Source organism: Lysinibacillus sp. COL-1, from assembly GCF_059814265.1.
Genome location: NZ_JCAWSJ010000004.1, coordinates 2,936,116 through 3,397,488 on the forward strand (window position 1 = coordinate 2,936,116; position 461,373 = coordinate 3,397,488).

417 protein-coding genes, 1 tRNA gene, 1 other RNA gene, 9 pseudogenes, 3 riboswitches and 8 other annotated features (2 of these 439 cut by a window edge) are annotated in these 461,373 nt (G+C 37.8%); of the genes and pseudogenes, 94 read left to right on the top strand and 334 right to left on the bottom strand.

Features of this window, described 5'->3' with window-relative positions:
- The 16 genes from AC6BKE_RS22770 to AC6BKE_RS22845 form a co-directional block, all read right to left on the bottom strand.
- Positions 1 to 785, bottom strand: partial view of an NfeD family protein gene (locus AC6BKE_RS22770; RefSeq protein ID WP_036121667.1) — the 5' portion only. The gene continues 544 nt to the left of window position 1, outside the view; the window shows 785 of its 1,329 coding nt (coding positions 1-785); it begins with the start codon at positions 783 to 785; its stop codon lies off the left edge, out of view.
- 313 nt (positions 786 to 1,098) lie between these two features.
- Positions 1,099 to 1,272, bottom strand: coding sequence for a 30S ribosomal protein S21 (rpsU, locus tag AC6BKE_RS22775; protein ID WP_004227078.1), 174 nt, complete (start codon positions 1,270 to 1,272; stop codon positions 1,099 to 1,101).
- Between the two features lie 271 nt (positions 1,273 to 1,543).
- Positions 1,544 to 2,113, bottom strand: a complete 570-nt coding sequence (locus AC6BKE_RS22780) for a manganese catalase family protein (protein WP_036121670.1) — start codon at positions 2,111 to 2,113, stop codon at positions 1,544 to 1,546.
- Positions 2,114 to 2,138: 25 nt separating this feature from the next.
- On the bottom strand, positions 2,139 to 2,402 hold the full coding sequence (locus AC6BKE_RS22785) for a spore coat protein CotJB (protein ID WP_058844755.1): 264 nt from the start codon (positions 2,400 to 2,402) through the stop codon (positions 2,139 to 2,141).
- On the bottom strand, positions 2,399 to 2,623 hold the full coding sequence (locus AC6BKE_RS22790) for a spore coat associated protein CotJA (RefSeq protein ID WP_101966494.1): 225 nt from the start codon (positions 2,621 to 2,623) through the stop codon (positions 2,399 to 2,401). The genes AC6BKE_RS22785 and AC6BKE_RS22790 overlap by 4 nt, the downstream gene beginning before the upstream one ends.
- A 125-nt stretch (positions 2,624 to 2,748) precedes the next feature.
- Positions 2,749 to 3,420 (bottom strand): deoxyribose-phosphate aldolase, encoded by a 672-nt coding sequence (gene deoC, locus AC6BKE_RS22795; RefSeq protein ID WP_499858128.1) that lies wholly within the window; start codon positions 3,418 to 3,420, stop codon positions 2,749 to 2,751.
- 311 nt (positions 3,421 to 3,731) lie between these two features.
- Positions 3,732 to 5,066 (bottom strand): tRNA (N(6)-L-threonylcarbamoyladenosine(37)-C(2))-methylthiotransferase MtaB, encoded by a 1,335-nt coding sequence (gene mtaB / locus AC6BKE_RS22800; protein ID WP_036121680.1) that lies wholly within the window; start codon positions 5,064 to 5,066, stop codon positions 3,732 to 3,734.
- A gap of 15 nt (positions 5,067 to 5,081) precedes the next feature.
- Positions 5,082 to 5,819, bottom strand: a complete 738-nt coding sequence (locus tag AC6BKE_RS22805; protein WP_036121683.1) for a 16S rRNA (uracil(1498)-N(3))-methyltransferase — start codon at positions 5,817 to 5,819, stop codon at positions 5,082 to 5,084.
- An 81-nt stretch (positions 5,820 to 5,900) separates the two neighbouring features.
- Positions 5,901 to 6,842, bottom strand: coding sequence for a 50S ribosomal protein L11 methyltransferase (prmA, locus tag AC6BKE_RS22810; protein ID WP_036121686.1), 942 nt, complete (start codon positions 6,840 to 6,842; stop codon positions 5,901 to 5,903).
- 22 nt (positions 6,843 to 6,864) lie between these two features.
- Positions 6,865 to 7,983 (bottom strand): molecular chaperone DnaJ, encoded by a 1,119-nt coding sequence (gene dnaJ / locus AC6BKE_RS22815; protein WP_036121690.1) that lies wholly within the window; start codon positions 7,981 to 7,983, stop codon positions 6,865 to 6,867.
- 227 nt (positions 7,984 to 8,210) lie between these two features.
- Positions 8,211 to 10,052, bottom strand: coding sequence for a molecular chaperone DnaK (dnaK, locus tag AC6BKE_RS22820; protein WP_036121693.1), 1,842 nt, complete (start codon positions 10,050 to 10,052; stop codon positions 8,211 to 8,213).
- A 75-nt stretch (positions 10,053 to 10,127) separates the two neighbouring features.
- Positions 10,128 to 10,700: a nucleotide exchange factor GrpE gene (gene grpE, locus AC6BKE_RS22825; RefSeq protein ID WP_342503591.1), complete on the bottom strand. Its 573-nt coding sequence runs from the start codon at positions 10,698 to 10,700 to the stop codon at positions 10,128 to 10,130.
- Positions 10,701 to 10,717: 17 nt separating this feature from the next.
- Entirely contained in the window at positions 10,718 to 11,746 is a 1,029-nt protein-coding gene (gene hrcA / locus AC6BKE_RS22830; RefSeq protein WP_058844752.1) for a heat-inducible transcriptional repressor HrcA, read from the bottom strand.
- Positions 11,747 to 11,835: 89 nt separating this feature from the next.
- The gene (gene hemW, locus AC6BKE_RS22835) at positions 11,836 to 12,981 is read right to left on the bottom strand and encodes a radical SAM family heme chaperone HemW (protein ID WP_499858129.1); all 1,146 of its coding nucleotides are present in this window, start codon (positions 12,979 to 12,981) and stop codon (positions 11,836 to 11,838) included.
- Positions 12,982 to 13,194: 213 nt separating this feature from the next.
- Positions 13,195 to 14,043 (bottom strand): DUF4179 domain-containing protein, encoded by an 849-nt coding sequence (locus AC6BKE_RS22840; RefSeq protein ID WP_036121710.1) that lies wholly within the window; start codon positions 14,041 to 14,043, stop codon positions 13,195 to 13,197.
- 115 nt (positions 14,044 to 14,158) lie between these two features.
- Positions 14,159 to 15,358 carry a DHH family phosphoesterase gene (locus tag AC6BKE_RS22845; RefSeq protein WP_036121714.1) on the bottom strand — a complete coding sequence of 400 codons (1,200 nt, stop codon included), beginning with the start codon at positions 15,356 to 15,358 and terminating at the stop codon, positions 14,159 to 14,161.
- Between the two features lie 156 nt (positions 15,359 to 15,514).
- On the opposite strand from AC6BKE_RS22845, the gene AC6BKE_RS22850 reads away from it, so the two are divergent.
- The 3 genes from AC6BKE_RS22850 to AC6BKE_RS22860 all read left to right on the top strand — a co-directional run bounded on the left by AC6BKE_RS22850 (position 15,515) and on the right by AC6BKE_RS22860 (position 19,900).
- Positions 15,515 to 16,219 (top strand): polysaccharide deacetylase family protein, encoded by a 705-nt coding sequence (locus tag AC6BKE_RS22850; RefSeq protein WP_036121717.1) that lies wholly within the window; start codon positions 15,515 to 15,517, stop codon positions 16,217 to 16,219.
- A 356-nt stretch (positions 16,220 to 16,575) separates the two neighbouring features.
- Positions 16,576 to 18,219 (top strand): pyridoxal phosphate-dependent decarboxylase family protein, encoded by a 1,644-nt coding sequence (locus AC6BKE_RS22855; RefSeq protein ID WP_499858130.1) that lies wholly within the window; start codon positions 16,576 to 16,578, stop codon positions 18,217 to 18,219.
- Positions 18,203 to 19,900, top strand: a complete 1,698-nt coding sequence (locus AC6BKE_RS22860; RefSeq protein WP_036121723.1) for a methyl-accepting chemotaxis protein — start codon at positions 18,203 to 18,205, stop codon at positions 19,898 to 19,900. The genes AC6BKE_RS22855 and AC6BKE_RS22860 overlap by 17 nt, the downstream gene beginning before the upstream one ends.
- An 80-nt stretch (positions 19,901 to 19,980) precedes the next feature.
- Here the strand turns inward: AC6BKE_RS22860 and AC6BKE_RS22865 are convergent, their stop codons facing one another.
- The 5 genes from AC6BKE_RS22865 to AC6BKE_RS22885 all read right to left on the bottom strand — a co-directional run bounded on the left by AC6BKE_RS22865 (position 19,981) and on the right by AC6BKE_RS22885 (position 24,487).
- Positions 19,981 to 20,409: a GatB/YqeY domain-containing protein gene (locus AC6BKE_RS22865; RefSeq protein ID WP_058844226.1), complete on the bottom strand. Its 429-nt coding sequence runs from the start codon at positions 20,407 to 20,409 to the stop codon at positions 19,981 to 19,983.
- Positions 20,410 to 20,485: 76 nt separating this feature from the next.
- Entirely contained in the window at positions 20,486 to 21,499 is a 1,014-nt protein-coding gene (locus AC6BKE_RS22870) for a DUF1835 domain-containing protein (protein ID WP_036121731.1), read from the bottom strand.
- A 344-nt stretch (positions 21,500 to 21,843) separates the two neighbouring features.
- Positions 21,844 to 22,833 carry a zinc-dependent alcohol dehydrogenase family protein gene (locus AC6BKE_RS22875; protein ID WP_330493138.1) on the bottom strand — a complete coding sequence of 330 codons (990 nt, stop codon included), beginning with the start codon at positions 22,831 to 22,833 and terminating at the stop codon, positions 21,844 to 21,846.
- A 78-nt stretch (positions 22,834 to 22,911) separates the two neighbouring features.
- Positions 22,912 to 23,598, bottom strand: a complete 687-nt coding sequence (locus AC6BKE_RS22880; protein WP_499858131.1) for a toxoflavin lyase-like VOC family protein — start codon at positions 23,596 to 23,598, stop codon at positions 22,912 to 22,914.
- A 136-nt stretch (positions 23,599 to 23,734) separates the two neighbouring features.
- Positions 23,735 to 24,487, bottom strand: coding sequence for an SMI1/KNR4 family protein (locus tag AC6BKE_RS22885; protein ID WP_499858132.1), 753 nt, complete (start codon positions 24,485 to 24,487; stop codon positions 23,735 to 23,737).
- Between the two features lie 425 nt (positions 24,488 to 24,912).
- Between AC6BKE_RS22885 and AC6BKE_RS22890 the strand changes: the two genes are divergently transcribed.
- From AC6BKE_RS22890 to AC6BKE_RS22920, 7 genes and pseudogenes are all read left to right on the top strand, one after another.
- The gene (locus AC6BKE_RS22890; protein ID WP_342534978.1) at positions 24,913 to 25,464 is read left to right on the top strand and encodes a GNAT family N-acetyltransferase; all 552 of its coding nucleotides are present in this window, start codon (positions 24,913 to 24,915) and stop codon (positions 25,462 to 25,464) included.
- 3 nt (positions 25,465 to 25,467) lie between these two features.
- A pseudogene (locus AC6BKE_RS22895) lies at positions 25,468 to 25,902 on the top strand (GNAT family N-acetyltransferase).
- Positions 25,903 to 26,220: 318 nt separating this feature from the next.
- Positions 26,221 to 26,355, top strand: coding sequence for a hypothetical protein (locus tag AC6BKE_RS22900; protein ID WP_004226973.1), 135 nt, complete (start codon positions 26,221 to 26,223; stop codon positions 26,353 to 26,355).
- 711 nt (positions 26,356 to 27,066) lie between these two features.
- A complete protein-coding gene (locus AC6BKE_RS22905; protein WP_499858133.1) occupies positions 27,067 to 27,255 on the top strand; it encodes a hypothetical protein in 189 nt (62 codons plus the stop codon).
- 676 nt (positions 27,256 to 27,931) lie between these two features.
- The gene (locus AC6BKE_RS22910; protein WP_499858134.1) at positions 27,932 to 28,402 is read left to right on the top strand and encodes a hypothetical protein; all 471 of its coding nucleotides are present in this window, start codon (positions 27,932 to 27,934) and stop codon (positions 28,400 to 28,402) included.
- Between the two features lie 108 nt (positions 28,403 to 28,510).
- Positions 28,511 to 29,077: a DUF5067 domain-containing protein gene (locus AC6BKE_RS22915; protein ID WP_499858135.1), complete on the top strand. Its 567-nt coding sequence runs from the start codon at positions 28,511 to 28,513 to the stop codon at positions 29,075 to 29,077.
- A gap of 208 nt (positions 29,078 to 29,285) precedes the next feature.
- Positions 29,286 to 29,441 carry a YegP family protein gene (locus AC6BKE_RS22920; RefSeq protein WP_499858136.1) on the top strand — a complete coding sequence of 52 codons (156 nt, stop codon included), beginning with the start codon at positions 29,286 to 29,288 and terminating at the stop codon, positions 29,439 to 29,441.
- A gap of 66 nt (positions 29,442 to 29,507) precedes the next feature.
- Here the strand turns inward: AC6BKE_RS22920 and AC6BKE_RS22925 are convergent, their stop codons facing one another.
- The 7 genes from AC6BKE_RS22925 to gpr form a co-directional block, all read right to left on the bottom strand.
- On the bottom strand, positions 29,508 to 30,176 hold the full coding sequence (locus tag AC6BKE_RS22925; protein WP_499858137.1) for a M15 family metallopeptidase: 669 nt from the start codon (positions 30,174 to 30,176) through the stop codon (positions 29,508 to 29,510).
- A 35-nt stretch (positions 30,177 to 30,211) separates the two neighbouring features.
- A complete protein-coding gene (locus AC6BKE_RS22930) occupies positions 30,212 to 30,394 on the bottom strand; it encodes a phage holin (protein WP_334312333.1) in 183 nt (60 codons plus the stop codon).
- A 27-nt stretch (positions 30,395 to 30,421) separates the two neighbouring features.
- Entirely contained in the window at positions 30,422 to 30,712 is a 291-nt protein-coding gene (locus AC6BKE_RS22935) for a hypothetical protein (RefSeq protein WP_271910469.1), read from the bottom strand.
- A 924-nt stretch (positions 30,713 to 31,636) separates the two neighbouring features.
- Positions 31,637 to 33,463 carry a translation elongation factor 4 gene (gene lepA, locus AC6BKE_RS22940; RefSeq protein ID WP_058844222.1) on the bottom strand — a complete coding sequence of 609 codons (1,827 nt, stop codon included), beginning with the start codon at positions 33,461 to 33,463 and terminating at the stop codon, positions 31,637 to 31,639.
- A 247-nt stretch (positions 33,464 to 33,710) separates the two neighbouring features.
- Positions 33,711 to 35,606 (bottom strand): acyltransferase family protein, encoded by a 1,896-nt coding sequence (locus AC6BKE_RS22945; RefSeq protein ID WP_499858138.1) that lies wholly within the window; start codon positions 35,604 to 35,606, stop codon positions 33,711 to 33,713.
- A gap of 465 nt (positions 35,607 to 36,071) precedes the next feature.
- The gene (gene spoIIP / locus AC6BKE_RS22950) at positions 36,072 to 36,926 is read right to left on the bottom strand and encodes a stage II sporulation protein P (protein ID WP_249646113.1); all 855 of its coding nucleotides are present in this window, start codon (positions 36,924 to 36,926) and stop codon (positions 36,072 to 36,074) included.
- 119 nt (positions 36,927 to 37,045) lie between these two features.
- Entirely contained in the window at positions 37,046 to 38,062 is a 1,017-nt protein-coding gene (gene gpr / locus AC6BKE_RS22955) for a GPR endopeptidase (RefSeq protein ID WP_036121869.1), read from the bottom strand.
- 163 nt (positions 38,063 to 38,225) lie between these two features.
- On the opposite strand from gpr, the gene rpsT reads away from it, so the two are divergent.
- Positions 38,226 to 38,474, top strand: a complete 249-nt coding sequence (gene rpsT / locus AC6BKE_RS22960; RefSeq protein WP_036121871.1) for a 30S ribosomal protein S20 — start codon at positions 38,226 to 38,228, stop codon at positions 38,472 to 38,474.
- Between the two features lie 95 nt (positions 38,475 to 38,569).
- Here the strand turns inward: rpsT and holA are convergent, their stop codons facing one another.
- The gene (holA, locus tag AC6BKE_RS22965) at positions 38,570 to 39,580 is read right to left on the bottom strand and encodes a DNA polymerase III subunit delta (RefSeq protein ID WP_499858139.1); all 1,011 of its coding nucleotides are present in this window, start codon (positions 39,578 to 39,580) and stop codon (positions 38,570 to 38,572) included.
- A 165-nt stretch (positions 39,581 to 39,745) separates the two neighbouring features.
- Here holA and AC6BKE_RS22970 point away from each other — a divergent pair, with 165 nt between their 5' ends.
- Complete coding sequence (locus AC6BKE_RS22970; protein ID WP_036121877.1) at positions 39,746 to 39,883, top strand: YqzM family protein; 138 nt, start codon at positions 39,746 to 39,748, stop codon at positions 39,881 to 39,883.
- Positions 39,884 to 39,911: 28 nt separating this feature from the next.
- Here AC6BKE_RS22970 and AC6BKE_RS22975 read toward each other — a convergent pair whose 3' ends face one another.
- The 12 genes from AC6BKE_RS22975 to AC6BKE_RS23030 all read right to left on the bottom strand — a co-directional run bounded on the left by AC6BKE_RS22975 (position 39,912) and on the right by AC6BKE_RS23030 (position 49,627).
- A complete protein-coding gene (locus AC6BKE_RS22975; RefSeq protein ID WP_499858140.1) occupies positions 39,912 to 42,071 on the bottom strand; it encodes a DNA internalization-related competence protein ComEC/Rec2 in 2,160 nt (719 codons plus the stop codon).
- Between the two features lie 131 nt (positions 42,072 to 42,202).
- A complete protein-coding gene (locus AC6BKE_RS22980) occupies positions 42,203 to 42,772 on the bottom strand; it encodes a ComE operon protein 2 (protein WP_036121883.1) in 570 nt (189 codons plus the stop codon).
- Between the two features lie 105 nt (positions 42,773 to 42,877).
- Entirely contained in the window at positions 42,878 to 43,507 is a 630-nt protein-coding gene (locus AC6BKE_RS22985) for a helix-hairpin-helix domain-containing protein (protein WP_058844218.1), read from the bottom strand.
- Positions 43,508 to 43,786: 279 nt separating this feature from the next.
- Complete coding sequence (locus tag AC6BKE_RS22990) at positions 43,787 to 44,527, bottom strand: class I SAM-dependent DNA methyltransferase (RefSeq protein ID WP_036121889.1); 741 nt, start codon at positions 44,525 to 44,527, stop codon at positions 43,787 to 43,789.
- Between the two features lie 5 nt (positions 44,528 to 44,532).
- On the bottom strand, positions 44,533 to 44,877 hold the full coding sequence (gene rsfS / locus AC6BKE_RS22995; RefSeq protein WP_036121893.1) for a ribosome silencing factor: 345 nt from the start codon (positions 44,875 to 44,877) through the stop codon (positions 44,533 to 44,535).
- Entirely contained in the window at positions 44,874 to 45,446 is a 573-nt protein-coding gene (gene yqeK / locus AC6BKE_RS23000) for a bis(5'-nucleosyl)-tetraphosphatase (symmetrical) YqeK (RefSeq protein ID WP_499858141.1), read from the bottom strand. The genes rsfS and yqeK overlap by 4 nt, the downstream gene beginning before the upstream one ends.
- The gene (locus AC6BKE_RS23005) at positions 45,415 to 46,005 is read right to left on the bottom strand and encodes a nicotinate-nucleotide adenylyltransferase (RefSeq protein WP_141905133.1); all 591 of its coding nucleotides are present in this window, start codon (positions 46,003 to 46,005) and stop codon (positions 45,415 to 45,417) included. Before AC6BKE_RS23005 ends, yqeK begins: the two co-directional genes overlap by 32 nt.
- Positions 46,006 to 46,014: 9 nt before the next feature.
- Entirely contained in the window at positions 46,015 to 46,317 is a 303-nt protein-coding gene (yhbY, locus tag AC6BKE_RS23010) for a ribosome assembly RNA-binding protein YhbY (RefSeq protein ID WP_036121900.1), read from the bottom strand.
- Positions 46,318 to 46,322: 5 nt separating this feature from the next.
- Positions 46,323 to 47,153, bottom strand: a complete 831-nt coding sequence (gene aroE / locus AC6BKE_RS23015) for a shikimate dehydrogenase (protein ID WP_036121902.1) — start codon at positions 47,151 to 47,153, stop codon at positions 46,323 to 46,325.
- 33 nt (positions 47,154 to 47,186) lie between these two features.
- Entirely contained in the window at positions 47,187 to 48,290 is a 1,104-nt protein-coding gene (gene yqeH / locus AC6BKE_RS23020) for a ribosome biogenesis GTPase YqeH (protein ID WP_036121905.1), read from the bottom strand.
- Complete coding sequence (locus AC6BKE_RS23025) at positions 48,287 to 48,808, bottom strand: YqeG family HAD IIIA-type phosphatase (protein ID WP_249646111.1); 522 nt, start codon at positions 48,806 to 48,808, stop codon at positions 48,287 to 48,289. Before AC6BKE_RS23025 ends, yqeH begins: the two co-directional genes overlap by 4 nt.
- Positions 48,809 to 48,844: 36 nt before the next feature.
- Positions 48,845 to 49,627, bottom strand: coding sequence for a phosphatidylserine decarboxylase (locus AC6BKE_RS23030; RefSeq protein ID WP_249646110.1), 783 nt, complete (start codon positions 49,625 to 49,627; stop codon positions 48,845 to 48,847).
- 136 nt (positions 49,628 to 49,763) lie between these two features.
- Here AC6BKE_RS23030 and pssA point away from each other — a divergent pair, with 136 nt between their 5' ends.
- Both pssA and sigK read left to right on the top strand, forming a co-directional pair.
- Positions 49,764 to 50,264 (top strand): CDP-diacylglycerol--serine O-phosphatidyltransferase, encoded by a 501-nt coding sequence (pssA, locus tag AC6BKE_RS23035; RefSeq protein ID WP_051891644.1) that lies wholly within the window; start codon positions 49,764 to 49,766, stop codon positions 50,262 to 50,264.
- An 86-nt stretch (positions 50,265 to 50,350) separates the two neighbouring features.
- Positions 50,351 to 51,058 carry an RNA polymerase sporulation sigma factor SigK gene (gene sigK / locus AC6BKE_RS23040; RefSeq protein WP_036121917.1) on the top strand — a complete coding sequence of 236 codons (708 nt, stop codon included), beginning with the start codon at positions 50,351 to 50,353 and terminating at the stop codon, positions 51,056 to 51,058.
- Between the two features lie 329 nt (positions 51,059 to 51,387).
- Here the strand turns inward: sigK and mtnN are convergent, their stop codons facing one another.
- From mtnN to recD2, 22 genes are all read right to left on the bottom strand, one after another.
- The gene (gene mtnN / locus AC6BKE_RS23045) at positions 51,388 to 52,080 is read right to left on the bottom strand and encodes a 5'-methylthioadenosine/S-adenosylhomocysteine nucleosidase (protein WP_036121923.1); all 693 of its coding nucleotides are present in this window, start codon (positions 52,078 to 52,080) and stop codon (positions 51,388 to 51,390) included.
- A 59-nt stretch (positions 52,081 to 52,139) separates the two neighbouring features.
- Positions 52,140 to 52,799: a YrrS family protein gene (locus AC6BKE_RS23050; protein WP_036121926.1), complete on the bottom strand. Its 660-nt coding sequence runs from the start codon at positions 52,797 to 52,799 to the stop codon at positions 52,140 to 52,142.
- Positions 52,800 to 52,930: 131 nt separating this feature from the next.
- Entirely contained in the window at positions 52,931 to 53,419 is a 489-nt protein-coding gene (gene greA, locus AC6BKE_RS23055; RefSeq protein WP_036121930.1) for a transcription elongation factor GreA, read from the bottom strand.
- A 175-nt stretch (positions 53,420 to 53,594) separates the two neighbouring features.
- On the bottom strand, positions 53,595 to 54,233 hold the full coding sequence (gene udk, locus AC6BKE_RS23060; protein ID WP_036121933.1) for a uridine kinase: 639 nt from the start codon (positions 54,231 to 54,233) through the stop codon (positions 53,595 to 53,597).
- Positions 54,233 to 55,513 (bottom strand): peptidase U32 family protein, encoded by a 1,281-nt coding sequence (locus AC6BKE_RS23065; RefSeq protein ID WP_058844213.1) that lies wholly within the window; start codon positions 55,511 to 55,513, stop codon positions 54,233 to 54,235. Before AC6BKE_RS23065 ends, udk begins: the two co-directional genes overlap by 1 nt.
- A gap of 13 nt (positions 55,514 to 55,526) precedes the next feature.
- The gene (locus AC6BKE_RS23070) at positions 55,527 to 56,459 is read right to left on the bottom strand and encodes a peptidase U32 family protein (protein WP_089933462.1); all 933 of its coding nucleotides are present in this window, start codon (positions 56,457 to 56,459) and stop codon (positions 55,527 to 55,529) included.
- Between the two features lie 5 nt (positions 56,460 to 56,464).
- The gene (locus tag AC6BKE_RS23075; protein WP_089933455.1) at positions 56,465 to 57,097 is read right to left on the bottom strand and encodes an O-methyltransferase; all 633 of its coding nucleotides are present in this window, start codon (positions 57,095 to 57,097) and stop codon (positions 56,465 to 56,467) included.
- Positions 57,098 to 57,381: 284 nt separating this feature from the next.
- Positions 57,382 to 58,509 (bottom strand): endolytic transglycosylase MltG, encoded by a 1,128-nt coding sequence (mltG, locus tag AC6BKE_RS23080; protein WP_036121947.1) that lies wholly within the window; start codon positions 58,507 to 58,509, stop codon positions 57,382 to 57,384.
- Positions 58,510 to 58,680: 171 nt separating this feature from the next.
- Positions 58,681 to 59,868 carry an acyl-CoA dehydrogenase family protein gene (locus AC6BKE_RS23085; RefSeq protein WP_036121950.1) on the bottom strand — a complete coding sequence of 396 codons (1,188 nt, stop codon included), beginning with the start codon at positions 59,866 to 59,868 and terminating at the stop codon, positions 58,681 to 58,683.
- Positions 59,865 to 61,211 (bottom strand): LLM class flavin-dependent oxidoreductase, encoded by a 1,347-nt coding sequence (locus tag AC6BKE_RS23090; protein ID WP_249646107.1) that lies wholly within the window; start codon positions 61,209 to 61,211, stop codon positions 59,865 to 59,867. The genes AC6BKE_RS23085 and AC6BKE_RS23090 overlap by 4 nt, the downstream gene beginning before the upstream one ends.
- Before the next feature lie 14 nt (positions 61,212 to 61,225).
- On the bottom strand, positions 61,226 to 62,062 hold the full coding sequence (locus tag AC6BKE_RS23095) for a MetQ/NlpA family ABC transporter substrate-binding protein (RefSeq protein WP_499858144.1): 837 nt from the start codon (positions 62,060 to 62,062) through the stop codon (positions 61,226 to 61,228).
- Positions 62,063 to 62,075: 13 nt separating this feature from the next.
- Complete coding sequence (locus AC6BKE_RS23100; RefSeq protein WP_230593802.1) at positions 62,076 to 62,678, bottom strand: methionine ABC transporter permease; 603 nt, start codon at positions 62,676 to 62,678, stop codon at positions 62,076 to 62,078.
- Positions 62,671 to 63,750 carry a methionine ABC transporter ATP-binding protein gene (locus tag AC6BKE_RS23105; protein ID WP_101966497.1) on the bottom strand — a complete coding sequence of 360 codons (1,080 nt, stop codon included), beginning with the start codon at positions 63,748 to 63,750 and terminating at the stop codon, positions 62,671 to 62,673. Before AC6BKE_RS23105 ends, AC6BKE_RS23100 begins: the two co-directional genes overlap by 8 nt.
- A 39-nt stretch (positions 63,751 to 63,789) precedes the next feature.
- Positions 63,790 to 64,599 carry a MetQ/NlpA family ABC transporter substrate-binding protein gene (locus tag AC6BKE_RS23110; RefSeq protein WP_036121966.1) on the bottom strand — a complete coding sequence of 270 codons (810 nt, stop codon included), beginning with the start codon at positions 64,597 to 64,599 and terminating at the stop codon, positions 63,790 to 63,792.
- Between the two features lie 835 nt (positions 64,600 to 65,434).
- Positions 65,435 to 65,962 (bottom strand): DUF1292 domain-containing protein, encoded by a 528-nt coding sequence (locus AC6BKE_RS23115; protein ID WP_036124330.1) that lies wholly within the window; start codon positions 65,960 to 65,962, stop codon positions 65,435 to 65,437.
- 286 nt (positions 65,963 to 66,248) lie between these two features.
- Positions 66,249 to 66,557: a DUF1292 domain-containing protein gene (locus AC6BKE_RS23120; RefSeq protein WP_036124332.1), complete on the bottom strand. Its 309-nt coding sequence runs from the start codon at positions 66,555 to 66,557 to the stop codon at positions 66,249 to 66,251.
- A gap of 19 nt (positions 66,558 to 66,576) precedes the next feature.
- Positions 66,577 to 66,993: a Holliday junction resolvase RuvX gene (ruvX, locus tag AC6BKE_RS23125; protein ID WP_036124334.1), complete on the bottom strand. Its 417-nt coding sequence runs from the start codon at positions 66,991 to 66,993 to the stop codon at positions 66,577 to 66,579.
- A gap of 2 nt (positions 66,994 to 66,995) precedes the next feature.
- Entirely contained in the window at positions 66,996 to 67,262 is a 267-nt protein-coding gene (locus AC6BKE_RS23130; RefSeq protein WP_004226839.1) for an IreB family regulatory phosphoprotein, read from the bottom strand.
- Positions 67,263 to 67,418: 156 nt separating this feature from the next.
- On the bottom strand, positions 67,419 to 70,079 hold the full coding sequence (alaS, locus tag AC6BKE_RS23135; protein ID WP_089933437.1) for an alanine--tRNA ligase: 2,661 nt from the start codon (positions 70,077 to 70,079) through the stop codon (positions 67,419 to 67,421).
- A gap of 114 nt (positions 70,080 to 70,193) precedes the next feature.
- Positions 70,194 to 70,411, bottom strand: a binding site (T-box leader).
- Between the two features lie 67 nt (positions 70,412 to 70,478).
- Positions 70,479 to 71,444: a magnesium transporter CorA family protein gene (locus AC6BKE_RS23140; protein WP_036124338.1), complete on the bottom strand. Its 966-nt coding sequence runs from the start codon at positions 71,442 to 71,444 to the stop codon at positions 70,479 to 70,481.
- Positions 71,445 to 71,691: 247 nt separating this feature from the next.
- A riboswitch (M-box (ykoK) riboswitch) is annotated at positions 71,692 to 71,857 on the bottom strand.
- 56 nt (positions 71,858 to 71,913) lie between these two features.
- Positions 71,914 to 73,347 carry a 4-hydroxyphenylacetate 3-monooxygenase, oxygenase component gene (gene hpaB, locus AC6BKE_RS23145; protein ID WP_036124339.1) on the bottom strand — a complete coding sequence of 478 codons (1,434 nt, stop codon included), beginning with the start codon at positions 73,345 to 73,347 and terminating at the stop codon, positions 71,914 to 71,916.
- A gap of 137 nt (positions 73,348 to 73,484) precedes the next feature.
- Positions 73,485 to 75,917: an SF1B family DNA helicase RecD2 gene (gene recD2 / locus AC6BKE_RS23150; RefSeq protein ID WP_499858145.1), complete on the bottom strand. Its 2,433-nt coding sequence runs from the start codon at positions 75,915 to 75,917 to the stop codon at positions 73,485 to 73,487.
- A gap of 188 nt (positions 75,918 to 76,105) precedes the next feature.
- Between recD2 and hisA the strand changes: the two genes are divergently transcribed.
- The 4 genes from hisA (at position 76,106) to AC6BKE_RS23170 (ending at position 78,878) form a co-directional block, all read left to right on the top strand.
- Positions 76,106 to 76,873, top strand: coding sequence for a phosphoribosylformimino-5-aminoimidazole carboxamide ribotide isomerase (gene hisA, locus AC6BKE_RS23155; protein WP_036124343.1), 768 nt, complete (start codon positions 76,106 to 76,108; stop codon positions 76,871 to 76,873).
- Complete coding sequence (locus AC6BKE_RS23160; protein ID WP_036124345.1) at positions 76,870 to 77,157, top strand: hypothetical protein; 288 nt, start codon at positions 76,870 to 76,872, stop codon at positions 77,155 to 77,157. Before hisA ends, AC6BKE_RS23160 begins: the two co-directional genes overlap by 4 nt.
- A gap of 130 nt (positions 77,158 to 77,287) precedes the next feature.
- Positions 77,288 to 78,139 carry a hypothetical protein gene (locus AC6BKE_RS23165; RefSeq protein ID WP_499858146.1) on the top strand — a complete coding sequence of 284 codons (852 nt, stop codon included), beginning with the start codon at positions 77,288 to 77,290 and terminating at the stop codon, positions 78,137 to 78,139.
- A gap of 16 nt (positions 78,140 to 78,155) precedes the next feature.
- The gene (locus AC6BKE_RS23170) at positions 78,156 to 78,878 is read left to right on the top strand and encodes a GTP pyrophosphokinase (RefSeq protein WP_036124348.1); all 723 of its coding nucleotides are present in this window, start codon (positions 78,156 to 78,158) and stop codon (positions 78,876 to 78,878) included.
- Positions 78,879 to 79,021: 143 nt separating this feature from the next.
- On the opposite strand, the gene AC6BKE_RS23175 is transcribed toward AC6BKE_RS23170, so the two are convergent.
- The 5 genes from AC6BKE_RS23175 to cymR all read right to left on the bottom strand — a co-directional run bounded on the left by AC6BKE_RS23175 (position 79,022) and on the right by cymR (position 84,541).
- Positions 79,022 to 80,464 carry an MDR family MFS transporter gene (locus AC6BKE_RS23175; protein WP_101966500.1) on the bottom strand — a complete coding sequence of 481 codons (1,443 nt, stop codon included), beginning with the start codon at positions 80,462 to 80,464 and terminating at the stop codon, positions 79,022 to 79,024.
- A gap of 171 nt (positions 80,465 to 80,635) precedes the next feature.
- Positions 80,636 to 81,295: a tetratricopeptide repeat protein gene (locus AC6BKE_RS23180; RefSeq protein WP_499858147.1), complete on the bottom strand. Its 660-nt coding sequence runs from the start codon at positions 81,293 to 81,295 to the stop codon at positions 80,636 to 80,638.
- 74 nt (positions 81,296 to 81,369) lie between these two features.
- Positions 81,370 to 82,494: a tRNA 2-thiouridine(34) synthase MnmA gene (gene mnmA, locus AC6BKE_RS23185; protein WP_058844058.1), complete on the bottom strand. Its 1,125-nt coding sequence runs from the start codon at positions 82,492 to 82,494 to the stop codon at positions 81,370 to 81,372.
- 76 nt (positions 82,495 to 82,570) lie between these two features.
- Complete coding sequence (locus tag AC6BKE_RS23190) at positions 82,571 to 83,719, bottom strand: cysteine desulfurase family protein (protein ID WP_036124356.1); 1,149 nt, start codon at positions 83,717 to 83,719, stop codon at positions 82,571 to 82,573.
- Positions 83,720 to 84,121: 402 nt separating this feature from the next.
- The gene (gene cymR / locus AC6BKE_RS23195; protein WP_008181126.1) at positions 84,122 to 84,541 is read right to left on the bottom strand and encodes a cysteine metabolism transcriptional regulator CymR; all 420 of its coding nucleotides are present in this window, start codon (positions 84,539 to 84,541) and stop codon (positions 84,122 to 84,124) included.
- A 204-nt stretch (positions 84,542 to 84,745) separates the two neighbouring features.
- Between cymR and AC6BKE_RS23200 the strand changes: the two genes are divergently transcribed.
- Entirely contained in the window at positions 84,746 to 86,026 is a 1,281-nt protein-coding gene (locus tag AC6BKE_RS23200; RefSeq protein WP_036124360.1) for a replication-associated recombination protein A, read from the top strand.
- An 83-nt stretch (positions 86,027 to 86,109) separates the two neighbouring features.
- Here the strand turns inward: AC6BKE_RS23200 and AC6BKE_RS23205 are convergent, their stop codons facing one another.
- From AC6BKE_RS23205 to AC6BKE_RS23220, 4 genes are all read right to left on the bottom strand, one after another.
- Positions 86,110 to 86,826, bottom strand: a complete 717-nt coding sequence (locus AC6BKE_RS23205) for a hypothetical protein (RefSeq protein ID WP_058844056.1) — start codon at positions 86,824 to 86,826, stop codon at positions 86,110 to 86,112.
- A gap of 271 nt (positions 86,827 to 87,097) precedes the next feature.
- A complete protein-coding gene (locus tag AC6BKE_RS23210; RefSeq protein ID WP_036124364.1) occupies positions 87,098 to 87,616 on the bottom strand; it encodes a hypothetical protein in 519 nt (172 codons plus the stop codon).
- Positions 87,617 to 87,826: 210 nt separating this feature from the next.
- Positions 87,827 to 88,213 carry a hypothetical protein gene (locus tag AC6BKE_RS23215; RefSeq protein ID WP_036124366.1) on the bottom strand — a complete coding sequence of 129 codons (387 nt, stop codon included), beginning with the start codon at positions 88,211 to 88,213 and terminating at the stop codon, positions 87,827 to 87,829.
- A 129-nt stretch (positions 88,214 to 88,342) separates the two neighbouring features.
- Positions 88,343 to 89,104, bottom strand: a complete 762-nt coding sequence (locus tag AC6BKE_RS23220; RefSeq protein ID WP_036124368.1) for a tRNA threonylcarbamoyladenosine dehydratase — start codon at positions 89,102 to 89,104, stop codon at positions 88,343 to 88,345.
- A gap of 369 nt (positions 89,105 to 89,473) precedes the next feature.
- Between AC6BKE_RS23220 and AC6BKE_RS23225 the strand changes: the two are divergent.
- Positions 89,474 to 89,629 (top strand): annotated as a pseudogene (locus tag AC6BKE_RS23225) (IS5/IS1182 family transposase); the annotation flags it as partial.
- Positions 89,630 to 89,742: 113 nt separating this feature from the next.
- On the opposite strand, the gene AC6BKE_RS23230 reads toward AC6BKE_RS23225, so the two are convergent.
- From AC6BKE_RS23230 to hisS, 12 genes are all read right to left on the bottom strand, one after another.
- Positions 89,743 to 90,825, bottom strand: a complete 1,083-nt coding sequence (locus AC6BKE_RS23230; protein ID WP_036124370.1) for a DUF871 domain-containing protein — start codon at positions 90,823 to 90,825, stop codon at positions 89,743 to 89,745.
- A gap of 24 nt (positions 90,826 to 90,849) precedes the next feature.
- Positions 90,850 to 92,175 (bottom strand): PTS sugar transporter subunit IIC, encoded by a 1,326-nt coding sequence (locus AC6BKE_RS23235; RefSeq protein ID WP_036124372.1) that lies wholly within the window; start codon positions 92,173 to 92,175, stop codon positions 90,850 to 90,852.
- Between the two features lie 46 nt (positions 92,176 to 92,221).
- Complete coding sequence (locus tag AC6BKE_RS23240) at positions 92,222 to 92,542, bottom strand: PTS lactose/cellobiose transporter subunit IIA (RefSeq protein WP_036124376.1); 321 nt, start codon at positions 92,540 to 92,542, stop codon at positions 92,222 to 92,224.
- 17 nt (positions 92,543 to 92,559) lie between these two features.
- Complete coding sequence (locus AC6BKE_RS23245) at positions 92,560 to 92,871, bottom strand: PTS sugar transporter subunit IIB (protein ID WP_036124378.1); 312 nt, start codon at positions 92,869 to 92,871, stop codon at positions 92,560 to 92,562.
- A gap of 228 nt (positions 92,872 to 93,099) precedes the next feature.
- On the bottom strand, positions 93,100 to 94,275 hold the full coding sequence (locus tag AC6BKE_RS23250) for a GNAT family N-acetyltransferase (protein WP_499858148.1): 1,176 nt from the start codon (positions 94,273 to 94,275) through the stop codon (positions 93,100 to 93,102).
- Positions 94,276 to 94,371: 96 nt separating this feature from the next.
- Positions 94,372 to 94,641 (bottom strand): HPr family phosphocarrier protein, encoded by a 270-nt coding sequence (locus AC6BKE_RS23255; RefSeq protein ID WP_036124382.1) that lies wholly within the window; start codon positions 94,639 to 94,641, stop codon positions 94,372 to 94,374.
- Between the two features lie 19 nt (positions 94,642 to 94,660).
- Complete coding sequence (locus AC6BKE_RS23260; protein WP_499858149.1) at positions 94,661 to 95,380, bottom strand: sugar isomerase domain-containing protein; 720 nt, start codon at positions 95,378 to 95,380, stop codon at positions 94,661 to 94,663.
- Positions 95,381 to 95,384: 4 nt separating this feature from the next.
- Positions 95,385 to 96,107: a GntR family transcriptional regulator gene (locus AC6BKE_RS23265; protein ID WP_058844065.1), complete on the bottom strand. Its 723-nt coding sequence runs from the start codon at positions 96,105 to 96,107 to the stop codon at positions 95,385 to 95,387.
- A gap of 26 nt (positions 96,108 to 96,133) precedes the next feature.
- Complete coding sequence (gene nagA, locus AC6BKE_RS23270) at positions 96,134 to 97,303, bottom strand: N-acetylglucosamine-6-phosphate deacetylase (protein ID WP_499858150.1); 1,170 nt, start codon at positions 97,301 to 97,303, stop codon at positions 96,134 to 96,136.
- Between the two features lie 181 nt (positions 97,304 to 97,484).
- Positions 97,485 to 97,684: non-coding RNA, 6S RNA (gene ssrS, locus AC6BKE_RS23275), on the bottom strand.
- 140 nt (positions 97,685 to 97,824) lie between these two features.
- Positions 97,825 to 99,594: an aspartate--tRNA ligase gene (gene aspS, locus AC6BKE_RS23280; RefSeq protein ID WP_101966510.1), complete on the bottom strand. Its 1,770-nt coding sequence runs from the start codon at positions 99,592 to 99,594 to the stop codon at positions 97,825 to 97,827.
- 64 nt (positions 99,595 to 99,658) lie between these two features.
- Positions 99,659 to 100,927 carry a histidine--tRNA ligase gene (gene hisS, locus AC6BKE_RS23285; RefSeq protein WP_058844051.1) on the bottom strand — a complete coding sequence of 423 codons (1,269 nt, stop codon included), beginning with the start codon at positions 100,925 to 100,927 and terminating at the stop codon, positions 99,659 to 99,661.
- A gap of 254 nt (positions 100,928 to 101,181) precedes the next feature.
- Positions 101,182 to 101,424, bottom strand: a binding site (T-box leader).
- Between the two features lie 164 nt (positions 101,425 to 101,588).
- Here hisS and AC6BKE_RS23290 point away from each other — a divergent pair.
- Positions 101,589 to 103,172, top strand: coding sequence for an N-acetylmuramoyl-L-alanine amidase family protein (locus AC6BKE_RS23290; protein ID WP_101966511.1), 1,584 nt, complete (start codon positions 101,589 to 101,591; stop codon positions 103,170 to 103,172).
- A gap of 491 nt (positions 103,173 to 103,663) precedes the next feature.
- On the opposite strand, the gene AC6BKE_RS23295 is transcribed toward AC6BKE_RS23290, so the two are convergent.
- Together AC6BKE_RS23295 and AC6BKE_RS23300 are read right to left on the bottom strand one after the other, a co-directional pair.
- On the bottom strand, positions 103,664 to 105,070 hold the full coding sequence (locus tag AC6BKE_RS23295) for a YfcC family protein (protein ID WP_058845150.1): 1,407 nt from the start codon (positions 105,068 to 105,070) through the stop codon (positions 103,664 to 103,666).
- Positions 105,071 to 105,198: 128 nt separating this feature from the next.
- Complete coding sequence (locus AC6BKE_RS23300; RefSeq protein WP_157492983.1) at positions 105,199 to 105,342, bottom strand: hypothetical protein; 144 nt, start codon at positions 105,340 to 105,342, stop codon at positions 105,199 to 105,201.
- Positions 105,343 to 105,632: 290 nt separating this feature from the next.
- Between AC6BKE_RS23300 and AC6BKE_RS23305 the strand changes: the two genes are divergently transcribed.
- Positions 105,633 to 106,988: a lytic polysaccharide monooxygenase gene (locus AC6BKE_RS23305; protein WP_499858151.1), complete on the top strand. Its 1,356-nt coding sequence runs from the start codon at positions 105,633 to 105,635 to the stop codon at positions 106,986 to 106,988.
- A gap of 336 nt (positions 106,989 to 107,324) precedes the next feature.
- Here the strand turns inward: AC6BKE_RS23305 and AC6BKE_RS23310 are convergent, their stop codons facing one another.
- The 7 genes from AC6BKE_RS23310 to AC6BKE_RS23340 form a co-directional block, all read right to left on the bottom strand.
- A complete protein-coding gene (locus tag AC6BKE_RS23310) occupies positions 107,325 to 108,425 on the bottom strand; it encodes an alpha/beta hydrolase (RefSeq protein WP_499858152.1) in 1,101 nt (366 codons plus the stop codon).
- Between the two features lie 272 nt (positions 108,426 to 108,697).
- Positions 108,698 to 108,913, bottom strand: a complete 216-nt coding sequence (locus tag AC6BKE_RS23315) for a DUF2642 domain-containing protein (protein WP_036124402.1) — start codon at positions 108,911 to 108,913, stop codon at positions 108,698 to 108,700.
- 71 nt (positions 108,914 to 108,984) lie between these two features.
- Entirely contained in the window at positions 108,985 to 109,425 is a 441-nt protein-coding gene (gene dtd / locus AC6BKE_RS23320; RefSeq protein WP_342503570.1) for a D-aminoacyl-tRNA deacylase, read from the bottom strand.
- Positions 109,426 to 109,460: 35 nt separating this feature from the next.
- Positions 109,461 to 111,656 carry a RelA/SpoT family protein gene (locus AC6BKE_RS23325; protein WP_036124404.1) on the bottom strand — a complete coding sequence of 732 codons (2,196 nt, stop codon included), beginning with the start codon at positions 111,654 to 111,656 and terminating at the stop codon, positions 109,461 to 109,463.
- Between the two features lie 204 nt (positions 111,657 to 111,860).
- Positions 111,861 to 112,775, bottom strand: coding sequence for a pseudouridine-5'-phosphate glycosidase (locus AC6BKE_RS23330; protein WP_058845311.1), 915 nt, complete (start codon positions 112,773 to 112,775; stop codon positions 111,861 to 111,863).
- Positions 112,776 to 112,779: 4 nt separating this feature from the next.
- The gene (locus AC6BKE_RS23335) at positions 112,780 to 113,880 is read right to left on the bottom strand and encodes a carbohydrate kinase (protein ID WP_499858153.1); all 1,101 of its coding nucleotides are present in this window, start codon (positions 113,878 to 113,880) and stop codon (positions 112,780 to 112,782) included.
- Positions 113,881 to 114,000: 120 nt separating this feature from the next.
- Entirely contained in the window at positions 114,001 to 115,251 is a 1,251-nt protein-coding gene (locus AC6BKE_RS23340; protein WP_271910509.1) for an MFS transporter, read from the bottom strand.
- Positions 115,252 to 115,440: 189 nt separating this feature from the next.
- Here AC6BKE_RS23340 and AC6BKE_RS23345 point away from each other — a divergent pair, with 189 nt between their 5' ends.
- Entirely contained in the window at positions 115,441 to 115,899 is a 459-nt protein-coding gene (locus tag AC6BKE_RS23345; RefSeq protein ID WP_499858154.1) for a MarR family winged helix-turn-helix transcriptional regulator, read from the top strand.
- 451 nt (positions 115,900 to 116,350) lie between these two features.
- Here AC6BKE_RS23345 and AC6BKE_RS23350 read toward each other — a convergent pair whose 3' ends face one another.
- The 8 genes from AC6BKE_RS23350 to AC6BKE_RS23385 form a co-directional block, all read right to left on the bottom strand.
- Complete coding sequence (locus AC6BKE_RS23350) at positions 116,351 to 116,863, bottom strand: adenine phosphoribosyltransferase (protein WP_036124410.1); 513 nt, start codon at positions 116,861 to 116,863, stop codon at positions 116,351 to 116,353.
- 35 nt (positions 116,864 to 116,898) lie between these two features.
- Positions 116,899 to 119,217 carry a single-stranded-DNA-specific exonuclease RecJ gene (gene recJ, locus AC6BKE_RS23355; protein WP_101966517.1) on the bottom strand — a complete coding sequence of 773 codons (2,319 nt, stop codon included), beginning with the start codon at positions 119,215 to 119,217 and terminating at the stop codon, positions 116,899 to 116,901.
- 164 nt (positions 119,218 to 119,381) lie between these two features.
- A complete protein-coding gene (trpA, locus tag AC6BKE_RS23360) occupies positions 119,382 to 120,173 on the bottom strand; it encodes a tryptophan synthase subunit alpha (protein ID WP_499858155.1) in 792 nt (263 codons plus the stop codon).
- The gene (trpB, locus tag AC6BKE_RS23365) at positions 120,170 to 121,381 is read right to left on the bottom strand and encodes a tryptophan synthase subunit beta (protein ID WP_271910518.1); all 1,212 of its coding nucleotides are present in this window, start codon (positions 121,379 to 121,381) and stop codon (positions 120,170 to 120,172) included. The genes trpA and trpB overlap by 4 nt, the downstream gene beginning before the upstream one ends.
- The gene (locus AC6BKE_RS23370; protein ID WP_089934888.1) at positions 121,381 to 121,995 is read right to left on the bottom strand and encodes a phosphoribosylanthranilate isomerase; all 615 of its coding nucleotides are present in this window, start codon (positions 121,993 to 121,995) and stop codon (positions 121,381 to 121,383) included. Before AC6BKE_RS23370 ends, trpB begins: the two co-directional genes overlap by 1 nt.
- Positions 121,992 to 122,783, bottom strand: coding sequence for an indole-3-glycerol phosphate synthase TrpC (gene trpC / locus AC6BKE_RS23375; RefSeq protein WP_340809269.1), 792 nt, complete (start codon positions 122,781 to 122,783; stop codon positions 121,992 to 121,994). Before trpC ends, AC6BKE_RS23370 begins: the two co-directional genes overlap by 4 nt.
- Entirely contained in the window at positions 122,780 to 123,811 is a 1,032-nt protein-coding gene (trpD, locus tag AC6BKE_RS23380) for an anthranilate phosphoribosyltransferase (protein WP_499858156.1), read from the bottom strand. The genes trpC and trpD overlap by 4 nt, the downstream gene beginning before the upstream one ends.
- The gene (locus AC6BKE_RS23385) at positions 123,811 to 125,178 is read right to left on the bottom strand and encodes a chorismate-binding protein (protein WP_340809270.1); all 1,368 of its coding nucleotides are present in this window, start codon (positions 125,176 to 125,178) and stop codon (positions 123,811 to 123,813) included. Before AC6BKE_RS23385 ends, trpD begins: the two co-directional genes overlap by 1 nt.
- A 99-nt stretch (positions 125,179 to 125,277) precedes the next feature.
- Positions 125,278 to 125,522: a binding site (T-box leader), on the bottom strand.
- Between the two features lie 322 nt (positions 125,523 to 125,844).
- On the opposite strand from AC6BKE_RS23385, the gene AC6BKE_RS23390 reads away from it, so the two are divergent.
- Complete coding sequence (locus AC6BKE_RS23390) at positions 125,845 to 127,533, top strand: methyl-accepting chemotaxis protein (protein WP_271910524.1); 1,689 nt, start codon at positions 125,845 to 125,847, stop codon at positions 127,531 to 127,533.
- 74 nt (positions 127,534 to 127,607) lie between these two features.
- Here the strand turns inward: AC6BKE_RS23390 and secDF are convergent, their stop codons facing one another.
- On the bottom strand, positions 127,608 to 129,875 hold the full coding sequence (gene secDF / locus AC6BKE_RS23395; RefSeq protein WP_101966519.1) for a protein translocase subunit SecDF: 2,268 nt from the start codon (positions 129,873 to 129,875) through the stop codon (positions 127,608 to 127,610).
- Positions 129,876 to 130,222: 347 nt separating this feature from the next.
- Positions 130,223 to 130,531, bottom strand: coding sequence for a post-transcriptional regulator (locus AC6BKE_RS23400; protein WP_036124425.1), 309 nt, complete (start codon positions 130,529 to 130,531; stop codon positions 130,223 to 130,225).
- A 93-nt stretch (positions 130,532 to 130,624) separates the two neighbouring features.
- On the opposite strand from AC6BKE_RS23400, the gene AC6BKE_RS23405 reads away from it, so the two are divergent.
- Complete coding sequence (locus tag AC6BKE_RS23405) at positions 130,625 to 132,142, top strand: putative polysaccharide biosynthesis protein (RefSeq protein ID WP_036124428.1); 1,518 nt, start codon at positions 130,625 to 130,627, stop codon at positions 132,140 to 132,142.
- Here AC6BKE_RS23405 and AC6BKE_RS23410 read toward each other — a convergent pair.
- On the bottom strand, positions 132,139 to 132,774 hold the full coding sequence (locus AC6BKE_RS23410; protein WP_036124431.1) for a DUF421 domain-containing protein: 636 nt from the start codon (positions 132,772 to 132,774) through the stop codon (positions 132,139 to 132,141). The two genes, AC6BKE_RS23405 and AC6BKE_RS23410, sit on opposite strands and share 4 nt — an antisense overlap.
- 136 nt (positions 132,775 to 132,910) lie before the next feature.
- Between AC6BKE_RS23410 and AC6BKE_RS23415 the strand changes: the two genes are divergently transcribed.
- Positions 132,911 to 133,753, top strand: coding sequence for a polysaccharide deacetylase family protein (locus AC6BKE_RS23415; protein WP_101966520.1), 843 nt, complete (start codon positions 132,911 to 132,913; stop codon positions 133,751 to 133,753).
- Positions 133,754 to 133,827: 74 nt separating this feature from the next.
- Here the strand turns inward: AC6BKE_RS23415 and yajC are convergent, their stop codons facing one another.
- Positions 133,828 to 134,094 (bottom strand): preprotein translocase subunit YajC, encoded by a 267-nt coding sequence (gene yajC / locus AC6BKE_RS23420; RefSeq protein ID WP_499858157.1) that lies wholly within the window; start codon positions 134,092 to 134,094, stop codon positions 133,828 to 133,830.
- 598 nt (positions 134,095 to 134,692) lie between these two features.
- Between yajC and AC6BKE_RS23425 the strand changes: the two genes are divergently transcribed.
- Positions 134,693 to 134,815 (top strand): hypothetical protein, encoded by a 123-nt coding sequence (locus AC6BKE_RS23425; protein ID WP_330493108.1) that lies wholly within the window; start codon positions 134,693 to 134,695, stop codon positions 134,813 to 134,815.
- Positions 134,816 to 134,838: 23 nt separating this feature from the next.
- On the opposite strand, the gene tgt is transcribed toward AC6BKE_RS23425, so the two are convergent.
- The 6 genes from tgt to AC6BKE_RS23455 form a co-directional block, all read right to left on the bottom strand.
- Positions 134,839 to 135,984, bottom strand: a complete 1,146-nt coding sequence (gene tgt, locus AC6BKE_RS23430) for a tRNA guanosine(34) transglycosylase Tgt (protein WP_036124159.1) — start codon at positions 135,982 to 135,984, stop codon at positions 134,839 to 134,841.
- 56 nt (positions 135,985 to 136,040) lie between these two features.
- Positions 136,041 to 137,081 carry a tRNA preQ1(34) S-adenosylmethionine ribosyltransferase-isomerase QueA gene (queA, locus tag AC6BKE_RS23435; RefSeq protein WP_036124157.1) on the bottom strand — a complete coding sequence of 347 codons (1,041 nt, stop codon included), beginning with the start codon at positions 137,079 to 137,081 and terminating at the stop codon, positions 136,041 to 136,043.
- A gap of 16 nt (positions 137,082 to 137,097) precedes the next feature.
- Positions 137,098 to 138,102: a Holliday junction branch migration DNA helicase RuvB gene (ruvB, locus tag AC6BKE_RS23440; RefSeq protein WP_036124152.1), complete on the bottom strand. Its 1,005-nt coding sequence runs from the start codon at positions 138,100 to 138,102 to the stop codon at positions 137,098 to 137,100.
- Positions 138,103 to 138,120: 18 nt separating this feature from the next.
- Complete coding sequence (gene ruvA / locus AC6BKE_RS23445; RefSeq protein WP_036124149.1) at positions 138,121 to 138,741, bottom strand: Holliday junction branch migration protein RuvA; 621 nt, start codon at positions 138,739 to 138,741, stop codon at positions 138,121 to 138,123.
- A 112-nt stretch (positions 138,742 to 138,853) separates the two neighbouring features.
- Positions 138,854 to 139,732 (bottom strand): phosphotransferase, encoded by an 879-nt coding sequence (locus AC6BKE_RS23450; RefSeq protein WP_308221982.1) that lies wholly within the window; start codon positions 139,730 to 139,732, stop codon positions 138,854 to 138,856.
- Positions 139,722 to 140,759: a LysM peptidoglycan-binding domain-containing protein gene (locus AC6BKE_RS23455; protein WP_499858158.1), complete on the bottom strand. Its 1,038-nt coding sequence runs from the start codon at positions 140,757 to 140,759 to the stop codon at positions 139,722 to 139,724. Before AC6BKE_RS23455 ends, AC6BKE_RS23450 begins: the two co-directional genes overlap by 11 nt.
- 141 nt (positions 140,760 to 140,900) lie before the next feature.
- On the opposite strand from AC6BKE_RS23455, the gene AC6BKE_RS23460 reads away from it, so the two are divergent.
- A complete protein-coding gene (locus AC6BKE_RS23460) occupies positions 140,901 to 141,434 on the top strand; it encodes a transcription repressor NadR (protein ID WP_036124139.1) in 534 nt (177 codons plus the stop codon).
- Positions 141,435 to 141,609: 175 nt separating this feature from the next.
- Here the strand turns inward: AC6BKE_RS23460 and AC6BKE_RS23465 are convergent, their stop codons facing one another.
- From AC6BKE_RS23465 to AC6BKE_RS23580, 24 genes and pseudogenes are all read right to left on the bottom strand, one after another.
- Entirely contained in the window at positions 141,610 to 142,002 is a 393-nt protein-coding gene (locus AC6BKE_RS23465) for a thiol-disulfide oxidoreductase DCC family protein (protein ID WP_036124137.1), read from the bottom strand.
- A gap of 18 nt (positions 142,003 to 142,020) precedes the next feature.
- Positions 142,021 to 142,902, bottom strand: a complete 882-nt coding sequence (gene pheA, locus AC6BKE_RS23470) for a prephenate dehydratase (protein ID WP_036124134.1) — start codon at positions 142,900 to 142,902, stop codon at positions 142,021 to 142,023.
- 164 nt (positions 142,903 to 143,066) lie between these two features.
- Positions 143,067 to 143,522: a transcriptional regulator ThrR gene (gene thrR, locus AC6BKE_RS23475; RefSeq protein ID WP_004226679.1), complete on the bottom strand. Its 456-nt coding sequence runs from the start codon at positions 143,520 to 143,522 to the stop codon at positions 143,067 to 143,069.
- Positions 143,523 to 143,546: 24 nt separating this feature from the next.
- Positions 143,547 to 144,836 carry a GTPase ObgE gene (gene obgE, locus AC6BKE_RS23480; protein WP_036124130.1) on the bottom strand — a complete coding sequence of 430 codons (1,290 nt, stop codon included), beginning with the start codon at positions 144,834 to 144,836 and terminating at the stop codon, positions 143,547 to 143,549.
- A gap of 5 nt (positions 144,837 to 144,841) precedes the next feature.
- Entirely contained in the window at positions 144,842 to 145,369 is a 528-nt protein-coding gene (locus tag AC6BKE_RS23485) for a Spo0B domain-containing protein (protein WP_036124127.1), read from the bottom strand.
- Positions 145,370 to 145,548: 179 nt separating this feature from the next.
- Positions 145,549 to 145,848: a 50S ribosomal protein L27 gene (gene rpmA / locus AC6BKE_RS23490; RefSeq protein WP_016991892.1), complete on the bottom strand. Its 300-nt coding sequence runs from the start codon at positions 145,846 to 145,848 to the stop codon at positions 145,549 to 145,551.
- The gene (locus tag AC6BKE_RS23495; RefSeq protein WP_036124121.1) at positions 145,845 to 146,201 is read right to left on the bottom strand and encodes a ribosomal-processing cysteine protease Prp; all 357 of its coding nucleotides are present in this window, start codon (positions 146,199 to 146,201) and stop codon (positions 145,845 to 145,847) included. The genes rpmA and AC6BKE_RS23495 overlap by 4 nt, the downstream gene beginning before the upstream one ends.
- A gap of 16 nt (positions 146,202 to 146,217) precedes the next feature.
- Entirely contained in the window at positions 146,218 to 146,526 is a 309-nt protein-coding gene (gene rplU / locus AC6BKE_RS23500) for a 50S ribosomal protein L21 (protein WP_036124117.1), read from the bottom strand.
- A gap of 14 nt (positions 146,527 to 146,540) precedes the next feature.
- Positions 146,541 to 146,618 (bottom strand) — a sequence feature (ribosomal protein L21 leader region).
- Between the two features lie 45 nt (positions 146,619 to 146,663).
- Entirely contained in the window at positions 146,664 to 147,275 is a 612-nt protein-coding gene (locus tag AC6BKE_RS23505; RefSeq protein WP_036124114.1) for a zinc metalloprotease, read from the bottom strand.
- Positions 147,265 to 147,819, bottom strand: a complete 555-nt coding sequence (locus tag AC6BKE_RS23510; RefSeq protein ID WP_036124111.1) for a peptidoglycan DD-metalloendopeptidase family protein — start codon at positions 147,817 to 147,819, stop codon at positions 147,265 to 147,267. Before AC6BKE_RS23510 ends, AC6BKE_RS23505 begins: the two co-directional genes overlap by 11 nt.
- A gap of 93 nt (positions 147,820 to 147,912) precedes the next feature.
- Positions 147,913 to 148,710 (bottom strand): septum site-determining protein MinD, encoded by a 798-nt coding sequence (gene minD / locus AC6BKE_RS23515; protein WP_036124107.1) that lies wholly within the window; start codon positions 148,708 to 148,710, stop codon positions 147,913 to 147,915.
- 1 nt (position 148,711) lies between these two features.
- Positions 148,712 to 149,380, bottom strand: coding sequence for a septum site-determining protein MinC (gene minC, locus AC6BKE_RS23520; RefSeq protein ID WP_058843996.1), 669 nt, complete (start codon positions 149,378 to 149,380; stop codon positions 148,712 to 148,714).
- Between the two features lie 27 nt (positions 149,381 to 149,407).
- The gene (mreD, locus tag AC6BKE_RS23525; protein WP_080717089.1) at positions 149,408 to 149,932 is read right to left on the bottom strand and encodes a rod shape-determining protein MreD; all 525 of its coding nucleotides are present in this window, start codon (positions 149,930 to 149,932) and stop codon (positions 149,408 to 149,410) included.
- Positions 149,932 to 150,846 carry a rod shape-determining protein MreC gene (gene mreC, locus AC6BKE_RS23530; RefSeq protein WP_036124096.1) on the bottom strand — a complete coding sequence of 305 codons (915 nt, stop codon included), beginning with the start codon at positions 150,844 to 150,846 and terminating at the stop codon, positions 149,932 to 149,934. Before mreC ends, mreD begins: the two co-directional genes overlap by 1 nt.
- Positions 150,847 to 150,859: 13 nt before the next feature.
- On the bottom strand, positions 150,860 to 151,879 hold the full coding sequence (locus tag AC6BKE_RS23535; RefSeq protein ID WP_036124163.1) for a rod shape-determining protein: 1,020 nt from the start codon (positions 151,877 to 151,879) through the stop codon (positions 150,860 to 150,862).
- A gap of 572 nt (positions 151,880 to 152,451) precedes the next feature.
- A pseudogene (locus AC6BKE_RS23540) lies at positions 152,452 to 152,655 on the bottom strand (JAB domain-containing protein); the annotation flags it as partial.
- Between the two features lie 110 nt (positions 152,656 to 152,765).
- Positions 152,766 to 154,577: pseudogene (locus AC6BKE_RS23545) on the bottom strand (reverse transcriptase/maturase family protein).
- Positions 154,578 to 155,133: 556 nt separating this feature from the next.
- Positions 155,134 to 155,607, bottom strand: a pseudogene (radC, locus tag AC6BKE_RS23550) (RadC family protein); the annotation flags it as partial.
- 33 nt (positions 155,608 to 155,640) lie between these two features.
- Complete coding sequence (locus AC6BKE_RS23555; RefSeq protein ID WP_499858159.1) at positions 155,641 to 156,234, bottom strand: Maf family protein; 594 nt, start codon at positions 156,232 to 156,234, stop codon at positions 155,641 to 155,643.
- Positions 156,235 to 156,332: 98 nt separating this feature from the next.
- Complete coding sequence (locus AC6BKE_RS23560; RefSeq protein WP_058844888.1) at positions 156,333 to 156,977, bottom strand: hypothetical protein; 645 nt, start codon at positions 156,975 to 156,977, stop codon at positions 156,333 to 156,335.
- Between the two features lie 199 nt (positions 156,978 to 157,176).
- Positions 157,177 to 158,427, bottom strand: a complete 1,251-nt coding sequence (locus AC6BKE_RS23565) for a bifunctional folylpolyglutamate synthase/dihydrofolate synthase (protein ID WP_089934699.1) — start codon at positions 158,425 to 158,427, stop codon at positions 157,177 to 157,179.
- A complete protein-coding gene (locus AC6BKE_RS23570; protein WP_170829908.1) occupies positions 158,424 to 159,704 on the bottom strand; it encodes a bifunctional folylpolyglutamate synthase/dihydrofolate synthase in 1,281 nt (426 codons plus the stop codon). Before AC6BKE_RS23570 ends, AC6BKE_RS23565 begins: the two co-directional genes overlap by 4 nt.
- 328 nt (positions 159,705 to 160,032) lie before the next feature.
- Positions 160,033 to 160,191, bottom strand: a complete 159-nt coding sequence (locus AC6BKE_RS23575; protein WP_244504887.1) for a hypothetical protein — start codon at positions 160,189 to 160,191, stop codon at positions 160,033 to 160,035.
- Positions 160,192 to 160,416: 225 nt separating this feature from the next.
- The gene (locus tag AC6BKE_RS23580; protein WP_499858160.1) at positions 160,417 to 163,062 is read right to left on the bottom strand and encodes a valine--tRNA ligase; all 2,646 of its coding nucleotides are present in this window, start codon (positions 163,060 to 163,062) and stop codon (positions 160,417 to 160,419) included.
- 80 nt (positions 163,063 to 163,142) lie between these two features.
- Positions 163,143 to 163,401 (bottom strand) — a binding site (T-box leader).
- 101 nt (positions 163,402 to 163,502) lie between these two features.
- Here AC6BKE_RS23580 and AC6BKE_RS23585 point away from each other — a divergent pair.
- Positions 163,503 to 163,697 (top strand): YszA family small membrane protein, encoded by a 195-nt coding sequence (locus tag AC6BKE_RS23585; RefSeq protein ID WP_036124009.1) that lies wholly within the window; start codon positions 163,503 to 163,505, stop codon positions 163,695 to 163,697.
- On the opposite strand, the gene AC6BKE_RS23590 is transcribed toward AC6BKE_RS23585, so the two are convergent.
- The 17 genes from AC6BKE_RS23590 to AC6BKE_RS23670 form a co-directional block, all read right to left on the bottom strand.
- A complete protein-coding gene (locus AC6BKE_RS23590; RefSeq protein WP_058844885.1) occupies positions 163,674 to 164,438 on the bottom strand; it encodes a hypothetical protein in 765 nt (254 codons plus the stop codon). The genes AC6BKE_RS23585 and AC6BKE_RS23590 overlap by 24 nt on opposite strands.
- An 81-nt stretch (positions 164,439 to 164,519) precedes the next feature.
- Entirely contained in the window at positions 164,520 to 164,966 is a 447-nt protein-coding gene (locus AC6BKE_RS23595; RefSeq protein WP_499858161.1) for an SRPBCC family protein, read from the bottom strand.
- 307 nt (positions 164,967 to 165,273) lie between these two features.
- Positions 165,274 to 166,566, bottom strand: coding sequence for a glutamate-1-semialdehyde 2,1-aminomutase (hemL, locus tag AC6BKE_RS23600; RefSeq protein WP_089934695.1), 1,293 nt, complete (start codon positions 166,564 to 166,566; stop codon positions 165,274 to 165,276).
- Positions 166,567 to 167,547, bottom strand: coding sequence for a porphobilinogen synthase (gene hemB, locus AC6BKE_RS23605; protein WP_036123992.1), 981 nt, complete (start codon positions 167,545 to 167,547; stop codon positions 166,567 to 166,569). It lies immediately after the preceding gene.
- Positions 167,544 to 168,305: a uroporphyrinogen-III synthase gene (locus AC6BKE_RS23610; RefSeq protein ID WP_342544108.1), complete on the bottom strand. Its 762-nt coding sequence runs from the start codon at positions 168,303 to 168,305 to the stop codon at positions 167,544 to 167,546. Before AC6BKE_RS23610 ends, hemB begins: the two co-directional genes overlap by 4 nt.
- Positions 168,295 to 169,227, bottom strand: a complete 933-nt coding sequence (gene hemC / locus AC6BKE_RS23615; protein ID WP_342544109.1) for a hydroxymethylbilane synthase — start codon at positions 169,225 to 169,227, stop codon at positions 168,295 to 168,297. Before hemC ends, AC6BKE_RS23610 begins: the two co-directional genes overlap by 11 nt.
- An 18-nt stretch (positions 169,228 to 169,245) precedes the next feature.
- Positions 169,246 to 170,073 (bottom strand): cytochrome C assembly family protein, encoded by an 828-nt coding sequence (locus AC6BKE_RS23620; protein ID WP_036123979.1) that lies wholly within the window; start codon positions 170,071 to 170,073, stop codon positions 169,246 to 169,248.
- 182 nt (positions 170,074 to 170,255) lie between these two features.
- Entirely contained in the window at positions 170,256 to 171,620 is a 1,365-nt protein-coding gene (hemA, locus tag AC6BKE_RS23625) for a glutamyl-tRNA reductase (protein ID WP_036123975.1), read from the bottom strand.
- A 198-nt stretch (positions 171,621 to 171,818) separates the two neighbouring features.
- Entirely contained in the window at positions 171,819 to 174,740 is a 2,922-nt protein-coding gene (locus AC6BKE_RS23630) for a VWA domain-containing protein (protein WP_340811802.1), read from the bottom strand.
- An 18-nt stretch (positions 174,741 to 174,758) separates the two neighbouring features.
- Positions 174,759 to 176,207: an S-layer homology domain-containing protein gene (locus AC6BKE_RS23635; RefSeq protein ID WP_036123969.1), complete on the bottom strand. Its 1,449-nt coding sequence runs from the start codon at positions 176,205 to 176,207 to the stop codon at positions 174,759 to 174,761.
- Between the two features lie 193 nt (positions 176,208 to 176,400).
- On the bottom strand, positions 176,401 to 178,059 hold the full coding sequence (locus AC6BKE_RS23640) for a hypothetical protein (RefSeq protein ID WP_036123966.1): 1,659 nt from the start codon (positions 178,057 to 178,059) through the stop codon (positions 176,401 to 176,403).
- 140 nt (positions 178,060 to 178,199) lie between these two features.
- A complete protein-coding gene (locus AC6BKE_RS23645; RefSeq protein WP_082673761.1) occupies positions 178,200 to 178,373 on the bottom strand; it encodes a YjfB family protein in 174 nt (57 codons plus the stop codon).
- 138 nt (positions 178,374 to 178,511) lie between these two features.
- Positions 178,512 to 179,093 carry a ribosome biogenesis GTP-binding protein YihA/YsxC gene (gene yihA, locus AC6BKE_RS23650; protein WP_036123963.1) on the bottom strand — a complete coding sequence of 194 codons (582 nt, stop codon included), beginning with the start codon at positions 179,091 to 179,093 and terminating at the stop codon, positions 178,512 to 178,514.
- Positions 179,094 to 179,097: 4 nt separating this feature from the next.
- Positions 179,098 to 181,422 (bottom strand): endopeptidase La, encoded by a 2,325-nt coding sequence (gene lon, locus AC6BKE_RS23655; RefSeq protein WP_036123961.1) that lies wholly within the window; start codon positions 181,420 to 181,422, stop codon positions 179,098 to 179,100.
- 230 nt (positions 181,423 to 181,652) lie between these two features.
- Positions 181,653 to 182,924, bottom strand: coding sequence for an ATP-dependent protease ATP-binding subunit ClpX (clpX, locus tag AC6BKE_RS23660; RefSeq protein WP_036123956.1), 1,272 nt, complete (start codon positions 182,922 to 182,924; stop codon positions 181,653 to 181,655).
- Positions 182,925 to 183,605: 681 nt separating this feature from the next.
- Positions 183,606 to 184,895 carry a trigger factor gene (gene tig / locus AC6BKE_RS23665; protein ID WP_036123952.1) on the bottom strand — a complete coding sequence of 430 codons (1,290 nt, stop codon included), beginning with the start codon at positions 184,893 to 184,895 and terminating at the stop codon, positions 183,606 to 183,608.
- Between the two features lie 118 nt (positions 184,896 to 185,013).
- The gene (locus AC6BKE_RS23670) at positions 185,014 to 185,997 is read right to left on the bottom strand and encodes a DUF3196 family protein (protein ID WP_499858162.1); all 984 of its coding nucleotides are present in this window, start codon (positions 185,995 to 185,997) and stop codon (positions 185,014 to 185,016) included.
- A gap of 215 nt (positions 185,998 to 186,212) precedes the next feature.
- On the opposite strand from AC6BKE_RS23670, the gene AC6BKE_RS23675 reads away from it, so the two are divergent.
- From AC6BKE_RS23675 to AC6BKE_RS23705, 7 genes and pseudogenes are all read left to right on the top strand, one after another.
- A complete protein-coding gene (locus tag AC6BKE_RS23675) occupies positions 186,213 to 186,677 on the top strand; it encodes a hypothetical protein (RefSeq protein ID WP_036123947.1) in 465 nt (154 codons plus the stop codon).
- A gap of 242 nt (positions 186,678 to 186,919) precedes the next feature.
- Positions 186,920 to 187,762, top strand: a complete 843-nt coding sequence (locus AC6BKE_RS23680; RefSeq protein ID WP_036123944.1) for a DUF2785 domain-containing protein — start codon at positions 186,920 to 186,922, stop codon at positions 187,760 to 187,762.
- 829 nt (positions 187,763 to 188,591) lie between these two features.
- Entirely contained in the window at positions 188,592 to 189,485 is an 894-nt protein-coding gene (gene qoxA, locus AC6BKE_RS23685) for a cytochrome aa3 quinol oxidase subunit II (protein WP_036123941.1), read from the top strand.
- Between the two features lie 56 nt (positions 189,486 to 189,541).
- A pseudogene (gene qoxB / locus AC6BKE_RS23690) lies at positions 189,542 to 191,486 on the top strand (cytochrome aa3 quinol oxidase subunit I).
- A 1-nt stretch (position 191,487) separates the two neighbouring features.
- A complete protein-coding gene (gene qoxC / locus AC6BKE_RS23695) occupies positions 191,488 to 192,087 on the top strand; it encodes a cytochrome aa3 quinol oxidase subunit III (RefSeq protein WP_004226587.1) in 600 nt (199 codons plus the stop codon).
- Entirely contained in the window at positions 192,087 to 192,371 is a 285-nt protein-coding gene (gene qoxD / locus AC6BKE_RS23700; RefSeq protein WP_004226585.1) for a cytochrome aa3 quinol oxidase subunit IV, read from the top strand. The genes qoxC and qoxD overlap by 1 nt, the downstream gene beginning before the upstream one ends.
- A 299-nt stretch (positions 192,372 to 192,670) precedes the next feature.
- Complete coding sequence (locus AC6BKE_RS23705; RefSeq protein ID WP_058844877.1) at positions 192,671 to 193,528, top strand: DUF6612 family protein; 858 nt, start codon at positions 192,671 to 192,673, stop codon at positions 193,526 to 193,528.
- A gap of 55 nt (positions 193,529 to 193,583) precedes the next feature.
- Here AC6BKE_RS23705 and AC6BKE_RS23710 read toward each other — a convergent pair whose 3' ends face one another.
- The 7 genes from AC6BKE_RS23710 to AC6BKE_RS23740 form a co-directional block, all read right to left on the bottom strand.
- On the bottom strand, positions 193,584 to 194,003 hold the full coding sequence (locus AC6BKE_RS23710) for a universal stress protein (protein WP_036123932.1): 420 nt from the start codon (positions 194,001 to 194,003) through the stop codon (positions 193,584 to 193,586).
- A gap of 51 nt (positions 194,004 to 194,054) precedes the next feature.
- Positions 194,055 to 195,134, bottom strand: coding sequence for a PQQ-dependent sugar dehydrogenase (locus AC6BKE_RS23715; RefSeq protein WP_330493103.1), 1,080 nt, complete (start codon positions 195,132 to 195,134; stop codon positions 194,055 to 194,057).
- Positions 195,135 to 195,767: 633 nt separating this feature from the next.
- Positions 195,768 to 195,932: a hypothetical protein gene (locus tag AC6BKE_RS23720; RefSeq protein ID WP_186436205.1), complete on the bottom strand. Its 165-nt coding sequence runs from the start codon at positions 195,930 to 195,932 to the stop codon at positions 195,768 to 195,770.
- Positions 195,933 to 196,084: 152 nt separating this feature from the next.
- Positions 196,085 to 196,501, bottom strand: a complete 417-nt coding sequence (locus tag AC6BKE_RS23725) for a YugN family protein (RefSeq protein WP_036128457.1) — start codon at positions 196,499 to 196,501, stop codon at positions 196,085 to 196,087.
- Positions 196,502 to 196,637: 136 nt separating this feature from the next.
- Entirely contained in the window at positions 196,638 to 197,591 is a 954-nt protein-coding gene (locus tag AC6BKE_RS23730) for an alpha/beta hydrolase (RefSeq protein ID WP_058844355.1), read from the bottom strand.
- 32 nt (positions 197,592 to 197,623) lie between these two features.
- Positions 197,624 to 198,349, bottom strand: coding sequence for an SDR family NAD(P)-dependent oxidoreductase (locus AC6BKE_RS23735; protein WP_196243750.1), 726 nt, complete (start codon positions 198,347 to 198,349; stop codon positions 197,624 to 197,626).
- 26 nt (positions 198,350 to 198,375) lie between these two features.
- The gene (locus tag AC6BKE_RS23740; protein WP_499858163.1) at positions 198,376 to 200,001 is read right to left on the bottom strand and encodes a flavin-containing monooxygenase; all 1,626 of its coding nucleotides are present in this window, start codon (positions 199,999 to 200,001) and stop codon (positions 198,376 to 198,378) included.
- A 144-nt stretch (positions 200,002 to 200,145) separates the two neighbouring features.
- Here AC6BKE_RS23740 and AC6BKE_RS23745 point away from each other — a divergent pair, with 144 nt between their 5' ends.
- Positions 200,146 to 200,841 carry a response regulator transcription factor gene (locus AC6BKE_RS23745; RefSeq protein WP_058844352.1) on the top strand — a complete coding sequence of 232 codons (696 nt, stop codon included), beginning with the start codon at positions 200,146 to 200,148 and terminating at the stop codon, positions 200,839 to 200,841.
- Between the two features lie 112 nt (positions 200,842 to 200,953).
- Here AC6BKE_RS23745 and AC6BKE_RS23750 read toward each other — a convergent pair whose 3' ends face one another.
- From AC6BKE_RS23750 to AC6BKE_RS23765, 4 genes are all read right to left on the bottom strand, one after another.
- Positions 200,954 to 201,415 (bottom strand): SAM-dependent methyltransferase, encoded by a 462-nt coding sequence (locus tag AC6BKE_RS23750; protein WP_036124271.1) that lies wholly within the window; start codon positions 201,413 to 201,415, stop codon positions 200,954 to 200,956.
- Positions 201,416 to 201,506: 91 nt separating this feature from the next.
- The gene (locus AC6BKE_RS23755; protein ID WP_036124261.1) at positions 201,507 to 202,697 is read right to left on the bottom strand and encodes a Ger(x)C family spore germination protein; all 1,191 of its coding nucleotides are present in this window, start codon (positions 202,695 to 202,697) and stop codon (positions 201,507 to 201,509) included.
- Entirely contained in the window at positions 202,694 to 203,791 is a 1,098-nt protein-coding gene (locus AC6BKE_RS23760) for a spore germination protein (RefSeq protein WP_036124259.1), read from the bottom strand. The genes AC6BKE_RS23755 and AC6BKE_RS23760 overlap by 4 nt, the downstream gene beginning before the upstream one ends.
- A gap of 21 nt (positions 203,792 to 203,812) precedes the next feature.
- Positions 203,813 to 205,480, bottom strand: coding sequence for a spore germination protein (locus AC6BKE_RS23765; protein ID WP_036124257.1), 1,668 nt, complete (start codon positions 205,478 to 205,480; stop codon positions 203,813 to 203,815).
- Positions 205,481 to 205,885: 405 nt separating this feature from the next.
- On the opposite strand from AC6BKE_RS23765, the gene AC6BKE_RS23770 reads away from it, so the two are divergent.
- Positions 205,886 to 206,890: a nucleoid-associated protein gene (locus AC6BKE_RS23770; RefSeq protein WP_340811815.1), complete on the top strand. Its 1,005-nt coding sequence runs from the start codon at positions 205,886 to 205,888 to the stop codon at positions 206,888 to 206,890.
- Between the two features lie 144 nt (positions 206,891 to 207,034).
- Here the strand turns inward: AC6BKE_RS23770 and AC6BKE_RS23775 are convergent, their stop codons facing one another.
- Together AC6BKE_RS23775 and AC6BKE_RS23780 are read right to left on the bottom strand one after the other, a co-directional pair.
- The gene (locus AC6BKE_RS23775; RefSeq protein WP_499858336.1) at positions 207,035 to 207,889 is read right to left on the bottom strand and encodes an IS3 family transposase; all 855 of its coding nucleotides are present in this window, start codon (positions 207,887 to 207,889) and stop codon (positions 207,035 to 207,037) included.
- Positions 207,874 to 208,380: a helix-turn-helix domain-containing protein gene (locus AC6BKE_RS23780; RefSeq protein ID WP_180957783.1), complete on the bottom strand. Its 507-nt coding sequence runs from the start codon at positions 208,378 to 208,380 to the stop codon at positions 207,874 to 207,876. Before AC6BKE_RS23780 ends, AC6BKE_RS23775 begins: the two co-directional genes overlap by 16 nt.
- 580 nt (positions 208,381 to 208,960) lie before the next feature.
- Between AC6BKE_RS23780 and AC6BKE_RS23785 the strand changes: the two genes are divergently transcribed.
- From AC6BKE_RS23785 to AC6BKE_RS23805, 5 genes are all read left to right on the top strand, one after another.
- Positions 208,961 to 210,088 carry a hypothetical protein gene (locus tag AC6BKE_RS23785; RefSeq protein ID WP_089934654.1) on the top strand — a complete coding sequence of 376 codons (1,128 nt, stop codon included), beginning with the start codon at positions 208,961 to 208,963 and terminating at the stop codon, positions 210,086 to 210,088.
- Positions 210,089 to 210,262: 174 nt separating this feature from the next.
- The gene (locus AC6BKE_RS23790; protein ID WP_499858164.1) at positions 210,263 to 211,753 is read left to right on the top strand and encodes a serine hydrolase domain-containing protein; all 1,491 of its coding nucleotides are present in this window, start codon (positions 210,263 to 210,265) and stop codon (positions 211,751 to 211,753) included.
- Between the two features lie 484 nt (positions 211,754 to 212,237).
- Positions 212,238 to 212,429: a YjcZ family sporulation protein gene (locus AC6BKE_RS23795; RefSeq protein ID WP_036124248.1), complete on the top strand. Its 192-nt coding sequence runs from the start codon at positions 212,238 to 212,240 to the stop codon at positions 212,427 to 212,429.
- A 504-nt stretch (positions 212,430 to 212,933) separates the two neighbouring features.
- On the top strand, positions 212,934 to 213,320 hold the full coding sequence (locus tag AC6BKE_RS23800; protein ID WP_499858165.1) for a hypothetical protein: 387 nt from the start codon (positions 212,934 to 212,936) through the stop codon (positions 213,318 to 213,320).
- A 17-nt stretch (positions 213,321 to 213,337) separates the two neighbouring features.
- On the top strand, positions 213,338 to 213,802 hold the full coding sequence (locus tag AC6BKE_RS23805) for a hypothetical protein (protein WP_036124246.1): 465 nt from the start codon (positions 213,338 to 213,340) through the stop codon (positions 213,800 to 213,802).
- 455 nt (positions 213,803 to 214,257) lie between these two features.
- Here AC6BKE_RS23805 and AC6BKE_RS23810 read toward each other — a convergent pair whose 3' ends face one another.
- The 4 genes from AC6BKE_RS23810 to AC6BKE_RS23825 all read right to left on the bottom strand — a co-directional run bounded on the left by AC6BKE_RS23810 (position 214,258) and on the right by AC6BKE_RS23825 (position 217,492).
- Entirely contained in the window at positions 214,258 to 214,839 is a 582-nt protein-coding gene (locus AC6BKE_RS23810) for a hypothetical protein (RefSeq protein ID WP_499858166.1), read from the bottom strand.
- A gap of 639 nt (positions 214,840 to 215,478) precedes the next feature.
- Positions 215,479 to 216,090, bottom strand: a complete 612-nt coding sequence (locus AC6BKE_RS23815) for a hypothetical protein (protein WP_036124242.1) — start codon at positions 216,088 to 216,090, stop codon at positions 215,479 to 215,481.
- A 34-nt stretch (positions 216,091 to 216,124) separates the two neighbouring features.
- Positions 216,125 to 216,739 carry a hypothetical protein gene (locus AC6BKE_RS23820; RefSeq protein WP_338651670.1) on the bottom strand — a complete coding sequence of 205 codons (615 nt, stop codon included), beginning with the start codon at positions 216,737 to 216,739 and terminating at the stop codon, positions 216,125 to 216,127.
- Positions 216,740 to 217,006: 267 nt separating this feature from the next.
- A complete protein-coding gene (locus AC6BKE_RS23825; RefSeq protein ID WP_058844345.1) occupies positions 217,007 to 217,492 on the bottom strand; it encodes a DinB family protein in 486 nt (161 codons plus the stop codon).
- A 338-nt stretch (positions 217,493 to 217,830) separates the two neighbouring features.
- Here AC6BKE_RS23825 and AC6BKE_RS23830 point away from each other — a divergent pair.
- Positions 217,831 to 218,122, top strand: a pseudogene (locus AC6BKE_RS23830) (transposase); the annotation flags it as partial.
- Between the two features lie 63 nt (positions 218,123 to 218,185).
- Here the strand turns inward: AC6BKE_RS23830 and AC6BKE_RS23835 are convergent.
- The 5 genes and pseudogenes from AC6BKE_RS23835 to AC6BKE_RS23855 all read right to left on the bottom strand — a co-directional run.
- The gene (locus AC6BKE_RS23835; RefSeq protein WP_036125924.1) at positions 218,186 to 218,413 is read right to left on the bottom strand and encodes a hypothetical protein; all 228 of its coding nucleotides are present in this window, start codon (positions 218,411 to 218,413) and stop codon (positions 218,186 to 218,188) included.
- 185 nt (positions 218,414 to 218,598) lie between these two features.
- Complete coding sequence (locus tag AC6BKE_RS23840) at positions 218,599 to 219,141, bottom strand: hypothetical protein (RefSeq protein ID WP_342544118.1); 543 nt, start codon at positions 219,139 to 219,141, stop codon at positions 218,599 to 218,601.
- Between the two features lie 51 nt (positions 219,142 to 219,192).
- Entirely contained in the window at positions 219,193 to 219,825 is a 633-nt protein-coding gene (locus AC6BKE_RS23845; RefSeq protein ID WP_036125919.1) for a hypothetical protein, read from the bottom strand.
- 378 nt (positions 219,826 to 220,203) lie between these two features.
- Positions 220,204 to 220,917 (bottom strand): DUF4145 domain-containing protein, encoded by a 714-nt coding sequence (locus tag AC6BKE_RS23850; RefSeq protein WP_036125917.1) that lies wholly within the window; start codon positions 220,915 to 220,917, stop codon positions 220,204 to 220,206.
- Between the two features lie 199 nt (positions 220,918 to 221,116).
- Positions 221,117 to 221,396, bottom strand: a pseudogene (locus AC6BKE_RS23855) (tyrosine-type recombinase/integrase); the annotation flags it as partial.
- A gap of 305 nt (positions 221,397 to 221,701) precedes the next feature.
- Between AC6BKE_RS23855 and AC6BKE_RS23860 the strand changes: the two are divergent.
- Positions 221,702 to 222,094, top strand: coding sequence for a DUF3238 domain-containing protein (locus AC6BKE_RS23860; protein WP_499858338.1), 393 nt, complete (start codon positions 221,702 to 221,704; stop codon positions 222,092 to 222,094).
- Positions 222,095 to 222,334: 240 nt separating this feature from the next.
- Here AC6BKE_RS23860 and AC6BKE_RS23865 read toward each other — a convergent pair whose 3' ends face one another.
- The 5 genes from AC6BKE_RS23865 to AC6BKE_RS23885 form a co-directional block, all read right to left on the bottom strand.
- Positions 222,335 to 222,706 carry a hypothetical protein gene (locus AC6BKE_RS23865; RefSeq protein WP_089934302.1) on the bottom strand — a complete coding sequence of 124 codons (372 nt, stop codon included), beginning with the start codon at positions 222,704 to 222,706 and terminating at the stop codon, positions 222,335 to 222,337.
- A 417-nt stretch (positions 222,707 to 223,123) separates the two neighbouring features.
- Positions 223,124 to 223,810, bottom strand: coding sequence for a DUF421 domain-containing protein (locus tag AC6BKE_RS23870; protein WP_499858167.1), 687 nt, complete (start codon positions 223,808 to 223,810; stop codon positions 223,124 to 223,126).
- A gap of 147 nt (positions 223,811 to 223,957) precedes the next feature.
- Positions 223,958 to 224,086 carry a hypothetical protein gene (locus AC6BKE_RS23875; RefSeq protein ID WP_256375553.1) on the bottom strand — a complete coding sequence of 43 codons (129 nt, stop codon included), beginning with the start codon at positions 224,084 to 224,086 and terminating at the stop codon, positions 223,958 to 223,960.
- A gap of 249 nt (positions 224,087 to 224,335) precedes the next feature.
- Positions 224,336 to 224,974 (bottom strand): CatB-related O-acetyltransferase, encoded by a 639-nt coding sequence (locus AC6BKE_RS23880; protein ID WP_089934304.1) that lies wholly within the window; start codon positions 224,972 to 224,974, stop codon positions 224,336 to 224,338.
- A gap of 242 nt (positions 224,975 to 225,216) precedes the next feature.
- Positions 225,217 to 225,414, bottom strand: coding sequence for a Gp37-like protein (locus tag AC6BKE_RS23885; protein ID WP_036128195.1), 198 nt, complete (start codon positions 225,412 to 225,414; stop codon positions 225,217 to 225,219).
- Positions 225,415 to 225,676: 262 nt separating this feature from the next.
- Between AC6BKE_RS23885 and AC6BKE_RS23890 the strand changes: the two genes are divergently transcribed.
- Entirely contained in the window at positions 225,677 to 226,006 is a 330-nt protein-coding gene (locus AC6BKE_RS23890; RefSeq protein WP_340809298.1) for a hypothetical protein, read from the top strand.
- A complete protein-coding gene (locus AC6BKE_RS23895) occupies positions 225,987 to 226,847 on the top strand; it encodes a tyrosine-type recombinase/integrase (protein ID WP_499858339.1) in 861 nt (286 codons plus the stop codon). The genes AC6BKE_RS23890 and AC6BKE_RS23895 overlap by 20 nt, the downstream gene beginning before the upstream one ends.
- 94 nt (positions 226,848 to 226,941) lie before the next feature.
- On the opposite strand, the gene AC6BKE_RS23900 is transcribed toward AC6BKE_RS23895, so the two are convergent.
- Positions 226,942 to 227,015: transfer RNA gene (locus AC6BKE_RS23900), tRNA-Arg, on the bottom strand.
- A gap of 220 nt (positions 227,016 to 227,235) precedes the next feature.
- On the opposite strand from AC6BKE_RS23900, the gene AC6BKE_RS23905 reads away from it, so the two are divergent.
- Entirely contained in the window at positions 227,236 to 227,982 is a 747-nt protein-coding gene (locus AC6BKE_RS23905; RefSeq protein WP_499858168.1) for an SDR family NAD(P)-dependent oxidoreductase, read from the top strand.
- A gap of 128 nt (positions 227,983 to 228,110) precedes the next feature.
- Entirely contained in the window at positions 228,111 to 228,725 is a 615-nt protein-coding gene (locus tag AC6BKE_RS23910) for a hypothetical protein (RefSeq protein ID WP_058844357.1), read from the top strand.
- Positions 228,726 to 228,739: 14 nt separating this feature from the next.
- On the opposite strand, the gene AC6BKE_RS23915 is transcribed toward AC6BKE_RS23910, so the two are convergent.
- The 13 genes from AC6BKE_RS23915 to AC6BKE_RS23975 form a co-directional block, all read right to left on the bottom strand.
- Positions 228,740 to 229,408: a YqjF family protein gene (locus tag AC6BKE_RS23915; protein WP_499858169.1), complete on the bottom strand. Its 669-nt coding sequence runs from the start codon at positions 229,406 to 229,408 to the stop codon at positions 228,740 to 228,742.
- Between the two features lie 59 nt (positions 229,409 to 229,467).
- Complete coding sequence (locus AC6BKE_RS23920; protein WP_499858170.1) at positions 229,468 to 229,638, bottom strand: DUF2639 domain-containing protein; 171 nt, start codon at positions 229,636 to 229,638, stop codon at positions 229,468 to 229,470.
- Positions 229,639 to 229,736: 98 nt separating this feature from the next.
- A complete protein-coding gene (locus AC6BKE_RS23925; RefSeq protein ID WP_271910636.1) occupies positions 229,737 to 231,197 on the bottom strand; it encodes a protein adenylyltransferase SelO in 1,461 nt (486 codons plus the stop codon).
- Positions 231,198 to 231,327: 130 nt separating this feature from the next.
- On the bottom strand, positions 231,328 to 231,831 hold the full coding sequence (locus tag AC6BKE_RS23930; protein WP_036128211.1) for a metallophosphoesterase: 504 nt from the start codon (positions 231,829 to 231,831) through the stop codon (positions 231,328 to 231,330).
- Between the two features lie 12 nt (positions 231,832 to 231,843).
- The gene (locus tag AC6BKE_RS23935; protein WP_036128214.1) at positions 231,844 to 232,437 is read right to left on the bottom strand and encodes an XTP/dITP diphosphatase; all 594 of its coding nucleotides are present in this window, start codon (positions 232,435 to 232,437) and stop codon (positions 231,844 to 231,846) included.
- A 2-nt stretch (positions 232,438 to 232,439) separates the two neighbouring features.
- Positions 232,440 to 233,189 carry a ribonuclease PH gene (gene rph, locus AC6BKE_RS23940; RefSeq protein ID WP_141904741.1) on the bottom strand — a complete coding sequence of 250 codons (750 nt, stop codon included), beginning with the start codon at positions 233,187 to 233,189 and terminating at the stop codon, positions 232,440 to 232,442.
- Positions 233,190 to 233,323: 134 nt separating this feature from the next.
- Positions 233,324 to 234,121, bottom strand: coding sequence for a glutamate racemase (gene racE / locus AC6BKE_RS23945; protein WP_036128218.1), 798 nt, complete (start codon positions 234,119 to 234,121; stop codon positions 233,324 to 233,326).
- 10 nt (positions 234,122 to 234,131) lie between these two features.
- The gene (locus tag AC6BKE_RS23950; protein WP_016991542.1) at positions 234,132 to 234,584 is read right to left on the bottom strand and encodes a MarR family winged helix-turn-helix transcriptional regulator; all 453 of its coding nucleotides are present in this window, start codon (positions 234,582 to 234,584) and stop codon (positions 234,132 to 234,134) included.
- A 74-nt stretch (positions 234,585 to 234,658) separates the two neighbouring features.
- Positions 234,659 to 234,880, bottom strand: a complete 222-nt coding sequence (locus AC6BKE_RS23955; RefSeq protein ID WP_004226437.1) for a helix-turn-helix domain-containing protein — start codon at positions 234,878 to 234,880, stop codon at positions 234,659 to 234,661.
- Between the two features lie 187 nt (positions 234,881 to 235,067).
- Positions 235,068 to 235,532, bottom strand: a complete 465-nt coding sequence (locus AC6BKE_RS23960; protein WP_036128221.1) for an acyl-CoA thioesterase — start codon at positions 235,530 to 235,532, stop codon at positions 235,068 to 235,070.
- Between the two features lie 225 nt (positions 235,533 to 235,757).
- A complete protein-coding gene (sdhB, locus tag AC6BKE_RS23965) occupies positions 235,758 to 236,537 on the bottom strand; it encodes a succinate dehydrogenase iron-sulfur subunit (protein ID WP_058844339.1) in 780 nt (259 codons plus the stop codon).
- 5 nt (positions 236,538 to 236,542) lie between these two features.
- Positions 236,543 to 238,297, bottom strand: coding sequence for a succinate dehydrogenase flavoprotein subunit (gene sdhA, locus AC6BKE_RS23970; RefSeq protein ID WP_036128225.1), 1,755 nt, complete (start codon positions 238,295 to 238,297; stop codon positions 236,543 to 236,545).
- 66 nt (positions 238,298 to 238,363) lie between these two features.
- Positions 238,364 to 238,972 carry a succinate dehydrogenase cytochrome b558 subunit gene (locus AC6BKE_RS23975; RefSeq protein WP_036128227.1) on the bottom strand — a complete coding sequence of 203 codons (609 nt, stop codon included), beginning with the start codon at positions 238,970 to 238,972 and terminating at the stop codon, positions 238,364 to 238,366.
- 272 nt (positions 238,973 to 239,244) lie between these two features.
- Here AC6BKE_RS23975 and AC6BKE_RS23980 point away from each other — a divergent pair, with 272 nt between their 5' ends.
- Positions 239,245 to 239,679 (top strand): YslB family protein, encoded by a 435-nt coding sequence (locus AC6BKE_RS23980; RefSeq protein WP_036128229.1) that lies wholly within the window; start codon positions 239,245 to 239,247, stop codon positions 239,677 to 239,679.
- Positions 239,680 to 239,774: 95 nt separating this feature from the next.
- Here AC6BKE_RS23980 and AC6BKE_RS23985 read toward each other — a convergent pair whose 3' ends face one another.
- The 14 genes from AC6BKE_RS23985 to zapA all read right to left on the bottom strand — a co-directional run bounded on the left by AC6BKE_RS23985 (position 239,775) and on the right by zapA (position 256,467).
- A complete protein-coding gene (locus tag AC6BKE_RS23985; protein WP_058844338.1) occupies positions 239,775 to 241,001 on the bottom strand; it encodes an aspartate kinase in 1,227 nt (408 codons plus the stop codon).
- 113 nt (positions 241,002 to 241,114) lie between these two features.
- Positions 241,115 to 241,293: riboswitch (Lysine riboswitch) on the bottom strand.
- Positions 241,294 to 241,402: 109 nt separating this feature from the next.
- Entirely contained in the window at positions 241,403 to 243,193 is a 1,791-nt protein-coding gene (gene uvrC / locus AC6BKE_RS23990; protein ID WP_499858171.1) for an excinuclease ABC subunit UvrC, read from the bottom strand.
- A gap of 123 nt (positions 243,194 to 243,316) precedes the next feature.
- Positions 243,317 to 243,628: a thioredoxin gene (trxA, locus tag AC6BKE_RS23995; protein ID WP_004226420.1), complete on the bottom strand. Its 312-nt coding sequence runs from the start codon at positions 243,626 to 243,628 to the stop codon at positions 243,317 to 243,319.
- Positions 243,629 to 243,749: 121 nt separating this feature from the next.
- Positions 243,750 to 245,066 (bottom strand): amino acid permease, encoded by a 1,317-nt coding sequence (locus tag AC6BKE_RS24000; RefSeq protein ID WP_445668850.1) that lies wholly within the window; start codon positions 245,064 to 245,066, stop codon positions 243,750 to 243,752.
- A gap of 91 nt (positions 245,067 to 245,157) precedes the next feature.
- Positions 245,158 to 245,390 (bottom strand) — a binding site (T-box leader).
- A gap of 129 nt (positions 245,391 to 245,519) precedes the next feature.
- The gene (locus AC6BKE_RS24005; RefSeq protein WP_058844336.1) at positions 245,520 to 246,497 is read right to left on the bottom strand and encodes an electron transfer flavoprotein subunit alpha/FixB family protein; all 978 of its coding nucleotides are present in this window, start codon (positions 246,495 to 246,497) and stop codon (positions 245,520 to 245,522) included.
- A 47-nt stretch (positions 246,498 to 246,544) separates the two neighbouring features.
- The gene (locus AC6BKE_RS24010; protein WP_036128240.1) at positions 246,545 to 247,318 is read right to left on the bottom strand and encodes an electron transfer flavoprotein subunit beta/FixA family protein; all 774 of its coding nucleotides are present in this window, start codon (positions 247,316 to 247,318) and stop codon (positions 246,545 to 246,547) included.
- A gap of 113 nt (positions 247,319 to 247,431) precedes the next feature.
- Entirely contained in the window at positions 247,432 to 248,205 is a 774-nt protein-coding gene (locus tag AC6BKE_RS24015) for an enoyl-CoA hydratase (protein WP_340811834.1), read from the bottom strand.
- Between the two features lie 14 nt (positions 248,206 to 248,219).
- Positions 248,220 to 248,801, bottom strand: a complete 582-nt coding sequence (gene fadR, locus AC6BKE_RS24020; RefSeq protein ID WP_036128243.1) for a fatty acid metabolism transcriptional regulator FadR — start codon at positions 248,799 to 248,801, stop codon at positions 248,220 to 248,222.
- Between the two features lie 147 nt (positions 248,802 to 248,948).
- Positions 248,949 to 250,643 carry an AMP-binding protein gene (locus tag AC6BKE_RS24025; RefSeq protein ID WP_036128244.1) on the bottom strand — a complete coding sequence of 565 codons (1,695 nt, stop codon included), beginning with the start codon at positions 250,641 to 250,643 and terminating at the stop codon, positions 248,949 to 248,951.
- Between the two features lie 428 nt (positions 250,644 to 251,071).
- Entirely contained in the window at positions 251,072 to 251,485 is a 414-nt protein-coding gene (locus AC6BKE_RS24030) for a DUF350 domain-containing protein (protein ID WP_036128246.1), read from the bottom strand.
- Between the two features lie 22 nt (positions 251,486 to 251,507).
- A complete protein-coding gene (locus AC6BKE_RS24035) occupies positions 251,508 to 253,874 on the bottom strand; it encodes an endonuclease MutS2 (protein WP_058844335.1) in 2,367 nt (788 codons plus the stop codon).
- A gap of 18 nt (positions 253,875 to 253,892) precedes the next feature.
- Complete coding sequence (gene polX, locus AC6BKE_RS24040; RefSeq protein WP_058844334.1) at positions 253,893 to 255,602, bottom strand: DNA polymerase/3'-5' exonuclease PolX; 1,710 nt, start codon at positions 255,600 to 255,602, stop codon at positions 253,893 to 253,895.
- Positions 255,603 to 255,661: 59 nt separating this feature from the next.
- Positions 255,662 to 256,201, bottom strand: coding sequence for a CvpA family protein (locus tag AC6BKE_RS24045; protein WP_036128251.1), 540 nt, complete (start codon positions 256,199 to 256,201; stop codon positions 255,662 to 255,664).
- Positions 256,202 to 256,206: 5 nt separating this feature from the next.
- Entirely contained in the window at positions 256,207 to 256,467 is a 261-nt protein-coding gene (gene zapA, locus AC6BKE_RS24050; RefSeq protein ID WP_036128254.1) for a cell division protein ZapA, read from the bottom strand.
- 135 nt (positions 256,468 to 256,602) lie between these two features.
- On the opposite strand from zapA, the gene rnhC reads away from it, so the two are divergent.
- Complete coding sequence (gene rnhC, locus AC6BKE_RS24055) at positions 256,603 to 257,529, top strand: ribonuclease HIII (RefSeq protein WP_036128256.1); 927 nt, start codon at positions 256,603 to 256,605, stop codon at positions 257,527 to 257,529.
- A 279-nt stretch (positions 257,530 to 257,808) separates the two neighbouring features.
- Here rnhC and pheT read toward each other — a convergent pair whose 3' ends face one another.
- From pheT to AC6BKE_RS24075, 4 genes are all read right to left on the bottom strand, one after another.
- The gene (gene pheT / locus AC6BKE_RS24060) at positions 257,809 to 260,226 is read right to left on the bottom strand and encodes a phenylalanine--tRNA ligase subunit beta (protein WP_036128257.1); all 2,418 of its coding nucleotides are present in this window, start codon (positions 260,224 to 260,226) and stop codon (positions 257,809 to 257,811) included.
- A gap of 12 nt (positions 260,227 to 260,238) precedes the next feature.
- On the bottom strand, positions 260,239 to 261,276 hold the full coding sequence (gene pheS / locus AC6BKE_RS24065) for a phenylalanine--tRNA ligase subunit alpha (RefSeq protein ID WP_036128260.1): 1,038 nt from the start codon (positions 261,274 to 261,276) through the stop codon (positions 260,239 to 260,241).
- 392 nt (positions 261,277 to 261,668) lie between these two features.
- Positions 261,669 to 262,433: a TrmH family RNA methyltransferase gene (locus tag AC6BKE_RS24070; RefSeq protein WP_058844332.1), complete on the bottom strand. Its 765-nt coding sequence runs from the start codon at positions 262,431 to 262,433 to the stop codon at positions 261,669 to 261,671.
- Positions 262,434 to 262,637: 204 nt separating this feature from the next.
- Complete coding sequence (locus AC6BKE_RS24075) at positions 262,638 to 263,987, bottom strand: FAD-binding oxidoreductase (RefSeq protein WP_499858172.1); 1,350 nt, start codon at positions 263,985 to 263,987, stop codon at positions 262,638 to 262,640.
- A gap of 152 nt (positions 263,988 to 264,139) precedes the next feature.
- Here AC6BKE_RS24075 and AC6BKE_RS24080 point away from each other — a divergent pair, with 152 nt between their 5' ends.
- The 3 genes from AC6BKE_RS24080 to AC6BKE_RS24090 all read left to right on the top strand — a co-directional run bounded on the left by AC6BKE_RS24080 (position 264,140) and on the right by AC6BKE_RS24090 (position 266,058).
- Positions 264,140 to 265,549, top strand: coding sequence for a glycoside hydrolase family 18 protein (locus AC6BKE_RS24080; protein WP_036128266.1), 1,410 nt, complete (start codon positions 264,140 to 264,142; stop codon positions 265,547 to 265,549).
- 140 nt (positions 265,550 to 265,689) lie between these two features.
- Entirely contained in the window at positions 265,690 to 265,854 is a 165-nt protein-coding gene (locus tag AC6BKE_RS24085; protein WP_139149533.1) for a YfhD family protein, read from the top strand.
- A 12-nt stretch (positions 265,855 to 265,866) separates the two neighbouring features.
- Positions 265,867 to 266,058, top strand: coding sequence for an H-type small acid-soluble spore protein (locus tag AC6BKE_RS24090; protein WP_036128267.1), 192 nt, complete (start codon positions 265,867 to 265,869; stop codon positions 266,056 to 266,058).
- 51 nt (positions 266,059 to 266,109) lie between these two features.
- Here the strand turns inward: AC6BKE_RS24090 and AC6BKE_RS24095 are convergent, their stop codons facing one another.
- Positions 266,110 to 268,254 carry a bifunctional diguanylate cyclase/phosphodiesterase gene (locus AC6BKE_RS24095; RefSeq protein ID WP_244504879.1) on the bottom strand — a complete coding sequence of 715 codons (2,145 nt, stop codon included), beginning with the start codon at positions 268,252 to 268,254 and terminating at the stop codon, positions 266,110 to 266,112.
- Between the two features lie 197 nt (positions 268,255 to 268,451).
- Positions 268,452 to 268,979 carry an RNA polymerase sigma factor gene (locus AC6BKE_RS24100; RefSeq protein ID WP_036128268.1) on the bottom strand — a complete coding sequence of 176 codons (528 nt, stop codon included), beginning with the start codon at positions 268,977 to 268,979 and terminating at the stop codon, positions 268,452 to 268,454.
- 238 nt (positions 268,980 to 269,217) lie between these two features.
- Between AC6BKE_RS24100 and sspI the strand changes: the two genes are divergently transcribed.
- Positions 269,218 to 269,427, top strand: coding sequence for a small acid-soluble spore protein SspI (gene sspI, locus AC6BKE_RS24105; protein WP_036128269.1), 210 nt, complete (start codon positions 269,218 to 269,220; stop codon positions 269,425 to 269,427).
- Positions 269,428 to 269,505: 78 nt separating this feature from the next.
- Positions 269,506 to 270,885 carry an FAD-binding oxidoreductase gene (locus AC6BKE_RS24110; RefSeq protein WP_036128270.1) on the top strand — a complete coding sequence of 460 codons (1,380 nt, stop codon included), beginning with the start codon at positions 269,506 to 269,508 and terminating at the stop codon, positions 270,883 to 270,885.
- Between the two features lie 46 nt (positions 270,886 to 270,931).
- Here AC6BKE_RS24110 and AC6BKE_RS24115 read toward each other — a convergent pair whose 3' ends face one another.
- From AC6BKE_RS24115 to AC6BKE_RS24150, 8 genes are all read right to left on the bottom strand, one after another.
- Positions 270,932 to 271,444, bottom strand: coding sequence for a GNAT family N-acetyltransferase (locus tag AC6BKE_RS24115; RefSeq protein ID WP_036128271.1), 513 nt, complete (start codon positions 271,442 to 271,444; stop codon positions 270,932 to 270,934).
- A 15-nt stretch (positions 271,445 to 271,459) separates the two neighbouring features.
- Positions 271,460 to 272,173: an amino acid ABC transporter permease gene (locus AC6BKE_RS24120; protein WP_036128272.1), complete on the bottom strand. Its 714-nt coding sequence runs from the start codon at positions 272,171 to 272,173 to the stop codon at positions 271,460 to 271,462.
- A gap of 12 nt (positions 272,174 to 272,185) precedes the next feature.
- The gene (locus AC6BKE_RS24125) at positions 272,186 to 272,890 is read right to left on the bottom strand and encodes an amino acid ABC transporter permease (protein ID WP_036128280.1); all 705 of its coding nucleotides are present in this window, start codon (positions 272,888 to 272,890) and stop codon (positions 272,186 to 272,188) included.
- Positions 272,891 to 272,913: 23 nt separating this feature from the next.
- Positions 272,914 to 273,738 carry a transporter substrate-binding domain-containing protein gene (locus AC6BKE_RS24130; protein WP_342535019.1) on the bottom strand — a complete coding sequence of 275 codons (825 nt, stop codon included), beginning with the start codon at positions 273,736 to 273,738 and terminating at the stop codon, positions 272,914 to 272,916.
- A 20-nt stretch (positions 273,739 to 273,758) separates the two neighbouring features.
- Positions 273,759 to 274,037, bottom strand: a complete 279-nt coding sequence (locus AC6BKE_RS24135) for a glutaredoxin family protein (protein WP_340809307.1) — start codon at positions 274,035 to 274,037, stop codon at positions 273,759 to 273,761.
- Between the two features lie 13 nt (positions 274,038 to 274,050).
- Positions 274,051 to 275,064: an LLM class flavin-dependent oxidoreductase gene (locus AC6BKE_RS24140; protein ID WP_271910660.1), complete on the bottom strand. Its 1,014-nt coding sequence runs from the start codon at positions 275,062 to 275,064 to the stop codon at positions 274,051 to 274,053.
- Positions 275,065 to 275,109: 45 nt separating this feature from the next.
- Positions 275,110 to 276,438 (bottom strand): LLM class flavin-dependent oxidoreductase, encoded by a 1,329-nt coding sequence (locus tag AC6BKE_RS24145; protein WP_036128276.1) that lies wholly within the window; start codon positions 276,436 to 276,438, stop codon positions 275,110 to 275,112.
- Positions 276,439 to 276,622: 184 nt separating this feature from the next.
- Positions 276,623 to 277,519, bottom strand: coding sequence for a LysR family transcriptional regulator (locus AC6BKE_RS24150; RefSeq protein WP_036128277.1), 897 nt, complete (start codon positions 277,517 to 277,519; stop codon positions 276,623 to 276,625).
- 320 nt (positions 277,520 to 277,839) lie between these two features.
- Between AC6BKE_RS24150 and AC6BKE_RS24155 the strand changes: the two genes are divergently transcribed.
- Both AC6BKE_RS24155 and AC6BKE_RS24160 read left to right on the top strand, forming a co-directional pair.
- Complete coding sequence (locus AC6BKE_RS24155) at positions 277,840 to 278,346, top strand: helix-turn-helix domain-containing protein (protein ID WP_180957841.1); 507 nt, start codon at positions 277,840 to 277,842, stop codon at positions 278,344 to 278,346.
- A complete protein-coding gene (locus tag AC6BKE_RS24160; protein WP_145991340.1) occupies positions 278,331 to 279,185 on the top strand; it encodes an IS3 family transposase in 855 nt (284 codons plus the stop codon). The genes AC6BKE_RS24155 and AC6BKE_RS24160 overlap by 16 nt, the downstream gene beginning before the upstream one ends.
- 369 nt (positions 279,186 to 279,554) lie before the next feature.
- Here the strand turns inward: AC6BKE_RS24160 and argF are convergent, their stop codons facing one another.
- The 16 genes from argF to AC6BKE_RS24240 form a co-directional block, all read right to left on the bottom strand.
- Positions 279,555 to 280,520, bottom strand: a complete 966-nt coding sequence (argF, locus tag AC6BKE_RS24165; protein WP_342544130.1) for an ornithine carbamoyltransferase — start codon at positions 280,518 to 280,520, stop codon at positions 279,555 to 279,557.
- A gap of 229 nt (positions 280,521 to 280,749) precedes the next feature.
- The gene (locus tag AC6BKE_RS24170) at positions 280,750 to 281,520 is read right to left on the bottom strand and encodes a thioesterase II family protein (RefSeq protein ID WP_051891633.1); all 771 of its coding nucleotides are present in this window, start codon (positions 281,518 to 281,520) and stop codon (positions 280,750 to 280,752) included.
- The gene (locus AC6BKE_RS24175; RefSeq protein WP_499858173.1) at positions 281,511 to 282,593 is read right to left on the bottom strand and encodes a Gfo/Idh/MocA family oxidoreductase; all 1,083 of its coding nucleotides are present in this window, start codon (positions 282,591 to 282,593) and stop codon (positions 281,511 to 281,513) included. The genes AC6BKE_RS24170 and AC6BKE_RS24175 overlap by 10 nt, the downstream gene beginning before the upstream one ends.
- Positions 282,590 to 283,714: a saccharopine dehydrogenase NADP-binding domain-containing protein gene (locus AC6BKE_RS24180; RefSeq protein ID WP_036121580.1), complete on the bottom strand. Its 1,125-nt coding sequence runs from the start codon at positions 283,712 to 283,714 to the stop codon at positions 282,590 to 282,592. The genes AC6BKE_RS24175 and AC6BKE_RS24180 overlap by 4 nt, the downstream gene beginning before the upstream one ends.
- Entirely contained in the window at positions 283,698 to 289,214 is a 5,517-nt protein-coding gene (locus AC6BKE_RS24185) for an amino acid adenylation domain-containing protein (protein ID WP_499858174.1), read from the bottom strand. Before AC6BKE_RS24185 ends, AC6BKE_RS24180 begins: the two co-directional genes overlap by 17 nt.
- Before the next feature lies 1 nt (position 289,215).
- Positions 289,216 to 290,253 carry a methyltransferase gene (locus AC6BKE_RS24190; protein WP_499858175.1) on the bottom strand — a complete coding sequence of 346 codons (1,038 nt, stop codon included), beginning with the start codon at positions 290,251 to 290,253 and terminating at the stop codon, positions 289,216 to 289,218.
- An 11-nt stretch (positions 290,254 to 290,264) separates the two neighbouring features.
- Positions 290,265 to 291,029: an ABC transporter permease gene (locus AC6BKE_RS24195; RefSeq protein WP_330493083.1), complete on the bottom strand. Its 765-nt coding sequence runs from the start codon at positions 291,027 to 291,029 to the stop codon at positions 290,265 to 290,267.
- Entirely contained in the window at positions 291,013 to 291,771 is a 759-nt protein-coding gene (locus AC6BKE_RS24200) for an ABC transporter ATP-binding protein (RefSeq protein ID WP_499858176.1), read from the bottom strand. Before AC6BKE_RS24200 ends, AC6BKE_RS24195 begins: the two co-directional genes overlap by 17 nt.
- A 14-nt stretch (positions 291,772 to 291,785) precedes the next feature.
- Positions 291,786 to 292,754 carry an ABC transporter substrate-binding protein gene (locus AC6BKE_RS24205; RefSeq protein WP_342535024.1) on the bottom strand — a complete coding sequence of 323 codons (969 nt, stop codon included), beginning with the start codon at positions 292,752 to 292,754 and terminating at the stop codon, positions 291,786 to 291,788.
- A complete protein-coding gene (locus AC6BKE_RS24210) occupies positions 292,751 to 300,553 on the bottom strand; it encodes an amino acid adenylation domain-containing protein (protein WP_499858177.1) in 7,803 nt (2,600 codons plus the stop codon). Before AC6BKE_RS24210 ends, AC6BKE_RS24205 begins: the two co-directional genes overlap by 4 nt.
- Positions 300,550 to 302,193, bottom strand: coding sequence for a (2,3-dihydroxybenzoyl)adenylate synthase (locus tag AC6BKE_RS24215; RefSeq protein ID WP_058843374.1), 1,644 nt, complete (start codon positions 302,191 to 302,193; stop codon positions 300,550 to 300,552). Before AC6BKE_RS24215 ends, AC6BKE_RS24210 begins: the two co-directional genes overlap by 4 nt.
- A 37-nt stretch (positions 302,194 to 302,230) precedes the next feature.
- Complete coding sequence (locus tag AC6BKE_RS24220) at positions 302,231 to 303,943, bottom strand: ABC transporter ATP-binding protein (protein ID WP_499858178.1); 1,713 nt, start codon at positions 303,941 to 303,943, stop codon at positions 302,231 to 302,233.
- A 108-nt stretch (positions 303,944 to 304,051) separates the two neighbouring features.
- Positions 304,052 to 305,800 (bottom strand): ABC transporter ATP-binding protein, encoded by a 1,749-nt coding sequence (locus tag AC6BKE_RS24225; protein WP_330493079.1) that lies wholly within the window; start codon positions 305,798 to 305,800, stop codon positions 304,052 to 304,054.
- Positions 305,801 to 305,865: 65 nt separating this feature from the next.
- Complete coding sequence (locus AC6BKE_RS24230; RefSeq protein WP_499858179.1) at positions 305,866 to 307,335, bottom strand: ABC transporter ATP-binding protein; 1,470 nt, start codon at positions 307,333 to 307,335, stop codon at positions 305,866 to 305,868.
- Complete coding sequence (locus AC6BKE_RS24235) at positions 307,329 to 308,051, bottom strand: energy-coupling factor transporter transmembrane component T (RefSeq protein WP_051891635.1); 723 nt, start codon at positions 308,049 to 308,051, stop codon at positions 307,329 to 307,331. Before AC6BKE_RS24235 ends, AC6BKE_RS24230 begins: the two co-directional genes overlap by 7 nt.
- 40 nt (positions 308,052 to 308,091) lie before the next feature.
- Positions 308,092 to 308,814, bottom strand: a complete 723-nt coding sequence (locus AC6BKE_RS24240) for an MptD family putative ECF transporter S component (RefSeq protein WP_244504859.1) — start codon at positions 308,812 to 308,814, stop codon at positions 308,092 to 308,094.
- A 56-nt stretch (positions 308,815 to 308,870) separates the two neighbouring features.
- Between AC6BKE_RS24240 and AC6BKE_RS24245 the strand changes: the two genes are divergently transcribed.
- Together AC6BKE_RS24245 and AC6BKE_RS24250 are read left to right on the top strand one after the other, a co-directional pair.
- Positions 308,871 to 309,830 (top strand): helix-turn-helix transcriptional regulator, encoded by a 960-nt coding sequence (locus AC6BKE_RS24245; protein WP_499858180.1) that lies wholly within the window; start codon positions 308,871 to 308,873, stop codon positions 309,828 to 309,830.
- Between the two features lie 65 nt (positions 309,831 to 309,895).
- On the top strand, positions 309,896 to 310,555 hold the full coding sequence (locus AC6BKE_RS24250) for a 4'-phosphopantetheinyl transferase family protein (RefSeq protein ID WP_499858181.1): 660 nt from the start codon (positions 309,896 to 309,898) through the stop codon (positions 310,553 to 310,555).
- Positions 310,556 to 310,724: 169 nt separating this feature from the next.
- Here AC6BKE_RS24250 and AC6BKE_RS24255 read toward each other — a convergent pair whose 3' ends face one another.
- The 3 genes from AC6BKE_RS24255 to AC6BKE_RS24265 form a co-directional block, all read right to left on the bottom strand.
- On the bottom strand, positions 310,725 to 312,245 hold the full coding sequence (locus tag AC6BKE_RS24255) for a thiol-activated cytolysin family protein (RefSeq protein WP_445238353.1): 1,521 nt from the start codon (positions 312,243 to 312,245) through the stop codon (positions 310,725 to 310,727).
- A 241-nt stretch (positions 312,246 to 312,486) separates the two neighbouring features.
- A complete protein-coding gene (locus AC6BKE_RS24260) occupies positions 312,487 to 313,575 on the bottom strand; it encodes a M42 family metallopeptidase (protein ID WP_036121625.1) in 1,089 nt (362 codons plus the stop codon).
- Between the two features lie 94 nt (positions 313,576 to 313,669).
- Entirely contained in the window at positions 313,670 to 314,155 is a 486-nt protein-coding gene (locus tag AC6BKE_RS24265; protein ID WP_036121628.1) for a dUTP diphosphatase, read from the bottom strand.
- Positions 314,156 to 314,262: 107 nt separating this feature from the next.
- On the opposite strand from AC6BKE_RS24265, the gene AC6BKE_RS24270 reads away from it, so the two are divergent.
- Entirely contained in the window at positions 314,263 to 314,658 is a 396-nt protein-coding gene (locus tag AC6BKE_RS24270; RefSeq protein ID WP_036121631.1) for a hypothetical protein, read from the top strand.
- 24 nt (positions 314,659 to 314,682) lie between these two features.
- Here the strand turns inward: AC6BKE_RS24270 and AC6BKE_RS24275 are convergent, their stop codons facing one another.
- The 24 genes from AC6BKE_RS24275 to citZ all read right to left on the bottom strand — a co-directional run bounded on the left by AC6BKE_RS24275 (position 314,683) and on the right by citZ (position 338,433).
- Positions 314,683 to 314,946, bottom strand: a complete 264-nt coding sequence (locus AC6BKE_RS24275; protein ID WP_058843380.1) for a DUF1294 domain-containing protein — start codon at positions 314,944 to 314,946, stop codon at positions 314,683 to 314,685.
- Between the two features lie 135 nt (positions 314,947 to 315,081).
- Positions 315,082 to 315,441 (bottom strand): 50S ribosomal protein L20, encoded by a 360-nt coding sequence (gene rplT / locus AC6BKE_RS24280; RefSeq protein WP_004226314.1) that lies wholly within the window; start codon positions 315,439 to 315,441, stop codon positions 315,082 to 315,084.
- A 55-nt stretch (positions 315,442 to 315,496) separates the two neighbouring features.
- Complete coding sequence (gene rpmI, locus AC6BKE_RS24285) at positions 315,497 to 315,697, bottom strand: 50S ribosomal protein L35 (protein WP_004226312.1); 201 nt, start codon at positions 315,695 to 315,697, stop codon at positions 315,497 to 315,499.
- Positions 315,698 to 315,728: 31 nt separating this feature from the next.
- The gene (gene infC, locus AC6BKE_RS24290; protein ID WP_025114499.1) at positions 315,729 to 316,232 is read right to left on the bottom strand and encodes a translation initiation factor IF-3; all 504 of its coding nucleotides are present in this window, start codon (positions 316,230 to 316,232) and stop codon (positions 315,729 to 315,731) included.
- A gap of 414 nt (positions 316,233 to 316,646) precedes the next feature.
- A complete protein-coding gene (gene thrS, locus AC6BKE_RS24295) occupies positions 316,647 to 318,578 on the bottom strand; it encodes a threonine--tRNA ligase (protein WP_036118963.1) in 1,932 nt (643 codons plus the stop codon).
- Between the two features lie 502 nt (positions 318,579 to 319,080).
- A complete protein-coding gene (dnaI, locus tag AC6BKE_RS24300) occupies positions 319,081 to 320,010 on the bottom strand; it encodes a primosomal protein DnaI (protein ID WP_255358782.1) in 930 nt (309 codons plus the stop codon).
- A gap of 27 nt (positions 320,011 to 320,037) precedes the next feature.
- Positions 320,038 to 321,402, bottom strand: a complete 1,365-nt coding sequence (locus AC6BKE_RS24305; RefSeq protein WP_036118960.1) for a replication initiation and membrane attachment family protein — start codon at positions 321,400 to 321,402, stop codon at positions 320,038 to 320,040.
- 16 nt (positions 321,403 to 321,418) lie between these two features.
- The gene (nrdR, locus tag AC6BKE_RS24310; protein WP_036118958.1) at positions 321,419 to 321,889 is read right to left on the bottom strand and encodes a transcriptional regulator NrdR; all 471 of its coding nucleotides are present in this window, start codon (positions 321,887 to 321,889) and stop codon (positions 321,419 to 321,421) included.
- Positions 321,890 to 322,077: 188 nt separating this feature from the next.
- The gene (locus tag AC6BKE_RS24315; protein WP_036118955.1) at positions 322,078 to 323,100 is read right to left on the bottom strand and encodes a glyceraldehyde-3-phosphate dehydrogenase; all 1,023 of its coding nucleotides are present in this window, start codon (positions 323,098 to 323,100) and stop codon (positions 322,078 to 322,080) included.
- A gap of 204 nt (positions 323,101 to 323,304) precedes the next feature.
- A complete protein-coding gene (gene coaE / locus AC6BKE_RS24320) occupies positions 323,305 to 323,898 on the bottom strand; it encodes a dephospho-CoA kinase (protein WP_141904696.1) in 594 nt (197 codons plus the stop codon).
- Positions 323,899 to 323,911: 13 nt separating this feature from the next.
- On the bottom strand, positions 323,912 to 324,784 hold the full coding sequence (gene mutM / locus AC6BKE_RS24325; protein WP_058843381.1) for a bifunctional DNA-formamidopyrimidine glycosylase/DNA-(apurinic or apyrimidinic site) lyase: 873 nt from the start codon (positions 324,782 to 324,784) through the stop codon (positions 323,912 to 323,914).
- A gap of 12 nt (positions 324,785 to 324,796) precedes the next feature.
- On the bottom strand, positions 324,797 to 327,424 hold the full coding sequence (gene polA / locus AC6BKE_RS24330) for a DNA polymerase I (protein ID WP_499858182.1): 2,628 nt from the start codon (positions 327,422 to 327,424) through the stop codon (positions 324,797 to 324,799).
- Positions 327,421 to 327,690 carry a hypothetical protein gene (locus AC6BKE_RS24335; protein WP_499858183.1) on the bottom strand — a complete coding sequence of 90 codons (270 nt, stop codon included), beginning with the start codon at positions 327,688 to 327,690 and terminating at the stop codon, positions 327,421 to 327,423. The genes polA and AC6BKE_RS24335 overlap by 4 nt, the downstream gene beginning before the upstream one ends.
- A gap of 83 nt (positions 327,691 to 327,773) precedes the next feature.
- On the bottom strand, positions 327,774 to 328,190 hold the full coding sequence (locus AC6BKE_RS24340) for a hypothetical protein (RefSeq protein WP_036118946.1): 417 nt from the start codon (positions 328,188 to 328,190) through the stop codon (positions 327,774 to 327,776).
- Between the two features lie 183 nt (positions 328,191 to 328,373).
- Positions 328,374 to 329,384 (bottom strand): protease modulator HflC, encoded by a 1,011-nt coding sequence (gene hflC, locus AC6BKE_RS24345; RefSeq protein ID WP_036118944.1) that lies wholly within the window; start codon positions 329,382 to 329,384, stop codon positions 328,374 to 328,376.
- Complete coding sequence (gene hflK / locus AC6BKE_RS24350) at positions 329,384 to 330,346, bottom strand: FtsH protease activity modulator HflK (RefSeq protein ID WP_036118942.1); 963 nt, start codon at positions 330,344 to 330,346, stop codon at positions 329,384 to 329,386. The genes hflC and hflK overlap by 1 nt, the downstream gene beginning before the upstream one ends.
- A gap of 139 nt (positions 330,347 to 330,485) precedes the next feature.
- Positions 330,486 to 331,199, bottom strand: a complete 714-nt coding sequence (locus AC6BKE_RS24355; RefSeq protein WP_058843383.1) for an LrgB family protein — start codon at positions 331,197 to 331,199, stop codon at positions 330,486 to 330,488.
- Positions 331,196 to 331,564, bottom strand: coding sequence for a CidA/LrgA family holin-like protein (locus AC6BKE_RS24360; RefSeq protein ID WP_036118937.1), 369 nt, complete (start codon positions 331,562 to 331,564; stop codon positions 331,196 to 331,198). Before AC6BKE_RS24360 ends, AC6BKE_RS24355 begins: the two co-directional genes overlap by 4 nt.
- Positions 331,565 to 331,930: 366 nt before the next feature.
- A complete protein-coding gene (gene pnpS, locus AC6BKE_RS24365) occupies positions 331,931 to 333,466 on the bottom strand; it encodes a two-component system histidine kinase PnpS (protein ID WP_036118935.1) in 1,536 nt (511 codons plus the stop codon).
- On the bottom strand, positions 333,463 to 334,179 hold the full coding sequence (locus AC6BKE_RS24370) for a response regulator transcription factor (RefSeq protein ID WP_036118933.1): 717 nt from the start codon (positions 334,177 to 334,179) through the stop codon (positions 333,463 to 333,465). Before AC6BKE_RS24370 ends, pnpS begins: the two co-directional genes overlap by 4 nt.
- Positions 334,180 to 334,231: 52 nt before the next feature.
- Positions 334,232 to 334,672: a MaoC/PaaZ C-terminal domain-containing protein gene (locus AC6BKE_RS24375; RefSeq protein ID WP_036118931.1), complete on the bottom strand. Its 441-nt coding sequence runs from the start codon at positions 334,670 to 334,672 to the stop codon at positions 334,232 to 334,234.
- A gap of 186 nt (positions 334,673 to 334,858) precedes the next feature.
- Entirely contained in the window at positions 334,859 to 335,797 is a 939-nt protein-coding gene (gene mdh, locus AC6BKE_RS24380; RefSeq protein WP_036118928.1) for a malate dehydrogenase, read from the bottom strand.
- 178 nt (positions 335,798 to 335,975) lie between these two features.
- On the bottom strand, positions 335,976 to 337,238 hold the full coding sequence (icd, locus tag AC6BKE_RS24385) for an NADP-dependent isocitrate dehydrogenase (protein ID WP_499858184.1): 1,263 nt from the start codon (positions 337,236 to 337,238) through the stop codon (positions 335,976 to 335,978).
- 79 nt (positions 337,239 to 337,317) lie between these two features.
- Positions 337,318 to 338,433, bottom strand: coding sequence for a citrate synthase (gene citZ / locus AC6BKE_RS24390; RefSeq protein ID WP_036118926.1), 1,116 nt, complete (start codon positions 338,431 to 338,433; stop codon positions 337,318 to 337,320).
- Between the two features lie 250 nt (positions 338,434 to 338,683).
- Here citZ and AC6BKE_RS24395 point away from each other — a divergent pair, with 250 nt between their 5' ends.
- Positions 338,684 to 339,649 (top strand): AI-2E family transporter, encoded by a 966-nt coding sequence (locus tag AC6BKE_RS24395; protein WP_082673687.1) that lies wholly within the window; start codon positions 338,684 to 338,686, stop codon positions 339,647 to 339,649.
- On the opposite strand, the gene AC6BKE_RS24400 is transcribed toward AC6BKE_RS24395, so the two are convergent.
- The 8 genes from AC6BKE_RS24400 to AC6BKE_RS24435 all read right to left on the bottom strand — a co-directional run bounded on the left by AC6BKE_RS24400 (position 339,633) and on the right by AC6BKE_RS24435 (position 349,948).
- Positions 339,633 to 340,022: an FxsA family protein gene (locus tag AC6BKE_RS24400; protein ID WP_051891590.1), complete on the bottom strand. Its 390-nt coding sequence runs from the start codon at positions 340,020 to 340,022 to the stop codon at positions 339,633 to 339,635. The two genes, AC6BKE_RS24395 and AC6BKE_RS24400, sit on opposite strands and share 17 nt — an antisense overlap.
- A gap of 201 nt (positions 340,023 to 340,223) precedes the next feature.
- Complete coding sequence (gene pyk / locus AC6BKE_RS24405; protein ID WP_499858185.1) at positions 340,224 to 341,984, bottom strand: pyruvate kinase; 1,761 nt, start codon at positions 341,982 to 341,984, stop codon at positions 340,224 to 340,226.
- 26 nt (positions 341,985 to 342,010) lie between these two features.
- On the bottom strand, positions 342,011 to 342,970 hold the full coding sequence (pfkA, locus tag AC6BKE_RS24410) for a 6-phosphofructokinase (RefSeq protein ID WP_036118919.1): 960 nt from the start codon (positions 342,968 to 342,970) through the stop codon (positions 342,011 to 342,013).
- A gap of 323 nt (positions 342,971 to 343,293) precedes the next feature.
- Positions 343,294 to 344,250: an acetyl-CoA carboxylase carboxyltransferase subunit alpha gene (locus AC6BKE_RS24415; RefSeq protein WP_036118918.1), complete on the bottom strand. Its 957-nt coding sequence runs from the start codon at positions 344,248 to 344,250 to the stop codon at positions 343,294 to 343,296.
- Positions 344,243 to 345,100 carry an acetyl-CoA carboxylase, carboxyltransferase subunit beta gene (gene accD / locus AC6BKE_RS24420; RefSeq protein ID WP_036118916.1) on the bottom strand — a complete coding sequence of 286 codons (858 nt, stop codon included), beginning with the start codon at positions 345,098 to 345,100 and terminating at the stop codon, positions 344,243 to 344,245. The genes AC6BKE_RS24415 and accD overlap by 8 nt, the downstream gene beginning before the upstream one ends.
- 24 nt (positions 345,101 to 345,124) lie before the next feature.
- Positions 345,125 to 345,766, bottom strand: coding sequence for a FadR/GntR family transcriptional regulator (locus AC6BKE_RS24425; RefSeq protein ID WP_036118914.1), 642 nt, complete (start codon positions 345,764 to 345,766; stop codon positions 345,125 to 345,127).
- A 131-nt stretch (positions 345,767 to 345,897) separates the two neighbouring features.
- Positions 345,898 to 348,981, bottom strand: coding sequence for a DNA polymerase III subunit alpha (gene dnaE / locus AC6BKE_RS24430; RefSeq protein WP_036118912.1), 3,084 nt, complete (start codon positions 348,979 to 348,981; stop codon positions 345,898 to 345,900).
- Between the two features lie 22 nt (positions 348,982 to 349,003).
- Complete coding sequence (locus AC6BKE_RS24435; RefSeq protein WP_036118911.1) at positions 349,004 to 349,948, bottom strand: DHH family phosphoesterase; 945 nt, start codon at positions 349,946 to 349,948, stop codon at positions 349,004 to 349,006.
- A gap of 90 nt (positions 349,949 to 350,038) precedes the next feature.
- Between AC6BKE_RS24435 and AC6BKE_RS24440 the strand changes: the two genes are divergently transcribed.
- On the top strand, positions 350,039 to 350,344 hold the full coding sequence (locus AC6BKE_RS24440; RefSeq protein WP_036118909.1) for a YtpI family protein: 306 nt from the start codon (positions 350,039 to 350,041) through the stop codon (positions 350,342 to 350,344).
- Positions 350,345 to 350,400: 56 nt separating this feature from the next.
- On the opposite strand, the gene AC6BKE_RS24445 is transcribed toward AC6BKE_RS24440, so the two are convergent.
- On the bottom strand, positions 350,401 to 351,708 hold the full coding sequence (locus AC6BKE_RS24445) for a DRTGG domain-containing protein (protein ID WP_036118907.1): 1,308 nt from the start codon (positions 351,706 to 351,708) through the stop codon (positions 350,401 to 350,403).
- A 152-nt stretch (positions 351,709 to 351,860) separates the two neighbouring features.
- Entirely contained in the window at positions 351,861 to 352,544 is a 684-nt protein-coding gene (locus AC6BKE_RS24450) for a metal-dependent hydrolase (protein ID WP_089934174.1), read from the bottom strand.
- A 233-nt stretch (positions 352,545 to 352,777) separates the two neighbouring features.
- Here AC6BKE_RS24450 and AC6BKE_RS24455 point away from each other — a divergent pair, with 233 nt between their 5' ends.
- Complete coding sequence (locus AC6BKE_RS24455; protein WP_271910706.1) at positions 352,778 to 353,866, top strand: M24 family metallopeptidase; 1,089 nt, start codon at positions 352,778 to 352,780, stop codon at positions 353,864 to 353,866.
- A 48-nt stretch (positions 353,867 to 353,914) separates the two neighbouring features.
- On the opposite strand, the gene ald is transcribed toward AC6BKE_RS24455, so the two are convergent.
- Complete coding sequence (gene ald / locus AC6BKE_RS24460) at positions 353,915 to 355,030, bottom strand: alanine dehydrogenase (protein WP_036118902.1); 1,116 nt, start codon at positions 355,028 to 355,030, stop codon at positions 353,915 to 353,917.
- A 425-nt stretch (positions 355,031 to 355,455) separates the two neighbouring features.
- Between ald and AC6BKE_RS24465 the strand changes: the two genes are divergently transcribed.
- Entirely contained in the window at positions 355,456 to 355,905 is a 450-nt protein-coding gene (locus tag AC6BKE_RS24465) for a universal stress protein (protein WP_036118901.1), read from the top strand.
- A 209-nt stretch (positions 355,906 to 356,114) separates the two neighbouring features.
- On the opposite strand, the gene AC6BKE_RS24470 is transcribed toward AC6BKE_RS24465, so the two are convergent.
- From AC6BKE_RS24470 to mbcS, 5 genes are all read right to left on the bottom strand, one after another.
- The gene (locus AC6BKE_RS24470) at positions 356,115 to 357,044 is read right to left on the bottom strand and encodes a class I SAM-dependent methyltransferase (protein WP_271910709.1); all 930 of its coding nucleotides are present in this window, start codon (positions 357,042 to 357,044) and stop codon (positions 356,115 to 356,117) included.
- A 90-nt stretch (positions 357,045 to 357,134) separates the two neighbouring features.
- Complete coding sequence (gene tpx, locus AC6BKE_RS24475) at positions 357,135 to 357,638, bottom strand: thiol peroxidase (protein ID WP_004226187.1); 504 nt, start codon at positions 357,636 to 357,638, stop codon at positions 357,135 to 357,137.
- Positions 357,639 to 357,772: 134 nt separating this feature from the next.
- A complete protein-coding gene (locus AC6BKE_RS24480; RefSeq protein WP_036118898.1) occupies positions 357,773 to 358,399 on the bottom strand; it encodes an RDD family protein in 627 nt (208 codons plus the stop codon).
- 12 nt (positions 358,400 to 358,411) lie between these two features.
- Positions 358,412 to 359,425, bottom strand: coding sequence for a signal peptide peptidase SppA (gene sppA / locus AC6BKE_RS24485; RefSeq protein ID WP_036118896.1), 1,014 nt, complete (start codon positions 359,423 to 359,425; stop codon positions 358,412 to 358,414).
- Between the two features lie 166 nt (positions 359,426 to 359,591).
- Complete coding sequence (gene mbcS / locus AC6BKE_RS24490; protein ID WP_499858186.1) at positions 359,592 to 361,193, bottom strand: acyl-CoA synthetase MbcS; 1,602 nt, start codon at positions 361,191 to 361,193, stop codon at positions 359,592 to 359,594.
- A gap of 190 nt (positions 361,194 to 361,383) precedes the next feature.
- Positions 361,384 to 361,481: riboswitch (TPP riboswitch) on the top strand.
- Positions 361,482 to 361,573: 92 nt separating this feature from the next.
- Between mbcS and thiM the strand changes: the two genes are divergently transcribed.
- The 3 genes from thiM to thiE are packed head-to-tail and all read left to right on the top strand — an operon-like array spanning position 361,574 to position 363,784.
- Positions 361,574 to 362,341: a hydroxyethylthiazole kinase gene (gene thiM, locus AC6BKE_RS24495; protein WP_036118892.1), complete on the top strand. Its 768-nt coding sequence runs from the start codon at positions 361,574 to 361,576 to the stop codon at positions 362,339 to 362,341.
- Complete coding sequence (gene thiD, locus AC6BKE_RS24500) at positions 362,329 to 363,153, top strand: bifunctional hydroxymethylpyrimidine kinase/phosphomethylpyrimidine kinase (RefSeq protein WP_036118890.1); 825 nt, start codon at positions 362,329 to 362,331, stop codon at positions 363,151 to 363,153. The genes thiM and thiD overlap by 13 nt, the downstream gene beginning before the upstream one ends.
- On the top strand, positions 363,143 to 363,784 hold the full coding sequence (thiE, locus tag AC6BKE_RS24505; RefSeq protein ID WP_499858187.1) for a thiamine phosphate synthase: 642 nt from the start codon (positions 363,143 to 363,145) through the stop codon (positions 363,782 to 363,784). Before thiD ends, thiE begins: the two co-directional genes overlap by 11 nt.
- A gap of 70 nt (positions 363,785 to 363,854) precedes the next feature.
- Here the strand turns inward: thiE and AC6BKE_RS24510 are convergent, their stop codons facing one another.
- From AC6BKE_RS24510 to ezrA, 5 genes are all read right to left on the bottom strand, one after another.
- Positions 363,855 to 364,070: an alpha/beta-type small acid-soluble spore protein gene (locus AC6BKE_RS24510; protein WP_036118875.1), complete on the bottom strand. Its 216-nt coding sequence runs from the start codon at positions 364,068 to 364,070 to the stop codon at positions 363,855 to 363,857.
- Positions 364,071 to 364,214: 144 nt separating this feature from the next.
- Positions 364,215 to 365,426: a tRNA uracil 4-sulfurtransferase ThiI gene (thiI, locus tag AC6BKE_RS24515; protein ID WP_036118873.1), complete on the bottom strand. Its 1,212-nt coding sequence runs from the start codon at positions 365,424 to 365,426 to the stop codon at positions 364,215 to 364,217.
- A complete protein-coding gene (locus tag AC6BKE_RS24520) occupies positions 365,426 to 366,580 on the bottom strand; it encodes a cysteine desulfurase family protein (RefSeq protein ID WP_036118871.1) in 1,155 nt (384 codons plus the stop codon). Before AC6BKE_RS24520 ends, thiI begins: the two co-directional genes overlap by 1 nt.
- Before the next feature lie 106 nt (positions 366,581 to 366,686).
- Positions 366,687 to 367,154, bottom strand: coding sequence for a GNAT family N-acetyltransferase (locus AC6BKE_RS24525; RefSeq protein WP_089934181.1), 468 nt, complete (start codon positions 367,152 to 367,154; stop codon positions 366,687 to 366,689).
- An 86-nt stretch (positions 367,155 to 367,240) separates the two neighbouring features.
- Positions 367,241 to 368,941, bottom strand: coding sequence for a septation ring formation regulator EzrA (ezrA, locus tag AC6BKE_RS24530; protein WP_036118869.1), 1,701 nt, complete (start codon positions 368,939 to 368,941; stop codon positions 367,241 to 367,243).
- Between the two features lie 163 nt (positions 368,942 to 369,104).
- Between ezrA and hisJ the strand changes: the two genes are divergently transcribed.
- The gene (hisJ, locus tag AC6BKE_RS24535) at positions 369,105 to 369,899 is read left to right on the top strand and encodes a histidinol-phosphatase HisJ (RefSeq protein WP_499858188.1); all 795 of its coding nucleotides are present in this window, start codon (positions 369,105 to 369,107) and stop codon (positions 369,897 to 369,899) included.
- A gap of 24 nt (positions 369,900 to 369,923) precedes the next feature.
- The gene (locus AC6BKE_RS24540) at positions 369,924 to 370,403 is read left to right on the top strand and encodes a free L-methionine (R)-S-oxide reductase MsrC (protein WP_036118867.1); all 480 of its coding nucleotides are present in this window, start codon (positions 369,924 to 369,926) and stop codon (positions 370,401 to 370,403) included.
- A gap of 86 nt (positions 370,404 to 370,489) precedes the next feature.
- Here AC6BKE_RS24540 and AC6BKE_RS24545 read toward each other — a convergent pair whose 3' ends face one another.
- Positions 370,490 to 372,373, bottom strand: a complete 1,884-nt coding sequence (locus AC6BKE_RS24545; protein WP_036118866.1) for a sensor domain-containing diguanylate cyclase — start codon at positions 372,371 to 372,373, stop codon at positions 370,490 to 370,492.
- Positions 372,374 to 372,846: 473 nt separating this feature from the next.
- Here AC6BKE_RS24545 and rpsD point away from each other — a divergent pair, with 473 nt between their 5' ends.
- A complete protein-coding gene (gene rpsD / locus AC6BKE_RS24550) occupies positions 372,847 to 373,449 on the top strand; it encodes a 30S ribosomal protein S4 (protein WP_036118865.1) in 603 nt (200 codons plus the stop codon).
- Between the two features lie 578 nt (positions 373,450 to 374,027).
- On the opposite strand, the gene tnpA is transcribed toward rpsD, so the two are convergent.
- The 6 genes from tnpA to AC6BKE_RS24580 all read right to left on the bottom strand — a co-directional run bounded on the left by tnpA (position 374,028) and on the right by AC6BKE_RS24580 (position 380,391).
- On the bottom strand, positions 374,028 to 374,501 hold the full coding sequence (gene tnpA, locus AC6BKE_RS24555) for an IS200/IS605 family transposase (protein ID WP_499858189.1): 474 nt from the start codon (positions 374,499 to 374,501) through the stop codon (positions 374,028 to 374,030).
- Between the two features lie 195 nt (positions 374,502 to 374,696).
- On the bottom strand, positions 374,697 to 375,134 hold the full coding sequence (locus tag AC6BKE_RS24560; protein WP_499858190.1) for a hypothetical protein: 438 nt from the start codon (positions 375,132 to 375,134) through the stop codon (positions 374,697 to 374,699).
- Positions 375,135 to 375,137: 3 nt separating this feature from the next.
- Entirely contained in the window at positions 375,138 to 377,729 is a 2,592-nt protein-coding gene (locus AC6BKE_RS24565) for a hypothetical protein (RefSeq protein ID WP_499858191.1), read from the bottom strand.
- A gap of 452 nt (positions 377,730 to 378,181) precedes the next feature.
- Entirely contained in the window at positions 378,182 to 379,195 is a 1,014-nt protein-coding gene (locus tag AC6BKE_RS24570) for a nuclease-related domain-containing protein (protein WP_499858192.1), read from the bottom strand.
- 356 nt (positions 379,196 to 379,551) lie between these two features.
- Entirely contained in the window at positions 379,552 to 379,923 is a 372-nt protein-coding gene (locus tag AC6BKE_RS24575; RefSeq protein WP_499858193.1) for a hypothetical protein, read from the bottom strand.
- Between the two features lie 213 nt (positions 379,924 to 380,136).
- Positions 380,137 to 380,391 (bottom strand): hypothetical protein, encoded by a 255-nt coding sequence (locus AC6BKE_RS24580; RefSeq protein WP_499858194.1) that lies wholly within the window; start codon positions 380,389 to 380,391, stop codon positions 380,137 to 380,139.
- A 16-nt stretch (positions 380,392 to 380,407) separates the two neighbouring features.
- Here AC6BKE_RS24580 and AC6BKE_RS24585 point away from each other — a divergent pair.
- A pseudogene (locus AC6BKE_RS24585) lies at positions 380,408 to 381,196 on the top strand (IS3 family transposase); the annotation flags it as partial.
- 125 nt (positions 381,197 to 381,321) lie between these two features.
- Here AC6BKE_RS24585 and AC6BKE_RS24590 read toward each other — a convergent pair.
- The gene (locus AC6BKE_RS24590; protein WP_499858195.1) at positions 381,322 to 382,518 is read right to left on the bottom strand and encodes an MFS transporter; all 1,197 of its coding nucleotides are present in this window, start codon (positions 382,516 to 382,518) and stop codon (positions 381,322 to 381,324) included.
- A 90-nt stretch (positions 382,519 to 382,608) separates the two neighbouring features.
- Entirely contained in the window at positions 382,609 to 383,157 is a 549-nt protein-coding gene (locus tag AC6BKE_RS24595; protein ID WP_058843400.1) for a MarR family winged helix-turn-helix transcriptional regulator, read from the bottom strand.
- Positions 383,158 to 383,697: 540 nt separating this feature from the next.
- On the opposite strand from AC6BKE_RS24595, the gene AC6BKE_RS24600 reads away from it, so the two are divergent.
- Together AC6BKE_RS24600 and AC6BKE_RS24605 are read left to right on the top strand one after the other, a co-directional pair.
- Positions 383,698 to 384,903, top strand: coding sequence for an iron-containing alcohol dehydrogenase (locus tag AC6BKE_RS24600; protein ID WP_036118859.1), 1,206 nt, complete (start codon positions 383,698 to 383,700; stop codon positions 384,901 to 384,903).
- A gap of 144 nt (positions 384,904 to 385,047) precedes the next feature.
- On the top strand, positions 385,048 to 385,851 hold the full coding sequence (locus AC6BKE_RS24605; protein ID WP_499858196.1) for a cobalamin-binding protein: 804 nt from the start codon (positions 385,048 to 385,050) through the stop codon (positions 385,849 to 385,851).
- Positions 385,852 to 385,908: 57 nt separating this feature from the next.
- Here the strand turns inward: AC6BKE_RS24605 and tyrS are convergent, their stop codons facing one another.
- Entirely contained in the window at positions 385,909 to 387,177 is a 1,269-nt protein-coding gene (gene tyrS, locus AC6BKE_RS24610; RefSeq protein WP_036118855.1) for a tyrosine--tRNA ligase, read from the bottom strand.
- Between the two features lie 84 nt (positions 387,178 to 387,261).
- Positions 387,262 to 387,470, bottom strand: a binding site (T-box leader).
- A 102-nt stretch (positions 387,471 to 387,572) separates the two neighbouring features.
- Between tyrS and AC6BKE_RS24615 the strand changes: the two genes are divergently transcribed.
- Together AC6BKE_RS24615 and AC6BKE_RS24620 are read left to right on the top strand one after the other, a co-directional pair.
- Positions 387,573 to 390,581 carry a transglycosylase domain-containing protein gene (locus AC6BKE_RS24615; RefSeq protein ID WP_089934189.1) on the top strand — a complete coding sequence of 1,003 codons (3,009 nt, stop codon included), beginning with the start codon at positions 387,573 to 387,575 and terminating at the stop codon, positions 390,579 to 390,581.
- A 137-nt stretch (positions 390,582 to 390,718) separates the two neighbouring features.
- Complete coding sequence (locus AC6BKE_RS24620; protein WP_036118853.1) at positions 390,719 to 391,600, top strand: NAD-dependent epimerase/dehydratase family protein; 882 nt, start codon at positions 390,719 to 390,721, stop codon at positions 391,598 to 391,600.
- A 182-nt stretch (positions 391,601 to 391,782) separates the two neighbouring features.
- Here AC6BKE_RS24620 and argD read toward each other — a convergent pair whose 3' ends face one another.
- The 5 genes from argD to acsA all read right to left on the bottom strand — a co-directional run bounded on the left by argD (position 391,783) and on the right by acsA (position 398,022).
- The gene (argD, locus tag AC6BKE_RS24625) at positions 391,783 to 392,913 is read right to left on the bottom strand and encodes an acetylornithine transaminase (RefSeq protein ID WP_036118851.1); all 1,131 of its coding nucleotides are present in this window, start codon (positions 392,911 to 392,913) and stop codon (positions 391,783 to 391,785) included.
- Between the two features lie 73 nt (positions 392,914 to 392,986).
- Positions 392,987 to 393,772 (bottom strand): acetylglutamate kinase, encoded by a 786-nt coding sequence (argB, locus tag AC6BKE_RS24630; RefSeq protein WP_249645898.1) that lies wholly within the window; start codon positions 393,770 to 393,772, stop codon positions 392,987 to 392,989.
- Positions 393,735 to 394,967, bottom strand: coding sequence for a bifunctional glutamate N-acetyltransferase/amino-acid acetyltransferase ArgJ (gene argJ, locus AC6BKE_RS24635; RefSeq protein ID WP_342535036.1), 1,233 nt, complete (start codon positions 394,965 to 394,967; stop codon positions 393,735 to 393,737). The genes argB and argJ overlap by 38 nt, the downstream gene beginning before the upstream one ends.
- A gap of 57 nt (positions 394,968 to 395,024) precedes the next feature.
- Positions 395,025 to 396,059 (bottom strand): N-acetyl-gamma-glutamyl-phosphate reductase, encoded by a 1,035-nt coding sequence (gene argC, locus AC6BKE_RS24640; RefSeq protein WP_342535037.1) that lies wholly within the window; start codon positions 396,057 to 396,059, stop codon positions 395,025 to 395,027.
- A 235-nt stretch (positions 396,060 to 396,294) separates the two neighbouring features.
- Positions 396,295 to 398,022 (bottom strand): acetate--CoA ligase, encoded by a 1,728-nt coding sequence (acsA, locus tag AC6BKE_RS24645; RefSeq protein WP_446721620.1) that lies wholly within the window; start codon positions 398,020 to 398,022, stop codon positions 396,295 to 396,297.
- Between the two features lie 321 nt (positions 398,023 to 398,343).
- Here acsA and AC6BKE_RS24650 point away from each other — a divergent pair, with 321 nt between their 5' ends.
- Genes AC6BKE_RS24650 through AC6BKE_RS24660 form a run of 3 tightly spaced genes read left to right on the top strand, consistent with a single transcriptional unit; the run spans position 398,344 to position 400,808 of the window.
- On the top strand, positions 398,344 to 398,976 hold the full coding sequence (locus AC6BKE_RS24650; protein ID WP_036118837.1) for a GNAT family N-acetyltransferase: 633 nt from the start codon (positions 398,344 to 398,346) through the stop codon (positions 398,974 to 398,976).
- A gap of 24 nt (positions 398,977 to 399,000) precedes the next feature.
- Entirely contained in the window at positions 399,001 to 399,648 is a 648-nt protein-coding gene (locus tag AC6BKE_RS24655) for an acetoin utilization AcuB family protein (protein ID WP_058843409.1), read from the top strand.
- A complete protein-coding gene (locus AC6BKE_RS24660; protein WP_036118833.1) occupies positions 399,648 to 400,808 on the top strand; it encodes an acetoin utilization protein AcuC in 1,161 nt (386 codons plus the stop codon). The genes AC6BKE_RS24655 and AC6BKE_RS24660 overlap by 1 nt, the downstream gene beginning before the upstream one ends.
- 244 nt (positions 400,809 to 401,052) lie before the next feature.
- Here the strand turns inward: AC6BKE_RS24660 and ccpA are convergent, their stop codons facing one another.
- Positions 401,053 to 402,057 carry a catabolite control protein A gene (gene ccpA / locus AC6BKE_RS24665; protein ID WP_036118832.1) on the bottom strand — a complete coding sequence of 335 codons (1,005 nt, stop codon included), beginning with the start codon at positions 402,055 to 402,057 and terminating at the stop codon, positions 401,053 to 401,055.
- A gap of 174 nt (positions 402,058 to 402,231) precedes the next feature.
- The gene (locus tag AC6BKE_RS24670; RefSeq protein ID WP_036118830.1) at positions 402,232 to 403,317 is read right to left on the bottom strand and encodes a bifunctional 3-deoxy-7-phosphoheptulonate synthase/chorismate mutase; all 1,086 of its coding nucleotides are present in this window, start codon (positions 403,315 to 403,317) and stop codon (positions 402,232 to 402,234) included.
- A gap of 174 nt (positions 403,318 to 403,491) precedes the next feature.
- On the opposite strand from AC6BKE_RS24670, the gene pilM reads away from it, so the two are divergent.
- A complete protein-coding gene (gene pilM / locus AC6BKE_RS24675; protein ID WP_036118828.1) occupies positions 403,492 to 405,645 on the top strand; it encodes a pilus assembly protein PilM in 2,154 nt (717 codons plus the stop codon).
- A gap of 52 nt (positions 405,646 to 405,697) precedes the next feature.
- On the opposite strand, the gene AC6BKE_RS24680 is transcribed toward pilM, so the two are convergent.
- The 9 genes from AC6BKE_RS24680 to AC6BKE_RS24720 all read right to left on the bottom strand — a co-directional run bounded on the left by AC6BKE_RS24680 (position 405,698) and on the right by AC6BKE_RS24720 (position 415,717).
- Positions 405,698 to 406,189, bottom strand: coding sequence for a YtxH domain-containing protein (locus tag AC6BKE_RS24680; protein ID WP_036118827.1), 492 nt, complete (start codon positions 406,187 to 406,189; stop codon positions 405,698 to 405,700).
- Between the two features lie 133 nt (positions 406,190 to 406,322).
- Positions 406,323 to 406,826 (bottom strand): DUF948 domain-containing protein, encoded by a 504-nt coding sequence (locus AC6BKE_RS24685; RefSeq protein ID WP_036118825.1) that lies wholly within the window; start codon positions 406,824 to 406,826, stop codon positions 406,323 to 406,325.
- Between the two features lie 109 nt (positions 406,827 to 406,935).
- Complete coding sequence (gene murC, locus AC6BKE_RS24690) at positions 406,936 to 408,249, bottom strand: UDP-N-acetylmuramate--L-alanine ligase (RefSeq protein ID WP_036118824.1); 1,314 nt, start codon at positions 408,247 to 408,249, stop codon at positions 406,936 to 406,938.
- Between the two features lie 229 nt (positions 408,250 to 408,478).
- Positions 408,479 to 411,679, bottom strand: a complete 3,201-nt coding sequence (locus AC6BKE_RS24695) for a DNA translocase FtsK (RefSeq protein ID WP_499858197.1) — start codon at positions 411,677 to 411,679, stop codon at positions 408,479 to 408,481.
- Between the two features lie 261 nt (positions 411,680 to 411,940).
- Positions 411,941 to 412,555 carry a YtpR family tRNA-binding protein gene (gene ytpR / locus AC6BKE_RS24700; RefSeq protein WP_330492991.1) on the bottom strand — a complete coding sequence of 205 codons (615 nt, stop codon included), beginning with the start codon at positions 412,553 to 412,555 and terminating at the stop codon, positions 411,941 to 411,943.
- Positions 412,552 to 413,376, bottom strand: a complete 825-nt coding sequence (locus AC6BKE_RS24705) for a DUF1444 domain-containing protein (protein ID WP_036118818.1) — start codon at positions 413,374 to 413,376, stop codon at positions 412,552 to 412,554. Before AC6BKE_RS24705 ends, ytpR begins: the two co-directional genes overlap by 4 nt.
- Before the next feature lie 70 nt (positions 413,377 to 413,446).
- Complete coding sequence (locus tag AC6BKE_RS24710) at positions 413,447 to 413,965, bottom strand: hypothetical protein (RefSeq protein WP_036118816.1); 519 nt, start codon at positions 413,963 to 413,965, stop codon at positions 413,447 to 413,449.
- Between the two features lie 94 nt (positions 413,966 to 414,059).
- Positions 414,060 to 414,581 (bottom strand): DUF84 family protein, encoded by a 522-nt coding sequence (locus AC6BKE_RS24715; RefSeq protein ID WP_036118814.1) that lies wholly within the window; start codon positions 414,579 to 414,581, stop codon positions 414,060 to 414,062.
- A gap of 59 nt (positions 414,582 to 414,640) precedes the next feature.
- A complete protein-coding gene (locus AC6BKE_RS24720; protein WP_036118812.1) occupies positions 414,641 to 415,717 on the bottom strand; it encodes a M42 family metallopeptidase in 1,077 nt (358 codons plus the stop codon).
- Between the two features lie 165 nt (positions 415,718 to 415,882).
- Between AC6BKE_RS24720 and AC6BKE_RS24725 the strand changes: the two genes are divergently transcribed.
- The gene (locus AC6BKE_RS24725) at positions 415,883 to 416,197 is read left to right on the top strand and encodes a peptidase M4 (protein WP_036118810.1); all 315 of its coding nucleotides are present in this window, start codon (positions 415,883 to 415,885) and stop codon (positions 416,195 to 416,197) included.
- Positions 416,198 to 416,250: 53 nt separating this feature from the next.
- Here AC6BKE_RS24725 and AC6BKE_RS24730 read toward each other — a convergent pair whose 3' ends face one another.
- The 7 genes from AC6BKE_RS24730 to pepV all read right to left on the bottom strand — a co-directional run bounded on the left by AC6BKE_RS24730 (position 416,251) and on the right by pepV (position 423,943).
- Positions 416,251 to 417,477, bottom strand: a complete 1,227-nt coding sequence (locus AC6BKE_RS24730) for a carboxylate--amine ligase (protein WP_036118808.1) — start codon at positions 417,475 to 417,477, stop codon at positions 416,251 to 416,253.
- Positions 417,478 to 417,606: 129 nt separating this feature from the next.
- Positions 417,607 to 418,470, bottom strand: coding sequence for a YtnP family quorum-quenching lactonase (locus AC6BKE_RS24735; protein WP_036118806.1), 864 nt, complete (start codon positions 418,468 to 418,470; stop codon positions 417,607 to 417,609).
- Positions 418,471 to 418,481: 11 nt separating this feature from the next.
- Positions 418,482 to 419,132 carry a tRNA (guanosine(46)-N7)-methyltransferase TrmB gene (gene trmB / locus AC6BKE_RS24740; RefSeq protein ID WP_036118804.1) on the bottom strand — a complete coding sequence of 217 codons (651 nt, stop codon included), beginning with the start codon at positions 419,130 to 419,132 and terminating at the stop codon, positions 418,482 to 418,484.
- A gap of 95 nt (positions 419,133 to 419,227) precedes the next feature.
- Positions 419,228 to 420,166 carry a diacylglycerol/lipid kinase family protein gene (locus tag AC6BKE_RS24745; protein WP_499858198.1) on the bottom strand — a complete coding sequence of 313 codons (939 nt, stop codon included), beginning with the start codon at positions 420,164 to 420,166 and terminating at the stop codon, positions 419,228 to 419,230.
- Between the two features lie 3 nt (positions 420,167 to 420,169).
- Entirely contained in the window at positions 420,170 to 421,174 is a 1,005-nt protein-coding gene (locus AC6BKE_RS24750) for a nuclease-related domain-containing protein (protein ID WP_058845060.1), read from the bottom strand.
- Between the two features lie 480 nt (positions 421,175 to 421,654).
- Positions 421,655 to 422,509 (bottom strand): D-amino-acid transaminase, encoded by an 855-nt coding sequence (dat, locus tag AC6BKE_RS24755; protein WP_340811902.1) that lies wholly within the window; start codon positions 422,507 to 422,509, stop codon positions 421,655 to 421,657.
- A 27-nt stretch (positions 422,510 to 422,536) separates the two neighbouring features.
- Complete coding sequence (gene pepV / locus AC6BKE_RS24760) at positions 422,537 to 423,943, bottom strand: dipeptidase PepV (protein WP_499858199.1); 1,407 nt, start codon at positions 423,941 to 423,943, stop codon at positions 422,537 to 422,539.
- Between the two features lie 357 nt (positions 423,944 to 424,300).
- On the opposite strand from pepV, the gene AC6BKE_RS24765 reads away from it, so the two are divergent.
- Both AC6BKE_RS24765 and AC6BKE_RS24770 read left to right on the top strand, forming a co-directional pair.
- Positions 424,301 to 424,522, top strand: coding sequence for a DeoR family transcriptional regulator (locus AC6BKE_RS24765; protein WP_036118795.1), 222 nt, complete (start codon positions 424,301 to 424,303; stop codon positions 424,520 to 424,522).
- Between the two features lie 272 nt (positions 424,523 to 424,794).
- On the top strand, positions 424,795 to 425,964 hold the full coding sequence (locus AC6BKE_RS24770) for an MDR family MFS transporter (RefSeq protein WP_080717032.1): 1,170 nt from the start codon (positions 424,795 to 424,797) through the stop codon (positions 425,962 to 425,964).
- Positions 425,965 to 426,012: 48 nt separating this feature from the next.
- Here the strand turns inward: AC6BKE_RS24770 and AC6BKE_RS24775 are convergent, their stop codons facing one another.
- The 4 genes from AC6BKE_RS24775 to asnB all read right to left on the bottom strand — a co-directional run bounded on the left by AC6BKE_RS24775 (position 426,013) and on the right by asnB (position 432,148).
- Complete coding sequence (locus AC6BKE_RS24775; RefSeq protein WP_499858200.1) at positions 426,013 to 427,530, bottom strand: GGDEF domain-containing protein; 1,518 nt, start codon at positions 427,528 to 427,530, stop codon at positions 426,013 to 426,015.
- Positions 427,531 to 427,688: 158 nt separating this feature from the next.
- Positions 427,689 to 428,402 carry a pseudouridine synthase gene (locus AC6BKE_RS24780; RefSeq protein WP_036118789.1) on the bottom strand — a complete coding sequence of 238 codons (714 nt, stop codon included), beginning with the start codon at positions 428,400 to 428,402 and terminating at the stop codon, positions 427,689 to 427,691.
- Positions 428,403 to 428,412: 10 nt separating this feature from the next.
- The gene (locus tag AC6BKE_RS24785) at positions 428,413 to 430,026 is read right to left on the bottom strand and encodes a putative polysaccharide biosynthesis protein (protein ID WP_342545298.1); all 1,614 of its coding nucleotides are present in this window, start codon (positions 430,024 to 430,026) and stop codon (positions 428,413 to 428,415) included.
- Positions 430,027 to 430,297: 271 nt separating this feature from the next.
- Positions 430,298 to 432,148, bottom strand: coding sequence for an asparagine synthase (glutamine-hydrolyzing) (gene asnB / locus AC6BKE_RS24790; protein WP_271910733.1), 1,851 nt, complete (start codon positions 432,146 to 432,148; stop codon positions 430,298 to 430,300).
- A gap of 287 nt (positions 432,149 to 432,435) precedes the next feature.
- On the opposite strand from asnB, the gene AC6BKE_RS24795 reads away from it, so the two are divergent.
- Positions 432,436 to 433,686, top strand: coding sequence for a BaiN/RdsA family NAD(P)/FAD-dependent oxidoreductase (locus tag AC6BKE_RS24795; protein WP_036118785.1), 1,251 nt, complete (start codon positions 432,436 to 432,438; stop codon positions 433,684 to 433,686).
- Positions 433,687 to 434,155: 469 nt separating this feature from the next.
- On the opposite strand, the gene AC6BKE_RS24800 is transcribed toward AC6BKE_RS24795, so the two are convergent.
- From AC6BKE_RS24800 to AC6BKE_RS24825, 6 genes are all read right to left on the bottom strand, one after another.
- The gene (locus AC6BKE_RS24800) at positions 434,156 to 434,848 is read right to left on the bottom strand and encodes an AIM24 family protein (RefSeq protein ID WP_036118779.1); all 693 of its coding nucleotides are present in this window, start codon (positions 434,846 to 434,848) and stop codon (positions 434,156 to 434,158) included.
- Between the two features lie 276 nt (positions 434,849 to 435,124).
- Entirely contained in the window at positions 435,125 to 436,393 is a 1,269-nt protein-coding gene (locus AC6BKE_RS24805; RefSeq protein WP_036118777.1) for an L-lactate MFS transporter, read from the bottom strand.
- Positions 436,394 to 437,158: 765 nt separating this feature from the next.
- Entirely contained in the window at positions 437,159 to 438,064 is a 906-nt protein-coding gene (locus tag AC6BKE_RS24810) for a DMT family transporter (RefSeq protein WP_499858201.1), read from the bottom strand.
- A gap of 167 nt (positions 438,065 to 438,231) precedes the next feature.
- Complete coding sequence (locus tag AC6BKE_RS24815; protein WP_342535040.1) at positions 438,232 to 439,443, bottom strand: amidohydrolase; 1,212 nt, start codon at positions 439,441 to 439,443, stop codon at positions 438,232 to 438,234.
- Complete coding sequence (locus AC6BKE_RS24820; RefSeq protein WP_499858202.1) at positions 439,440 to 440,690, bottom strand: amidohydrolase family protein; 1,251 nt, start codon at positions 440,688 to 440,690, stop codon at positions 439,440 to 439,442. Before AC6BKE_RS24820 ends, AC6BKE_RS24815 begins: the two co-directional genes overlap by 4 nt.
- A 43-nt stretch (positions 440,691 to 440,733) precedes the next feature.
- Positions 440,734 to 442,293, bottom strand: coding sequence for a glutathione ABC transporter substrate-binding protein (locus tag AC6BKE_RS24825; protein ID WP_036118773.1), 1,560 nt, complete (start codon positions 442,291 to 442,293; stop codon positions 440,734 to 440,736).
- Positions 442,294 to 442,474: 181 nt separating this feature from the next.
- Between AC6BKE_RS24825 and AC6BKE_RS24830 the strand changes: the two genes are divergently transcribed.
- The 8 genes from AC6BKE_RS24830 to AC6BKE_RS24865 all read left to right on the top strand — a co-directional run bounded on the left by AC6BKE_RS24830 (position 442,475) and on the right by AC6BKE_RS24865 (position 450,771).
- A complete protein-coding gene (locus tag AC6BKE_RS24830) occupies positions 442,475 to 443,377 on the top strand; it encodes an ABC transporter permease (RefSeq protein ID WP_058845055.1) in 903 nt (300 codons plus the stop codon).
- Between the two features lie 14 nt (positions 443,378 to 443,391).
- The gene (gene nikB, locus AC6BKE_RS24835; RefSeq protein ID WP_036118771.1) at positions 443,392 to 444,312 is read left to right on the top strand and encodes a nickel ABC transporter permease; all 921 of its coding nucleotides are present in this window, start codon (positions 443,392 to 443,394) and stop codon (positions 444,310 to 444,312) included.
- A 14-nt stretch (positions 444,313 to 444,326) separates the two neighbouring features.
- On the top strand, positions 444,327 to 445,340 hold the full coding sequence (locus AC6BKE_RS24840) for an ABC transporter ATP-binding protein (protein ID WP_058845054.1): 1,014 nt from the start codon (positions 444,327 to 444,329) through the stop codon (positions 445,338 to 445,340).
- Positions 445,337 to 446,329 (top strand): ABC transporter ATP-binding protein, encoded by a 993-nt coding sequence (locus AC6BKE_RS24845; protein WP_499858203.1) that lies wholly within the window; start codon positions 445,337 to 445,339, stop codon positions 446,327 to 446,329. Before AC6BKE_RS24840 ends, AC6BKE_RS24845 begins: the two co-directional genes overlap by 4 nt.
- Before the next feature lie 37 nt (positions 446,330 to 446,366).
- Entirely contained in the window at positions 446,367 to 447,119 is a 753-nt protein-coding gene (locus AC6BKE_RS24850) for a sensor histidine kinase (RefSeq protein ID WP_198695852.1), read from the top strand.
- A gap of 38 nt (positions 447,120 to 447,157) precedes the next feature.
- Positions 447,158 to 447,856, top strand: coding sequence for a response regulator transcription factor (locus tag AC6BKE_RS24855; protein WP_499858204.1), 699 nt, complete (start codon positions 447,158 to 447,160; stop codon positions 447,854 to 447,856).
- A gap of 4 nt (positions 447,857 to 447,860) precedes the next feature.
- Complete coding sequence (locus AC6BKE_RS24860) at positions 447,861 to 449,123, top strand: permease (RefSeq protein WP_340811912.1); 1,263 nt, start codon at positions 447,861 to 447,863, stop codon at positions 449,121 to 449,123.
- Between the two features lie 466 nt (positions 449,124 to 449,589).
- Positions 449,590 to 450,771, top strand: coding sequence for a NupC/NupG family nucleoside CNT transporter (locus tag AC6BKE_RS24865; RefSeq protein WP_499858205.1), 1,182 nt, complete (start codon positions 449,590 to 449,592; stop codon positions 450,769 to 450,771).
- Positions 450,772 to 450,908: 137 nt separating this feature from the next.
- Here the strand turns inward: AC6BKE_RS24865 and leuS are convergent, their stop codons facing one another.
- The 4 genes from leuS to AC6BKE_RS24885 all read right to left on the bottom strand — a co-directional run bounded on the left by leuS (position 450,909) and on the right by AC6BKE_RS24885 (position 457,162).
- Entirely contained in the window at positions 450,909 to 453,326 is a 2,418-nt protein-coding gene (gene leuS, locus AC6BKE_RS24870) for a leucine--tRNA ligase (protein WP_141905339.1), read from the bottom strand.
- 87 nt (positions 453,327 to 453,413) lie between these two features.
- Positions 453,414 to 453,624, bottom strand: a binding site (T-box leader).
- 66 nt (positions 453,625 to 453,690) lie between these two features.
- Entirely contained in the window at positions 453,691 to 455,433 is a 1,743-nt protein-coding gene (locus tag AC6BKE_RS24875) for a SulP family inorganic anion transporter (protein ID WP_499858206.1), read from the bottom strand.
- Positions 455,434 to 455,489: 56 nt separating this feature from the next.
- Positions 455,490 to 455,837 (bottom strand): ArsR/SmtB family transcription factor, encoded by a 348-nt coding sequence (locus AC6BKE_RS24880; RefSeq protein WP_036118762.1) that lies wholly within the window; start codon positions 455,835 to 455,837, stop codon positions 455,490 to 455,492.
- Positions 455,838 to 455,983: 146 nt separating this feature from the next.
- Complete coding sequence (locus AC6BKE_RS24885) at positions 455,984 to 457,162, bottom strand: MDR family MFS transporter (protein WP_036118761.1); 1,179 nt, start codon at positions 457,160 to 457,162, stop codon at positions 455,984 to 455,986.
- A gap of 236 nt (positions 457,163 to 457,398) precedes the next feature.
- On the opposite strand from AC6BKE_RS24885, the gene mnmL reads away from it, so the two are divergent.
- Entirely contained in the window at positions 457,399 to 458,355 is a 957-nt protein-coding gene (gene mnmL / locus AC6BKE_RS24890) for a tRNA modification radical SAM protein MnmL/YtqA (RefSeq protein ID WP_036118760.1), read from the top strand.
- Entirely contained in the window at positions 458,352 to 458,927 is a 576-nt protein-coding gene (mnmM, locus tag AC6BKE_RS24895) for a tRNA 5-(aminomethyl)-2-thiouridylate-methyltransferase MnmM (protein ID WP_499858207.1), read from the top strand. The genes mnmL and mnmM overlap by 4 nt, the downstream gene beginning before the upstream one ends.
- Before the next feature lie 59 nt (positions 458,928 to 458,986).
- Here the strand turns inward: mnmM and AC6BKE_RS24900 are convergent, their stop codons facing one another.
- Positions 458,987 to 460,495 (bottom strand): alanine/glycine:cation symporter family protein, encoded by a 1,509-nt coding sequence (locus AC6BKE_RS24900; RefSeq protein WP_499858208.1) that lies wholly within the window; start codon positions 460,493 to 460,495, stop codon positions 458,987 to 458,989.
- A gap of 127 nt (positions 460,496 to 460,622) precedes the next feature.
- A protein-coding gene (locus tag AC6BKE_RS24905; RefSeq protein WP_036118754.1) for an alpha/beta hydrolase crosses the window boundary here: on the bottom strand, positions 460,623 to 461,373 show its 3' portion. 56 nt of this gene lie beyond the right edge of the window; 751 of the gene's 807 nt are visible here — the last part of the coding sequence; its start codon lies beyond the right edge, outside the window; it ends in the stop codon at positions 460,623 to 460,625.

Sequence of the window (461,373 nt, forward strand, 5' to 3'; positions counted from 1 at the left end):
ATACCTGGAACGCCAAATCCTGGCGAATATAGCTCCATCACCAGCCCTAAACTTGCGATAGACAATAAAATGGGTACAATGATTGGATTTGTAATAAAACGAGCCAATTTTTCAGAAAATGTTGGTTCGATGGGAACAATATCACTACTCTTTAGATTTGTTTTCGCTAAAAGCTCCTGAAAATTTTTAACCGTTCCTTCAGAATAGCGAACCTCCAATGCCTCTGAAGCAGATAAGGTTAACAAATTCTTTCCGCCAGCACGGTATTCTGGTAGTTCATAGTTGGTATCTGCCATTGCTAATGCATACTTAGGATCGCGACCTGACGTTTCTGCCGCTGCCTGCATTTGAGCAAGCCAAGCACTATTAGCTTTTAAATCTGCTGCATTACCTGCTGAATCAATGACCGCTGCTGCACCGATTGTTCCATTCGGCACCATGTAAATCTCATCCGCATGTAAGGCTAAAAAAGCACCAGCTGAATGCGCATCCTTATTAATATAAGCAATTGTACGTATCTCCGTTGCATCCATAAGCATGGCGATATCACTTGCAGCATTCACAAATCCGCCAGGCGTATGTATATCTAAGATAATCGCCTCTGCATAGTTTTCTTCAGCCTCTTTAAAAGCTCGTTCTAAAAATGCATGAAGCCCTCGCTCTACTTCATTATGAATTGGAACATGGTAGACCTTACTACTTGCAAAAGCTGACGTTAATGGAAACGCTAACAAAAAAGTCATCCATATTACTAGTAAATAGCTGAGGATTCTCCGTCTTCGCATCTTTTTCCCTCCCTTCTAACATGCTTCTCCCTTGTATATACGGTCAATCATGCGAAAAGTTTCACAAATCTTAAAATTTTTTAAGTTTATTTAAGATTCATTTCCTTTGAATGATTGACACTTAGTATGCTACAAAAAAAGCCGAATGAATCAATAAGATATCATTCGGCTTTTTCATATGTACGTAAGCGTGAGCAATGTAAAATACCTGAAATCAATCCTCCATGTGATTAATTTCAGGTATAATTTTGTCTGCTCAGTGAATCATACAATTGCGTGTTATGAACGTAGGGATTTTTAATGGGAAATTAAATTACCACTTACGTTTACGTGCAGCTTCTGATTTCTTTTTACGTTTTACGCTAGGTTTTTCGTAGAACTCGCGCTTTCTAACTTCTTGAATTGTACCACTTTTTGATACAGTACGTTTGAAGCGGCGAAGAGCATCTTCAAGCGATTCGTTTTTGCGAACGACAGTTTTTGACATCTCTCTTTCCCTCCCTCCGAACACACGTCAATACACAATTAGGCAAATTACCTTCTGTTGTGTACTAAAAAATTATATCGTATTGTCTAATAATGGTCAATAGAAAGTGTGCGAAATTATCAAGTGAATTTTTGGTTTTATTTTTGTTAACTTATTCAAATTGTATTTAGCTAGCAATAGATCCAATATTTATTCTTCCTTCTAGTAAAACATGATTTATTGACAAACAAAAAGGCTGTTTCAAGTCCCCCTTGATCCAGCCAGCCACTTTTTAGAAAACTTTCTTCTGATCTCTATCATCTTTTAAAATTTCAACAGCCTCTCTAAAACGCTGGGAATGGACAATTTCCCGTTCACGTAAAAACTTTAAGCTATCATTTAAATCCGTGTCATCTGATAAATCAATAATCCATTGATAGGTGGCACGCGCCTTTTCCTCAGCAGCTATATCCTCATACAAATCTGCAATAGGATCACCCTTAGCCTGAATATAGGATGCTGTAAATGGTACCCCTGAAGCATTCTGATAAAATAAAGCACGATCATGATTTACATAATGGTCGCCTAGACCAGCCTCCTTGAGCATTTCAGGTGTCGCATCTTTTGTTAGCTTATAGATCATCGTGGCAATCATTTCTAAATGTGAAAATTCCTCCGTTGCTATATCAGTTAAGAGCCCTACCACTTTGTCTGGTATGGTATAGCGCTGATTCATATAGCGAAGGGCTGCTGCCAGTTCCCCATCTGCTCCTCCATATTGCTCAATTAAAAACTTAGCAAGCATTGGATTGCATGTACTAACTTTTACCGGATACTGGAGCTTTTTTTCGTAATACCACAAAAATTATTCCTCCTAGTTCTTTTGATTAGACCTGCCATGGCCACGGCGTATCAATCCAATTAAACGGATAATTCGAATAGCTTCTTCCAAAATTCATGAGCGGTCCATATTTCTGTTCGAAATCAACTTTAAGCTTCATGCTTTTCTCTGTATTTTCATTAAATTGCTGGATGGCATCATAATCGTGTGGATGGGTGTCTAAATAGAGGTTTAATTCCACAATGACGAAATCAATTGCCTGTATTTCTTCTAATTGCTTATAAAATTCAGGCGGCATCTTTTTAGTCATGCTTCACCCCTCCTTTTTAGGGGAAATGGATACGGGCTAAATAACTGTGGCCAAAGTGTTCCTGCCATTAGAGCTTCTCGTGGGGTTGGGAATTGTGGTAGTCCAGGTGGTTGAAAACCCATATATAATTGTGGTGGTGTAGCAAAGTATTTTACTTCGATAGGCTTACAAGGATCAAAAGGGCTAATATACGGTCTCCAAGCCTTATACTGTGTAAACATGGCATCCTCCTTTCTGTCTTCACATTCATCAGTGGAGTATATGTGCGGAAAAAAATATTATGTTTATTCGACACAAAGAAGCCATAAGCTCATGCAAATCTGTGCAAGAGCTTATGGCGTTAAAATTAGTAATTGGAATCAGCAATTAAGCCATTCATAATGGCAACACCAGAGCTTGCTCCAATACGTGTAGCACCAGCTTCTACCATTTTTTTCATATCCTCTAGGCTACGAACGCCACCTGAAGCTTTTACGCCCAATTCAGGACCTACTGTTTTTCGCATAAGAGCAATATCTTCTGCTGTTGCACCACCAGTTGAAAAACCTGTTGATGTTTTCACATAGTCAGCACCTGCTGCCACAGCTAGCTCACATGCCTTCACTTTCTCTTCATCTGTTAATAAACATGCTTCAATAATCACTTTCACAAGTGCTCTGCCTTTAGCCGCTTCTACAACTGCTGCAATATCAGCTTGTACATGCTCATAGTTTTTATCTTTTAACGCACCGATATTAATGACCATATCTACTTCTTTTGCACCGTTAGCAATCGCATCTTTTGCTTCAAATGCTTTCACTGCTGGTGTGTTGGCACCGAGTGGGAAGCCAATAACCGTACAAACTAAAACATCAGACCCTTGCAATAATTCGCTACTACGTTTCACCCATGTTGGATTGACACATACTGAAGCAAAGTTAAATTGCTTCGCTTCTGCACATAATTTTTCAATTTGTTCCTTTGTTGCCTCAGCCTTTAATAATGTATGATCAATCATACGCGCAAAATTTTGTTCCATTGTTAAACGCTCCTTCATTAAGCAAGATGTACGTACCTCTTCGAATCATACCATTTTTTCTCGTTGCCGTCTAATTTCTTTCTTAGCCAATTATTCATTAAATGCTATGTCATTGTTTTTTGAAACTCTACTAAATGAAAATCCGCAGTGAATGGCTTTTCTGACCCTTCCTTATGCCAGTCGTGATAAACGCTCAGTAAGCTTATAAATGACTGATATATTCTCTTCTATTTCTTCTCATTGTAACAAGAAAAGTGGGATATTCATCCAATAAAAAAGGATTGCCTCAAAAGCAGGCAACCCTTTGCATATTAATTAACTGTTTCTAAAACACGTACAAATTGTCCTTGTGAGTGTGGATAGCCTGCTTGTGTAATTTTTACTTTTACAAGCTGTCCAATCAGACTTTCTGGACCTTCAAATACGATTTTCAAGTAATTATCAGTATAACCTGTTAGAAGACCTTGCTCTTCACTGCCATCATGCACAAATTCTTCAGGAATCACTTCTAATACTTGATCTTCAAAACGAGATGCATATTCTTTTGCCAGTTGGTCATTTAAAGAAATCAGACGGTGTACACGTTCATTTTTAATGTCTTCATCAATTTGATCCTCCATGCGGGCAGCTGGTGTACCTGTACGTGGAGAGAATGGGAAGACGTGTAGTTCAGAGAATTTATGATCACGAATAAAGTTGAACGTTTCCATAAACTCTTCCTCTGTCTCACCTGGGAAACCAACAATAACATCAGATGTTACAGCTAAATCTGGTAAAGCTTCATGTAATTTCGTTAAACGTTCCCCGAAAAATTCCATTGTATATTTACGACGCATACGTTTTAACACTGTATCAGAACCCGATTGGATTGGAATGTGTAAATGATTAACGACAATCTTCGACTCACGAAGGACTTCGATGACTTCATCCGTCAATTGACTAGCTTCAATGGACGAAATACGAAGACGTTTTAAGCCTTTTACATTAGCCTCTAAATCACGTAGTAACTGAGCAAGATTATAATCTTTTAAGTCTTGTCCATAGCCACCCGTATGAATACCCGTTAAAACAATTTCAAGATAGCCAGCCTCAACTAATTGCTGGGCTTGATGTAATACTTCTTGGGGATCACGAGAACGCATTAAGCCACGTGCCCATGGGATAATACAAAATGTACAGAAGTTGTTACAGCCTTCTTGTATTTTTAAGGAAGCACGTGTACGGTCTGTAAATGCTGGTACATCTAATTCCTCATAAACGCGATTTTTCATAATATTACGTACGGCATTAATCGGTTGTCGTTCTGAACGATATTGATCGATATAGCCTAATAATTTCGTACGATCCTGTGTTCCTACAACAATATCTACGCCAGGAATCGCCATAATTTCAGCTGGGGATGTCTGTGCATAGCATCCCGTTACACAAATAACAGCATCAGGATTTTGTCGAACTGCGCGACGAATCACCTGACGAGATTTCTTATCTCCAGTATTGGTAACTGTACATGTATTAATGACATAAACGTCTGCTTGATGATCAAACTCTGTACGATCATAGCCATCTTCTTTGAACAGTTGCCAGATTGCTTCTGTTTCGTAATGATTTACTTTACAGCCAAGTGTGTGAAAAGCCACTTTTGACAAGGCTGAACACCTCTTTCATTCAAATTCATAGGATATGGCAGACAGTGCATATAATGGCGCTGTTTCTGCTCGTAAAATTCTTGGTCCTAATGACATAGTTTGAGCGCCTGCATGTAACAGCGCTTCTGACTCTTGACGAGAAATGCCCCCCTCTGGACCAAAGATTATAAGCATTGATTTCGACTTCTTATCATACACGTTTTTTAGCTTCTCCGCAAACCTTGTGCGCTTTTCAGCCTTTGCATCCTCTTCATCTGCAATAAAAACGGCATCGAATTGATCTATTTGTTGTAGGAGCTGTTTAAAGGTAATTGGTTCAAAAACCTCTGGGATATGTGTGCGATGGGCTTGTTCTGCGGCCTCTTTAGCAATTTTTTGTAATCTTTCTTGCTTTTTTGCCCCTTTTTTCTTGTCCCATTTCACAATGGAACGTTCAGCTTCAAATGGCTGTAATGCAAACATCCCAAGCTCCGTCGCTTTTTGTGTAATTAGCTCTAGCTTATCGCCCTTTGGCAAGCCACAAGCTACTGTTACATAAATAGGTAGCTCCGGTGAAGGTATTGTTTGATCAGTCGCTTCAATCACGACCTCATCCCCTTCAAACCCTGCGATTGTACATATATGAGCGGTGTTTTGTGCAACAACAACGATTTTGTCGCCCTGCTTCATCCGCATTACTCGCTCAATATGGCGTGCATCTTCTCCGCTAATACGTGCATTTTCTATGGCTGTTTCAATAAAATAACGTTGCATGCTACACAGTCCTTTCTAGCAAGACAGGAAAACGCCAAATCACAAGCACACGGCTTACGATTTGGCGCTTCTTCAGTCAGGTTATAGCGGTCGACGAGCAATAATAGCTACCCAATCTTCCATTAATAATACTTCTTCAATCACAAAGCCTGAAGCTTCTAGTGCTGCTTTGACATCATCACGTTTTGCCCCGATAATGCCTGAAGTGACATATAATCCACCTGGTTTCACAATTGTAAATGCGTCGTCAGTGAAAGACATAATGATTTCGGCCAAAATATTAGCCACCACCACGTCTGCTGGTTCTTTGACAGTATCTAATAAGTTACCATGGAATACCTCTACCTTATCTTCTACTTTATTCAACGCCACATTTTCTTGTGCCGAACGTACAGCTACCTCGTCTAAATCGAGAGCATGCACACTTTTAGCACCAAGTAATGCTGCACCAATAGATAATACACCGGATCCTGTACCGATATCGACAACTGTATCCTCTTCTTTAATGACCTTTTCAAGTCCTTGTAAACACATCACCGTCGTTGGATGTGTACCTGTACCAAAAGCCATACCAGGATCTAATTCAATAATCAGTTCATCTGTTGAAACAGGTGTATAATCCTCCCATGTTGGTACGATTGTAAAGCGTTCAGAAATTTTGACAGGATGGTAGTATTGCTTCCAGGCAGTTGCCCAATCTTCCTCATTGACTTCAACAATGGAGACAACATTTTCACCGATATCAATGTTAAAGTTCGTCAAGTTTGTGATGGCTGCTTTAATTTCTTCGACCGTTTCATTTAAAAAACTAGACTCTGATAAATAAGCTTTGACAATGACGCCATCTTTCGGAAAATCATCTTCATTTAGCGCATAAATTTCACCATATTGATCTTCACGTGGCTTCGCAAATTCTGCAGAATCTTCGATGACAACACCACTTGCACCTGCTTCATGCAAAATATTCGAAATTGCTTCTACCGCTTCATTTTTTGTATGAATGGATAATTCAGACCACTTCACGTAGCTCTTCAGCTCCCTCTAATTATTCACCTTGGAATTTTTTCTTAATTTTATCGAATAGTGAACTACCTTGTTCTTCAGGGATATCGCCACTAATTTCAGCAAATTCTCGTAGTAATTGCTTTTGCTTTTCTGTTAATTTCTCAGGTGTCATGACTTTGACCGTTACATACTGATTCCCCATACCATAGCCATGAACATTTTTAACGCCTTTATCTTTAAGACGGAATTGGGCGCCTGACTGTGTGCCAGCTGGGATACGTAATTTGACTTTACCATGCACTGTAGGCACTTCAATTTCATCTCCAAGTGCGGCTTGAGGGAATGTCAACTTCAACTCGAAGTAAATATCGTCCCCATCACGTTCAAATTCTTTATGCCCTTGAACACGGAACATAATATATAAATCCCCTGCAGGACCACCGTTAATACCTGGTTCACCTTGACCCGATACACGAATTTGTTGTCCATCATCCACACCTGCTGGAATCGTCACTTTAATTTTCTTGCGTTTTTGAACTTTTCCTTCTCCACGACAAGTTGAACATTTTTCTTTAATGATTTTACCTGTACCATGGCAAGTCGTACATGCACGACGGTTCATCATGCGACCAAACGGTGTATCCACTGCTTGGTTGATTTGTCCAGCCCCATTACATGTCGAACATGTTTCTGGCTGTGTGCCTGGCTTCGCTCCTGAGCCATGACATGTTTCACACGTTTCATCTTTCGGAATTTCTATTTCTGTTTCTTTCCCAAAAATAGCTTCCTCAAATTTAATATTCATGCGATATTGTAGATCATCGCCTTTACGTGGCGCATTTGGGTCTTGACGGCGACCACTACCACCGAAGAAAGAGCTGAAAATATCCTCGAAGCCGCCAAAGCCGCCGCCTCCAAAGCCACCACCAAAGCCCGCATTCGGGTCTTCATGACCAAATTGGTCGTAGCGTGCTTTTTTCTGGTCGTCGCTTAATACTTCATATGCTTCAGCGATTTCTTTGAATTTTTCATCTGCACCCGGCTCTTTATTAAGATCAGGGTGATATTGTTTTGATAATTTACGGTATGCTTTTTTAATTTCATCTTTAGAAGCTGATTTTGTTAAACCAAGCACCTCGTAATAATCGCGTTTCTCCATGATTCACACTCCGCTCTGTTTGCATAAAATCTATTGTAACATGCAGTTGTTAAAACTGCCTTATTTTTTCGATTAATCATCCCATAAAATTGAGGTTTTCACTTCCTAGCAGCTAACGTATGCAACTATTCCATAAATGGTGTCATTTACGTGAAGCGATCACAACATCATGACAAAAGCCAAAGCCGCAAGCGGTCTTTGGCTTTTTCACTTAACTGTGTTACTTCCTATTTATCATCTTTTACTTCTTCGAAATCAGCGTCTACAACACCGTCATCTTTTTTACCAGCGCCAGTGTCTGCACCTGCGTCGCCACCTTGAGCCGCTTGAGCTGCCGCTGCCGCTTGCTCATAAACTTTCATCACTAGTGGCTGTAATACGCCTTCTAATTTTTCTTTTGCTGCTTTAATGCCTTCTAATTCACCAGCTTCAAGCGCTTTTTTCAATTCATCACGAGCGTCTTCAACAGATTTTTTCTCATCTTCTGTAATTTGCTCGCCTAAGTCAGCAATTGTTTTATCCACTTGGAATACTAATTGGTCTGCTTCGTTGCGAAGATCTGCTTCTTCTTTACGTTTAGCATCCGCTTCAGCATTAGACTCTGCGTCTTTTACCATGCGTTCAATTTCTTCCTCTGATAAACCAGAATCAGATTGAATCACAATTGTTTGCTCTTTGTTTGTACCAAGGTCTTTCGCTTTGACAGATACGATACCGTTTTTATCAATATCGAATGTTACTTCGATTTGAGGTACACCACGTGGTGCTGGTGGAATATCTGCTAATTGGAAGCGACCTAATGTTTTATTGTCAGCTGCCATTGAACGCTCACCTTGTAGAACATGAATATCTACTGCTGGTTGGTTATCAGCTGCTGTAGAGAATACTTGTGATTTAGAAGTAGGAATTGTTGTGTTACGGTCGATTAATTTTGTGAACACGCCACCCATTGTTTCAATACCAAGTGAAAGTGGTGTTACGTCAAGTAATACTACGTCTTTTACATCACCTGTTAATACGCCACCTTGTACAGCAGCACCCATAGCTACTACTTCGTCAGGGTTTACACCACGGTGAGGCTCTTTACCAGTTTCTTTACGTACCGCTTCTTGTACTGCTGGAATACGCGTAGAACCACCAACTAAAATAACTTGGTCGATTTCAGAAGTTGAAAGACCTGCATCAGATAATGCTTGACGTACTGGTCCAACTGTACGATTTACTAATGGTAATGTAATTTCGTCAAATTTTGCACGAGTTAAAGAAATTTCTAAGTGTAAAGGACCTGCTTCACCAGCTGTAATGAATGGTAAAGAGATTTGTGTTGATGTTACACCAGATAAATCTTTTTTCGCTTTTTCAGCGGCATCTTTTAAACGTTGCATCGCCATTTTATCTTTTGATAAATCAATACCGTTTTCTTTTTTGAATTCAGCTACTAGATATTCAATAACCGCGTCATCGAAATCATCCCCACCTAGTTTGTTATCACCAGCTGTAGCTAATACTTCAAAGACACCGTCACCTAACTCAAGGATAGATACATCAAACGTACCGCCACCAAGGTCAAATACTAATACTTTTTGGTCTTGGTCTTGTTTGTCTAAACCATAAGCAAGTGCAGCGGCAGTTGGTTCGTTGATGATACGCTCTACTTCTAGACCTGCGATTTTACCAGCATCTTTTGTAGCTTGGCGTTGTGCATCATTAAAGTAAGCAGGAACTGTAATAACTGCTTTTGTTACTTTTTCCCCTAAGTAATCTTCTGCATAACCTTTTAAGTATTGAAGAATCATAGCCGATACTTCTTGTGGTGTGTAATCTTTATCTTCTACTGTTACTTTATCAGCTGTACCCATTTTTGATTTAATAGACATAATTGTATTAGGGTTTGTTACAGATTGACGTTTCGCTACTTCACCAACTTGACGTTCACCATTTTTAAATGCAACAACAGATGGTGTCGTACGGTTACCTTCTGGATTTGGAATTACTTTTGGTTCTCCACCTTCAAGTACAGAAACGCAAGAGTTTGTTGTTCCTAAGTCAATACCAATAATTTTGCTCATTAAAATTTCCTCCTATTATGTCAACGCAAGGGATGCGTTTTCTAACTAATTTTAATTGACTAAATAGTACAAGGACTATTCGTTCACAGATACCATTGTTGGGCGTAAAACACGATCCTTTAAGATATACCCTTTTTGGAGCTCGCGTAAGACAACACCCGTCTCTTTTTCACTATCTTGTTCTTGCATAACAGCTTGGTGAATAGTTGGATCAAATTGCTCACCTTCAGCTTTAATGACTTGTAGACCTTCTTTTTCTGTCGCTTCAATTAAAGAGCGGTACACCATTTCAATCCCTTTAATGATGGATGCAGTTTCTTCAGAAGTTGTCTCTACTTGTAGAGCACGCTCAAAATTATCAAGAACTGGCAATAAGTCAGATAGTAGGTTTTGCGCACGGTACTTCTCAGCAGCCTCACTGTCTAACTGATGACGACGACGCATATTATCGAAGTCAGCACGTAGACGTAGGTGACGATTTTCCTCGTCATCTAGCTTTGCTTGTAGCTCAGCCAGCTTCGCCTCATACTGTTCTTCAATAGATAATTCTACTGCTTCTTGAACTTCTGATTGTGTTACTTCCTCTGCTGTCGTTTCAGCTTGTACATTTTCTTGTACTAAATCTTTGTTTTCCGTTGTTTCCGTCACTTGAATCCTCCTCATTATCATTCACTACGATTTTTCATAAAGGCTTGTGTTAAATCCAAGCGCATTATGTCTAATAAAGCCACGACACGCTTATAATCCATACGTGTTGGGCCAATGATAGCAATGGCTCCTTGTTGGTCATCACCAATGGAATAGGTAGTGGTAATGACACTGCAATTTTCCATTTCTAATTGTTTATTTTCTGAGCCTATCCGAATATGAATACCTGATTCGTTCGGATGGAAAAGGGACTGCACTTGGCTAGTCGTCTCCATCAAGTCCAAAATCATGCGAACCTTATTTAAATCATGGAATTCTGGTTGGTTGAACATATTCGTTTTCCCACCATAGAAAATTTTACTTTCTGAATTATGCATTGTTGCTGTTACGAGCGCGCGAATAAAATCATCCGCTGATCTAATATGTTGCTGTAACACGGCTAGCACTTCAGCTTCAAGGCTTTTATGGAGATCTTCTAAGGATACACCAATCAGGCGATCATTTAAGATATTGACCATTTTCTCTAAATCAGAAGCGGTAAAATCTGGCGGTAAGTTGAACATGCGATTTTCAACATGCCCATTATTCGTTACGATAATTGCTACTGCTGTATCGCTAGAAAGAGGGACAATTGAAAATCGTTTGACACGATGCCTTTGAACATCAGGTCCTAAAAGTATGGAAGTATACGATGTCAGCTCCGATAGAATGTTGGCTGACTTTCGGATAATATGCTCTACTTCTACTAGTCGATCATTAAAAATTGATTGGATTTGTTGAATGTCCTTCGAATTAATGCCTTGAGGACTCAACAAATGATCTACATAAAATCTGTAACCCTTTTCTGAAGGCACTCGACCAGAGGAAGTATGTGTTTTCTCTAAAAAGCCTAATTCCTCTAAATCCGCCATTTCATTTCGAATAGTGGCTGGACTAAATGTAATCCCTTGTTTTTTGGAGATTTGGCGAGAACCTACCGGCTGTGCAGACACAATAAAGTCGTCTACAATGACTTGCAATATCTGTAACTGCCGATTTGTTAGCATGATTATCACCTCTGTTAGCACTCGACTAAGAGGAGTGCTAATACTATTATTAAGTTATCAAATCCCACATTTTATGTCAACGATATCGCTCAATCTTCTAGCAAAAATTGTTGAAAAACTTCATTGCCCACAAAACGTCCTTTTCTAGTTAGACGAACACCCACCTTATCTTGTTCTAAAAGATCTTTTGAAACTAAATCTTTTATAACAGTCTCATAATGAGCAGCCATTGGTGTTTTAAATTTTTCTTCATATATAGTGTGCATAACCCCCGCTGTTTTTCGCAGCCCTAAAAACATTTGTTCTTCTCTTTTTTCCGCTGGAGATACTTCATGTTCATGAACAATAGGTAGCTCATTTACAAAAACAGCATCCATATATTTTCTTAATGGACCATGATTGGAGTAACGTATGCCCTTTAAATAACCATGGGCACCAGCCCCAAACCCCGCATATTCATCATTATCCCAATAAATCTTATTATGCTCTGAATGGAAGCCTGGTTTTGCAAAATTACTAATTTCGTATTGTTGAAGTCCATGTAAAGCCATTTGCTGCATCAACACATCATACATATCTGCTTCGAGATCTTCCGTTGGTAAATACAACTTGCCTTTTGTGTATTGATTATAAAAAATCGTTTTTGGCTCTACAATAAGAGAGTAGGCAGAGAAATGGGGCAAATCAAGGGCAAAAGCTTTGTCTAATGAGTCCTTCCATTGAGCCATCGTTTGCCCAGGTAAACCATACATTAAATCAATGCTAATGTTTTGAAAGCCAATTTTTCTAGCCAAAGCGATTGTTTCATAAACATGGTCATTACTATGAGTGCGTCCAATCTTCTGTAACAGCCCTTGGTCAAAAGATTGCACACCCATGCTTAGACGATTGACACAACCATCAAACAACACTCGCAATTTTGCCGCAGACAATTCATCCGGATTAGCCTCTGATGTAAATTCTGTCACACTCTCCATCGGAATATACGTATGAATATACGTTAGTAGTTTGTCCAATTGCTCCGGTGATAAAGCAGTTGGTGTCCCACCTCCAAGAAAAATCGTTTCGATATTACGAAAATTGTCCGGATTTTTTTGTGTGGCAAGAGCCATCTCTTTACCAAGTGCTTCTATATATTCATCCACTGGTTGGTTTTTAAAGTAAAATTTATTGAAATCACAATAATTACAAATTTGATGACAGAAAGGAATATGAATGTAAACACCTCGTGCCATAGCAATCCCTTCTTTCTCGTTAAGTCTTTTCCATTTCTACATTATAACGAATCAATAGAAGGAACGCTATGAAACCATCTAGCGAGTTTTCCATACATATCTGCAAGGGTAGCTTCTTTTTCATTTAGTTCTAGAAAAAACTGCACTCCGATTGTTAGCACGTTTCTAACAAATCGGAGTGCAGTTTTTCATATATAACAAATGACTACAACTTTATTCTTTTTTTATTTTGATGCTGTCAGCAACTTTACTGCCATCCTTCTTGACAGGAATTAATGTATAATTTTTTTCTGTTAAATAAAGTGCATCTACGCGACTTCCCCACTTTGTCCCCTCTTTATTTAATGGATAGGGTGTAGCAAAGTTCCATGATTGTCCTGCCTTTGATTGGATTTTAAAGTAAACTGCATCATTGACAATGCTTTGATCGGCATGAAAATAAATCGTTGTTGAGATGGGTGTGGAGACAACTTTATCAATCGTTATTTCCTGTTGATCGACATGATTGACTTTTTTATTAATCACAAAGATTTTTCGATCTTCTTGTAATTGTTCCTGAGAAGCCTCTACCTGAAATTCCCAAGGTTTATCAATCGGTGTTTCTACATTCCAATCTTTATAACGAATAGCTAATGCTAAATCTTCGTCTGACGGAAAATCATCCATTTTGATACTATTGTATATGGTATATACATTTTTAGACTGGACAATGGATTGACCTCCATTACGAACCATATAATCTTTCCCATTGACGAGTATTTGAGGGAAGAAAAATATTTGGTGTTTTGGTGTAAATGCTTTCACAGGCTCAAAGGTAGCATTCAGTAAAATTTGATTGTCATCAATAATCACTTCATTTAACGTTAAACGCCCTAAGCTATTGCTTGCTGTCTTCCCTACCTCTGTTTTATAGGCTTCAAAATCCACATCTCGATTCCACCACAAATACAGCAATGATCCACTAACGACCATCAATAAAAAGATAACAACTATTCCTCGTTTTTTTCTGCGTCCTCGATTTTCCTTATCCAAATCCACTACTCGCAGTATATCATTGGACAACCGTACACCTCATTTTTATAAATATCGTTATAATTCATTGTAGTTTGTAACAAAGCATTATATAACCTTGTTTAAAAGCAAGACAGGACGAATCCATTATGTATAAAAGGAATTTTTACATTCCTTTATGCTGATGACGAACTTTATTGGCTATTTGCATTAAATAGTCCACAAAGAGATCATCTCTTACTAACCACACCTGATAATTTCGCTTTAAAAACCACTCCGCTTCATGAAAGCTAGCAAAGTTTTGCGCTAATGGCGTGTTATTCTTTTCAATCCCCCAGTCAATATCGTCGCTTGAAAAAAGAATAAACACATCCTCTTGCTGATTTTTATAAAATGTTCCAAATGAAGAAGCCTTTAAATTATAACGATTCCTTTTCGCATCCTCTGGAATAGGCTCTATGTGGAAGGTTGCCAATACAAACTGTTTGTAGGCTTCCATCGTTAAAGAGCAGCCCGCAGCCTTTTGATGTCCGCCTCCACCATAAACAGCGGCAATAGCTGACACATCTATATGGTCATGAACCGTTCGAAAGGATATTCTTTTACTGCCCATATTGATCATCGCAATATAATCAAGATGCATGTTTTCCTTACCTAATTCATTACCAAGCTCAGAATGATAGGATTCCGCATAAACAACGCCAGCATAAAAGTCGCCCAAATTGGTTTGCACAAGTTCTCGTTTCTTCCGCCGAATATAACGCTCTATTTTTTCTTCTTCCATGCTTAAAATTTTCTTTTCAAATTCATCAAAATCAAAGCGATCACTTGTTTTTAAACGATCCAGCATTTTCTCTTCAAATTCTTCAATGGATACTAGAAAAAACAGTGCATTTAATCGTTGCGCTTGAAAATTGCCGTTCTTTTCCCATTCCCATGTATCATATTGTCTTACTAACTCTACGAATTCTGAAATGGCGGCTGTTTTTTCTAATAAACCATGGGTCACCAAGTACTGATACAATAAAGAAGTAGCGGACGTTAAATAGCCATGCTCATCTTCAATTAAAACCTTTCCCCATTCATACTGATTGAAATGCAGCGCTGTTTTATGATGGTCCAGCAATTGTACATTCCCAGTTGCCTGATAATAGTCCTGAATCCTTTTTTCATTTTCTTCGTTTGGAGAAAGATCTGTAATAAACAAAAATGTTTTCTGTTGATCATTCTCCAAAAAGAATTCTATTTCACGGTCAAGTGCCGTAATAGAATTGTAGCGTATCCTTACCTTATCGTTAAAAGCAAGCTTTGCTAAAATCCCACACCCTACTCCATCTAAATCATTATGTGATAATAATTTATACATCTCTTCACCTCCCATGTAGTATGGTTATTTTTTTGTGATTCAAACAGAAAGTGGTAGCTAAAAATTGCAGTACGGACAAAGCGTCATTGAAATTGGATTCAAGTTAACATACATTTAAAACATGATATCGATTTGGACAAAGAGAGGAGTCTGTTCATGAAACGGAAACTAATTACTATTGGCATAGTTCTTCTACTAATGTGTGCTTTCGCATTTTCAGCTTATAAACTAATGAACGCTCGTAACTATCAATTGTTTGGCAATATTACTTCTCATGTTGACACACAGGAAAAGGTGGCTGCCCTGACATTCGATGATGGACCAACTGACAAGACAGACGCTATTTTAGCGTTACTAGAAGACTACCAAGTAAAAGCAACGTTTTTTCTAATTGGACAGGATATTGAGAAGCATCCAGAAGAAGCAAAGAAAATTGCAGTAGCAGGCCATCAAATTGGCAACCATACGTATTCGCATAAGCGTATGGTATTGAAAAGCCCTTCCTTTATTAAAAATGAAATAGAAAAAACAGATGCACTCATTGCTAGCATTGGCTATCAACAAACACCTTTCGTCAGACCACCCTATGGTAAAAAACTAATCGGCTTTCCCCATTATTTACATAAACATCAACGTGAGACCATTACATGGAACTTAGAGCCCGATACGTTCTTTACAAAGGCAGAGGAAAAAATAAATTATGTGAAAGAAAATATTCAACCAGGTTCCATTATTTTAATGCACCCTATGTACGACCATACAGACAATGAATTACAGGCAATAGAAGGCATTCTTCAAACGCTTATTGATGAAGGCTATACATTTGTTACGATAGAGGAACTTTTACAATATCAAAAATAATCACCCCTGTTGCCAAGAATCTGCATCATCTTTCGTGCAGATTTTTTTAGTTAGAAAGGATTAGATTTTCACTCTTTTTCTACGACCTAAACATTATCTAATTTATAATTTCTAATCTTCCTCTCAATCTCCATATCCAGTAGCATGTTCGTCTTATAAACCCCATGGCATAAAGGAAAACAACTTATTTAGAATTTATAAATTGAAGTTGGATTTTTCAGAAATGTTAATAAATATTTTTTCAGTAAAATATAATCACCATCTCTGCTAAAATATGCTATTATACCTTTAGTATAATGTCCTATTTTTATTATATTAAAAATAGAGGAAATATGAACTATAAAAGGATGATGATTATGCAAAATATCCAACAATTATTCCAGAGCGAAGATGGAAATATCCAACAAAGAGAGAATTTTTTATCCCTATTAGAGAAAATTGTTTCCTCATTAGATGAATTAAAAAATCCACATAAGACAACACTTGGTCCAATGAAAGAGCGTTCTGCTAATTTCTATCAAGAGCTGATGCAAGAACATCAAGTGCCAACTACAGGGGTTGGGCTCGATCAAGTTGTAAAAGAAATGACACAATTAATGCAAGGACATCCTTATCATACACGTAACTTTGTAACCAATGTTTTACCAATGGCAAGCATCCCAGGTGTATTAGGTCAATTTACAAATGCCCTACTAAATGGCAACAATTTATGGGATGTTTATGGTCCTGCTGCCGCTGAGTGTGAGGTCAAAGTAGTGGCTATGATGTCTAAATTAGTTGGCTATGATTATACGAAGAGCTTTGGTTATACAACATGGGGTGGACAAGGTGCCGTTTTCAGTGGACTTCGCCTTGCCATCGCCAAACAATTTCCACATGCCAAAGAAGATGGTGTTCCGAATAACTTATATTGCTTTGCTTCAGAAAACGCACATTATAGCCTTTTAAAATCTGTTGAGGCCGTGGGCATTGGCAGTAAACATTTAGTACGTGTAAAAGCTGGCAAAGACCACTCAATGGATGTGGAAGACCTACGTATTCGTATGACAGAAGTAATCGAAAATGGCGGTATCCCTGTCTATGTAGTGGCTACTACAGGAGCGACTGATCAATTTGGTGTTGATGATGTACAAGCTATTAAAGAGGTTACTACAACGCTTGAGAAGAAGTACAATTTACAGCCAGTACATATTCATGCTGATTCAGCTTTAGGTGGTTTTTATGCCTTCTTCAATGATTATAATTTCGAAAAAAATCCTCTACAATTTGAAGACGATGTCGTACAAGGCTTACAACATATCCATGACCGCATGCAACATCTAGCTATGGCAGATAGCCTTTGCTTTGACTTCCAAAAGCTTGGACAAACACCTTATTTAACTAGCTTATTCTTAATTAAAGAAGGTAACAGTTTACAGCTATTAGATATTGAGGACTTCGATACACCTTATGTGGGCAATCGTGGTTACGGTTCATACCATACTGGTTATACATTAGAGTGCTCTCGTATGGGTAGCTCCATTGCTATTTTTGCTGCTCTCCAAGCATTCGGTAAGGAAGGTTATCAGCAACTATTAGCCAACTATGTACGTGTGAATTTAGCGTTCCGCACACAATTAGCTGAGAAAACACCAATGCTACAGGTCGTTAATGACACAAATATTGGTCCAGTTACAGCCTTTCGCTTGTATCCTGATGGCTTCAATTGGCAGGCTGAACAAGCTGGTCATTATACACAGGATCAAATCGAACACATTAATGGCATCAATGCATCATTCTTTGAAATTATAGGTGAAGGTCGTGATGATGTATTCTTCGGTGATACAACACGAGTTTGTACGGTTAGCACGAGTGATACAACACAGCATGTTCCCGTTGCAGCGGCAAAATTCTTCTCTATTTCACCATACACAGAGACAGATCATATCCCAAACATGATTCATTTCTTACAGCAAAAGCTAACAGTATTGGAGGCGTCTCACATTGCGTATCGTCACTAAATTTAAAAGTTCTTTACTCTATAAATATATAGCCAGTTTCACCATTCCAATAGCCATTATTTCATTGCTATTTAGTGTTGTTTTATTCGCGGTTTCTTACCGTATTATCGACAATTTTGTCATTAAACAATTCGAAACTACTTTAGAGATCACATCGAATACGATTTTTGAAGATCTTGAGAAAAATGATGTAAAAGCGGCGGATAACGGTAGCTCTGACAATTATAAAAAACTATTAGATCAATTAAACGCTACGGTTAAAAAGTTTGATATAGAAAACGCCTATGTGCTTTCAAAAGCCAATGGTAAGGAGCATATCGTGGCATTAAGTAATACTGACAATCATCAGCAAGACTATGAATTTAGTGATGAAATGCGAAAAGCCGTCGACACGCAAACCATTCAAACAAGTGATATATACAAAGATGAATATGGTATCCATAAATCTATTTTCATCCCATTTAAAGATACTGATATTATTTTTGGTTTAGATATGGATGCTTCCTTCATTTCTAAGCTACAAACAGAAACACTTTGGATTTGTATTATTCTAACCGTTGTTTTTGTGATTTTTGGTATTATCGTTGCTTACTTTATTAGTGTAGGTATTACGAAACCAATTAAAAAAATGACTCGCTATGTCGGTCAGGTTGCACAGGGAGATTTAGCCGTCGAGCCTCTCCAAATAAAAGGTTCCAATGAAATTGCCCAGCTATCATCAGGCATTGAAAATATGACGGAAGATTTACGTACATTAATTCAGCAAATAGCTCAAAATGCTGAACAAGTGGCGGCCATGTCAGAGGAATTAACTGCAAGCTCCGAGCAAACAAGTGCTTCCATACAGCAAATTACATCTTCTATGCAAGAGGTTGCAGTGGGCTCAGAAAAACAAACCTCTTCGATTGAAGAAGTGGAAAGCCATATTACAACCATCTCTAGCAAAATGACAGAGGTTGTCACAAGCGTAACTGGTGTGACAGAAAAGGCATTCCAGGCATCTGCGATCTCAGAAAAAGGCAATACAACGATTCAAGATGCTACAGAAAAAATGGCCGTAACATCCCAAGCCATTCAAGAATCAGCAACTGTCGTTGAACGTTTAAGCACATACACGAATGAAATCGGGGATATTGTAGCATTGATTACCCAGATAACGGATCAAACCAACTTACTTGCGTTAAATGCTTCCATTGAAGCAGCGCGTGCAGGCGAGCATGGCAAAGGCTTTGCAGTAGTAGCTGAGGAAGTACGTAAGCTGGCCGATCAATCTTTAGATGCTACAAACAGTATTCGAACACGTATCGAAACCATTAAGGAAGAATCGGCTCAAGCCGTAAAATCGATGGCTATTAGCAGCAGTAATCTTGCGGAAAGCTCCACAACATTTAATGCATCAGGAGAAGCATTTGCTGACATCTATAGCCACGTCACATCACTTACGCAGGAAATGGACCATGTTAATAACATAATGTCCAATATCAATGAAGGCGTTAGCAGCATCGCGATCTCTGTTGAACAAGTGGGCGTAGTAGCTGTGCAAGCCTCAGGCAATATTCAAAACGTTGCTGCTGCTTCTGAGGAGCAATCTGCAAGTATCGAGGAAATCACAGCTTCTTCGAATAACTTAGCAGAAATGGCTCAACAGCTTCGCAATATCACTCAAAAATTTAAGTTATAAAATTAAGAATCCGCTATGCTCCTTTTCGGCATAGCGGATTTTTCTCTGCAAAAAAAATCTCCTACCAAAATGGTAGAAGATTAGGCAATAATATTTTTCACAACTTTTGAGATAACTGCACCTTCCGCTTGGCCTGTAAGCAATGGCTTCGCAATTTTCATGGCTTCTCCCATGTTCATTCCTTTACCAACACCTGCCGCTACTAATTTCTCAGCAATCGCTTCTTCGGATAATTGCTTCGGTAAGAAAGATTTCAAAAGTGTCAATTTGGCTTCCTCTTTTTCAATCAAATCTGCTCGTCCAGCCGTCTGTGCGCCTTCTAACGCTTGATTCGTTTGTTTGACCTCTCGATGAATAATGGCTATCTCTTCTTCAGCGGTTAATGCTGCTCCCTTTTCTTTTTCAGCAGAATCTAAAGCTGATTTCAAAAGAGATAATACACCCTTTGCTAAAGTATCTTTCTCTCTCATTGCCGTTTTTAATTGTTCAAATACTTCTGTTTTTAACAATGATCTCACTCCTTCAAGCCATCTATATTAGAAAACATTATACCATAAAATACCTCAGAGCATGACAGTCAGTGCCTCAGTCAAGCAAATAAGCATCTGCTAATTTTACTTGATAATGCAACATCCCTTTTAACTCACCTCGATAAGAAAAGACCCCTTGCTGAATTAATTGACGCAGGCGATATTCAATCCATTCCGCTTCTCTATACTGTTCCATATGCCCTAGCACTTCCCCAATGAGTCTAGCCGCCATTAGATATGGAGCTTCTTCTTGGTCTTCATGTAATCGTTTAGCACAGGCAATGATCCAGTCATCATCTACATTTTCATTGTGATGACTCCAAAGTTCATTGTATTCCCAGGTATGTATACAGTAGTCATCCATTAACATCTTTAATCCTTCTTTAGATAAAGTCTGCTGTACTGATTTTTTTAATGGGCGTCCCTGGTATTGCTCATAAATATGAAGTACATTCTCTACACTGACCTCTCCAGAGGATCTTGGATAATTGTCCTCTGCTAACTGGGGGAATATATGCAACTCATGGAATAATTGAAAAGTATCTAATACATAGATATCATTTGGTTTCTTTTCTAGCATCGCTAAGACAAGTCGAAGCCCTATTTGTTCATGGGCATTTTGACAAGTCCATATGATTATATCTTGATGTGGCGGAATAGATTTTATTTTCTCTACGGCTTCCTTCACCTCGCGCTCAAAAATGGCCAATCCATCGTCTTCTATAAAATAGCGCTCTTGTAGCCATTGAAAACGAGCTTCAATCCCTTCACATAGATGTAAATCTTTCAAAGGACCAACAGAAAAATTACCAGGCATAACGATGATTTCTTCCGTTTTCACGTAGTTACTATTGCGAAATGCAGCCTTCAAACTCCCTCCAGGTGAATGACCAAACACAATATGAACCGTTTCGATCGTTGAAACATCCTGCTCCTCATTTTGCTGCAATAAAAACTGTACCATATCGTCCTTCGACTGTTCATTCATTAAAGTCAAAAAGAGCATAGACTTCGCATCAGCCTCACTCATTCGCTTTATCGCCTTTTTTAATTTGTTGACATGTTCCATTATCTAAACTCCTTTGCACAATGGCCTGTATCTTAAATTCCCTTTCCATAAAAACAGTTACTTCCATCATACCGCAATTTCCGATTACCTTAAATTACTAATTTAGTTTTTTATGAAGATGAAAGATAAAGAATTGCTCTATTTATGTAAAGGTTCTATTCTTTTAAGCGAGGGAGACTTCTTTAGGTAGATTATTTACTTGTTGGAGCGAGGTCATCCTCTTTATGAGCGGATTAACGACTTTCTCATTGTTGGAGCGCATTCCCCCTCAATAGAAAGAAAAAAACTACTACCATCAATAAGAGCTTACAATAAGTTCTTTAACACTGAAGGTAGTAGGGTTCTTAATCAAAATTCGTTAAAAAAATCTTTCCTTTATTAGTAGCTTCAACGGCAGCTATTGCCTGGTGTATGTTCACTAGTGGGAAATGGTCCTGTACCTGCATCATTTTTAACGAATCCGTATGTACCATATTGACGAGCTGTTGCATAGTTTGCTGCCATTTTTCGATTGGTGTTTGGCGTTGCCAGTGGCGCAAATGAAACATCATCGCTTGTACCTTTGCTTCCCTTACAATGTTTGTCCAATTTACCTGTATTCCCGATAAAAGACCGATGGCTAAAAATTTCCCACCAGGCTTCACACAGTATGCAAGTTGATTGCCCGCCTCCCCACCAATCGAATCAATCGCTGCATCAGCACCTCTGCCATTTGTTAAAGCCATTATCGTTTCATGAAGTGGCATCTTAGAAGTATCTATGACAAAGCGGGCCCCAAGCCGCTGTAATTCGTCTGTATGCTGATGACTTCGTGTGACAGCAATAAGCTGAAAACCTAGTAATTTGGCAAATTGAGCATAGATATGTCCAATAGCAGAGCCACATGCATTCACTACTAGTACATCATTTGATTGTAATTTGAGAACTTCTGTACAGGTGACGAAGGCTGTTATCGGATTAATATACATTTGTGCTGCAGTAAAATGATCCATCGTAGAAGGAATAGCTACAGCAAAGTCCGCCTGAGTCTTCACCATTTCCTGCCACGTGCCCTCTCCTCGTAGTGGCAAGACTCGCTGACCAATGCGCTTTGGAGAGATAAGTGGCCCAACATCTTCAACGATTCCAACGCCCTCATAACCCGGAACAGTTGGTAAAGTGATTCGGTGGGCATATTTTCCCCAAATCGGTATTAAATCCGAAGGGTTGATGGGTCTTGCTAGCATACGCACAAGAATTTCTTGACCTTGTGGAGGTGTAATCGTTTTATTTTCAATCCTTAACACCTCATGTGGATTTCCAAATTCATATAGTTTAAGGCATTTTGCTTTCAACGATTCTTGCTCCTTTTTCTGATTAATTCTAGCTCTGTATAATCGTTCTGATACTCGCTCCACTTAGGTATGCCCATCTTATCTTTTTTGACTGATGGTCAATTGACCTGTTTCATCTACAAATAATTGTAACATATCGTTTATCTCGATACAGATTGGACTGATTACTGCTTTCTTATCAGAGAAATACCAAAGTCGTTCACTTGGTCCTAATAGAATATTGGCTCCATCTTCGTAGTTACCTAAAAAATGAAGAGCATCTAGTTGGATTTTCTGATCATTAATAGGTTTAATAGCATATTCATTTAATTTTCTAGCGGCTGCTAGAATGTCGGCGGTCGTTACATTGATTTCACCAATCTGTAGCACTTGCTCCATAGAAAAATAGGCTGTATCCTGTTCTGGATTTACTTCCTGCCTCGCAATAAATTCTAGTATATTGCCTTCAGGATCGTAAAAATAACAAGAGTAAGCTTTTAAAAAATCAAAATACACTTCATCTTGCCCCTCTGAAGTAAGCAAGCCAACACGTTCTTTGGCCCAAATTTTTGCCTGATAAAATAAATTTCTTGGAATATTTAATGCAATATGATATTGCTTTTGAATCGTAGTGGGCACTTTTTCAAAAGTCATCTTACTTTCACCAACTGCTATTGTAAAATAGTCACCTGTACTTTCTAATAAGGCAAAGCCTAGCTGGTCGCTATAAAATTTCTGCATCTTTTGTAAATCGTGAACAAATAGTTGAACCTTCGTAATTTTCATCTTCAAGCACCCCTTTACTACTCCCCACTATACAAGCAAATATATGATATGGCGTCATGCAAAAGAATGAAGTTCCCTTCGGTCCATTTAAAGCAGTTCGTTATCCCCCTATTTTTTGCAAAAATCATGTAATGGTTCATTCGATAAATTCAGCTAAGCTAATTTTCTTTTTTTGATAGTTTGCACGAATATGCTGAAGCTCGTCTTCTAACCTTAAAGCACCCGCTTCAACTCCTCTATAAATTAATAGTGGAGGCTGTTCTAACATCGCTCTTGCTCGCGAATAATCACAAGAGAATATTTTCTTAAGTAACAATAATGTCTTTAGCTTATTTTCCCCATCTCCTGTTATAGTCAGTTCATAGTAAGTAGTAGAGTTGTCTTCAGGCAACATCTCCTCTAAACCAGGTGGAATTAGCACACTCTCAAGAAACATGATTAGATTGTCATAGGCCATTGTGAAATCCCAACAGCCTGTCCCATGAAGAGCAGAAAAAATTGCCGTATCCCCTCTTGATAAATCCAAACAATATGGATCTCCTTCATCTGTTGCGATGACCAAATAATTGTGCGGCCAATCCAGAATCACCTCTTCTGTCACTGGATTATAATGATAGCCTTCCTGCCCACGCATTAAATCTCTTGCTCCATAGATTTGTAGATTTATATAATCACCCGTATTCCATGTAACTCTTTCAACGACATAACGCCTTAAAAAATAGACATATTCTGTTGGTAATGACCACTGACTGTCTACAAATTGGCTAATATCCTCCTCGATTTGATTGTGAAAAAACATAGGGTAAGCTGAATCCCTCTCTTGAATATCTTGGATAAAACTGCGCATTTGCTCTAATACTGCATCTAGTTTCTCCTGCAACTCTTTCAACTGCATTCCCTCCTTTCGTTACCTAGTGTCTTTCTTTATATTTTAACATATTCCATCATTAACCAATTAAGGTGAACATGTTATAATCATTAAAATAGACTGGTAGTATGCATAACGTGCTCAACAATAACGGATGGGGGCTATCTGTCATGTCACAATATGCGAACGAACAGACAGTACAATAAACCAAGGTGGCACAAGGAGAACAATGTCTGAAAAAATTAGCTCATCTGGTGAATATCCAACCCTCTATTTGCTATAGAGAGTTGCTTTGGCATACTGAAAAATATGATGCCTCCTATTATTGGCTACAAGCTTGCACTTGATCGATTAACCGCAGTACAGGCAGATATAGATGTTGACGTGCAAAGAGCTCATACCTTATTAAGCCAAAAATCACCAAATACGAAGGAGCGTAAGAAAATTTGAAATTACTCATAAGACGTCCCGAACAATCGGACATACAAACATTACATCAATTCTTTTTCCACGTCATTCAAGATACTTATGCAAAAGAAGGGATTGCCGAGCTAGTGGACGATCAACAGCGTGAATGGGCAATGAAAAAGCAGTATGTCGCAATAGACTTAGAGAGCCAAGGCAAAAAAAGATTTTTCTGGGTAGCTATGGACGAAGCAACAAATGACATAATAGGAACGATCGAATATGGGGAAGCCAACGAGATCATTCAACAAACGATTAAAGGAGATCTTTCCCATTGTCCAGAAATCGGTACCGTATTTGTTCATCCGGACTATCAAAATCGTGGTATTGGCACCATGCTATTACAGAAAATGCTAACAACGTTGGAAAAACAAAAGGTGCATAGCTTTTGTTTAGATAGTGGATATAAACAGGCACAAGTCATCTGGCAGAAAAAATTTGGACAGCCTGACTATATACTTGAGCACTTTTGGGGAACGAATAGCCATCATATGATTTGGCAACGAGTACTACCATTGCGAGAAAAGAAGTAAAAGATGTCTTATCAAATCACACAAGAACGACATAAGAAAAACAAAGCTTATGTCAATAACATGCTTTATGAATACAATGTAAAACACTTTCCAAAAGATTTACAAGGTCGATATCAGGAAATTAATTTATTTCTAACTGATAGCAATGGTCACGTTTATGGTGGCATACTGGGTGAAATTTGCTGGAATTGGTTAGAAATACACACGCTAATGGTAGACAAAAAGCTTCGTGGGTTAGGGTATGAATCAAAGTTGTAGCAAACAATTGAACAAATTGCCTTCAACCATGAATGTGATTTCATTAAAGTTGACACGCTTAGCTTTCAAACGTTAACATTTTATGAAAATCATCATTATGAAATTTACGGGACTCTCGACCATGTTGGCAGAGATTTTAAACATGATTATTTAAAAAAGACGCTACAATCTGATCTTTAAAGGGGAGATATTATGAAGGTCCATCAACGATTTTTTTGGATTAGTATTTTACTACCTGTATCTCTCTATTTTTCGTGACCTATCAACAGACAACTTTTGGAGGACCGATTCCATGGGTACTTTATATCGGAGAAGAAGTCTCAGCCCTTTCCTATTTCAACCCCGCCGTCCTAGTGAAAAGCCATTATCATATGTTTCATTTTTTATGAATGTCTGTATAATCTATCTCACTTTAGCTTTAAGTAAAAACTTTCTGCAATTAGTTAAAGAATAAATCGTTTGTAGTGCCCATACTTATTATGTTTGGAGGGAAATGAAATGTTAAAATTCATTGATGATTTAGCTGGTGCGGTTTTCGATGTTTTTATGTTATTTTGTTATTTCTTTGCAGGCGTAATAATTGTAGGAGTCCCTATTTTTTTATTGGCTAAGTTCTTCCTATTGTTTCATTAAATTGCCTACAAAGAGTATTACTATAAAAGGGGTCTCTATTTCAATAGCAATTCCTTTTATTGTTTTATGGTGCTTCAACTTTCTCGGCAGACAATAAAAATGGTCAGGATTTTTTTAAAATGTAGAAAATCTATTTATCTTTTACTAAAATTTTTCCAAAATGTACATGATAGCTACAAAATATAAAAATCGCCAAGAAGCAAACTACTTAGGTGCAGTTTAACTAGAGAAAAAAACAGGGAATGCTACAAAAAAATAGCATTCCCTGTTTTTGAATAGTTGTGTCTTACTTCGAATCATCCATCTTCAGCACAGCCATGAATGCCTCCTATAGAAATGCTGTATTCAGGCGTATCTTTTTAAACTTCTATATAACCGACAATCCTATAATATATAAGGGTTTATCGGTTGTTTTTTTATTTAATTTTATTCATGGATATTTTTACTTATCGAGCTTTATTTTCTACGACTGATGGGGATATGATGGGGAAAATTTAAGACCACCCATCACAGAGTGGTCTTTTTATCTATTCAATGGCGTTTTCTTATAAAACATATTTCCATTTTAAGGATACCATTTATTAGTAATAAATTGTGTGATAAAATATTCCTATGGCACGGTGGGGGAGAAGACCCATCGTGGGTTAACTCTCTCCGCGTGGTTGTAAAAATTAAAAAATAATAAACCAACCAACACAGGAGGAACACATTATGAAGATTTTACAAAGCATCGTTTTATACTTAATTACTATGGTGGCAGTTGTTTTAATAGCAATATACGGCCCACAATTAGTAGAAGTAAAAACACCAAATGGCTACACAATCACTATTTGGGGAGTAACAGACTTTATTGTACTTTTTAAACTGGCTCGAAAGAGTCCAGATAAGGATGATAAGTAAGTTAAACAAAACCTCATTTAGTAAAACCTGCTAACACCACGAGGAGGGGTATCCCTTCTCGAAATGCTTAGCGAGGCTGATCGACATTTTTTAGAAATCTTTTAATGAAGGGGGGAAAATAAATGGATAAAACTTTGAGTATAACTCATTTTTCAAAATTGGATTTTATTGATCTTTGCAGTCCCTGTACCAGTTACTGTAGACAGCCGGAGTACGTTCGAAATACGAATAATTTTACAAGTGCCTAAATAAATTTAGGTAGTCTTCACTAGCTTTTGTAACTTATCTTCATACCTCCTAGTGCCATAAATAAGAAGCGTTGCATATACACCGTCTTGTTATAGACCGTGTATAGCACGCTTTTTTCTTTTTATTTTTAAACTTTTTAAACAGCCTTACCAATCGTTCTAAGTATCTCTAAAAATAATGGGGACATCTGAATTAATACATAGCCTTTATTATTTAACGTGTCTTTTTATGAGGGACTTTGTGGATAGCTTCTTCCAGGCTTAATCCGAAGTTTTTTTAAGTTTGGTTTATTGTATATCTCCATGCTTCTATCACCTTGCCAGCTATATATCAGAAACATTAAATGATATTTTGAACAAAATTTGTTACGAATAAATAAACAAATATAAGCAAAAAATAATATTAATTTTGGTAAGGAGGAATTAACATGGAGTTAATAAAACAATTAGCTTTTAATAATACAAATGAAATTATTTGCCCTATTGATAGGCCAGGGATGATAAAAATCATTGCATCAGGCGAACTAGCAGCTGAAGGAAAAGACCACCGATTGGTTATTCGACTTAATGGCTCAAATAGCTCTTACAAAAGTTTTGTTCACATGGGTGGAGATGCAGGTATAAATGAATGGGGAAATCCAGAAGAAGGTATCTATACAGGACGTAATGGTTGGGGATTAGATGCAACATTCATGCTTGACTATACTCTTACTATTAACAGCGATTATCAAAAAGTAGTAGGTAGTGGTATGTCAGCTTTTGCGCTAGGTGACAATAGATTCCTTGGATATGAATCGCACGGTTCCTTTGTAACTGGAAGCCCAATTTATAGTATTGAATTAGGTTTTACCAATGGTGGTATAGTAAGAATTGGCGATTTGCGAGTTTATCAAATGTAATTCAATATAAGATTTTAGACAGATAACTACTATATGGTTGTCTGTTTTTTTATATGTACTTTTTCCTCCAAATTCCCTAGAATGGTAATATAAAGGGAGGATTTACAAATGAATAAAAAACTAATTTTTAGTGCTGCATTAGTATTAAGTCTTGGACTTGCTGCATGTGGAGAAGAAAAAGCAAAAGAAGAACCACAAAAAGAAGAAACATCAGTACCTGCATCTACTGACAAAACTGATAAAGAAGAAAAAAGTGAGGATGTTTATTTTAAAGATGGCGAAGCGAAATTAGAAGATTTGAAAATAAACATCACTGAAACTAAAGTTATTCCAGTTGGTGAAAAAGGTAATGAATATGGTGAAAAACCTGTGTTCGCTATTTGGTACAGTACAACAAACCTAAGTGATAAAGATATCGATCCGACAATAGCTTGGTCAGCTGTATTTACAGCCATTCAAGATAACAACCCTAATTCTGTTAATAAATTAGAAGTAGGTATGCTTCCAGATGATAAATTTTTAGACACACAATTAGAAACAATTAAAAAAGATGGAACTGTAGAAAATGCTATCGCATACGAATTAGATGATTTAGAAACACCAGTTACATTAGTAGCGAATCAAGGTGTTAGTGGTAAAGAATTAGGTAAACAGGATTACGAAGTTAAACAATAATTTATTTCGAGTCACTCAAACGAGTGGCTTTTTTTGTATATTATTTTATATTTATCACAATTTTATTCAGTAATAGTTTAAACATAAAGAAATCATTGTAATAAACAATCAAATTTTGTAGTTTTCTTATTACTTTTATCACAAAATTCATATACAAAATAAAACTATTAGAATATATAATGGAAAGTATATACAGGAGGTGAATAACATGCAAGATAAATGGGAGTTTTATAAAGACAACATGAATGAATGGAGATGGAGAAGAACGGCACCAAATGGTCGAATAGTTGGTGCGTCCTCTCAAGGTTACGTCAACAAACAGGATTGTGTTGAAAATGCTAGAAGAAATGGCTATACAGGTTAAAATAACTTCTTCTAATATTAACAAAGCCCAGGTACTCAATTAATTTGAGCCTGGGCTTTGTTGTCACTAATTGCTTCGTTGTGCAATGATAATCTTCAATCCTTCAAAATCACCACTTGTCATAGTGCCATTATCGAATTTCTCTAGCCATGTCTTATCAATTTTCTTTTTATCAACTGATTGTTTAATGTAATCACGTACAGCAGCTTTAGTTGTCTCGTTTGTAAATTGCATTTTATCATCATCCTTTGCAATTGGTTTAGTTGTATTGCCTTCCACAGTTAATTGCACTTGGTATTTGCTATTAGTTGGAATAATCACTTGTCCTTCAATTTTGTATCCCTTTGGCATAATCCAATTTGGCTTAACCTCAAAGTGGGGACGATCAATATTACCTGTCCAATCTCCTCCCCATGTAATACCTAGCTGACGTACAATAGCACCTACTCGACTTAGGGTTGCCACATCATATAAAGACTGTGGAGGACCAACAGCGATATCCCACGCTAAGCGTGACTTATGATTGCTGTCTGGTGTCCAAGTAACAATTTGTCCTGGTCGAGTTCTTCCTTGTTCATAAAGGTACTTCTGTCGTTCTTGTGAGCGATATGTTTCAGTAATAAAGATGTTCTTAATACCTGCTTTAAAGCACTCTTGGAATAACAATCTACATGCTGTTTGTGCAGCTGGCAATAGTTCCAAGATCTCCCCGCATGTTGTAGTAATGCTTGTCATTTTACATCACCCTTAGGCTTGTCATCATTCAATGCCTACTTGCTGTCCGAAGTGCCTTTTGTAGTCGGGTCGATAATAATACCAAGCAAGCCTAAAATATTTAATACAGTCTCTGAAATGGCTGTGATTTGTACATTGTAAATCGTAATATCGACATTAAAAATGCCCGCTGTTTGATTAGCGAGTACAATAGTAATGCAATTTATGACACCCCAAATTACTTATATTGCAAACGTGATTTCCAGTTAATTCCCATGTATAATTCCCTCCATTTTATCTAAACGTTTATGTGCTTGTTTACTTGATTCCTCTACAAGAATCACACGCTCTGATAACCCTGTAACACGCATTTCTTGCGCTTTAATATCAATATTTATCCCAGCATTAATATTGTCTAATTTTGTGCGTATTACAGCTGAATCAGATGCATCATTTTTTACATCCTTGTCTCGATTGCAATTGTAAGTAAGTACTCCAATAAAAGCTCCTAATACTATACATAAAATTCCGATTAAAGCTACTGTTTGACTGTCCATGTCAATACCTCACAAATAGAAATAGCACTGCTCAGCACAGTGCATTACTTAGGTCTTGTTATATAAAAAGAACCCTACACAGATGTCAAAGGAAAAAGGACACATCATAATGATATGTCCCCTAACCATTTAATAAAAAAATAATAAATTTATGGTGCAGCTTGAACTGTTACGCTTAAAACGTTTGTAGGGTCAAAAGGTAAACGCACTTCGACTATTTGTCCTATTTGTGTACCCCACATAATTGTTCCATCAACAAAAGTAGTAACTAATGTCCAATTAGAAATTGGTGTAATACCATCTGATTGTAAATGACGTATTTCAATTTGCGTGGATGACGGTAACCCTACAACTTTACTGTTTGGGTTTGCATAAGCAGCACCTATTGTTATTATGCCATTCTCGTCTTATTCATGTACATGCTTTATAACGAGCCTTCACCACACAGGCGACTTTCATCGCACACGGCGATCCGTCAGCAGAAAATCTAGTACTTATTTCCCCGTCAACATTGTAATTTTATTTCTAAATTAATTCAATAGAATTTTGACAAGGTAAAGAAATCTTAACCTTCCATAGACCTTATCATTTTTAGACAATAAAAATAACGCTAGCTAATGCTGCGTTTACTGTTCACCTGATTCTATAATTGCTTGTTTATATTATCATTCCTTACGGCACACACATGCTACAACTTTAATCGAAAACGGTACACCTGTTAAAAAAGTACAAAAAGATAGGACATAGTCGAGCTGCCGTAACAGAAGATCGCTATGTCCACCTCACTGAAAAAATGGCCAGAGATGCTGCTAACATCTTTGACTCATTCGTTCAATATATATAAGAATTACTAACGTATTTTTTATGGTGGGAAACACCACAAAACACTTATTTCAAACCCCTATAAACGCTGTTATATCAACGTTACTTCGAATCATCCATCTTCAGCACAGCCATGAATGCCTCTTGAGGGACTTCGACGGAGCCTACTTGTTTCATACGTTTTTTACCTTCTTTTTGTTTATCAAGAAGTTTGCGCTTACGAGAAATATCCCCACCGTAACATTTCGCTAAAACGTTTTTACGGATGGCTTTAATTGTTGAACGTGCCACAATTTTTTGACCAACTGCTGCTTGAATTGGTACTTCAAATTGTTGGCGTGGAATTAATTCTTTTAATTTTTCTACGATGATTTTGCCTCGATCATAGGCAAAGTCACGGTGTACGATAAAGCTTAGTGCATCGACCTGCTCACCATTTAGTAAAATATCCATTTTCACTAATTTCGATGGCTGGTAACCGATAAGTTCATAGTCGAAGGATGCATAGCCCTTCGTATTTGATTTTAAATAGTCAAAGAAATCATAGACAATTTCGGATAAAGGCATTTCATAAATAATGCTTACACGGGATGTATCAATATAATCCATCGTCATGAAATTACCACGCTTCAATTGACAAAGCTCCATAACCGCTCCCACATAATCATTTGGCACCATAATGGTTGCCTTTACATAAGGTTCCTCAACACGCTCGATTTTTTGTGGGTCTGGCATAAAGGATGGGTTATCTACTTTAATATCAGTGCCATCTGTCATATGAACATTGTAAATTACAGAAGGTGCTGTTGTAATTAAATCAATATTAAATTCACGCTCAATACGCTCCTGAATAATTTCCATATGGAGTAATCCTAAGAAACCGCAGCGGAAACCAAAGCCAAGTGCTTGAGATGTCTCTGGCTCATATTGTAGAGCAGAGTCATTTAGCTCTAGTTTTTCTAACGCTTCACGTAAATCATTGTATTTCGCTGTATCAATTGGGTATAAACCACAATAAACCATTGGGTTCAAGCGACGATAACCTGCTAATGGCTCGGCTGCTGGACGATTTGCATAGGTTACAGTATCACCTACGCGTGTGTCACCTACGTTTTTAATAGATGCTGTTAAATAACCTACATCACCAACTGTTAATTCAGCCTGTGGCACAACCTTTGGTGTATGTACCCCAACTTCAATAACCTCGAATTCCGCACCTGTTGCCATCATACGGATTTTGTCGCCAGGCTTGACAGTCCCGTTGATTACACGAATTGAAATGATAACACCTTTATAGGCATCATACACAGAGTCAAAAATTAAAGCTTGTAGTGGAGCATCAGGATCACCCGTTGGTGCTGGTACCTTCTCCACGATTTGCTCTAAAATATCCTCAATACCAATACCTGCTTTCGCAGAAGCTAATACCGCTTCAGATGCATCCAGCCCGATGACATCCTCTACTTCTTGACGCACACGCTCAGGATCAGCTGCAGGTAAGTCAATTTTATTAATAACAGGTAAAATTTCTAAATCATTATCAAGTGCTAAGTAAACATTTGCTAGTGTTTGCGCTTCAATACCTTGTGCGGCGTCCACAACTAAAATGGCACCCTCACAAGCAGCTAAACTACGGGATACTTCATATGTGAAATCGACGTGTCCTGGTGTGTCGATTAAATGGAATGTATACACTTCGCCGTCTTTTGCTTCGTACTTTAATTGAACTGCATTTAATTTAATCGTTATCCCTCGCTCACGCTCTAAATCCATTGAGTCGAGGAGCTGTGCTTTCATTTCACGGGAAGTTAAAGATTTTGTTTGCTCTAAAATACGGTCAGCAAGCGTTGATTTCCCATGGTCAATATGTGCAATAATAGAGAAATTTCGTATATTCTCTTGTCGTTTTAAACGTGCATCTCGGTTCATCTTTTCCACTCCTAATTAAACTATAATGAATTATACTATGAACATAACGCAAAGTACAACAGCAACTAGACTAGAAAGCCTATAATATCAATACTTTCAGTGTTTAATGCTGTTTTTAGATTTTACAGTATTAAGTATATAAATGCAGAGAAATTAAGGGCGCATTTGTCCAAATTCAACTTTAGACCATATATTTGCACAGAAAAAGTCAGTCAACAGACAAAGCTGTGTAGACTGACTTTTTTCATTAATTTTTCTTGTTTAAGGATTGTTGAATCAGGTTTGTTAAAACTTCTACCCCTTTTTTCTCTAAATGAACGCCATCTGGGGCGAAGTATTCTGGATGATTGAGTGCTGCAGCATGCCAGTCAATGAGTGTAATATGTTCATTCTCCTGGGCTTTTTGCTGTAATGCTTCATTCACTTTTGCCTCCCATGAACGGGGCACACGTGTATTCACTAAATAAATATCAGCATTTGAAAAAGCGGCAAGGAGTGTGTCCATTTGGTCATTTGTAAAATAACCATTTGTCCCCAATTGAAGAATGACTGCATGATTGGGTTGATTAAAACTTGCATAATTTGGTGCTAGTTTGACAGCTTGTGAAACTTGACGACCTATTTTTCCATCGATTGTAATAGTTGGGTAAATAGTATGTAAGCTCGGGCCAATATCAATCATAAGTGAATCACCAATCGCTACTATTCCACGATAAAACTCATCCCGTTCAGGCACTTTATTTACATCATTTTCTTCTTGCTTTGGTGTTTCTATCTGCTGAACATCCTCCACTTTCTCTTCCTTGGAAGGTTCGTTAGTTGGTAGCTCTGATTGCTGGTCATGCTTGTTTAAATTAGTTGTAGGTTCATCACCATTAATTTTGATGTTTGTTGGATATGAACTCGAAGTACTTTGCTGACCTTCCCCTACTACTCCTGTCATTCCTGTGAAAAACATAAGAAGGAAAAGTGGAGCCATTACCGTTGAAATTTTTCGTGAGAATGAAAGACTTCCCCATTTATTTTTGTTAAAGACAAAGTATTTCCCATAATAGGCTCGGAATCCTTCTTTACGGATAGGCATTTCAATGAAGCGATAGGATAGCTCTGCTATCATAACAATAAGTATGATTTGAAGTGCAACCCGCCAATAAGATAGGTTGCCAATTTCATGAATAGGTGTACCTAGTACCATGACAGGATAATGCCATAGATATATGCCGTAGGATCGAGAGCCAATCCAACAAAGCGGCCTCCACGCTAGTAGTTTTCCTAAAATGCTGACGGGGTGACAGATACATGCAATCAAAACTGCTGCATTTAAGCAAAATAAGAACATGCCACCTCTATAAAGGAAGGGTTGATATTCATCTACATAAACAATACTAACTAGAAAAATCATAAGCGTAATGAAACTCAAACTATTTAGCTTCTTCACATGGTTTGTTGATAATTTTTGTGCAGATAGCCTTTTCATTGGCCAAACAAGAGCTAGCCAACAGCCAATTAATAGTTCAAAACAGCGTGTGTCCGTTCCATAATAGACACGGCTTGGATCTGCACCTGGCTCATAAAGAATCGCCATTACTAGAGCTGAACAAACCGCTCCAATAAAGACAACTTTAGCCAGTTTGCTTTGTTTTTGAAAAATATAAAGGCCAATCATTAAGAGCAAGGGCCAAATCAGATAAAATTGTTCTTCAATAGCTAGCGACCATAAATTTTTTAAAGGTGACGGGGAGCCAAAACTATCAAAATAAGAAAGTTTATGAAAAATGAACCACCAATTACTTGAATAAAAAATAGAGGACAACGCATCTCCACGTAATGTATGAAGAAGTTCTTTATGAAAGAGCGTTGCCCAGACAAATGATATAACAATCATCACGTAGGCCGCTGGTAGTAACCGCCTAAATCGTCCAACCCAAAATTTCTTTAGACTGACTGTTAATTGATTGCCCTTTACAGGCAAAATGGTAGAGGTGATTAAATAGCCTGATAATACAAAAAAGATATCTACTCCTAAAAAGCCACCTCTAGCCCAATTGAAGTTAAAATGATAAGCAATAACTGCTAATACGGCTAATGCTCGAATCCCGTCTAGTCCAGGAATATAACGATGATTTAATGACTTGCCTGACATACTATTCCTTCCTTCAATAATCTATCAATTTCCTTTTGCATAATGGCCTTATAGCTACTATATCAAGATAAAACCTGTTATCCCTTAATAGCACCTGTGATTTGAACATCATCTCCTCTTTATACTTTTTCATTTGTGCACTTATATGTTTGACGTTTGAAATACGATAAAAGTTTTAGAGAAAAATGAAACGTGATCACTCTTTGTCTTTTTAAAATTCATATGTATGTTTGCTATTGTCTTAAAAGGCATTCCCAAAAATGGTAGATGCTTCAAAAGCACATTTTGCCTTACTTGCATATGCCTTCATTAACGTTTTATCATGAAAATCGAAAGCCAACTTGAAAATTATAAGACAAGAATGAAGCAATGGAAAGACAAATAATTAGATTTTGTTCTGGAAATTTTTATGCTAGAATAGCAAAAAAGTGAGCCTGTAACAGACTCACTTTTTTCATCCTTGTTCTATTGTTTTGAATCATTTACAAATGCTTTTGATATGGCCTTGCCAATTACAGCAATCGTACGATTAACCTCTTCCTCCGTATTGCCAATTCCACCAACCTCAACAATCATCATTTGCTTTGCCAAATCCTGATTATATCGCCCATCAACACCATCACCACTTTTGGAAATAACACCTTTTGATATTTTTGGAACGATGGCATTTAATGTGGAGGATAAACTTTCTGCATACGCTGTATTCCAGCGGTAATTTGCATGCTCTGCACCAACCACAATAGCAATTTTTGCATAGTTTTCCCCATTATATGAGATCGTTGTAAGATCATGTTTTAATGAGTCACGATGTAAATCTAGTATTAAATCATAATTATTTGTTTCTAAATGCTTACTTAAATAAGGTCTCATGACATTATAGGATTCATGATATCCCTTACCCTCAGCTTGTAATTTCTTCATAATATCTACATCGAGGATATTTGTCTTCAAGCCATTTACATTAAAATGATTCACAATCTTATCCTTTAGACTCATAATATTGACTGTTTCATGAGAAGTCGCTACCTTACCACTCACAGCTTTCACCATTGGTTCGTATGCTTCATGTGAATGAGTAAATAACACTAACACTTTAAATGGGTCCGGGTCTAGGGCTTGATCTGGTTCAGGCTCTTTCGTTTGTTCCAGTACACTTTGTTCAGCTAAATTGGTAGCGGCAAACACGACTTGCTTATCTTCTGATTGTTTAATCGGAGTCGATGCTTGCTTGTTGAACGGAAGTTGCCCAGCAATGACAGGTAATACGAAAAAGAACAATAATATACCAAATGACCATTGTAGTTTTTTTAGCAAAGTCACACCCTCCTCCCCATATCGTATGGAGAGGGGGTGTCATTTAGAACGAAAATAATTTTCTTGTTTTACGCATAAATCTGAGTGTTTTAGAAGGTCTATCAAGAACATTTTTTTAGCCTTTATTATAAATCACTTGCCCAGTTCATTAGCATGGAAGCCACTAGTTTTGCATAGCGATCAATCCAATAGTCTGCTTCCTTTGGTGTAACCATCAATTGTGTATGTGAGCCAGCGAAGGTTTCTTCAAACAGCTGCTGACGTTCCTCCTTCGTCCATGTCGCCCATTCTCCAAAAATAGGTTGTACTAACGTCATATCAAGCTCTTTATTGATATCGGGTTGCCAAGAGGACAATGAGAGCTTCGATGATGGTTTACTGCGCTCAGCTACACGAGCAGCTATCGAGCGAAGCATCGTTTCTACCGCATCAGCAATTAATACAGGTGCATCTACTACTGTTGGGATACCAATTGCCGTTACAGGAATCCCTAGCATCTCATAGGAAATTTCTTGCCGTTGATTGCCTACACCTGAGCCAGGATGGATGCCGGTATCTGTTAATTGAATTGTTTTACAAAGACGATTACTCGCCCTTGTAGCAAGCGCATCAACCACAATAATTAATTTTGGTTGTAGACGCTCAGCAATCGCAGCCACAAACTCCCCTGTTTCATAGCCCGTTTGCCCTGTAACACCTGGCGCATACATGACAAACTTTTCATCTATCACATCTAAGCTATGCAGATGATCAATTAAATAAGGACCTATGGCATCAGGTGTAATGGTACGATTGCCCAAACCAACAATTAAAATTTTATCATCTTCTTGCCAAGAAAGTGATTCATGCATGTTTTTAAAATTCACAAGTAATTCTTGCTCAAGCTGTGCAAAGCCATCTTGATCTTCTAATGTCAGTGTTGGGACAGAAAGTGTAATATACTGCCCTTCTTTTTTGCCAATTTGCTTTTCACCCTCAGCATCTACAAGGACATCTGTAATTTTCACTCGACCAGCATTCCGATCTTCTATTTGAACGCCACTCGATTGTTCTAGCTTTTCTTTTTGTTCTTTGGTCTGATGGACAACTACCTCTTCAGATTCATCGATTAAATCTGTTCGTTGCCAATTAAAATTTTGCATACAGTTCACCTCAAGCTGTAGTTTGTTCAAACTGTCAAGTAAATATTCTTTGCATTTATCTATTGCAATTTGGTCAAGCGTTTGTTAAAATGATTTTTGTTGTATTAACACAAGAAATCAATGAGAAGATATCATCTCGTACCTAATTTAGGAGGTGAAATATATGCCAAACATTAAATCTGCGATTAAACGCGTAAAAGTTAACGAAAAAGCAAACATTGCTAATTCTCAAGCTAAATCTGCAATGCGTACTACAGTGAAAAAAGCTGAAAACGCTGTTGTTGCAAACGCTGAAAACAAACAAGAACTTTTACAAGCAGCTTTCAAATCATTAGATAAAGCAGCTTCAAAAGGACTTATCCACAAAAACGCGGCGGCTCGTAAAAAGTCTCGCCTTGCTAAAAAAGCGTAATTGTTTAAAGGATCAGATACTCTACTAGGAGTAGCTGATCTTTTTCATTTTGATAGATAACACAAAAGCTGCCCTTTATTGGACAGCTTTTTATGTTACAGTTGACGTAATAGAAATAATTCTAAATGTCTCTCTCGATTACCACCAGTCGATTTCAGCTGTAAATCAACCTCAGCTAGTTGATATAATGCTCTCAATAAACTTTCTTCTGATGGACGATGACGCTGCTCAGTCATGAGTTTGACACGATACGGGTGAATTTTTAAATTTTTGGCAATTTGTTGTGGATGATACCCTTTCTTCAACAAATAAAAAACATTGGACATGGTACGAACATTGGATGCAAGCAAGCCAACTAACATAATAGGCTCTTGTTTTTGCCGTAATAAATCATGATAAATGGACAAAGCGCTGACCGAATCATTAGCCAAATAAGCATTGAGCATTTTAAAGGCATCTTGCTCCAATGTTTTTGCTACTAGATCCTCCACTAACGAAGCTGTAATTTCTCCACCCTCACCTAAATAGAGGGTAAGCTTGTCAATTTCCATCTGCAATTGCAGCATGTTGGCGCCCACCATCGTTACAAGCAGCTCAATAGCCTCTTGTGTGATGCTGTTGCCCTGTGCCTCGACAACGCCTTGAATCCATACGGCTAAATCCTGCTCTTTTGGGGTTTCGGCTTGTACAAGTAATGCATGCTCTTTGAGCATTTTGGTCACTTTTTTACGTTCATCTAATTTTTCATAAGGGGCAATAAAAACCGTTACGGAGAAATCAGATGGATTCGATAACCACGTTTCCAAACGTTTTACATCATGATCGATTTTTTCTTTCCCTTTCTCAGTTGCTTTTAAAAACGAAGCGTTTTTAGCAATAATAAGCTTACGTTCTGAGAAAAAAGGAATCGTATCTGCTTCATCCATAACCACATCTACTGGCACCTCTTCTAAATCAAATGCGGTCATTTCCAGCTCTTCTTCTGACCCCATCGCTTCTTTTAAACGTTTAATGGTTTCATCTATAAAATAGCTTTCTTCACCAACAAGTAAATAAACCGGTGCCAGCTCACCTTTTTTTATTGTATTCCAAACCTTTGAAATCATAATTTTCCCTCCATCTAGCAATACTATTAGTATACATGATTTCATGGTCCTTTGTGACTTTGACCGAATTGTGTCTATTCCTTGCCAGACTGGGAATTCTCCTTTTCGATATAGCTTTTATGACCATGTTGTCTTATAATAAATAACAGAATTGGAGGGATAACAATGAATCCATTTGAAGGAAAGAACATACAATGTCGACGTAACGATGCCATCGATTCTGGTGTTGGCTTCGGTGTATCATTTGGCGTTTTCACAATTATGTTTATTATTGCAACTATAGTAGAATTCGTATCACAGTAATTGGACTTATGCAGGAAAAAGGCCTTGGTCATTGGACAAGGCCTTTTTCATTTACTGCAGCAGACCAACCATTAGCACGAATACGTATTTCAATGGTTCCATCCACCCCTGTTGTCAAAGTCGCTAAATTGCGACTGACAAAACGTTGTACTACTTCTTCATGTGGATGACCATAGCGATTATGGAGACCTGCACTGAAAACCGTTAATTCGGGCTGGAGCAGCTCAACAAAGGCTTCTGAACTAGATGTCTTACTGCCATGATGTCCCGCTTTCAGCAATGTTAGATTGGCTAATAGATGCCCATAACGCTTGATTAGCTGTTGTTCACCATATTGTTCCAAGTCACCTGTAAATAACGCTGTAAAGTCGTTCTGTTGCATGTACAATACGAGGGAATCATCGTTTCCTTCATAAAGGGTGTCATCAGGCGATAAATAATAAAAATTTGTCCCACCACTATGCCATGCTGTCCCCATCATCTTTTCTTTAACAGGTACATTGTGCTTATTTGCTTCTAGCAATAATTCTTGCATTAAAGGCTGCTGTAAAGAACTTGGTGTCACGTGTATTTCCTTCATCTTAATCTCTTGTAAAACCTCTTCGGCACCTTCTATATGATCTGCATCCGCATGGGTGGCGATAAAAATATCGATGGTGCGTATTCCTTTAGCTTTTAAAAATGGCACTACAACTTGCTTCCCTACCTCATAAGGACTATCTGCTTTTTTCCACTGCTCCTGTTCAAAGCGTAGTAACCCACCCGCATCAATGACATAGACAGCTTTTCTAAAAGGCAATTCAATAACGATACTGTCTCCCTGCCCTACATTTAAAAACGTGATCTGTGTTTCGTTAGACAGCATGGGTGACAGATGAATCCAAATGGCGGGAATAACAAGTGCGACAATAGCCTTCCTGAACCGTCTCGTTTCTAAGTAATATAAGCTTGCTAAAACACTTAGCAGCGCTACACAGCTAAGCCAGATCATTGGCTTACCCGGTGACCATAATTGAAATGGTAGCTCCTGCATCACCATAATCATACGGGTCAGCCCATTACGTAGCGGTTCGTAGCCAGCAAATAGCATATTGGCAAGCGGTAAGGAAATATAGGATAACATAAACACTACAATATTAAATGGTAATATAACAAAGGAAAACAATGGAACAAACAGAATATTGACAAAAAACGAGGACATAGATAATTCATAAAAATGATGAAGTAATAGAGGATAAACGAGCAGCTGGCAGACAAATGTGACGAAAAAAGAACGACTGAGCCAATTCCCCGTCTGTTTGAAAATGATACCTGAATAAACCAAACTAGCGGCAGCTAAATAGGACAGTTGAAAGCCAATTTGAAAAATGACACCTGGTTCAAGCATAACGAAGCCTATAAAGCTAATGGCTAGTGCATCATCTATTGAAAGAGTCCACTTCAAAAAGCGCAGTAACATCATTAGTTCAACTACAGAGACTGCACGCCAAACAGAAGGTGCACCTCCTGCAATGACCCCATAAACGGGTAAAAGGATCAGTAGTGCAGCCGTAGCCATTTCTTTGCGTATGCCTATTCGAAGTAAGCCTTCAAAGAATAACCAAGACACGAGTGCGACATGTAGGCCAGAAATCGCAAACAAATGGGTGATACCAAGCTTTTGATAGGCACGCTGCAGTTCACCCTCCATTTGATCTTGTGCCCCTATCAGAAGTGCTTGTGCCTCTGCTACAAGGGCTTTTGGAAAGGTTCTTTCTATATGTTTTTTCATACTGTGTCTTATTTCAGCCAAAAAGGTGAAGATGGAAGACTGCTTTTCGACATAACGCCAGCTAGCGATTTCCACAATGCCTGTTGCTCCCTTGCTTGTTAAATAGTCAGTCATTGAAAATGCATAAGCATGCGCAGATGGAGACGGTACTACAAGCTCACCCCTGGCAAGATATGTTTTGCCTGCTAATGAAGTATTTTCATACAAACTTTTTTCTTGCTCTGATGAAAAGGTATATATCACATAAAGCTTTTGACGATTTGTAGTTGTAGCAAAACCACGGAGTTTTTGGCCGTTTATTTTATAATCGTTTGACCAGGTTATAGGGAAGGTTTTTGGTAAGGGGGAAGGTTCCGTCAGTTGATAGGTAGAAAGAAAAAAATAAGCGAATAAAGCACTTATCATTACAAACGTCACAAGAAAACATGACTCACCTTTTAAGATGAGCCACAGGGCTAAAAGCAATAAAAAAGTGAGTAGCCATGCTGACGAGTGTGCTGCAATAGCCGCTACAAGTACAGCAAGAGCTACAAAGATCCATTTATGCTTTAAAGCTCGATGCCAAATAATGCACTCACCTTCTGTTCATATGGGAGCAACTTTTCGGCTGGCACGCCACTCTCGCGAAGCTCATGAAGCATTTCTGTGTACAAGGCTAGTTTTTCATCTCGTAAAAAATCGATTTTACGGTCATCAAAGGGTACATGGACAACTTCCACGCCCGCTTTTGCAAATAATTCCTGGGCATAGGGATTATTTTTATAATCTGTTGCGTAATAGACACGTTCAATGCCCGCTTGAATAATGGATTTTGTACATGGTAGACATGGGAAATGTGTTACATACAAATCAGCACCTTTTGTCGGTGTTCCATATTTAGCACATTGCAGCAAGGCATTCATTTCAGCATGCACTGTACGCACACAATGGTTGTCAACTACATAGCATCCTTGTTCAATACAATGTTCGTCTCCTATAATGGAACCGTTATAACCGCCTGCAATGATGCGTTTTTCACGCACAACAGTTGCTCCTACTGCTAGTCTTGTACATGTACTACGTAATGCGAGTAAATGGCTCTGTGCCATAAAAAATTGATCCCAAGTAATTCGCTCCATATGATTACCTCCAAAAATTGGCTTACAAATTATATTTCTCTTGCTTTTCTACTATAGTGTATCCCTTATAGAAAAGAGGCGTCAATATTACATCCTGTAAAACGTTTACTTTACAGTAATCGCATCTTTTAGCTTCTCAAATGTTTTATCACCAATACCACTTACATTTTTTAAGTCTTCGATCGCTTGAAAGTGTCCGTGTTCCTCTCGATACGTAAGAATACTTTGCGCTTTCGAGGGGCCGATTCCTGGTAAGGTTGCTAGAATTGCTATATCGGCTTGATTAATATTAATCTTCTGCTCTTTAGGAGCACTTTCAGTAGGTATTGTTAAAAGAGTTGTAGCTCCATCTTCTAGCTGTTCACCCTTTGTGGGAATATAAATCACCATTTCATCCTGCACTTTTTGCGCATGATTCATGCGCTGTGTGTCAGCTTGCTCTGTATAGCCACCTGCAAGCTCGACAGCATCTTTTATGCGTTGGTCTTGCTGAAGCTCATAAACGCCTGGATACATCACAGCACCCTTTATATCAACAAATATCTGCTGAATCACCGCTTCTTCAGCAGTTTCACTATGATTTTTTTCTTCAAACGATTGGATTGTCTCGATGAGCTCTTCTTGGGGAGGTGAAGAGTCAAAACTCGAAAAATAGAAGTAACAAAGTCCACTGACTACCAGTATGCTGGGGAATAACATACTTTTTTTATACTTTTGCCATAAAGATTGGAGCATAGCACCCATCCTTTCCTTGCAAAAGGTCATCATATGGAGTTATCTACATCATACACTATGACTTGTTGATTGAAAATAATAATAAATATCAGGAGATTCTATTGACCTGCTTAAGAGAGCTATTCTTCGCTTTCGCCTTGCTATCCACCGATTTAAGCTTGCTATCCTTCGCTTTCGCTTTTCTATCCACTAATTTAAGCACGCTATCCTTCACTTTAGCCTTTCTATCCACCAAAAGAGCCACACTGCCCATTGGGGGACAGTGTGGCTCCGTTTTCTTTATTTCACCGCACGAATAAAAATGCGTTCGCTTTCATATTCAGGTGCTTCATCCGTAAAATCAGCTGTGATTTCCACATCATGAAAACCAATGGCGCGCAGCCAAGCCATATACTGCTCTATTGAGAAAGTACGTTGTAAATGCTCTTCATCAAAACGTTCATATAACTCACTTGCGATATCTCGCACATAAAAGGTCATTTGATGTGTAACAGAATGCTCGAAATCAGCTGGCGCTGTATGCCATACATAACTAATGTCCCCATCATCATACGTAAACGGTCCGTCTAAAAAAATCTCATTCATCTTAAATAATGAATGAACATCAAAAAACAGCTGTCCTCCATCACGTAAAGCATGATAAATACGTTCTAATGTTGTATAGACGGCTTGCTCCTCTACAACATAATTAAGGGAGTCAATGGTAATCGTCACAACATCTAACGCCTCAAAGCCATCTAATTCGTCCATCGACATACAATATAACGGAGCTTGGTAGCCTGCATCAGCAAAGCGTTTTGCTGCGATGGACAGCATCTCTTCTGATAAGTCGACTCCGCTGACCTTATAACCAGCATGGGCGAATAACAAGCTAAGCACACCTGTACCACAACCAATATCTAAAAGTGTGGGGTATTGGCTGCATGGTGCATGCTGTACAACCCAATCTACATAAAGATTGTAAGGAATATCCGTTTGTAGCTCATCATAGACATGGGCAAAGCGTTCGTAACTACTCACTTAGCTTAGGCCTCTGGCATGTCTAGCTGCGGTGCATCGCCCCATAGACGTTCTAAATTATAATAAGCACGCTCATCCTTATGGAATACGTGCGCCACTACATCTCCAAGGTCAACAAGTACCCAACGAGCTGCATCGAAACCTTCGACACGACGAATTTCATAGCCTTGTTGTTCTGCTATATCCTGTAACTCACGCGCGATTGCTTGCACTTGGCGGTCAGAGTTACCATGGGCGATGATAAAATAATCTGCTAAAAGGGAAATTCCTTGCATATTTAAAACGACAATATCCTCACCATGTTTGTCGTCAATTGCTTTGTACGCTGCTTGTAATAAAGTTGAAGTCATCCTTCACTATCCTCTCTGTTCATCGTATCGTTATAACATTCTATTGATAAAGGATAAATTGGTTGCTTTGTGTCTATTAAAAATGCCAAAGTATGGCGTACACATGCACTCATCGCCTTATCCAAATTTTTTTGCGCCTTCTTTCGCAGACGCTCCACACCATCAAATCGACGGTCTGGCTCAATCATATCTGCGACAAAAATGATTTTTTCTAAACGACTCATCCCAACGCGTCCTGTTGTATGGAAACGAATCGCATTTAACAACTCATCGTCTGTGATGCCAAACTCACTTTGCGCTATATAGGCACCGACTGGGCCGTGGAGTAATTCACTGCCCCAGCCAATTAATTGTGGATCTAAATTTTCATCACGAACGATATTCTCCATCCATTCAATGTCTTCATATTTAGCAATATCATGGAGGATTGCTGCTATTTCAGCTTTTTTAACATCCTCGCCATATTTTTGTGCTAAATCGATGGCTGTTTCCATTACACCGATTGTATGAATATAACGTTTTTCAGGCATTCTTGGCTTAATCGCCGCTAAATACTGTTCGCGTTCCATAAAGACCTTCCTCTCGTATGAACGTCTCTACCGCTTCTGGTAATAAAAATGTTACCGTTCCCCCAGTCGCAAGGCGTTCACGAATCAGTGTGGACGATAAATCGATTTGAGGCACTTCCACCATACTTATAGGGTACTCTGTTGTCGCCGCTGTTCCTGGACGCTTTACTCCGACAAACCGCACGATTTTTACTAAATCATCAATACAATGCCATGTATGTAGCGAATCAATCATATCGCCACCGATGATAAAGTAAAATTTCACATCCGGTTCTCTTCTACACAAGGCAGAAAGTGTCTCATAGGAATAGGATACGCCACCCTTCTCAACCTCATACGACTCTACTGAAAAATAAGGAAATGGACGAATTGCACGCTTCACCATTTCGAGTCGTTCGACATTACTAGCATCAAATCGTGCCTGCTTATGTGGTGGTATAGCATTTGGCATAAAACGGATTTCATCAAGCTCTAGCGCATGAAAAACCTCATTAGCCATCATGAGATGCCCTATATGTGGTGGGTTAAATGTGCCACCTAGTAAACCGACCCTTTTCATCGTCTCACCTTATTTCGTTGCTTTTGGTAATACAATCTTTTTATGATTGCGTGACTCTTTATATAAAACAACTGTCAGACCGATTAATTGGACAAGCTCCGCACGAGCACCTGTTGCCAGTGATTCAGCAACTTCATGTTTGTCCTCTTCACAGTTATCTAAAATACGCACTTTAATCAGTTCACGTACTTCTAATGCCTCACGAATTTGCTTTGTCATTTCGTCATTAACTCCACCTTTTCCTACTTGGAAAATAGGTGTTAAATGATGTGCCTCTGCACGTAAAAAACGTTTCTGTTTACCTGTTAACATAAAAATTAGTTTCCTCCTAATTGCGCCTTAAGCTGCGCAATCATTGAATTTGTGTTTGGATAGTTTCCTAACCAGTGTTCAAAAGCAATGGCTCCTTGATGGACAAACATCCCTAAGCCTGTGACAATCGTTGCTCCTTTTTCTTCAGCCGCTTGTAAAAAAGGCGTCATTAATGGATTATACACAATATCCGCAACAATTGCTCCTTTCGCAAGTCGATCTAATGAAAATGGCATAGAAAAATTGCCCGTAGCAAGGCCAGCCGATGTCATTTGCACAATAATGCCGAAATCAGCTAATGTTTCTTCTGCTTCTTGTAATGACATCGCACGACCCATATCCATTTCATCAATTATCGCTTGGGCATTTGCCACCGTACGATTGGCGATAGTTAAATGGTGATAGCCTTGTTGCTGCATAGCAAAGGCAATACCGCGAGCAGCGCCACCAGCACCAACAAGTAATACAGGCTTGTCCTTTCGAGATACACCAACGGCTTCTTCTAGTGAGCGAACAAAGCCAATCCCATCTGTATTATAGCCCTTCAGCTTTCCCTCTTTTGTTCGTACGACTGTATTCACTGCGCCCATTTTTTGCGCCAGCTCATCTAGCTCATCTAAATATGGAATGATTGCTGTCTTATGAGGAATTGTCACGTTCCAGCCACTCGCCCCTAATGTTTTCAAACCAGCAACTGCTGATTCTAATTGATCAGAAGGTACATGCAAAGGAATATATGTCGCATCTATTGACATGTCCTCAAACCAAGCATTGTGCATGGCCGGTGATTTTGAATGTTCAATTGGATCACCCATAACTGCAAACCATTTCTTCATTTTCTAGTCCCTCTCTCTACTACATCCTTCTGTTTAGATTAATGAAGGACGAATTGAAACTTGTACACCTTTTGGCGCGTAGGCTGCTACGACTACATTAGCATGCTGTACTGTAATCCAGCCCAGGCCAGAAAATACAACGTCTGTTTTCGCTTCTTTGATGGAAAACTCATGACGTACCAATGGTGGAAGTTGGTCGATAAAATCTGCAGTTGGAGGTGCCAGAAGCTCGCCTTTATGTTCTGCATATAATGTATCGGCCTTCTCAAGCTTTGTACGGTGAATCGGTAGATCGTTTGCCACATGGATTGTAAAGGCTGAACGCTCTCCCTGGATAAAGTCAAATCTCGCCAATGCCCCAATAAATAGGGACTGTCCAGGATTTTGCTGGTAGACTTTCGGTTTAATTTCCTTTTTCGGCATAATATATTTTAATTCACTTGAATCAATATGATGAGCCATTTGATGATGATTAATAATACCAGGCGTATCATATAATGCACTACCATCATCCAGTGGAATGTCAATCATGTCTAACGTAGTACCAGGGAAGTGTGACGTTGTAATGACTTCCCCTTCTCCTGTAGCCTGTTTAATAATACGGTTAATGAATGTAGATTTCCCAACATTTGTACAACCTACAACATAGACATTTTGTCCGTTACGGTACTCGTCGATGGCCTCCATTGCTTCCGCCATTCCCTTGCCTTTATGGGCACTGACTAATAGAACATCGATAGGCTGAAGTCCTAGTGCCTTTGCCTCGCGTTTAAGCCAATTGATTACTTTTTTCGGTTTCACTGATTTTGGTAATAAATCTGCTTTGTTGGCAATCAAAAGAACAGGATTCTTCCCTACAAAACGGTGAAGCCCAGGTAGCCAGCTCCCATTGAAATCAAATATATCAACAATTTTTACGATTAAGCCCTGCTGTGTTCCAAGGCCGTTTAAAATACGTAAAAAGTCGTCATCTGTTAATGACACGGGTTGAATTTCATTGTAATTTTTCAAACGGAAGCAGCGCTGGCAAATGACCACATCCTTTTCTAATGATGATGGGGGTGCATACCCAACTGCTGTTTTATCTTCTGTTTGAATTGTTGTACCACAGCCAATACAATTTGGCATTTCAATCATTCTTGTTCCTCCCAAGTTATTATTCCTTTACGTTTCAAATCATTAAATACTCGACGCTCAATGAAACGATTCAATTTTGTTACCAGCCCATCTGATTGTGCAACAGGCTTTACTAACACTGTATGCAAGCCTAAACGATTTGCGCCCATCACATCAGTCAGGAGTTGATCTCCAACCATGACTACTTCATTTGGGCGTAAACCTAGTTGAATCAGTGCATTATAAAAAGCATTACGAAGTGGTTTTTTTGCCTTGTGAATATACGGGATATCTAATGGCTCAGCAAAATGCTTCACACGCGCTTCATTGTTATTCGATGCAATAATAACTCGAATACCTGATTCTTTCATAATACGTAACCAAATAATCAGCTCTTCTGTTGCGTCTGGGCGATCCCATTCAACAAGCGTATTATCTAAATCCGTAATGATGCCTCTAATCCCTAATTCTTGTAACTTTTCCGGCGTAATTTCAAAAATATTCGTCACAAATTCGTTCGGTAATAAAAAATTATACAAAATAGCGACCCCTAATCTTAACGTATTATTCGACCATTATAGCATATTTGCAAAAGCTTCACCCATTCGAATTGGGCTTCCCTGTACAACATTATCCGTAAATTCAACCGTATCCTTTTCAAACAGCATAACCACTGTGGAACCAAATGAAAAATATCCAACTTCCTGACCTTTACGCCATTTCGTTGTCGTATTCGTAAGCACAATGGAATTAACAAAAGTCGCACCAACTTTAATAAAGGCTACATGCTGTTGATTGGCTGCTTTCAGCTCTGTCACTAAACGATAATTATGAGAAATTGGTTTTTTACCGTATGTAAGACCTAGCTGATTCACGGGATAAGATTTCTGACCAAGTGTATATTGTCGTACTACTTCCCCATCTATCGGACTATGGATACGATGATAATCAGCAGGACTTAAATAAAATACGATAAAATGACCATCTGCATATTGTGCGGCTCTCTCTGTATTACCTAGTAAATCTTGTAATGCATAGGGCTTACCCTTAACTAGAAATGTCATATCCCATTCAATGCGACCAAAAGATTCCACCTTGGCATCTACTGGGCTAACATAAATCGTTGGATTTTTTTCAATAGGTCGAGCTTCTTCTAGAAGTTCTCTTGTGAAAAAATCATGTAAACTTGAAAATTGTTGTTGTTTTTTTGAAACTTCTTCAATGTTAATATCGTATAACTTCATGTAGCTTGGAATTATACGTTTACTCCACTTCGCTTTTGCAATTGCCTGCAAAAGATGGGAAGATTGCTTACCATTCGTTAGTTCTATCAAGCGTTGATATAGTTTTTCTTTCATACAGTAAAACCCCTATCCATTAATTTAGACTGTCAATTTTTTCGCATTCGAAGTATAATGGTACAATATCTTAAGTGCAAAGGAGTGATCCCCCTTGTTTTTTTATCACAAGTTGGTGGATACCACGGTTAAGAAAATGAAATCGCACGCAGCTAACTTCATCACAATTAGTAATATGTCCTTTGGAGGCGCGGCTATTATGGCCACTTTACATGAATATTATAGCTATAGTGTCTTGTTTATCTTTATTGCAGCCCTTCTTGATCGCTACGATGGTAAGGTAGCGAGAGCACTCGGACAAGTGTCTGAGTTAGGTAAACAATTAGATTCTATGAGTGATATTATATCATTTGGTGTGGCACCTGCATTATTAATGTATGAAGTTGTTCTAGTTGATTTTGGTTTTGCCGGCATGATGATGGCCGTATTATTTATCGTCTGTGGCGCGATGCGTTTAGCTCGCTTCAATATTAGTGAAGCGAATGGTTATTTCACAGGTTTACCAATTACAGCTGCAGGTACGTTCTTAACTTTAACGTATTTCGCAGCCAATGCGTTCCATCCGGCATTTTATCTTTTCCTTTTTCCCATCTTAGCTTTACTCATGATTAGTACATTTACGTTAAAAAAAGTGTAACAGCACATTTGCTGTTGCACTTTTTTCATTTCCCACAGCTTTTAAACATATACTGTCGAAAAATGGGGAAAGGATGAAATCATTCAATGAGCGGAATTTTTACATCAATGTTGCAGTTATGGCTTGAAATCCCTGCGTTGCTTGGCTACTTAAAGGGGCAAACATTCCATAAACCCTTTTCAAAAGAAGAGGAAGCTGCTTGTATTGAACGATTTTTAGGTGGCGATGAGCAAGCACGTCTTGACTTAATCGAACGCAATATGAGGCTTGTCGCGCACGTCGTAAAAAAATTCCATCCAAAACATGAACAACTAGATGATTATATTTCCATCGGAACAATCGGTCTAATGAAAGCTGTCGAGAGCTATACCCCTGACAAAAAAACTAGACTTGCCACATATGCAGCCCGTTGTATTGAAAATGAAATTTTAATGCATCTGCGCACACAAAAAAAAGTGCAGAAAGACGTATCACTGTTTGAGCCTATTGGGACTGATAAAGATGGTAATGCACTGCAAATTCGTGATTTACTTCAGTGTGACGAAGAAAGCGCCACAGAAAAACTAGAGCATAAAGAACATGTGGCACAGTTATATCACTATTTGCATATGCTTGATGAACGTGAGCTCGAAATTGTGACACTACGCTATGGTTTAAACCAACAGGATGCCCTTACACAAAAGGAAATTGCTGCTCGTTTAAATATCTCACGCAGCTATGTATCTCGCATTGAAAAGCGAGCACTTATTAAACTCTATCAACTATACAAACGAGACCAAAAGTCTATTGAATAATATATTGTAAAATGGACAGTAGAAAAATTCAATGCATCATTGGCGGAAGATGTGCCTATTTCATGGCATATAAAAAGCTCCCCTGCGACATGACTATGTCGCAAAGGAGCTTTCCCGTCATACTAATGCGCTGACTCCGATAGTTCTGCTGAAATCAACGTGCCTATTAAAGTTGTAATAATGACTACACCCGCTGTTAAAAATAACATCATGAATGCCTCCCATTCTATTATGAAGAGATTTATTACTGTCAGTGTAGCATTTGTCCATTGCTTTAACTGTGATTTTTCTCACAGAATAACACGCACATTTTGACCATTTTGTGTAGTTTATAGAGAGGCAATTGCTTTTAAAACGACTTGTGTAGAATGCTTTGCAGCAACTGGTAAAAACTCATCGAAGCTAATATTCGATTCTTTCCCAGCAATATCTGATAAAGCACGAATGACAACAAAAGGTGTAGCAAATTGATAACATACTTGAGCAACCGCAGCCGCTTCCATTTCTACAGCCTTCATTTGAGGGAAATGACGACGAACCGCTTCTACACGTTCAGGATCATTCATAAAAGCATCTCCAGAGCAAATTAAACCGATGCCATACTGATGCTCTCCAACCGCCTTGACGGCCTCCTCAGCGACTTTCATCAATTTCTCATCTGATTTATAAGCTGCTGGCATCCCAGCCATCTGTCCGATTTCATAGCCAAAAATTGTGACATCTACATCATGGTGGCGAACTTCATCAGAAATGACGATAGCGCCTACCTCAAGTGCCTCGTCATATCCACCTGCAGAGCCTGTATTCATAACAACATCCGGCTTAAACTCATGTAAAAGGATTGTCGTAGACATAGCAGCATTCACCTTGCCAATACCACTTTTTAATAACACAACTTCCTTGCCTTCATAAGTCCCTGTTGTATACTCACTGCCTGCAATCATTGTACTTTGTGCATCGTTTAATGCTGCTCTTAGAAGCTCTACTTCCTCTTCCATTGCGCCAATTACTGCTATTTTCATGTACTGTTACTTCCCTTCTTTATCAACTCTATTAAAAATAATCAAAAGAGTGATTTTCGTCAATAGGCGCCTTCTAATGTGTTAAGTTGCTCCAACTTCACGGGCTTCCATCCTTCATTTTCAACCCATTCCATACTGACACGGTACATCTGAGATTTATCATTCGTTGAAACTGTCGCAACGGATGAATTAGGACCACCATTATTTTGCATACGCCAAATAATCATATTGCTTTGTTCGATGCCTGTCACAGTCGAAACAGTGGCTACCTTCTCAGCCCAGTCTACAGACTTGTCATCATATGAAGAAACATGCTGACCTGTTTGAGTTGTAGGTGTTGGCTGCCAATTTTTATTCGTGATAACCTTGTCAACAATTGGATTATCCGATGTCGACTCTTCTGGCGTACCTTGCTCTTCCTGAGATGTATCAGGCTCCGATTCTTCCTCGGAAGTTTTGTCTTCTTCAACAGCGAGATCTTTATCCTGTTCTTTCGCAGGTTCTTTATCTACTTCTTTTTCGTTATCACCGCTCTTTTCCTCTTGAGCTGGTTCATCTTTCACTGCTTGATCTGCATCATCTTGCCATTTAAACACATAGGTTGCTGTAATAATAATAAGTACAACCACAACACCTATTAAAACATTCAATAGTTTATCTAGCTTTTTATTACGAGATGGCTGCAAATGACGACTACTTCGAGTTTGTCGTTCACTCATAATGTCTCCCCCTCTCTAGCAAATATTCTATCAAGTTCAACAGCTCTTGCAAAATAATTATACTCACTATTTTATTGCCAAAGAATGTTAAAAGCAGTCAGCCTAAGGCTAACTGCTTGTACACTTACACATTATTTAATGGAAATAATTTTCACTTTCATTTCGCCACCAGGTGTTTGTACGGCAACTTCTTCACCTTCAGCACGACCAAGTAGACCCTTTGCAATTGGCGATTCATTTGAAATGCGGAATTCCATTGGATCTGCCTCAGCAGAACCAACAATTGTATACGATTCTTCATCTGATGACGGTTTACCATTAATGATTTCTACAAATGTAACCGTTTTCCCAAGTGATACAACACTGTTATCTGTCTCATCCTCAGAAATAATCACTGCGTTACGAATCATTGATTTTAATGTAGAAATACGACCTTCTAAAAAGGCTTGCTCTTCTTTTGCTGAATCATACTCAGCATTTTCAGATAGATCTCCAAAATCACGTGCTATTTTAATACGTTCAACGATTTCTTTACGTGTTTCTGTTTCTAATTTTACTAATTCTTCTTCTAATTTACGTTTTCCCTCAGCTGTCATAGGGTACTGTTTTTCATTTGCCAAAGTCCTTCACTCCTTGTTTCTTCAATATAAAAACATAAAACTCGACTAAATGCACGGAAGATGCATTTAATCGAATTTTATTATTTTTAAACTTTTTCAAATTACGCTTTGACCTAATAGTATGCATGCTTTTTTTAAATATGCATGAAAATATTGTCAATACCACTCTATCTTATTACAATACGTTGTCGGTTTCAAGAATAGTTTTAATTTTCGTTACCATTAAATCAATTGCTACCTCATTATCCCCGCCTTCTGGAATAATGATATCAGCATAACGTTTCGTTGGTTCAATAAATAAATTATGCATAGGTCGAACCGCTGCTAAATACTGCTCAATAACCGAATCAGTTGTACGACCACGCTCTTTAATATCACGCATGATACGACGAATAATTCGTAAATCTGAGTCTGTGTCTACGAATAATTTAATATCCATTAAATCACGTAAATCAGCATCTTCTAGCACTAGAATACCTTCTAGGATAATAACATCTACTGGTTCAACATGGATCACTTCTTCTGCTCTCGTATGCTGCACATAGTCATAAACAGGTTTTTCAATTGGTTGACGCACTAACAGTTTTTTTATGTGCTCAATTAATAAATCATTATCGAAAGCCAACGGATGATCGTAGTTTGTTCCTAAGCGTTCTTCAAATGTTAAATGACTTTGATCTTTATAATAAAAATCTTGTTCAATCACCACAACGGAATGCTCACGGAAAACTTCATAAATGGCGCGCGTCACACTCGTTTTTCCAGAGCATGAGCCACCAGCGATTCCGATGACAACTGGTCGCTTTGCTGCCATTAGTTATTCTCCTTTCGCATCATATTATGCGGTTTTAAAGGTGTGTCACATTTAAATTTCACAATTTGTAATGGATGACGAGCAGCATCTAGGCTATTGCCATCCTCGTCCCAAATTTCGCCCATTGTTAAACGGAAATTTTCAATTTCAGGACCAAAGAATTCTACTTCATCACCAGGTTTAAAATAATTTCGTTGTTGCATCGTTACTATTTTTGTTTCTGGATCATGATCTAAAATAAGACCTGCAAATTCATACGTTGTTTTACGACCATGTACTCCAAACATTTGCTCCTCGAAGCCAGGTGCATCATGGAAGAATGCTTCAGCCGTATCACGGTTGGCGCATTTATCCAATTCTTCGAGCCACTCGCGTTTAATTTTAAAGTTTTCCGGATCTGCACAGTAAGCATCAATCACTTTACGGTACACTGAAACAACTGTCGCAACATAATGAATGGATTTCATACGACCTTCAACTTTTAACGAATCAATCCCAAGCTCAATCATATGAGGAATTGCTTCGATTAATTTTAAATCTTTTGGACTCATCGCAAAAGATGCGTGATTGTCATCGAACAGTGCTTTTTCTTCACCATCTTCTAATTCATATAAATCATAGTCCCAACGGCATGATTGACAGCAACCACCGCGGTTAGAGTCACGAGCAGTCATATGATTGGACAGAACACAACGACCAGAGTAGGCGATACACATTGCACCATGAACGAAAGCCTCAATTTCAATATCAACCTTTTCCTTCATCAGCTTCATTTCTTCTCCGCCTACTTCACGTGCTAAAACGACACGATGTAAGCCTTCTTCTTTCCAGTACTGAACAGCCTTCCAATTGGACAGGGATTGCTGTGTAGAAAGATGAATTTCAAGCTTAGGTGCTGCTGTACGACATGTTTCAATAATCAGTGGGTCTGCAACGATAATTCCTGTTACGCCTGCTGATTCAATATCCTTTAAGTAACGCTCTAAGCCATCCATATTTTCATTGTGAGCAAAAATATTTGTCGTGACATAAATTTTTGCCCCATATTGTTTGGCAAATTCGACACCTTCACGCATCTCTTCAATCGAGAAGTTGTCTGCATTGGAACGTAGTCCAAATTCTCGTCCACCAATAAATACCGCATCTGCTCCATAATGAACAGCTACTTTTAATTTCTCTAAGCTACCTGCTGGGGCAAGTAGCTCTGGTTTTTTAGTAATGACACGTTTACCGTCGACAATCTCACGGATTTTGTCATTTTGTTCTAACGCTAATGCCATGGTATTGCCCCTCCTAGTAAACTGTTTCCTTGAAGATAAAGCCTGTATCTAATGGTCTAATGGCTGGTTGAATATCTTCAATTCGTGCTAATAAATCATCTTTTATCTCTTCATACGCGTCTTCTGATTCATCAAAATACGTATCGATGGCTTTGCGATAGATTTCTGTAACCGTTACTACATAGTCTGGTGTTTGTAGAACACCCTCGATTTTCAGGGCATCAATGCCACCTTCGAATAATTCACCAAGCTCATCAATTATACACATATCATTTGGACTAAAAATATGTGTCCCATTGACATCTTCATAAATAGGATATTTATTATTTCGCTCATCGTCATGTAGGAACATATTACGATTTTCTTGACGGTTTTCAATGGCCATCACCTTATCTTGATATAAGAAATAATGACCAAGTAATGGGCGTTTCGATTGGAACATACATGTCATGCCATGTACTTGTACCTCAATCTCCATCTCAGTATTTTCTTTAATTTCTAATACTTCATCAAGAGAAAGTTCACGTGCTAATACAGCACGCTTTGCACCACGTTTCCCCCAGTAATTTGCTGTAAACCAGTTTGTGGCAGTCGTTTCTGGATTCCAATGTAATGGAATCGTCACGGCTTGCTCGCGGCGAATAATAAGTACCGCTGGATCACCATAAATTAAACGATCCACTCCGATACGTTGCATTTCTTTTAAATAGTCTGCCAGTGCCTCTAGTTTCTCATTATGAAAAAGTGCATTGACCGCAACATAAACCTTTTTACCTGCTGCGTGAATTAGCTTCGTCGCTTCTTCCACCTCTTCAACAGAGAACTCTCCAGCTAGACGTAGACCAAATTGTTGCTCACCAATAACAAAAGCATCTGCTCCAGCTTCTAAAAGTGCTTTTATATGTTCTACAGATTGTGGTGTCACAAGCAATTCTGGTTTTTTCATAGTAGTCACCTCTTCAAACATAGTAATAAACCGTCACCGACTGGCAAAAAAGCACTTGTATAATCTGGGTGCTGCATAATCCAATCTGTGAAGTTTTTTAAATTGCGAATCATTGTCCGCTTACGACGTGGCACATCCTTCAGCTCTAAATCAGACAGGCCATGCATGTACATATTATCGATATACAAAACCCCACCTGAATTCACTAAAGGGGCATATTTTTCAAAAAAGCGTTGATACTGTCCCTTTGCGGCATCGATAAAGACCGCATCGAAAGTCGTATCAATAGCCTCGTCGTTCACCTCTAATGCGTCACCCTCAATGACCGTAATTCGATCTGATACAGTAGAACGTCGAATATAGGCTTTCGCCCTTGTTACACGCTCTTGATCACGTTCAATTGTAACAATTTGGGCATTGGGCAATGCCTCTGCCATTCGAATAGCAGAATAGCCAATTGCTGTGCCTATCTCTAAAATTTTTGACGGATTTTGAATACGTAACAATTGATTTAATGCGTCAATACCTGCTAATTGCATAATCGGTACATGATTCTCCTCCGCGTATGCTTCCATCTCTAAAAGCAATTCATTACGTGGCTGTATAAATGATTGTATATATGCATCTGATAATTCCATTGTTTCACCCTCATTTAAAAGGCAACGAGCGTTTGCCGTTGTCTGTACTTCATCATTTATCAACAAAAGAAAAAGACCAAACGTGATGTCTTGGTACTTTGCCATACAAAAATGAGCAATTGTTTAGATATGCTCCAACAATTGCTACCACGCATATTTGTCCCGCATAAATGAACGGATTGATCAAAAATCACACTTTATAATAGCATGAAAATAGAAGGAAAGCTATTTTTCTTTCCTTCTATCCATCTGTTTGCTATATACTTTTTGCTCTTCCTAAACGCTTATTCTTCTTTTTGTAAATATTTTGCTATTTTCTGTAAATGCTCATCATATGTTTTTGAGAAGTGATTAACACCCTCTTTATCTGCTAAGAAATAGAAATAGTCGGTTTGACTTGGATTTAATGTTGCCTCAATAGAAGTTTTACCAGCACCAGCGATTGGTCCAGGTGGTAAGCCTTTATTTTTATAAGTGTTATAAGCATTATCCACTTCTAAATCTTCAAAAAGCACACGATCTTTATGATCACCAAGTGCATATAACACGGTCGGGTCTGTCTGTAATGGCATGCCTTCATTTATTCTATTATAGAAGACACTTGCGATTGTCTCTCGATCTGTTTGAGCTGTCGCTTCTTCTTCTAATAATGAGGCAAATGTTAACAGCTGATGCACCGACATTTGTTTTTCTGCTAAAACATCACTATAGTTCTTCACCACATTATTCATCGCCGCTATCATCTCTTCTACAATTCCCTGTAATGATGGTTTTTCTTCATAGTAAGAGTAAGTGGCTGGGTAAAGGTAGCCCTCTAAATCATAGCGAATATTATCCGCTAACACAGCCTCCGTGACAAGTTCAGGATAATTGGCCATCATTTGCTGAACAAATGTATCACTCGTCACAAGATCCATAAATTCCTGTTTTGTGTATGGTGTTTTCTTTTCAATCACATTCCCAATTTGTTCAAGTGTTAAGCCCTCCGGAACTGTCATTGTAAAGACAGGCTTACGGTAGACTTTCCCTGTTTTCAAGCTTTCGATCAGTTCATCGAATGTCATCGCCTGTGTTAGATCATAATTTCCTGCTTGGAATTGAGATTCATTTTTAAATTTTGCATAGTATTTAAAAACACGTGCATCTTTAATGACGTCTTTTTTCTCTAGCAGCGTGGAAATGGATGATAAACTAGAACCAATAGGTACTTCCACAGCAATGGTCTTCGTCGCATTAGGATCGAGTGGCTTTAATGCACCCTTGACATAGTTGTACCCAAGGATACCAACAACACCGATTATAAGCACGAAAACAATCGCAATAATTGCAACGATTTTTCTCACGATTTTTACCTCAGATTTTCTTTCCTGCATTTTTGAAAACATTTCTTGTTTTTTAGAACCGTTATCCACGGGTTTCCCCCCTATCACTAATCAATATCATACTAGAAATCAACTTTCACGACAAACAGAAATCGACAATTCAGGAGAAATTGTATATGTAAAAAAAATCTGCCAGCTATTTTTACTGGCAGATCCTCTCTCTATAAAATCTTGCACGGTTCAAAATCTTCATTATATAAACTATAATTGAAAAGTTACTTGCTTCTTATCCGCAAGTAACTCCATAGCAAGTTGAGCTATCACCACATCATCTGCTGGTGGATTAAAGCGACTACATTGAACATCTCTAAATAGACGCTGGATTTTGTTTTCTTTAGATAAACTTCGTCCCCCTACAACTTGCATGGCTTTTGTTACTATATCGATGGCGTAATTACAAATTACATACTTTGCGATACTAACAGACTCTGATAGTTGCTCCTTAAGAGCTGGATTTTGTTCTACCTGTGTTGCAATACTATACAATGTTCTTCGTGCAGTTTGATAAAGTACTTCTATTTCACCAATCCTTTGTTGGACATGACTAGCATGAGCGATTGTATTTTCTAAGCTATGTGAATACGTATTTTTGGCAAAATCAATTGCATAATCTCTTGCTGCTCCTGCCACTCCTAAATAAACGGCTGGAATCTCTAACGAATAGACTCGACCATCAGCTAAAAAACGATTAACTCCATTTGGATGATGTCTGTAAAGCAACGCTGCCTCTGGTACAAACGTATCATGAAAAATAATATCATGACTACCTGTTGCCCTCATGCCCATTGCATCCCATGTTTCAACAATTTCCACCTGTTCGTTTTTCGTTATTAGAAATTCCGCTGTTAGGTTTTCTTCTTCCAGATAAGCAATAATAGTGAATTGTTTTAAAATCGGCGCTAATGAAGCAAATGCTTTTTCACCAGTAATGCAATATCCCCCTGGCACCTTTTTAGCAATTGTACCAGGTAAACTCCCCCGAGAAATATTCCCCTTTCCACGTTCACTGCTAATAATATTCAAAAGTGAGCCTTCCTCAACTGCTTTTCGGCATAATTCTGCAAAGATAGGTTCTGGCCATGTTTTTGCCTCACGAACATTCAAAAACGTCAATAAATGCCAGCCAACAGACAAGGCAGTGGAAGCATCGCCTCTAGCTAATTGTTCCTGCACTAATAACATCTCGTATAAAGAAATTTCTTCTCCTCCATATTTTTGAGGCACTGTTAGTCGAAAATAGCCTGCATCTTCTAAAATTTTAAAATGCTCAAACGGAAATTTTCCACTCTCATCATATTGGTTAGCTGTCTTCTCAATTTGTTGCGCTAAATTCTGAGCATATTGAACAAGCCTTTGCTCTCGTTCATTTCGAATAAAAATATCCATCATTCCTGATTCACCTTACTTTTAGCAAAACGATTCAGCGGCTTTTTCAGGCCTAAATGTTCTCTTAATGTTGTGCCCGTATAATCTTTACGATAAATACCTCGCTCCTGCAAAATCGGTACAACCTTGTCAACAAAATCTTCTAAATCACGTGGTAATAACGGAAACTGTAGCATAAAGCCATCTGCTGCTTGCTCTATTATCCAACGCTCCATCTCATCCGCTATTTGTGTTGGTGTTCCGACAAAAGCATCGCGCTTTGCAGGTCCAAAAAGGCGTGCATACAAATCACCAACTTTTAAATTTTCCTTCTTAATAATCTCTAAGTGTTCATAGAAGTGACTTTGAATACTATTAACTTCTGGGAATTCCACTTCAATAGCAGGTGTATCGAGGGAATACTTTGAAAAGTCAACATTCCCCATGTACCCCGAAACAAATTTTAAGCTTTCGTATGGATCAATCAATGACTGTAATTCATTAAATTTACGAATTGCCTCCTCCTCTGTATCACCTACTATTGGGGAAATTCCTTGTAAAACAAGGAGCTCCTCCTCCTTACGTCCAAAGGGAGGAAGCTGTGCCTTTAATTGCCGATAGTGTTCTTTCGATTTTTCAATATCATCCCAATGGACAAATACAACTTCCGCTGTACGTGCAGCTAATTGTTGGCCTGGTTTAGATGCACCAGCCTGCACAATAACAGGCTGCCCCTGTACAGAACGAGCAATATTTAATGGACCTTTGACAGATAAATAGTTGCCCTTAAATGATGTTTCATGCACTTTAAGACGATCATAAAATAGATTATTATCTCGATCATAGAGAAAAGCATCGTCTTCCCATGAATCCCATAGTGATTGAACAACATCGATAAATTCCTCTGCACGTTCATAGCGATGATCATGCTCCCAATGCTTATCACGGCTAAAATTTAATGCCGTTTCTCCTGTGGCATCTGCTGTGGTTACTAAGTTCCAAGCAACTCTCCCATTGCTTATATGATCGATGGACATTAACTGTCTTGCCAGCACATATGGCTCACTGTATGTGGTTGAAGCTGTTGCACCCAGTCCAATTTTAGTTGTTGCCGACGCTAAAGCCGTAATTTGAATTAATGGATCAAAGCGATTTAAAATATGTGGATGTGACTCATGATTAATGGCTAAACTGTCGGCAACAAAAGCTATATCAAACTTTCCTCTTTCCGCAATCTGAGCTACTTTTTGTAATGCTTGAATATCGATGCTTGCATTTGCTTGGGCAGATGGGTGCCTCCATGCAGCAACATGCATACCTGCTCCTATTAAATACAAGGCTAGCTTTATTTCTTTTTTACTAGTCATTGTTATCACCCTTCCTAATATGAATAGAAATCTTTCCATGTTGCTAATTCATCCAGTGGTAGCTCCACTGGAATATAGTTACCATTTGACACTTCTTTAATAAACTTCCCCGTTTCATCTCGCTGATAAATTTCCACGATTTTCTTCAATATGTCATTATTTTTGTCTTCTGCCTTTGCCACGATAACATTAATAAATGGCTTAGCTGTTTCACTTTCGTGAATGATGGCATCCTTCAATAAAAGACCAGCTTCTACAGCAACTCCATTATTAATAATGGCAAAATCAGCATCCTCCATCACACGTGGCGTTGTTGCACCATCAACAGGCAAAATGATTAAGTTTTTGGGATTATCCTTAATACGGTCTTCTCCACCGTTACCATCAAAATCATCCGTTACTGTTAGTAGTCCATGCTCCTGAAGCAGTAGCAAAGCTCTACCCCAGTTGGAAGGATCATTTGGTACAGCAATTTTTGCGCCTTCTTTTATATCATCTAGCGATTTATATTTGTTTGAATATAAGCCAATTGGTGCCATTATTGTTGTGCCAATTGCCTGTAAATCCGAGTTATTGTTCGTATTAAATAAATTTAAATATGCAACATGTTGAAAAGCATTAATATCTACTTCTCCCTCTGCCAATGCTTGATTTGGGTCATATTGAGCAGAGAATGTTACTAATTCCAAGTTAATACCTTCCTCACTAGCCTGTTCTTTTATATACGCCCATGTTTTCAATTCCGAGCTACGGATACCCACTTTCACACTATCTTTTTCATCCGCTTCTGCACATGCCATTAGTAACAATAGTAATGTAAAAAGTCCTATTAAATATTTCAGTTTTTTCATGCTCACATTCTCCCTAAGACACCCTACGTATTTTTCGTTCAAGACTGTTGCCAATGCTTTGAATAATTTGCACAAGTACAACTAAAATGACCACTGTAACCAAAATCGTTGTATTATCAAAGCGTTGATATCCGTAAGTAATGGCAACATCACCTAAACCACCACCTCCAACAGCTCCAGCCATGGCCGTCGCACCAACAAGCCCAATCGTTGCAGTTGTGACACTTAAGATTAACGATGGGAAGGCTTCAGGTAACAAAAACTTTCGAATAATCTGAAATGGAGAGGCTCCCATTGCTTTAGCTGCTTCAATGATGCCTTCATCCACCTCTAATAATGAATTTTCTATTAATCTTGAAATATATGGTCCAATATGCAAGATTAGCGGCACAATGGCAGCAGTCGTACCAATGGCAGTGCCAACGAGTAATCTTGTGAATGGAATAATTGCAACAAGTAAAATAATGAATGGAATGGAGCGCAATGTATTGACGATCGGATTGACAACCGAGAAGATTAATTTATTTTCAAGAATATGTCCTTTTCTCGTCACAACTAAGATTACCCCTAAAATAAAGCCTAAAATAGCGCCAAAAAATAAGGAAATGCTAACCATGTACAACGTATCTAGAACCGCGTCGATAATGATTTGTGTACTTACTTTCACGTGCAACAACCTCCTCTATTTGAATATTTTTAGCCTGAATAAAAAGAAATGCTTTTTGTATATCTTTTTCAGAACCAACGAGCTCCACGATTAAATGGCCGAATGGAATTCCTTGTAATTCTGTGATATTGCCGAATAAAACATTGACATCTACAGCAAACTTTTTCGCCACCTGTGAGACAATCGGCTGCCCAACGTCTACTCCTATGAATTTTAAATTGTAAATTTTTTTAGAAGCATCTATACTTTTTAGCTGCTCATAAACAGAAGGTGGAACTTCATCACGAACAACCGATTGGACAAAATTTTTAGTTGTCTCTTCTCTTGGTGAGGAGAAAATTTCAAGTACATTGCCTGTTTCAATAATTCTTCCATTTTCCATGACAGCGACACGATTACAAATATCCCGAATAACCTCCATTTCATGAGTAATCATTAAAATTGTAATACCGTACTCGATATTGACCTTCTTCAGTAAGGCTAAAATCGATTTGGTCGTTTGTGGGTCGAGAGCCGAAGTTGCTTCATCGCATAAAAGGATAGTTGGTTTTGTCACTAATGCTCTTGCAATGCCGACTCTTTGTTTTTGCCCGCCTGATAGCTCATCAATATAGCGATCCGTTTTGTCTGCTAAACCAACAAATGCTAAAACCTCTTTTACTTGACCTTCCAAATTTGATTTTTTTACTCCACTTATGATTAAAGGCATTGCTACATTTTCAAATACTGTTTTAGAATGCAGGAGATTAAAGTGTTGAAAAATCATGCCGATATTTTTCTTCTCCTCTCGAAGCTGCCTTTTAGTGAGCGTGGTTAATTCTTTGCCATTCACAAGTACTTGCCCAGATGTTGGCTCCTCCAGTAAATTTACTGTCCGAATCAGTGTGCTCTTACCAGCACCACTAAAACCGATAACACCAAAAATATCCCCCCTCTGAATTGTTAAATTGATTTTATTTAGAGCCGTTACAGTCGAAGTACCGACCTGGAATTCTTTTGTTGTCTCAATAAACTCAATCATGCACGTCTACCTCCTTAGCATTTATGTGATTGCACAGCTTTAAAATGCTGGGACAACAGCACCTTTATATTGATCTTCAAAGAACGAACGTGCCTTTTCACTTGTTAACCACTTAACAATTGTTTGTATAGCTGGATCATCCTTTTTTTCATTTGTCGAGGCTATTATATTGACATAAGGTGATTCTGAATCTTCTATAATCAGTGCATCCTTCACAGGATTATAGCCCCCTTCTAATGCGTAATTTGTATTGATAGCAGCTGCTTCTACATCATCTAATGAACGAACAAGTAGTGGAGAATCAACACCTATAAATTGAATACTCTTCTCATTTTTCGCAATATCTTCGACTGTATAATCACCTTTCTTCGTTTTATCTAATTCAATCAAACCATTATTTTGAAACAGTAATAATGCTCTTGAGAAATTGACAACATCATTAGGTACAGCAACCTTTGCATTTTGTGGCAAATCACTAATTTTTTTTATTTTTTTTGAGTACACACCAAATGGCTCAATATGAATTCCTTTTACACTGACTAAATCTAAATGACTTTCTTTATTCGACTGTTCTAAAAAAGGGACATGTTGAAAATAGTTAAAATCCAACTCACCATCTGCCGTTTGTTGGTTCGCTTGCACAGCATCTTTTATAATGGTAATGTCTAGTTTCACTCCATCTTTTTCAATATCTTTTGCTAAATACTCCAATACTTCCGCATGAGGAACATTGGCTGCCCCTACTTTTAATGTTACAATCTCCTCTTTAGTAGCCTCTTCTTTGTTTGTGCAACCAGCCAACAAGCCTATTACCAATGCACCGATAAGCCATTTCCAACCTAGTCTCATCACATTACCTCCTTAATTAATAAATTTACTTGGTTTAATTTAAAACAAATCTTATCTATTTACTAAGAATTGGTCAATGCTCCTTTTGTTTCATTTATTAAAAAATTCAGAAAACTAAAAGTTGAAATGCATATTTTTTCTCGAAAATCCATTAAATTTAATCGAAAATGCAAAAATCCCATTTACAGATAGAATATTTTTAGACCCTTGATAGAAAATTTCTATTAATAAAACAAAAACCTCTGAGTGGCTAACAACCACTCAGAGGTTTCATAGTATTGAAAAACAAAACAATTCACAGCATTTTTGCGAAAGGTAAAAAAGGATTTCCGTTGCAGGCTACTTGCTTTCCTGTGGGCGAGCGCCGAGCCGCTTCCTCTGCTACCGCTCCGTTTAGAGGCTCGCCTGTCTCGCTATCCCACGGGACTCAAGTAGCCTTCCACTCCAACCCACAAAAATATTGCCTTTTTTAGCAAAGGTCTTCACTACTCTTTATGGAGGGGTGTTGTCACACATCACTTCTCCACATTGAAAGTAAGAGAGGCTATCCTCTCTTATAATATAAATAATGGGCTATTTTGTTCAGGAAAAGACACTTTTGCAGAATGGCTGATTGGAGTGGAGCCAGCGTCACTCCTAGGGGATTTAGCGTCACAGAGGAGACCCTGGAGCGAACGCAGTAAGTGAAGTGGCTCATCGGACACCCCCTGGAAAGGACGCTGGTGGAACGGAAATCAACCCCTCGCCTTGCTAAAGGTTCTTTTTCTGCTATTGACATCACCTTTTTTCAACAACATAAAAAAAACTGTGAGTGGCTAACAACCACTCACAGTTTTTACAATTCGTTTAATACATCCTCAACAAAGGCCCATTCTTCATCCGTTTCAATTGGTAATAATTCTTCTATAGAACCGTCATTTCCAGACAAATATTGAGCTGCAAAAATATCACGTTCTTCCATAGGTTCATCCGTCGCTGGAACATATAAAACATACGATTTACCAAATTGCTCAGATGAAAAAGTATGAATAACCTCACAAATTTGATCTGTTCCATCTTCATTGGTCACAGTAATAAGCTGGGGCTCTGCATCGAATTCATCAAGAAGTGTCAACACTACCTCATTAATCATTTCCCATTCGGCATCCGTTTCAACTGGCTGTAAATTGGCCATTTCACCCGTATTGTCATCATAATCAAAGGTCATCGCTGAAATATCCCCCGGGATTTCTTGCCCCTTGTCATCTACAAGTGAAAATAGCACATAAGACTTGTCCTCTGCATCAAATGTAAAGACCACACGGCATTTTTGCTCTTTGCCACCTTCGACTATTATCGTAAATTCTTGTGTTTCTTCATTCATTTGGGTTCCTCCTTTATACCTTTGCTGTCATTTATTAAGTGGATTTTATTTACCCCCACGCTATTATTGTTGAGTATTTTATTAGCGGGCTCTTGAGTAGTTCCAGTCATTTGATGAGTGCTGTCACCCTACTTTTGAGCGGTTTCTCTCACTTTACGAACGATTTACAACACTCTTGAGCGAAACCCACATGTATCTCCACAATTCAACTACTAGACAGAGGCTCAATAAAAAAGGAACAAGGAATGCAAGCTGCGATCCTTGTTCCAAGCTTTGAGTTAGAAGATTATTCTTCGTTTTCATCCTCTAAAGCATTTAAAACGTCCTCTACCATATCCCACTCTGCTTCAGTTTCGATTGGCGTTAATTCACCATCTTCACCATTTTCAGATGGTACAAATGAAGATACGAAGATTTCAACTGAGCCATCTTCATCTTCTTCTGCGCCTACCATTGAGTAAAACACATATGATTTGCCAAACTCTGGAGATTCATGAACGTGAATCACTTCACAAAGCTGTTCGTTTCCGTTTTCGTCAATCACTGTAATGTGTTGAACATGTAGTTCTTCTTCATGGTTATGCTCGTGTGTCATGCCTAAGTCACCTCATCAATTAATTTTTGCTATCTAAGTAGCCTTGTAAAATCATCACAGCCGCCATTTTATCAATGACCTGCTTGCGCTTTTTGCGACTCACGTCCGCTTCGATTAGCATACGTTCTGCAGCCATCGTCGTTAAACGTTCATCCCATAACTTAACCGGTAGTGAAAATGTTTCTTCCAACAACTTTTTATAGTCCTCAGATGCTTCTCCACGCGGTCCTACCGTATTATTCATGTTTTTCGGATATCCTACAACAAATTCTGTTATAGCATATTCCTTTACTAGCTCGGCGATGCGGTCAATACCGAACTCTCCGTTAGCCTCATCAATTTTTACGGTTTCAATACCTTGGGCAGTCCACCCGAGTGCATCACTAACAGCAACCCCAACAGTTTTCGACCCAACGTCTAATCCCATAATTCTCATTTCTAGTCCTCGTTATTCTTTTTAATATAAAATTTAACAAGCTCCTCTAGAATTTCGTCACGCTCAAGCTTGCGAATTAAATTACGAGCATCCTGATGGCGAGGAATATACGCCGGATCACCAGAAAGTAAGTAACCAACAATCTGATTGATAGGGTTATATCCCTTTTCCTCTAATGAAGAATGTACTTTCAACATTACTTGCTTGACTTCCTGTTCCATTGATTCTTCTGGAAAATTAAATTTCATCGTTTGATCAAATGAACTCATGACCAGCACCTCGCTTTCAGAAATAAGGAGATGTGCAGACAAGCTCATCTCCAATTTCTCTTTATTATAACATGTTTTGGCGTATTATCAATTATACCTCGGCATAATTACGTTCGGAATCAGCCAGAGGCTTTCACTTCTTTTCGTTGAAAGAAGTTAAATGGATTTAATATAATCATACACAGAAACTAATGCTTCTTCAAGTTTTGAGGCATCCTTTGCACCTGCCATCGCCATATCTGGGCGACCGCCACCTTTACCGCCACAAGCTTCTGCAACCATTTTCACAATATTCCCTGCATGGTAATTGCCACCAACTAATTCTTTGGAAACCCCAGCGCATAACATAACTTTTTCGCCATCAACCGCTCCAAGAACAATAACTGCTTTTGGCATTTTCACTTTTAAGTCGTCCATCATTTGACGCAGTTGATTATTATCTTTCGCCTCTACTTTTGTCGATAGAACTGTCACATCACCAATTGTTTGTGCTGCATCAACGATAGCTCCTGCCTGTGCATTTGCGATTTTTTGGGATAAGGCTTCATTTTCTCGTTGTAACTCTTTATAGTCAGCCTGCAATGCCTGCACTTTTGTCACGACATCTTTAGGGTTTGCTTTTAATAATGCTGCTGCCTCATTTAATAAAGCTTCTTCCTCTTTTACTGCTTCATAGGCAACCTTACCTGTCACAGCTTCAATACGGCGAGTACCTGCACCAATACCACCTTCTGAAACAATTTTGAAGAAGCCAATTTCAGAAGAACGTTTGACATGGATACCACCACATAGCTCAATCGAATAATCTCCTATTGATACGACACGAACTACATCGCCATATTTTTCACCGAACAATGCCATTGCACCCATCGCTTTCGCTTCGTCAATGCCTTTTTCTTCAATAACGACCTCTATATCATCCCACACTTTCTCATTTACAATACGCTCGATTTGCTGTAATTCTTCTTTTGTAACTTGACCAAAATGAGAGAAGTCAAAACGTAATCGGTCAGGACCTACATATGAACCAGCTTGATTAACATGATCGCCTAGCACATCTTTTAATGCACGTTGCATAATATGTGTCGCTGTATGGTTTTTAATAATTAAATTACGGTCATCACGATTGACCACTGCTTGCACTGCATCTTCTACATGCATTTCACCAGATTCAACTACTACTGTATGAAGCGGTTGACCATTCGGTGCTTTTTGAACATCTTTTACGATAGCCGTAAAACGATCATTTGAAATAGTACCGCTATCAGCAATTTGACCACCCATTTCTGCATAGAATGGTGTCTTCGCTAAAATAACGAATGCTTCTTGTCCTTCAGAAGCAACTTTTGCTACTTGACCATTGACGATCATTGCAGCGATTTCAGTAGAAACCGTTAACGTATCATAGCCAACAAATTCACTTGCAACTGTTAAGTTTGCTAATACTTCATTTTGTACTTGCATAGAATCAACATCTTGACGAGCTGCACGAGCACGTTCACGCTGTTCTTCCATCGCTGCCTCGAAGCCCTCATGATCAACCTTCATGCCCACTTCTTCTGCATATTCCTCTGTTAATTCGATTGGGAAGCCATACGTATCGTATAAACGGAAGGCATCTGCACCAGGAATATAATCGTGGCCAGCTGTTTTTTGCGATTCCACTACTGCATTAAAGATTGCTAAACCACCGTCCAATGTTTCATGGAAACGAATTTCTTCATTTTTAATGACACGTTGAATAAATTCACATTTCTCCGTTACTTCTGGATAGAAGTCTTCCATGATTTTCCCTACAGTTGGTACCAGTTCAAACATAAATGGCTTCTCAATGCCAATTTGTTTAGCATAACGAACAGCACGGCGTAATAAACGACGCAATACATAACCACGTCCTTCGTTTGAAGGAAGAGCACCATCGCCAATGGCAAAAGCTACTGTACGAATATGGTCTGCAATAACTTTAAACGGTGTATTAATATCCTCTTCTGAGCCGAAAATTTCATTTAAATCTACTTCGCTAGGACGCTTATATTTACGGTTGGCAAATTCCTCGATTTTTTCAATGATTGGCATGAATAAATCTGTATCGAAGTTTGTTGGTACATTTTGAACAACAGATACAATACGCTCTAAGCCCATACCTGTATCAATATTTTGCTTTGGTAGGGGTGTGTATGTACCATCAGGATTATGGTTGAATTGCGAGAACACAAGGTTCCAAATTTCGAGATAACGTTCGTTCTCCCCACCTGGATACATTTCAGGATCATTTTCATCTGAGCCATATTCTACACCACGATCATAAAAAATCTCTGAGTTAGGACCAGATGGACCTTCTCCAATATCCCAGAAGTTTCCTTCTAAACGGATTAAACGCTCTTCAGGAATACCGATTTCTTGATGCCAAACATCATATGCTTCCTGATCTTCAGGGTGAATTGTGATAGATAATAACGCTGGATCAAAGCCCATCCATTTTTTATCCGTTAAAAACTCCCAAGCATAATGGATTGCTTCTTTTTTGAAGTAGTCACCAATGGAGAAGTTTCCTAACATTTCAAAGAATGTATGGTGACGAGCTGTTTTCCCAACGTTCTCAATATCATTGGTACGAATCGATTTTTGTGCATTCGTAATACGTGGATTGTCAGGAATAACACGACCATCAAAATATGGTTTAAGAGTGGCAACACCTGAGTTAATCCATAGTAGTGATGGGTCATTTATTGGCACAAGTGGCGCTGATGGCTCATGATGATGTCCCTTTTCTTTAAAAAATTCCAAATACATACGGCGAATATCTACTGCTTTCATTGGATAAATTCCTCCTATTTTATATTGTAAAATCACGATAAGAATCCTGCGATCTACATGAATTACACTTTGGAGAGTACTATCGAAGAAAATAAAAAAAGCCCTCATCCCCAAAAAAGGGACGAGGACTTGTCATTTGTCTCGCGGTACCACCCTAGTTGTAAGTAAAAAATGCTTACTTACCTCTTTAGCACTTGTAACGTCAGTGAACGGCAGGGATTAGCTGCACTCTGGAGTAGCTTTCGGCATTTGCTGTCGTGAGGATTTTTCCAGCCTAGAAATCCCTTTCTTGTACACGCACAAATACGTACTTTTTCCATCATCGTTTTTACTTTTTCTAACGAAATTATAAAAAAAATCTATTGTGCTGTCAATTAGTACTACTATGACTAATGCTATCTAAGCAATCATTTTTTTAAAATATACCCACATACCCCAAGTAAAGAGCACTAGAAAAGCACTGATTGCAATCGTTGCAATAGGTGAATCCTGATAAGGTAACGGCACATTCATACCAAAAAAGCTAGTGATCACAGATAATGGTAACATTATTGTAGAAATAACTGTTAGTAAATTCAGCTTTTCAATGGATTTACCACTATTAATTGAAAAATATGTGTCGAGTGTACTGTTAACTAAATCGCGGTATGTCTCTGTAGAGTCAACAATACGTTCTAGATGGTCATTTAAATCTTTATAGAATGGGATATTTTCTTCCTGTATCTCAAATTTCCACTGACCATTGATTGTTGAAAAAATTCTTCTTTGCGGCATGATGGCCTGGCGAATTAAAATAATGGCCCGCTTTAGTGCAAGAAATTCCTCAGTCACTACTTTAGGTTGATACTCATAAATTTCTTCTTCTAGTTCATCTATGCGAGTTCGAATTCGCTCTAATACTGGAAAATATTCATCTGTAATGCCATCTATAATGGTATGCAATAAAAAATCAGTACCCTTTTCCATATATTCGGAACGATTAACACAAACATTTTCCATGTGACCTAGCCATTGCAATTTCCGTTTGTGTACAGTGACAACATAGTTTGGACCCATAAAAATATTGAGCTCAACGGTTGTAATTTCATTATTACTTTTTTCATTATAAATGGGTGCATGGAAAACAAAAAATTTATAATCGCCATAATTGTCCATTTTCGGACGGGAGCCTTCATGTAAGCAATCTTCAACTGCTAATGGATGAAAGCCAAATACATCTGCTATATTATTCAATTCATTATAACTATACGCATATAAATCTACCCATAATAAATCTTCATTATGAATAGGTAGTTGTAAATCCTTCATGTTGAAATCATGTTGGACTGTCTTGTTGCTGCTATTAAAATAGTGGATTTTAATCATTGCACTTCACCTCATGTTTTGTTATTGAGGGAAACAAAAGGTCATCCTTTATCGCCTTTTGTCTGCGTTGGTGATCCGAAATGGATGCCTTTTATTTGTTTCCGTTTGCCTAGAATGATACTTATTCGGTTCAGGACTACTATCCATTTCTCATCACCTTCCTTTCATAACAAAAACACGCCTTCTACGAATGAAGGCGTGTTGAATACACATATCAAAAAAGAGCAATAAAAAATCGTTGCATGCGTGTTACCTTCAAACGTTGAGTTTTAGCACTATGCGGCATAGGAATATGTCCAGCTACGTTAAAAAACACCTTATTTCGATGATTTCTGTTGACCCATTGGCGTCTCTCGACATTTTTGGGTAGTAGCGTATCTCCAGCATAGGAGCCTCACCTAACGAAGGGATGTTATTCTTTTATTCCTATAAATCATAGCGGATTGAATTCAAACTGTCAAACTGTAAATCATTCATTTTTCAAAAAGTCTTCTACTCTTTGCACGAATTGGTCCCGTTTATACGATTGATAGAGCAGGCTAGATAAACGCACTGGATCACCAAAGAAAAAGCGTTCATACAGTGTTTGCCTTGTGCCAAAACTACTCATTGTTAAATCCCAAGCTAAACGAAATTTTTTCACTCGCTCTTCGCCTTTATCTTGGAATGATTGCAAATAGTGATCAAGATCTCCTTCATCTGCTGCAAATGCTTTGGCACTTGGTATGGACATTAAGCCGCTTGCCCCAAGTTGTTGGATGATTTCCGTAAAAGTCGGATATACTCTCGGGAAAATTTGAATGGCTACTTGCAAAGTTGAGAGGTCTGGTCGAAGAAAGCCGAACATATCTCGCTGTGCATCTATTTCTGATTTTACGAGCATTGCCTTCATCGTTTCTAGTGTCACAATTACATCCACTACTTTTTGTTGTACATGTTGGTAATCACCGATATTAATGGTGTCCACAATCGACTGCACAACACCTAATACAAATTCAGTCTTCGCAATTTGCCGAGAAAGTACTTGATGTAAACTGTATGCTTGGAAGCCACTAACATTCATAAATTGATTGGCAACATCTACATTTTCGTAATAAAAAACCCGTTCCCAAGGGACAACTACATCATCAAAAACAACAATCGCATCCATTTCTTCAAAACGAGAGCTTAATGGATAATCAAATGAGGAATCTCCACCTACAAAAGATTGGCGACATAAAAACTTTAAGCCCTTCGTATTACTCGGTATCGAAAAGCCGAAACCTTTTCCTTCATCATAACCATTTGTTGATAAAACGAGCAGTTCATCCGTTATGCCGCCTTGTGTTGCTAGTAATCTCGCCCCTTTAATGATTAAACCTTCACTCGTCTTGTCAATAATTTTGGCAGCAATCGTCACTTCTTCATCCTCATAGTAATAGCGCTTACGGTTTACCTGTGGTTCGATAAAGGTATGGGTCATAGTAATATCATTCTCACGAGCATACTCATAAAACTTCAGTAAATGCTCTGGAAAACAATTTGGCTTATCTTTTAAAAAGTCTGACGCTGAAGCTAAGGCCATTAAGGTCGTATTCATATAATCTGGGCTTCTCCCCATAAAACCATGGGAAGATAATGCCCATTCCCTTGCCGCATGGCGCCTTTTCACAAGATCTTCTGGCGTCATTACTTGAAGAAAAGACATGCCAACTCTCTGCTTGCTAGTTGGCGATTCATAGGTCATTTTTTCAAGAAGAGCCCCTTGATGTTGTAAGTCAAAAAGTTTTGCTTGACTCTGCATAATCCCCTTAAATGCAGGATGTTCTGACACCTTTCCTGTCACGACTTCCCCATCAATCGAAATATACGTTTTTAAAGCATCTATACGTTCAATATACTGTTGCCCTGTCATTATTGGCATGCTGTCACCCCTATACATTCCCTATGTTTTTGTACTCACCTAGTATATGAAATGTCCAAATATTAGGTGACGATAGGCTAAATAGAAAAGCCCGACTAGACAGTCTAATCGGGCATATACAGCAAATAGTAATTATTTTAGTCATTTAAAAAATCATAAGGGGAGATATCATTCATCCCAATCATTGGATGAATATATGGTGCTGTTTCTACTGTTAGCTTTTGTGCTATGGAGACGGGATTGTTCAACTCCTGCTCCTCTATTGACATAGCCTCTACTTCCACAATTTCTTCATTGATATCCATCGGATTAAGTCTTGCACGTAAAGAAGTGAAACGCTGTAAGTCATCTGTACGCTGTAAGCCATCTGCAAGTACATCAGGTTCACCACATAAAATCAAAAAGTTTTTAGCACGAGTAATCCCTGTGTATAAGAGATTACGCCGTAGCATTTTTGAATATCCTCTGACAACTGGCATAATAACTGTTTGAAACTCAGAGCCTTGAGATTTATGAATAGAGCAGCAATAGGCTAGTGTCAATTGGTTCAAATCACTGCGTTGATAGGTTACCTCGATACCATCAAAGGATACGATCAGTAAGTCCTGTTTTTCGATCGTTTCTTTTGCTTTAATAATACTGATGACCTCGCCCATATCCCCGTTAAAAACATTGCTCTCAGGTTGATTGACCAACTGAAGTACTTTATCTTTTATGCGATAAGTCACATCACCAAAGACCAGCTCTTTTCTTGTTCCCGTATCATTTGGATTAATGAGCTCTTGAATCCTTTTATTTAAATTATCAATACCAGCCGTACCTTTATACATGGGTGCTAGCACCTGAATATTGCGAATTTCCTGTCCTTTGGCTACTGCACTTTTGACAACCTGCGTGACAACATTGGCAACTTGATCGGCTGAAGCCTTTATAAACGAACGATCAGATGTTTTAGCTGTTAAATCATTTGGAATCGTTCCCTTTTTAATTTGATGGGCAAGCTCAATAATTGTAGAGCCCTCTGCTTGTCGGTAAACATCTGTTAGTTCAACAGTTGGCAGTTGCTTTGATGCTAATAAATCCTTTAACACCTGTCCTGGCCCTACTGGTGGAAGCTGGTCCTGGTCCCCTACAAAAACAACCTGGACATCTTCATGTAAAGCTTTTAATAACTGATGGGCAAGCCATGTATCCACCATAGACATTTCATCCACAATGATGAGCTTTCCTGTTACCTCACGCTCTGTTTCTTCCTCTTTTTCTTGCCCTGTAAAGCCAAGTAGACGATGAATGGTCATTGCAGGAAGCTCAGTTGATTCAGCTAACCGCTTGGCAGCACGTCCAGTTGGTGCACAAAGGATGATAGGAAATGGTTCTTCTTTTTGAGCATATTCTTTTGGATTTAATGATAAACCATGTAGCTTTGCATAAACTTCAACCACTCCACGTACAACCGTTGTTTTTCCAGTACCCGGTCCACCTGTCAAAATCATGACGGCTGAATTTAAAGCCTGTTCAATAGCATTTGCTTGTGTCTCAGCGTAGGTGACATTGAGTAGCTCCTCTGTTTCTCCAATGGCTTTTCTAATTTCGTCCTTACTAAAATGCTCAGCCTTATTATTTCGCTCAATGAGCGATACGATTTTAGAGGCAATCCCTACTTCAGAAAAATAAAGGGATGGTAAATATAATCTAGTTTCTTCACCACAAATTTTACCTTCTTCACGTAGCTCAATACAGGCTTTAGAAATGTCCTCAAACGGGATCTCCTGCCGCTGACTTTGTTGAAGCATATCCTTTACAAGCGGTAGGACATGCTCCGCATCTAAATAGACGTGTCCATCTGATAAAGCAGCTGTATTTAACACATGAAATATCGCTGCTTTGACACGATCAGGATGTTTACCAGTAATTCCTAGTTTAGCCCCTAATTCGTCAGCCCGAAAGAAACCAACGCCTTCAACATCTTCGATCAAGCGATATGGATTTTCAGTTAGTAATTCTATGGCTTCAGTTCGATAGGTTTGATAGATTTTCATACCGAGCTGTGGACCAAAGCCCCACTCATTCAGTTGAATCATCACACGTTCTAGGCCTAGATTTTGTTCGATGGTGCGATGAATAACTTCTTTTTTTTCAGTGGATAAGCGAGGAACGGCGTCAAGTGCACTAGGATCTTCTAAAATAACACGAAGAGCATTAGCCCCTAGTTTTTCTACAATCGTTTCAGCCGTTTTTTTCCCAATTCCTACAAATAAGTCACTAGATAAATAATGAATAATCCCTTGCTCAGTTGCAGGAACCTCTTTCGTAAATGTCTCGATTTGAAATTGAGCACCATATTTAGGATGCTGTTTTAAGATACCCGTAAAACGATATTGTTCATCCATTTGTAATGGTGGAAAATAACCAACAACGATAATTTCTTTATCTTCATATTGTAAGTTCGTCTCTTGTATTTTCACACGTACAATCGAATACATATTTTGTGCATTATGAAAGATAGAGACGATTGGACGTCCGAGTATAAAGAATTTATTGAGTTCAAATAAATCTAGATGATCGGTCATGTTCGGTCCGTCCTTTCTTATTGTCTTCAATCTTTTTATTTTACCATAGCCTCATCAAAATATCGTAGATAAAAATGTATTCTCTACTTTATTTTTACATTATTGCGACAAATGACAATTCTCTGCCTTTATCTCTTATTCCATGCTATGATAAATAAGAATTAGCGCACGGAAGGATTGTGAAGTTAGTGGAATTTAGACCTTGCATCGATTTACATGATGGCAAAGTAAAACAAATTGTAGGAAGTACTTTGGGTTATGCAAATCAAGCTGTCGTAGAAAATTTTATTTCTACACATGACGCTAGCTACTATGCACAAATGTTTGCAAAAGATCGCCTAACAGGTGGACATGTTATCATGCTTGGTTCTGGGAATGAAGAAGCCGCCTTAGCCGCTTTAGCAGCCTATCCTCAGGGCTTACAAATTGGTGGCGGCATCACGGCTGATAATGCACAAAAATATATTGAAGCAGGCGCTTCGCATATTATCGTGACATCCTATATTTTTCATGATGGACAGCTAGACCTAGCACGTTTAAAGCGTTTAAACCAACTGATAGGTAAAGAACGTCTAGTCATTGATCTTAGCTGCAAGATGCGTGATGGAAAGTGGTTTGTCATGACAGATAAATGGACTACATATAGTCACTTCGAAGTCAATGCAGCATCTATTGCCTATCTAGAAGATTTTTGTGATGAACTTTTAATTCATGCCGTCGATGTTGAAGGAAAAAAGGGGGGAATGCAGGAAAGCCTAGTAAGGGATTTGGCTGCCTGGACTTCTATTCCTACTACCTATGCAGGTGGTGTTCGTTCGCTGGAGGATTTAGAAAAATTTAATCAATTAGCCAACGGAAAATTGCATGTAACCATTGGCAGTGCCCTCTCTATTTTTGGTGGGAAGTTACCTTATACAGATGTAGTAAACTATTGTGAAAGAGGTGGGATCTTGTGAAGCTAATTTATAAAGATTATGTTTTTCCATTTCAAGAAACAAATTTAGAGAGAATCATAGATGGTAAATATTTTAAAGTAAATAAAAAAGATCATTCTCTTGCGATTCACGTGCAACTGGACAACGAACAAATGTTACTAGAGTTTTCAAAATCATTAAAGGCAACTTGTGGCTTGTTACGCGATCAAGAAACAGAACCGTATATCGGAACATATATTGATTTACAGGTTTTTGTCGATGAGTTTAATAAGCGCTATAACTTAAATGCTGAAATTATTACTTAAACCGAAGGGGCACTAGCTCCTTTTTTTCATTTTCTCACCTCCGTCTCCTCTATTCCTTTCAACAATTTCTGAAACCTTTTGTTTGTCATATGAGTTATATATTGTATAGCATTACGTATAAGGGGGTCACATGACTAAACTCCATATTAAACATATACTACCTTATTTTTTTATGCTTCCCGCACTTCTTATAGGAACGATCGCTATGATCTTCTACGGTGTAGACATAAGTATTTGGATACAAAATATATTCATCTGGATGTTAGGCGTTTGTTTTTGCTATGTCATTTTAAATAAAACACCCCTAATAGAACTACATAAGAACCCTCTTTTGGTCACATCTATTTTAACTATTTTACTTATTCTGCCCTTTTGGTTTAATGGCTTAGAGGGTGTCCACCGATGGGTAACTTTGGGTCCATTCAATTTTTATATGGCCAGTATTATTTTACCTATGCTCATTGTTTATTTGTGGAGGCTATCAAAAAGTAATTATTTACCGTATGTTATAGGATTCATGATTCTCATAGGTGGTATTTTACTATTGCAACCAGATGCAGGGCAAATTATTGCTTTTGCTTGTGCCTCCACCATTATTTTATGGCGAGCTATAGAAAACCCTAAATGGCAGTATATTACGCTAATCATACTAACCCTATATGTCTTTACATCCTGGATTTACATCGATCATTTAGCTCCTGTACCATATGTAGAGCAAATAATATTTTTAGTAGCAGATATGGGAAGTATGTTACTTATTTTAGGAGTTGGAGCCCTTCTATTGTTAGTCTATCCATTCTTTATCACATGGAAAAAAGATATATTAGCAAGCGCTTTAGGACTCTATTTCTTGATGACAATTCTTGTCACTTTCTTTGGCCATTTTCCAATGCCTATTATGGGCTATGGAATTTCACCCATTATTGGCTATCTCATTGCGATGACAGCCACACAGAAAATAAAAATGGCACAAACCAACTAGAAAGGATTTACAAACTATGAAAACTGGACTAGAGGTAAACTCTTTAAAAACATTCCAAACTGAATTAACACGTTTCTTTTTAGCCTACAAATTTGCTCTACAGGAAGTAGAAACGAAAATAAATATATTGCAAGAAGAATTTAAGTTGATTCATGAATACAATCCAATTGAGCATATTTCCACTCGTGTAAAATCACCGAAAAGTATTTTAGCGAAGATGATGAAAAAAGAGCTTCCCCCATCCATGGAGGCTGTTCGTGAAAATATTCGTGATATAGCAGGCGCTCGCATCACCTGCTCTTTCGTGGAAGATATTTACAAGGTTAGTGCCATGTTACAGGCACAGCATGACATTGAGGTTGTTGAAGTGAAGGATTATATTGCTTATCCAAAAGAAAATGGCTACCAAAGCTTACATCTCATTATTAAAATTCCTATCTTTATGTCAGACCATATGGAAAAGGTTTACACAGAGATCCAAATTCGTACAATAGCAATGGATTTTTGGGCAAGCTTGGAGCACAAAATTTATTATAAGTATAACAAAGATGTACCCGAGCATATTCGTATTGAATTAAAAGAAGCCGCACTACAAGCAGCCGAATTAGATCGAAAAATGGAGCGTTTGAATAAAGAGATCAATATTTTAAAAGAAAATGAAGCAGAGCCATCATTACTAGACAGTACCCCTATTTCACATTTAGCGAAATACTTAACAGAACTACCTAACAATCAATGACACTCCGTTGTCATTATGACCAAAACTAAATGAACATAAAAATCCACCTAGCTTTCGGTGAGAAAAGTAAAAGACCCAATTGTCCAATGTTCTTTTTCACAGAGAGTGAGGTGGATTTTTACAGTTTTAAAGCTTTGTAATGATTATGCCTGCTCCTTGGATTTCGTCGCTACAAAGAAGGAGAAAATCAGGGCACAAATGGCAAAAACAAAGGTAGCGACATAAACATAGCTTACGCCATTCGCAATAGTTTCTTTTAAAAAGCTTACTTCTTCTAGACTAAAGCCACCTCTTGCAAATTCACCATTTAATTGAATTTCACCTTTTCCTAATGAAGCCATTTTTTCACTCGTTGCTAAGTTAAAAATCATCCCAAATAGTGCTGCCCCAATCGCTTGACTAAATGTATTTGTAAAGGAGTTTAAACCAATTGAGATGCCAAGCTGCTTCGGATTTGCCACCTTTTGAATGGAAATCATCAACATTGGCATGATAAAGCCCATTCCTAGCCCAACTAATGATGAAGCGAAATAAGCGCTGAAATCGCTAGAACCTGAAGATAGTCTTGCCAGTAATAGAGTACCCGTAACCAGTAAAATTGTCCCCATTTGAATAATTCTTTTATTCGTTAAACGCCCGATTAAATAACCTGCCATAATGGAGTTTACCGTCCAGAAAATAGACATCGGTGTTAATAATAAGCCTGCTTGTGTTGCATTTTTACCAAGAACACTTTGGGCAAATATCGGAATATAAACCGTTACACCAATCACAATAGACATCCCGCTTAATGTTAAGGCATTTATGACCATTAGTCGCCCATTTTTAAACAGTGCTAACGGAATAATTGGCTCTTCAGCTCGTAATTCCACCCAAATAAAAATACTAAGGAAGACAACCGCAATTAGATACATTAGCAATGATTGACCTGATAACCAAGCCTGCGTTTTACTGTTTTCGATAATCACAAATAACAACGCCACCATGCCAATTGTAAATAGTACAGCACCTAGGTAGTCAATTTTACGCTTCACCGCTTCTATTTGCTCTTTATAATGTTTCGCAATTAAATAAATAGATGCTAAACCAAATGGTACATTAATGAAAAAAATAAAGTGCCATGACACTTGGTCTACAATAAAACCTCCAAATAATGGACCAACTACGCCAGACACGCCCCATACCATACTTAAATAGCTTTGTCCTTTGGCACGCGCTTTTTCAGTCTTATACAACTCCCCAACCATTGTTAATGTGATGGGTAAAATTGAACCTGCACCAATACCTTGGATTGCACGAAAGACAATTAATTGCTCCATCGATTGGGCTAAACCACATAACATCGAGCCTACTAAAAAAATAATAATCCCTGTAATAATCATCCGCTTGCGTCCAAATAAATCAGCTAGCTTGCCAAAAATAATCGCAGCAATAGCAGAAGCTAGTAAATAAGCGGAATAAATCCAGCTAATTAAGTCTACGCCTAATAAATCAGCTGTAATACTTGGAATAGCCGTACTTACAATTGTTCCTTCAATTGCGGCAAGTGCTGTTACAAGTAATAGTGCAATAAATACTTTATTCATCCTGTCACCTTTTCCTTCCCTGCATAACAAACATTACCAAGTTTGAACGAAAAATAAAAGAGGAAGGAATTCATTTGCTGAAAAATAATAAATGAGATTTATAGATTGCTTTGCATTTTGATAGAAAAAAAGCAGCAAGTTCATCAATTGACACTTGCTGCTAATCATCTATCAGTTAAATCGTTGGGCAATCATATCATATATATATCGTGCTTGGTCATATTCAGGTTGTAATGTAAAGGCTTGTTTCAAATGATACATTGCATCTTCCGTTTGTTCTGTGGAAACGGCATAGAGCACGCCTAAATTATAATGTGCATCTGCATTATTCCAATCCTGCTCGATTAAGAGATCCAGTTCCCTCTTCCCTTCCTCAAACATTTCTAGCGCACATAGCACAATCGCATAGGTTAAACGAATTTGTGTATCTTCTGGCGCAATTTCTACGGCACGTTGTAAATAGGGCAATGCCAGTTTTGAGTTCTCCATACGCTCAAAGCATTTCCCCATCATATAATAAACATCTGCCCCTTCAATCTGATGTTTAAGTGCTTGTTCATACAGTTTTGCAGCTTCCGCATAGCGTTCCGCATTATAATATAAATTGGCTAAACCGTAATAAGCTGTCGCTGCAGTTTCATCTACAGTAATCGCCTTTTGGAAGAAACGTTCTGCACGTTCTGTATCCTCTAACACAGCTAACAAATTGCCGAAATTCACATAACCAATGGCATTTTCGGGCTCTGCTTCAATTGCTTTTGTAAACAGTTTGGCAGCATCCTCATAACGTTTTTCTTGAAATGCTTGAATGCCCTGTTCATTATAATTCATTTGTTCTTCACCTCTATGTAGCGAAAGACTGCTTCTAGAAAGCCAAGAGGCAGTAAGAGCAGTCTTAACACAAGTTATCCAACATATGTTAGTTTTTCATTACTTTTAAAGACTTCGTCAATCGTACCGCCACCCATACATTCATCACCATTGTACAGCACTACGGCTTGTCCTGGTGTAATCGCACGTACAGGCTCTGCAAATGTAATGTGTGCACGACCATCTGGTAAAATTTCTACTTCTACTGGTGTATCTGTTTGACGATAGCGGAATTTCGCTGTGCAAGAAAATTTCCCAGGCAATTTTTTTGTCGAAGTATAGTTCATTTTCACAGCAGTCAATGATGTAGAGTATGAAAACTCATTGTCAAAGCCTTGTCCAACAAGTAACACATTACGCTCTAAATCTTTCCCTAGCACAAACCAAGGTTCACCGTCTCCACCAATACCAAGACCATGTCGTTGCCCAAGTGTATAGTACATTAAACCATCATGTTGTCCCATCACAACGCCATCCATTGTTTCCATTTTGCCAGGTTGAGCTGGTAAATATTGACTCAAAAACTCCTTGAAGTTACGTTCTCCGATAAAACAAATTCCTGTTGAATCCTTTTTCTTAGCAGTGGCAAGTCCAGCTTCCTCTGCAATTTTACGCACTTCTTTCTTCTCAATATCGCCAATTGGGAACATCACATGGGCTAATTGCTCCTGTGATAGTTGATTTAAAAAGTATGTTTGATCTTTGTTATCATCAACGCCACGTAACATTTTCACTTCACCATCAACACTTCGATCAATACGTGCATAGTGTCCTGTCGCTAAGTAATCGGCGCCTAAGTTCATGGCATGCTCCAAAAATGCTTTAAATTTAATTTCTTTATTGCACATCACGTCAGGGTTTGGTGTACGCCCTGCTTTATATTCTTCTAAAAAGTATGTGAAAACTTTATCCCAATATTGTTTCTCGAAATTGACAGCATAGTATGGGATACCGATTTGATTGCACACTTTAATCACATCATCATAATCTTCAGTCGCTGTACAAACACCGTTTTCATCCGTATCATCCCAGTTTTTCATGAAGATCCCGATTACTTCATACCCTTGTTGTTTTAACAAGTATGCAGCCACCGATGAATCTACCCCACCTGACATGCCGACGACAACGCGAATTTGTGAGGGGTCACGTGTTTCTTTCATTGTGGTCACCTTTTCTTTTATCTAATTACAGTTGATGCTTCAAAAGATATAGAAACATAACGTCGTATTGCGCAAATTATTTGGTAGCTAGTTTTTTCACAATTTGAGCTGTTTTTTCCGCTGCATCGCGTATATCGTTTTCCGTTAAATCTTGCCCAAAGCTAAATCGGATGGAGTTTCGTAATTCCTCTGCTCCTTGCCCGAACATCGCTACTAACACATGCGATGGATCAATCGAACCAGCGGTACATGCTGAACCACTTGATACACAAATACCTGCCATATCAAGATTCACTAGAAACGATTCTACTTCCATCCCTTTAAAGCTAATATTTAGTACATGAGGCAATGAATGCTTTTCTTCACCATTCACATGGAACGCTAGCTTTTCCTGTGTAAAAACTTCGAGCATAATTTGCTTAAAGTGATTGTATAGTGAACGCTTTTCTTCACGCAACTTATTTGCAACTTGCACAGCAGTCGCAAAACCAATAATGGCTGGAATATTTTCAGTACCTGCGCGACGTTTTTTCTCTTGTGCGCCCCCAAGAGCAAAGCTCGCTAACGGTGTTCCTGTCTTTTGGTAAAGGAATCCAACACCTTTAGGACCATTGATTTTATGTGCAGATACACTCAATAAATCCACCTGTAATTGGTTGACATCTATTTTCTCCAAGCCGTAAGCTTGAACTGCATCTGTATGGAATGTGGCATGATGCTCACGTAATAGCTCACCAATTTCAGCAATAGGCTGAATTGTACCTACTTCATTATTACCATACATAATCGTCACTAAAATAGTATCTTCGCGAAGGGCTTCTTGAACATCTTCAACCGCTACACGTCCCAATTGATCTACTGGTAAATAGGTCACCTCAAAGCCATCGCGTTCAAGTTTTTCACAAGTATGTAACACCGCATGATGCTCTACTTGTGTTGTAATGATGTGTTTCCCTTCGTTCGCACGGGCATAGACAGTGCCTAAAATGGCTGTATTATCAGCTTCCGTGCCGCCGCTTGTGAAAATAATTTCCCCTGCTTGGGCACCGATGGATTTCGCTAATAACTCACGTGCATTGTCTAAATATTTTCGTGCTTCTCGACCTGCGCCATGAATACTTGATGCGTTGCCAAAAACCTGCTGCATAGCAGTCGTCATCGCTTCTATTACTTGGCCATTCATCGGAGATGTAGCCGCATGATCGAGATAAATATATGAATTCATGTTGAAAACTCCTTTTTGATCAATTACGCCTCGACGTAATTGCCGCTGACACTTCACTTTCGCGCAGATAAACAATACGTCCATTCTTTTCAAACTAATGAGTAACAGTTAGCCTACTCTCGTCACATTCTGTGACAACGGTAACTGACCTGCATCATGCAGACCTCTCTTCAAAATCTGTGACTTTCGCCAGAGACTTTATCTTGATTCAGTGATCGTTTGAACACTCACTGAAAAAATCAGCACCGCATTCAGCTCACCCTTCATAAGTGGAGTCCTCTCCTGAATCAAGATCAGAAGCGCAAAAACCCACATCACTCATCGTAAAAATAGCCATTGCGATAAGACTATTTCACAAAATGAATGAGATTGATGCGGGCGTAGCACTTTAGCTCGAACATTTTAAATATAGAACATGTAACCTTCCGCTACATTTTCTTCTGTATATTGTGCTAGGTCTTCAATTGTCGTTGTATCTAACACATTTTTTACTGCATCGCGAATACGTAGCCATAACTCTCGTTGTGGCGCTTCCTCATTTTCAATACCCTCTACTGGTTGAATAGGCCCTTCTAGCACACTAATAACATGGGCTGCTGAAATTTCGCTAGGTGGATTCGCTAGCATATAACCTCCATAAGCACCACGTACACTTTTTACTAAGCCTGAATTACGAAGCGGAGACACTAATTGCTCTAAATATGCTTCAGAAAGCTCCTTTTCCGCAGCAATTTTACGCAATGGAATCGGCCCTTCACCATAATGCTTTGCTAATTCAATCATAATCGTAAGCCCGTAACGGCCCTTTGTTGAAATTTTCATTTTATCACCCTCAATTAGTCTAGTCAAAATACTACAAACAGTATATCATAATCTCCTCTTGATGAACTCGGAAATACACCTAGAAGGATGTGATATACTAATAAATGCGATTCAAAATCGTTCAAAAATAACAATCAGCGCTTTATTTTAGCGTATAAACATGGTCGAAGCAAAAAATGACAACGACTGAAAGGGGGAACTAAATTGCATAATGAACCACTCGCTTTTCGAATGCGTCCTTTAACCCTTGATGAAATAGTTGGGCATCAGGATTTCATTGGTCCCAATACAGCCCTGTATAAAATGATTCAAAATGAACATGTACCTTCCATGTTGCTATACGGAGAACCTGGAATCGGTAAAACTTCTATTGCCAATGCCATTGCAGGAAGCTCCAAGCTCCCTTTCTTTGCACTCAATGCAACGCGAGCTGGCAAAAAAGATGTGGAGGATATTGTACAAGAAGCCAGAATCTCCGGAAAAGTACTTCTTTTTTTGGATGAAATTCATCGTTTCAATAAATTACAGCAAGATACTTTGTTACCACATGTTGAAAATGGCTCAATTGTATTAATTGGGGCCACAACAGAAAATCCTTACCATGACGTCAATCCAGCTATTCGTTCACGCTGTGGAGAAATTTACCAGCTAAAACGACTAACAAAGGAAAATTTAATTGAGTTGATTGAAAAAGCACTAGCAGATGAAAAACGAGGGTTAGGTAAATATCATTTTGTATTAACACCCACTCAAATTGAGCAAATTGCAGGAGCCGCAAACGGGGATGCGCGGAAGGCATTAACACTACTAGAATCCATTTATTATGCGAGTGATGAGGTTGATGGGCAGACGCTTGCAGCCGATCATGTTATTGAGCATCTCATTAACCGAATTGGTGTTTATGGCGATAAAAAAGGTTCACATTTTTATAATTTACTTTCCGCCTTGCAAAAATCTGTACGTGGCAGTGATACCAATGCTGCTTTATATTATTTAGCGCATTTACTGGAAACAGGCGATTTAGTGGCCGTCAGCAGGCGCCTGCTTGTGATGGCTTATGAAGATATTGGTCTTGCCAATCCCGATGTTGGTCCTCATATGCTGGCTGCCATCCAAGCAGCTGAACGACTAGGGTTACCTGAGGCACGTATTCCACTCGCAAGCGCCGTCATAGAAATGTGCCTTGCCTCTAAATCCAATTCTGCCATAGCTGCAATAGACGCTGCCATTACAGCAATTCATGAAGGCAAAACGGGTGATATTCCTCATCATTTACGAGATGCTCATTACGAGGGAGCGAAAGATTTAGGACATGTTGGCTATCAATATCCACATAACACACCCATTGGCACTTTTGGTGGTTGGGTAGACCAGCAATATTTACCGGATGAACTTGTAGGAACAGAATTTTATAAACCTGTTATTGCTGGAGAAGAAAAACGAATGGCAGGCATCTATGAAAAGCTCAAATCGTTCCATCAATAACAGCACAAAAGCAAAGTCACGATTTCCAGTACTGATAGTGACTTTGCTTTTTTACAAAATAACAGGATGGGCTGCTTTGATGATCATCCTGTAAAGCTCTGGTTATTTGCTGTGTATCGCTCTTTATAAAACAAATTTAATGGTTCTGCTACATGTCGAAGTAATGACAGAAGGGATTCTTTCCCATCCTCTTCATTGACCTTACTATGCAAAAAAACAATCAAATTATACGATTGATACAACACACTCGCGAATTCTTGATTGTTTTCTCTCACTTCAAAGCGAATTGCTTTTACAGCAATAGCTTGTGCAATTTTTTGTTCTCTTGTTTCATAGGATGGCTCTCTAGTTAATTCATCATCCGTCACTCTGTATAACCGCTTTAATGCACCATATACCTCTTGGTTTCCACTAAACCGATCCTTTAACCACTGCAAGACAAATTGTATAAGAATAACTGCATATATAAGGGAAAGACATGCATCACCACGCGACTTTTTTGCTAAGCGCTGGAAAGATTCTGCTTGTGTCACTAATTCAAAAAGAATTAAACGAATTGGGTACAGCATGGCATGACCACTATTAATGTATAACTTTTCTCGATCCCTATACATTGCCAACCAAATATCTTTGACCAATGAAATAGATTTTCTTGTAGAGAGCGCTAATTGACACTGTATAAGTTCCTTCTCAATCGTTGGTTGGATAAGTCGTTGAAATAAATGCTCATCTTCCTCACTAACTAGTAAAAGCGGTTTTTCCAAATTCGCCAAATCTAATTTTATACCGTTTACAATCATTGCCTAGCCCCCTTTCAATAAGTTCTTACAGTGTTGAATAAAATGATCATAGGAGAACCCATTTTTTAACTATAATTCGACAAAAAATCATAATTCCCTTTAAGTAAAATGGTCTTTTTTTACTTTCCAAATAACAAAAAAGAACCCACGAAACAAAACGAAGCAAGTAAATCCACTTTTTTCTAGTATAGAAAAACGAGAATTACTTACAAAAGTTACGTAGATTCTTGTCGTATAGGCTATTTTCTGAAAATAGCTAGTCTAATAATGTCTAGGCTGTCAGTTCTTCATCAACAAATGCTTTGAACTGTTCCAGACACTGCTTCACATCACCCTTTTGTGCAAGCACTTCATTGCGTATCGTTGTCATTTTCTCTTCATCCTCTAGCACTTCCGTTAAGAGAGCAAAGATATCTGTTAATAATAATTCATTCTCTTCCTGTTCAATTCCCGGTAAGGAATAAGCTGCTATTGTTAATAAACGCTCCACTTTTTCAGGCGTTTTTTGCAAGGCATTCGAAGAATAATAGGTCGATGCAGCTAAAAAATAACATAATTTTGCACAACAATCGATAAACAAATGCCAATACGTATTTGCGCTTGGTAATTCCCCTGATCGATGATCAACATACTCTTTATAATAAGTTGTTACTTGACTATATAAAGGATTCAACCCTCTCATAGCTTTCGGATAATTATTAGATGTATCCAAATAGTCAAATACAATGGCATTCATTTTCTCTTGAAGTTTGACAATATCTAAATGATCACGAATTACTTGAATTTCCATTTTCCCACTCTCCCATATGTCATTTGCTGTTTTAACTTCCTGGCTATTTACTAAGTAGCTCGGAGCATCCCAAACAAACTGATCGATTATCTAATGGATGATTTAAATTATATCAATAAACTATATGGAGTAGTGAGGACATGAAAAAAATAAGACAATTTCGTGAATTAATAGCATTTTATGTACATAAGACGAACTATTTTGGTAAAATTATACCCTTTGTACATAATCATCAAATAACCAGGGTTCCTTTGCGCGATCAACAATTTCAATAATGCTCCCCTGCATATATTTTTTAATGCGCTTTTGAGGTATATAAAAATAAGCATTGTTCATAATTAACCATTCACTTAATGTTACATTATTATCTGCTTGATGATTCGTTAAGATTTTCTTATGCCGCAGAACATCCGCCATTTTATAAAAACCATCGGACAATTCATAGGCAGATACATCAAAATTAAAAATGGGGCTGACTACTTGTCCAACATCAAAAATATGTATAGTTTGCTTCTCTTCATCAATCGCTAACTCTACAGTGCTAATTTCATCGAAAAGATTTAAACCTCTATATTCCATTTGATAAATTTTTTCCATCTGTATGCGCCTCCTTTTTTCAACGGTCTAATTGTAACATAGAAAAAGTAGCTACTTCTCAAAACAATGAGGCAGCTACTTCTACGAAAATAATCCATTATGCTGTTTTTTTAAAATAATTCTCTGACATTATCCTTGTACGCGCGTAATTTTTACATCTTTTAAGATGGTATTGACTACCCAGCTCGCCGCAATTAAACCTGCTACGGACGGTACAAAGGCATTGGATGAAGGCGGCATCTTTGCCTTACGAATTGCCGCATCAGGCTTACCAACATGCTCTACGACATCAGGACGTACAACAATTGGACTTTCATCAGAAAAAACAACCGTTACACCCTTATGAATACCCTCTTTACGAAGCTTTGTACGAATTATTTTTGCTAATGGATCTGTATGTGTTTTTGATATATCCGCAATTTGGAAACGAGTAGGATCCATTTTATTTGCTGCACCCATACTCGAAATAATAGGAATATTACGTTGCAAGCATTCCTTCATTAGATGAATTTTGTACATCACTGTATCGCTTGCATCAATGACATAATCAATGCCTTGTGCGAAAAACTTTTCATAGGTTTCTTCCGTGTAAAACATGTGCATATCAATGACTTCACATGCTGGGTTAATATCTGCAATGCGCTCTTTCATGACAGCTGATTTAGATTTGCCTACAGTTGATAGATATGCCACTAGTTGTCTGTTGACATTTGTAATATCGACATTATCCTTATCAACTAAAATAATGCGACCGATTCCACTTCTTGCGCATGCCTCGGCTGCAAATGAACCAACACCACCTACACCAAGTATGGCAACCGTTGTATTTTTTAATTTTTCGAGACCCTCTGTTCCTATAGCGAGCTCGTTACGTGAAAATTGATGTAACATCCTGACACTCTCCATCTGTATATTTTATTAGTAAACCTAGTTATATACTAAGATAAAATCAAAATCTATCTTACATTTTATCATGTTATTGTTCAAGAGAAAATTATAAAGAAAAAAATGAAGATTGCCTACTGAAAACCATCCAAATAAAAGTAATTAAACAAGGATTTTAAAATAAAGTCGGAATGCTTCCTCGGCATTATTTTCTAAAGGGAAACCGTTGATTTCCACTCCAGGCTGATACTTTCCACATGCGGTGTCGAGCTGCTTTCCCCGCAGGAGTCACCGTCCTTCGCTATATTCAACATCTATATAAAGCAACTCCATCCATATATGTTGATGAAAAGTAAACTTTTAAAGTGAAAAACGATGCTGACGAAGAATAAAATCAACGAATGTAAACAATTAGAAATGTTTACGATTGATCAATTAGTACGACAAGATCATTAAGTGCGAAAATTAGAAACCACTATTAATTTTTCGTTTATTTATCCATTAGTAGCAAACCCCTATTCTGATTATGGAATGGTTTATCAACTATTGAACAAAGAAAGAAAAATGACAAAAGCCATCGAGAGTGAAGTTCTCGATGGCTACAGTCTGTGAGATTGATGACTCAATCCCTTTCTCACCTTTTTTCATTTTGTAAAGCCGAATGATGCCCATGGTTGAATATGTGCTAATAAAAATTGTTCTTCCTCAACAACGCTAGCGATAACATTGCTCGACCCGGCATTTGGGATTTCTTTTAGAACAATTTGTAGCTCTCCCTTATAACGAACATCCAAATTATTATCAATCGTGATATCGCCTCTTTTTAATGGTCGTGTATCATGCACAGGAAAATCTCCGTTTTTATATTTAACCCGAGATTGTGTGCTACGAATGACATACTCAGAGACATCCCCTCTATTAAAATGGGGCTCTTTAAAAAGAATCGTTTCCTCTAAAATACTCGTGTCTGCTGACGGGACAACCTTTATTTCAAGCTTATTGCGATTTAATTGACCTAACGCACGTATTTCCTCCTCTGAGGCATACATATTGCCAATAATACAATCATCAATGAGCCCTGTATGCCATAAATCTTTCGCTTGTACAGTGATAGGAAGATGACGATGCTCCTCTAATGTAGGTAACCCGTACTCCGTTTGCTCCCAAGGCCCAAATTGACCATGCTGCGAGGAGATCATCGCGGCAGTTCTCAAGTTGTGTGCTTTAAAGTGTTGGGATGTTTGTAAAAAGTGCTGACGAGATAGCCCAGTAAAGCGTCTTGGATAAAAATTATGACACCCGATAATGTTCTCTTTATTGGGCTGGTAAGAAACAATATTGTCTACATATTTCGTCCCGTTACTAATGTTTAATTCTATTTTTAGATTACTTGCGTCAAGTGACATCAACGCTTCTTCCTGACCAGAAAATCCCATATCTAAACGTAAGGCTGCCAAATAATAATGTTCCTTCAAATAGCCAATATCTTTAAAGGTTAAGCCTAAATCATCAAAAACAGCTGGTGCGATATCAGCCGATATGTCAAAACCAAGCTGCTGCGCAAAGGCATTAATTTGCTGTAATTTCTGACGCTCCCCCTCCTGTTTTAATGACATCAAACAGGTAAAGATCCGATCAAAGCCATTGTCATGAGCAAGTTGAACATAGCGCTTCATTTCGTCTAGTGTACTATGCTGTGGATATAGCGAAATTCCTAATCTTCTCACTTCAAACCCTCCGTTAATTGACGCTTATACTTCTACTTTTTCCCCTTGGGATTCCACAACAGATTGTTCGCTCTGTGCTGCTAAAGCAGCCTTTTGTTCATTCTGTCTTGACAAGCGATTAGCCATGGATAAAAATGGTAAATAGATACAAATAGCTACAACAATTAAGACAATACTCAGTACAGCTCCACGCCAAGATTGCGTGACTAGGAAACCATTAATAATTGGAGGCGTCGTCCATGGAACAGCAATCGTTGCTGCTGGCACCCAACCCCATTTTGTTACAAAGAAAGCAATTGTCACATTGACCATTGGTGTCAAAATAAATGGTACAAATAAAATTGGATTTAAGACAATTGGTAAACCAAATAGTAATGGTTCATTAATATTAAATAATCCGGGAGCAGCGGATAATTTACCAACCGTATTATATTGTTTGTTTTTACGAGCAATAATGAATATTGCGATAATTAAAGCGATCGTTGTACCTGAGCCACCCATATTAATAAAAGCGTCAAAGAACGGTTTGTTAATAATGTAAGGTGCGACTTTTCCAGCAGAAATGGCTGCAACGTTAGCATCAATTGCTTGTAGATTAATCGATTGCATAAACGGCTCGATAATATTTGCCCCATGAATACCAAATGTCCATAAAAATGTTGGAATGAAGGCTAAAATAAGTCCAGCTACCCATGTATTTGTTAAGCCCATAAATGGCTCTTGAATCGATGAATAAAACGTTCCAATAATATCAGGTATATCAAACCCAGCAGAAATGATCGTACGAACTAATGCTAATAAACCAATTGTTATAATTGCTGGAAGTAATGCTGCAAATGACTTTGACACAGCGGATGGCACACCTGCAGGCATTTTAATTAAAAGCTTTGGATTGCCAGATAAACGAGAAAATAGTTCTGCGGAAATTAAAGCGGTAATGAGGGCAACAAATATTCCTCCTGTACCTGTCGTTAAACCCGTTAATCCCCCTTCACCAAACGTACCAAATGTCATATAACTGGCAAGCCCTATTACCCCACCAGATAATGCATCCTTGTCATAGCTTTTTGTCAGATGATAGGCAACACAAAAGGCTAATAATAGAGAGATAATTCCAAATGTCGCTCCCCAAATATTCCCCCCAAACTGTGTCCATGTCTCATGCTTCCAAATGGCATCGAGTGCATTTTGATATAATTTAATGGGCAAATTGTTAATAAGTACAGCTAATGATCCAACAATTGTCAACGGCATGATCGTAATAAAGCCGTCACGAATAGCAACTAAATGACGCTGATTCCCAACCCTAGCAGCAACCGGTACAAATTTTTCTTCTAAAAAACGGAACATCCACATACACTCCCTTTGCTTTTTATTGTGACATCAAAATTTGATGTTACTCCCCTTTGATTCGTTCATATAACTCAATCATTTCTTGCGCTAAATCGCGAAAAGTAATAGCATTCATTAAATGATCTTGCGCATGAATTAATAACATGGAAACCTCTACTTTTTCTCCCCTTGCTTCTTGAGACAGTAACCCCGTTTGAGCATGATGTGCTTCAATTAAAGACTCATTTGCTAATTTAATTTTTTCTTTTGCTTCCTCAACTTGCCCCTTTTTTGCTAGCTGAAGAGCTTCCATACACTCACTTTTCGTATTGCCACTATGCACAATAAGACCCATAATGGACTCCATTAATGCTGCTTCTCCCATTCCCTTTAACCCCTTTTTCATCCAATTAAGTGTAGTGCTTGCTTCAGGACATTTTCACCATTCATCATGCCATAATCTGCCATATTGATGACATCGATTGGAAAGCCCCTATCCTTGAATTTTGTTTCAAATGACCCCTTTAAATAGCGAACCTGAGGACCTAATAACAGCACATCCGCTTTTTTCGTCGCTAATACTTTTTCCACCTCACCTTCAGCAATGGCATAAATATCAGCTTCAATATTTTGCTCTTGAGCAGCTTTTTGCATCTTTGATACTAATAAACTAGTACTCATGCCCGCTACACACACTAACATAATATTTTTCATTCGAAACACTCCTTTTTATGTTTTTTTGATTGTGTAATCGCTTACTTATTTTGAGAATAGCACCTATTGGTATATACCACAATACACTTTTTACATTAATTTTATATCCGTGTAATTATTTACAAAATTGGGCTATTGTTTTTTTATAGCAACATAAACGATTCCACTCAACTGGTATAGTCCAGAAAAAAATCCAAAAAAATTTAAAATTTTCAAACCATTTAGCGCTTAAAAATACTCATAAAATGCTGGTTTTTCAGTAGGCAATGCCCTTTGCCATTGTTGTAGAGTCTTTTCCACTGTCGATTGATTAGCATAGACAACAGCCTCTTTGACGGAAAGATAACCAACCATCATTGCAGAAAAAAGATTAATTGGTAGTGTTAACATATGCTTGTCAGAGACCGAATTTGTCTCAATTATGGACACTTGACCATTTTTATTTATTTGATAGACATGCTCATTCCAATGACAAAATGGATCGTCAATACGTATCATCAATGTTTCTGTGATATCTCCCCATGGATATTGCTGCATAAAAGCTGCAACGTCTACGACTCTAACCATCACATCCTGTATGACTTCCCTTTTGAATTGCGGCTCTTTGAAATAAAAACCAAAGGGATAATGATTGCTAGTAACACCTGTAATTTGATCGACACTTGCTGCATGTGACGTAATATAACGCCATATGGCTTGCTCCGCTAAATAATTAGCTACAATAAAGTCTTGAATGACAAACGTCCCCTGCTGAATGGTATAACGAATATAGCCCTCTATTTTATCTGCTTGAAAATAGGCTGCAAAATGGCTGTCAGGGCTCCTTCTCTCAATTCTTTTCCACCAGGCATCATCTCTTACCATGCCTCCATTTTGCAATATTGCCATTATATTATGAAAATCCTTTATTTCCTTGAACAGCTCAGGCTCAACCCATTCAAAGCTCATCCGTTTGACGATATCCAGTTGTTTCCCAAACGACGGAAATTGTGCTTGTGGGATCGTGTAATGAAGCTTCTCAAAAAATAATTCCCAACCAAAATGTCGATAGAAGGACACAGAAAAAGGCGCTAAAACTGAAATGGTTTGCCCATTATCACGCATTTTTTGTAGGGCTTCTATCATGAGCCTTTTAATAATCCCTTGTTGTCGGTACTCAGGATATGTTGCAACAAAGCCGATTCCGCCCATTTTATAAGGAACACCATGAACCGTCATGTTGAGTGGCAATATTAAAAGTTGACCGACAATCTTTTTATGATCATAAGCTCCTAATGTCGTACTCTGCTCTATCCAATAATGAAAGTCCTCTCGTCGAGCCCCTGTGTATTTATTCGGAAAACAATAATCTCTTAATTGATGAATCTGCCTATAATCATTAGGCGAGACAATGTGGATATCCATATAATCACCCCTATTGCAATTCTAAAAATTCAGTTATTTACAAAAGATTCTTCTGCAGTGAGATGAAAACAATCACTGCAAGAATCTTTTGTCCTCTTAACATTCTTCTCCTATTTCTTTTGACACCATGATTTCTGTTACGGTTTGAAATAATTTTTCAATATCTGGACCAGCCGCTGAAATTTCTACTATACTACCAGGTGTTACACCCAATGACATAACGCCCATAATGGACTTTAGATTAACAGATTTTCCCTTGTACGTTAATTGAATATCACTTTCGAATGGAGTTACTGCAGTTACTAGTAGTGCAGCAGGTCTGGCATGAATGCCCTCAGGTGAAGTAATTTTATACATTTTTTTCATTTACGATGTCTCCCCTTTTTCATGTAAAATCTATACGATGTTGATAGTTGGCCATCATTGTTTCATTATGCGACCAATCCGAGTCAACATTATTGCTGACAAAAATAGGTAATTCTTTTGTCGTCTTTGCTATTATTTCGATGACTTCGCTGAACAAGGCGTTTAATAATAAGGAACCAATGACAGTAGAAGCTGGCGCATACTGCATTTCATGTAGATGCAAAACACCATCTCCAATAGGGATATGTGTATTGATTACAAAATCTACCACGTCTTCAAGCCTATGCCCACTGTGGTGACGCGCAACCTGCTCTCTATAGAGGAGCGACTGTAGAGAAAACACGTATACCCCTGAATCCTTTGCCAACAAAGCAGCGTCTATAGGGGCCGCATTTCTCCCTGAAGTTGAAATGACAATGCAAACGTCATTTTCACGAAAATCAAACTGTTCCTTATGTTGTTCAATAATAGTGGGATCCTTCTCATTGATTGAGGAAGCTAATGCTCCAGCATGTAATGCCAAAGATTCTATAAAAATCGGACGAACAGGTACTAAACCACCAGCTCGATAAAAAGCCTCCTGAGCTAATAGCTGAGAATGGCCGCAGCCAAATAATTGGATGATTCCACCTCTTTGAAGACGTTGAACAATGATTTGTGCTGCTTCCTTTAAATGAACAGTCTCCTGCTCCTTCACAATCTGGATGAGCTTTTCGATTTCAGAAAAATATGCATGCATATAATCACCTTTTAATTTCACTTATAAATTTATAGCGATCAGCTCGATACGTACTGCGTACAAGCTCAAATGGTTTACCGTCCGATAAATAACTCGTACGTTTGATAATTAAAACAGGTGCTGTTTGATTTATCTGTAGAAATTTACTATCTTCTTTTGAGACAATGGCTGCCTCCATTTGCTGTACGGCATTCCCAATCTTTTGATGGAACTTTGCTTCGATTAAAGCATAAAGCGAGCCCATTATTTGCTTTTCATCCAACTCTGGATAGATTTTGACTGGGATATACGTTCTTTCAATCGCCATTGGCTGAGAATCGGCATTTCTAATTCGCACCACAAAGAATACTTCTTCTCCAGGCTCAATCATTAAATCTCTTGCAATATCCACTGGTGGTATGATTTTTTCAAATCGTAACACCTTACTGCTTGGTTCCATTCCTCTAGCGCGCATATCTTCCGTAAAACTTGTTAAGCCCTTTAATGGCTGCTCCAATTTGGGATTAGCAACATAGGTACCTCTCCCTTTTTCTCGATATAACAGACCGCTGTTTACGAGATTGGTAATGGATTGACGCACAGTCATTCTACTAACATTAAATTGTGCAGAAAGTTCACGTTCTGAAGGTATCGTTTCACCAATTCTGTATTCTTCTAAATAAATTCTTTGTTTAATAATCTCTTCTATTTGTATATAAATAGGTATATGAGAATTTTTCTCTAACAAATCTTGCACCTTCCTTATCGCCTCTTTTATGATTTCTCAAATACAACTTTACCTCGACAAATCGTTTTTTGCACATTTAATTGTTGATCTAGCAAGACAAAATCTGCATCAAAGCCTTCTTCAATTCGACCTTTCATGGGAAGCTGCAATTGTTCAGCGGCATTCGTAGAAGACATGGCGACTATTTCTTGTAAGGAACAATTCGTAATGGCCTTCATATTTTTAACCGCCTGTTCCATTGTTAACACACTGCCAGCTAATGCTCCGTTCGCTAAATGGGCTCCTTTTTCACTTACATACACCGTTTGCCCACCTAAATCATATTCACCATACTGCAAGCCTTTCGCTCGCATGGCGTCCGTAATAAGAATGATCCCCTTGGCACCTTTTGTCCGATAGGCTAGCTTGACTGCTTGAGGATGACTATGCACACAATCAACAATTAATTCCACTTTGATGTTATCTTCTAATAATACCCCACCAACGACACCTGGATCACGATGATGAAATGGTCGCATTTGATTATATAAATGAGTGGCTTGACTTATACCTAATGATACTGCTTGATGGACTTCCTCTATTGTAGCATCTGAGTGACCAATAGACGGAATCACATTAAAGTTCTTTAATGCTTCAAGAAATGTGAATCCACCTTCTATTTCTGGTGCGACGGTAATTTGTTTGATACGATAACAGCTCATTTTTTGCCAATTAGCAAATTGTTCAATCGTAGGACTAATCATGTATTCTTCTGGCTGTGCACCGGCACGTATTTTCGAAACAAATGGACCTTCAACATGAATGCCCAGTAAAATGGCTTCTCCCTCTTGCTGTTCAAATTGCGCCACATTGACTAAAGCGCTTTCAATTTTGGCTATAGTTTGTGTCATAGTTGTAGCAAGGAAACCTGTAACGCCTTCTTGCACTAAGGACTGTGCTATTTCATGCAAAGCTAATGGACTAGCATCCATCGTATCATGCCCAGCTGATCCATGAATGTGCATATCAATATAGCCAGGGAGCAGTAGCCAATCATGATTTTGCCCATCAATACGTTGCACTGCCTTTCTTGACAAACACTGTCCTATTTGAATGATCTTACCATCTTCTATATAGACGTCACCTTTAAACGGCTGATCATCAGGATTAATAATCCTAACATTTGAGATTAATAATGTGTCCTTCAAACTTATCACCTCCAACCTTTTTATGAACGCTCTCCAAAAGGTATAGTTGTCTATACCAATTATATGCTCGTTCATCTAAAATAAAAAGTTATTTTTTCATATTTTCAAAATTTTTCTATAAATCTTTCTTTTAAAAATTGGCAACAAAAAAGGAGCTACTCTCAAGCTCCTTTTTAATCCTATGTATAGGACGAATCCCAATTGTGCCGTAATGCCAAGAAACATTCGTTTTGAACCCGCAATTTGCAGGGGGGTGCCCGCTTTGCAGCTTTAAACGTCCCGCTCCGCTAGGGGCATGTTTGCGACTACAAAATGAAGGCTCCCGATTCGATAGTGTTCGGTCAAAACTGTGAAGTAGATTTAGCAGTTAGACAAACACATCAGGATTCGTATTACAGTTATCATAACACCACTTTTCTGATAATTCAAACGATTTTCTCTCATAATCTATATTTTCCTGAAAAAACACAAAAAAATACCTAGATTCTCAACAATATTTGCTAGGAAATCCAGGTATTTTGTTTTATTCATTATTTTTTAAATGGTTTGATGGCTAAGCTTAATTCACTTAGTTGCTCTGGTGATACTTCGCTCGGTGCTTCTGTCATTAAGCAGCTAGCACTTGCTGTTTTCGGGAATGCGATAGTATCACGTAAATTCGTACGTCCTGCTAGTAGCATCACAAAGCGATCAAGACCAAAGGCAAGACCTGCATGTGGTGGCACGCCATACTCAAATGCTTCTAATAAGAAGCCAAATTGCGCTTGTGCTTCTTCTTCTGTAAAGCCAAGTAATTCAAACATTTTTTCCTGTAGGTCACGTTCATAGATACGTAATGATCCACCACCAAGCTCGTAACCGTTTAATACGATATCATAGGCTTGTGCACGAACTGCTGAAGGATCTGTATCCATTAACGCTATATCTTCATCGAACGGACGTGTGAATGGATGATGTGCTGCATAGTAACGTCCATCTTCCTCAGAGAATTCAAATAATGGCCAGTCAGTAATCCAAAGGAAAGCAAATTGTGATTCGTCAATCAAGTTTAAATCTTGTCCTAATTTCGAACGTAATGCCCCTAAAGAAGCTGCAACAACAGGTGCCTTATCCGCCACGAATACAAGAATATCGCCAACTTCTGCTCCCATACGTTCGATTAAAGCTGCTGCTAACGCTTCGTCAAAGAATTTCGCGATTGGGCCATTTAAGCCTTCTTCTGTAACCTTTAACCAAGCAAGACCTTTTGCTCCGTAAATACTAACGAATTTTGTTAATTCATCCATGTCTTTACGAGAATATTTGTCCGCTGCTCCTTTAATATTGATACTTTTCACTTGTTTTCCTTGTGCAACAGTATCTGCAAATACTTTGAAATTACAGCCTTCAAAAATATCATTTAATGCTACTAGCTCTAATCCAAAACGTACGTCTGGTTTATCTGAACCATAACGATCCATTGCTTCTTGATACTTCATACGCTGGAAAGGTGCAGGGATATCGATTCCTTTTACTTCTTTCATAACAGCTTGAATTAAGCGTTCATTCATTTCTAATACTTCTTCTTGTGTTAAGAAGCTAGTTTCAATGTCCACCTGTGTAAACTCTGGTTGACGGTCAGCACGTAAGTCTTCATCACGGAAGCAACGGGCAATTTGGAAATACTTTTCAAAGCCTGCAACCATTAATAATTGTTTAAACAATTGTGGTGATTGTGGTAATGCATAAAATTCACCCTCATGGACACGGGATGGTACTAAATAATCACGGGCACCCTCTGGCGTTGATTTTGTTAAAATCGGTGTTTCTACTTCTAAGAAGCCTTCATTTTGTAAGAAGTTACGGATTGTACGTGTAACATCAGAACGCATTTTGAATGTATCGAACATGACTGGACGACGTAAGTCCAAATAGCGATATTTTAAACGTAGGTCTTCTGATACATCTGTGCGATCTTCAATTTGGAATGGTGTTGTTTTGGCCGTATTAATTACGATTAAACTTGTTGCTTCTACTTCAATTTTACCGTTTGGTACATTCGGATTAATTTGATCCTCTGTACGAAGGATAACTGTTCCTTCCACTTCAATCACATATTCACTACGTACTTTATCCGCTAGTGCATGTGCTTCAGCCACGTCTGGACTAAATACGACCTGTGTAATTCCCGTACGGTCACGTAAATCAATGAAAATCAAACCACCAAGGTCACGACGACGCTGCACCCAACCTTTTAATACGACTTTTTCGCCTTGTAACGCCTCTGATAGCTCGTTACTAGCATGTGTTCTTGTAGCCATTGTTAAATTCCTCCAAAATATCTTCAATTTATGTAGCATCTACTAGCAATGCCCTGTATCTACTTTAAGATTGTTGTGATAAATAATTCACTAGCTCTGAGAATGCCACTTTGTGCTGTTCACCAGATTCCATATGTTTCACGGCAGCTGCTTGCTCTTCAAGCTCTGTTTCGCCAAGAACGATTGTGTATTTTGCACCTAGACGATCCGCTGATTTCATTTGGGCTTTCATTTTACGATCTAAATAATCCATTTCTGTCGCAAGACCCTTTGCACGGAAAGTACTAGTTAGCTCTACAGCCTTTTGCTTGGCTTCAGCGTCCATTGCGATAATATAAACATCTAGTCCTGAAGCGGTATCTAATTCAACGCCCTCTGCTTCAAGTGCTAATAATAAACGCTCAATACTTAATGCAAAACCAATACCTGGTACATCTGGACCGCCAATTTCTTGCACTAGCCCATTGTAGCGTCCGCCTCCACATAGTGTTGTAATCGCACCAAAGCCAGCTGCTGTAGACATAATTTCAAATGTTGTGTGATTGTAATAATCAAGCCCACGTACAAGATTTGGATCCACCTCATAAGAAATGCCCAATGTATCTAAATACGATTTCACCTGACTGAAATAAGCAGCTGACTCCTCTGTTAAGAAATCAGTTAACGCTGGAGCCGTTTGCATTAATGGGTGTTCACGATCCACCTTACAATCTAAAATTCGTAATGGATTTTTTTGCAAACGATTTTGACAGTCAGAGCAAAACTCTTGAATATGTGGCTCAAAATGCTGTAACAAGGCTGTACGGTGAGTATTACGCGTTTCTTTATCACCCAGTGAATTAATCACTAGTTTTAAATCCTTTAAGCCAGCTGATTCATAAACATCCATCGCAAGAGCAATGACTTCCGCATCAATTGCAGGATCTGCTGAACCAATGGCCTCTACTCCAAACTGTACAAATTGACGATAACGCCCAGCCTGTTGACGCTCATAGCGGAACATTGGTCCTAAGTAAGAAAGCTTAACGGGCTGATCTGGAGCACCAAACATTTTATGTTCTACGTAGGCACGTACGACACCAGCCGTATTTTCCGGACGTAATGTTAGTGAACGTCCCCCGCGATCCTCAAATGTATACATTTCCTTTTGCACAACATCCGTTGTTTCACCAACACCACGCGCAAACAAATCCGTTTGCTCGAAAATCGGTGTGCGAATTTCGTTATAACGATAAACACGACAAATATCACGAATAATCGCTTCAACCTTTTGCCATTTTTCAGATTGACCTGGCAAAATATCTTGTGTCCCTCGTGGCACTTTAAAACTCATGTAAATCCCTCCTATATCGATTGCTTATGATAGAGCAGCTGTCATTCTACTTGGGGCGGAGGCATGCTTCGATTGAGCAGTTTTCATTCAGGTTGGAGTTTGGTTACACCTTCAAAGAGCGGTCTTCACTTTGATTAGAGCAGGTTCGCAATTTTGATGAGCAGACTCACCACCTAAAACCGAACCCATCCCTTTTCTCAAAAGAATCTCGCAGTTTTTTCGAACAACAAAAAAGCCCCCGTCACCTTGCCATAGCAAGGGACGAGAGCTGTATAAGCTTCCGCGGTTCCACCCTAGTTGACACAATTAATTACATGTGTCCTCCTCGTAATCGGATAACGGCCGATTCCGTTTTTTCCTACTAAGCACTGCTTTTCAGAAAAAAGCCTCTCAAGTGTTATTCGCGTGATACATTTTTGTAGGAAAGATTGCAGCCTAAGTCTTTCCCTCTCTGTTCCAATAGAGGTATACGCTACTTGCTTGGTCATAAGCGATTAATCATTTTTCGATTACCCTTTATGTTAGTCACTAGCCATGCCAATGTCAACTGTTTTTGTATTTTTCATAGGGCTATAATGAAAATAACAAATTCCGTTACCATTTTACCACGAATTTTATGACAAAAGCATGGTAAAATAGCACAAGGAATAGGAGGAATCTGATGAGGACAAAAATTTTACATAGTATAATCATATTCGTACTAATGGTAACGATTGCGATGCCAAATAAGAACTTTGTTCAAAGAGCTTCCGCTGACACCAGTGATCTAAAAGTCGCTGGAACGATTCTTCATTTGCGTGAGGGTCCTGGATTATCATATCCCATTATTACGACATTAGAAGAAGGTGATCCTTTAACCTCTATCGGTCGTGAAGGTGATTGGATTCAAGTAAAAGCAGGTAACTATGAGGGCTGGGTTGCTTCATGGCTGACGGCTCCTACAAGTGCTAAACAGGCCATCGATAAATCCGTCATCTCACAAGTTGACCGTTTAAATATACGAACAGATCCAGATATTTCTTCAGCTGTTCTTGGTCAACTTTCTACAGGCAACCAAGCCAACCTCATTGAAGAAAATGCTGAATGGGCAAAAATTGATTGGAATGGACTTACGGGATGGGTTTCAAAGGATTATGTCACGATTAATGATAATCCTAAAAAAGAAAAGGAACCTAAAGATGATGCCGTAGAAGTAACGACAACTACAACACCTGTTAACAAGGACACAACCTTTACTATTTTAGTAGACGTCCTCAATGTTCGTAAAAAACCAGACTTGAATGCTAAAAAAATCGGCACTGCGAAAAAAGGTCAAGCCTTTAAAGTAATTGCACATGAACATAATTGGGTACAAATTCAGTACAATGATAAAAAAACAGGCTGGGTTTATAGCTTTTATGGTACTTTCTCCAATAAAGTTAAAAGTACATCCAAAACTTCCTCTTCCAAAGAGTTGGAATCCGTTACCATAATCTATAATGGGACAAACTTACGAACAGATGCCTCAACAGCAGCTGAAGTGGTCGAACGGGTAGATGCTGGCTTAAATTATCCAATTGTCGGCGTAAAAAATGATTTTTATGAAATTCAATTAGATGAAGATCAAACAGCATTTGTTGCAAACTGGGTTGTAACAACAAGTTCTAATAAAACGATGATTCCTCAAAAGGAAAAAGAAGAGCCTCGTAAAAAAGGGACGTTAAGTGGGTTAACAATAGTTGTTGATGCTGGCCATGGGGGAAATGATCATGGCACAACGGGTCAACGTGGTACAGAGGAAAAAGGCATTACGCTGAAAACAGCTACTATGCTTGCATCCAAGCTAAGTGCGGCTGGCGCCAATGTAGTCATGACGAGGGAATCCGATGAATATGTGGCATTGCGTAAGCGTGTATCAATTGCCCATCAATATGAAGCAGATGCCTTTATTAGTCTCCATTATGATGCAACAGACGATAGTTCTATTAACGGCTTCACCTCCTATTATATGAATAGTAATCAAAAAGGGCTTGCTGAAGCGATTCATGATGGACTATCAAGTAAATTAGAGTTAAGAGATCGTGGCACACAACAAGGTAACTATTTAGTACTACGAGAAAATCGTCAAAAAGCAGTCCTTATTGAGTTAGGCTTCTTAAGTAATTCAAGTGAAGAGCGTGTCATCACCACAGCGAAGTTCCGTGAACAGGCGACTCTCGGTATTTATCAAGGAATTCTCAACTACTTTAATGAGCAAGAGGAATAATGAAAAAAGATCATGTCAAAGGCAGAAAAAGCAACTTTGCAAGGGGAGGGGGAGATTTCCGTTCCGCCAGCGTCCTTTCCAGGGGGCGTCCGATGAGCCGCTTCACTCACTTACGCTCGCTCCAGGGTCTCATCTGTGACGCTAAATCCCCTAGGAGTGACGCTGGCTCCACTCCAATCAACCATTCTGCAAAGAGTCTTTACTTTTTTTCATAGTAATATAGCGATTAAATAGCCCATTATTTGTATTCTTAGAGGGAATAAGCTCTTATTTTTAATGTAGAGAAGTGATGCGTGACAACACCTCTCCATAAAGAGCAGTAAAGACCTTCACTTTATTTGAAAACCTTCACTAAAAAGGTAACACTTTTGTAGGTTGGAATGGAGTCAAGTAGCCTGCAACGGAAATCCATTTCTACCTTCCAATTGACTGTTTTGTTTTTCAACACTAAGAAAAAAGCTGCGGATGCTATCCACAGCTTTTTTCACGTATTAAGAAACCCCTATTGCTACCGCAGCAATTAACGCCAGGCATGCAATCACTGCCCAGCCAAGAATCATCTTCCAAATGAATTTGATCCACTTTTCATAGGGAATGCCTGCAACCGCTAAATAGGCCATTAAGGCAGATGAAGTAGGAATAATAGAGTTCGTTAAGGAATCACCATATTGGAAGGCTAATACAGCCACTTGTCGTTCTAACCCTAATAAATCGGTAATTGGAATCATAATCGGCATTGTTGCGGCTGCCTGTCCACTACCAGATGAAATAAATAAATTTAACAGTGCTTGAATAAATAACATACCGATTGCACTGATAGCATGTGGTAAATGCCCAATTGTTTCCGATGCCGCATAAACGATAGTATCGATAATTTTCCCTTGCTCTAAAACAACCGTAATCGCACGGGCAAAACCTACAATTAAAGCACCGAATGTTACAGCCTTCGCTCCTTCAATGAAGGAATCAAAAATAGTTGCAGGTTTCAACCCACCAATTAGCCCTGCAATTAACCCCATAATTAAAAAGGAGGCGGTTAACTGTGTTAAGAACCAGCCCCAATTAAATACACCATAAATATTAAAGCCAATTCCACAAGCCATCACAATAAATACAAATTTATGCTTTCCTGTTAATGTAGGAATGTCAATAACGGATACATTAGATTTAGCCTTTTGCTCGATGTCGTAAATAACACTTGCCTGTGGATTCTTTTTCACCTTAAAGGCATAGCGAGATACATAGAAAATAGCAAAACCTAACACAAAAACATAGACAACTGCACGGAAGCCGATCCCAGAGAATAACGGTACATCTGCTAATGATTGTGCAACACCCACCGTAAAGGGATTAAGCATCCCTCCAAAAAATCCACTGGCCGCTCCAAGTGTGATCATGGCAGTCCCTGTCACAGCATCGAAGCCCATCGCACGCGCAATTGCTACACCAATCGGTACGAAAATAATTGTTTCTTCGGCCATCCCCATTGTAAAACCACCAACAGAGAATAAAATCATTGATAATGGGATAAGTAATTTTTCTCTTCCCTCTAAAGCTTTTACCCCTTTATAAACACCAGCTTCAATGGCACCCGTGGAACGAATAATCCCAAAAACACCACTGACTAAGAAAATGTAGAAAATAATTTGAGCCCCTTTTTCAAGACCCATTGGAATAGCTGTAAACATTTCGAAAAATGAAACTGGATCACTCTCAATATGATGATAGCTTCCATCTACAACGAGCATTCGCCCTTCCTTATCCTCTATTCGTTCAAACTCACCTGCTGGAATAATATAGCTTGCAATACCCGCTAAAAAAATAATAGCAAAAATAATGGTATATGTATGAGGTACTTTCAGCCAGCTTCTTTTCTTTACACCTTGTTCATTTTCCATGACATCACCCTCCTTTTAATCAATTTAGACATTTGCATTATATTGTCGCTATATGTCGTTAATTGAAAATAAATATACATGAGTTCAAATTTATTGTAAAGTATTAATTTTCTATTATTTCAGAAATTCTATTTATTTGTTGCCATAGCAAGCTTTCTCAGACGACCCTGCTGATAAGGATGCTTATCCTCTGCTAGCATAAAATATTCATACTCGATTAATTGGATAATTATGCGTTCAGCAGAGCGCCGTAACTTGAGTATTGTGACCAAGGTTAACAACTTCTATAGCTACATTTCACGAATGAGAAGAGTAACTGTACGTAAATTGACAAATTTTAATAGATTTGAAGATTTTATTATAATACCTAATTATTTTTAATAGAAAACAATCCTCTAAAGTAAGATATTCACCTAATTAAGGTCTATATACTCATTAATTTTGCAACAAAAGTTATTTGCACAACAAAACTATTATCCTATAAAAACAGACTTTGAATAATTTTCAATATATTGCTATCATACTAGTTGCTATCCAATTCCAACAAAAGGAGACTATTTATATGAATACTAAATTCACAAAAAAATTAAGTAAAAAGGGAATAAGCGCTGCCATATTAGCAGCTGGAATCATGGGTATTTCAATGGCACCAAATGCATATGCCCATGGGTTTGTTGAAAAACCAGCTAGCCGAGCTGCTTTATGTAGTCAAAATTATGGAGCACTTAATTTAATGTGCGGAAACATAATGTATGAGCCACAGAGTTTAGAGGCACCTAAGGGATTTCCACAAAGTGGGCCGGCTGATGGAAAAATCGCATCTGCTGGAGGTCTGTTTGGTGGCATACTCGATCAACAAACCGCTGATCGTTGGTTTAAGAACACGATTACAGGAGGTTCAAATACTTTTACATGGAAGTATACAGCGCCACATTTGACAAGCAAATGGCACTATTATATTACTAAAAAGGGATGGAATCCAAATAAACCATTAAACCGTGCTGACCTTGAGCTAATTGCAACTGTAGAACATAATGGTTCTGCTGCATCGAATAATTTAACTCATACAATTAACGTGCCAACTGATCGTAGTGGTTACCACATTATTCTAGCTGTTTGGGATGTAGCTGATACTTCAAATGCATTCTATAATGTAATCGACGTTAATTTAGTGAATAATGGAAATGTAGATATAGAAGCTCCAACTCAGCCAAATGGATTACATACTACGAAAGTTACTTCAAACAGTGCCGAGCTAAAATGGAGTCCTTCTACAGACAATGTGAGTGTAAAAGAATATCAGATATTACGTGATAATAAAGTAGTTGGAGTGGTACCAGGAACAACATTCACAGATAAAAATTTAAAACCGACTACCAAGTATACATATACGGTAAAGGCAGTGGATGCAGCTGGGAATGTTTCTAATGAAAGTGAATCGATAGTTGTAGAGACAATGCATACAGCTCCAGATACAGAAGCACCAACGCAACCGACTGCACTTCACACAATGGGCGTAACATCTTCAAGTGCAGACTTAATGTGGAGTGCATCAGAGGATAATGTAGCAGTTGACCATTATGTTATATATCAAGGAACACAAGCAGATCAAATGTCTGTTGTTGGAACATCAAAAACTACATCATTTATGGACATGAATCTCCAATCGAATACAACATATATGTATGCAGTAACTGCAGTGGATGCGGCTGGAAATGAATCAATTAAAAGTTCCATTTTAACTGTGACTACAAAAGATCTAGGGGCTTCTTATGAGCAATGGAGTCCATTTAAGGCGTACACAAAAGGAGATAAGGTTGAGTACCAAGGAAAGATTTATGTAGCCGTTCAAAGCTATCAAGGATACGGAGATCCAAATTGGATAAACGCATTGTCTTTATGGAAAGAAATTGAGTAAAGTCCTAGTATGAGATTGCAGTGATTGAAAAGATCCTTTTAAATCAACAATAGTTTTATTTCAATAGATAATAGCTATCAATTCATTTTAGAAGTTAAATAAATTCATACAAAGGCCATCGAGAAGTCGCTCTCGATGGCTTTTGTCATTTTTCTCTCTTTATTTTCCAACATTTAGTAAAACTTTGCCGTATCCAACCCCTGCATGGAGAGGAAGCGGAGAGGCGCTCGCCTACAGAAAAGCAAGTAGTCCATGCATGTGTATATACTAATTCAATCGCTTGCATTATTGATTCTGCTTCCACAAGTTACAATTAACAAAAGTAAAAAAGACACATTATAAGGAATTGAAAACCTTTTTTACCCATTCAAGAAACTCTCTCATATAGTGTTCCTGCTTAAAGCCATGATTCTGACCTTCTACTACAACTTCAGTAATATCCGCATCTGCTACTCGTGCAGATTGAATATATTCTTGTGGCCCTTTTACCCCAACAGCTAAATCATTCGTCCCATAAGCAATAAACTGAGGTATATTTGCTGTGCTAAAATGTTTAGATAAATCTGTCTGATTCAAAAGCTCTTCACGCACTTCTGGACTTCTTACATCTTCATCTTTAAAAGAAGCAAAGAGCATAGGCACATTATAGCGATAGGTCAATGCTGGATAAATCATAGCTGCAGAGACTACTTGATCATCGACTGCATCGATGTCATCAAGCTGATAACTATCAGGAAACAGATTTTTCCCCTGAATGAGATTAATAAAGCTACCGGTTTGAAAACCACCCGCGCTAAAACCGATCAATCCAATTTTATCTGGATGAATACCATAATCATTTGCATGATAACGTAGATAACGGACAGCCCGCTGAACATCCAATTGGGGAATAGGCCATTCATATGGGTTAGAACGATAGTGTAGAACGAATGCATTGATACCTGCCTTATTTAATGATTCAGCTACTTCTTTTCCTTCAGCAGTTCCACCATCCATTTCCTTAAAGCCATAGCCACCTCCTGGAATAATAATGATGGCACTGTCACTGTTTGACCTCGTATAAGGAATCAGATATGGTTCATCTTCATAGGTAGATTTTTCATAGCCTCCTACAATTTCATGGACATATGTAAAGGTATCAATTGCAGCTTCATTGTCTTTATATTCTTCTCCCACAATACTAGTAGAAAATTTGAATGTTGCTAAGAGTCTGTTAGGATTACCCTTAATATTCATATCGTCTAGCTTACTTCCAGAATGATTTCCTGCAACTTCTTCTCCCCAAATTTCAACTTTGTGCTCAATATCCGCAACTGGCTTGCCTAGTTTATTCCCAAATGGATTAATCTCAAGAATAGCGTATCCACCCCCTATAAACAAAGCGAAAATAGCTAGAATTATTCCCACTATCTTGGCTATTTTCTTCATTATGTTCATAATATATAACCTCCTTTAAACCTATTCATGACAGTATTAAATAGTATATTAGCAGCCATTACTACTTGTTTCTTAGTTGAGTATAATTCTAGTCGCTTTATGACCGATTTCACAAGAGACATACCAAAAGTGTCTTTCTCCATGAACGATCCCTGCTTCTGCCCTCAAACCAATATAAACTCAATATTCTAATAATTAAATTTGCTCATTATACCTTAAAATATAAAAAAGAACCTTCTATCATCTTTTATGATTCGAAGGTTCGTACTTCATCAATTTTTTGTAGTTTCCAATGTAACCCATACAATTTCCTCCATTCGAATGAAGAAAGGGGTACGATTCATCTCAAGGATCATATGGTCAGGTAGTATGGATAATAAAATACCTTTTTGCATCGTTTTTTCTGTTTGCACCACTACTGCCTGGCCAATCATCATGTTAAGTGTTTCGTATAAATATGGATTAGATCTACTCCCTATCTGCGTCAAGTTCAAGACACTCCTTCCTATAAAACTAACCATACTCATTAGTATATGAAGGATTTATAGGAAATGTTCCATTATTTTGATTCTAGAAGTATTGTTACTGGACCATCGTTGATTAGTGCAACATCCATCATTGCACCAAAAATACCTGTTTCCACATGTAAGCCGAGCTCACGCAATGCTTGATTAAAAGCTTCCCACAGCGGTTCGGCTACTTCTGGTCTAGCTGCACTGATGAAACTAGGACGATTTCCCTTTTTTGCATCCCCATACAATGTAAATTGTGAGACGGATAAAATTGCGCCTCCATGCTCTTGGATCGAATGATTCATTTTTCCTTCCGCATCTTCCCAAAGGCGTAAATTTGCTACTTTTTTCGCTAAATAAGCGACATCCTCATGTGTATCCTCATGTGTAATACCTACTAGAAGAACATAGCCATTATCAATCGCTCCTGTGACAGCTCCGTCAACCGTTACAGAAGCAGCTTTACTGCGCTGTAATACTACTTTCATGCATTAAAACCCCAATTCTATGTTGTTGCCAATCATTAATTGATGACACGCTGCACTGAATAAATATCAGGTGTTTGTTTAATCCGCTCAACAACCTTATGCAAATGTGAAATGTTTGAAATGGAAATCGTTAAATGAATTGTTGCCATTTTATCACGATCAGCACGACCACTGACTGCTAAAATATTTGTTTTTGTTTCACTAACAATTTGCATAATTTCATTTAAAATACCAGGTCGATCAAAGGCTGACACTTCGATATCCACTGGATATTCTTTTTTCTCAGGGATGATTCCATGCTCCCATTCCACTTCAATTAAACGTTCTTGCTCATCCTCAATTTGAATATTTGGACAGTCTGCACGGTGTACAGAAACACCTCTACCTTTTGTAATAAAGCCTACAATCTCATCACCAGGTACAGGCGTACAACAACGAGAAAGTCGAATAAGCATATTATCAATGCCCTTGACGATGACACCCGATTCCGTTCGTTTTTGCGGAATTGGATTTTTCATTTTTTGTTCAATTTTCTCTAAAGCTTCTTCCTGCTCACGCTCTTTACGACGTTTTTCTGCTAAACGATTAACCACTTGCTGTGCAGTAATGCCATTCACTCCTACTGCTGCATACAAGTCCTCCTCATTCGTATAGTTGAATTTATCACATACACGTTTGAGGTTTTCTGATGACATCGTTTCCTTTAAATCGAAATCCTGAGCACGAATTTCCTTTTCAATCATTTCTTTCCCTTTGATGATATTCTCTTCACGCAAATGTCGTTTAAAGAATTGCTTAATCTTATTTTTCGCCTGTGAGGATTGTGCTATTTTTAGCCAATCGCGGCTCGGACCAAAGGATTGCTTAGATGTTAAAATTTCAATGATATCGCCGGTTTTCAGTGGTGTATCAAGCGGCACCATTTTCCCATTGACTTTTGCCCCAATCGTACGATTTCCGACCTCTGAATGGACACGATAGGCAAAATCGATGGGCACAGAACCCGCTGGCAATTCGATGACATCGCCTTCAGGTGTAAATACGTAGACCATATCAGAAAATAAATCAAATTTTAAGGATTCCATAAATTCTTCGGCATTAGAAGATTCATTTTGGAATTCTAAAATCTCACGGAACCATGTTAATTTTTGATCGACATTTTGCTTTTGATGATCAACATTTTTGCCCTCTTTATACGCCCAGTGTGCCGCAATCCCGTACTCTGCAATTTTGTGCATTTCCTTCGTACGAATCTGAACCTCTAATGGATCACCATAGGGTCCAATAACGGTCGTGTGTAAGGACTGATACAGGTTTTGTTTTGGCATGGCAATATAGTCTTTAAAGCGCCCTGGCATCGGTTTCCAGAGTGTATGCACAATCCCTAAAACCGCATAGCAATCTTTAATACTATCGACAAGTACACGTATGGCTAATAAATCATAAATTTCATTAAATTGTTTCTTTTGGAGCACCATTTTTCGATAAATACTGTAAATATGCTTTGGACGACCATAGATATCTGCTTCAATTTCAACCTCATTAAGCTGTGACTTCATCTCAGCCATGACATTCTCTAAATAAGCCTCACGCTCATCACGCTTTTTCTTCATCAAACTGACAATACGATAATATTGTTGTGGGTTTAAATAGCGAAGTGCTGTATCTTCAAGCTCCCATTTTACAGTCGAGATTCCCAGACGATGTGCAAGTGGTGCAAAAATTTCTAGCGTCTCTTTCGATATACGTCGCTGCTTTTCAGCAGGTAAATGCTTTAACGTACGCATATTATGGAGACGGTCTGCTAGCTTAATTAAGATGACACGAATATCCTGTGCCATAGCTACAAACATTTTTCGATGATTCTCTGCTTGCTGCGCCTCTTTTGATAAATATTTAATTTTCCCTAGCTTTGTCACACCATCAACAAGCACGGCTACTTCTTCGCCAAATTCCCGTACCAAATCATCCCGCGTAAAATCCGTATCTTCGACAACATCATGTAAAAAACCTGCCGCTACTGTTTCCGGGTCCATTTGTAATTCAGCTAGAATACCTGCCACTTGTACTGGGTGAATGATATAAGGTTCACCAGAGCTACGGAATTGCTCAATATGGGCATCCCTTGCTAATTCATATGCTTTTTTCACGAATGTGACATTTTCATCATTCATGTAGGATTTGACTAACTCAAAAACGTCCTCAGGAGTCAAAATTTGCTCTTTCGCCATAACATGTCCACCTTGCTCGTCAAATTTTTCAGATTAGATATAAACTTAATTGTATAAAATTTTGTAGCCTATTGTAAAGAGACTGTGTCATTTAGTTTAGTTAATCTCGTGAACAGTTCGAAAAATGGAAAAAATACTCTTCTTTTTAATGAAAAAGACCCTTTGCGACAGGATGTCACAAAGGGTTCTTGTTTCGACAAATGATTAGTGTAATTGATTGTAGGCAACAGCAATTTTTGCGCCAACGACTGCATTGTTTTTCACTAATGCAATGTTCGCATCAAGACTTTTACCTTCTGTTAATTCTTTTACTTTACCAAGTAAGAATGGTGTAACGTTTTTACCTTGAATACCATTCTCTTCAGCTTCAGCTAAAGCTTTTTCAATAATGTTTGTAATAAATGTATGATCTAATGCTTCAGCTTCTGGAATTGGGTTGGCAATGACAGCGCCACCTTTTAACCCTAATTGCCATTTCGCAGATAGCATTGCTGCAATCTCCTCTGGTGTATCAAGCTGGAAGTTGACATCGAAACCACTTTGACGTGTGTAGAATGCTGGTAATTCATCTGTACCATAACCAACTACTGGTACCCCTTTTGTTTCAAGGTATTCTAATGTAAGACCAATATCTAGAATAGATTTTGCACCCGCGCAAATAACAGCCACATTAGTTTGTGCTAATTCTTCTAAGTCAGCAGAGACATCCATTGTTGTTTCAGCACCACGGTGTACACCACCAATACCACCTGTTACAAAGATTTCAATGTCTGCAAGTTCAGCACAGATCATTGTAGCTGCAACTGTTGTCGCACCTAATTTTTTTGTTGCAAGTAAGTAGCCTAAGTCACGACGTGAAGCTTTTGCAACGCCTTGTGAATTTCCAAACATCTCTAGCTCTTCATCTGATAAACCGATTTTGATTTTGCCATCTATTAAGGCAATGGTTGCAGGTACTGCACCATTATCGCGAATAATTTGCTCAACTTCACGCGCAGTTTTCACATTTTGTGGATATGGCATACCGTGTGAAATGATTGTAGATTCTAATGCCACGATTGGTAGACCTTTTGCTTGTCCTGCTTTTACTTCTTCTGATAATACGATGAATTCTTTCATGTTGTTATTCCTCCATTTCATTCATTTCATTTTTTAACAAATCTACTGATAATTCAGGTCTTACTGTATAAGGAGATGCCAATGTATTTTTAGCATTTGTTAACCCTGCATCAATACATGTCTCAAAAGATTGACCTGTCAACCAACTGTGTATCACAGCGCTGACAAACGCATCTCCTGCTCCTGTAACATCTTCAATTTTGTTGATCACTTTCGCAGCGAAATGACGAGGTGTGATCGTCGTAGATGCTGCATAAACACCCTTGCTACCAGCTGTGATAATGACATGTTCAGCACCTAGTTGTAAGAGCTGTTGTAATGCTTTTTCATAATGGGTAGCGCTTTCAATTTTATGTCCAACAATTGTTTCTGCTTCATCCGTGTTACAAATAAACCAAGTTACACCTTGTAATGTTTCAGGTAGTCGATTCATTTTTGGCGAAGATACTGGCACAATGACTAATGGAATGGCACGAGCAATGGCTACTTGCTGGATATACGCCACTGTTTCTTTCGGGCAATTTAAATCCAAAATAAAGCAACCAGCATTCACTAGCATTGTTTCATGCTTTTTCAACAAACTCGGTAACAGCAGGTCATAAACCTCCATATTGGCTACAGCTAATGCTAGCTCACCTTGTTCATCCATAATAGCTGTATAGGAACCCGTAGAAGCCTCAGCTAGCTGCTCCACATAACGTAGATTCATAAAGGATTCCGAAGCTTCTTGGATCACTTGCCAATCAGCATCTTTACCAGCCGTTGTTAATAACGTCACTTGATGGTTTAATCTGCCTAAGTTTTCAGCAATATTTCGACCAACTCCACCTACACTAAAAGAAGAGCTGGCAGGGTTAGATGTTCCAAATTGAACATTGCCCTTCACATGGAATTTTCGGTCTAAATTAGCTCCCCCGATGCAAATAATTTCATTTTCCTCGGGTAAAATATAAGCACGACCTACAATTTTTCCTTGCTTTGTTAAACTAGACACTAAATTAGCAAGCACGGGACGGGACAGATTCATTGTATCTGCCATCTCTTGCTGAGACATAAACGGGTTTTGGCGAATTAAAGCAAGCACCGCCTGTTCTCTTTCATTCATAGCATCACCTTTTATTATATTTGTTTATATTGTAAACTTTTGTTTGTTAAATGTCAAACTAATATTGATAAAAAAAGTTGAACCTCTTTCTGTCGAGGTTCAACTTTTTTAGTCGACTGTTTATCCTTGCTGAGGCGTTTGTTTTTTTACAATGATAACGAATAAGCTTGCCAATGCACAGAATAGGCCAGCAAGGAAAAAAGCCCATGTGTAGGAATTGAAAAATTTATAAATTAACCCACCCCCATACGCAGCAACTGCCGCTCCTGCCTGATGTGAGGCGAATATCCATCCGTAAATAATGCTGCTTTTTTGCATCCCAAAAATTTGTCGTGTAATGCTGATAGTTGGTGGTACTGTGGCAATCCAATCGAGTCCATAAAAGATGCTGAAAATCGTCAATAAAACAAAGGAGCCTTGAGCGAGTGCATAAGGGAGTAGCAAGAGAGAAGCTCCCCTTAACAAGTAATACCAAAATAATAGCCAACGATTATCAAAGCGATCCGATAGCCAGCCAGAGACAGTCGTGCCTAATAAGTTAAACACCCCCATAAAAGAAAGAAGAGATGCAGCGGTTACTAGCGGAACGCCAAAGCTAATACAATATGACACAAAGTGAGTTCCGATTAATCCACTTGTCGAAAGACCACAAATGAAAAAGCTGCCTGCTAAGAGCCAAAATGCTTTGACTTTAACTGCCTCTGCTAAACCAAGAAATGCCATACTAATTGGATTCTTCTTGGGCTGTACTTGCGGCTCTTCTATAATCTCATCATGACCGTAAGGGGTTAGACCAATATCTTGCGGCTTGTTTTTAATAAACATAGCAATCATGACGAACATCATGGTACTCAGGAGTAGGATTAATCCCATTGCCCATCGCCAAGAATAATGTTCAATAATAATGGCTAGCACTGGCAGTAAAATTAATTGACCTGTGGCTGTACTAGCCGTTAAAATCCCAACTGCCAGCCCTCTGCGTTTAACAAACCAATGATTCGCTACATAGGGACTGAGCACCGTTAAAAAAAGGCTCGCACCAAGCCCAATGATACCTCCCCAAATAATGATTAACTGCCAGGATTGGCTCATCCAAAAGGTTAAGGTCATTCCTACTATTAAAGTAGACATGGCACTAAGCATCATTTTCTTTAAGCCAATGACTTCAAGCAGCGCCGCCATAAATGGTCCAGATATGCCATATAAAAATAAACTTACAGCAAATGCTAAAGCAATCGTTGAGCGATCCCATTGAAATTCTTTTTCGAGGGGATCCAGGAAAACACCAGACGATGACATTGTAATCCCTGCTACAATAATCGAGAAAAATGTGACAATCAAAATCAACCAGCTATAATGAACTCGCTTCATCCTAACACCTTCTTTTCTTGTGAGATGCATAACAAAACATGTATATACATGTTTTGCGATCTCTTCATTCCATTTATATGTATATACATGTATAATGATAATAATCGTTCCTATAGCTGTCAAGCAGTCTTTTCTAGCTCTTAGGTGTATACTTACAATTAGTAGAATCCCCTCAAAGGAGTACTGACGATGAAGAATCAACTTAAAACAATCGATTATACACAAATCTGTGTTTGTGCAAACCTTAGAAAAAAAACAAGGGTTGTCACACAATTATATGATAAGCTGCTACAGCCCACTGGTTTAAAGGTTACACAATATTCCATGCTGGCCCATATCGATCTTCAGCAAACTGTCTCAATTAGCCGTTTAGGTGAAATTTTACAACTTGATCAAACGACTGTGACCCGTAATATTAATCTATTAAAGCAACATGGCTATGTTGAATTAAAGCGAGACACAAGCGATGCGCGCACTAAAAAGATTACGCTCACTGAAAAAGGATTAGAAAAGCTGCATGAAGCCGCACCCATTTGGCAAACGATTCAAGATAGAATCATCGAAGATATAGGGGTTGAAAAATATGCAGATTTCTATGATACCTTGCGCACAATACAAAGGATCATCCAAACATATGATGAAGATTAAAAAGTACCTACTTTATTGAGCGCTTCAAACTGCAAACAACAGCCATCGAAAAGTTCACCTCGATGGCTGTTGTCATTTTTTCTTCTAATTACTTACCAAATATAGAGTGGCATGATCAATATTTGGGCATCCATAAGCTTAGTAAGTCGTTTCTACTAAAGGGTAAATAGCAGCCTCTAATTTTCGCTCGAATGGTATAAATTGATCAACCGTTACCATTTCTAATTGTTCACGTTTATTGATTTAATTATCCGTCTTCAGCTTTCATCAGCTTAAAAGTTTACGGTTAATCAACACAGTAATAGGGAAGAAGTTGGATGGAGCAGGGAAAGCAACTCGGCCCGTATCGGCTTTACTTTATTTCATTGTAAAAGAAAAAGACTGTAGGCAAACTCGTAATTTCTTGAGTTTGTCTACAATCTGAAGTGCCCACTATGGTAGACGCTTTCTCTTAATATTGAATAAGTGTTTTAATATTTAGATCTCCAAGCTTTGCACGACCATTTAATTCTAAAAGTTCGATTAGGAAGGCACAGCCTACTACCTGACCACCTAATTCTTCTACTAAACGAACAGTTGCTTCAACTGTCCCACCCGTTGCTAGTAAATCATCACAGATTAAAACCTTTTGACCAGGCTTAATCGCATCATGATGCATTGTTAACGTATCTTGACCATATTCAAGACCATAGTCTGCACTAATAACCTCACGTGGTAATTTACCTGGTTTACGAACAGGTGCAAAGCCAATTTCAAGTGCATAGGCAACTGGGCAACCGATGATAAAACCACGAGCCTCAGGGCCAACTACAATTTCAGCTCCCACTTCTTTTGCATATTCTACAATTTGGTCTGTTGCATATTTGTATGCTGGTCCATTATCCATAATTGTCGTAATATCTCTGAAGCTAATGCCCTCTTTCGGCCAGTTTTCAACTGTTGTAACATATTGCTTTAAATCCATGTTATTGCTCCTCCTACGAAACGCTGTACGTCCGTTTATGTTAATCGTTCATCAAACCATTGTTTTAATTCTATATAAGGAGCATAGACAAGCTTTTGCTCCATTTCAATCTGTTCTGAACGTTGTTTGTAAGACGGTGCCTCTGTTAGTGCTTGTTTTGGGGCATTCACGTTGACAGTCGTCAGTCCACTCTCCATTTTAACAAAACCAAGCTCAAAAAACACCTGTGTCATAAATTTTAATACATCCAATGGCCAACCTGTATGCTTTGCTAAATCTGCTATATGCATATCAAGCGGAAAGGCTGGTCGATTTTTCAAAAATTTATAATACCAAGAAAATTGCTCACGAGTAGGTAAACCACTAAAGTATTGCGAATCAGGCATATAAAAATGCGCATAAATACGTGAAGGTGTCGTCTTCTGTAACACCTCTTCTAGTCTTTGAACTTGTTGTGGCAAATCTAAGAGCACAATATAATCACTTTGTTCCACATTGGATAGTGCTGGGTCAACTACTGTAATAGGAGCACCAATCAATGATTGATAATACGCCATCGTTGCTGGATGAAAGGCAATAAACTGTGCCTCATCCTTTGGTACCGTATTAAGCCAACGCGCAGTTTGACGGATACCACGAATATCAAATAGCTGCCATTCCGTTGTTTGGACATCCTCGATCATAAATTGGGCTTTTTTACGTCCCTGCCATTCATTAATTTGTAAATCGCCTATAAAGGATACTTTAATGCCATACGTTAATTCATCATGTAAATGCCCTTTATTAAAGCCGACACTATCTAATTTATCATAGCCATTTGTTAATTCCATTTTAATATGATTCTCAGCTGCTCCAATTTTACGCATAGATGAGATTTCAACATCCTCAAGTACGTAAACAGGCTTTGGAAAATCTGTTCCAAATGGTCCTAGTGCTGAAATTTCTTCAATAGCATCTGCTGAAACTTCATCGATGCTTAACGGAATATCAATATGGACGATTGGTGTTAATTGCTCCTCTGTTAAACATTCTCTTGCCTGTGCATCCAAGCGTGTACGTAGTTCATCCACATGCTCTAACGATAAGGTCATGCCTGCGGCCATAGGATGTCCACCAAAATGCGGTAAAATATCTCGGTTTTTAGCTAGTTCATTATATAGATGGAAGCCTTCAATGCTTCGAGCGGAACCCTTTGCTGTGCCCTTTTCAGGATCAAGTGAAAGGACAATGGTTGGACGGTAGTACTGCTCAACAAGTCGTGAGGCAACTATTCCAACAACGCCTGCATTCCAGCCTTCCCCCGCCACAACAAGAACTAAGGAATTGCCGATTTTTTCATCCGATTCAATAAGTGCAATGGCCTCATCTGTAATGCTTTTCACAATATCTTTGCGCTCTGTATTGCAGGCATTAAGCTGCTTTGCCAATGCGCTTGCTTTAGCACTATCATCTGCCATTAATAACTCGACTCCTGGAGCTGCTTCTCCGAGTCGACCAACAGCATTTAATCGAGGACCAAAATAAAAGCCAATTGTCTCTTCCGTAATTTTTGCCTGCTCTGTACTGGCTATATCACACATTGCTTGTACCCATGGACTAAGGGAACGACGCATTTCCTGTATACCTCGCTTCACGAGATAGCGATTTTCATCCACTAAAGGAACTAAATCGGCTACAGTTCCAATCGCCACCAATTCCATTAAATGGATTGGTAGTTCACCATATAAAGCATGTGCTAACTTAAAGGCTACACCTACTCCAGCTAGCTCTCCAAACGGATAATGTCCTTCTGGTAATCGAGGATGAAGAATAATATCTGCTGGTGGTAGTTCCTCACCTGGCTCATGGTGATCTGTCACAATGACATCCATGCCAAGCTCTTTAGCCACTCGAACAGGTTCGATACCAGATATCCCGTTATCTACTGTAATGATTAACTGTACACCCTCTTCATATGCTTCACGAAATAATGCTTCATGTGGACCATAACCATGGATAAAACGATTGGGGATTTTAAAGGATACATCCGCTCCAAGATCTAGTAAAACATTTAGCATAACAGTCGTGCTTGTGACACCATCGGCATCATAATCGCCATAGACTAAAATCTTCTGCCCATTTTCTAATGCTTGCTCAATTCGTGCTACTGCTTCAGCCATACCGTACATAAGAAATGGGTCATGGACATTTGCTTCAGTCATATTTAATAAGCTTTCTGCTTCAGCCGTAGTTTCACAGCCTCGTGCTGCTAAAATTTTTGCAGCAATCGCGGAAAGTTGTAAGTCATTTTGTAATGCTTGTACAAGTGTGGCATCTGGACGCTCCACCTGCCATCTTTTTTTCGATAGAATCATCTTCTCACTTCCTTACGAAAGCTATTATACCGAAATTCTATTGGATACGCACTATCCGTTAGATTGATAGTTTTATCCATCAATGTGAAATTTCTATCCGCCCCTTTTACTGATTAATCCATCAGTTTAAACTTACTATCCATCTAGCAGCAAAAAAGCCTACTCTATAGAGTAGACTTCTCGAATACACCTTTTGAAGCGGCCACTAATGCTGCCACGGTGGCCATATCTTCTTCATGCAATGCTGTTACAATAGCACTACCGACAATAACTCCATCTCCCAATGACCCCATCCTTTTCACTTGCTCAGGTGTTGAAATACCAAAGCCTGCAAGCACAGGGATTGGACTTGCTTGACGTAGACTTGCAAAATGCTGCTCTAAGTTTGCAGCAAAACGGGACCTTGCCCCTGTAATTCCATTCACAGTCACAGCATAAACGAAGCCCTGACTAGCTGCTGCAATACGAGCAATACGCTCAGGAGGGCTTGTTAAAGAGACGAGTTGAACAACATCAATCGTATATGGGTTTAATGCCTCCCGTAATAGAGCACTTTCTTCTAATGGAACATCTGGTACGATTATTCCCTTAACGCCCCCAGCTACACAGGCTTTTGCAAAAGCCTCTAAGCCATACGCTAACACTGGATTGAAATAAGTCATGACAACTAGAGGTACCGTGATTTCATCTCTAAATGAAGTGAGCGTTTGCAATACCTTCGTTAATGTTACGCTAGCTGCGAGTGCACGTTCGCCTGCCCGCTCAATTGTTGGCCCATCTGCAACAGGGTCTGTAAAGGGGATACCTACTTCAATAGCTGTCACACCTAGCTGCTGTAGTGTTAGGATGGTTGGCTTGATCGTTTCTAGCCCTCCATCACCTGCCATGATATATGGAATAAAGGCTTTGTTTCCTGCTACCTTTGCTTGTTCAATTGCTTGTTGTAACGTCGTCATTTGCCATCTCCTCCTAGTACCGCCCTAACCGTGTGTACATCCTTATCTCCGCGACCAGACAAGCACACTACAATGATCTGGTCTTTCGGCATGGTTTTAGCAAGTTTTGCTGTGTAAGCAATAGCATGGGAACTTTCAAGCGCAGGAAGTATCCCCTCTGTTCGACTTAACAATTGTAAGCCTTCTAGTGCCTCAGCATCTGTGATGGCGTCAAACTGCGCTCGACCGATATCATGTAAATAACAATGCTCTGGCCCTTTTCCCGGATAATCTAACCCCGCGGAAATCGAATGTGCTTCTTGGACAAAGCCATTTTCATCCTGTAATAAATACATGTAGGCACCATGCAATACACCTAATTGTCCACCTGCAATTGCCGCAGCGTGTTTCCCTGTTTCAAGACCACTCCCTGCAGCCTCTACACCATATAAAGCGACTGATGCATCATCTACGAACGGATGAAACATACCGATTGCATTACTGCCACCACCAATACAAGCCACAACAGCATCAGGTAAACGACCTTCCTTTTGCAAAATTTGCTTTCTCGTTTCTACCCCAATGACACGCTGAAAGTCTCGAACGATTTTAGGAAATGGGTGAGGTCCTAAGGCAGAGCCTAAAATATAATGCGTATCCTCAACATTTGTCACCCAATAGCGTAGCGCTGCATTCACAGCATCCTTTAAAGTTTTAGAACCACTTTCCACCGATTGAACCTTTGTGCCAAGTAGCTCCATGCGAAAAACATTTAACTGCTGACGTTTCATATCTTCCGCACCCATAAAAACAACACATTCTAGATTTAATAAGGCACAAGCAGTAGCCGTTGCCACACCGTGCTGTCCTGCACCTGTTTCAGCAACAATTTTCTTTTTGCCCATGCGTTTGGCAAGAAGCGCCTGCCCAATCGCATTGTTAATTTTATGTGCACCTGTATGATTTAAATCTTCACGCTTTAAATAAATCTTAGCTCCTCCAAGTGCGCTCGTTAAATTTTCTGCGTAATAGAGTGGGGTTTCTCGCCCTACATACTCCTGTAAATAATAGGATAGCTCCTCTGTAAACATTGAATCCTTCATCGCTTCTTCATAAGCTGTTTCTAATTCTAGTAAAGCTGTCATTAATGTTTCTGGCACATAACGTCCACCAAATTGTCCGTAACGACCTTCCTTAGTCGGTACATTAAATGCGATTGAATTTCCCATTATTCGCTCCCCCTCTTTACTGCCTGCAAAAATGCCTGTATTTTTATAGAATCTTTGACTCCGTCTGTTTCCACGCCACTTGATACATCCACCATTACAGGAGCAACACTTGAAATGGCCGCTTCAATATTGTCCACATTGAGACCACCCGCTAATAATAATTTCTCTCGTAGAATACCTACTTCCTCAAGTAACGTCCAATCAAAAGTATGACCGCTACCACCTTTAAAATCTGTTCCAGGCGCATCAAATAAATAATAATCCACCTGATAATGAACAGCTGCTTGAACATCCTCTCTTCCTCGTATCGACAATGCCTTAATGGCTGGGTAGCCTTGCTCCTGAATAAATGCTGGCGTTTCCTCTCCATGATATTGCACATAGTCTAAAGGCACGCGCTCTACCGCTTCCTTTAATTCAGCTGGTGTGGGATTGACAAAGACACCTATTTTCAAAACACCTCGTGGCACCTCCTTCGCTAACTGTTGGGCTTGCTCAACAGTTACACGACGTTTACTTGGTGCAAAAACAAAACCAATGGCATCTGCGCCAGCATGAATAGCTGTTTTGACATGTTCTTGTTCTTGTAATCCACAAATTTTGACTTTTGTCATATAGAAGCTGCCTCCTTTTGTACCTGTAAACATTGTAGTGCTTGCCCCGCGTCTTCACTGCGCATCAATGCCTCCCCTACAAGAACGCCACTAGCTCCCATTGTGGCAACTTGATTGGCATCTTCCTGTGACCAAATACCACTTTCACTAATTAATATACGTTGCTCACTGAATGGGAAAACTTCGGCAATTTCTTTTGTCCGTTGTAGACTAACCTCAAAGGTACGTAAATCCCGATTATTGACACCAATCAACTTTGCATCTACTGCAAGAGCACGTTCAAGCTCCTCTGTATCGTGTACTTCCACTAAAACTTCTAGGCCTAAGCCCGTTGCATAACTATATAAGTCGCGTAAAGCGTCATCCGTTAAGGCCGCCACAATTAATAAAATAATAGAGGCACCTGCTGCCTTCGCAAATCGAATCTGCACCCGATCTATCATAAAATCCTTACAAAGAAGAGGCGTGTCAACAACATGAGCAACTGCCGCTAAATCTTCAAAGGAGCCTTTAAAAAACGCCTTATCTGTTAAAACAGAAATAGCTGCTGCTCCTGCCTGTGCATAGACCTGTGCTTGAGCAACTGGATCTGCCGCACCAGCGATGACCCCCCTGGAGGGCGAAGCACGTTTCATTTCAGCAATGACCTGTAATGTTGTAGCTTGACGTAATGTTTCGACTAATGAGGGTCGTGACTTTTCTGTAAAATTTGCTAAAGGATCTGGCTGCTCTAATAAAGCACCTATCTCAATTTTCTTTTGCTGCAGAATTTTATAGAGTATATTCATTGCCCTACCTCCACTTCTTTCATTTGTTCACTGTAAGTAATAACTGCTTCCAATTTTTTCAATGCTCTCCCACTAAAAATACTTTCCTTCGCCATCGCGACACCTTCTTTAATGGTTTCTGCTTGACCATAACCGAATAAGCCAATACCCGTATTTAATAACACCGTATCTAAGTACGCACTGTGCTCTCCAGCCAATATTTTTTTCATAATGACCGCATTGTCATCTGCATTGCCACCACGGATAGCTTCTAAAGGTGCTGCTTGAAGACCAATATCTTCAGCCGACAAGGAGAAGGGAATTAAATCTCCTCTATCTACTAGGACCAATGTATTTTGTCCTGCTAAGGAAGCCTCATCAAGCCCCTTAGGACCTGAAACAACAATGGCTCGCTCCCGCCCCAGCATCTGTAGGACTGAGGCATATTCCATGACAAAATCAGGACGATTAATACCTGTGAATTGCGTAAATAATGGTACTGGATTGGTTAAAGGACCGACTAGATTAAAAATCGTTGGTTTTCCTAATGAACGACGAACTTCGCCAATTCGCTTTAATTTTGGATGAACATTCGGTGCATAGATAAAAGCAATTCCTTCTTTCTCTAGCAATTCAATCGTTTGAGGTATGGAAATAGCTGTATGAATACCTAATGCCTCCAACACATCTGAGCTACCCGAGGATGAAGATATTTTACGATTCCCATGCTTTGCCATTTTGACACCTGCTCCAGCTAGTACAAAAGCAGAGGCTGTACTAATGTTGAAGGTATGAAGACCATCTCCACCCGTACCACAATTATCCATATAGTCGTCTTCTTTTACAGCTACATCACGTGCAAAAGAACGCATAATAGTTGCTAATGCTGCTACCTCGTGTGCTGTTTCCCCTTTCACAGCTAAAGCCGTTAAAAAACTGGCGATTTCCTCTTTAGGTGTCTCATCCTGAAATAACCATTGCGCGACCTTCAGCATTTCCTCATACATCAGATGTTCACCTTGCACTACTTTCCGTTGTAATTGTTCCATCAGTTTCGCCCTCCATCGTTAACCAATAACTGTAAAAAACCTTTCTCTTCCTCTTGCACTTGCTGTAACACGTTAGGGATATTCGTATATTTAGTCATTGTTATTGTGGATTGCATATACATCGTTTCATGTTCAACTACAATGGATTGCGCTGTTAAAGCAAAATCCAAATGGCCATTGAATCCAATAAAGCCAAGAGCATCACCAAAAATACCTGCCATGTGTGACCCATTTTCTAAGTAACGTATCACCTGCTTCTTAGAAATCTCTGTAACTGAAAATGGTGGGATTGTTACTGCCAGTACATCCAAAGCGTGCAACATAGGTAAAAGCCGACCTTCTACTCTCGACGTCAAGTGCAATGCCTGTTTTGACCTTTCAATACGCATGGCCTCAATGACCTGAACAGAGTCTCGAAAACAAACAGACTGTAATTTTTGCTGAATGGCACTAACGAGTATTGCATGTGAATTTCGAATGTCCGTTTGTTCATATAATGTGCGCTCATTTTTTAGGTCTTCACTTTTAGTCTCCCCACGTGGATAGGTGCCCTCCGTTGGTGTGGCTATCACTCGCTCCCCCTTCACTCGTATAAGGCTGTCAGGAGAAGTGCCTAATATAACGTGATCCTCAAACTCTACATAATACATATAGGGTGCAGGTTTTTTTTTGCGTAGCTGTCTGTATAAGGAAAACGCATCACCTTGAAAATTTGCTACATAACGCTTAGGCAGTACTACCCTTGTTATGTCATCATTTAACTTGGTTTGCATCGCCTGTAACTCTGCTGCAAAGGATTCATCCGTTGCCTTTTCTATTGCGTGATAATGATAAGTTGCTTCGTCATAAGCATCACCATTTAATAATTGTTGGGCCAGCACTTCCAAATCAGGTTGCTGTTTTTCCGCATCAATATTTGTATGAATCAGTGTCACTTCATCTGTTAAATGATCGAACACAATGATCGTTTCATACACATGGAAGTGCGCATCAGGAAGCCCTATTTTCTCGTCAGCGAACATTGTCGTTCCACCATGACCTATATATCCGACAGCACCTCCTGAAAACGGAAATTGTGTCGTATTAGAGATACGTGGCATAAGTCGTTTAAGGAGGACAAAAAGCTCCCCTTTATGCACATATGTTTTTCCCGTTTTATAGGATATCTCCTGAATTTCTTGTCCCACACCTTTATAGGTTTTTCGTGGATTCGCACCAATAAATGAAAATCTGCCTGCTCCCTCATGCTGTGCAGAGCTCTCCAGCAAAAATTTATATTTCCCCTGTAAACGTCTGAAAATTAAAATAGGTGTTAAAGAATCGCCATTGATAGTTTTCATTTTTGTTCTTGAACTCGTTGTTTGCATAGCTTATAAGCTCCTTTTCAAAAATTCCTTTTGCTAATGTCTAGACGAATGCTGAAGCAAAATAAAAAAAGCCCTCTGCAAAAAGGATTATTCCTAATTGCAGAGGACGATCATGACCGCGTTGCCACCTCATATTAGAGCATATGCTCTCACTTTTGTGCTTTCTATGATGACCAGCTTCATTTTAGCCATACATTCAAAGCACCCCTATAACGTGGGGAATCACGTTCGCTTTTAAAAGCGACTCTCATAAGTCCATTCACATAAGCTGTAAATCAGTTCACACCACCCACTGACTCTCTAAATTACATACCTATGCTACTACTCTTATTCAACAATTTCTCAGCTATTCTCATCTAAACTCAGCTCATCTGTTCTTAGGCTGACCTCGCTCCCGAAGCCTTCTACCTTGACCGAACAAAAAGTTAGCCTTAATTCTATGCCAAACCAATTTAATTGTCAATTAATTCTGAAGAAAAAGATTGAAATTTATGTTTTCGTAAGAACTTTTTATGTAGGTATATTATCCTTCAAAAAGACCTTAAAAGGGAAAAGGATTCCTTACTATTGAATATTTTCTGAGTATTGACCATGTAAATATATCAAGTTATAGTAATTTCAGAACAATAATTTTTTCCATATAATATATAGAAAGTAGGAACGTATATGTCCGTTCGCAAAAAATTAAATTTAGGCTTCATTTCTTTAACCTGTTTACTACTCATTTCAAGCATCTTATCATTTCTTCAATTCAAAACAACACAAAATGATTTAGAGGAAGTATTGAAGCATCGTATTGTTCAAATTCAATTAACGGAGAATATACAGCAACAACTTGCGTCTCAAGGTTTATTTTTACGCTCCTATGTTTTAAATAATAAGGATGAAGCAGCTCGGGATAATTTAGAGCGTTATCACAAACTTTTACCTGAAACAGTTCAAGAACTTTCTGGTCTTGTTCGCTCTGATTATACAAAAGATATTATGCAACAAGTCACTGCATTACAAAACGAGTTACTAGCCTCTTCAGCGAAAGCCTTGCAGACGTTTAATAGTGGCAATACGGATTTAGCTCTCACTTACATAAATAACGATGTCACAAAATACAATAAGGAAATCTTCAAGCTAACAACTGATTTATTAGCTTATCATGATGAGCAGCTTCAAAAGGTCGATCAAGAAGTAAATCATACCGTTTCACGTGCTCTTATTATTTCCATTAGTCTACTAATTGCTAGTATTATTATTGGTATATATTTTATGTATTTTGTTAAAAACTCCATTGTTCAGCCATTACGGAAGGTCACTGAAGCAGCAGACACATTAGCACAAGGAGATTTAACAATCGCTGAGCTTGACCATCAGACAAAAGATGAAATTGGCATACTTGCGGGTGCAGTCAATACATTAAAACAAAGTCTAGCTGGTCTGATGACGAACATTCAAGACAGTGCATCCCATTTATCAGCTGTCTCTGAAGAGCTTACTGCGAGCACAGAGGAAGTAACGGTAACATCCGATGATATTGCACAAAGAATTCAAGAAAACGCAACATCGCTCACTTCTTCCGCTCGTACCTCGCAGCAAAGTGCTCTGGCAATGGATGAAACAGCAGCAGGTGTTCAACGCATTGCTGAGGCGACACATAGTCTTCACCACAATGCAGAGAGTATGCGCCAACTAGCCCATACAGGAGGAGCAACGATTTCAACAGCGGAAGAACAAATGAATATCATTTCTGTGGCTACCTCTGAAATTGCCACATTGACTCAAAAGCTAAGTAAGCAATCGGAAGAAATTGGACAAATTACAACTGTCATTACAGCCATTTCAGAACAAACAAATTTACTTGCTCTCAATGCGGCCATTGAAGCAGCAAGAGCTGGAGAACATGGTAAAGGCTTTGCCGTTGTAGCTGATGAAGTACGTAAACTAGCAGAGGAATCCAATCAATCTGCTAATCAAATTGTTGCCATTACGAGGGAAATCCTAACAGATACGCGCAATGTGGCTAATGCAGTGGACCATGGCTTAGCTTCTGTACAGGACGGCGTGTCTAAAATTCACGAGGCAGGAGATGCTTTCTACTCTATTACCTCAGCGGTCACAGCCTTTACAGAGCAAATTGAAGAAATATCTGCCACATCCGAAGAAATTTCAGCAAGTGCCGAGCAGGTTGCCGCCTCTGTCACCGAAACAGCCAATGTTTCAAATCAATCAGCTAGCAATTCTCAACTGATTGCAGAGTCTGTTGACGAACAAGTGGCGACAATGCAGCAAGTGAATGCGGTTGCTGAGGAATTAAGTCAGAATGCGCAACAGCTCCAAGAAGTCCTTCAGCAATTTAAATTATAAATACACTCGGCAATCTCGCCTACAAAAAAGCAGGGAATAGAAAACGAATCGTTTTCTATTCCCTGCTTACTAAATTATACTGTAGGTTCGTCAGTTCCCCATTGTTTTTTCTCTTTCTTGAGTAGCTTTCCATCTGATTTTTTCATTTCACGAATTTTTAATGAATACCAGATTTGAGCGGCGATACAGATAGAAGAATACATACCTGTAATTAAACCAATCAATAAAGCGATAGAGAAGTTTTGAATAGATGGTGCACCAAAAATTAATAGGGATACAACAACGATAATAACAGTTAACACTGTATTAACAGAACGTCCCATCGTTTGGCGTAGCGATTTATTCACAATATTTGCCAATATTTCACGGTCATTAATGGTATCATATCGATCTAAGTTTTCACGCATACGGTCAAAGGTAACGATTGTATCATTAATAGAATAACCAACAATTGTTAAAACAGCCGCAATAAACGTAATATCTACCTCTAAACGCATGAAACTAAACACAGCAACAATTAAGAATACATCATGCAGAAGCGAAACAATTGCCCCGACCCCCATGCGCCATTCAAAGCGAATCGCCACATAAATGATAATACCTAGTGCTGCAAGAGATAATGCCTTAATGGCATTTTTCACAAGTTCCTTACCAACAGTAGGAGATACTGTACTTACAGTAGGTTTATGACCATATTCCTCAGTTGTTTCTTTTTGGAATTTTAAAATATCTGCTTGAGATAAATCGGTTTTATAACGTACAACCGCTGAGGTACTCTTTTCTCCTGAAAGAACTACATCTTCCGAAGGGAAGCCGATACTATCAACATATTTTTCCACTGCTTCTTTTGTTAATGTTTGATCTGCTTCAATTTGAATACGTGTACCACTTGAGAAATCAATACCAAGGTTTAGACGGAAAATACCAAGAACAACTAAACCAGCCACTAAAATAGCTAATGAGAATGTATAGAATTTCTTACGATTGTGTACAAAGTCAAAGCGATCAAATTTCGTTGATAAATCTAATGCACCAATATTTTCATCCAGACTATGTTGTTTTGATTTCGCAATACCATACCAGGCTGGATTATTGAAATAGCCACTGTTCACAAGTAAACCTAATAGTACACGTGAGCCCCACACTGCTGTTAAGAAGCTCAATAAAATACTAATGATTAATGTTGTAGCGAATCCTTTAACAGAGCTTGTCCCAAAGTAGAATAGTACACCTGCTGCTAATAATGTAGTTAGCTGTGCATCAACAATGGCTGATAAAGATTGTTTAGAGCCTAGTAGGAAGGCTTGCTTCGCCGAGTAGCCGACACGTAATTCTTCTCGAATACGTTCTGCTGCTAAAATATTGGCATCTACTGCCATTCCTATACCAAGCACAATGGCTGCTATACCAGGAAGCGTTAAGACTGCATTAATCCAATCAAATACAACCAGTACTAGGAATGTAAATACACCAAGTGTGATGATCGAAATAAAGCCTGGTAAACGATAGTAGAATAGCATAAATAAGAAAATGATTACTACGCCAACAATACCAGCGAAAATAGTGCTTTTCAGTGCTTCATCACCAAATTGAGCACCCACAGAAGTTGAATAAATTTCATCAAGTTTAACAGGTAATGCCCCTGCATTTAAAATACCTGATAGATTTTTTGTTTCTTCAACAGAGAAATTACCACTTATCATTACATCTGTTGTATTTAATGTTTGAGAAACTGTTGCTGCAGATGCATAGCGAGGCTTCGCTTTCTGTGATTCCGCTTTATAAGAATCAACACCCTCTTCGAAGTCTAACCATACAACCAATAAATTTTGTCCTGCGGGTTTCGCAGCAATCTTACTTGTTACATCAGCAAATTTTTTCGCATCTTTTAATTTTAGCGAAACAATTGGGCGATTTTGTTGGTCAAAGGAAGCACTTGCTCCATTTTCTTTTAGATCATCTCCATCTAATAATAAATTATCATCAACATCACGGAATGTTAAATTCGCAGAAGTAGACAATAACTTACGTGCAGATTCTTGATCTTCAACACCTGCTAATTGCACACGGATTCGGTTTTCTCCCTCAACTTGAATGCTAGGTTCACTTACCCCAATAGCATTTACACGGTTGCCAAGAGCTGTTGCCGTAGCAGTGACGATTTCAGGTGTAATTTTTTGACCATCTTTTAATTCATTTACCTCGTAAAGTACTTCAAACCCGCCCTGTAAGTCAAGACCAAGCTTGATGTCCTTTAAGACGCCGTTTACAGTCGTACTAATTCCTGCTGCGAAAAGCACTAGAATTAATAGGAATGCAACTATACGACTTTTTAGTTTCATCAATAAATCCTCCTCGAATTGGTGTAAGGGCTGTCCTTACACGCCAAACAAGTAACTAGCAATACCTTTTGAAACGTTTAATCCTCCTTTTCCTTTAGAATCGTGTTACCTGTGCCTCAAAAAGGTTGCTCTACTTATTCAATCGTTCATAACGCGCAAGTTTATCTTTGTATTATTAGGTACTAGCCTTCCAAATGCAAGTAAAAGAGCATTCAAGACTTATGTAAGTAAAAACTTATTCAAAATAAAAACAGCGCAACACACTTATTATGAAACAGGTTGCGCTTGGTGTCAATTCAACACATTTAGGATTCTTTGAAATATTGTAAAATTTGACACATCCTTGATTACGTTCTAACTGGACCAAGCAGTAATTGTAATTCTTCCATACCTACTTCTTCAAACCAATTATTACTTTGTAAAAACTCTACTTGATTAAATGAGACAATATCAGATGGTGATACCGCAAAAATGGTCGCAATCACCTCATGTAAACGTAGCTGTTCGATTTTCTTTTTACGCCATTTTTTTTCAATACAGTAGCGCCAAAGTTCTTCCGCCGTAATGGCATCATATTGATAATGTTTGAACTCTGCCATCTTACTATCAATTGCCGGACGGATTTTTTCAAATAGTTGCTCATATTGCATACTCATTTTGAATCATCTCCAATCAAAGTCGTAACGTAAGACATGTTTGCATACAAATAGTGTAAATGAATTTTTGCGGCTTGAGAAGGGACGGATGGCATGAGTTCTTTTGTAAGAGGTACATTATTTTTAATGTTCGTGATTTTTTTATCTAAACTTTTTGGCTTCTTTTATAGAATGCAATTTATGCGTATTGCTGGTGAAGAGGCTGTCGGCATTTATATGACCGTCTATCCAGCATTTATTTTCTTTATCTCACTCATTCAACTTGGACTACCTATCGCTGTAGCTAAAATCGTGGCAGAATTACTAGCAAAAAATAAGCGCGAAAACATCTTTGGTGTCATGCGTACGGCCATTCTTTGGTCATTCATAGGTATGATCATTTTTATGCCACTCGTTGCACTCACAATACCATATATTTCGACGACGCTCTTACATAATGAACAGACAACATTTACGCTATGGATTGCACTCTTTGCTGTACCTGTGTCCGTTGGATCTGGGTTATTACGTGCTTATTTACAGGGTGTAGCTAAAATTACCCCAACTGCTTGGGCTCAAATGATTGAGCAAATTGTCCGAATTAGCTTCATTACGTTAATGCTGCCTTATGTGGCTAATTACAATAATGCGGCTGTTACTGCTGCTGCTGCAATGGGTATTACACTTCTTGCTGAGGTTGTAGCATTCCTCTATTTATGGCTACATTATATCGTTTCGAAAAAGAGACTATTGACGCGTAAAACTAAAATCGAAGGCTACCCTGCATCACCTATGCTACGTATTGCCCTTCCCTCTGCGGGCAGTAAGCTGTTTGGTTCTTTCACTTGGTTTTTAGAACCGATTATCTTTTTAAAAGCTTTGACAGTTGCAGGTTTAACCGCTTCTGCTGCTACTATTTTATATGGTGTCATCTCTGGTGTTTTAGTACCCTTACTATTGTTTCCAGCTTTTGTATCAACAGCCTTATCCATTGTACTAATTCCAGCTGTGAGTGATGCCGTCGCTCGACAGCACATCCCGCTGTTACAAGAGCGAATTTCGGTCTCCCTAAGATTATCTTCCTTAGTAGGCTGCTTTGCTGCTACGTATTTCTTTGTACATGGTGATGAATTAGCTATGAAGCTCTTCCATCTAGAAGAAAATCGAGGGTACGTTAAAATTTTAGCACCAATTTTTTATTTTTATTATATTCAAAGCCCACTCCATTCTATCTTACAAGCGATTGGTGAAGCTAAAGCTGCTATGATGAACTCCATCTATGGTGGACTCGGTAAATTATTTGTGATGTTTGTACTAGCCTCTCAACCTGGCATTCAGGAAAAAGGAGCCGTCGTAGCTATTGGCTTTGGTGTTTTACTGACGTCCTTCCTGCATATCGCAACTGTTAGACAAAGAAAAAACCTACGTGCTGGCTTCAGAATGTTTGTCGTACCTTATAGTTGCTTTATTGCCGTTTGTGTCGCACAGTATTTTCTTATTCCAATCTTATCACTACCATTTATTTTGAGCAGTGGTGTTACATTATTTTTACTGTTTACTTTTTTATTATTTACCAATCAGTTACGAATCACTGATTTCCGCTACATCAAAAAATTAGCGAAGAAGGTTTAAGATTCTTTTAATTGGATGTGGAGCTTATGGTCTTCCCAAATACAAAAAAATACCGTTTCACTGTTTGTTATATTGTTTTTAGCTAGCTCACCCATTAACCAATCCACATCTTTATGCATGGTCAATAAATGTCTTTCTTGAATATCGCCATCGATAATAAGTGGATACACGAAAGCTTTTTCATCTTTTTTATAGATGGAAAGATTGCCTGATGGCTCTAAATAGGCAAATGCCACATCTGTCACTGATGCAACGCCATTTTCTCGTAATTGCTGACATAAATCATCTAAATTATAGCGGTGTTTTCGCATCTCACTCTCTAAAATAACACCATCTTTTACTAATAAAGCTGGGTCACCATCCACTAAATCTCGTATTTTTTTGAACTTTAACGATAAGTAAGCACTTAAAATTTGAATAAAGAGCAAAATAATGATAGGTAGTATGGCATTAAAGAGAGGATTTTTAAAGTCATCTAGCGCAAAAGCAGCAACTTCTGCAATCAATACAAATACAACCAAATCTATGACTGATAATTCTCCTACTTCTCGTTTACCCATTAAACGGAAAACAATGATAATAAACACATATAAAAAACAAGTTCGAAAAATAATATGGTAATATTCTTCCATAAAAACACCCCCATACTATCAAAGTGACCTTACTTATTGTTTTTTATACAATTTTCAAGGAATAGTCTCCACTTGTTCGTACACAATAACAAAGAACAAAATGCTTAACGACTATAAAAACAAACAAGGTGAGAACATGACAAGGAAAATAATTGTTTTCGTTGTTGTTTATATGCTGCTGTTGCTAATAAGCTCCTCCCCTATTTACGGATACCAAGAGCCGGAAATACCGGTTCTTATGTATCATCATTTAGAGGAACATATAAATAATACTACAGTTATTTCACCCGAAAATTTTGAAAATCAAATGAGGGCGCTGAAAGGTGCAGGATATCATACCATTTCTGTTCAGCAATTATATGATTACTTAAATGGGCAAACGCCATTACCTCCAAAGCCTATATTAATTACGTTTGATGATGGGTATTTAAGCAATTATGAAAAAGCATACCCTGTTTTAAAAAAATACGATATGCATGCAGAAATCTTTGTGATTGCAAGCCGAATCCTAGAAAATGATGAAAAAATTCAACAGCCAAAAGAAATTCCAAAGATGAGCTGGGAGCAGTTAAAGGAAATGAAGGATTATATGACAGTTCAGAGTCACACATGGGATTTGCATTATAAATTACCTTCAGAAAACGGTAGGCTAAATGGTGCGGTATATGGACCAGGTTTTGTAGACGGACAACTTGAAAGTTATCATGCATACGAAGAAAGAGTTAGAAATGATTTTATTCGCTCACGAAAAATAATAAAAGAAAAACTTGGCTATGAGCCCATTGCTATTAGCTATCCTTACGGCATTCATTCACCATCCACCATAAAATTAGCAAAAGAAGCTGGTTTTAAGATGGCCTTTGTTATTCAAAATAAACATGTGAAAAGGGGCGATTCTCTGTTTACGTTAAGCAGAATAACTGTAAACGGCAAAGATTCTGGTGAAGTATTGATCCATAAAATAAAAACAGCTAACTAGCCATGAGTTCGCTTCATGTGTAAAAAAAGACTTACAACATAGCTAATGCCCTATTGTAAGCCTTTTCTCTTTTGTTACTGATTGCCATTAACAATTCGCCCAATTGCTTGACGGTCAAATTTCACTCGTACATTGTCAGCGATTTTTAACGTCACTGCTGTGTCCTCAATCGCATCTACGACACCATGTAGACCACCGATTGTAATGACTTTATCTCCACGTTGCAAACTACTTTGCATATTTTGTGTTTCCTGCTGTCTTTTTTTAGCTGGACGGATTAAGATAAACCACATTGCAACGAACATTAATAATATTGGCGCTAATCCTAATAATTGATCCATAATATATCTTGCCCCCTTTCCAAATCTCACTTTTTTAGTATAGACTATTCCACCAATAAAAAGCGATGGACAAGCCAAAAAATTTTCTCAATTACTAATATTTTTTCTATGATTGACATTATTTTGCTAGAAATATTCACTTTTTACAAAGATTTGAATGCTTTTACAAAACGATTGCCATAGTATAAGGACATTAGGCACTGCCTAATGTCCTTTCATAGTGTTGAAAAACAAAACCATCCATAGAATTTATATGAAAGGTGAAAAAGGATTTCCGTTGCAGGCTACTTGCTTTCCTGTGGGCGAGCGCCGAGCTATCCCACGGGAGTCAAGTAGCCTTCCACTCCAATCCATAAAAATGTTTCTGTTTAGCAAAGATCTTCAAATAAAGTGAAGGTATTCATTACTCTTTATGGAGGGTGTTGTCACTCATCACTTCTCCACATTGAAAATAAGAGGCTATCCTTTCTCTAATCATACAAATACGGCTCGTATGAAAGATAAGGAAAAGACATTTTTGCAGAATGGTTGATTGGAGTGGAGCCAGTGTCACTCCTAGGGGATTTAGCGTCATAGAGGAGACCCTGGAGCGAACGCAGTGAGTGAAGCGGCTCATCTGACGCCCCCTGGAAAGGACGCTGGTGGAACGGAAATCAACCCCTCGCCTTACAAAATTGCTTATTATGCCGTTGACATTACCTTTTTTATTTCGATTCAGTAACATAAAATGAAAGGCGTAATGGCTTAAAAGTTCTTAGCATTTGGCCCATTGAAGCCATATTTTTCAAAGAATTCTTCTCGGAAATCACCAAGGCGGTCTTGACGAATGGCTTCACGCACTTGTTCCATCAGCTTCAATAGGAAATGTAGATTATGATAAGACGTTAAACGAATACCAAACGTTTCTTCCGTACGGATAAGGTGTCGAACATAAGCACGAGAATAGTTTTTACATGTATAGCAATCACAATTCGGATCAATTGGACCAAAATCACGTGCATACTTAGCATTTTTCACCACTAGACGGCCTTCAGATGTCATTAGTGTACCATTACGCGCAATACGTGTTGGCAGCACACAGTCAAACATATCAATCCCACGAATTGCTCCATCAATTAAAGAATCTGGTGAGCCAACCCCCATTAAATAACGTGGTTTATTTTCAGGCATCATTGGCGTCGTAAATTCTAACACTCGGTTCATCACATCTTTCGGTTCACCAACAGATAATCCACCAATTGCGTAGCCTGGGAAATCTAATTCCACTAATGCTTCTGCTGAACGACGGCGTAAATCCTCATACTCTCCGCCTTGGATGATCCCAAACAAACCTTGCTCCTCTGGACGCTTATGCGCTTCTTTACAGCGTTTTGCCCAACGTGTTGTACGATCAACTGATTGCAGCATATAATCATGTGTCGCAGGAAATGGTGGACATTCATCGAACGCCATCATAATGTCAGACCCTAAATCATTTTGAATTTCCATTGCTTTTTCAGGGCTTAAAAATAGCTTATCTCCATTAAGGTGATTACGGAAATGAACGCCTTCCTCCTCAATTTTACGGAATTGACTTAGGGAGAACACTTGGAAACCACCTGAATCCGTTAAAATAGGACGATCCCAGTTCATAAATTTATGGAGTCCGCCTGCTTCCTTGACAATATCATTGCCTGGACGAAGCCATAAATGGTACGTATTGGACAAAATGATCCCAGCATTCATTTCTTTTAATTCCTCTGGCGACATCGTTTTAACAGTTGCTTGTGTGCCCACTGGCATGAATGCTGGTGTTTCAAAGGAGCCATGTGGTGTATGGACGATGCCAAGACGTGCTCCTGTTTGTTTACAAGTATGAAGTAATTCATATCGAATTGCTGGTTGTGTCATAAACTAAAAATCCTCTCTTATCTGAAGTAAAAACAGTACTTCGATTATATCCACTATTATTTTTTCGGACGTATAAACATCGCATCTCCAAAACTAAAGAAGCGATATTTTTCCTCCACTGCTTGCTGATAGGCACTTAAAATAGTTTCTCGAGTAGCTAGCGTACTAACAAGCATGACAAGTGTTGATTTCGGTAAATGGAAGTTTGTAATTAACCCATCCACCACCGTAAAGTTGTAGCCTGGATAAATGAAAATAGACGTCCAACCTTGTTCTGCTCGCACTTCCCCCTCATATTTAGAGCCAATTGTCTCCAATGTACGTGTAGAGGTTGTCCCAACAGCTATGACCTTGCCGCCGTTTTGCTTAACACGATTAATCGTATCTGCCGCTTGTTCGGTCACACTATAGAATTCAGCGTGCATTTCATGGTTTTCAATCGAATCCACACTAACAGGACGGAAAGTGCCGAGACCCACATGTAGCGTGATAAAGACCACTTCTACACCTTTCGCTTTTACCTGCTCTAATAATTGCTCCGTGAAATGCAGTCCCGCTGTTGGTGCTGCAGCTGAGCCACGTTCTTTGGCATAAACCGTTTGGTAACGATCCTTGTCCTCAAGTTTTTCACGAATATATGGAGGCAACGGCATTTCACCAAGTTGCTCTAATATTTCATAAAAGATGCCATCATAATGAAAGTCAAATGTACGTCCGCCATGTTCAAGCTCTCCTGTACAAGTAGCTGTTAATAAACCTTCACCAAATGTGATAACAGTTCCTACTTTTACACGCTTAGCTGGTTTTACAAGTGTTTCCCACTCATCTGTACCAGCTAATTGCTTTAATAACAATACTTCTATATGTGCACCTGTTTCCTCTTTCACACCCATTAAGCGAGCAGGTAAGACTCTTGTATCATTTAATACGAGACAATCTCCAGCATGTAGCTCATCTAAAACGTGAGCAAAATGGTGGTGCTCTACTTTAGTAGCGCCAGGTGTAACAACCATTAAGCGGCTCGCAGTACGATCAATTAATGGCGTTTGAGCAATAAGCTCCTCTGGTAATTCAAAATCAAAATCTTCTACACGCATGAAAAAACTTCCTTCTTTATGTTTGTTGTGGATACTCATATCCAAAATGTTCGTAGGCTAAATGTGTGGCAACTCTTCCCCGTGGTGTACGTTGAATAAGGCCAATTTGCATCAAATAAGGTTCATATACATCCTCTATCGTAACCCGTTCCTCACCAATCGATGCCGCAAGCGTATCTAAGCCCACTGGACCGCCTTGGAAGCGCTCAATCATGTTCGTTACAAGTTTATGGTCGATATGATCAAGCCCTCTAGGATCAACTTGTAACAGCTCTAGCGCTTGCTGTGCAAGACCCTCCGTTATCATACCATCTCCAAGCACTTGTGCATAATCTCGTACTCGTTTTAATAGACGATTCGCAATTCGAGGTGTTCCGCGTGAGCGTCTCGCCATTTCCATTGCCGCTACTTGCTCAATTTTCACCTCAAATAAATGAGCACTTCGCACCACAATTTCAGCAAGTGAACGATCATCATAATATTCTAAGCGTAGTAACACACCAAAGCGATCCCTTAAAGGGGCTGATAAGGCGCCAGCTCTTGTTGTAGCACCTACAAGGGTAAAGGGAGGTAAATCAAGGCGTACAGAACGTGCTTCTGGACCTTTCCCCACCACAATATCTAAACAGAAGTCCTCCATTGCTGGATATAGCACTTCTTCAATGGCACGGGAGAGTCGATGAATTTCATCTATAAATAAAACGTCCCCAGGCTCAAGTGAACTTAAAATAGCTGCTAAATCCCCTGGGCGCTCAATTGCAGGGCCACTCGTCATGCGTACATTGACATTCATCTCATTCGCAATAACAGCAGCTAATGTCGTTTTACCAAGTCCCGGAGGTCCATATAACAGCACATGGTCTAAACTTTCTTGGCGAAGCTTTGCCGCTTCAATGAATATTTGTAAGTTTTCCTTCACTTTATGTTGCCCAATATACTGCGTTAATTTTTGAGGGCGTAAAGATAATTCAAACTGCTCATCATAGCTACCTGCCTCACTTGCCATCATACGTTCAGACATGCACCTTCCCTCCTTTCCTTATTTTATTTTTAGCAATAGTTGCAATGCTTGTTTCATAAAGGCATCTGTCGTTTCCAGCTTGTCGTTGTCCTCAAGCTGTGGACGAATTTTTTCGAGCTCTTTTTCAGAATAACCAAGTGCCATTAACGCTAGTATAGCTTCTTCTAGCTCATGCTTATAAGGATTCACACCAAACAATGGTAGCTCATGTTCTGCACTAGGAAGCTCCAATGTATCTAATAACGAACCTAGCTTGCCCTTCAAATCAAGAATCATTTGACGTGCCGTTTTTTTCCCAACCCCAGGGAACTTCACTAAAAACGCTTCGTCCTCCCGCTCAATGGCACTAATAACCTGTTGCGGATTCCCAGTAGCTAAAATCGCTAGAGCCCCCTTTGGCCCTATGCCAGATACTAATATTAGCTTTCGAAATAGCTCACGTTGATCTAGATTAGGGAAACCATATAAAACTTGTGCATCCTCTCGTACATGCAAATGAACATATATCTGTTGCTCTAGGGCTGATGTGCGGAATGCAAACGGATTGGGCGTATGAAGTTGCCAGCCAATACCATGTTGTTCTAATACTATAAACTCAGGTGTAATACGAGTTACTTGTCCTTTTAAATAATCATACATCTATAATCCCTCACAATCATCGTCTTCGATTATAGCATATAGCGAACGAATGCTCGACAAAAAGTAGTGGCAAAAGTGCTGTTGCCAAACAAAAATGACCGCCAAATGACGGTCATTTTTTAACAAATCTATCAATATCGTACCACAGTTTTGGCCAATAGGTGAGGGCTCGTTTTGTGAATGGCACTAAATAATCTAAAAATACTAGCTGTTGCTCTAGTGGTAAATCCACTGCAAAAAGCCATTCTCGTAATAGCTCATTCGGATATTTCAAACGATGGAGCTTTCTTTTATCCAGTCGTTTCAGCTCAGGTAATTCGGCAAAAATTTTCCCAAGATCATAATCAACAGCAGGTAATACACGATGCAACCATAAAATATATTCATCATCTGCTTCGCCAAGATGTGCTAAATCAAAATCAATTAAACGTAATTGTCCATCAGAGCACCATAAAAAATTATGATGAACCACATCCCCATGTAATAGTGTGATTTCTTTTTCAGGCGCATCCTCTAATGCAATCAGTTGTAAAGATTTATCACTATAATGCACAATTTGATCAATTTCTTCTTTTGTTAAAAAAGCTCGAAACTCATTTCTTCTACTTTTAAAACGCATATGACGCATTTGCCATTTTAAAAGCTGCGAGTAGGTATGCAAGCCTGGCACTCGCTGCCAAGCTATTTTTTTATGTGTATCATGTAAAGCTATTAATAATTTAAGAGATTCTTCGCGATCTTTTTTATATGCAAAGTTAGCACCATGGCTTCCTTCTTGCCATACTTGCACAATTAACTGCTCATCATCACTCTGGACCAATGGTAAGATCAGAGAAGGCTCCATGCGTCCTAACTGGCGATGAATTGCTCTCACCTTCTCTGCAATTTCCACTTGCTTCGCTCGTTTGACAAAATAATGATTCGATTCATACTTATATTTCCAAATGTTTGACTTTAACTCTTCTACAATATACGCTTTTTCACCATCGATAAGGCGTCATCCCGCCTGGGAAATAGTGCGGTGACATCCATTGTCCCCCTGCTGGTGGGCACGGCGGTGGACAATGTGTCGGACATGGTGGTGGCGGACAATGACAAGGATCCATTTGCCATGTAGGCATCATCATTGGTTGTTGATGACAGCCACAGGATTGACCCATGTTCATATCAGGCATCATCATTGGCTGTGTACCACAGCCACAAGATTGACCCATATTCATATCAGGCATCATATCCATTTGTGGCTTCATTTGCTGATCCTGTGTATGGAAGAATGGTGATGTAGACTCTAAAAAGTCTTCCATCCCACCTACTTTATGATCTGGCATGTCACAAGACATTGGCTGTTGTGGCATCGTATAATGCTCGACCTGAGGTTGCATTGGCATCATCGGCCACCACATTTGATGATAGATCGGTTGATGACAACTTGAGCAATGTGGGACAGCAGGCATTTGTGGCATGATATGCATCGGTGGCTGTGGCGCTGGTTGTGGCATTGGCTTCGGTTGAGCTACAGGTGGTGGTGTAGGTGCTGGCGGTGGTGGCTGTATTTGTACAGGTGGTGTTGTAACATTTTGCTCCATTTGTGGCATCACCAATTGTTGGTGCCAATTCATTTCCACAGGCTGCGGTACCCACATCGGTTGTTGTGGCATTTGCATAGGCATTGGCATCGGTATTGGAATCGGAATCATTTGTGGTTCTGGCATTGGCATAGGAGCTGGTGGTGGCGGTACAATAGGCGGCGGTGGTGGCATCGGTCGCTGTACCTCTTTTTTAGGACTTTCCTTCGGTGCCTCCTTATGCACTTGTGTTTCCTTTTTCGGCATTTCTTTATGTGATTCTCTATGCGGCTCTTTGTTTATTTTTTCAGGCAATATAATTTCCATACCTGGAACAATATAATCTGGGTTGGCAAGATGGACATTGAGCCGCTTCAAATCTTCAAACGAAATGCCGTACTCTTTCGCAATCTTCCACAAGGTGTCTCCCTTTTGAACAATATGAATACGCAATTTTTTCCTCCCTTCCTCTCTACGTATCATATGTTCAATGTTTCATTTGGATACAAAAATTTCAGCAAGTTAGAAATGCTTCATGGTACACTAAAACATAAGGAATGCTGATTCCTTTATTATGAGCAGAGGTGAACTCTTATGAAAAAAATGTTAGGCGAAGAACGCCGACTGCAACTTTTAGCGCAATTAAAAAACAGTAAAGCACCTATAACTGGGACAGACTTGGCTAAGTTCGCCAATGTTTCTAGACAAGTTATCGTCAATGATATGACTCTATTAAAGGCAAGAAATGAGCCCATTATTGCCACAAGCCAGGGCTATCTTTATATGCATCAGGAACAATTACAGCAAACCGTTGAACGTACGTTCCCTTGCTTGCATACCTCAGAGCAAACAGAGGATGAATTAATGATCATTGTCGATTGTGGTGGTACTGTCAAAAATGTTATTGTAGAACATCCAATATATGGTGAACTTACTGCCTCCATTATGGTATCAAATCGCCATGAAGTGAAACAGTTTATCGAACGTGTCAATGCCACACAGGCCAATTATTTATCCGCCCTTACTGGTGGCATTCATCTGCATGTCATCTCTGCACCCTCTGTTGAAGTTTTAACTTTAATTGAACAAGCCTTACAAAAAAAGGGCTACTTAGTGTCAGATCAATAAATAGCAAAAGCACCGTATGATATCCTTTTTCATACGGTGCTTTCTGTTTTGATTGCAAATGTTATGCTTCTGATTGGACGCTTGAGCGACAGTATTTCTTTTCTCTTCGCGAGTATTTTGATCCTGAGCGAAAGTATTTTTCCACTCTCTGCGGATATTATAAACCCGTGCGCTACTAGGAAAGAAATCGTTGCCGTTGAGAAGGTGTGGGCAATAAGCATTCACTTTTTTGACCAAATAAACGATAGCGTTGTTTAGCAAATAATCGATACAGCGCATTACGGATAATGGGGGGAACAAGAATCAAGGCATAGAAGCAAGGCCACAGTCCATCCAATTTCCTGCATATGTTTAATGCTGCGGTAGATTCCAGCGAGACGTTCCCTTGTTCAATCAGAATCACACTATCTATATTCTTTGGTATATTGTACTGATTGAGCAATGCTTGGCCGATATCACTTTGAAGTGACGCAAATTGAAAATAGCCAGCTTCATCGTGTTTGATAATAAATTGAACAGTGCTATCACAAAAATTACAGATACCATCAAATAAAATGATGCCTGCCATTACCATTCCTCCCTACAGCTATTCTGCCTCGTCTGATGTAACATAAGTGAAGTAAGTACCCAAAGATTTTACCTTACAACCTAGTGCAGCTAATTCTTCCATGGCGCCACGCATCATCGGTTCTTTTTCATCTGCTAATACATCAATCATAAAGAAATAATCACCTAGGCCCGTTTTAAGTGGACGTGATTCAATTTTACTTAAATTCAGTTGACGCCATGCAAAAACAGAAAGCACCTGATGCAATGCCCCTGAACGATCCGTTGGCAATGTAATCATAAACGTTGTCTTAGCTTGCCCTTCAGATAGCTCTTGCGGCAATCGTTTATTTTGCTTGGACAGTACAAAGAAACGTGTATGGTTAAAATGGAAATCATGGATATTCGATTCAACTATGTCAAGGCCATATTTTTCGGCTGCTGCGGCATTGCCTACTGCGGCTATACATTCTTGTGGATTTTCTGATACATATTTCGCTGCTGCCGCTGTGGAAGTTGTTTGATGTAATGGCACATGACTGAAACGATAAAATAAGTATTTATGACATTGAGCTAGTGCATGTGGGTGGGAATAAACACCTGCGATAGACTGCCAATGATCCTTTTGAGCTTTATTCACCATTAAATGCTGCTGGATTTTTAGCAATAATTCACCTGTCACATAGAGTGTTGCCTCATGGAATAAATAATCTAATGTTAATGTTACAGAGCCCTCTAAGGCATTTTCTAGCGGAACGACGGCTAAATCCACCTTTCCCTCCGCGACAGCCTCTATACATTCTGGAATCGTCGCACACGGTACAAGCCACTCATTTGGAAAAGTAGCCTTTGTTGCTAAATATGTAAATGATGCTTCTGGTCCTAAATAGGCGATTCTATTTTCCCATTGTTGCTTTGTCATTGCAAATACCTCCTTTATGGCACAATAAGGAGCAGTCCCGCGAGATTACTCACTGTTGGGACAGCTCCTTATTTGAGCTTGTTATCGTATTCTGACCTAGCAGTCTTATTAAACACGATAATTCATTTTTGTCAAAAATTAAAGGATTGAACACTGTACTGTTATTATAATGCTCCAGAACTAATTACTTCTGCTGATTCTACAAAATCTAAGCGCTTTAATTGCTGAATGAGGTCATCAAGATCACAGGTCATACTTGTTACATCTAATGATAAAGTAACATTGGCACGTCCCTGAATCGGAATCGTTTGATGAATTGTCAATACATTACAATGTGTAATTGTCACAGTTTCTAAAAGCTTAGCAAGTGTTCCTTTTCTATCTTGAAGCTGTAAAAAGACTGTTAAAATGCGTTCCTGCACAATTGAATGAAAAGGAAAAACCGCATCACGATATTTGTAAAACGCACTTCGCGATAAATCCACCTGCTTTACCGCATCCCAAATGGAAGATACTGAACCACTTGATAGTAAGTGTTTCGCTTCCAAAGTTTTTTGCATTGCATCCGTTAAAACATCCTCACGAACTAAATAATATCGCTGATTCGCAACATTCTTCATACGCTTCCCCCTAAAACTCATGTCTTAATCGACAAATTCAAATTCAAACTCTTGTAGGCGTACTGTATCGCCATCTTGTGCTCCACGTTGACGCAGAGCCTCATCCACACCCATTGCACGCAATTGACGAGCAAAACGACGAATACCATCTTCACGGCTAAAGTCCGTCATTTTAAATAAACGCTCAATGGCATAACCATTAATAATAAATGTACCATCATCGTCACGAGTGATTTCGAAATCTTCACCTTTTGCCTCATGCTTGTACATGACAGTTGCGTCTGATTGCTCCTCTACATCTTCATATAGTGGGAATTCAGGCGTTACTTCCAGTAGATCCGCAATGGCAAACAACAGCTCTTTTAACCCTTGACGTGAAACAGCAGAAATTGGGAAAATTTGAACATCTTCTCCTACCTTTTGGCGGAATGCTGCTAAGTTTTCTTCTGCATCTGGCATATCCATTTTATTGGCTACAATTATTTGTGGGCGCTCTGTTAAACGAAGATTATATTGTTTTAGCTCTTCATTGATTGTTAAATAATCTTCATATGGATCGCGACCTTCCATTCCTGACATATCAATAACATGGACAATAACGCGTGTACGTTCAATATGTCGTAAAAATTGATGGCCTAATCCTACCCCTTCATGTGCCCCTTCAATAAGCCCAGGTAAATCTGCCATCGCAAAGCTTCGGTGATCTTCCGTTTCAATCATGCCTAAGTTCGGTACAATTGTCGTAAAATGATATGCACCAATTTTTGGCTTAGCAGCAGAAACCACTGATAAAAGCGTTGATTTACCAACACTTGGGAAACCAACTAATCCTACATCTGCTAAAACTTTTAACTCTAATATAACATTTAATTCTTGTCCTGGCTCACCTTTTTCAGAAAGTTCTGGCGCTGGGTTGGCAGGAGTGGCAAAACGAGAATTTCCTCGTCCACCTCGGCCAGCTTTCGCAATAATGGCTCTTTGCCCATGCTCGACTAAGTCGGCAATAACTGCATTTGTTTCTTCATTCATAACCACTGTGCCTGGTGGAACTTTAACGATTAAATCCTCTGCATTTTTACCATGCATGCCTTTACTCATCCCATGTTCACCACGAGGCGCTTTAAAATGACGTTTATAGCGGAAATCCATTAACGTTCGTAAGCCTTCTTCTACTTCAAATACGACGTTACCGCCATGTCCACCATCTCCACCAGCTGGACCACCATTTGGTACATATTTTTCTCGACGGAAGGCAACCATACCATCTCCACCGTCGCCACCTTTAACAAAAATCTTTACGTGATCGACAAACATTTAGTTCACTCCCTATTTGCACTCAAGACATATTGCCAGCGCGTAGTTGTCTGCTCAATTGTTTGAATGTCGAATTGTTTCAAACCTTTTTCGGTGAATGCATCAGCACTCCATAACCCATTTAGCGTGAATGTCACGGCAAATGTATGATCGTCAACACGTACATCAAGCGTTAGGATCTGCTCTGTAAATGGATCTAATGTATCATAAACATGCATAACTGTTTTGTTTAAATAATCTACAACTTCCCGATCAATATTGTTGGTCACTGGCTTTTTTATCTCACCACTTAGCTTCCATGCTAGTGATGGATAACGCCATCCTGCTGTTTGTAGCCACTCAATTGTTTGTGGTAATTGTAGTCGATTGAGGATAGAAAACACGCGTAATTGTTCTGAATAATGTTGAATAAGTTTCTTTGATTCATCAATTCTACCTAAATCTAAATTCATGCGAATCAGTTGCAGTTGATTCACATAATCATGATTTGCAAAACGTAATACTTCACTAATGGTTAGTGATTGATTGTTCATCCCATTCACTCCAATAAAGTTATCCTTACTAGTATAACAAGTTTTGCTCTATTTTTCCCTTAATTCTTTAATCAATTATGCCTCAGCTTAATTGAGACCAGAATCGGCATTGTTGAAATTTAGCCAAAAAAAGGACTGCAATAAATGCAGTCCTCCGCTTTATGTTATCTTATAAAAGATTAAGCTTCTTGTGTAGTTGGATATACAGATACTTGTTTGCGATCGCGACCTAAGCGTTCGAATTTAACAACGCCGTCAACTTTAGCAAATAGTGTATCGTCACCACCACGACCTACGTTTGTACCTGGGTAAATTTTTGTACCGCGTTGACGGTAAAGAATTGAACCACCAGTTACGAATTGGCCATCAGCACGTTTAGCACCAAGTCGTTTAGACTCAGAATCACGTCCGTTTTTAGTAGAACCTACCCCTTTTTTCGATGCGAAAAGTTGAAGATCTAATGCTAATAATAATTTCATCGAGTTCCACCTCCTACTTGGTTGTAGTTGATTTGGATGTATTGTCCGTAATTTTGCACCATAGAATACACTTGGGCAGTCATTACTTGAACAATTAACTGTAGTTTTGCATCTACTTCAGGCTCTAAATCTGATGGTAAATCTACCTTAAGATAGCCTCCACCTTCAGCAGCTTGTTCGACTTCTGGTTGAATTTGTAATAATGCATAAATAGCATTTACTGTACCAATGGCAATAGTAGATGCTCCTGCACACACTAAATCTTTACCAGATTCATCGTACCCAGCATGTCCTGAAAATTCAAATGCTGACACATGTCTATTTTCATTGTGATGAATCGTAACTTGTATCATTCGCTACACCTCACAATTAAGCGTTGATTGCTTCAACAACTAATTTTGTGTAAGGTTGACGGTGACCTTGTTTACGACGGTAGTTCTTTTTAGCTTTCAATTTGAAAACAACGATTTTTTTCGCACGGCCTTCTTTAACAACTTTAGCTGTTACTGTAGCGCCTTCTACGAATGGAGCGCCAACTTTAACGTTTTCGCCACCTACGAATAATACTTTATCAAAAGTAACAACCTCATCAGCTTCTACGCCTAATTTCTCAACATAGATTTCTTGACCAGCTTCTACTTTGATTTGTTTACCACCAGTTTCAATAATTGCGTACATTTTACTGCACCTCCTCTTAGACTCAGACTCGCCTGTTTTAAAAGGTGATCTTATTAGATACTTAAACCTTTCCAGAGCGGTTGTAGTAGCACGGGTGCTACAAACAATAACATTAAAATATTACCATACGTTTTTTTTTAAGTCAATCTATTCATAACATATTTTTCAAAAGCAACTCTATATTTTCGATAGCGCCATTCTTTCAATGCTTGCAGCCAAATGAATAAATTAATGATGGCTAAAAAAATAGACTGTGGCAAGAACTTGAAAGTGACTAGTAATAGTGTAGTGGCAATGATGAAAGACAACCAATAATACATTTCCACCACTTGAGCTCTTGGATAACTTAAAAATAGCCAGGCTAATACTAGCCTGCCACCATCTAACGGTATGATGGGCACAATATTTACAGCCAGTAACACTAATTGTACAGTTATTAGCTTAGTGGCGAGCAGATCAGGCATAAAAAAAGCGAGGCCAATCCCAATAATGGTAGCGATTGGTCCTCCTAATGCAATCCATAGGAGTGACGAAGCTTGCACAACCGCTGGATTTTCAAATTGAATTTCTCCCCCATATGGTGTAATAACGCATGATTTCACCTTCACTCCGCACAATACTGCTGCTACTAAATGACCTGCCTCGTGCCACAGCAAAGAAAATAAAATGATGGCGTAATAAGCTAATTGTCCACTAAAAATCATGACAAATACCAGAGGGATACATAGAAGATGTAATTTAATCCTCATTGGTCTCCGTCGATTCAAGCCATTGTACAATTTGCTCTAAATCATAATGAGTATCTCCCTTTTCAATGGACATATATAATTGACCAGCTTCTTTCATACCAATTAAATCATTAGCTTGAATCGATGTATAAGGGAGCTGCGCTAAACTATCTAACATACCATAAGATACCGTTGTCCCGTCCTCATAGCTGATTGTCATAGTCTTGCCCGTATACTTTGTATGACCAGTAAAAACCACCAACCCATTCTGCCCAGCATAGATCGGTAAACCAACATCATACTGCAATAAATAACCTTCTTTAAAAACTTGGGCATTAGCAAATGTTAGAAGATCGGCCTGCCCTACATCACTTGATACCATGATGGTCTCTTTTTCTTTTTCGAACCAACTTTGTCCGAGCTCACTTAAATAGGTTAAATCTGCAGAGGTTGTTACAAGCTTTCGAACGGGTGTATCTACTACGCCTTGATCTTCTAAACGAATTACAAGCATGATTGCTGCCACAAGTAGTATCGTGACGAACCATTTCCATTTTTTAAACAAGCTCTCATCCTTTTTTCCATACTATATGAGATTGCATGTCCAAACATGCACAAGAAAAAACCTTCTCGTACATTTGTACGAAAAGGTTGTCATTTATTTTGAAAATAGAGCCTTAAGTTTTGAAAACATACCTCTTTGCTCATTTTGAATAGCCATCAATGGCACGGACTCACCAAGAATACGACGGGCAATATTGCGATAGCCCAATGATGCTTTATTTGATGGGTCCATGACGATTGGTTCACCTTTATTGGAAGATGAGATGACACCCTCACTATCGACAATAATGCCTAATAGATCAATAGAAAGATGTGTAGTAATTTCATTGACATCCAATGTATCACCGCTCTTCATCATATGCTGTCGAATACGATTAATGATGAGTTTAGGTGCTGTAATCTCTTCTTGTTCAAGTAAACCAATGATACGATCTGCATCACGAACAGCGGAGATTTCAGGTGTTGTCACAACAATCGCATGATCTGCACCAGCGACAGCATTACGATAGCCTTGTTCAATACCGGCAGGGCAATCGATTAATACATAATCATAATCCCTTTTCAATTCCTCTACTAAGCTCTTCATTTGCTCAGGGGTAACAGCGTTTTTATCCGTTGTTTGAGCAGCAGGTAATAAAAATAGTTTCTCATCTACGCGCTTATCCTTAATTAATGCTTGATGGATTTTACAGCGTCCTTCCACCACATCAACTAGGTCATAAATAATACGATTTTCAAGACCTAAAATGACATCTAAATTGCGTAGGCCGATATCTGTATCAACTAAACATATTTTTTTACCCTGTAGAGCCAATGCAGTCCCAAGGTTAGCCGTTGTCGTTGTTTTACCGACACCGCCCTTACCTGAAGTTATGACGATCGCTTCTCCCACACTAGCTTCCTCCCTTAGACACATTTAACAATGGTCGTATATTTTTTAAGGCATGAATTTGATCGTACGTAATGCGTCCATCATAGCCAAGAAATGCACAAGTCATTTCTGCCTGATTGATCGCGTTTACATGTTCATCTGACATTGCCTGAACTTGATCAGCAATCATGATATGTGTGGCTTCAAATCGAGATGCTGCAATGATTGCTTCTTTATTGCCATGCACACCCGCATGTGCAATTCCTTTTAGTCTACCTAGGACATATACATTACCGCCAGCCTCTACTCGACCGTTTGGATTTACATGGCCTACAATGATAATGTCCCCTGATGAACGCAGAACTTGTCCTGATCTGACCACACCAATATATGTATCTTGTTGACCTTCAATCATTTTCTGGTTGCTTTCTTGGACAGTCAGTACTTCACTTTGCACCTTAGATACAATAAGTTGCTCCGTTTCTTCTACAATTTTTATCAGCTCATTCATTTGTTCATCAGTACAGTATCGATAGCCTAAGTATAATTGTACATCTACTTTACCATCGATACCGCCTTCTAACACTTTCTTCTTCAATTCTTCTACTAACTCGCTATACGAACATTGATCGTCTAGACGTAGTACAAAACCGTCCTTCGTTCCCTTCATATTAACTAACTGTTTTTTCATGAATGCCTCACCTCACGTTGTTCTTTATTAAGAAACTTCACGTGCTCTCTGTAAGACACGCGCATTAATTAGATATTTGAAGGCCCAACCAAGAATCATTAAAAATAAAGCATTAGCAATAATTGTTGGTAGTAGTCGTGAACGTAAGAAATCCGCTAAAGGTATTGCTGTAAAATCAATTAGGAAGAAAAATTGATATAGTATGAATTCTAAAATGGCTACTAGTACAACTGAAATTGTCGTTGTCACAACTAAGTGCTGATGGATAACTTTCACGATAGAGCCTGCTAAAAAACATATAAGTGGATAAAGCACTGAATATAATCCAATAATATCAATGTAAAACACATCATACAAGACACCAAAAAAAACTCCATACATTACCGCACGTTTACGGCTGTAATAGATGGATATAAAAATTAAATATAAGATTAAAAAACGTGGTACCAGAAAATAGACTTCCCCTTTAATTTCAATCGGGGAAAGCATAGCAAATTCTGGCTCTAATAAGAATAGTAAAACCGCTACAGAGGGGATGAGAAATCGAACCATCATTCCGCCTCCTCTTCACTCGCCTCTTGCGGATTCGATAAATCTTCATTTGTTGTATTGCCGTCTGAGCCATCAATAACTGTTGATGTACGTTTAGCAATGACAACATGTTCTAAAATTGAAAAATCAGCAGATGGTTTGACATAAGCCATTTTTGTTAAGCCATGATCATCTGTACTAACTTCTGTAATTTCTCCGATTGGGACACCTTTTGGGAAAATACCACCAAGCCCTGAAGAAACTACTTGCTCGCCTTCTTTCACCGTTAAGCTAGAATCGATTCGCTTCATAATGAGTTTATTACGTTCTTCATCAAAGCCCTCGATTAAACCGTATGCTTCTTTTTCTCCTAATACCATCGCAGAAACACGATAGTTTGGATTATTTGTATATAAAAGCTCTACCTCAGATGTGAAAGGTGTTACTAGTATAATTTTCCCTACTAAACCTTTCGCCGTCATAACTGCCATATTTTTTTGGACACCATGAGAAGACCCTTTATCTAAAATGATTTTCTCTTCCCACTGGTCTGGATTTCTAGCAATCACTGTTGCATGAATTGGATTAAATGCCTTCAAGCTCTCGGTTTTATCCAATAGCTCTCGTAGCTTGTTATTCTCTGATTTTAAATCCGTAGCTTCAGCTTGTACAACTGCAAAATCTTCTAAGCGTGCTTTTAAACGTTTATTTTCTTCGTACGTGTTTAAGAGGGAGTCAATACTATTAAAAATACCATTAATATAATTCGCCGGCTTCGCAACAATCGATTGTGCGACGCCGACAGTATCTTTAATAATTTGCTCTGGTAAAGTTGCATTCGTCCGATCACGTAATGAGAAGCTAATCAATGCCACAAGAAAAACCATACCTACGAGCAGCAAAATTACTTTCTTATTGAAGAAAAAGTGTGGCATTGCCTCAACCTCCTTACCCTTTTACTTGTTGTTGACGAATTAAGTCGATATGATCTAATGCTTTACCTGTGCCAATTGCTACACAGTCTAACGGATCTTCTGCGATAAAGACTGGCATGTTTGTTTCTTGGCTAATAACTTTGTCTAAGTTTGTTAATAGCGCACCACCACCAGTTAATACAATACCACGTTCCATTACGTCAGCAGATAGTTCAGGAGGAGTTTGTTCTAATGTTTTGCGAACGCCGTCAATAATAGAGGCAACCGCTTCACGCAATGATTCAGAAATTTCCTGTGAAGAAATTTCGATTGTTTTTGGTAAACCAGTTAATAGGTCACGTCCTCGAATATCCATTTTATCCTCTGGACCTTCTGCCAATGCCGTACCAATTTCCATTTTCACAGCTTCTGCAGTACGTTCACCAATTGTTAAATTATATGTTTTACGAATATACGAAATGATGGATTGATCCATCGCATCCCCACCAACACGTACGGATTCACTCGTTACAATACCACCTAAAGAAATAACGGCAACTTCTGTTGTACCACCACCGATATCAACAACCATTGAGCCAGTAGGATCCCATACAGGAAGATTTGAACCGATTGCTGCTGCAAATGGCTCTTCAATTGTGAACGCCTCTTTTGCACCCGCTTGTCGTGCTGCATCAATAACCGCACGTTGCTCTACTGATGTAATGCCATAAGGCACACAAATCATCACATTCGGTTTTTTCCAGTTGCCTCCAGAGTTTTTACATGCCTCTTTTAAGTAATATTCGATCATTGCTGTTGTAATATCGAAGTCAGCAATAACGCCATCTTTCATTGGACGAATTGCTACGATTGAGCCAGGTGTACGACCAATCATATTTTTCGCATCATTACCAACGGCAACGATATCTCCTGTTTTTGTATTTTTTGCTACAACTGAAGGTTCACGTAAAACGATCCCCTTTCCTTTAATAAACACTAATGTATTCGCTGTGCCGAGGTCAATCCCGACATCTTTGCTTCCTAGTCCAAACAAATTGTGTACTCCCTTTCTATATAAGCCATACTTTCGTTGACATCCATTATCTTTGACGACAATGTGCAGGAACTTTAATTGTGTAAAAAACACAATTGACTCCTCTCAAAGCCCATCACACCTGTCAAAGCTTTTATCTTCATCAGTTGGTGATTGACACCTCGAAAAAATTACACACTCATTCACCTCACCACCAATTTCGATGGGAGTCCTTCCTGAATAAAGATAAAATTCATACCGTTCATTATAACGGAAAAGCGCAAGAATTTGTAGTGTCACATACTACATCTCACAGAAAAGATACTATTTTAATTCCCTCTTAAACTAAAAATAGTACGTATAGATTAGCATATAATTTTTATTCTCATAAGACAACGTGTATCAGGCTACCAATTTTTGTGAAGATAATAGCGTTTCTATGAATACATTAACGATTTGTAATGAAAAAGGTTCGCCAATAAACCACAAAAAAATACAAAAATTTTATAGCTGCCTAACGAAGATGTTTAACTTTCTGTATAAAAAGCATTTGCTGGCTCAACATAAAAAAACTCTGCATGCTTCATGCAGAGTTAAAAATACCCTTTTTCTTTCATGCTAATAAATTGATGATCACCAATGATCACATGATCAATTAATTCAATACCGATAATATAACCGGCTTCAACAATTCGCTTCGTTACCTCAATATCCTCCGTACTAGGTGTTGGCACACCACTTGGATGATTATGAGCACAAATAATGGAAGCGGCAGACCGTTTAACAGCTTCTCGAAAGTAGGGTGAGAACCCAGCGCCTTAATATATTTCTATATTAGGTTTCCAAGAACTCCCCTCCAAACCGTACGTACTCCTCTCAGAGTATACGGCTTTCCATTTACTTTAATCTAACTTACCATTATGTTATGTAAATCGTGATGACACGATGTACATAACGCCATTGTCTTTCTTCTTCGGGCAATCATTTTTTGTTCCCACATTTTCTTGCCTTTTAAACCTTTTAGTTTATGGATGTGATGCATTTCAAGTGGTACTCCCACTATACTGCACCATTCACATTTTTCGACAAGTAATCGGTCAATCATACTCGTTCGCCCTGTATAAATTAATGTATTTTCAACTATATCAACTGTTGGCTGTTTAATCGTATCGTTCTTTTCCATTCATTGCTCTGTAAAATAAGCAATTTTTAGACCCTCTTTGGTTTCATATCGAACACCCAATTTCCCATTAATCTTATATTTAGTGATAATTTTGCTGACAGTACTTTTATATTTATTCGTATACGTTTTAATCATGCTGTATTTCATCGTTTGACGGAAAGACTGTAAAACATGTACATTACTCGCTAGACGATAGTAATTGTAGTAGCCCTCTATTTCCGCATTGTACGTACGTAAAATTTCAAGATCATCATTATGCACCAAATACGGGCGATGAATGGGTTTCCAACCATTGTTTGCTCCTATTTTTAACGCATTTAACTGTAGAAGTTTTTGGATATATTTTTCATGTGGAACGAAAAGCTTTGCTTGATAGTTGAACTTACGCTTTTTTGTTCCATTTGGCATTTTCATTCTATGCCAATCTCTCATAACACGAATATCATACCCAAGAAAACGCGCATTTTTCTTACTGTGAGTAATTAAGGTCTTTTCATCGCTTAACTCTAACTTTAGTTGTTTTTTTAAGAACATTTTCAAGTCTTGCTTAGTTTGTTCGGCTTCCTTTTTACTACCGATGACACCTAGTATAAAATCATCTGCGTACCGCACATATTTTAAGCGTCGGTAATTTGGGTCAAAAAGGTCTTTACTATCATGGCTTTGTAATTCTTTATAAAGCGCTTTTAATTCTTTTAACCGTTCTTTCTTTTGTTCTTCACTTAATTTAGACCAATCACGTTTATTGTTACTTTTTCTCTTCGCAATTTTTGATGCTAAGTTATGATAAGTAAGATTGTGTGTACGTTTATCACCTTTATTATAGCTTTCTATATATTGCTCCACATATTTGTCGAGTTCATTTAAATAAATGTTCGATAACAGAGGACTAATAATCCCGCCTTGTGGTGCACCACTATAAGTTTTGTGAAATACCCAATCTTCCACATAGCCTGCTCGCAAAAACTTCCAGATTAAATTGATGAATTTTTCATCTTGAATCTGTTTTCTTAAAATATTTATTAATACATGGTGGTCTATATTATCGAAGAAGCCTTTAATATCCCCCTCAATAAACCATCTTGTCCCCGTAAAAGTATTGCGGATTTCTTTCAATGCTGTATGACAGCTAAGATTTGGTCTAAATCCATGAGAGTGTATGGAAAAATGCTGTTCATAAATACTTTCAAGTAATCGCCGGACAACTTCTTGGACTAATTTATCCTCGAAGGTAGGAATGCCAAGCGGTCTTGTTTTCCCGTTCTTTTTTGGGATATACGTCCGTCGTGCTGGATTTGGTTGATACGTTTGCGTTTTTAATTTTTCAATGAGCTTTTCAATACGTTTTATACTCATACCATCAATCGTATCTTCATTGATCCATCTTGTATTACTACCCTTGTTTGTATACAATTTTGCGTAAGCTTCAAAATAGAACTCTTTATTGTATAAGTTACGATATAGCCGTTCAAATACATAATTCTTATCTTTTGCTTTGGCAGTTAGACGATTTAATACTACTTTTGGAATTCTCATAGAGCCTCCGCTCCTTCCCAATTTTGTATTAACGTTGTAAACTGCTCCCCTTCGCCATGTACTAGGCTTTCCCTAGCTCGGACTACTACGAGAGCTCCGTTACCATATCAGATATTCAGTGTCTATACACATAGCCCAAAGGCATTCTGACTTAGGTAATCCCCATTTAGATTTATAAAGACTTGTCGCATGTATAATGTCGGATATGACGTTCGCTCGTTACTTTTATACGAAAGTTGGGTGAAATGGTATCACATCATTGACCTCGAAATCTTTAAGGACAATGCACATTTCAAATAGCGTAAATCATGACCTCCCGCTAAAGGTCCCCGTAGTCCCCCTTGAGCTGTCATTCAAGCAGTTTAGCCTTTATCCTTATTTATACAATTCATCTCGCCATTCAGTCGTACTTCGGTCATTAAGTAACTTATGGCTTTTCCAACATGCTACACTCCCTGTCCGGTTTCCCTTTCAGATAAGTTGGCTGATGATAGGGTGAAGCTTGTGATATGTCCCTACTGCTATGCGAAAGCAGATTCCTTATAAACCCTTATGGGCGCACAATTTCCCTGGGATGAACGATCGAGGCGTTTAAACTACCTATAAAAATGGTCTGTTTATGAATAATTTGATTCTTGATATTCAGAAAAAGAACAACAAAATGCTCTTGGTTAAGCGACGTCATATCAGGCATTAAGTAGGCTGCTGCATCTTGCGGAGAACGTATCGTAAATTTCTCAATATTTTGTTTTTGAGCCAATCGTCTACCAAGTTCAATGGCTGCGAGTAATTGAATGGCTTTCACCTCACCGATTCCTTTAATAGCCACCATTTCTTCGATGGTTGCATGCTTCAAATGATGTAAACGTTCAAACACATTTAATACTCTATTTGCAAGAGCAAGTACAGATTCTTCCTTCGTCCCTGTTCTCAATAAAATGGCGAGCAGCTCTTGATTGGATAGACTTTCAGCCCCTTGCCGTAACAGCCGTTCACGAGGACGATCCTCCATATGGACATCACGTATCATCAAACTTGGTAAAACCTCTTCCAGCAAAAATACTCACTCCTTCGCAAATTGGATAATTTGTCGTGCTACCAATTGCGAAAACAAAGCTGCAAGTGGTAGACCTACAACATTGTTATAATCTCCTTCAATTCGTTTAACTAATAGTGTGCCTACTGTCTGAATACCATAACCACCAGCTTTATCAAATGGATCTCCAGAATCTACATAGGCTTCGATTAATTCTTGTGATAAATGATGAAAAACAACTGTAGTTTCCTCTACAAAAATCGTTTCTTTTCCATTTGGTTCGATAATTGCTACCGCTGTCATAACAACATGCTTGTTGTCTGACAATCGCTGTAAATGTGAAATAGCTTCCTCACGTGTTTTTGGTTTATGTAGTAGCTCATCCTTGTAAACCACGATTGTATCTGCACCAATAATCGTGGCATTAGGTGCTTTTCTGGCTACATCACACGTCTTTAATAGAGCCACTCCCTTTACATAATCCTGCATAGTGTTGGCTTGTACACTTGTTTCCTCCACTTCACTAGTCATTACTTCAAACGGAAGTGCTAACATGCCCAGTAATTCCTTTCTCCTTGGTGACGCAGAAGCAAGGACAAGCTTATAATTTGTTTTCAACATGATCTGACCATTCCTCCTTATCCTTATGATAACGAAGAATAGACGATTTGAAAATTTTCAAAAAATCAAGATAATGATACTTTCGCGATCTTTTATGCTTAAAACTTCACCTGAAGACATGTATTTTTAGATTGATAATGCGCAAAAACATGCAGTCGAATAATGTTAACATCGTTGGAAATAGTAGAGGCAGCCGCTCCAATTGATTGCCAATCCTCTGGTAATGTAGAGTCCTTTCCATTTTCTTTAAAATTTAATTTTGTAGCTTTTTTGTCTGCTAAGGCTGTTGGCAGTTCTGCAAGTGTTGGTTCCTTACAGCTTGCGCCACTGACAGTAAATGCTTTTTTAAAGGTTGCGGGTTCCTGTAAAAATTCTAGCTGACTTTCTTCTGTTACCATGCTTGTCCATACATAGAATTTTCCATCAACCTGAACAATCGCACTCTCTTTTAATGCTGGGTATTCCGCAACAAAAGAACTGGCACTCTCATAATTCGAATACACACCTGCTTGACTGGCAAAAAACATAGGGGCATTAGATGTATTGGTTGTCTCACCGGCAGTTGGAATCGTCTCTGTTTTTGATTGATTATTTGCTACTTCACTACCATTTATCTTTAACGGTAACTGTGTACTGGCCTGTAACACGCCTAAAAAAATCGCCACACCTAATAAACCAACAAATCCACCAATAATCATTGCTCGAAATATTTGTTTTTTTATCACATGACTTACAATTTTCATGCATCTATCACCTCACCCTTCCACCGATCTATCCAACTAGTAGCGTTGCAAAAATTCGATGACTCAATATGATATAAGTATATGTAGATTACGAAGTGTAAATGCGAGTTAATTGTGATTTGCTACAGAACTGTTGAAAGGAAAACATGGTCTCTAGCTATAAAAAAACTAGGACTCCCTCTCAAGAGTCCTAGTCGGTTTATTCTTTTAATCTATTACGTACCGCTGTTAGTAAATACAATGAGCCAGATACGATTGTTCTTTGCTGACTTAGTGACTGCGCCTGTAAAAAAGGTACATAATCCACAAGGACAGCTTTGGATGCTGCATTGGAAAGGGTTAGCATTTGTTGCGCAGTCATCGCTCGCGGATTGTCAAAATCAACAAAATAAAAATTATCGCTGACCTGCTCAAAAAGGCGGAGAATCTGCTGTACGTCTTTATCTGCTAATATACCGATAACAAATGTTATGCGCTCATTTGGAAACTCACATTGAATCGTTTCCACTAATTTTTCCGCACTTGCTGGATTATGAGCACCATCTAAAATAACACAGGGCATTATTTCTTCAAAACGTCCTAAAATAGTAGCCCTTTGCACTGCCTGACGTATAGCTGCTTCACTCGTAGATACATCTAATACAGATGCCACTTCAAAAAATGCTGTAATGGCAAGTGCCATATTATTCGCTTGATGTGTTCCCTTCATAGACCGAGTTAGTTTTGCTATTTGAAACTGTTGCACTACATTGGTATAGCATTCTCCATCAGCTGTTGATTTGACAGTAAAATGTTGACCTAATGCTAGAACATTGGCATTTTTCCGAGCGGCTTCATCATCAACAATACGCTTAGCTTCATCTGGTAAATCACCTATAATGACAGGGCGAGATCGTTTAATAATGCCTGCTTTGTGACGGGCAATATGGGCAAGCGTATCTCCTAAAAATTTTGTATGTTCTAACGCGATGCTTGGGATAATGGAGACAATCGGTGTTACCACATTCGTGCTATCCAGTAACCCACCCATACCTGCTTCAATAAGCGCGATATCCACGTGCTCATTCACAAAATGTAAAAATGCAGCTACAGTTAGTAATTCAAAATCCGTTAGTTTTTCACTAAGCTCTGCCTGTTGCATTTGTTGAAAAACTCGATCCATTTCAGCTTCCGTTATAGGGTGACCAGCTATTTGAATTTGATCATGGACATCCACTATACATGGAGACATAAATTTGCCTACGCGTAAGCCATGTTCTTGAGCAATTGCCTCCAGAAACGTTAACGTAGATCCTTTACCATTTGTGCCTGCTAAGTGGACAACACGCAATGTTTGCTCGGGGTTTCCTACTAAGGACAAGGCCTCTTCAATCGCCTCAAGACCAGGTTTAATCACATCATCGCTTTTGACATGCCATTTTTCTTTATAATGATCAAGTTTTGGAATCATTGTCCTTCCTCCTGTAGCCATTGTCGAACTTCCGCTATAAAGTATAAAGAACCTGTAATGACCACAATATCCTCTTCATGGCGTTCATGTAGTACAGTTTGAACAATTTCTAGCCATTCTTCGTGATGAGTTTTATGTGCATGTGTCGATAACATCGCTAAGCTCTCGGCAGGCATTGCATTGGGCAGGTTTATTTGCGTAAAAGCAATTGAAATCGCTACAGCATCCATTAGCTCTATACTGTTGGCATGATCCTTATCAGCCAATGCTGCATAAATGAATCGATATTGGTTGTTAGGATAGACATCCTTGAGTGTTTGGATTAGGGCAGCTGTACCTTCTGAATTATGAGCGCCATCTAGCACGATATGATTCGGCCATTGCTCGAAACGGCCAGCCCACTGTGCGCGTTGTAGTCCTTGACGAATTGTATCATCAGCAAAGGAAAGGTATCCGTCTTCACGTAATAAAAGTAGAGTCGTAATAGCAAGACTTGCATTATTAATTTGATGGGGACCAGCCATTTTTAAAGGTACATCCATCATCACGACCTGTTCTTTTTTATATGTAAATTGCTGATAATCTGTGCCTTGCTCACTATTTGTCACCGTAAAATCTTGTCCTAAAACGAAGCATGGTGCGTGTCGTTCCTCTGCCGTGGCTTTAATAACAGCTAATGCCTCCTCATTCCTAACTCCTACTACAACTGGTACGCCTCTTTTGATGATGCCTGCTTTTTCACTGGCAACCTTTGCGAATGTATCACCTAAAAATGCAGTATGCTCTAGCGAAATCGTTGTAATAATCGCTAAAAGCGGCGTTACGACATTGGTCGCATCTAAACGTCCTCCAAGCCCTGTTTCAATAATCGCTATATCTACTCCTTGATGGGCAAAATATTGAAACATAATCAGTGTGACTACCTCAAAAAAGCTGGGAAAATCTCCATTGTATTGTTCTTCTATAATTTTGGCTAGTTGATTGAAATAGGCTAAAAATTGCTCATCCGAGATTTGCTTGCCGTTAATAGTCATCCGTTCATTGACTCTCTCCAAATGCGGGGACGTAAATGCTCCTACTTTGTAACCCGCATGTTGTAGCATTTCTCTTAAGGCATTCACCGTAGAGCCTTTGCCATTTGAACCTGCCACATGAATTACACGTAGTTGATTGTGCGGATGACCTAAATGGGCAAGTACTTCTCGCATGAGGACAAGTGGTGCACGTTTATGATCAACTGCTTTTAATGTAAAGATAAATTTTGTACATTCGTTCATTGTGTTAAACAAAAGAAACACTCCCTCTTACTGCAATACCTTTATTTTAGTACAAGTAATGTTTAATAACATCGTTAAATAGCAAAACACTCGAAAAAACACGCTGCTAGCGACTGCGTGTTAGTTTTATTTTTTCAATTAATGTACTTGGTGAGCATCTAATAGAACCCCCATATTGTCAATAGCGGGAGAATATTTGGACGTTGTACTCATTCAAAGGGGTTTTTTAACATTTAAATATCGAAATTCGAGCAATACTCATTTATTTTTTGAATCGTTAATCAATCTGTACGTGATAACTGGATACAATTCTGTTGAGGTTTATTTGCTAATAGAGCACACGTCCACTGGCATTTAATAAACGATAATACTTTGCTTCTAATAATTTCAAAAGATTCGTTTCTATCAGTACCCTTGCACTTACAAAATCTAATTCATCACATGCTTTATTGACTTTCGTAATAATTGTGGCAATGTGTCCTGTCAACCTCAACACCTCCACTTTTCATACAATAGGCTCTACAAAAAGGGGGCTAGCCATCCCAATTCACCAAAACATTCAGGTTTTTTATCCTACTGAACGAATGATAACACTAATCTATTAGACTTATTATTCGAATAACACTATATTTTAACCTAATTACACACATACCTTTTGCTCCATTATAAAAAGAAGCAACGGATGACTTTACAGCCATCCATTGCTTCCTCATTACATATTTTTTAATTCTTCTAAACGTTTTAACACAACAGCATGCTTGCTTTCATAATCTGCTAATTTTTCACGCTCTGCATTGACTAACGCTTTAGGTGCTTTCGATACGAACTTCTCATTTGATAACTTACCAGTAACAAGCTTTACTTCTTTTGCCCATTTCTCTAACTCTTTTTCAAGGCGAGCAATTTCTTCCTCTAAGTTAATAAGACCAACAAGTGGTAGGAACACTTGCGCTCCTGTGACAACAGCCGTCATTGATTGACCTGGTGCCTCTAAACCTTCACCAATTGTGAGGGTATCAGGATTACAGAATTTTTCTAAATAGCCTTGATTCGCTTCAAGAACAGCTACTGTTGCTGCATCTTTCGCTGAAATAAATAGCGGTACTTTTTTGCTCATCGGTGTATTCACTTCCGCACGAATATTACGTACTGAACGTATAATATCCATTAGGAGCTTCATATTATCTGCTTCATCAGCAAAATGAAGATCCGCACGTACTGTTGGCCATGCAGCCACTGTAATCGATTCACCTTCATGTGGTAAGTGCTGCCAAATTTCTTCTGTAATGAATGGCATAAATGGATGTAATAAACGCATTGTTTGATCCAGTACGTAAGCTAAAATAGAACGAGTAGTCTTTTTAGCTACTTCATCCTCACCATAAAGTGGTAATTTCGCCATTTCAATATACCAAGAACAGAAATCATCCCAAATGAAATTGTATAATTCACGACCAACTTCTCCAAATTCATAACGTTCTGCAAGAGAAGTTACACGTTCAATCGTTTCATTTAAGCGTGTTAAGATCCATTTGTCAGCAACGGATTTTTCACCTGTTAAGTCGATTTCATCATAGGTCATACCGTCCATATTCATAAGTGCGAAACGTGATGCATTCCAAATCTTATTGGCAAAATTCCATACTGCCTCTACTTTTTCAGTTGTATAGCGTAAATCTTGACCAGGTGATGAACCAGTCGCTAGGAAATAGCGTAAAGAGTCTGCACCGTATTGCTCAATAACATCCATTGGATCTACACCATTACCAAGTGACTTACTCATTTTACGACCTTCGCCATCACGTACTAAACCGTGAATTAACACATCTTTGAATGGGCGTTGACCTGTAAATTCAAGACCTTGGAAAATCATGCGAGATACCCAGAAGAAAATAATATCATATCCCGTTACTAATGTGCTGGTTGGGTAATAACGTTTATATTCTTCATTTGCCTCATCTGGCCAGCCCATTGTAGAAAACGGCCAGAGCGCAGAAGAGAACCAAGTATCGAGTACATCTTCATCTTGCGTCCAATTTTCGGAATCAGTTGGGGCTTCTTTTCCTACGTAAACTTCGCCTGTTTCATTATGATACCAAGCTGGGATTTGATGGCCCCACCATAATTGACGAGAAATACACCAATCACGGATATTCTCCATCCAACGAGAATATGTGTTTTCAAAACGAGCTGGGACAAAGTTTACTTTCCCTTCTTCATCTTTTTGAAGCTCGAGGGAAGTGTCAGCAAGTGGTTGCATTTTAACGAACCATTGTGCTGAAAGGTATGGCTCAACAACAGCACCAGAACGTTCAGAGTGACCTACTGAATGCATATGCTCTTCAATACGAATCAGCACGCCTGCTTCTTGTAAATCAGCAACAATTTGCTTACGGCATTCAAAACGATCCATCCCTTTATATTTGCCAGCAAGATCATTCATTGTACCGTCTTCATTCATCACAAGAATGCGCTCTAGGTTGTGACGATTTCCAACTTCAAAGTCGTTCGGATCATGGGCTGGTGTCATTTTTACAACTCCAGTACCAAATTCCTTATCAACATAGTCATCAGCTACAATCGGAATTTCACGACCTACAATCGGTAAAATAACTGTTTTACCAATTAAATGCTGATAGCGCTCATCGTTCGGGTGAACAGCTACCCCAGAGTCACCGAGCATTGTTTCAGGACGTGTTGTAGCAACTTCTACATATCCTGAGCCATCCGCTAAAGGATATTTCATATGATAGAATGCACCTTGCACATCCTGATAAATTACCTCAATATCAGATAATGCTGTTTTCGCTGCTGGATCCCAGTTGATAATACGTTCGCCACGGTAAATTAAACCTTTTTCATATAACTCAACAAAAACTGTTTTAACTGCATCTGAAAGACCTTTATCTAGTGTGAAACGTTCACGTGTGTAGTCTAAACCAAGGCCAAGCTTTGCCCATTGATCACGAATATGTCCAGCATATTCTTCTTTCCATTCCCATGTTTTTTCAAGGAATTTTTCACGGCCTAAATCATAACGTGTAATATTATCCTCACGCAGTTTTGCTTCTACTTTTGCTTGTGTTGCGATCCCTGCATGGTCCATACCTGGTAACCAAAGGGCATCATAGCCTTGCATGCGTTTCATACGAGTAAGGATATCTTGTAATGTTGTATCCCAAGCATGCCCAAGATGTAATTTACCTGTTACGTTCGGTGGTGGAATAACGATGGAATAAGGCTTTTTCCCACTTTCAGGCTGTGCCTCGAAAAATTTCCCTTGTAACCACCATTCATAGCGACCGGCTTCAATGGACTGTGGGTCATATTTAGTTGGCATTGAAATGTTTTCTGTCATCTTGACTCCTCCTATTGTTTGAAGACTATTGGTAAAGAAATGCTGTTCATTTTTTTACCCAATAAAAAACTCCTCTCGTCTAAAAGGACGAAGGAGTTTTAATTCGCGGTACCACCTTTAATTCCAGCAGCGGTTAAGATCAATGCTAAATGACACATTTTCTCAGCCTTCCCTACTGGCTCTTAATTCGGTAACGGTGTTTAACCGGCTTTAACTACTGTTAGTTCACTAAAGCTGCTCAAGGGCTACCTTCAATTAAGTACAAATAGAAACTTCTCAGCTACCGTTTCCTCTCTGAAAATGTAGACATAATTTACTCTTCCCTATCATAGCATCTGTATTTGATTTTCCTTATTGTACCGCAGAATCGTGTCATTTTTCAAGTGATTTAGTCATCTTTTAGTAAGAGTAAAGTAAATAGAAAAGGAAGTGACAATTCAATGCGTCGACGCAAGTATAACCCTTGGCTTTTACCTCCTTGGCTACGACAAGTTCGTTTTTATTGTAGAACCATTATTGTGCCAATTTGTGCTTTTCAGTTTATCCGTGTCATTATTGTGCCAACATCAGGCGATTTAGTCTTCTTATTGCTCCTACTACTTCTCTGCTATTTACTTTTGAAAGACATCATTTGAAACACGGACTTTAAGCGGTGTATACTCTTCTGTTAGGTCCCAAATCATGGAAGGCACTTCATGCCAAGTGCTGGATTCACGTACAACAATATGGCTTGAGGATTCTCTCATTACTATCTTTTGGTCAACTGTTGTAGAGGTCTCTTGGCGTGAAGCTGCTGCTACTGCGGTAGGTTGTTTCACTTGAACACTTTCCTCGATCACAGCCATTTTTTCTTCTTGATCGAAAGCATGAGCCATTAGGTGTGGATTGTCTAAAGTATCATTTTCAACAACGGGTTCATATTCGTTAAAAATACTTGTAACTGTCCACTCAAGCTGACACATCTGATTCGACAGACTAGGGCGAATATCTTTGACCATTAAATCTTTGACATCCGATTCTTTTGGTAAATCCACATGTAAAGGGACAGCATACTCAAAATAACCAGTATCTCCTTGGACATCAAGGGCATCAATTGTAATTAAATTATCATCACCTGTAAATGCTTGCATATCTTGAAAATCAAAACGAACATGTGCAGTAATATGGTAGATGCCCATTAATCGAAGTGAATCCTCTAACTGCATGGCTTGCCACTGTGGTTTAATTTGTACAGCAGCTAATTCTGTTGGGCAACCATATCCAGGAAAACAAAATGTTTCTCGCATATTCCAAGTTTTTTGTTCGATAATAATCCCTCCCTTTGCATCATATGACGATTTAAAGGATAGTATGCTAGGGTGTTTCAAGTTGAACACAATTATAAATAGATACTACTAGAAAAATGGCATGCTAGAATATTACTTCTAGCATGCCATTTTCATGGATGTTCTTATCATTTAAACATTGACTAATTTAATTTTATTAGCTACACGATCTGTTAGCATTTGTGTTGCCTTTGGTACAATCGGTTTAAAAATCGGATTTAACACAGGGCCAGCTAAGCCGCCAGCAACGACTTCTAAAAAACCTGTCATTTTTGTGTTTTTAGCATCAATGCTTTCTGCAAGGAAATAGCCATTTCCAGTGAAATTATCAGAAAGACCCTTTAATTCGAATGTAACTTTTGATGGTGCTACCCATTCTAAAATTGTAATTTCTACTTGTACCGTTTTTTTCAAAACGCCAACATTGCCTTTAAAAGTCCATGTTGAATGTTTGTCATCAATCATTTCGTGTGTATTATAACCTGGGACAAGCTTTGCCCATTTTTCCATATCACTGACGAATTCCCATACATTATCAATTCCTACGGGTACTTCGACCATGTGTGTGCCAGTTGCCATATTAATTCACTACTTTCTATTATGAATAGCTATATTATAAACGATATCGCCCACAATTTGGCCATGCTGAAAGATATAATTTTAACAAAAACAGGTCCTTCATCCAGTATAGAAGTTCTTATTTGCTAGTTAATATATGCTATACTTTCTCTTTTGCTCATTCATTGCTCAAGTACTAGAATGACTTCCATCATAGAAAACTATTAATCGTAAGCGCTTGCGGTTTTCTGTCTCTGTCGCTTCACTTTAAGCTGAATTAAGCTAAAAAAGGCACGCTAGATTTGTTTCTAGCATGCCCTAAACTTTGTTATCTTGCTAATTGTGCAAATACTTTATGGAAGGCATCCACTGTTTTAGCCATATGTTCTTCCGTATGCGCTGTGGAAATAAATAATCCCTCAAACTGAGAAGGTGGTAGGAAAATCCCTTCCTCTGCCATCAGGCGGAAGTATTCAGCGAATAATTGTAAATCAGATGATTTAGCAGAAGCAAAATCAATAACATCTTCATTCGTAAAGAAGAAACCAATCATAGAACCAGCACGATTAACTGTGTGCGGAATATTGTATTTTGTTGCGGCTTCACGGAAACCTGCTTCCAGCAGATCACCTAATTTTTTAAAGTAATCATACGTACTATGGTCTAAGCGTGATAACGTTTCGTAGCCGGCTGTCATCGCTAATGGATTCCCAGATAGTGTACCTGCTTGATAAATAGGGCCAGCTGGTGCTACTTGCTCCATAATCTCTTTTTTCCCAGCAAACGCTCCTACTGGCAGACCACCACCGATTACTTTTCCTAAAGTAGTTATATCAGGCGTGACATCAAAATAGCCTTGTGCACAGCCATAATCTACACGGAAACCTGTCATAACCTCATCAAAGATTAATATTGCACCGTGCTCCGTTGTAAGGGCACGTAGACCTTCTAAGAAACCTGGCTGTGGTGGTACAACCCCCATATTCCCTGCAACTGGCTCCACAATGACTGCTGCTAGCTCTGCACCAAATTTCTCGAACACCGTTTTTGCCCCTTCTAAATCGTTGTAGGCAACTGTTAACGTATTTCGAGCAATATCTGCCGGTACACCAGGGCTGTCAGGTAAGCCTAATGTGGCTACACCAGAGCCAGCCTTAATCAATAAGGAATCACCATGACCATGATAAGAGCCTTCAAATTTTAAAATCTTATCACGTCCAGTAACACCACGAGCTACACGTAAAGCAGACATAGTAGCCTCTGTTCCTGAAGAAACAAAGCGAATCATTTCCATACCTGGCAGACGATCTAAAACTAATTGAGCTAAACGATTTTCTGTATAGCTTGGCGCACCAAAGGAAGAGCCTTTTGCTGCTGTGTCAGCAATTGCTTTCACTACCTCTGGATGAGTATGGCCTAAAATCAGTGGCCCCCAAGATAATACATAATCAATATATTCGTTGCCATCAATATCTTTAATAATAGCACCGTGGCCAGATTCCATGAAAATCGGATCCATATTTACTGATTTGAATGCACGTACTGGGCTACTAACGCCACCTGGCATTAATTGAACAGCTTCAGCATAAGCTTGCTTTGATTTTTCGTAAGAACGTGTCATTTATTTCTCCTCCAACCAACGTGCAGCATCTTTTGCATGATACGTAATGATTAAATCAGAGCCTGCACGTTTCATACCTAGTAATGTTTCAAGCACAACTTTTTTCTCTTCAATCCAACCATTCATAGCAGCCGCTTTAATCATTGCATATTCACCTGAAACATTATACGCAACAAGCGGTAGTGGATAGTTATTTTTCATATCTCGAATAATATCTAAATAGCTAAGGGCAGGTTTTACAATTAAGAAATCTGCGCCTTCTTCGATATCTGACTCTGCCTCACGGAAAGCCTCTAAACGGTTCGATGGATCCATTTGGTAGGACTTACGATCACCAAATTGCGGTGCACCATCTGCAGCGTCACGGAACGGACCATAGTAGCTAGATGCATATTTGACTGCATACGACATGATTGGAATATGCTCAAATCCTGCTTCATCTAGACCAGCACGGATTGCTGTAACAAAGCCATCCATCATATTAGATGGAGCAATAATATCTGCACCAGCTTTTGCTTGTGACACAGCTGTACGGGCTAACACATCTAATGAAGGGTCATTTAAAATCTGATCGCCTTCAATTAAGCCACAATGTCCATGGTCTGTAAATTCACATAAGCATGTATCGGCAATGACTAATAGCTCAGGATGACGTGCTTTAATAAGTCGTGTCGCTTCTTGAACAATGCCATGATCATGGAACGCACCTGTTCCAACAGCATCTTTTTCAGCTGGTAAACCAAATAAAATAACCGCAGGAATTCCTAATGCTACAACCTCATCAATTTCAGCTTCTAGTTTATCCAATGAAAATTGAAAAACGCCAGGCATTGAATGTACTTCATTTTTAATATTTTCGCCTTCAATTACAAAAATAGGATAGATCAGGTCCTCTTTATGTAAGTATGTTTCTTTTACCATTGATCTCATCGTTGCATTAGCACGCAAACGACGATGTCTTTGAAATTGTAGTTTTGTCATGATTTGTCCCCTACTTTCATAATTTCTTCGATAACTGCTTGCATGGTATATACACTTGGCATAATCTCCACAGTAGCACCGTATTGTTCAAGAGCCGCTTCCGTAATATGACCAATGGCTGCAATACGAGTTGCTCGCCAGCCAACATGTGATGCTACATCCCTTGCATACACATCAACAGCTGATGGACTAGCAAAAATGACCGTGACATCTTGATGTTGATCGATGCATTTGAGAATAACTGAGGTTTGATCATGTCGTTCCCTCGTTTCATAAACAGTCCACTCTTTTACTTCAAAGGGCAGTCCATCCTTCAGCGTACTTTTCGCCTTCTCTCCACGAATAAACAAACATCTCGGAAGATTACCTGCTACACTCGGAAATTCTTGGACGAAAATATCAGCACTAAATACAGAAGGCATAAAGCTCACTTGAAATCCTAGCTTTTCTAATGCTGTCGTTGTTTTTGTTCCAATGGAAGCAATTTTCCCTTGGAAGTGATCGGCATTCAAATGATGCCGCAGCATTTTACGAGCAAAAGCATCGACAGCATTTTGACTCGTAAAAATAAGCCAATCAAATTGATTCGCACAATTCAATCGTTCAGCATCATGATTGTCTAATCGTTCGCATGTTTCAATTAATGGGGCAATGATGGCATGGCCACCTAAAGCTGTTATATTGTCGACAATGGTTGTTGTCTTAGATGTCCCCGTTAAAAGGATCGTTTTACCTTTTAGGGGTAAATTACTTGGCATCTTGCTCTGCCTTTACACGTTGAATTAGTTCGAAAGCGCCCTGTTCTGTTAAAATAGCAGCCAGCTCTTCCCCAATTTTTTGTGCGTCTGTTCCTACTACTGTTTCCTTATACAAAACAGAAGCATCTGGAGCTGCGACAAGGCCAGTTAATGTCATTTCGCCCCCATTTGAAGTGGCATACCCAGCGATTGGTACCTGACAGCCACCATCCATTGCTGCCAAAAAGGCACGTTCCGCATGTGCCTCTTGCCAAGTGAATGGATCCGTTAATTTTCCTAACTCAGCTAATAGCTCCGCATCATCTCCACGACATTCAATACCAAGAGAGCCTTGCGCTACTGCTGGCAGACAATGTTCTACAGGTAAAAACTCTGTGACTACATCATCACTCCAGCCAAGACGTTTCAAACCAGCGGCTGCTAGAATAATTGCATCATATTCCTCTGTCTCCAACTTAGCTAAACGTGTATCAACATTTCCTCGAATCCATTTAATCTCGATATCTGGGCGTACTGTTAATAGCTGTGCACTGCGACGTAATGAACTTGTCCCAACTACCGCTCCCGCAGGAAGTTCTGCAAATTTAACATGACCTTTCGAAATAAAGGCATCACGTGCATCTTCACGTGGAGGAATGCAACCAATCACTAACCCTTCTGGCAACACAGCAGGCATATCTTTCATAGAATGGACAGCAAAATCAATTTCTTTATCGTAGAGGGCTTGCTCAATTTCTTTCACAAACAATCCTTTTCCCCCTACTTTTGAAAGCTGCACATCTAAAATTTGATCCCCTTTTGTTACGATCTCTTTTACTTCAAATTCGAATGGGGCACCAGCCGCTTTTAATTCATTAATGAACCAATTTGTTTGAGTTAGCGCTAGCTTACTTCTCCTAGAACCTACAATAATTTTTCTCAACAGTCTCCAACCTTTCTTCTAATACCATAAATGGAATCGCGATAAACTACTTCCTAGGAAGAAGTTCACAACAACTAATAGATAGGCATAAATATGTACCCATGCATAAGTTGTTCCTGTCAGCTTGCTTTTGCGATTCACATATAGGATAAAGCAATACAAAATTAAAATAATGAAGGACCCTATGATTTTCGAATCGAAAATCGAAAGACTCTCTAATGTTAATAGTGCCCATTCAAACCCTAATATTAAACTTATAAATAACATCGGAATCCCAATAAAAAATGAAATATTCATCCAGCTACTCGTTTGCTGTAGGGATGGTAATCTTGTCCATAAATGTGTCCACTTTTTCTTTTTCAGTAAACGATATAGAACGAGATACAAAATGGCAAACACGAATGTTAAAGTGAACGCTGCATATGACAGTATCGCAAATGATATATGAATAAAAAGCATTTCCGAAATTAATGTCTCTCCGACGGCTCCTGTAGGGCGTTTAGGCATAAATGTAAAGATACTAGCGAATAAAAATCCTAGTATATTAATAATAAACACCGGTAAGTCCACCTTCGCAATACAGTGAAGGATAATCGATAACGTCACAAGTAACCAGGAATAAAATAAAATTCCCTCGGACAAGGATAGAATCGGAAAACGCTTTGTTTCCACAAATGTTAAAATAATAATGGCACTTTGAATCACCCATACAAATGAAACAAGCCAAAAAGCAATGCGTCTTGCTCGTACTTGCTTATAAAAATAATCAGTAAAGTAAAAAACTAGACTGATCGCATACAAGACGATCATCACTTCATATAGTCTCGTCATGGTCAAATCAGCCAATAGACATCCCTTCTTTGTAGTAAAATGGTCAAGCTAGTATCTCTCAGAAAACAAAAAAAACGTTTTCGTATCCTTAGTTTACCATACAGATACGAAAACGCCTCTTGTAATATCAGTAGAGAATCCAATTGCGCGAAGTACTTACGTACAACCATTTTGGCTACGCGTACACATTGGATATTTTAGAAAGAGTACTTTGGCTCAGCAGAAGTTTGAGATGCCTTTGAGCGTTCTTTACGCTCAAGATCTTGCTTTGTCATCTCCTGAACTTCAACTTCAACAGCCTCTTCTATACCAAAAATTTGTTGGAATAAACGTAACTGTTCATTTGCTTTTGGTTCATTTGCCAATTCTTTAGCTTGTAAAATTGGCTCTTTTAACAATTGATTGATAATAGATTTTGTATGTTTGCTTAAAATTTTACGTTCACGATCCGTTAAATCTGGCATTTTATTTTCGATACTAATCATCGTCTCTTCTTGAATACGATTAGCTTTTTTACGTAACGCTGAGATGACTGGTACTACACCAAGCGTTGCTACCCAGTCTTTAAATTGGTCAACTTCTTTGCCAATCATATCTGTAATATCAGCAGCAGCACGTTCACGCTCTGCTAAATTCGCTTCAACAATACCTTGTAAATCATCAATATCATATAAGAAAACATTTGGTAAGTCGCCTACTCGTGGATCAATGTCACGAGGAACAGCAATATCAACCATAAACAAAGGTTTTCCTTTACGTAAACGTTCCACAAATTGCATCAGCTCATAATCAATAACAAAATCTGTTGCACCTGTTGAAGTGATTAAAATATCCGCCTCTAAGAGAGAACATTGCAATTCCTTCATTGACTTGGCTTCTCCGTGGAATTTAGCTGCTAAAGTTTCTGCTTTTTCAAATGTACGGTTGATGACAGTAACTTTTCCTACACCACTACCGTAAAGATTCTCAATAGCAAGTTCCCCCATTTTTCCTGCACCTAAAATAGCTACATGCTTACGTTGTAAAGAGCCAAAAATTTTCTTAGCTAATTCAACGGCTGCATAGGAAACAGATACTGCATTCTCACCAATCGCTGTTTCATTATGTGCACGTTTTGCAAATGTTACCGCTTGCTTAAATAGCTGATTATAAACCGTACCTGTTGTACCAATCTCTTGTCCACTTAAAAAGCTTTTTTTTACTTGCCCTAAAATTTGCGTTTCACCAAGAACCATTGAATCAATTCCAGCTGTCACTTTAAATAAATGTTCGATTGCCTCATCTTCTTCACGAATCGTTAAATACGAAGAAAATGTCTCCACAGGCAAATCAAACCATTTGGCTAAAAATTGTTTCACAAAATGACGTCCAGTATGCAATTGATCCACAACAGCATATATTTCTGTACGGTTACAAGTCGAAACAATAACGTTTTCTAAAATACTTTTTTGCTTTTGCAGCGCTTCCATTGCTTGTGGTAGTTCACTCTCAATGAATGATAACTTCTCACGTATTTCAACAGGCGCTGATTTATAATTCAAGCCTACTACGATGGTATGCATGAATAACACCTCACACGTTCTAATTCACAAATCTCATTATAGCACAGTTCGACAATAGTTCATCACTAATTTGTGAACATGTCATGAAGAACTGCAATTCGTCATCTACATTAGAATTATTATAAACTAAGTGTAACAAATTATACGTCTTGTTTCAAATTAAAAAACTGCCCCCATTGTTTGGGGGCAGTTTGCTTATTAATTTGTAATTGTAACTGTTTGTAACGCGATTATATTGCCATCTTTATCATATGCCACAAACTGGATTTCATTATTGACTTTAAAGTCCTGCATCGTTTGTACAGTTTTCGTTAACATATAAACATGATCACTACGCTTTTGTAATTCAAATTGGACATCTCCACTAATCGAATTGTAGCGTACATTCATCTTATCAACGTTTTGACAATTACCATCAACTCGAGCGCTCATTGTAAGATAGCCTTTTCGTAGCGAAACGCTTGTTTCTTCAAATAAATCTTCCGGGTTGATACAGCTTGAAGCAGGTGTTTTACATAAAATAGTATCAATTAACTTCTGGAACACTTGATGCAATTTTAGATTATCAATCGCATGGAAATATGCTCCGCCAGTTTCTGTAGACAATTGCATTAATGTGGCATCATTTACTTGTGATTTTTTGCCCATACTTACAGTGTACACTTTAACGCCTTGCTTTTTCGCCTCATTAATAACCTTCGTCATTTTGGTTTTACTTGTTTTACCGTCAGATACTACGACAATCGCTTTGGCTGTTTTTGTATCATTTGAGAATTTTGTTAGTGCGATATCAATACCAGCAAAAATATCTGTCGCACCCTTCTCTTTGGATGCTTTGTAAAGATCTTTCTTCAGCACAGCATCTGTCGTCCCTTCACCAAGAACCGTTGCTTTTGTATTCGTTTCGATGACGATATTATTTTTTGCTTTCAATTGATTGATTAGCTCAATCATTTTTTTGCCACGATAATTCGTTGGATCAACTGCCTTCATAGAAGAAGAATAGTCGACTACATAGGCAATCTCTGTTGCTAACGAACATGAATTTTTACTAAAGTATGGATTAGTAAAAATATCTTTCGTTACTGTTTTATCTTTTAAACCCCTTAAAATTGTTGCATAGCGAGGATCTATTGGATTAACGAGTGTTGCCTCCACTTTTGATTTTCCATAAATAACTGAGTCAAAGTAGGCTACGGCCGTACCTGGGCTACCTGTATTATTTAATGGATCTGAAGTATTCGTAATGAATGAAGCTGTTTTTTCCACGCCATCATACTTAATTTTAACGGTTCCTTGATAATCCGTCACAGGCTCTCCACCAGGGCGAACTAAAGTCACCATAACTTTTGTATATCGATCTTTCCCAGATGGTCTTGAGGCTGCATCGGCACTTTCTTTCAATGCATCTACACGTTTTTTGTAGGCCTCTACTTGCCCAAGTAATTTCCCGCCTTGATATTTTAATAACACCGTACGGTCATAGTTACTTAAGTTAGTGAAGATAGCATAAATTTTCATCACACTATCATAGTGCTCTAATGTTAGATTTTTTTCATCTGGCATTTCTTTCATAAGTTGAATAATGGCGCCGACCGGATTAATATTTTCAACCTGTGATGCAATATCATCATCAATCCCTTGAACGCGATAAATTGGACGACCGTCTTCCGAAATCATATACATGATTTCAGTTTTAGCAGGTGTAGTCACAGAGTCGAGAAGACGACCTTTTATTAGTTCTTCAAATAAGAAAACGGAAATATCATAGTTTTCAAATTGTAATATTGCATGTTCATACCCTAATGCTGGATATCTAGGGTCAGATCCACCATAACGCAAATAGACATTTTGTACATTCCCCAAAGCATCTGTTACATTTGTTTGCTGCCCAATACTAAATAGCTTTTTATCCCCATCATAAGCAAAAGGAATTGGATCATACACATCAATTAAGTTTTGTGTGAAGAACTCTGGCAATTTTTCATAAGGGATATATGGAGGTGTCACATTGCCATTATCATCATCTGAATTTGCAGGATCATATACTTGATAATCAATACGTAATTCTGGCTGTGGTGCGTAACGAACTTCTGCATTTAGCTTCTCCCCAACAAGACATTTCATAGCTGGATCTGTATTATTCACTAGCTCAAAAGAGATAGTATCACGTACTGATTTAGTTAATGATGGTGCGATAACGATAGCTGATACAGTCGAGCCGTCAGATTGGACAGTTTTAACTGCTTCTCCAGATGTATCAACGATTGTGCCGTAAGATGACGTAACTTTGAACGTATACGATTTATCATCCGCAATCGGGTCACCATTACAAGCCTTTAGCGATACGGTCACAAGTGTAGAATCTACATCGTTCGCAATTAAATCTGGCTTTTCCACCACAATGCTTTGCAATGCATTATTAACATTGCTAGGACCAGTAAAATCATTGGAATTATCCTTTGGTACTTCAAAATCAGAACTGTTGGAGCCCATGAAACCAGGCGGTAAAGTGATACTGTCATTATCACGACCTGCTGCACTACGTTTTAATCCTTGTACAGCAAAATTGCCATTTTGAACAGCTCTATATAAAAAGGTTGCAACATCACCACGTGTTAGTTTAGTAGAAGGATTAAAACTAGCAAATGTTTTTTTGCCTGAACTACTTGTAGATAGTTCATTTGAATATAAATATTGTACAGCCTGTGGTTCATCTAAATCTAAGCCTTTAAAGGCAGCATAAATTCGAGCAAATTGGCCACGTGTAACGGCTTTTGTTCGATTAGCATTCACATTTGTACCATTAAACGGTAAATAAAAATCACTATAGAAATTATAAGCAACACTATCAATATATGATAATGCATAGTTACGATCCAGCTTAGCAAACATCAAGATAAGCTCTCGTTCCGTTACTTGTTCATTTGGTAAAAAGTTATTGGCATTGTTCAAAGACATTAGGTCATTGTCAACTGCCCAAGAAATAGCCTTATAATTATTGCTATTTGTAGGAACATCTTTAATTGTTGGAGCTGCTTGCGTGACGACAGGCGTTGCTGTCATCAGTATTAGCATGAAGCAAAGCGTAGTGAGCAGTGCTTTTTTTACATAGGTCATTTTTGTTCAGTCCTTTCCTTAGTTAAAGAACAATATGTCATCACGATAGTTTTGCTTTAAGTCATCTTCTAAATATTTCAAGAAACGCTCTAGAACAACTGATGCCTCTGCACGAGTTAATGGTTTATTTGGATTAAAACGACCGGCCGAGTCGCCAATCATAAGACCAATTTCATTTGCAATATAGATGCCATCTCTTGCATAGTTTGGAATCTGGTTTTCATCTTTAAATTTCGTTATATAGCCAGGATTTGGTGCTCTATTTTCAAGGCCTAAGGCACGAACAAAAATAGTAGCAGCCTGTGCTCTTGTTATGGCACTATCTGGCTTAAAGTAATCAGCAGATACACCCTTAATTATCCCTTTGTTTAAGGCTGACTCTATATAACCATAATCTTTAACTGAACGCTTTAAATCTCTAAACACGCTTGTAGTTGCAGTCTTTTTCGATTTCTTTTCTTCAAACACACGTAAATCTACTGCTTTACCAATTGCTGTTGTAAAGTCTATGCGTTTCATCGGTGTGTTTGGAGAGAAGAAATTACTTGAATCTGAATAAATTCCTAGAGAATATAGCTTTTCAATGGCTTCTTTTGCGTAGTGATTAGTTAAATCACGGAATTTAGGAATAATAAGGCGCTCGATCGTTGGCATGTATTCTGTATCTAAATCAAGCGTACCTTTTTGTCCAGAAGATAAATCATAAGTGTATTCTGAAATAACATCCTTTTCACTTAAAACTGCATAGCCACCCTCAAAACTTCCTAAACTACCAAGGTTTTCTTCATAATTTAAAACACGTGATTTACTTGTAGACAAACGATTTTTCACATGGCTTGTCTTGCCATTACTATAGGAATAAACTGACTCTGTAATTTGTGTTTCTGTTGCTCCCCAAAAATTTTCATAGCCAGCATGTCGACTATCTGTTTCAATCGTTACTGTGTTTTGAACTGCGTTTTTTCCTTTTCCTGTTTCAAATGCATACGTTTTTCGCGAGATTACATTTCCTGAGTAATAATCAGAGGCTGCACGATTATCCGTAACCGTTCCTTGAGAAAATTGATAATCGACTAATGTATAAGTAATAGATCCAATCGTAATTTTCTCCGTATACTTTTTAACCTCACCATTGGATGTTTTTTGGCCGAGTACCGCATAATCTACTACATCAGATTCGTAGGCAATATTTCTTGTCAATGTAGCCCCATTGCTTGCCGTTAGCTTCATGCTATACGTTTCTGTTAACTTACCTTTGGATTCCTTTTGTGCAATTTTAAGATCTTTACTTGTTCCCTTAAAAATAACTGGTGTCCCTGACAGGAACACGGCTTCCTCATATGTATACTCGTTTTTTACAGCACCTGTTGTTTCTAATGAAGCAGCCGATGCATTGAACGGGATAGTAGTTCCAATTACAAAAATAACAAGAACTACCAACGTTATTTTGGATAAATATTTTTGCATTTGCTTTTCCTCTCTTTCACTGTGCATGAAGTGCATAATGAAGCTTGGTCTCATGACTAACAAAAAATCTGCTCGTCTATCGAATGTATTCAAGCCTATGCGAAGTACCTTCCTCTTTTCAGATCATGTATACATCGCCTTTTTGCAAATACTATTCGCATTAGACTCACAGATTCTTTCTTTGTCTTTTATGCTAATCTACTAAAATAAAATGAGCTTTCACAAATCGATCGGATAAGACAACTAAACGATCGGATGGTTGTAAGTCAGAAGCTTGAATGACTTTTCCCGCTTTAATCAACGTCGCTTGGTCAATATTCACATTAACCATTTCACCCGCTTCATACCAACGACCATTTTGCCATTGGCTCACACTCTTGACATTTAGCACAGCAGGGTACGTAGATTTTACTGATTGTAGCTTCCCTGTCAGCATTAATGGAGCAACAGGTTTAGCATTATTTAAAATATGAAGTGCTTGTACATGCCCTTCCTTCACATAGAAGTAACCATAATCACCTTCAGATAAGTAAAGTTCAATATCCGGCATAACACTATACGTTTTATTGCCATCATCCACTAAAGCTTTTGTGGAATTACTTACTGACAGTACTGTACGTTCGGTTTTCTTGAAAACATTCGATTCAATTTTCATCGCATCGTCAATCTCAATTAAATAACCATCTGCTTGAGCTAAGCGTCCATAATATAATTCATGACCAGCTAAGTTAGGTGATATAAAGCTATCACTTGTCACTTGTACCACCTGTGCATAATGATCACGAGCAGCACCGTCTGTAATGACAAAAGCAGTACCATACGCCATCAGCCCAGTAGGTTCAATTAAACGCCCATTCCGAATTAAAATGGTACCATTATGGAAGTACATTGAGCCCGCTGTTTTTAGTTTCAACAGTTTATAATCTGTATCTACAGAAAGCATTGGCTCATAATACGTTCGCTCATTATTTTTCAATACTACAATCTTCTCAATGACTTCTTTCCCAAATTGTTTAACTGTCGCATAGTATGCTTCACTACCTATATAATTTTTCAGTTGACCTTTCTCTACTTTCGTATTGCCAACATATATTGGCACCTTGGATGTAAAAGACATTGTCGAAAGGTCATTTGTTGTTTGTGAGCCAAATTGCCAATTCACAAAGGCATGTTGGTTTTTCACGGTTAATTTATTAGCATTTGGATTGACCGCTTGTATTTCGCCTTTGTATAAGTTTTCCACTAGAGTACCTGTTTCACTAATGGCTACTTTCGTCACCACAGAGGTATTTTTATTTTTAAAACTTAATTTAACTCGATCTCCAACATATAACGCACTAATATCTGTTGCTGAAGAGCCTTTTTGATAATTGGTTTCTTTGTTTATATAGTAGGTTGTTTCTGCACCAACATCTGGTTTTACCATAATAAATAATCCATTTGGATCAATACTCGTTACGACACCAGCCGACGTTTTAACGCTACCTCCAGTTGATGTTCCATTCGTTTCTATTGGTGTATTAGATGTACCACGAAGTTCTACAACACTTCTTAAGGATATTTCAGCTTCCACTGCCATGCCCATTTTAAAGCCCTCAATAGTCGTAGACGTATTATTAATTGATAAACGAGTGTTCTTATTAATATTGAATGTGACTGTTCGTCCACGATCATTTTGCAATGTCACTTTGCTAAGCTGCTTTTCTATCGTACCATCTGGCTTTGTATATTCTGAATACGTTACATCGACAAAGGTCCCCGTCACCAATTGGGCTGCTTTTGCAGGTTGGCTAAAGGAAAAACCAATAACCATCAGTAACATCAGCATTAGTATGTATGAATACTTTCTCAAAAATCCTGCCTCCTTACTAAATATTAGTAATAGTATATCGTATTATTGGTAGTTTTTCTTATTCGAAAAGTTACATTTTAGAAGTTTCAAACATTCTTAAAAGTAAAGGTAGCTTTCAACTTCAAGCTACCTTGCCTGCATTACACTTGAATGTCTATTGTATGTCCGGCTGTTGGATGTGGAGCATCTAACATTTCAACTAATTGTTCTGTGTTTTGTTGCTGCATATCCATAGCCTGTTTCGTAACAGCTAAAGATACATTTTGCATAAGTGTCGCTTGATTCATTGCCATTGATAAAGCTGCGATATCCATCTAGTCCACCTCCTATCTCATTTATCGGACAAATTGTTTAATCATCAAGCGTTTTCCCCAATTTTCTACTTATCTTACTGGTAAACAGACAAAAAACATCTACTGTCCTAACGACTAGACACAATAGATGTTTTTACATTACATTTTATTTTCAATTGTTTCCCAAACTTCTTCAAAGCCAAGACCCGTTTCCGAAGAAAAGACAATAAGTGGATCACTTTTCTCCAGTTCCAATGTCTCTTTGACAATTTTTTTATGTTTATCCCATTTACCTTTTGGGATTTTATCTGCCTTCGTTGCAATAACAATACAAGGAATATTGTAGTGCTTTAAAAAATCATACATCATGCGATCATCTGCTGTTGGTGGGTGACGCAAATCTATAATTTGTACAACCGCTTTTAATTCCTGGCGCCCTGTAAAGTAACGCTCAATCATTTTTCCCCAAGCTTCGCGTTCAGACTTAGAAACCTTTGCATATCCATAACCCGGAACATCCACAAAAAATAATTGTTCTTCGATTTTATAAAAGTTAAGGGTTTGTGTTTTACCAGGCTTCGAAGAAATCCGCGCTAAAGCTTTACGTCCAATCATTCGATTAATGAAGGAAGATTTCCCTACATTCGAACGACCAGCTAATGCAAATTCTGGCAGTCCATCTTCTGGATATTGGTCTGGCCTTACCGCACTAATGACCATTTCGACATTATGGACTTTCATTTTTCTAAAAACCTCCGTCCAGTGCATAGGCTAATACTTCATCAGCCGACGACACTAGTTTAAATGTTAGTTGCTCACGCACACTGTCAGGAATATCTTCTATGTCACGTTCATTATCTTTTGGACAAATAATCGTTGTTAAGCCTGCACGGTGAGCACTTAATGTTTTTTCTTTTAGACCGCCAATTGGCAATACACGGCCGCGTAACGTAATTTCACCAGTCATACCTACCTCACGGCGAATCGGACGATGTAGAATCGCTGAGACAATAGCTGTTGCCATTGTAATACCAGCGGATGGTCCATCTTTTGGTACAGCCCCTTCTGGCACATGGATATGAATATCATGATTATCAAAATATTCTGCATCCACATTAAGTTGTTCCATTTTCGTACGAACATAGGATAATGCTGTCTGAGCAGATTCCTTCATGACTTCACCAAGTTTACCAGTTAGCTGTAACTTCCCTTTACCTGGTGTTAAGGATACTTCAATTTGAAGTGTATCTCCACCGACTGTTGTATAAGCAAGCCCTGTAGCGACTCCCACTTGATTTTCCTTTTCAGCCTGTCCATAACGGAAGCGATGTTTACCAAGTAATTCTTGTACAGACTTTGAGCTAACTGTTACTCGTTTTTTCTCACCAGATACAATTACTTTGGCGATTTTACGACAAAGTGTAGCAATTTGCCGTTCTAAACCACGAACGCCTGCCTCACGTGTATAATAACGTATAATGTCGAGGACTGCTTCATCCTTCATTACCACTTGTGTTTTTTTCAAGCCATGTTCTTTAAGTTGCTTTGGTATTAAGTGGTTTTTCGTTATTTGCGCTTTTTCAATTTCTGTATAACCTGCAATGGAAATCACTTCCATACGATCTAACAATGGTCCTGGAATACTGCTTAAATCATTGGCTGTTGCAATAAATAATACATTCGATAAATCATACGGTTCCTCAATATAATGATCACTAAATGTATTGTTTTGCGCAGGATCTAAAACCTCTAGCATTGCTGCTGCTGGGTCCCCTCTAAAATCATTCGACATTTTATCAATTTCATCCAATAAAAATACCGGATTAATGGTACCCGCTTTTTTCATTCCTTGAATGATACGTCCTGGCATTGCGCCTACATACGTTCGTCGATGTCCGCGAATTTCAGATTCATCACGCACGCCACCTAATGAAATACGAATAAACTTACGATCTAAGCTCTCCGCAATAGAGCGAGCTAACGATGTTTTCCCCACACCCGGTGGTCCTGCCAAGCATAAAATAGGTCCTCTAAGCGAATTTTTCAGCTGACGCACAGCTAAATACTCCAAAACTCGTTCTTTGACTTTTTCTAATCCATCATGATCTCGATTTAAAATATTCTCAGCATGGGCAATATTCATGCGATCTTCTGTTGAATTTGTCCATGGTAATGAGATGAGCCAATCGATGTAATTGCGAATAACGCCGCTTTCTGCACTGGCACTTGGTATTTTTTCATATCGATCTAATTCTTTCAGTGCCGCCTCTTTTGTTGACTCTGGCATACCCGCTTCGTCAATACGCTTACGCAATTCCGCTACTTCTCCAGTCTTCCCTTCACGGTCTCCCAGCTCTGTTTGAATAGCTTTCATTTGCTCTCGCAAATAATATTCCTTCTGCGTACGCTCCATTGATTGCTTTACTTTGGAATTAATTTTCTTTTCTAAATCTAACACTTCTTGTTCATCGTGCAAACGAATAATTAAGTGATCTAATCGTTTTTTTACATTCAGCATTTCCAATACTTCTTGCTTATCCGCAATCTTAAATGGTAAATGAGAAGCAATGATATCTGCTAAACGGCCAGGCTCTTCAATATCTGTTACAGTGTTGATGGTTTCAGTCGTAATCTTATTGGAGGATTTTGCATATTTTTCAAAATACGTCATTAATGTACGCATCAATGCCTGCGTTTCTACATCTTTATTTATTGACTCCTCTTTTACGTCAACATCCACAACAGTATACTTCTCTAATGCACGGTAGTTATTCCAGGTAGCACGCGATACCCCTTCTACTAGTATACGCAATGTGCCATTTGGTAATTTTAGCATTTGTTTAACAAAAGCCATCGTACCAACTGCATACAAATCTTGCTCTTCTGGCTGTTCATCGTGCATTTCTTTTTGTGTCACCAATAAAATCATTTGGTCCTCTAACATCGCCTGCTCTAGCGCCGCTACAGAACGATTTCTACCCACATCAATATGTAACACCATCGATGGGTATACTAAAAGTCCACGTAAAGGCAATAATGGTACATTTGTTGTTTTTTGTATTGTCACCATGCGGGCATTCACCTCCGTCAAAATTTTCATGTTCACATCCCGCGCTACTAGTATGTGTTTAAAAAATTGATTCACACTAGTTATTGAAGCGAGCCAAAAATTTCTTCAAGTTACAGCTGGCTTTATGTAGGAATGAATAAAAAGCTGACTGTCGATATGTGCGAATATTGCACAATCGAAGTCAGCTAATTACTCTCTATCTCACAACGGTAGACAGCCACATCTATTCGTTATGCTGAAGTTTTAGTGTCGCTACCTTCATCGAGTTCAGTGCCATCTTCAAGAAGCAATTTCGGTTTTTCTTTATCCGTAATTGTTTTTGCTGTAATGATACATTTTTTTACGTCTTCACGGGAAGGCAATTCGTACATTACATCAAGCATTGTTGACTCAATAATTGAACGAAGACCACGCGCACCTGTTTTACGCTCAATCGCTTCCTTCGCAATTGCCACAAGAGCCCCTTCATCAAATTCAAGCTCAACACCATCTATTTCAAGCATTTTTTGATACTGCTTAGCTAGTGCATTTTTTGGCTCCGTTAAAATTTGTACAAGTGCAGCTTCATTTAATTGCTCTAGACTCGCAAGTACAGGTAATCGACCAATGAACTCTGGTATTAGACCAAATTTCAGTAGATCCTCAGGAATCAGCTTGGACATGATAGAACCTTCATCAACTTCTACTTTATTCGGATCTGAACCGAACCCAATTACTTTTTCCCCTTGTCGGCGTTTAATGATAGTTTCAATACCATCAAATGCACCACCAACAATGAAAAGAATATTGGTTGTATCAATTTGTAAAAACTCTTGATGAGGGTGTTTTCGTCCTCCTTGTGGTGGAACACTTGCAACTGTTCCTTCTAAAATTTTAAGGAGTGCCTGCTGAACACCTTCGCCAGAAACATCTCGTGTAATCGATGGGTTTTCTGACTTTCGTGCAACTTTATCGATTTCATCAATATAGATAATCCCTTTTTCAGCGCGCTCGATATCATAATCTGCTGATTGGATTAGCTTTAATAAAATATTTTCTACGTCCTCACCGACATAACCTGCTTCAGTTAGTGAGGTAGCATCCGCAATTGCGAATGGAACATTTAATATACGTGCTAACGTTTGAGCTAATAAAGTTTTACCGCTACCAGTTGGGCCGATTAACACAATGTTCGATTTTGCTAATTCAACATCATCAATTTTACTGTTCGTATTGATGCGTTTATAGTGATTGTAAACTGCGACTGCCAATGCTTTTTTAGCACGCTCTTGTCCAATTACATACTCATCTAGAATCGTTAGAATCTCTTTCGGTTTTGGGATATCTTGGAATTCGATTTCCTCTTCTACACCTAGTTCCTCTACAACGATTTCGGAACAAAGCTCGATACATTCATCACAAATATAAACACCTGGACCTGCAACTAATTTACGTACTTGTTCCTGTGGTTTTCCACAGAATGAGCATTTTAAATTGCCTTTTTCATCATTAAATTTGAACAATATGTTTCACCCCTATTCAAGCAACAATCTTACAAGATTATTGAACCTTTATCAAATAAATTGTCTGCATCATTTACTGCTCGGCGTTCCTGCCTACATAGATTATAACGCATCGTCATGTACTTTACTTCATTTGTCTCCTGAAGCACTGTAGAAACCTGTTACCTTTGCCACCTTACGCGCTATAAAGTTACGGCTCTTCACTCCAGTTATACAAAAGAATAACTGATCTCTATTTATAAATCTACTACATGCATGGACCGAGGGCTTTTTTCATTCAAAAGAATAAGTCATGTTAATAAGATCTATCTGAATGAAGTTAAATTTAGCATCGTATCAATTTCGCCTTGACGCATGGTCATCTAAATTTTAAATTGTGCTAGCACCTTTAATTTCTCGAAACCTGTCAATGGCTCTATCTTCATTCAGTGATTGGACACACACTACAAAGTCTATATAGAATACAACACTCCCCTAAAGAGAAGAGGTCTTTTGTACTGATCTATACTTTCAGTACAAACATCTGCTGAATGAAAATAAAAACTAAAACAATACTATGTATAAGTGAAGTAAAAAGAGAACTAAACTTTAAGGGGACTGATTTTAAGAGTTTATGTGATAAAACAAGGCACGGATTAATGCCGTACCTTGTTTTTTTTAACTATCTAATTACACAAAAACCTATTCAGTAATTTTAGCGTTTTCTACTAAAAATTCAACTGTTTTTTGGATTTTGATGTCGTTTTCAAGTACTGCTGTTCCACCTAAAGCACCTGTGATTTGATCTTTTGTCATGTTGAATTGAGCAGCCATTTTTTCTAATTCTGCTTCAATATCAGCTTCAGTTGCCTCAATTTTTTCAGCTTCAGCAATCGCTTCAAGTGTTAATGACACACGTACACGGCTTTCTGCTTCTTCTTTCATTTGGCCACGTAGATCTTCTTCTGATTGACCAGAGAATTGATAGTAAAGATCTAAGTTCATACCTTGCGTTTGTAAGCGTTGACCGAACTCTTGTAACATACGATCAGTTTCAGAGTTAATCATACCTGCTGGTACTTCAAATTCAGCATTTTCAGCAGCTTTTTCTACTAGCTCATCACGAAGAGCTGCATCTGATTCTGCTACTTTTTGCTCTGCAGTTTGTTCTTTAATTTTAGCGCGTAAAGCTTCTACGCCTTCCACTTCTGGATCAATTTCTTTTGCGAATTCATCATTTAACTCTGGAAGAACTTTTGTTTTAACTTCTTTCACAGTTACTTTGAACGTAGCTTCTTTACCAGCTAATTCAGCTGCATGGTATTCTTCTGGGAATGTCACAACAACATCTTTAGATTCGCCAGCTTTTACACCTACTAATTGCTCTTCAAACCCAGGAATGAATGAACCTGAACCGATTTCTAGTGGATAGTCTTCACCTTTACCACCTTCAAAAGCTTCTCCACCTACGAAACCTTCGAAGTCGATTACAGCTGTATCACCATCTACGATTGCTTCGTCTTCTTTAATTTCTAGCTCAGCTTTACGAGCTAATTGTTCTTGAATTTGAGCATCCACTTCTTCATCTGTTACTTCTACTGGAAGTTTAGATACTTCTAGACCTTTGTAGTCACCAAGCTTTGGTTCTGGTTTCACTGTTACTTGTGCAGTGAAAGTGAAGTCTTGGCCATGTACAAAGTTTTCTGTACCAGAGATTTCTGGGTAATCAACTGGCATAATTCCAGCATCATCAATTGCTTTTGCATAAGAATCAGGAACGATAATTTCTAATGCATCTTGGTATAGAGATTCGATACCAAAACGTTGTTCAAACATTTTACGAGGCATTTTACCTTTACGGAAACCTGGTACGTTAATTTGTTTTACAACTTTTTTGAACGCTTGGTCCATTGCTGCATCTACTTCTACAGCAGGTACTTCGATTGTAAGAGTACCGATATTACCTTCTTGTTTTTCCCATTTTGCTGACATGTATAAATACCTCCAAATAAATAATCAAGTTTAGATGTTAGACAATTCATTCGTAACTACGATTTTGACAACCATTTTAGTATAACATAGATGAGTATAGTTTCAACTTATTTCATACCTAATGTAGTTCTGTTAGCTTTTCTAACATTTGTAAAAAGTCGATGAGTTCATAGTCCATTTCCTGCACATTACCTAGCATCGCTGAGACAAAATCAATATAACTATAGGCAACATCATCGGCTTCGAATGGATGCCATTCAAACGGATACGTTACAATAGCATGTTTCGCCATTAAATATTGTACCATTTCTAATGTCGTTGGGTCTTGTTCTAGCTTCTTTTCTATTATATTTTTTATCTCGCCATACTGTGGTAGCTGGTTAGGTAATAATAACTGGACAGGATTAACGTTTTTGGTTTGCTTAAATTTGGCTATGGTAACGTCAATGGCTACTTCTTGTTCCACTAATAAAATTAATGCCAAGCTCTGGACAAAAGGATGAATCGTTGAACATTCAATAATCGCTTTTAGTGCCGTTTTTAATTGTCTTACATTTGTATCCATCAGACGATGTAAACGAATGGATTGTTCATTTGGAGTAAGCGCACAAAATTTCTCCAGCTCATATTCCTGTTCCTCTATTAAAAGCTGAGCATTTTCTCTTTTTTCTAGATTTTTAGACACTTCTCTATTTAAACTCTTCAATCGTTCAAATTTCTCCACTTGATCACGAGGCAATACATTTTCTTCAAGAAGCGTCGTAATTAATGTCTCAACCTGATGGTATTCTTTCAACTGCATACATATTGTAATGTACAATTCCATCACTTCCACATAAAGTGTCGTTCCCATCGTAAATAACTGTTCACAAACACCTTTTGCTTTGTCATAGTCTTTTAATTCATATAAAGCAAAGGCATATGCACTGAGTGCAAATTCATCTCCCGCTTCATAGACAAATGCCTTTTCAAAACTAGCTACCGCTTTTTCATATTGATAATTCTCAGCAAACATATGCCCTTCACGTAGTAACGTTTGGACAGTGCCAGGAAAAACAACAATATTGTCATGTTTAAGAACATGACGCTTTCGTTTTGTCATTTTTCTCACCTCTTTATTTCTATTTTTCATTTCGGTTATTTACTAAAAAATCCACAAGTTTCTTATTTTTAACAAAAAATCATTGCTTTACATTCATATTTTGTAATAAATTGTATTATAATTAGAATAATCTAAAATTTATTACAAATTGCGGACGCTCTTTATTAATGTCTGCTACTTCAAGAAAATCAAGTTCTTAATAAGGAGTGGAATCCATGCAATTACTAGATACAATCACAGAATTTGATCATTGTATCTCATCTGCATTTGAGGCATTATCAATTAAAGTCATTTCATTTTCTACAGCGGACGGACCTTTTCAAGATAAGCCGATAGAATTTGAATTTTTAACACGCACCAAAATTGACGTCTATACGCAAGAAGCCTGCACCTATATTTTACGTATTCAAGGGTGTATTCCTGGTTCTATTGCACTTGGTCATCAAAATGAATCACTTGCCATTATTCCTCAAAAAGTAAACATTGAATGTAACTACAAGCTGTTACATGTTGATAAAAAAGATATGCAGCAAATTTTACAACATCCTGAGCCAAATCATCATTACAGTGAATGGCTTATTGATGCGATCAAAAATACCCACATTCTTGTCGAGTTAAAAACAAATCAGCACACCCTTATTGAATGGCCCATCGGCATAAAAGCGGCAATCATCGTCTAACTAGACTAAGACATACTTAAATAGGTATGTCTTTATTTATTGTTCACATTTAAGCTTTACCATTTTGTAGCGTTTCTATCATAACAACTTTCTATAGTTTCTGGAAATAATATTGTAAAAGTTATATTGGTAATTAGCCACGTATCCTTTCTTCATATAAATGAAGGTTTCAAATTGCTCCATTCGAAATAAAAAAGGCTATAATATATAGTACAAAAATGATGATGGGGGCTTTCTCAAATATGAACATTAAAGAAACATTACAGTCTTTTTCTACAATGACACTTTCTGAACGACAGGCATTTATGCTACAGCATAGTGATTGGTTATTACAAGAAATGTTAGCTCATATCGGCTCAGTTGATGCAGAATTACGCGACCACCTAATTTATCGGACTTTCATCGAATTACTAAGTGACAATTTATTAACTCCCCAACAACTACACTATTTATTTGAAACAGCAATTAGCGAGGATTTCTTATATTTACATATTGGTGAAAAAGCTACAGATAGCGTCTTTACTCGTTCATTTTCTGCTTTACTTGTAGCAGGGCTTCTTGCAAAGGATGCTGAATTATTAGTTTTAAACGATGATGACTTACACATTTTCTTTAAAAAAATCGGACGCTATCTATTATTGGAGCAAGATATAAGAGGTTATGTACAGGATAAAGGATGGGCACATAGCATTGCACACGGTGCTGACTTAGCTGCAACGACCATTAAACATCCAAAATTCGATTTACAATACGCACCATCAATCTTACACGCATTAAAGCTTGTAACTTGGAAGGACAATGTCTATATCAATGATGAAGAGGAGCGCTTAATCAACATAGTTGACGCACTATTACAACAAAATTATTCCGAAGAAGCACTAATAGAGTTTGTAGAGCAGGCTTTTGATAGATTTGAAATGCATTTAATGACACAAGGTTATAATAATTCCTTCTTTAGTGGGCGCACCTGTACCTTAAACTTTATGAAAACATTGTATTTTTCGTTGAAAATGAATAATAAAGCACATCAACTGCAAAACACGATTTATGGGCAAGTTTCTAAATGGCTAAAGCTCGGGGATTGACAGTCAACTTCAAAAATGCTGATTTACTACATTTCCTTCTCCATAACTTAAAAATTTTCTAAACACCAGCAAACTAGGACAAGTCTTAGTTTGCTTTTTTACTTTTCAGACAGAATAAACAAAGTAAAAAATTGGATATTAAAGAAAAGCAATAATTATATTAACATAATTAATAATCCCCTCCAATTATTCCCTTATTGCAAATTCCTTACATTGAAAATTCATCCTATAGTTTCCACACAACGCTATTGCGTGTACTCCTTTTTTTAAAAAAAGGCAAACAAAAAGTGTTGTAACGACTTATTAGGCGCTGATTTTATTACAAAACAGCGTCCAAAATGTGAAATGCTATTTTTCACAAAAAAATTTATTTACTTAGGTAAACATGAGGAATCCAGTATTTTCAACGTTTCCACAGTGTTTATTAATAAAAACCTATAAATACCAATACTAAAATAACGATTTTCGTTCAAAAAATGTTCAAATTCGGTGTCGTCTTACTATCATTTTCATAACAAAATTATGTTTTTTCTTAAAAACAGGGCGTATAATCCAATGTGCAAACAACGACAAAATGTGACAATCGTAGTCAGGCAAGTACGTCTTTAGAAACGATTGCACATCGCTTTGATTTTGCTAACGCTTGCATCACATCAATCAACACTAGATTTTATGTTTCATATTGAACCATGCCATTGTAAATTCTTATGCTGTTGATTGATACTCCAAGATAAAAGAGGTGACCTCAGTATCTACTATTTGTAAATGTGAGACTGACAAAAAACACATGAATTTTATGAATAGCCGTTCTTATAGAAAGGAGTCAAACATGAAGAAAAAATTAAGTTTAATGTTTGTAGCATTGAGTGCACTTGCTCTTCTTGCTGGTTGTGAACCATTAACAGTGTTCAACCCAAAAGGACCTAATGCCGAAACATTATCAAACACAATTATCTTATCCATTATTACAATGGCCTTTATATTACTAGTCGTGTATGTGCTTTTAGCCTTTATGCTAACAAAATATCGCGCATCAAAGGCATCTGCAGATTATGAGCCTCCTCATGAAGAGGGTAGCCATCTTCTTGAAATTACATGGACAGTAATTCCAATTATTATCGTAGCTTTCTTAGCTGTTGTTACAGTAAGAACAACTTCTACAGTAGAAGCTCAACCTGCGGGTTATGACGATAAGGAGCCTTTAGTTATTTATGCATCATCATCAAACTGGAAATGGCACTTCAGTTATCCTGAAGAAGGTGTTGAAACAGTTAATTATGTAAACATTCCAGTGGATCGTCCAATAGAGTTTAAGCTTTATTCATTTGGTCCAATTACAAGTTTCTGGATTCCTCAATTAGCAGGTCAAAAATATGCCATGAGTGATATGTTAACAACGATTCACTTGGCTGCAGATGAAGTTGGTTCATTTATGGGACGTAACTCTAACTTTAATGGTCGTGGCTTTGCAGAAATGGAATTTGAAGCACAAACTATGACGCAAGAAGATTTCGATCAATGGGTTGCTGATGTCAAAGCAAAAGAAGCACCATTAACTGAAGAAAAATTTGACGAGCTATTAGAGGCGGAGCATGTTGGTCGCCAAAGCTTCTCATCTACACACTTAGACTTCAGACCAGCTCCAATGGAACATGGTAAACACATGAATATGGATGACATGGATCATGAGGATATGTCTGAAGAGCATTCAGGACATCACTAATTTTTTATTCGAACGAATATTTACATTTATTTTTAATTTTGAAAGGAGCGCATCCAATGAGTATGGAAGAATTATTCCATCCAATGCAAGAACCGATGATTTTAGCGGCAGCTATTAGTATCGTAGTTGGTGCAGTGGTTATCGTAGCAGGCCTTACTTATTTCAAAAAATGGGGCTATTTCTACAAAAACTGGCTATCAACTGTTGACCATAAAAAAATCGGGATTATGTATATCGCAGTAGCCTTATTAATGCTATTCCGCGGTGGTATCGATGCACTGTTAATGCGTGCACAAACAGCCGTTCCAGATAACGGACTTCTTGATGCACAACACTATAATGAAATTTTCACAACACACGGTTTATTAATGATTCTTTTTTATGGCGATGCCATTTGTGATCGGCTTAATGAACATTGTCATTCCACTTCAAATCGGTGCACGTGACGTTGCTTTCCCACGTCTAAACGCTGTCAGCTTCTGGCTATTTGCAGCAGGTGCTGGTTTATTAAACTTATCATTCATTATCGGTGGTTCACCAGACGCTGGTTGGACAGCCTACTTCCCTCTTGCAAGTACGGAATTTAGTCCGACTGTAGGGAATAACTATTATTCTTTAGCACTTCAATTATCAGGTATTGGTACTTTAATGACAGGTGTTAACTTTATCACGACGATCATTAAAATGCGTGCCCCTGGTATGACATTAATGAAAATGCCAATGTTTTCTTGGTCTATTTTAATTACAAACATTATTATCGTATTCGCGTTCCCAGTATTAACTGTAGCGCTTGCACTTATGATGTTTGACCGTCAATTCGGCACAAAATTCTTTGCAATGCAAGACGGTGGTATGGATATGCTTTGGGCCAACCTATTCTGGGTTTGGGGACATCCTGAGGTTTATATCGTTATCCTACCTGCTTTCGGTATTTTCTCAGAAATCATTGCAACGTTTGCACGTAAAAACTTATACGGTTACAAATCAATGGTGATGAGTATGGTGGTCATTTCCCTACTATCATTCGTAGTTTGGGCCCACCACTTCTATACAATGGGTCACGGTGTAATGGTTAACAGTGTTTTCTCTATTACAACAATGGCAATCGCAGTTCCTACTGGTGTTAAAATATTTAACTGGCTACTCACAATGAGGCACGGGAAAATTCAATTTACAACACCGATGCTTTATGCACTTGGCTTTATTCCTATCTTCACTATTGGTGGGGTTACAGGGGTTATGCTCGCGATGGCAAGTGCCGACTACCAATATCATAATACGATGTTCTTAGTTGCCCACTTCCACTATGTATTAATTCCAGGTACAGTATTTGGTGTACTTGCAGGTTACCACTACTGGTGGCCAAAAATGTTCGGTTTCCGTTTAAATGAAAAATTAGGGAAAGCTGGCTTCTGGTTCATTGCCATTAGCTTCAACGTAACATTCTTCCCACTATTTATTTTAGGTTTAGATGGTTATGCTCGTCGTATGTACACTTATTCAGAGTCCACTGGTTATGGTCCATTGAACATGTTATCGTTCATCGGTGCGCTAGGACTTGCAGTCGGCTTTGCATTAATTGTTTATAACATTTACTACAGCTGGAAACATATGCCTCGCAATGAAAAGGCAGATGTTTGGGATGGTCGTACACTTGAGTGGGCTACACATTCTCCAGTACCAGAATATAACTTTGCCGTAGTGCCTACTGTTACTCGCTTAGATGAGTTTTGGTTCGCGAAAAAAGAAGGTCGCGATATTACTGCAGGTCCAATCGAAAAAATTCACATGCCAAATAATACAGGCACACCATTCTGGATGAGTGGATTCTTCTTCCTTGCAGCATTCTTCGCTGTATTCAATCTATGGATTCCAGCCATCATCAGTATGCTTGGTGTATTTGGCTTCATGATCCATCGTTCATTCGAAAAAGATCATGGTCGTTACATTTCAGTTGAGGAAGTAATGGCAACTGAAAAAAGCTTGAGAGGTGATAAATAATATGAAAATCGATTCTTCACTTCCATTAGAATATAGTACAGAGGAAAACCGTCTAAAAATCTTTGGTTTCTGGATTTTCCTCGGCGCCGAAATCGTGTTATTTGCCACATTATTTACAGTGTATTTCACACTTCATACACGTACAGGTAGTGGCCCAAATGGTGCCGAAATTTTCGAATTAACTCCAGTGCTATGGGAAACATTCTTATTATTAACAAGTAGTTTCACAATTGGTCTTGGTGTTCATGCAATGCGTATTGGTCGTAAAAAAGCGATGATGACATTCTTTATCATCACTCTTTTACTAGGTCTTGGCTTCTTAGCTATTGAGATTGATGAATTTGTCACTTATGTACACGAAGGTGCGACGATTCAAACAAGCGCATTCTTATCGTCCTTAATGACTTTACTTGGAACGCACGGTGCCCACGTAACATTTGGTTTCTTCTGGGGCGTAGCTATTTTAATCCAAGTGGCTAAACGTGGTTTAAATCCACAAACAGCGAACAAAGCGTTTATCTTCTCATTGTACTGGCATTTCCTAGACGTTGTTTGGATTTTCATCTTCAGCTTCGTCTACTTGAAAGGACTGATTAGCTGATGAAGGAATTATTCCCAAAACAACATGTGATGGGCTTCGGCTTCTCACTATTACTAACAATTGTAGCTTTAGCTGTTGTTAAATTCGATATGTCTCTTAATATGGCATTTGGAATTTTACTAGTAACTGCCCTTGCACAAGCAACTGTACAATTAGTATTATTCATGCACATCGGTGAATCTGAAGATAAGAAAACGTTGTATACAACGATTTTATATTCAGTATTCGTAGGTGTAGTCACAATCATTGGTACATTATTCGCCATGATCTGGGGTTATAATTAATCCATTACATCAGGGCATTATCGTGATCAGCGGACACTTAAATCTCTGCAGAACAAAGATAATCAAAAAAGCTGTCCCAAGCTATTGTCATTGAACAATTGCTTGGTGACAGCTTTTTCCTTTTTAATTATGGCTTCTGTACCTTTATTAATTTTTGCATGTTTATCACGTGCAGTTGTGAAAAGAATGTTATTTTTTTAATAAAAGCTTAGTCTTTTTTAAAAAATAACGAAACTTTTCCTTTTTTAGGGCGTATAGTAGTAGATAGTGTTTTTTACCAAGAATAGGAGATGAAAGTAATGAAGAAAATTTTTAAAGTATTAGCAGTTGGGACACTAGCATTGACACTTGCAGCTTGTAACTCGAGTGCTACCCCTACGAAAGACACAACTAAAACAAGCAAACTCACTTTAGAACAAGTGTATGACAAAGCAGTGGACCGCCAGGCTGACATTAAAAGTGCAAGTGCCAATATGGACATGACACAGGTAACAAAGGTTGGATCTGGTAAAGAGGCTATGGAATTTTCTATCGACTCTAAAATGGACATGGACATCATTGTTGACCCACTTGCAATGCATTTGTCAGGTTCAATGTCGATGCCCGATATGATGAGTGAAGGCGAAGAAACAACGGACATGCCAATAGAAATGTACATGAAGAAAGACACTGGTCTTTTCATGAAAGATATGACAACTGATAGCTGGATCAAGTTACCTGATGAGAATTTTGATGAGATTTTAGATCAAACGGCTGCTTCTGCAGATGCGAAAGAACAGCTAGAACATCTAAAAAAATTCATTGGTGATTTTAAATTTGAACAAACAGACGATGAGTATGTCCTTACTTTAGAAGCAAAAGGCGATAAATTTAAAGAGCTAATTGATTCTGAGATCACTAAATCTATCGAGGATATGGGATTAGAAGAAAATCCAATGGATCAATTAACAATTGAAAAAATCAACTATGTATTACACATCGATAAAGAGACTTTCGATACAAAAAAAATGGATATGAATTTTGATTTAAAAATGGCCGTAGAAGGTGACGAATTAATCATGAATACAAAATCAGTCGTTACTTACACTGATTTCAACCACCTAAAAACAATTGATATTCCTCAAAGCATTATTGATAACGCTCAAACAATCGAATAATAATGAAAAAACCTGCTTGTCTACTAGCACAAGCAGGTCTTTTTTATTCAAAAAATTAACGGACAATTAGCACATCACATAGAGCATAGCGCACTACTTTCTCTGCAACAGATCCTAACATCATTTTCTCCATACGATTTAACCCTGTTGCACCACAGACAATTAAGTCCACATTCGGTAATTGCGTTAAAATACCTTTTGGTGAGCCTGCTTCTACTACAGATTCCACGGTTTTGACTCCTGTCTGCAATGCCTCTTTTTCCAGCTGTTCCATTTTTACAACGTTTTCTTTCTTTAGTTCCTCCGCATATTTCAAATCATATGCAGATACCGCTCCAAATGATTTTGTATCAATGACGTTCACTAATTGCAAAATAGCATTGTGTTGCATGGCTAAGTGACTTGCTCGATCCAATGCTTTTAATGATTGTTCCGAGAAATCAATTGCCACTGCGATTTTAAGATAATTAGCCAATGTTAGTCCTCCCCATTCCTTATACCCTTCTATGTCTTCACAAATAGTATATCACAATGGTATCCGATATAGTTTATCGTCCTGTGACTGTGGGCTTCCTCGACCATCTGTATTATTGCTAATAAAATAAAGAAATGCGTCATCCACAAAGACATCACGAATTCTTCCAAATTCCGACAATAGTTCAATATATTTGTTTTCTTTCACAGCAAACGCTAACACTGCACTACCTCTTAAAGCTGCGACATATAATTGATCATCCATCATATCAATGCCAGATGGTGCCCACGTTTTAGAAGTACCTGATGTAAAGAGAGGTGTGATCATACCTTGCTGTTTTTTTGTTCCTTCAATATCGGGCCAGCCATAATTCTTCCCCTTCTCGATTATATTAATTTCATCGTTTGCGGCATTGCCATGCTCACTGGCATACATCGTACCATCTGTTGCCCAGGTCAAGCCCTGTGGATTTCGATGTCCATAGCTGTATACATAGGACTGTGGAAAAGGATTATCGTTCGGTATGGAGCCATCCAAATTGATGCGTAAAATTTTTCCCTCTAGAGCATCTAAATTTTGTGCTAAGGAAGGTTGCGTCGCATCACCTACTGTTGCATACAGTTTACCATCAGGCCCTATTTTTAAACGACCACCATGATGATATGTACCACTCTTTATTCGATCTATGATAAGATCCGTTTCTAACCACTTATTATCGTTCAAGGTTAATGTAACAATTCTATTAAACTGCTCGCTTCCTTCAACATACGTATAATAAGCAAAGGCAATCTGTTTGTCTGAAAAATTAGGTGCTAATACAAACCCCAATAAACCAGCTTCTGGCGCTGTTGAAAGCTCCTTATCGAGGATGACCTGTTGCCTGTCAACTGCTCCTCCTTCCTCAATTTTCACAATACTACCAGGCCTTTCTGCTACATAAAAAACAGTACCATTTTTTTGAATCGACCATGGTGTTTGCAATTGATTTGCTAGTATTTCTACTGTTGAATTTATTGAAGGAGCCATGCGCGTTTCCTCTTTTTCTAAACCTCCGTCACTCTTGTCCTTAGGTGGCACGCAAGCAACACATAAAACCATTACTAGCAGTAATAGTGGCATGATACATTTCATTGTTGTTCACCCTTTCATTTTTAATGCATTAAGAAAATAGAAAAAGACGCCCCTAGACGTCTCTTAGTGTTGAAAAACAAAACGATCTATAGAAATTTTGTGAAAGGTAAAAATAGATTTCCGTTGCAGGCTACTTGCTTTCCTGTGGGCGAGCGCCGAGCCGCTTCCTCAGCTACCGCTCCGTGCAGGGGCTCGCCTGTCTCGCTATCCCACGGGAGTCAAGTAGCCTTCCACTCCAATCCATAAAGATGTTTCTTTTTAACAAAGGTTTTCAAATAAAGCGAAGGTGTTCCCTACTCTTTATGAAGAGGTGTTGTCACGCATCACTTCTCCACATTGAAAATAAGGAGCTTTCCTTTCTCTCATCAGGCAAATAAGGAGCGATTTTGATCGTGACGGCTCGTATGAAAGAGAAAGAAAAGCCACTTTTGCCAAATGGTTGATTGAAGTGGAGCCAGCGTCACTCCTAGGGGATTTAGCGTCACAGCTGAGACCCTGGAGCGAACGGAAGTGAGTGAAGCGGCTCAGCGGACGCCCCCTGGAAAGGACGCTGGTGGAACGGAAATCAACCCCTCGCTAAAAGTTCTTTTTCTGCTATTGACATGATCTTATTTCAACAACATGAGACGTCCCCTAGACGTCTCTTTTATTACCTTTTATACCTTCAAAAGTGATTATTTCACCAAATGCTTTTGTTTTCGCTAACACATCAAGATACGCTTCTTTTCGATGGATGAGTCTTTCTTGTTGCAATTTCTGATGGGAATGTTGAAAATCATCTATAGCTATTTTGTCCATAAACTCACCTCTTCTAGTAGTGTACGTTAACACTATTATAATGTTGGAAAATTCTTACGACAATTCTATTTCTATTTTTGATTACAAGTTCCCAATAATAAAAAGGAAAAAAGGCATATAATTTTAGCCATTAGCTATTCAAATTTATCTAGCTAATGCATAAAAAAAGGTAGCACTTTTTCTTCAACAGCTTGTTCGCCTGCTTGAATCCATCTACTTTTATCGTGAATATACCCGTCTTTATCAAGCGGAGTTTGGAATTGACTAACACCAGTTGCATCAAGTAAAGACCCCTCATCATAATCTAGACCTATATTCTCAACATGCTTAATGACAAATGGTTTTTGAAAACGAATTTGGGCATCCTCATTATCAAGTTCCCCTGATGTTACGATAAAGGGAACACGCAAATAAATAGTTTCCCCTGCCTCTTTCCATAATATCGAATCGAAGCTTCCTTTATAATACTCCCAATTCCCACCAATCGTAAAACCTCGATTGGCAATTTTATCACGTAAATAGCCGAAACCAATCTCTTTTCCAACAATTTTTGAATCAAATTGTAGCAATTTGTATTCTCCTCCTTTCACTCGATAAAAGTCTAACCTAAAAGGTGGCATTACAAACTAGTTATGATGTAATTATGATTGCCAAAAAAGTCTCGAAACTTTTTTAAATCAAAGTTTCGAGACTTTTGTAAGTTATTTATAAAGGCACTGAAATCTTTCGATGCAAAACATATTTAGCAGCTTCTACATACTCTGTGGCAGCCCTTTGACTGACTGCGGCTGTTGGAGCAATACTTTCAAAGCCATGATAGCAACCTGGGTATAAGTGGAATTCGACATCTACTCCAGCCTGACATAGCTTTGTCACATATTGTAAAGTCTCGTCACGGAATGGATCTAATTGTCCAACACATGTATACGTAAACGGTAATCCTGATAAATCATCTGCTCTAGCTGCTGCGGCATATGGTGACACATTGTCGCTGCCGTTCTCTCCACTCAAATACATTTCCCAGCCTTTTTGATTGAGCGAGTGGTTCCAGATCATATGTCCCGTAATTTCCAATGAAGATGGTGTGTTATTCCGATCATCTATCATTGGATATAGAGGCATTTGGAAACTAAGCTTTGGATAATTACGATCTCGAGTAAGTAATGCGAGTGCAGCTGTGAGACCTCCTCCAGCACTTGCTCCAGCAATTCCTAAACGACTGGGATCAATCCCTAATTCGTCCGCATGATCTGCTACCCATTTTAACGCAGCATAACAATCTTCAAGTGGTGCTGGATAAGGATGTTCAGGAGCAAGTCGATAGTCTACAGATACAACCACACACTTCGCTTCATTAACAAAGCGCTGACAAAGCAAATCATCTCCTTCTGGAGCACCTAAGACATAGCCGCCGCCATGAATCCATAGTAGCCCTGGGGAAATTTCTTTCTGCTCTTTTGACTTATAAATACGAATGCGAAGAGAATCGTTGTCATCAGGCCCTTGAATCACTTTATTTTCAACTGTTATCTGTTCATCTATCGGAGCTGGCACAGCAACGGCTGCCATTCCTTCTCTTGTTGCCTGTACATTATCTAAATCTAATGGGGGGAAAATTGCTAACGTTTCTCTTAGTTCTGAATCAATACGATGTTCCATTAAAATTCTTCCTTTCTTATTTAAAATATTTTTTACGATGTTAAACCGCCATCAATTGGTACGACAGCGCCATTCACATAAGAGGCTTCCTCCGAAATTAAGAAAGCGATTACATTTGCGATTTCAGAAGCATCTGCTAATCTTCTTAGGGGGCCGTTTTCCTCTGGACTGGACGTTAAGCCCTTTGTCATATTAGTCATTACACCACCTGGACAAATAGCATTTACTCGTATACCGCTAGGACCATATTCAATGGCAGCAGTTCTAGTTAACCCAATAACACCGTGCTTACTAGCAGCATAGCCGCCTAAATAGGGTTGTCCTTGTATTCCTGCCGCTGAAGAAGTATTCACGATGACACCTGACTGTTGTTGCTCCATCTCTTTTAATACATATTTTAAGCCTAAAAAAGTTCCTTTTAGATTGACCGAAATGACGTTATCAAATGTCTCTTCCTCTAAATCTGCTAGTAAAGATGGCGGGCTTAACACACCTGCATTATTGATGAACGCATCAATTCTACCAAACGCTTCTTTTGCAGCCTCCACATATTTCTTCACGTCTTGGCTTTTCGAAACATCTGCGTGGACAAAGATAGCCTGTTGTTGATGTTCCTTCACAGCGTGTAGTGTGTCTTGACCACTTTTCTCATCAAAATCTACTAATACTAATGCCTTGTCCTGTGTGGCTAGTAATTTTGCTGTTTCTCTCCCTATACCATTTCCTGCACCTGTAATAATGACTACTTGTTGTCCCATATTGATATATGCTCCTCTCTTGCAAACTATGATATTGATTTTAATCTCATTAATTTAAAGCCTTCATAATTATTTTGAGCCACCTCATGACAATGCTTTGTATAATAATCAAATCCGCCCAGATAAATTAAAAAACTGCGGGGTTTACCTTCAATATTAGCTCCCGTATACCAGGAATCACCTTTGACGTAAAGTGTTGTGTTAGCAACCTCTCGACAATGCTTGCTCCAAGCTTCTTCGGCTTCTTTATGTGGTTCCACAAGGTCAATGTCATGCTCACGCAAGTAATCGATACATTGTGCAATCCATTCTACATGCTGCTCAATAGCGATTGGCATATTCACGAGGACAGATGGACTTTCTGGACCAGTAATCATAAATAAATTAGGAAAACCTGCTGTTGTTAGTCCGAGATATGTTTGAACAGAAGCACCATCCTCCCATTTTTCCTTTAATGTCTCACCGTTCCTTCCCCTTATATCAATTTTAAATAATGGTCCTGTCATGCCATCATAGCCTGTTGCAAAAATGATACGATCTAAATCGTAATGTTCATCCGTCGTTTGAATACCTGTTTCTGTTATTTTTTTGATAGGTGATTCTTTTACATTCACCAGTACAACATTCTCCCTGTTGTAGGCTTCAAAATAATCACTATCTAAAACCTGTCTTTTCGTGCCATACATATACTTCGGACATAATTTTTCTGCTACCACAGGGTCTTTCACAATTTGTCGTATTTTAGAGCGAATAAATTCCGCTGCTTTTTCATTGGATTGTTCATTTGTTAACAAATCATCATAAGTGGCTGCGAAGGCAAAACCACCTTGTGCCCAAGCTTCCTCAAAAACCGTCATCCTTTTATCATCACTATCCTCCATTGCAGATTGCTGATTTTGTGCAAAAGGTGTACCTGATATAGAATTTCTCATCGACTGCTTTAAAGCTTCGAAATTTTGCTTGGTTTCTTTGATAAAGTTCTCATCATATGGATGATTACGAGCTGGAATCGTATATTGTGGTGTCCGTTGAAATACAGTAAGCTGCTCTGCTTCTTTCGCAATTACAGGTATGGCTTGAATACCACTGGAGCCTGTCCCGATAATTCCTACTCGTTTCCCTGTAAAATCAACCTTTTCATGTGGCCAATGCCCCGTGTGATACCAATTTCCGCTAAACTGTTGCAGTCCTTGAATGTTAGGAACATTGGCAGCAGACAGACAGCCTATTCCTGTAATAAAATACTTTGCTAAGATGTGCTGTCCGTCGTTTAGATAAACAATCCATTTATGACGTTCCTCATCAAAATGTGCTGCAGTGACCCTTGTATTAAATTGGATATCCGTTCGCAATTGAAAGCGATCTGCCACGTAATTTAAATAACGTAATATTTCCGCTTGTTCTGGAAATCTAGATGTCCAAGTCCATTCTTCATACAACTCTTTTGAAAATGTATAGTTATAATAGATGCTTTCTATATCACATCTAGCGCCCGGATAACGATTCCAATACCAAACACCGCCTACACCATCTCCAGCCTCGCATACAATGGTAGAAAAACCTTTACTCCTCAGCTGATGTAACATATACAAGCCTGCAAAGCCAGCGCCTAAAACAACTGCATCCACCTCTTTAATTGTTTGGCTATTCACCCACTACACCCCTCACTCCAATAAATTATTAAATACAAATACAAGAAAATACTGGATTTCCTTAGCTTAAATACTACAACTTACAGAAAATATTGAAAATTCCTTATTTTAAGCGTAGTATATACTTAAAAAAGGGGATAGGTCATGTCCAATCTTTATACCATTCAAAAACGTTTCGACACGGTACAAAGTTATGCCAATCATGAAGAGCTGTTGATACATATTTTGCAGGTATATTTAGATTCTTTTCCTATCAAAGATGCCTACTTATTAAGGTATTCTCCAATAGGCTTTGTAGCTGAAGGAATCATTTTTTTGAATGAATCTGGAGGTAGTCATATCGGTGAAATTCGAGAGGAGATTCGTAGCTTCCCTATTATTTATGCTGCTATTGAGGACAAGAAGGCTAAATTTTGTACAGGAATGGATTATTTAAAAAATATAAGTATTAAATATTCTATTCCCTCACAAAATAATTCATTTTTAATCATTCCCATCTTCATTGGCCAATATGTTTTCGGCTATATTTGTAGTACACAATTGGAAGAGGAAATCGCTATAAATGAAAAGCTATTGGATGACATGACAGCTTTTGGAAATGTTATTGGTCAGCTTATCATGCAAGCTAGAAATAGCAAAAAGGAAGGCCTTCTTAGCAAACGTGAGCTGGAGGTGATGAGACAGGTAGCACAAGGGGGAAGTACGAAGGAAATTGCAGATTTTATGGATTTAAGTGAATTAACTATTACCCAATATGTCAAATCTGCTATCAAAAAATTACATGCCAGAAATCGTTCTCATGCCATTAGCATTCTTTATCAAGAGGGAATTATTCTATAAAAATTCAGGGGGAGCATGCAACTCCCCTCGATTACTACACAAGTATGCTCTGCATCCATTGCATAATGCAACAATTTTCTTAGACTCAAATGTCTTCGCTTTAACAACTTTATTACCCCCAGTAGGCCCTCATTAAATCTATTGACCATGCTGGCTGTTGAACATCCTTTTTAGGTAAAAACTCTTTCATCACAGGCTTTATATCTAGTATAGGTGTGCCATCAATGGCATCTAGCCCTTGGACGATTAATGCTCTTGGTTTGACCTCTAATAACTCAACGATTGTACTTCCTAATTTATTGGGTCTATTCTTACCCCTTTGCGCGAAAATGCCGACCTCGGGATAATTTTGATAATTTCTAGGATGTCTCGCCTCATATTGGATATGGTCGTCTGTAACTTTATCAAAATAAAAAATAATTTCTAGATGAGAAAAATCTCCTATTCCTTTTAAGGATGCCTCCTGGATATGATCAGCAAGTTCAATAGTTGAAATAATCTCTCCCCAATAATCATCTTTGATCATTTGCCGATTGTTATAAACTGTAGCGATTGATTGAACGATATATTGCATGTCTTTTATCTCCCATCTTTTCGAATGTTTAATAATACGGACTTTAATTCCAGTATATACAAAATAGACAAAAAAAAGATGATTAACCTCGTTAATCACCTGACGTCCCATAATCTTTAATGGTTACATTCACTTCACATGTGATTGGAACCTCACTAAATGTTTGATCCCAATCTTTTTTTATTTTTTGCCATACCTTTGGATAATCTATTCTTATTTTATTGCCAAATCCAGCAACATCCGTTTGAAATTCATGTTGCGTTTTTTCCAAAACCTTCTTCACTAATCGTTCAATCTCTTTTTCAAATACTTTCTCCGCTTTTTTCAAAAATCGATTGTCAAATGCCTTATCTGATAGGACCCAATGTTCAGAGATTCTACCCTCTGTTTGAATTTTTATGGTAAAAGAGATTTGATCGTCCTTTATGAGAGGAATAATTTTACTTTTAGCTGAAATAATTTCATAGATAATGGGTGCCCCTGACTCCTCATCAAAGCCTTTGACTAAACCACCTTTCCCTTCGCCTGTTATCCATGCAATTCCTTCCAAGTCACTTTCATTTAAAAAGCCACGCAACTTTTTCGTTTTGCCTTCAATGACAGCAGCTCCTGCAAACCTTACTTCCCCATCTTCCGCTAACACATTTTGCAATAAAAAGCTTGAGTCTGAATAGAGCTTTCCTTCTAACTTGGCAACGGTCATCGGTGGTAAAATCTTAGTCGTCCTTTCATGCCCCTCCATCATTTCCACTAATTGAAAAGCTGGAATTTTCGTTGGTTCATTCGTTTCAAGTGCCTGACTTGCACGATTTTGAGCAATAAGGAGCAGGCCACTCGGTCGTATTTCTAATTCTCTTAGAAAAAAATCTAGTGTTTGTTGAAGATTGACGGTACTGGCTAAATCTTCCCCAATAATAATCACTTTGGAATGTTCAGCAAAGGAGCGTTTATCAACTTTTAGAAGCATATTTCGTAATGTTGGCAACACCGCATCGCCCGTTTCAGTGACATTTTTATATGCTTTTTCAGGTAAGGTACCCTCTTTCGTTCCAGAAACTGTTGTCTCTGATGTAATGAATTGATTGGTAATTGTTAGCAGATCCCTATTTGCATATCTAGCATCTTGTTGCTCCTCAGAAGATACATCACCTGTTTCTAAATCCAATGATGTGCCTACAATAATACCTAAATCCTCAATCTCTTTACTACTCCAGCAACCAGTAAGAAGAAAGGATACAGTCATTAATAGAAGGTATCGGATATATTGATGTTTTCGCTTCATGCTTTATTTCCTCTCCATTTCGATATAAGGAGTAAAATTATAGGTACGGCACCAAATAAAATTAGTGCAGCATGGCCAATCTTATCGCCAAATGTAAAAAGATCATTAATATTTTTTGGCGTCATCGCAATGATATAAATAATCGGTAATAATCCGTATAAGAAAGGATTCATACTTTTCTTAAAAAGTTGAGCTAATCCTAAAGCAGCTGCATAATAGGTAATCGAGAAGGTAGCAAATATTTGCATAATCCAGATGACCAGTAAAAACGACTCAAAGCGTTCAAAAATTAATCCAGGAATTTCAAAACTTCGCATCAATTCAATCGTGGGCCATGTCCTTGTCATAACCCCTTCAATGGATAAAGCTCCAATAACCATAACAACTGTAATAACATAAAAAAGTAAAGGAATCGTTATGCCCACTAGTACAACCTTTACAGCTTTTGATTTATCTGATGGATACATAAATGCTACTATAAGCAGCATAATTTCAGGACCTAAAAATGCCAGTGTCGCTGTTTTGATCCCCTTTAACATGGGTACAACACCCAAACCTAATACTGGTCTAAGATTATCGATTTCAAAGATTCCTAAGCTTAAAAAGGCCACGAGCAAAAAAATCACAAAGGTTATAGGGAAAATGATTTCAAACAAACGAGCAATTGTATTGATGCCACCACTAATCAAATAAATCCCTACCCACAAAAAGGGCAAAATGATAGCCCATGTAGGTGTTCCTTCTAATAAGAAGAGAGAGGTTACTTCAGCCATTATGCGAACCTCAAAAGCAGAAATGGTAAAAAAGTAGACAATTACACATATACTTATGAATGAGCCCAACCATTTCCCTATAATATCTTGATTGTATTGATAAAATGTTTTGTCAGGATATTGTTGGCTTAGCTTGACAATAATTACGCCCGCAATCATGGCAACAACCCCACCTAAAAAAACACTAATCCATACATCCGGCGTTTTTACTTTTTCTACAGATGCACGAGGTAAGGTAAGAATTCCAGTGGCAAGAATATAGTTAATAATAATAACAACTGCTTGTGATGTCGTTATTTTATCTTTTAAAGTGCTGTTCATGGCTGTTTTTCTCCTTTCCTCTTATTTCCCTTTGCGGATAGAATCTTTTGGCTTTAATAATCTCGGACGATGTTTCATCACCCTGAACGGCATACGAACCATAAAGTCTTTCCAGTCACCTGCTCTATACGGAACAGTAGGACTAAGATATGGTACGCCGAAGCTCTTTAGTTTCACTAAATGACTGCAAAGGAATAAGAAAAATAGGATGATGCCATATAGTCCAAATAAAGCAGCAGAAAACATTGAGACAAATCGCAGCATTCGTAGCGTGATGCCAGCATTATATTGAGGAATAGCAAAGGAAGAAATCGCCGTTAGTGCAACAACAATAACCATAATTGGACTAACAATTCCTGCCTGTACTGCTGCTTCTCCAATGACAAGCCCCCCAACAATTCCCATTGTCGGACCAATCGGCTTAGGCAAGCGAAGGCCCGCTTCTCGTAGTATTTCAATGGCAACCTCCATAATGAGAGCTTCGATTAATGCTGGGAAGGGTACCCCTTGCCTTGTCCCCATCATGGACAACGCTAGTTTAGTGGGAATTAACCCCTGATGAAACGACACAAAAGCAATATACAAGGATGGTCCAAATAAAGTGATACCTGCAGCAAAATAACGAAGCAAACGGATAAGAGAGCTAGGCAACCAACGTTCATAATAATCTTCTGGTGATTGCAATAACATATTAAATGTGACAGGTACAATTAAAGCAAAGGGAGTGCCGTCTAATAGAATTGCAACTCGTCCTTCCAGTAAAGCTGCAACAACACGATCAGGACGCTCGGTACTCTGTACTTGCGTAAACGGACTAAGATAATTGTCCTCAATCAATTGCTCAATATAACCTGATTCAGCTACATCATCCAAATTGATTGTTTCAATCCGTTTCCTCACCTCTTTGACGAGATCAGGTTCCACAATTTCATCTATATAGGCTAAGACTAACTGTTTTTTTATTCGCTCCCCCACTTCCATTTCAATAATAGATAAATGTTGGTTTTCACCATGTTGCCTCAATAAAGAAGTATTGACACTTAATTTTTCCGTGAAGCCCACCCTTGGTCCACGTACCAATGCTTCAGAAACAGGCTCCTCAAGATTTCGAGTCTTTCCATGTGCGGTACCAATGATAAATACACTCGGTATACCGTCAACAATTAATACAGTAGAGCCAGTTAATACTTTTCCCACGGAATTCATGACATTCGATTCATCTATAAGATCACTCACTGGTAGGATTTCATTTGCAATCAATTGTTGTAATTCATAACCTCTTATCAACGTGGAACTTTCTGAAAGTCCATTCATTAATGATTTTAAAATATGCTTGTCAATCAGCTCTTTATCGCATAACCCTTTAAGAAAAACGATGGCTGCACGATTACCAGTATTTCCAATATGAAATTCTCTGAAATGGATATCCCAATTATGACCAAGTTCTTTCCTCATTAGTAAGAGATCTTCACTGTAATTACCTGTAAATTGCTCTAACGTTTTTTGAATAGGTTTATGCACCGTCTCACTTTGATCACTATATTCTTTTATATCAATCTTGCCGTTGCCCTTTTTGACAATAAAAAAACCATTAAACAATTTGAAAATCAAATATGGAATGAAAAATGCTAAAAAGCCCTGAAAAAAAACTTGCCAATGCGGCACATAGGAAATCACCTTTTCCCACATATTGATCACCCTCTTTAGTACAATCGTACAGAGTATCCCTACATGTTTTTAGCATTATCTAAGCAACGGCATTTTAAACTTCTAATCCCCAACATTCTTCACAAAACAAGACATCTGATCTTTGACAGCCATAAAAAAACCAGCCTCAAATAATTTGAGAACTGGTATTAATAAATTGTTATAGTATTGGATAAGCTGACTTGTCTTTCCTAAGTATTCTTCAATATCGATTCTACTTACTTTCTAAATCCAATTTTCTTTAACGACATTGATTTCATGCGTTATGAGCAGGACTCCCCATTCCCCTCTCATGCCTTATTTCCACCTCTAATGTTTAGGATAAATGAAATCTATTAAATAGGATATGGTATACTAGCTACTATGAAAAATTAGAAGGTGAAATTTATGCTAGAAGTCAGTGAAAGTAAATTAGCACAATATAGTCTACATTTTGTGAGCGAAACACTTATTTTAGGAGAAGAAGCCTTGTCTCAACCCGAAGTCATGCTAGAAGCAGCCTTTACACAGCTTGCATTTAGTAAAATAGATATGGAGCAGCAATACGAATTTTTCCATGAAACCAATATTGAGCTTAATGAAGTTTTTACGTATTCTAAGACTATTTTTGAACAGAACAGTAACTTTCTAGAACAGTCACAAAATATGGCTAGGCACTTACATAGTGTCTCACAACATCCAAACATCAAAAGCGGTGAACTGTTTATTGGTTTGTTCGAAAATTGTTTACTATTGAATGAGGCTAAAAAAGTTATTGCCATTGTCAAAATTGATGAAAAAGAAATATTTTTAGATGTAAAAAATGACCACAATCAAATGATTATCAACGGCGTTGATGGTATTAACGTCAAGAAAATAAATAATATGGCTATCATTGTTGATATGGGACCAGATCAAGCACCTGCTGTGTTTATGAAAACGAAACGTAAAGAAGATATTGTTTATTGGCAAGAACGATTTTTAAAAATTAAAGCAGCAGATGAACATTATCATAAAACGGATTTAGCATTAGCTGAATGTAAAAAATACATCTTAAAGGAAGAAAATTATACAAACACGGAGAAGCTGGGACTTCTGAATAAAACACTAGATTATTTTAGAAATGAAGAGGAGTTTCAAGTAAACCATTATATCGACACCGTATTTGAGCAAGCAGATGCTAGCCAAAAAGATATCATCATCAACTCAGTCAAACCCTATGAAACAGTCATTTCGGACAGTGCTTTAGAAAAGGCTGAGAAGAAGTATAAACGTAAAATCAAACTGGATGCCAACATTGAAATACAAGTAAATATTCAACATATCGATCAAATAGATGAGCTGATTGAAGTTGGCTATGATGAGGCAACGAATCGTAAATTCTATAAAATCTATTTCCAGGATGAACAGTAGAAAGGGCATTCACTTTTTATGAAAGCTGATTTAACATAAACAAATAAAAAATAATGATTCCCATTTCAGACTACCCGCTGTCCTGTGGATTGGCGTTAAGCTACTTCCTTCGCTATCTTGAACTGACCCCAAAAATTTGAACTTTTAAGAAACTCTTCGAAACTCAACTGGACTTTTTCCGTTGAGTTTTATTTTTATCCGCTCATGATTGTAGTAGTGGATAAAGTCTACTAACGCTTTTTTGAATGCTTCGTAGTTCTTAAACGTTGTTGCGTATAGAAATTCTGATTTCATAATGCCAAAAAAGCTTTCTATCACGGCATTATCTAAACAATTTCCTTTCCGTGACATACTTTGCTTGATTTCATGTGTTGCCAATAACGCTTTAAAACGTGGTATTTGATATAACCATCCTTGATCAGAATGGACGATTAAGCCACTCTTTTTCGATAACTTTGTATACGTAAATGCCTTCTTAAAAGACTGTTGAACTAACTCAAAATTAGGTGATTTTGATACCTCATACCCAACGATTTCTCGATTGAATAAATCTAATACAGCGGATATATAGATTTTTTGACCGTTTATTTTAAACTCCGTTACATCGGTTACCCATTTCTGATTGGGTGCAGTGGCTTCAAAATCACGTTGGATGACATTCTCTGCGACATAGCCGACTGTCCCTTTATACGAACGGTATTTTTTAGGGCGTACCGTCCCTTTTAAGCCCAATTCTTGCATCAATCGTTGGACCGTTTTATGGTTGATGAAAAACCCTTCATTTCGGAGGGCTAAACAAATACGACGATAGCCATAACGCCCCTTATGGTAATGAAAAAGCGTCTGAATTCGTTCTTTGATCGCCTGATATTTATCTGGTTTTACCCATTTTTGGAGATGATAATAATACGTACTTTTCTTAAGTTTCGCGACTTTTAATAGAGCTTGAAGAGGAAAATCCAACCTTAGCTCATCAACAGCTCTTACTTTTTCTTGGATTTGAAGGCATCCTTTTCTTGAACTAAGGCTTTCAACTTTTTTAAATAGGCATTTTCCATCCGTAAATACTCAATTTCGGCTTTTAACTCATCCGTTGTTTTTCCATTTAAATCGGACGAAGGTGGTTGTTTTTTTGGCATTGATTGGCGCTCCTTTTCTACTTGATAGAGCACCTCACCAGCCGTTGACATCCATTGTTTTTTCCATCTCCGAACGGTTTCACGGGAAGGAATATTAAACTTCGCAGCAGTCTGAAGGAGCGAATCGCCCGTCTCTATCAGGTGTTGAATTACTTTTATTTTAAAAGAATCTTCGTAATTCGTGAACCCTTGAGGACGAATAATTCCTTCGATGCCATGATAGCGATATAATTCAATCCATAATCGAATGTACTGTCGATCCCTCTGTAATCGATTGGCAATCTGATACGTACTTTCTTTTTCTTCAAAGTAAGCTAGAACTGCGGCTAATTTTTGTTCATCAGAAATCACTACCTGCACCCCCTATAGTAGATTTTTAAGTCCAATATTTTGGGTGCAGCTCATCTCTACGTGCAGGGTCTCAAAAAGGCTCGCTTACCCACTGAAATCGGTAGAATTTCACTATAGTCAGTAGTAGTGGAACATTTTAAACATTAGAATTCAATTGATGTTCATCAGAAAGTGCTCCTAAAGCTAACAATTAGGAGCACAAAGCTAAAACCATCATACTCTGCACTAATGCCTTCGTTACTCGTGCAATTCCAAGGACGTACTAGGTCGTAACGGAAAACGCTCCTCTCCTTGCAGAATAGTAACGTTCAGTTCTCTTTCTCCCTATAGAAAACACTTTCGTCATGTCCTTGTACATATACTCCTTCCTTCAATCTAAATAAGACCCAATCTTTTGTGTAAGTTGTACTGTAAATAATGGCTATTTTTCAAAGCAATCGGGTACTAAAAAAGAGAGGGCATGTCTTGAACTCCGCTCTTTTGATTTCTTTAAAAATTTTTAAAAAAGATAAAACCTTTTCAATTGGTAAAACGTCTAATTATTGGTAACACAAGTTAACCTAAAGGAGAATTGATAAACATGAAAAAACCTGTTAAAAAAACATGGCTATTGGCTTCAGCACTAACACTAGGAATGGCTGTATTAACACCGCTGCAAGCTGGTGCAACATCTGTGGAAACAACAAATAATGTCATAATGCAAATAGAACAAAAAATACAAGGTACCGTTAAATATTTTGGTGGTGATGGCCTTACTATCAAAGGTACAGATGGCAAAAATTATTATATTGGGTTACACAAATTCTCTGATCAGCAAATCGAGCAATTGAAGCTAGTGGAAGGACAGGAAATTTCAGTTGAAGGTAGCATTATAGAGGATTACTCGGACTTCTATACCTTTGATGTGTACAAAAAATCACTACCTAAGGGCGTAACGAAAGAAGAGTTAATCCAATTAGAAAAACTCTTTCATGACATGAAAAAAGCAGGAAAAGAAGAGAATTATGAGGAAATGGAACGTCTCTATCAAGCGATGGATAACATCACAAGACCCTATGAATTAGCAAACTGGCAACCTGAGCCGTTTGAAGAATTTATCAATGAAGCAGCATTTACTGAAAAGAACATTGTTATTAAAGCTCAAGATAAAGAGCAGTTGAAAACTCTTTATACAGAATGGATAAAATTCACAAAAGAAGATAAAACGGAAATGGCACAAGAAAAAATAGATAAAATTTACACGATCCTTGAGCCGTATCACCAAGAGCTGTATCCGCCACTAACGTTTGAGCAATACATGGCGGACATGGAAGTAGATTTGACAAAAGAGGAACTCGCAGAGTTAAAATCTATCTATGATGAAGCTCAAAAAGCAGATAAAGATAAAAACGAAGAGTTATCAATGAAGCTTTGGGATCAATTCTACGAAAAGTTGAACTCACATTTTAAATATGAACAAATTTCCTTTGAAGAATATATGGCTGATATTGAATTCGAAATTAGTCAATCGGATTACACAAAATTAAAACAACACTATGAAAAAGCTGTTACCCTTGAGAAAGATGGGGAAGAAGAAAAAGCTGGTGAGCAATGGGAAGCCTTCTATAAAATTTTAGATCCTTATTATGAGGCCAATAAAGATATTCTCATCTCTGCATCTAAACTCATAATTAATGGGCAAGATTTACTTCCAGAGCAAACTAAATAAATTTTATTGGGGCTCTCCTATTGATATAGGAGTAGCCCTTTTTGAGTTTTCTGATGTGACAAAATTGTCATGTTATCCCTCGAATAGTCATGCTAATCGATGGTTTGACCATATTTTGGTTGTTATAGTAATCCATGTTGTAACAAATATATTTCATTCTAAGGAGAAAACAACATGACACGATTAATGAAAAAATCGATGATGATTGCTGTAATATTGATCTTTTATATTTTGATACCCAAATTAGTACAGGCTGCATCAAATGATACAATTAGGAAAATTGATCAATTTATTGAGGAACAGCAAACCATTAGCGAAATCCCAGGCCTTTCGGTAATCATTGTTGATAAAGGGAAAACGGTATATCAAAAGGGCTTTGGTTTTGCAGATATGAAAACAAAAACGCCTGTCACTTCTCATACCCTTTTTGAGCTAGGCTCCACCTCTAAAGCATTTACGGCGCTTGCTATTCTGCAATTAGAAAATCAAGGTTTGTTAAAACGCTCTGATAATGTTCAAAAATATATCCCTTGGTTATCATTAGCCTATAAAGGGGAGGAACAGGTCATGACAATTCAGCAGTTATTGTCACATACAAGCGGAATTCCCTCTAATTCAATTACTCGTATTCCAGAAAGCACGGCTGATAACGCCCTTGAGCTAACGGTCAAAACATTACTGGATCATCCATTAAATCGCAAACCAGGTAGCTCCTTTGAATATGCAACGATTAATTATGATGTCTTAGGACTAATTATTGAGCATGTTTCGAAACAGCCATTTGATCAATATATCCAGCAAAATATTTTACAACCTATTAACATGGATCAATCTTTTGTAGGGGTTCATCAAGTACAATCTAGTAATATGGCTTCTGGTTATAAAATTGGCCTTATGAGAGAGCAGGCATATATACCACCTGTCTACAGTGGGAATATCCCTGCTGGCTATATCATCAGTAACGCCAATGATATAGCGAGATGGTTGAAATTACAGTTAGGAAACAGCGAAATCTATTCACTCAGTAACAATCTCATTCAAGAATCCCATATTCCCGATCAAACAGTGGAGCCTTTTGATACGAATACTTTTTATGCAAACGGTTGGGCAGTTGTTGAAAAGGACAATAAACCATATATTTACCATGCTGGTGAAAATCCAACCTTTACTTCATATTTCATCATGCAACCAGATGAACAAATAGGCGTAGCTATTTTAGTCAATATGAATACAAGTTTTACAACAGCGATTGGACAAGGGGTCATGGATTTATGGGAAGGCAAAACGATTCAAAATCAACATGTTAGTAGCTATCAAAAGCTAGATAAAATTGTAACAATTATAAGTGCTATCGTCATCGCAATTAGTATTTTCTTCTGTTACCTATTATTTAAAAATATTCAAAGCCTCTATAACAAGCAACGTGGTTTGGCAAAATTAAATTACAAAAGAATATTCCTTTTATCTGTACATATTGTACTCGCTACTACACTACTGGCCGCGATATTTTTTACGCCCACTATTTTACTCGGTGGCCTAAATTGGACATTTATCAAAGTTTGGGCTCCCACTTCTATTACGATATTGTTGTATAGCACCATTGTGGCAAGTTTCCTCTATTTTTCACTAGGGTTTACACTCATTGCTACAAAAAAGAAAATCTAGATAACGCCTACATTTTCGATGAAGAAAAGAAGGATAGTTCGTCACAATCAATGGATATATTTCACACATTTAAATGATAGATAAGAATTTTATCCATCTATTTTCATTGTAGGTTGAAAATTAAATGGTAGGTCCAAACAGGAAAGGTCACCTCTATACTTTTTAAGATTCTATTCGTAATGCTGAGGAGATGACAGAAGACTTTCACCTGCGCAAATTAAAAAGGCAAAAAGAATGGGTAGTCTTATGAATTGAACGATGAATGGTAAGTTGGTTCGCCCATATTGCACTAACACTAAATAATAATAAAAGCGGCGTTTTTGAAACTTGACATTTATTTTTTTATAAAAGCATCACCGCTTCATTTAAGCTAAAACACTAGCTACAATTCTGGATTGGGTCATTATAGAATAATCAATTAGACGAATACCCCTCTCCTTTCAATATCCCCACATACAATAAATTGAAGAAAGGAGAGGTCACAATGGGATACTTTGGAAACACAGGCGGTTTTAATTGTTGTTACGGAGGCTATAGTCAAGGCTTTGGTCAAGACTATGGCGGAGGTTATTGCATGGACTACGGTAAAAATAATAGTTCCACATTCGTTTTAATTGTTGTTCTATTTATTCTTTTAATTATTGTAGGCGCAACTTTCGTGCAAAAAGAATATTAATATGAATCATCTTTCACTGTAAGAAAACGAATATAAGCTAGTGCCTTCATTATTGGCAACTATCGATCATGTCGTTACTCAGCACCATAAGAAAAGGGTCACCTCCAGCTGGTGACCCTTTTCTTATGGTGAGAACATCTTGTTGATGTCATTATAAAACTTGCCTCGTAAAATTTTGTTAGTCCACAATTAGGGAAAAAGCCAGTTCTTTTCCCAGCTTTTCATCGGACTAGGCGTCTTTTTTAAGGAAATGCTATTGTTCTCACTTCAATTTTCGTTAGTTCAATATAACCAATAAGCTAGACATAATTGAATAAAATGCTAGAAATTCCAGATGAACAATTCGAGGAAAGTTTTATATTGAAAGATGGCAGAGAAAAATAGAACAGATGGCAAATAAAGTCGCCTGTTTTCATTTCTTGCTTTTCATCATAAATAAATCTTGCTATCATTTCTTTATTTCCAGCAGGTAAAGTCGTAAAATCGGGGAAAATCTATAGTTTATTGAAGAAATCCGGTAAAAAGGATGAGGTAAATGCATTAGCAGGATTAGGGAAAGTTCAAAAGTTTAATAGCAGAGGAATCTTAATGGATGGAAATTCTAAGACTGGATGGCAACATATTGATAAAAGACATGTGTCAGGAACTGCTGCTACAAAAGGGACAACACTTTTTCCAAAACACCTTGGTGAGGCGAAAATTAAAAATTTAATTATGGAGTCTCTAGAAAAAGGACAATTAGCAAGTGTTAATCCAAAAGATGATACTATGGTATATAAATATAAACCTAATAAATATGGTATTGATGAAATGACAACAGTTGTGACAGATAATTATGTTATAAAAACTTCTTACCCAACCAGTGGGAAATCAGTCATCACTAAAAAATAATTAAAGGAGAGCACTACATGCGAATAAAATTTAATGTCGATGAAGATATATTCGTTTTAAAAAACGAGGATCTTGGTTATGATTACTATTTCGATAGTTATTTAGAAGTATTAGTTAGTGATGGAGATGTCGAAGAATTACTCTTTTCTACAACTATGCACAGTACTATTGTAATTGAATTAAATGAGTTATTAATACGACTTCATCAAACAAATGAAGTACAAAAATTAGACCCATTTGGAAACGCTAATATTATTAGCTTTGAAAAGAAAGGTCATAATCTCATTATTACGAACTACAGTCAATTATCTGGTAATAATGAATGGGTACATACTTTCGATTTATTCGATTTTACAAGTGCTTATATTAATGAATTAAAGAGATATTTAAATTCTTTGATGGCGGTAGATAGTAATGTAATAAAATATAAAAGTTTTGTATATCTTAAAGAAGGGTTAGACTCATTACAAGCAATTAATTAATAATAATGGAGTAATTCCCTTCCAAAAACAGAGAATCATATGAACTAACCCCATAAAAGTCAGATACTAATTTAAACTTTTATGGGGGTTTTTTTATTCAAGTAGTCTAGCGATACTGCATCTATGATTGAAATTGCGAAAAATAATCTTAAACCTTCTAGCTTTCCTTTAATCAGTTCATTTTTTGTCAAACCAAGCTTTATCGACTGCTTGCTGTAATCTAGTAAGGAGCGAGAATGGAAAGGGTATACTTATCTATTCTCAACTGAGTTTGGTAAAGCTTATCTTCGTTACTCCTTCAGTAGTGATGGGATTGTATTATAAAAAAATCCAGATTCATGTTATCGATTAACGACACACTTTTGCTAATTTATATAAATAGTTATTTAATCAAGAAGCAAGAATGTAAAAACTATTTGATAATTAAAGTTATCTTATAAACATATTGTAAGGCTTTATATACTTGTTCCATCCGTAAAGATTATGGATTTAATTTTATAGTTAAAAGTCATATTCTCAAATGGTAAATTATAAAAGCGCATATCTACATCATTGAATTGATTTAAATCAACAGCAGTATTAAAGTTTGTAGAACCATTTGCAGGAATAACATCCCATTCATATTTCATTGCTGACTTGTATACTAACTCGCCGAACATATCATAAAAATATGTTTCTGCTAAAAATCCTTTAATGTCTTTATCTGTGTGATTTATATATTTCATAATAAAATTTAATTCATATCCATAGACATTATTATCAGTACTAGGATCTCTAGGAATAACATCTTCTAAAACTACTGTCAAAGATGTATTTAAATGATTGTCTTCATCAGTCTCTTCATTAGTGGAAGCTTTCTCGATAGCTAAATTATCTTGATTTGTTGTTACTGCTTTTTCCTCTTGATGTAAATTCTCTACTTTTTCTTGTTCATTCTCACCTGATTTATCAACACGCTCTTCTTTCTGATTACATGCTGATAGAATTAAAATATACAATAAACATAGTAATAATAACTTTATTTTACTCTTTTCCATAATAATTCCTCCATATATGTATTAATCTATATGGTATCATAATTAGGAAATTCCACTCAATACAAAATAATCATTTTAAGTGTTAATAGTATAAATCAAATTAAAAAAATGTCCTTGCAATAAAGCTAAATAACTAGGAAAAGAAAATATGACATCTACATTGCATTTATAAATATAGCTAAGCTACTTTCCCAAAGAATGAACTTATTTTAAACAAGTAAATTTTTCACTATACCTTAGCAAACTTTTTTAATATGTTATTAATCTTAACAAAGCATATTCGTCTACACATATTGTTTTCTCATGAACGTAGCAAACGATATTTAAAATGACTACTATGTTATTTGAAGAAGATTTATTACCATCTAGATGGCTTCACGCTAAATGTTTTTTATCCTCCTTGTCGAAGAGTTGTGTGCCGAACAAAACTATACTATTAGATACTTTTGAGGTAACTGTAGCTACCTTGAAGCTTGATTGCTTCCTATTTTAGGAGATATAAAGATAAGTTGAACAGCCTTGTATTACTCTCATGTCTGGCTCAAACGATCGTCGATTTGGATTACTGTTCGAATAGTTGCTGTCTCTTTTTAACATAGTAAAAAGCACCCAAATAGGAGTGCTTAATACAATAAATAGCTATCTAATTATTTGTTCATACGTTTTCCCTTTTACAGTAATTATCGCTTTAAGCGGCTTCCCATCCTGCTCTACTTGTTCTGGAACGGAAGCTAAAAAATGTAGTGTACCATTTTTCAGAGGTTCAATTGATGTAATATTTGTAAACGTGAAATCTGATCCACCTCGATTTTCTATTGTTGAAAAAGTCTTGTATTCGTATTTTCCATCATAAATAATTTTTACATCTACAAATTCATTAGATGTTTGACCTGTTGTTAGTAAACTTTTTACTAAAATAATTGTATCTAAGTATACTTCCCCCTCCTCTTCATTTTTGTAATATGTATACACAGAACTTGGATTTGGTGGTGAAATTTGTTTACCAAAAATATTGTTGTTAATTGTGATTTCTGCATAATTATCAACTACTAACACATTACCTTTAGTAATCGTCAGAACTTCCTCTACCTCTGGTTCATTTTCTTCATTATTTTCAGATGCCTTAACTTCTTCCTCTGCATTTTTCTCAACAGACTCTTTTGTTTTGTTATCTGAACTGCTGTTTTTATCACTTTGACCACAAGCTACCAATAAAATAGACACCAATAATAATAATCCTAGCTTTTTCATGACAACTCCTCCTGTATATTAGGTGCTCTTCAAGTTACTTATCGTTATTTTCATTTAATTCATCTGGATAAACCATAGTATCAAATACTTCTCCATTTGATTCATCTTTAATATATACTGTGACTTTATAATGTTCAACGTCTGCACCGTTAAATAATTGGTAGTACATGCCTGCTAAAGCAAGCCCAAAGGATGCCAGTGCATCGAAACTACCTTCAAACTTTTCCTTATTTACTGTGAGTGTAAACTCAGAAAAAGATTTGTTATAAGCCACATCATTTATAGAAGCAAAATCTTCACTTGTTTTAAGTTCTTCTACACTTTTTACTATTCTTTCTTTTAATTCCTTCATCATTTTTTTGTGCTCGGATTTAGACATTTTATAAGTTAAAGATCCATCATCATTCTTAATAACTTCCTTAATTCCACTATTTTTTGCCTCCGAAATAATAGAATCTATGTCTTGTCCCTTGTAAAGTGTAGCCGGTATGGTAACTTCAACATTTAAAAGTCCTTTATCCACTTTTAATGTTTCTTCTGATGCTTTATCAGCACCTTCTTTTTTCTTACCACTATCATCACCTTGGCTACAAGCTACTAACAAAATACCTAATAGCAAAATAAGTGGTAAAATAAGCAATTTTTTCATTTATTCAAACTCCCTTCTCCACAAATATACATGGATAATCGAGGTAATTCTATGATTATTTTCATATTTCTACATTTTTTACTCCTATCAATAAAAAAACACCCTCATGCGAGAGTGTCTGATATCAAAGCTATTTTTACTTTTTCTATCCATTACTATGTTTTCATTTTCCTCTATCTAAAACCTATTTTTATAGCTTTTTATCAATCGGTATATTAAAAACTTATTAAATCTTTCCATCTATTTATATTTATTTGGTCCCTACCTCTAACCCTTCAATGATGAAGAGAGACCCCGTCTAATTAGGTTTGCAGAGATAGGCTCTCTTCCCATCTCTCTAGCCCAAATTGATAACTGTCCTATATGATGGATTTCATGTGCAATCGTATGGCGAATGACTTCACCCCATATATGTGTCTCAATCCTTCCATCTGCTAATGTATTATGGAGTAAACGCTCTTCCATACTGTCGTCCCATTGGTTTACAAAGTTTTTTACTTCTAAATGAAATTCAGCTTCCAATTTACGAACCTTTTCCAAGCTATTATATTCCTCAAAACTCTCCTGAAAATCAGTTTTACCTTGTAAAAGTCGTATCCAACTCCATTCGACATCAATTATATGGAAAAGTGTATGTAATATACTTCCCATTCCACCAGGTCGGTTTTGCAAAAGCTCTTCTTCACTCAACTCGTCGCACCAACGAAACCAGTCTTCTCTTACCATCCAATTATATTTAAAAAGTAATTGCAAAAAAGTTCCTCCTTAATTAAAAATGATTGAGTCATCTCAACAAGTTACTACTTCTTCATATATAGTTAGGATTCCTTCTCTTTAATTCCTTCAAATGTGAGAAATTCGTACGCAAATCACGCTATAAATTATATAAAGGCACTGTTTGGGAACGTTTAAACCGTCGTTTCAGTACCGTATACCCTTCAAAAAGTCGTAACAGACATATAGACGAAAAAGCCTAATACTGGATTTATATAATGGTGAGATTATTGCTTTAGCATATCAAAATGCCCGACACTCGATTTTGTGATGGGTTAGTGCTCCTAATCATTCATGAACGTGTAAAATACCGTACGACCATTCACTCAGATCAAGCGTGGCATTATCAACATAATTCGTGGGGGCAAACATTAAAACAAAACAAGATTTTCCAAAGCATATCTCGTAAAACAACTTGTGCAGACAATGCCGCAATGGAGAACTTCTTTGATTTACTCAAACAAGAAATATATGACGGGGAAGAATGAATCTCCTATGAAGCGTTAAAAAAGAAAATAGAGAAGTTTATCGATTACTACAATAATGAACGAATTAAAACAAAAACTGGCTGGCTTGAGCCCAGTAAATTACCGAACTCATGCCAGCTAATTAGCTGCATAACTAAAACTTTAACATTAAAAGGTCACTACCTTTGGATGTGACTTATAATGATTAATCAAATTCTACAGTGTCTTGCACTACTGATACCTTATAAACATTTTTAGTATTAATTAATACTGTTTTATAATTTTCTGTTTCAGTAAATGAATACCAGGACTTCTCATTGAATCCATTAGTAATTTCTTCTGCAAAAGTTTCTTGTCCAATATTAGTCTTGATTTTATATTCTTCTTCACGACTTTCTTCAAAGTAAAACTTTACAGTATATTCATAATCCATTAACCAACACCCCCCATCTATCCATATCATGGGACAAATAGGATGGAAGTAATCAACGCTTTTGATCAATTCACACTGTTTTTTTGCGAACTTTCCTAGTATTAAGAAATTCATTTTCTTACTTATTTATTTTTATAAGTTAACAAAATAAAAACCACACTCTTTTTTGAATGTGGCTTTAGTATTTATTCATTAAAAAAATCACCTTTGAAAAAAGGTTTTATTCCAACTTCTCTAAATAAATATTTTATTGGATGGCAATCATTGACCAAATTTCTGTTGGGAATTAAAATTTCCTCCCTGAGTTCTTTAAATATTTCTGGATTAATTTCCGGAAACCATTCTTCATAACTCAAATGTTTATCTTTCTCTATCAGAAGTAAATAAACAACAATTATTTCAAACATATAAGGAAATTCTCGTTTAATATTTTGATAGTTATCTAACAATGAAGTTATATAGTCCTCAAAATTAAAAAATTTTGCTCCTTTTTCATTGTTATATTGTAAACGTTCCTTTTCAGGTTTAAAGACAAAAGTCGATTGATTATACCAGTTACCTAACATGCATGTAAAAAGTAGTAATGCATATTTTTTAGTTTCTTGATCCTCATCATTAAAATATTTAAAATATTCATCGTAAATATAACTCTTGGCAGTGGTAAAATACCCAATTTCAATCCCAGAAATAGTTTGTTTCACATTTTGTATAATTTTATTATTTCCCATCCCATAGTCACTTTCTTTAAAAATTTCCATAATATAGATTGTAACATAAATTTAAAATACAGGGAACATTGATACTATAATCCAATCATACTTTGAATATGACCCTGACCATGAACTCCCTTTTTGAATTGCAACCCTAACTCTTTGTCCTTCTTTAAACGAAACAAATTCTTTTGTATAACGATCTTTAACTGTAGGATCTTTTATCAATTCGTCTGTTCCATTTATTACTTCCATTGCAATATCCATAGTTTTTGCTGGATAATAAGCATATTTGAATTGTGTTTTCCATTCACTATTTACTTGAGTTTCATATTTTATTTTTCCCTTAGAAAATTTCATATGATACTCGTAAATATGACAATAACCGTAATTTCTAGTTTTAGCTGCTGGCATTACAATCTTTGAACCAGAGGATGAAGTAGCCACCTGATCTTTCATCGGCGACGCTGCTTTCATTGCCTCGCTCTCTTCAACAAAGTTTATTTCATCAGTTGGGATTTCGCCTTCAGGCACTTCTATAGGTTCAAAACCGTCAATTGGACTTAGGGTGTAAATACCACAGTAATTTTGTGCTTCTTTTTTTACTAACTCCGATAAAATATCCTCATTAGCTTTTGCTGTTACAGGAACTATCAATATAGTCATAAATAGAGCTATCAATAATCCACTAAATTTCTTCATTTTTTTCACTCCTTTATTTTTTCAACACAACATAATTGTATATTTTTACATAATATGTTTAAATAGTGTTTAATTATCTTTTATCAAATGACAAATAGTTACAATTAATAAAATGCCAAATAACCAATTTATTTCTAAAAAAGAACCTCCATCCTTTATATGATGAAGGTTCCTACATTGAATAATCTAATTATTTCAAATCAAAATTCTACTATGATAATATTTAACTTACAATAATGCATGACTTAAGTAGTGTTTAGTTATTATCACTTTATATTATCTTACTTGTCTTGAGGGGATAGGAGAGCAAGAGGAGAAGTGCTTGAAAAATACCTACTATAAAAAAAGGAGCTGCTTACTCAGACTCCTGATAAGTAGCTACCTTCTTGGTTCTGCCATTTCTAATTTGTATTTCTCAGTTGTTAATTCCATATCTATATATTTGCAAGTAAGATCTATTAACATTTTTAAATCTTGAACATCTTTATCTTGCCATTTTCTCTCATAATGAGTCTCATCATTACCTAACCATGCAGCTCTTTCTGTAAGAAAGACAATATTTTGGGAAGGAATATACTCCTTAATGCATGGCACTAGAAATTTCTTCTTGATATCCTCCTCATCTGATGGATTTAGCTTTATGGCATAGTCCTTTACTAAGAATTCAATTGCTTTCCTGTAACCTACTCCACAAATTAAATCTAAGCCTTCCTTTTCTGCATGCTTAGCCTGATTATAAATTGTAACAAATTTAGGTGACAACTCTGCTATAGTTTCTGCAAAATTTTCATCAAATTTAGCTGATGGGTACAATTTTATAAGTTCATAATATGGTCTATCACCTTGATAGCCAAGATGTTCATATTCTGCAAAAAATAATGAATTACACTCTGGTCTTGGGCAACCACATAAAACTTCTTCCAATTTTTCATGATCACTAATCCATTTTTCATGTACTAGGATGAAATAAGGGGAAATGTGAAAATTGCATACAGGGCAAAGGTTAGGATAAGGTTCCATACCTCTCATAAATCTTTTAATATCTTCTGCTGACTGAATGAAATATAATTTTTCATCAAAATTTACTGGCATAAGTCACCTCTGCTAAAGTTGTTTATTTAATTATATTACATATATTAGTAATTGAAAAAATCTTTTTAAAGTAATATTGAGAATACTAGCTTTACTATCAAGACATGTAAGCAGAATAAAGAGGCAGAGTATCCAGCTCTGTCTTTTCTGTATGATAACAAAGAAATTCTCCTGCTAAAACAGCAAGAGGAAATGTCTTTTATAAAAAATCCCTCAAATTATCAGCTACTTCCTCAACATCAATATCTAGATATTGAGTTGTAACAACTAAATTTGAATGTCCTAAGGCTTTTGAGATCAATGCTAGATTTCCCCATTCTCTAACAAACTCTTTGCATAACCCCTCCTTAGAGCATTAGGATTGATATTACTTAACCCATACATCTTTGCATATTTGTTAAGTTGCTTAGAAATGGCATTGATGTTGTCCCTTTGAAACTGATAAATAAATAGGAATTTTTCTGCTCATAATATTCTCTAAAACTGATTGAATACGTTGTTCAACACTTACTTTTCCCATAATATACCTATCCAATATGTGTGATTCATATTTCACAAAAATATTGGAGGTTATATTATGGCAAAATTAGAACTACGTTTACGTACATTTTTACCGTTTAAGTATGTAGAACATCCTCTTCACCAAAAAACTTCACGTTTCCATGGTGATACATGACATAATGCTGATTGGAAATCAACTGCATTCAGAACATCACAAAGTTTTACTATTGACACGTCAAAAGCAAACTATGGCGTTAAAGGGAAAACTAAAGTAGGTCAAACGATTCAAGAAGACCTTGTAAAAGGGAAATGGAAAGTTACAAAAAGAGAGACAGCATCTGAATCTGGCTTAACATACAACACAAACATCATTGATGATGTCTTGTATATTAACTGTAAGTGCGCTATGAAAAATCCATTAGTTGCTTTAGCTCCAGCTATTGACTACATTTTCGTACTTAAAGTAACTCGTACAGGTAGCGTACGAATTACAGGTCAACGAGATGGTTTCCCAGCGTATGAATTCATGCGTAACATTACCTCCATGAAAAAAGGTCCTGAAATAATTTATTCAGTTGTGCCAGCGAACGCAAAAGAAATTGGAGGCCTTTTCCCGTTCTTAAAAAGTGAATGGGTCGACGTTGGTCGTTCATATGACAGTACAAAAAACAATTAAAAAAAGAGGCTGGGACAAAAGAAAAAATGTTAGACCATTTACAAGTTTGGTCTAACATTTTTTTGCGTTATTAGAACACATATACTTTAATAAATTATAAAAATAACATTCATTTTTTGCTTTTTCTCAATAAAATGAGTTATGTCCCAGCCTCTTTTTTTCGTGATGAACTTTAGTTCTCAATTTTGTTAGATTTAACTACCTCTAAAATATTCATAATGATTTAGAAGAATTATTATTTTATCTACTCTTATTTAAACTTCTTAACAAATAATCAAAGATTACAAATATGGTTATATAAATACTTCCCATTAAAGAAGCTAGATAAATAGTATCTTTAATAGTATTAGCATTAAAATTAACTAAACTAAATAATAGTGAAAAAATTAATGCGCATAATAAATGCTTAATATACATGAATATAACGTTTTTATTTTTACTGTATTTTTCAATCAAAATTGATACTATAACAGCTATAACCATAGCTGGTGCAGTAAATGCAGTACCATAAATACCATATGCAATGCTGTATGTAGATCCAATAAATAAAGGAATAATAAATATACCTATAATTAATGTAATTACAGCTGAAATAATTTTATTCTTTAACATCTTTCACAACCCTCTTATCTTTGTTAAAATAACGTACATTTAATCCACTAATATCAACTCATAATTTTGTTAATATTTTCCTACTTTCCCTCACTTTACATTAAAACATAAAACTTTTGATTTTGGTAATTTTATTACTAAATTTATTTATTTCACCATAAGATATCAAATCGTTTCACTATTCCACTCAAAATAATTAAATTCAACTCTTTTTTTGTGTCCCCTAAACTAACCAACCCAAAATTTTAAAATACAACACATGTTGATACCAATTCAATAAAGAGGATTCATATTATATAAGGGAAATAAAAAAAGCCCAGGCTCAATTTATGAACTGAAACCCCGAATAGTGGAGACTTTTAAAAAAAGTGGACCTATTCGGGGTTCAGTTCATAAATGAGTACCTGGTTACTTTGTTTAGATTTTTTGTATAAATAAACTTCCATCGGATTGAATTTCTGCATAAAACACTTCTTCTATTTCTTTTATGTTTGCCTTGCTTAATTCATTTTTTAACCAATCTCTACTTTTACCAACTTCTAATAAATTTTTAGGTAATAATTTCCCATCAGTAATTATTTCAATAGGTAAATAAGTAGGTGGCGAAGGATATATTTTTAAGTCACTTTTTTGTGCTCCTTGATATTCAGGCTTCTTGAGAATACTAAATCTACCATTTGGTTCTAGAATGGCGAAATCTATTTCTGTAATTGAAAAAATTTGATTTTGCCTAATCAACATCGTTAAGTCATCGATATTAACACCTGTTCTTTTTAATGCTTTTCTGTCTATCTCTCCATGTTTTATAATAATTGTAGGTTGTCCATCAAGGATTACTCTAATTTTTCCAGATTTAAGACTTATATAACTAATTATTGTAGTAAGTAAACACCAAATTACTAGGCTGAGTAGATCTTTTGTGTAATCTTTTGTACTAAGAACAACCATATTTGCAGCCATTGATCCTATTGTTATTCCTGTTACATAATTAAAAAAAGTTAAATGACTTAATTGTTTTTTTCCTAAAAAACGTGTAAGAGCTAGAAGGACAAAAAAAGTTATAACTGTTTCACTAGCTATTTGTAAGTAGCTTATATCGTTCATTGTTTCACCCCTGTCTATAATAGAATGGTCAAGTATTTTAGAAAATACACAAAAAGCCCAGGCTCAAAATTAATTGAGTACCTGGGTTTTGATTTTAATTACTACGTTGAGTAATGATGATCTTCAATCCTTCAAAATCACCGCTTGTCATTTGACTTGTTCACGTTTGGCAGAATTCCAAAAAACATAAACTACTAAACAAATACACAGAATTGACCATGCTACTTGTGAATTCGCTACCTGACTTGCTGCTGTTACCGTTGTTACTGGATCCATTACATCACCAATCCTTTGCCCTATTTAAAATAAAAAGCCATGAGACGCATCGAGATACGGTAGCTTGTACCGTTGCCCATCTTGATTGCTCTCATAGCATAATAAAAAGCCCTTCACAATTGATGTGAAAGGCATATTCCCAAGCATTCCGGGAAATAAAAAGACTTTTCTAATTTTAAATTTCTATGTTTTAAACACTATTAACAAATGAAATATCTTCCAATCCCCTTACTGTTGCTTAACAGTTTTTTATTGTGACTTTATCAGTTCCTTTAAAGCACTAATATTATTACCTGTCAAAACGGGAATGAATTCAGTTATCTTTTCTATATCCCAGTTCCACCACTGGATACTATTGAGAATATCAATTGTCTCCTGCTCGAATCTATAGCGTATTAATTTTCCTGGATTTCCCCCTACAATTGAATAAGACGGAACATCTTTTGTTACAACAGTATTTGTGGCTATTATAGCTCCATCACCTATCTTAATACCAGGCATAATGGTAGCATTATAACCAATCCAAACATCATTCCCTATAACTGTATCACCTTTGTATCCACCACTTAAATTCTCTAAACCTACTTCCCAGTCTCCACCAAAGGCACCAAAAGGAAACGTTGTAAAAGAATTTGTATTATGATTTGCACCATTCATAATAAATTTGACATTGGAAGCAATAGCACAAAACTTTCCTATTTTTAGTTTATCTCCTATAAAGTCAAAATGATAAAGGACATTTTTTTCAAAATCCAAAGGATTATTATAATCGTCATAATATGTGTAATCCCCGATTTCAATATTTGGATTAACCACCACATTTTTTAAAAAACATAAGCTTCTGATATTTTTCATGGGAAAAACACTTTTTATATCTGGACCACTCATTTAGCGACACTCCTAAAATAATATTTATTAGCTACTGAATAGGTATTTATTTAGAAAATGGTATGTTGTTTTCATTTAATAAATTCCCCCTTACATCTACTAAATTCAATAAAAGTAATGGATTCCCTGCTCATTTAGACAATAAAAATAACGCTAGCTTATGCTGCGTTTATTTCTTTAATTCATATTTGAATGCATCAATCTCTCGTCTCATCTTACTTATGAAGGTAGGCTTATCATTATCAAAAACTACCCGCAACCTTTCGTTTGCCATATTCGCAAATCACTGTTGCTGCCGTAATTCTTGTATCCATAGTAACGCCCCAACCTTTCTCACGGACCGTCACCATATCGCCTATACTGTAATCTTTTTCGAATATCAAACGTGATGTAGTCAGTATCTGGCCACTTAAGTAAATTTCTTGTGCATGCTCTGACATCTTTTCATTACCACGCTTGTTTAAAAACACCCCCTTTGTTTAGAGAGTACCAGGAATGGAAAGCAAATAATTTTGCTCTACAAGCATGTGTACCAACATTCATGCTAAATAAAATCAAACTTCCTATAAATGAAGAAAAGGCTATTAATAAAATTTCTCTACTATTTAACGTTGAATATGATTTCGCGCAAAAAAGGCTACACCATTATCTTAACAATCATTTTTTTTGCAATTGTAATCTTCTTGAAAGGAGCTGTTAGCAATGGGATATGTACAAAAAATCAGTAAGAATAAATTCAAACTTATCGCAGATTTAGGTTATCGAGGTAATCGCCGTATTCGTAAAACTAAAAATGTAGAAGCCAAAAGCGAAAAAGAAGCGATGCGCCTACTAATACTGTTTGAAGAAGAAATGAAGCAAAATAAAGATGTATATTTTAGTGATATTGAATCGATTACATTAAATCAGCTTTTTCCACGATGGAAAGATAATTACGCAAAACAACATTATAGTGCACGATCATTTCATGATAACTGTACGCATTTAGAAAAACGAATCCTCCCTATTTTTGGTGATATCAAAGGATATTAAAAAAGTAGATGTAGTATTTTTTGTAGGTGATTTACAGAAGAAAAAAAGAAGATTAGACGGCAAAGAAAACGAGTTAGCCCCTTCCACTATCCATAATATTTACAAGGCATTCGCTAGTATTATGAATGTAGCAGTTGAATGGAATTTAATCGAAGAGAGTCCTTGTAAAAATATAAAGCTACCCAAACTTAAATATGAAGAAGGTAAAGCCTACAGCGAGGAACAAGTTAAATTATTGTTTGAGCGATTAAATAATAGAGAGACTGCTGAAAAACGATTGTTAGTTGAACTGGCTGTGGTAAGTGCTGCTCGACAAGGTGAACTAGTTGCCCTTGAAGAAAAACATTTAAACATTGAAAACAATACCCTATTAATAGAACAAGCTTTAGTTAATTTAACTGGAGATGGGATTATCATAAAAGAAACAAAAGGTAAAAGAAAACGTGTAGTTACTATTCCTTCAAATATTCTGAATGATTTAGTTACACTTGCCGCAGTAAAAAAATATCAACTGGAAGAGGCTGGCGAGGAGCGAATATGGGAAGGACATACTTTTCTTTTTTCAAATGAGTTTGGTAAACCTTATCGTCCAGATTCAATAAGTCAGTGGTGGGACCGTTTTATGAAAAAGAATCCCGATTTACCTAGAATTCGTTTTCACGATTTAAGACATACTTCAGCTACCCTTTTGATTCATGCTGGTGAACATCCTAAGGTTATACAGTCGAGATTAGGTCATTCAAATATCACAACTACCATGAATACTTATGGACATCTTTTGCAAGAAACGGATCAGCGAGCAAGTTCTCACTTTGATAAACTTTTTGATGAAAAAGTTTGATTTGGGCACCTCTTGGGCACCAAACAGAATATTATACATTTATGCATAAAAACAAAAAGCCTTACAACCGTTGTGATTGTAAGGCTTTGCATGACGTCCCAGGAGGGATTCGAACCCCCGACCGACGGCTTAGAAGGCCGTTGCTCTATCCAGCTGAGCTACTGAGACATGGTGTCGTTTCTATGTATTTCATAGGAAGGACAATACTTATTATATGTACTTTATGGCATAATGTCAACATTAATTTTACTATGTAGGCAAGGTTTGCCTCATATTGTTCATCATATGTTGCCACAGCTTCGATTATACCATGTCTTACTCCTCTCAAGAAGACGAATATGAAAATATTTGCTACACTATTGGCGATAAAAAATTGGGAGGTATGTAGATGTTTAAGGATTCAGTCGTTGTTGTTACAGGTGGCGCACAAGGGATTGGCAAAGGGATAGTGCTTGCATATGCACGGCATGGCGCAAAGGTGGTAATTGCTGATTTAAATGACGGTTTAGGTCAACAATTAGAACAGGATATGCTTGCACAAGGCTACGCTGTTTTATTTGTTCAAACAGATGTAACGAAGGAACAGGATATCGTTCAGTTAATGCAACGAACTGTTGAGCAATATGGGACTATTCATATTTTAATTAATAATGCTGGGCAGTTTCAGCATATCTCTCCTTATGATGTGACGTTTGAGGAGTGGAATCATCTACTACACACAAATTTAACGAGTGCCTTTTTCTGTGCCAGAGAGGCTGCGAAGGTGATGAGGCACAATGTGAAAGGTGGTTCGATTGTTTCGTTAGCATCTACACGGGCTGAGATGTCAGAACCTAATACGGAAGCCTACGCGGCTACAAAAGGTGGTATTGTGGCGTTAACACATGCTTTAGCGCGGTCTTTAGGTCCTGATCAAATCACGGTGAATTGTATTTCGCCTGGCTGGATTGAAACAGGCGATTATGAGGCACTTCGACCAGTCGATCATGTACAGCATTTATCAGGAAGGGTTGGTGTACCTGAAGATATCGCACAGGCTTGTCTCTATTTAACAAACCCCGTAAATCATTTTGTGACAGGCATTAATCTTACGGTCGATGGCGGCATGACAAAGAAAATGATGTATGAAGAGTAGTTTTGTCATTTGCTCTTCCTTACTTGTTCTTCATACCCAGAGTTTCCTTAGAGTATGCTACTGTAGGAGAAAGAACAAGAAGGAGTGAAGCCTTGTACCCCTATTCAAATGGGTTTTCATTAAGCCAGCTGTATCAAGCCCCCTCTACTCAATATACGGCACCGATTCGTCACTTTTTACATTCACATGATTACCGGCGCTGTATCAGTAAAGCCGAAGCTGATTTTATGGCGATGAATCGCTTACTTTGGATGGAGCATGTCAATTGGACGCGAATGACGATTATTAGCATTGTCTTCAATTTACCTGATCTTCCTTTTGTGCAGCAGCGTCTGTTACGAAATGCGACTGATTTAGGAAATTGTCTACGTCCCTTTTACGGCGACTCTATAGCAGATCGATATACAGCATTAATTAAAGAACATCTGCTGCTGGCTGCTCAATTAGTGACAGCTGCTTCTAAAGGAGATGCTACCACAGCGGAAGCAAAAGAGAAGGAATGGTATCGCAATGCAGATGATATTGCGCTATTTTTGCATACGATTAATCCTTACTTAAGTAGAGAGGCTGTCCAAAAAATGTTTTATACGCATTTAGCTTTAACGAAAAATGAAGCCGTGACGATGATCCAGAAAGATTATCAAGCTGATATAGACGTTTTTGATGAAATTGAAGCAGAAGCTCTAGCCATGTCAGATATGATTGCTGGCGCCATTGTGATGCAATTTTGTTATCTTTTTTAATGTAAAAATCCCATTTATTTGCGTTCAACTACTGGTGGAAAAACTTTCGCTACTTTGTTTTTAGCAAAATGAGCAATAGGCTGCATTCCCTGAAAATTCCCCTTCATAAAAGAAGCTAATGTATTACTGTGAATCGTTGCGCTTGCCCGCTGTAATTCCCATGGTGAGTGGTGGATATCAATTCGAAAAAGGGTATCCTTCCACTTGGCCCATGAATGATAACGTTCTACAATCCATTGGTCAAAATTAGTATTCGTGTGATCTTCTATTGTATAAGTAACCCTTAATCTTTCGTCACAGGCTTTGTAATGGCTTGTATATGAAAAGTGATTTTCTCTTTGTTTTGCTAAGATTTTGGAGAAGCGGTATGGTAAACTACCTAATGCCGTGATTTTTGACACGAAATAATTCGTGACATCTAAATGAAAAAAATAGATGCCTTTCATGCCGTTATACTCTACATATGTTCGGACATTCAATTGTAAATAGATATTCATCCCAGGAATGGTTGGTAGAAATCGTAGTCGATGTCGATGAACTTTAAAAAAGACAGCACTTAGCCAAGCATTTTGTTCAAAGAGATCAAGTTTTAGTTCCTCAGGTAGATGTTTTTCTAACTCTTTGGGGTCTATGGGCCAGTGTAAAAATAGAACATCTTGCCATGTCTGTGTCATCATCCACATAGAAAAACTCCTTTCTAACTACTAGCTTTTCCTAGAAAGGAGTTATTCAAACAACTGGACTATTGATCTTGCTCAGCATATTCTATTTCAACATACCGATAATATAAATTTCGTAATTCAGATTCTTTAAATAAGCCTAAATGGTTTTTAAATTGAGGATGAACCATTATCCCATGAGCTCGTAACTCTTTGACAAACCAACCTTTTGAAAATTTTTGCACCGACCCCATTCTCCTTTATCTTTATTCATACATAGAGTATGCGATCGGATTCTGTAGAGTGCCTATATACAATAAAAAACGAGAGAATGAATGTCTCTCGTTTTTACTCATGTGCCACAAAAAGTACGATATGGTTGATTAGACGGTTCAGGTAATGCAGCATATTCTTGTTGCTCTTTCGTATGGGCATAAGGCTGAGCAAGGACTTTTAATAAATTATTCATAACACGATAGTCGTCTCGTTCTACAGCTGCTTCTAAAGCTTCTTCTACCCTGTGATTGCGAGGAATAACAGCAGGATTATGTTGACGCATTAATTGTTGTGACATTTCTTTCGTTTGCTGCTGTCTCGCTAATCGCTCCGTCCATTTTTGATGCCATTCTTGAAACCCTGATGCATTCATTAATGGGGTATCTTCCATTTGCTCAAAGGTTAAAGCGATAAACGTATTCGTATAATCTGCTTCGTATTGTTGCATAAGCTGTAGAAGCCCTTCAATAAGCTGGACATCTTCTTGCTCTTCATTAAAAATACCTAGCTTTGCGCGCATCCCCTTTAACCAATTTTCAACGTAGAAGTGAGGATATTGTTGTAGCGTGTCTTGTGCCAATTGAATAGCTTCTTCTTGATCATCGTGAATGAAAGGGAGTAACGTCTCAGCTAAGCGTGTTAAATTCCAGCCACCAATGTTGGGCTGATTTCCATAAGCATAACGACCTTGCCGATCAATAGAGCTAAATACAGTCGCGGGATCATAGGTGTCCATGAAAGCGCAAGGACCATAATCAATGGTTTCACCGCTAATGGTCATATTATCTGTGTTCATGACTCCATGAATAAAGCCCACTAACTGCCACTGTGCTATTAAGGATGCCTGCTTCTTCATGACTTCCTTTAGCAAATAAAGATATCGATTTTGAGTGCCAGTATCAGCTGAGAAATGACGTTCTAATGCATAGTCAGCCAAGCGTTGGAGCTCTTCATCTGTTCCCCATTGTGCGGCATATTGAAAGGTCCCTACTCGCAAATGACTGCTGGCAACTCGCGTGACAATTGCTCCTGGTAATTCAGTTTCTCGCATAATCATTTCACCTGTAGCCACTACTGCAAGACTACGTGATGTGGGAATCCCTAACGCAAACATCGCCTCACTCATGATGTACTCCCTTAGCATTGGCCCTAACGCAGCTCGTCCATCTCCACCACGAGAATAAGGTGTTCTACCAGAACCTTTTAGTGCGATATCATACCGTTCCTGTTGAGGTGTTATATGTTCTCCATATAAAAGCGCTCTACCATCACCCAACATATTAAAATGACCAAATTGATGCCCTGCATAGGCTTGTGCAATTGGTTCGCCACCTTCTGGGATTTTATTGCCAGCTAAGATAGCGACTCCTTCTTCCCTCTGTAAAGCTTGAGCATCTAATCCAAGTGACACTGCAACAGCTTCATTTAACAGAACTAGCTTTGGTGAACGAACAGGATTTAACGAAATATCGGAATACATAATACTTGGTAGTCGAACATAACTATTATCAAAATGCCAGCCAATTGTCTTTTCCATGTTTTCTCCTTTATTGCCTTTTGATTTATTTTTGCTATTTCAACATTAATCATTCCTAGTCAAATTTACCACTAGAAAGCCTACATAAAAATCCACATAACTTTAATGTTATGCGGATTTTTATTTTATGTTAATTTCGTTGAAAAATATGAGTCGCAATACTTTGATGATCATCTGTCAAGCAAGCGACTTTAAAAGAGGTTGCAGTGATTTCCACAACCGCAAAGCTTTTCTCTTTACGACCACGTGGTTTTAATAAGCTTCCAGGATTTAAAAATAAAATATCATCAATCATTTCGGCACCAAGGATATGAGAGTGACCAAAGCATACGATTTGTGCGTCCACCTCTTTGGCCCGATAGGTTAATGATAAGATGGAATTTTTCACATTGAATAAATGGCCATGCGTCACAAAAATTTTAACATCATTGACTGTGAAAATTTCCTCTTCGGGGAAAGCTGTTTCACGATCACAGTTTCCTCTTACTTTTTTCACGCCTTTTAATGCCTCATGTGAGAAAGGAAGTTCACTATCTCCACAATGAATGACAACATCTATTTCAGGATAAAAACCTTTAACCTTTTCGATGACATGGCTATCACCATGTGTATCGCTCATAACAAGTATTTTCATGGATATCACCTCTTATTTTATAAGATTCGGTAATTGTTCCTTTAACTTGCGAATGGCATTGCCACGGTGAGAAATAGAGCCTTTTTCCTCTGGTGAAAGCTCAGCCATCATACGATTTAAGCTTGGTACGAAAAAGATTGGATCATAGCCAAATCCATTCGTTCCACGTTTTTCATGTGCAATAACCCCTTCACATGTGCCGAATACCGTTGTCGTTACAAAATCAGGTCCTGCAATTGCAATGCAGCAGCAAAAACGGGCAGTACGTTTGTCATCTTCGACACCATGTAAATTAGCTAACAATTTTACCATGTTTGCTTCATCGTCATGATCGCCAGCATAGCGGGCAGAATACACGCCTGGCTCACCATTTAATGCATCCACTGCTAAGCCACTATCATCTGCAATCACAATTGTGCCAAGTTCCTTCGCCAACGCTTCTGCTTTTAAGATTGCATTTTCTTCAAATGTTGTACCAGTTTCTTCTATTTCCATTTCTGGTGCTACTTCAAACATTGTCACTACTTCATAACCTAGTGGACCAAATAATGCTTCAAAATCTTTTGCTTTTCCTTTATTTTTTGTGGCGATGACTACTTGTTTCATAATTATTGATTCCCTCCGACTTTGTTGGCCAGTTCACCAAGCGTTGTTTTTTGAAGATTTACTAATTGCTGAATGCCTTTTTCACCCAATGCTAACAATTCATTCAGTTCTTCACGAGAAAAGGTAGCTTCCTCACCTGTACCCTGTATTTCAACAAATCGCCCTGTGCCTGTCATCACAATATTCATATCAACAGCAGCAGCCACATCTTCTACATAATTTAAATCAAGAATGGCACCTTGTTCTTCTACAATGCCAACACTTGTTGCCGCTAAAAAGTCTGTTACTGGGAACTTCTCAAATGGCTTTTCTTCAGCAAACTTAGCAATTGCCTGTGTCATTGCAACAAATGCTCCTGTAATAGATGCTGTACGAGTGCCACCATCAGCTTGAATAACATCACAGTCAATCCATACAGTGCGTTCTCCAAGGGCTTCTAAATCGACAACAGCACGTAATGCACGCCCAATTAAGCGTTGAATTTCCATCGTACGGCCATTGACTTTTCCTCGTGAGGATTCACGTGGTGTACGTTGAGCGGTTGCACGAGGAAGCATTGAGTACTCGGCTGTGATCCATCCTTTCCCTTGGCCACGTAAAAAGCCAGGTACTTTGTCTTCAATTGTTGCTGTGCAAATTACTTTTGTATTACCTACTTGAATTAATACGGAGCCTTCTGGGTGTAATAGATACTCTGTATCCATTTTTACAGGTCGTAGCCCGTCTGCATTTCTTCCATCAAATCTTGTCATATCATTCGTTCCTCCTAAAAACTTTCGCGCCCTCATCTTATCACAATTTGTGCCATCAAAAAAGTACTCGGACGTTTATGTACATAGCTAAAAAAACGGCAAAAATCAGCCTAGCCTGTTGCTAAGCTGATTTTTTATTTTAATGTCATACGTTTTATGTCAAGAGTACCTTGCTCCAGCCAATTCTCAGCGATTGAACGGAAAATTGGAACAGAACCAGATGCAAAAAATTTATGGGCAGGCACCGCATCAGCATTTGCTAAAGTGCCGTTATACGCTAACATTTCTTGAACATCTTTTGCTGTTTCCTCCGCAGAAGATAACACATTCACATCTCCTCCGACAACAGCTTCAATTTGTTTTTGTAAAATAGGGTAATGTGTACACCCTAAAATAACCGTATCAAATTGTCGATTTTTCAACGGCTTTAAGCCTTCAGCTATTAACTTATTTGCAAAGTCACCTTTGTATTCGCCACTTTCTACAAGTGGTACGAATGTTGGACATGCTAGTGGGATAATATGTGTTGACGTATTAAGTGATAATAAGGCTTCTTCATACGCCCCACTTTTAATTGTTCCTTCTGTTGCAAGCACAACGACTTCATGTCGCTTCGTCTTTTTTACAGCTGCACGTGCGCCAGCATTAATAACGCCTAGTACCGGAAAAGGCATATTTCTTTGTAAACTTTCGAGTGCTACTGCAGTCGCTGTATTACAAGCAATAACGAGCATCTTAATATTCATTTTTTCGAGTGCTTTTGCCATTTGCCAAGTGAAATTCCGTACTTCCTGACGACTTCTTGGACCATACGGACATCTTGCTGTATCGCCAATATAATAGATCGTTTCGTTTGGCAATCGCTTCATGATTTCTTTTGCTACGGTTAAACCGCCTACTCCTGAGTCAATAACGCCTATCGGGGCATTCATACTTTCCGCCTCAATCCTGTTTCATGTGTACATGTAGTTTTTCTAAATAGCTTGATAATTGCGCGACTTCTTGTTCATTAAAACCAACAAGCATCTCCTGCAAGTATTGCTGCCTTTTTTCAATAACTTCTTGAATAATACGTTCGCCCTTTTCGAGAAGATGAACGACAACAACACGGCGATCATTTTCATCACGCACACGCTTGACTAATTCATTTTTCTCCATTCGATCCACTAAATCTGTTGTTGTGCTAAAGGCTAAATATAAACGGTTTGATAATTCGCCAATTGTAATATCACCAAGCTCTTCTAACCACTGTAATGCAACAAATTGTGGCGGCGTTATCGCATAGTCGGAAACAATTTCTCTTCCCTTTTGCTTCACGATGGCCGCTATATAGCGTAATTCCTTTTCAACCGTTGCAACGGTTTCAGGTGAGTGCTTTGTTACTTCATCCGACATATAACTATTTCACTCCTAAAAATACGTTGAATAGTTCTATTTTGTCGTTTTTTTCACGAAATAGCAAGTGTCCATTAGTCTAATTTAAATTCTTCCAAGCGTAACAGCTCAATTAACGCCTGAGATCGATTCGTTACACCTAGCTTTTGAATTGTATTGGAAATGTGATTCCGCACTGTTTTTTCACTAATACCAAGCTGCTCTGCAATATCTCTCGTTGTTTTTTCAGCTAATAAAAGCGCAAATATTTCACGTTCTCGGTTTGTTAAAAGAGAACGATGATGAGAGCCATTCATTCAGTTACACCCTCCTCCCCCGCACGTATTGTAACTTATGTTAAGGGGCTGGAAGCGGTGACGGCTATTTGCATGATTATTCCATGTTTCCTTAAAAATTTCGAAAATTACATCGATACATTCATAAATTTTATGTAAAATGCAATTCCTACTTTTTCAATAAACTTTCATATAATTATACTATAAACTAATGAGGAAGAATAGCCAATTGAATGAATTTCGTCCTATCTTCCTCAGAAATCGGCACACTCTTGCCTGTTCGAGGATCCATTTGCACAATTGTTCCACGACCAGTGAAGCAAATTTCATTCTTTTGATTTTTAGCAAGATAATGAATGTCCAGTGATGAATTTCCAACTTTCGCGATCTTTGTGTAAATTCGGAGAACATCATCAAAGAAGACCTGCTTCACATAATCACATTGTAAATCGGCCACTATCGGTATAGCCTCCACATCCTCATTAACTGCTGAAGGCATTAAAATACCCAAATGATGGAAATAATCAATTCTTGCTTGCTCAAAATATGTAAAGCTAACGGTATTGTTCATATGACCAAACATGTCTGTCTCTGAAAAACGTACACGTACCTCACTATAAAAGGAAAAATCCTTTTCCCACTCTTGAAAATCTTCAATATAGTTTGCTTTCATGTTACACCATCCCCTGTTATGTATTTGCCTGTTTTAATTATAATGACGGCAAATGAAATGAATACATATTCATTATAAAAGAAAATACTATATTATCATAGAAAAAACCGCAATTTACGCCTTTTATCACAAATATTCCTTCTGTTTATATCATATGCAACTTCAAATAAAAAAACTCCCTCACACAAAGTGTAAGAGAGTTTGGGCATTTAGCTTGTCCGTATATTAATCTACGTAGTGATCAGAACCGAAGAAGTTACGGAACATTTGCACTGTAGTTGCACGATTTAGTGAAGCGATAGATGTTGTTAAAGGAATACCTTTTGGACATGCAGCTACACAGTTTTGAGAGTTACCACAGTTCGCAAGGCCACCATCACCCATAATAGCATTTAAACGTTCATCTTTAACCATTGCACCAGTTGGGTGAGTGTTGAAAAGACGTACTTGTGATAATGGAGCTGGTCCGATGAATGAAGCTTTTTCAGACACGTTTGGACATGCTTCCATACATACACCACAAGTCATACATTTAGATAATTCATAAGCCCATTGACGTTTACCTTCTGGCATACGTGGACCTTCACCTAAATCATAAGTACCATCAATTGGTACCCAAGCTTTCACTTTTTTAAGTGCATTGAACATACGTTCACGGTCAACTTGTAGGTCACGAATAACAGGGAATGTCTTCATTGGCTCAAGCTTAATTGGCTCAGTCAATTGATCAACAAGTGTTGAACATGATTGACGTGGACGGCCATTGATGACCATTGAACATGCACCACAAACTTCTTCTAAACAGTTCATATCCCATGATACTGGCGATGTGTTTACACCATCTTCAGTAACAGGATTTTTTTGAATTTCCATTAAAATTGAGATTACGTTCATACCATGACGGTAAGGCACTTGGAATTTTTGCCAGTAGCTATTGCCGCCTTGTGTATCTTGACGTAAGATTTCCACTTTGACCATTCTTCCAGTATTAGCTGCGATTTGCATAACTTTTAGTCTCCTTTCGCAGAGTAGTCGCGTTTACGTGGTGGGATTAAAGAAACGTCGACTTCTTGGTACGTGATGATTGGATTACCAGTAGTTGGGTCAAACTTCGCCATTGTTGTTTTTAAGAACTGCTCGTCATCACGGTTAGGGAAATCAGGTTTATAGTGTGCACCACGAGATTCATTACGTAATAGTGCACCTTTTGTCATTACTTTTGCAAGCACTAACATATTTTTAAGTTGACGCGTAAAGTGCGCGCCTTGATTACTCCATTTTTGCGTATCGTTAATGTTGATGTTATTCCAACGCTCAGTAAGCTCATCAAGTTTTTTCAATGTATCTTCAAGCTGATCATTGTAACGTACTACAGTCATTGTAGCAGTCATCATTTCACCAAGCTCTTTATGCAGTAAGTAAGCGTTTTCTGTGCCTTCCATTTTCATGATAGCATCCCATTTCGCTTGCTCCTCTTTGACACGAGCATCGTAAATCTCTTGTGGAAGATCTTCTGCATGCTTTTTAAGGTGTTTTACATAATCTACTGCGTTTGGTCCTGCAACCATACCACCGTAGATAGCAGATAATAATGAGTTCGCACCAAGACGGTTTGCACCATGTTGAGAGTAATCACATTCACCTGCTGCAAATAGACCAGGAATTTCAGTCATTTGGTTGTAATCAACCCATAATCCACCCATTGAATAGTGAACTGCTGGGAAAATTTTCATTGGTAATTTACGTGGATCATCCCCTACGAATTTTTCGTAGATTTCGATGATACCACCAAGTTTAACGTCCAATTCATGTGGATCTTTATGAGAAAGATCTAGGTATACCATGTTCTCGCCATTAATACCAAGTTTTTGGTTTACACAGACATCAAAAATTTCACGTGTTGCAATATCACGTGGTACTAAGTTACCATAAGCTGGGTACTTTTCTTCTAAGAAGTACCAAGGTTTACCGTCTTTATAAGTCCAAATACGACCACCTTCACCACGAGCTGATTCTGACATTAGACGGTTTTTGTCATCTCCAGGAATCGCTGTTGGGTGAATTTGAATGAATTCACCATTCGCATATGAAGCACCTTGTTGATAAACGATAGAAGCAGCAGAACCTGTGTTAATAACAGAGTTTGTTGTTTTACCGAAGATAATACCAGGGCCACCAGTCGCCATAATAACAGCGTCTGCACGGAATGATTTAATTTCTTCTGTACGCATATCTTGCGCTACGATACCACGGCAAACGCCGTCATCATCGATGATAACACCAAGGAATTCCCAGTGTTCATATTTATTTACTAAACCAGCTACTTCATGAGAACGAACTTGCTCATCTAGCGCATATAGTAATTGTTGACCAGTTGTTGCACCAGAGAAAGCTGTACGGTGCATTAAAGTACCGCCAAAACGACGGAAATCTAAAAGTCCTTCTGGTGTACGGTTGAACATAACACCCATACGGTCCATTAAGTGGATAATGCCAGGTGCTGCGTCACACATACCTTTTACTGGTGGTTGGTTCGCTAAGAAGTCCCCACCATATACAGTATCATCAAAGTGAATCCATGGAGAATCCCCTTCACCTTTTGTATTTACCGCACCATTAATTCCGCCTTGCGCACAAACAGAGTGTGAGCGTTTTACAGGAACTAATGAGAATAAATCAACTTCAGTACCAACTTCAGCTGCTTTAATCGTTGCCATCAGACCGGCAAGACCACCGCCGACAACAATTATTTTGCTTTTCGCCATGATTATTTCTCACTCCTCTTAAAAAATTGCAATGATTGCTGTTACTCTATCGTAGCTTCTATTGAATTATACGAAAGCTAAAATAGCAGCCACACCAACTACACTTAGAATTACGAAAATAATGTTTGTTACGTAAGTAGCAATCTTTTGAGACTGAGGAGATTGTGTAATACCCCAGCTTACTAGGAATGCCCATAAACCGTTAGATAAGTGGAAAGTTGCTGATATAATACCAACAATGTAGAATCCAAGCATGAATGGATTAGCAACGATATTCGCCATCATGTCGTAATCAACGTGTGTGCCAAGTGCTTTTTGAATACGAGTTTGGAAAATATGCCATGCAATGAAAATCACTAGGAATACACCAGTGAAACGTTGTAAAGAGAACATCCAGTTACGGTATGTGCTGAAACGTCCTGTGTTTGGTGTAGCAGTGAATGCAATGTAGACACCATAGAATGCGTGGAACATTAATGGAATATAGATGACAATCCATTCAACTAGGATAAGGAATGGAATCTTTTCCATTACTGCGGTAGCATCGTTGTAACTTTCTGCCCCGCCTGTTGCTGTAAAGTTAATGAACAGGTGCATCGTTAAAAACAGACCTACTGGAATGATACCAAGTAGAGAATGTAAGCGACGCCATAAAAACTCTCGATCTTTCGACAAGACTGTTACCCCCCTTAGTACTTAAAATAGCACAACAAAAGAAGTCATCATTTTGTAAATGATACTTCATTGACTGTGTATTTCATCATGGTACAATATTATGACATGTTTATTGTACTCTCAAGAGCTACGAGCGTCAAGGCAACTCGGAGTTTTTCATAGAGCTTATTAAAGAACTAATCTAGTACATGATGCGTTGTTTTTTCTCGAAAAATCTATCATTACTTTATTACTGTTGAATTTTAAGAAAATTCTAAGAAAGAAGGATAACAATGTTAAACACTCCATCTCCTACAATTTCATCATTTGGTTATGAGCTCATTCGCGATCATATTCTATCTTCTATCCTTGGTAAACATGAGAATGATGTCCTTTATTGGGCAGGTAAAGAGCTTGCTCGCAAGTTCCCATGCAAAAGTCAAGACGAACTTATCGCATTTTTCGCAGATGCCTGCTGGGGTACACTAGAGCTCATGAAGGAATCAAAGGATGGTCGCATTTTCCAATTGACAAATGACCCTGAAATATTGCAAATCAAACAACGAAGCTTTAGACTGGAAGCAGGATTTATAGCAGAGCAAATTCAATTAGCTAAAGGCTACCTTACAGAATGCTATGATGAAAAGCGAGAAAAGCAGCACTATGTCATGTTTACAGTCAAATGGGATGTCAAGGAACGTATTATGAATACCATCCCTACTGAATGATGAAAAGGATTGTCTCCCTATTCAACGGGATGACAATCCTTCTTTTTTCTTCCTTTAATTTCGGACTATTACATAAAATACTGTTTCTTCTATTATTATATATAAAGTGCTTGCTCTAAATTGAATTCATCATGCAAGGCATTTGCTGCACGAATCATATCATCCTGTGGTACAACAACAGACACTTTTATTTCAGACGTACTAACCATTTTTATAGGAATATCTTCACGACGTAATCGATCAAACATGCGAGCAGCCACACCTGGATTAGAGGCCATACCTGAACCAATGATAGAAACCTTCGCCAACCCTATTTCAAAGTCAGCAAAACTAAAGCCAAGTGACAATTTACTATCTTCTAGAACACGCAATGTTTCCGCAAATTCTTCTTTTAAAATGGAAAAAGACACAGTTGGTTTTAAGCCATCAATGATTGCCTGTACAATAATATCTACATTAATGCGGTTTTCTGCAAGGATTGTAAACATATCTGCCAATGCACCATCGGCATACGCATCATACCCCACTGTCAAACGGATAATATCTGACTCAAAGGCTACACCACGGACGACTAAATTTTTCTCCATTTCCACTTCCTCCTTCAATAAAGTACCTACTGACTCTACTAAGCTAGAGCGTATAATAACGGGCATTTGAAATTTTTTTGCTAACTCCACTGCACGAGGATGAATAACATGTGATCCTAAATTAGATAACTCCAGCATTTCATCATAGGAGATTTCCTGCAGCTTTTGAGCTTTGCTGACATAGCGTGGATCTGCTGTATAAACACCGTCAACATTTGTGTACATATCAGTTCGCTCTGCTTCCAATGCTACCGCGAGTGCTATAGCTGTTGTTTCAGCTCCGCCTTTGCCAAGTGTAGTAATATTTTGTTCCTCATCAATACCCTGTTCTCCAGCAATCACTACAATTTGTCCCTGTACAAGATGTTCTTCAATACGACTGTCATCGATATAGTCGATACGTGCATGACGATACTTACAATCTGTATGTATACCTGCTTGCCATCCAGTTAAGGACACTGCCTCATAGCCCGCTTCCTGTAATGCGATGGCAAATAAAGCGCTGGATAATTGAGAGCCCGTAGACACGACTGCAGCTAATTCTCGTTTGGGCACTTCGTCCGTTAGTTGATGTACCATCGTTTGCACATCTTTCGTTGTGTGTCCCATTGCTGCAACGACCACGACTACATCGAAGCCTCTGTCCTTTTCAGCAATCGCCTTCCTTGCTGCCTCTTGGATTTGTTCAGTAGAAGCTAGTGCAGCCCCTCCAAACTTCATCACTATTTTAGCCATTTCTTGCGTTCTCCTTTCCAGTCATATATTTCACCTGCTTCTAGAAAACTAAAAGGCAGCCTCCACATAACGTGAAAGCTGCCTATAACATGTACAATGATCGTAACTTGTGCATGTGTGATAGCTCTCCGAAACTTTTAGAATCGACAATCTTACATTTCTTAAATGTAAAACCAGTACAACAAAGGAAACAACAATGCTATACTTCGGCAAGCTCCCCTTTCACACACGATCTCTGGACTTGTTCATCCTCCATTGTGTTACTCTTGAATCTTGCACCTCTATCATCACCATAAAGTGAATGTATTCAATTGGTTTAACGCTGGCGTCAACATGCTAGCCACACCAGTTCGCTATTCATCACATTGACGAACAATGTTATTTACAACCTTAGCACATGTCTATTCCTTTGACAATGACTCTTGCTGAAAATAGCTATAAATTTGGCTCGCTAAATTAGCAGGTATTCCTGCCTCCTGCAAAGCTAGCTCGCTCGCCTCTCGAATTTTCTTAACTGAACCAAAATGTTTGAGCAACTGCTGCTTGCGTTTTGGCCCCACACCTTCAATATGGTCTAACACCGATTGAATGGCATGCTTCTCATGCTGTTGGCGCAAGAAGGTAATAGCAAAGCGGTGAACTTCGTCCTGAATTCGTTGTAATAAATAAAAGCTATCACTAGTACGCTTTAAGGCAATCACTTCTGGTGGATCACCAAACAATAGCTGCGACGTATTATGCTTATCATCTTTTGCTAAACCTGCAATCGGTATAACAAGTCCAAGCTCATCTTCTAGTACTTCACGGGCGACTTCCATTTGCCCCTTGCCACCATCAATTAAGACCAAATCTGGCAATGGCAAGCCTTCCTTTAAGACACGCGAATATCGCCGACGTATAACCTCTTGCATCGCACCGTAATCATCATGCTTTGCAGCCGTACGCGTTTTGTATTTACGATATTCCTTTTTCGCAGGCTTTCCATCAATGAAGACAATCATAGCCGATACAGCATCCGTGCCATGCATATGACTATTGTCAAATGCCTCAATTCGTAATGGCGTTGAAATACCTATTGCTTCACCAAGTGCCTCACAAGCACCAATTGTCCGTTCTTCCTGCCGTTCAATTAGCTGGAATTTAGCTGCCACAGCAATCTCAGCATTTTTAGTTGCTAATTCAACCAATTCCCTCTTTTGACCTCTTTTTGGTGTAAGAACTTTAAGCTCTAATAACTCCGTTAAGATGGCTGCATCAATTGCTTGTGGAATAAAAATTTCTTTCGGCTTAATATGCTCTGGTTTTTCATAAAAGCGGCCAACAAATGTTAAAAACTCTTCCTCAGCATCTTGATAAATTGGGAAAACCGAGACATCACGCTCAATCAGCTTTCCTTGGCGAACAAAGAAAACTTGCACACACATCCAGCCTTTTTCGACGGCATAGCCAAATACATCGCGGTTCGTTGTATCACTTGATACTATTTTTTGTTTCTGCATGACCGTATCAATATGTGCAATCTGATCGCGAAACTCCTTCGCTCGTTCAAATTCTAAGTTTTCAGCAGCTGCAAGCATTTTAACTTCAAGCTCTTTTTTGACTGCCTCGACACCACCATTTAGAAACTTCGTCATATCCTCAATCATCTCTTGATAAACTTGACCATTAATTTCTTTTACACAAGGTGCTAAACATTGCCCCATATGATAATACAAGCAAACTTTGGAAGGCAATTGGACACATTTGCGCAATGGATACAATCGATCCAACAGCTTTTTCGTTTCACTTGCCGCATAAGCATTGGGGTAAGGACCAAAATATTTAGCCTTATCCTTTTTTACCTTACGTGTCGTAATAAGACGTGGATGTTTTTCATTCGTAATTTTTAAATATGGATATGTCTTATCATCTGTTAGCATGACATTGTATTTTGGATCATGTAATTTAATGAGATTCAGCTCTAAAATAAGTGCTTCAATATTAGATGATGTCACGATATACTCAAAATCTTCTATTTCACCGACAAGCCTTTGTGTTTTGCCTTCATGTGTTCCCGTAAAATAAGAACGTACACGGTTTTTCAGTATTTTCGCTTTGCCCACATAAATGATTGTCCCTTGACGATCCTTCATCAAATAGCAGCCAGGCTGATCCGGTAAAATATCTAGTTTACGCTTGATTAAATCGTTCATTACCTACCTGCCCCCCTACGTAAAAATCCCTCTCAATTGAATATGATAGATATTACCTTTATTATATAACGAAAAAAAGCCGAACACATCTATTGATGGTCCGGCTTTTGTGAACTTCATTAATTACGCATGTTTTGCGATAAATGCTTCTAAAGCTTCTTTCGGTTGGAAGCCTACAGTTTTGTCAACTAATTCTCCATCTTTAAATAATAGTAAAGACGGAATTGACATAATTTGATACTGAGCTGCAGTACCTTGGTTATTGTCTACATCAACTTTTACAATTTTAGCCGCACTTCCTGCAGCGTCCATTTCTTCAAGAACTGGCCCAATCATTTTACAAGGTCCGCACCAAGCAGCCCAAAAGTCTACAAGTACTAACCCTTCTTTAATATCGTCCTGGAACGTAGCATCTGTTGCATGTACAATTGCCATTTGAAATCCTCCTTAAACTTACTATGATTGTAGTATAGCATGGATAAATTCACTTGAGCGAACAATCTGCCTGCAATGTATTTTTTATGAAAAACTGTGTCGAAAAAAACTATAAAGACCATTAATTGGCTTGATAACGACCTTTCCATACATAGGTGAATGTTATAAAAAGATAAATGCCTAACGTAATGCTTGTCACGATAATAGATGTTGTAAAAATAATCCCAATTAAAATCGCACTTAACGCCATAATGGCAATCCATGTTGTATACGGGAACCATTTTACTTCATAGGCACTTGTATGTTCTGCTTGTTTTTTACGGGATTTCAAATGGGCAATCGCAATAATTAACCAAATAAATAACACGGTATAGCCAAGTGATCCCATTAGAAAATCAAAAGTCTTGCTGCCAACATATAAAGATAGAATAACTCCTAAATACATCGCTAATGTACACATTAAAATAGCATATACTGGCACTTTTCTTTTAGATAAGTGGGCAAATATTTTAGGAACCCGTCCGTCTACAGCTTGTGTATATAGTACACGGGATGAGCCATAAAGCCCTGAATTCATGGAAGAAATAATGGCAAGTATAACAACCGCATTCATAATGTGATCTGCGCCTGGAATGCCAATCATTTTGAACACCATTACAAATGGACTTTCAGGAACTCCGTTTACTTCATTCCATGGAATCAAGCTTACGATAATAAAGAAAGGCAGTAAATAAAATGTAACAATACGTACTAATGTACTACGAACCGCTTTTGGCACTACTTTTTCAGGATTTTTCGTTTCTGCTAATGTAATCCCAATGATTTCTGTACCACCATAAGAATAAATAACAACTAACATAGCAGCAATTAATCCCATAGATCCGTTAGGGAAAAAACCACCATGCTCAGTTAAGTTAGAAAAACCAACGGCGCTATGGTTTCCAAACGTAGCAAGTAATAAAATAAGTCCTGCTATAATAAAGACAATAATAACGGTAATTTTGATCAATGCTAGCCAGTATTCTGTTTCCGCAAATATTTTCACCGATAATAAATTAATGGCTGTCACTAACACAGAAACAGACAGGGCAAGTATCCAAATTGGATATTCTGGCAACCAATATTGAATAAAAATAGCGGCGACGACAGATTCTGCTGCAATATTTAAAACCCACATTTTCCAATAGATCCAATCTAGGAAATAAGCAGGGTATTTTCCCAACACTGATTGAACTAAATCTCTGAACGTTCTTGCTTCTTTATTTCGAACAGCCATTTCTGCTAGACCTTGCATGACAAATAATAAAATAATGCCCCCTATTAAATAGGCAATCAGCACTGAAGGTCCTGCCATATCAATGGCTGCACTACTTCCTTTAAATAGACCTGCTCCGATGGCTCCACCTAACGCCATCATGGTGATATGACGCGAGGTCATAGTTCTTGTTAATTGTTGCTTGTTTTTTTCCACTTTCTTACCTCCTAAAAATCAAAAAAGCATATCATCTACTCCTTCATCATCAAATGAAAGAAGAGACGATATGCTATCAGCAAACCGCGGTACCACTCTAATTGGTTCTTGAGAACCCAGCTTAAAAACCTTGTAACGAAGGTTAATCGTCAAACAAATAGAATAATCCGACAATTCTATTTATGTTACCACTCCTAGGCAAGTTCAAAGTCTTATTGGTCTGCGTTGCACCATCCCGCAGCTCTCTTCACCGAATAATGAGCTTTTACTACTCCTAATCTTTGCGTTTCTAATCATTATTATTGTATCAATCACTATACTGGCTAACGTTAATTATGTCAATATTTTATTTTGCGATAATTTTCAAATAGTACTTCATCACAAAAAAAGCAGGAAGGATTAGCCCTTCCCGCTTGTGCATTACGCGTTTACTTTTAACGCTTTAAATTCTTCTATTAGAAGTGGGATCACATCGAATAAATCTCCAACGATACCATAATCCGCTACTTTGAAAATATTAGCTTCTGGATCTTTATTAATTGCAACAATTACTTTTGAATTTGACATTCCTGCTAAATGTTGAATCGCTCCCGAAATACCAGCCGCAATATAAAGATCTGGTGTGACTACCTTACCAGTTTGACCGATTTGTAGTGAATAGTCACAGTACTCAGCGTCACATGCACCACGTGATGCTCCAACTGCACCGCCTAGTAAATCTGCTAGCGCTTTTAATGGTTCGAAACCTTCTTCAGATTTCACCCCACGACCACCAGCAACGACTACTTTCGCTTCTGATAAATCAACACCTTCTGAAGATTTGCGAACAACCTCTTTAATAATTGTGCGAAGGTTTGTAATATCAACAGTGATTGCAGACACATCGCCAGTTTTACCCTCTGCTTTTTCTAAAGGTGTAATGTTATTTGGACGAATAGAAGCTAAAACAACGCCTTCTTTCACTTTCACTTTTTCAAAAGCTTTACCAGAGTAAATTGGTCGGATGAAGACAACATCATCGCCTGCACCCTCAATAGCAGTAACATCAGATACTAGGCCTGCTTGTAATTTACTTGCGATTTTTGGCGATAAATCTTTTCCATTTGCTGTATGTCCAAAGACAATGCCAGCAGGTTTTTCTTGCTCGATAACAGCTAATAGTGCTTGACTATAGCCATCAGATGTATATTGTTTTAAATGTGGGTGTTCCACTGTTACTACGCGGTCAGCACCATATTCAAATAATGGTCCTGTTAAACTTGCTACAGCATCTCCTAAAAGTACCCCAACAACTTCGCCACCATCAGCGATTTGTTTTGCAGCTGCAATTGCTTCGAAAGAAACATTACGTAAGCTTCCTTCACGAACTTCACTTAATACTAATACTTTTTTTGACATAGCATATTCCCTCCGTTACCCTTTAAGATTCGATTAACATCAAATAATTAAACAACTTTTGCTTCTGTGTGAAGTAGATTTACTAGCTCTTTTACTTGTACAGAAAGGTCGCCCTCTAGAATGCGGCCTGCTGCTTTTTGAGCTGGCAAGAAGATGTCTACTGTTTCAATCTTCACTTCTACATCATCTTCATCGATATCTAAATCATCTAACTCAAGCTCTGCAAGCGGTTTCTTTTTCGCTTTCATAATACCTGGTAGAGATGGGTAACGTGGCTCATTTAAACCTTGCTGAGCTGTTACTAGTAATGGTAAAGAAGTTTCAATTACCTCTGAATCTCCTTCGATATCGCGAACAATTTTCGCAGATGTTCCATCAATTTCAAGCTTTGTAATCGTTGTTACATAATTTATATCTAATAAGTCTGCAACACGTGGACCTACTTGACCTGAACCACCATCGATCGCAACATTTCCTGTTAAAATTAAATCCGCCTCTTTATCTTTTAAGTATTCCGCTAATAGATAAGCTGCTGCATTTTGGTCTAACTCATCTAAATCGTCTTCCGTATTAATTAGCACTGCTTCGTCTGCTCCCATGGCAAGTGCTGTACGTAATTGCTTCTCTGCATCCTCGCCACCAATTGTCACTACTGTTACTTTACCACCAGCAGCATCGCGAACTTGGATTGCTTCTTCAATGGCATATTCATCATAAGGGTTAATAATGAATTCTGCGCCGTCCTCTTGGATTTTACCACCCGACACTACGATTTTTTCTTCTGTATCAAACGTACGTTTAATTAATGCAAAAATATTCATATATCCATACCTCCTGGAACGTTTTATAATTCTAAGTAAACTTATAAATATTATATATTTTCAGTTTCGATAACGCCGATAACATCTTAAAACTGTTATCGACATTTGGGAAATTATTTGCCAGTAAACACAGGCTCACGCTTTTCAATGAATGCTTGAATTCCTTCTTTGGCATCTTCTGATACGAATACTGTCCCAAAGGATGTTGCCTCTGCTTCAATGCCCTCATAAAATGATGCATGCTTTGCATATTGCAATGTTTGAATAGCTGCTTTTAAAGCAATTGGGCTTTTCTTTGCAATATTTTTCGCAATTTTCAGCGTTTCATCTAGCAGTGCTTCGTCTGAGAATGTACGATTCGCTAAGCCCCACTGCACGGCTTCTGCACCAGTAATTGGCTCACTTGTAAACATCATTTCAGCAGCCTTTGCTACACCTACATAACGTGGTAAGCGCTGTGTACCGCCAAAGCCAGGTATAAGACCTAATTGTAGTTCAGGTAAACCTAGTTTTGCCGATTCAGTGACAAATCGCATATGACAGCTCATGGCTAATTCAAGCCCACCGCCTAATGCCGCACCATGAATGGCTGCAATAACAGGCTTCGAAAATGATTCAACGCGCTCAAATACTTGCTGCCCGTTGCTAGCTAGCTTCGTAAATTCTTCTCCAGATTCTACCCCAGTAAATTCTTTAATATCTGCCCCTGCAGAGAAGAAACGGCCTTCGCCATGAAGTACAAGGACTCTTACTGCATCATCGTGTTCAACAGCATTTAAGACAGCGTTAACTTCTGCAATAATACCGCGAGATAATGCATTTGCTGGTGGACGTGCAATTGTAATAATCGCTACCCCATCTTCTACTTTCCAACTTAGAAATTCCATTTCTCCACATCCTTTTAAGCTTTAATGCCGTTCAGGATTAATGCCTGAACCTTTGGAACTTGTTCCATCAAATCATATCGATAGTCATTCATAACCCACGACGTAATCGTTTCATCAATTGTTCCAAAAACCATTTGTCGTGCCAAGCGTACATCCATCGTCTGATTAAACTCCCCTGAAAGCATACCTTCGACTAAAATTTGATCGAGTAAATGTAAATACTCACGTAGTACACCATTAATTTTTAATCGTAAGTCTTTGTTTGACTGGCGAAGCTCTAATTGTGTGACGGTTGCTAGGTATCGATCTGTCGCAAGAACATTAAAATGATTGGCAATCATTCGTGAAAGTTTGTCACGAGACGTACTTCCATTTTCTATTATATCTTGTAATGACTCTACAAAAACAGCCATTTTTTCATTAAAGACAGAAATTAATATATCTTCTTTATTTTTAAAATATAAATAGATTGTTCCATCGGCCACCCCTGCCTGTTTGGCGATTTTCGATACTTGCGCTTGGTGATACCCATTTTCCGCAATAACGATGACAGCTGCATCAATAATTTGCTTATATTTCGGCTTATCTCGTTTCACTTTTATATCACCACCTAAAAAACATGCGCACGTCTACAATATCAATATGACGTGTGAACCTAAAAAAATATGAAAATATGAATGGTCATTCATTCATATTTTCATATTATATTTTACAGCATTACTTGTCAATACTTTCACACGTATTTATTTCGCTTCTTTATTCGCCAATTTTGTTTTTTCTTCGTCTACCAAAGAGCGGCGTAAAATTTTTCCTACGGCTGTTTTTGGTAGTTCCTCTCTAAATTCATAATAACGAGGAACTTTAAATGCCGCTAGATGCTGACGGCAATATTTATTTAATTCGTCCTCCGAGATCGAATATCCTTCTTTTAAAACAATATAAGCTTTTACCGTTTCTCCACGATACGGGTCAGGTATGCCTGCAACAACACACTCTTGAATTTCTTCGCGTTCGTATAACACTTCTTCCACTTCACGAGGATAAATATTAAAGCCACCCGCTATGATCAAATCTTTTTTACGATCCACTACATAGAAGAAACCTTGCTCATCCATATAACCAAGATCACCTGTTAAAAACCAGCCATCGACAAATGTCGCTGCTGTATCCTCAGGTCGGTTCCAGTAGCCCTTCATCACTTGTGGACCTTTGACAGCGATTTCACCCACTTCGCCAACTGGAAGCTCTTCCGTATCCCCTGTACGTAAAATAATAGCTTCTGTATTAGGCCAAGGTAAACCGATTGAACCAATCACTCGCTTACCCCAAATTGGCGTAGCATGTGTTACAGGTGATGTTTCTGTTAATCCGTAGCCCTCTACGAGCTTCCCACCAGTAACCGCTTCAAATTTCTCCTGAACTTCAATTGGCAATGAAGCAGAGCCACTTAAGCACGCCTTAATAGATGATAAATTATAATTCGCAATGTCTGGATGATTTAGAAGACCAATGTATAAGGTTGGTGCACCGGGGAAAAGTGTTGGTTTTTGTTTATCAATCGTTTTTAATGCCGTTTCAGCATCAAATTTCGGTAAGAGCACCATCTTATTTTGAGTGAATACTGATAATAGCATAACCGTTGTCATACCATAGACGTGGAAGAATGGAAGAATGCCCATAATGGTCTCTTCACCATGCACACATTTATACATCCAGGCATCACACATTGTCGTATTGGCAATTAAATTTTTATGGGTTAACATAACCCCTTTTGGGAACCCCGTTGTTCCACCAGTATATTGTAAGAGTGCTAGGTCTTCTTCAAAATCAAATGAGATATGATCAATTACCTTAATCGGTGCAGAGCGCATGATTTCTGAAAATAAATGATTTTGCCCGCTATGTTCAACCTTGACACTAAAGCCATACTGCTTTTTTTGAATAAATGGATAGACTAAATTTTTTGGGAATGGTAAATAATCTTTAATGGCTGTCACGATAACATTTTCAAGTGCTGTCTCTTTCATAATTTTCATCACTCTTGGATATAAAATATCCATGACAAGAATAACCTTCGCACCTGAATCAGCCATTTGGTATTGAAGCTCACGTTCAGTATAAAGTGGATTTGTTTGTACGACAACAGCACCTGCATACATAGCGCCGTAGTAAGCGATTACACTTTGTGGCGAGTTAGGTAGCATAATGGCTACTCGATCTCCCTTTTCCACACCTAATGCTTGTAAATAGTTTGCGAACCTTAAAGCTGACTCATATAGCTCGGTGTACGTCAAATCCTTCCCCATAAAATGAATCGCAACTTTGGATGGATTCTTTTTATAGGCGCGTGTCAAAAACTCTTGCACTGGAATTTCCTCAAACGTTAAAGACGGTGGTACTTCTTCAGGATAATTTGCTAGCCATGGTTTTGCTGTCATACGTCCTCTCCCCTTTGTCCCAAACTTTGTCAATTCTTATATTTATTATAATGAAAAAGAAATGCAGTTTCAAACAGAAAATAGAAAATAAATGCATTTTCGATTAATTATTATGCAATTCACAACATTAATATGACAGATGTTTAGTCTGTTTTATTTGCATACACCTTATGAATCCTCATTCATTCTCAAATCTTTCAAATAGAAAATTATGAGGATATTCCTATACTATAAAAATAATTATTTATTCAGGTTATGGAGGAAAATGAATAGCTGTTAGCAGAAATTGAAGTAAATACAAAAAACGCACCCTCATAAGAGAATGCGTTTTTTACTTAAACAGTCATCATATAGTAGACGCCCACTGCCAAAAATGCAATACAGACAATGATTAGTACTTTTGCTAATTTTTCCATGTCATGACACTCCTATGCAATACTTGCCCCAATTACAAACGATAGACCGACTGAAATGGTAAAGGAAATGAAACCAACTGAGCGATTATCATTGGCAATCTCTTGATCTACATTAAAACGAGGTGTCATAAATTCAAATAAGAAATACGCTACAATCAATAGTGTAAAGCCAAAAAGACCCCAGCCAATCATTTCACTTAATGTGCTATGGCGTGCAATGGAAAAACGAAAGATGTTGCAAATCCCTAGTATTTTTCCACCTGTTGCAAGGGCCACAGCAACATTACCATTTTTAATTTCTTCCCAATTCTTATATTTCGTAACGACTTCGAACAATGCCATCGAGACGACTAAACATAATACAACAACACTAAAATATCCTGCCGTTTCGATAATTGGATATCGCCAAAAGCCAGAATTCAGCATTTTTCTCCGTCCCCTTTATAGCTTATTTCAATTCAACAACTGTGACGCCTAAGCCCCCCTCGCCGGCTTCACCAAAACGGAAGGATTTCACGCGCTTATGCTTCTTTAAATAGCTTTGAATACCTTGACGTAAAGCCCCTGTACCAACCCCATGAATAATAGACACACGCCCATAATTAGCGAGTAACGCATCATCAATATATTTCTCTGTTCTTAAAATAGCGTCCTCATAGCGTTCACCACGCAAATCTAATTCTAATTTTACATGGCTATTGCGATTTTTCACACCAGCTGTTCGTAATACCGTTTCTTTTTCAGGCTTAATATACTCTAAATCACTATCAGCGATTTTCATTTTTAAAATCCCCATTTGGACAACCCATTCGGTATTTGACACTTTTTCTAACAAAGTACCTCGTTGACCATAGCTTAACACCTTTACCTCGTCCCCGACAACTAAGTTTTGCGCACGTGCTTTTACTTGCGCTGCTTTTTTCAGTACTTTATTGTCTTCAAGTGGTGTTGCTTCTTCCAGACGTTTACGTGCTTCAATCAATTCGTGCTCCTTGACAACTTGATCAGCATTTTTGCGCATTTCTCGAAGCTCTGTAATAATCGCTTCCGCTTCTCTTTTCGCTTCATCAACAATTTTACGAGCTTTTTCCTTTGCTTTCTTATCAAGTGCCTCTTTACGCTCTTCATAGGCTTGTAATTTATCTTGAAGCTCTTTACGTAAAGTTTCCGATTCTACTAGCAATGCATGGGAACGTTCTGCATCATCTTCTGATTGGCGACGTGTTTCCTCCAATGAAGCAATCATCGATTCAACCTCATGTCGGTCTGTCCCTGTAAAGCCTTTCGCACGATCGATAATGGATTCAGGCAGTCCAAGACGACTGGATATTTCGAATGCATTAGAGCGCCCAGGTACACCAATAAGTAGACGGTAGGTTGGACTCAAAGTTTCAATATCAAACTCTACACTAGCATTGGCAACACCTGGTCGATTATAGCCATACGCTTTTAGCTCAGGATAATGAGTTGTAGCCATTACACGTGCACCGCGTCCATGTACTTCGTCTAAAATGGAGATAGCTAAGGCTGCTCCTTCCTGAGGATCAGTACCTGCTCCTAATTCATCGAAAAGAACAAGTGATTCATGATCAAATTTTTGTAGAATGTCTACAATATTGACCATATGAGACGAGAACGTAGAAAGTGACTGCTCAATTGATTGCTCATCACCAATATCAGCAAACAATTGCTCAAATACAGCAAGTTCTGAGCCATCTAATGCTGGCACTGGTAATCCTGCCTGCGCCATTAATGTACACAGACCTACCGTTTTCAATGTTACCGTTTTACCACCTGTATTAGGACCCGTAATGACAATAGCTGTAATTTCTTTACCAAATTCAATATCATTCGGAATAGCTATCTCTATTGGTAGAAGTGGATGACGTGCACGAACTAGTCGAATATAGCCATCCTTATTCATTTTAGGCATTGTACATTTATTGGCTTGTCCATATTTGCCTTTAGCTAAAATAACATCAATATCCCCTAAAACTTTCACTAAATTAAATAAATCTGATGCTACTTCTTGCACCATTGCACTTAATGCCAGTAAAATACGCTCAATTTCCGCCTGCTCCTTCATTTTTAAGCGATGAATTTCATTATTCGCTTGTACAACAGAGTCTGGCTCGATAAATAAGGTTTGACCAGAAGAGGATTGGTCATGGACAATCCCGCCATAATGGTGACGATATTCTTGTTTAACAGGAATAACAAAGCGATCATTACGAATTGTCACAAGTGTATCAGAAAGCATTTTCGCTGCATTACTTCCACGAATTAAACTTTCCAGCTTAGAACGGACTTTCCCTTCTTCAGCTCGTAAAGATTGGCGTATAGAACGCAATGTTTGACTAGCCGAGTCTAAAACAGCTCCATTGTCATCAATACAGTTGTTGATTTCATGTTGCAAACCTGTTAAAACAGGTATCGCTTCCTTTTTCGCGATGAAATGTGGAATTTCAATCACTTCATCAGCCTCTAAATCCTCAATGAAATTACGTAAAATTCTACTCGCTCGAATTGTGCTCGATATTTCCATTAATTCTATTGCTGCTAGCATGCCTCCTATTTGGGCACGTCTTGCAGATGGTCGTACATCAAATATTCCTCCCATTGGAACATTGCCTTTAACACGTAAAATGGATAATCCCTCATCCATCTCCTCTAATAATTGTACTACTTTATCAAAATCTGTTTGTGGTACAAGCTCCTCAATGGCAGATTTCCCAATAGAGCAAGTACAATATGAGGCCACTTGTTGCCGAACTTTATCGTATTCTAGTGTTTTCAATGCGCGTTCTGCTATCACTGAGAACACCTCCTCAACCTATTTATTTCGTCGTATGAACGCCTCAAATTGTTCAAGCGTCCATGTATTCACTATCATATCTTTCGGTAGCCATGCTCTATTGGCATAGCGAACACCGATATCCATAAAACGTAAATGCGCTATATCATGAGCATCTGTATTAATGGCTACAGGTACACCTGCAGCTAAAGCCATTTCTAAATGTTCCACACATAAATCTAAACGATACGGATTTGCATTTAACTCTAAAATTTTACCATATTCCTTCGCCCACGCAATCAGCTGTTTCATATCAGGATTATAGCCATCACGATCCTCAATAATTCGACCAGTTGGATGGGCAATCATATGAACATAAGGATTTTGCATGGCCGTTAGTAAACGTGCCATAATTTTATCTTGTGATTGTGTAAAGCTCGAATGAATAGAAGCGATAACAAAGTCTAACTCTTTTAACACTTGATCGTCGAAATCAAGGGAGCCGTCTGGCAAAATATCCATCTCTGTCCCTTTAAACAAATGGAAATCTGGATGTGTTGCATTAAATGCCTCAATTTCCACACGCTGTTTTTCTAAACGCTCCGGTGTTAAACCATTTGCTACTTTTAGAAATTGTGAATGATCTGTAATAACGCTATATTGATAGCCACGCGCTCGTAATGCCTCGCCCATTTCTGCAACAGAGTATGCACCATCAGACCAGGTCGTATGCATATGTAAATCTGCCTGAATATCCTCTAATCGCACTAACTGTTGAATCGTCTTTGTATTATCAAATTCCACAGTTCCTGTGCGTAAGCTTGGTGGAATCCAAGGTAGGTCAAAATGAGCGAAAAATGCCGCTTCATCTGAAAACGTTATAACGGTACCATCTTCCTGTTCAACGCCATATTCACTAATTTTTTCACCACGCGCTTTGGCAAGTTGGCGCATACGCACATTGTGGTCTTTTGACCCTGTAAAATGATGCAAGGCAGTTGCATATTCATTGTCCTTCACTAAACGGAAATCAACACCAACTGGCTCCTCTAAGTCTAAAATCACTGAAATTTTAGTATCTCCCGCTGCCACTACTTCTTGGATGGCTAATCCATTTAATAACTTTTCACGTACAGCCTCAACTGCTTGTGTCACCACAATAAAATCAATATCTTTACTTGTTTCTAGCGCCCGACGGAAGCTTCCAGCAACTGAAAAACGTTCCACTTCCTTCATACTACCTAGAAGCGCCTCTATTTGTAAAACCACAGGCTCAAGCTGCCAAATTGGTAAACGTTCTGAGCGATTCGCCAAATTAGCGAGTTCCTTTAAAATTTTTTCCTCTGTTTTTACAGCAAAGCCTGCTAATTCACGAACTTTCCCTGCTTCACAAGCTGCCTTTAAGCTTTCTGCTGAGTCAATGCCTAGCTCTTGGTGAAGCTTCGCAATCTTTTTACCTCCCAAGCCTGGCAATTTTAACAATGGCAATAATCCTTTAGGGACAATGTCTTCTAGTTCTTTTAACAAACTCGATTCACCTGTTACCATCAAATCCTCAATGACAGCAGCCGTTCCTTTACCAATCCCTTTAAGTTTTGTTACATCGTCCATTTCACTTAATGAACGCTCGTCCCCCTCCAGTGCTGCAGCTGCTTTCCGAAAAGCAGATACCTTGAATGGGTTTTCTCCTTGTAGTTCCATATATAAAGCAATTTTTTCGAGTGTGCGAATAATTGTTTTTTTATTCATTGGTAATTCCCCCTATCGTAAAAACACTTCTCTCAAAACAGAGAGAAGTGCACAGTTTACTATTGCATATAAATATACCACCAGTTTTGGAACATCTTCGTAATAATCGGTGTATGCTCCAACATAAGCCCACTTAACAATGACTTCGACATTAAATTTTGAATGACATCAATCGGCAATAAAGCGCACACGTATAGCAAAATAAACATAATTAAATAGTTTTCAATCATGCCAAGTAATGCGCCAAGCCAACGATTCACTGTATTGAGCACAGGTAAATACGCAATAAAATCAAATATCGATGCCACGATTTGCAATGTTATTTTAACAGCAAAGAAAATTACCGCAAAGGCAATCACACGATAGAAGGTGCGATCTAAATCGAGACTATCAATGACGACACCAAGGCTACCTGTATCAGTGACACCTGGATAAGGCACCCAAAATACAAATTTTTGTGCTAATGGCTTATAATAAATATACGCAACAATTAGGGCTACGACAAAGCTGACAATGTGCATCATTTGTACAATGAAACCTCGTTTTGCACCGACACCAATTCCAGCTAGCAGTACCACTAATATGATTAAATCTAACATTCTCTTCAACCCTTTAGTTTTTTCAATTCTTCTTCTAGTTGCTCCATTCGTTCTTTTAATAGTAAATAATCATGTACTGTATTTACTGCCGTCAGAACAGCAAGTTTTGTGCTATCAAGTGAGGGATTATGTACGCTCATCTCGCGCATCCGGTCATCAACAATCGAAGCAACAAGTCGCATATGGCCAATGGATTCTGAGCCGACCATTTTATATGTATGACCATATATTTCCACAGAAATTTTATTTTTTTCTTGTTTTTCCATAGTCGCACCCTCCTATAAATTCGATGCACACACGATCTTTTCAGCTTGTGAGCACCATCACACAAAAAAGCTATTTATTATCATACCATGAAAGGTATAAAATTGTGAACAATGAGGACAGAAAGGAACGATTAAATGTCAAATATTGTGCTTTCCATTTCAACAAATATTCAAAAAGAGGTGATGGCTTACTACGCAACCTATTTTATCGAGCGTAAGGCTCCTGGTGTCATATTTGCTGCAAAGCTACCAGATACCGCCATTACTATGTATAAATCAGGAAAATTAATGTTTCAAGGAGGTGGTGCTGAACGCGAGGCGGCACGTTGGGGAACTATTGAAAAAACAACTAGCCAGACATCCTCATCTATCGGGGCAAAGGGTGATGTACTACCTGAAAATTTCGCAGCAATGTCTGTCTTAGGCTCAGATGAAACTGGCACAGGTGATTATTTCGGCCCTATCACAGTGGCTGCGGTATATGTACCTACCTCCAAAATCGAACTTATTAATGAGCTTGGCGTAAAAGATTCGAAAATGCTAACGGATGATTACATGCGAAAAATTGCACCGGATTTACGAGCAGCTTGTGTCCATAGTGTCCTCGTATTACACAACGAGAAATATAACAGCCTACAGGCAAAAGGCTATTCCCAAGGAAAAATGAAAGCCATGATGCACAACAAGGCTCTAAAAAATACGCTGACGAAAATGGCACCTGAAAAACCCGAATTCATTTTAATCGACCAGTTTGCCGAACGCGGTGTCTATTACAATTATTTAAAAAACGAACATGAACTTGTACAAGAAAATGTCTATTTTTCTACCAAAGCAGAGCAATTACATGTCGCTGTCGCTACAGCATCTATTTTAGCGCGTGCTGCATTTTTAAAGGAAATGGATCGATTGAGTGCAATCGCAGGGCTTACCTTAATGAAGGGGGCTTCTAGCAAGGTAGATATGCAAGCAGCTCGCATTTGGCGTAGCCATGGCGAGGAATTTCTACGCTCCATAACAAAATGGCATTTTGCCAACACCGAAAAAGCACGAAAGAAGATTTAAAAAGCATTCCATGTTCTTTTAAGTAGCAGGGGGAATCTTATGGGTAGTTCCCATATCTAGGTTCTTTTGAAAAATAGTAATCTTGCTAGATTCCAATTGTACGAGAACGCTTTTAATTCGTTTGAGAGCGACTTGGACTACTTTGAGCAACTACCTTCTCGGAGTGAACGCTTTGAGCCTCTTTGAGAGTGCCTTTCTACTTGCGCTGATCCTCCCCCTTAGCTAAATTCCCCAAGTAAAAAAAGACTGCCTCAAAAAGACAGTCTTTTTTCAAATAGATTAGCGTACTTCTGTACCTGCAATCGTAGCAATAGCTTTTAACACTTTATTGTGTGCGGCTACTACTTCTTCGTCCGTTAAAGTACGTTCTGGATCGAAGTATGTGAGAGAAAATGCAACGGATTTTTTACCTAGCTCCATTTTTTCCCCTTCATAAACGTCGAATATGCGAATGTCTTTTAATAATTTCACGCCAGCTGCGCTGATAGCTTCGACAACTTCACCTGCTGTTGTTGCACGGTCCATAATGAGCGCGATATCACGAGACATGACTGGGAAACGAGGCACTGATGTATATGCAAGTGGGGCTTCTTGTGCATTTGCATTTAATAGGGCAACTAAATTCATTTCCATAACATATGTGTCTTTGACTCCCCATGCTTTTTGCTCTGCAGGATGGAGTCCACCAATAATACCGACTTGCTCGCCATCTAATAAGATGCTAGCCGTACGTCCTGGATGTAATCCATCCACTTGTGCTTTCACAAATGTCATGCGATTTTCTAAGCCAAGTTTACCGATTACACCTTCGATAATACCTTTTAGCACAAAGAAATCTACTGTTTTTTTCTCACCTTGCCAAGCATGATCTAGCCATTTACCTGTTAGTACCGCTGCTACATGCTCTTCTTCGTAAGGTTGCCCTTCATCTGATTGACCAAGGAACACAGAACCAATTTCATATAAAGCAACACCCTCAGCCTGGCGAGCCACATTATACGCAGCCGCTTCGATTAAGTGTGGAATAAGGCTTTGACGTAATGTAGAGCGCTCCTCACTCATTGGCATTAACAATTTAGTTACTGGCTCTGCTTTTAAGGCAAAACGTTGTGACAATGCATCAGATGTTAATGAATATGTTACAGCTTGGTAGAGGCCAGCCCCTTCCAAATAATGACGAACAACACGGCGATTAGCTTGGTATGGTGTTAGATTACCTACTTGTGTTGCCCCCTCTGGCAATGTCATAGGGATTTCATCATAACCGTAAAGACGAGCAATTTCCTCTACAATATCCTCTTCGATTTTAATATCTTGGCGGCGTGTTGGTGCATCAATCATTAGTAAACCATTTGCTGCCTCTACACCAAATTTTAGACGCTCTAAAATCGAAAGCATATCTTCCAATGCAATCTTCATCCCTAAACGCTCATTAATAAAATCTGGAGAAACGACTACTCGCGCTGCTGTTTTATCTAACTCATCTACTAGACATGTACCCTCTAATACTTCACCGCCAGCTAATTCAGCAAGCAATGCGGCAGCACGTTCAGCGGCTGGTAAGACACGATTTGGGTCTACCCCTTTTTCAAAACGAGCCGATGCATCTGAACGTAGACCAAGGTGACGAGATGCTTGGCGTACTGTTAAACCATCAAAATAAGCTGATTCAATGACAACAGTCGTTGTTGCGTCTGTTACCTCTGAATTGGCACCACCCATTACGCCAGCAATCGCCACTGGTTCTTTTCCATTCGTAATGACTAAATCAGAAGCTTTTAAAGTTCGTTCTTGGTCATCCAGTGTTGTGATTTTCTCACCTTCTTTTGCTTTACGAACGACGATTTCACCTGTTGCTAGGCTATCATAGTCGAAAGCATGCAATGGTTGACCATATTCCATTAACACATAGTTGGTTACATCCACGACATTATTGTGAGGGCGTACACCCGCTGCCATTAAACGATTTTGTAACCACATTGGTGACTCACCAATTTTTACGTTTTTCACCACTTTTGCGACATACATCGGATTTGCTTGTAAATCTTCTACACGTAGCTTTAATAAATCCTGTGCTTTTTCATTAGCCGTTTTATATGCAATCTCTGGATACTTAATTTCCTCAGTAAGGATGGCACCTACTTCATAGGCTACACCAAGCATAGAAAGAGCATCTGAGCGGTTTGGTGTTAAGCCTAGCTCTAGCACTGTATCACGTAAGCCTAAAATAGCCAGTGCATCAGAGCCAACTTCTGCATCTGACGGTAATACGTAGATTCCTTCTGAATATGCTTTAGGAACAAGCTTGCCTTCGATTCCAAGTTCTTGCAATGAGCAAATCATACCGTTTGATTCATGACCACGAAGTTTTGCTTTTTTTATTTTAATGCCACCTGGTAAATGTGCACCGGGACGAGCAACAATGACTTTTTGACCAGCATCTACATTTGGTGCACCACAAATAATTTGTTGTGGCTCTGCTTCTCCAACATCAACTTGACAAATATTTAACTTATCAGCTTCTGGATGTTTCTCTTTAGACACTACATAGCCAACCACTACTTTATCCATAGCGTTTGCACGATCAATAACTGCATCTACTTCGATACCAGAGCGTGTAATTTTTTCAGCTAATAGCTCAGGCGCTAAGTCCTGTGTATTGACATAATCTTTTAACCATTCTAATGATACTAACATGTTTTATCCCCCTTACGCTTCTGTTCGCTCGAATTGTGATAAGAAACGAGTGTCACTTGTATAGAAATGACGAATATCGTCAACACCATATTTCAACATCGCAATACGTTCTGCACCAATACCGAAAGCGAAGCCAGAAACTTTCTTCGGATCATAGCCAGCCATTTCTAATACATTTGGATGCACCATACCTGCGCCTAGAATCTCAATCCAACCTGTGCTCTTACATACATTACAACCAGCGCCACCACATTTGAAACAAGAAATATCCATTTCTACTGATGGCTCTGTGAATGGGAAGAAGCTCGGACGAAGTCGAATTTCGCGGTCTGCACCAAACATTTTTTTCGCTAAAGTATCTAATGTTCCTTTTAGATCACTCATACGAATATTCTCGCCAATGACTAAACCTTCAATTTGCATAAATTGATGGGAATGTGTTGCATCATCATTATCGCGACGGAATACTTTACCTGGACAAATGATGCGAATAGATTCACCCTTTTTTGCTTCCATTGTACGAGCCTGTACTGGCGAAGTATGCGTACGTAGCAATATTTCCTCGGAAATATAGAACGAATCTTGCATATCACGTGCTGGGTGTCCTTTTGGTAAATTTAGTGCTTCAAAGTTATAGTAGTCCTTTTCTACTTCAGGACCTTCAGCAATTTCATAACCCATTCCGATAAATAAATCTTCAATTTCTTCAATGACGCGTGTTAACGGATGGCGATTTCCTACTTTCACTTCACGACCTGGTAAAGTGACATCAATCGACTCACTTGCTAATTTTTCAGCAATCGCTGCTTCCTCTAGAACAACCACCTTTGTTTCTAGTACTGCTGTTACATTTTCACGAACATTATTCACTAAAGCCCCCATTTTCGGACGTTCTTCAGCTGATAATTTCCCCATCCCTTTTAGTAAATCTGTGATAGGTCCTTTTTTCCCTAAATATGCAACACGCACTTCATTCAATTCTTTTAAATTTGCTGCTGCTTCAATTTTAGCAAGAGCTTCTTGCTCTAATTGTTTTAATTGCTCTTCCATGTTAAAACCTCCTTAGAAAATAAATGCCTGCATTTTAGGCATAAAAAAAACTCGCCCCTAAAAAGGGACGAGGACATATTCGCGGTACCACCCTAGTTATTGCAAGCAAAAAACTTACAATCACTTCATTGACATAACGACTTGATGAAGCCGGCACACCTTTACAGCATCACGCTGGTCCCGGTAGCTGCTCACGGGCTGAATTCAAAATTGCATTGGTACGGCGTCGGCTCTCAATCTCCGGCCTTACGCTCCCTGTCGTCCATTCACAATCTTTACTACTTCCCGATCAAAGCATTTATTATTTAAACATACATTTTAGAATAAATTATACAATAACGAATAGTAGCAAATCAAGAGACAACTACCTGAATCCCACAAGGATCTGTCAATTATTTCACAAAACCATATAAAACAATACCTGTTGCAACTGCTACGTTTAATGATTCAGCTTGTCCAAAAAGTGGAATAATCATATTTTGATCTGTCATCGCTAATAGCTGTGGCTGGATGCCACTTCCTTCATTCCCCATAATAATAGCAAATGCACCCGAATGCTGAATGTCACTATATGGCACTGCCTCCTCATCCAAAGCAGTACCAAAGACAGGTACACCTTGATTTTGTAGCAAGTCTACCCATTCTGCTAAGTCTCCGCGTACTACTGGGATATGGAAATGGGAGCCTTGAGCTGCGCGTAATGTTTTAGGATTGTAGGCATCTGCACAGCCTTTTCCTAAAATCACGGCATCTAATCCTGCTGCATCGGCAGTGCGTATCATTGTTCCAATATTACCAGGATCTTGGACTGCATCAATTAATAGCACTTTACGCCAAGTGGCCTTCACTTCATCCTCTAAAATTGGCTGTTTACATACAGCAAACACGCCTTGAGAAGTTTCTGTTTCTGCGAATTCCTTTGTTACTGCTGCTGTTACTTCTACAATAGCAACATCATCAATCGGCCATAACATTGGCAAATCAATACCTTCACGTACAATAATTTGTAATACTTGCTCTTTATTTTTTAAAGCTTCCTCCACAAGATGAAAACCCTCTATTAGAAATTCACCTGATCGTTCACGCTCTTTTCTTGTTGTCGCTAACTTTTTCCAATATTTCACTAACGCATTTTGCGTAGATTCAATTCTCTTCATATGCTACCTCTTACCGCCTTTTTCCTATATATTGACCACTATTATACCTTAGCAAATGGCAAATTTCATAGTTATGTGAGAAAACTATTATTTCTATAATCATTACACAGTACTTTAAGAAATCCATATATGGTACCAACTGTTACATGAGTACGAACATCAAAATAGAGCAGTAATGCCTATGCACCCTACTCTATTTTCATTTTACAACCATTTTCTATTGGGTGTAATACTTTGCGGAAATTGAAATACATTCAATGGATCATATTTTGTTTTCACTTCTCGTAATCTTCTAAAATTGCGACCATAGTAGGCTGTCGGCCAATGCTGAATCAATCGATCTGGAAAATTAACATAATTACCAGCTGTATAAGGTGATAAAGCTCCTCGTAAGTCTTCTACCCACTTGATATTTTGTTCTTCCTCATTCGGCTTTTCCCAAGAAGTATTATATTCTTGCGCTATTAATGCATTGCGATAGTAATAGGCTGTGCGATTTGGTGCAATTTCACTGACTGCTCCTCGTAAGGCTTGTTGCCATATCGTAGTATTTGGATTAGGTGCATAGGCTAAAAATTTTTTCATTCTTTGAATTGCCTCATATGGAAGGGGTCTCTCTATAAATGACCCCGACCTTTTTCGAAGGGCTGGCTGATTGCCGCTCGGTATATCAAAAAATTCGACGGCTTGAATATACGGCACTTCCTTTATCCAAATACTTGTTGGCGAACCTGTTTTTCTAAGAGGGCGCAGCAATTTCTTTAATTCAGCTGCTGTTCCTATGAATTCCCCTTGCGCAACAATTTCGCCTACTTCCTTCGTTTTTAACTCCATTTGTGAAGTCAAACGTTCATTTGTATAGGGCGACCATTTTTGCCAGGCATCAAAAGCCGCTTCAAAATCATCCCATCCCCATGTAATGGAAAAGAGTGATACATTCCTAATAGCATGTAACTTGAAGGTCAAAGAGGTAACAATGCCAAAATTGCCGCCACCGCCACCACGACTTGCCCAAAAAAGATCGTTATTTTGTTGCTTATTTGCTCGAATCCTCCTAGCGCCATCCTGTCCACTTGCGACCACCATTTCAATTTCGATAAGATTATCACAGGTTAACCCGAATAGACGTGAGAGCATCCCAATTCCACCACCAAGAGTTAAGCCGACAACGCCCACACTACTTTCTGTACCAGCTGGAATTGTTACACCATGTTCCCATAATGCACGATATACTTTTCCCATATTGGCTCCAGCACCGATCTTTGTTGTCATTTCAGAAAGATTTATTGAAATATTATTCATCTCACTTACATCAATGACAAGACCTTTGTTTACTAAAGAAAAATTTTCATAGCTATGTCGACCACTACGAATTCTGAACGCTTCATCATTTTCTCTAGCCCATTTTAATGCATTAACCACATCCTTCGTTTCTTGACAAAATACAATAATACTCGGATACTTAGGGTTATTTAAATTATTATTCGTCCTTGCTTGTTCATAATCTGTATCTTCAGGAGTGACGACTCTACCCGTGAGCTTCGCCTTTTTCAACTACAATCTCCTTTCTCACAATGATACTTATCCTATGCAAATCATTTAGAAAGAATTTGAAGTTTCAACCAATTTACTGGACTCACATGAAAATACTCATTTTCACCTTTGAAACATATGATGCACTAATAACATCGTGTAGGAGGTGTTCTATGCTTATTCATGTAGTGAGTGCTGGCGAAACATTATGGCAAATAGCCAATCATTATGCTGTACCTGTTCAATCGATCAGTCTATTAAATGCATTAGCTACACCCGATCAATTAGCTATCGGGCAATCACTAGTTATTCCTTCTCCTTATACCATTTATACTGTTCAAAGTGGGGACACGTTATGGTCAATTGCACAACGTTTTAGTGTTCCTTTACAGTCCATCATTTCAGAAAATCATCTAACAAATCCTGATATGTTAACACCAGGAACGAAATTAATAATTCCCCCCATCATCCATATCGTGCAGCCAGGAGAAACATTATGGCAAATAGCTCAGCGCTACGGTACGACCGTTCAAGTCATTGTGGTGGAAAATCAAATAAACAATCCTAATATGCTATATGTAGGAACTAATTTAATCATCCCAAGAGAATTACCGATGATTGAAGTCAATGCTTATTCCTATCAGCCATCTGAAGAAGCGATTGATTCAATTAATGCCGTTGGTCACCTTTTAACGTACTTTAGTCCCTTTGCTTATAAAATGAAGGAAGACGGTACATTACAGCCCATCAGCGACGAAAGTATGATAGCAGCTGCAAAGGCTAAAAACATCATCCCTATGTTAACGCTCGCTAATTTTACTGCTACAGAAGAAGGCTCTAATTTAGCACATGTCGTCTTGTCCGATGCTGACCTACGAAAAAAAGTTATGAATAATGTTTTACAAGTGATGCAAGATAAAGGCTACCAAGTATTGAATATCGATTTTGAAAATGTTTTGCCAGCAGATCGTGAAAATTTCAATGCCTTTATACAATTAGCCGCTGATATGCTTCATCCAAAGGGCTATTTAGTGTCAACTGCCCTTGCACCAAAAACAAGTGCTACGCAAACTGGCACATTGTATGAAGCACATGATTACGAAGCACATGGGAGAATTGCAGATTTTGTAGTATTAATGACGTATGAATGGGGATATCGACTTGGCCCTCCACAAGCCATTTCCCCTATTAATGAAATGCGAAGAGTTGTGGAATATGCCTTAACTGAAATTCCAGCCGATAAGATTCTATTGGGCTTTGAGCTGTATGCGCGTGATTGGCTCTTACCTCATGTCAAAGGACAGGAAGCAGAAACGTTTAGTCCGCAGGAGGCGCTTAATAGAGCCATCAAGTACGGAGCAACAATACAATTTGACCCGACTGCACAATCTCCTTTTTATCAGTATGTCGATGAGCAAGGAAGGCATCACGAGGTATGGTTTGAAGATGCAAGAAGTGCACAGGCGAAATTTGATATGGTCAAACACTATAACCTTCGAGGTATTAGTTATTGGGCATTAGGTTTCCCGTTCCCTCAAAATTGGGTTTTATTAAGCAATCATTTTTCCATTAAAAAACCGTAGTGCTCGTTATTGTTCTCAAAAAATAAAGAGCTATGCAACTTTTTCCCATGTGAAGTAACGACTTACTACCTGTGATGTCGGGATAAAAAATGCTGTTTGAAGCCATATTAACCTATATCAACAGGAAAGGAGCAACTCACATGGGAAGAGACAATAAACAAGGTCAAAGCAATAATAAAGCTTCATTACCTCAAACACCAAAAAACCAAAAAATCGCACCAAATAAGGTGAGTGAAGAATTTTCTCAAGAGTTTATGGAGCTCATTAATTCAGTCACACAAAACAAAAATAAACAAAAAAAATAAGGGGGGCTTCCGTTGAATTTTCAACGTGCACAAGAAATTGTCGCCTCACCGTCAGAATATGAAGTGAGCTATAATGGCGTTTCCGTCTGGATCGACCAACTCCACAATGATGAGAAAACAGCGACTGTTCACCTTCGCCGCTCTTTAGAAGAGCGATCTGAAGTAGCTATTTCCGAATTAAAGGAAGAATATCTCGTTCATTAAACAGATAGAACCTGCTTATTTGCATAGTCAATAAGCAGGTTCTTTTTTTATTTAAATAATATAATCCTCAATATATTGAAGCTGTGTTAACACTTCATCTATATGGTGGTGTAACTCCGTATAGGTTTCTGAAATTTGCTGAGGTGAGATTGGCTTACTAAATAGATAGCCTTGAATATAATCACAACCGCCATCCATCAGAAATGATAGTTGTTCCACTTCTTCAATACCTTCTGCAACAACCTTTAAACGCAAATGTTTAGCCATCGAAATAATCATGGAAACAAGTGCTTCATCGTTTGGATTATGCGGCACATTTCTTACAAAAGTACGGTCGATTTTTAAACAATCAATGGGAAAATCCTTTAAATAGGATAAAGATGAATAGCCTGTTCCAAAATCATCTACAGCAATTTGAATGCCTAATGCCTTTAATTCATGTAATAGCTGTGTCATTTGATCAATATTCATCGTCATACTTTCCGTAATTTCTAATTGTAGATATTTAGGCGTCAATTTTGTGCGTTGTAAAATTTCTTCCACCATTTCTACTAAATCCTGCTGAAATAATTGCCCAAGTGACAAATTCACTGCCACCTTCATCGGGGGTAACCCTTGTTTTTCCCATGTTTTCGCTTGCATACAAGCTGTTTCTAATATCCATTTACCTAATGGGATAATAAGCCCACACTCTTCGGCAATGGGAATAAATACATCTGGTGGTACAAAGCCACGCGTCGGATGCCGCCAGCGGGCCAATGCTTCGACGGATTCAATTGTGCCCGTCTTTAAATTTACCTGTGGCTGATAATCTAAATAAAACTCATTATTGGCTAATGCATTATGTAAGTCTTGCTCTAACAAAATTCGATCTGCAATGTCTTTTGACATATAAGGCTTATAAAAAAGAAATCTTTGGGGTATTTGTCTAGCCTCTCTCATTGCTAATTGGGCATGCATCAATAGCTCTTCGCCCGTCCATTTATCCTCATAGAGGGCAATGCCCATATTCAAGTTGCCATTTAATGAAAATAATTGTACCTGCAAAGGGTCTTTCATGGCACTTTTGAGATTTAAGCAAAATTGTAATAATTCTTCAACCGTCTTTACATGATTAATATAAATAACAAATTGACCCTCTCGCAGCTTCGTTGCAAAATAATGAGGAGGTACAATCGCTTGAATGCGCTCTGCGACAAGCTTCATCATTTTATTAGAATTACTTATCCCGATAGAGGAGCGAATGGCTGCAAAACGGTCAATTTCTATGGCAATGATGGCCTTCTGCACTTGATTATCATGTAAATTTTCCTTTAACGTCTTTAGTAATAAATGCTCATTTGGCAGTAGTGTTATATCATCGTGATAGGCCTGAAATCGCAGCTCTTCTTGAGATTGTTCAAGATCCTTTTTAATTTTTAATAATTGTTGAAACGGCTTTTCCACAGATGTATAATAAATCGCCTTTAAGAAAAAGTAAAAGGCTAAAAATTGATAAATTAATGCCGAGAAATCCCATATCGCATTTTGATCTTGACTAAAAATAAAAAAGACATCACTTACAATAAGCGAGATGGCTGCACTGATTAACCACATCGATCGCTTCGGCATTTTTTTTAGATACCTACTTACTATCACAATGGTTATAATTTGAAGAATTATAGCAAAAAGGTGTACCATATTATCAATATACACTAGCAATTGTTCTGACAATATGTTGGATACCATATACACTAGAGAAATACTGACTATAACGAATAGCAAAGAACTACCATATGTAAACAACCGATAGTTCATTGATAATTGTTGTCTTTTGAATAAAATAATCAGTAGAAATCCAATGGATAGATACACACGCATTAATATATGTATTGACTCGTCCATATAGCCCCATTCAGTAGATTGACTAAAGAACAAGCTAACTAATTCAAGTAATGCAATTATAAAAAAAATGTTCCCTATGTATAAAGTTTGATTGGATAATAAGTGTGAAAATACTAAATAAGATTGGATCGCAATAGCCATTGTAAAAACAATGATTAAAACTTGGATCACCAATTTTAAATTTTGATAAATGTCACCTTGGAATACACCATACATTTGATTGCTAAAGCTTAATAATGGTATGACAAGTAATAACGGCAATATTATGTACCAAACCTCTTTTTTCTCTATTTGATTAAACCATTTCTCCACTACAAACCCTCCATACAACTATCTAAACATTGACTAGGAAATTCTAACTAACTATATTAAATAATACACTTAGAATTGTATATTTCTTTGACTTCTTACAAATCATAACACTTTTATCTGAATTTGTATGCATTCATATCAAGTATGCTAATATTCATTTTATTTCAATATTAGCATACTTTTGATATTTTAGTACTTCATTCCACTTCAAAAACTTGGTTACTTAGCCTCTGGAAGATTCTAGCCCGTCTTTTTTTACTAGCAGCGACAGATAAACCTAGTACTTTGGCTATTTCTTGATCATTGTAGCCTTCTACATAATAAAGGAGTAGTATTTTTCTTTCTATCTGCTTTAACTGGGTCAAAATACTTTCAAGGTCAATAGAATTTTTTTGATTCTCCCCTCCTTTGAACTCACTACGAACATAATCGAGTGTTTCATCATCAACGACTGTTATTCGCTCTTTATAGCTTTTTTCCTTTGATAATTCATTTAAAATCTCCCCTTTGATCGATGAATATATATAAGCGGAAAATTGTCCTTTTGCTGGATCTGCTTTTAGCCATGCCCTCCATACAGCAATGGAAGCAATATGACGATAATAATCAAACTCCTTATAGATATGAAGTTGCTTAAGAATAACGGTAATCATTGGTTGCACACATTCTAATATTTCTTCAAAGGATTGTGTTGGTGAAAGCTTTTGCTCGTTCTGAATAGACATTTTACTCTTCCTGTCGACTATGCACAGTCCAATATTCCTAGGTGATACTATCTTAGTCCCTGGCGTTTATTGAAAGCGAGTACACATTTTCATCATTTCATCGTTGAGAATGACTAAAACCCCTGTCCTATTTATACATAATCTCAGCAATTTATTGTAAAAATCATATATTTTTCTTTGGCATTTCATACATATTTAAACGATGATTGGACAAATTACTACTAAGGAGGCGAAATAGATGAATTTTCAAATAAGAGATGCCATTACTGCAAATGTTCATGGTCAATCTGCAGCAGAATTTAAAGATATTGTGGAAGATGCCATTAACCGTGGAGAAGAACATTTACTGCCAGGGCTTGGGGTGTTTTTCGAAAATTGGTGGAAGCAATCAAGTCCATCTGAACAAGATGAATTCGTTCAAAAACTAGAAAAAATATTTGCAAACTGATTTTTAATGCACAGTGCATTCCATTTCCAATAAATGCGTGATAAAGTTTTATTTATCAGAAAATTTGGAGGGATTGGAATGACTGTTGCAGTAGAATTACTTGTCAATCAACTCAAACAGGTGTTATTAGAAGAACAAGTGTCAACAAACGAAACGGTACGACAGCTACATGGGAAGGATGAATCTCATCATGCGGTGAGCCTACCTGATATCGTTGTTTTTCCACGCTCCACAGCAGATGTCAGTGCCGTTTTAAAAATTGCACATGCACAACGTGTACCAGTTGTACCATTTGGTGTTGGCTCCAGCCTAGAAGGAAATGCAATTCCTATTGCACATGGTATTTCCATCGACTTCTCTGAAATGAATGCTATTTTAGAAGTTCGACCTGATGACCTTCTTGTAAAAGTACAGCCTGGGGTCACACGTTCTCAATTAAATAAGGAATTAAAAAAGCACGGTCTACAATTCACAGTAGATCCAGGTGCAGATGCAACATTAGGTGGCATGGCAGCAACGAATGCTAGTGGTACAACCGCAGTACGTTACGGTGTTATGCGGGATCAAGTTCGTGATTTAGAGGTTGTACTTGCAGACGGCTCCGTCATCCATACTGGTAATTTAGCTGCGAAGTCCTCTTCTGGTTATCATCTCAACGGTCTATTTGTAGGCTCAGAAGGGACACTTGGCTGCTTTACAGAGTTAATATTGAAAGTCTACGGTATACCTGAATTTGTAACAGCAGGACGCGCAGTTTTTGATACAGTAGGCGATGCTGTCTGTGCCGTCACTGCTTTATTACAGGTAGGCATTTCAATCGGCCGAGTGGAATTAGTTGATGAAGCCTCTATGAAACAAGCCAATATCTATAACGATACTTCCTATAGCGAAAAACCAACATTATTTTTAGAATTTCACGGAAATGAAGCAGGTATGCATGCAGATATAGCATTTGCTACAGAAATTTTTGAGGACTTCGGCTGTCTATCCGTTGAATTTGAACAAGATAATGCGGCACGTAACAAGCTTTGGGAAGCACGTCATTCCTTAGCCTATGCGTATATTCATGCTTACCCTGGGAAAAAGCTTATGTCAACAGATGTCTGTGTACCAATCTCCATGCTTGCAGAAACCATTTTGTATGCGCGTGAGCAGCTCGATCATATTGGTCTTGCAGGCGGGATTGTCGGACATGTGGGCGATGGAAATTTCCATGCACTACTAATGTTAAATCCTAATGACATAGAGGAGCAGGCAAAAGCAGATCGCTTCAATGAACAGATTGTTCAATATGCTTTACTTCGGGGTGGTACATGTACAGGTGAACATGGTGTTGGCATTGGCAAAATGAAATATCAAGCTACTGAGCACGGTACCTCTTTAGCTGTCATGAAAAGTATAAAAGCAGCACTCGATCCATATAACATTATGAATCCAGGAAAAATTTTCACCCTATAACTAACGATAAACCCGCTGAATGACTATGTCATCAGCGGGTTTATGTTTATAAATCATAGCGGAAGCTCTTGACTAAAATGTCGCCCTTATAAAATTCCTTTGACTCGTCTCGTACAAAGCCTAGAGATAAATAAAGATTAATAGCAGCCTGCATGATATCACCTGAATGTAAATAAAGAGCCTTATCCTGTCTCTTTCTGGCAAAGGCAAAACTTTCGTGTAATAATTTCTTAGCGACCCCTTGCCCTCTCCCTTTCGGATGTACGCCTAACAAGCGTACGATCGTAGATTGAATATTCAGCTCTGGCAAGCCATATGCTTTTTCCGCATCAGTAAATATTTGTAGCCCTCCTACTATCTCCTCACCACGCTTTGCTACAAGAATTGTTTCTGCGTTCGGATTGCCGACTGAAGCACGGATATCACTTAAATATGACTGCCAATGTTCAGGGTCCTGATAGTCTTTTTCGTATTGCTCATAGCTCTCGACTAAAACCTCAAGATAGCGTTCATAATCTTCCTCTTGTAAATGTTCAATCACAATGTCAGCTACTGTCATGCTAGTTTCCCCTTTCTATGATGAAAAGCCACCCTTACGATAGGCGGTTACTCTTTTTTCAATGCGATGTGAGATCCATTCTGCCACAATTGATATTCCCCAATAAATGATTCCCACAGCAATAAATGACTCTAAAAACTTTAAATTCACAGAAGCAACGATATTCGCAGCACCAGTCAACTCTTTAATAGATAGAAAAAATGCTAAGGATGTGGCATGTAAAAAGCCAATAAAGACGTTTGTCAAATTCGGAATAGACTGCCCAAATGCTTGCGGTAAAATATAACGTCGCATCGCTTGAGTAAATGTTAAACCAATCGCATAGGCTGCTTCTAATTGTCCTTTCGGTACACTTAATATTCCTGAGCGAATAATTTCAGAAGCATAAGCTCCCGCACTAAGTGTTAAGGCGAGTATGACAAAAAATAATATAGGAATGGTGCTTGATTGTATCTTTAACTGTAAAGTACTTGCCATCATATCCACTAGCATTGGCAAGCCAAAATAAACGAGCATGATATGCATAATAATGGGCGTGCCTCTAAAAAAAGAGACATAAAAATTAAGTATAGGCGCAATAAATTTTATTTGTTTAATGCGAACAAAAGCGACGATTATCCCTATAACAATACCTAATAATACAGGTGTAATGGTCATGAATAAGGTTAAAGGTATTACTTTACTAATTTCTCGTAAGGCTTCTACTATAAAAGCCAGATCAATGGTCATACTATATTCCCCCTATTGTGAAGCCAATTCCTTTGGCATATAACGATTAAAATAGCGTTCATTGAACTTAAATAGTTTTTCCAGCACGATCACGATAATATAGTAAACAATAGACAATGCTACATAGATTTCAAACGCTCGTGTCGTTGAAGCAATCAAGGTTTCTCCACGTCCAACCATATCCATTACGCCAATAGAGAACGCTAGTGATGTATCTTTTAATGAACTAATCATCGTGTTTGCTATATTTGGAAAAGCAACACGAATTGCCTGTGGGAAAACAATGCGCATAAAAGCCTGTGTTCCATTTAAGCCTACTGAATAGGCAGCCTCCATTTGTCCTCGGTCAACGGTTAAAATAGCAGCACGAAATATTTCGGCAAAGGCTGCCGCATTGCTTAGTGTGTAGGTAATAATGACAAAATACATCGCATCCATGCGAGTAACATCAATATGAATCAATTTTAGCAATGCAGGTATGCCGTAAAATACTAAGAACAACTGCACTAAAATAGGGGTTCCACGAATAAAGGATATATAGACCGTGATGATCTGCTTCAATACGGGTATGTGAAGTAGCTTCGGTATGGCTAGCACAATCCCTAGTACCATACCAAAAAGTATGGAGAATAGTAGTATTTCAAATGTTACTGGTAAATATTGAAGCAATGTTGGAATGATCTTCGCAATGAGCATGACATCAAAGTTATTTTCCATACTTCCGCCTTCCTTTCCTGTCATTAGAAGTCTACTGTGTAATCATCACCTAACCATTTTTTACTAAGTTCACTTACCACTCCCTCTTTCTTTAATTCAACGATAGCTTCATCTAAACGCTCCTGTAATGTCACTTCATCTTTATTGAGTAAAAAGTATACTTTTGAATTTAATAATGCGTCACCTACAACCTTTTGTTGTGCTTCATTGCTCTCGTTATAGTATCTGACTGCGAACGGTGTTGTAATAATGGCATCAATACGACCTGTAGCCAGTTGATTATTGACATCTACTGAACCAGAAGAATAGACGATATTCGCTCCTAAATTATGCTCTTTATTATATTTTTCAATAAAAACAGCGGAGTTACTCGTTGGTGAAACACTGATATTCTTCCCTTTCAAATCCTCAACGGATTGAATTTCTTTATTTTTCTCATTCACTGTCACCTTTAATGGGAAGACATTATACGGCTCTTTATTGAATAAAAACTTCTCCTGTCGTTCACTATTGACTTCCATTTGATGGGCAATAAAATCAATTTTCCCTGTCTCTAAACTTAGTAATAAATTGGAAAATTCCATTGTTTTAAACTCAAATTCATATTCTGGTAGCTTCTCATCAATTGCTCGAACAAGCTCCACGTCATAGCCCGTTAAATTGCCTTTATCATCTAAAAAGCAGATGTTTGGAAACTGTGTCCCCGTACCTACAATGATTTTTTGAACATCTTTCCCACCCTGTGCTGTATTTTGAGCACTCGCATCTCCATCTGATTTTTCTGAGCTTACGCAGGCTGTTAATAGTGCCGCTAGTACAAATAGTAGATAAAACGATATTTTTTTCATAAAATCCCTCATTCCTTCTGTTATGCATGTGAGGGTAAGCTCACAGCAAGTGCCTTCTGCAGGTGTTCTAAACCTATTTCTGTTACAGCTTGATAGATACCCGTTTCACTTGATCCAATTTCTACAATAGGTACATATCGAACACCATATTTTATTTCAAGGATGTCGCGGAACGTATCATTCGACGTGACATCCACCGTTTTGTATGCTATTCGTTGTTCCTGTAAATACGCTTTTATATCCTCGCAATAACTACAACCTTGTTTCGACCAAACAATTATCTCTACATTTTTTGTCATGATGATGACCTCCTTAGCTGACTGCCACTTTTTGCTGTAGCTGTAAATTAACTGGACTTAATAGTTCGAATGAGCGTTTACGTTCAAACTCCTTCAATACAGGAGTATGCAAAATGAATTCATCTACCTGATATTGAACATGAAAATCATCTAATATTGCTTTAATATCCTTAGGCGATCCATAGACAATATCTGCCTCATATTGTTTGACTGTATACGCCTCTCCAGACTCTTGACCAAATTTTTCAGCTAGCTCTATGGATTGTAATGTCAGTGTTCTACCACTCGCTAAATGCACCTTCGTAATTTTTTGATCCCCAATCAATTCCTTTGCTTCCTTTTTGGTTGGAGCTGCAATGGCTGCGATTGATATGGCGAAGTGGCCACTGGCATTATACTCACGATAGATACGTGCTGCTTGCGCTAATACATCATTGTCACTATTAATAAATCGAGCAAAGACAAATGCAATGCCGAGTTTTCCTGCAAGAGCAGCACTTTCTGGGCTAGCACCGAGTAAAAATAATGTTGGCTTTATCTTCGGAATCGGCGTTGCTTGTATACCATATAATTCGTGCTCTTTTGGTATTGATTGCTCCATTAATTGCTGTAAAAATGTTAGTCTATCTTCAAAATCGTCCCCCTGATTGAGCGTGCCATATTGTAATGCCTTTGTGGAAAGAGGTAAACCACCTGGTGCTTTTCCAATACCTAAATCCACTCGTCCTGGCTCCAACGCTGCCAGTACATGGAAGTTTTCTGCCACCTTGTATGGGCTGTAATGTTGTAGCATCACACCACCTGACCCGATATGAATGGATTTTGTCTTTGCCAATAAATAGGAAACTAATACTTCTGGCGAGGAACCTGCTAATGTTTCTGTATGATGGTGCTCCGACACCCAAAAACGTGAGTAACCCAACTGCTCCGCTTTTTGTGCAAGTGCCACTGTTTTTTGCAAAGTTTGTTCGTTTGTTGCATCCTCGATAATCGGACTTTGATCTAATATGCCTAATGTATAGCTCATATAATGCCTCCTAATTTCTTTTATTCGAATAAATTTACTAGGTTTTTAGACAGACTGTGTGACATAGCGACTTTCTTTGAATGGTAACCCCAAATTCCCACGCAGTGTTTCTGCCTCATAGTCTTTACGATAAAGTCCTCTTGCTTGTAAAATAGGCACGACCTTATCCACAAAATCTTCAAGAGCACCAGGCACTGTCACACCAATGATGAAGCCATCTGCCGCTTCCTTTTCAAACCATTTCTGTACTAGATCCGCTACCTGCTCAGCTGTCCCAAAAAAGGCTGTTTTAGGTGTAGCTTCACGTAAAGCAACCTGACGTAATGTAAGACCCTCTTGTTTAGCATATCGTTTAATATAATCAGTTGTACTTCTAAAGCTATTGGCTCCAATGTCACCTAGTTCAGGAAACGGAGCATTCACATCATACTGAGTAAAATCATGATGGTCGAAATAACGCCCAAGATAAGCAAGTGCACGGTCTATGGAAACTAGTTCAACGATTTCTTGATATTTTGCCTCTGCTTCCTCCACTGTATCGCCAATAATAGGTGAAATTCCTGGGAAGATTTTTACTTCATCTGGATTACGCCCAAATGCTGCCACCTCTGTTTTTACTCTTCTGTAAAATGTTTGCGCCTCTTCAATTGATGCACCATGTGTAAAAATAGCATCTGCATCCTTGGCGGCCAATCGAATGCCTGCATCTGATGACCCAGCTTGGAAAATAACAGGCTGACCTTGTTTTGACCGTCCAATATTGAGTGGACCTTGAACTGAAAAATAGGTCCCTTTATGATGTAAAATGTGTAATTTTTCTGGATCAAAAAATTGATCATTGTCAACGTCAGCAATAAATGCATCATCATCCCAAGAGTCCCATAAGCCTTTGACAACCTCTAAATATTCTTCCGCAATTTGATAACGCTCTGCATGGTTAGGATGTTGGTCGATTGTTTTATTGTAGTTCAAAGCAGTACTTTCTAATGGAGTAGTTACTACATTCCAGCCTGCACGCCCCGCACTAATATGATCTAATGAAGCAAATTGTCTTGCCACTGTAAATGGTTCGCTATAGGAAGTTGAAACGGTTCCAACTAAGCCAATATTCTTCGTCGCTACAGCCAATGCTGATAAAATTGTAATCGGCTCAAAGCGGTTTAAAAAATGAGGGATGGATTTTTCATTAATAAATAAACCATCTGCAATAAATGCTACATCAAATTTCCCTTGCTCTGCCTTCTGAGCCTGCTGAATATAAAAAGGCAAGCTTACACTTTGATTACTCGCTACCTTTGGATGACGCCAACTAGAAATATTGCCCCCCACTCCATGAATGATGGCCCCAAATCGAATTTTATCCTGTCTAGCCATGTCAATTCCTCCTCAATCCTTATTATTTACTAAACTTAGTGGTTAAGTATGTTTTTGTTTAAAAATTTTTTATTTATGCTAATTCATAAATAAATTTGGATTGAAAATGATATTACAGTTCCTTTAGACAATATGCAATAGGCTACGTAATAGAAAAAATTTTAAGTTCTGAAAAAATATTTAATCAATGCCTTTCTTGCATGCTTTCAAATTGCTTAGCGGTCTCACAGATTGTCTGCCAAAAGGCTGTCGTCAACACCTCTTTATCTTTATAGGTTAAAAATATGTGTTGATTCATATCCAATAAATGCTTGACGTCTATCTCCACAAATTCACCGCTTTCGAGCTCCTTTTTGACGCAAAGATGTGGTAAAAAGCTAATATAGTTCTTTGTCCGAATAAATTCCTTGGCAACTTCTAAATGATCCGTACGTACTTCAATATTGGCTGTCACACCCTCTATCTCAAACATTTTATGCACATAATTCCAATCAAACGCTCCACATTCAAAAAACACCATTTTCTGTTGGGCTAACTCCTTTGCTTGCATGCGTTCACGTTGTTGTAATAGATGATCACGATGTTTCACAAGTTTCACCGCATTGTTTAATAATAGCTCATTACTGATGCCATCTCGATGCACATATTGAATAAGACCTAGATGGATTTGATGGCTTTGTAACTTTTCTAAAATCATAGTAGTTGAACCTGTAATTAGTTGAAATCGCAAATAAGGAAATTGCTCTTTCCATTTTGGCAATGCATAGGCTAAGAAATACTGTGCTGTCACCCCATTTGCCCCAATACATACTTCATCTGTTTCCTGTGTTTCCTCTAATTGCTTCTTTCCTTGCTGAAACGTTTGGACAATTTGTGTAGCAAACGGTATAAAGTCTTTTCCTTTCTCCGATACGCTCACACTTCGCCCATCTCGGTAAAACAATTCAACACCAAGCTCCCTCTCTAACGATTTGATTCGTGCTGTCACAGTCGGCTGTGAGAGAAACAACGCATTGGCTGCCTTATGGGTACTTTTGTAATGGACAACATATAAAAATGCTTCGATATGGTCTATATTCACGAGAAGTTCACCCCTTCATACTTATTTATCCTATTATATAAATAATTCTTTATATTCTCTATAATTTATTGGAAAACTATGTTTTTAATTTTTATCAAAAGAAAAAGTAACCTAGCGTCTCCTAGGTTACTTTCATAGTGTTGAAAAACAAAACCATCCATAGAATTTATGTGAAAGGTGAAAAAGGATTTCCGTTGCAGGCTACTTGCTTTCCTGTGGGCGAGCGCCGAGCCGCTTCCTCCGTGCAGGGGCTCGCCTGTCTCGCTATGAGCTGCACCCAAAATATTGGACTTAAAAATCTACTATAGGGGGTGCAGGTAGTGATTTCTGATGAACAAAAATTAGCCGCAGTTCTAGCTTACTTTGAAGAAAAAGAAAGTACGTATCAGATTGCCAATCGATTACAGAGGGATCGACAGTACATTCGATTATGGATTGAATTATATCGCTATCATGGCATCGAAGGAATTATTCGTCCTCAAGGGTTCACGAATTACGAAGATTCTTTTAAAATAAAAGTAATTCAACACCTGATAGAGACGGGCGATTCGCTCCTTCAGACTGCTGCGAAGTTTAATATTCCTTCCCGTGAAACCATTCGGAGATGGAAAAAACAATGGATGTCAACGGCTGGTGAGGTGCTCTATCAAGTAGAAAAGGAGCGCCAATCAATGCCAAAAAAACAACCACCTTCGTCCGATTTAAATGGAAAAACAACGGATGAGTTAAAAGCCGAAATTGAGTATTTACGGATGGAAAATGCCTATTTAAAAAAGTTGAAAGCCTTAGTTCAAGAAAAGGATGCCTTCAAATCCAAGAAAAAGTAAGAGCTGTTGATGAGCTAAGGTTGGATTTTCCTCTTCAAGCTCTATTAAAAGTCGCGAAACTTAAGAAAAGTACGTATTATTATCATCTCCAAAAATGGGTAAAACCAGATAAATATCAGGCGATCAAAGAACGAATTCAGACGCTTTTTCATTACCATAAGGGGCGTTATGGCTATCGTCGTATTTGTTTAGCCCTCCGAAATGAAGGGTTTTTCATCAACCATAAAACGGTCCAACGATTGATGCAAGAATTGGGCTTAAAAGGGACGGTACGCCCTAAAAAATACCGTTCGTATAAAGGGACAGTCGGCTATGTCGCAGAGAATGTCATCCAACGTGATTTTGAAGCCACTGCACCCAATCAGAAATGGGTAACCGATGTAACGGAGTTTAAAATAAACGGTCAAAAAATCTATATATCCGCTGTATTAGATTTATTCAATCGAGAAATCGTTGGGTATGAGGTATCAAAATCACCTAATTTTGAGTTAGTTCAACAGTCTTTTAAGAAGGCATTTACGTATACAAAGTTATCGAAAAAGAGTGGCTTAATCGTCCATTCTGATCAAGGATGGTTATATCAAATACCACGTTTTAAAGCGTTATTGGCAACACATGAAATCAAGCAAAGTATGTCACGGAAAGGAAATTGTTTAGATAATGCCGTGATAGAAAGCTTTTTTGGCATTATGAAATCAGAATTTCTATACGCAACAACGTTTAAGAACTACGAAGCATTCAAAAAAGCGTTAGTAGACTATATCCACTACTACAATCATGAACGGATAAAAATAAAACTCAACGGAAAAAGTCCAGTTGAGTTTCGAAGAGTTTCTTAAAAGTTCAAATTTTTGGGGTCAGTTCATAGCGTCATAGAGGAGACCCTGGAGCGAACGCAGTGAGTGAAGCGGCTCATCTGACGCCCCCTGGAAAGGACGCTGGCGGAACGGACATCAACCTCTCACCTTGCAAAGTTGGTTTTTCTGCTATTGATATCACCTTTTTTCAACAACATGAAAGTAACCTAGCGTCTCCTGGGTTACTTTACTATGTAGCGATGTCGCCATCCATCTTGACAACAAACATCGCGCGTGGTTTACAGCCCTCTGTCTGCGCTACCACTGTTATGTTATTCACTTGAACATCCTCTGCTGCGCAAGTAAACTCTTTTTATCGTACTTCTCAACTCGAGAAGCATATGTCCAAATTTAAGCAAGAATCGATGCCAGTACGGCTTTTTGTGCATGCAGTCTATTTTCGGCTTGTTCAAAGATATAAGAATTAGGTCCATCAATAACTGATGTTGCCACCTCTTCCTCACGATGTGCTGGTAAGCAGTGCAAGAACATATAATTTGGTTTTGCGTAGGCAACTAGCTCATCATTAATTTGATAACCAGCAAAGTCTTGTAAACGTTTAGCCGCTTCTTCCTCTTGACCCATCGATGTCCAAACATCTGCATAAACCACATCTGCATTTAACACGGCTTCAACAGGATCATTTGTGATCGTAATGGTACTGCCATTTGCCACTGCAATCGCCTGTGCTTTGGCGATTACTTGCGCATCACACTCATACCCAGCTGGTGTTGCCACAGCGACATTCATGCCGACATGTGCAGAAGCTACGACTAGTGAATGCGCTACATTATTGCCATCGCCTACATAGGCAATTTTAAGCCCTTTTAAAAAGCCTTTATTTTCTGCAATCGTTTCTAAATCCGCTAATGCCTGACAAGGATGATAAATATCCGTTAGTCCATTGATGACTGGAATAGCTGCATGCTCTGCAAGCTCTTTGACCATCGCGTGAGAATTTGCACGAATCATAATCCCATCTAAATAACCAGATAATACATGTGCTGTATCATAAATCGATTCACCACGACCAATTTGCAAATCGCGCGCATGCATAAACATACTTTTCCCACCTAATTGATTCATGCCAACTTCAAATGAAATACGTGTACGAGTTGAATGTTTTTCAAAAATCATGCCAAGTGTTTTACCTTCTAATAATCTTGGACATTTTCCCTCTTTTGTAATCATTTTTAGCTGTGTTGCTAGTTCAATCAGTTCTTGAACCTCTTGACTTGTATAGTCTAGCAATGTTAGAAGATCTTTTCCTTTTAAACTAGATACTAACTTCAACTGTACTTCTTCGAGTAATTTCATCGCCTTCGCTCCTTACATCGTTGCTGTTGAAATTAGTATATCATGCATAAATATAAAATCAACTGAATTTTTATAATTTATTTCAATTAGTAAGTACGAGACTTTAAATGTGACAAAAATTCGCCATATAGAATATTTATGCATACATTAAGATTCATCTATACTAATCTTTTAAAGCACAAAAAGGATACCTCCGTTTTAAGGTATCCTATATATATTCTTTGCGTAACTAATAACTCATATGACAGGTGTTTTCCTGACAACTCTGTTCTAACTCCTTATAATAATCCTGTTTATTTTCATATGGGAAAAAGTGACTTCCGGAAAACTCTTTCAAATGGAAGGTATTAGTCGTGACAACTTGCCAATTTTTCACATTACATGCTGGTGCATCAGGATCATTCGTTCCACAATGTGCAAGAATCGGGCCATGGAATAATTCGTCTTGATAATCAAACGACTCATTCAAGCGATAATCATTTTTTACAATAGGTAAAATATATTGCAGCACTTCTTCATTTTCTAACAATTCATTCGGTGTACCACCTACTCTTTTTAACTCTTGAATGAGCTCACTATCGTCCATCGTTGTTTGATAGTCATCAGGAAAATCATCCTGTGGGGCATGGCGGCCAGCTACTATTAATAAATTCACCTTTCTCTTATATTTTTCTTCTAACAAACAGGCTGTCTTAAATGCAAGAATAGCTCCCATGCTATGACCATAAAAATAAATTCGTGTTTGGCTTGTCACTTGATGAATAGCCTCTGCAATTTGTGGTATGACATCATGATAATTTGTCATGTACTGTTCTTTTATTCTTGTTGACTTTCCAGGTAGCTCGATCGGAAAGACAGCTAAGTTCCTCTCCCATGTTTTCCAATTTTTAAAAATGGCTGCACTGCCACCAGCGTGATGAAAGCAAAAAAGCTTACAAGGATGACCATAATCTAACGCTTTCACAAAAGGAAACCATTTTTTCACATTCATCATATCCATTCTTTTTCTCCCTTAATATCCCTCATTCTTAACGGCTCTCGTTCCTGTATATAGACTTTTTGGGACGGCCCCATTTTCTTCCCAATATTATTCCATAATCTACAAGCTGTTAAATAATATTGTGTTGTTTGATTGAAGTAAGAACGACTCCAAATTTCTTCTGAAAATGTTATAAGAGAGCGTTCAACACTTTTTGGCCATACCTTTATATATAAATCTTCAAAGCTCGTATTTTGTGCAGGAAAGACAATCTCCTCAACCGGATAGCTTAAGAATTTATTGTCTCTTTTCTTATTAAATATAGTTGACTCGTTTAATGATGAGCTCATACATGGCATCCAGTGTACTGATCCATGCGGGTCTGGTAGATACAATGTTCCTCTGTTCGTTCCTAAAATCACTCTATGCAACAAATAAATATTACTTTCTGGATTAGCTAAATCCATTTGATTGAAAATGCGTAACGTCACTGGAATATCCCGGATTTGTCCAGATAGCGTATAAAAGGGATCATGCTCTGTATGATTATTAATTGGTTCAAGTGTACAAGTTTGTAAGCCCCCAAGTGCTTGTCCGATAATATCAAGCATTGGAAATAATACTTGGATACTACACGCCGCCTCTAAATAAATAATGTCGCTGGCTTCTCTTAATGTTTGCGCTGTTTGTAAAAAGGCATATACGGCATCAACATTTGGATAAAAACTATTCAAGTGATACTTACAATTACCAGCTTTCGCACTTTTAATTAGCTTTAAATAATCATCTTCATGCACTGGATGCTCCTGAATAACATGTATACCTTTTTCTAAAAACGCTTGTGCAATGCTTGTCCCTGCTCCACCCACGATAGTCGATTTAACAACAACACAGGCAACATCCACCTGCTCATTTGTTATTTCATCCACATCGGTGTAAAGCGGTACATTAAATGTATTAGCAAGCTCTTCCGACTGTTTACTACCTTTAGATAAAATACCTACAAGCCTATAATGAGATGGTAAGTTTAAAATTGCCTGCACATAATACGCTCCAAATTTCGTACCACAAACCACTACCCTTAACGGTCTCATAATATCCCTTCTTCCAACAAGCTTACATGATTTTCTGAATGTGAAGTGATGCTAAAATCTTCTATCGCACCCTGCACACGCAATTCTCGCATCACAATAGTAGGGTTTAATACGTCATATGCCCAATAAACACCATTTTCGTGCACCATTCCTTCTATAATTGCTTCTACAGATAATGCACAAATAATGCCACTAATCATAAAGCTATTTTGACTAAGTAATTGAGCTTTTCGTCGTATTGGCTGTTGCTGATACTTTCCAATCATTTCAATGATAACGGTGTACCATGTTTGCCGCACAGGGAATACAGTGAGTCTTTCCATCAATTCATCTATAATTTGATGTAAATGTTCTGATGTATTTTTCATCGCCAATCGTATACATGCTTGTTGTAATAATGAAAAAACAGCTTTATTTGGATACATATTATGCCAATGTGCTTCAGTTATCTGTAGCTTTTTTGCGAGGCGGATGGTTTCATTTGTTATATACCTTTGAGTATAGATTTCTTTTTCCTCACCATAAATGGTGACATTTATTTTTTCTGGCTGTACAGTATCTCGTACTATTTCTTTATTCTTATAAAAGGCATTCGCTGTGCCAAATCCATAAATGGAGCTAAGCATTAAATCAGCAGCTGCTCCTTTACTATATGTTTCTTCACCACCTGCATAGCCGATTACTTTCTCTATTTGATCAAACCCTTCTTGAGCTAATAAACGAGGAAGAATCCCAGATAAACCGGGAAAACTTCCTGCTGAAAGAATCATGATATTCGTTAGCTCCTGCTGCATAAATTTTTTTTCCAACAAATCGGCACCAAATGCATCAACATAATGGGCTCCCACTTTTTTTGTAGCCTGTGCTACTCTATCAATAATGCTATACGATGGGCCTGCACAATTTAATACAATTGTACATCCTGTACAAAATGTCTCTAGCGCCTCTTGGTCATATATATCTACTTGCCTATAATCTATATATTCATGTGAGTGAGCATGTTCTTTATTGCCACTTCTACTACCACAGCGTAGTGGATATTTATCCTTTAAAAATCGTACAGCTGCTTGTCCAACGGATCCACTGTAGCCAATAATTCCTATTTTAAATTGATGGTTCATGACTAACTCCTTTAAGCAGTAAATGAGCAGTCTCTTTCACATATGGCTCTTGTAAACAGGTAATGTGATTGCCATTTATAGGTATAATATTCAAGTGACCAAATGTAATCTCTTTCCAAAATTCTTCATTTCTTGTACCCATGACTGGTAAAAAGGATGACGTTTTATCGATACAGCTAAATGCAGCTACATCTCCCATGAAAGGCTCTGTTCCATACGATACAACACCTTTAAAGCTTTGACAGAAAATTTGATATAGCGTTTCCATTCGCTGTTTTTGATAGGCAGAAATATCACCCTGCAAAGCTGGAACAGTCGTATATAAATCTACCAATCTTTGTTCAGGTGACTTACTAGCAAGCTTTTGGTAACAGTGTGCAACTGGTGTGAACTCTCCCGTTAGTTCACATAAATCTTCAATCGTAATCATGTTCGTTTCTTTTTTGATTAAATCTTGTAATGCTTTTTTGAGTAATTCATCGTCAACAGCATGACCGCTTTTTTCAAGATCTGCACCTATTAATAAACCAAATGTTCTTTCCATTAATAAATCATTTCGAAGCTTGGCATCACACGGCGTAGTATCTATAGTTATGACTGGTTCAACTTGAACACCCTCTGCAAGTAACACCTTTGCTGTTTCAATAGCGATAAGTCCACCCATGCAGTATCCTATCAGTTCATAGCTTGCAGCATTTAGCTCTAACAATTGTTTGGCATATTTTTGCCCTAAACTTTGAATGAGTGATTCAGATGGATAGGCTAAATAATCTGCTTCATCGCCAAAAATAAACCCTGCTATCGTATCTTTGCGATTAGATTCTTCTATTAAATAAGGGAGCAATTGATTGTATGGTGTAAGTGTCCCTGTTCCATCATGAAATAGAACTTTCATGTTACTGCCCATTTCACCTTCAGCTAAAATAACGAAAGACGTTTTCTTATCTGAAGTAGTTTCATCCTGCACTGTTTGATGATTTTCCACTGAGTGACTTATCTTTTCTGCAATCTCTGCAATGGTTGGCGTTTGTAAAATCTCTACCATTAATTGATCCCACTCCCAATGCTTCACCTCTGGTAGTGTATCTCTCATGGCGGCCACAATTTGTGCCACTAGTAATGAATCACCACCTGCTTGATAGAAGTTTTCATTACGCCAAATACTTTCTCGATTTAATGCCTTTGCCCAGATAGCTGCAATTCTTTTCTCTAAATCGCTTTGTGGGGATTCTCCAGATTGTGCAATAAATGGATTAGATGCTTCTAAGCGACTTTGTAACGCACCACGATCCACTTTACCATTTTCAGATAACGGTAATTCACGAAGTACTTCAATATGCGCTGGGAGCATATATGCTGGTAATTGTTCTTCTAAATATTGTTGAATCTCACTCGCATAAATTCGCTTGCGTTCACCTCTAAACTGACCAACAAATACTGCCTGATTGGCTGCTGATAATGGATCATTTGGGGTAGGATATACACCCGCTATCTCCATTTGTGCTGCTGCAAATAACTCATGCCACTGTTCACGATTAAAAAATACTTGATCATTGTCTTTACGAAAATCTTCAAAATCATTTAGACCCGCATGAAATTCCATCGATGTAAGGAGGGAATAGTTTTCCCCTGTTGTATCCGCCACGATCAATGCCCCACCTTCCACTGTCATTTCCTTAAAAGCCTGTAGCACTTGTGGTGCTTTTTTAGCATTGTGTAAAACATTATTACATAAAATCAGGTCAAAGGAAGATGCTTGAATTCCTTGAGACCAATAGGATTGATTGATATCATACAAACCATATGTAACCCACTTATAAGGTTCAAATGATTTACGTGCTTCATTTAAAAAGAATTGTGATAAATCTGTAAAAACATATTCTACATTTTTTTGATCTAATGACGGTATTAACTCTAAACTTACACCACCTACGCCTGCTCCTACTTCTAAAATTCGAAATGGTTTATTTGGATAACTCGCTCTAAATTCATCTATAATCGTATGAACAGCTTGAATCGTCACTTGATTTAATGAACGACTAATCAGATTGTCTTTATATGCTGCTAAGGCAATCTCAAAGCTGCCTTTTGGGAAAAATAAATCTAACGAATCTATTTCGCCCCGAAGTAAACCTAGAAGATGTTTACTTGAATCCTCAAAGTAATCCACAAGCTTTTTACCATATTGCATTTTTTCCTCAATTTCTCTCCATTGTAGCCAAGACATTGCTGAAGCATTATGCGGTAAATCTGTATGAATTAGATAATAGTTTGTCGTAGCTGGATTTTGCTGAATAAGATTCTCTTTACATAACACATTCAGCCATCGTCTGAGTAGCTGATGATAATAGGGATGAACTTTCACAATTTGCTGAATCTCACTAAAAGAAAATTCTCGATCATCTATAAATATATCTAAGTCCTGGAATGTTTTCATAATATCTAGGACGGCTGTCCAATTGGAAATTGTAGACCATTGTGCAAATAGCTCGCGATCTACAGCATGAGTTGCTCGATCTCCAGCAGTCTTCACTATAGCCGCTAACTTGTCTGAAGGAACGAAGGTTGTGACTTCATTTGTATTTTTTCTTGCTTGCGCGAATGCTGAAATACTAAATTCTTTTGCTGCCGAATCCTTATTTGCAATTACGGCAGCATGCTCTATCTGCTGCATCCGTTGTAGAGAGCTTTCAACTTCGCTTAGTTCAATGCGGTGCCCATGAATTTTTACTTGCGTATCTTCTCTTCCCAAAAATTCAATCACACCATCTGGTCGGTATCTGCCTAAATCGCCAGTGGCATATAACCGTTCTTCTGTGTAAGGATGGATTATAAATTTCGCTGTAGTATTTTTTTCATCGTGTAGATAGCCAGTGGCAAGCCCCTCTCCTCCAATATATAAATCACCAATTGTCCAGTCAGGGCATTCTTCTAGCTCCTTATTCAACACATAAAAATTTTGATTGGCCAATGGCTTACCATAAGGAATGCTATTTTTATAAGCCGTATTCATATCTATTGGATAATAAATAGACCAGATGGCTGCTTCTGTAGCTCCACCAAGACTGATAAATTGCGCTTCTTCAAAATAATGTGCCATTTGTTTAGGTAATGTAACAGGTATCCAATCACCAGATAAAAATACTAGACGCAATACGTTATGAAGAGTTGTTGTCGTATCCTGCATATAAGCGGAAAGAAGTTGCATTTGAGCTGGTACTGAATTCCAAATAGTGACCTGCTGAGATGTTATAAGTTCCAGCCAATGTTTTGGATCTTTATGACGTTTATGCTCTGGTAATATAATGCTACCACCAACACTTAATAAGCCGAAAATATCGTATACGGATAAATCAAATGCTAAATTAGCAATGGCTAAAACTCGATCATGCTCTGTTACATGGAAACGCTGATTCATATCCATTATTGTATTTAGCGCCGCTTTATGACTGACAATAACGCCTTTTGCTTTACCTGTACTGCCTGATGTATGAATAATGTAAGCTGGCTGCTCAACCTCTACACGTACAGGAACTAATTGTGCTTCTGATACAACGTTTAATTGCTCAACACTAATAAAAGAAAGAGCATCTTGTTCGTATAATTTACTAGAATGACTATGACTTAAAATAAATGTGATTTGCGATTCATTGATAATATCTTTCTTCCGTGCAATCGGTTGCTCTCTCTCTAAAGGTACATACACGCAACCCGCTGTTAATGTTCCTAATACAGCAGCAATTTGCCAAATCCCTTTCGGTAAATCAATGGCTACAAAATCCCCTTGCTGTACACCTTCCTTCAGCAATGCCTGTTGAATAGCAAATACATAGCGACCGAGCTCCTCATATGTAAAATATTTGCCATCTGCATAAACAGCCCTATTTTTAGGATATTGTGTAATGGCATCTAGCACTTTGTCATACAGTAATCCTTTAGGTAAATTAACTGTTGTATTCTTTATTTCATTTCTAACCTTTTGCATTGCTTCTGGTAAGCCTATCACATCGCAATCAGTCCACGCTCCCTCGTTATTTGCCAGGTTTGTTAGGTGATCCACAAAAAACTGAAAAGCAGTATCCATTAAACCATTTGGAAAAATGCCCTCTCGTACATCCCAATTTATCAATACCCCATCTGGTTGTTCAGATACTTGACAATCAATCCACACTTGAGGGGTCTGACTAATTTTATAGGCTAACTTCAACTTAGGCTCATTATCAGACATATGGCTATTTACCTCAGCACCTAATGTGCTTGTATAAACAACAGGAATAATAACATCTCGATTGCGCTGTCGCTTTAATTCACGCAATACCTCAATTCCTGAAAAGTCTCGATACTCTAAATCTGTCCAGAGCTGCTGTTGAATTTCAGCCGCATGCTCATAAAAAGCTCTATCTCTTTTTGCATATATTTCTAATAGATTAATCGTTGTAAAGTCTCCAACTATATCATGAATTTGAGCATGAATAGTAGGACGGTTAAGCATCGTAATATTCAAGCAAAAATGCGATTGTTTTGACCATACACCGATAATTTCAGCAAAAGCCGTCAATATAATACTAGATGGTGTTAGTCGATGCTCTTTTGCCTTCTGACTTAAACTTTGCCACTCGTGTTTCGGTAATAAAAAATTAAATTGTTCAAAACGAACGGTATGACTATCCATTTTGTCACTTACAACTGGTAACTCTGGCGCTTCTGGAAAAGTCTCTAAACGGCTAGTCCAATAATTTTTAGCTTTGTCATAGGCTGCCGATCGATTATGTTTTTGTTCATATTGTTGGGTCATGACATCTCTAAATTGAATGTCTAAAGCTGGTAATGGCGTATTTTCTGTATAATAAAAGTGTTCTAATTCAGCTATTAATACATTGATACTGACAAAATCCGCAATTAACATATCAATGGATAGATGAACAGTACTTTGATTCTTTTGCTGTGTCAGGACGAGGTCGTACAATGGCCACTTATCAGGAGCATACTGTTTAACAGATAGCTCATTTCTTACTTGTAATAATCGTTGATTCGCAGCTTCAGATGCTTCCTCTGTTAAATCAATAACCTGTAAAGCTGGAAGCTCTACATTTTCTAGTACTTGCTGATAGCCCTCCTGATGCACTATCGCACGAAGCATATCATGACGCTTTATGACATGATGCCATGCCTTTTCAAGCTGTATAGGATCAAAAATAGTACCAACTAGTTCAGCATATACTTTACAGCCTACTCCACCGTAATGATAATTGCCGCTTCTTCCTACTAAATAAGCTGATTGAATATCTGTAAGTGGAAAGGAATCATAACGTCTTTCTGCATCATGGGTGATTGGCTGATGTTCTTTTTGTAAAAAGTCAAGAAGCTGCTCTTTATGCTGTCGTAACCGCTCTTTCCGTTCATGTGTAAGTACACCAGTTGGAGCCTTAAAATGTAATTTCCCATCTTCTACCCAAAGATTTACGCCCAATTCGCGATACTCTGCTACTAATTTTTTCATATTATATTATGCCCTCCTGATATTCGAAGTCCTTTTTGACAATTTCTATTAGATAGTCATCTTCCTTTAATGGATAAAGTGCTTTGATCTTTAAGTCGCTTTGATGGAATAACGCTTCAAACTGCGATTGTGTTCGTTCCTTGCCTCCGCACATCGTCCAAATATTTAAATCCGTCATATATAAATGCGAGGCATTTCCTTCTATGACCTCTGGTAATATTTTTTCAATAATAGTTAGTGCAGAATTTTCGCTCATACTTTCGGCAATATTACGTAAAATTGTAATTGCTGCTTCATCCTCCCAATCATGGAGAATTCTCGATAGAATATAGAGATCACCTGATCGTGGCACTGCATGAAAAAAATCTCCTGCCTGAAACGTACATCGACTATCGAAACCGTAAAGTGCCAGCTTCTCCTCCGCCTTTTGTTGAACATGTTGTAAATCGATTACAACCCCTTGAGCATTGCGATAATATTCCAAAAATTTCACAATTATCTCTCCAGATCCACCACCAATATCAATAATTGTCTTGATACAGTGCCAATCCTTTTTTGCTGCGAAATAGGTGTCTAATTGAAGCTGTTCACTTGTTTTACTCATCATATTATGAAACACTTCAAATTTTTCGTTTTGCTGTATTTGTGCTTGAAAATAAGGCTGTTGCTCTACTAATTGATATGGGATTTTGTTCATTTTTATTGCCTCACATAGTTTTGACCAATAAGGCATTGCTTGTCTCCCAGTAAATAGCAGAAAATCCTTTAAAGAATCCTTTGCTTGTCCTGCCAACCGTTCCCCTAAAGGAAGCAAATTAAAATAATTTTTTTCTTCATTCACATACTTTAAAGCCACTAATGGTCTCATAAAACGAAAGAGTATGTCTTCATCAATTGCTAATTCCTCTGCCAATAACGATACATGTCTTCGTTCTTGATATAAGGCATCAAATATTCCTAATTCACAAGCTGTATAGAGCAAATAAGATGTAGAAAAGCCTTGAATCGTTGAACGTATCATATTTCCTTGTATATCCATAGTTTTTCTCCTTAATGGTTACTGCTATTATCTGCCATCAATTTATACCATTTACAAACAGTGTTTTCTGCGATATTAATAAGGGCATATAACCCTCCACCCAATAAAGCTAGTCCTATCACACCTGCATACATAGCTAGATAATCTCTACTATCCATTCGATTTAAAATGTAATATCCTAATCCGCTAAAAGATGCAAAAGTTTCTGCTATAAATAGAATGGCTAATGCTGTTCCTAATGAAGCCCTTAAAGAAGTCATTACACTCGGTAAGCAATAGGGTAATGTCAAATGAGACAATGTTTGTAGTTTTGTAGCATTTAATGACCGGATAACTTGCTTCTGATCATAAGGAATTCCCTTCGCTGCATCACGGATGACTACGACTAATTGAAAATAAAGAACAAAGGCAATTAAAATGATTTTTGGGGCATCGCCTAATCCAAATAACACAAGAATAATTGGTAAAAAAACAACCTTCGGGATAGGGTAGAGCACATATAATAAAGGACTTAATATGAGGTCTATTTTGTTATTCCATCCCATAAGTAATCCTGTAGGAATCGCTAATAAAAGAGCGCAGCCAATACCAATAGCTACTCGATAACTACTAATGACAAAATGTGGTGTTAAATCACCGTTTGTTACTACTGTTAAAAATGATAGTCCTGCTTTAAAGGGAGAAGGTAAAAAAGGTTTATTTAATGCAATGCTAGACAGATGCCATAATAAAATAATCATGATGGCAGCAATCACTATACTATATGTCTTCTTCACAGGGCTCTCCCTTTAATAATTGTTTAATCCGCTGTTGCTGACGATACATGCAAGCAGGATGATGACGCTCCTCTATTTGATAATCATTCTCAATAATGCCTGCAATTGTTTTTCCATTCGTGTGAAATACAACAATTCGATCGCTCATCATCAGCGCTTCATCAATATTATGTGTCACGAATAGTAAGGTTAAATTTCTTTCATGACGTATTATTTGTAATGTCTGCATGAATTGCTCCTTCGTTAAAATATCTAACGCAGAAAACGGCTCGTCCATTAACAAGACTTTTGGTTTTTGAATTAAAGCTCTACCGATGGCAACCCGCTGCTGCTGCCCCCCAGATAGTTGGAAAGGGTAGCGGTTCTGCAAATCGTGAATATTCAATTGCGATAAAATTAATTGTGTGTCCCTGTCCCTTTCCTGCTTAGAGCGTTTAGCAAGCTTTAAAGGGAGAGCTATGTTAGCTTTCACGCTTTTCCATGGAAACAGGCCATAATTTTGAAAAATAATCGCTATCTCCTGCTGTGGTCCTTTCAGTTCTTTACCATCAAAATAAATGGTTCCTTTAGTCGGTTTCTCCAAGCCAGCTACAATATTTAAAAATGAGGATTTTCCGCTACCTGAGACACCAACAATAGCTACACATTCACCTAAAGATATATGAAGGCTAATATTTTGCAGAGCGTTCACCATACCTGAGGCTGATTTGTATGCTAAGTCAACATGCTGAATTTGATACATGGCCTATCCTCCTTTTACTGTTCTTCTAAGGATGTCTCTACTAGCTCTTCATATGAAAAAGCTTGCTCTAATAATCCTTTAGAAACTAACCAATCCGAAAGACGCTCAATATTTTCTTGTGCTGGTACACGATTAGGCGTAAAGGCTGGAACTGTATATTGTTCTTTTAAAATTTCTGGTACATTCGCCACTTGTAAGGCAAGCTCAAAGTATTTTTCTGGCTGCCGATTTACCTGTTTAATGGCTTCATTGTAGGCTTCCAGAAATTTTTTAACCTCAGCTCTATTTTTTGTTATATTTTTTTGTGTCATCACGATGACTGATTGGGAAAAGTTCTCGCCAAGCTTTGTATCATCAATGACAATATTTGCACCTTGGGCAACTGCATAGCTTGCCAATGGCTCTGGTAGTATAGCTACCTGCGCTTCTTTTCCAGCTAATACGGCATCTACACGTAATGAAAGATTCGGCAAATGAATTTTTGTTATTTGGGAGGATTCTAGTTTTAAATGGCGCTCATATTGCTCCATTAGATAATCCATCATTGTATTTTCAGCGATCATTACAGATTGTCCTTCTAGCTGTTTCGGTTCAACAATAGCGCTTTGCGGAGAAGAAACGACTAAAAATCTTCCCTCCTTCTCCGTCGCACCTAATGCTAATGCAATGGTTTTAACATCCAAGCCTCCTTTTTTTATTAAATTTTGGACTATCATATCAGTCATCATGCCGTCGAGCTCACCAGCCTCCATCGCCTTGGATTGGTCAGAAGCACTGCCAAACTCTATAAGCTCAACATCGACACCATATTTTTGAAAAAGTTGATCCTTCTCAGCTACATATAAAGGCAGACTATCATCGATTCGTAACACACCTATTTTTAATGAAGAATGCTTAGCTATTTTTGTTTCTTCACTACAGCCACTTATGCAAGCCATCATGATAATCATGAAACATATTCGGGCAAGGAGATGCTGTCTCATAGAGCTCCTTCCTCCATAGTGACACTTTGCTCTTCAACATATGCTGCTAGTTGTTCAAGGCGTGTATGCGTGAATAGTGTTTGAATAGAAAGCTCTATAGTGAATTGCTCTTTTATTTTTCCAATCATTTGAATGGCCATTAAAGAATTACCTCCACATGTGAAAAAGTCATCATCAAGTCCAGGCTGTGCGTAGGATAATATTTCTTCCCATATTGCTGCTACGTCTTTTTGCATCTCTGTATAAGGTGCTCTATACTTCTTTGACAGCTCTTGCTCATTCAATGGTAACTGTTGTAAAAACTTACGGTTTACTTTCCCATTTTCTGATAGAGGCATTTTATCAATAGATTTATAGATTGTAGGCAACATATAATGAGGCAATTTTTGGGCAAGTAATTGTTTAAATTGTTCATTATTTAGTCCATCTTGTTCATCTTCTAATACTACATATGCCACTAGTATTGCTGTTCCATTACGTTCATGAACAATGGTTGCTGCTTCCTTCACACAAGGCAATTTAGCTAAGTGATAATCTATTTCGCCTATTTCAACCCGATAGCCATTTAATTTGATTTGTGCATCTGCTCTTCCTAAAAATTCAATATTGCCATCAGGCAAATATCGCCCTAAGTCGCCTGTAGCATATAGACGCTCTTTTGTCATTGGATGAATTAAAAATTGCTCATTTGTACGCTCTTCATTTTTCCAATAGCCTTTTGCAAGCCCTACTCCTCCGATATATAAATTTCCTGGTACATTCACAGGGCAGGCCGCCATTTGGTCATTTAAAATATAATAATATTGGTTGGCTAAAGGTTTCCCATATGGAATACTCTTCCAATTCCCATCTACTGTTTGTATATCGAAAATATTCGACCATATAGACGCCTCTGTTGCACCACCTAATCCTAAAATTCGTGTCTTTGGCGCAATTTCCCAAATTTCACTTGGCAAGCTTATTGGAATCCAGTCTCCACTCAGTAGTACCGCTCTTAATGTTGGATATGTGAAAAACTCTATATTTTTAGTATATTGTGCCAGCATTTGCATAAAGGCAGGTACTGTATTCCAAATGGAAATGTGCTGCGTTTGCAATAATTCATTCCAATGAACGGGATCTTTTATGCGCTCAGCTCGTGGTACTACTATGGCTCCTCCAACAGCAAGTAAACCGAAAATATCATAGACCGATAAATCAAACGTCAAGTTAGATAACGCAAGAATGCGATCCTCTGCACAAACGCCAAGTCGATCATTAATATCTACTATCGTATTCACTGCACCTCGATGATCAATCATGACCCCCTTCGGCTTCCCAGTAGAACCAGAAGTATAAATGACATACGCTAAATCAGAAGACAATAATTCAGGACTAGTAATAAAACATTCTTGATGTGCCCATTCAGGATCAATGACTGTCACATGATAATCATTTAAAAAAGGTAGCTGTTTAAGCACATGTGCTTGCGTCACAATGGATTGAACTTCTCCTTCCTGTAAAAGAAATTTCATCCGTTCAATCGGTGTTGTACAATCTATCGGCAAATATGCCTTCCCTGCCTTCATAATGCCTAAAACAGCAACTATCTGTTCCCATCCTTTTTCCATAACAACAGCAACTAATCTTCCTTTAGTACGATCCATTGCGAGTATTGCTTGCGCAGTATGGTTCGTTAAATGACTTAGCTGTTCGTACGTCATATTTTTTTCTTCCGAAATCACTGCCAGATTAGTAGGATTTGCTGCTATTTGTTTTTCAACAAGACTGATTAATGTCTCGTCGGAGATAGCTGTGTCTGGTCCTTTCAATTTCCCTTCTTGCTCTTGACATGGGAAACATACAAGACTCCTAATTGGCTGTTGCCATAAGTCTTCTTTCCTAGCAAGCTCCTTTAAAATACGTGTGTATGCTTCAAACATGTCGCGAATTAGATACTGCGGGAAAAGCTCCTCTATGGCATCCCAGCTTAACCATAATTCACCCTTTTGCTCTGAAACTTGATGATCTAGCCAAACTTGAGGTGTCTGAGATAATCCATATACAATATCCCCTAAATAGCTAGTTTTTGTTGTAGACCCATTATTTTTTTCAAGCCCTAAGCCACTCGTGAAGACAAAGGGCATCATAATCCCCATTTGTCGATTCCATTTTTTTGCTAGTGCTCGTTCGACATAAACACCACTTACATAAGGATGTTCTAAATCCTGTAATAATTGCTTTTGAACAGTTCTTGCACGCTCTAAAAAAGATTCTCCTTTTGACATATCAATAGATAACAGATTAAGAGATGTAAAATCACCTATGAGCTGGTCAACATCTGGTTCGAACAACACACGATGGAAACGAGTAAGATTAATCGTAAATTTCGGTTGGCTACTCCATCTCGCTAACGTTTCAGCATAAGCAGCTATTAACAACGAGGCTGGTGACAAGTTCATTTTGGCAGCCAATTGCTTTAATACTAGCCATTCTTCTGTCGATAGCTTTTCCTCGTATCTTGTAAATTTACAGTTAGATAAATCTTCTTTATAATCAAGCAGTGGTAAATCAGGTGCTGGATACATATTGTCAATTCGCTGATGCCAATATTGAATATCCCGCTTATACATTTCGGTCTCTCGAATTTTTTGATAAGCCAGTATATAATCTCTAAATGTCGTTTGAAGTGTTTGTAGTTTTGCTGAAGAATCATCATATAGCCGCTTCCACTCTTTAAATAAATAGAACATACTAAAGCCATCAAAAATGATATTGTCAAAACTAATATGGATTCTTGTTTTTTGTTCATTAATGGCCGACATACGAATATCAAATAATGGCCACTCACTCGGAATAAAAGTTTGATGTTCCATCTCACTGCGTACTAACGTAAGCTGTTCTTTACGTTGTTCTGCTGAAAGATTCGTAAGATTATAGGAAGCAATGGAATAATACGCTACAAATTCTTGGACTTGTTGCTGTTGTCCATCATTTAAAATAATGGCTCTCATCATATCATGATGTTGGATAAGACGATTCCATGTTTGCTCCACCCTTGCATGATCGAGGGAAGAACAATCCATTTCAAAATAGCAATGAGTAGATACATCCCCGTACGCATAAATGCCGCTACGGCCTAACCAATAGGCTTGCTGAACGTCTGTTAATGGGAACGGCTTAAAACGATCCTGCTCATTAGGCTCTATACTTGGTAACCTTTTCTCCGAGTCCTCATTTGACTTTTGGCACACTAGTTCCTCTAATAACAAGGCCATTTGTTGAAACACTGGTTGATTAAAGATGGCTTCTAAACTCATTTTGACAGCAAATTGCTCTTTTATTTTTGCACTAAGCTGAGTAGCTAATAATGAATCTCCACCAAGCTCAAAATAATGATCGTCTATGCTAATGGCTTCTTGCCCTAATACTTCTTTCCATATTTGTGCTAATCTCAATTCGATTGAGGTTGTTGGTGCAATAAAATCCTTTTTAGCTAGATCAGCTTGCTCTTGTTGAGGGATGGGTAATGCTGCTCGATCTACTTTTCCATTAGCAGTAATAGGCAACTGCTCTAATTGAATAATGACTTGTGGAATCATATAGTTTGGTAATCGTTGTTCTAAGTAACGGTGAAGTGGTTCTAATTGGAAATCTAATGTTGATTGTCGTTCAACTTGCGCTACAAATAAATACTGTGTAAACGCGGTATCAATAGACTGCGTCGTCATATTGGTGAAGCCCTCGTCTGTCAATACTGAAAGCCAATCATTTTCTGATAATAAGGGAAGGCATGTCTTTGCCCTTTCATCCTCATAATGTGTAAAGCCATCCTCTAAAAATGCTGTACTGACTAATTGCAGAGGATTATTTTCCGTCATTTCTAATTGAATGAATAAACCGCCATGCTTTAATAGCTTTTTTAAATGTTTAAGTGAATTTCTAATATGGGCTGCTCTATGTAAAGAGTGAGAAGCCACAATCACATCATAGTCATCATCTACAAAGCCTTGAGAAATCGGGCACTTATTTATATCAAGCATTTTGTAATGGATATTCGGCTGTGACCCTACAATTTGTTGAGCACGACTTAAAAAATAGTTGGATTCATCTGTAGCCGTATAATGTAGCTCATCTGTCGAAAATGCTTCCATTACTATTTGAAGTGTGTTGATATGACGCGTCCCAATCTCTAATATTTTGAGTGGTGCTTGACGTTCTATTCGATGATTTAATACCGTTTGAATCAAGTTTATGAATACTTCTTGCTGTTTGTTTCCATTAGATAGGTTATCTGTCAATTGCTCTAAAGTGTGTACATTATGAGGAAGCAATAATTCTAAAGGCTCTATTTCACCAGTTAAAAGTGCATAGCTTTTTTCAAAAAAGGCAGAAATAAATTCATTTATATATGTTGTTTGTTTTTTATTTAAACGATGAAACGATTCTTCATTTTGGACGATTAAGCATTGTTTATTATGAATAATTGGTCCATCACATGAAACGATATTGTTTTTTTCTAAAAATCTAAACCATTGATCGATTAAGCTTTGATATCGACTGTTGATCTTTTCTCGCTCTATGATCGTTATCCTATTGTAGCTTGCATCTTTTTCTATTGGAAAACCACATCTGACAAGTATTTTACAAATCGTTTCCGTAGTGAGGTGGGTACAATAATTTTTAAATAATCGATAACGATATTCATTCTCATTTACATTTTTTAAAAAATACCCTGACGCTTTTAATTGATCTATGTTAGACCAATCAATCATGGGTTTATTGTTCTTTATAGATTGTACCTGCTCTTTTTCTGAACAACTTACAATATAAGCAGCTAAATATTGGCTTTCCTCTCCTCTGACAGTGACAACGGCATCCTCCACTTTCTCATAGCTTCGCATAACACTTTCGATTTCACCTAATTCAATACGATGACCCCGTACCTTTACCTGGGAATCATTTCTTCCTAAAAATTCAATAAGCCCATTATGCCAAAATCGCCCATTATCCCCTGTCTTATACCAGCGAATACCTTTTTCTTCTATAAAACGCTCAGCAGTTAATTGTGGTTCTCCTACATACCCTTTGGCTATACCAGCGCCGCCTATCCACAATTCTCCTGCTTTCCAATTCGGACAATCTTCTCCATTTATATCAATCACTCTATAAAACTGATTTCTCAATGGTCTTCCATAAGGGATAGATCGCCAACTTGCTGGTAACGGGTGATCAACATTATAGTAATTGGACCAGATTGCCGCTTCTGTCGCACCACCCATCGCTACTAATAAACCTCTCGGTGCTACTTTTAACAATCGGTCAGGAATATCTAAGTTAATCCAATCACCTGACAGCATGACGATACGTAAATCTAAACAAATTAATTTTGCACTTTCTGCCTCTATTAAAAACATTTTCAATAAAGCGGGTACAGAATTCCATAGTGTAACATGATAATGACGAACCAACTTTAACCAAATATCAGCGTTTCGAGCCGTATCGTCTGAAAGAAGAACAATACTGCCACCAACACTCAAAAGACCAAATATATCGTATATAGACAAATCAAAATCTAATGAGGATACTGCTAAAATACGATCTTCCATGCTTATGTTATATTTTTGATTGATATCTGCAATTGTATTCCAAGCTGCTTTATGACTAATTTCCACACCTTTTGGTTCTCCCGTTGAGCCTGATGTAAAAATAATATAAGCTGAGCTGTTTACATCCACTTTAGGCAATGTCACATGACCAAATTGTTGTGTTTGTTCTATTTTAATAACTTGTACTTGATCAATATTTTTATATTTTGCCTCATAGGGAGCAGCTGTTAAGATAAAGCTTACATTAGCCTTTTCCATAATTTTTTTATAGCGTTCACTTGGCTGTGTCACATGTACTGGAACAAAGCATCCCCCAATAGCCAAAACCCCTAAAATTGCTTGAATTTGCTCTAATCCTCTCGGCAATGAAATCGCTACTCGATCACCTTTTTTAAAGCCGTTATGTAACAATGTGGCAGCCACCTGTTCCGCCTGTAAGGACAGTTGTTTATAAGTTATTTCATGATGGTCTATCCCATCTATTAGCGCTATAGCATATGGTTGTTGCTTTGCTATTTCAAAGAAAGACGTATGCAAGCACTGTGCAGAATCTGTTACTATGGAATCTTCTATTACTTGACGTCTTGCTATTTGTGCTTTCGTTTCGATAGCTGGATGTTGGAGCCAATGCTGTTCGTCTTCAATTAACCAATGAATGGTTTTGATAAACAGATCAAACATGTCATCCAATAAGCCTGATGGAAATATGTCTTCTAAACCATCCCAAATACATAATAAACCACCATCCATATCAAACATTTGAAAGTCTAACCAAACTTGAGGTGTTTGAGAAATCATGTAATGAATCTTGCCAAATGCATCTTTAAATTCTTCATTAATAAGTGGTACACCTAAATTACATGAAAAAACGATTGGAGCAAAGACTTTTTCATCTGGGTGATACTTAGCTAAATCTCGTTGAATTTTGACCCCTGAATAAGCCGTATAGTTCATATCTTGATGAAATTGCTGTTGTAAACTTTTTGTAAAGGCTAAAAAAGACTGTTGTGTTTCACTATCAACCTCCAATAATAACAAGGTAGTAAAATCAGCTACAACATGCTCTAGCTCTTCAGACAAAGTATCTCGATTGAACAATGGTATATTCATAAGAAAACGGGATTCACTGCTCCACTTATTTAATGTGTAAGCATAAGCTGCTAACAATACCATCGCAGGAGTAACTTTATAACGAGACGCAATCAATTGCAGCTTGCTCCAAGCAGTATCTTCTAAAAAGTACTCTCTTCTTGTAAATTTAGGTTCGTGTTGTATCAACGCAGCATTGTTTGACAACGGTAGTTTAGGACCTAATGGTAAAGTGGCTAACCTGTTTTTCCAATAGGCTTCGGCATGACGTTCTTCATCAGCATTTGCTAATTTTTTATCATAAAGATATTTCGCAAAGTTCCAATTTTCAGGTGCTTTTGGTTTTTGTTGTCTAGTATAAGCGGCCGCTAAATCATGTAAAATGATTTGGAAACTTTGCACATCAGCTACAAGTAAGTCGATATCGAAATGAAGTCGCGTTTTACCATCAGGCAATAGAGATAGCTGTAATCGAGCTACTTCCCCTTGATCAATTGCCAATAGCCGATGTGAAGTATTCGCACGAATAGCTTCTAATTGTTGATTAACCTCGTCTTGTGAACATGCTGTTAAATCGTGAACAGCAATAGCTGTAAAAGGGGATGCTGTTAAAACTTGCTGTTGGCCATCCTCCGTATACTTAACACGGAGCATAGGATGATGCTGAACAATGATGGCCCATGCCGATTCAAGCCGCTCTATATCAATATGTTGACCGTTAATTTCCATATAACCATGACAGCCATTTCCACCTAAATATTGACTGCTTTGTCGCCCAACCCAATAGGCATATTGTACATCTGTTAATGGAAATGGCTCATACATATTAGGTATTGTTTTATCTTGATTTTCTAATAGGGAGTTATCACTATTTATTGAATGGACAGCCTCTCTCTTTAATAATTCGTACCAAGCGCTCAAATAAGGTTCCGATATTAATTCTTTGAAAGTAATGGTAATGCCAGCTTTTTTTAGTTTGCTGACTAATTTCATGACTTGTAAGGAGTTTAAGCCTAACTCCAATAAATTTTGATCCGCGCGTATTTCTTTCTTTATACCGAGGAGTTGATTGACTTCTAATGCTAGATTTCGGATGATGTCTAAATCACTTTCTAATTTCAATGCATAGACGCCTCACTTTCCATAGCCATCTGTTTTAATTTTTTTTTATCCACTTTCCCTACATTTATAAACGGTAATCGCTCAACATATATGATTCGATCTGGAAGTTTATATGGAGCAACACCTATATGAAATAAATAACTACATATCTCATCTCGTTCCATTCTTTGTCCATCGGTCACTATAAATGCACAAATGCTTTCTCCTAGATCCTTATCTGGTAAACCAACAACAGCAGCATCTTTTATCATTGGCTGTGTACGTAAAAAACTTTCAATTTCAGATGGTATAACATTTTCACCTGCACGATTAATTTGCTCCCTTACTCGACCGACAATTTGTATATTTCCATCTGATGTAATACGAGCCTTATCACCAGTACGTAAAAAGTAATCCTTGGTAAAAATTTCCGCATTTAAAGCAGATGCTTGATAGTATCCGCCAAATGTATACGGACCTTTTGCCACCAATTCTCCAAGCTGACCCTGAGGAACTTCTCTTCCTAGCTCATCTATAATCTTTATTTCATCACCTATCGAAATTGCCTGCCCTTGACAGCTTGTAACAATTTCCACAGGATCATTTAATGCTGTGAAACAAGTAATCCCTTCGCCGAGTCCGTATCCTTGTTGTATTTTACAGTGAAATGTATTCATAAATTGAACAGCCATTTCCTGCTCTATATGAGCAGCGCCAATTAAGACCACCTCTAAGCTCGACATATTCAAATCTTCATACCATTCAAATGCTTCTAACCAAAGGCTAGCAATTGTTGGTACAATGGCGGTATGTGTCACCTGTTCTTTTTCGATTTCATGAAATGCTTCATCAAAGCTAGAGGTTTGACATAATACCACTTTTCCACCTGTAAAAAGAGTACCTAATATACCTGGTGAGCATAACGGATAATCATGTGAAATCGATAGTACAGCCATGTATGCCGTTTCAGGAGTCATTCCACATTTTTCAGCAGAGGCGAATGCATTATAGGCATAAGCTTCATGTATTTTCGGAATTATTTTGGGAATGCCTGTTGTGCCACCAGACAATAAGTATAATGCAGTATCTCTATAGTGAGGTGAAGCGCTAATTGCTAATGAATAGTTCCTTTCTTTCAGCTGATCTACTGTTACATGTGTATAGGATGCTGGCCACTGTATGGTGGATTCCCCAACCGTCACAATATATCGAATACTTTTATGCTGAGGAATTACCTGTGCGGCCATACATTCATACTGGAAACCTAGATAACTACTGCAACATATATAAGCTATTGGCTGAACCATTTTGGCAACTGTATCGATTTCTACTTCTCTATGGGATGGCAACATCAAAACAGGCTGCACACCTATTTTTAACAGACTAAATAAAACAGTAATAAATTCAATTGTATTTGGTAGCTGCATTAAAACCCGATCACCCTGCTGCCAACCTAAAGATAAAAAGCCTGTCGATAATTGCTCAATTTCTTGAAGCAGCTCTTCATAAGTTAAGCGTCGATTCCCTTCCACTACTGCCAGATGATGCGGAAATCGTTGAGCAATGATGTCAAGCTCTTCCATTAATGTTTTCTTTCTTAAAAAGCCCAATTCTTCATATCGTTCTACTTCTTGTAAATACCAATCCATTTGCTGAGACATCCTTTTCGCCTCCATTCTCTCTGTTAACATCTATTTGTTAGACGATACTTAATTGATGTTCTTTTTTCCACATAGCTGCATATTTGCCCTCCTTAGCGATAAGACTTTGATGTGACCCTTCTTCAACGATTTGTCCTCCATCCACAACTAATATATTGTCTGCATTTTTAATAATGGAAAGTGTATGGGCAATCATCACAACTGTTTTTTTCTTTTTCAAAAGATTTTTAATCGCTTCTTTTACAGCTAACTCATTTTCGATATCTAACGAAGCGGTCGCTTCATCTAATAAAAGTATAGGACTGTCCTTTAAAATGGCACGTGCAATGGATATACGCTGCCTTTCACCACCAGATAACTTATTACCATTTTCCCCAATGATTGTGTCATAGCCATACTCCAACTTCTCAATAAAATCATGGCAGTTGGCCTCTTTTGCAGCATTAATAATTTCTTGTTTTGTTGCTTCTGGCTTTGTATAGCGAATATTATTTAATATCGTGTCATTAAACAAAAAAGTATCTTGATCAACCATTGAAATTTTTTGCATTACTTTTTCAGTAGCGATCGATTGAATCGTTTGCTGACCAATTAAAATATCACCACGATTAGGCTCATAATATTTTGTGATTAAATTTAAAATAGTTGATTTTCCCGAACCCGATGGCCCGACAATTGCTACAAACTGGGAAGACCCAATTTCAAAATTAATATCACGCAATATAGGTTCTTCTTGGCTATAGGCGAAATTCACATTGTGAAAAGCTATACTATATTGTTCAGGTTCAAAAAAGGCATCACTTGATGGCTCTTCCTCTGCATCTAATACAGCTTCAATTTGACGTTTGGCAATCATAAAATTTTTATAAGAGGTAAGGTCAATAAAAAGTGTGCCAAACAATTTACATGTAAATAAAGGGCTGATGCTAATTAGAAAGAAGGAAGAAGCCTCTAGATTTCCTGCCAACCATTGATGACCTGCTAAATAAAGAACAATCGGTAAACTGAACCAACAGAGAATACTAAATATCGTACCAATTGGAATTACTTTGATCTCATATACATAACTAATATCACTATAGGCTTTCATAGAATCAGTTGTTGCTTTATTTTTAACACCACCTAAACCAAATGATCGTAGCGTTTGAATACCATTAATATACTCCACTACATCACTTGTATTTTTTGTCATAATATTTTTCTTCTCGTTCCCGTATTTTTTTACCATTAAAAAGGACAAGTAAAGTGATGGTAATAATAATAAGCCTGAACATAAAAGAACTATTCCAGCAGATATCGAATGCGTTGCAACGAAGCCAATTAACAGTAAGCTAAACGAAGTATTTTTTATAATATCACCAATTTTATGAGTCAAAATATTTTCATAATTATTAACACTTGTTGTCGTTGCATTAATGTACTCGCCAATTTGTGCCTTCGTAAAGGAGGAAAGTGGTATTTTTTTCATTTTATCGCCCAGCGACAAGCGAAGAATTCTACTCACTTGCGCACCACCAATTTGCCCTCTCGTATAACCAAATGCATAGACAATTAAGCGAATAACAAAAACAGCACCTAATAATAATATAGTTTGAGTTAACATGCTCATCGTTAATTGCTCTGTAATTAAGGCTTTGATCGTGTAGTATAAAACGATAAAATTAAAACCAGCTAGCATCCCTTCGATGACATTGAAAACAACAGAAAGATAAAAAGAAATATTTTTTCTAAATGCATGTTTTTTGTCCATACTAAATTCTCCTTCATCCATTAATTACGCCTTGGCGTAATTGTACCCGTCGCTACGTAGGTAATTTTCTTCCAAATATGTGACATCTGCTGAACCAAGATAAATATCTTACAATTCATACGTAATTTCTCTAGCTTTGCTATAATCCTGCCAAACTTTTTTATATGAAGGGCATTCTTCTAGCATATCTTGATGTGTTCCACACGCTTGAATTGTTTCATTTTCGACAATGGCCACTCGATCACAATGCTTAATCATTCCAAGACGATGTGCAATGATAATAACCGTTTTACCTACACAAAGCTCAGCAATGGCCTGATCAATTTCGGCTTGATTTTCTGGGTCAGCTGCGGATGTGGCTTCATCCAATATTAGTATAGGCGCATTTTTTAAAATGGCACGTGCAATCGCAATACGCTGCTTTTCACCACCAGAAAATCTAATGCCAAAGCTCCCTACCTTCGTATCATAACCATCTGGTAATGAAATGATAAAATCATCAATTTGGGCCTTTTTTGCTGCTTCTCTTACTTCATCAAGTGTGGCGCTAGAACCCATAACAATATTTTCGAAAACGGTCCCACTCGTTAAAAATGTCTTTTGGAATACTATCGTTATATTTTTTAATAATTCCTCATACTCAATAGCCTTGACGTTTTGATTGCCGATTAACACTTCCCCTTGTTGAACATCATTAAAGCGTGAAATCAACTGGACAATTGTACTTTTCCCTGAACCTGAAGCACCGACAATAGCTATTTTTTCATTTTCAGCAATCGTTAGATTCACATTTTTTAAATGTTCTTTCTGCCCATCATAAGAGTAGTTAACATTTTTCAATTCAATAGTATAATTCTTTGGAAATGCTTGCCCTTGTTCAAAAACAGGTGTTTCTAAAAAAGTTACACATTTCTTTACAGCATTTAATACTTGTGCAAAGTTCATGCCTAATTCTTGTAGAGGGCGTAGTTCTGTTAAATACAATGAACCTACAAATGCAAAAAGAATAAAGACACTTCCTGTTAAGCTACCATTTAAGAACCACATGCCACCTATGGGCACCATTAGCAATAAACCGCACTCTATAATAATGATATAGCTCGCATATGGTGGGCCCATTTTCAAAGATATTTCTTTCCATGTCTTAAATTCATCATCTACAGCTTTAGCAAACTTTTGAAAAGATGAACTGCTCATGTTAAATGCCTTAATTAAACGCATGCCTTGAATATATTCGATAATGATTGCATTTAAATTAGCTATAGAACGTGCTGCACGATCCATCATTTGATTCGTACCACGAAACATGATGGCCATAACTGCTACTGCAATGATTAATGGAATAAACGAAATAAGCGCTAACGGTACATTTACCGTACATAAATAGATAAAGACAGCTATTGGACCACTCATATAAAAGATGAGCTCTGGTAAATGATGGGCTAAAAATAATTCTAATTTTTCGATTTCTTCATTTAATAATGTTTTAATTTCCCCTGTATTTCGTTCATTTAAAGAGCCTAATGGTACTTGTGCCATATGCTCTGTTACTTGACAACGCACTTTAAATAACGTTCGATAGGCTCCTTTATGCGAGAGAGTACCAGAAATAGCAAAGAGCCCAAATCGAACAATGATCGATGTAATCAAAAGTAATAAATTTTGAATTAATAAGGCTTCCGTTAAGGTATTGTGATAGACTTGCTCAATAATTTGATAAATAACGAAATAAGGTACAATTGTAGAAAGCCCACTAATTAAAGAACATAAAACCGATAAATATAAATATTTTTTATCTTTTCCTGCCCAAGAAAGAAGCATGAAGATCGGATTTTTATTTTGTAGTGCTTTTTCCATTGTTATTCAGCCCCTTCCTACACAATCATCTGAGTAATTTCACATTGTACTTTACTCAGCAGCCGCTAACCTTGCTGTAGAGTGAAAGCATCAATTGTATACTGCTGATTTTCTTTATTCAGTATATAATCGTCTTGCTTCTTTCCATCTTCAAAACGAAGAATACGATGACAGCAGGTCGCTATAAATTCCAGGTCATGTGTTATAACAAAAACAATTTTATTAGCCTCCGCTAAACTTTTTAAAATACTTGCCACCTTTTGCATACTGTCATAATCTAGTCCACTTGTCGGTTCATCAAATACTAAAATTTCCTTTTCACTTATTAAACTAGCCGCTACTGCAAGCCTTTGTTTTTGTCCACCTGATAATGTATTAGGGTGTCGTTCTGTCAACTCTAATAAATCCATCTCCTCCAATACCTGTTGTACTAAATTTGAATCAGGATTTTTCACCCCAAAGACACATTCCTTTTCGACTGTTTCAGCAAATAACTGATAATTAACATCTTGCATCACCAGATAGGAGAGTTGTGCTTGTTTTTTCGAAGTTAGTTTTTGTTTATTAAAATAAATATTTCCAGATGTTATTTTATGTAGACCACATAGCGATCTAGCAAAGGTCGTTTTCCCTGCCCCATTATGTCCTGTGATGGCAATAATTTCGCCGCTTTTGGCTGCAAAGTGTATATTTTCCAGTATATTTCTCTTTTTATGTGAAATCGTAACATCCTTCACAACAAGTTCATGGACTTTATGTTTAGCAGGCTGCTGTCGATGTTGAAACTGTACATTGCTTAAATAAAGCGTGCGTAGCCCCAATTGTTCCAGCTGTTGATTCGAAAGCTGTAAAAATTCCTTTTGTGTATAAGTTGATACAATTTGTCCCTTATTTAACACAATGGCAGTATCAATTAAATCTCTTAAATAATAAAGTCGATGTTCAGATATAATAATCGTCTTACCTTGCCTTTTTAGTAAGGCAATCATCTCCTTTAATTCTTCAATAGCAGCCGCATCTAAATTAGACGAAGGCTCATCTAGCACAAAAACATCTGGTGCAACAGCATAGACACTCGCAAAGGCAATCTTCTGCTTCTCACCACCTGATAAATGAAAAATATTACGACGACGAAGCTTTTCTAAACGAAGTTCCAATGTAATCTCTTGCATTCTTTCTTCCATCATTTCTTTTGGATATGCCATGTTTTCCATTCCAAATACAATCTCACTATCTGTATCAACGTTAAAAAACTGTGATCGTGGATTTTGAAAAACTGTCCCTACCTGTTCACTTAATTCATACATCTTTCTATTTTCTACAGGTAGATTATTTAACATCACTTGCCCTTTAAGTTGGCCGAAATAAAAATAAGGAATTAAACCGTTAATTGCTCTGATAATCGTTGTTTTCCCACAGCCACTTTTACCACATAATAAAATGCACTGTCCTCTTTTCACGTGAAAATTTATATTTTCGATACCTTCACTTTTCTCATCTGTATAATGGAATGAATATTGCTCGATTTTCAACATATGAACAGCCCTCCAAATACAAAAAACGTCAATACAAAAACGACAATACTATCGCTTAGTTGAAAATGTACATGTTGAAAGCAAGAGCGCTCTTTCGGGTTTTCAATTCCCCTCGCTATACTTGCAGCAGATAATTCATCAGCAATTTTGGATGCTGCCATCATTAAAGGAACATATATGCATTCAACCGTTTGCATAGGTTTTGTTAGAAAGCCTATGATGGAGGGAGAAATGCCCCTTAATTTCATCGCATCCTTTATATAGCGCCAATCTTCCCCAATCATAGGAAAATAGCGTAACATGACGGCTAATGGAATAATTACTTTTTTTGAAAGTCGTAGTTTTCCTAAGGCCGTCATAAATTCATTGATTTTGGTAGTCCCAACTAGTAACCCTCCCATGACAACACATGGAAAAATTTTTCTAATAAACATAGCAAACGAGACAAACATTAGCTCCCATGTACCAGATAAAAATCTTTCACTTATAAAGTGAATACCTAGAATAAATCCATATCCTAGCATCATTTTTATTGAAAATGACAACATACCCATCAATAGACAAAGACTAAATATGATGACCATTAATAGCAGTTCGTATTGAAAAGAAGGTGACAAAAACACCGCAACATTCACTAACAGTAGCAGGTATATTTTTGTTCTTGGATCAAGCTTGACGGTGGAAACTTGCATATGCACATTGCTCTGCTCATACATATAAATCTTCTCCCTTAATCTTAAAGTTTCACCACTCTAGCTATGCCAGTACCCCAGATTTCTCAAACTGTTTTTTCAATAATTTTTTCCCTAAAAAACCACTAATGAGTGCGCAGAGCATTGTACCAATAATCATTGCTGGTAGCATCCAGTTTTGGGCCGTTGTTAGCATCGTATCCATATAAGCTTGTTCTGTTCCTTGACCTACTAAATACTCCTTATATGCTTGTTGATTGAACCATAGCATTATGTAAGACCCCATAGGATGAAGTGAAAAAACAATATAACTCATCATATTAATCGTATTATTTTTATACTTGCCGATTGATGCAATGAATTCGCCTAGCAAAGCTAGTACTATACATGCTAATGACCATAACCAGTACATTCCTGTTACGAACGTAATAATCGCTATCAATATCCCCAAAATTAGTATTGGGCCAAATTTCGGTACTTTCGCTAGCATTAATAAATAAATAGGGCCCGTTAATAGGGCTGCACCCGCTGGCATTAAAAAAGTCAATACAGGGTTGGGTGCGAAAAAGGCTGACCCAATCATCATAAATATAAAGAAAAGCGCTGAGAAAATACCGACTGTTATTAAATCTTTCATCGTAAGCGTTTTTTGTTGCATCGTTTGTGTATACATATTTACATCACAATCCCTTTCTATTGTAATTTTTACTATAATTAGCATCTTTAATTGATAACGATTATCATTATCTATTATAATGAATAACAGTACATAAAAATATGCCCACACTGTGTTTACGTCTAATCAAGGAAAAGGAATGTCTAATTGAGGGAAGGGGAAAGCAAATGACTTTACAACATTTTGAACCTCTATTATTAAAAAATGGATTTTCACAAGATGATCAGAAGAGTAAATATAACGCCATAGGAACTACTTTCACAATTGATCCAGCTTTAGGTAACGGGTATTATTGGATATATCATGCCAAAGATATGTTTTCTATTCTTATTCATGATTTTTATTTTTTTGAGGATCATCGATTAGAATTAACGATGCCTGAGCTACTAACAATCACATACTACGAATCTATTTCAGGCGAGGAGCTTCATCCTTATCAACCATTAAAGTCTGGCTATATAAGAAGCTATTGGAGCAAAGGTGAACAATATAGTGCTATTATTCATAAAAATATTCCAGTACAATCAATTGGCATTGAGTTTACTGCTACATTTTGTGATCAATTTTTAGCATATAAATATGGTGAAAAATATGTGAATCCACGACAAGCGTTAACAACATTAAAAGCGACATCTACTTTTTCAGAGATGGTTATTCTCCTTCGACAAATAGCTGCTTATCGAGGTTCCGACCTAACTTCTGCCCTTTTTTATGAAGGAAAAGTATATGAAGCATTGGCTCTCATTATGGAACGAGCCCTTTCTGATAAAACATGTCATTGCTCACAAATTTCTAAAGAAGATATTCACCATATTGAGCATGTAGCCGCTCATATCGAAAATTACTATACGCTTCAACTAACATTAGATCATTTAACGAAAATTTCATGTATGGGTGCTACAAAATTAAAAAAGCTATTTAAAGAAGTGTATCATTGTACAATTACTGAATATATCCAAAAGCAACGAGTCCATCAGGCTGAGAAACTACTAGCTCATACAGAGCTTCCTATTAATGAGATTGCTCGGAAAGTAGGCTATCAAAGTGCCGGAAGGTTTTCAGAACTATTTAAACGTTATCTAGACCTCACACCTAAAGAATATAGACAGCAATTATCGAAAGGCTAAACGAATAGGAGGGTATAATTATTATAAAACTGGCTTTACTTTCAATTACAGATGTACACTTTGACATGTACCATTCGAAACTTACAGCTTTTATTTCCAATGAGAAAAAAAATAAACTTCAAAAATTTCACTATAAAGAAGACTACAAGCGAGGGCTATTTGGGGATATATTAGCTAGATATTTAATTTCAACAAATTTTAATATAGCTCCCTGTGCTATTGAATTTGCTAATAATTCGTATGGCAAACCTTTTATTAAAAATTTACCAAATGCCTTTTTCAATGTTTCTCATTCAGGAAATTATGTTTTGTGTGGTGTCAGTAATACAGAAATTGGCGTTGACATTGAAAAGCATCATTTATTGGATCTCAATCTTGCCCAGCATATATTCTCCTCTGAGGAATATAAGGATCTCATCACGTTATCGGACAAGGATCAATTAGATTATTTTTTTAAGCTTTGGACATTAAAGGAAGCCTACATCAAATACTTAGGCATTGGCTTATCAACGCCACTTCAATCTTTTTCTTTTAAAATAATGGATGGCACTATTCATTTCCATGGTAACCATTGTGACATTCTTTCTTTTTTATCCACCCATCTCGAAGGACAATATTCGCTTGCTTGCTGCTCTACTGAAGCTATTGAAGCAAATGCTATTGAATTATTATCTTTACAGACTATCATCACCTCTTTCAACAATAAGATGGTTTATGAATCTTGAATGCAATCCGTGGGGGCTTTCATCTCTCACGGATTATTTGCTTTCACCAATCGGACTTGTACAGGTTCTAACCAACGCAAAAAACCTCCTAACAATAATTTGTTAGGAGGTAAAACCCTATTATCGAAATTGAATATCATTTTTCACATCATTATGATGAATTTTGATGTTAATTAATACTACCTGTTGGGTATAATGTCGTTCCTCCAATGGAGACTTTGATTTCATTAGACATTGGAACATTATATTCATCAATAACCGTTCTCCACCATTCCCAGGCAAGACCTGTACACTCTCTTGCATAAATTCTTATATTTTTTGAATTAGCAGGAAGTGGTATTACTGTAGAGAAATGAGCTGTTTTGTCCTTCCAATTTCCATCCCAAGTTTTATGGGTTAATACTTCATTTCCATTTTCATCATAGGAAAATTCGTCCCAGGCTACTTCAAATTGAGCAACATATGCACCATAATGATCAAGGATGATCTTTCCTTTAGAATATTCTGTAGATGTCGTCTCAATATAATCTGTATTATTATGAACAGCAGCAATTGAATGATCCTTTAAGAAAACACTTGTATACGAAATTGGATATGCTGGATTTTTAAGACTAAATTCTGCATTATCTTTAATTATTCCTCGAATATCATTAAAGTCCTTTGAGACAATTTGATTATGCTTTTGTGAATCTCCTCCTAATACTACAGCCGTAAAGGAGCTTTCTTCAAAAATATCCTTGTACTGTGCACTAGTTTCTACATTCGTATTGACATTCTTCAGTAAGGCTTTAAAAGCAGCTTGTACATCCTTGCTCTTAGAGCTTGTTTCTAATTTCACATAAATTGTTCTACCATAAGCTACATTAGATACCATAACGGGAGGAGCATCATTACTTACCCCTTTACGCGTTAATTCTTCAAAATGGACACTATCATCAAAAAGGTCTGATGGATTGTTAGGTAGTTCAGCACTTACGGTATAAAATATTTGTTTGTATGCTGCAACCATCACTTTTTTCTCGCCGTTCGCAATCGCATTAAAGTCAATCCCTAGTGAATTGTCAAGAACTTGAGCGTTAACATTCAGAGCACTCGCTATTTGAGATTTGCTATAAACCATAGATTCAGAATATTGTAGTCTTGCAGGTAAAGTATGTGTTGTGGAATATTTCTCACTCCAAGTAGATACTAACTCATCTACTGCCCCAGACACATTACCATATGTTGGATTATCCACCGTTATAGTATTTTCCCTTTTCATGCCAGGTAAATCAATGCTAATATTTAGAGGTTTTCTTTTAGCTACCAATAAACTAGGTTGATTGTCTACAAAAGCTCGGTTTGCAAGTTGTAATGCTCCTGGATATGTACGATTCGCCATAGAATCAATAATTGAAATATCCACTGGTGAAGTTGTAAGTGATTTTTTGTTACGTTCAACTACTATAAATTTATTATTTGAGTTAATACCTTCTTTTGGAACAAAGCTATCAACCTTGTCACCATTCACTGCTAATACTTCCTTGTTATTGTAGTTCAAGTTTGCTATACCTGTATCAATGTCAGATATGCTTTTTTCACTAGATGTATTCGTATCAAGTGTTTCAGCAAAAGAAATACTAGGATAATTTATGATACATAAACTAAGAGATAAACATAATAAAAACTTGATTACTTTTTGAATTCCCAAATAAATCCACTCCTTTTATAGGAAATTATACCATACAAAATTAATTTTCAAAAATAGTATTTTGGTTTCATTTTTAACTTGCTATCTAGTATGTACTAATGACTATTGTGTAACATTTGCTATGATATCCTAACTATTCCCTCTTAAGTAAGCTATATTGGTTTGAGCAACGAAAAAAGCCTCCTAACATTGTCGTTAGAAGGCAAAACTATGGGAATTCTATTTAGTTCTTATCATTCAATCAATCAAATGTAATTTTATTGACTGCATCACGGTCTAATTTTTTAATAACTTCTACCATTAATTTAACAGCGTTATCATAATCATCACGATGTAGGATACCTGCATGTGAATGGATGTAGCGTGTCGCAATACCGATGGATAGTGCTGGTACGCCATTTGCTGTTACGTGGATGGAGCCAGCGTCTGTCCCACCGCCAGCCATCGCTTCAAATTGATATGGAATATTGTGCTCATCTGCTACATCTAATACGAATTCACGTAAGCCACGGTGTGATACCATAGATGCATCATACACAACGATTTGTGGGCCAGCACCCATCTTACTAGTTGATTCTTTAGCTGTAACACCTGGCGTGTCTCCTGCTACACCTACATCTACTGCAAATCCAATATCTGGTTGGATTTTATGTGTTGCTGTTTTAGCACCGCGAAGCCCCACTTCTTCTTGTACATTCCCTACTGAATAAAGAATGTTAGGATGCTTTTCATTTTGTAACGCTTTCATAACATCAATCGCAATAGCACAACCGATACGGTTATCCCAAGCTTTTGCTAATAGATACTTATCATTTTTCATAACATTAAATTCAAAGTATGGTGTTACCATATCGCCAGGACGCACGCCCCACTCAAGTACTTCATCTTTAGAAGCAGCACCAATATCAATAAACATATCTTTAATGTCTACTACTTTATTACGTACATCTGCAGGTAAAATATGAGGTGGTTTTGAACCAATAACCCCAATCACTTCATCACCCTTGCGAGTAGTAATCGTTACACGCTGTGCAAGCATTACTTGACTCCACCAGCCACCTACCGTTTGGAATTTGATAAAGCCTTTGTCATCGATTTGCGTTACCATGAAACCTACTTCATCTAAATGTCCTGCTACGACAATTTTAGGACCGTTTTCATCGCCTACTTTTTTAGCAATTACACTACCTAAGTTATCTGTTTCTACAGTGTCTGCATATGGTGCAATGTATTTTTTCATGACCTCACGAGGTGCACGCTCATTACCTGCAATACCATTCGCATCTGTTAAATCTTTAAACATTTGTAATGTTGAATCTAGTTGTGTCATCCTTTTGCCTCCTACTTCTCGTATCTACTTTATTATACTTCGTTTACCGAAATATTCCTAGCTTAATCGTCTGAAAATTAGTGTATTTCTTACTTTAATATCCTGAACGCTGACGCTGGTAATTTTCTTGGTTTTTCTCAATATAAGCGCCAACCACGTCCTCAAATGTAAAACTGAGGTTATACGCGAGTACCCCGTAGCATTGCCAAATGGCTAAGTAGCGCTCCTTGGTAGGTTGCTGAATAAATGTTAAAATAGCACTTTGTGTCTCTAAAAAAATGGCTGTTAAATCTCGATTTTCTTCTACCACAGGCCACTTTTCAATCGATGTATAGCCCTTTAATAAGCCAAGCGATAAGATAAAGTGAATAGAATCCACATATTCTTCTAAAATAACCTCACGTGCTGAAGGCCCCTTTGTGCTCCAAAACTTAAAGCAGCGCGTTTCATTCGCAAGCTCTGCTAACTCTACCATTAAGGCTAAGCCCTTTTCCTGAAACACATCTTGCTGAATATTTTGTGTTTGCTCGATAAAATCATCCAGCTCTTGTTGCATTGTAAACAATTGTTGTAAATTCATTTTTATCTCCTAAATTTCTAAAAAAATATTTTAAATAAAATGAAACTATTTGACCTCTCTAATCGTATAGGAAAGAATAACCTTTCTTCAAGGGGGAAAATTTAAAAATGTTGCCGTTACTAATTCGACTTGCTGTGATAGCGCTTATTATCTATGTATTTTATAAAGCGATTCGTTATATAACCGATCCTAAACGCAAACTTGATGAAGCCTATGAAAAAGGCCAATATTATTTTTACGATGACGTTAAAAATGTGCGAAAGAATTTCTTCATTTCCTATAAGGGTGCTCTTTTTGAAGGTGAAAAATACCTAGGCACGACAGAGGATGCTTTCGAGGTTGTGACTATTTTTGTCGGTGCGCGTGACGCTGCGACGCTGCAAGGCCTCTCCAAAAGCGACTTTGAATATTTACAGCAGGAAATTTTATTGAACTATCCAAACGCAAAAATTAATTGGAAGCAGCCCATTGAACAGCTTATGCGGAACACATCCCCATCATGAGGATGTGTTTTTAATTCATGTCAATTATGACCACAATTGTACAATGATAAAAATTTGAATGGCTGCTAATAGTGGAAAACCAAATGCAAAACGATTGTGGCGTGTTTTATGGCGGAATAAATACATACCTAGCACGCCACCTCCTGCCCCTCCTGCTATGGCAAGCGTAAACAACGTGCGCTCCGCAATACGCCATTCATGTTTTTTAGCACGTGATTTATCCATACCCATTAAAATGAGCAGCACAATCGATACAATGCTCATATACGCTAATAATGCTTGTCCCATTTCTTACTCCTTTATCTAGAAAACGTTATACTACTAATCTAACACAAAAAAGACTGATGGAAAAATCCATCAGTCTTTTTTAACACCTGTCGCTTATGCTTTCGGTGCAGAAATAATAGTTGACTACGTCAACTATTATTTAGCTACTGCTTTTTTAGCAGCGTCTGCTAGTTGAGTGAATGCTGCAGCATCTGTTACAGCAAGGTCAGCTAACATTTTACGGTTAACTTCGATACCAGCAACTTTTAAACCGTGCATTAAACGGCTGTAAGAAAGACCGTTCATACGAGCAGCTGCATTGATACGAGTGATCCATAATTTACGGAAATCACGTTTTTTCTGACGACGGTCACGGTATGCATATTGACCTGACTTCATTACCGCTTGGTTAGCAACTTTATATAATGTATGTTTTGAACCATAGTAACCTTTAGCTAATTTTAATACTTTTTTACGACGTTTGCGCGTCACTGTTCCGCCTTTTACGCGTGGCATATGAATTACCTCCTGCTTTTCATTTAAAAATGAATGTTAGTATTTTTGTAGTCAATTATTTCATGTAAACAAGTAAAGATTTGATGCGTTTGAAGTCACCAGATGAAACGATGTTTGCTTTACGTAAGTGACGTTTTTGTTTCGTAGATTTGTTTGCGAATAAGTGGCTTCCATAAGCACGGTCATATTTTAATTTACCTGAACCCGTTTTTTTGAAACGTTTCGCAGCTCCACGGTGAGTTTTCATTTTTGGCATGTCGAATTCCTCCTAAACTGTTCGTCTAATATTATTTCTCGTTCTTTGGTTGAAGAACTAAGAACATGCTTCGGCCTTCCATCTTCGGTTTTTGTTCTACCGTTGATACTTCAGCACAAGCTTCAGCAAAACGATCTAACACACGTTGACCAATGTCTTTATGTGTAATCGCACGACCTTTGAAACGTAAGCTACATTTTACTTTATCGCCTTTTTCAAGGAATTTAATCGCATTACGTAACTTCGTTTGGAAATCATGCTCATCGATTGATGGGCTCAAACGAACCTCTTTCATGACGATGACCTTTTGATTTTTACGAATTTCACGGTCTTTCTTTTGCTGTTCAAACTTAAATTTACCATAGTCCATGATACGAGCGACTGGCGGCTTGGCTTGAGGGGCCACAAGGACAAGATCCAAGTTTACACGAGTGGCGATTTCTAGCGCTTCATTACGTGTCTTTACACCAAGCTGGTCACCATTGTGATCGATTAATCGAAGTTCACGTGCGCGAATGCCTTCGTTTACATACATGTCTTTGCTAATAGTAATCCACCTCCAAGTAGTTGTCGCGAATACATGGTTTGGGCAAAGTCTTGCCCGGTTGAACGGTACATCCTCTTGTCATGTCCATAAAAAAAGGACGGACATTTTTGAAGATGTCCGCCCGCTATATGTGCATGCGCAAGTCTACGCAAAACAATTCAACGTGTCATACCTGTTCACAGCCTTTAAAGCGTTGTATCAGGTGAGAAGCGGGCAGCCTCTACTTCAACCACAAACTTTGTATTCATTAACCTTAACTATATTAGCATGTATATGATAAGCTGTCAAATGTTTATTTTCTTATCACTACTAGCTTGACCTAAATGTAAATGTTCTATACAAAAACAAGATTCATTTTACACAGAAACCCTCACTTTGGCAAGCGTACTTTGTTATGAAAGCTTATTTTGTAATTTCGGCTTTTATAGTTGCTAGGAAATCCTCAAAGCTAATTGTTTCGGAATCTTTTGAGCCATAGCGTCGAACATTTACGCCATTTGCCTCTACTTCCTTGTCACCAATTACTAGCATATACGGAATCTTTTTCATTTGTGCTTCACGGATTTTATAGCCTAATTTCTCTTCACGATCATCCATTTCCACACGCAAGCCAGCTGCTGTTAATTGCTCTTCAATTTGTTTTGCATAGTCGAAGTGCGCTTCATTCGATACTGGAATAACTTCTACTTGTACTGGTGCTAACCAAGTTGGGAATGCCCCTTTGTATTCTTCAATTAAGAAGGCAACGAAACGTTCCATTGTTGATACAACTCCACGGTGAATAACAACTGGACGATGTGGTTTTCCATCTTCCCCAACATACGTTAAGTCAAATCGCTCTGGTAATAAGAAGTCTAATTGAACTGTAGATAAAGTTTCTTCTTTACCAATCGCTGTTTTTACTTGAACGTCAAGTTTAGGACCATAGAATGCCGCTTCACCTTCTGCTTCGAAGTAATCTAAGCCAAGCTCATCCATTGCTTCTTTTAACATGCTTTGTGCTCTTTCCCACATTGCATCATCATCGAAGTATTTTTCAGTATCTGCTGGGTCGCGATAAGATAAACGGAATGAGTAATCATTTAAATCGAAATCTTTATAAACCTCTAAAATTAACTGTACTACTTTTTGGAACTCCGCTTTAATTTGATCTGGACGAACAAAAATATGTGCATCGTTTAAAGTCATTCCTCGTACACGTTGTAAACCTGAAACCGCTCCTGACATTTCATAACGGTGCATTGTACCAAGCTCTGCAATACGTAATGGTAGGTTACGATAAGAATGCATGCTGTTTTTGTATACCATCATATGGTGAGGACAGTTCATCGGACGCATAATTAATGTCTCGTTATCCATCTCCATTGGTGGGAAAATAGAATCTTGGTAATGATCCCAGTGACCCGAAGTTTGATAAAGCTCTTTCGAACCTAGTACAGGTGTATAAACATGTTTATAACCTAGTGATAATTCTTTATCGACAATATAACGTTCAATAACACGACGGATTGTTGCACCATTTGGTAACCAAAGTGGTAAACCTTGACCTACTTTTTGAGAAGTTGTAAACAGTTCTAACTCTTTTCCGATTTTACGGTGATCACGTTCTTTTGCTTCTTCTAGCATTTGTAGGTGATGTTTTAATTCTTCTTTTTTGAAGAACGCTGTACCATAAATACGTTGTAGCATTTTGTTATCAGAGTTCCCTCTCCAATATGCACCTGCTAATGATAACAGCTTGAATTCACGTAGTTTCCCAGTTGATGGTACATGAATACCACGGCAAAGATCGAAAAACTCGCCTTGATAATAAATAGATACTTGCTCATCTGCTGGAATGGCCTCAAGTAATTCTAATTTGTATTCATCGCCAATCTCCTCATAGATTGCTTGTGCTTCGGCACGGCTTACATTTTTACGTTCTACCTCTAGGTTTTCAGCAATAATTTTTTTCATTTCTTTTTCAATTGTTGGCAAATCTTCAGCAGTAATTGGTGTTGGTGAGTCAATATCATAGTAGAAACCACCTTCAATGACTGGGCCAATACCAAGCTTCACATCTGGGAATAGACGTTTAATAGCTTGTGCTGTTAAATGGGCAGTAGAGTGACGTAAAATTTCAAGTGCTTCCACATCATCTTGTGTAATAATCGCAATTGTTGCATCCTCTTCAATTGGTGCTTTTAAATCTACTAACACACCATTGATTTTACCGGCATAAGCTTTTTTACGTAAGCCAGGGCTAATAGATAATGCTACATCATCAGTTGATGTACCTTTTGCAAATTCCTTTACAGCGCCATCTGGGAAAGTTAATTTAATCATTTCTGACATATTCTTTGCACTCCTTCATTTTGTTGAATACATAATGCTTGATAATTAGCTTGAGTCATTGTTTGTGTGACTTCGGCTTGAATTGAGCGGGGTCCTACTCGGTTAGAGTGGAGACATTACTTTCATGAGCTACTTCTTTCCTTTTATGAGTGGAGCCACCATTTCCCACAACGATTTCAATGAAATCTGAGACAAATAAAAAAGCCCCGTCCCTACGAAAGGGACGAAGCGTATGCTCGTGGTTCCACCCTTCTTCCTTCCGACTTATCCAAAGTCAGACGAAGCTCAAGGCTAGCTAACGGGCTAGGGACCGGCGAAAGATTATCCCTTTCGCTGCTCAGTAGGTAGTAAATGATGTGCTCACACTAGGAAGTTTTCAGCCAATGACTTCCCTCTCTATAAGCCGATACACAAAATTCATGTCCTCATCAATGCATATTGATATTAAGTATATGAGTCAGTATACGCTCGATTGTCGAAAAATGCAACTATCAATGCCATGTTACATTCTACGATTATTACCTCGCATTTCAATAGGCTCAGTCAAGGCTTTTATTCGTTCCATAATACGTCCTGCCTTTACAACCTCGATATCACCTTTTTGTGACTGTGCTAAATGATGCTCTAATTCATCGTAATTAAAATTAGATGTAATAAACGTTGGCAATTGCTCTGCCATACGATAATGGAAAATAGTTCCTAATATTTCATCTCGTGTCCAAGCCGTCATTGTTTCTGCGCCTAAATCATCTAGCATTAAAACAGGAGCTTTTTTTATATAATCAATTTTCTCGTTCAAGGTATTGTCGCCAATGGCGTTTTTCATTTCTCGTAAAAACTCTGGAACAAAAACCACAACAGAGCGAATTTTAGTGGACGCTAATTCATTAGCTAGTGCTCCAAGTACAAAAGATTTCCCTACACCAAATTTACCGTATAAGTAAAAACCTTTTGAAGGTAATTGACCTGTTTCTTTTGTCATTTTTACAAATTGAGCTGCCTTTTGTGCAATTGTCACACGTGATTCATCATCAATACTTAAATCTTGAATAGTTGCTTGAAGCACGTCTTTTGGCATGTGCATACTGGCAATCATATTCGCAACATCTCGACGTTCTTCTTCTCTGATTTTTTGCTCACAGCGTACATAGTCCATTTCAATAGAATTCCGTACTACCCTTAATGTAGGAAGGAAGCCTTTTAAATAGTTTGTACAATGTTCAGTATTGTCACAGCCACAGCACTCAGTAGATTGACTAATAAACTCATGAAGCTTAGGTAAATTTCGCTCTATATTGTCATAGTTTAATTCATCTGCATGCTGAGCTAGAAATTCCTGCACACGTGGATGTTCTAAAATTTCACGTCGCATTGCTTCATAGCGTTCTTGAAACGAGGGTACATTAATTGCTCGTTTTAATGGTCCATTTATAGGTTCGATAGTTGTTCACCTTCTTTACTATTCACTTTTTCCTAGCATCTCTAATATTTTCTGTCGCTCTTTTTCAAAATCTATTGTGCTAGAAGTAGATTCCTCTTGTTTTTCATTCCGTTTATAGAACCATTCAGGCACTTTTTCTTCACGTTGCTGTCCTGAACGTCTTTTGTTTTGCTGATTCGTTTTACTTGTAGTCTGTGGCTTATTTTTCCAAGCCGTATATTTATCATGCTCTTGACGTGCAAGCTCCATAGCTTCCTTGGCTGTTTGAACATTTTTACGTACCCAGTGATCCGCAATCGTTTCCACATATTTTTTTGGCAGCTTCATATCTGTCGTTAGCATAACGTATTCTAACAAAGCATTGACCACTCCAATAGGCATACCATGCTGAACGATTAAATTTTCCGCTAGCTGGACAGAAGTTTGCAAAGGCTCTTTTCCATTATTAATATCACGTAACACTTGTACAGGTGCTGTCGTTTCTAAATAGTGTTGGAGCTCTTGATCCTTCGTTTTTTGCCCTGCTTCTGCTGCTGGTAATGGTTCAGTTACCCGTGCTAATTTTGGCGGCTCCTTTGACACGGTTAATTTATAAAAATCGGCAGCGGCCTTACGTAAACGTTCCTGGGAAATTCCTAAATCATCATCCAAAGCAAGAATCACAACTTTTTGCATATCAAGGGCCGTTAAATGATATAAAAACGCCAGTTTTGCTATCGCTTCACGTACTTCTAATGTCAGCAAATTGGAAGGTACCAATTGCTCTGACAAACCTGCTTGTAATAGCTCAAAATCAAATTGCTCCAAATAAAAAGGATATACTTTCGGTTGTTTATCCTTATGACTCGTATCTACTTGTATATCTGCTGGAATATTAGCGTGAACAGGCTTAAAGACATCAATAAAGGCACGGGACACATCCTTAAGCTCCGTATCCTTTATTGGTGACATAAAGCGCTGACGTAAATTTCGATAGGCCTGTTCGCCAATTTTGCTAAACAAAAACATCGACAGCAACGGGTCTTTCATAAAGCTATCTGCATCTAGTGGGCGCTGTAGCTCATATAAAAAACTACGCTCACCAGCATTTTCCTTTTTCCATGTACGCAGCAAACCAATTGCCTCTAGTGCAATACGAGCTTCAAACACTTTACCAATGGGCAATCCAAGCACATTCATTAAATAATAATGTGTCATTTGTTGTTTTGGCATTTGCTCTGCTTCCGCCCATAATGTTAAATAAAGGCTGATTGGCTCTGAACCCGTTAATGGTTGATAAAATAATGTAACTAATTGACGCTCCTGTGTAGAAAATGCATGAGGTAGACGAATGTCGAAAGGATCGCCAGGCTGCAATTCCTTATATAAATGAATCAACGTCATTCATCCTCTCTGTTTGCTATAATTTCTTCTCCGTCTGACGTTGAATAATGTCCTTTATTTCCTCAATAAAGACATTGATATCTTTAAACTGACGGTAAACCGATGCAAAACGCACATAAGCGACCTCATCGATTTTGGCTAGGCGGTCCATTACCATTTCACCAACATCTTCTGAACGTACTTCTGAATTTCCAATACGGCGAAGATCCTTTTCAATTGACAGGACAAGCTCCTCCAGTACATCAAGCGCCACTGGACGTTTTTCACAAGCACGAATAAGCCCACGAAGTACCTTCTCACGGCTAAACTCCTCTCGTGAACCTTCCTTTTTCACTACAACTAATGGTGTTTCTTCAATCTTTTCAAACGTTGTAAAACGGAAGCCACATGACTCACATTCACGACGTCTACGAATTTCTTTGTTATCATCTACTGGCCTCGAATCCACAACACGCGTTCCGTTAAATTGGCAAGATGGACATCTCATATAATTACTCTCCTGATTTACAACATTTTAATATTTCTATTATAACAAATTTCCTACATGTAAGAAAAGTGCATTCATGTTTGTGTGCTCATGATAAACCTAAAGAACCTAAAGCACAAGGAAAGTTTCTCCAAAAAAAGAGCACATTGAAACCATGTCGATTTCAATGTGCTCTCTATAAAAAATTATTACGCGTTTACTGTCTCTAAAGCATTCGCCACTTTTTTCACAAGGTCTACAACACGTGCAGAGTAGCCCCACTCGTTGTCATACCAAGCAAGTACTTTCACTTTGCGATTGCCTAAAACCATTGTAGAAAGTCCATCAACTGTTGAAGAGTAAGTAGTTGTATTGTAATCAGCAGATACTAATGGTTCTACTGAGAAGTTGAGAATGCCCTTCATTGGCCCCTCTGTTGCAGCTTTTACGAATGCTGCATTGACAGAGTCAACTGTGACATCCGTATTTAAATCTACTACAAGGTCTACTAAAGATACGTTTGGTGTAGGAACGCGAAGTGCCATACCATGAATTTTACCTTCTAATTCAGGTAAAACTAATTTCAATGCTTTTGCAGCACCTGTAGATGTTGGAATAATAGATTGTGCGCAGCCGCGTGCACGACGTAAATCTTTATGTGGATTGTCTAAGTTCTTTTGGTCGTTTGTATATGCATGAACCGTTGTCATTAAGCCATTTTCAATGCCAAATGTGTCATTCAATACTTTTGCAACTGGCGCTAAGCAGTTTGTTGTACAAGAAGCATTTGAAATAACATCATGTTTCGCAATATCGAGTTTGTCATCATTTACACCTAAAACAATTGTGACATCTTCGTTTTTACCAGGTGCTGTTAGGATTACTTTTTTTGCCCCAGCCTCTAAGTGCATAGCTGCTTTATCACGCTCATTAAATTTACCAGTAGCTTCAATAACAATATCTACACCCATTTCAGCCCAAGGTAATTTTAATGGATCACGTTCACTAATAATTTGAACACGTTTACCATTTACAACTAAAGCATCGCCTGCTGGTTCTACCGTACCCTCAAATGTTCCGTGATTTGTGTCATACTTAATCAAATGTGCTAACGTTTCTGCTGGATAGCTTGCATTAATTGCAACGATGTTTAAACCTTGTTGTACGATAGCCTGGCGGAAAACCATACGTCCGATACGCCCGAAACCATTAATAGCAATTGATACTGTCATTTATAATATCCTCCCGTGAGTACAAACTCAAATTAATTAATTATATACTTTATGGTGATTAGTATAACACAATTTTAAAAAAGATGAACATTATATATTGAGAATATAAAAGTTCTTATTTTCTGAAAAATTATTCTTTATTATGGCATTTTCCCATAAAAAAATGCGCAGCAAGATTGGCTTGCTACGCACCTGATTGACCAATTAAATAACACCCCAATAGCGCAGGATTTTTATTAATTGTTCCTCTGTGTTTTCTATATTCTCATTATTATAAATGACCGCATGTGCACCTTTTTCTTTGACAGACATCGGTAGCTGCGAGTGCATACGCGCCAATGCATCCTCTTTCGATAAATGATTGCGTTCCATTAAGCGACGGAGCTGAACTTCTTCACTGACTGATACCACAATGATACGCTCTACAAAATGCTGCAGCTTACTTTCAAATAACAATGGAATGTCCATTACCACATGCTCATGTCCTGCCTCTAAATAGGCATCGCGCTGACGTAGCATTTCTTTGCGAATAGCTGGATGCATAATATCATTTAATATTTTGCGCTTAGCAGGCTCATGGAAAATGATATCCCCAAGCATTGTTCGATTTAAATGGCCATCCTCAAGCAAAATGGCTTGTCCAAAGCTTTCAGCAATGAATGCTAAAGTCTCTGTTCCTGGTTCTACAACATCTCGTGCTACAACATCTGCATCGACAATCGGTAACCCCAGTTCGATCATCATTTTTGCTACTGTACTTTTTCCGCTTGCAATACTCCCTGTAAGTCCGATAATCATCGTTAAATCCCCTTTAATGTTGACAATTTGGGCAATAAACTGAGGTACGCCCACCAATCGTCATTTGACTTGTTGCCGTTTCACATACTGGACATAGCTTTTTCCCATACATTTGCAGTCGATTTTGCATACTCCCAGCTTCCCCATTAATGTTTCGATAGTCAGATATTGTTGAACCGCCTGCTTCAATGCTTTGACGTAGGACAGTAACAATTTCCTTGAATAATGCCCGCTTCCGCTTTTCACTGATGCGGTTCATTTTGCGTGCTGGGTGAATTTTCTGAGCAAACAATGCCTCTGTAGCATAAATATTGCCACAGCCCGATATAACTTGCCCATCCATAATCACTTCTTTTACCGCCTTATTTTCATATTTCGGTAATTTAGATTTTGCTATAAAAAAGTCACATGCATGCTCATCAAATGGCTCTGGGGCCATTTTTGTTAATGGCGCATGATCTTCAATTTTTGTTAGAAAGCGAAGTTCGCCAAAGCGGCGAATATCCGAATAAATCAAGTATCCTCCATCAGCCATTTTAAATGTGGCATGAATATGCTTTTGGAATTTTGCCTCATGGATTTCTTCTGGTGAATTGACAACAAACCAGGCACCTGTCATGCCTAAATGACTGACAAGGACATATGGAACATCATCCCTCAGCAAATGAAAGAAAATGTATTTCGCTCGGCGTTCAATTTTGGTAATGGTCATCTGGGACATCGTTATTTCAAAAGCATCAGGCTCTGCTTGTTTTACAATACATTGTTTCCCTTCACTAAAAGAGAAATGTACTCTTTCAGATAGTTGAACCTGTTGAATGGTGCGTCCTTCAATCTTTGGTTTCAATGCCTGGACGACACCTTCCACCTCTGGTAATTCAGGCATTTGAATCCCTCCTTATTTTGCCTCGTACCATGTCGAGCCATGGTTAAAATCTACTTTGAGCGGTACTGAAAGCTCAATAGCATTTTCCATTACCTCTGGTACAATTTTTTCTAGCAATGCAATTTCTTCCTGAGGTGCTTCAAAGATCAATTCATCATGCACTTGAAGAAGTAGCTTTGCCTGCATTTTTTCTTTTTTCAATCGAGCATCCATATCGATCATCGCTTTTTTTATAATATCCGCAGCACTTCCCTGAATCGGCGTATTCATCGCAGTACGCTCTGCAAAGCTTCTCAAATTAAAGTTGGAGCTTGTAATGTCTGGTAAATAGCGACGTCTATTTAAAATCGTTGTGACATAACCATTAAATTTCGCATTTTGCACAATATCATCCATATACTGTTTCACACCTGGGAAACTTGCGAAATACTTTTCAATAAACGTGGCTGCTTCCTTACGTGTAATATCTAAGTTTTGTGAAAGGCCATAATCACTAATACCATAGACAATACCAAAGTTAACAGCCTTCGCTGCACGACGCATATTGCTATCAACCTCTTCTTCGGCTACATGGAATACATCCATAGCAGTACGTGTATGAACATCCATCCCTTCACGGAAGGCCTCTACAAGGTTTTTATCTTCCGACATATGTGCAAGCACTCGCAATTCAATTTGTGAGTAGTCAGCAGAAAACAGAATCCACCCCTCTTTTGATGGGACAAATGCTTGACGGATTTTGCGACCCTCTTCTAAACGAATCGGGATATTCTGCAAATTTGGATCAGTGGAGCTTAAACGCCCTGTCGCCGTTAATGCTTGTTGGAAGCGTGTATGGACCTTGCTATCTGATTCATGGATTTCCTTTAATAAGCCTTCAATATATGTGGATTGTAATTTTCCAAGCTGGCGATACAACAGAATATGTTTGATGATAGCATGCTCTGACTGTAATTTTTCCAGTACATCAGCCGCTGTTGAATAGCCCGTTTTGGTCTTTTTAATGACAGGTAACCCTAGCTTATCGAATAAAATAACACCTAATTGTTTAGGGGAATTAATATTAAAGGTTTCTCCAGCTTCCGCATAAATTTCTTGCTCAATCACTATCAGCTTATCATTAAGCTCTTGACCCATTTTCTCTAACGTAGCACGGTTAACAGTAATCCCTTCACTTTCCATCTCGCCCAAAATCCCTGCCAATGGTAGCTCTAGGTTTTTATAAAGTTCAAATTGTTCATTCTCTTTTAATAAGGTTGCTAACTTTGGCTGTAATGACCACACAGCAAAGGCTTTACGGCTAACATGCTGTGCAAGTTGATCCATGTCAGGAATTGCACGCTTAGCTCCCTTTCCATAAACCGCCTCATCTGCTTGAACATCATAGTAACCTAATTCCTTCGCAAGTGTTGCTACATCATCCCCGCTTAATCCAGGATTATTAATATAAGAGGCTAGTAGCAGATCAAAGTCAACGCCTGCCAATTGAATACCTACTCGCTTTAATGCCGCTTGAGCTGCCTTTGAATCGGACATATATTTTATTTTTGTGGCATCTTCTAGCCAGCGACGGAGCGCATCCGATTTTGCTGCAATATCAAATGGAATATATTGCGTCTTTGTTCCATCTGACAACGCAATTCCTAGTAGCTGACAAGTGTGATAATGCTCATTTTCCAGTTCAACATGGACAGCCATTACATCTAGTAAATCCTCTGGTTGCACTTCTTCGGCTAGTACATAATCGAAAGGTGCTTGCTCTTCTTCCTGCATTGTAAAATCACTTTTATCAAGGAGTGATTTAAAGCCAAGCTCACGCCAGACATTGATTAATTCTTCTTCATTTGGTCCGTTATAGGCGAGGTCAGCAAGTGAAATCGTAATAGGGGCTTCTGTATAGATCGTTGCCAGCTTCTTACTCATGATAGCCTGCTCTTCATTAGCCACCAGCTTTTCCTTCATTTTAGAAGCTTTCAATGTATCCATCGCCTCATAAAGTGCCTCAACGGAGCCATGCTCTTTCAATAATTTAACAGCGGTCTTTTCACCAACACCTGGCACACCAGGAATATTATCGGAGGCATCCCCCATTAAACCTTTCATATCGATAATTTGTAGCGGTGATAAACCGTATTTTTCTGCAATAAAGGCAGGTGTATTTTTCTCAATTTCTGTTATGCCTTTTTTCGTAATATAAACGGTTACTTGCTCTGTCGCCAGCTGCGTTAAATCGCGGTCTCCCGTTACGATGATGACATCCATATCTTGTGACGAAGCCTCTTTAGCAAGCGTCCCAATAATATCATCCGCTTCATATAATTCTTGCTCATATTGCTTAATACCATAGGCATCTATAAGCTTTCGTAAATAAGGGAACTGCTCTGATAGTTCTGGTGGTGTCTTTTGTCGTCCACCTTTATATTCCGTGAAAGTTTCATGGCGAAACGTAGTTTTTCCTGCATCAAAGGCCACCAATATTTTCGTTGGCTGTTCTTCCTCTAATATTCTTTGTAGCATTGTTGTAAAGCCGTATACAGCATTAGTATGAATGCCACTATCATTCGTTAACAATGGCAACGCAAAAAACGCGCGATACGCTAAACTATTACCGTCCAATAATAGTAATTTTTCTTTGGTCATGATTTTATCCTCCTGCGTTGTCTTCTACTTCCCTCTACTTTATCATAACAATGCATTTCAAGTAAAAAAAGCAGACGGTCATCCGCAAGATTATCCGCTACCTTCGAGGTGCTAACCGTCACTTTCGGCACACTATCCATCACATTTGTGGTTTTATCCATCACTTCTAACATGCTATCCATCACATTTGTGGTTTTATCCATCACTTCTAACATGCTATCCATCACTTCTGCATCTCGATCCATAGCAAAAAGCCAACCGCTCAATGCGATTGGCTTTATTAATACATCATCAAACCGTTAAAAGGTTATAATCTGGGTCCATCTGAAATTTCAATATTCGATAGCTGTTATTGATTGGATGTACGATAAAAAATTTCTTCATATATGACGGTTAATATAAATGCATTCATAAAGGCAATCACTAGAAATAATGGCATACCACCTAATTGTGGCTGTGTCAACTCTTGACTAAATACCATTACCATACTGATTTGTGCCAAAAAGAAAATAAAGCCGATCCCTACTTGCCAAATAGGACGCTGAATCTTACGTTTTTCATACCAAAACAACTTTTTAAACAAATTTCTTACATCCGCTGCAATAATAATACTCATTAAAAAGATACAAACAAAAAAGACTGGTATATGATAAACACTTTTCGTCACCCAGGAAAATTCAGATAGGCGAAAGAAGAGTGTCAATAACGATGCTATACTACAAGCGATCCCTAAATTTTGGAGCCATGTGCTAATTTTTAATTTCAAAGCTCTTACCCCCAACTATTCATTTTAAACATTTTCATTCTATCAAATTATAGTAGATTGGGGAATATAAATTTATAAATTTCTATTATTTTCATAAAATAACAATCCAAATAAATAGATAATTATAATTTTGTAGCAATAAAAAAGACGCCTCTTTCATAAGAGACGACTTTAATTGACTGTTTATTTTATATAACCAGACAAAATATTGGCATATGGTGAAGTAGAAGGTAAAATGATGACCGTATCTTCTCCAACCGTTTTCTTATATGATTCTAGCGTGCGGTATAAGGAATAAAATTCAGGATCTTGAGAGAATGATTTATTATAAATTTTTGCAGCTTCTGCTTCACCTTCAGCTTGAATAATGGCAGCTTCTTTATTGGCTGTAGCTAGCATTTCTTGTACTTCTTGATCTGTTTTGGCTTCAATACGACGTTTCTGAGCATCTCCCTCAGAAAGATATTTTTGGGCAATGGATTCACGATCTGAAATCATATTCGTAAAAACAGATTGCTCATTTTCAGTTGGCAAATCAATGCGACGAATACGTACATCTACTACTTCAATGCCGTATTTATCGTTTGAAAGCAGTTCATTAACACGTTCAGTCACCGTATCATTAATGCTGCCTCTCGAAGAATCCTCATCATTAATTATTTGATTATAATCAATTCGTCCAAGCTCAGATCGAATAACAGAATAAATAAATTCTTCCATTCGTGATTCCACTTTTTCAATCGTCCCAGCATTAGAAATTAATAATTTTGGATCTGTAATACGCCATACAGCATAATTATCGATAATTATTCGCTTCTTATCCTTTGTATTAATCTCTTCTTCTGAAATTTCATATGTCATTTGGTTTTTTGGTAACTTAGTGACACTTTGAATAAATGGAATTTTCATATTTAAACCGGGTTCGCGCTCGAACTTAACAACCTCTCCGAACTGTCGAACAACTGCATATTCCGATTCCTTCACTATATAAATATTCGTTAATAAAATAATCACTAGAGCAAATACAGCTGTTAATGTTACAGCTAGAGAGATATACTTCTTTGGATTATTAGGACCTTTTTTTGACATTTTCACTACATTGTCCCCTGAGTCGCCTTCTGATGGAGCAGCTTTTTTACTTTTGCCCGATAAAAAATTGAGGAATTTGTCAAGATCCTTATTTTTTTGGTCCATTAATTACCGCTCCCTTCTTTTTTCTCTGTTTGTGTCTGCTGAGGTTGTAGTGACTGTAGCGGCAAGTACTTCATCGTACTACCATCATCATTCATAATGTAAATTTGTGCTTTTGGTAAGACATTTTCTAGCGTCTCTAAAATTAAACGCTCACGTGTAATTTGTTGATTGCCTTTATACTGCTCATACATTTTATTAAAGACAGCTACATCACCTTGTGCTTGCTCAATACGAGCTGTTTTAGCACCTTTTGCCTTTGACATAATCGCATCTCGTTCACCCTGGGCTTCATTAATGCGTTGGTTTTCATATTTTTCAGCTTCATTTATTTTCGTATTTTTCATTTCACGTGCATCTGTAACAGCTGTGAATGCTGCACGCACATCTTTATTTGGCAATTCTACATCTTGTAATTTTACACCTAAAACACTAATTCCAATATCGTACTTTTCTATAAGAGATACTAATAATTGACGCGTTTTTGCTTCGATATCAGCTTTACCTTCTGTTAACGCTGCATCGATAGAAGAACTTCCGATAATAGAACGAATGGCACTCGATGTCGCGCTATGTAATATTCTTTCAGGATCTTGTGAATTAAATAGAAACTTATTAGGCTCAGTAATTTTCCATTGAACAACAAGGTCTGTTAAAACAATATTTTCATCCCCTGTAATCATCTTTGTTTCAGCATCGTAGGCCTCTAGATCTCCCTCTTTATTTTGCTTATAGCCAAATTGTAAACTAAATGTTTCTTTTGATAAAATTTCGACCGACTGCACTGGCCAAGGTAATTTAAAGTGAAGGCCTGGATTTGTAACCATATCATCGGCACGACCAAATGTAATGACAACAGCTTGTTCTGATTCATCCACCGTGTACCATGATGTAAAAACTGTAATAAGTGCAATAATACCAAATATTCCAAGTCCAACTATCATTAGTGTCCTTTTCACACTCATGTCTATTCCTCCCTTTTGCTTAGTACTATTGTTTACGGGAGACCTTAAGAAAAAGTTTCAAAATATTTTCATATAATTATTTTTACGTGACGCTTTGTAAAAACATTTCTGAAGCAAGATAAAAAAATCCTGTTACCTTTTATGGCAACAGGATATTGATAACCAGATGTTCAAATACTGGGAAAATGGTTGTAGATAATACAATGCTGATTAAGGCGGCAACGATCATTGCCAGGCTAGCAAATGTTCCTTCTAGCTCGCCAAGTTCAAATGCTTTAGAAGTACCAGTTCCATGAGCACCCATCCCAAGCATTAGGCCTCTAGATGAAGGTCTGTGGAAACGGCATATTTTAATAACGATGGGTGCCAACAAGCTCCCTAAAATACCAGTCGTCATAACAAATACGGCTGTAAGAGTAGGGGAACCTCCAATCATATTTGAAATGTCCATCGCTATAGGTGTTGTTACTGAACGTGGCACTAAGCTATGCACCAACTCATCATTCAGCCCTACCACTAGAGCCATGATAAAGGATGATACGATAGCAACTGCAGAGCCAACCGCAATACTGACGAAAATTTCGAATGCGTGTTTTTTTAATAGATTCACATTTTTATAAATCGGAATCGCAAACGCAACGGTTGCTGGCCCTAGTAAATTTGTTAAAACATTCGCTCCAGTATTATAGGTTTTATAAGGTATGCCTGTCAGCAATAAAATACCTATAATCACTAAAGGCGTCATCAACATGGGTGATAACCATTCTTTTTTATATTTCTTATAGAACATTTTACAAATATAGAAAATAGCAATAGTTCCTAATAAGCTGATGGTAGCAATAAATAGACTCATACTGTATCACTCTTCTTTCGTTGCTCTAGCCATTGTGCTGTATAGCCCGTTACAAACATCACGACAATTGCACTTACAGCAATGACCAGCACAACCTTCATTCCTTGCACACCGAATAAAGCATGATAATCAATTACACCGATGGCAGATGGGATAAAGAATAGTAAGAGTTCACTTAGTAATACAGCTGCTCCTAATTCAATCCATTCAAGCTTGATTATATGAAACTGTAAAAGTAAAAATAATAGGACGAGCCCTATTATGCTCCCTGGAATCGGCAAGTGAAGTAGGCGTGCAATAGTATTTCCGATAAATAATAAGATGTAAAGATAGCCGATCTGCACGATACTTTTGACGATTTTCATGGTCATCCTTCTCTCATTTTTTTCTCTGCCTCAACAGTCAGAAAAACACAATTCAAAATGAAAAGAAGGTTGATTCACTGACTGTCAAAGCGATGGTTTAACAAACAATTGCCAAAAAAATTGTTGTTAAACTTTATGCTACTATACTTTACACCTATTTTTCCTCCCTGTAAAACAGAAAAAGAATGTAGTGCCTAAAAAAGACACTACATTCTTTCTGTGGTGAAAATAAAATCCTTATTAGAAAATCTCCAACTAGATAGTAGATTTTTTATGGTTATCGTCTTAACAATCATATAGGGGGTTTCTAGTAATTAGTATAGTACCCAAATATGAATATAACATGTTGTTCATGTAAAGGAATTGTTAATCTTTTGGAATCATGACAATCATTTTAGTCCCCATTCCGACTTCGCTTTCTACTTGAATACGACCATGATGGGCCTCTACAAGATGCTTCACAATCGCTAACCCTAATCCTGTTCCGCCAGAATTACGACTTCTTGCTCGGTCCACACGATAAAAACGCTCAAAAACACGAGCAATTTCATGCTTTTCAATACCGATTCCTTGGTCTTCTATTTCGATAATGCCATGTGTTTCATTTTCCTTTAAACGAATGGAAACAGTCGTGTTTTCAGGAGAATATGTAATAGCATTGGTAATTAAATTCGTCACGATTTGAATAATACGGTTGGCATCTCCCATTACTTGGACATCTCGTTCGAAATCTACTTGGAAGCTCATATTTTTCTCATCTAACCGCGGTGCAGTCAGCTCTGCTCCACGGATTAAAACATCTTGTAAGCCCATCGGCATAATATTAACAGTAAAGCCATGCTGCTCAATTTTTGACAGCTCTAATAAATCTTGAATGAGCATTTGAAGTCGATTACTTTCTTTATAAATGATCTCTAAAAAGGAGATCAGCATTTTTTCATCCTTATAGGCCCCATCCAATAATGTTTCCGAAAAGCCTTTAATAGAAGTAATAGGTGTACGTAATTCATGTGATACATTAGCAACAAAGTCTTTTCGAATTTGCTCCAATCGAACAAGTTCCGTTATATCGTGCATAACGATAACAACGCCTAGCCATCGTCCATGATCCCCGATGACAGGTGCCCCGTAGACTTCTTTATTATAGAGCTCCTGCTGTATTTCCATTTTGATTTGTTGTCGATAAGGCATCTCTGTTAGAAAGACATGATCGATAAATTGCTCTAATGATTTTGGTAAACCTATTGTACGAAATACCTTTCCTTGTACATCATCAAGCTGCATATCAAAGCGCTCTAGAAATACCCGATTCACGATGGAAATATTTCCTTCACGGCCAATCATCATGAGAGAGCTTCCCATATTTTCAATTAAGGTCTTCAGTCGTTCTTCCTCTACTTCACGTATCGTCGTAATATCCTGTAAATTACGTGCTAAAATATTTATGGAATGACTGAGTGGTATCATGCGTTCATGTTCATTTTCATGGGCACGTGCACGGTAGTTTCCCTTGGCAAGCTCAAGAGCCGTTTCTGTCACGTTATCAATAGGTGCCGTAAAATTGCGAATCATATAGCGGCTTACAATGGCGATTAAAATTAATGTGATGGTGAAAAGAACAGCCAGTACTAAGTAGAGTCGGGCATGCACATAGGACAACAACGATTCCTCTTGTTTCATGCTTTGTACTGCATACAATGCTTCCTGATCTTCCTTTGATAATTCCATCTTGCGTTCATCGATTACTTGATCCATCGACGCCTGTAATTGCGTGGTTGCTTGTTCATTGTATTGCTTGATATAAACAGGAAAAAGCTGACCTATAACAATCATTAGGACAGCTAGTATCGTTCCAAGTAAAAGCATGAATGTCAAGAATAAGCGGTTGCTCATTGATTTCATGTCGTTTTCGGCTCCTCAAATTTATAACCTAGGCCTCTGATTGTTTTAATGAACATTGGCTTACGGCTATTTTCCTCGATTTTATCGCGAAGGTGGCTAATGTGTACATCCACAATTCGAGTATCGCCAGCAAAATCATATTTCCATACAGCACTTAATAGCTGATCACGTGTTAGAACTCGATTTTTATTTTCAAGTAAGTAAATAAGTAGCTCAAACTCTTTTGGTGTAAATTCCAATGCTTCGTCTTGTAAAAAAACTTCAAAACGCTCTGGAAACACTCTCAATTGTCCAAACTCATACATTTTTTCTTTAGGCTCATCCTTATCATCTACCACAACATTTTGTGTGAAACGTCTTAACACAGCCTTGACACGTGCCAATACTTCACGTGGACTAAAAGGCTTTGTCATATAATCATCTGCGCCTAGCTCAAGACCAAGAACTTTATCAAATTCGTCATCTTTTGCAGTTAACATAATGATAGGCGTATTCATACGTTGCTGTCGGATTTGTTTACATACCTCCATACCATCTAGTTTTGGAAGCATCAAATCCAAAAGAATTAAATTGGGCTGTAGGTCGATTGCTTTTTCAAGTCCTTCCTGACCATCAGCAGCCGTTTCAACGACATAGCCAGCCTGTTCTAAATTATATTTCAATAATGTTGCAATCGAAAATTCATCTTCAATAACTAAAATTGTTTTTGTCATGTATAATGCCTCCGTAAGTGATTTGAAACCCCCATTTCAAATCTCAAGACGTCTATAATATAAGCGGTGGTGTCACCAACAGCATCCCTTCAATCACAAGCTCCTTTTGCTCATTATATGAGTGTACAGATACCGTAATCGTATTGTCGTATTTATTGACTGCCGTTACCTCTAAAAGCGTATCAAATAATTCATAATGATAGAGAGGACCTAAATATTTTAAATGTTGCTCAATAATTCGCGCACCTGGCCCCGGAATATACTTGGACACAGCTGATGTAATAATTCCATTTAACATAATTGTCGGCACAATTGGTTTTTGAAAAGGTGTCATCGCCGCATAATCATGTTGAATATAAAGCGGATTACTATCGTTTGTCAGCCCTAAATACAGCAATAAATCCCTATCCTCGATTTTTTCTGTTATATGGATCTTCTCGCCAACTGTAATTTCATCAATTGTGAGACCAAGTTTACTATTTTTTTGAAGCAAAGATACGCCAACCCCTTTTCTATCATACTACATTCATAGTATCAATTTTATGCTAAAAGTACAATGAAAAGCAGAAGGACCTTAAGCTTCCTAACACTTGAACATAAAAAAACGAGCAGGAATTATCCTGCTCGTTTTCGAGTAAGCTCGAAAAAATCTGTTTAATAACGCTGATGCATTATTCATTTACACTAAAATTTTCATCACATTACGGACTGCATCTGCCGATTGGTCTAAAGCTGCCTTTTCTTTGTCCGTTAACTCAAGCTCAAAGATTTTTTCAATACCATTGGCTCCAAGTAAAGTAGGAACGCCTAAGTATAAATCATGGTAGCCATATTCACCTTCTAAATAAGCGATAGATGGCAAAATACGTTTCTGATCTTTAATAATGGCTTCAGCCATTTCAATCAGTGCCGCAGCTGGCGCATAATAGGCAGAACCATTGCCAAGTAAGTTGACAATTTCTGCTCCACCATTGCGTGTACGATCAACAATCTCTTCCAAACGTTCGGCAGAAATTAATGTTTCTAACGGAATGCCACCTGCAAATGAATAGCGTGTTAATGGCACCATTGTGTCACCATGACCACCCAATACAAAGCCAGTAATGTCTTTCACTGAAATATTGAGCTCTTGTGCTACAAATGCACAGAAACGAGCTGTATCAAGAACACCCGATTGACCGATAACACGATTTTTCGGGAAGCCAGTTTCTTTGTATACTGTATAAGTCATGGCATCAACTGGATTTGTCAGTACAAGGATTGTAGCATTTGGTGAATGCGTAGCAATTTCTTTTGAAACAGTTTTCATGACACCTTGATTGATTTGAACGAGATCATCACGACTCATACCTGGTTTACGCGCAACACCAGCAGTAATGATGACTACATCCGAATCAGCCGTATCTGCATAATTGGAAGTGCCTTGTACATAAGAATCAAACCCTTGTATTGGTGCTGCTTCCCACATATCTAGTGCCTTTCCCTTTGTTGGATTTTCTGCTTGTGGAATATCCACTAATACGACATCACCAAGTTCTTTCTGAGCTGCTAAAAATGCTGCCGTAGCGCCTGTAAAGCCGCCACCGATTACTGAGATTTTTTTACGTTTCAGAGACATTTTGAATACGCTCCTTTAAAATTAGGTTATATATTTTAAAAGAGGGAGGAGACATACATCTCACTCCCTCGTTTAAACAAGTTTATCGTAAATATTCAATTTAAATTTACTTTCACCCTAATTATATCGGCAGAATAAACTATCCGCTTTAGTGATAATTCCTATTTTAGAATAGAAATTATAGGTTTTTGATTAACTCGTTCGCGAATTCTGAACATTTCACTTCTGTAGCGCCGTCCATTAAACGTGCGAAGTCATAAGTTACAACTTTAGAAGAAATTGTTTTCTCAACAGATTTAGTGATCATGTCAGCAGCTTCTTGCCATCCTAAGTGTTCAAGCATTAATACACCTGAAAGTAAAACTGATGATGGGTTTACTTTATCTTGGCCAGCATATTTTGGAGCTGTACCGTGAGTAGCTTCGAAGATTGCATGTCCAGTTACATAGTTGATGTTTGCTCCTGGAGCGATACCGATACCACCAACTTGTGCAGCTAGAGCATCAGAAATATAGTCACCGTTTAAGTTCATTGTAGCTACTACATCGAACTCAGTTGGACGAGTTAAAATTTGTTGTAAGAAGATATCAGCGATAGAATCTTTCACTAAGATTTTACCAGCTGCTAAAGCGTCAGCTTGCACTTTGTTTGCTGCTTCTTCACCTTGTTCAGCTTTGATTGCATCATATTGATTCCAAGTGAATGTTTGATCAGCAAATTCTTTTTCAGCTAATTCATAACCCCATTTTTTGAATCCACCTTCAGTGAATTTCATGATGTTACCTTTATGAACTAAAGTAACAGATGGGCGTTTATGTTTAATTGCATATTCGATAGCAGAACGTACTAAACGCTCAGTACCTTCTTTAGATACAGGTTTTACACCAATACCAGAAGTTTCTGGGAAACGGATTTGGTTTACACCAAATTCAGTTTGTAGGAAGTTGATGATTTTTTGAGCTTGTTCAGAGCCAGATTCGAATTCAATACCAGCATAGATGTCTTCTGTGTTTTCGCGGAAGATAACCATGTCAACGTCTTCTGGGCGTTTAACTGGAGAAGGCACTCCATCAAAGTGACGTACTGGACGTAAGCATACATATAAGTCAAGTTGTTGACGTAATGCTACGTTTAGAGAGCGGATACCACCACCGATTGGCGTAGTAAGAGGACCTTTGATTGCAATTAAGTATTCGTTAATTTTGTCTAAAGTTTCTTGTGGTAACCATTCACCAGTTTGGTTAAATGCTTTTTCACCAGCTAAAACTTCTAACCATTCAATTTTCTTTTCACCGTTATAAGCTTTTTCTACAGCTGCGTCGATTACGCGTGATGCTGCTGCCCAGATATCTGGACCAATTCCATCACCTTCGATGAAAGGAATTACTGGATTATTTGGTACATTAAGTACGCCATTTTCAACTACAATTTTGTTTGACATTCTGTTGCCTCCTAAATTCATAATCATAGGACTGTGTTAGTGATAACACAGTCCCAAACATTCTAGCATATTTTCCAAATTAGCGCTCGCTGATTGGAATATATTTTTGCATGCCTGGTCCAACATATTCAGCACGTGGACGGATTAGGCGGTTGTTTGCATATTGCTCAAGGATGTGTGCCACCCAACCTGAAGTACGAGATACTGCGAAAATTGGTGTGAACAGGTCATGATCAATACCTAAAGAATCATACACTGACGCAGAGAAGAAATCTACGTTTGCAGGTAATTTCTTTTGTTCCACGATCATGTCATGGATTTTAACTGACATCTCATATAGCTCTGGTTTACCAGTTAGCTCAGTTAATTTTTTAGACATTACACGTAAATGTGGTGCACGAGGGTCGCCTTTACGATATACGCGGTGACCGAAGCCCATGATTTTTTCTTTGTTGTCTAATTTATTTTGAATGTAAGATTCAACATTTTCAAGTGAGCCGATTTCAGATAACATTTTCATCACTTGCTCATTTGCTCCACCATGAAGTGGTCCTTTTAATGCACCGATTGCTGCTGTTACACCTGAATAAACGTCTGATAAAGTAGCTACACATACACGTGCTGTAAATGTAGATGCGTTTAATTCATGGTCAGCATGTAATACTAATGCTTTGTCAAATGCTTCAATTTCAATAGCTGCTGGCTCTTCGCCTTTTAGCATGTATAAGAAGTTTGCAGCATATCCTAATTCAGGTTTTGGCTCAACTGGCTCTAAACCTTTACGAACACGTGCAAATGCAGTTACTGCTGTAGCAATTTTAGCTTGTAGACGAATTGCTTTACGGTAGTTTGCTTCTGGATCCATAACATCCGCTTCTTCATCGAATACACCAAGTAAAGATACTGCAGTACGCAATGCAGCCATTGGATGTACAGTTGAAAGTGGGTATGTTTTGAATTGGTCGACAATCGCTTGCGGAATTGACATATTGTCTGCCAATTGTTGTTTTAATTCAGCTAGCTCGTCCTCTTTTGGTAAACGAGTATGCCATAACAAGTAAATTACCTCTTCGAATGACGCATTTTCTGCTAAATCATCAATGTTGTAACCAACATATGTAAGTGTGTCATCGATAATTGAACTGATTTTAGATTCCGCTGCTACGATACCTTCTAAACCTTTAGTTGCTGACATAAATTATCGCTCCCTCATATTTAAACTTTGTTATAAATGCGTTTTTTTTGTTGCATTTACGGTTTTTGCTCATATGAACCATTAAGTAAATCGCTTACATTGCTATTATAATCATTTTTGACAGCTTTGTGAATGAAAATCCTCCAAATAAAGAAAAAGACGTCCGAACGACTATATATTTGTTCCAAAGAGTTTTTTTTGTATATTTTGACAATCGTATTATCAATTGATTTGAGGTGAATTTGTAAAAATGAGGAATTTAAAGTATTTTTCATATGAAAGAACTACAAGTGTTTTACTTTTTATTTTTTATTTAGTAATACTTTGGTTTGTATTACCTGTTTCACTTGCAATTTTTTTATCCTTTTCGACGTATCCTGTTATAAATTTCTTACATAAATATTGTAGGATTGCCTATTGGATCGCAGCAATTATTGTGGAAGTACTCATATTAACTTGTATTTTTCTTCTTGTCGTCATATCCATTAACAGTATCATTGTTATCTTTCCAGAAATTCGAGAGACATTACAAAATTTCCCGCTTTTTAGTGAATATGAATCCATGTTTGTACAAGTATTAAAAGAAAAGTCACTGTCCATATTTGATTCTATCATCATTTACACAGCAGATCTTTTCCAAGTATTAATGAAGCATGTTATCGAGGTGTTTATTTTTTTAGTCGCTTATTATTTCGCTTTATTAGAAACACGGAAATCACGCTATTGGTTTTTTCAATATGTCCCTAAGAAATATCGCCATGAGTGGCAATCTCATTTTGCAAAAATCATGCAACTCTTTCATTACTTCTTATTCGTGGAGTTTCAATTATTCACCATTACCCTACTAATCCTTTGTGCAGGGTTTATGATCCTCCAGTTTGAACAAGCCATCATTAAAGCTTTTATTGTAGCATTTGCAGATGTATTACCATTTTTCGGAATCGGTGTTTTTCTTGTACCAATGAGCATTTATTTTTATTTCAACGGCAACACCTTTTTATGTGTAGCCATTTTACTACTGTATTTATTTGTTCAATTAACAAGGCAGCTAGCTGATTCAATGCTTTGGTCCAATACGCTACAATTACGTACATTCCATACATTTTTTATCAGTGCTGCCTCTATTCTATTGTTTGGCTTTTATGGGATCTTGCTTAGCCCTATCTTTTTATTTTTAGCAGTAAAGCTAAAGGAAAACTCTATCTTTGAACGATAATGAATTGGCCTTTTTTCATTTTTTTACGCATCCAGTAATAGACAACTGGTTGGAACATTTTTCGAGAAAATGGCATGAGCAATAGTAGACCAATCAGATCTGTTAAAAATCCTGGTAATGCTAAAAGCAAACCACCACTAAACGTTAGTAATGCATCCACTAAAGCAGCACCTGGTGCCTCTCCGCGTGCCAACGTATTTTTTACATTTTGGACAGAATTCATACCCTTATTCTTCATGACATAAATACCAATAACGCTCGTTGCAATAATGAGCAATAAAGTACTTAAAACACCAATATTTTGTCCAATGACTATTAATAACGCCAATTCGGCTAAAGCGTAGACAACGAAACCAAGAAAAATTTTACGCATATTTTTCTCCTTTCTACATGAAAAGCTATACCTTTTATACGTTATTATAGCCCATTTAGTTTCATAAAAAAATGAATACCCTCATTCAAAGAGAATGTCTATTCCTTAGTATTGATAGAGAAAAGAAGTTACCACAAAATGTGTACAACCTTATTTAAAAGCTCTAGTACAAAAAATCGCACTAGAGCTTTTCGTTACTTGTTAAAGAACACTCGCATGTCCTTTGTAAATAACTCCTGTTTCAGCGTCCATTGTAATCTCTTGATCATGACGTATTAATGTTGTGGCTTCTTTTACGCCCACAATTACTGGAATACCAAGGCTTAGACCAACAACTGCTGCATGACTCGTTAGACCACCTTCTTCAGTAATCAGACCAATACAATTTTCTATAGCTGGCATCATATCTCGATCAGATCCAACTGTTACAAGGATGCATCCTTCTGTATCGTAAGCAAGTGCCTCAGCAGCATTTTTGGCAACGACTGTCTTCCCTACAACGGAGGCTTTGCCAATCCCTTGACCACGAGCTAGTAAATCTCCGATAATGTGTACTTTCATTAAGTTTGTTGTACCTGCTTCACCTACTGGCACACCCGCTGTAATGACAACAGCATCTCCGTGCGTAACGAAACCATGTTTCAAGCTTTCATCTACAGCTAGCTCTAAAATTTCATCTGTTGTTGTCACTCGTTGACAAACAATTGGATAGACACCCCATACTAATGTTAAAGTATTGGCTGTATTTGGAGAGCCTGTCACTGCAACAATTTGCACACCTGGTCGATACTTGGCGATCATTCTTGCTGTATTACCACTTTCAGTTGGTGCTAATACGGCTTTTACCCCTAAATTGATAGATGTATATGCTACTGCTTGAGAGATAGCCTCCGTCATATTCGCTTCTTTTTCACGACTACGGGCAGAAACAATTTTTCGATAGTCTAAAGAATTTTCAGTATGCTGTGCAATTTTATTCATTGTTTGAACTGATTCTACTGGATAAAGACCCGCAGCAGTTTCACCTGATAGCATGATGGCATCTGTTCCATCGATGATTGCGTTCGCTACATCACTTGCTTCTGCACGTGTTGGACGTGGGTTACGCTGCATAGAATCTAACATTTGTGTTGCCGTAATAACTGGTTTACCTACTTGATTACATTTTAAAATCAATTTCTTTTGAACAAGTGGTACTTCTTCTGCTGGAATTTCAACACCAAGATCTCCACGAGCAACCATTAATCCATCAGATACTAGGATGATTTCGTCGATATTATCGACACCCTCTTGGTTCTCGATTTTCGGGATAATTTGAATATGACTACCACGATTTTGTTCAAGCAATTCACGGATTTCAAGCACATCCTTTGCACGACGAACAAATGAAGCAGCAATAAAGTCTACACCTTGCTCAATACCGAATAGAATATCTTGCGCGTCTTTTTCTGTGATCCCTGGTAGCTGTACAGAAACACCTGGTACATTTACACCTTTTTTATTTTTTAGGACGCCAGCATTTTCAACAATCGTATGAATTAAACCTTTTTCCAGATCAGTTGCTAATACGCGTAACTGAATAAGACCATCATCAAGTAAAATAATTGAGTTTTGCTCAACATCTTCAATTAAACGCTCATATGTGACAGAGAAGCTTGTCTCAGTACCTTCTACTTCAGTCATTGAAATATCAATCACTTGGCCTGCTGCTAAATGTAGCTCACCATTTTTCATATTATGTGTACGAATTTCAGGTCCTTTTGTATCAAGTAAAATTCCTACTGGTTTGTTTAACTTTTGTGCCACTTCACGAATTAATTGAATACGCCCTGCATGTTCTTCATGAGATCCGTGTGAAAAATTCAAGCGGGCTACATTCATACCTGCTTCCATTAATTTTTCTAAAGTTTCTGCCGACTCACTTGCAGGTCCGATTGTACATACGATTTTTGTTTTTCTCATTTTTGCCCACTCCGTTTTATAACAAATTATATTGATAGTTCTTTCATTAGTGTATAAAGGCTTACATCTGCCTCATGATTTTTTTCAAAAGCTTCTGGCATATCATAATCAATGACTTGGTGATTACGAATACCTACTGCTCGACCAGCCTTGCCTTCCATTAGCAATTCAACTGCATGTGCACCAAATTGACTTGCCAATACTCGATCTCGTGCGGTCGGTGAACCGCCTCGTTGAATATGACCTAGCACTGAAACGCGTGTTTCTTTTCCTGTTTTTTCATTTAACAACTTTGCCAGCTCACTGCCAGACATGACCCCTTCTGCTACAATAATAATGCTATGTTTTTTACCACGTGCAGCTCCACGGTCTAAGCGTGCTACAATATCATCTAAATTATAATCTTCCTCTGGAATTAACACTGTTTCAGCACCAGCAGCAAGGCCTGCCCACAAGGCGATATCACCTGCATCACGCCCCATGACCTCAACAATGAAAGAATTTTCATGAGATGTAGCTGTATCTCGGATTTTATCGATGGATTCTACGACTGTATTAAGAGCCGTATCAAAACCGATTGTATATTCCGTTCCTGGAATATCGTTGTCGATTGTTCCTGGCACCCCTACAACAGGGAAACCTTTTTTTACTAAATCCATTGCACCTCGATAAGACCCGTCACCACCAATGACAACAAGTCCTTCAATTCCAGCAGCTCTTAAATTGTCAATACCTTGTTGTTGGATAGCATCCTCTTTAAACTCTGGACATCTGGCCGAATTTAAATGCGTACCACCACGCTGAATAATACCACCAACTGCACCTAAATCAAGTTCTTCCATATATCCTTTTATTAAGCCTTCATAACCATGCTTAATTCCGACAACATCAATCCCATGAAACGCTGCCTTACGAACGACCGCTCGAATAGCCGCGTTCATTCCAGGCGCATCTCCACCACTAGTTAATACAGCAATTTTTTTCATTGTCGAACCTCCTGCAGTTACTATTATTATTCACATTAACATGAAAAAACAAACTATGTAAGGGCTCTGAGGATACAAAAACATAACTTTTACATAAAAAATGAAAAGAATGCGCTTTCACACACTCTTTCCATTCCAAAACATCCTAAATCTAACATTTCTTCAAGAAGTCTGGCGTTTATCATGCGCTATTATCTTCTTTAATTTTTATAGCCTTTTAATATGTTAAGATACAAATTTTGTCTCTTTACGAGCAAATTTATACGCTTAGATTTTTTATACACGATCAGATAAGAGCATTCATTTGTTATGAACAACTATGTTTACGCTTCTGTATATTGTCCTATTTTTTTGAATTTTTCATAACGATCTTCAATTAATTGTTCTCCATTTAGAGAATTTAATGTATGAAGTGTGTCGCTAATGCATTCTTTAATAGAAAGAGCCTGTTTTGCCACATTGCGATGGGCACCACCGATTATTTCAGGGATAATGCCATCTATTACACCAAGTTCTTTTAAATCTGGTGCTGTAATGCGCATAGCTTCTGCCGCTTGCTTAGCAAGGCTACCATCACGCCATAGAATTGAAGCTGCGCCTTCAGGAGAAATAACGGAATATGTTGAGTTCTCTAGCATAAAGACACGGTTTGCTACACCTAGTGCTAGTGCACCACCACTTCCTCCTTCACCAATGACGATACTAATAACAGGTACAGTTAAGCCTGCCATTTCAACAAGATTTCTAGCAATTGCTTCACTTTGTCCTCGTTCTTCAGCAGCTTTACCTGGGTAAGCACCTTTTGTATCAATAAAACAAATAATCGGTCGCTTAAATTTTTCAGCTTGCTTCATCAAACGTAGCGCTTTACGATAGCCCTCTGGATGCGGCATACCAAAATTACGGCGTATATTTTCTTTTGTCGATTTACCACGCTGATGACCAATAATCGTTACTGGCTGCCCTTCAAAAATGGCAATCCCACCTAGAATAGCTGCATCGTCACCAAACGTACGGTCACCATGCAGTTCAATAAAGTCTTCACACATCGCTTCAATATATTGTAAAGTTGTTGGTCTTTCTGGGTGTCTTGCTACCTGCACACGATCCCAAGGCTTCATATTGGCATAAATCGATTGCTCTAATTGCGATAAACGTGTTTCAAGCTTTTCGATTTCTCCTGACATATCTACATCTGCTTCAGCAGCAATTGTTTTTAATTCATCAATTTTCTCTCGTAATTGTACGACTGGTTCTTCAAATGCTAAATTTTTAGGCATGTTGGACGCCACCTTTCGTATGCATTTTTACAAGTAATGAAACTTGCTTACGTAAATCCTTGCGAGGGAAGATAGCATCAAGCTGACCATGCTCTAATAAAAATTCTGCTGTTTGGAAATCGCTTGGCAATTTTTCTCTTACTGTTTCTTCAATAACACGACGACCTGCAAAGCCAATTAATGCTTGTGGCTCGGCAATATTTATATCACCAACAGAAGCAAAGCTTGCGGAAACTCCACCCGTTGTTGGATGCGTTAAAATAGAAATGAACAATAAACCATGATCACTGTGACGCTTTAAAGCCACACTTGTTTTAGCCATCTGCATTAATGACAATACGCCCTCTTGCATACGAGCACCACCACTAGCAGTAAAGATGATAAATGGCACACCTAATGCTGTTGCCTTTTCTATTGCTCGCGTGATTTTTTCACCCACAACGGAGCCCATTGAACCCATGCGGAAATGAGAATCCATAATTGCTACGACGATTTCTTCGCCATCTAACGTTCCGACACCCGTTAGGACAGCCTCATTTAAACCTGTTTTCTCTTGGTCGGCTGAAATTTTTTCTACATAGGCTGGGAAATTAAGGGGATTACTTGTTTGTAAATGATCATCCATTGATTCGAATGAGCCTTCATCTAAAAAATAGTCCACACGCTCTTGTGCTGTCATTTTGAAATGGTGACTACATTTTGTACATACTTTATCGTTTTTTTCTAATTCCTTTGTCAGTTGAATGTGACGACATTCAGGACATTTCGTCATTAACCCTTCTGGAAATGTCTTTTCTTGTCCGTCCTCTTTCTTTTTTCGATTACCACTAAATAAGCTGCGTATTGCCATGTTCGACTCCCCCTTTGTTGTTAGCTAAATGCTTTGTACAGTACTCATCCACTGTTCATAAGCTTTCAATGCTTCTTTTTCGTACCCAAGCTGCATCGATTTTAACATCGTTTGAATGATTAATTTTTCATCTTCTGTTGAGTTTCGATTTAAACGGTCGCCATCATAAGCTGCTAATTGAAACCAGATTTTTAAAGAAAGACGATTCCCTGTCGTAATCAATAACTCTCGTAAAATATCTCGACAATTAACCGCTCCCTCTATTTCTAGTTTCACAAAAAAACTATCCCACACAGGTAGTGTGCGAAGAATCTCTGTACAACTTATTACGCGGATTGCTTCCATTTCATGAATTTGTCGCGTTAATGCGACATCTTTCTTCGATTTTTCATCTTCTAATATAAACATCGACAGTATTTCTACGAGCTGATGCTTATGTGTGGACGCAAGAAAAGTACCACCACCGTGTCTTGTTTCAATAAGCCCTAGCAATTCTAAGCTTCGCAAAGCCTCTCTCACAGAGGATCGCCCGACACCTAGACGCTCTGATAGAACTCGTTCGGAGGGTAGTTTTTCACCTGCTTGGATTTTTTCCATTTTAATGAGTTGACGTAGTTGTTGGACGATTTCTAAAAACACTTTTTTTTGTTCGGTTTTTTTATCCATACGACTAACTCCCCTTATCAAAAAAGTGGTCTGACCACTTTTTAACGTTGATTCTAGCTTACAAAAGAACCGTTCAAAAGTAAAGGAAAAACTGCATAAAATTTATGCAGTTTCTATATTCTTGTTTCATTTCATATCTTTTTTGTCGCTTGTGCATGTTTTACTTTGATTTGTAGCTTACCAAAACGCCTCTCCAACACACCATCAATTACTAGCATTTCATCCTCTAACAATAAATCTTGGACAAGTTGAAAAACTTGAGGGAATAATGTAATCGAAACAGCTCCATACTCATCCTGTAGCTGAACGAAGGCCATTTGCTCCCCTTTTTTTGTACGAATTTTTTTCACTTCTTCAATCATACCAATCATTTTTACATAACTACCGTCACGAAGTTGCTTTAACTCGCGACAAGTACTATTGACATCATGCCAGTGTAGTCTTTCTTGTGCTACTGGATGGGTAGAAATATAAAAACCTAAGCTTTCCTTCTCATGTACTAATTTTTCCTTTTGAGACATCTCTTCTGCCTGCATATATTTTGGCTTACCAAAACTAAGTGTCATAGCTGATGCCAGATCTATATCTTCAGTAGGTCTTAATAACTCCGCATGTTTTAAGGCTGCGTCTACTGTCATGAGAAGAACAGCCCTGTCCTTCTCAAGATAATCAAGCGCTCCAGCATAGATTAATGCTTCCATCACTTTGGCTTTAAAATGCTGTGCACTTAAGGCAACAGCCAAATCAAACATATTATTCAGTACTTCTGGACTTGTTTGACGTAGCGTATTCACTTTTTCTATCAGAGTATGGGGCACACCTTTGATGCCAGATAAGCTGTAGCGAATACCTTCATTTTCTACTGTAAAATACTTTGTACTGTTTTTTAAAGAAGGTGGATAAAATGGGATGCCTTTATCCTTTGCCTCATGGACAAGTTGTTGAATCTTATCGACATTACCTGTTGCATTAGATAATAACGCTGCATAAAAGCTTCGAGGGAAATGCGCCTTTAAATAGGCCATTTGATAAGAAATGACACTATAGGCAACCGCATGACTTTTAGGGAAACCATAATCCGCAAAACGCACAATCAGTTCATAGACTTCTTCCGCTACTTGCTGATCAAAGCCTTGCTGTAATGCCCCTTGAATAAATGCAGCACGTTGCTCCTCTAAAACTTGACGATCTTTTTTACTCACTGCACGGCGCAGTAAATCGGCTTGTCCCATTGTAAATCCTGCGAGAACTGAGGCAATTTTAATAATCTGCTCTTGATAGACAATTACACCAAATGTCTCTTGTAAAATAGGCTCTAACACTGGATGGGGCATCGTAACCATTTCTTTGCCAGCTTTTCTTCTTGCATAGACCGGAATAAAATCCATTGGACCAGGACGATAAAGTGCATTTATAGCTACAATATCTAAAAAGTTCGTAGGATGGATATCACGTAAAGCTTGTTTCATTCCGTCTGATTCTAATTGAAAAATCCCTAGCGTATCCCCTTTTTGTAAAAGTTGAAACGTCTTTTCATCATGCATAGGGATTCGTTCAAATTCTATCCAAGGTCCTCCCACTTTATAAATAGACCAACGTATTTGCTCTAAAATGGTGAGATTACGCAAGCCTAAAAAATCCATTTTGACGAGACCGCACGCTTCAATATCTCCCATCGGCCATTGCGTACTATAAATACCATCATGCCCTTCTTCAATTGGTACCGTATTCACTAATGGCGAAGGGGCGATGACAATACCAGCTGCATGTGTAGAGGAATTTCTAGGCAGACCTTCTAATTTTAGCGCTACCTCGAACCATCGCTGATGCTTTTCATTGTCTGCAAGCCAGTTTTGAAAGTCATGTGATTCTGCCATAGCTCTTTGCAATGTAATACCAGGCTTATTTGGAATCATCTTCGAAATTTTTTCTAATGTCTCTGCCTCAAAACCAAAAACCCTTGCAACATCCCTCGCAACTGCCTTTGCAGACAGTGTGCCAAATGTAATAATTTGCGCAACATTGGCTTTGCCATATTTTTGGGCAACATACTGAATCACTTGATGTCTTTTACTATCAACAAAATCAATATCAATATCAGGTAAAGTAATTCTTTCAGGGTTTAAAAAACGTTCAAATAATAAACCATAGGCAAGTGGATCTACTTGTGTAATGGCGAGGCTATATGCCACAAGGGAACCTGCGGACGAACCACGACCAGGTCCAGTCAAAATGCGATTTTCTTTCGCATAGTGCATAAAATCCGCGACAACTAAAAAATAGTCAGCAAAGCCCATGGAACAAATAATTTCAAGCTCATATTGTAGCCGTTCCCGATAGGCTGTAGGTATCGTCATTTGCTGAAATCTTTCTTCTAATCCTGTAAATGCTTCCTTCATCAGCAAGCTTTCAGCTGTTTCATCTACAGGTACAGGAAATTTAGGCATTTGCACAGACATTTCAGGTACAACAGCTTTACAGCTAGCAAGCATTTGTACACTTGCTTCAAGCCACTGTGGATGATCAGCAAACCAATTTTGCCATTCATCTGCTGTCGGTGCAAAATAGCCTTGCACATCGGCCGTTAGCATAGTGTTTCCTAGCTTATCACCTGTATCAATTGCTCTTGCTACTTCATAAGCAAAATGATCTTCTGGACGTAAAAAATAACAGCTTTGAGTGGCAACAAGCGGAATAGACTGTTCTTCGCACCAAATCACTATTTCTTCTTCATTCGCTGTTTTTACTCCATCTGGTCTAGCGATGCCCACATATAATTGCTGTTGAAATAGCTGAATTAAAGCAGTGACCGCAGTATGCCAATCCTCTAAATCTGCAAAATCATTTGTGGAAAGCAGAGCTATACAACCCGCTGCGTATCCCTCAAGCCACTTCCAAGGCAACACTTCGTCTTGTCTAATGGATATAGCACTACTAATCTTTAATAGCTGTTGATAGCCCTCCTGCGTTTGTGCATACAGAACAAGAGGGATGGTTTTCTCATGCCACTGTACGTTAACGGAAAGCCCAATGACAGCGTGGATACTTGCTTGCTGCAATGCTTTACAAAAAGGCAAAAGCCCGTACAATTTCGTATTAACGATTGCACAGGCCTGTGTCTTTTGCTCTTGTAAAAAAGGAATCAATTGCTCAAGCCGAATTGTGCTTTTCAATAAATCCGCGCTCGTATACATTTTCGTATATACATGTGTCAAATGAATCCCTTCCTTTTCTCTGTTAATGATACGCCTTACACATTTCTTGTAATCTTGAAATAACGTGGTCAGCTTCCTCCCATGAATAAGCTGTCGCACCAGATGCAAGCGGATGTCCTCCACCATTAAATTCTTTTGCTAATGTATTAATAACAGGTCCCTTCGAACGTAGACGTACTCGTATTTGATCTACTTCTTCAATGAAAACAACCCACGCGCATATCCCTTTGACACTGCCAAGGCATCCTACTAATAAAGAGGCCTCAGATGGCACTGTATTATATTCCGCTAACAATTCCTTTGTTAGCTTTACATAGGCAGCCCCATGCTCATCCATTGTAAAGTTTTGATAAATATAGCCTTGTAAATTAAGTAGCTTTTGCTCCATTTCATACATACCATCAAAAATTTGATTTCGATCAAAATCATATGTAATCAGCTCTGAAGCCACTTTAAATGTTTTCGCTGTCGTGCTTGGGAACTGGAATCTTCCTGTATCCCCTACAATTCCTGCAAATAATAAGCGTGCAGCAGCATCTGTAAGTTGCCAGCTAGCAACTGCCTTGCCTTCTTCATACAATTCATAAATCATTTCACTGCATGAGCTTGCTGTCGTATCTACCCATAATAAGTCACCATATGCATCGTCATTTGGGTGGTGATCAATTTTTATCACCATTTTTCCTTTTGTATAGCGTTGATCGTCAACCCGCTCTGTATTGGCTGTGTCTGTGACAATTACTAAAGCATTGTCGTACATATCATCTGCTATTTCATCAGGCTGTGCCATAAACGATAAGGAAGCGTCATGTTCACCAACAGCAAAGACCTTTTTCTCAGGGTAGTTGGCTAAAATAATCTCTTTTAAACCTTGCTGAGAACCATAAGCATCCGGATCTGGACGTACATGACGATGAATAATGATTGTTTCAAAGGCCTTAATTGTGTCGATGATTTGTCTTTTCACCTTAAATTCCTCCAAAATGATAGTAAGAACCGTTAGCATTTTTTTATAATTATCGTTACAATAATGTCTAGTTATGCTAGGAGGTTTACTATGCTCAATTTAATATTTGTATTTGCGATTATCATATCTTTTGTTTTTTACTTCTATTTTAAAACAAAACAATTCCGTTCTCCATTACCAATCGCCAAAAATTGGTATAAAAGTAAGGCGAATATCGGCTTAGGTTCCTTAATTTTATCCTTCGCTTTAAATCAAGCTTATTTATTCCCAGGCTTATTTACATTTATTATTGTAGCAATTCTTGTCGCACTAGGCATCTTAGTTGTTATAGAAAATATAAAAAAAGCACGCCATTATGGGCAATTTGTTGAGGAAGAATTCCGCATTAATCAATAATATATGTAACAAAGGGATGACCAAGCAATTGCGCTAGGCCATCCCTTTTTCAATACTTAACGTTCTAATAGTTGGAACATCATCATTGCCTTACCGACAAGCATTTGTTGATTATACACTTCGAAGTCCATTTTCACAAACTTACGACTCATGTCTAAAATGCGAGGCTTAACCGTAAGCGTACTTTCCATTTGAACCGGCTTAATAAAATAAATAGTCATATTCTCAGCCACTGCATCACCACGTTTACGGCGTTTTAAGGCAAATGAACCAACTTCAGCTAGTAAAGTTGTAAAAGCACCATATGAAATGGCCCCATATTGATTGGTCATTTGTGGTGTGACTTTAAACTCTACTATTAGTTCTTCATCACCCAGTACCTTCATTTCATTTTTCACTAAATCATCAATCGTTTCACCGTGCTGAGGCTGTCTTTGTGCTAATTGCAGCGCCTTAAGTACATCCTGACGACTAATAACACCTTGCAAAACATTGTCATCATCAACAATTGGTAAAAGATCAATTCCTTCCCAAATCATACGATGCCCAGCAGAAGCGACACTCATTTTCATGGAACCAGCAATCGGATTTTTTGTCATTACTTTTTCAACTAGCTCGTTCTCTTCACGACCAATAACGTCTTTTACGGTAATCATCCCGACTAATTTATTTTGATGTGTGACAACAGGAAATGCACCATGTGTTGTGCGTTCATTTAACTTATGAAAATGATGGATCGTTTCATCATTTTTTAAGGCAGCCGTGTCAGTCATTGGGACATAAATATCTTCAATAAATAAAATATCTTTTTTGATTAATTGGTCATAAATTGCTCGGTTAATCATTGTTGCTACTGTAAACGTATCATAGCTTGTTGAAATAATGGGTAAATCTAATGAATCCGCAAGTATTTTATTATCTTCCGTTGTATCAAAACCGCCAGTGATTAAAACAGCTGCACCCGCTCGAAGTGCATTTTCATGTGCCTTAATCCGGTTACCAACAATCAATAAGCTACCTGCATCTGTATAACGCATCATGTCTTCTAATTGCATTGCACCAATGACAAATTTCGTTAACGTTTTATGTAGACCCGATTTTCCACCTAAAACTTGGCCATCGACAATATTGACAATTTCTGCAAAAGTTAAGCGTTCAATATTTTCTTTCTTTTTTTTCTCAATGCGAATTGTTCCAACACGCTCAATCGAACTTACTAAGCGACGATTTTCCGCTTCCTTTATGGCACGATAAGCCGTCCCTTCACTCACTTGCATTTCTTTCGCTATTTGACGTACTGAAATTTTATCACCCACGGGTAGTGATTCGATGTATTGTAAAATTTTCTCATGTTTTGTAGACAAAATATCACCTATTTCCTAAGCTTCTATTCTGCTCTTAGTGTACCATATTTTTTATAAAAATATTTAATATAAAGTGATCAAATTGTTTAACTTTCCCCATCATTTCAACTACTAGCGTGGTGTCAATTCATATAGTACAGCCCTATCAACGATTAGAAACAGTTTACTTTTTCGCCAGCTTTCAAAATTTGAACCTCTGTATTTTGCACTAAATCTGCAAAAATTTGTGGATCCTGCTCGATTGGTGGGAATGTATTGTAATGAATTGGTACGACAATTTTCGGCTTTAAGAATGAAACCGCGCAAGCTGCATCCTCTGGTCCCATTGTAAAATTATCCCCAATCGGTAAAAATGCAATATCAATAGGGTGTCGTTCGCCAATTAATTTCATATCACTAAATAGAGCTGTATCACCTGCATGATAAATCGTTAATCCCTCAACAAATAATAAAACCCCTGCCGGCATACCCATATAAATTATTTCATTATTTTCTGTTACATAAGATGAACCGTGAAAGGCTTGTGTAAACTTCACCTTACCAAAGTCAAACTCCTTAGCACCACCAATATGCATTGGATGTGCTTTTACACCTTGCCAAGAGATCCAATTAGCTAATTCATTTGGAGCAATGACTAACGCATCTTTTTTCTTCGCTAGCTCCACTGTGTCCCCAACATGATCATTATGTCCATGTGTAAGTACAATAATATCTGGTGCTTCTCCTGCCACCGTTAAGTCTGTTTGCCCATTGCCATTAATAAAAGGGTCAATTAAAATTGTTTTCCCGTTTGTTTGAATTTTGACAACTGAATGTCCATGATAACTAATTTCCATTTTAAAATCCTCCTCGAAAACCAAATTACAGTTCATCATTTTAATTCGCTACTCATGCGCTTTTTCCCTTTTTTTGATATGCTTGTACAGAGAATAATCGTAGTGTTCTCTAACAGCCTTATACCCTGTTAGCGCACAATTATTCAGTACTAGAAAAGGAACATCGACATTGCTTTATAGAGTCGACGCTTTTTTACGTAAAATTTCCCATGTACTAAAAGGAGGACATATTGATGTCAAAGGTCGAAGAAATCCAAAGTTATTTACAGCAACATCACATCGATGCAGCATTTGTAACAACACCTGACAATGTTTTTTACGTTTCAGGCTTTAAAAGTGATCCACATGAAAGATTACTAGGAGTCATGATTTTTAAAGATGCCGAGCCTTTTCTAATTTGTCCACAAATGGAGATTCCAGATGCGAAGGCAGCAGGTTGGTCTTATGAGGTAATCGGCCATCAGGATACTGAAAACTCAATGGACGTTCTTGCGCAAGCAATCATTTCACGCCAAGTTAATCCGACTACGTTTGCTATTGAAAAAGCGCAACTAATCGTCGAGCGTTTAGAAGCTTTACAGCAATCATTCCCACAGGCTAACTTTGTTCGCCTTGATGAAAAGATTAATGCTATGCGCGTCATCAAAGATGGGACTGAATTAGAAAAATTACGTAAAGCTGCGGAGCTAGCAGACTATGCAATTGAAATCGGTTGTAAGGAGATCGCTGAAGGGAAAACAGAAATGGAAATTCTAAAAGCGATTGAAAGTGCTATTCAAGATAAAGGTTGCAAAATGTCCTTTGAAACAATGGTATTAAGTGGTCCAAAAACGGCCTCTCCTCACGGCAAGCCAGGTGCACGTAAAATTGAAAAAGGGGATATGGTATTATTTGACCTTGGGGTTATTTACGATGGCTATTGCTCAGATATTACGCGTACTGTTGCCTTTGGGGAGCCTAGTGAAGCACAGAAGGAAATTTATCACGCTGTTTTAGCTGCCAATACAAATGCTGTCGCAGCTGTAAAACCAGGTATTCGTGCGATGGACTTAGATAAAATTGCACGTGATACTATCACAGAAGCTGGCTATGGTGAATATTTCACTCACCGTCTTGGTCATGGCCTTGGAATTTCTGTGCATGAATTCCCATCCGTTACAGGTGCAAATGAAATGACGATGGAAGAAGGCATGGTCTTTACAATTGAGCCAGGGATTTATAAATCAGATGTGACAGGCGTACGCATTGAGGATGATGTAGTTGTAACGAAAGATGGCGTTGAAGTATTAACAAAATTCCCGAAAGATTTAATTGTTCTATAATTACACACAAAAAAAGGAAGCAACTAGTGTAGTGCTTCCTTTTTTGATTTATTGAATTAACTCATCCACTTCGACAAATGGAAGACCTTGTGAATCTGCCACTGCTTTATAGACTAGTTGTCCATCTAATGTATTCACACCTTTTTTCAGTGCCGCATTATCTAGGCAAGCTTGTTTATAGCCTTTGTTTGCAATTTGAAGTGCATATGGAATTGTATTATTTGTTAAAGCAATTGTTGATGTGCGCGGTACTGCTCCTGGCATATTTGCTACTGCATAATGTACTACGCCATGTTTCACGTATGTTGGGTCATCATGAGTTGTCACACGATCAGACGAAGCAAAAATACCGCCTTGGTCAATCGCAATATCGACTACAACAGAGCCAGCTTGCATTGACTGAATCATTTCTTCAGATACAAGTTTCGGTGCTTTTGCGCCTGGTATTAACACCGCACCAATGACTAAATCTGAATCTTTCACTGATTCTGCAATATTATAAGGATTTGAAATTAATGTTTGAACATCACGACCAAACAGATCTTCTAATTGACGTAAACGTTCTGGGCTTAAATCGATTACTGTCACATCCGCACCCATGCCAACAGCGATTTTTGCAGCATTTGTTCCTGCGATACCACCACCGATTATTGTCACCTTGCCACGCTGCACACCTGAAACGCCACCTAATAAAATACCTTTACCAGCATGGTTTCTTTCTAAGAACTGTGCACCGATTTGCGTAGCCATTTTACCAGCTACTTCACTCATAGGCGTTAACAATGGTAATGAACCGTTTGCTAATTGCACTGTTTCGTAGGCAATACCTACAACCTTTTTATTTAAAAGTGCCTGAGTTAGTTCAACCTCTGGCGCTAAGTGTAAATACGTAAATAAAATTTGACCTTCATAGAAATAATCATATTCAGAAGCTACAGGTTCTTTTACCTTCATGATCATTTCTTGTGACCATGCTTCTTTAGCAGTTTGAACAATATGAGCTCCTGCTGCAATGTAATCAGCATCCGTAAAGCTTGACCCTAAGCCTGCTCCAGTTTCAATGTATACCTCATGACCTGCGTGTGTTAAAGTTACAACTCCTGCTGGTGTCATGGCTACACGATTCTCATTGTTTTTAATTTCCTTTGGAATACCAATCTTCATTGTTTCCTATCCCCTTCCATAGCATAAAAAATAAGCATCATTATTATGTAACTAAGAATTGATGCACCCCTTGCCATTCCATATTACCAAACAAATGCAAAAAAAGCTTTAACTAAAGCAAATACAAATAAAATTTCTAACATTTATAAAATACTAAATATTTAAACGATGAATAATGGTATAAATTATTATATTTGAAAACTAAAAAGACGGCTATAACAGTTGCTAACGAAGTAAATACTTCCACAAGTTCTACCGATCAAAAGGCGTTTACACGCTGTAAATAGTGGGAATTAAGTAAGTGTATATAATTGACATTTTGAAATGAAATGTCTTCACTTTTTCATATTTTTCTTTCGGAAAGTATTTCCTTTAGAAAATCATTTGGTATAATCAACATATACAAATCAGGGAGGTTTTTCAAAATGGCTAATCATTATAAAAGCATTGTTGTTGCAGTAGACGGCTCAAAAGAAGCTGAATATGCATTTCGTAAGTCAATTGATGTTGCAAAACGAAACGAAGGTGCTGTCTTAAATCTAGTAAATGTTATTGATACACGTTCATTCGCTGCAATCGAAGCATATGACCGTTCCATTGCAGAACGTGCTCAAGCATTCTCTGAAGAGCTATTAAATGGTTACAAAAAACAAGCTGAAGATGAAGGCTTAACAAACGTTAATCTTATCATTGAGTACGGCTCTCCTAAAAATATCATTACAAAAGAGCTTTCTAAAGTCGTAGACGCAGATCTAATCATTTGTGGTGCAACTGGTCTAAATGCAGTTGAACGCTTCCTAATCGGTTCAGTATCTGAAGCAATTGTACGTTCAGCTAAATGTGACGTACTTGTTATCCGTACACCAGAAAACTAATTCGCAATACATAAAAAGGTATCCTTCCATAGGATACCTTTTTACATTGTGTTGAAAAACAAAACGATCACTAGAATTTCTATGAAGGGTGAAAAAGGCTTTTCATTCTAAAGGACGCTGGTCCAACAGAAATCACCCTCACCTTACCAAAAGGTCTTTTTCTGCTAGTAGTAACATCATCTTTTTACTTATGTCGGCTTCCAGAGCAATTATTTGCCCTCTTTCCACATCCTCACTTTTTCAAAGAACAGCGCAAGAGCTTGCTTATTCTGCATATTCGGTACTTTTGCTAATAGTACTTCTTTAGGTGCTTTCAATTCCTTTGCTTGCTTTTGCAAAATCACAATACTTTTTTCTAATGCCTTATTGGCAAACATAGCCTCAGGTAATTGAATAATGGCTTGAATCCAAGCATGCTTTTGAATGTACTTGTGTAGTTGCTTAGACTGCTCGGAGTCAAAAAGATGTGATGGCGCAAGGAAAAATAAATAGCCGCCATCCTTCGTATAATTCATCGATTGCTCAATGAATAGATGATGAGCATAACTCATCCCCTCTGCTGCGCATAATTCATAATCGAGTGCTACTTCTTCATTAGGATAATAGCCTACAGGTAAATCACAAACAACGGCATCCACTGGGTTTACCAATAAATCTTCTAAGGCATCTTGACGGTATAAGGAAATAGGCTGTTCTGTTAAATCAGCAGTAGCAGCAGCAAGACGAATTAATAGCTCGTCAACCTCTACGCCTGTCGCTTCCACTTTTCCATCTAATAAATTCATGACTGTTAGTAGTAAATTCCCCGTACCTACGGCTGGGTCCATAATTGACATTTTTTCGTTTGCAAGGCGCTCTTCAAATATTTGCTCCACAAAATAGCCAACTAGTAACCCTAACGTATCAGGTGTCATTTGATGGTTTGGCTGCGACCCTTTGCGCATTCCTTTTAAAATAGCGATTTGAATAGCTTTGCGAATATCCTCTTTTGTTGCATCCTTTTGTGAAAAATTCACTTCGCCATCAAGCCATGCCTCAAGACCATCTAGCAACCCTTCTAACAATGTTAAATCTTGTTCTTTTTCGATCTTTTCAGCATGCTCATTTAGCAGACCAAATAATTTCTCGATGTTTTCCATATTTAAACTTCCTTTCACGCAGAAAAGAGCCGTGACAAACTCTCGTCACAGCCCCTTTGTCTAGTATTATCTTAGCCTAAAAGCAGCTCATTATGCTAGTGCTTTAACAGCTGCAATGGCCGCTTCATAGTTTGGATGATCTGTAGCTTCAGGTACATATTCAACATATGTTACTTTATTATTTGCATCCACAACGAATACTGCACGTGTCAGAAGACGTAATTCTTGAATGTACACGCCATACGCTTCACCAAATGAAAGATCGCGGTGATCTGATACAGTTTGCACTGCATCAATACCTGCTGCACCACACCAACGCTTTTGAGCGAATGGAAGATCGACAGATACTGTATAAATAACTACATTGTCACCCAGGTTAGCTGCTTCTTCATTAAAACGGCGTGTTTGTGCATCACATACACCAGTATCTAATGATGGTACAACACTAAATAGACGAATTTTACCTTCTGAATCATTTAATGTTACAGGTGATAGGTCATTCGCTAATACCGTAAAATCTGGAGCTTGATCGCCCACCTTTACTTCATTTCCTACTAGTGTTACTGGACCATTTTTAAATGTTACTTGTGCCATATAAACGCCTCCTTATTTCATATGTACATAATATTACTAAATGAAGGGAATTAATTGCAACTAAGATAGCTTACTTTAGAAGAACTAGCTTAGAAATAGGAAAGACTGTCTCGAATTAGGAGACAGCCTTTTGTTTATTGTTCATTTTTTTCCTCTAGCTTGGCTAGTTCTATTTTTTCCTCTTGCACAGTCGTTTCTATCTGCTCTTGCTGTTTTGGCAAAGCGGCTGGTGCTGGATCCTTTTCAACAAAGACTTTTTCGTGCACCACTGCTGTATCTGCAAAATAATCATGTAACCCTTGATTTTCTGGTAAAATGACTACCAAAATATACAGAGGCATAAAAATATTATTGATAATGCGGCCAATCCAATCACGGAATAACACATCTGACCAAGTAAGCTTATCATGCTTTAATGAAATAACACGTAAGCCAAAAACCATTTTTCCAAGTGTTTGCCCAAAGAACTTTGTCATCAGTACAAAATAGCTATAATAGAGGATCGCTGTGATGATTGAAATCGGTGCATACCAAACAGATTCTGATAAGGACCAATCCATTAGATAAAAGATAGGATTGATAAGTATTCCAACTACAGCAGAAATAATGAATCCATCTAATAAAAATGCCCAAAACCGAATCCAAAAACCAGCCGTTTTTAAAGCATAGTTTTTATGCTTTATTGACTCATCTGGAGCGTTCATAAGAAAGCCATTTTCCATAGAGGGTGAACCTTGCATAACAAATTCATTGTTTGTCATTGTACTCCCTCCTTAGTATTCCCCGTATAAATACATCATTTTCGGTGCACTGTAGTCGGTCATAATTTTCATTAGCATTTTTTCTTCTGCAGATGGACCAAACATGGAGCCAATTTTCATCCCAACGTATGATTGCCAGCCTCCCATATCGTACGCATACTCAAATAAAGCAGCATCTTCCAGTCCATAATCTGCACGTAGAGCAGCGATGGCTGCTTCTTCATCACCAATTTCATCGATTAAACCTGCTTCAAGCGCTTTTGTGCCACCAAGAATACGACCATCTGCAACCTTCTTCACTTCTGCTTCAGACATATTACGTCCCTGCTCTACAATGTCTACAAATTCTTCATACGTTTCATTAATCATATCCTGCATCATTGCACGTTCTTCTGGTGTCACTTCACGCATTGGGCTTAGCATATCCTTATGCTCCCCTGATTTAAACGTTTCAAATTTAACACCTACTTTTTCAGCCAATGCTTGGTAGTTAATGGATTGCATAATGACGCCAATTGAGCCTGTTATTGTATCACGATGGGCAAAGATTTTATCTGCAGGTGCTGAAATATAATAACCACCTGATGCTGCCATCGAATCCATCGATACATAAATTGGAATTTGTCGTTCTTCTTTAATTTTTAGCAGCTTTTTATAGATTTCTGCAGATTCTTTCACACCACCACCTGGTGAATTGACGCTTAAAACAACGCCCTGTATCGAATCATCATACAAAATATTATCCAATTGCTCTAAGAAAAATGTATGATCATAGGCAACTGGTTGCCATAATGTACTTGAGCCGATATCTTGAATCGCTCCATCTACCTTTAAATAAGCAATTCGCTTATCAAAATTGTCCCCTTCAATGACATTTTCATATACATCTAAATTATTCCCAGCCATCAAACTATCAAAATTACCTAGGAAATCTGCTTTAAATAGGGCAAAAATGGTATTAATTCCTAATGAAAATAGTAAAAGAACACCTGCGACTACTAAAGCAACCCACCTTTTTACATTCATGTCTTTCCGCCTCCTCAACACGTAATACGAATGACTTGCTTATTTGTTTCATTTTTTTGCAATAATATGCAAAAAGCTTGTTGCTATTTATTTCCTCATATTACCTTACCTAAAAAAATAAAAAAAATCAAAGTCCATACCTTTGCATGAACTTTGATTTTCGACATTATTTCCTAGGAAATGATGATGAATGCCATTGCTTTGTTTCTTGTTGTCGTAATTCAACTCGTCGAATTTTTCCAGAGGATGTTTTGGGTAGCTCTTCGACAAATTCAATAGCACGTGGATATTTATATGGGGCAGTCAATGATTTCACATGACTTTGAAGTGTTTGAATAAGTGTTTCATCACCAATTTCACCATTACGAAGAACAATAAATGCCTTTACAATATTTCCTCGAACTTTATCTGGACTGGCAATGACAGCAGCTTCTTTCACAGTTGGATGCTTCATCAAAGCATCCTCTACTTCAAAGGGACCAATTGTATAACCCGAGGAGATAATGACATCATCTCCTCGACCCTCAAACCAAAAGTAGCCATCTTCATCTTTGTAGGCACGATCTCCTGTTATATACCAATCACCACGGAATTGTAAATTTGTACGTTCAGGATCATTTAAATATTTTTTAAAGAGAGCTGGTGTTTCACGATGAACAGCAATATCACCCACCTCTCCCACTGCAACAGGATTGCCGAAATCGTTAATAATATTAACGGTGTTGCCAGGAGTAGGTTTTCCCATTGAGCCAACTCGCGCCTCCATCCCTACCATTGTACCAACAAGTAATGTATTTTCCGTTTGACCATAGCCATCTCGCACTTGTAAATGGAATGTTTCTGAAAATACGTTGATAACCTCACTATTTAACGGTTCACCTGCTGATACAGCTTGGCGAATTGCATGTAAATCATATGCGTGTAAATTTTCAAGTGATGCCATAAAACGATATTCAGTTGGTGTACAGCATAATACATTGATTTTGAATTTTTCAAGCATTGCCAAATAGGAAGCAGCATCAAATTTACCTTTGTAAACAAATGCAGTAGCACCACTGCCTAATGTAGCGAGAAAGGGACTCCATATCCATTTTTGCCATCCAGGTGCTGCTGTTGCCCAAACAATATCATTTTCTTGTACACCTAACCAATGTGGTGCTGTTGTTCGTAAATGAGCATAGCCCCAGCTGTGTGTATGTACCGCTGCCTTCGGGTTACCTGTTGTGCCGCTTGTATAGGCTAAAAATGCATTATCAGTACTTTTTGTCGGGGTCGGATTTATGTAAGTTGTAGGTTGATGGTGCATTTTTTCTAGTAAAGGCTGCCAAGGCTCATGTGCTTTCCCTATGACAAATTGCTGTATGCCCTGTAAATTTCCAACTTCATCAAATTGTTCAATATAGGGCTCATAGGCAACAACCCCTTTAGCATTGGCGTGATGAATGCGATACTCAATATCTTTTGTTCTTAACATTTCTGAGCTTGGAATGATGGTTAAACCTGCTTTTAATGCTGCAATATAAACAATATATGCTTCCACTGAGCGTGGTACCATCACTAAAATCACATCACCCTTCGTTAAACCTTGTAAGGTGAAAACATGTGCTGCTTGATTCGCTTTTTCCATCAAATGTGCATATGTAATAAATTGTACAGCTTGATTTTCTTCATAAATAATTAAAGCATTTTTCGTTGCATCCTGAGCATATTTTTCAATTTCCTCTGTTATGTTATACCATTCTGGTGCAACTAAATCTTGTCTTTTCATGGCAGATGCCCCCTTTTGCTATGACACATTATAAAACTCCTTTTTCAGTATTTTCAATGGTTTGCGCTTAATTTAGGTAAAGTCATGACAACTATCATACCTAGCTATATGGCATCAGTCACGTTTTGTCGATAGGAAAACTAGCTATTGAATACAAATGAAAAGTATGGTACATTTTGGTCAACTAAAAGCAAAATTGCAGGGGGACTCGAAAGAGTTGAGAAGGTAAAACCTGACCCTTTGAACCTGTTAGTTAATACTGACGTAGGGAGCAACAGACATCGATTTTTTCAGATGAAAGGCTCTTTTTCGTGTATTTTCACATAAAAAGAGCCTTTTTGCATGCTTACGTCCATCCACAAAGGAGGACTAAAATTAAAATGATATTTCAAACAATTCGTCAACAGCAACCACTTATTCATTGCATCACAAACTATGTGGTGGCAAATTTCCAAGCAAATGGTTTATTAGCATTAGGTGCTTCGCCCGTTATGGCTGACGATAGCCAAGAGGTTGAGGAAATGGTAGCAATGGCACAAGCATTATTAATTAATATCGGGACACTCAATACTCGCACCAAAAACGCCATGCTGTTAGCAGGAAAAAAAGCTAATGCACTTGGCATTCCAGTTATATTAGATCCAGTTGGGGCAGGGGCTACAACTTATCGCAAGGAAACCGTTCAATACTTACTTGAAAACATACAATTTGCCGTAATTCGCTGTAATATCGGTGAGCTTGCGGCTATAGCCAATGTAGATTGGCAACAGAAAGGTGTAGATAGTGGTCATGGCTCCATGTCACTGGAGACGGAAGCATTACTAGTGGCACAACGATATAATTGTATCGTTATTGTAACAGGTGAACGTGATCTTATAACAAATGGTGAGCATAGCCAGTGGATAGCTGGTGGCCACCCACAAATGACAGAGGTCACTGGTACTGGCTGTTTACTTAGTGCGCTTTGTGGTGCTGCCTATGTCGCAGGTAACAAGCCATACAACCAATTAGCAGAAACACTCACTTACTATAAAAAGGCAGCAGTACTAGCTTCTGCATTCACTGCAGATATCGGTGATTTTCAAATAGCTTTGCTTAATGCTATACATCGTTTATCAAAGGATGGTGAAGCATCATGCATATTGTAACGACGATTGCTGGATCAGATAGTGGTGGCGGTGCTGGTATACAGGCTGATTTAAAAACATTTCAGGAATTAGAGGTGTTCGGCACTTCCGTTATTACAGCTTTAACTGCACAAAATACAACAGGCGTGACAGGTGTTTTCCCCATTGACATTTCGTTTGTGGAAAAACAATTTCAAGCGTTAGTCGAAGATTTTCCGATTGCTGCAATGAAAACAGGCATGCTTTATTCCTCTGGTATTATCCAAGCCATCGCACGCATGATCGGTGAATTAAACATACCACTAATTGTGGATCCCGTGATGATTGCAAAAGGTGGAGAAAGCTTATTACAGCAAGAAGCTATTGAGGCGTTACGCTCATCTTTACTACCACTAGCTACGATTGTTACGCCAAATATACCCGAAGCAGAGGCTCTCACGGGGAGAACCATTCGCCATTTTGAGGATATGAAACAAGTGGCTCAAAGCTTTTTACAGCTAGGTGTACAATGCGTCATTGTAAAGGGTGGGCATTTAGCAGAACCACTTTATGCCATTGATTATGTATTTTTCAAAAATGGACAATCTTTTTCGATGCAGTCTCCACGAATCCAAACCAAAAATACACATGGTACTGGCTGTACATTTTCAGCAGCACTCACTGCTTTTCTTGGACGAGGTTTAGCGATGGAAGAGGCTATTATAGAAGCTAAAAAATTTATTCAATTAGCGATTATGCATGATTTAGCCATCGGCAACGGGCACGGACCTACAAATCATTTCGCTTATCAACAGCATAAGGAAGCCTGTGAGGTAATTATTCATGAAACGTGAGGATTTACAGCTTTATTTTATTATGGGGACAGGCAATGTTTTTCAACAAAATCCCATCCATCTCCTCGAAAAGGCATTGCAAGCTGGCATTACGATGTTTCAATTTCGCGAGAAAGGGTCTCTTGCCTTAACTGGATTAGCCTATGAACAATTTGCACGCCAATGTCAAAAACTTTGTCAGCAGTATAATGTACCGTTTATCGTTAACGATGATATAGAGCTCGCTTTGCGAATTGGTGCCGATGGCGTTCATATTGGACAAGATGATTTAGATGTTGAAATAGCACGTAAAAAAATCAGGAACATGATACTTGGTGTTTCTGTACATTCACAGGAAGAATTACAAACAGCTATAGACCATCATGCTGATTATGTAGGAATTGGTCCAATCTTTGCAACAACATCTAAAAGTGATGCACAACCACCATGCGGTACAAATTTTTTACAGCAAGCTCATCATCTTTATCCTGAATTACCGATTGTAGCGATTGGTGGGATTACTTGTACAAATGCACATTCTGTTTTTCAAGCAGGTGCTGATGGTGTTGCCGTTATTTCTGCTATCTGTGAAAGTCAAGACATTGCACACACTGTATCTACATTTACGTCATTATCTCGCATAAAAAAATGATCTATAAACAAACTAAAACCAGTGCCTTTTACGGTCACTGGTTTTAAGTTTATAAATGCTTAGTCAGCATTTATTGGTTGTTTGGCATACCTTTTAATTGAGATTCTGCCATTTGTACAAGACGTTTAGTGATTTCACCACCAACGGAACCGTTAGCACGAGCTGAAGCTTCAGCTCCTAATTGAACACCAAATTCTTGTGCAATTTCGTATTTCATTTGATCTAGTGCTTGTTGTACACCAGGTACTGCAAGCTTGTTTGAACTGCGGTTGTTGTTTGAAGTCATGTGTCTCACCTCCTTGTGAATATAGAATGTGCGATATTCGATTTTTAATACGAAAATTTTAAAGGTAAATTGTACCTCTAATGGCATCTAGCCAGTAATATAAAAAAGCCGTCTCAAAATGGACTTTGAGACGGCTTTGAATCCTTATAATAGTTCTGCAAACTTATCTTGTTGTTGCTCTTCTTTCTTAGGGAAAATATAGACCTCTCGATTTTTTACTGCTCGCTCGATTAGCTCATCAAAATCAGAGAAGCTTTCATAATGCTCGACCTTTTCAAGCTTCGGCTTTGTTTTTGGACTTGTAGGTGTAAAAATCGTACAGCAATCTTCAAATGGCTGAATAGATGTTTCGTATGTGCCGATTTTTTCTGCAATATCAATGATTTCGAGTTTATCTGATGAAATTAACGGACGCAAAATAGGTGTATTCGTTACAGCATTAATCGCTGTTAAACTTTCAAGCGTTTGACTCGCTACCTGCCCAAGACTTTCACCTGTTACAATGGCAAGTGCCCCAATTTCCTCACGCACCTGATCAGCTACTTTCAACATCATACGGCGTGTTGTTGTCATCGATACATTAGAAGGCACTTTCTCTTTAATAAGAACTTGTATTTCAGTAAATGGAATGACATGTAAACGAATACTAGCACCAAATTTCGTTAGTTCATTGGCAAGTACCTTTACTTTTTCTAATGAATTTTCGCTTGTATATGGTGGACTAAAGAAGTGAATCGCTTCTAATCGCACGCCTCGCTTCATCATTAAATAACCTGCAACAGGGCTATCAATACCACCAGATAACATTAATAAAGATTTTCCATTAGACCCTACAGGCATTCCACCTGCGCCAGGAATAACTTGTGCCATCATATATGTTGCATCATGACGAACTTCTACACGTAGTTCAATATCAGGCTGCTTCACTTTGACTGATAAATTTTGAAATTGCGGTAAAACATAGCCACCAATCTCACGTTGGATGGCATGAGATTCTAAAGGAAATGTTTTATCGGTACGTTTCACTTCTACTTTAAATGTATGCTGCTCATCTTTAAATGTCTCCATTATAGTGATGGCAAGTTTCTTCATACTTTCTATATCTTTTTCACATGCAGCCACAGGGCTAAAAGATTGAATACCAAAAATTTTAGGTAAGCCTGTTACAAGTGCCTGCATTTGTGTTTCGTTTTCTATAGCAATAAACATACGATCACGCTCTGTACGAATATGCAGCTGTCCTAGATCGGCAAAAGCATGACGAATATTTTCACGTAAGCGACGGATAAAATCCATTTTGTTGCGACCTTTTGTAGAAAGCTCACCATATCGAATTAAAATTTCTTTCCAAATCATTACTTAATTTCTCCTTTGAGTTCCAGCATGACTTCTGCTAGTACTTGTTTAAACTTTTCTATATCTTGTGCTGTGTTATGCGCACCAAAGCTCATACGAATTACACCTTTTTTATAATGCTCATCAAGGTGCAGAGCCTCGACAACATGGCTTGTTTTCGTTTGCTTCGATGAACAAGCACTTGATGTTGACACAATGATGCCACGTTTTTGCATAGCATTAATAATGACTTCCCCTTTTAAATCACGAACACTGAACGATAAAATATGTGCAGCTCCTTGTGGAGTCGATAAAATATGCACTGCCTCTCCGTATCCTTTTAGTTGCGTACGAATTTCATCTTGCCATTGACGGTATTTCATTGCACGGTCATTCAATGTTTCTACTGCTAATCGAGCCGCTTTTGCTAATGCAGCTGCTTGCGGTACCGCTACAGTACCACTTCGCAAACCAAATTCCTGACCTCCACCAAGTGCATAAGGCTGCCATCTCATGCTTTTACGAAAGGCTAATACACCTGAGCCTTTAAAGCCATGAATTTTATGACCAGAAATAGCAATACTGTCTGGACCTTCTTCTCCATTAAAGGACACAGCTAATTTCCCAAAGCTTTGAACAGCATCAACATGAAGAGCTGCTCTACTCATTTCATGAATCATTGCTGCTGCTTCCTTAATAGGCTGGATAGCACCCATTTCATTATTCACATGCATAATGCTGACTAAAATTGTATCTTTACGTATTTTAGCACGCAGCTCCTCTAAAGAAATGACTCCATGTTGATCAACTCGAAGATAGTCAACCTCATAGCCCTCTTTTGTAAGCTGTTTAACTGTTTCTAAAACCGATGGATGTTCTATTTCAGTCGTTAAAATATGCTTTCCTATATGTGTATTACTACGTGCTATACCAAAAATAGCTGCATTATTTGACTCGGTCCCACCTGAAGTAAATAGCACATTTTTTGCCTCTGTCTGCAAAATATCTGCTACTTGCTCACGTGCACGCATTAATAAATCATTTGCTTCAACTCCCATGGCATGGATGGATGCAGGATTGGCATAATACTGCTCATTCACTACCATAAATGTCTGCATAACCTCTGTTAAAGGTTTTGTTGTTGCACTATTATCTAAATAAATTGTCTTAACCATCACTTTTCACACACTTTCAAAACGTTGATTTAACGGTATTTATCATAACGCAATCTTTGGCGATTGACCACTAACTTTCACGATTCTTCAAATTTTAAATAGCATATTACACTTTTTTCAACATTGTAATAAAGACTGTTGGTGTACTAAATTCACTATCTTTGACAAAGCCGAATTTTTCATAAAGACAAATGGCTCTCTTATTAAATCGGGCCACAGTTAAACGAAGCGGTAGTTGATGCTCTTGTTGAATTGTTTTGACAATAAACGAAAAAAATGCCGTCCCTAAGCCTTGACCAGTTAGATTGGGCTTCATACCGATGCCGATATCTACATAGCATTCTGCATATGCCCCAATGTCATGTCCTTTCGGTACTTGTGCGGCTGTGCCTGTGCAATAATAGCCGATTAACTCCTCCCGCTCATTAAAGATAGCATAGTAGGGATTTTCGAGCATTTCTTGTAAGGTTTCATCTGATAAATCATTATTATAAAAATCATATGGTGCTGCATAATGCCATTGTAAAATTTCACTCGCATACTTCTCATTCATTTCTCGTAGCGACAGCTTCAACCGTATCACACCTTTCCCTCTATTTAAAAAGAAAGCTGTCTAAAAAGTAATCGCTATACTTTTTAGACAGCTAACAGTTATTTGAATTAATTTGACATAGACTCTTCTGCAACCATTTCTTGAATACGTTTTAAAGCACCTGGCTCCATCTCTTCAACAGCTGTTCCTGCTTCTTCTAATGCTTTCGCATAACGGAATTGATGGAATGCCTCTTCAGCTTCTTTTAAACGCGCATTCAATGTTGGATTCGAAGCACGATGACGATTTCCATACTGAATAATACGTTCAATAAGCATAACATTTTCTATTAACTCATGTGCTTTGACTTTTACATCCTCTACACACAGTGTGGCAGCATTTAAATTATTATGAACAGTCCCCATATTTAGTGGTACTTCTTGCAGGCTTTGCATAACAATGTAGATGTGCTCTGCAGCCTCATCAAGACGTGCATCCATTTCCTCAGGGATTCCTGGGATATTGGCCTTGTTCAATAAGCGATCTGTATCTTGTAATATTTTCTTTAAATTCTCAACTTGAGCGCGGGCTTTATTTTCATCAATTCGAAGCTTCTTCATTGTATTTGATAAATGTCCTTGCTCCTCATGAATTCGTTCAAGCTCTTCACTAATTTCGATTAATTCTTCCTGTAAACTAGAATAAGCAGATTTTTCTTCTCTCACACGCATAGCTAATAAGTCGTAGCGACGTTGTAATGCTTCCAATTGCTTTAATGCAGCTTTCGGAATTTCTGCATCCTTTTCGTTCAAATGATAACTTTGTTGCACATAGGTCGCTTCATCATTCACTAATTTTGTTGAAGAAATAACATTAGTGATGGAGCTTAATAAACGCTCACAATTTTGATCAACGTAATTTTTAGCAATAACCTCTTTTTCAAGTAAATCATAAAAATGATCGATTTCTTCATTTATTTCTGTCACACGAGGTTTAACTACTGTTAAATTAAGCGCTGCTAAGTCTTTTTTTAATTCATCAAACTCTTTTTCATACTTATTTAATGCCTCAGTCAATTCTAAATGCTGTAAATAGTAAGATTGATCTTCCATTTCACGTTGACCATTCCGCAATTCCTGAACCGCTCCTGGTAGCTTCACTTGTAATTCCGTTAAAATAGTTGGGACATCATTAATAAATTCAAAGGTCTGCTGTGATTCTTGATTTAAACTAATGACAATTTCGCGTGCTTGCAAATAATTCCCATCATTTGTCAATACATCAAACTCTTCAAACTTTTGTACAAATGTTTCTAGCTTTTTCTCAAGTGCAGGTAACGCTACACCAAATGAATGTTGGTGAGCAAGCAAAGTCTTTCTTGCAGAGCGATAATATTCCTTTAATTGTTCAATTTCAATTCGATTTTTTTCTTCGCTGCCAATTAATTCATTTAGTTCTTCTAAAATTTTATCTTTATCTTGTTCGCATTTCTCAATATAATCTTCAATTTCACGTTCTATAAACGTCGCTTTTTTAAAACGAAGTCGATTAATTTGATCCTCAGCATCAAACAGCAATGAATCAATTTTAGTCATATGTACATCGATGACCTCATCCCAAGTATTACGCCATCGTTCAAACATTTCTTCCGTTTCACCGTTCATGTTTAAAGATTTTACTTTTGAAATTTCTTCATTTATAGGATTATGTTGAATTTGTAATTTTTCATTTTCAAGTTTTGCAATGATTGCAACATGTTTTCTTCGCATCATAAATCCTACTATGGCTAAAATTAATAGTAGGATAATCGGAATGATGATATACTCCATCGTAAGCCTCCTATTCTACAATAAACGAATTGGCTAGTTGTCTTTATTATATACTATGTTTTCGCCTTTTGTACTAAAATTTAAGTGTTTTTCAGAAAACTGTATTTTCGCTATTGTGAAATACTTAAATAGCGCATCTATAGAGCTAAAGGAGTGGTAAATTATGAAACGTGATGGGCATATACATGGTCCTTTTTGTCCACATGGCAGTTCAGACTCTTTCGTGCAATATATTGAAAAAGCAATTTCTCACCATTTCACTGATATCACCTTTACTGAACATGCCCCATTACCAAAAAATTTTGTCGATCCTACCCCGCAAAAAGATAGCGGAATGAATCCACATGATCTCATGCCCTACTTTGAGGAATTGCAACACCTACAAAAACAGTATGCACAAGATATTCGCATCCGAATTGGGTTAGAAGTTGACTATATCCAAGGTTTTGAACAAGAAACTCGGCAATTCCTTGATACATATGGACATTTTTTAGATGATGCGATCTTGTCTGTCCATTTTTTGCAATGGCAAGATTCCTTTGTCTGTATCGACTTTTCTCCTGAGTGCTTTATTGATTTTTCAAAAAAAGTCGGCTCTGTTAAACAGGTTTATGATTTATATTATGATACTGTCCTACAATCCATTAAGGCCGATCTTGGTCCATACAAGCCGAAGCGGATTGGGCATCCATCTCTTGTTCATAAATTTCAGCTAGTGCATAATGAAAAAATCAATGATGCCTCACGCATCAAAGAAGTATTAGACAGCATGAAATGTGGGGGCTATGAGCTAGATATAAATAGTGCTGGTTTAAGCAAACAATATTGTCAGGAGCCTTACCCTCCATTTACTTTTATCAAGTATAGTCAAGCTATTGAACTGCCATATGTATTTGGTTCGGATGCACATAGCGCAACGGACTTACATCAACATCATAATGTTATATTACCAATATAAATAATTTTTAAACGAGGTGCTTATATGTTTACAAAAATTAATTACGAAGGATCAATTGCTGGCCAATATCTGACATTATCCAAACAATTAGATGCACTACTGACTGGCGAAACAGATTTGATCGCCAATTTAAGTAATGCCTCAGCACTTTTAAATCAGTTTTTAACTGACATTAACTGGGTTGGCTTTTATATCCTACAAGAAAATGAGCTTGTACTCGGACCATTCCAAGGTCTTCCAGCCTGCGTGAGAATCCCCATTGGTCGTGGCGTTTGTGGAACATCCGTGGCAACGAAAGAAACGATTGTTGTCAAAGATGTGCACGAATTTCCAGGACATATTGCCTGTGATGCTGCTTCACAGTCCGAAATTGTGATTCCATTGATAAAACAAGGCAAGATCATTGGTGTCCTTGACATTGATAGCCCCATTGTGAGCCGTTTTTCAGAGGAAGACCGCAATGGCTTAGAACAATTTGTCCAAACATTACTTCTTCATTTATAAAATATTAAAAAATTGCCCTGAAATGTTTTATATTGTCATTTCAGGGCAAATTATTTGTACAGCCATAGACATTTCGACTTATTCGCCTATACATTAGTTTGATAAGAGCCGTCATGAATGCAAAAACGATTTTTCCCACTATTTTTCGCTTCATATAAGGCTGTATCAGCATGTAAAAAAACAGATTGGAATGCTGGTCGGTCTCGTTCATCCCATGTTATGAGGCCCGCAGAAATAGTTACTTGTGGATCTGTAGTACTCGGAATAACCTCCACAATGGCGGATGCTAATTCTAATGCTTCCTGCTCCTTGATATTTGGTACATAAACAGACATCTCTTCTCCGCCCCATCTTGCACAAATCCCACGACTACCAATCGTCTCTTTCAATTGGAGTGCAATTTGCACAAGAATTTTATCCCCTACTTGGTGACCGTACGTATCATTGATGCGCTTAAAATTATCAATATCAATTAACAAGAACATCCCAGACTGGTCGTATTCAAGCGACTTTTCTACAAATTGATCGAGATAACTGCGTGCATATAGTTTTGTTAAATGATCCAAATCGACCATTTCCTGAAGTTGTGTTCGTAAAATTGAATTTGCAATGGCTAAAGAGGAGTGATGAATTAACGATTGCATTAATTTAAAACTATCGAACGAAAAGAAATATGGCTCTTTATGTAAGACAATACTAAAACCATTGATCTTTTCTTCCATTAATATAGGGATCGCCATAATGGAACGGTACTCAATTTGATTCGCTGTTAAACGACTGAAATCGGCAATAAACAGTGGATCATTCGTTTGAGCAAAATGCTGCTCAACATGTTTTATATAGGTCTGCCCCTCTTCTGCATTGAACAAAGATGTACTTGCGCCCGTCACTTCAAACGTATCATTTTTTTTAAATGCAAAACAAACTTCCATTGGTTGAAAAGATTTCAGTAACTGCTTTTGTAGGAAAAGTAACATTTCATGAATGTCAATCCGCATATTTAAACGATGTGATGTTTCATTGATGAGTTGTAAATCGCTTACAAGACGATGCGATTGATGATATAATTTTGCATTTTCAAGTGCATTTCCTGACGCTTGTGCAAGCATTCGTACGAAGTCTTTTTCAGTCGTTGAAAAAAGATAAGTCGTTGGTGCACTTACTTGCAAGATGCCATAGATAGCTTGCCTGCCCTTTATCGGCGCATTTAACAATCGACAATTTAAATCACTCGCTAGTTCTGTTGTTAACTCTCCTGATACAAAAGCCTCAATTGTAGCAGGTCTTTCTGATAAATAATCAAAAAGCTTAATATCGATGGTCGTATGTCGATCTTGATCATTCGATAATATAAGCTCTACATTAAACTCAGGGAAATTATCCCTTATATTTTTCAATACATTTTCTAAAATTAAATCAATATCCATTGTTGAATGAAATAAATCAGTCATATTATAGAGTTTTCTATATTGATCTTCGTTTATTTTGACATCTAAATTGTCCCTCATCATTTGAAGAACCTTCGAAAGTATTTCTATACACTCTTCACCATAATCCGAGGTCATAAAGTCATTCCAAGACTCTGATGCCTCCACAAGTAATACACCAATGGGATGTTTGCCCTCTGCTTGGAAAAGCACCATATCTGTCATCATTGAATAGGCCTGTCTTGCTTTTATTATATAAGGAATTTTCACTACTTTTTGTTGATAAAAACTAGCTTCGATCATCAGCCATGACACAGCATTTAGCTTTGTTTCAATTGTTAATGAAGCCATCTCCTCAATAGGTATTAATGAATTACCTTCAAAGCTGAGAAAAGCTGCATTATCAATTTTCAAGTGCTTCTTTAGACACTGTTTTAATGAATAAAAATACCCATTAAAACTAGCTTGTTCTTCATTAGAACTCACCCAAAAGCTCAAAACATCAGATTTTATATATTTTAGCGTTTGTAAATGGTCTGTCATGAAATCACCTTTTCTATATAACGTCCAAATCAATTACTATTAACTTATAATATATTATACATAATTTGTGTCATTTTGACTATGTAATTATCCCTTACTTTTACATTTTACATTACACAGCGTATCATTAACTATTTTCACATCATTTGAAATAGGTCTTAAGGAATTTCCTACTATGAAAACTCATGATGAAATTTTATATGTTAATAATTGACGTCCTTGTCCTGAGCAGTTACAATGGAGTTTGTGTAAAATAAACGCAGCAGTGGTATAAGCTTATAACTGTATTTTATTCCTCTATTTTCATATGTACAACTACTTAGATTCTTCTAGCAACGGAAATTAGATGGTGTATTGCGTAACCTAACGGCTGCATAGGCGAAAATACATGAAAATAAAATGCGTGTAAGAATGGGTACTACTGGTTTTTGTTTTACAACAAAAAAACCAAATTTAAAGGAGGAGACAACAATATGTCTCGTTATACAGGTCCATCTTGGAAATTATCACGTCGTCTTGGTATCTCACTAAGCGGTACAGGTAAAGAAATCGAAAAACGCCCTTACGCACCAGGTCAACACGGTCCAAACCAACGTAAAAAATTATCAGAATACGGTTTACAACTTCAAGAGAAGCAAAAACTTCGTCATATGTATGGTATGAACGAACGTCAATTCCGTACACTATTTGACCGTGCTGGTAAAATGAAAGGTGTTCACGGTGAAAACTTCATGATCCTTCTTGAAACTCGCCTTGACAACTTAGTTTACCGTTTAGGTTTAGCTCGTACTCGTCGTGGTTCTCGTCAATTAGTTAACCATGGTCACATTTTAGTAGATGGCAAACGCGTTGATATCCCATCATACAGCGTAAAACCAGGTCAAACGATTTCTCTTCGTGAAAAATCTCAAAACCTTGCTGTTGTAGCAGAAGCTATCGAAGTAAACAACTTCGTACCTGACTACTTAACATTCGACGCTGACAAAAAAGAAGGTACATTCACTCGCCTTCCTGAGCGTTCTGAATTATCAGCTGAAATCAACGAATCATTCATCGTAGAGTACTACTCTCGTTAATGAGTTTGCTCTGCAAAGAGTAACACAAAAAGCCCTAGAAACCCTGTTAAATCAAGGTTTTCGGGGCTTTTTCTATTTTATCAATTGTGCAATTTAAAGAAAGAAAACACTTTATATTGGGGCTAAGTGGGGCTAATAAATGGGGCTAACGTGTGCATAGTAATAAGTGAGTTAAAGCAAGGCATAAAGGCACTTTAACCACACCTAATGTTAAGGTTTAGTTTGGGGCTAAATGGGGCTTATAAAAATATGGCGAGAGTTTGTATAGGAATGTGTGAGTAAAAAAGATTGGAGCAAACATTAACTTCAATCTTTTTTGTTATGTAAATAGACTATCCAAGGCTCTTCAGGAGGTAATTGCTTTTCCCTCTAAAGAATCGGACCAATAATTGAACGAATTATTCACAACAATAAGATGAATTTAATATTCTTCCATAAAAGTTAAAAATCAGAACCACCAGTATAACTGGTGGTTTGCTCTGCGCGTGAAACGCTGGGGTACTGGCCCATGTCTAAAGACATTCCGAATGGTCTGCCAACCGCACTCCGTTTTCACACAAACCGCTAAAGCGGCTTACTTATTTTTTCTTTCTCTTGATTTCTTCTCCTGTGAATGGATCAATGAATTCTTTCATCGTCATTTGATCTTGCAAGATATCTTCTTGTAATTGATTTTTTATATACTCTTGTATCTTTTTCTTATTTCGGCCGACTGTGTCCACATAGTATCCTCGACACCAGAATTGACGATTACCGTATTTATACTTTAAATTCGCATGTCGGTCGAAAATCATTAGACTACTCTTCCCTTTTAAATAACCCATGAACGCAGATACACTCAATTTCGGTGGAATACTTACCAACATATGAATGTGGTCAGGACAGGCTGTTGCCTCTATGATTTCTACATCTTTTCTTTCACATAATTGGCGCAATATTCTTCCAACATCTGCTTTAATTTGACCATAAATAATCTGCCTTCTATACTTTGGCGTAAAGACGATATGATACTTACAATTCCACGTTGTATGTGCTAAACTTTTATTATCCATTTATGGTGGCTCCTTTCGTACGAAGTCGGTTGACTAGACCTGACTTTATTGTACGTTTGGAGTTTTTTTATTGTCCATAGCTAAAAGCTTTCCGGAACCCCCTGCATAGCAGGGGGTTTTCAAAGCACACAATAAAAGCCATATCTCAATTGAGAAATGGCTAAAATAATGTTAGTGTCTTTTCAATTATAAATCCTAAATAACTACATCTGCAAGATGAATATTTTGATCAATCTTTAAAGTTATATTGTAATCTTGCCAAAAAGCATCATTTTCATTATTAGCTATTATTTTTCCATGTTTTAAAGATTGCTTAATTTCATTTCTAAACCTTCCTAAACCTAAATTTTTATACCTATTTAATCTTGGAGGTAACCTGTCAACATTTGATAAGTTAATTAAAAATGAATCGGGTATAAAAGATTCATAACTATTTTCCCTAAGTTCAGTTATTATTCCATCTTCAATTCGAATCGTGATAAGAAAGTCTTCATAAAAAGCAATGCTTAATTCGAAGTAATCTTTTTTTAAAAGAAATTCATTATTTACCATCTTTTTAATCGTTTGTTCTATATTCTTTATAAATATTTTTTCATAATCATCTACTGCAGAGGTTCTTATATGATAATCCATTGTTCATCCCCTCTTTGAAAGTTCTTTAACTACATCCTTTGTTACCTTAGTAGTATCTAGCTCTGAATAATCAGCAAGATCTTTGTCAAGTGCTTGTTCCATAATCTCTTTTATATCTTCTATATCAATAACTAATTTATCTGTTATTAAGGTTTTATATAGTGCTTCCATAAAAATGTTCCTTGAATTATGAATTTGTCGGTAATTTTTTCTATATTCTGAATGTAAAAATATAAAGACTTCGATAGGTAAGAAAATTGGCCTTGTATCATAATTTTCAGGAAGCTTTCTATAAAAATGACTTGCCATAGTATCATAATTATTACTATTAAAGTTATTACAAATAAATATATGTGCACTTAACTGCTTAACATTACTAAATTTTGTAATATATTTTATTTGATTTAGCATTTCGACGTAATCATAAGCTTTCCTTTGCTCATCTTTACCTAAGTCGTATCCTTTAGAAGTCTTATTTAATTTACAGTCATAGGAAAAAACATACTGTTTCTTTTGTTCTTCAGCCCCTTGTACTGTATAGGTTAAAGCGAAAATTCCTTCAGGTACTTCTTTTCCTGACATTTTTTTGCCCCATTTTTCAGCATTCGGAAAAATATCTTTTATAATATTGAATACATCATCCTCAAAATCAGAAGGTGAATACTTATCCTCAATCAATTCCGGTTCAGGTAAATTTCGTAATATGTCGAACGATTTTCCTGCAACACTTGATAAATAAGATTTTGCTCGATGTTCTATAGAAGCATAAATTTGTCCAAAAAAATTCTTTGGTTCTTCCATATTATAGACTCTTCCAAAACTTATTGGAAAAATACAATTATTATTATATTTATCCAGATATTTCTCCTGAACCCCAACAAATACTATTACCGTAGGGGTTAAAGTACGATTTATTTTCTCAAGAACACTATTAGATATTGCTCCTTGTTGAATAAGTATTTGCAACGATTCATTTGTTTGTTTGTTATCTAAATTAATGAATTTATACTTATTTTTATTATATGTTTTTTCAGTATCCTTATTTAATTCCCACGCTGTTTCATTACAAAATGAAGAAATGAGATTCTTAACAAAAGTTCTAACAGTGTCAATTGAGGTATTGAGTGAGTTATACTCAATTATTTTTAGCCCAGTATTACTACAGCTTGGACATTCTTGTAAATCAAAGTCAGTCTCATCTGAATAGTCACACTCCGGATTTTTACACGAAATACTCTTTTCAGATTTTTCAAAAATAATTTTATCCTGTAATAATTTATTAAAAATTCCTTGTTCTATTTCTGTAAAATCTTTTCTTGATGAAAAAGTCATCAAATAATCTGTCAGATCCGCTTTCCCTGCCATAAATTTAGAATTTGAAATCAATTTATTTAACGGTATTCCAAATTTCAAGAAAAACTTTTCTTCTATCTCTTTTTTTAATTTTAATTCGATCCCACTATCATCTAAAGAGAACATGATATTTCCTTCTTCTAATACTGTCGACCTAATTGTTCTACTCACTTTTGAAGATTTAAATGTTATACTCTCTAAATCTTTAATACTTTCTAAATCAATACAATCTTTTGAATGCGCATCTCTTACTGATTTTAAGACATCTCCATTATCCAGTAGAAAAGTTAGACCTGGGGAATTAACTAAGGGACTACTTCTAAACACAATTTTGTTTACAATAAAATCGCTGACTTCTTGTCCATTAGGTGTTATTCCCTCTAAAAAAGCGCCTTTTACTACTTCTGGTTGATATTTAGTAAATAATTCGGGCTTTATTTCAGTTAATGAAGTTTCAAATGTTTTTTCTACATATCTTCGTATTCCAATTTTTTCTTTTTGAAATTTCGATCTAATTTCTAAAATGCCATCTGTAATATCAATTTGAAACATTATTGGTGCTACTTCTTTGTTTCTAAGTGGTTCATCAAAATCTGGTCTTATCACATCGTTTATTTGTCGGTATACCATTATCACAAGCTTTTTTTTCTCATGTGTTGCATACGAATATACATTATAATAATTTTCTTGATTTGAATTAGAGTGCATAAAATCTACAAAAACCTTTTTGAATTCAGTAGGGATTTTTTTACATTTTTCGTAGTTTACGCTTTTATTTAATAAAAACTGTATCCCTGTTCCTTTACTATCCCAATGATGCCATGTATAAATTTCATTAATATGAGTACTATTTTCATTCATCATTTGATATAACTGACATATTTGAGATTTCTCATAAATTTTATCGTAGTTTACTGCTATAGAATTGTAATATCGTATAACAGTTTTTTTCTTCCTACTCAAAAATTCTCGTAAAATAATAATCTCCTTTATTACATCCGGGGAAATTAAACTAAAGCACTCAATTTTTTCTTCCTTTTTATTTTTCCCATTTAAGTCGACATTTAATAATTCACCTAGTTCATCCAATTCAAGAAGTGGAGTATTATTAAGTATATTCTTAAATCTAAGTTGTAGTACAGGCATAGTCATTTCAAGAATTTTATCAATAGATACTTCAACTCGTCTCCAGAATTTAAGATCAAATTTTTCTATTTGCTTAGAATCTACATTTTTTGACACTAACAAACACCCTTTTTATCTTTTATTTTTATTGTCATCTTTTATAAAGGGGAAATCAATACTATTTTACCACTTATTATGTAGAATTTGATCTTATTACCATAATAACAGAACTAATGTTCTTATTCAATGATTTCATAACGCAAGAGCCCACTCTATCACTTTAATTCACCTTTAGATTTCTTTTCTGGAATCTTAAATCCTCTTTATCTTTTGATATTAGCTCTTCCAAACTTCCAGCTATATAGGGTGCATTAATACTTTTTAATAATTTGTCCGTCTTGTAGCTGCATGCTTTTTCTATATACACCCTCAATAACTATTTTAGTTGCATTTTCCTATCTCGATATACTTGTTTACGAATGGTTGTTGTTTTGGATTTAATTTACGTTCAATCAATGGCATTTCCCCATTATGCTGATTACTTGTTAAAAAAGCACCCTACAGGATGCTTATACAATTCGATTAAATTCATTTAGTAACATTTCTATTTTCTTAAGTTCATCTAAGCTGTATTTCTTTTCATTTCTTGTCACTAAATTAAATATACTTGTACGTAAATCGTTGCTTTCATTACAAATTAAAGTAGCATATTTATCTTTTTCACTAGTTTTCAAACTATAATTTTTAACAAAGTTTTTCTCATCTGTTGGATAAGCGTAATAAACTAATGATCCAATCCCTCTATTTATATTTAATTTTTGACTTATGTATTCATTTAATTTACCTGCTGTTTTTCTAACTTGAGTTACTGGATTATCATAAGATGTTACTTTAAACTCTCGAATATTGTCGTCATTCTTCTTTATAGGTTCAAAAATAATTGTTTCCTCTTTATCTTCAACGTTATCGTAGAACATATTATTAACAACTATTGACATTCCACCATTGTTTTTTTTTGAAATTCCATGTAGAATTTTCCCTTTCCAATACTTTGTTTCTATAATTAAAATTCCACTTTGCGATAGTATTAGATGATCTATTTGCCTTGTCTTCATTTCACTTTTTTCGATAAACGGAATAAATACATTCCCCATGATTATCATATCTTCATTTTTAATATGTTGATTTTTTACCAATATTCTTTTTAAATCCACCAATATTTTATGAGTAATAACCTCCCCTCGATTCCGTGAATATTTTTCTAAATTTTTTATATAATCTTCTAATTTATTTAATTTCTCTTTGTGATCTTCTTTAATTTTTTGAAAATCTTTCTTATACTGTATAATTACTGTATTTTTTATATTTTCCAACTTTCGGTTATGTTGCTCATGTATTTCCTTTGACTCAGTCTGCAATTGTCTTTCATATTTTTTTTCTGTTTCAATAAGAGTTGCTGTTATCTCATTACTACTTGAATTAATTAGCTCCTCATATCTATTAGTTATTTTCTTATTTTTATTTATGTTAAATAAAATAAGAAAAACTAATAAAATTATTGTTCCGATATAAATTATATCCATCTGCTTCCACTCCTTTAGGTCATTTTACCATTATTATCAAACGCATTACTCATTTTATTAGTGAAAATATATCACATAACAACAAGCCATTTTCCCTGATATATAATTATAATTATAATTACTTTTATAATTTATTTTTCACATGTTCAATATCCGGTTTCATCCATCGAGCGACTTTCACAACTCTCTCAGCTTTTCAATGTACCAAGTTTTATCTCATGCTTTTCAGCAAGATCAGCAAGTGTAATCTTAGTGGTTTCCCACTCCTGTTTAATTTCATCCCAATTAGCCATATCTCATAAACACCACCTCCTGCAATCAAAAGAAAAAGCCGCACCATAACGGTGCGACAAATTTTACTTATTAGCTGCAACAATTTTTTTCACATAGAAAAGATAATCTTTAATTACTTTTTTCACTTCATATTCCTTAAAACCATCGTGAATTCTCAATTCACTATAATCTCGAGCTTTCCACTTGCCATCAACGTACTCTACATCAACCCTATTGTAATTCTCTTTATTTGGAGCAATATCATACGTAATCATAACTATTGGTTTTTGCCTAAAGTCTACCTCTAACGGCAGACCGTTTACAGTAACCAAAATATGCTCATTTTCGAGTATATTCGCATTGTTCCATTCTACCCCTATTTCACGTTCTAAGTTTACCTTGAATAAATGGAACAATTCCTTGATAGCTTCTTCTAAACTTTTTTGTTGATCCAATTCCAAATCACCTCCTAACTTACCTAATAATAACCTAGAAGATGAAATATATGTAATAACTTTTTGCTCTCAAAACCACACCAAACTCTATCCTCCAACTTATGTTTGGCTGTTTGATACCAGTTCAAAGTAAAAGAAAGAGCCTTACAATGTACTGCAAGGATCTTCTAATTGCTGCATACTAAAGCTGTATGATAAAATCATTTTTGCACATCAAAGGGCATGAGTCAATTCGGCTGTAGCGTCTGCAAACGCTGCGGCTTTTTCTTTTCTTTCAAAGCTGCTGCCACCAATCACCTTACCAATAATATTCACCTGATGTTCTCGAACTACCTGAATACGTTCACCCAGCAGCATAATTTGATTCCCGAAGCGAGTGAAAGGACTAATAAAACGCTCCCCAGCCGCTTCAAATACCGCTAAATCCTTTCCATTACTACGAGGCTGTTCAAATGTTGAGACTAACACTTCGTTGCCTTCTAAGTCTATTCAAACTATTTGTGCACATATGGGCGTGGCGAGGGCGACCTATTACCGTTGGCGAAAACAACGTGGGATACTGTCCAATAAAGATAGTCGAGATCAAGCGATTGGTGAAGCTTGTGCAGCCCATAAATATCGTTATGGCTATCGTAAAATCGCTACTTTATTTCCAGAAACTGCAGAAAAAACGGTACAAAGAGTGATGCAAAAATATAATTGGTCTTGTCGTGTCAAAGTAAAAAAGCGTAAACGTACCGGTCAACCAGCGGACATAGCAGACAATACATTAGCCCGTGATTTTAAGGCAACAGCACCCCTCTAGAAGCTCGTAACCGATATTACTTACTTGCCTTTTGGTCAGTCGATGTTATATCTTTCAAGCATCATGGATTTATACAATGGTGAAATCATTGCCTATACAGTCGGTGATACACAAGATACAACGTTTATCTTAGATACGCTCGCTCAATTGAAGCAGCTGCCCGAGGATATCATTCTGCATAGCGATCAGGGCTCTGTGTATACGTCCTATGTTTATCAAGCAGCAGTAAAAGAAAAAGGAATTACCATAAGCATGTCCCGCAAAGGCACGCCCGCTGATAATTCCCCAATTGAAACGTTTCACTCCTCGCTAAAGTCCGAAACGTTCTATCTCGACGGAATACACAGCACGTCTAATGCTTGTGTGATTCGAATCGTCGAAGAATATATACACTATTATAACAATATCCGTATCCAAACGAAACTAAACAACCAGTCGCCAGTAAAATACCGTCAACTGGCAGTTTAAAAGGTGTTTTCTTACTGTCTCAAAAAAGGTAGTCAGTGCCAGGTTTCAGGGCCTTTTTATTGTCTTCACCATATAATTGTAATAATAATTTTTACTTAGAGCTTCATCCTAACACCCCTAAACAATCAATTTAAACTTTTGTTGTTTCCAATTGTAATCATTAGTGCGGAAACGAATCCGATACTAAGTGTGATAGCTAGAAGAAGAAAGGCTACAGCAAAGCTACCAGATTGTATCAAATAAACAGATATGAATGGCGCAACACTTGTTCCAGCAAATAAAATGACTGTATACATAGAGATTGCAATCCCTCCCATATTCCAGCCTAACTGGCTAACAATTGTCACTAATGAAGGAACCGCAAGAGCAATCCCACTAACAAAGAGAATACTAACGATCGTTAAACCGGCAATGGTTGAAAGAAAACTCATCATGATTAGTGCGATAATCGAAAATGACAAGGCCATTTTCAGTACAAACAGCTCATTAAAGCGCTTTGCTAATTTCCCTGCAAATGGTGACATAACCATTCCTACTATCCCAAAGGCACGAATGTAAATGAGGTTCTGACCTTCCATACCAAAGGAATCACTCGTTAAATATGCACCCAAAATAATGTACATACTGACAAATGACATTAATAAAACAAATGCAATGATATAACTAAATATCAAATTTCTATTGGTGAAAATAATACCGATTCTCTTCAAGGGAGCCCATATATTTTTGGTTTCATTGTGAACGATTCCCTTCGGTAAGATCCACACGACTAACAAAGCAGTCATAGCATACACTACAGCAAGCAAATAAAAGATGACGTGCCAATGACTATGTTCACTTACATACCCACTAAATACCTGACCAACTATACCTGCTACAAGAAATCCCGTACTAATAAAACCAACTGCCCCAACTTTTCGATCATTTGGAAAAACCTCAAGAGTATAAGCAAGCGCTACTGGTGAAAATGTAGCTGCCGCAAGCCCTTGTAATCCTCTCATTAGAAGAATAAAAGAAAAATCATTAACTAAACCTAGAAGTAACGTTATCACACTTAATGAAAAAAGCCCAAATACGATGACATTTTTACGTCCATATTTTTCTGATATTGCACCATAGAAAAAACACCCTAGCGCAAAGCCAAGTGAAAAAACACTTGATGTAAAACCTGCTTTAGACAATGAAATATGAAAATAATCACTGAATAAACTAATAAGAGGTATTGTTAAATAGAGGCTCGACATCACCACCATACCTGTCCAGGCTAGAATAGTTGTCATTAAAGTATAATTTGCGCGATTTCCTGAAATTACAATGTTCATTAAATAAATCACCCTTTTAGTTTGATTAGCTTATAGTTAGATAATCTAATTAAAAAACTAAAAATTAAACTGTATCAATATAGCTACAGTTTAACGTTCCACCTTTAGTTTTCTTTGTATAGATTTTAATAATTTACTCACTAATTTCTCGAATACTTTTCGTTCATCAGGTTCCAAATCGATTAAATTAGAAGCACATGACGACCAATAAGTCGGTAAAACTTCAGCGATAAAAGTACGCCCTTCATCAGTTAAACTTACATAGATCTTCCTCCGATCTTCTTTACTATGATTCCGTACAACAAGATTTCTCTTTTCTAGCCAATCCAGCATTGATGTTGCTGATGCCCTCGTAATTCCCAATCGTTTAGCTAAAGCAGACGGAGTCGCACGTCTCTCTTCATGTAGTGTCAGCAATAGTAATAAGTCCAATTTACTTTCTGTAATTCCAAAAGGAGCTAACTCATTGTCTGTTACATCTAAAACATGATCACTTAACCATAACAACATTAATCCCAATTTTGCATCTTCTTGATTTGTCTCACTTGAAGAGGACGCCTGAATCAGTTCAATATATGGCTCTACCCCTAATACTGGTAAATCATCTTCATTCGTGTACGTTTTCTTAAGCTTTGTCATTGAATCACCTTTTAATTAGATTATCTAACTATCAACCATTCTAACTATAAAATTAATCTAATGCAAGAACTTTTATTTCCACAAATTTCTTCAAAATAAAGCCACTATTTTTTAGCGCAGACGTATTTCATTATAACGAACAATAATTATTCCCCTCTCATATGATGACAATCTTATGTACTTTAAAATAGTAATTACACCGTTTCAAAATAACATAATCACTACCTTAATAATAAAAACAAAATATCAGTTATTTACTATTCAACTACTCATAAAAATAGAACCATTTTCTAAAAAATATATTTTACTTTCATAGTAAAATATTTTTCAAACCACATTAAATTCAATATTCTTATACAAAACTACTTTCTAAACGCCCTTTCAACACCTTAACTTTTTTGTGAAATAATAACATGAATAAAATGAACAATTTTAATAAAAATACGAGTTGAACTTTTACAAAAAATAGAATACGATGAATTCCGAAAGGTGGTTCACCATCATTCAAGCAATAATAATTTTTTAAAAGGGGTTGGAAATATGTCAGACGTTCTAAAGCAATTTGTTATGCCGAAAACAAACTTATTTGGACCTGGAGCAATTCAAGAAGTTGGTAAACGCTTAAATGATTTAGAAGTGAAAAAGACATTAATCGTAACAGATGAGGGATTACACAAATTAGGTCTCTCAGAACAAATTGCAAACATCATTACAGCTGCTGGAATCGATGTAGCAATTTTCCCTAAAGCAGAACCAAATCCAACAGATCAGAATATTGAAGATGGTGTAGCAGTATATCATGCTGAAAACTGCGATTCCATTGTTTCTCTTGGAGGAGGCAGCGCACACGATGCAGCAAAAGGTATCGGACTTATTGCTTCGAATGGTGGACGCATTCATGACTATGAAGGCGTTGACAAATCACAAAATCCATTGGTGCCATTAATTGCGATCAATACAACTGCTGGGACAGCAAGTGAAATGACTCGATTCACAATTATTACAGATACAGCACGTAAAGTGAAAATGGCCATTGTTGACAAACATGTAACACCGTTATTATCCATTAATGACCCCGAGCTTATGATTGGCTTACCACCGGCTCTAACTGCAGCTACTGGCGTAGATGCATTAACACATGCGATTGAATCCTTTGTTTCTACTAATGCTACGCCAATTACAGATGCATGTGCTGAAAAGGTACTTCAACTCGTTCCTGAATTTTTACCGCGTGCTTATGCGAACGGTGCTGATTTAGAAGCGCGGGAGCAAATGGTGTATGCTCAATTTTTAGCAGGAATGGCCTTTAATAATGCATCGCTTGGCTACGTGCATGCGATTGCTCATCAATTAGGTGGCTACTATAATTTACCACATGGCGTGTGCAATGCTATTTTATTGCCACATGTTTGCCGCTACAATGTAACAGCACGTACAGAACGCTTTGCTCGTATCGCTGAATTATTAGGAGAGAATGTGGAAGGATTAAGTAAACGTGATGCCGCTGAAAAGGCTATTACAGCTATTGAAAAGCTATCACAAGATTTAAATATTCCTAGCGGCTTCCGTGCATTGGGTGCAAAAGATGAGGATATCGAAATCTTAGCGAAAAATGCAATGCTGGATGTTTGTGCTGAGACTAACCCTCGTAAAGCAACACTAGAGGATATTAAACAAATCATTACTAATGCAATGGGGCCTCTTGCGAAAAAAGAGGAGTCACTCGAAGCGGTTGTCCTTTCTTAATCGAGGAATTCATATAAGCCTACCATGACAATAGATGGAGAAAACGCTTGTTTTCTCCACTTTTTTATAGGTTCAGTATACATACATTGTCTATACTAGAAACTCTCGCTATACTTTTCTTAAAAAGAATAGGAGAAAAACGATATGCGTTTAATTTCAATTTGTCCTAGCAATACAGAATTAGTCGCTTATTTAGGGCTGACAGACCAGCTCGTTGGTGTCGATGATTTTTCTGATTGGCCAGCTACGGTTAAAGATTTACCACAGCTTGGACCAGATTTATCGATTAATATGGATGCACTAGAGGCATTACAGCCTGATCTTGTCCTAGCTTCCTTAAGTGTGCCTGGGATGGAAAGAAATATTGAAGCATTGAAAGAAAGAAATATTCCCCACATCATTTTTAATGCAAACTCACTAGAGGAGATTGCCCAGGACCTTCTGACACTTGGAAGAGCTTGTCATGTGGAAAAACATGCACAGGCCATCGCCGAACAATACATGGATTCTATCGAAAAGATGCGTTCCATTGCACAGACTATCCAAAAGAAACCTACTCTTTATTGGGAATGGTGGCCCAATCCTATTTTTACACCAGGAAAAATAAACTGGCTTACGGAAATTAGTGCTATTGCAGGTGGGGTTAATTTATTTCAAGATGTAGATCTTGCCAGTGTTCAAACGGATTGGGGAGATGTCGTTGAGCGAAAGCCCGACTACATTATGATGGCTTGGGTAGGTGTAGCATTTGAGCGTATACAGCCTGCTAATTTATTAAAACGTCCACATGCTAAAGAGCTACATGCCGTTCAAATGAAACAGCTTCACGTAATGGAAGAATGGCTGTATTGCCGCCCCTCTCCACGGCTGATCGAAGGTGCCATAAAGCTTGCGAACCTATTGCATCCTAAAGAATATAAACAGATAAAACCTCCAAGTTTCTTATAAATGAAAAAAAGCAATATCCCCCAAAACAAGAGGATGTTGCTTTTTCATTTATAGAAATTAAACGAACTTCACCATATGATATTTTTTCTTCCCACGACGCACAATGCTGAATGCATCCTCTAAACGGTCCTTGGCATCGAATACATATTCTAAGTCTGTCACCTTCTCACCATTTACACTAATCGCACCATTCGATACGTCCTCACGGGCTTGACGTTTTGAGGATGAGATCCCTGCTTCCACAAGAAGGTCTACAATATTTTTGTCCTCTTTAGCCATTTCAATAGAAGGAACATCTTTAAATGCATCCTTCATTTCTTCAGCTGAAAGTGCTTTTAAATCCCCTGAGAATAAAGCTGCTGTAATACGAATGGCTTGCTCTAATGCCTCTTGACCATGAATTAAACGAGTCATTTCTTCTGCAAGTGCTTTTTGAGCCTTACGTAAATGTGGTTCTTCTTCTACAGAGACTGCTAATGCTTCAATTTCTTCACGAGAAAGGAACGTAAAGATTTTTAAGTATTTGATCACATCTGCATCAGCAGCATTGATCCAGAATTGGTAGAACTCATATGGAGATGTTTTCTTACTATCTAACCATACAGCACCACCTGCTGTTTTACCGAATTTTGTGCCGTCTGCTTTCGTTACTAAAGGAATCGTAATCCCGAATGCTTTCGTTTCTTCCTCATGTGTTTTACGAATAACTTCTAAGCCTGTTGTAATATTACCCCATTGGTCAGAGCCACCTACTTGTATACGACAATTGTAGTGATTGTATAAATGATTGTAATCAATACCTTGGATTAACGTGTATGCAAACTCTGTAAACGAAATCCCTGTGTCTAGACGAGAAGCAATCGTATCCTTTGCTAACATGTAGTTTACGTTAATTAATTTACCGTAATCACGTAAAAATTCAATTGTATTGATATTGCCAATCCAGTCGCGGTTGTTCACAAGCTGTGCACCGTTGCCATCTTCTGCAAAATCAAAAATACGTTCTAATTGGCTACGGATTCCTTGGACATTTTTATCGATTTGCTCTACTGTTTGTAATTGGCGCTCTTCTGAACGACCAGATGGATCACCTATCATCCCTGTTGCACCACCAACAAGTAAAATTGGACGGTGACCAGCTTTTTGGAATCGACGAAGTGTTAACAATGGAACAATATGTCCTATATGCATGGAGTCTGCTGTTGGATCTACTCCACAGTACAAGGATACTGATTGCTCATCTAATAATTTTGCCATGCCTTCTGCATCTGTTTGTTGGTATAGCAAACCACGCCATTCTAAATCTTGTAATAATTCGTTTGTCATGTTCATTCCTCCTAAAATGGTTAAAATTCGTTACGTGCATGGACATGTTTAAATAAAAAAAGTCCCTACACGCAAATAATTGCATGCAGGGACGTTAAGTTACAAACTAACGCGGTACCACCCGGCTTGAAGATGTCATCCATCTTCCACTTCATTCAACCGCCTTTATCGCAGGCGCGCACGTCTAAGCTCCAAGCACGTAATTCGTCTCTACACTATGACCAGTTTTCACCAACCACTGGCTCTCTAAACAGGGAATATAGATACTACTGCAAACTCTTCATCACTAGAAAACTATAAACATAATTCTATACGAATCTATTTCAAAGTCAATAACTATGTTCGAGCTAAAACATTATGTGCTATAATAGACAAGATTTTAGGAGGTCGATACATTGAAAGATTGGATTGAAAAAATCAATGCGAAGATCGATGAATTACTTGAACAAAAATGGATGAAGAAATTACGTATTTCAGGTAGTGTTACCTGGAACTTATTTTTACTATTTTTAGTCTTTGCATTGGTGGGCACTGTATTTGTCGGATCAGTTGGAGCTGGGTATTTCGCTTCTCTTGTAAAAGAAGAGCCATTACGCTCAAAAGAAGAGTTGCGCAATCAAATTTTCAGTTATGAAGAAACCAGTGAAATTTATTTTGCCAACGATATTTATATTGGGAAGTTACGGACAGATTTGGATCGCCGTGAAACATCACTTAGCAATGTAGCACCAGATGTTGTGAATGCTGTTCTAGCAACAGAAGACGAATATTTCCGCGATCATAACGGCATAGTACCAAAGGCGGTTGTTCGTGGTTTATTACAAGATGTCACTAACTCTGCTACGCAAACAGGTGGATCTACCCTTACTCAACAGCTTATTAAAAACCAAGTACTAACAAACGAAGTATCCTATGAACGTAAAGCTAAGGAAATCTTACTGGCAATGCGTTTAGAACATTTTATGACGAAGGAAGAAATATTAGAGGCTTACTTAAATATTATTCCGTACGGTCGTAACTCTTCAGGTCGAAATATCGCTGGTGTTGAAACAGCCGCTGAAGGGATTTTTGGTGTGAAAGCTAAAGAATTATCTCTTCCACAAGCTGCTTACATAGCTGGTATTCCACAGGCACCATTTGCCTACACACCTTTTACGAATACAGGTGAACTGAAAAGTGAAGAAGCTTTAAAGCCGGGTATTGATCGTATGAAAACGGTACTATATCGTATGAAAGAAGCTGGTTATATTGACGACGCGCAATACAAAGAAGCTTTAGATTATGATATAGCGGCAGATTTCCGCGGACCAGAAATGCGTGCGGAGGATCGTTACCCATGGCTAACATATGAGCTTGAAGCTCGTGCAAAAGAAATTATTGCAGAGAAACTAGCAAAAGAAGATGGGGTTGACCCAGAACGATTAAAAGCAGAAAAAAAACTAAAGGATAAATACACAATTTTAGCAGATCGTGATGTTCGTTCAAAGGGCTATCGTATTTACTCAACCATTAATAAAGATATGTATGATTCCATGCAAAAGGCCGCGAAGGACTTCCAGTATTACGGTCATACGTATACTGGTAAAGGAAAAGATCCTGTCACTGGTGAAGAAATAGATATTGAGATGCCTGTACAAGTGGGCAGTATTTTAATAGAAAATACTACAGGGAAAATTTTAAGCTTTGTCGGTGGTCGAGACTTTAAAACAACACAAGTAAACCACGCTACACAGGCTTTTCGCTCTAACGGTTCTACTATGAAACCATTACTTGTTTACGCTCCTGCTATAGAATATGGGGTAATCGGTGCAGGTAGCCCACTCGTTGATGTGAAATTCTCGATTGGTTCCTGGAGTCCAAGTAACTATATTACAAGTGATGAACGAGGTCTTATTCCAGCTCGTGAGGCATTAGCAGACTCTCAAAATATTTCAGCGCTCCGTTTATATAATGACATTATTAATAGACGCCCTGCTGATTTATTAGTAAAAATGGGATTCACAAAATTACATCCTGATGATTTTACAAACTTAGCAACAGGTATCGGTGCTTTAAGTGAAGGGACTACTGTTGAAGAAAACACAAATGCCTTTGCAACTTTTGCAAATGGTGGACAATTCATTGATGCTTATATGATTGATCGAATTGAAGACCAAGAAGGAAATATTGTTTATCAACATGAAGTGGAACCTGTCCAAGTGTTCAGTCCCGAAACATCTTATATCGTGACAGATATGTTACGTGATGTTCTAACGAAGGGAACAGGGACAATGGCACGAAATACGTTAAAATTCTCTTCTGATTTCGCTGCAAAAACAGGGACTTCTCAAGAGTATAAAGATGTTTGGTTAGTTGGCTATAATCCAAATGTATCCCTTGGTGTTTGGATGGGGTACGATCAGCCTCGTACACTTTATGCATTTAACAATACGTATTTACAGCCAAGTGTTCGTGTCAATAAGCTATGGGGCACTTTAATGAATGCTGTTTATGATGCAGACCCTCAATTAATTGATCCGCCGACAAGCTTTAAGGCGCCTAAAAATGTTGTGACTGCTTCATTCTGTGGTATTTCAGGTATGGCACCTTCTGCCGCTTGTGCAAACGCAGGTCTTGTACGTTCAGATTTATTTAATGCGAAAGTATTTTTACCGTCACAGCCTGATGATAGCTTAGCATCTTCAAGTGTTGTAACGATTAAAGGAAAAACCTATAATGCTCTGCCAAATACACCAGCAGAATTTGTTAAATCAGGTGGTGCAGGCATTAATCAAGCATTTATCAAACGAATGCTAGGAAGACTTGGTGGTAACCCAGCTAGTCTATTACCAAAGAATTCAACATTGTCGAATTCATCTGTATCAGCAGTTGATTTCCCAGCGGACGATAGCCCACCAGCAGCTGTAACAGCTACAGTAAATGGCTCGACATTATCATGGTCAGAGTCATCAAATGATGTTGTTGGTTATCGTATCTACAACGTTACGAATGGTGGTAACACACTTGTAACGTCTGTGCTAGAGTCAACACAAAGTATCTCTGTTGCTAGTGGACAAGCATATGTTGTGGTCGCTGTAGACATTACAGGTCTAACATCACCACAGTCTAATGTTGTTTCTACTGGTGGTAGCGAAAATGAACCTGACCCAGAGGAAAACGAGCAAGAACCAATTCCACCAACAACGCCACCTACAAATGGCAATGGCTCTGGTAGTAACGGTAATGGTTCTAATAATGGGAATGGCTCTAATAATGGCAACGGCTCTGGTAATAACGGCAACGGCTCTAATAACGGCGAGGGCTCTGGTAACAATGGCAATGGAACTGAAAACCCGGAAGATGGCTCAAATGGAGGAGACAATGGCAACACCCCCCCTCCTGACACATCAACAACAAGACGCTAATCTATGTTGCTTAGCATAAAGCAATCGAATAAAACAATCTAGCTAAACAGACTTACTACATCATTACTTATGAATTGTAGTAAGTCTGTTTTTTTGTCATTATAAAGAGGACTACTATTTTGAAGGGGTGGAAAAATATGAACATATTAGTTTTAGGAGGCACACGTTTTTTTGGTAAAAAGCTGGTGGAACTTTGTATTCAAAATGGACATGATGTAACGATTTTAACACGTGGTCAAAGCGGTAATCCCTTTGGTACAAATGTTAAGCAATTAGTGGCCAATCGTAATGATCGCGACGCTTTAGCACAGGCACTAGCTAATACTACATGGGATATTGTTTATGATAATATTTGCTATTCTCCCAACGAGGCACAAGCAATTTGTGAGCTATTAAAGGGGAAAACTAAAAAACTGGTTTTCACCTCTACTCTTTCAACCTATGAAGTAGATGGAAAGATGAAAAAGGAAGAAGACTTTGACCCATTCCAGTATCAAATTCGCATGGGTCAACAAGAGGAATTTTCTTATGGCGAGGGCAAACGACAAGCAGAGGCTGTCTTATTTAAAGAGGCTTCGTTCCCAGTTGTCGCTGTACGTTTTCCGATTGTGATGGGGGAACATGACTATACACATCGTTTACATTTCCATGTTGAACGTATTTTACAGGATCAACCGATCACTCTACCAAACATAGATGCAAAAATGAGCTATATTACAGATGAGGAAGCAGCTGCATTTTTATATTTTACTGGTGTTACTCCTATAGAAGGTCCATACAACGCTACTGCGTCTGGTACTATATCACTTAAGGATCTAATAGCTATGATTGAAGAGATAAGTGGTAAGCGTGCAAAAATTTCACTTATTGGCGGAAATGAGGAATCACAGTCACCCTACGGAGTTCCTGCAGACTGGTATATGTCGAATGAGAAAGCAGAGAAAGCAGGATTTACATTTAGTCAGCTTGAAAAGTGGCTACCCGAATTAGTGAGCACTTTAGTAAAACAGCTCCAATAACTTTTTAACAACACAAGGCGGCTGGTACAAGAGGATTTTATCCAATGAAAAACCCAAACTATTTAACGAAACGCTCATCTAGTGTTTCGTAATAGTCCGGGTTATCTATTTATATAGCTTTGTTAATTGAAAATGTCTAGCCTTCATCATGGACAATTAATTATAACCCATCCTCTATTCGTTCAATGTAAAATCGTCTTTAAAATAGCCACTGCTTTGTCAATCTCTTCCTTTGTGACCGTTAATGGTGGCAAGAGGCGAATAACAGTTGGTCCTGCCCCCACTAATAAAAGACCACGCTCTTCTGCTGCGGCAATATAAGGTGCTACCTCTGTATTACCACAACCAATCCCTAACAACAGACCCTGTCCCTGAATGGTATAGCTAGAAGGTAAATTTGCTTTTAGCTGAGCCACAAAATAAGCCGATACTTCTCGTACCTGCTGTAAAAATTCCGGCTCAAATACATGGCTCAAAACAGCTTGTGCTACATTCATTGCAAGAGGGTTTCCACCAAATGTTGTACCATGTGTTCCAGGGCTAAATGTCGCATGAAGCTCGGCAGTTCCTAGCATGGCGCCAACAGGGAAACCACCGCCTAATCCTTTTGCCAATGTCATAATATGTGGTTTTAATACCGTTTGTTCAAAGGCATAGCGTGTGCCCGTTCGTCCAATACCTGTTTGTACTTCATCAATAATTAGCAGTATCCCTTTGTCATCACAAGCTTTTGTAATAGCTGCTGCAAATTCTGCTGATACGCTATTGACACCGCCCTCTCCCTGAATCATTTCCAGCATAATAGCTGCTACCGAATCATCAATGGTTGCTTCCAGTGCGGCCACGTCATTGAATGGCAAAATCGTAAACTTTTCTACGAGTGGTCCAAAGCCATTATGTACTTTGCCTTGACCTGTTGCAGACATGGCGCCAAAGGTACGACCATGAAAGGATTTTTCAAATGTAATAATATGATGTTTTCCTGTATGCTTCCGCGCTAATTTAATAGCCGCCTCATTAGCCTCTGCTCCACTATTACAGAAAAAGGCATGAGCAAAGTGCGTATGGGCGATTAATTTTTGTGCTACCTTCTCCTGACCCGGTATATCAAAAAGGTTTGATATATGCCATAGCTTTTCACTTTGCTCTTGCAGTGCCTGCACAATGGCTGGATGGGCATGACCAAGGCTCACTACAGCAATTCCACTAGTAAAATCTAAATATTGTTTCCCTGTAGAATCTTCCACAACGGTCCCATGTCCTTTGACAATTTGTGCGCGGCGCTTACCGTAGTTCCCAAATAAAGCACTCATGTTATCATCTCCACTATCATTAGAAATAGTCTTCTTTCAACAACTATACTTATCACATTATCTTATTAGAACTCTAGGGCGAATGAAGTTTACTCGAAGCGATAATCGTTGTCCCTATTAATGTTTCTCCCACAATTTGCACAGAAGGAATACCTGCACGTAAACCGTCAATAGCCCCTTGTACTTTCGGAATCATTCCTCCGTATATATGCCCCTGCTCTGTCCACTGATCGATGAGAGCAGGTGTAGCTATTGATTGATATTCATCCTGAATACGAATACCACTCACATCCGTTACGAGTAATAAGCTATCTGCCCCTATCGCTAGCGCAATTTCACTTGCCACTGTATCACCATTTATATTGAGAGCCTGACCTGCTTCGTTAGCACCTACACAAGCAATAACTGGAACAATCCCCCCACTCATTAACATTTCCAATAATGATGTATTGATGGTTTTGATAGCTCCAACATAGCCATAAATAGCTTGATCTAAAAAGTCTGCGACCATCAATTGACCATCAAAGCCATTTAACCCAAGAGCAGCTATACCTGCATGTGTTAATTCATGAACTAGCGCAGGATTCACTTGACCGATTAAAGTCGATTGGACAACTTTCATAGCCGCCTCATTCGTAACACGTATGCCATTTAATGTATGTGATTGTATACCTCGAGCAGCCAGTTCGCGATTAATGGCTGGACCACCACCATGGGTGATAATCAGTTCTACCCCACTTTCTTGTAACCTTTTAAAATTATCAAAGAAAGCTTCATTTAACCCTTCCAGTGTACTGCCTCCAAGCTTAATCACCATACGTTTACGAGCGGTATGAGGCATTGATTTGGACGTAGTCATATGTTAAGTCACATCCCCAAGCATGCCCCTCGCCTTCACCCAGACCAAGAGACACATAGATTTTTACTTCATGCATTTTTAATATTTGAATTAACGCATCTTCAGAGAAAGCAATTGGCTCACCGTTTTCAACCATTGTGGCACCACCAATTTGAATAGTAATTTTATCTGGATCTATAGTTGCTCCACTATACCCTACCGCAGCAATAATACGCCCCCAGTTAGCATCACAGCCAAAAACGGCCGTCTTCACAAGTGGTGAACCCACGACAGTTTTAGCAATTTTTCGTGCCTCTTCATCTGAAATTGCCCCAACAACTTCCACTTCTATGAGCTTTGTTGCCCCTTCTCCATCTTTGGCAATCATTTTTGCTAAATCTTCCGCCACTGTTTGCAACGTGTAATAAAAATTTTGCCAGTCTGGATGCTCAGGCGTTAGAGTATCATTTCCCGCTAAACCGTTTGCCAATACAACCACTGTGTCATTAGTGGATGTATCCCCATCCACTGTAATAGCGTTAAATGTCAAATTTGTAATAGCTGAAAAAGCCGCTTGTAACACATCAGATTCAATATTGGCATCAGTTGTAATAAAACCAAGCATTGTTGCCATATTCGGTTCGATCATGCCTGAACCTTTTGCAACACCAGCGATAATGACTTCCTTGCCATCCACCGTTGTACTATAGCTTGTGTTTTTCATAACCGTATCTGTCGTCAAAATAGCTTGTGCAAAGTCAATGGCACTTTCTAAATTATCTTTTGGCTCTAGCTGTTGAATACCATTAGCAACTGGCTCCAATTTCATTATTTCGCCAATAACACCCGTTGAACAAACACCTATCAAATTCGGTGCAATTCCTAGCTTTTCAGCAGCTAACGCCTGCATCGTTTGGGCATCCTTAACCCCTTGTTTACCAGTGCAGGCATTCGCATTGCCAGAATTCACAACGATTGCTTGCATTTTCTTTGTTGTATAGACAACTTCTTTCGTGACTTTTAATGGTGCTGCTTGGACAGCGTTTGTTGTAAAAACACCAGCTACACTTGCGGGTACTTCGCTTACTAAAAGTGCTAAGTCTTTTTTCTTATGCTTTAAACCGCAATGTAATCCTGCCGCTTTAAAGCCTTTTGGTGAAACGATATTTTTACTTGATAATTTCTTCATTACAGTTGTTAACGTAGTGACTGTCATTCGAAATTCCTCCTTTGATGGATAAAATAAGACAAGCATACAGTTCCCTGCATGCTGTTAAATAAAGAACGGTACAACATCTAGCCCTGTCGTTTGTGGTAAATCAAATTGCACATTCATATTTTGAATGGCTTGCCCTGCTGCCCCTTTGACAAGATTGTCAATTACACTGACAATCGTGGCACGATTCGTACGGGAATCAACTTTTACCAAAATATCACAATAGTTTGATCCTTTCACACGATTTGTCCCTAAACCGTTTGCATCCGTAACTACTCGAACAAATGGATGCTTTTCATAGGTTGTCTGTAAACAAGTGATCAATTGTGCCTCTGTAATGCCAGGCATAACAGGTGCATAGGATGTCGCCAAAATCCCCCGTGTCATTGGCACCAAATGCGTATTAAAAGTAATCGTTGTATCTACATGAGCAAACATGGAAAGTGCCTGTTCGATTTCTGGTATATGCTGATGTGTATTTACTTTATAGATTGAAAAGCTCTCATTCGCCTCACTAAAGTGGGTCGTTTGTGATGGCTTATTGCCAGCTCCCGAAATACCGCTCTTAGCATCAATCACTAAAAAGCTCGGATTAATCAACCGCTCTTTTACAAGTGGCAATAAGGATAACAAAACCGCTGTTGGGTAACAGCCTGGATTAGCAATAAGTGTTGCTTGCTGGATAAGTTCTGTATTCCATTCCGTTAAGCCATACACACTCTGTTGCACACTATGGGATGGTGCCGCTTTTTTGCCATACCATGCTTCATAGCTTGCGAGATTTTTTAAGCGATAATCACCAGATAAATCGATTAATCTTGGTCCTTTTCCAATCAATGGCGGTAAAAGCTCACTAGTCACGCCAGATGGTGTACTCGTAAACAAAACATCAAATTTTTCTAAAGTGTCATACTCTATTTTTTGTAATGGCGTATCTACTATCGTAATAAGATGACCAAATTTTGAAGAAAAAAGTACACCCTCTTCTGATGAGGTAAATAAATCAATCTGATCCACAGCCGGATGGTTATGTAAAAATCGAATAAGCTCTAGTCCACCATATCCAGTTGCTCCAACAATACCTACTTTCAATGCACTCACCTCTGAAATAAGTTAAAAATAGTATACGTCTGCATATTTATTAAGTCAACTGAATTTTTATAAAATTATATATTTTCTCTGTAGACTTTACTTCATCTTTAGAATGCTTATGTAACATTGTAAAGTCAGAAAAAAGAAGGCAAGAATCCTTTCGTTCATCGAATGAATCCTTGCCTTCCTTTTATGCATATGTTGTATAAATATCAATTGTTGTTAGCTTACTTGTTTAATCTTCCATCGTCGATAAATCACCAGTTGGCAAATTTAATTCCCATGCTTTCAATACACGACGCATAATTTTACCACTACGTGTTTTTGGCAATTTATCCTTAAATTCAATTTCACGCGGTGCTGCATGTGCAGATAAACCTTTCTTAACAAAATCACGGATATCTTCAATCAATGCATCAGAAGGTTCAACCCCTTCTCGTAAAGATACAAAGGCTTTAATGATTTCCCCCCGCACTGGATCTGGCTTCCCGATAACACCTGCTTCGATTACATCTGGATGCTCAAGTAGCTTGCTTTCTACTTCAAACGGTCCTACACGTTCACCAGCTGTCATGATGACATCATCCACACGTCCTTGAAACCAGAAGTAACCATCATCATCCATATAAGCCGAATCACCGGATACATACCATTGTCCTTTTAGGAAATAAGATTCATAGCGCTCTGGGTTGCCCCAAATTTGGCGCATCATGGCCGGCCAACCACGTTGAATAGCTAGATTACCCATTGTAAAGGGTGGCACTTCATTGCCAGCATCATCAACAATCGTTGCATGAATACCTGGAAGAGGTTTCCCCATCGAACCCGGCTTAATATCCATCGAAGGATAATTACAAATCATATGAGCTCCTGTCTCGGTCATCCACCATGTGTCATGTATACGATGTCCTAATTCCTCCATTCCCCAACGAATAACTTCTGGATTCAAAGGCTCACCGACAGATAACACATGTCGTAAAGAGGATAAATCATAGCTTTCGAGTAAACCACTACCTGCCCCCATGAGCATACGGAACGCAGTTGGCGCACTATACCAAACTGTTACACCATAATCCTCAATGGCTTGATACCATGCTTGCGGTGAAAATCTTCCGCCAACAATTAGCATTGTCACACCGTTTAACCAAGGCCCAAAAATACCATAGGCTGTTCCAGTAACCCATCCAGGATCGGCTGTACACCAATAGATATCGTCTTCCCGTAAATCAAGCACCCACTGTGTTGATTGATATTGCTGAATCATTGCATTATGGACATGCAACACACCCTTTGGAGCACCTGTTGAACCTGAAGTATAATGAAGAATCATCCCATCTTCTCTCTCAACCCACTCCACTTCAAATCGTGCCGAAGCCTCTTTTAAATGTTTATTAAAGTCTAGAATTTGAGCTGTTTCCTCAATATCCTCCCCAACTAAAAAAACATGTTCTAGCTGAGGCAATTTGGCTAATGGCACACGTTCAAGCAACGCTGGTGTTGTGACTAATACTTTCGCCTCACTATCTGCCAGACGATCATACACAGCTCCTTCCATAAAAGCTTCAAACAATGGTCCAACAATAACACCCATTTTCAGTGCACCTAACAATGAAAAGTAAAGCTCAGGTGAACGTGGCATAAAAATAAATAAACGATCACCCTTTTGTAGGCTAGTAGCTGATTTAAAAACGTTTGCCGCTTTATTTGTTAATCTCTTCATTTCATTAAAAGAGTAAGCCTCTTTTCGTTTACCATCATTAAAATAAAGTGCCACCTTATTTTTACGATGTGTTTCTGTATGACGATCAATTGCCTCATACGCCATATTTACTAAACCTGTTTCGTACCAGCTAAATGCCTTTTCCGTATTCGTCCAATTATGAGACTTTGCTACTTCTTCGTAATTCGTTAAATGGTGTTGACCAGGTAAAGCCATTAGCTTCTCCTTCATTTTCATCCCCATAAAACTACCCCTTTCTTTGCTTTTGCATTTGTCTAAATTTCAACAATCCCCCCTGTTGAAATGTAGAAATAATCGTAAAAGCAAATTTGATATACAGCCTTTGTTATATAACAGTTTACTACTGTAATAATGATATAATTCTTAATCACACTACTTTCATCTGTTAAATAACAGAAGCATTATATTTTTATTTTACACGAATTTTGATGGATTGTCTTAATATTTTCACTTTTCCAAAAATACAGGTATATTTTGCAAAAATAAGCGTTTTTCCGCAAGAAATCAGCTATAATGGAATTATTAAACTCAGGTGGTGTAATTATGGAACATAAAAAAACTTTTTTTTCTGTCACAAAGGAAACTAAGCATGGTACTGTGTATGTGGAAGGACCTGTACCTCCAGAAAAATTAGCTACATATTCATTCCATGAGGGCTTGGTTGCCTTCAGACCTCCAAAACAGCAGCAGCAGGCCATCATCGAAATTGCAGGGCTCCCAGAAGGTCGTATTATTATTATTCGAAACGAAGATATTATCGTAGGCTATGTTACCTATCTTTATCCTGATCCACTTGAACGATGGGCAGAAGATCGAATCGATGACATGATTGAATTGGGAGCCATTGAAGTCATTCCAGACTATCGTGGAACGGGTTCAGGTAAGGCTCTGCTAGCCGTTTCATTTATGGGAGATGAAATGGAAGACTATCTGGTGATTACTACCGAGTATTATTGGCATTGGGATTTAAAAGGAACGGGTTTAAATGTTTGGGACTACCGCAAAATGATGGAGAAAATGATGAGCTCCGTCGGCTTTGAATATTTCGCTACGGATGATCCCGAAATTACTTCACATCCAGCAAATTGCCTTATGGCACGTGAAGGAAAACGTGTGCCTCCTGAGACAATGGAAAGATTTGATAGGCTTCGTTTTAGAAATCGTTTCATGTATTAAAACCAACACAAAGGGGATGCGTATATGATCGTAGAAGAAATTATGAATGATGAACCTTACACATTAGCGCCTACTAATACCGTGCATGAAGCACTAAAGCTAATGCGTGAAAAAAAAGTTCGTCATTTACCAGTTATAGATGAGGAACGTCATGTTTTAGGTGTAATTACTGAACGAGATATTAAAGAGGTCTTACCGTCATCATTACAGGATGAACCTCACTCTCCTGTTTTTAATGCAAAAGTAGAGGAAATTATGGTGAAAGACCCGCTTATCGGTCATCCACTAGATTTCGTTGAAGAGGTAGCTCTTACATTTTATGAAACGAAAATAGGCTGTTTACCGATTGTCTCTGGTGGAAAATTAGTAGGGATTGTGACAACAACAGACTTACTCTATACATATATAGAGCTGACCGGTGCTACGGAGCCTGGCTCAAAAATCGAGATCCGAGTATCAGATACGCCAGGGGTTTTATTTGAAATCACCAAAATATTTCATCAACATCATGCCAATGTCCAAAGCGTCTTAGTTTATCCTGATTCTGAAAATACACAAAATAAAATTTTAAGTGTCCGAGTAAAAACACTGAATCCTTTAGCCATGATTGAAGACCTTCGCAAAGAAGGCTTTGATGTTCTTTGGCCCAATTTACCAGGTGTTTCATTATAATGAAAAAGGCCGTATTCGTTTACTCGCCTGAACAACTCGGATATAAATTTTCAGATACACATCCTTTCAATCATAAACGCTTGACGCTAACTATGGATTTATTAAAAAATATCAATGCTCTTGATGATGTGGATATTGTGCCTGCTCGTGTTGCAACGGAAGAAGAGTTATTGCTTGCACATGATCCAAAATATATAGACATCGTGAAAAGAGCTGGACATGGTGAATTATCGGAAGCACAATGTGAAAGCTATGGTATTGGCACTGAAGATACACCTATTTTTGCCAATATGCATGAAGCAAGTGCACAGCTCGTTGGTGGAACGTTAACCGCTGTTGATTATGTAATGGAAGGTAAAGCCGAACATGCCCTCAACCTTGGCGGAGGGCTACATCATGGTTTCCGTGGTCGTGCATCAGGATTTTGTATTTACAATGATAGTACGGTTGCTATTCGTTACTTGCAGGAAAAATACAATGCTCGTGTACTTTACGTAGACACAGATGCTCATCATGGAGACGGTGTCCAATGGAGCTTTTATGAGGATCCAAATGTTTGTACATTGTCTATTCACGAAACTGGCCGCTATCTCTTTCCAGGAACAGGAAACATCACAGAGCGCGGCAATGGTCAAGGCTATGGAACCTCGTTTAATTTTCCAATGGATGCTTTCACAGAGGATGAAAGTTTCCTAGATATTTATGAACAGTCCATGCGAGAGGTCTTTGAATTTTTCAAGCCCGATGTTGTGTTAACACAAAATGGTGCTGATGCCCATTTTTTTGATCCGTTAACACATTTACACGGAACGATGAATATTTATCGTGAAATTCCAAGGCTCGCCCATCAATTAGCACATGAGTATTGTCAGGGGAAATGGATTGCTGTTGGTGGTGGTGGCTATGATATTTGGCGAGTGGTGCCTCGCGCCTGGTCCATGTTATGGTTGGAAATGACTGATCAAGTATGTCCAACAGGATCACTCCCTCAGGCATGGCTTGATCGCTGGCAGCCAGAAGCACCTGTTCCTTTTATACCAACTTGGGAGGACCCAATTCCTTTATATGAGCCCATTCCTCGAAAAGCTGAAATCGAAGAGAAGAATGCTCAAATGTTAGCCAAAGCGCTACATATTATTCGAAATGAAAAAAGAGATTAACTTTTTTTGCCTCACGATCAACGTGAGGCTTTTTCATTGGAGCGATAATGGCCCGCCGCATTTAATCCATCGCTTCTATAGTTCTATTCTTCATTTTGGAGTTCTATCCACCACTTTTATAGTTTTATCCACTACTTTTAGAATTCTATCCTTCATTTTTATAGTCCTATCCACCACTTTTGCAGTTCTATCCATCCATATAAAAAAACACGCAAACTCTTCACAAGTTTACGTGTTACAATCATTATTTACTTTTGACCGATTGTCGATGCTCAATACGGTGGGGTAGAATAACTGCCTCGTCCTCGACAGGCTCCTTGCTCATTAATTTTGTCAGCAAGCGCATGGCAACTGCTCCAATATCATATAGCGGTAATGCTACACTTGTTAGCTGTGGGCGTACCATTCGCGCTAGCTTTGAGTTCTCAAAGCTGATGACTTCAATATCCTCTGGAACATTTTTGCCTGCGTCTTGTGCGCCATGAATTAAGCCGATTGCCAGCTCATCACTGCCTGCAAAATAAGCTGTTGGTGGATGTTCGAGAGCAGATAATATTTCCCAAGCCTCTAAGCCCATGTCATAGCTAGACTCTTCTGCGGCAATTAATGCCTCATCTATTGGTAAACCAGCATCCTGCAATGCTTTCTTATAGGCTGCTAGCTTGAATTTTCCGTTAATTGTATACGAAAGTGGACCAGTTACGAAACCAATACGTGTATGTCCATTTTGAATAAGTAATGAAATTGCTTCATAGGCCGCTTGGAAATAATCGATATTCACAGTGGCAATTGTCTGCGATTCATCAACCGAGCCAGCTAGCACAATCGGTACTGGAGAATGATCCATCGTTTGTTGCATTTTTTCTGTGACCTCATCACTCATCATAACAATTCCATCTACTTGTTTTCCAAGCATCGTATCCAGTAGCTGTAACTCTTTATCTTCATGTTGATCTGAGTTGGCTAAAATAATATTATAACGATACATCGTGGCAATATCCTCTACACCACGAGCCAGCTCCGCATAAACATTGTTTGCAATATCTGGGATAATCACGCCAACTGTTGTTGTTTTCTTACTTGCTAAACCTCGCGCTACTGCGTTTGGACGGTATTCTAATCGCTCAATTACTTCTAATACTTTTTTTCGTGTTGCTGGTTTTACATTTTGATTACCATTGACTACACGAGAGACCGTTGCCATGGAAACATTCGCTTCTCTTGCAACATCATAAATTGTAACAGTCATCGTACGTGCCTCCCTTTTTTCCTATTATAGCCTTATCATACGATAATTTTCATATTATTTTCAAGAAGAACTACGTAAAAACCAAGTACTAATAGTCCTATTCTAGACATTATTTTGTCACGATATAACAAACACCGCCTGCCGAAGTAAGCAAGCGGTGTTCGCTGTTAACAATTAAGCATGAATTTCATGATTCTTCATGAATTTTTGTAGTGTTTCATAGAATGCGTCAAATGTTGGAATGTCCATTTGTTGTTGTGAATCAGACAATGCTACAGATGGATCTGGATGCACTTCTGCCATAACGCCATCAGCGCCAATTGCGATGGCTGCTTTAGCACATGGTAATAATAAATCACGACGACCTGTTGAATGCGTTACATCTACGAATACTGGCAAATGCGTTTCTTGTTTTAAAATTGGTACAGCTGAAATATCTAATGTATTACGTGTTGCTTTTTCATAAGTACGAATACCACGCTCACAAAGGATAATGTTTTCATTGCCTTTAGACATAATATACTCAGCAGCATGAATGAACTCATCAATTGTAGCAGCTAAGCCTCGTTTTAATAGGACAGGTTTATTTGTTGCACCTGCTGCCTTTAATAATTCAAAGTTTTGCATATTACGTGCACCAATTTGGATAACATCTATATAGTCTAATGCTTCCTCTAAATGACCTGGTGTTACGATTTCTGTAATCACACCTAAACCATATTCCTCTGACACACGTTTTAAAATTTTAAGTCCTTCTAGCCCAAGACCTTGGAAGTCATATGGAGAAGTACGTGGTTTATAAGCACCACCGCGAATTAACTTTTCGCCTTTTGCTTTAATAGAAGCGGCAACAGCTGCTACTTGCTCATACGACTCAACTGCACAAGGACCAAATACGAAAGATGGCTTCCCTTGTCCAATTAATTCACCATTGATATTAACAACTGTATCTTCGGATTTCTTTTTACGAGATACAAGCAATTCCTTCTTCTTATCAGCTTCTAATTGTTTTAAAGCTGTTTTAAAGATTTGCTTAAATATATAATCAACCGTCATTTGGTTTAATGGTCCTTGATTGTGTTCTTTAATAAGATCGAGCATGTGTCTTTCACGTAGTGGATCATAGCGATTCACACCTTGCTTTTCTTTAATCTTACCGATTTCATCAACTACAGCTGCACGTTCGTTAATTAGACGAAGAATTTCTAAGTTTAAACCGTCAATTTGACTACGTAAGCTTTCTAAATCTTTTTGGCTCATGCTTACTTGCTCCTCTCCTCATGACAGACACTTTCAGAACTCTGAAATGTATGTTACATTTTTAGATAATAGCATTATTATAATCAATGTTGTTCAGAATGTCACGCATTTTTAATTTAGCGCTTCAACTCGCTAAATTATTTTTCAAGTATGACGCGAAAGGAAGCGATTACATTGAGTTCTAAATTATTCGCACTTGATATTGGTACACGCTCAGTGGTCGGGATTATTCTACAAGAAGAAAATGACCATTTTCATGTGGAAGATATTTTAGTGAAAGAGCATAAAGAACGTGCCATGGTAGATGGTCAAATACATAATGTCATGTATGTGGCAGATTTAATAAATGAAATAAAACGTGAACTCGAAGAAAAACATGGTCCTCTTACAAAGGTAAGTGTGGCTGCCGCAGGTCGATCTTTGAAAACTGAACAAGCTAGTGTGACCATTAATATACGTAATCGGCCTATTTTTACTGAAGAAGATATTAGTCGCTTGGAACTTCAGGCCGTTCAACAAGCACAGCAACAACTTTTACAACAAAAGGAGGATGCAAAGATTAGCCACTATTATTGTGTAGGCTATTCAGTCCTCTATTATCGCTTGGATGGCGAGGAAATCGGCAGTCTGCTCGATCAACAAGGTGATGAAGCACAAATTGAAGTGATTGCCACTTTCCTACCTCGCGTTGTTGTGGAATCACTTATTGCTGCTCTTAAACGGGCAGATTTAGAAATGGAAGCACTGACATTAGAACCTATTGCTGCCATTAATGTGCTCATTCCGCCAACGATGCGTCGCTTAAATGTGGCACTTGTTGATATAGGGGCAGGAACATCTGATATCGCGATCACTGATAAAAGTACAGTTGTGGCCTATGGTATGGTGCCAACAGCTGGCGACGAAATTACAGAAGCATTAAGCGACCACTATTTACTAGACTTCCCTGTAGCAGAAGAGGCAAAACGTCAGCTCCAAACAGCAGAAGAAATATTAATTCAAGATATCCTAGGATTTGATCAGTTTTATCCAAAGAATGAGGTGTTATTAGCAATTGAGCCTGCAGTGAAGCAACTGGCAAAGTCTATTGGTGAAGAAATCTTACGACTCAATAATCGTGTCGCACCGAAAGCCGTTATGTTAGTTGGTGGTGGTAGCTTAACACCCAATCTGACTACAGAACTTGGACAAGTCCTTGACTTACCAGCAAATCGTATCGCTGTTCGAGGTATTGATGCTATTCAAAACCTTACAAAGGAAGAACATATAAAAGCATCACCTGAGTTAGTCACGCCGATTGGAATTGCGATTGCTGCTAAAAAAATGCCGATTCAATATATGAGTTTAACGGTTAATAATCAAGTGGTTCGCCTTTTTGAATTAAAGGAAATGACTGTGGCGGATGCTTTTTTAGCGGCAAATATACGAGCAAAGCAATTATATGGAAAACCTGGACTTGGGCTATCTGTCAGTGTCAATGGACAAGATATTTTTATCCCAGGTGGTCATGGGCAACCAGCAGAAATATTGGTCAATGGCCAACAGGCATCTACCAAAACATTGATTAAATCGGGTGATGCTATTCAGCTAATTGAAGGGCAAGATGGGCAAACTGCAACAGCTACAGTGAGAGATCTTGTTGATGATGCAGCGATAAAAACAATTACAATACAACAAACCAAATATGTGATTGAGCCAAAAATTACTGTCAATCAATCACCTGCATCACTTGATACAATTTTAAATGATCGTGATAGAGTAGTTTTTGATATAGCTGATACAATTGAAGATGTATTTAAAGTCACGAACAACTGGAATTTAGTCAAACAATTTGAATCCTATTCTATTCAAGTGGACAGTCAACCTTTGTATTTACCAGAATTCTCTTCACAGCTAATGATTAATGGAAAAATAGCTAAAATGAGCTATGCGGTTCAAGATGGCGATATCATTAGCTTTCACCAACCATCTTTACCAACCGTACAACGTATAGCAGACCAAATGAACCTTTTGCTAGAGGATAAAATCATTATTCATTTCCAACAGGAAGTTTTAGAACTTAAGAAAACAGCAAATGAGGCGCTCGTCAATCAAAACGTTGTATCACCACTGTCCACTGTGCCGAATGGAGCAACTATCGAATTTAGAGAAAAGGATCGCAGTCGTTGGATTTATCAGGATGTATTCCGTTTCTCTAATTGGCAGTTACCAGGTACATTTAAAGGGAATTTCACGATTTTAAGAAATGGTCAACCAGCAAGCTTTGATACAGAAATATTTGGTGGCGATCAACTAGAAATACTATTAGAAGCTTCACCCATCACTTAAAAAAGGGATACGTTACATCATTATCATGTAACGTATCCCTTTTTATTATGCATTATGCGCGTACTTCTTCATTTGTCTCTTCTGTTTGTTCCTTTATTTCTTGAGCTTTAGGTTCCTCACTAGGAATAAATTCCTCTAGCGGTTCTTCACCCTCAAAGGAAACCGTACCATCATCAAAAACAGCTGGTGCTTTTGCCGTTTTCAATGTTTTTACTTTTTCCACTAATTGTGTAGATTGTTCTTGAAGTTGTTTAGAAAGTTGAACCGTTTTATCTTTTGCAGTTGTCGAGAAGTCTGCACTCTTATCTTTTAACTGAACAGCTTGTACCGCCACATCACTACGTAAATCTTTTCCTGATTTTGGGGCTAACAGTAGACCTGCCGCAGCACCTACGATTCCTCCGACTAATGCGCCAATCACAAAATCTTTCATGTTTACACGCTCCTCTTCATAAATCGAGTCTTGTGAATGATAAAGCTGAGGTAAAGAACTTTCAAGCTGTTGTTCCTTTACTTCGTTAAAATTTGGCTTTTGAGTTGTCATACAACAATTCCTCCCCATCTTATTATCAAATTTGTCTAGACTGGTTGTCCATCTACTTTCACAGATGCATCTACAACTTATGTCTAAGACTTTATTTTTATTCAGTCAGCATGTAATACTCACTGAATAATTATCATTTTTTACGACCCCATTTTCTTTTTGGCTTTTCTTCTACCTGTACCGTTTCAAATGCATAGGCATCCTCAGAAACTGACTCTTGCTCAATGATTTTGCGTTTTTTCCACTTATCCGCAATACCCATCGCCACATTACTCCATTGTACAACCTGTGCAATTTTTTCTTCGTTTTGTTCTACGCTTTTAGAAACAGAAGAAGTGATTTGCTGTACAGAATTATTTAAACCATTAACGGAATCACCAATACCTTTAACAGCTTGAACAACTGAATTTAATTGTTCCGATTTATGTTGAATATCATCTGCTAAGCTATTTGTTTTTGTTAATAAGGACGTTGTTTCACGCGTAATGCCTTCCATTTGTCCTTCAATCCCAGATAATGTCCCAGCTAAACTGTTTAAAATGGACTTGAGCGAAAATAATGTCATACCAACGCTCACACATAAAATTAAAAATCCGATTGCAGCAATAATGGCTGCAATATACAAAATCACTTCCATAAGATAACCTCCTGCTAGTAAATTGTCTTTACTATTACTTTCCCTATCTTCGACAAAAAAAACGGAATTCCTTCTCAAATTTGAGAAAAAACAGCTTAACCCCTACGGACTAAGCTGTTTCATTGTTTGTAAGCACGTCTTCAAAAGCATCTTGGAACTTGTGAACATCACCAGCGCCCATAAATAAAAATACTGCGCCTTTATGTTTTGTTAATATATCAATTCCTTCAGTGGTAATCACTGCACTGCCTTCGATAAGAGACGCTAAATCATGAATAGATAGTGCACCTTGCGTTTCTCTTGCAGAGCCAAATATATCACATAAATAGGCTGTATCTGCAAGGCTCAAACTATCCGCAAAATCTTGTAAAAAAGCTTGGGTACGTGTAAATGTATGTGGTTGGAAAATAGCAACTAGCTCACGTTCAGGGAACTTTTGTCGTGCCGATTGAATTGTTGCACGAATTTCCGTTGGATGGTGTGCATAGTCGTCTATTAAAACAGTATCCCCTATATCGGTTTCAGTAAAACGTCTCTTAACACCTTTATATGTGTGTAGACGCTCCTGAATAATATCAGGTGAAATGCCTTCATATTCGCATAGCGTAATGACAGCCAATGTATTTAAAACAGCATGATCCCCAAATAACGGGATAAAGAAAGTACTATAAAATTCATTGCGAACAAATACATCAAATTTTGTACCTTTAGTTGTTTTTTCTACATTACGCGCTTCGAAGTCATTTTCAGCACCAAATCCATAATAGACAACTGGTACTTTTGCTTGAATACGCTGAAGCTGTTCATCATCACCACATGCGATGATCGCTTTTTTCACTTGTAACGCTAATGATTGAAATGCAGAATATACATCCTCTATGTTGGCAAAGTAGTCTGGATGATCAAAATCGATATTAGTCATCACAGCATAATCTGGATTGTAGGCTAAGAAGTGACGGCGATATTCACATGCTTCCATCACAAAGAAATCAGCATTTTCATGCCCTGCACCTGTACCATCACCAATTAAATAAGATGTTGGCTTATAACCGCCTACAACATGTGCCATCAAGCCTGTTGTAGATGTTTTACCATGCGCACCTGTGATTGCAATGGATGTATAGTTGCCAATATATTCACCTAAAAATTTATGGTAACGAATGATTTCTACACCGATTTCTTGGGCACGTACTAATTCAGGATGATCATCTGGAAACGCATTTCCTGCAATTACTGTCATGCCTTCTTTAATATTATCTGCATTAAATGTAAAAATTGGAATATTACGTTCACGTAACGGCTGCTCCGTGAAGAAATATTTATCGACATCTGAGCCCTGTACTTGTTCACCAGCATCAAATAAGATTTGTGCAAGCGAACTCATGCCAGAACCTTTAATGCCTGTGAAATGAAAAACTGTCATTAATTAAACCCCCCGGGAATTTCAATATCCCATCTATCATCTATTAGGTGTAACGTATTATTTCACGAATCGTTAGGTATTAATACCTTCACAAGTGTTAAAAAATACGTACTATTCAACACATCCTGTCTATTATAGCACTTTTTATGCATAAGGATAGATGTGTAACTTTTCTAAAAAAACTAAAATCGACGTAAATTAGATAATCTAGACGAAAACAATGCAATTCTTATTCAAACATAGTAATTAAATCTTCTTCTGTAATGTAACTTTCACGCGGCTTACTTCCTCTTGCCTCCGAAACAAAGCCATGTGATTCTAACATATCAATTAAACGAGCAGCACGATTATAACCAATATGATACTTTCGTTGAATCAATGAGGTTGAGGCGCCACCTTGCTCATAGACAAATCGGCAAACATCTTCAAACAGATCATCCTGTTCTGCGGACACCTCTGTTTTCTTCAATAACTCCTCTTGATCGAAAATATAATCAGGCTCTCCCTGCTCACGAACATGCTCAATAATGGCTTCAATTTCATCATCTGTCACAAATGTTCCCTGTAGTCGCACTGGCGCTGACATACCATTACCTAAATATAGCATATCCCCTCGCCCAAGTAATCTTTCTGCTCCCTGCCCATCTAAAATGGTACGAGAATCAATTTGTGAGGAAACAGCAAAGGCAATACGTGTAGGGATATTTGATTTGATTAACCCTGTAATAACATCCACAGAAGGTCTTTGCGTCGCAACAATTAAATGAATACCACAAGCACGTGCCTTTTGAGCAATTCGACAAATGGCCTCCTCTACATCAGCGGGAGACATCATCATTAAATCAGCTAACTCATCAATGACAATTAAAATATAGGGTAGCTTCAAGCTATGCTCATTATTTTTATCTGCTATTGCATTATAACGTGTAATATCACGTGCACCTGCATGAGCAAATAGCTGATAGCGACGCTCCATTTCCTCCACTGCCCATTTCAGTGCAGCCGTTGCTGCCTTCACATCTGTAATAACAGGGCTAACTAAATGCGGAATATGGTTAAATGGTGCAAGCTCTACCATTTTAGGGTCGATCAGCATGAGTTTTAACTCATGTGGTGCAGCTTTATATAATAAACTAACCAAAATAGAATTAATACAAACAGATTTACCCGAACCCGTTGCACCAGCAATTAAGCCATGAGGCATTTTTCGCAAATCTAATGTAACAGGCTTTCCTGTTAAATCAAGACCTAACGCTGCCTCTAATGGAGAATCCGATTCAAGGAAAGAGGCACTATTTGTCACCTCTGACAAGCGAACAGCACGAGATACGCGGTTTGGAATCTCAATACCTATTGAACTTTTTCCAGGGATTGGTGCCTGAATACGAATATCTTTTGCTGCTAAGGCCAGTTTTAAATCATCGGCTAAGTTTCGGATTTTACTAACCTTTGTACCATGGCTCACCGTTATTTCGAATTGCGTAACAGCTGGCCCCTGCATAATCGATTCAATTTGAGCGGAAACCTGGAAATAAGAAAGTGCCTCGACCAATGTATCTCCCTGTTGTTCCATCCAATCCGTATCCTGTGTTTTCTCCTCTGGTGGCTCTAAATACTCATCTGTAGGCTTTTGATAGACATGAACTGGCTTTGCAGTTTTTTCAGCTTCCTGTGCTTCCACTTCAAATACTGGTGGTTCCTCTTGCTTGTCAACAGACTGTACAGGACCATACGCTACAATTTCTGAAATTTCATCAGTGTTGGTAGTTAATTCTGGTTCTGGTTCTAGCTCTGGCTCTAAATCTGGTTCTGGTTCTAGTTCTGATTCTAGCTCTGGCTCAGTAGTAGCTGAAATTTCATCAATAGCGGCTTTTTCAATTTCTGTTCTTTCTTGCGTTAATACACCAGACATTGTTGTCACAGGTGTCATTGTAATGACTGCTACATTGTCTTCAGAGCTATGTGGAGTAGTAGCATTTCGCGTATCGTCCTTGGCATATTGATGGGATGCTAACTCATCTTGCAATGGCATATGCTCTGTCATTGACTCAACAAGATCCTCTTCTGTTAGCGAATCAGCTGGTTGGGGACGATCTATTATTACAACGCTGTCTAGAGAACATGATTCTTCCTCTTCATAGGCAACCGCCACATCCACTGGTTCGTTTTCCATTGCTTTCTGAGTACTTTCTACATGAAGAGGCTGTGCCTTTTTCATTTGCTGTTGGATTCTCCATTTTTCTTTATCCGTTTTTAACATGAGGACATTAAAAGGAATACGACTTGTTTCTTCCTTCTGCACCGTATCAACAGATTGGTCGTCAACAAGTAATGGGTCATCCTTCGATGGCTGTACAACTGTTACCTCTCCGATATGAATCGTGGAATTTTCGATTTGTACTTGCTCTACTATCATTTCTTTCACGTGAATTTCAGATTGATCGGCAGAAAGTTGTTGAACTGTTTGGTCTTGCAGAACAGCTTCCTTCACTTGATCTTCAAAGGCCATGGCAAATGATGTTGTTTGAGGTATAGCCATATTAGATGACATACTCTGCTGCTCACCATTAGCCTCTACCGATACATCATCATCAAAATGAATAGGCTCATTTGCTAAAGGTAGCTCATCAGGTTCAATGATTTCATGCTGCTCTACTTCAACCATTTGATCTATGCTAGACGGCTCTTTTTCTTCTAGTATATTTTCATTAGCCTCATTTGTTGTCGTTTCTTTTATAGAGTTCGTAACCGTCACCATTTCGGTATCATGTACCGAGGTTTCTTGCTCCTCGTATTCTTCTTTTCTTTTATCTAATAATTCTTTGATGGGACTTGGTTTTGCAAATCCATAGACGGGTGAAGGTACATCTGTTGGCACAAAGCGTTTACGATTCTCAGGTAAAATGCTTTCAACTTTTTGTTCCTTCCACTGCTTTTTCTCTTTCGAAACAGATGCTGGTGCAGACGCAGACTTAACATTGACTGTCTCATGTTGTGCATCCCGAAACACTAAGCTTGCGCGTGAACGATATTGCTGTTCTACAGGCTGACTTTTCATCGTTGTTTTTCGACCAGTGCGTTTTGAACGATTTGCTAATAAATCACGAATCCCTGAAACCTCCACATCATAAACACTGGAGTCAACAATATGGTGGTTTAAATGCTTCGGTAAAGATAAATCACCAATCTGTCCATAATCATCATTACCCATTTGATCAAACATTTCTTTTTGTGGTGTGTAGGATGTCCCGCTTTCATCATCGTCAATCAATGGAAAACGGAAAGTCTTCTGCTTAGCCATCGGTACTTCATTTTGCGTATGTAGTTGCTCGGTCTGCTCTTCTTCGTAGCCATCATAATATTCTTCATACTCGTAATATTCATCTTCTTTATTTATAAATTTACTAATTTGTTTTTTAAACCAGTTCACTTCGTTTCACTCATTTCTCTTACACTTCATTTATAGCATTGGCTTGATTCATATAATTAATAGCTCAATGTCTATATCAAAAAGCATACCATAAAAACGCTCTTGAAACTTGCATTTAGAGGCTCATTCTAAACAAAAAAATCGTTACGCTACTAGCATATTAGTAACATAACGATTTAGGGCATTTCACCTTGATACAAGGAATAATATCATGATAAAACATTTACATTTTAATAAATTCCTTTTCAAATAAAGGCATTTCTATTTAGTTGGTGTTTCAAAAGCACTACCAATAGTGGCATCTTCCGGTAATACTAAAATTCCTTTTTCAGAAGGAGCATTAGGAATGGCTAATTCACGAGCTGAGCAAAGCATGCCGTAAGACTCAACACCACGTAAATTTCCTGCTTTAATGAGCATACCTGAAGGCATTACTGCACCAATTTTTGCAACCACTACCTTCTGACCTGCTTCTACATTAGGAGCACCACAAACAATTTGCAATGTCTCATCGCCTACATTTACGGAACAGATACTTAATTTATCAGCGTTTGGATGCTTGTCCTTTGTTTCCACATAACCCACCACAAATTTTGGAGAAAAGTCAACATCAAGGTTGATTGTAGCTCCATTTTTCTCGATGGCTGCAGTTAGTTGTGCTACTAGTTCTGGTGTCACTTCCACTAAGCCTCTTGCATCTGTTTGGATGTAGCTGCTTGCATTAAATAAATTAAACGCCTTTATTTCTCCTGTTTGTGCTTCTTTTAAAATAGCGATATCTCCAGCTCGTTCTACTACTGTTTTCACAATAGGCTCAGTTGCTAATTGAACTAGCAAGACATCTCCTACATGCTCTTTGTTGTAAAATACGTTCATTGTTTTTCTTGCTCCTTTTTCACTCTGTTTTTGGCTAAAATAAAGATTGGTTCTAGTTCCCCATCTTCATAAATAAAAGATAATGATGTGATCGGTACTATACCGACAGTAAAGAAATGCATCGTCATCTGTGCTAATACATCATACCCTGTTTCATTGCGAATATCACCTATAATTAACACATCTTGATGTGGCACAGACAATGTCATATCGCCTTCCACCAGTGCTCGCATGTCTGTCAAAAAACTCTCATTTAAAATACGGCTAGCATCGTAGCCATCATTCACATTGACAAAATAAAATAGATTACCTGCTACCTCATCCTTTTTATATGCGGTTGGTAATTGCTTTACTGAAAAGCGTGCCATTTCTCGAATTTGCTCTACCGTTAATTGTAATGCTTCTAGCATGGATTCATCAATAAAACGATAGGTTTTACCCAAATCGAGCGCATAAAAAATACGTGTCTCCGCTGTATGCTCAGTTGTAATAAACGCATGTCCTTCTTTAGATGCTTGGGGATAAGAAGTCGCACGTATAATAGGATAAATTTGTGTAGTCGTTTGAAAGCCTTGTTCTTTTTCTTGCTCCATCGCATTAAAAGTCTGCTCAATCGTATAGACAACTTCCTCAATCGCTGCCTCTTGCTTATCATTGTATTTTGCTAAGATACCAGGTAATGAGAGCTCCATTCCTTTGTCAATCGTCTTATGATTCAATCGTAATTTATCATGCTTTTTATCAAAATGAAATTCGTATTTCTCTTCATTCAATCGTTTTTTTAATAGCTCTATCAGTTGTTCTGATTTCAATTGCTTCATTTTTCTCACATCCTGACTTCAAAATGAAACGGCTCACATGTTTGTGAACCGTCTGTTCAATCCAATCTATTTACTTCATTTTAACCGAATGTACAATTTTCGTCATCTCACGCAAATTAGTTTCAATATGTTTGGTCTGAGAAATCGTTGTCATTTTCACGCCGCCGCTACTAACAATGAGCTCCATCTCATTTTTATCTTCCGTCTTTAGAACCGCAGTGAAGCCAAAACGACCATTCTTGTCATAAGTTAACTCTTCGATAATTTTGTCCGCTTCATTTTCTTTTAAAAGATTATAATAAAGTTTACTGTCTTGTGCTTCTTCATCATTAATAAAAAGAATATAGCTTTCTTTTCCTTTTGAAATCACAATATTATAAGCATCTGAACTGTCTTCAACTTTAAAGTTTGAAGGTAAGTATAATTTGATATCTCCAATTTTCTCCGTATGTTCTTCTGGCTCTTCAGCAAAAACCGTCTCCGTTAATTGGAGCCCATTCGCAATTTGGTCATCAATCGATTGATTACAGCCAGAAAGGACCAGAAGTAAAAGCATCAGGCCGATAGTTTTTAGCCAGGTAAACGACATGTTCCTCTTCCTTTCTCTGCTAACTTTTTTCTATTTTAAAAAAATTATTCATCAGATGCAACCTAACTGCATGCTGAATACTAATTCTATTTAACTATTTTTGTGAAAATGTGAACAAATATTGACCAACCAATAGTGATACAATATGCTCAAACATCATCTGTCGACTCACCAAACCTTGCGTAAAAATACCTACAGCACCTGCACCTTGACGAATATCTCGACGTTTTGTGTATTGCTCCATAATAGGGCCAAGTTCTCCACCACCTCTTATTTCCTGGGCAATTTCTTTTGGTAATATAATTTGTGCACCAGCAGCTGTGAAAATTGTTCCATCAGAAACTGTTAATGCACCCCAATTACAAACATACATTTCATCATCTATTTCAGTTACGCCACCCTCTAAGCCAAATGCGAATTGTGCACCTGTTGTGTTCATGGCGTTTTTTGCACGATTAATCGCCCCTAGTCTCGTTTCTTCATTACTTATTGGTTGATCTGACACTTCAGAAGCAGCTTTCACATGCGTAAAGATGGCATCTTCAAAATATTGTCGAGCAATTACTTCAACTGCCTCTGTCTTCGCTTTATTCATTGTCCCAATGGCTATATTCATCTAATCCCCACTTTCTTTCCATAGAAAAAGATGCCTCTAAAAGGCATCTTGTTAACTTCTTATACATTAGCGCGAATTGTCTCTAATGTCGAACGATCTGCTTTTTTCACTAATTCAACAATTAATGCCTTGGCAGCTGCGTAATCATCAATATGAATAATGGACGCTGACGTGTGAATATAGCGTGAGCAAACACCAATAACAGCGCTTGGAACACCATCATTTGCTGTATGTACTCGCCCTGCGTCAGTTCCTCCCTGAGATACAAAGTACTGGTAAGGAATATGATTTGATTCGGCAGTATCTAAAATAAATTCTCGCATACCACGATGTGTGACCATTGTGCGGTCTAAAATACGAAGTAATGTACCTTTGCCAAGCTGTCCAAATTGATTTTTTTCTCCCGACGTATCGTTGGCAGGAGAAGCATCTAATGCGAAGAATAAATCTGGTTTAATCATATTTGCTGATACTTGAGCACCACGTAAACCTACTTCCTCCATAACATTTGCGCCTGAATATAAATGCGATCCTAGTTTTTCATTTTGTACTTCTTTCATTAACTCAATCGCTAGACCACAGCCATAACGGTTATCCCAAGCCTTAGCCATAATTTTTTTCGGATTGGCCATTGGTGTAAATGGACAAATAGGAATGATAGATTGTCCTGGTCGAACACCCATACCCATTGCATCTTCTTTGTTGTCAGCGCCAACATCGATAAGCATATTTTTTATATCCATCGGCTTAGCACGTTCCGCATCTGTTAATAAATGCGGTGGAATAGATGAAACAACGCCAGGTATTGCGCCATTTTTTGTATAAACTTCTACACGCTGTGCAAGCATAACCTGGTTCCACCAGCCACCTAATGTTTGGAAACGGATCATGCCATTATCTGTAATAGAAGTAACCATAAATGCTACTTCATCCATATGTCCAGCAACCAACACTTTCGGCGCGTCAGCAACCTCACTGCGCTTGACACCAAAGATGCCCCCTAAATTATCTTGAACGATTTCATCCGAGTATTTTTCTAACTCAGAACGCATGAACGCACGTACAGCATGTTCATTCCCCGGAGCGCCTGGTAGTTCTGTTAATGTTTTAAATAATTGTAATGTTTCCTCATTCATGATGACTCTCTCCCCACGAAGTAGAATATTCTTCCTTGCCTATTGTAACACATTTATTTCCGAATTCGAAATATTGATACATTTCCTAAAACTGTTAAAGTGTGAACGTGCATTCACTCCATAGGCTATGCTAAAATATAGGTATAGAAAAAGGAGGAAAGATGTATGAAATTACGTGATTTTTTAATTGGTGTTGCAACTGGCTTAGCTGCCGCAGTCATTATTAAAGAAGCTAGTGAAAAAGTTTCTCCGTTCGTACCTGCAGGACAAGTACTTGAAAACATAAAAAGAGAGTTTAAAAAGGATGCACCGATTGACGGTTCTTGGATTTTTATGAAAACAGAAGATTTCACAAACGGTATTATGACTATCCCAGTATATCGCGGAGGAATCTCTCGTATGAATGAAGGGGAAATGCAGACTTTCGAGTTTGCTGCCGACGCACGCTCTGGTGTTGTCGTGGAACTAACAGAAGTTTAATCATGTATAGACAATAAGAAGCCATCTCCAATGAATGAGATGGCTTCTTATTGTTATTCGGATAAACCTTTATTATTAAAGTACTTTTTATACTTACGATAATAATTCAAGTTATTGAGCGTTAACTTCACCCAACGCTTCGTATTCATATCCTCATTAAAGTAAAGAGAGTTTGTATATTTGCCCTCACTAATTAATTTTTTTGCTTCTAGTTTAAGCTTTTCATTTGATGCATATTTGAATAATACGCCCTTAGGAATAATCATCCATAAATGTTTGTCCTGCACATATGTGACATCTTGCTCGATATTTAACATATGGTCATCAGCGACATACTTCATTAAATTATGACCACTTGCTGTTACATAGTAGCTAGAGCGACCATTACGTAAATTAATTTCAAATAGCTTATACTGCTTGTCTCGAATATCATATTTCATATCGAAATTTGCAAAGCCTGTATAACCGATATCCTCTAAGAAGAATCGTACTTGATCCATTAATTCTTTATCATAGGTTGTAACGATGGCTGCATAACTTCCGATTCCTTCAGGAGAATGTTCTTCTAGAATAGGATTACCTAGACACATCAGCTTTACTTTTCCATCTTTCCCTACGTAAGCATTTAACACACGCATATAAGAATCATCACCAGGAATAAATTCTTGGATAATCATAGTATCCTGATATGTTGAGCTATAAATCGCTTTTAATATGGCCGTTTTTTCCGCATCATCATGCGCAACAAATACTTTTTTCTTACCTGGGAATTTACATGCCCAATATTCTACAGAGTTTGAAGCTTTTAAAATAATAGGGTAATCAAATGGTGGTGTAAAGTTTTCATAGTTATCGGCTGTCACCGTTGTTGTACCTGGATATTTAAAATTATATTGATCACACATTTTATAGAAGTTTTCTTTCAATAAAATTTCATCCATCAACGATTCATCGATGTACGGTACAGTAAAATGCTCTTGTAACGCTGGCTTATTTTTAATAATCAGCTTAGCATAATCGTCTCCACATGCTAAAAGCAATAGTTTTTTATCAGCATATTTTTTTGCAACTTCTGCAAGTGCAGGTGCAAAAACATCTTGTTCATTTAAACGGTCTATTTCTTGAAATTGTAGGATATGGCTATCTTGAGTCGCTGTTAAATGAGAACGTCCTAAGACAAGTGGTTTAATACCATATGCTTCATAAAACGCGCGTGCCATACCATATGCATTCATATCTGATCCTAGTAAAACTGGTAAAAATGGTTGTTCAGTTGCCATGTTTATTTCAACTCTCTTTTGTATTTTAGTATCGTGTTAAGTGTATCATATTTTCTATCCTGTTCACGAACAAAAAAGCGAGGTAATTGACATTTTATATGTCAATTACCTCGGCCTTTGCTGGCGCTATTAAAATGTAATAACAGCTTGTCTACTACGTTCAAGCTTATTGACAATTTCTTTGCCCGTTTCATCCCATTTAATCATACGGTAATATGCATCGTGATAGAAAATAAAGCTATAGCTATTGGTAAGCGCCTCTTTTATAAGTCGCTCTTTGGCAAATACACTTGTCATTGGGTAATCATCATACGCTAATACCCATAATGGATTCTGGTGAGCATGTGTTGGCATAATATCCGCCATATGCAATAATACTTCACCATTTTGCGTTAGCTTGATAACAGCATGTCCCTCACTATGTCCACCTGTATGAATCATTTCGATCCCTGGTACCACTTCCAACGTATCTTCATAGGTTTCAACTAAGTGCTGCACTGGCTCCCAATTCTCTTTCCAATACGTATTTTTAGAGCGGATATTAGGATTACGCATTTCATCCCATTCAATTTTCGTAACAAAAATTTTGGCATTCGGAAAAGTTGGTACAAGTACATCCTCTTCCCATTGTGTTAAGCCACCAGCATGATCAAAATGTAAATGAGTCATTAACACTGCATCAATATCCGCTGTTGTTAACCCCAGTTCCTGTAAGCTTTCCGTTAATGAGGATTCCTCGGTTACACCAAAGTTTCGTAATTGTTTTTCGTTTAATTTATTAAAACCAACTCCTGTATCAATCAGGTAGTTTTTGCCCTCATATTGAATGAGAATGGGTTCTGTTGGTAATTCAATTTGATTTTTTTCATTGACTGGATATTTACGTGACCAAAGCGGCTTCGGTACAACACCAAACATTGCCCCGCCATCTAGGCACGTAACACCCCCGTTAAGCCATGTTAATGACATTTTGTGAAACTGTAACTGATCCATCCATATTCCCCCTACAATTTAATGATAAATTGTGATTCTAAGCGATAAATCGGCTGCCCTTTCGCAGAAAATTTCTCCTCATATTCCGTCATCACATTATCCTCTGGCATATTTGCATGTAGGTCGAGAGATACATACTTTAGTAACATACCATATTCAGACATACTGATTAAAGAATACTCGAACAGACCACGGTTATCCGTTTTAAAATGGACTTCCCCATTATCCACTAAAATCGACTCATATAATTTCAAAAAACCCTCGTGCGTTAAACGTCTTTTTGCATGACGTGTTTTTGGCCAAGGATCTGAGAAATTCAGGTATACACGTGATACATCATTTTTATCAAAGAATTTATATAAATCTGCGCCATTTACTTTTAGTAAGCGTAAATTCGCTGGAGATTTTGCCTCTAGCACTTTTTCTAGTGCACAAACAATCACACTATCATAAAGCTCAATGCCAATATAATTAATCGTTGGGTTTTGCAAAGCCATACCTGTAACAAATTGCCCTTTTCCAGAACCTACTTCAATATGGATAGGATTGTCATTTCCGAAAACAGACTGCCACTTTCCTTTAAAGTCTTCAGGATTTGGAATAATCACCTCTGGGTGATCTGTAATCATTTCCTCTGCCCAAGGCTTATTTCTTAATCTCAATGTTGTTCCTCATTTCTTTCTTGTGAAGTTATTGATTTTTTATAGTATAACGTATTCCCCTACAATTCGCATGAAATTATTGCACAATGATATTTTTAGGCATCTTTAGCAATAATCTGCCATGCATTTTGCTGTACTGTACAGTGTATAGGGATCCCTTGATTCACAACGCCCACGTAATTGCCATCCGTATGACAATCAACCTGATGAGCGCGTACACTCATATCAAAGTGTTGGCCCTGTAAAAAAGTAATTTCCTTAAATTTTGTATGCTTTTCAAAAAAAACAGTGATAAAAACAAATAATAATTTAATACGTGATATTCCATGGACAATCGTTATATCCACAAGGCCATCATCTGCTTTTGCAGCTGGTGATATTTTCATGCCTCCCCCGAAATAAGGCTGATTACTCATCGCTACAAACCATGCCTGCTGGAATTGCCATTCTTGTTCACCTGAACGAATCGTTACATCAAAACGCTCAAAGCGAAATAACCCTCTCATAACAGCTACAGCATAGGAAAGCTTTCCTAACCCAATTTTATTGAGATAAAATTTAAGACGAGATGTATTAATTGATTTTGTCACATAGGCATCGAAGCCTATACCCGCATTATTAACGAAAATTTCATTCCATTTATCACCGAGCTGAATAATTCCTGCATCCATCTGTGTATTGGCCATAGTGTTCCTTACATAGGCCTCTATTTGCCTCGCATGTTGAAAGCTTGGGAAAAAGCGGGCAAAATCATTGCCAGAGCCTGCTCGAACGACACCTATAATGACGTATTTATTATGTACAACACCACTAACTACCTCATGGATGGTGCCATCACCACCAACAACGACAAGTAACATGTGTTCTTGCTGTTGCTGAGCCCATTGTTTGGCTATTTCCTTTCCATGTCCTTCATATTCCGTAAAAGCTACTTGATAGGTGATCGTTAGTTGCTGTTGCAGCTGAAGCCAAACCCAAACCCTCTTGCCTTTCCCGTTTCCTGCTGCCTCATTGACAATAAATAATACCTGCATATATCAGTCCTCTGTTGGTTGTGGCGCTTGCTGCCAAATGTCTCGATTAAAGGAGGTTGTTTGGACAGTATTTAAAATTGTTTGAGCAGCCCGTATTTGCATATGCTTCATAGGAGAGGAAACTTTTCTCAACTGCTCTATCCATTCGTGGTAATTTCGACGATCAACAAAGCGAATCCCAAATGGTGCACCAGGATAATCAAAATAACCATTCCGAGTTAGCACAACTTTACGGATAGGCATATCTATATTCTCTTGTTTAAATAATTGCGATAGCACCGATTCCATCCGCCCTAAATTAATTGTTGGATTCAGTACTTTAACGTCCTTAGTTCCCACTTTCTTCATCCAGAAGCGATCACTCCCACCTACATAGACAGCTTGATTTTCAGCTTCTAACACCGTAATACAAATACATTCTGTTGGTGACATGAGTACTACATCAAGCTCAATAGGGGCTTTTCTTATTTGTAGAATAGGATAATAAAACAACAAATAGTTATCTGGTAACGTTTGCAATAATGTACGTAGTAAAGAGTCACGCATGAAACGAGGATCTACATATGATTTTTCACGTAATGTTGAACTAGCCCATTTCATTTGAAAATGGAAAAATTGATCGATAAACATTCGTTTCAGCTCATGGATGGATTGTGGTGCAAACACAATTTTAGGTTCAAATGTGAGCGTCGTTTCTTCTTCTGGAATGGTATCTTCATCACTGACAAGCTCGTTGGATATTTCTAGTTTTTCAACATCCTCAGTTGCTTCCTTTTGGCGGCCAGCAAAGATTTTTTTGAAGAAGGAAAACCGTTCCTTTTCTTCGAAGGCATTTGTTTCTGCCTCATTGTCGTCATGTTGCCATTCGCTTATATCCTCTCCCAATTCCCACTGACGCTTAATGCGCTCCCACTGACTTTTCTTTAAGCGCACAAATTGAGTTGGATATCTCGCTAAATCAATTTGATAGCGTGAAATATAATCTTGTAATTTCACCAATTGTGCCATGTAAAGGTCACTCCATTCTTACTCACCATATCTATATTTCTTTTTATCTTGATTCAGCAATTGTTTTTTGTACTAAAAGCGTGTGTTCAAACGCTCGCTGAAATAGGGAGAACACTGTCAAAAAGCATCATGCCCTGAAGCAATGACGACTTGATCTACTCCATGTTGTCCCGAATTCCCCGACGAATGTTACAACCTTTAAGAGAAGATAGTTAACTGCTATCACAGCACAGGATGGCTTGAGGTTAACTTCTTACTTGCAGGCTTGAAAAAATTTAGACACTATTACACCGAGGCATCATGGATTACGATTGCTTTAGTAGAAAAAGAGGCAATTGTATACATTACATCGACATTTGTTCTACGAATTTCAATCTGTAAAATTATTCTTTCCTATCCTTTTTATTTTACATGACGACACTCAACATTACATCCATAAAAAAGAGAACTATCCTTATTGGTAGTTCTCTAAAATGTTTTTTATTTTGTATTTGAAGAAAGTGGTAATTTCGCTTCAAAAGCTTGTTGCAATTGACGTGTCCAGTCTCCTGGTACACCAGCACCAATTTGGTTTCCATCAACATCCACTACAGGCGTCACTTCAGAAGATACAGACGAAACAATGATTTCATCCATCGTTAATAAATCCGCTTTTGTCATCGGCTCTTCCACGACAGGTAAATTAATTTCCTCTGCACATTTTAAAATGACTTGACGGGTAATGCCATTTAAAATGAAGTTATTCGCTGGATGTGTATAAAGCTTGCCGTCTTTAATACCATAAACATTCGCTGATGAGCATTCTGTCACGATATCCCCACGATGTAATATCGCTTCATAGCAACCTTTTTCAGCAGCCTCTTGCTTTGCTAATACGGCACCAAGTAGGTTTAAAGATTTGATATCACAGCGTAACCAACGAATATCCTCAACAAAAGTAGCCTTTACCCCTTTTTCAAAGTTTTCATATGCACGTTCACCCTCTTTAACATTACCAGTTAATACAGCTGGAACACTCGCATCTGGGAAAACATGATTACGGGCATTAGCACCACGTGTAATTTGGAAGTATACATGCCCTGTATCTAGATTATTTTTTTCAATTAGCTCATGTAATAATTTGTGTAAAACGTCCTTTGTATAAGGAATAACAAGACGAATTTTTTCGGCGCTTGCATAGAAACGATCAATATGCTCTTGTGCTGTAAACATATTTCCGTTATAAACTTTGATTACCTCATAAATGCCGTCACCGAATTGATAACCTCGGTCTTCTGGAGATATCACAATCGATCCTTCTTCAACAATTTGATCATTCCATAATGAATATGCCATGTTTTGTTCATCCTTTTCGTCTTTTAGTTATTTTTTTCCTGCAAGTTCAACAATTGCTTCAGCATAAATTGCTGCAGCTTTAACGAGATTTTCAACGACAACAAACTCATCTGCACGATGCGCTACATCTGGCTCTCCCGGAAACAGCATGCCAAATGCCACACCTTTTTTCATCACACGTGCATACGTCCCACCACCTGTCGATAATAGAGGTGTTTCTCTATCACCCGTTTGGCGTCTATAAATAGCTGCTAATGTTTGGATAAATGGATCATCTTCACTGACATAATGCGGTTTGGAGTCGTCTTGAATATCTAGTGAGAACCCTTTTTCCACCGTTAAGCGTTGAGCCGCCGTTATTTTTTCATCGAATGGGTAGGACACAGAATAGCGCATACTAATTACTAAACTGCCACCTTTATGAACATCATAGCTGACGATACCTGGATTTAATGTAGTTTTTCCTGACATTGCATCCTCAAACTGTAGCGCAAGCTGATGGCCGTAATGATCCTGATAAAAAACATGTGCGATAAAGTCAACAAATTGTTTACTTGCCTCTGTCGTCAACTCTTGTTGTAAAAATGCTGCAAGATAAACAGCTGCATTAACACCTTTTTCTGGTTCCATTGCATGGGCTGCTTTACCTTTGATAGTTATTATATAGCGAGAGTCCTCCATTAATAAAGAGCCATCTAGCTGATTTTTGCTTAAAAATGTTTGAAAATTCTGTTCGAATGGCTCGGAGACATGCTGAATTGTTGCTTTCGCAAAATCAGGTACCATATTTGGGCGCTTTCCTGCATTAAATAGTAGTAGTTGTTCTTTCGTTGCATCACCTATTTTATTTTGAGAGAACACAAGCTCGGCAATGCCTTTTTCCGCATTGATGAGCGGGAAATCCGCATCTGGTGCAAAACCAATTGTCGGCATTTCCTCTTGTTTAAAATAGTGGTCGACACAGCGGAATCCTGTTTCTTCATCCGTACCAATAATCATTCGTACTCTTTTTTCTAATGGAATACCAGCTTCTTTCACAAGCTTCATAGCCATCCATGCCGCAATCGTAGGACCTTTATCGTCAATCGCACCACGTGCATATAACTTACCGTCTGCTACTGTACCGCTGAATGGTGGGTATGTCCAGTCAGCTTCGTCTCCAACCGGTACAACATCAACATGACATAAAATACCAAGTAATTCTTCACCTGAACCCATTTCAATATGCCCAGCATAATTATCAACATTTTTCGTTTGTAAGCCTTCGTTCTGACCTTTTGCTAGTAACCATTCAAGCGCTTGAAGTGGACCATCTCCAAATGGTACTTCAGTAGTTATTGTATCCTCATCAAGAACACTATTAATTTGCACAAGCTCCTGTAACTCTTGTATCAATTCATCTTGCCTTTCTTTTGCAGCCTGTAACCAATCCATACCATATACCTCCTTCAAAGTATCAACATTATTCTACACCTTACAACATATATGACAATCAGCTTTCTGACAACTATTTTCAGTAACTTCTACTGACACTACCACATATAGCATGTTTTTCACGTATTCCCACAAAATACAGTATAAAATTTATGTTTCAAATGTAAATTTCTCTTGCATTCACTAGAAAATTAAGTAGTTTTTCTATATAATGAAGTTATCAGAATAATTGTTCTGACTATAAAATTAGAAAAGGGGATGTCTAAGGCAGCTACTTATTAGCCTAAGTGCACTCCGCACATATTGTCGTCCGCTAGTCTTTGCCAAGAGAATTAAGATGAAGGAGTGGTTCATTTAATGAAACCAACTACTGATCGAATGCTTAATCGTATTAAAGACGTGTACATGTTTATTTTAGACAAAGGAACCGTGTCTACACAGGATTTAGTCGAAGAGTTTAGTATCACTCCTCGCACCGTTCAAAGAGATTTGAACGTGTTAGCCTTTAACGATTTGGTAATGAGTCCAAGTCGAGGCAAATGGACAACGACGAAGAAAAAAGTAAAAATGACGTCTTAGTTTTACGTTTTGTACGTAAAGCATTGTGTATGGAAAAAGAATGACCTTTCGTCGGGGTCATTCTTTTTTGTCGTTATAAGCGTATTAGATTTTTTTATGGCTTATTGGAAGGGCCAGTCATTTCACTATTGTGCATTCAAAACATACCCTTTATGCTCCATACTTACAGAAAAATTTCCCTATGTGCTCCTTCAAGATTATTTTGACTATTTACAGTTGCTTAACAATCCGTTAAACTCGAAACATTCTAAATGTTGAGAGGAGGATTTTATTTGAAATTGTCAACGTACTTTCATCCATTAGTTTGGATTATCTTAGGCGGAACAATATTTACACGTATTGCAAGCTTTATGGCAATGCCTTTTTTAGCTATTTATCTACATAATGAAATTCAAGCCTCCCCTTTACAAATTGGGTTGACGATTGGAATTGCGCCACTTATTTCCACTATTGGTGGATTTTTTGGTGGTTATCTAACAGATCGCTTTGGTCGAAAAAGTGTTATTTTACTAACGATTATTGTTTGGAGCCTTGTATTTTTCGGCTTTGCAACTGTTCATACCGTATGGCTCTTTGTCCTATTCAATGCCTTGAATGGTCTTTGTCGTTCATTTTTTGAACCTTCCACACAGGCATTAATGATTGATTTTACACCTGCTGATAAACGAAAAAGACTATTTTCGTTACGTTATACAGCCATTAATATTGCAGCGGTCATCGGCCCTATTATCGGTGTGTACATCTCACAGCTATCAAGTCCAAGTATCCCCTTTATGCTGACAGGTATTATGTATATCATTTATGCTGTATTTTTATTTTTCGTGTTAAACCGTTATCAAATGCAACAACCTAAAGCTGTCACTCAAACAAAAATACTAAGTACATTCACAATTTTATTAACAAATCGTGTACTACTTAGCTTTATTTTAGGTGCCATCCTAATCAATATAGGATACTCTCAATTTGATTCTACATTACCACAAATCATTGAATTAAAAATCGAGGAAGGTGCGAAACTTTATTCGCTATTAATCTCTCTCAATGCAGCGGTTGTCTTATTATTACAATTACCAATAAGCATTGTATCAGAGCGGTTTTCATCGTCCGCAACATTATTGGTAGGTATACTGTTCTTTGCAATTGGTCTATTTTTATTCGGATTCTCCAATAATTATACGCTCTATATCATCGCCATGATTATTTTTACAATAGGTGAGATTTTTGCCTTCCCAACAATGAATGTTATGATTGATGAAATTGCACCAGATACACAAAAAGCAACTTATTTGGGCGCTGCGCAATTTAAAAATTTAGGCGGCTTTATTGGACCCATAATAGGTGGTTGGTTATTGACTCATTATATGAATGCTATGTTTGCTGTCATCGCCATTCTTGTATTATGTAGTTGTTTCTTTTATAGATCCAAAACGACAACGCATTAAAAAACGCTCCATTGCTATCATTGGCTAATGATAGAATGGAGCGTTTTTTTAAATACTATAGTCTTCGTCAGCAGCGACCTCAGCATAACTAGAATATTGATCTTTACCTGCATTTTTAGATTGATATAGTGCCTTATCCGCCCGTTCAAATAAGCTCATTTCTGTCTCTTCAACATGATGATAAATGGCGCCACCCATGCTGACAGATAATACGGACCATTTTTCACTAGCATATCCCTCATATTTTACGGTTCTGATTTGAGTCAAAATGGCCTCTGCAATTTGTTGCATCTGTTGTTCTGTCGTATCGTACAAGACAATAGCAAATTCATCTTCACCGAATCTCACGACAAAGCCATTGTTTTTCACTACATGCTTTAAAATCATGGCTGTTTCAATCAGGATACGATCCCCTTCCACATGCCCAAATTGATCATTTACTTGCTTAAAATTATCCAAGTCGATTAACAACAAACCAGGCACATTCATTTTTCGTTTTTTTAATAAATTGTCAAACTTCCGAATATAGGTAGCACGATTATAGACACCCGTTAACGGATCGAATGTGGCAAGATAGATTGTTTTAGATAAAATTTTATTGATGACTAATAGCATAATAAATGCTGTTAGCAAGGCAATGGATAGTAAAATCCAAAATTGTTTTGTATTTTTTTGGAGCGCTTCTATTTTAGTAGAATTGACAAATTTCACATAAACAAGCCTTTTTGAAGACTCCCCTCTCACTGTCTCTGCTTCATAAGGCAAAAAAAGATGCGTTTCTATATAACCATGATGTAATGCTTTTTGAAATTCAACTGGCTCCATTTTTTTCTTCGCTAGCTCAAAATATTGCTGAAATTGTTTGGATTGATCTCGCACGGTGATCTTCTTCAATCTAGAATCATCAAAAAAAACTCCACCGGCGTTAATGATTTGCACTTCTACTAAATCCTCGTATTTAGCAATTAAGGATTCTGCGGTTTTCTCAAAATTAAAGGTTTGAAAGACTGGATCATTCAGTAAGTCTATGCCTAACTCAAGCAGATATTTCTTATCATGCGTTGCCAAATAGCCGAACTTTCGGTATTCTCCTGTCGTTGTCGAAATATCTATTCCATCTGTATAAAACTCACCACTAGCACGCCGCTCATCCAATAATGCCGAAAAACGCTGACAGCAGCTCGAAAAATCCAAACCAATATCTTTCTCAAATGTCGTGTAAATCACCTTGTTGGATTGATCTACTATGTAAATATCCATACCATGCTTCTGTTTCTTCTGTTGCAAATCCCAAGTTTCAATAGCAGGATTTTTGCGATAATCGTTTTGTAATTTTCTAAGTTCCTGTTCCATATTATCTGACATATTTTTATCAAAATAAAAATGAGCATTATCGATCGTTTGCATATCTGTCAGAATATGATTTTCAATTAATACTTTATTCATGGCCACTTGCTTCTCGATATCTGCCACTAGTATTTGTCTGTTGACATATGAAATGACAGCAACGAGTATGACTGCAAAAGCTATTAAAGATAGTAATAATTTTATACGCAGGTTCTTCATATATTTGTCCTCTACCTATTTTCACCATCATATTTTAAAAACTTTAGATAATGATAAGCTACATGAGTACATCACAGTAACTCATTCATATTATACCGTTACTGTCATCATACTGTATATAAAAAATCCCCGATGCTATAGTAGCACCGAGGATTGTGTTAATGATTGTTTTGTAAGCTGGCTAGCTCTTCTGCAGTTAGTTCACGATATTCACCTAATGCCAGCTTATCATCTAGGTGAAGATTCCCCATAGACAACCGCTTTAAATACGTTACACGTTTACCCACAGCCTCAAACATTCGTTTCACCTGATGAAATTTGCCTTCCTGAATTGTCAGCTCTATTTCTGATTGCTGTGCAGATTGTAGAATCACAAGCTTTCCAGGCTTTGTAACGTAGCCATCATCTAATTCCACGCCATGCGCAAATTTCTCGACATCTTCTTCCGTCACAACGCCCTCAATCTGTGCAAAATAAACCTTTGGCACATGTTTTTTCGGAGACAATAAATTATGGGCCAGCAAACCGTCATTGGTTAATAACAGTAACCCTTCTGTATCTTTGTCCAGCCGTCCAACTGGGAAAGGTTGAAAATGCTGATGCAATGGCTCTAATAATTCAATCACCGTTTCGTCTCTTAAATCTTCTGTTGCAGAAATAACATCAGGTGGCTTATTCATCATAAAATAGACAAACTCTGTATAAACAACGCGCTCTCCAAACACTGATACAATCTGCTGTTCTGGGTCTACATGTAGCGCTGCGTCTTTAACATAAGCACCATCCACTGTGACAGCCTTTTGCTTTAATAGCTGCTTCACTTCTTTACGGGAACCATACCCCATATTCGCTAGTAATTTATCTAAACGCATAGTACCACTCCTATTTCATTCCCAGTTTGCTCATAATGCGCGTTAATCGTTCACCCAATAACTTTTGTGCCAAACCTAAGCGCAGTGATAAAAAGCCGTAAACAGCCACACCAACACCCGCACAAATAATAGAGAATAGTAATGCTGAGAATTTACTATCTACTGGGCCCATAAGCAATTCCAATAATTTATGCACAACGAGCACGCTAATTGCCATTGCCATTGTCAATAAAGCAATCAACATAACACGACGAACAACCATTTCTGATCGATAATTCAATGTTTTTCGTAGCACAAGGATATTGATAAGAATCGATACACTATAGCCAATTGCAGTTGCCACAATGGCACCATCTGCCTCCAGCCAACGAATGAATGGAATATTTAACGCTAGCTTAACGAATATCCCTGATAATAAGCTGAAGACAATCCACTTTTGAAAATCAATCCCTTGTAACAACGCTGCTGTTACTTGGAATAATGCAAATAAAATCGCAACTGGTGCATAATGCGCTAATATAGTAGCACCCATTTCACTTTCTGAATAAAGCATGAAGTAGATTTCATTAGCTAAAAGAGAAATACCTACTACAGCTGGCAATGTAATAAAAATTAAAATTTGATAGGTTTTATCCATCGCATGGCGTAGCGATAAATACTCACCCTGTGTGTAATATTTTGTAATCGTCGGTACTAATGCCATTGAAAAGCCTGTCGCTAGCATGACCGGAATGATGACAACCTTATGTGTCATAAAGTTTATCATCGATAAATAAGTATCTGTCACTTCTGCTAAACCAATGGAAGTCATCGCCCCATTAAATGTAAGCATGTCAACTAATTGGAATAACGGGTTGGCTACTCCAACAAACACCATTGGTATGGAATAGGTAATCACTTCTTTATAAATATTGTACATCGGTAGCTGTGTAGACGTCACACTTTGGCTACGTAATAAGTTGAATTCAGGCTGATATTTTTTCCAGTAGTAATAAAGAACACCTAATCCACCGATTGCCCCAATAAAGGCAGCAAACACAGCAAACGAAATCGCTGTCTCTGGCTTCCCTTTGAACACCACAACGACTAAGAAAGAACCACCAAGTAACACAACAATTCGCACAATTTGTTCTACCAATTGAGAAACTGCCGTAGGCTCCATTTTGTCATAGCCTTGGAAGAAGCCGCGCCATAGACTCATAAATGGTACGACGATTAAGGCAAAGCTGACCCAGCGAATCACCGAAGCAATTTGTTCAACCGTAAAGACTTGTTCCTCACTTTTAATAACTAGCCCTGCTATCGGCGTTGCAAGCAGGAAGAGTGCGATAAATGCCCCGAAGCCTGTTACCATCATAATGAGTATGCCCGATTTCATCAGCTTGCGACCTGATTGATAGTCTCCCATTGCATTATACTTGGAGACAAATTTAGAGACGGCTATTGGCGCACCTGAAATAGCTATTGCCAACATAATAGAATAGGGAATATATGCATACTGATAAAGCGCAATGTTCTTTTCGCCAACAATTGCATAAAACGGAAAAATATAAATTAATCCGAGTACCTTCGATAAAAACATCCCCAGTGTTAATATCGCAGTACCTTTCATTAAATTGGACATCATACCCATCCATTCATTGTAAAATCAATATTAATATCGTAACACTTCAAGGATACTTATAAAACATTTTCGTTTCTGTTACTTCAAAGAAACCAACATGCAAGCGCTATCACCTTGTGAATAGCATAAGTAAACCAACTGTAATCTTAACATATTTATAGGAAATGAGACGCATAAATACACCAAAAAGTTCATTCAAAAATACCTGATGAAAAAAGACCTTAAAATAATCGGTGAGGAATGGAACATCCCCACCGATTAACCGTATTTCTTATACCATGTCCACAAAGAACTTTTTATACCACACTAGGAATACATAAACCGTCCAAATATATCGACCGCGATTTGCTTTCCCTTCATAGTGCTCATCTAGATAGCCCACTAATTGTTTTGTATCAAAGAATTCATTCGCAAAGTCCGTTGTAAACATTTCTTTGACCATGCTGTAATACTTTTCTTCACGTAACCAGTGACGAATTGGCACTGGGAAACCAAGTTTTGGCCGTTTCGCCCATTCCTCTGGTAATTCTTGATGTGCCGCTTGACGTAAAACATATTTTGTATCAATGTCATTGACACGATATCTAGATGGAATATTTTTCGCTAATTCCATAACTTCTTTATCTAAAAATGGTACACGTAATTCAATTGAATGAGCCATACTCATTTTATCTGCTTTTAATAAAATGTCACCAGGCATCCAAAGGTTTAGATCTAGGTATTGCATTTTTGTCACATCGTCATCACCAGGCACTTCATCATAAATACGTTTTGTAATCGATTTTACAGATGGCGCATTTTTATAAGCTGGTTTTAAAACATTAATGGCATCTACTTCATCCCACACGACTGCTTCTCCAATAAAACGCTCTTCTACCGTTTGAGCACCTTTAATAAGGAAGTTCGTATATTGATTTTTCGGTAGGGCTTCTGCCATTCCTCGTAATGTTTTACGAAGACCTAATGGTAGTTTTTCGTATTTTTGCATTTTCCCTGAGTTTTGATACCAAGCATAGCCACCAAAAATTTCATCTGCGCCTTCACCTGATAGCACAACTGTTACATCTTTTGATGCAAGCTCTGAAAGGAAGTAAAGTGGCACTGAAGATGGATTGGACTGTGGCTCATCCATATGCCATTGAATTTTAGGAAGAGCTTCAAAGCACTCATCCGCTGTAATATATCTACGTTCATTTTGAATATTCAACGTATCTGATAAATCTTTTGCAAGATTTGTCTCATTGAACATATCTTCATAGTCAGCAAATCCTACTGAGAAGGATTTATCTGGGCGTAATAAAGAAGTAATATAACTAGAGTCAATACCACCAGATAAGAATGAACCAACTTTTACATCACTAATTTTATGAGCTTCTACAGACTCTTTAACCGTTGACTGAATTTCTTCGATATATTTTTCAATCGGTGCGTCTTTTGCATGGAATTTTTTATCCCAATATTGCACAATTTGCTTTTGTCCATTTTGAATCAGCATATAGTGTGCAGGTGGTAATTTAAAGACACCTTTAAAGAAGGTTTCATCCATTGAAGAATATTGGAATGTTAAGTATGGGCGTATCGCCTGTTTATTTAATTCTTTAATAAATGAAGGATGTGGTAAAAACGATTTTATTTCAGAACCGAAAATAAATGTACCATCTGTTGTATACTCAGAATAGTACAATGGTTTAATACCAAAACCATCACGTGCAATAAATTGTAAATCATTCTTTTTATCCCAAATACAGAAGGCAAACATCCCACGTAGTTTTTTCACAAAATCTACGCCATATTCTACATAGCCATAAATAATGACTTCACTATCTGACTGTGTTTTAAACGTATGACCTTTTTCAATAAGATCTGCACGTAACTCTTGGAAGTTGAAAATTTCCCCATTAAATACAAGCACAATATTGCCGTCTTCACTATATAATGGTTGATTTGCTACTTCTGATAAGTCAATAATACTTAATCGACGGAAACCTAACGTTACTTTATCGTCACTATGAATACCGCCGCTATCTGGTCCGCGGTGAATAATTGTATTCATCATATTTTCTATTGTTTGATGATGATCAATCACATTTGTTCCATTAATATAACCAATAAATCCGCACATTCTATTTTTCACCTCATAATTTAGTGCATAACCTTTACCATAATAGCATGAAAAGACGTTCATTTCATGCTGACAATGCTAATAAAGGAAAACTTTCATCGAAACAATTGTATAACAAAGATTCATGTGTTTCATTCTACTATAAACACTCTTCATCACGAAAGATGAGATAAGGAATTATAAAACACTTTTCTATTATTTTCAATGTCCAAGAAAACCCCTCTCTATATAGACTTCATGTATAATAGGAAAGATTCCTAATTTGAACAGAAAGTGAGTTTCTAACTATGTATGATGTAATCGTGATCGGTGGTGGCCCATCTGGTTTAATGGCGGCGATTGCTGCCGGAGAGCGTAAAAAGAAAGTGTTATTGTTAGAAAAAGGCGCAAAACTTGGCAAGAAATTAGCCATCTCTGGCGGTGGACGTTGTAATGTTACTAATCGTTTACCTGTCGAAGAAATAGTTAAGCATATACCTGGCAATGGTCGTTTTCTTTATAGTCCATTTACAGTTTATAATAACGAAGATATTATCGCATTTTTTGAAGGGCTTGGTGTCGCCCTAAAAGAAGAGGACCACGGCAGAATGTTCCCTGTATCCAATCGGGCACAAGATGTAGTTGATACACTAATTCGTCAGCTTCAACGACTACATATTGAAGTTCGTTTACACACAGCCGTCAGTAAGCTTCTGATGGACGAAAATAAAATTTTGGGTGTACGTCTTGCGGATGGCTCCGAAGTCCGTAGTCAAGCAGTCATTGTAGCAGTTGGTGGCAAGGCGGTCCCACAAACCGGTTCAACAGGTGATGGCTATCCTTGGGCAGAGCGTGCTGGTCATACAATCACGACGCTCTTCCCAACAGAGGTGCCTGTTCTATCAAAAGAGGACTTTATCCAAGCGCGTGAGCTTCAAGGTCTAGCATTGCGTGATGTCGCTGTCTCTGTGCTCAACAAAAAAGGCAAGACACTTGTCACACATCAAATGGATATGCTCTTTACCCATTTTGGCTTGAGTGGTCCCGCTGTTTTACGCTGTAGTCAGTTCGTTGTGAAAGAATTAATGAAAACAGGCTATGAACCAGTGACAATACGTATTCAGACACTGCCTCATTATAATGAAGAAACATGTCTGCAATATTTAAATAAACTAATCAAGGAAGATCCAAAAAAGGCTGTGAAAAATGTCTGGAAAGGCATTGCACCAGAACGGTGGCTCTTATTCTTATGTGAGCGAGCAAATATCGATGTCCAATCAACAGGTGCTGAGTTATCCCAAGAGAAAATTCGTCAATTAGCACATTTATTAGTCAATTTCACATTAAAAGTGAGCGGCACACAGTCACTTGACAAAGCGTTTGTTACGGGCGGTGGTGTCTCTGTAAAAGAAATCGAGCCAAAAACAATGGCATCAAAGAAAAAAGAAGGTTTATTCTTCTGTGGAGAAATTCTTGATATTCATGGCTATACAGGGGGCTATAATATTACCTCTGCGCTCGTAACGGGACGTATTGCAGGAATGCATGCTGCATTATAATAGAAGAGAAAGACCTTTTGGCAAGGCAAGGGATTGATTTCCGTTCAAGGGGCGTCCGATAAGCCGCCTCCACCATGTTTCTTTATCTTTCATATAGCTGTTGCAATCGAATAGCCCTTTATTTGTATAATGAGAGAAAGAACAGGCTCTTACTTTCAATGTGGAGAAGTGTTTAGTTACAACACGCTTTCATAAATGCGTAGTGAACACCTTCACTTTATTTAAAAACCTTTGCTAAAAAGTTAAATATTTGTGGGTTGAGGTGGCAGGCTACTTGACTCCCATGGGATAGCGAGACAGTTGAAACCCTACACCGAGCGGTAGCGGAGTAAGCGGCTCGGCGCTCGCCTACAGGAAAGTAAGTAGCCAGCAACGGAAATCCATTTTCATCTTTCACAAAAATGCTATTGATTGCTTTGTTTTTCAACACTATGAAAAAGCGTGTCCAAGAAAAACGGACACGCTCTTTTTAGCTTTCACTAGACATATAAACTTCTTCAAACGGCTGGATAATGACAAAGCCTTCACCTGAAAATGCCATTTGAATGGATTCGCCACTGCCACGACCGATAAATGTACGGAAGCTGATATCTGTTTTAAACTCAGGTGTTAAATTTCCTGACCATGCAACGGTAGCATGTGGATCAGTATAAACTGTTTCACCTGGTTTCACTAATAATGTCAATGGTTCAAAATGTGTTGTAATGGCCACTTTCCCTGTTCCTTGTAGTGTCACATTGAATAAACCACCTGACATGATGCCAGCCATTTTACGCATTAAGCGTATATCCCATTCAATACTAGGCTCAAAGGCAAGTAAATCATTTCCGTTTACACAAATACTATCATTTTTCAAATCAAAAACCGTTACTTTCTTTCCTTGGTCTGCTAAATAAAGTCTTCCCTTTCCACTTGCTTTCATCAATTGCGTGCCTTCACCTGTTAAAGCCTTCTTAAACATCTTACCAAGACCATGCTCCAGCACACGCTCACGTTCAAATTTAATATCACCCGTATAGGAAATCATTGCACCCATTTTTGACCATACTTCACCGTTTAGATTCACTTCTAATACTCGTTCAGTTTCCAATTCAAAATAATCATTCTCATTGTCATCTTGCTGTGTTTTATGAACAAATTCATCTAAAGAAAATTTCCCCAAGATTCATCCCTCCTAATTACCTTATATACGTGTACTATTGAGAAAAGATTCAAATTTTAGCGGATTGTCCCTGATTGTGCATTTCGTTACAAAATTTCTCTTTTAATAATAAAATCACTTCATTTCCAGTCATGTTATTGACATCAAATATATACTGTTATACATTAAATGAAGAAACGATAATTGTTATATAACAATCGCTACAAAAAAATAACTATATAAGTGCCATGTGCGAAATGACACTTATATAGTTCCTGTCTCAATTGAAAGTTCACTTTATTGAGTAGCGGAGACATCTCCAACATTTTGTGCTGCTTTTAAAGCAGTTTGTTTACGTACATCTGCACGTAGTGTTAACGAAATAATTAATGAAGCTGCGATTAACCCAGCAAATACATAGAACACAGGAATATAGCTTCCGTAAGCATTTTTAATTGTACTTACTAACAACGGTCCGAAAATACCACCTAATGACCAAGTTGTTAATAAATAGCCATGAATAACGCCAAGTTGCTTTGTACCAAATAGATCACTAGCAAATGCAGGTAAATTCGAGAATCCACCACCGTAGCAACTAACAACTAAGAAAATAAGTGCTTGGAAAATAATTACGTTTGTTGTATGTGGTAGGACAATAAATGTAATTAATTGTGCTGTAAAGAAAATAACAAAAACGTTTGAACGACCAATATAATCAGACACAGCGGCCCAAATTAAACGACCACCACCATTAAATAGCCCCATTATTCCTACCATTGCAGCAGCACCAGCAACTGATAGACCAACAATCTCCTGTGCCATCGGAGAGGCAACAGATATCATCATAATCCCCGCAGTTACATTGACTAAATGCATGGACCATAGCATCCAGAAATGCTTTGTTTTGACAGCCTCACGCGCTGACATCACTGCTAAATCTTTCTTTACTACTTCTTTGCCTTTATCGGCAGCTGCCTTCATATTCGCTGGCATATAACCAGGCTTAGGCGGCGCTATATATGAAGCCCCTAAAATCATTAACGTGAAATAACTTGCCCCTAAAATAAAATACGTTGTAGAAATGCCAACTGCCTCCATTAAGTTGGCTGCGACTGGCGCTGTAATTAATGCACCAGATCCAAATCCAAGTACGGCCATACCTGTTGCTAGACCACGGCGATCTGGGAACCATTTTACAAGTGTTGATACAGGGGCTATATAACCAATCCCCATACCTAACCCACTAAGAACACCATATGTTAACCAGTACATGACAACAGAATCCATTGAAATCGCTACACCCGCACCAGCTTGTCCTGCTCCAAATAAGACAGCTGCTACCATCGCCGATTTACGTGGCCCCATTTTTTCTACTAAGCTACCAAATAATGCGGCAGAGAAACCTGCAAGCCCCATCATAATGGTAAAGGCAACCGTTACCTTTGTTTCACTCCATCCCATTTCTGTGACAATCGGTAGCTTATATACACTGTATGCATAGGCTCCACCGATTGAAAGGTGAATAGCGATTGCAGATAATGCAATTAACCATCTATTTTTATTCATAAATTCTCATTTCTCCCCTCTTTTGCTACCTGTGAAAATTCTATGAACGTCCATGTAAAACAATTTACCACTTAGAATTATTCAAATGCAAGATGTTTTTCTAAAAAATATTATTTCTCCAAAAAGTATTTTGTTTTTTTATTAATGATTTTTATCACATAAGCCTTACAGTCTCTAAGTATAAATTCGTTTTTCCTACAAAAAACATGACAGCTTTTAGCTAATATTACTTTTCTACTCTATTATCCTAGGTATCATTAATTATATTAATATAATCATTTTTGTGCATAACTTCACATTCTGATGTTGTATACGTCTTATTTTACCAACAATATTTTTATGCTTATTTCTCTAAAAAGGAAGCAGATCAAATTAATGAATAATAGAAATTTTTAGAACAAAAGAGAATTTCACCATATAAATGTACGAAATTTTAATTTTTAGAAGTAGCAATAAAAATTAAAAATCAATTCTGTTTTTACTTAAACTTTCAAAAAAATAATTTATTGACAATACAGAGTATGCATATTTTATAAATAGCTTTCAATCGCTCCCTATTTTTATTATTCAAATATACATTTTTATTTCAGGAAATTGAATATTAATGGCAACTAAACAAAATCAATTGCTTCTTATAGAATACAATTAATCTGGAACAAGACGATTTTCGAAGTCATATTGTTTTTGTAAAAAAATAAAACAAGCGCTACAAAAAACAGCATGTTAGAAGCTACCTCTAACATACTGTACAGAAAAATACATTTTTTAATTTGTTTTTCCTTTCATAAAAAGCATAACTTTTATTTCTTTATAATAAATACATAGCAAAATCCCTAGTAAAATCAGTAAGGAGCCATAAATTTGGACACTGGTAGGAAATTGCTTTAAAAAAATCGCACTCAACAGCATGGCAATAGCTGGCTCAAAATTCAATAACAGCGAAGCATTCGTCGAGCCTATTTCCTTCATTTTTTGATTCCACATTAAATTACTAACCCCATGAATAACGATTGCTGATAAAACTAGCAAAATCCAATAGGGGTATGTTACTTGCCAATTTGTTTGCGGCAATATAGTAAAAGAAAATGGTATAAGCATCAGTAAGCCAATTAGATTTGTATAAAAGGTGATGGACTGAGCTGACATTTTTAGACTAAGATGATTCACAATAATAAGAAATAAGGAAAAGCTTAGCATTGTAATTAAACTTAGCACCTCTCCCTTACCAATAGAAATGGTGATGAGGGCTCCTTTTGTAATGATGAGACCCACTCCTACAAATGAAATGATCGCACCTAGCCAAAATATGCCGTTCCGTGATTCATGATAAATCAATTTATTCAATAATGATGTGGCAATCGGTGCACAGGCTAATATTAAAGCCGCAGTGATAGGAGAAGTATGCTGAAGGCTGGCATAAAAACTATAGTGATTAATGGAAACGCCCAGTATTCCTGCAATGACCAACAATAGTAAATTCTTGCGCGTAAATATTGTTCGGGTAATAGCTTTCCAACTAATACATCCCAAAAATAAAACAATGATAATTAGCCTAAAAATGGCGACTGTTATAGGAGCCCAGTGTTCAATTAAAATCGAGCCAATAATGAAGTTACTGGCCCAAAAAAATACACAGCTAAATAAAATCATATAGATAGTGAATTGCTTCATATTAATCATACCTGCATGTAAAGAGACTTCTACATAAGTTCTGGGTCAACTATTAAAAATCTACTTCCCTTTCCTTTATTAATCTTTTCTATTAAAACATAAGTATAGCAAACTAGAAGATTTCTAGTTTGCTATCATATCTAAATAAGGGGGATTTAGATTTATACTTAGTTGATAAACTTACCATTTGACATAACCACTCGGTTAGATAGTTTACGTGCAATGACCTCAGCACTTGATACTGCGTCAAAGAATACAAAGCTTGCTTCGTCTTTCACATTCGGCCAAACCTTCTGACCATTTGCATCTAATGGTGTTACACCATTTGTAATATATTTTAATGTTTGTCGAATAGAGCGTTCATCTAGCTTACGAGAAATATCAGCAAAAGTAGTCGCTTTTTCTAAAATATCTCCAGAGCCATTAGGACTCCAAGAATCATAAAAGCCATCGCACCCAAAGTGGACATCTACTCCGTGCTCTGTTAGTAAATCAATTGGTGGAATTAAACGTCTTAAATCGAATGGCACAGTAGACATAATTTTCACTTGCTGTTGTGCGAGACGATCAGCGATTTTATGCTGTTCCATAACGGATACATCCCCAAGTGAAAATGCATGACTAATCGCCGTTCTACCTTGATATTGTGCATCCTCAACGATATCTATCCATTTATCGATTGTATAATACCCAACATGACCACCATCATGGAGGTGAATATCAACATCTACATTAAACTCCTGTGCGATATCCATCACTTCATAAAGAGAAGGCTCAATTGAATTATCAATCCCTGCTGGATCTAAGCCGCCAATCATCGTTGCCCCATTGCGTAAGGCTTCACGCAATAATTTAGGGACATCATCTCTTAGTAAGCCATGCTGTGGGAAGGCAATGACTTCTGACGTCACGACATCTTTATATTCATCCAATGCCGCTAGTACACCTTCTAAATTTTTCAAGCCAATGTAAGGATCAATATTAACATGGGTACGAATATGGTTGGCGCCATTCTTAACGATTTTCTCAATCATTGCAGCTGCACGTTGTTTACCTGTTGTAGCAAGAACGGATAACTCTTGTGCTTCACGATCAAGTCGTTCCTTTAAATTTTTTACGGGTACACAAGCCTTCCATGGTAAAGTTAAGTATGTTTTATCTAAATGATTATGCATTTCCTTAAAGGCAGGTAATAGCAGCTTCCCGTTCATATTTGTTACTTCATTTGGAGAATCGATTACCTGCGTTGCTGGTACAATTTGAGAAATATAGCCATCTGTAATTTCAAGGTTAAAAAGCTCCACTTTCGTACCAACTGTATCATTTTCTTTTACATATTCTCCTGTTTCAAGTAGAACATTTGTAAGCCAGTGCTTCATCTGAATTCTCCTTTCAACTCTCCTACTTCCTGTTGGTGAATAATTTTGCCCTGTGAAATAACAGTAGAAATTGGGCATCTTCTTGCTATAACATGAGCAGTGCTAACGCCATCTACTAACAGCATATTGGCTTTATCACCAGCTTGTGGCCAAACACGTTCTCCCGCGTCGTTCAAAGGTGTGATACCACCAGAAGCGTATTTCCAAGCACGACTTAATGAATATTCGTCGATAAAACGGAATCTCTGTGCCATCACATTTAATTTCATAATCGTATTGCCCGTACCGTATGGTGACCAATGGTCTGTTAAACTATCATGTCCTACAGAAACCTTTACACCATTGTTATAAAGATAAGGCATTGGTATTGTTGAACGATTCAGGTCTGTTGGTACAGTTGTTGTGACATCCATTTGTACAGCAGCCATCGCCTGTACTAAATTTTCTAATCGTGACTGTTCTAAATCGGCAAGTGCCATCGCATGGCTAATTGTCACTTGTCCTTCTTTTTTCGCCTGTTTCGTTAACTCGATTAGCTTATAAAATTCAAATTCACCAAGTGTGTTAGCTGTATGAATATGAATATCTATTCCTGCATTATAGTCTTGGGCAATACCCATCGTTGTGTGCAGTGATTTCTCAATATTGCGATCTACAATGGATGGGTCAACGCCCCCAACGAGCGTTGCACCCATTGCCATTGCTTCACGGATCAATTCTTCCACATTGGAGCGTAATAAGCCATGTTGTGGAAAAGCCACAATCTCATAGGTGATTTGATCTTGATATTTTTCTAATACTTGCTTTGTTATGTCAATGTGTTTTGTCCCAATTTGTGGGTCCACATTACAATGTGAACGAATATGTGTATGTCCTTGGGAAATAAGCCACTTCACCATTTCCTCTGCTCGATAAGCAGCCGTTGGTAATTGCTTTGGTAATAGCGTTCTTTCTTCTTCAATACGCGTTAATATCCCTTTAGTAATGGGTCTTGGTGCTTGCCATTCCCCACCAAAATACGTTTTATCGATATGGATATGCATTTCTCGGAAAGAAGGAACTAATAGTTGCTTTTGAGCATCCACTACTTCTACGTCTCCATCGGCCACTATATTGTTATCCACTTGTTGAACATGCCCATCTACGATTAGGACATCATAAATACCTGTACGAGTTGCAACAATATGTTCATTTTCGTGCTCATATGCTTCTTCTAATCTTACATTTTTCAGCAATAGTTTACTCATAGTTTCCTCCCAATTGGTATTTTTTATCTTTCACCAAATTCGATTATTCTACAATTTCAACGCCACCGATTATTGTGTAGTTAGATGCGTCTAACCAGAAACCTTTTACAGCATTGCTGTAGACTGCTAAATGCTCATAGTTACGAACTGGAATGTATACAGCTTCATCTAACTCTATTTGCATTGCCTTTTTGTAGATTTCATTACGTGCTTCTTGATTTGACTCAGAACGCCCTTGCTCAATTAGCTTGTCTACCTCTGGATTTGAATAGTAGAAATGGTTGCCTGGAGGTCCCATAGAAGCCGTGTGGAATAGATTAAATTGGTTATAATCAGCATCCCCAGTAGCATTACCCCAACCACTAATAAATATTTGGTGCTGTTCTTTCGTGATTTCAGAAATAAATGCACCATACTCCATTACTTGAATTTCAACATCTAATCCAATACCTTTTAATTGAGATTGAATAACCTCAGCCATATTGATACGCTCTTTACGGTCACTTGTCAGTAATTTAACTTTTGTTCCTTCTTTAACGCCAGCTTCTTTTAGTAACTCTTTTGCCTTTACTACATCATAGTCATATGGTTTTGTTTCACTAGAATAACCAATAATTTTAGGACTCATTGCCGAATTTGCAAGTGTACCTACATTATCATAAATACCACTAATAATTGCTTCGCGGTCAACTGCATAACTAATTGCCTGACGTACTTTTACATCTAATAATAGTGCATCTTTCACATTGAAACCGATAAATTCTACTGCAAGTCCTTCGGCACGGAATAAATTCATCGTTGAAGAATTTTCTATGCGGTCAATCTCTGTTACGGGTACTTGTTCAGCGATATGTGCTTCTCCACTTTCAATCATTGCTAAACGAGTAGAGTCCTCTGGTACGACTTTAAATGTTACTTTATCTACTTTCGGTACAGTGCCCCAGTAATCTTTGTTTGTATTTAATGTAATTTCTTGACCAGATTTCCAATCCTCGAATACAAATGGACCTGTCCCTACTGGATGTGTTGCTAATTCATCAGCCGCTTCCGCAATAGCTTTCGGGCTGATCATACTACCTTCTTGACTTGCTAAAATAGATAAAAGCGGTGCATATGGTTCTTTTAACTTCAACGTGACAACATACGTATCATCTACCACTGCTTCATTAATCATTGATAATTTATCACGTTGTGGTGAACCAGTTGCAGGATCTAAAATACGATCAAATGTAGCTTTAACAGCCTCTGCATTAAAATCTGCTCCATCATGGAATTTAATGCCCTCATTTAATGTAAATGTCCAAGTGACATCATCTTTTTGCTCCCACTCTTTTGCAAGTAATGGAACAATTTTGCGATCTCTATCAAAAGCAACAAGTGTTTCATATATTTTGCCATGGATAATATTCGCTGACGGAATATCTGTAATAAAATGAGGATCAAGGCTTGTCGCATCCGATGCTCTTAAAACAACTAATTCTCCTCCTACACTTTTTGATCCCTCCTTAGAACCTTCTGAACTTTGATTACTTGCAGTTGAACATGCCTGTAAAACAAGTACGGTAATGAGTGTCATAAATAAAATCAACTTCATTTTCTTCATAAACATTTCCTCCTTATATGATTTGATCCTTACATTTCGAATTATAAAGAAATAAAATTCACTTGTTTTTTAAAATCTTTACATGTTTTTTAAATTTTCTGACTAATACTCCATTAATCATTTACATTCTTTACGCTTTTCACTAAATTGAAAACAAATCAAATAGAAAAGGAGATTCGATATGGATAAAGTAACTACTACTATCGATCATTCTGTTTTAGTGAATGCACGCAAGGCCTCTAGAAAAAAGAATCTTGTCTCTTTCCTAAACAAAATAAAAAAAAATAAAGCGGCGGTCGCTGGGGGCATCATCATTCTTCTCTATATATTGATGTTTCTTATCGGACCTATTCTAGCACCTTATGATCCTTACGACGTACAGTTAGATCAAAAATTACAAGGGCCAAGTTTAGATCATCTAATGGGCACCGATGACAAAGGACGAGATATTTTAAGTCGAATTTTATATGGTTCACGCTTATCCATTGGAGTTGGTATTTCAGCTGTGTTATTTGGTGGGTCGATTGGCACATTCCTAGGACTTATCGCTGGTTATTATGGTAAATGGATTGATTCTATTATTAGTCGAATTTTAGATATCATGCTTGCCTTTCCAGGTATTTTATTAGCTCTAGCTATTGTTAGTGCATTAGGGCCAAGTCTAATTAACGTCACAATTGCAGTAGGTTTTTTCTCTATCCCCATGTTTGCTCGTATCGTACGTGGCTCGACAATGGAAGTTAAAAAACTAGAATATATCGATGCTGTCAAAACACTCGGAGCAAATGATATGACGATTTTAATTAAACATATTTTCCCGAACATTTTATCACCGATTATTGTACAAGCATCTATGCGTTTAGCAACGGCTATTCTATCTGCGGCAGGTCTATCCTTTTTAGGATTAGGGGCACAGCCACCATCTCCTGAATGGGGTGCCATGCTATCAAACGGAAGAGATTTCTTATTTACTGCTCCTTATATGGCGCTATTCCCTGGTATTATGATTTCCATCCTTGTTTTAGGATTTAACTTATTTGGCGATGGTTTACGCGATGCGCTAGACCCAAGAATGAAAAATTAAAGGAGAGAAGACACATGACATTATTTATCATAAAACGGCTCGCTCAAATTATTCCTGTGACCCTTGGTGTAACGCTTGTTGTTTTTTTAATTATGCAAATGATCCCCGGTGATCCCGCCATTATTTTAGCAGGAGAAGGAGCTTCTCAAGAAACGGTTGAAGAATTACGTGAAAATTTAGGGCTTAATAAACCATTAGCTATCCAATATACAGATTATATTAAAAATCTTGTACAGGGAGATATGGGGCATTCGTTAAAAAATAAACAACCTGTATTTGAGGAAATTACTGCACGTTTACCAATTACAATTGAGCTAGCCTTTTATAGTATTTTAATCACTATTATTTTGGGGTTGATTGCCGGCATCATCTCAGCAATCCGTCCATATTCGTTTATGGATGTTGGACTAATGATTGTCGCCTTATTAGGGATTTCCCTACCAAGTTTTTGGTTAGGTATTTTATTGATGTATGTTTTCTCTGTACAGCTACACTGGCTTCCTGTAGCAGGTTGGGATAGTGCCAAACATATTATTCTACCAGCGGTCACACTAGGTGCTGGTGGCGCTGCAATCGTTGCGCGTATGACTCGCTCTAGTATGCTAGAGGTTGTGAACCAAGACTATATTCGAACAGCGAAGGCGAAAGGTTTAAAAGGTTATATTATCATTTTAAAACACGCACTACGCAATGCCTTAATTCCAGTTATTACAGTTGTAGGCTTACAGTTTGGTAGTTTACTTGGGGGAACAGTATTAGTAGAATCTGTGTTCGCTGTCAACGGCTTAGGACGAATGATTGTAGATGCTATTCGTACACGAGATATACCTGTTGTTCAAGGCGGCGTTCTCGTAGCCTCATTAATATTTGTTTTCATTAATCTTTTCGTAGACATATTATATCGAATTTTTAATAAACGAATGGATTTAAACTAGGGAGGGAAAAAGCGATGAAACAAAATACCGTGTTAGAAGTAAAAAATTTACAAACTTATTTTTATTCGAGTGAAGGCGTTGCCAAAGCTGTGGATGGTGTTTCCTTTATACTTCAAAAGGGAGAAACGCTAGGCATTGTTGGTGAATCTGGTTGTGGGAAATCAATGACCTCCCTATCGTTACTTCGTTTAGTACCGTCACCTCCTGGTAAAATCATCAACGGTGAGATTTTCTTAAATAATACAGATATCTTAAAATTATCAGATGAGGAATTACGCAAAATTCGAGGCAATAAAATATCAATGATTTTCCAAGAGCCTATGACAAGTCTAAATCCTGTGTTATCCGTTGGGGAGCAAATTGCTGAATCTATTCGCTTACACCAAGGTTTATCACGTAAAGAGGCATGGCAAAAGGCCGTCGATATGATCCGTCTAGTGGGAATTCCTGCACCAGAAAAAAGAGCGAAGCAGGAGCCGTACCAGTTAAGCGGTGGGATGCGTCAGCGCATTATGATCGCAATGGCATTAGCGTGTACACCAGATGTTTTAATTGCAGACGAACCTACAACGGCACTTGATGTAACCATTCAGGCTCAAATTATTGAAATTATACAAAATCTGCAAAAGCAATTAGGCATGAGCATTATTTTCATTACTCACGATCTAGGTGTTGTAGCAGAAATTTGCGATAAAATTGCTGTGATGTATGCGGGGCAGATTGTAGAAGAAGGCACAACAGAAAGTCTTTTTGAAAAACCGTTACACCCCTATACAAATGGATTAATACAATCATTACCAAAGCTCTATGAAGAGCAAGAAGAATTATCTACTATTCACGGAACTGTTCCAAGTCCATACAATTATCCGGTTGGCTGTCGTTATGCAGAACGTTGCCCATTTGCTACAGATTTATGTCATGAACAACAACCTGAGCTTATGACTGTGGAGCACGAGAAAAAAGTAAGATGCTGGATGTACAGTAAGGAATGGCAGGGAGCAACACTTATGGAGGAGATGACCATATGATAAAAGAGCAGCAAGCACAGCCACTATTACAAGTAAATAATTTAAAACAACATTTTTTCTTAAAAAAAGAAAAGCTCTTCGGTCCTCAGCAAATTGTAAAAGCTGTGGATGGTGTTTCCTTTGACATTATGCCTGGTGAAACACTTAGCATTGTTGGAGAATCTGGCTGCGGAAAATCAACGACGGGGCGTTCTATTTTAAGATTAGATGAACCTACTTCTGGAGAAGTAATGTTATTTGGTAAAAACTTAGTGAATATGAACAAAAAAGAGCTACGTGCTGCACGCAAGGACATCCAAATTATTTTCCAAGATCCTTATGCATCCCTTAACCCACGAAGAACCATTCGTAAAATGTTAACAGAGGCCATGTCTATTCAAAAAATAGTACCACCTGAACAACAAGAGGCACGCATGATTGAATTAATGTCGCTTGTTGGATTACGTCCTGAATACTTAGAGCGCTATCCACATGAATTTTCTGGTGGTCAGCGTCAACGTATCGGAATTGCAAGAGCTCTTGCAGTCAACCCTAAAATTATTATTTGTGATGAATCGGTTTCTGCGCTAGACGTTTCTATTCAAGCACAAATTTTAAATTTATTAAAGCAGCTACAACGGGATTTAGATTTAACATTTTTATTTATCTCGCACGATTTAAGTGTTGTTCGACATATTTCAGATCGTATCATGGTCATGTATCTTGGAAAGGTTGTCGAAATTGCTGATAAGCATTCCCTTTTCACACAGCCATATCATCCTTATACAAAAGCATTATTTTCTTCTATTCCAGTAATCGACAAACAACATCGCAAGGAGCGCATTATTTTAAAAGGAGACCTACCGTCACCTCTTAATCCTCCTACTGGCTGTAGCTTTCACACACGTTGTCCATTCGCCACAGAGAAATGTAAAGCAGAAGTTCCAGCATTACGAGAAATCACCGCAACACATAAGGTAGCTTGCCATTTTGCAGAAAATTTAGTTTAATGTAACTTACACTTATAAATTCAATGGAGAGGTCATTATGTTACAACTAGAAACCTTCAACATATATATTCTCCTATGTGTAATCGCTCCAATTATTGGAGCTTTTCTGCTTACTTTTATATTTATTTTCGAAAAACAAATTGATAGCCTAGAGGAAGAAAAAAGAAATTTAGAGCTAAAGCAAGATTTACAAAGAGCCAATATTCTTCAGCTAAATCAGCAAATACAGCCCCATTTCTTTTTTAACGCATTAAATTCATTACTGAGCCTAGCCCGCATCAATCGAAAGGAAGATTTGGTAGCGGGCATTGAGGCCTTAGCAACGTTTTTTAAATTTAAATACAATAATCATGAGGTGTTAATTGCTTTAAAAAACGAGGTGCTATTTGTCGATAGCTATTTAAATATTCAACAGCTACGCTTTGGACATCGTTTGACGATCCATAAGTATGTTGATGATGCAGCCTTATCTGTACAAATACCACCATTTATTCTCCAGACCATTATTGAAAATGCATATAAACATGGCTTTGAAAAGCATATAGGACCGGCAGAACTTTCCATTTATATAAAGAAAATGGACAAGTTTTTATTAATTGAAATTAAAAATACACAGCCATCAGAAAAGATAGAAACGGCTATTGAGCAAGTAGAAGATGAATTGCAGCAAGGTTATGGTCTAGAAAATATAAGAAAACGACTCGAGCTTATTTATGGACTCGAAAGTATTTTATTTTCAATTCAAAACGATCAACATTTTTACACTGTAACGATCCATGTTCCCGCTTAGGCTTTCTACTAATTTGAATGCGAAAGGAGAATCTCAACATGAATATTTTAATCGCAGATGATGAACCTTTAGAGCTTGAGCAAATGATTTATTTATTAAAGCCACATTTCCCTAATTGGACATTCCATACTGCTCAGGATGCCTCACAAGCACTGCAATTAGCTAAAAAGCACCGTATGACTATCGCCTTTTTGGATATTCAAATGCCTGGGAAAGATGGAATCACCTTAAGTAAAGAATTAAAAGGGCTTTATGATGTAGACATTATTATGGTAACTGCTTATCAGACCTTCGAATATGCCCAGCAAGCATTACGTATCGGGGTAAAAGATTATCTTACAAAACCTGTTATTGCTAGTGAATTAGATGCGATTGTGGAGAAATATAAAGTATGGAGCTCCAACCATGATGCGATTCAAAGTGCGCTTTCCTATATCCATGAAAACTATTATGAAAAGCTCGGTTTAAATATTATTGCAGAAAAGATCCATTTGAATCCAAGCTACTTAAGTCGTAAATTTTTGGAGGAGCAGTCTATTGGCATTAATGAGTATATAAATAATTACCGCCTCGAAATGGCCGTGAAGAAAATAAATGAAAACCTGGACGCAAGCATGTCTGCAATCGCGGAGAGCTGTGGATTTAATAGCCAACACTATTTTAGTGTGGCCTTTAAGAAAAAGTATAATCAATCGCCACGTCAATATAAATCCGCTAAAATGAGTAAAGGTATTTGATAGTATGTTAAAAAATTATTCATTGCTCGTACCATTTGCAAGTTTAAGCACAGCAGCAGGCGTCATCATTCTTTTAGCAAGATGGATTAACGGTAATTTATTATTGTCCTCTCCCTCAGCTCTTATTTCTTATGGCTTTATGGCAGGCATTTGTTATACATTAGCAACAGCTATTTCGTTTATTGTAGTGAGCTCCTTGTTAAATAAAAGGAATTACAAGCAAAACCAGCATACACAAAGCTTTTTACTCTTTACCATACAACAAAAATTGAGTGGTATGAATTTAAAAGTGATACGACTGTTTTACCTTTTGACAAGCATTGAACTTTGGTTAATTCAATTAATTAGCATTAGTGTCTTGTCTGAAATCATGTTAAATATCCCGATACCCATTACGCTTTTTTTATTTCTAACCGGTATGTTACTGCTTGATCGCATCATGTCTGTGAAAAGTATACTGTGGCTAGAAATTTTATTTATCATCGCCCTGTTTTCATTGCTTATTTTTATCCCTATTTACTACTTTGTACAAAATGGAGCAAGCACCGTTTATGAAGGCATTCGCTTATACCACCCTTATTTATTTTATTTTAAAAATAGCGAAATCCTCCTGTTCTATGTCATTATTCAATTAGCCGTTTTAGGACAAGTACTTTTCGATAAATCAACATGGTATTTAATTGCATTTATCAAGCCCAAAAAAATACGTCGAAGCCTATTTTCATCAGGCGTGATTTTAGCATTATTAACATTATCCTTTACAGCTATTTTAATGATTGCTTTATACAGTGGCTCCTTTGGTCAGTTTCAAGTGCTAATTTTTACGTTCTTATATGAAGTACAGCCAGGGTTTCTGACATTCGCTTTCCTTGTCATTGTCCTGTTAGCCGTTGTGACGTCCTTGCTTGTAGATATGCGTGCAACAAAACGATTTTTTATGAAGAAAAGACCCTATTATTTTTACTTAACTGGACTTATGGTCATTTTACTTACCTTTTTCTTATCTATCGATTTAACGATTTTAGGGGTTATTTATTCTTTCGCGTTCCTGCACATTACCATACTGCCGTTTATGTTAATTCTTTTATTTACGAATCGCCGTATTCATAAACATAGTTGGTTTGTCATACTGCTATCTATCCTCATAGGAATTGGCGTTGCCCTAAGCTTCAATGCACTTTACGGATTAGCAACTAGCTTTATGATCTCTAGCATTTATCAATTAATGCTTCAGACCGATACTATAGAAAAAATGCCTGAACCCTAAAATATATGGAGGTCAGGCATTAGTCTGTAGTTAACTAAATATATGTCTTTTATGTTTTCGTAAATAATGATTAGGTAAAAAAATACATCCTGAATACCTTCTTCTACATCTTTAAATAACACCACTCGTACGTTTGCCACAATGGTCAGAACTTCCCAAACACGCCTATACACTTTCACTTCCCTAGTTGGTTTCCTACGTTTTCATTTACACATTGGTCATAAAATTTTAAAAACTTCACACAATAAAAAAGTGTTTTGACATGAGCTTTTCTTGTTATAGAACTGTATTTATCGTATTCGTATGCCCTGTTGCATACTTTTTTTCTATTATCTATTGAATAACTAGCAAAAAAACTGTTATAGTGAGATTGTTTGTCTGACGTCTGACTAATTAAGATCTTTAGCTGTTCTTCTGAATTTAGAACATCAGGACAAAACTATTACACATACTTATGGAGGAACTTATGAGATACTTAATATCCTTTTGTGGATTGTTACTTGTTTTTGCCCTAGCTTTATTAATGAGTAAAAACAAAAAAGAAATAAAATATAAATATATAGTGGTGATGTTAATCATCCAATTTTTATTGGCAGCTCTACTACTCAATACGACAATTGGTTTTGTTTTAATCAAAGGAATCACCAAAGTATTTGATCATTTATTGTCTTACGCAAATGCAGGGATATCATTTGTTTTTGGTGGATTAGCAAATGAAGGAGAGTCTCCGTTCTTCCTAGCTGTATTATTACCGATTGTCTTTATATCAGTCTTAATTGGGATTTTGCAGCATTTTAAAATTCTCCCTTTCTTCATGAAATGGATAGGATTACTGTTGAGTAAAGTAAGTGGAATGGGAAAATTGGAATCCTATAATGCTGTTGCTTCCGCAATGGTTGGACAATCGGAAGTATTCATTACAGTTAAAAAACAATTAGATAAGATTGCGCCACAGCGTATGTATACATTATGCGCATCCGCGATGTCGACCGTCTCGATGTCAGTTGTTGGCGCGTACATGACGATGATTGAACCAAAGTATGTCGTAACGGCGATTGTGTTAAACTTATTTGGTGGTTTTATAATTGTTTCCATCATTAATCCGTATACCGTAAAAGAAGAGGAAGATATCTTATCCATTGAAGATGAGCAGAAGCAAGCTTTCTTCCAAATGCTTGGTGAATATATTATGGATGGCTTTAAGGTAGCCATCATTGTTGGAGCCATGCTAATTGGTTTCGTAGCATTAATGGATTTAATCAATTCATTGTTTGATATGATTATCGGTGTTTCTTTCCAAGAAATATTAGGCTATATTTTTGCACCAATAGCTTTCCTAATGGGTATCCCATGGGCAGACGCTGTTTCAGCTGGTGGAATAATGGCCACTAAATTAGTAACGAATGAATTCGTTGCCATGATCAACCTTGGCGACGTCTCAGAGTCCATGAGTGAACGTACACTGGGCATTATTTCGGTATTCCTTGTATCCTTTGCCAACTTTTCATCCATCGGTATTATTTCCGGAGCAGTTAAAGGGTTGAATGAAAGACAAGGTAATGTCGTTGCTCGTTTTGGCTTAAAGTTATTGTACGGAGCCACACTTGTCAGTATCCTAACAGCTATTATTGTTGGATTGATTATTTAAACATCATCATTTGAACTGCACTCCGATAGTTATGGAGTGTAGTTTTTTAAATTATCCACTATAAACTCTTCACGAAAAATAAAAAATGTACATCACTAAAATTTCATTTAGTAATGTACATTTTAATTTATGTCTCTTTATTTAACGACAATATTGACAAGTTTGCTTGGAATAACGATAATTTTCACTAGGTTTTTTCCTGCCATATATTCTTGTACTTTTTCATCAGCAAGCGCTACTTTTTCGATATCCTCTTTTGAAGCATCTTTCGCTACGACGATTTTTGCACGGACTTTACCAGCCACTTGCACGGCAATCTCCACTTCATCATCCACAAGCTTCGTTTCATCGTATGTTGGCCATTGCTCGTAAGAAAGTGTTGAATCGTGGCCTAATAGCTGCCATAGCTCTTCTGCAATATGCGGCGCCATTGGTGCTAGCATTTTAACAAAGCCTTCCGCATACTCTGCTGGAATAACGTCAGCTTTATAGCAATCATTGATAAATACCATCATCTGTGAAATAGCTGTGTTAAAGCGGATACCTTCGTAATCCTCTGTCACTTTTTTCACTGTTTGGTGGTATGCTTTTTCAAGTGTTTGATCGTTAGACACTTGAATTTTTGATGAAATAGCACCATCTTCTTCATTAACAAATAGACGCCAAATACGATCTAAGAAACGACGTGCCCCGTCTAAACCATTTGTTGACCATGCAACAGATGCCTCTAGTGGTCCCATGAACATTTCATACAAACGTAATGTATCGGCACCATGTGATGAAATGATTTCATCTGGGTTTACAACATTACCTTTCGATTTAGACATTTTTTCATTACCTTCACCAAGAATCATACCTTGGTTAAATAATTTATGGAATGGCTCTTTCGTGTGAACAACACCTAGATCATAAAGAACTTTATGCCAGAAGCGAGCGTAAAGTAAGTGCAGTACTGCATGCTCCGCTCCTCCAATATAAATATCTACTGGTAACCAACGTTTTAGTAACTCTGGATCTGCAATCGCCTCTGTATTTGTAGGGTCGATATAGCGTAAGAAGTACCAGCTAGACCCAGCCCACTGTGGCATTGTATTTGTTTCACGGCGACCCTTTTTGCCTGTCTCTGGATCTACAACATTTACCCATTCAGCAATATTAGCTAATGGTGATTCACCAGTACCCGATGGACGGATATTATCTGTTTTTGGAAGCACTAATGGTAATTCTGATTCTGGAACAGGTGTGATCGTGCCATCTTCCCAATGAATCATTGGAATTGGTTCACCCCAGTAACGCTGACGTGAGAATAGCCAATCACGTAGTCGATAAGAAATTTTCTTCTCTCCAACGCCTTTTTCCTCTAACCATTCAATTGCTTTCGCAATGCCATCTTCTTTATTTAAACCATTAAGGAATTCAGAATTAATATGTTGACCATCACCTGTAAATGCTTCTTTGCTAATGTCCCCACCCTCAAGTACAGGAACGATGTCTAAACCAAATGCAGTCGCAAATTCATAGTCACGTTCATCATGTGCTGGCACCGCCATAATAGCACCTGTACCGTAAGACACTAACACATAGTCAGCAATCCAAATCGGCGCTTTTTTCCCGTTAATCGGATTCACGGCATAAGCACCTGTGAATACGCCTGTTTTTTCTTTTGCTAAATCTGTGCGCTCAAGATCCGATTTCATTTTCACTTTCTCTAAATATGCCTCAACAGCTTGACGTTGCTCAGCTGTCGTTATTTGTTCTACCAATTTATGTTCAGGCGCAAGTACACAATATGTAGCACCAAATAATGTATCTGGACGTGTTGTGAAGACCGTGAAGTTTTGATCTGAACCATCAATAGCAAATGTTACTTCTGCCCCTTCTGAACGACCAATCCAGTTGCGCTGCATATCTTTAATAGATTCTGGCCAATCAACTTCTTCTAGGTCGTCGATTAAACGATCAGCATACGCAGTAATTTTAAGCATCCATTGTTTCATTGGTCGACGTTCTACTGGATGCCCACCACGCTCTGATTTCCCATCAATTACTTCTTCGTTAGCCAATACCGTACCAAGCGCTGGACACCAGTTAACAGCTACTTCATCCACATAGGCTAAACCTTTTTTATAAAGCTGGATAAAAATCCATTGTGTCCATTTATAATACTCTGGATCCGTCGTGTTAATTTCGCGATCCCAATCATAACTGAATCCTAGCTCTTGAATTTGGCGTTTAAAAGTTGCAATATTTTTAGCTGTAAATTCTGCTGGGTCATTTCCTGTATCGAGTGCATATTGCTCAGCTGGTAAACCAAAAGCATCCCAGCCCATTGGATGTAATACATTGTAGCCTTGCATACGTTTAAAGCGTGATAAAATATCTGTCGCTGTATATCCTTCTGGATGTCCTACATGTAGTCCAGCGCCAGATGGGTATGGAAACATATCTAATGCAAAAAATTTAGGCTTCGCTGTTTCATTTTCAGTTTTGAATGTTTTGTTATTAGCCCAATATTGCTGCCACTTTTTTTCAATTTGTAGATGATTAAAACTCATTCTTTTTCCTCCTTCGATTGAATCATGTTGCTCTTCATCATAATTGACAAAATATTTAAAAAATAAAAAAACTCGTCCCTTTCTTATAGAAGGGACGAGAGAATTTGTACTCCCGCGGTACCACCCAAATTAGTGATTACACTCGGCTCAAGCTTCCTTAACGCGGAAGAAACGACACACGCTGTTTCACGCGGGCAGACTCAGAAGGCGAGTTCAACTTGCTTTCTTACTAGCTCCCACCAGCCGCTAGCTCTCTAAAAAGAACGACAAATTTACTATTCCTCATCACAGTCTTTACATGATATTGCATTTATTCTAATGGAAAGTATTGAAAAGCACAAGCCTTTGTTTACAGACTAACCCATTACTGAAGAATTAATTCCTTTTCTTCCTTAGATTTTGATAAATCCTTACATTCATGAAAAGCAAAATGCTGGCATCCGATGCATTTCTTTGTGTCCAAATAGCCGAGAGCCTTAGTAATCGCTTCTCCAGTATGCTGATAAAAATGATGCGCTCCAATCTTATCGTAAATACCATTGTGCTGAAGAGCTATTTTTAAATCACCTTGCACACCTGTTACCAGAATTTTACCACCCTGTGCTGTAAAGTTTTCAATGATATTGCTAAAATATGCTTCACCAGTGGAATCCATAAAGGGCACTTTCCCCATTCGCAATATCAAAACTCTTGGTTGCTGATGCAAAGTGCTTTCAATTTTTTGTTCAAACATTTGGGCAGCCCCAAAGAACAATGGTCCTTCAATTGTATACATGCTAATTTGCGGACAATCATGCTGCTGGTGAACGACATGGGGCTGTACCTTCCCACTTTTGTTTGAATGGTCTGGGAGTACCTTTGTCACAACAAGCTTTTCACTCATGCGTTTTGCAAATAATAGCACAGCTAATACAAGCCCTACTTCCACTGCTAATGTGAGACTTGTAAACACCGTTAATAAAAAGGTAATCAATAACACTAGCGAGTCACCCGATTTTAATTTCACAATATGTGAGAAATGGTGTCGTTCGCTCATATTCCAAGCTACAACCATCAATACAGGAGCCATACTTGCTAATGGAATATGAGACGCATATGGTGCTAATAGCAATAATGTAACTAAAACAAATACTCCGTGTATGATACCTGACATAGGCGATACTGCACCTGTTTTAATATTAGTTGCAGTCCGTGCAATAGCACCTGTAGCTGGAATCCCCCCGAACAAAGGCGTCACGATATTAGCAATTCCTTGACCAATCAGCTCTCGATTACTGTTATGCTTACTATTCGTCATCCCATCTGCAACGACTGCCGATAGTAGTGACTCTATGCCCCCTAGCATGGCGATGACAAACGCTGGTCCAATAAGCAGTTGTAGGCGTTCAAAGGTGATATCAGGTATAGCAAAATGAGGCAATGAATTCGGAATTTGCCCATAAGCTGTCGCGATCGTAGCAACATGTCCTGTAAAGAGGAAAGTGGCCACAAGTGTAGAAACAACAATACCTGCTAATGCTCCAGGAACCTTTGGGAAAAACTTCGGCGTCATCAGTATTGTCACAAAACAGATAACAGCCGTCAAAATACTATACATATTGGTCGTTCCAAGCTGCTTCATAATTTCTTGTATATTGGCAATAAAATACTCATGTCTTTTAACATTTGTTAACCCTAAAAAGTTGGCAATTTGCCCTGTAAAAATAATAACTGCTATACCTGCTGTAAAACCAACTGTAACAGGGCGAGGTATAAATTTAATTAAAGATCCTAACTTAAAAATGCCCATTAAGCAAAGCATAATCCCAGCCATTAATCCTGCAAGTAATAAATCCTCATAGCCATAGGTAATGACAATTCCTAATAAAATCGGTACAAACGCCCCTGTTGGCCCACCAATTTGATATTTCGATCCACCAAAAAGAGAAATAAGAATACCCGCAATACAGGCGGTATAAATCCCATATTCGGGTTTCACCCCCGATGCAATGGCAAAAGACATGGCAAGTGGAATAGCGACGATCCCAACTATAATTCCGGATAATAGATCCTTCTTGACGTGATGAACAGAATACCCTTCAAAGCGTCCTGTAAACAGTGACTTCATAGATAAATCTTCCCTTCGAAATAATAAGCAAAGCATAATTTTTCAACTTCTTTGATTTACTTATTGCCTTCGTCACCTTCATTGCTCGTCATTTCCTCTAATCTCGAAATGGTGTTAACTAAATGGTTATTGAAAATATCCTTTGCCACCCCAAGTAATTCACCAATCATCGGATCACTTAAAGAATAGTAGACTTTTTTACCTTCCTTCACACCATAAACGATATTTTTGGCGCGTAATACACTTAATTGCTGAGAAACAGCAGAACCCTCTTTCTCTAAGCAATCTTGAATCTCATTGACACTTTTCTGACCTTCTACAAGGAGTTCCAGTATTCTAATGCGTAACGGATGTGCTAATGCTTTAAAAAAATCCGCCTTAAATTGTTGTAAACCCTCTTCCATAAAAAACACCCTCCACATTACTACATATTCAAATATTTGAATATGTATGATTGTAAGCCTGTATCGATTATTTTTCAATAGCTTCAATAAAAAAAGAGCAAAACCAAGTGCTGATCACTCGTTTTTGCTCTTTTCCTTGCCTACTATTAATCTGCAACGATATTATTCTTTTTTAAAGGATAATCATAAGTTAAACATGGAATAATAGCCAACAGCACAACTACCACTAAAGTTAATACAAGAGGTATCATGCCAAATTGATCCACCATTATCCCACCGAATAATGGCCCTATCATCCGACCACCTGTCGCTGCACTATTGATAATGCCCTGATAGAATCCTTGTCGACCTTTTGGTGCGAGTTGATTCGCGATGGTTGGTAATGCTGGGGTATAGAACATTTCACCAAACGTTAAAACAAGCATCGCGGCTCCAAACATTTTAAAATCACTTGCAAAGGCGATGATTCCAAACGATAGGGCAATCAGAATTACACCAAATACGAGCTGACGCTTTAAATTGTTTTCCCATCTTTTCACAAGCGGTGCAATGAGTGGCTGACCTACAACTATAAGCAAACCATTTATTGTCCAAAGTAAACTATATTGCTTTAACCCTAAGCCTAAATCTTGAGTATAGGATGAAATAGTAGCACTCCATTGAGAATATGCAAGCCAACATAACACTGAGGATGCGCTAATAATTAACAAAGCATAGAATGGTGCTTTGTTAACAATTCGTTTACTTTCACTGACGACATTTTTAGGGGCAATACTGCCTGCCTCTAAACGTTTAAATGTAAATAAAGCAATAAAAAAGAATAAAATATACATGCCTAAATTCACTTTAAAAACATAATCAAATTGATAATCAGCCACTATACCCGCAAGAGCAGGGCCAACTGCAACACCGACATTCTGTGCCAAATAGATCGCATTAAAGGCTTTTCGTCCGCCCTCAGGCCATGCAGCCCCTGCTAATGCGAACATACTTGGAAAAACGATGCCCCCACTAAAGCCTAGTATCGTTAAAAACCACACATAATGTGGCCAACCATGCCAAATTGTTAAGCCTATTAATGAAGCAATCGTTAGCAGGATGCCAAACATAATCGCCTTATAGCCACCGATTCTATCAAATAAGTAACCACCTAATAGATTGCCCAATACTCCAGCAGCAGAGTTGAGCATTAAGACAAAACCAGCCATCGCTAAAGTTTTCCCTAAATAATCATGCATATATATGGCATTTAAAGGCCATAAAAAAGAGTTACCTGTTGTGTTCACAAGCATTCCAATAAGTAAAAACCAAACACGTTTTGGCATATGATGACCTCCATTATTTCGCCTCTCTAAATAGCTAGTTTATGCTGAAAACCTTAAAAGCACAAGAAAAATAATTTTACCCTTTTTACAAGTATGCCATCATACTTTAACTAAGTTTTAAAAGTCTTTTTCTTGTTTTCGTTACAATTTTTCTTCATCGATGTAACGATCAAGCCCTTCCCCCATGACGGAACGAAAAGCACATGATAGAATAAAGCGTTAGAGGAGTGAAATAAATGACAGAAACGAATTTTCCTTTTCCTTCAGAAGGAAAAAGGTATTATACATGGAATCGCTATTTACGTGATCAATTCGGACATAAAGTATTTAAAGTCGCATTAGACGCAGGCTTTGATTGTCCAAACCGTGATGGCACAGTCGCTTTTGGTGGCTGTACATTTTGCAGTGCTGCAGGTTCTGGTGATTTTGCCGGTAATAAGGTAGATCCAATCGATGTACAATTTGCTGAAATCCGAGACAAAATGCATCAGAAATGGAAGGACGGCAAATATATGGCGTACTTCCAAGCCTATACAAATACACATGCCCCACTGCCAGTTTTAAAGGAAAAATTTGAAGCTGCTTTAGCACAAGAAGGTGTTGTTGGCCTTTCCATTGCTACTCGTCCTGATTGTTTACCAGATGATGTCGTGGAATACTTAGCAGAGTTAAACGAGCGTACGTATTTATGGATTGAGCTTGGTCTTCAAACCGTGCATGAAAAAACAGCGAATCTGATTAATCGTGCCCATGATTATGCAACCTATGTGGAAGGCGTTGAAAAATTGCGCAAGCATGGCATACGTGTTTGCTCACATATCATTAATGGCCTGCCTCTTGAAGACTATGACATGATGATGGAAACTGCTCGAGCAGTAGCACAGCTAGATGTCCAAGGCATAAAAATCCACTTACTACATCTACTAAAAGGGACGCCAATGGTGAAGCAATATGAAAAAGGCATGTTAGAATTTTTAGATCAGGATGTCTATACAAAACTAGTAGCAGATCAATTAGAACTTCTCCCACCTGAAATGGTCATTCATCGTATTACCGGCGATGGACCGATTGATTTAATGATTGGACCAATGTGGAGCGTCAATAAATGGGAAGTATTGAATGGTATTGATGCCGAGCTTGAACGTCGTGGCAGCTGGCAAGGGAAGTTTTATAAGGCTGAGGTTACAAAATGAAACTACAACGTGTTTTACAATATGCACAGCAGCTTTTAAAGGACAGTATAGATGAGGGAGATACGGTCGTTGATGCTACTGCTGGAAACGGTCATGATACATTGTTTCTAGCACAGCTTGTGGGAGATAATGGACAAGTTTATGCCTTTGATGTTCAAAAAGAAGCGGTTGATGCAACACTCCTTCGTCTTTTAGATCACGGTTTAGAACATCGTGCACTGGTCCTTAATAAAGGGCATGAAGACGTAGCACAGTATGTACACAAGCCTGTAGCTGCAGCCATTTTCAACCTTGGCTATTTACCTGGCAGCAATCATGACATTATTACAAAACCCGCTACAACGACACAAGCTATTGAGGAATTACTAAAGCTCTTGAAGGTTGGCGGCCTAATCATTCTTGTTATTTATCATGGTCATCCTGGTGGTAAGGAAGAACGAGATACGGTCATGGACTATGTTAGTAGGCTTCCACAAAAATATGTACATGTCTTAAAATACGAGTTTCTCAATCAACAAAATGATCCACCCTTCGTTATTGCGTTAGAGAAAATGAAAGAATTTCCTATTTAATACATGCAAAAGGCTATCTACTAGTTTAATAGAAACTAGTAGATAGCCTTCGTCATTTACTATTTATTTTTACGTTGCTCATTATAATCAACCCAGAAATCTGCACCCTTAATGCCTAGTTTACGAGGATCAAAGACAGGGTCTTTCCCCTCTTTTTTCTGTTTCTCGTAATCTTTTAATGCTACGATAGCTGGTTTCATAATAATTAAAATAGCAAGAACGTTAATCCAAACCATTAGTCCAAGACCCACATCTCCCATTGCCCAAGCTAGGTCAGACGTACGGACTGTACCATAAAAGGCAGCAACTAAAATGGCAATTTTCGCAATCCAAATGAAAATCTTCTCCGTGCTACCTCTGAATAAATAGGCGACATTCGTTTCAGCAATATAGTAATAGGCCATAATTGTTGTAAAGGCAAAGAAGAATAACGCGATTGCTACGAATGGAGCTCCAAAACCAGGTAATGATGAATCAACTGCATATTGTGTATAAGCAGCACCTGCTTCAATACTTTTCGCAAATGTCATTTGCTCATCGCCTGCTAATCCGCCACTATTGAATTCCCCAATATGGATAAATGGATCTGCTCCTTCAGCGGCCTTTTCATCATGTACATTGTACATACCTGTAAATAAAATCATAAATGCAGTAGCAGAACAAATTAATAATGTATCAATGTACACAGACGCCGCTTGTACTATCCCTTGTTTAGCAGGATGTGATACTTCCGCAGCAGCAGCAGGGTGCGCCCCTGTTCCTTGACCAGCTTCATTGGAATAGATGCCACGCTTCACTCCCCAAGCTATCGCAGAACCAATGATACCACCAAAAATCTCTTGTGCACCAAAGGCACTTGAGAAAATTAAAGCAAAGACTGTAGGTACCTCAGAAATATTCATAGCAATAATGATAATAGCCATAATAATGTATGCTAATGCCATGAACGGTACAATGATTTGGGCAGCATTCGCGATAGATTTAACTCCCCCAATAATAATAGCACCTAACAACACTACAATAATCAGTCCTGTAATCCATGTATCCAGACCAAAAGCGTTTTCAACAGCTCCTGCAATGGCGTTAGACTGCACACCTGGCATTAAAATTAGCATTGCAATCAACGCAGCTACAGCAAAAATAACTGCAAACCATTTTTGACCCATTCCCTTTTCTATGTAAAAGGCTGGTCCACCACGATATTCCGTATCTTTTTCTTCTTTATAGATTTGTGCTAATGTTGACTCTACATATGCGGTAGCCGCACCAATGAAAGCGATTGCCCACATCCAAAAGACAGCACCAGGTCCCCCCATCCCAATTGCAGTTGCAGTACCAGCAATATTACCAGTACCTACACGGCCTGATAATGCAATCGACATTGCTTGGAAAGATGAAATCCCCTTTTCCGATTTCTCCCCTTTAAACATTAAAACAAACATGTCTTTAACGTGTCTAACTTGTAGAAATCTTGTGATGATTGAGAAAAAAAGTCCAATCAATAAAATACCATAAATAAACCACGGACCCCATAAAATGCCATTCAACTTACCAACGATTACCTCCATTATACCCCTCCAATTTGAAAATACCATACTTTAAGTCATTATAGTATTACACTTTTCTGAAAATTACAATATTATATTTAAGTAACAATATTTAAGTAAGTCTTCTAGTAAATGGAAGGGATAAAACCTATTTAATGATATAACCGATTCTTCGAAGAGCATTATTAATAAAATCACGAATATACATAAAAATCTCTTCTCGTTCTACTTCGTGAAATAAATTGTGATAGCAATTTGCCCATTCTTTAAATTGAAACTCTGTAAACTCTTGTTGATGGAGCCAATTTCGAGTTTGTCGTGTTTCCGTAATTTTATCTTTCTCAGCTGTCATAATGAGCATAGGCATATTCGGAAATTCACCTTTTGGAAGCATCACTAAATTTTTCATCATCTGCTGAAGCTCTCGATACCATTTCACTGAAACGACTGACATGAATGGTACCTCATCTTTCATTTCGTCCCTACCTTCAACATTGCGTGTAAGGTTCTCATATGAAATATTGTGAGTCATTTTAACATTTGCAGTCAATGCACTTAGACTCGTTAAAGCATTTGATAATTTACCTGGTAAAAGCTTTAATTGCAGCCACGGTGATGTCAAAATAATGCCTGCACATTCATATTGCTTCTTTTGCATTGTGTGAAGAACTAACGTTGCTCCAAGCCCATGTCCTATTACAAAAGTTGGTAAATTATATGAAAAAGCATTCTCAATCAGATTTCTTGTATATTTATTGTACAATTTGAAGTCCTCATCATGGACACGAGCAAACCTTGCATTCACGCCATGATTAGGTAAATCTCCCATGACTATGTGGAAGCCTTCCAATCTTAATTTCTCTATCAGCCATGCATACCATCGGTGATTTTCATATGCA

Coding starts and splice junctions, on each gene's coding strand:
- rpsU (WP_004227078.1), bottom strand. CDS start 1,272: ATGTCAAAAACTGTCGTTCGCAAAAACGAATCGCTTGAAGATGCTCTT.
- AC6BKE_RS22785 (WP_058844755.1), bottom strand. CDS start 2,402: ATGACTAAAAAGATGCCGCCTGAATTTTATAAGCAATTAGAAGAAATA.
- AC6BKE_RS22790 (WP_101966494.1), bottom strand. CDS start 2,623: ATGTTTACACAGTATAAGGCTTGGAGACCGTATATTAGCCCTTTTGAT.
- deoC (WP_499858128.1), bottom strand. CDS start 3,420: ATGGAACAAAATTTTGCGCGTATGATTGATCATACATTATTAAAGGCT.
- AC6BKE_RS22805 (WP_036121683.1), bottom strand. CDS start 5,819: ATGCAACGTTATTTTATTGAAACAGCCATAGAAAATGCACGTATTAGC.
- dnaJ (WP_036121690.1), bottom strand. CDS start 7,983: ATGGAGAAACGCGATTATTACGAGGTGCTTGGTTTAACAAAATCAGCT.
- dnaK (WP_036121693.1), bottom strand. CDS start 10,052: ATGAGCAAAATTATTGGTATTGACTTAGGAACAACAAACTCTTGCGTT.
- hrcA (WP_058844752.1), bottom strand. CDS start 11,746: ATGCTAACAAATCGGCAGTTACAGATATTGCAAGTCATTGTAGACGAC.
- hemW (WP_499858129.1), bottom strand. CDS start 12,981: ATGGCACGAGGTGTTTACATTCATATTCCTTTCTGTCATCAAATTTGT.
- AC6BKE_RS22845 (WP_036121714.1), bottom strand. CDS start 15,358: ATGTATAAATTATTATCACATAATGATTTAGATGGAGTAGGGTGTGGG.
- AC6BKE_RS22850 (WP_036121717.1), top strand. CDS start 15,515: ATGAAACGGAAACTAATTACTATTGGCATAGTTCTTCTACTAATGTGT.
- AC6BKE_RS22855 (WP_499858130.1), top strand. CDS start 16,576: ATGCAAAATATCCAACAATTATTCCAGAGCGAAGATGGAAATATCCAA.
- AC6BKE_RS22870 (WP_036121731.1), bottom strand. CDS start 21,499: ATGGAACATGTCAACAAATTAAAAAAGGCGATAAAGCGAATGAGTGAG.
- AC6BKE_RS22880 (WP_499858131.1), bottom strand. CDS start 23,598: ATGAAAATTACGAAGGTTCAACTATTTGTTCACGATTTACAAAAGATG.
- AC6BKE_RS22900 (WP_004226973.1), top strand. CDS start 26,221: ATGTTAAAATTCATTGATGATTTAGCTGGTGCGGTTTTCGATGTTTTT.
- AC6BKE_RS22905 (WP_499858133.1), top strand. CDS start 27,067: ATGAAGATTTTACAAAGCATCGTTTTATACTTAATTACTATGGTGGCA.
- AC6BKE_RS22910 (WP_499858134.1), top strand. CDS start 27,932: ATGGAGTTAATAAAACAATTAGCTTTTAATAATACAAATGAAATTATT.
- AC6BKE_RS22915 (WP_499858135.1), top strand. CDS start 28,511: ATGAATAAAAAACTAATTTTTAGTGCTGCATTAGTATTAAGTCTTGGA.
- AC6BKE_RS22920 (WP_499858136.1), top strand. CDS start 29,286: ATGCAAGATAAATGGGAGTTTTATAAAGACAACATGAATGAATGGAGA.
- AC6BKE_RS22925 (WP_499858137.1), bottom strand. CDS start 30,176: ATGACAAGCATTACTACAACATGCGGGGAGATCTTGGAACTATTGCCA.
- AC6BKE_RS22935 (WP_271910469.1), bottom strand. CDS start 30,712: ATGGACAGTCAAACAGTAGCTTTAATCGGAATTTTATGTATAGTATTA.
- lepA (WP_058844222.1), bottom strand. CDS start 33,463: ATGAACCGAGATGCACGTTTAAAACGACAAGAGAATATACGAAATTTC.
- AC6BKE_RS22945 (WP_499858138.1), bottom strand. CDS start 35,606: ATGTCAGGCAAGTCATTAAATCATCGTTATATTCCTGGACTAGACGGG.
- gpr (WP_036121869.1), bottom strand. CDS start 38,062: ATGCAAAATTTTAATTGGCAACGAACAGATTTAATCGATGAATCTGAA.
- rpsT (WP_036121871.1), top strand. CDS start 38,226: ATGCCAAACATTAAATCTGCGATTAAACGCGTAAAAGTTAACGAAAAA.
- holA (WP_499858139.1), bottom strand. CDS start 39,580: ATGATTTCAAAGGTTTGGAATACAATAAAAAAAGGTGAGCTGGCACCG.
- AC6BKE_RS22970 (WP_036121877.1), top strand. CDS start 39,746: ATGAATCCATTTGAAGGAAAGAACATACAATGTCGACGTAACGATGCC.
- AC6BKE_RS22980 (WP_036121883.1), bottom strand. CDS start 42,772: ATGGAGCGAATTACTTGGGATCAATTTTTTATGGCACAGAGCCATTTA.
- AC6BKE_RS22985 (WP_058844218.1), bottom strand. CDS start 43,507: ATGCTCCAATCTTTATGGCAAAAGTATAAAAAAAGTATGTTATTCCCC.
- rsfS (WP_036121893.1), bottom strand. CDS start 44,877: ATGACTTCAACTTTATTACAAGCAGCGTACAAAGCAATTGACGACAAA.
- yqeK (WP_499858141.1), bottom strand. CDS start 45,446: ATGGAACGCGAACAGTATTTAGCGGCGATTAAGCCAAGAATGCCTGAA.
- AC6BKE_RS23005 (WP_141905133.1), bottom strand. CDS start 46,005: ATGAAAAGGGTCGGTTTACTAGGTGGCACATTTAACCCACCACATATA.
- yhbY (WP_036121900.1), bottom strand. CDS start 46,317: ATGTTAACAGGTAAACAGAAACGTTTTTTACGTGCAGAGGCACATCAT.
- aroE (WP_036121902.1), bottom strand. CDS start 47,153: ATGAAGAAATGGTTTGCAGTTATGGGTGATCCAATTGAACATTCAAAA.
- yqeH (WP_036121905.1), bottom strand. CDS start 48,290: ATGATTGAAATGCCAAATTGTATTGGCTGTGGTACAACAATTCAAACA.
- AC6BKE_RS23030 (WP_249646110.1), bottom strand. CDS start 49,627: ATGAAAGAAAAACTATATCAACGCTTGATAGAACTAACGAATGGTAAG.
- pssA (WP_051891644.1), top strand. CDS start 49,764: ATGAAATCGCACGCAGCTAACTTCATCACAATTAGTAATATGTCCTTT.
- sigK (WP_036121917.1), top strand. CDS start 50,351: ATGAGCGGAATTTTTACATCAATGTTGCAGTTATGGCTTGAAATCCCT.
- mtnN (WP_036121923.1), bottom strand. CDS start 52,080: ATGAAAATAGCAGTAATTGGCGCAATGGAAGAGGAAGTAGAGCTTCTA.
- AC6BKE_RS23050 (WP_036121926.1), bottom strand. CDS start 52,799: ATGAGTGAACGACAAACTCGAAGTAGTCGTCATTTGCAGCCATCTCGT.
- udk (WP_036121933.1), bottom strand. CDS start 54,233: ATGGCAGCAAAGCGACCAGTTGTCATCGGAATCGCTGGTGGCTCATGC.
- AC6BKE_RS23065 (WP_058844213.1), bottom strand. CDS start 55,513: ATGGCATTAGCGTTAGAACAAAATGACAAAATCCGTGAGATTGTCGAC.
- AC6BKE_RS23070 (WP_089933462.1), bottom strand. CDS start 56,459: ATGAAAAAACCAGAATTGCTTGTGACACCACAATCTGTAGAACATATA.
- AC6BKE_RS23075 (WP_089933455.1), bottom strand. CDS start 57,097: ATGGAATTATCAGATGCATATATACAATCATTTATACAGCCACGTAAT.
- AC6BKE_RS23085 (WP_036121950.1), bottom strand. CDS start 59,868: ATGATGGATATTTTTATTCGAAATGAACGAGAGCAAAGGCTTGTTCAA.
- AC6BKE_RS23090 (WP_249646107.1), bottom strand. CDS start 61,211: ATGACTAGTAAAAAAGAAATAAAGCTAGCCTTGTATTTAATAGGAGCA.
- AC6BKE_RS23095 (WP_499858144.1), bottom strand. CDS start 62,062: ATGAAAAAACTGAAATATTTAATAGGACTTTTTACATTACTATTGTTA.
- AC6BKE_RS23100 (WP_230593802.1), bottom strand. CDS start 62,678: ATGGTTAGCATTTCCTTATTTTTTGGCGCTATTTTAGGCTTTATTTTA.
- AC6BKE_RS23105 (WP_101966497.1), bottom strand. CDS start 63,750: ATGATTGAGTTTATTGAGACAACAAAAGAATTCCAGGTCGGTACTTCG.
- AC6BKE_RS23110 (WP_036121966.1), bottom strand. CDS start 64,599: ATGAGACTAGGTTGGAAATGGCTTATCGGTGCATTGGTAATAGGCTTG.
- AC6BKE_RS23115 (WP_036124330.1), bottom strand. CDS start 65,962: ATGAATGAAGAAACACAAGAATTTACGATAATAGTCGAAGGTGGCAAA.
- AC6BKE_RS23120 (WP_036124332.1), bottom strand. CDS start 66,557: ATGACACACGAGCATAACCATGAAGAAGAACTACATGTTCAACACATT.
- ruvX (WP_036124334.1), bottom strand. CDS start 66,993: ATGAGAATTATGGGATTAGACGTTGGGTCGAAAACTGTTGGGGTTGCT.
- AC6BKE_RS23130 (WP_004226839.1), bottom strand. CDS start 67,262: ATGAGTTCATTTGATCAAACGATGAAATTTAATTTTCCAGAAGAATCA.
- alaS (WP_089933437.1), bottom strand. CDS start 70,079: ATGAAAGCAGTAGATATTCGCCGTATGTATTTGGAATTTTTTAAAGAA.
- AC6BKE_RS23140 (WP_036124338.1), bottom strand. CDS start 71,444: ATGATTAAAATCCACTATTTTAATAGCAGCAACAAGACAGTCCAACAT.
- hpaB (WP_036124339.1), bottom strand. CDS start 73,347: ATGCCAATAATGACAGGGCAACAGTATATTGAACGTATAGATGCTTTA.
- recD2 (WP_499858145.1), bottom strand. CDS start 75,917: ATGACCGATCATCTAGATTTATTTGAACTCAATAAATTCTTTATACTC.
- AC6BKE_RS23165 (WP_499858146.1), top strand. CDS start 77,288: ATGACTAAACTCCATATTAAACATATACTACCTTATTTTTTTATGCTT.
- AC6BKE_RS23170 (WP_036124348.1), top strand. CDS start 78,156: ATGAAAACTGGACTAGAGGTAAACTCTTTAAAAACATTCCAAACTGAA.
- AC6BKE_RS23175 (WP_101966500.1), bottom strand. CDS start 80,464: ATGAATAAAGTATTTATTGCACTATTACTTGTAACAGCACTTGCCGCA.
- AC6BKE_RS23180 (WP_499858147.1), bottom strand. CDS start 81,295: ATGAATTATAATGAACAGGGCATTCAAGCATTTCAAGAAAAACGTTAT.
- mnmA (WP_058844058.1), bottom strand. CDS start 82,494: ATGAAAGAAACACGTGACCCCTCACAAATTCGCGTTGTCGTCGGCATG.
- AC6BKE_RS23190 (WP_036124356.1), bottom strand. CDS start 83,719: ATGAATTCATATATTTATCTCGATCATGCGGCTACATCTCCGATGAAT.
- cymR (WP_008181126.1), bottom strand. CDS start 84,541: ATGAAAATTTCAACAAAGGGCCGTTACGGGCTTACGATTATGATTGAA.
- AC6BKE_RS23205 (WP_058844056.1), bottom strand. CDS start 86,826: ATGATTGTAAACGGTATAAAATTAGATTTGGCGAATTTGGAAAAACCG.
- AC6BKE_RS23210 (WP_036124364.1), bottom strand. CDS start 87,616: ATGGAAATTCAAGTAATTCGTGATCATTTAGATATTGTCAAACTTCAA.
- AC6BKE_RS23215 (WP_036124366.1), bottom strand. CDS start 88,213: ATGGAAAAAATTTATCAAATGGAATATAGAGGTTTAAATCTTTTCGAT.
- AC6BKE_RS23220 (WP_036124368.1), bottom strand. CDS start 89,104: ATGTTACATCAATTTTCACGTAACGAGCTCGCTATAGGAACAGAGGGT.
- AC6BKE_RS23235 (WP_036124372.1), bottom strand. CDS start 92,175: ATGTTCCGTTTTTTAGAAGAAAAATTTGTACCGGTTGCTGCTAGGGTT.
- AC6BKE_RS23240 (WP_036124376.1), bottom strand. CDS start 92,542: ATGGGAGAAGCAGCATTAATGGAGTCCATTATGGGTCTTATTGTGCAT.
- AC6BKE_RS23245 (WP_036124378.1), bottom strand. CDS start 92,871: ATGAAAAATATTATGTTAGTGTGTGTAGCGGGCATGAGTACTAGTTTA.
- AC6BKE_RS23250 (WP_499858148.1), bottom strand. CDS start 94,275: ATGGATATCCACATTGTCTCGCCTAATGATTATAGGCAGATTCATCAA.
- AC6BKE_RS23255 (WP_036124382.1), bottom strand. CDS start 94,641: ATGAAAAAAATGTATAAAATTACTTCACCTGAGGGCATTCATGCCAGA.
- AC6BKE_RS23260 (WP_499858149.1), bottom strand. CDS start 95,380: ATGCATGCATATTTTTCTGAAATCGAAAAGCTCATCCAGATTGTGAAG.
- aspS (WP_101966510.1), bottom strand. CDS start 99,594: ATGGCTACAAGAACACATGCTAGTAACGAGCTATCAGAGGCGTTACAA.
- hisS (WP_058844051.1), bottom strand. CDS start 100,927: ATGAGTTTTAAAGTGCCACGAGGGACACAAGATATTTTGCCAGGTCAA.
- AC6BKE_RS23290 (WP_101966511.1), top strand. CDS start 101,589: ATGAGGACAAAAATTTTACATAGTATAATCATATTCGTACTAATGGTA.
- AC6BKE_RS23295 (WP_058845150.1), bottom strand. CDS start 105,070: ATGGAAAATGAACAAGGTGTAAAGAAAAGAAGCTGGCTGAAAGTACCT.
- AC6BKE_RS23305 (WP_499858151.1), top strand. CDS start 105,633: ATGAATACTAAATTCACAAAAAAATTAAGTAAAAAGGGAATAAGCGCT.
- AC6BKE_RS23310 (WP_499858152.1), bottom strand. CDS start 108,425: ATGAACATAATGAAGAAAATAGCCAAGATAGTGGGAATAATTCTAGCT.
- dtd (WP_342503570.1), bottom strand. CDS start 109,425: ATGAAAGTAGTATTACAGCGCAGTAAAGCTGCTTCTGTAACGGTTGAC.
- AC6BKE_RS23325 (WP_036124404.1), bottom strand. CDS start 111,656: ATGGCGAAAGAGCAAATTTTGACTCCTGAGGACGTTTTTGAGTTAGTC.
- AC6BKE_RS23330 (WP_058845311.1), bottom strand. CDS start 112,775: ATGAAAGAATTCATCGTATTATCAGAAGAAGTAAAAGCAGGACAAGCA.
- AC6BKE_RS23335 (WP_499858153.1), bottom strand. CDS start 113,880: ATGAATGAAAGAGAACAGGCGGTGCTTGCTTTAATTCGCCAAAACCCG.
- AC6BKE_RS23340 (WP_271910509.1), bottom strand. CDS start 115,251: ATGAAGCGAGTTCATTATAGCTGGTTGATTTTGATTGTCACATTTTTC.
- AC6BKE_RS23345 (WP_499858154.1), top strand. CDS start 115,441: ATGAAGAATCAACTTAAAACAATCGATTATACACAAATCTGTGTTTGT.
- AC6BKE_RS23350 (WP_036124410.1), bottom strand. CDS start 116,863: ATGGATTTAAAGCAATATGTTACAACAGTTGAAAACTGGCCGAAAGAG.
- recJ (WP_101966517.1), bottom strand. CDS start 119,217: ATGATTCTATCGAAAAAAAGATGGCAGGTGGAGCGTCCAGATGCCACA.
- trpA (WP_499858155.1), bottom strand. CDS start 120,173: ATGACGACGTTACAACAAGCAATTGAACAAGCAAAGGTAGCAGGAAAC.
- trpB (WP_271910518.1), bottom strand. CDS start 121,381: ATGGGAAATTCAATCGCATTTAATGTACCGACTAAGGAAGGTCGTTAC.
- AC6BKE_RS23370 (WP_089934888.1), bottom strand. CDS start 121,995: ATGACAAAAGTCAAAATTTGTGGATTACAAGAACAAGAACATGTCAAA.
- trpC (WP_340809269.1), bottom strand. CDS start 122,783: ATGAATATACTCTATAAAATTCTGCAGCAAAAGAAAATTGAGATAGGT.
- trpD (WP_499858156.1), bottom strand. CDS start 123,811: ATGGAACAATTACAACGGAAAGTAGTGCAAGGTGAACATCTGATGTAT.
- AC6BKE_RS23385 (WP_340809270.1), bottom strand. CDS start 125,178: ATGCAAACAACGAGTTCAAGAACAAAAATGAAAACTATCAATGGCGAT.
- AC6BKE_RS23390 (WP_271910524.1), top strand. CDS start 125,845: ATGTCCGTTCGCAAAAAATTAAATTTAGGCTTCATTTCTTTAACCTGT.
- secDF (WP_101966519.1), bottom strand. CDS start 129,875: ATGAAACTAAAAAGTCGTATAGTTGCATTCCTATTAATTCTAGTGCTT.
- AC6BKE_RS23400 (WP_036124425.1), bottom strand. CDS start 130,531: ATGAGTATGCAATATGAGCAACTATTTGAAAAAATCCGTCCGGCAATT.
- AC6BKE_RS23405 (WP_036124428.1), top strand. CDS start 130,625: ATGAGTTCTTTTGTAAGAGGTACATTATTTTTAATGTTCGTGATTTTT.
- AC6BKE_RS23410 (WP_036124431.1), bottom strand. CDS start 132,774: ATGGAAGAATATTACCATATTATTTTTCGAACTTGTTTTTTATATGTG.
- AC6BKE_RS23415 (WP_101966520.1), top strand. CDS start 132,911: ATGACAAGGAAAATAATTGTTTTCGTTGTTGTTTATATGCTGCTGTTG.
- yajC (WP_499858157.1), bottom strand. CDS start 134,094: ATGGATCAATTATTAGGATTAGCGCCAATATTATTAATGTTCGTTGCA.
- tgt (WP_036124159.1), bottom strand. CDS start 135,984: ATGACACAACCAGCAATTCGATATGAATTACTTCATACTTGTAAACAA.
- queA (WP_036124157.1), bottom strand. CDS start 137,081: ATGCGTGTAGAAGATTTTGATTTTGAATTACCAGAGGAGCTTATTGCT.
- ruvB (WP_036124152.1), bottom strand. CDS start 138,102: ATGTCTGAACGTATGATGGCAAGTGAGGCAGGTAGCTATGATGAGCAG.
- ruvA (WP_036124149.1), bottom strand. CDS start 138,741: ATGTATGATTATTTAAAAGGACAAGTAACTCGTATTACACCTGAGTTT.
- AC6BKE_RS23460 (WP_036124139.1), top strand. CDS start 140,901: ATGAAAAAAATGTTAGGCGAAGAACGCCGACTGCAACTTTTAGCGCAA.
- AC6BKE_RS23465 (WP_036124137.1), bottom strand. CDS start 142,002: ATGGCAGGCATCATTTTATTTGATGGTATCTGTAATTTTTGTGATAGC.
- pheA (WP_036124134.1), bottom strand. CDS start 142,902: ATGACAAAGCAACAATGGGAAAATAGAATCGCCTATTTAGGACCAGAA.
- thrR (WP_004226679.1), bottom strand. CDS start 143,522: ATGAAGAATGTTGCGAATCAGCGATATTATTTAGTTCGTGAGGATGTT.
- obgE (WP_036124130.1), bottom strand. CDS start 144,836: ATGTTTGTCGATCACGTAAAGATTTTTGTTAAAGGTGGCGACGGTGGA.
- AC6BKE_RS23485 (WP_036124127.1), bottom strand. CDS start 145,369: ATGAACAATCAATCACTAACCATTAGTGAAGTATTACGTTTTGCAAAT.
- rpmA (WP_016991892.1), bottom strand. CDS start 145,848: ATGAAATTATTATTAGCATTAGATCTTCAACTTTTCGCATCGAAAAAA.
- AC6BKE_RS23495 (WP_036124121.1), bottom strand. CDS start 146,201: ATGATACAAGTTACGATTCATCACAATGAAAATAGACATGTGTCAGCA.
- rplU (WP_036124117.1), bottom strand. CDS start 146,526: ATGTACGCAATTATTGAAACTGGTGGTAAACAAATCAAAGTAGAAGCT.
- AC6BKE_RS23505 (WP_036124114.1), bottom strand. CDS start 147,275: ATGAGGATTAAATTACATCTTCTATGTATCCCTCTGGTATTTGTCATG.
- minC (WP_058843996.1), bottom strand. CDS start 149,380: ATGAAAAAACAGTTAGTTAATATGAAGGGAACGAAGGACGGTTTTGTA.
- mreD (WP_080717089.1), bottom strand. CDS start 149,932: ATGGTTCGATTTCTCATCCCCTCTGTAGCGGTTTTACTATTCTTATTA.
- mreC (WP_036124096.1), bottom strand. CDS start 150,846: ATGCCACACTTTTTCTTCAATAAGAAAGTAATTTTGCTGCTCGTAGGT.
- AC6BKE_RS23555 (WP_499858159.1), bottom strand. CDS start 156,234: ATGTTGAAAACAAATTATAAGCTTGTCCTTGCTTCTGCGTCACCAAGG.
- AC6BKE_RS23560 (WP_058844888.1), bottom strand. CDS start 156,977: ATGAAAATTGTAAGTCATGTGATAAAAAAACAAATATTTCGAGCAATG.
- AC6BKE_RS23565 (WP_089934699.1), bottom strand. CDS start 158,427: ATGATTCCAAAACTTGATCATTATAAAGAAAAATGGCATGTCAAAAGC.
- AC6BKE_RS23570 (WP_170829908.1), bottom strand. CDS start 159,704: ATGAACGAATGTACAAAATTTATCTTTACATTAAAAGCAGTTGATCAT.
- AC6BKE_RS23580 (WP_499858160.1), bottom strand. CDS start 163,062: ATGACAGAAAACATTTCAATGCCAACTAAATATGACCCACAGTCCATT.
- AC6BKE_RS23585 (WP_036124009.1), top strand. CDS start 163,503: ATGCGTCGACGCAAGTATAACCCTTGGCTTTTACCTCCTTGGCTACGA.
- AC6BKE_RS23595 (WP_499858161.1), bottom strand. CDS start 164,966: ATGGCAACTGGCACACACATGGTCGAAGTACCCGTAGGAATTGATAAT.
- hemL (WP_089934695.1), bottom strand. CDS start 166,566: ATGACACGTTCTTACGAAAAATCAAAGCAAGCTTATGCTGAAGCTGTT.
- hemB (WP_036123992.1), bottom strand. CDS start 167,547: ATGACAAAACTACAATTTCAAAGACATCGTCGTTTGCGTGCTAATGCA.
- AC6BKE_RS23610 (WP_342544108.1), bottom strand. CDS start 168,305: ATGCCAAGTAATTTACCCCTAAAAGGTAAAACGATCCTTTTAACGGGG.
- hemA (WP_036123975.1), bottom strand. CDS start 171,620: ATGCATACCATCGTAGTAGGCTTGAATTATAAATCAGCGCCTGTTGAA.
- AC6BKE_RS23630 (WP_340811802.1), bottom strand. CDS start 174,740: ATGACCTATGTAAAAAAAGCACTGCTCACTACGCTTTGCTTCATGCTA.
- AC6BKE_RS23635 (WP_036123969.1), bottom strand. CDS start 176,207: ATGCAAAAATATTTATCCAAAATAACGTTGGTAGTTCTTGTTATTTTT.
- AC6BKE_RS23645 (WP_082673761.1), bottom strand. CDS start 178,373: ATGGATATCGCAGCTTTATCAATGGCAATGAATCAAGCGACACTTATG.
- yihA (WP_036123963.1), bottom strand. CDS start 179,093: ATGAAAGTCCATAATGTCGAAATGGTCATTAGTGCGGTAAGGCCAGAC.
- lon (WP_036123961.1), bottom strand. CDS start 181,422: ATGGTGACAATACAAAAAACAACAAATGTACCATTATTGCCTTTACGT.
- tig (WP_036123952.1), bottom strand. CDS start 184,895: ATGTCAGCAAAATGGGAAAAACAAGAAGGTAATATCGGTACTCTTACA.
- AC6BKE_RS23670 (WP_499858162.1), bottom strand. CDS start 185,997: ATGACAAAACGAAAGCGTCATGTTCTTAAACATGACAATATTGTTGTT.
- AC6BKE_RS23675 (WP_036123947.1), top strand. CDS start 186,213: ATGCAATTACTAGATACAATCACAGAATTTGATCATTGTATCTCATCT.
- AC6BKE_RS23680 (WP_036123944.1), top strand. CDS start 186,920: ATGAACATTAAAGAAACATTACAGTCTTTTTCTACAATGACACTTTCT.
- qoxA (WP_036123941.1), top strand. CDS start 188,592: ATGAAGAAAAAATTAAGTTTAATGTTTGTAGCATTGAGTGCACTTGCT.
- qoxC (WP_004226587.1), top strand. CDS start 191,488: ATGAAAATCGATTCTTCACTTCCATTAGAATATAGTACAGAGGAAAAC.
- qoxD (WP_004226585.1), top strand. CDS start 192,087: ATGAAGGAATTATTCCCAAAACAACATGTGATGGGCTTCGGCTTCTCA.
- AC6BKE_RS23705 (WP_058844877.1), top strand. CDS start 192,671: ATGAAGAAAATTTTTAAAGTATTAGCAGTTGGGACACTAGCATTGACA.
- AC6BKE_RS23715 (WP_330493103.1), bottom strand. CDS start 195,134: ATGAAATGTATCATGCCACTATTACTGCTAGTAATGGTTTTATGTGTT.
- AC6BKE_RS23720 (WP_186436205.1), bottom strand. CDS start 195,932: ATGGACAAAATAGCTATAGATGATTTTCAACATTCCCATCAGAAATTG.
- AC6BKE_RS23730 (WP_058844355.1), bottom strand. CDS start 197,591: ATGGAACATCGTATTGATTCAGAACTAAGAGAAACGTTAGCAATTTTC.
- AC6BKE_RS23735 (WP_196243750.1), bottom strand. CDS start 198,349: ATGGGACAACAAGTAGTCATTATTACAGGTGCAGGAAATGGTATAGGG.
- AC6BKE_RS23745 (WP_058844352.1), top strand. CDS start 200,146: ATGTCCAATCTTTATACCATTCAAAAACGTTTCGACACGGTACAAAGT.
- AC6BKE_RS23750 (WP_036124271.1), bottom strand. CDS start 201,415: ATGCAATATATCGTTCAATCAATCGCTACAGTTTATAACAATCGGCAA.
- AC6BKE_RS23755 (WP_036124261.1), bottom strand. CDS start 202,697: ATGAAGCGAAAACATCAATATATCCGATACCTTCTATTAATGACTGTA.
- AC6BKE_RS23760 (WP_036124259.1), bottom strand. CDS start 203,791: ATGAACAGCACTTTAAAAGATAAAATAACGACATCACAAGCAGTTGTT.
- AC6BKE_RS23765 (WP_036124257.1), bottom strand. CDS start 205,480: ATGTGGGAAAAGGTGATTTCCTATGTGCCGCATTGGCAAGTTTTTTTT.
- AC6BKE_RS23770 (WP_340811815.1), top strand. CDS start 205,886: ATGCTAGAAGTCAGTGAAAGTAAATTAGCACAATATAGTCTACATTTT.
- AC6BKE_RS23785 (WP_089934654.1), top strand. CDS start 208,961: ATGAAAAAACCTGTTAAAAAAACATGGCTATTGGCTTCAGCACTAACA.
- AC6BKE_RS23790 (WP_499858164.1), top strand. CDS start 210,263: ATGACACGATTAATGAAAAAATCGATGATGATTGCTGTAATATTGATC.
- AC6BKE_RS23795 (WP_036124248.1), top strand. CDS start 212,238: ATGGGATACTTTGGAAACACAGGCGGTTTTAATTGTTGTTACGGAGGC.
- AC6BKE_RS23805 (WP_036124246.1), top strand. CDS start 213,338: ATGCGAATAAAATTTAATGTCGATGAAGATATATTCGTTTTAAAAAAC.
- AC6BKE_RS23810 (WP_499858166.1), bottom strand. CDS start 214,839: ATGGAAAAGAGTAAAATAAAGTTATTATTACTATGTTTATTGTATATT.
- AC6BKE_RS23815 (WP_036124242.1), bottom strand. CDS start 216,090: ATGAAAAAGCTAGGATTATTATTATTGGTGTCTATTTTATTGGTAGCT.
- AC6BKE_RS23820 (WP_338651670.1), bottom strand. CDS start 216,739: ATGAAAAAATTGCTTATTTTACCACTTATTTTGCTATTAGGTATTTTG.
- AC6BKE_RS23835 (WP_036125924.1), bottom strand. CDS start 218,413: ATGGATTATGAATATACTGTAAAGTTTTACTTTGAAGAAAGTCGTGAA.
- AC6BKE_RS23840 (WP_342544118.1), bottom strand. CDS start 219,141: ATGGGAAATAATAAAATTATACAAAATGTGAAACAAACTATTTCTGGG.
- AC6BKE_RS23845 (WP_036125919.1), bottom strand. CDS start 219,825: ATGAAGAAATTTAGTGGATTATTGATAGCTCTATTTATGACTATATTG.
- AC6BKE_RS23850 (WP_036125917.1), bottom strand. CDS start 220,917: ATGCCAGTAAATTTTGATGAAAAATTATATTTCATTCAGTCAGCAGAA.
- AC6BKE_RS23865 (WP_089934302.1), bottom strand. CDS start 222,706: ATGTTAAAGAATAAAATTATTTCAGCTGTAATTACATTAATTATAGGT.
- AC6BKE_RS23870 (WP_499858167.1), bottom strand. CDS start 223,810: ATGAACGATATAAGCTACTTACAAATAGCTAGTGAAACAGTTATAACT.
- AC6BKE_RS23875 (WP_256375553.1), bottom strand. CDS start 224,086: ATGGATCCAGTAACAACGGTAACAGCAGCAAGTCAGGTAGCGAATTCA.
- AC6BKE_RS23880 (WP_089934304.1), bottom strand. CDS start 224,974: ATGAGTGGTCCAGATATAAAAAGTGTTTTTCCCATGAAAAATATCAGA.
- AC6BKE_RS23885 (WP_036128195.1), bottom strand. CDS start 225,414: ATGTCAGAGCATGCACAAGAAATTTACTTAAGTGGCCAGATACTGACT.
- AC6BKE_RS23890 (WP_340809298.1), top strand. CDS start 225,677: ATGGGATATGTACAAAAAATCAGTAAGAATAAATTCAAACTTATCGCA.
- AC6BKE_RS23905 (WP_499858168.1), top strand. CDS start 227,236: ATGTTTAAGGATTCAGTCGTTGTTGTTACAGGTGGCGCACAAGGGATT.
- AC6BKE_RS23915 (WP_499858169.1), bottom strand. CDS start 229,408: ATGTGGATGATGACACAGACATGGCAAGATGTTCTATTTTTACACTGG.
- AC6BKE_RS23920 (WP_499858170.1), bottom strand. CDS start 229,638: ATGGGGTCGGTGCAAAAATTTTCAAAAGGTTGGTTTGTCAAAGAGTTA.
- AC6BKE_RS23925 (WP_271910636.1), bottom strand. CDS start 231,197: ATGGAAAAGACAATTGGCTGGCATTTTGATAATAGTTATGTTCGACTA.
- AC6BKE_RS23930 (WP_036128211.1), bottom strand. CDS start 231,831: ATGAAAATACTTGTTATGAGCGATACACATGGTGATAGCCATGTCATC.
- AC6BKE_RS23935 (WP_036128214.1), bottom strand. CDS start 232,437: ATGAAACAAGTAGTCATCGCCACAAAAAATAAAGGAAAAGCAAAAGAT.
- rph (WP_141904741.1), bottom strand. CDS start 233,189: ATGACAAGATTTGATGGAAGAAATGCAGACGGGCTACGACCTGTAAAA.
- racE (WP_036128218.1), bottom strand. CDS start 234,121: ATGAATGCCCCGATAGGCGTTATTGACTCAGGAGTAGGCGGTTTAACC.
- AC6BKE_RS23950 (WP_016991542.1), bottom strand. CDS start 234,584: ATGTCGGATGAAGTAACAAAGCACTCACCTGAAACCGTTGCAACGGTT.
- AC6BKE_RS23955 (WP_004226437.1), bottom strand. CDS start 234,880: ATGAATGGCTCTCATCATCGTTCTCTTTTAACAAACCGAGAACGTGAA.
- AC6BKE_RS23960 (WP_036128221.1), bottom strand. CDS start 235,532: ATGAAAGCAAACTATATTGAAGATTTTCAAGAGTGGGAAAAGGATTTT.
- sdhB (WP_058844339.1), bottom strand. CDS start 236,537: ATGCAAATCGCAGCTAATACTGGAAGAATGGTCAAAGTGGAAATCTTA.
- sdhA (WP_036128225.1), bottom strand. CDS start 238,297: ATGGCGAAAAGCAAAATAATTGTTGTCGGCGGTGGTCTTGCCGGTCTG.
- AC6BKE_RS23980 (WP_036128229.1), top strand. CDS start 239,245: ATGTTAAACACTCCATCTCCTACAATTTCATCATTTGGTTATGAGCTC.
- AC6BKE_RS23985 (WP_058844338.1), bottom strand. CDS start 241,001: ATGGCTAAAATAGTGATGAAGTTTGGAGGGGCTGCACTAGCTTCTACT.
- uvrC (WP_499858171.1), bottom strand. CDS start 243,193: ATGAACGATTTAATCAAGCGTAAACTAGATATTTTACCGGATCAGCCT.
- trxA (WP_004226420.1), bottom strand. CDS start 243,628: ATGGCAATTGTACATGCAACAGATGCTACGTTCCAGGACGATATTAAA.
- AC6BKE_RS24000 (WP_445668850.1), bottom strand. CDS start 245,066: ATGACCTCGCGTCATATCACCATGATGGCGTTAGGTGGAGCCATCGGA.
- AC6BKE_RS24005 (WP_058844336.1), bottom strand. CDS start 246,497: ATGTCAAAAAAAGTATTAGTATTAAGTGAAGTTCGTGAAGGAAGCTTA.
- AC6BKE_RS24010 (WP_036128240.1), bottom strand. CDS start 247,318: ATGAATATTTTTGCATTAATTAAACGTACGTTTGATACAGAAGAAAAA.
- AC6BKE_RS24015 (WP_340811834.1), bottom strand. CDS start 248,205: ATGGAATTTCTAAGTTGGAAAGTAGAAGATGGGGTAGCGATTATTACA.
- AC6BKE_RS24025 (WP_036128244.1), bottom strand. CDS start 250,643: ATGACAGCAAAACCATGGCTAGCAAATTATCCTGAAGAAGTACCACCG.
- AC6BKE_RS24030 (WP_036128246.1), bottom strand. CDS start 251,485: ATGCTGAATTCTGGCTTTTGGCGATATCCAATTATCGAAACGGCAGGA.
- polX (WP_058844334.1), bottom strand. CDS start 255,602: ATGAATAAAAAAACAATTATTCGCACACTCGAAAAAATTGCTTTATAT.
- AC6BKE_RS24045 (WP_036128251.1), bottom strand. CDS start 256,201: ATGTTAGATTTAATCATATTAGTGGTACTGCTAGCTGGAATTGGTGTC.
- zapA (WP_036128254.1), bottom strand. CDS start 256,467: ATGGAAAAACAAGAAAAAAATAAAATTTCTGTGGAAATATATGGTCAT.
- rnhC (WP_036128256.1), top strand. CDS start 256,603: ATGTCAAATATTGTGCTTTCCATTTCAACAAATATTCAAAAAGAGGTG.
- pheT (WP_036128257.1), bottom strand. CDS start 260,226: ATGTTAGTATCATTAGAATGGTTAAAAGATTATGTCAATACACAGGAC.
- pheS (WP_036128260.1), bottom strand. CDS start 261,276: ATGGAAGAGCAATTAAAACAATTAGAGCAAGAAGCTCTTGCTAAAATT.
- AC6BKE_RS24070 (WP_058844332.1), bottom strand. CDS start 262,433: ATGAAGAGAATTGAATCTACGCAAAATGCGTTAGTGAAATATTGGAAA.
- AC6BKE_RS24080 (WP_036128266.1), top strand. CDS start 264,140: ATGCTTATTCATGTAGTGAGTGCTGGCGAAACATTATGGCAAATAGCC.
- AC6BKE_RS24085 (WP_139149533.1), top strand. CDS start 265,690: ATGGGAAGAGACAATAAACAAGGTCAAAGCAATAATAAAGCTTCATTA.
- AC6BKE_RS24100 (WP_036128268.1), bottom strand. CDS start 268,979: ATGTCTATTCAGAACGAGCAAAAGCTTTCACCAACACAATCCTTTGAA.
- sspI (WP_036128269.1), top strand. CDS start 269,218: ATGAATTTTCAAATAAGAGATGCCATTACTGCAAATGTTCATGGTCAA.
- AC6BKE_RS24110 (WP_036128270.1), top strand. CDS start 269,506: ATGACTGTTGCAGTAGAATTACTTGTCAATCAACTCAAACAGGTGTTA.
- AC6BKE_RS24115 (WP_036128271.1), bottom strand. CDS start 271,444: ATGACAGTAGCTGACATTGTGATTGAACATTTACAAGAGGAAGATTAT.
- AC6BKE_RS24120 (WP_036128272.1), bottom strand. CDS start 272,173: ATGACCATTGATCTGGCTTTTATAGTAGAAGCCTTACGAGAAATTAGT.
- AC6BKE_RS24125 (WP_036128280.1), bottom strand. CDS start 272,890: ATGGAAAATAACTTTGATGTCATGCTCATTGCGAAGATCATTCCAACA.
- AC6BKE_RS24130 (WP_342535019.1), bottom strand. CDS start 273,738: ATGAAAAAAATATCGTTTTATCTACTATTTGTACTAGCGGCACTATTA.
- AC6BKE_RS24135 (WP_340809307.1), bottom strand. CDS start 274,037: ATGACAAAAAATGTAGAGATAATTGTTTGGTCGAAACAAGGTTGTAGT.
- AC6BKE_RS24140 (WP_271910660.1), bottom strand. CDS start 275,064: ATGAGCTATACATTAGGCATATTAGATCAAAGTCCGATTATCGAGGAT.
- AC6BKE_RS24145 (WP_036128276.1), bottom strand. CDS start 276,438: ATGGCTAGACAGGATAAAATTCGATTTGGGGCCATCATTCATGGAGTG.
- argF (WP_342544130.1), bottom strand. CDS start 280,520: ATGAAATTACTCGAAGAAGTACAGTTGAAGTTAGTATCTAGTTTAAAA.
- AC6BKE_RS24170 (WP_051891633.1), bottom strand. CDS start 281,520: ATGGATATGATGAATGTGAAAAAATGGTTTCCTTTTGTGAAAGCGTTA.
- AC6BKE_RS24175 (WP_499858173.1), bottom strand. CDS start 282,593: ATGAGACCGTTAAGGGTAGTGGTTTGTGGTACGAAATTTGGAGCGTAT.
- AC6BKE_RS24180 (WP_036121580.1), bottom strand. CDS start 283,714: ATGAACCATCAATTTAAAATAGGAATTATTGGCTACAGTGGATCCGTT.
- AC6BKE_RS24185 (WP_499858174.1), bottom strand. CDS start 289,214: ATGAAAAAATTAGTAGCAGAGTATCGCGAATTGGGCGTAAATCTTTGG.
- AC6BKE_RS24190 (WP_499858175.1), bottom strand. CDS start 290,253: ATGGATATACAAGGAAATATGATACGTTCAACGATTCAAGGCTTTTCT.
- AC6BKE_RS24200 (WP_499858176.1), bottom strand. CDS start 291,771: ATGTATCAAATTCAGCATGTTGACTTAGCATACAAATCAGCCTCAGGT.
- AC6BKE_RS24205 (WP_342535024.1), bottom strand. CDS start 292,754: ATGAGACAGCATCTCCTTGCCCGAATATGTTTCATGATTATCATGATG.
- AC6BKE_RS24215 (WP_058843374.1), bottom strand. CDS start 302,193: ATGTCTCAGCAAATGGATTGGTATTTACAAGAAGTAGAACGATATGAA.
- AC6BKE_RS24220 (WP_499858178.1), bottom strand. CDS start 303,943: ATGGACAAAAAACATGCATTTAGAAAAAATATTTCTTTTTATCTTTCT.
- AC6BKE_RS24225 (WP_330493079.1), bottom strand. CDS start 305,800: ATGGAAAAAGCACTACAAAATAAAAATCCGATCTTCATGCTTCTTTCT.
- AC6BKE_RS24230 (WP_499858179.1), bottom strand. CDS start 307,335: ATGTTGAAAATCGAGCAATATTCATTCCATTATACAGATGAGAAAAGT.
- AC6BKE_RS24235 (WP_051891635.1), bottom strand. CDS start 308,051: ATGTATGAGCAGAGCAATGTGCATATGCAAGTTTCCACCGTCAAGCTT.
- AC6BKE_RS24245 (WP_499858180.1), top strand. CDS start 308,871: ATGACTTTACAACATTTTGAACCTCTATTATTAAAAAATGGATTTTCA.
- AC6BKE_RS24250 (WP_499858181.1), top strand. CDS start 309,896: ATGTACCATTCGAAACTTACAGCTTTTATTTCCAATGAGAAAAAAAAT.
- AC6BKE_RS24260 (WP_036121625.1), bottom strand. CDS start 313,575: ATGACACAACTAGATTCAACATTACAAATGTTTAAAGATTTAACAGAT.
- AC6BKE_RS24265 (WP_036121628.1), bottom strand. CDS start 314,155: ATGAATTTACAACAATTGTTTACAATGCAACAAGAGCTGGATGATTTT.
- AC6BKE_RS24270 (WP_036121631.1), top strand. CDS start 314,263: ATGTTGCCGTTACTAATTCGACTTGCTGTGATAGCGCTTATTATCTAT.
- AC6BKE_RS24275 (WP_058843380.1), bottom strand. CDS start 314,946: ATGGGACAAGCATTATTAGCGTATATGAGCATTGTATCGATTGTGCTG.
- rplT (WP_004226314.1), bottom strand. CDS start 315,441: ATGCCACGCGTAAAAGGCGGAACAGTGACGCGCAAACGTCGTAAAAAA.
- rpmI (WP_004226312.1), bottom strand. CDS start 315,697: ATGCCAAAAATGAAAACTCACCGTGGAGCTGCGAAACGTTTCAAAAAA.
- infC (WP_025114499.1), bottom strand. CDS start 316,232: ATGTATGTAAACGAAGGCATTCGCGCACGTGAACTTCGATTAATCGAT.
- thrS (WP_036118963.1), bottom strand. CDS start 318,578: ATGTCAGAAATGATTAAATTAACTTTCCCAGATGGCGCTGTAAAGGAA.
- AC6BKE_RS24305 (WP_036118960.1), bottom strand. CDS start 321,402: ATGACGTTGATTCATTTATATAAGGAATTGCAGCCTGGCGATCCTTTC.
- nrdR (WP_036118958.1), bottom strand. CDS start 321,889: ATGAGATGTCCATCTTGCCAATTTAACGGAACGCGTGTTGTGGATTCG.
- AC6BKE_RS24315 (WP_036118955.1), bottom strand. CDS start 323,100: ATGACAGTATCAATTGCTATTAATGGTTTCGGGCGTATCGGACGTATG.
- coaE (WP_141904696.1), bottom strand. CDS start 323,898: ATGATTATCGGACTTACAGGGAGTATTGCAAGCGGAAAAAGTACAGTA.
- mutM (WP_058843381.1), bottom strand. CDS start 324,784: ATGCCTGAATTACCAGAGGTGGAAGGTGTCGTCCAGGCATTGAAACCA.
- polA (WP_499858182.1), bottom strand. CDS start 327,424: ATGACCAAAGAAAAATTACTATTATTGGACGGTAATAGTTTAGCGTAT.
- hflC (WP_036118944.1), bottom strand. CDS start 329,384: ATGGACCAAAAAAATAAGGATCTTGACAAATTCCTCAATTTTTTATCG.
- hflK (WP_036118942.1), bottom strand. CDS start 330,346: ATGAGTGTGAAAAGGACACTAATGATAGTTGGACTTGGAATATTTGGT.
- AC6BKE_RS24355 (WP_058843383.1), bottom strand. CDS start 331,199: ATGAGTCTATTTATTGCTACCATCAGCTTATTAGGAACTATTGCTATT.
- AC6BKE_RS24360 (WP_036118937.1), bottom strand. CDS start 331,564: ATGAAAATCGTCAAAAGTATCGTGCAGATCGGCTATCTTTACATCTTA.
- pnpS (WP_036118935.1), bottom strand. CDS start 333,466: ATGAAATCAATGAGCAACCGCTTATTCTTGACATTCATGCTTTTACTT.
- AC6BKE_RS24370 (WP_036118933.1), bottom strand. CDS start 334,179: ATGACAAAAACAATTTTAGTTATTGAAGATGAATTTTCGATTGCAACA.
- mdh (WP_036118928.1), bottom strand. CDS start 335,797: ATGTCTCTGAAACGTAAAAAAATCTCAGTAATCGGTGGCGGCTTTACA.
- icd (WP_499858184.1), bottom strand. CDS start 337,238: ATGTCAAACAAAATTGTAGTTGAAAATGGCGTACTTAATGTACCAAAT.
- citZ (WP_036118926.1), bottom strand. CDS start 338,433: ATGTCAGCAACTAAAGGTTTAGAAGGTATCGTAGCAGCGGAATCTAAA.
- AC6BKE_RS24395 (WP_082673687.1), top strand. CDS start 338,684: ATGAGGAATTTAAAGTATTTTTCATATGAAAGAACTACAAGTGTTTTA.
- AC6BKE_RS24400 (WP_051891590.1), bottom strand. CDS start 340,022: ATGCGTAAAATTTTTCTTGGTTTCGTTGTCTACGCTTTAGCCGAATTG.
- pyk (WP_499858185.1), bottom strand. CDS start 341,984: ATGAGAAAAACAAAAATCGTATGTACAATCGGACCTGCAAGTGAGTCG.
- pfkA (WP_036118919.1), bottom strand. CDS start 342,970: ATGAAAAAAATTGCTGTATTAACTAGTGGTGGAGATGCGCCTGGAATG.
- AC6BKE_RS24415 (WP_036118918.1), bottom strand. CDS start 344,250: ATGCCTAAAAATTTAGCATTTGAAGAACCAGTCGTACAATTACGAGAG.
- accD (WP_036118916.1), bottom strand. CDS start 345,100: ATGGCAATACGCAGCTTATTTAGTGGTAATCGAAAAAAGAAAGAGGAC.
- AC6BKE_RS24425 (WP_036118914.1), bottom strand. CDS start 345,766: ATGGATAAAAAAACCGAACAAAAAAAAGTGTTTTTAGAAATCGTCCAA.
- AC6BKE_RS24440 (WP_036118909.1), top strand. CDS start 350,039: ATGCTCAATTTAATATTTGTATTTGCGATTATCATATCTTTTGTTTTT.
- AC6BKE_RS24450 (WP_089934174.1), bottom strand. CDS start 352,544: ATGGAAATTAGTTATCATGGACATTCAGTTGTCAAAATTCAAACAAAC.
- AC6BKE_RS24455 (WP_271910706.1), top strand. CDS start 352,778: ATGTCAAAGGTCGAAGAAATCCAAAGTTATTTACAGCAACATCACATC.
- ald (WP_036118902.1), bottom strand. CDS start 355,030: ATGAAGATTGGTATTCCAAAGGAAATTAAAAACAATGAGAATCGTGTA.
- AC6BKE_RS24465 (WP_036118901.1), top strand. CDS start 355,456: ATGGCTAATCATTATAAAAGCATTGTTGTTGCAGTAGACGGCTCAAAA.
- AC6BKE_RS24470 (WP_271910709.1), bottom strand. CDS start 357,044: ATGGAAAACATCGAGAAATTATTTGGTCTGCTAAATGAGCATGCTGAA.
- tpx (WP_004226187.1), bottom strand. CDS start 357,638: ATGGCACAAGTAACATTTAAAAATGGTCCAGTAACACTAGTAGGAAAT.
- AC6BKE_RS24480 (WP_036118898.1), bottom strand. CDS start 358,399: ATGACAAACAATGAATTTGTTATGCAAGGTTCACCCTCTATGGAAAAT.
- sppA (WP_036118896.1), bottom strand. CDS start 359,425: ATGAATGTAAAAAGGTGGGTTGCTTTAGTAGTCGCAGGTGTTCTTTTA.
- mbcS (WP_499858186.1), bottom strand. CDS start 361,193: ATGAAAAGACAAGATTTAGTTGCACCAGAATGGTATAACATAACAGAG.
- thiM (WP_036118892.1), top strand. CDS start 361,574: ATGATATTTCAAACAATTCGTCAACAGCAACCACTTATTCATTGCATC.
- thiD (WP_036118890.1), top strand. CDS start 362,329: ATGCATATTGTAACGACGATTGCTGGATCAGATAGTGGTGGCGGTGCT.
- thiE (WP_499858187.1), top strand. CDS start 363,143: ATGAAACGTGAGGATTTACAGCTTTATTTTATTATGGGGACAGGCAAT.
- AC6BKE_RS24510 (WP_036118875.1), bottom strand. CDS start 364,070: ATGACTTCAAACAACAACCGCAGTTCAAACAAGCTTGCAGTACCTGGT.
- thiI (WP_036118873.1), bottom strand. CDS start 365,426: ATGATTTGGAAAGAAATTTTAATTCGATATGGTGAGCTTTCTACAAAA.
- AC6BKE_RS24520 (WP_036118871.1), bottom strand. CDS start 366,580: ATGGTTAAGACAATTTATTTAGATAATAGTGCAACAACAAAACCTTTA.
- ezrA (WP_036118869.1), bottom strand. CDS start 368,941: ATGGAGTATATCATCATTCCGATTATCCTACTATTAATTTTAGCCATA.
- hisJ (WP_499858188.1), top strand. CDS start 369,105: ATGAAACGTGATGGGCATATACATGGTCCTTTTTGTCCACATGGCAGT.
- AC6BKE_RS24540 (WP_036118867.1), top strand. CDS start 369,924: ATGTTTACAAAAATTAATTACGAAGGATCAATTGCTGGCCAATATCTG.
- AC6BKE_RS24545 (WP_036118866.1), bottom strand. CDS start 372,373: ATGACAGACCATTTACAAACGCTAAAATATATAAAATCTGATGTTTTG.
- rpsD (WP_036118865.1), top strand. CDS start 372,847: ATGTCTCGTTATACAGGTCCATCTTGGAAATTATCACGTCGTCTTGGT.
- tnpA (WP_499858189.1), bottom strand. CDS start 374,501: ATGGATAATAAAAGTTTAGCACATACAACGTGGAATTGTAAGTATCAT.
- AC6BKE_RS24560 (WP_499858190.1), bottom strand. CDS start 375,134: ATGGATTATCATATAAGAACCTCTGCAGTAGATGATTATGAAAAAATA.
- AC6BKE_RS24570 (WP_499858192.1), bottom strand. CDS start 379,195: ATGGATATAATTTATATCGGAACAATAATTTTATTAGTTTTTCTTATT.
- AC6BKE_RS24590 (WP_499858195.1), bottom strand. CDS start 382,518: ATGAACATTGTAATTTCAGGAAATCGCGCAAATTATACTTTAATGACA.
- AC6BKE_RS24595 (WP_058843400.1), bottom strand. CDS start 383,157: ATGACAAAGCTTAAGAAAACGTACACGAATGAAGATGATTTACCAGTA.
- AC6BKE_RS24600 (WP_036118859.1), top strand. CDS start 383,698: ATGTCAGACGTTCTAAAGCAATTTGTTATGCCGAAAACAAACTTATTT.
- AC6BKE_RS24605 (WP_499858196.1), top strand. CDS start 385,048: ATGCGTTTAATTTCAATTTGTCCTAGCAATACAGAATTAGTCGCTTAT.
- tyrS (WP_036118855.1), bottom strand. CDS start 387,177: ATGACAAACGAATTATTACAAGATTTAGAATGGCGTGGTTTGCTATAC.
- AC6BKE_RS24620 (WP_036118853.1), top strand. CDS start 390,719: ATGAACATATTAGTTTTAGGAGGCACACGTTTTTTTGGTAAAAAGCTG.
- argD (WP_036118851.1), bottom strand. CDS start 392,913: ATGAGTGCTTTATTTGGGAACTACGGTAAGCGCCGCGCACAAATTGTC.
- argB (WP_249645898.1), bottom strand. CDS start 393,772: ATGACTACGTCCAAATCAATGCCTCATACCGCTCGTAAACGTATGGTG.
- argJ (WP_342535036.1), bottom strand. CDS start 394,967: ATGACAGTCACTACGTTAACAACTGTAATGAAGAAATTATCAAGTAAA.
- acsA (WP_446721620.1), bottom strand. CDS start 398,022: ATGGGGATGAAAATGAAGGAGAAGCTAATGGCTTTACCTGGTCAACAC.
- AC6BKE_RS24650 (WP_036118837.1), top strand. CDS start 398,344: ATGGAACATAAAAAAACTTTTTTTTCTGTCACAAAGGAAACTAAGCAT.
- AC6BKE_RS24655 (WP_058843409.1), top strand. CDS start 399,001: ATGATCGTAGAAGAAATTATGAATGATGAACCTTACACATTAGCGCCT.
- AC6BKE_RS24660 (WP_036118833.1), top strand. CDS start 399,648: ATGAAAAAGGCCGTATTCGTTTACTCGCCTGAACAACTCGGATATAAA.
- ccpA (WP_036118832.1), bottom strand. CDS start 402,057: ATGACTGTTACAATTTATGATGTTGCAAGAGAAGCGAATGTTTCCATG.
- AC6BKE_RS24670 (WP_036118830.1), bottom strand. CDS start 403,317: ATGAGCCAAAAAGATTTAGAAAGCTTACGTAGTCAAATTGACGGTTTA.
- AC6BKE_RS24680 (WP_036118827.1), bottom strand. CDS start 406,189: ATGACAACTCAAAAGCCAAATTTTAACGAAGTAAAGGAACAACAGCTT.
- AC6BKE_RS24685 (WP_036118825.1), bottom strand. CDS start 406,826: ATGGAAGTGATTTTGTATATTGCAGCCATTATTGCTGCAATCGGATTT.
- murC (WP_036118824.1), bottom strand. CDS start 408,249: ATGACAGTTTTTCATTTCACAGGCATTAAAGGTTCTGGCATGAGTTCG.
- ytpR (WP_330492991.1), bottom strand. CDS start 412,555: ATGAACGTATTTTACAACAAAGAGCATGTAGGAGATGTCTTGCTAGTT.
- AC6BKE_RS24705 (WP_036118818.1), bottom strand. CDS start 413,376: ATGAAGCAATTGAAATCAGAACAACTGATAGAGCTATTAAAAAAACGA.
- AC6BKE_RS24710 (WP_036118816.1), bottom strand. CDS start 413,965: ATGTCGTTTACCTGGCTAAAAACTATCGGCCTGATGCTTTTACTTCTG.
- AC6BKE_RS24715 (WP_036118814.1), bottom strand. CDS start 414,581: ATGAATATAGCCATTGGGACAATGAATAAAGCGAAGACAGAGGCAGTT.
- AC6BKE_RS24720 (WP_036118812.1), bottom strand. CDS start 415,717: ATGAATGAGGAAACATTACAATTATTTAAAACATTAACAGAACTACCA.
- AC6BKE_RS24725 (WP_036118810.1), top strand. CDS start 415,883: ATGAAATTACGTGATTTTTTAATTGGTGTTGCAACTGGCTTAGCTGCC.
- AC6BKE_RS24730 (WP_036118808.1), bottom strand. CDS start 417,477: ATGGCAACTGAACAACCATTTTTACCAGTTTTACTAGGATCAGATATG.
- AC6BKE_RS24735 (WP_036118806.1), bottom strand. CDS start 418,470: ATGGATCAGTTACAGTTTCACAAAATGTCATTAACATGGCTTAACGGG.
- AC6BKE_RS24745 (WP_499858198.1), bottom strand. CDS start 420,166: ATGCAGGTATTATTTATTGTCAATGAGGCAGCAGGAAACGGGAAAGGC.
- AC6BKE_RS24750 (WP_058845060.1), bottom strand. CDS start 421,174: ATGGCACAATTGGTGAAATTACAAGATTATATTTCACGCTATCAAATT.
- dat (WP_340811902.1), bottom strand. CDS start 422,509: ATGGCATATTCATTATGGAATGATCAAATTGTTGAAGAAGGATCGATT.
- pepV (WP_499858199.1), bottom strand. CDS start 423,943: ATGGATTGGTTACAGGCTGCAAAAGAAAGGCAAGATGAATTGATACAA.
- AC6BKE_RS24765 (WP_036118795.1), top strand. CDS start 424,301: ATGAAACCAACTACTGATCGAATGCTTAATCGTATTAAAGACGTGTAC.
- AC6BKE_RS24775 (WP_499858200.1), bottom strand. CDS start 427,530: ATGAAGAACCTGCGTATAAAATTATTACTATCTTTAATAGCTTTTGCA.
- AC6BKE_RS24780 (WP_036118789.1), bottom strand. CDS start 428,402: ATGCGTTTAGATAAATTACTAGCGAATATGGGGTATGGTTCCCGTAAA.
- AC6BKE_RS24785 (WP_342545298.1), bottom strand. CDS start 430,026: ATGTCCAATTTAATGAAAGGTACTGCGATATTAACACTGGGGATGTTT.
- asnB (WP_271910733.1), bottom strand. CDS start 432,148: ATGTGCGGATTTATTGGTTATATTAATGGAACAAATGTGATTGATCAT.
- AC6BKE_RS24795 (WP_036118785.1), top strand. CDS start 432,436: ATGTATGATGTAATCGTGATCGGTGGTGGCCCATCTGGTTTAATGGCG.
- AC6BKE_RS24805 (WP_036118777.1), bottom strand. CDS start 436,393: ATGAATAAAAATAGATGGTTAATTGCATTATCTGCAATCGCTATTCAC.
- AC6BKE_RS24810 (WP_499858201.1), bottom strand. CDS start 438,064: ATGAAGCAATTCACTATCTATATGATTTTATTTAGCTGTGTATTTTTT.
- AC6BKE_RS24815 (WP_342535040.1), bottom strand. CDS start 439,443: ATGAAGCACTGGCTTACAAATGTTCTACTTGAAACAGGAGAATATGTA.
- AC6BKE_RS24820 (WP_499858202.1), bottom strand. CDS start 440,690: ATGAGTAAACTATTGCTGAAAAATGTAAGATTAGAAGAAGCATATGAG.
- AC6BKE_RS24825 (WP_036118773.1), bottom strand. CDS start 442,293: ATGAAGAAAATGAAGTTGATTTTATTTATGACACTCATTACCGTACTT.
- AC6BKE_RS24830 (WP_058845055.1), top strand. CDS start 442,475: ATGGATAAAGTAACTACTACTATCGATCATTCTGTTTTAGTGAATGCA.
- nikB (WP_036118771.1), top strand. CDS start 443,392: ATGACATTATTTATCATAAAACGGCTCGCTCAAATTATTCCTGTGACC.
- AC6BKE_RS24840 (WP_058845054.1), top strand. CDS start 444,327: ATGAAACAAAATACCGTGTTAGAAGTAAAAAATTTACAAACTTATTTT.
- AC6BKE_RS24845 (WP_499858203.1), top strand. CDS start 445,337: ATGATAAAAGAGCAGCAAGCACAGCCACTATTACAAGTAAATAATTTA.
- AC6BKE_RS24850 (WP_198695852.1), top strand. CDS start 446,367: ATGTTACAACTAGAAACCTTCAACATATATATTCTCCTATGTGTAATC.
- AC6BKE_RS24855 (WP_499858204.1), top strand. CDS start 447,158: ATGAATATTTTAATCGCAGATGATGAACCTTTAGAGCTTGAGCAAATG.
- AC6BKE_RS24860 (WP_340811912.1), top strand. CDS start 447,861: ATGTTAAAAAATTATTCATTGCTCGTACCATTTGCAAGTTTAAGCACA.
- AC6BKE_RS24865 (WP_499858205.1), top strand. CDS start 449,590: ATGAGATACTTAATATCCTTTTGTGGATTGTTACTTGTTTTTGCCCTA.
- leuS (WP_141905339.1), bottom strand. CDS start 453,326: ATGAGTTTTAATCATCTACAAATTGAAAAAAAGTGGCAGCAATATTGG.
- AC6BKE_RS24875 (WP_499858206.1), bottom strand. CDS start 455,433: ATGAAGTCACTGTTTACAGGACGCTTTGAAGGGTATTCTGTTCATCAC.
- AC6BKE_RS24880 (WP_036118762.1), bottom strand. CDS start 455,837: ATGGAAGAGGGTTTACAACAATTTAAGGCGGATTTTTTTAAAGCATTA.
- AC6BKE_RS24885 (WP_036118761.1), bottom strand. CDS start 457,162: ATGCCAAAACGTGTTTGGTTTTTACTTATTGGAATGCTTGTGAACACA.
- mnmL (WP_036118760.1), top strand. CDS start 457,399: ATGACAGAAACGAATTTTCCTTTTCCTTCAGAAGGAAAAAGGTATTAT.
- mnmM (WP_499858207.1), top strand. CDS start 458,352: ATGAAACTACAACGTGTTTTACAATATGCACAGCAGCTTTTAAAGGAC.
- AC6BKE_RS24900 (WP_499858208.1), bottom strand. CDS start 460,495: ATGGAGGTAATCGTTGGTAAGTTGAATGGCATTTTATGGGGTCCGTGG.